At 38.0% G+C, this 395398-nt stretch carries 327 protein-coding genes and 1 other RNA gene; 183 read left to right on the top strand and 145 right to left on the bottom strand.

Annotated features, from left to right (window positions below; translation table 11 throughout):
* Positions 1–207 precede the first annotated feature (207 nt).
* Positions 208–624: an acyl-CoA thioesterase gene (locus tag P0077_RS20920; protein WP_276167134.1), complete on the top strand. Its 417-nt coding sequence runs from the start codon at positions 208–210 to the stop codon at positions 622–624.
* Positions 625–708: 84 nt separating this feature from the next.
* On the opposite strand, the gene P0077_RS20915 is transcribed toward P0077_RS20920, so the two are convergent.
* The 4 genes from P0077_RS20915 to ribD are packed head-to-tail and all read right to left on the bottom strand — an operon-like array spanning position 709 to position 3862.
* The gene (locus P0077_RS20915; RefSeq protein WP_276167133.1) at positions 709–1314 is read right to left on the bottom strand and encodes an IMPACT family protein; all 606 of its coding nucleotides are present in this window, start codon (positions 1312–1314) and stop codon (positions 709–711) included.
* Positions 1314–2177: a DMT family transporter gene (locus tag P0077_RS20910; RefSeq protein WP_276167132.1), complete on the bottom strand. Its 864-nt coding sequence runs from the start codon at positions 2175–2177 to the stop codon at positions 1314–1316. Before P0077_RS20910 ends, P0077_RS20915 begins: the two co-directional genes overlap by 1 nt.
* 1 nt (position 2178) lies before the next feature.
* The gene (locus P0077_RS20905) at positions 2179–2784 is read right to left on the bottom strand and encodes an HAD family hydrolase (RefSeq protein WP_276167131.1); all 606 of its coding nucleotides are present in this window, start codon (positions 2782–2784) and stop codon (positions 2179–2181) included.
* Entirely contained in the window at positions 2777–3862 is a 1086-nt protein-coding gene (gene ribD, locus P0077_RS20900; protein WP_276167130.1) for a bifunctional diaminohydroxyphosphoribosylaminopyrimidine deaminase/5-amino-6-(5-phosphoribosylamino)uracil reductase RibD, read from the bottom strand. The genes P0077_RS20905 and ribD overlap by 8 nt, the downstream gene beginning before the upstream one ends.
* Before the next feature lie 88 nt (positions 3863–3950).
* On the opposite strand from ribD, the gene P0077_RS20895 reads away from it, so the two are divergent.
* From P0077_RS20895 to ligA, 3 genes are read left to right on the top strand one after another with little or no spacing between them, the layout of a single operon-like run.
* On the top strand, positions 3951–4436 hold the full coding sequence (locus P0077_RS20895) for a GNAT family N-acetyltransferase (protein WP_276167129.1): 486 nt from the start codon (positions 3951–3953) through the stop codon (positions 4434–4436).
* Between the two features lie 19 nt (positions 4437–4455).
* Positions 4456–5319: a peptide chain release factor N(5)-glutamine methyltransferase gene (gene prmC / locus P0077_RS20890; protein WP_276167128.1), complete on the top strand. Its 864-nt coding sequence runs from the start codon at positions 4456–4458 to the stop codon at positions 5317–5319.
* Between the two features lie 57 nt (positions 5320–5376).
* Positions 5377–7374 (top strand): NAD-dependent DNA ligase LigA, encoded by a 1998-nt coding sequence (ligA, locus tag P0077_RS20885; protein ID WP_276167127.1) that lies wholly within the window; start codon positions 5377–5379, stop codon positions 7372–7374.
* A gap of 30 nt (positions 7375–7404) precedes the next feature.
* Here the strand turns inward: ligA and P0077_RS20880 are convergent, their stop codons facing one another.
* On the bottom strand, positions 7405–8634 hold the full coding sequence (locus tag P0077_RS20880) for a hypothetical protein (protein WP_276167126.1): 1230 nt from the start codon (positions 8632–8634) through the stop codon (positions 7405–7407).
* Between the two features lie 72 nt (positions 8635–8706).
* Here P0077_RS20880 and P0077_RS20875 point away from each other — a divergent pair, with 72 nt between their 5' ends.
* Positions 8707–9009 (top strand): hypothetical protein, encoded by a 303-nt coding sequence (locus P0077_RS20875; protein ID WP_276167125.1) that lies wholly within the window; start codon positions 8707–8709, stop codon positions 9007–9009.
* Here the strand turns inward: P0077_RS20875 and P0077_RS20870 are convergent.
* From P0077_RS20870 to P0077_RS20860, 3 genes are read right to left on the bottom strand one after another with little or no spacing between them, the layout of a single operon-like run.
* Positions 9006–9461 (bottom strand): GNAT family N-acetyltransferase, encoded by a 456-nt coding sequence (locus tag P0077_RS20870; RefSeq protein WP_276167124.1) that lies wholly within the window; start codon positions 9459–9461, stop codon positions 9006–9008. The genes P0077_RS20875 and P0077_RS20870 overlap by 4 nt on opposite strands.
* Before the next feature lie 2 nt (positions 9462–9463).
* On the bottom strand, positions 9464–10375 hold the full coding sequence (locus tag P0077_RS20865; protein WP_276167123.1) for a metallophosphatase: 912 nt from the start codon (positions 10373–10375) through the stop codon (positions 9464–9466).
* 60 nt (positions 10376–10435) lie between these two features.
* Positions 10436–11200, bottom strand: coding sequence for a 5'-nucleotidase C-terminal domain-containing protein (locus P0077_RS20860; RefSeq protein WP_276167122.1), 765 nt, complete (start codon positions 11198–11200; stop codon positions 10436–10438).
* Between the two features lie 103 nt (positions 11201–11303).
* On the opposite strand from P0077_RS20860, the gene P0077_RS20855 reads away from it, so the two are divergent.
* The 13 genes from P0077_RS20855 (at position 11304) to P0077_RS20795 (ending at position 23841) form a co-directional block, all read left to right on the top strand.
* Entirely contained in the window at positions 11304–11837 is a 534-nt protein-coding gene (locus tag P0077_RS20855; protein ID WP_276167121.1) for a DUF6913 domain-containing protein, read from the top strand.
* Positions 11837–12721, top strand: a complete 885-nt coding sequence (gene dapA, locus P0077_RS20850; protein WP_276167120.1) for a 4-hydroxy-tetrahydrodipicolinate synthase — start codon at positions 11837–11839, stop codon at positions 12719–12721. Before P0077_RS20855 ends, dapA begins: the two co-directional genes overlap by 1 nt.
* A gap of 118 nt (positions 12722–12839) precedes the next feature.
* On the top strand, positions 12840–13664 hold the full coding sequence (locus P0077_RS20845) for an outer membrane protein assembly factor BamD (protein ID WP_276167119.1): 825 nt from the start codon (positions 12840–12842) through the stop codon (positions 13662–13664).
* Between the two features lie 12 nt (positions 13665–13676).
* Complete coding sequence (locus tag P0077_RS20840; RefSeq protein WP_276167118.1) at positions 13677–14009, top strand: DNA-directed RNA polymerase subunit omega; 333 nt, start codon at positions 13677–13679, stop codon at positions 14007–14009.
* A gap of 3 nt (positions 14010–14012) precedes the next feature.
* Entirely contained in the window at positions 14013–15218 is a 1206-nt protein-coding gene (gene coaBC, locus P0077_RS20835) for a bifunctional phosphopantothenoylcysteine decarboxylase/phosphopantothenate--cysteine ligase CoaBC (RefSeq protein WP_276167117.1), read from the top strand.
* Positions 15211–16098 (top strand): type IX secretion system protein PorD, encoded by an 888-nt coding sequence (gene porD / locus P0077_RS20830; RefSeq protein ID WP_276167116.1) that lies wholly within the window; start codon positions 15211–15213, stop codon positions 16096–16098. Before coaBC ends, porD begins: the two co-directional genes overlap by 8 nt.
* Positions 16099–16153: 55 nt before the next feature.
* Positions 16154–17806 carry a DNA repair protein RecN gene (recN, locus tag P0077_RS20825; RefSeq protein ID WP_276167115.1) on the top strand — a complete coding sequence of 551 codons (1653 nt, stop codon included), beginning with the start codon at positions 16154–16156 and terminating at the stop codon, positions 17804–17806.
* Positions 17807–17959: 153 nt separating this feature from the next.
* A complete protein-coding gene (locus P0077_RS20820) occupies positions 17960–18775 on the top strand; it encodes an enoyl-ACP reductase FabI (protein ID WP_276167114.1) in 816 nt (271 codons plus the stop codon).
* Positions 18776–18897: 122 nt separating this feature from the next.
* Positions 18898–19899 (top strand): glycosyltransferase family 2 protein, encoded by a 1002-nt coding sequence (locus P0077_RS20815; protein WP_276167113.1) that lies wholly within the window; start codon positions 18898–18900, stop codon positions 19897–19899.
* Between the two features lie 66 nt (positions 19900–19965).
* Positions 19966–20868 (top strand): YbbR-like domain-containing protein, encoded by a 903-nt coding sequence (locus tag P0077_RS20810; RefSeq protein ID WP_276167112.1) that lies wholly within the window; start codon positions 19966–19968, stop codon positions 20866–20868.
* Positions 20865–21452, top strand: a complete 588-nt coding sequence (coaE, locus tag P0077_RS20805) for a dephospho-CoA kinase (RefSeq protein ID WP_276167111.1) — start codon at positions 20865–20867, stop codon at positions 21450–21452. The genes P0077_RS20810 and coaE overlap by 4 nt, the downstream gene beginning before the upstream one ends.
* 83 nt (positions 21453–21535) lie before the next feature.
* Positions 21536–23119 carry a sensor histidine kinase gene (locus P0077_RS20800; protein ID WP_276167110.1) on the top strand — a complete coding sequence of 528 codons (1584 nt, stop codon included), beginning with the start codon at positions 21536–21538 and terminating at the stop codon, positions 23117–23119.
* A gap of 11 nt (positions 23120–23130) precedes the next feature.
* The gene (locus P0077_RS20795) at positions 23131–23841 is read left to right on the top strand and encodes a response regulator transcription factor (RefSeq protein ID WP_276167109.1); all 711 of its coding nucleotides are present in this window, start codon (positions 23131–23133) and stop codon (positions 23839–23841) included.
* 56 nt (positions 23842–23897) lie between these two features.
* Here P0077_RS20795 and P0077_RS20790 read toward each other — a convergent pair whose 3' ends face one another.
* The 7 genes from P0077_RS20790 to P0077_RS20760 are packed head-to-tail and all read right to left on the bottom strand — an operon-like array spanning position 23898 to position 30163.
* Complete coding sequence (locus tag P0077_RS20790) at positions 23898–24389, bottom strand: gluconokinase (RefSeq protein WP_276167108.1); 492 nt, start codon at positions 24387–24389, stop codon at positions 23898–23900.
* Positions 24379–25314 (bottom strand): tRNA (adenosine(37)-N6)-dimethylallyltransferase MiaA, encoded by a 936-nt coding sequence (gene miaA, locus P0077_RS20785; RefSeq protein WP_276167107.1) that lies wholly within the window; start codon positions 25312–25314, stop codon positions 24379–24381. The genes P0077_RS20790 and miaA overlap by 11 nt, the downstream gene beginning before the upstream one ends.
* Positions 25314–26162 (bottom strand): ion transporter, encoded by an 849-nt coding sequence (locus P0077_RS20780; protein ID WP_276167106.1) that lies wholly within the window; start codon positions 26160–26162, stop codon positions 25314–25316. The genes miaA and P0077_RS20780 overlap by 1 nt, the downstream gene beginning before the upstream one ends.
* A gap of 3 nt (positions 26163–26165) precedes the next feature.
* Entirely contained in the window at positions 26166–27536 is a 1371-nt protein-coding gene (locus tag P0077_RS20775) for an exonuclease domain-containing protein (RefSeq protein ID WP_276167105.1), read from the bottom strand.
* Between the two features lie 52 nt (positions 27537–27588).
* Entirely contained in the window at positions 27589–28242 is a 654-nt protein-coding gene (locus P0077_RS20770; RefSeq protein WP_276167104.1) for a YggS family pyridoxal phosphate-dependent enzyme, read from the bottom strand.
* Positions 28243–28296: 54 nt separating this feature from the next.
* Positions 28297–29184 carry a 3-hydroxyacyl-CoA dehydrogenase family protein gene (locus P0077_RS20765; protein WP_276167103.1) on the bottom strand — a complete coding sequence of 296 codons (888 nt, stop codon included), beginning with the start codon at positions 29182–29184 and terminating at the stop codon, positions 28297–28299.
* Between the two features lie 19 nt (positions 29185–29203).
* Positions 29204–30163: a Gfo/Idh/MocA family protein gene (locus P0077_RS20760; protein ID WP_276167102.1), complete on the bottom strand. Its 960-nt coding sequence runs from the start codon at positions 30161–30163 to the stop codon at positions 29204–29206.
* A gap of 161 nt (positions 30164–30324) precedes the next feature.
* On the opposite strand from P0077_RS20760, the gene P0077_RS20755 reads away from it, so the two are divergent.
* Positions 30325–30966, top strand: a complete 642-nt coding sequence (locus tag P0077_RS20755; RefSeq protein WP_194527670.1) for a protein-L-isoaspartate(D-aspartate) O-methyltransferase — start codon at positions 30325–30327, stop codon at positions 30964–30966.
* A 10-nt stretch (positions 30967–30976) separates the two neighbouring features.
* Here the strand turns inward: P0077_RS20755 and smpB are convergent, their stop codons facing one another.
* Together smpB and P0077_RS20745 are read right to left on the bottom strand one after the other, a co-directional pair.
* Positions 30977–31441 carry an SsrA-binding protein SmpB gene (gene smpB, locus P0077_RS20750; RefSeq protein WP_276167101.1) on the bottom strand — a complete coding sequence of 155 codons (465 nt, stop codon included), beginning with the start codon at positions 31439–31441 and terminating at the stop codon, positions 30977–30979.
* Positions 31442–31550: 109 nt separating this feature from the next.
* The gene (locus P0077_RS20745) at positions 31551–32108 is read right to left on the bottom strand and encodes a SixA phosphatase family protein (RefSeq protein ID WP_276167100.1); all 558 of its coding nucleotides are present in this window, start codon (positions 32106–32108) and stop codon (positions 31551–31553) included.
* Between the two features lie 69 nt (positions 32109–32177).
* Here P0077_RS20745 and P0077_RS20740 point away from each other — a divergent pair, with 69 nt between their 5' ends.
* Together P0077_RS20740 and P0077_RS20735 are read left to right on the top strand one after the other, a co-directional pair.
* Positions 32178–33986 (top strand): PorP/SprF family type IX secretion system membrane protein, encoded by a 1809-nt coding sequence (locus tag P0077_RS20740; protein WP_276167099.1) that lies wholly within the window; start codon positions 32178–32180, stop codon positions 33984–33986.
* Between the two features lie 12 nt (positions 33987–33998).
* A complete protein-coding gene (locus P0077_RS20735) occupies positions 33999–34415 on the top strand; it encodes a hypothetical protein (protein WP_276167098.1) in 417 nt (138 codons plus the stop codon).
* A 43-nt stretch (positions 34416–34458) separates the two neighbouring features.
* On the opposite strand, the gene P0077_RS20730 is transcribed toward P0077_RS20735, so the two are convergent.
* Entirely contained in the window at positions 34459–35055 is a 597-nt protein-coding gene (locus P0077_RS20730) for a TetR/AcrR family transcriptional regulator (RefSeq protein ID WP_276167097.1), read from the bottom strand.
* Positions 35056–35174: 119 nt separating this feature from the next.
* Positions 35175–37775 carry an ATP-dependent chaperone ClpB gene (gene clpB / locus P0077_RS20725; protein ID WP_276167096.1) on the bottom strand — a complete coding sequence of 867 codons (2601 nt, stop codon included), beginning with the start codon at positions 37773–37775 and terminating at the stop codon, positions 35175–35177.
* A gap of 166 nt (positions 37776–37941) precedes the next feature.
* Here clpB and ytxJ point away from each other — a divergent pair, with 166 nt between their 5' ends.
* On the top strand, positions 37942–38337 hold the full coding sequence (gene ytxJ, locus P0077_RS20720; protein WP_276167095.1) for a bacillithiol system redox-active protein YtxJ: 396 nt from the start codon (positions 37942–37944) through the stop codon (positions 38335–38337).
* A gap of 53 nt (positions 38338–38390) precedes the next feature.
* On the opposite strand, the gene fahA is transcribed toward ytxJ, so the two are convergent.
* On the bottom strand, positions 38391–39683 hold the full coding sequence (gene fahA, locus P0077_RS20715; RefSeq protein WP_276167094.1) for a fumarylacetoacetase: 1293 nt from the start codon (positions 39681–39683) through the stop codon (positions 38391–38393).
* 111 nt (positions 39684–39794) lie between these two features.
* On the opposite strand from fahA, the gene glyA reads away from it, so the two are divergent.
* Entirely contained in the window at positions 39795–41069 is a 1275-nt protein-coding gene (gene glyA, locus P0077_RS20710; protein ID WP_276167093.1) for a serine hydroxymethyltransferase, read from the top strand.
* Positions 41070–41215: 146 nt separating this feature from the next.
* Here the strand turns inward: glyA and P0077_RS20705 are convergent, their stop codons facing one another.
* From P0077_RS20705 to P0077_RS20670, 8 genes are all read right to left on the bottom strand, one after another.
* Positions 41216–41872 (bottom strand): hypothetical protein, encoded by a 657-nt coding sequence (locus P0077_RS20705; protein WP_276167092.1) that lies wholly within the window; start codon positions 41870–41872, stop codon positions 41216–41218.
* Positions 41873–42019: 147 nt separating this feature from the next.
* Complete coding sequence (locus P0077_RS20700; RefSeq protein WP_276167091.1) at positions 42020–42691, bottom strand: response regulator; 672 nt, start codon at positions 42689–42691, stop codon at positions 42020–42022.
* A 33-nt stretch (positions 42692–42724) separates the two neighbouring features.
* On the bottom strand, positions 42725–44797 hold the full coding sequence (locus P0077_RS20695; protein WP_276167090.1) for an ATP-binding protein: 2073 nt from the start codon (positions 44795–44797) through the stop codon (positions 42725–42727).
* A gap of 72 nt (positions 44798–44869) precedes the next feature.
* Positions 44870–45268, bottom strand: a complete 399-nt coding sequence (locus tag P0077_RS20690) for a hypothetical protein (RefSeq protein ID WP_276167089.1) — start codon at positions 45266–45268, stop codon at positions 44870–44872.
* A 142-nt stretch (positions 45269–45410) separates the two neighbouring features.
* Positions 45411–46142: a LytR/AlgR family response regulator transcription factor gene (locus tag P0077_RS20685; RefSeq protein ID WP_276167088.1), complete on the bottom strand. Its 732-nt coding sequence runs from the start codon at positions 46140–46142 to the stop codon at positions 45411–45413.
* A gap of 276 nt (positions 46143–46418) precedes the next feature.
* On the bottom strand, positions 46419–47963 hold the full coding sequence (locus P0077_RS20680) for a hypothetical protein (RefSeq protein ID WP_276167087.1): 1545 nt from the start codon (positions 47961–47963) through the stop codon (positions 46419–46421).
* A 66-nt stretch (positions 47964–48029) separates the two neighbouring features.
* Positions 48030–48425 carry an acyl-CoA thioesterase gene (locus P0077_RS20675; RefSeq protein ID WP_276167086.1) on the bottom strand — a complete coding sequence of 132 codons (396 nt, stop codon included), beginning with the start codon at positions 48423–48425 and terminating at the stop codon, positions 48030–48032.
* Positions 48426–49478 (bottom strand): glutaminyl-peptide cyclotransferase, encoded by a 1053-nt coding sequence (locus P0077_RS20670; RefSeq protein WP_276167085.1) that lies wholly within the window; start codon positions 49476–49478, stop codon positions 48426–48428. It lies immediately after the preceding gene.
* A 138-nt stretch (positions 49479–49616) separates the two neighbouring features.
* Here P0077_RS20670 and ffs point away from each other — a divergent pair.
* The 3 genes from ffs to fsa all read left to right on the top strand — a co-directional run bounded on the left by ffs (position 49617) and on the right by fsa (position 51368).
* An RNA gene (gene ffs, locus P0077_RS20665) (signal recognition particle sRNA small type) lies at positions 49617–49715 on the top strand.
* A gap of 116 nt (positions 49716–49831) precedes the next feature.
* The gene (locus P0077_RS20660; RefSeq protein WP_276167084.1) at positions 49832–50641 is read left to right on the top strand and encodes an SDR family oxidoreductase; all 810 of its coding nucleotides are present in this window, start codon (positions 49832–49834) and stop codon (positions 50639–50641) included.
* 73 nt (positions 50642–50714) lie between these two features.
* Positions 50715–51368: a fructose-6-phosphate aldolase gene (fsa, locus tag P0077_RS20655; RefSeq protein WP_194527652.1), complete on the top strand. Its 654-nt coding sequence runs from the start codon at positions 50715–50717 to the stop codon at positions 51366–51368.
* 91 nt (positions 51369–51459) lie between these two features.
* On the opposite strand, the gene P0077_RS20650 is transcribed toward fsa, so the two are convergent.
* The gene (locus P0077_RS20650; RefSeq protein WP_276167083.1) at positions 51460–52842 is read right to left on the bottom strand and encodes a transaldolase; all 1383 of its coding nucleotides are present in this window, start codon (positions 52840–52842) and stop codon (positions 51460–51462) included.
* Positions 52843–53022: 180 nt separating this feature from the next.
* Here P0077_RS20650 and P0077_RS20645 point away from each other — a divergent pair, with 180 nt between their 5' ends.
* The gene (locus P0077_RS20645; RefSeq protein WP_276167082.1) at positions 53023–54651 is read left to right on the top strand and encodes an ABC-F family ATP-binding cassette domain-containing protein; all 1629 of its coding nucleotides are present in this window, start codon (positions 53023–53025) and stop codon (positions 54649–54651) included.
* Between the two features lie 144 nt (positions 54652–54795).
* On the top strand, positions 54796–55929 hold the full coding sequence (locus tag P0077_RS20640) for a hypothetical protein (protein ID WP_276167081.1): 1134 nt from the start codon (positions 54796–54798) through the stop codon (positions 55927–55929).
* Positions 55930–56005: 76 nt separating this feature from the next.
* Here the strand turns inward: P0077_RS20640 and P0077_RS20635 are convergent, their stop codons facing one another.
* The gene (locus tag P0077_RS20635; RefSeq protein WP_276167080.1) at positions 56006–56722 is read right to left on the bottom strand and encodes a hypothetical protein; all 717 of its coding nucleotides are present in this window, start codon (positions 56720–56722) and stop codon (positions 56006–56008) included.
* 193 nt (positions 56723–56915) lie between these two features.
* Here P0077_RS20635 and P0077_RS20630 point away from each other — a divergent pair, with 193 nt between their 5' ends.
* Positions 56916–57479 carry a fasciclin domain-containing protein gene (locus tag P0077_RS20630; protein ID WP_276167079.1) on the top strand — a complete coding sequence of 188 codons (564 nt, stop codon included), beginning with the start codon at positions 56916–56918 and terminating at the stop codon, positions 57477–57479.
* Positions 57480–57507: 28 nt separating this feature from the next.
* On the opposite strand, the gene pheT is transcribed toward P0077_RS20630, so the two are convergent.
* Positions 57508–59934: a phenylalanine--tRNA ligase subunit beta gene (gene pheT, locus P0077_RS20625; protein ID WP_276167078.1), complete on the bottom strand. Its 2427-nt coding sequence runs from the start codon at positions 59932–59934 to the stop codon at positions 57508–57510.
* Positions 59935–60064: 130 nt separating this feature from the next.
* Between pheT and P0077_RS20620 the strand changes: the two genes are divergently transcribed.
* Positions 60065–61288: a peroxiredoxin family protein gene (locus tag P0077_RS20620; protein WP_276167077.1), complete on the top strand. Its 1224-nt coding sequence runs from the start codon at positions 60065–60067 to the stop codon at positions 61286–61288.
* Positions 61289–61290: 2 nt separating this feature from the next.
* On the opposite strand, the gene leuB (P0077_RS20615) is transcribed toward P0077_RS20620, so the two are convergent.
* On the bottom strand, positions 61291–62409 hold the full coding sequence (gene leuB / locus P0077_RS20615; RefSeq protein ID WP_276167076.1) for a 3-isopropylmalate dehydrogenase: 1119 nt from the start codon (positions 62407–62409) through the stop codon (positions 61291–61293).
* Positions 62410–62547: 138 nt separating this feature from the next.
* Entirely contained in the window at positions 62548–63720 is a 1173-nt protein-coding gene (locus P0077_RS20610) for a 2-isopropylmalate synthase (RefSeq protein WP_276167075.1), read from the bottom strand.
* 307 nt (positions 63721–64027) lie between these two features.
* On the opposite strand from P0077_RS20610, the gene P0077_RS20605 reads away from it, so the two are divergent.
* Together P0077_RS20605 and P0077_RS20600 are read left to right on the top strand one after the other, a co-directional pair.
* Positions 64028–65572, top strand: coding sequence for a hypothetical protein (locus P0077_RS20605; protein ID WP_276167074.1), 1545 nt, complete (start codon positions 64028–64030; stop codon positions 65570–65572).
* Between the two features lie 3 nt (positions 65573–65575).
* Positions 65576–66439 carry a DMT family transporter gene (locus P0077_RS20600; RefSeq protein WP_276167073.1) on the top strand — a complete coding sequence of 288 codons (864 nt, stop codon included), beginning with the start codon at positions 65576–65578 and terminating at the stop codon, positions 66437–66439.
* 66 nt (positions 66440–66505) lie between these two features.
* Here P0077_RS20600 and P0077_RS20595 read toward each other — a convergent pair whose 3' ends face one another.
* Genes P0077_RS20595 through panB form a run of 3 tightly spaced genes read right to left on the bottom strand, consistent with a single transcriptional unit; the run spans position 66506 to position 68625 of the window.
* Complete coding sequence (locus P0077_RS20595) at positions 66506–67051, bottom strand: DUF4252 domain-containing protein (protein WP_276167072.1); 546 nt, start codon at positions 67049–67051, stop codon at positions 66506–66508.
* Between the two features lie 33 nt (positions 67052–67084).
* Entirely contained in the window at positions 67085–67783 is a 699-nt protein-coding gene (locus tag P0077_RS20590; protein WP_276167071.1) for an RluA family pseudouridine synthase, read from the bottom strand.
* A gap of 23 nt (positions 67784–67806) precedes the next feature.
* Positions 67807–68625 (bottom strand): 3-methyl-2-oxobutanoate hydroxymethyltransferase, encoded by an 819-nt coding sequence (gene panB / locus P0077_RS20585; RefSeq protein ID WP_276167070.1) that lies wholly within the window; start codon positions 68623–68625, stop codon positions 67807–67809.
* 148 nt (positions 68626–68773) lie between these two features.
* On the opposite strand from panB, the gene P0077_RS20580 reads away from it, so the two are divergent.
* Positions 68774–69241, top strand: a complete 468-nt coding sequence (locus tag P0077_RS20580) for a nuclear transport factor 2 family protein (RefSeq protein WP_276167069.1) — start codon at positions 68774–68776, stop codon at positions 69239–69241.
* A gap of 41 nt (positions 69242–69282) precedes the next feature.
* Here the strand turns inward: P0077_RS20580 and P0077_RS20575 are convergent, their stop codons facing one another.
* Positions 69283–70746 (bottom strand): Gfo/Idh/MocA family protein, encoded by a 1464-nt coding sequence (locus P0077_RS20575; protein WP_276167068.1) that lies wholly within the window; start codon positions 70744–70746, stop codon positions 69283–69285.
* A 173-nt stretch (positions 70747–70919) separates the two neighbouring features.
* Here P0077_RS20575 and P0077_RS20570 point away from each other — a divergent pair, with 173 nt between their 5' ends.
* Entirely contained in the window at positions 70920–71849 is a 930-nt protein-coding gene (locus tag P0077_RS20570; protein ID WP_276167067.1) for a 3-keto-disaccharide hydrolase, read from the top strand.
* Positions 71850–71912: 63 nt separating this feature from the next.
* Here P0077_RS20570 and P0077_RS20565 read toward each other — a convergent pair whose 3' ends face one another.
* The 5 genes from P0077_RS20565 to P0077_RS20545 form a co-directional block, all read right to left on the bottom strand.
* A complete protein-coding gene (locus P0077_RS20565) occupies positions 71913–72710 on the bottom strand; it encodes a DNA/RNA non-specific endonuclease (protein ID WP_276167066.1) in 798 nt (265 codons plus the stop codon).
* Between the two features lie 122 nt (positions 72711–72832).
* Positions 72833–73621 carry a DUF3050 domain-containing protein gene (locus P0077_RS20560; RefSeq protein ID WP_276167065.1) on the bottom strand — a complete coding sequence of 263 codons (789 nt, stop codon included), beginning with the start codon at positions 73619–73621 and terminating at the stop codon, positions 72833–72835.
* Positions 73622–73731: 110 nt separating this feature from the next.
* A complete protein-coding gene (locus P0077_RS20555) occupies positions 73732–74058 on the bottom strand; it encodes a DMT family transporter (protein ID WP_194527633.1) in 327 nt (108 codons plus the stop codon).
* Positions 74059–74103: 45 nt separating this feature from the next.
* Positions 74104–75507 (bottom strand): pyridoxal phosphate-dependent decarboxylase family protein, encoded by a 1404-nt coding sequence (locus tag P0077_RS20550; RefSeq protein WP_276167064.1) that lies wholly within the window; start codon positions 75505–75507, stop codon positions 74104–74106.
* Positions 75508–75585: 78 nt separating this feature from the next.
* Positions 75586–77013 (bottom strand): L-serine ammonia-lyase, encoded by a 1428-nt coding sequence (locus P0077_RS20545; RefSeq protein ID WP_276169236.1) that lies wholly within the window; start codon positions 77011–77013, stop codon positions 75586–75588.
* 295 nt (positions 77014–77308) lie between these two features.
* Between P0077_RS20545 and dnaK the strand changes: the two genes are divergently transcribed.
* Complete coding sequence (gene dnaK, locus P0077_RS20540) at positions 77309–79216, top strand: molecular chaperone DnaK (RefSeq protein ID WP_276167063.1); 1908 nt, start codon at positions 77309–77311, stop codon at positions 79214–79216.
* A gap of 128 nt (positions 79217–79344) precedes the next feature.
* Positions 79345–80280 (top strand): hypothetical protein, encoded by a 936-nt coding sequence (locus P0077_RS20535; RefSeq protein WP_276167062.1) that lies wholly within the window; start codon positions 79345–79347, stop codon positions 80278–80280.
* Positions 80281–80313: 33 nt separating this feature from the next.
* Here P0077_RS20535 and P0077_RS20530 read toward each other — a convergent pair whose 3' ends face one another.
* Both P0077_RS20530 and P0077_RS20525 read right to left on the bottom strand, forming a co-directional pair.
* Complete coding sequence (locus tag P0077_RS20530) at positions 80314–80742, bottom strand: YybH family protein (protein WP_276167061.1); 429 nt, start codon at positions 80740–80742, stop codon at positions 80314–80316.
* A gap of 90 nt (positions 80743–80832) precedes the next feature.
* Positions 80833–81540 (bottom strand): Bax inhibitor-1/YccA family protein, encoded by a 708-nt coding sequence (locus tag P0077_RS20525; RefSeq protein WP_276167060.1) that lies wholly within the window; start codon positions 81538–81540, stop codon positions 80833–80835.
* A 300-nt stretch (positions 81541–81840) separates the two neighbouring features.
* On the opposite strand from P0077_RS20525, the gene P0077_RS20520 reads away from it, so the two are divergent.
* Positions 81841–82509, top strand: a complete 669-nt coding sequence (locus P0077_RS20520) for a bifunctional 4-hydroxy-2-oxoglutarate aldolase/2-dehydro-3-deoxy-phosphogluconate aldolase (protein ID WP_276167059.1) — start codon at positions 81841–81843, stop codon at positions 82507–82509.
* A gap of 2 nt (positions 82510–82511) precedes the next feature.
* On the opposite strand, the gene uxuA is transcribed toward P0077_RS20520, so the two are convergent.
* Both uxuA and P0077_RS20510 read right to left on the bottom strand, forming a co-directional pair.
* Entirely contained in the window at positions 82512–83714 is a 1203-nt protein-coding gene (uxuA, locus tag P0077_RS20515; RefSeq protein WP_276167058.1) for a mannonate dehydratase, read from the bottom strand.
* A gap of 52 nt (positions 83715–83766) precedes the next feature.
* Positions 83767–84573, bottom strand: coding sequence for an SDR family oxidoreductase (locus P0077_RS20510; protein ID WP_276167057.1), 807 nt, complete (start codon positions 84571–84573; stop codon positions 83767–83769).
* 373 nt (positions 84574–84946) lie between these two features.
* On the opposite strand from P0077_RS20510, the gene P0077_RS20505 reads away from it, so the two are divergent.
* The 7 genes from P0077_RS20505 (at position 84947) to P0077_RS20475 (ending at position 103966) form a co-directional block, all read left to right on the top strand.
* Positions 84947–88066, top strand: a complete 3120-nt coding sequence (locus tag P0077_RS20505) for a SusC/RagA family TonB-linked outer membrane protein (RefSeq protein WP_276167056.1) — start codon at positions 84947–84949, stop codon at positions 88064–88066.
* 4 nt (positions 88067–88070) lie between these two features.
* Complete coding sequence (locus P0077_RS20500) at positions 88071–89549, top strand: RagB/SusD family nutrient uptake outer membrane protein (RefSeq protein ID WP_276167055.1); 1479 nt, start codon at positions 88071–88073, stop codon at positions 89547–89549.
* Between the two features lie 140 nt (positions 89550–89689).
* A complete protein-coding gene (locus P0077_RS20495) occupies positions 89690–93034 on the top strand; it encodes a VCBS repeat-containing protein (RefSeq protein WP_276167054.1) in 3345 nt (1114 codons plus the stop codon).
* Positions 93035–93178: 144 nt separating this feature from the next.
* Positions 93179–96391: a CRTAC1 family protein gene (locus P0077_RS20490; RefSeq protein ID WP_276167053.1), complete on the top strand. Its 3213-nt coding sequence runs from the start codon at positions 93179–93181 to the stop codon at positions 96389–96391.
* A gap of 151 nt (positions 96392–96542) precedes the next feature.
* A complete protein-coding gene (locus tag P0077_RS20485; protein WP_276167052.1) occupies positions 96543–100802 on the top strand; it encodes a two-component regulator propeller domain-containing protein in 4260 nt (1419 codons plus the stop codon).
* A 9-nt stretch (positions 100803–100811) separates the two neighbouring features.
* Positions 100812–102647 (top strand): arylsulfatase, encoded by a 1836-nt coding sequence (locus P0077_RS20480; protein WP_276167051.1) that lies wholly within the window; start codon positions 100812–100814, stop codon positions 102645–102647.
* A complete protein-coding gene (locus tag P0077_RS20475; protein ID WP_276167050.1) occupies positions 102644–103966 on the top strand; it encodes a Gfo/Idh/MocA family protein in 1323 nt (440 codons plus the stop codon). The genes P0077_RS20480 and P0077_RS20475 overlap by 4 nt, the downstream gene beginning before the upstream one ends.
* A 3-nt stretch (positions 103967–103969) precedes the next feature.
* Here P0077_RS20475 and P0077_RS20470 read toward each other — a convergent pair whose 3' ends face one another.
* On the bottom strand, positions 103970–104833 hold the full coding sequence (locus P0077_RS20470) for an AraC family transcriptional regulator (protein WP_276167049.1): 864 nt from the start codon (positions 104831–104833) through the stop codon (positions 103970–103972).
* Between the two features lie 230 nt (positions 104834–105063).
* Between P0077_RS20470 and P0077_RS20465 the strand changes: the two genes are divergently transcribed.
* The 4 genes from P0077_RS20465 to P0077_RS20450 all read left to right on the top strand — a co-directional run bounded on the left by P0077_RS20465 (position 105064) and on the right by P0077_RS20450 (position 112867).
* Entirely contained in the window at positions 105064–108312 is a 3249-nt protein-coding gene (locus P0077_RS20465; protein ID WP_276167048.1) for a DUF1553 domain-containing protein, read from the top strand.
* A gap of 26 nt (positions 108313–108338) precedes the next feature.
* The gene (locus P0077_RS20460) at positions 108339–109856 is read left to right on the top strand and encodes a DUF1501 domain-containing protein (RefSeq protein WP_276167047.1); all 1518 of its coding nucleotides are present in this window, start codon (positions 108339–108341) and stop codon (positions 109854–109856) included.
* Between the two features lie 63 nt (positions 109857–109919).
* Positions 109920–111023 (top strand): twin-arginine translocation signal domain-containing protein, encoded by a 1104-nt coding sequence (locus tag P0077_RS20455; RefSeq protein ID WP_276167046.1) that lies wholly within the window; start codon positions 109920–109922, stop codon positions 111021–111023.
* Between the two features lie 164 nt (positions 111024–111187).
* Positions 111188–112867 carry a sulfatase family protein gene (locus tag P0077_RS20450; RefSeq protein WP_276167045.1) on the top strand — a complete coding sequence of 560 codons (1680 nt, stop codon included), beginning with the start codon at positions 111188–111190 and terminating at the stop codon, positions 112865–112867.
* Positions 112868–112952: 85 nt separating this feature from the next.
* On the opposite strand, the gene P0077_RS20445 is transcribed toward P0077_RS20450, so the two are convergent.
* The 9 genes from P0077_RS20445 to P0077_RS20405 form a co-directional block, all read right to left on the bottom strand.
* Positions 112953–113294, bottom strand: a complete 342-nt coding sequence (locus P0077_RS20445; protein WP_194527613.1) for an L-rhamnose mutarotase — start codon at positions 113292–113294, stop codon at positions 112953–112955.
* 1 nt (position 113295) lies between these two features.
* Positions 113296–114639 (bottom strand): L-fucose:H+ symporter permease, encoded by a 1344-nt coding sequence (gene fucP, locus P0077_RS20440; RefSeq protein WP_276167044.1) that lies wholly within the window; start codon positions 114637–114639, stop codon positions 113296–113298.
* 25 nt (positions 114640–114664) lie between these two features.
* Positions 114665–115459, bottom strand: a complete 795-nt coding sequence (locus P0077_RS20435; protein ID WP_276167043.1) for an SDR family oxidoreductase — start codon at positions 115457–115459, stop codon at positions 114665–114667.
* Positions 115460–115531: 72 nt separating this feature from the next.
* Positions 115532–116359, bottom strand: coding sequence for an amidohydrolase family protein (locus tag P0077_RS20430; RefSeq protein WP_276167042.1), 828 nt, complete (start codon positions 116357–116359; stop codon positions 115532–115534).
* A gap of 28 nt (positions 116360–116387) precedes the next feature.
* Positions 116388–117833 carry a tagaturonate reductase gene (locus P0077_RS20425; protein WP_276167041.1) on the bottom strand — a complete coding sequence of 482 codons (1446 nt, stop codon included), beginning with the start codon at positions 117831–117833 and terminating at the stop codon, positions 116388–116390.
* Positions 117834–117873: 40 nt separating this feature from the next.
* On the bottom strand, positions 117874–119526 hold the full coding sequence (locus tag P0077_RS20420) for a UxaA family hydrolase (RefSeq protein WP_276167040.1): 1653 nt from the start codon (positions 119524–119526) through the stop codon (positions 117874–117876).
* 56 nt (positions 119527–119582) lie between these two features.
* Positions 119583–120599 (bottom strand): zinc-binding alcohol dehydrogenase family protein, encoded by a 1017-nt coding sequence (locus tag P0077_RS20415; RefSeq protein WP_276167039.1) that lies wholly within the window; start codon positions 120597–120599, stop codon positions 119583–119585.
* Positions 120600–120862: 263 nt separating this feature from the next.
* Positions 120863–122401: an alpha-L-fucosidase gene (locus P0077_RS20410; RefSeq protein WP_276167038.1), complete on the bottom strand. Its 1539-nt coding sequence runs from the start codon at positions 122399–122401 to the stop codon at positions 120863–120865.
* Between the two features lie 169 nt (positions 122402–122570).
* Complete coding sequence (locus P0077_RS20405) at positions 122571–123410, bottom strand: AraC family transcriptional regulator (RefSeq protein WP_276167037.1); 840 nt, start codon at positions 123408–123410, stop codon at positions 122571–122573.
* A 183-nt stretch (positions 123411–123593) separates the two neighbouring features.
* Here P0077_RS20405 and P0077_RS20400 point away from each other — a divergent pair, with 183 nt between their 5' ends.
* The 18 genes from P0077_RS20400 to P0077_RS20315 all read left to right on the top strand — a co-directional run bounded on the left by P0077_RS20400 (position 123594) and on the right by P0077_RS20315 (position 145033).
* Positions 123594–124757 carry a cytochrome P450 gene (locus P0077_RS20400; RefSeq protein ID WP_276167036.1) on the top strand — a complete coding sequence of 388 codons (1164 nt, stop codon included), beginning with the start codon at positions 123594–123596 and terminating at the stop codon, positions 124755–124757.
* 5 nt (positions 124758–124762) lie between these two features.
* Positions 124763–125071, top strand: coding sequence for a 2Fe-2S iron-sulfur cluster-binding protein (locus tag P0077_RS20395; RefSeq protein ID WP_194527603.1), 309 nt, complete (start codon positions 124763–124765; stop codon positions 125069–125071).
* A 6-nt stretch (positions 125072–125077) separates the two neighbouring features.
* Entirely contained in the window at positions 125078–126334 is a 1257-nt protein-coding gene (locus P0077_RS20390; protein WP_276167035.1) for an NAD(P)/FAD-dependent oxidoreductase, read from the top strand.
* Between the two features lie 20 nt (positions 126335–126354).
* On the top strand, positions 126355–127473 hold the full coding sequence (locus P0077_RS20385) for an alcohol dehydrogenase catalytic domain-containing protein (RefSeq protein WP_276167034.1): 1119 nt from the start codon (positions 126355–126357) through the stop codon (positions 127471–127473).
* 5 nt (positions 127474–127478) lie between these two features.
* Complete coding sequence (locus P0077_RS20380; protein WP_276167033.1) at positions 127479–128276, top strand: alpha/beta hydrolase; 798 nt, start codon at positions 127479–127481, stop codon at positions 128274–128276.
* 61 nt (positions 128277–128337) lie between these two features.
* Complete coding sequence (locus P0077_RS20375; protein ID WP_276167032.1) at positions 128338–129222, top strand: phytanoyl-CoA dioxygenase family protein; 885 nt, start codon at positions 128338–128340, stop codon at positions 129220–129222.
* Positions 129223–129390: 168 nt separating this feature from the next.
* On the top strand, positions 129391–130995 hold the full coding sequence (locus tag P0077_RS20370) for a sulfatase (protein ID WP_276167031.1): 1605 nt from the start codon (positions 129391–129393) through the stop codon (positions 130993–130995).
* A 382-nt stretch (positions 130996–131377) separates the two neighbouring features.
* Positions 131378–132169, top strand: coding sequence for an IclR family transcriptional regulator (locus P0077_RS20365; protein ID WP_276167030.1), 792 nt, complete (start codon positions 131378–131380; stop codon positions 132167–132169).
* Between the two features lie 271 nt (positions 132170–132440).
* Positions 132441–133130 carry a helix-turn-helix domain-containing protein gene (locus tag P0077_RS20360; RefSeq protein WP_276167029.1) on the top strand — a complete coding sequence of 230 codons (690 nt, stop codon included), beginning with the start codon at positions 132441–132443 and terminating at the stop codon, positions 133128–133130.
* 46 nt (positions 133131–133176) lie between these two features.
* On the top strand, positions 133177–134400 hold the full coding sequence (locus P0077_RS20355) for a glycoside hydrolase family 117 protein (RefSeq protein ID WP_276167028.1): 1224 nt from the start codon (positions 133177–133179) through the stop codon (positions 134398–134400).
* A 16-nt stretch (positions 134401–134416) separates the two neighbouring features.
* Complete coding sequence (locus P0077_RS20350; RefSeq protein ID WP_194530764.1) at positions 134417–135433, top strand: zinc-dependent alcohol dehydrogenase; 1017 nt, start codon at positions 134417–134419, stop codon at positions 135431–135433.
* 30 nt (positions 135434–135463) lie between these two features.
* On the top strand, positions 135464–136228 hold the full coding sequence (locus P0077_RS20345) for an SDR family NAD(P)-dependent oxidoreductase (protein ID WP_276169235.1): 765 nt from the start codon (positions 135464–135466) through the stop codon (positions 136226–136228).
* 46 nt (positions 136229–136274) lie between these two features.
* Positions 136275–137666, top strand: a complete 1392-nt coding sequence (locus tag P0077_RS20340; RefSeq protein WP_349292965.1) for a sulfatase — start codon at positions 136275–136277, stop codon at positions 137664–137666.
* Positions 137667–137675: 9 nt separating this feature from the next.
* On the top strand, positions 137676–139130 hold the full coding sequence (gene aldA / locus P0077_RS20335; protein WP_276167027.1) for an aldehyde dehydrogenase: 1455 nt from the start codon (positions 137676–137678) through the stop codon (positions 139128–139130).
* Entirely contained in the window at positions 139131–140225 is a 1095-nt protein-coding gene (locus P0077_RS20330) for a mandelate racemase/muconate lactonizing enzyme family protein (protein WP_276167026.1), read from the top strand.
* A 35-nt stretch (positions 140226–140260) separates the two neighbouring features.
* Positions 140261–141304 (top strand): aldose epimerase family protein, encoded by a 1044-nt coding sequence (locus P0077_RS20325; protein WP_276167025.1) that lies wholly within the window; start codon positions 140261–140263, stop codon positions 141302–141304.
* A 60-nt stretch (positions 141305–141364) separates the two neighbouring features.
* Positions 141365–142384: an L-rhamnose/proton symporter RhaT gene (locus P0077_RS20320; RefSeq protein ID WP_194527586.1), complete on the top strand. Its 1020-nt coding sequence runs from the start codon at positions 141365–141367 to the stop codon at positions 142382–142384.
* A 105-nt stretch (positions 142385–142489) separates the two neighbouring features.
* Entirely contained in the window at positions 142490–145033 is a 2544-nt protein-coding gene (locus P0077_RS20315; protein WP_276167024.1) for a glycoside hydrolase family 2 TIM barrel-domain containing protein, read from the top strand.
* Positions 145034–145048: 15 nt separating this feature from the next.
* On the opposite strand, the gene P0077_RS20310 is transcribed toward P0077_RS20315, so the two are convergent.
* Positions 145049–148429: a VCBS repeat-containing protein gene (locus P0077_RS20310; protein ID WP_276167023.1), complete on the bottom strand. Its 3381-nt coding sequence runs from the start codon at positions 148427–148429 to the stop codon at positions 145049–145051.
* 282 nt (positions 148430–148711) lie between these two features.
* On the opposite strand from P0077_RS20310, the gene P0077_RS20305 reads away from it, so the two are divergent.
* The 4 genes from P0077_RS20305 to P0077_RS20290 all read left to right on the top strand — a co-directional run bounded on the left by P0077_RS20305 (position 148712) and on the right by P0077_RS20290 (position 156401).
* The gene (locus P0077_RS20305; protein WP_276167022.1) at positions 148712–151912 is read left to right on the top strand and encodes a SusC/RagA family TonB-linked outer membrane protein; all 3201 of its coding nucleotides are present in this window, start codon (positions 148712–148714) and stop codon (positions 151910–151912) included.
* 18 nt (positions 151913–151930) lie between these two features.
* Complete coding sequence (locus P0077_RS20300; protein WP_276167021.1) at positions 151931–153682, top strand: RagB/SusD family nutrient uptake outer membrane protein; 1752 nt, start codon at positions 151931–151933, stop codon at positions 153680–153682.
* A 226-nt stretch (positions 153683–153908) separates the two neighbouring features.
* Positions 153909–155210 carry an MFS transporter gene (locus P0077_RS20295; protein ID WP_276167020.1) on the top strand — a complete coding sequence of 434 codons (1302 nt, stop codon included), beginning with the start codon at positions 153909–153911 and terminating at the stop codon, positions 155208–155210.
* 30 nt (positions 155211–155240) lie between these two features.
* Positions 155241–156401: a mandelate racemase/muconate lactonizing enzyme family protein gene (locus P0077_RS20290; RefSeq protein WP_276167019.1), complete on the top strand. Its 1161-nt coding sequence runs from the start codon at positions 155241–155243 to the stop codon at positions 156399–156401.
* 9 nt (positions 156402–156410) lie between these two features.
* Here the strand turns inward: P0077_RS20290 and P0077_RS20285 are convergent, their stop codons facing one another.
* From P0077_RS20285 to P0077_RS20270, 4 genes are all read right to left on the bottom strand, one after another.
* A complete protein-coding gene (locus P0077_RS20285) occupies positions 156411–156623 on the bottom strand; it encodes a hypothetical protein (RefSeq protein WP_276167018.1) in 213 nt (70 codons plus the stop codon).
* 37 nt (positions 156624–156660) lie between these two features.
* Entirely contained in the window at positions 156661–158382 is a 1722-nt protein-coding gene (locus P0077_RS20280) for a phytoene desaturase family protein (protein WP_276167017.1), read from the bottom strand.
* A gap of 111 nt (positions 158383–158493) precedes the next feature.
* Positions 158494–159180 carry an SGNH/GDSL hydrolase family protein gene (locus tag P0077_RS20275; RefSeq protein WP_194530755.1) on the bottom strand — a complete coding sequence of 229 codons (687 nt, stop codon included), beginning with the start codon at positions 159178–159180 and terminating at the stop codon, positions 158494–158496.
* Between the two features lie 17 nt (positions 159181–159197).
* Positions 159198–159656, bottom strand: coding sequence for a hypothetical protein (locus P0077_RS20270; RefSeq protein ID WP_276167016.1), 459 nt, complete (start codon positions 159654–159656; stop codon positions 159198–159200).
* A gap of 513 nt (positions 159657–160169) precedes the next feature.
* On the opposite strand from P0077_RS20270, the gene P0077_RS20265 reads away from it, so the two are divergent.
* The 9 genes from P0077_RS20265 (at position 160170) to P0077_RS20225 (ending at position 170562) form a co-directional block, all read left to right on the top strand.
* Positions 160170–161309, top strand: a complete 1140-nt coding sequence (locus tag P0077_RS20265) for a Gfo/Idh/MocA family protein (protein ID WP_276167015.1) — start codon at positions 160170–160172, stop codon at positions 161307–161309.
* Between the two features lie 262 nt (positions 161310–161571).
* Entirely contained in the window at positions 161572–163110 is a 1539-nt protein-coding gene (locus tag P0077_RS20260) for a hypothetical protein (RefSeq protein ID WP_276167014.1), read from the top strand.
* A gap of 86 nt (positions 163111–163196) precedes the next feature.
* Positions 163197–165044: a cytochrome-c peroxidase gene (locus tag P0077_RS20255; RefSeq protein WP_276167013.1), complete on the top strand. Its 1848-nt coding sequence runs from the start codon at positions 163197–163199 to the stop codon at positions 165042–165044.
* A gap of 111 nt (positions 165045–165155) precedes the next feature.
* On the top strand, positions 165156–166304 hold the full coding sequence (locus tag P0077_RS20250; protein ID WP_276167012.1) for a fasciclin domain-containing protein: 1149 nt from the start codon (positions 165156–165158) through the stop codon (positions 166302–166304).
* A 47-nt stretch (positions 166305–166351) separates the two neighbouring features.
* A complete protein-coding gene (locus P0077_RS20245; RefSeq protein WP_276167011.1) occupies positions 166352–167125 on the top strand; it encodes a metallophosphoesterase family protein in 774 nt (257 codons plus the stop codon).
* Between the two features lie 278 nt (positions 167126–167403).
* Positions 167404–168462 (top strand): succinylglutamate desuccinylase/aspartoacylase family protein, encoded by a 1059-nt coding sequence (locus P0077_RS20240; protein ID WP_276167010.1) that lies wholly within the window; start codon positions 167404–167406, stop codon positions 168460–168462.
* Between the two features lie 67 nt (positions 168463–168529).
* Positions 168530–169390: an AraC family transcriptional regulator gene (locus P0077_RS20235; protein WP_276167009.1), complete on the top strand. Its 861-nt coding sequence runs from the start codon at positions 168530–168532 to the stop codon at positions 169388–169390.
* Between the two features lie 93 nt (positions 169391–169483).
* Positions 169484–169681 carry a hypothetical protein gene (locus P0077_RS20230; RefSeq protein WP_194527568.1) on the top strand — a complete coding sequence of 66 codons (198 nt, stop codon included), beginning with the start codon at positions 169484–169486 and terminating at the stop codon, positions 169679–169681.
* 20 nt (positions 169682–169701) lie between these two features.
* A complete protein-coding gene (locus P0077_RS20225) occupies positions 169702–170562 on the top strand; it encodes an SDR family oxidoreductase (protein WP_276167008.1) in 861 nt (286 codons plus the stop codon).
* A gap of 12 nt (positions 170563–170574) precedes the next feature.
* Here the strand turns inward: P0077_RS20225 and P0077_RS20220 are convergent, their stop codons facing one another.
* The 5 genes from P0077_RS20220 to P0077_RS20200 form a co-directional block, all read right to left on the bottom strand.
* Positions 170575–171669, bottom strand: a complete 1095-nt coding sequence (locus tag P0077_RS20220; RefSeq protein WP_276167007.1) for an aldose epimerase family protein — start codon at positions 171667–171669, stop codon at positions 170575–170577.
* 136 nt (positions 171670–171805) lie between these two features.
* A complete protein-coding gene (gene gap, locus P0077_RS20215) occupies positions 171806–172795 on the bottom strand; it encodes a type I glyceraldehyde-3-phosphate dehydrogenase (RefSeq protein ID WP_276167006.1) in 990 nt (329 codons plus the stop codon).
* A 268-nt stretch (positions 172796–173063) separates the two neighbouring features.
* Entirely contained in the window at positions 173064–173477 is a 414-nt protein-coding gene (locus P0077_RS20210) for a DUF1348 family protein (RefSeq protein WP_276167005.1), read from the bottom strand.
* A gap of 75 nt (positions 173478–173552) precedes the next feature.
* A complete protein-coding gene (locus P0077_RS20205) occupies positions 173553–173984 on the bottom strand; it encodes a DUF1348 family protein (protein ID WP_276167004.1) in 432 nt (143 codons plus the stop codon).
* Positions 173985–174038: 54 nt separating this feature from the next.
* Positions 174039–174599, bottom strand: a complete 561-nt coding sequence (locus tag P0077_RS20200) for a TetR/AcrR family transcriptional regulator (RefSeq protein ID WP_276167003.1) — start codon at positions 174597–174599, stop codon at positions 174039–174041.
* A 358-nt stretch (positions 174600–174957) separates the two neighbouring features.
* Between P0077_RS20200 and P0077_RS20195 the strand changes: the two genes are divergently transcribed.
* The 3 genes from P0077_RS20195 to P0077_RS20185 all read left to right on the top strand — a co-directional run bounded on the left by P0077_RS20195 (position 174958) and on the right by P0077_RS20185 (position 179626).
* Positions 174958–176220, top strand: coding sequence for a cell envelope biogenesis protein OmpA (locus tag P0077_RS20195; protein ID WP_276167002.1), 1263 nt, complete (start codon positions 174958–174960; stop codon positions 176218–176220).
* Between the two features lie 174 nt (positions 176221–176394).
* Complete coding sequence (locus tag P0077_RS20190) at positions 176395–178260, top strand: PorP/SprF family type IX secretion system membrane protein (RefSeq protein WP_276167001.1); 1866 nt, start codon at positions 176395–176397, stop codon at positions 178258–178260.
* Positions 178261–178984: 724 nt separating this feature from the next.
* Positions 178985–179626: a response regulator transcription factor gene (locus tag P0077_RS20185; RefSeq protein ID WP_276167000.1), complete on the top strand. Its 642-nt coding sequence runs from the start codon at positions 178985–178987 to the stop codon at positions 179624–179626.
* 115 nt (positions 179627–179741) lie between these two features.
* Here P0077_RS20185 and lpxD (P0077_RS20180) read toward each other — a convergent pair whose 3' ends face one another.
* Positions 179742–180734, bottom strand: coding sequence for a UDP-3-O-(3-hydroxymyristoyl)glucosamine N-acyltransferase (lpxD, locus tag P0077_RS20180; protein ID WP_276166999.1), 993 nt, complete (start codon positions 180732–180734; stop codon positions 179742–179744).
* A 300-nt stretch (positions 180735–181034) separates the two neighbouring features.
* On the bottom strand, positions 181035–181991 hold the full coding sequence (gene rlmF, locus P0077_RS20175) for a 23S rRNA (adenine(1618)-N(6))-methyltransferase RlmF (RefSeq protein WP_276166998.1): 957 nt from the start codon (positions 181989–181991) through the stop codon (positions 181035–181037).
* A gap of 346 nt (positions 181992–182337) precedes the next feature.
* Here rlmF and P0077_RS20170 point away from each other — a divergent pair, with 346 nt between their 5' ends.
* From P0077_RS20170 to P0077_RS20135, 8 genes are all read left to right on the top strand, one after another.
* Entirely contained in the window at positions 182338–182970 is a 633-nt protein-coding gene (locus P0077_RS20170; RefSeq protein WP_276166997.1) for a nitroreductase family protein, read from the top strand.
* A 72-nt stretch (positions 182971–183042) separates the two neighbouring features.
* On the top strand, positions 183043–184233 hold the full coding sequence (locus P0077_RS20165) for a DegT/DnrJ/EryC1/StrS family aminotransferase (RefSeq protein ID WP_276166996.1): 1191 nt from the start codon (positions 183043–183045) through the stop codon (positions 184231–184233).
* A 116-nt stretch (positions 184234–184349) separates the two neighbouring features.
* Positions 184350–185135, top strand: a complete 786-nt coding sequence (locus tag P0077_RS20160; protein ID WP_276166995.1) for a 3-keto-disaccharide hydrolase — start codon at positions 184350–184352, stop codon at positions 185133–185135.
* A gap of 394 nt (positions 185136–185529) precedes the next feature.
* Complete coding sequence (locus tag P0077_RS20155) at positions 185530–188574, top strand: SusC/RagA family TonB-linked outer membrane protein (protein WP_276166994.1); 3045 nt, start codon at positions 185530–185532, stop codon at positions 188572–188574.
* Between the two features lie 17 nt (positions 188575–188591).
* Positions 188592–190241, top strand: a complete 1650-nt coding sequence (locus P0077_RS20150; protein WP_276166993.1) for a RagB/SusD family nutrient uptake outer membrane protein — start codon at positions 188592–188594, stop codon at positions 190239–190241.
* A gap of 110 nt (positions 190242–190351) precedes the next feature.
* Entirely contained in the window at positions 190352–192403 is a 2052-nt protein-coding gene (locus P0077_RS20145) for a glycosyl hydrolase 115 family protein (RefSeq protein ID WP_276166992.1), read from the top strand.
* Positions 192404–192415: 12 nt separating this feature from the next.
* Positions 192416–194728: a GH92 family glycosyl hydrolase gene (locus tag P0077_RS20140; RefSeq protein WP_276166991.1), complete on the top strand. Its 2313-nt coding sequence runs from the start codon at positions 192416–192418 to the stop codon at positions 194726–194728.
* Between the two features lie 58 nt (positions 194729–194786).
* The gene (locus tag P0077_RS20135) at positions 194787–198824 is read left to right on the top strand and encodes a two-component regulator propeller domain-containing protein (protein ID WP_276166990.1); all 4038 of its coding nucleotides are present in this window, start codon (positions 194787–194789) and stop codon (positions 198822–198824) included.
* Between the two features lie 21 nt (positions 198825–198845).
* Here the strand turns inward: P0077_RS20135 and ribB are convergent, their stop codons facing one another.
* The 10 genes from ribB to nhaC all read right to left on the bottom strand — a co-directional run bounded on the left by ribB (position 198846) and on the right by nhaC (position 209115).
* Positions 198846–199988 carry a 3,4-dihydroxy-2-butanone-4-phosphate synthase gene (gene ribB / locus P0077_RS20130; RefSeq protein ID WP_276166989.1) on the bottom strand — a complete coding sequence of 381 codons (1143 nt, stop codon included), beginning with the start codon at positions 199986–199988 and terminating at the stop codon, positions 198846–198848.
* On the bottom strand, positions 199985–201562 hold the full coding sequence (locus tag P0077_RS20125) for an LptF/LptG family permease (RefSeq protein ID WP_349292964.1): 1578 nt from the start codon (positions 201560–201562) through the stop codon (positions 199985–199987). Before P0077_RS20125 ends, ribB begins: the two co-directional genes overlap by 4 nt.
* Before the next feature lie 10 nt (positions 201563–201572).
* Positions 201573–202217 (bottom strand): outer membrane lipoprotein periplasmic chaperone LolA1, encoded by a 645-nt coding sequence (lolA1, locus tag P0077_RS20120; protein WP_276166988.1) that lies wholly within the window; start codon positions 202215–202217, stop codon positions 201573–201575.
* A gap of 24 nt (positions 202218–202241) precedes the next feature.
* Positions 202242–204635 (bottom strand): DNA translocase FtsK, encoded by a 2394-nt coding sequence (locus tag P0077_RS20115; RefSeq protein ID WP_276166987.1) that lies wholly within the window; start codon positions 204633–204635, stop codon positions 202242–202244.
* Between the two features lie 400 nt (positions 204636–205035).
* Positions 205036–205404 carry a diacylglycerol kinase gene (locus P0077_RS20110; RefSeq protein WP_194527543.1) on the bottom strand — a complete coding sequence of 123 codons (369 nt, stop codon included), beginning with the start codon at positions 205402–205404 and terminating at the stop codon, positions 205036–205038.
* A complete protein-coding gene (tpx, locus tag P0077_RS20105; RefSeq protein ID WP_276166986.1) occupies positions 205397–205903 on the bottom strand; it encodes a thiol peroxidase in 507 nt (168 codons plus the stop codon). The genes P0077_RS20110 and tpx overlap by 8 nt, the downstream gene beginning before the upstream one ends.
* Before the next feature lie 188 nt (positions 205904–206091).
* Positions 206092–206349 (bottom strand): DUF6952 family protein, encoded by a 258-nt coding sequence (locus P0077_RS20100; protein WP_276166985.1) that lies wholly within the window; start codon positions 206347–206349, stop codon positions 206092–206094.
* A complete protein-coding gene (locus P0077_RS20095) occupies positions 206330–206644 on the bottom strand; it encodes a thioredoxin family protein (protein WP_276166984.1) in 315 nt (104 codons plus the stop codon). Before P0077_RS20095 ends, P0077_RS20100 begins: the two co-directional genes overlap by 20 nt.
* A 98-nt stretch (positions 206645–206742) precedes the next feature.
* Positions 206743–207387, bottom strand: a complete 645-nt coding sequence (locus P0077_RS20090; protein ID WP_194527539.1) for a peroxiredoxin — start codon at positions 207385–207387, stop codon at positions 206743–206745.
* 237 nt (positions 207388–207624) lie between these two features.
* The gene (nhaC, locus tag P0077_RS20085) at positions 207625–209115 is read right to left on the bottom strand and encodes a Na+/H+ antiporter NhaC (protein WP_276166983.1); all 1491 of its coding nucleotides are present in this window, start codon (positions 209113–209115) and stop codon (positions 207625–207627) included.
* A gap of 131 nt (positions 209116–209246) precedes the next feature.
* On the opposite strand from nhaC, the gene lpdA reads away from it, so the two are divergent.
* Positions 209247–210653, top strand: coding sequence for a dihydrolipoyl dehydrogenase (gene lpdA / locus P0077_RS20080; protein WP_276166982.1), 1407 nt, complete (start codon positions 209247–209249; stop codon positions 210651–210653).
* 90 nt (positions 210654–210743) lie between these two features.
* Here the strand turns inward: lpdA and P0077_RS20075 are convergent, their stop codons facing one another.
* Positions 210744–211928: a heparan-alpha-glucosaminide N-acetyltransferase domain-containing protein gene (locus tag P0077_RS20075; protein ID WP_276166981.1), complete on the bottom strand. Its 1185-nt coding sequence runs from the start codon at positions 211926–211928 to the stop codon at positions 210744–210746.
* A gap of 219 nt (positions 211929–212147) precedes the next feature.
* On the opposite strand from P0077_RS20075, the gene P0077_RS20070 reads away from it, so the two are divergent.
* The 4 genes from P0077_RS20070 (at position 212148) to P0077_RS20055 (ending at position 217313) form a co-directional block, all read left to right on the top strand.
* Positions 212148–212681 carry an NADPH-dependent FMN reductase gene (locus tag P0077_RS20070; protein ID WP_276166980.1) on the top strand — a complete coding sequence of 178 codons (534 nt, stop codon included), beginning with the start codon at positions 212148–212150 and terminating at the stop codon, positions 212679–212681.
* 12 nt (positions 212682–212693) lie between these two features.
* Positions 212694–213986 (top strand): aminodeoxychorismate synthase component I, encoded by a 1293-nt coding sequence (gene pabB / locus P0077_RS20065; protein WP_276166979.1) that lies wholly within the window; start codon positions 212694–212696, stop codon positions 213984–213986.
* 61 nt (positions 213987–214047) lie between these two features.
* Positions 214048–215352, top strand: coding sequence for a tRNA lysidine(34) synthetase TilS (gene tilS / locus P0077_RS20060; RefSeq protein ID WP_276166978.1), 1305 nt, complete (start codon positions 214048–214050; stop codon positions 215350–215352).
* Positions 215352–217313, top strand: coding sequence for a protein-disulfide reductase DsbD family protein (locus P0077_RS20055; protein ID WP_276166977.1), 1962 nt, complete (start codon positions 215352–215354; stop codon positions 217311–217313). The genes tilS and P0077_RS20055 overlap by 1 nt, the downstream gene beginning before the upstream one ends.
* Before the next feature lie 71 nt (positions 217314–217384).
* Here P0077_RS20055 and P0077_RS20050 read toward each other — a convergent pair whose 3' ends face one another.
* Complete coding sequence (locus P0077_RS20050; RefSeq protein WP_276166976.1) at positions 217385–218542, bottom strand: hypothetical protein; 1158 nt, start codon at positions 218540–218542, stop codon at positions 217385–217387.
* A 273-nt stretch (positions 218543–218815) separates the two neighbouring features.
* On the opposite strand from P0077_RS20050, the gene P0077_RS20045 reads away from it, so the two are divergent.
* Complete coding sequence (locus P0077_RS20045) at positions 218816–221209, top strand: penicillin acylase family protein (RefSeq protein WP_276166975.1); 2394 nt, start codon at positions 218816–218818, stop codon at positions 221207–221209.
* A 62-nt stretch (positions 221210–221271) separates the two neighbouring features.
* Positions 221272–222807: a YifB family Mg chelatase-like AAA ATPase gene (locus tag P0077_RS20040; RefSeq protein ID WP_276166974.1), complete on the top strand. Its 1536-nt coding sequence runs from the start codon at positions 221272–221274 to the stop codon at positions 222805–222807.
* Between the two features lie 837 nt (positions 222808–223644).
* On the opposite strand, the gene P0077_RS20035 is transcribed toward P0077_RS20040, so the two are convergent.
* Together P0077_RS20035 and P0077_RS20030 are read right to left on the bottom strand one after the other, a co-directional pair.
* Positions 223645–224205 carry a hypothetical protein gene (locus tag P0077_RS20035; RefSeq protein WP_276166973.1) on the bottom strand — a complete coding sequence of 187 codons (561 nt, stop codon included), beginning with the start codon at positions 224203–224205 and terminating at the stop codon, positions 223645–223647.
* Between the two features lie 18 nt (positions 224206–224223).
* Positions 224224–224667 carry a hypothetical protein gene (locus P0077_RS20030; protein WP_276166972.1) on the bottom strand — a complete coding sequence of 148 codons (444 nt, stop codon included), beginning with the start codon at positions 224665–224667 and terminating at the stop codon, positions 224224–224226.
* Between the two features lie 280 nt (positions 224668–224947).
* Between P0077_RS20030 and pxpA the strand changes: the two genes are divergently transcribed.
* From pxpA to P0077_RS19970, 12 genes are all read left to right on the top strand, one after another.
* On the top strand, positions 224948–225691 hold the full coding sequence (gene pxpA, locus P0077_RS20025) for a 5-oxoprolinase subunit PxpA (protein WP_276166971.1): 744 nt from the start codon (positions 224948–224950) through the stop codon (positions 225689–225691).
* Positions 225688–226425 (top strand): 5-oxoprolinase subunit PxpB, encoded by a 738-nt coding sequence (gene pxpB / locus P0077_RS20020; protein WP_276166970.1) that lies wholly within the window; start codon positions 225688–225690, stop codon positions 226423–226425. Before pxpA ends, pxpB begins: the two co-directional genes overlap by 4 nt.
* Positions 226418–227263: a 5-oxoprolinase subunit C family protein gene (locus P0077_RS20015; protein WP_276166969.1), complete on the top strand. Its 846-nt coding sequence runs from the start codon at positions 226418–226420 to the stop codon at positions 227261–227263. Before pxpB ends, P0077_RS20015 begins: the two co-directional genes overlap by 8 nt.
* Positions 227264–227693: 430 nt before the next feature.
* Positions 227694–229370, top strand: a complete 1677-nt coding sequence (gene ilvD / locus P0077_RS20010) for a dihydroxy-acid dehydratase (protein ID WP_276166968.1) — start codon at positions 227694–227696, stop codon at positions 229368–229370.
* A gap of 85 nt (positions 229371–229455) precedes the next feature.
* Complete coding sequence (ilvB, locus tag P0077_RS20005) at positions 229456–231189, top strand: biosynthetic-type acetolactate synthase large subunit (RefSeq protein WP_276166967.1); 1734 nt, start codon at positions 229456–229458, stop codon at positions 231187–231189.
* 48 nt (positions 231190–231237) lie between these two features.
* Positions 231238–231819: an O-methyltransferase gene (locus P0077_RS20000; RefSeq protein ID WP_276166966.1), complete on the top strand. Its 582-nt coding sequence runs from the start codon at positions 231238–231240 to the stop codon at positions 231817–231819.
* Positions 231820–231860: 41 nt separating this feature from the next.
* Positions 231861–232631: a class I SAM-dependent methyltransferase gene (locus P0077_RS19995; protein ID WP_276166965.1), complete on the top strand. Its 771-nt coding sequence runs from the start codon at positions 231861–231863 to the stop codon at positions 232629–232631.
* Between the two features lie 90 nt (positions 232632–232721).
* Positions 232722–233252 (top strand): acetolactate synthase small subunit, encoded by a 531-nt coding sequence (ilvN, locus tag P0077_RS19990; RefSeq protein ID WP_276166963.1) that lies wholly within the window; start codon positions 232722–232724, stop codon positions 233250–233252.
* Between the two features lie 94 nt (positions 233253–233346).
* Positions 233347–234822, top strand: a complete 1476-nt coding sequence (gene ilvC / locus P0077_RS19985; protein ID WP_276166962.1) for a ketol-acid reductoisomerase — start codon at positions 233347–233349, stop codon at positions 234820–234822.
* 74 nt (positions 234823–234896) lie between these two features.
* On the top strand, positions 234897–236147 hold the full coding sequence (ilvA, locus tag P0077_RS19980) for a threonine ammonia-lyase IlvA (RefSeq protein ID WP_276166960.1): 1251 nt from the start codon (positions 234897–234899) through the stop codon (positions 236145–236147).
* A 149-nt stretch (positions 236148–236296) separates the two neighbouring features.
* On the top strand, positions 236297–237877 hold the full coding sequence (locus P0077_RS19975) for an NADP-dependent glyceraldehyde-3-phosphate dehydrogenase (RefSeq protein WP_276166959.1): 1581 nt from the start codon (positions 236297–236299) through the stop codon (positions 237875–237877).
* Between the two features lie 278 nt (positions 237878–238155).
* Positions 238156–239355 carry an MFS transporter gene (locus P0077_RS19970; RefSeq protein WP_276166958.1) on the top strand — a complete coding sequence of 400 codons (1200 nt, stop codon included), beginning with the start codon at positions 238156–238158 and terminating at the stop codon, positions 239353–239355.
* Between the two features lie 99 nt (positions 239356–239454).
* Here P0077_RS19970 and leuB (P0077_RS19965) read toward each other — a convergent pair whose 3' ends face one another.
* The 5 genes from leuB (P0077_RS19965) to leuC form a co-directional block, all read right to left on the bottom strand.
* On the bottom strand, positions 239455–240510 hold the full coding sequence (gene leuB / locus P0077_RS19965) for a 3-isopropylmalate dehydrogenase (protein ID WP_276166957.1): 1056 nt from the start codon (positions 240508–240510) through the stop codon (positions 239455–239457).
* A 70-nt stretch (positions 240511–240580) separates the two neighbouring features.
* Positions 240581–240928, bottom strand: a complete 348-nt coding sequence (locus P0077_RS19960; RefSeq protein WP_276166956.1) for a four helix bundle protein — start codon at positions 240926–240928, stop codon at positions 240581–240583.
* Positions 240929–240986: 58 nt separating this feature from the next.
* On the bottom strand, positions 240987–242501 hold the full coding sequence (locus P0077_RS19955) for an alpha-isopropylmalate synthase regulatory domain-containing protein (RefSeq protein WP_276166955.1): 1515 nt from the start codon (positions 242499–242501) through the stop codon (positions 240987–240989).
* Positions 242502–242618: 117 nt separating this feature from the next.
* Complete coding sequence (leuD, locus tag P0077_RS19950) at positions 242619–243215, bottom strand: 3-isopropylmalate dehydratase small subunit (protein WP_276166954.1); 597 nt, start codon at positions 243213–243215, stop codon at positions 242619–242621.
* Between the two features lie 39 nt (positions 243216–243254).
* Complete coding sequence (gene leuC / locus P0077_RS19945; RefSeq protein WP_276166953.1) at positions 243255–244670, bottom strand: 3-isopropylmalate dehydratase large subunit; 1416 nt, start codon at positions 244668–244670, stop codon at positions 243255–243257.
* A gap of 321 nt (positions 244671–244991) precedes the next feature.
* Between leuC and P0077_RS19940 the strand changes: the two genes are divergently transcribed.
* Positions 244992–245975 (top strand): hypothetical protein, encoded by a 984-nt coding sequence (locus tag P0077_RS19940; protein ID WP_276166952.1) that lies wholly within the window; start codon positions 244992–244994, stop codon positions 245973–245975.
* A 20-nt stretch (positions 245976–245995) separates the two neighbouring features.
* On the opposite strand, the gene P0077_RS19935 is transcribed toward P0077_RS19940, so the two are convergent.
* Together P0077_RS19935 and katG are read right to left on the bottom strand one after the other, a co-directional pair.
* Positions 245996–246394 (bottom strand): DUF3592 domain-containing protein, encoded by a 399-nt coding sequence (locus tag P0077_RS19935; protein WP_276166951.1) that lies wholly within the window; start codon positions 246392–246394, stop codon positions 245996–245998.
* 314 nt (positions 246395–246708) lie between these two features.
* Positions 246709–248952 (bottom strand): catalase/peroxidase HPI, encoded by a 2244-nt coding sequence (katG, locus tag P0077_RS19930; RefSeq protein ID WP_276166950.1) that lies wholly within the window; start codon positions 248950–248952, stop codon positions 246709–246711.
* Between the two features lie 606 nt (positions 248953–249558).
* On the opposite strand from katG, the gene P0077_RS19925 reads away from it, so the two are divergent.
* Entirely contained in the window at positions 249559–250992 is a 1434-nt protein-coding gene (locus P0077_RS19925) for an SGBP N-terminal domain-containing protein (protein WP_276166949.1), read from the top strand.
* 366 nt (positions 250993–251358) lie between these two features.
* Here the strand turns inward: P0077_RS19925 and P0077_RS19920 are convergent, their stop codons facing one another.
* The 22 genes from P0077_RS19920 to P0077_RS19815 form a co-directional block, all read right to left on the bottom strand.
* A complete protein-coding gene (locus P0077_RS19920) occupies positions 251359–251712 on the bottom strand; it encodes a hypothetical protein (protein ID WP_276166948.1) in 354 nt (117 codons plus the stop codon).
* A gap of 10 nt (positions 251713–251722) precedes the next feature.
* Complete coding sequence (locus P0077_RS19915; protein WP_276166947.1) at positions 251723–252607, bottom strand: RHS repeat-associated core domain-containing protein; 885 nt, start codon at positions 252605–252607, stop codon at positions 251723–251725.
* A gap of 338 nt (positions 252608–252945) precedes the next feature.
* A complete protein-coding gene (locus P0077_RS19910) occupies positions 252946–253326 on the bottom strand; it encodes an immunity 22 family protein (protein WP_276166946.1) in 381 nt (126 codons plus the stop codon).
* Positions 253327–253328: 2 nt separating this feature from the next.
* The gene (locus tag P0077_RS19905; RefSeq protein WP_276166945.1) at positions 253329–257480 is read right to left on the bottom strand and encodes a DUF6531 domain-containing protein; all 4152 of its coding nucleotides are present in this window, start codon (positions 257478–257480) and stop codon (positions 253329–253331) included.
* A gap of 43 nt (positions 257481–257523) precedes the next feature.
* Positions 257524–258858 carry a hypothetical protein gene (locus P0077_RS19900; protein WP_276166944.1) on the bottom strand — a complete coding sequence of 445 codons (1335 nt, stop codon included), beginning with the start codon at positions 258856–258858 and terminating at the stop codon, positions 257524–257526.
* Between the two features lie 12 nt (positions 258859–258870).
* The gene (locus P0077_RS19895; RefSeq protein ID WP_276166943.1) at positions 258871–260646 is read right to left on the bottom strand and encodes a type VI secretion system Vgr family protein; all 1776 of its coding nucleotides are present in this window, start codon (positions 260644–260646) and stop codon (positions 258871–258873) included.
* A gap of 515 nt (positions 260647–261161) precedes the next feature.
* Positions 261162–261524, bottom strand: coding sequence for a hypothetical protein (locus P0077_RS19890; protein WP_276166942.1), 363 nt, complete (start codon positions 261522–261524; stop codon positions 261162–261164).
* Positions 261508–262068 carry a LemA family protein gene (locus P0077_RS19885; RefSeq protein ID WP_276166941.1) on the bottom strand — a complete coding sequence of 187 codons (561 nt, stop codon included), beginning with the start codon at positions 262066–262068 and terminating at the stop codon, positions 261508–261510. The genes P0077_RS19890 and P0077_RS19885 overlap by 17 nt, the downstream gene beginning before the upstream one ends.
* A 4-nt stretch (positions 262069–262072) precedes the next feature.
* On the bottom strand, positions 262073–263125 hold the full coding sequence (locus tag P0077_RS19880) for a hypothetical protein (RefSeq protein ID WP_276166940.1): 1053 nt from the start codon (positions 263123–263125) through the stop codon (positions 262073–262075).
* Positions 263126–263216: 91 nt separating this feature from the next.
* Positions 263217–264053, bottom strand: coding sequence for a hypothetical protein (locus P0077_RS19875; RefSeq protein WP_276166939.1), 837 nt, complete (start codon positions 264051–264053; stop codon positions 263217–263219).
* A 71-nt stretch (positions 264054–264124) separates the two neighbouring features.
* Positions 264125–266503, bottom strand: coding sequence for a hypothetical protein (locus P0077_RS19870; RefSeq protein ID WP_276166938.1), 2379 nt, complete (start codon positions 266501–266503; stop codon positions 264125–264127).
* 264 nt (positions 266504–266767) lie between these two features.
* Positions 266768–267268, bottom strand: a complete 501-nt coding sequence (locus P0077_RS19865; RefSeq protein WP_276166937.1) for a DUF4280 domain-containing protein — start codon at positions 267266–267268, stop codon at positions 266768–266770.
* Positions 267261–268193: a hypothetical protein gene (locus tag P0077_RS19860; protein ID WP_276166936.1), complete on the bottom strand. Its 933-nt coding sequence runs from the start codon at positions 268191–268193 to the stop codon at positions 267261–267263. Before P0077_RS19860 ends, P0077_RS19865 begins: the two co-directional genes overlap by 8 nt.
* Positions 268194–268204: 11 nt before the next feature.
* Positions 268205–270016 carry a type VI secretion system Vgr family protein gene (locus P0077_RS19855; RefSeq protein ID WP_276166935.1) on the bottom strand — a complete coding sequence of 604 codons (1812 nt, stop codon included), beginning with the start codon at positions 270014–270016 and terminating at the stop codon, positions 268205–268207.
* 186 nt (positions 270017–270202) lie between these two features.
* Complete coding sequence (locus P0077_RS19850; protein WP_276166934.1) at positions 270203–272062, bottom strand: hypothetical protein; 1860 nt, start codon at positions 272060–272062, stop codon at positions 270203–270205.
* 61 nt (positions 272063–272123) lie between these two features.
* Positions 272124–272555, bottom strand: a complete 432-nt coding sequence (locus P0077_RS19845; RefSeq protein ID WP_194527500.1) for a GPW/gp25 family protein — start codon at positions 272553–272555, stop codon at positions 272124–272126.
* 42 nt (positions 272556–272597) lie between these two features.
* Positions 272598–275060, bottom strand: a complete 2463-nt coding sequence (locus P0077_RS19840) for an AAA family ATPase (RefSeq protein WP_276166933.1) — start codon at positions 275058–275060, stop codon at positions 272598–272600.
* Positions 275061–275067: 7 nt separating this feature from the next.
* Entirely contained in the window at positions 275068–275577 is a 510-nt protein-coding gene (tssO, locus tag P0077_RS19835) for a type VI secretion system TssO (RefSeq protein WP_194527498.1), read from the bottom strand.
* A 9-nt stretch (positions 275578–275586) separates the two neighbouring features.
* On the bottom strand, positions 275587–276729 hold the full coding sequence (locus tag P0077_RS19830) for a hypothetical protein (RefSeq protein WP_276166932.1): 1143 nt from the start codon (positions 276727–276729) through the stop codon (positions 275587–275589).
* A 10-nt stretch (positions 276730–276739) separates the two neighbouring features.
* A complete protein-coding gene (locus P0077_RS19825) occupies positions 276740–277606 on the bottom strand; it encodes a TssN family type VI secretion system protein (protein WP_276166931.1) in 867 nt (288 codons plus the stop codon).
* A 6-nt stretch (positions 277607–277612) separates the two neighbouring features.
* Positions 277613–278521, bottom strand: coding sequence for a hypothetical protein (locus P0077_RS19820; RefSeq protein ID WP_276166930.1), 909 nt, complete (start codon positions 278519–278521; stop codon positions 277613–277615).
* Positions 278522–278523: 2 nt separating this feature from the next.
* Entirely contained in the window at positions 278524–279150 is a 627-nt protein-coding gene (locus P0077_RS19815) for a C40 family peptidase (protein ID WP_276166929.1), read from the bottom strand.
* A gap of 55 nt (positions 279151–279205) precedes the next feature.
* Here P0077_RS19815 and P0077_RS19810 point away from each other — a divergent pair, with 55 nt between their 5' ends.
* The 17 genes from P0077_RS19810 (at position 279206) to P0077_RS19730 (ending at position 296545) form a co-directional block, all read left to right on the top strand.
* Positions 279206–280225 (top strand): PKD domain-containing protein, encoded by a 1020-nt coding sequence (locus P0077_RS19810; protein ID WP_276166928.1) that lies wholly within the window; start codon positions 279206–279208, stop codon positions 280223–280225.
* A gap of 373 nt (positions 280226–280598) precedes the next feature.
* Positions 280599–280988 (top strand): type VI secretion system tube protein TssD, encoded by a 390-nt coding sequence (gene tssD / locus P0077_RS19805; RefSeq protein WP_276166927.1) that lies wholly within the window; start codon positions 280599–280601, stop codon positions 280986–280988.
* A gap of 313 nt (positions 280989–281301) precedes the next feature.
* On the top strand, positions 281302–281754 hold the full coding sequence (locus P0077_RS19800) for a hypothetical protein (RefSeq protein WP_194527491.1): 453 nt from the start codon (positions 281302–281304) through the stop codon (positions 281752–281754).
* A 6-nt stretch (positions 281755–281760) separates the two neighbouring features.
* Positions 281761–283119, top strand: coding sequence for a DUF5458 family protein (locus tag P0077_RS19795; RefSeq protein WP_276166926.1), 1359 nt, complete (start codon positions 281761–281763; stop codon positions 283117–283119).
* A 140-nt stretch (positions 283120–283259) separates the two neighbouring features.
* Entirely contained in the window at positions 283260–283649 is a 390-nt protein-coding gene (tssD, locus tag P0077_RS19790; RefSeq protein WP_276166925.1) for a type VI secretion system tube protein TssD, read from the top strand.
* A gap of 12 nt (positions 283650–283661) precedes the next feature.
* A complete protein-coding gene (locus tag P0077_RS19785) occupies positions 283662–284903 on the top strand; it encodes a hypothetical protein (RefSeq protein ID WP_276166924.1) in 1242 nt (413 codons plus the stop codon).
* 502 nt (positions 284904–285405) lie between these two features.
* Positions 285406–285711 (top strand): hypothetical protein, encoded by a 306-nt coding sequence (locus P0077_RS19780; protein WP_276166923.1) that lies wholly within the window; start codon positions 285406–285408, stop codon positions 285709–285711.
* Positions 285708–286100 carry a hypothetical protein gene (locus P0077_RS19775; RefSeq protein ID WP_276166922.1) on the top strand — a complete coding sequence of 131 codons (393 nt, stop codon included), beginning with the start codon at positions 285708–285710 and terminating at the stop codon, positions 286098–286100. The genes P0077_RS19780 and P0077_RS19775 overlap by 4 nt, the downstream gene beginning before the upstream one ends.
* Positions 286101–286109: 9 nt before the next feature.
* The gene (locus P0077_RS19770) at positions 286110–287048 is read left to right on the top strand and encodes a hypothetical protein (protein WP_276166921.1); all 939 of its coding nucleotides are present in this window, start codon (positions 286110–286112) and stop codon (positions 287046–287048) included.
* 202 nt (positions 287049–287250) lie between these two features.
* On the top strand, positions 287251–287457 hold the full coding sequence (locus tag P0077_RS19765) for a hypothetical protein (RefSeq protein WP_276166920.1): 207 nt from the start codon (positions 287251–287253) through the stop codon (positions 287455–287457).
* 112 nt (positions 287458–287569) lie between these two features.
* Positions 287570–287947, top strand: a complete 378-nt coding sequence (locus P0077_RS19760; RefSeq protein WP_276166919.1) for a hypothetical protein — start codon at positions 287570–287572, stop codon at positions 287945–287947.
* A gap of 120 nt (positions 287948–288067) precedes the next feature.
* Positions 288068–288817, top strand: a complete 750-nt coding sequence (locus P0077_RS19755) for a toxin-antitoxin system YwqK family antitoxin (RefSeq protein WP_276166918.1) — start codon at positions 288068–288070, stop codon at positions 288815–288817.
* A 190-nt stretch (positions 288818–289007) separates the two neighbouring features.
* Positions 289008–289433, top strand: a complete 426-nt coding sequence (locus P0077_RS19750) for a hypothetical protein (protein WP_276166917.1) — start codon at positions 289008–289010, stop codon at positions 289431–289433.
* A gap of 42 nt (positions 289434–289475) precedes the next feature.
* Positions 289476–290168 (top strand): hypothetical protein, encoded by a 693-nt coding sequence (locus P0077_RS19745; protein WP_276166916.1) that lies wholly within the window; start codon positions 289476–289478, stop codon positions 290166–290168.
* Between the two features lie 268 nt (positions 290169–290436).
* Complete coding sequence (locus P0077_RS19740; protein ID WP_276166915.1) at positions 290437–291450, top strand: DUF8473 domain-containing protein; 1014 nt, start codon at positions 290437–290439, stop codon at positions 291448–291450.
* Positions 291447–291983, top strand: coding sequence for a conjugal transfer protein TraO (locus P0077_RS19735; protein WP_276166914.1), 537 nt, complete (start codon positions 291447–291449; stop codon positions 291981–291983). Before P0077_RS19740 ends, P0077_RS19735 begins: the two co-directional genes overlap by 4 nt.
* 689 nt (positions 291984–292672) lie before the next feature.
* Positions 292673–296545, top strand: coding sequence for an immunoglobulin-like domain-containing protein (locus P0077_RS19730; protein WP_276166913.1), 3873 nt, complete (start codon positions 292673–292675; stop codon positions 296543–296545).
* Between the two features lie 108 nt (positions 296546–296653).
* Here the strand turns inward: P0077_RS19730 and recG are convergent, their stop codons facing one another.
* Positions 296654–298759 carry an ATP-dependent DNA helicase RecG gene (recG, locus tag P0077_RS19725; protein ID WP_276166912.1) on the bottom strand — a complete coding sequence of 702 codons (2106 nt, stop codon included), beginning with the start codon at positions 298757–298759 and terminating at the stop codon, positions 296654–296656.
* A 78-nt stretch (positions 298760–298837) separates the two neighbouring features.
* Between recG and P0077_RS19720 the strand changes: the two genes are divergently transcribed.
* Together P0077_RS19720 and P0077_RS19715 are read left to right on the top strand one after the other, a co-directional pair.
* Positions 298838–300898, top strand: a complete 2061-nt coding sequence (locus P0077_RS19720; RefSeq protein ID WP_276166911.1) for a M1 family metallopeptidase — start codon at positions 298838–298840, stop codon at positions 300896–300898.
* Between the two features lie 2 nt (positions 300899–300900).
* Positions 300901–301821 (top strand): patatin-like phospholipase family protein, encoded by a 921-nt coding sequence (locus tag P0077_RS19715; protein ID WP_276166910.1) that lies wholly within the window; start codon positions 300901–300903, stop codon positions 301819–301821.
* A 77-nt stretch (positions 301822–301898) separates the two neighbouring features.
* Here the strand turns inward: P0077_RS19715 and P0077_RS19710 are convergent, their stop codons facing one another.
* The 4 genes from P0077_RS19710 to P0077_RS19695 all read right to left on the bottom strand — a co-directional run bounded on the left by P0077_RS19710 (position 301899) and on the right by P0077_RS19695 (position 306234).
* Positions 301899–302420 carry a DUF7935 family protein gene (locus tag P0077_RS19710; protein WP_276166909.1) on the bottom strand — a complete coding sequence of 174 codons (522 nt, stop codon included), beginning with the start codon at positions 302418–302420 and terminating at the stop codon, positions 301899–301901.
* Positions 302421–302495: 75 nt separating this feature from the next.
* Positions 302496–303266, bottom strand: coding sequence for an OmpA family protein (locus P0077_RS19705; protein ID WP_276166908.1), 771 nt, complete (start codon positions 303264–303266; stop codon positions 302496–302498).
* A 65-nt stretch (positions 303267–303331) separates the two neighbouring features.
* Positions 303332–304906, bottom strand: a complete 1575-nt coding sequence (locus tag P0077_RS19700; RefSeq protein WP_276166907.1) for an FMN-binding glutamate synthase family protein — start codon at positions 304904–304906, stop codon at positions 303332–303334.
* 53 nt (positions 304907–304959) lie between these two features.
* Entirely contained in the window at positions 304960–306234 is a 1275-nt protein-coding gene (locus P0077_RS19695) for an amidohydrolase (protein WP_276166906.1), read from the bottom strand.
* Positions 306235–306495: 261 nt separating this feature from the next.
* Between P0077_RS19695 and P0077_RS19690 the strand changes: the two genes are divergently transcribed.
* The 4 genes from P0077_RS19690 to P0077_RS19675 all read left to right on the top strand — a co-directional run bounded on the left by P0077_RS19690 (position 306496) and on the right by P0077_RS19675 (position 312651).
* Positions 306496–308346 carry a DNA topoisomerase IV subunit B gene (locus P0077_RS19690; RefSeq protein WP_276166905.1) on the top strand — a complete coding sequence of 617 codons (1851 nt, stop codon included), beginning with the start codon at positions 306496–306498 and terminating at the stop codon, positions 308344–308346.
* A 37-nt stretch (positions 308347–308383) separates the two neighbouring features.
* Positions 308384–311137: a DNA gyrase/topoisomerase IV subunit A gene (locus tag P0077_RS19685; protein WP_276166904.1), complete on the top strand. Its 2754-nt coding sequence runs from the start codon at positions 308384–308386 to the stop codon at positions 311135–311137.
* Between the two features lie 15 nt (positions 311138–311152).
* Entirely contained in the window at positions 311153–311584 is a 432-nt protein-coding gene (gene mscL / locus P0077_RS19680) for a large conductance mechanosensitive channel protein MscL (RefSeq protein ID WP_276166903.1), read from the top strand.
* A 110-nt stretch (positions 311585–311694) separates the two neighbouring features.
* The gene (locus P0077_RS19675; RefSeq protein ID WP_276166902.1) at positions 311695–312651 is read left to right on the top strand and encodes a sterol desaturase family protein; all 957 of its coding nucleotides are present in this window, start codon (positions 311695–311697) and stop codon (positions 312649–312651) included.
* Positions 312652–312905: 254 nt separating this feature from the next.
* On the opposite strand, the gene P0077_RS19670 is transcribed toward P0077_RS19675, so the two are convergent.
* Both P0077_RS19670 and P0077_RS19665 read right to left on the bottom strand, forming a co-directional pair.
* A complete protein-coding gene (locus P0077_RS19670; RefSeq protein ID WP_276166901.1) occupies positions 312906–313283 on the bottom strand; it encodes a DNA topoisomerase IV in 378 nt (125 codons plus the stop codon).
* Positions 313284–313312: 29 nt separating this feature from the next.
* On the bottom strand, positions 313313–313693 hold the full coding sequence (locus P0077_RS19665; RefSeq protein WP_276166900.1) for a helix-turn-helix domain-containing protein: 381 nt from the start codon (positions 313691–313693) through the stop codon (positions 313313–313315).
* Positions 313694–313984: 291 nt separating this feature from the next.
* Here P0077_RS19665 and P0077_RS19660 point away from each other — a divergent pair, with 291 nt between their 5' ends.
* From P0077_RS19660 to P0077_RS19650, 3 genes are all read left to right on the top strand, one after another.
* The gene (locus tag P0077_RS19660; RefSeq protein ID WP_276166899.1) at positions 313985–315094 is read left to right on the top strand and encodes a M14 family metallopeptidase; all 1110 of its coding nucleotides are present in this window, start codon (positions 313985–313987) and stop codon (positions 315092–315094) included.
* Between the two features lie 115 nt (positions 315095–315209).
* A complete protein-coding gene (locus tag P0077_RS19655) occupies positions 315210–315689 on the top strand; it encodes an Lrp/AsnC family transcriptional regulator (protein ID WP_013995861.1) in 480 nt (159 codons plus the stop codon).
* Positions 315690–315761: 72 nt separating this feature from the next.
* Positions 315762–316286: a DinB family protein gene (locus P0077_RS19650; RefSeq protein WP_276166898.1), complete on the top strand. Its 525-nt coding sequence runs from the start codon at positions 315762–315764 to the stop codon at positions 316284–316286.
* Between the two features lie 9 nt (positions 316287–316295).
* Here P0077_RS19650 and P0077_RS19645 read toward each other — a convergent pair whose 3' ends face one another.
* Together P0077_RS19645 and aroB are read right to left on the bottom strand one after the other, a co-directional pair.
* On the bottom strand, positions 316296–316625 hold the full coding sequence (locus P0077_RS19645; RefSeq protein WP_276166897.1) for a hypothetical protein: 330 nt from the start codon (positions 316623–316625) through the stop codon (positions 316296–316298).
* 130 nt (positions 316626–316755) lie between these two features.
* Positions 316756–317820 carry a 3-dehydroquinate synthase gene (gene aroB / locus P0077_RS19640; protein WP_276166896.1) on the bottom strand — a complete coding sequence of 355 codons (1065 nt, stop codon included), beginning with the start codon at positions 317818–317820 and terminating at the stop codon, positions 316756–316758.
* A gap of 129 nt (positions 317821–317949) precedes the next feature.
* Between aroB and P0077_RS19635 the strand changes: the two genes are divergently transcribed.
* Entirely contained in the window at positions 317950–319116 is a 1167-nt protein-coding gene (locus tag P0077_RS19635) for a proline dehydrogenase family protein (RefSeq protein ID WP_276166895.1), read from the top strand.
* 40 nt (positions 319117–319156) lie between these two features.
* Here P0077_RS19635 and P0077_RS19630 read toward each other — a convergent pair whose 3' ends face one another.
* The 6 genes from P0077_RS19630 to porX all read right to left on the bottom strand — a co-directional run bounded on the left by P0077_RS19630 (position 319157) and on the right by porX (position 324059).
* Positions 319157–319537 carry a DUF4258 domain-containing protein gene (locus tag P0077_RS19630; RefSeq protein ID WP_276166894.1) on the bottom strand — a complete coding sequence of 127 codons (381 nt, stop codon included), beginning with the start codon at positions 319535–319537 and terminating at the stop codon, positions 319157–319159.
* A 150-nt stretch (positions 319538–319687) separates the two neighbouring features.
* On the bottom strand, positions 319688–320887 hold the full coding sequence (locus P0077_RS19625) for an alanine dehydrogenase (protein ID WP_276166893.1): 1200 nt from the start codon (positions 320885–320887) through the stop codon (positions 319688–319690).
* Positions 320888–320995: 108 nt separating this feature from the next.
* Entirely contained in the window at positions 320996–321673 is a 678-nt protein-coding gene (locus P0077_RS19620) for a hypothetical protein (RefSeq protein ID WP_276166892.1), read from the bottom strand.
* 76 nt (positions 321674–321749) lie between these two features.
* The gene (locus tag P0077_RS19615) at positions 321750–321899 is read right to left on the bottom strand and encodes a hypothetical protein (protein WP_276166891.1); all 150 of its coding nucleotides are present in this window, start codon (positions 321897–321899) and stop codon (positions 321750–321752) included.
* Positions 321900–322093: 194 nt separating this feature from the next.
* On the bottom strand, positions 322094–322504 hold the full coding sequence (gene tsaE / locus P0077_RS19610) for a tRNA (adenosine(37)-N6)-threonylcarbamoyltransferase complex ATPase subunit type 1 TsaE (protein WP_276166890.1): 411 nt from the start codon (positions 322502–322504) through the stop codon (positions 322094–322096).
* A 13-nt stretch (positions 322505–322517) separates the two neighbouring features.
* Positions 322518–324059: a T9SS response regulator signal transducer PorX gene (gene porX, locus P0077_RS19605; RefSeq protein WP_276166889.1), complete on the bottom strand. Its 1542-nt coding sequence runs from the start codon at positions 324057–324059 to the stop codon at positions 322518–322520.
* A 144-nt stretch (positions 324060–324203) separates the two neighbouring features.
* On the opposite strand from porX, the gene P0077_RS19600 reads away from it, so the two are divergent.
* From P0077_RS19600 to hisIE, 20 genes are all read left to right on the top strand, one after another.
* On the top strand, positions 324204–325433 hold the full coding sequence (locus P0077_RS19600; RefSeq protein ID WP_276166888.1) for an HD domain-containing protein: 1230 nt from the start codon (positions 324204–324206) through the stop codon (positions 325431–325433).
* A gap of 23 nt (positions 325434–325456) precedes the next feature.
* Positions 325457–326506: a UDP-3-O-(3-hydroxymyristoyl)glucosamine N-acyltransferase gene (lpxD, locus tag P0077_RS19595; RefSeq protein WP_276166887.1), complete on the top strand. Its 1050-nt coding sequence runs from the start codon at positions 325457–325459 to the stop codon at positions 326504–326506.
* Positions 326487–327872 (top strand): bifunctional UDP-3-O-[3-hydroxymyristoyl] N-acetylglucosamine deacetylase/3-hydroxyacyl-ACP dehydratase, encoded by a 1386-nt coding sequence (locus P0077_RS19590; RefSeq protein WP_276166886.1) that lies wholly within the window; start codon positions 326487–326489, stop codon positions 327870–327872. The genes lpxD (P0077_RS19595) and P0077_RS19590 overlap by 20 nt, the downstream gene beginning before the upstream one ends.
* A 1-nt stretch (position 327873) precedes the next feature.
* Positions 327874–328659: an acyl-ACP--UDP-N-acetylglucosamine O-acyltransferase gene (lpxA, locus tag P0077_RS19585; protein WP_276166885.1), complete on the top strand. Its 786-nt coding sequence runs from the start codon at positions 327874–327876 to the stop codon at positions 328657–328659.
* Between the two features lie 80 nt (positions 328660–328739).
* On the top strand, positions 328740–329306 hold the full coding sequence (gene efp, locus P0077_RS19580) for an elongation factor P (RefSeq protein WP_276166884.1): 567 nt from the start codon (positions 328740–328742) through the stop codon (positions 329304–329306).
* A 63-nt stretch (positions 329307–329369) separates the two neighbouring features.
* Positions 329370–330302: a UDP-3-O-(3-hydroxymyristoyl)glucosamine N-acyltransferase gene (locus P0077_RS19575; protein WP_276166883.1), complete on the top strand. Its 933-nt coding sequence runs from the start codon at positions 329370–329372 to the stop codon at positions 330300–330302.
* Positions 330303–330372: 70 nt separating this feature from the next.
* Positions 330373–331245, top strand: coding sequence for a succinate--CoA ligase subunit alpha (gene sucD / locus P0077_RS19570; RefSeq protein ID WP_276166882.1), 873 nt, complete (start codon positions 330373–330375; stop codon positions 331243–331245).
* A gap of 116 nt (positions 331246–331361) precedes the next feature.
* Positions 331362–332108, top strand: a complete 747-nt coding sequence (gene fabG / locus P0077_RS19565) for a 3-oxoacyl-[acyl-carrier-protein] reductase (RefSeq protein ID WP_276166881.1) — start codon at positions 331362–331364, stop codon at positions 332106–332108.
* Between the two features lie 66 nt (positions 332109–332174).
* Complete coding sequence (locus P0077_RS19560) at positions 332175–334202, top strand: vWA domain-containing protein (RefSeq protein WP_276166880.1); 2028 nt, start codon at positions 332175–332177, stop codon at positions 334200–334202.
* A 10-nt stretch (positions 334203–334212) separates the two neighbouring features.
* Complete coding sequence (locus tag P0077_RS19555) at positions 334213–335028, top strand: prohibitin family protein (protein WP_276166879.1); 816 nt, start codon at positions 334213–334215, stop codon at positions 335026–335028.
* Positions 335029–335277: 249 nt separating this feature from the next.
* Positions 335278–336135 carry an ATP phosphoribosyltransferase gene (gene hisG, locus P0077_RS19550; RefSeq protein WP_276169232.1) on the top strand — a complete coding sequence of 286 codons (858 nt, stop codon included), beginning with the start codon at positions 335278–335280 and terminating at the stop codon, positions 336133–336135.
* Between the two features lie 51 nt (positions 336136–336186).
* The gene (locus tag P0077_RS19545) at positions 336187–336582 is read left to right on the top strand and encodes a GNAT family N-acetyltransferase (protein ID WP_276166878.1); all 396 of its coding nucleotides are present in this window, start codon (positions 336187–336189) and stop codon (positions 336580–336582) included.
* Between the two features lie 4 nt (positions 336583–336586).
* On the top strand, positions 336587–337876 hold the full coding sequence (gene hisD / locus P0077_RS19540) for a histidinol dehydrogenase (RefSeq protein WP_276166877.1): 1290 nt from the start codon (positions 336587–336589) through the stop codon (positions 337874–337876).
* Positions 337869–338918: a histidinol-phosphate transaminase gene (hisC, locus tag P0077_RS19535; RefSeq protein WP_276166876.1), complete on the top strand. Its 1050-nt coding sequence runs from the start codon at positions 337869–337871 to the stop codon at positions 338916–338918. Before hisD ends, hisC begins: the two co-directional genes overlap by 8 nt.
* A gap of 25 nt (positions 338919–338943) precedes the next feature.
* The gene (hisB, locus tag P0077_RS19530; RefSeq protein WP_276166875.1) at positions 338944–340080 is read left to right on the top strand and encodes a bifunctional histidinol-phosphatase/imidazoleglycerol-phosphate dehydratase HisB; all 1137 of its coding nucleotides are present in this window, start codon (positions 338944–338946) and stop codon (positions 340078–340080) included.
* Positions 340081–340163: 83 nt separating this feature from the next.
* Positions 340164–340748, top strand: coding sequence for an imidazole glycerol phosphate synthase subunit HisH (gene hisH, locus P0077_RS19525; protein ID WP_276166874.1), 585 nt, complete (start codon positions 340164–340166; stop codon positions 340746–340748).
* Between the two features lie 226 nt (positions 340749–340974).
* Complete coding sequence (hisA, locus tag P0077_RS19520) at positions 340975–341745, top strand: 1-(5-phosphoribosyl)-5-[(5-phosphoribosylamino)methylideneamino]imidazole-4-carboxamide isomerase (RefSeq protein WP_276166873.1); 771 nt, start codon at positions 340975–340977, stop codon at positions 341743–341745.
* 29 nt (positions 341746–341774) lie between these two features.
* Positions 341775–342530 (top strand): imidazole glycerol phosphate synthase subunit HisF, encoded by a 756-nt coding sequence (gene hisF, locus P0077_RS19515; RefSeq protein WP_276166872.1) that lies wholly within the window; start codon positions 341775–341777, stop codon positions 342528–342530.
* Positions 342531–342571: 41 nt separating this feature from the next.
* On the top strand, positions 342572–343264 hold the full coding sequence (locus P0077_RS19510; protein ID WP_276166871.1) for an aspartate/glutamate racemase family protein: 693 nt from the start codon (positions 342572–342574) through the stop codon (positions 343262–343264).
* Between the two features lie 10 nt (positions 343265–343274).
* Positions 343275–343874, top strand: a complete 600-nt coding sequence (gene hisIE, locus P0077_RS19505; RefSeq protein WP_276166870.1) for a bifunctional phosphoribosyl-AMP cyclohydrolase/phosphoribosyl-ATP diphosphatase HisIE — start codon at positions 343275–343277, stop codon at positions 343872–343874.
* An 8-nt stretch (positions 343875–343882) separates the two neighbouring features.
* Here hisIE and P0077_RS19500 read toward each other — a convergent pair whose 3' ends face one another.
* The 4 genes from P0077_RS19500 to P0077_RS19485 all read right to left on the bottom strand — a co-directional run bounded on the left by P0077_RS19500 (position 343883) and on the right by P0077_RS19485 (position 345966).
* A complete protein-coding gene (locus P0077_RS19500) occupies positions 343883–344605 on the bottom strand; it encodes a head GIN domain-containing protein (RefSeq protein WP_276166869.1) in 723 nt (240 codons plus the stop codon).
* A gap of 54 nt (positions 344606–344659) precedes the next feature.
* Positions 344660–344851, bottom strand: a complete 192-nt coding sequence (locus P0077_RS19495) for a hypothetical protein (RefSeq protein WP_276166868.1) — start codon at positions 344849–344851, stop codon at positions 344660–344662.
* A complete protein-coding gene (locus P0077_RS19490; protein WP_276166867.1) occupies positions 344848–345516 on the bottom strand; it encodes a hypothetical protein in 669 nt (222 codons plus the stop codon). Before P0077_RS19490 ends, P0077_RS19495 begins: the two co-directional genes overlap by 4 nt.
* Before the next feature lie 129 nt (positions 345517–345645).
* Positions 345646–345966 (bottom strand): winged helix-turn-helix transcriptional regulator, encoded by a 321-nt coding sequence (locus P0077_RS19485; protein WP_276166866.1) that lies wholly within the window; start codon positions 345964–345966, stop codon positions 345646–345648.
* Positions 345967–346084: 118 nt separating this feature from the next.
* On the opposite strand from P0077_RS19485, the gene P0077_RS19480 reads away from it, so the two are divergent.
* On the top strand, positions 346085–346597 hold the full coding sequence (locus tag P0077_RS19480; protein WP_276166865.1) for a VOC family protein: 513 nt from the start codon (positions 346085–346087) through the stop codon (positions 346595–346597).
* Between the two features lie 124 nt (positions 346598–346721).
* Here the strand turns inward: P0077_RS19480 and P0077_RS19475 are convergent, their stop codons facing one another.
* Genes P0077_RS19475 through P0077_RS19465 form a run of 3 tightly spaced genes read right to left on the bottom strand, consistent with a single transcriptional unit; the run spans position 346722 to position 348875 of the window.
* Positions 346722–347810, bottom strand: a complete 1089-nt coding sequence (locus tag P0077_RS19475; protein ID WP_276166864.1) for a hypothetical protein — start codon at positions 347808–347810, stop codon at positions 346722–346724.
* Entirely contained in the window at positions 347794–348333 is a 540-nt protein-coding gene (locus P0077_RS19470; RefSeq protein ID WP_276166863.1) for a hypothetical protein, read from the bottom strand. Before P0077_RS19470 ends, P0077_RS19475 begins: the two co-directional genes overlap by 17 nt.
* A complete protein-coding gene (locus P0077_RS19465) occupies positions 348333–348875 on the bottom strand; it encodes an RNA polymerase sigma factor (protein WP_276166862.1) in 543 nt (180 codons plus the stop codon). The genes P0077_RS19470 and P0077_RS19465 overlap by 1 nt, the downstream gene beginning before the upstream one ends.
* 241 nt (positions 348876–349116) lie before the next feature.
* Here P0077_RS19465 and P0077_RS19460 point away from each other — a divergent pair, with 241 nt between their 5' ends.
* Together P0077_RS19460 and P0077_RS19455 are read left to right on the top strand one after the other, a co-directional pair.
* The gene (locus P0077_RS19460) at positions 349117–351525 is read left to right on the top strand and encodes a TonB-dependent receptor (RefSeq protein WP_276166861.1); all 2409 of its coding nucleotides are present in this window, start codon (positions 349117–349119) and stop codon (positions 351523–351525) included.
* A 4-nt stretch (positions 351526–351529) separates the two neighbouring features.
* Entirely contained in the window at positions 351530–352375 is an 846-nt protein-coding gene (locus P0077_RS19455; protein ID WP_276166860.1) for a DUF4249 family protein, read from the top strand.
* 254 nt (positions 352376–352629) lie between these two features.
* Here the strand turns inward: P0077_RS19455 and P0077_RS19450 are convergent, their stop codons facing one another.
* On the bottom strand, positions 352630–353436 hold the full coding sequence (locus P0077_RS19450) for a DUF1853 family protein (protein ID WP_276166859.1): 807 nt from the start codon (positions 353434–353436) through the stop codon (positions 352630–352632).
* Positions 353437–353588: 152 nt separating this feature from the next.
* On the opposite strand from P0077_RS19450, the gene P0077_RS19445 reads away from it, so the two are divergent.
* The 3 genes from P0077_RS19445 to P0077_RS19435 all read left to right on the top strand — a co-directional run bounded on the left by P0077_RS19445 (position 353589) and on the right by P0077_RS19435 (position 357742).
* A complete protein-coding gene (locus P0077_RS19445) occupies positions 353589–354986 on the top strand; it encodes a Gfo/Idh/MocA family protein (protein WP_276166858.1) in 1398 nt (465 codons plus the stop codon).
* Positions 354987–355102: 116 nt separating this feature from the next.
* Positions 355103–356260, top strand: a complete 1158-nt coding sequence (locus tag P0077_RS19440) for a vWA domain-containing protein (RefSeq protein WP_276166857.1) — start codon at positions 355103–355105, stop codon at positions 356258–356260.
* A 12-nt stretch (positions 356261–356272) separates the two neighbouring features.
* A complete protein-coding gene (locus P0077_RS19435) occupies positions 356273–357742 on the top strand; it encodes an AAA family ATPase (protein ID WP_276166856.1) in 1470 nt (489 codons plus the stop codon).
* 123 nt (positions 357743–357865) lie between these two features.
* Here P0077_RS19435 and P0077_RS19430 read toward each other — a convergent pair whose 3' ends face one another.
* On the bottom strand, positions 357866–359227 hold the full coding sequence (locus tag P0077_RS19430) for a Kelch repeat-containing protein (RefSeq protein ID WP_276166855.1): 1362 nt from the start codon (positions 359225–359227) through the stop codon (positions 357866–357868).
* Positions 359228–359559: 332 nt separating this feature from the next.
* Here P0077_RS19430 and P0077_RS19425 point away from each other — a divergent pair, with 332 nt between their 5' ends.
* Together P0077_RS19425 and P0077_RS19420 are read left to right on the top strand one after the other, a co-directional pair.
* A complete protein-coding gene (locus P0077_RS19425; protein WP_276166854.1) occupies positions 359560–361881 on the top strand; it encodes a chondroitinase-B domain-containing protein in 2322 nt (773 codons plus the stop codon).
* Between the two features lie 241 nt (positions 361882–362122).
* Entirely contained in the window at positions 362123–364447 is a 2325-nt protein-coding gene (locus P0077_RS19420; protein WP_276166853.1) for a polysaccharide lyase 6 family protein, read from the top strand.
* A 63-nt stretch (positions 364448–364510) separates the two neighbouring features.
* On the opposite strand, the gene P0077_RS19415 is transcribed toward P0077_RS19420, so the two are convergent.
* Entirely contained in the window at positions 364511–366004 is a 1494-nt protein-coding gene (locus tag P0077_RS19415; protein ID WP_276166852.1) for a sensor histidine kinase, read from the bottom strand.
* Entirely contained in the window at positions 366001–366699 is a 699-nt protein-coding gene (locus P0077_RS19410; RefSeq protein ID WP_276166851.1) for a response regulator transcription factor, read from the bottom strand. Before P0077_RS19410 ends, P0077_RS19415 begins: the two co-directional genes overlap by 4 nt.
* Before the next feature lie 238 nt (positions 366700–366937).
* On the opposite strand from P0077_RS19410, the gene P0077_RS19405 reads away from it, so the two are divergent.
* A complete protein-coding gene (locus P0077_RS19405; protein WP_276166850.1) occupies positions 366938–369298 on the top strand; it encodes a T9SS type A sorting domain-containing protein in 2361 nt (786 codons plus the stop codon).
* Between the two features lie 97 nt (positions 369299–369395).
* Here P0077_RS19405 and P0077_RS19400 read toward each other — a convergent pair whose 3' ends face one another.
* Both P0077_RS19400 and P0077_RS19395 read right to left on the bottom strand, forming a co-directional pair.
* Positions 369396–369878, bottom strand: a complete 483-nt coding sequence (locus P0077_RS19400) for a hypothetical protein (protein ID WP_276166849.1) — start codon at positions 369876–369878, stop codon at positions 369396–369398.
* Between the two features lie 149 nt (positions 369879–370027).
* The gene (locus tag P0077_RS19395; protein WP_276166848.1) at positions 370028–370465 is read right to left on the bottom strand and encodes a hypothetical protein; all 438 of its coding nucleotides are present in this window, start codon (positions 370463–370465) and stop codon (positions 370028–370030) included.
* Between the two features lie 74 nt (positions 370466–370539).
* On the opposite strand from P0077_RS19395, the gene P0077_RS19390 reads away from it, so the two are divergent.
* The 3 genes from P0077_RS19390 (at position 370540) to P0077_RS19380 (ending at position 373334) form a co-directional block, all read left to right on the top strand.
* A complete protein-coding gene (locus P0077_RS19390) occupies positions 370540–371337 on the top strand; it encodes a tRNA pseudouridine synthase A (RefSeq protein ID WP_276166847.1) in 798 nt (265 codons plus the stop codon).
* 40 nt (positions 371338–371377) lie between these two features.
* Complete coding sequence (gene corA / locus P0077_RS19385) at positions 371378–372469, top strand: magnesium/cobalt transporter CorA (RefSeq protein ID WP_276166846.1); 1092 nt, start codon at positions 371378–371380, stop codon at positions 372467–372469.
* Positions 372470–372536: 67 nt separating this feature from the next.
* Positions 372537–373334 (top strand): alpha/beta hydrolase, encoded by a 798-nt coding sequence (locus P0077_RS19380; RefSeq protein WP_276166845.1) that lies wholly within the window; start codon positions 372537–372539, stop codon positions 373332–373334.
* 10 nt (positions 373335–373344) lie between these two features.
* Here the strand turns inward: P0077_RS19380 and cysM are convergent, their stop codons facing one another.
* Both cysM and epsC read right to left on the bottom strand, forming a co-directional pair.
* A complete protein-coding gene (cysM, locus tag P0077_RS19375) occupies positions 373345–374229 on the bottom strand; it encodes a cysteine synthase CysM (protein WP_276166844.1) in 885 nt (294 codons plus the stop codon).
* Positions 374219–375013, bottom strand: a complete 795-nt coding sequence (epsC, locus tag P0077_RS19370) for a serine O-acetyltransferase EpsC (RefSeq protein ID WP_276166843.1) — start codon at positions 375011–375013, stop codon at positions 374219–374221. The genes cysM and epsC overlap by 11 nt, the downstream gene beginning before the upstream one ends.
* Before the next feature lie 93 nt (positions 375014–375106).
* On the opposite strand from epsC, the gene P0077_RS19365 reads away from it, so the two are divergent.
* Positions 375107–375787, top strand: a complete 681-nt coding sequence (locus P0077_RS19365) for a DUF2461 domain-containing protein (RefSeq protein WP_276166842.1) — start codon at positions 375107–375109, stop codon at positions 375785–375787.
* Here the strand turns inward: P0077_RS19365 and P0077_RS19360 are convergent.
* Entirely contained in the window at positions 375779–376186 is a 408-nt protein-coding gene (locus tag P0077_RS19360; protein WP_276166841.1) for a glyoxalase, read from the bottom strand. The genes P0077_RS19365 and P0077_RS19360 overlap by 9 nt on opposite strands.
* 156 nt (positions 376187–376342) lie before the next feature.
* Here P0077_RS19360 and P0077_RS19355 point away from each other — a divergent pair, with 156 nt between their 5' ends.
* The 4 genes from P0077_RS19355 (at position 376343) to P0077_RS19340 (ending at position 379950) form a co-directional block, all read left to right on the top strand.
* The gene (locus tag P0077_RS19355) at positions 376343–377695 is read left to right on the top strand and encodes an NAD-dependent succinate-semialdehyde dehydrogenase (RefSeq protein ID WP_276166840.1); all 1353 of its coding nucleotides are present in this window, start codon (positions 376343–376345) and stop codon (positions 377693–377695) included.
* Positions 377696–377885: 190 nt separating this feature from the next.
* Positions 377886–378485 (top strand): hypothetical protein, encoded by a 600-nt coding sequence (locus tag P0077_RS19350; protein ID WP_194527409.1) that lies wholly within the window; start codon positions 377886–377888, stop codon positions 378483–378485.
* A 115-nt stretch (positions 378486–378600) separates the two neighbouring features.
* On the top strand, positions 378601–379497 hold the full coding sequence (locus P0077_RS19345; RefSeq protein ID WP_276166839.1) for a DUF72 domain-containing protein: 897 nt from the start codon (positions 378601–378603) through the stop codon (positions 379495–379497).
* 57 nt (positions 379498–379554) lie between these two features.
* Positions 379555–379950 (top strand): acyl-CoA thioesterase, encoded by a 396-nt coding sequence (locus P0077_RS19340; protein ID WP_194527407.1) that lies wholly within the window; start codon positions 379555–379557, stop codon positions 379948–379950.
* Here P0077_RS19340 and P0077_RS19335 read toward each other — a convergent pair.
* Positions 379947–381248 (bottom strand): dipeptidase, encoded by a 1302-nt coding sequence (locus P0077_RS19335; protein ID WP_276166838.1) that lies wholly within the window; start codon positions 381246–381248, stop codon positions 379947–379949. The two genes, P0077_RS19340 and P0077_RS19335, sit on opposite strands and share 4 nt — an antisense overlap.
* Before the next feature lie 194 nt (positions 381249–381442).
* On the opposite strand from P0077_RS19335, the gene P0077_RS19330 reads away from it, so the two are divergent.
* From P0077_RS19330 to P0077_RS19305, 6 genes are read left to right on the top strand one after another with little or no spacing between them, the layout of a single operon-like run.
* Positions 381443–382168 (top strand): Hpt domain-containing protein, encoded by a 726-nt coding sequence (locus P0077_RS19330; RefSeq protein WP_276166837.1) that lies wholly within the window; start codon positions 381443–381445, stop codon positions 382166–382168.
* 10 nt (positions 382169–382178) lie between these two features.
* Positions 382179–382550 (top strand): response regulator, encoded by a 372-nt coding sequence (locus P0077_RS19325; RefSeq protein WP_276166836.1) that lies wholly within the window; start codon positions 382179–382181, stop codon positions 382548–382550.
* A 31-nt stretch (positions 382551–382581) separates the two neighbouring features.
* Positions 382582–385470 carry a HEAT repeat domain-containing protein gene (locus tag P0077_RS19320; protein WP_276166835.1) on the top strand — a complete coding sequence of 963 codons (2889 nt, stop codon included), beginning with the start codon at positions 382582–382584 and terminating at the stop codon, positions 385468–385470.
* Complete coding sequence (locus tag P0077_RS19315; RefSeq protein WP_276166834.1) at positions 385463–386893, top strand: glycosyltransferase family 2 protein; 1431 nt, start codon at positions 385463–385465, stop codon at positions 386891–386893. Before P0077_RS19320 ends, P0077_RS19315 begins: the two co-directional genes overlap by 8 nt.
* 8 nt (positions 386894–386901) lie before the next feature.
* The gene (locus P0077_RS19310) at positions 386902–389289 is read left to right on the top strand and encodes a sulfatase-like hydrolase/transferase (RefSeq protein ID WP_276166833.1); all 2388 of its coding nucleotides are present in this window, start codon (positions 386902–386904) and stop codon (positions 389287–389289) included.
* Positions 389286–390590 (top strand): YaiO family outer membrane beta-barrel protein, encoded by a 1305-nt coding sequence (locus P0077_RS19305; RefSeq protein WP_276166832.1) that lies wholly within the window; start codon positions 389286–389288, stop codon positions 390588–390590. Before P0077_RS19310 ends, P0077_RS19305 begins: the two co-directional genes overlap by 4 nt.
* 11 nt (positions 390591–390601) lie before the next feature.
* Here the strand turns inward: P0077_RS19305 and P0077_RS19300 are convergent, their stop codons facing one another.
* Together P0077_RS19300 and P0077_RS19295 are read right to left on the bottom strand one after the other, a co-directional pair.
* Positions 390602–391900, bottom strand: coding sequence for a PI-PLC domain-containing protein (locus tag P0077_RS19300; RefSeq protein ID WP_276166831.1), 1299 nt, complete (start codon positions 391898–391900; stop codon positions 390602–390604).
* Between the two features lie 859 nt (positions 391901–392759).
* Positions 392760–393623: a sigma-70 family RNA polymerase sigma factor gene (locus tag P0077_RS19295; RefSeq protein WP_194527398.1), complete on the bottom strand. Its 864-nt coding sequence runs from the start codon at positions 393621–393623 to the stop codon at positions 392760–392762.
* Between the two features lie 170 nt (positions 393624–393793).
* On the opposite strand from P0077_RS19295, the gene P0077_RS19290 reads away from it, so the two are divergent.
* Together P0077_RS19290 and P0077_RS19285 are read left to right on the top strand one after the other, a co-directional pair.
* Positions 393794–394303 carry a DUF6155 family protein gene (locus P0077_RS19290; protein WP_276166830.1) on the top strand — a complete coding sequence of 170 codons (510 nt, stop codon included), beginning with the start codon at positions 393794–393796 and terminating at the stop codon, positions 394301–394303.
* A 1-nt stretch (position 394304) separates the two neighbouring features.
* Entirely contained in the window at positions 394305–395234 is a 930-nt protein-coding gene (locus P0077_RS19285) for a 2-hydroxyacid dehydrogenase (protein ID WP_276166829.1), read from the top strand.
* The last annotated feature ends 164 nt before the right edge of the window (positions 395235–395398 follow it).

Here is a 395398-nt window from a genome sequence, read left to right as displayed (position 1 = left end):
GCGAAAGTTTATCTTATTTTTGTTGGTTAGTGATTTTGTAAGTCAGTCGAAAGTATATGGGATATTCCTAACTTTCTCGGGGGGCAAATATGTGAACAAAAAAACTAAAAAAAAAATCAAACACTATTGAATTTACCCTTTTTTTTTTGCATGTTCAGAAACCAAAAAACGAAATCTTTTAAAGATATAATTTTTACATGATAATTTATGAGTTTTAACAATATTTCTTTTAGAGTACGATATTCCGAAACAGATCAGATGGGAGTGGTCTATCACGGGAACTATGCGCAGTACTTGGAGATGGGGAGGGTTGAGTGGTTGAGAGGTACAGGTATTTCCTACAAAAAAATGGAAGAAAACGGAATTATGTTACCAGTTGTTTCTTTATCTATGAACTACAAGAAATCGGCCTTTTATGACGACCTAATTACCGTTAAAACGACGCTCAAAAAAACACCGTCTGTTAAGATCGAATTCGACTATGTAATCTATAATGAAAAGGATGAAATTCTGGTAGAAGCCAATACTGTTTTAGTCTTCATTAATATGAAAAATAAACGGCCTGTTAGATGCCCAAAATACCTTCTGGATTTAATAGAAAAAAGCGAGAAAAAACCACTCTAATTTTTACTTTTATTCGAAGAAATAGGTTTGTCGTTTTTGGAAATTCCGTTAGGGGTGAGCCTGTTAAATAAATGGAATTGGACGTTAAATAATGTCAACTCCGTAAATTCCTACAAAAACATCCTTTATTTGTTCGGCTTCACTTTTTCGAACAGCTATAATTAGCTCGCAATCCATTTCCATTTTTTGTGAAACAATCTGTAGATTCTTTTGTTTGATTATCCGCATTACAACATCCATCTGCGCATATTCAAAAGTAAGTTTATACTGTTTTTGAACTATTCGTTCTACTATGTTAGAATTTTCTAGAGCAAGTTTGGCCCCCATTTTATAAGCACTTATTAATCCGCCCACACCCAATTTTGTTCCGCCAAAAATACGGGCAACCGCTACCAAAGTGTTCGTGACATCAAAAGATTGAATTTGTCCGTAAATTGGCATTCCGGCAGAATTATTGGGTTCGCCATCATCATTGGCACGATAATTTAATTCTGAAATTCCTAGTTGCCATGCGTAACATACATGGTTCGCGTTGGGGTGCTTTTTTCTAAGTTCTTCAATGCGTAGTTTAACCTCAGCTTCGTTTTTAACAGGAAAGGCATAGCCGTAGAATTTACTCTTCTTCTCTTTGAATAGAATTTCTTCAGAGGGTTTGGCAAGGGTCTTATAGGTGTCATTTATCTCTTCCATCAGCCAAAAGCAACTAAAATTATACTGGTAATGGCCAAAGCAATACCGCCCCAATTCTTGGAGCTTATCTTTTCTTTGAATAAAAGTATTCCTAAAAGCGTAGTGAACATTACTATGGCTACATTGTTTATGGTAAATACGGATGAACTGTTCAATGTATCGTTCCGCAAAGCTTTTAGAAGAAAGAAAATTGAAAAGTAATTTACAACTCCTAGGGCTATTCCGCCTAACAAGGTATTCCAATTATAAGTTGCCCGAAGGTCTTTGATCTTAAAGAGGGTAATTAAAAAACCAATACAGGCGGCAGAGGCAAAAACGGTGGCGGAAAAAATAGGATACTCTTCTTCTTTAATGTGAATTTCCTGAATGTATTTTAGACTTGCGTCAATAATTCCAGAACCAAGAAACACAAGAACGGGAAGAATTAAAGCTGATTTTTCAAATTTCTTTACAGGTTCTTTAATGGAAGTGAAATAGACGGCCGCAAGTGCTAATATGATTCCGAACGTTTTTACATAACCTAATTCTTCGGCGTACAGGAGAACGCCAATTATAACCGGAATAACAAATGACATTTTGGTGGCTACCGATGTTACCGATACACCTACTTTTTGTGAAGCCTTAGCCATGAGGTTAAAGACTACTATAAAAAGAATACCTAAGATAAAAGTGCCTAAAAACCATGGTTTTCCGGGTACTTCCGTTATACGGGTTTCTCCCTGGTAGCGTAAAACGCCTACACCTGCGGCTACATAATAATTAGTGACAATAGCAAAAAGGGTGTTGACTTTAAACCGGGTGTAGAGCTTAAAAATTATAAATATGAGGCTAGAAGCCAGTATGCTCAAGGCAAGTGACTCCATTTTATAATTTTGATTTCAATTGAATAATGTCTTCTTTACCAACCTGAATATTCCAACAAGTTATACCTAGCTTTTCGGCGGCATCCGTATTTTCTTTTGTGTCGTCTATAAAGAAGGTTTCTTCCGCTTTTAGTCCGTTTTCATCCAAAACAAACTGATAGATTTCCGCATTTGGTTTTCTTAGGTTGATTTCATGGGAAAGGTAAAACTTCTCAAAAGGCTTTTTAAAACGAGCATAACGCTCAGTGCCCATTTTTTGCTCCACATGGGTAATGTGGAGCTCATTGGTATTGCTTAATAGAAAAAGGCGGTATTCGTTTTCTTTGGCCAGATTTTCAATGAATTCCAATCGTTCTTCAGGAAAGTCCAGTAGCATTGAGTTCCAAATGTTCGCTATTTCCGTGGCATTCGCATTGGGGTATTGGTTTTGAAGCCGAGTGACAAAGTCATCGGAAGTCATTCCACCTACCTCATACACACCGTTTAGTTCAATCATTTCTGGCGTTAGATCTATAGATCCGCCAAATTTTTCCATTTCTCGGAAAATGATTCCCTTATCCAAGTTGATGAATACATCGCCAAAGTCAAAAATAATATTCTTAATCATTTGTATATATGTTTAAGGTGTCACCACCAATGGACTTAGTTGTTTTGATTTTTCCTTTTAGTCTGGGTGCTGATATTCCGTTTCCAAAGGATGTACTACCTGTAAAAACCCTGGCTTCATCCCATACACCCGAATCGATAAAAGTCTGCAAGGTCTGGCTGCCACCTTCTACAAAAACGCTGGTTATATTTTCCTCATGAAGGATAGTGCAGATTTGTTCAGGGAGGTTTTCATTAAAATTAATCAACTTATATTCAATAGAATCTTTTTGGAGCTTTTTGTCTGCTATCTCCGTTAATACCAGCGTGGGGATACTACCGTCCAGCACATGGTAATCGGCACTTATTTTTAATTTTCTGTCCAGTACTAAACGAATCGGGTTTTTTCCTGTGAATAAGCGGACATCCAGTTTAGGGTTGTCTTGCAGTACCGTATTTGTACCTGCCAAAATACTTTGTTCCTCACTACGCCATTTGTGAACTAGCTGACGCGAATATGCATTGGTAATCCAATAGGGTTCTGGGTTTTTGGCACGTTCTTGTTTTTCCGGAGCCACAAAACCATCTGCAGTTTGCGCCCATTTTAAAACAATATAAGGTCGCTTCTTTTCTTGAAAAGTCAAAAAACGGCGGTGGTGTTCCCGGCATTCTACCTCTAAGCAGCCGGTTACCACTTCGCTCCCCGCATTTTTAAGCTTTGCTATGCCTTTGCCAGCAACTTTTGTATGCGGGTCAACAAGACCAATAACCACTCGTTGAATGCCGTGTTTGGCAATCAAGTCAGCACAGGGCGGCGTTTTCCCGTGGTGCGAACAAGGTTCCAAGGTTACATATATAGTGGCTTGTTTAAGAAGTGTTTTATCGGTAACGGAATTAATGGCATTTACCTCCGCATGTGGTCCGCCGTAGGGACTAGTGAATCCTTCGCCTAATATCTTTCCATTGTAAACAATTACTGCGCCTACCATTGGGTTAGGGGCAGTTGTGCCTAAACCATTTTTAGCGATCTCTAAACAACGTAGCATATAGCTTTCGTCTTCGGATGGTATAGATTGAGATTGGGGTTCGTTAGTCGGCATAGGCTTTGTTCGCGGTATTTTTGACAAGTGACATGCGCACATTTCTGCGTATCTTCACACCGTAAAAATATAATTTTATTTATTGGAAATGAGTGCCGTGAACATTCGTAATATAAGAAAGGAAGATAATGTGCAAGTTGCGGCTTTGATTCGCAAGGTTTTAGTGGATTTGGGTGCACCTAAAGTAGGAACCGCCTATGCTGATGTAACCTTGGACCATATGTTCGAAAATTATGATAAACCAAGAGCTGCTTACTTAGTTTTGGAAGAAAATGGCATTATCTTGGGCTGCGCCGGAGTTGCACAATTAGATAATTGCAAAGATAATATTTGTGAACTTCAAAAAATGTATTTTTTGGAAGAGGCCAGAGGAAAGGGAATTGGTTCTCAAATGTTGAAGCAATGTTTGAAAAAAGCAAAGGAATTCAATTTTGATAAAATTTACCTTGAGACCATGCCGTACATGAAAGCTGCACAAAAATTGTATGCCAAGATGGGATTTGAATATATAGATAAGCCATTAGGTGACACCGGCCACTATTCTTGTCCTGTTTATATGGTGGCTAAATTGTAATAAATACTGCTTGTAGACCATGGTTTTAAAAGAAATAAAGAATATTTATCACAAAGAATTGGATGAACTGTACCCAAAGGAAGAAGTAGATAGTTTCTTCTATTTGCTTATAGACCATTATTTGCAACTAGAACGTTTTGTACTGGCCTTGCAACCCAATTTAACTTTAACAAAAGATGAGGAACAACCACTCTTTGATGCTTTGACAGAGCTTAAATTGCAAAGACCTGTTCAATATATAATGGGTGAGACCAGTTTTATGGACCTTGATTTTAAGGTAAATGAACATGTGCTTATTCCAAGACCGGAAACAGAAGAGCTGGTACGGTGGATTATTGACGAAGTAGAAACGGAATGCACGGACAAAAATAGTAATATCCGGATTTTGGACATCGGTACGGGAAGCGGTTGTATTGCCATTTCATTGGCTAAATATTTACCGGACGCCCAGGTATTTGCCTTGGATGTATCGGCAAACGCATTGCAAATGGCTAAGAACAATGCAGCCTTAAATTCGGTTAAAGTCGAGTTTATAGAGGCCGATATTCTAGAGGGAGGTATGTTTGCTTCGGATTTTCACCTCATAGTCTCTAATCCTCCTTATGTGCGGCAACTTGAAAAGCAGGAAATGCATAAAAATGTATTGGAGCATGAACCGGGTTTGGCCCTTTTTGTTTCAGATGAAAATCCGCTTATTTTTTACGAAGCGATAACGAAATTCGCAAAACACCATCTTTTGGAAAAGGGAAGACTCTTTTTTGAAATCAATCAGTATTTGGCAAAAGAAACCGAAGCACTTTTACTTCAACATAATTTTTCAGAAATTGAGGTCCGAAAAGATATGTTTGGTAACGATCGAATGACAAAGAGTATTCTGGCGTAATTCACGCCAACAATTCTTCAAAAGCACATTAAGATTACAGAAACACTTAGTTAGAAAATGCAGATAAAAGAACAAATAGAGGCCCTTCGCCAAGAATTACGTGGGCATAATCATAATTATTATGTGCTGGACAATGCCACCATATCCGATTATGAATTCGATATTAAATTAAAGGAACTTCAGGCACTTGAGGCGAAACATCCAGAATTTTATGATGCTAATTCGCCTACCTTACGTGTTGGCGGTGCGGTGACCAAAAACTTTGATACCGTGGTGCATAATGAGCGTATGTATTCCTTGGATAATTCGTATTCAAAAGAAGATTTGGAAGATTGGGAGAAGCGCATGCAACGTATTTTAGGTGATGCCCAGGTGGAGTTTGTTTGCGAGTTGAAATATGATGGGGCTTCCATTAGCATTACGTATGAGGATGGGCAATTGGTGAGAGCTGTAACCAGGGGAGATGGTTTTCAGGGTGATGATGTCACTACCAACGTAAAAACAATAAAATCCGTTCCGTTACAATTAAAAGGTGATTACCCTCCCAAATTTGATATTAGAGGTGAAATTGTATTACCTTTTGAAGGTTTTGCCCAAATGAACGCGGAGCGCGTAGAAAATGGGGAAGAGCCTTATATGAATCCAAGAAACACGGCTTCGGGTAGTTTAAAGTTACAGGATAGTGCCGCTGTAGCACAACGACCTTTGGATTGCCTTTTGTATAGTATTGTAGGGCAGAATACAGGGATAACTTCCCAATGGCAAATGCTGGAAAAAGCACGTGAATGGGGTTTTAAGGTGCCTGAGGTAGCTAAACTTTGCCGTTCTACGGATGAAGTTATGACATTTGTAAATAAGTGGGATGTGGAGCGCCATAAATTACCTTATGAGACGGACGGGGTAGTGGTAAAGATAAATAGCATTCAGCACCAAGATGAGTTGGGTTTTACCTCAAAATCGCCGCGTTGGGCTATGGCCTATAAGTTTAAAGCGGAACAGGTTTCTACGCTTTTAAATGAAATCACCTATCAAGTAGGGCGTACGGGGTCCATTACGCCTGTGGCCAATTTGGAGCCGGTGCTTTTGGCCGGAACTACGGTAAAAAGGGCGTCGTTGCATAATGCCGATCAGATTGCAAAATTTGATATTCGTGAAGGTGACACTGTATTTGTTGAAAAGGGAGGGGAAATCATACCTAAAATAGTTGGTGTTGATTTTGGGAAGCGTCCTCAGGATTCAGAACCCACAGAATATATTAGCCATTGTCCGGAATGTCACGAGCCTTTAGTGCGAACCGAGGGTGATGCCAAACACTATTGCGTAAATTATTATGGTTGTCCTCCTCAAATTACAGGAAGAATTCAGCACTTTATTTCTCGTAAGGCAATGGATATTGAAGGGTTGGGAAGTGAAACCGTAGAACTTCTTTATAAAGAAGGTCTGATTCAGAATTATGCAGATTTATATACGCTCACCAAAGAACAGGTTTTGCCTTTGGAACGCATGGCAGAGAAGTCTGCGGAAAATCTAGTTCAGGGAGTTGCGGAGTCCGTGAAGATTCCTTTTGAGCGAGTGTTATTTGCCTTGGGCATTCGCTTTGTGGGTGAAACGGTAGCTAAAAAACTGGCCAGAGCATATAAGAACATAGATAATTTAATGGTGGCCGATGAAGAAAGTCTGGTTGCTGTTGATGAGATCGGTGGTCGTATTGCAAGCTCGGTGGTGGAGTTTTTTAATAATGAAGCCAACCAAGAAATCATTGCTCGGTTAAAGAGCTACGGATTGCAGTTTGCCCTTTCGGAAGAGCAATTGGAAAATCAAACGGATAAGCTAAAGGGGCTCACTATTGTGGTTTCTGGGGTTTTTGAAACCGTTAGTCGCACAGAACTCAAAAAAATAATCGAATCCAATGGAGGTAAGGTTGGTTCAAGTATATCTTCAAAAACGGCTTATTTGGTGGCCGGAGATAAAATGGGACCTAGTAAACGGACCAAGGCGGAATCGTTAAATGTACCTATAGTTACTGAAGGCGAGTTCTTGGAAATGGTGAATTAGAAACAGGTTGATTCTAGCGTATGCACCTTGTTATTTGGATAAGGTTTTGTAGGTGCAATAGTGAAGTGAAAGTACAAGATAAACACTAAAGATATAACCTGCAAAATAAGTGTTCTCGCCTAGCTCAAGGCTAGGGTAATAAACGAAACAGAAAAGAAAACTTGTTAAAATAAGCATCCCGAGCAGAAGTAGCATTTTCCTATTTTCCAATAATTTTTGGTAGGTTGTTTTAAGTGATAATGGTTTCAGGTAATCGGTTAAAAGCTGCATAAATACGGGCCACAAAAAGATTAGAGGTAGAGCAAATAATCTTGATTCCCGTGCAAATGCGGTCATAAAAACCAGAGGTGTGTTGATGAGGGCGGTCAATAGGAAAGCATAGACAAAACTGGTTTTCCATGCTTCGTTTCCCTTTTGATTCAGGTAGAAACAGGTGAAATATAGAAATGGCCCCAAAGTAATGAAAATGGATACTACGGATTCAACTAGGTTCTTTGTACTTTCAATATTTTCTAAAAAACAGGAGTATCTACTGGCAATTTCAGTATGGGTGGCGTGCAATAGCCTTTGATGATAAATGAAAAAGATAATATAACATCCGTAGAACAAGATAGGGGATAGAATAAGAAACCCATTTTTTTTCAGATTGGGCCCTAGTTTCTCTCGAGGGTGGTTTTCAGTTCCCGGCAACAATAAAATAAGAGCGGGAAGCAGAAGAACACTGGTTTCCCTTGCTACCATTGCCAAAGAGAACAGAGTTACGTACCAAAACCATTTTCGTCTTACAAAAGCAATAATTGCCGTAAGCAACAAGCAATATTGCAAAGGTTCGTCATACGTGAATACCGGAGGAAAAAAAGCGAACCAAACCGAAAACGATGTAAAAAACACCATCATATTAATTATCCCTTGCCACTTGGTAGCTTTAAGAATAAGGGATAGCCAATATATCAAAACACCGCTTAATCCCAGTAGTAAGAAGTTAACAAGAATAAAAGCATAACCCGCTTTAAAACCGAACAGATGTTGCGAACCCTCAATTAATAAGGTGGTCAGCGGTCTTCTGGCAAAAGGAGCTATTTCCTTGTGATAATTTATTTGAGACCTTAAAAAAACATGGGAAATCTGAGTGTTGTTTTCATTAAGCATACTATCAACGCTCGGGAGCATATGAATGCATAAAATGACCATTGTGGTGAGTAGTGCCAGCACATAGGGTAGTGGTCTCCAAGGGAGTAAGCTTCGTAAGAATTGAACCATTAAAGCATACGGTTAATTTCAATCGAAATTAGGTATTTTTGTGTAGCTAAAAACAAATGACACCATAAATTGATGGCAACACCAAAGAGTTACGAAGATTTTAAACAAACATTAAGTGGTCCGAACCCTCCTGCAGATTGGCCTGAGGCGCTGAAAGCCTTATGGTTTGCGGGAAGTGATAATTGGGAGGCATCCCATGATATTGCCCAAGATATGTTCAATACAATGGGGAGTTGGATTCATGCCTACCTGCATAGGGTTGAGGGGGATAAGTTTAATGCTGGGTATTGGTACCGAAAAGCTGGAAAATCATACCCAAGTGTTTCCTTGGAGCAAGAGCATCAGGAAATAACCGAATATGTGTTGGATAATTAGGGAGTCAGTTCTTTTTTGAAACAGACACTATTTTCCATGCCTTTGTATTGCCCGTAATTGGGAATTACTTTATACTTGTTTTTGGTGTAAAGGGCAATAGCTTCGGGTTGGCGTTTGCCTGTTTCTAAAATGCAATTTTTAAAATTTAGTTCGGAAGTCCATTTTTCCAATTCTTTTAAAAGTAGGGAAGCTATTCCTTGGCCCCGGGTTTCTGGTGAAACGTACATTCGCTTTACTTCCACAGTATCAGAATCGAATTCTTTTATAGCTCCACAGCCTACGGCTACTTCATTTGAATAGGCAATAACTACGTGATTAAGGCTTTCTATGCCGTTATATTGGTGATAGAAATCATGTTCATCACCATCGGTTTCACTTAAATAATCGTCCAATTGGGCAACTAGAACCGGAAAGTGTTTGTTTTGATATGTGGTACGTTCAATTCTTATCATACTTAAACATGGATGGAGACGCCTGAAGCATTACTGTTCTTTGAACCGTCAAAGTAGAAATCTATTCGCCCTAAATTAATGCCAAAACAACCTACTTGGTTGACCAGTACATTGCGGCCTAATTTATTTTCTACAACCGTAGGTTTCTCTAAGAAAGTATGGGTGTGGCCGCCAATGATTAAATCTGTGTATTCTAACGTTGTGGCCATGGCAAGGTCATGGGGCTTCTGTTTGTTTTTGTATTCGTACCCTAAATGAGAAAGGCAAACGATAAGGTCGCAATTCTCTTCATTTTTTAAAGTGCGTTCCGTATCCTGTGCAATTTCAATGGGTGCTAGGTACTGGGTTTCTTTGTACAGTTTTTTGGTCACCAGGCCGTTAAGTTCAATGCCAAGTCCGTACACCCCTATTTTTATGTCGTCAACCATGTAGGTCTTGTACGGTTTTACATGACCGTCCATAACCGTGTTTTTAAAGTCGTAATTGGCGTTTATCATTTCAAAATCCGCATTGGGCATTTGAGCCAACAAACCATCTATACCATTATCAAAATCATGGTTTCCAATGGTGGCCGCATCATATTTTAGCTTGCTCATGAGCTTAAATTCCAACTCTCCACCGTAAAAATTGAAATATGGTGTGCCTTGAAAAATATCACCGGCATCAAAAAGTAAGGTATTTGGATTTTCTTTTCTGATACTTTCCACCAAGGTTGCTCTTCTAGCTAGACCGCCAAGGTTGGGAAACTCGGAGTGATCCGTTGGGAAGGGGTCTATATGACTGTGAACATCATTGGTATGTAATATGGTGATGTGTTTTTTGACATCGCCAAAACAAGAACTTAAAGAAAGTCCGCCCAGACCAACAAGTGCACTAGAGGCGGTGGTGTTTTTAATGAATTTTCGTCTGTTCATAAAACCTATAATTTTAGAATGCCACTGAATTTTCTCGGTTTAGGGCATTTTATTGTGATATTACTTCAATTTAATAAACCTATTATCCACAACGGGCTTAAGCGTATCTGTTTTTTTGAAGTAGTCTATCATGGCATTTCTAATGAGGTAATCGGTATTGGTAACGTTTAAAGCATCTTTAAAAAAGACCATACTATCGCCTCCGTTTACTAAATAATTAGAGGTTGCGGCATAGTAGGTTTTGTTTTCATCCAAAGGTTCGCCTTGAATTTGTACGGACTGAATCTCATTTTTGGCATTTAAGGTCAGTTGCATTCCTGAAATTGGGTGTGCCCTGCCGGAATCTCTTAAATAGGAAACCATTTTTAGAATAGAACTACCTTTTAGTTCAGCTACTACAATAGAATTTTCAAAAGGCATAACCTCATAAGCAGTTCTTGAAGAAACATTTCCTTTAGAAATTAATGACCGAATACCGCCGTGGTTCAGTAAGACCAAATCAATTTCATGCCCTGTTCTGGATTTAAAAATGGGGTTGGCTTCAGATAGAACTATATCTGCCATAAGGTTTCCGGCCGTAGTATTTAGTGCGCCATCGGTTTTGGAAATTGGGTAGGGAGCATAGGATAATGTACTGTCCAGTACATGGTTTATCCTTTCCCTGTAGGGCTTAACAAGGGTCTCAATGGATTCCATAGTGGTAATGGAATCTGTAATCCTAATTTGCTTTCCATCTATCTGTTGAAGGTTTTGTTGTTGCTCACCACAAGATGATAAAATTGCAAATGTTGTAAATATAACAAAGTGTTTTATTTTTAAAACCATATTTCGTTCTATCTTAGCGCCATATTATGCGTGGAGATTCTTTACATTTGTAGAACCCATTCCAAATTTTGCATACCAGAATGGTTACAAAATGTAAAAGTACATGTTTAAGGGAATAAAAGATAAGTTCAAGTACAATTCGGGCGTTAAATTTCTGAAACAAGAGTTAGCCAAAGATCCGCCGATAATCGAAAGAAGTAAAGGTATTACTTCAATAGGTTGCATCGTAGATTTGGATGCTTTTGATGATACGAATGAATTTTATGGATTCGTAGAGGATTATAATTTGCGACCGAATGCTGTAAAGATTGTTGGTTATAAAAGTTATTACGACAAAAATTCGCCGTACTCAACCCCTGTGTTTTCTGATAAGGACCTGGGGTGGAACGGAGCCATAGAAAATAGCTATGCCCTTGAATTTTTGAGTAGGGAGTATGATTTACTTGTAAATTATTATACTACCGATAATTTGTTGTTACAGTTAATGAGCGTCAAAACAAGAGCCCGGTTTCGTGTAGGTTTTAAAGATGTAGATCTTATGTATAATGATTTGATAATGGATTCGCCATTGGAAGATTTTAAGACTTTTAAAACGGAGCTTAAAAAATATCTTGGCGTTTTAAACGAAATTGAGTGATGAAGCAATTAATTGGTACAGGTGTGGCATTGATCACCCCGTTCAAAACAGATTTTTCAGTAGATGTAGATGCGTTACACCGTATTGTTAACTACTGTGTTGATGGCGGTGTAGATTATCTTGTAGTATTAGGTACTACCGGAGAATCCGTAACACTTACCAAAGAAGAAAAACAACTGGTTGTTGATACTGTAACTATTGCAAATGCAGGAAGACTTCCTTTGGTTGTGGGTGTTGGAGGTAATAATACAGTTGCCGTAATAGAGGAATTGCAAAAGCTAGATCTTACTAATTTTGATGCTGTTCTTTCAGTATCACCATATTATAATAGACCTACCCAAGAGGGTATTTATCAGCATTTCAAAGCTATTGCACAAGTGTCTCCCAAACCTATTATCCTATATAATGTTCCAGGTAGAACGGGTAGCAACATGCTTCCCGCCACAGTGGCCCGTTTAGCGGAGTTGGAAAACATAGTTGCTATTAAAGAGGCATCGGGCAATATGCTGCAGGTTCAAGAGTTAATTAAGGAGTGTCCTAAAGATTTCCATGTTATTTCTGGGGACGATGCAACTGCTTTAGCTACAGTTTTGGCCGGTGGTTCCGGTGTGATTTCTGTTCTAGGCCAAGGACTGCCTACGGAGTTTTCTAGTATGATCCGTTTAGGATTGGATAGAAATGTGGATGAGGCTTACAGACAGCATTATGAACTTCAAGATGGAATGGGCTTAATTTTTCAGGAAGGTAACCCTGCGGGGATAAAAGCTATTTTTGAAGTCTTAGGTCTTTCAAGAGCGGGCGTTAGACTTCCGTTAATGGAAGCTTCGGAAAGTCTTAAAAAGAACATCTCCGACTTTGTAAAATCATTGAAGGTTTTTGCATAGTGGTGTTAAATCTTCCCTAAAAGCATGGGTACACGGGGCTATAATACTATTTTAGCTACTTTATTTTTTGTTTTTTATATCCATCGGGAATCCGTAATTTTGCAAAATGCTTTTTAAAATGAGGTTATTAGCCCCTATCTTACTTATAGCTTTGATGTCACAATCATGTAGCGAGTACCAAAAGGTACTTAAAAATGAAGAAGTTAAACCTAAATATGACTTAGCTCAGAAATTTTATGAGGAAGGTGATATGAAAAGGGCGAATCGTCTTTTTGAACAAATTGCGCCCAAATATGTGGGGAAACCACAGGGAGAGCGTGTAATGTTCTTTTTGGCTGATACTTATTTTCAGAGAAAAGATTACAATATGGCGGGCTATCAGTTTGAGCGTTTTGTAAAATCTTATCCAAAAAGTGATAAAGTGGGCGAGGCTTCTTTTTTAGGAGCCAAGAGTTATTTTGAGCTTTCGCCGGTATATTCGTTAGATCAAACGGATACGGACAAAGCGTTGACCAAGTTGCAGCTCTTCATCAATTCATACCCAGAGTCTGAATATTTTGAAGAAGCTAACGCCATGGCGAAACAGCTGACCAATAAAAAAGAACATAAAGCATACGAAATAGCAAAGCAGTTCAATAAATTAGGACAGTTTGATTATACGTTCTTAACCCCAGCAGTAGCGGCTTTTGATAATTTTATCTCTGATTTTCCAGGGTCTATTTATCGTGAGGATGCTATGTTTTACAGGTTTGAATCGGCTTCAAGATTTGCCATTAATAGTTTTGAAAGATTACAGGAAGAACGATTAAGAGAAGCTGTAGCGGATTACAATTCCCTCAAAAAGCAGTTTCCGGAAACGAAATATGCTGATGAGGCAGATAAGATACTTGAAAAAGTAAAGGCACAGTTACAAAATTTCACACAAGAGAAAGAAGCAAAATAAATAAGTTTGACTATGAACATGAACGATCTTAAAAATTCGAATGCTGCCGTTTCTACGGTAACGATCAACAAAAATGAGTTTGATCAGCAAACGGAGAATATCTACGAAGCAATTTCAATTACTGCTAAAAGAGCTGTACAGATCAATTCTGAAATTAAAAAAGAACTTCTTGAGAAATTAGAGGAGTTTGCTACGTATAGCGATAGCTTAGAAGAGGTTTTTGAGAATAAAGAGCAGATTGAGGTTTCTAAATTCTACGAAAAATTACCTAAACCACATGCTTTGGCCGTGGAAGAGTGGTTGAATGATAAAATATATCACAGAAATACGGAGAAAGACCAGTAGTATATGCTAGGCGGTAAGAACATCCTTTTAGGCATTACCGGAGGGATTGCCGCTTATAAAACTACTTTTCTCGTACGTTTATTGATTAAAGCTGGCGCCAATGTCAAAATTGTTTTGACGGAGAGCGCCAGCTCTTTTGTATCCCCACTTACCCTGGCAACTCTTTCTAAAAATCCCGTCCTCTCATCTTTTGTCAATGAAGAAGGAGGTGCAACGGATTGGAACAATCATGTTGAGTTAGGGCTATGGGCAGATTTGATGATCGTAGCGCCTGCTACGGCAAATACCTTGTCCAAAATGGCATCCGGAACATGTGACAATTTATTGTTGGCGTGCTACCTGTCTGCAAAATGTCCCGTGTTTTTTGCCCCTGCTATGGACTTGGATATGTATAAACATCCATCTTCAATAGCATCATTTAAAAAATTAAAGTCTTTTGGAAATATAATGATACTCGCTACTTCTGGTGAATTGGCGAGTGGACTTCACGGTGAAGGACGAATGGCGGAACCTGAGGATATTGTGAAATTCATTAATGGGCATCTTCAAAAAGGACTTCCGCTGAGCGGAAAAAAAGTGCTGATTACTGCTGGCCCCACATATGAAGCTATAGATCCTGTACGATTTATTGGTAACCATGCGTCAGGCCAAATGGGGTACGAATTGGCAAATGCAGCTGCAAATTTAGGAGCCGAGGTTATTTTGGTTTCTGGGCCGTCTCATTTTACGGTTTCACATGAACTTATTACTTTAAGAAAAGTGATTTCGGCAGAAGAAATGTACAACGAGGTTCATTTGCATTATGAAGCTATAGATGTTGCTATTTGTGCCGCGGCTGTGGCGGATTATACCCCAAAAACGGTTGCAACCCAGAAAATAAAGAAAAAAGAAAGTGAGTTTTCTATAGAGTTGGTAAAAACAAAGGATATTTTACTTTCTCTGGGCAATCAGAAAAAAGATCAGTTTTTGGTCGGTTTTGCATTAGAGACAGAAAATGAACTTGAAAATGCTAAAGTGAAGCTTAAAAAGAAGAACTTGGATGCTATTGTTCTTAATTCCTTGAATGATAAAGGGGCCGGTTTTGGAAAACCTACCAACAAAATCACTTTTATAGATAAGAATTCTACGATTACGCCGTTTGAACTTAAGACAAAGGCAGAGGTGGCCAAAGATATTTTTGACGAAATCTTGAAAAGATACCATGCGTAACTTTATATATATTCTTTTATGTTCGTTTTTCATTACGTCGGTTTCGGCGCAAGAATTGAACTGTGTGGTGACCATCAATGCAGATCAGGTATCGCAAACCAATCAGCAAATATTTAAAACATTGGAGCGTTCCCTGAACGACTTCGTGAATAAAAACAAATGGACTAATCGTACATATAAGGAAAACGAACGGATAAACGCGCAAATGTTTATCACGATTACGGATTATGAGTCCAACCGTTTTCAAGGTAATATTCAGATTCAGTCATCTCGGCCAGTTTTTAATACTTCTTATGAGAGTCCTATTTTTAACTATAAAGACAATCAACTTAACTTTGAGTATATAGAATTTCAGCCATTAGTATTTAATGAGAATGTTTTTGAATCTAATTTAGTAAGTGTAGTTTCTTTTTACGTTTACACCATTTTGGGTCTTGATGCGGATACTTTCTCTTTGGAAGGAGGTACCGAATATTTTAGAAAAGCACAACAAATTACCACACAAGCTCAAAGTAGTAGCTACACCGGCTGGGACCAAAATAGTGACCGTAGCCGTTTTGAATTGGTAGATAATCTTTTGTCCAATACATACAGGGAGTACCGCATAGCCATGTATAACTACCATCGTAAGGGGCTTGATATTTTAGGGGATAACAATAGTACAGGCAAACAAGTTATTGCCGGCACAATGAAGCTTTTTGAAACCATGATCAAGCGCAGGCCCAATGCCTTTCTAATTCAGACTTTCTTTGATGCGAAGTCAGATGAAATTCAGAATATTTTTTCTGATGGGCCAAAAGTAGATATTGTTCAATTAAAAGAAACTTTGAATAGTATTGCTCCATTATATTCAAGTACTTGGAACGATATTAAATACTAGTTCTTTAAGTACGAAATTATCATTTATCTTTACGGCACAAATCGAATAGAAAACTGTGCTAGTACACCTTTCCATAAAAAATTACGCATTAATAGATAGTCTTAACGTGGCTTTTACCAATGGTTTTACCTGTATTACCGGGGAAACAGGTGCGGGTAAGTCTATTTTATTGGGAGGTTTATCTCTCGTATTGGGTAAACGTGCCGATTTATCTTCCCTAAGGGATAAGGATAAGAAATGTGTTATAGAAGCTGAATTTCAGATTGATAAGTATAACTTGAAATCCTTTTTTAAAGATGAGGATTTAGATTATGAAGAAAGGACTATAATCCGAAGGGAGATTCAACCTAGCGGCAAATCCCGAGCCTTTGTAAATGATTCTCCGGTTAGATTGGATATACTTACAAAGTTGGGTAGCAGTCTTATTGATGTGCATTCGCAGCATCAGACGTTACAGCTAACTGATAATGATTTTCAATTAAAAGTTATTGATGCGTTGGCCGATAACAAAAAGTTGTTAGAAGAGTACGTGTCAAAACTTAGATTGTACAAAACCACGTCCAAAGAGCTGGCTAGGCTTGTAGAATTTCAAAAAGAAGCCAATAAAGAGCACGATTATAACAGTTTTTTGCTGGAGGAGCTTCAGGCGGCACCTTTAAAATTAGGATTGCAAGAAGAACTGGAGGAGCAATACGAACAGCTTAATAACGTAGAGAATATTTTAGAATTGATTTCCTCGGGTCATCAATTATTGAACGATGAGCAAGTAGGGATTGTAAGCTTGCTCACGGAGCTAAAGCAAGTAGCGAATAAATTATCGGGTTTTGGAAATCAATATGCAGATTTGAACCAACGCGTACAATCTGTTTTTATTGAAGTAGATGATATTGCTTCTGAGCTTCAGAACTATCAAGAAGACACGGAAGCAAACCCGGAATTGCTAGAGGAAACCAACACCAAGCTTCAGCAGCTGTATGATTTGCAGAAAAAACATAGCGTTCAAGAAATTTCGGAATTGTTGCAAATTAGGGAAGAACTGGCCGAAAAAGTTAGTGTGACGGAAAACCTTGAAGCGGACATAGAAAAAAAGGAACAGGAGCTTGTAGCTCAAAAACTTATATTACAAAAGGCTGCGGATTCGTTGACAGCTAAGCGTAAAAAGGTCATTCCGGAGCTTAAAAAACAGTTGGAAGATTCGTTAAAAGCTTTAGGGATGCCAAGTGCTACGTTTAAAATTGAGCTTTTTAAGGCTGATGATTTTAAAACAAACGGAGCAGATGGACTTACCTTTTTGTTCTCTGCGAACAAAGGAGGGGATTACGGGGAGTTGAAAAAAGTAGCGTCCGGTGGTGAACTTTCTCGTATTATGCTAACCATAAAATCTATTTTGGCCAAATACGAAAACCTGCCTACTATTATGTTCGATGAAATCGATACCGGAGTGTCCGGCGAAATATCTGGGAAAATGGGAGATATTATGCAGGTAATGAGTAAAAGTATGCAGGTGTTTTCTATTACGCATTTACCACAGGTGGCATCCAAGGGCGATCATCATTTTAAGGTTTATAAGTTGGAGGAGGGTGCGGTTACCAAAACAAATATGAAGCAGTTATCAGATGAAGAAAGGGTGCTGGAGTTAGCGGAAATGTTAGGAGGTAAAGAACTTTCTGATTCTGCAATGGCTCACGCAAGACAACTTTTGAACTAAAACAAGAGAAGAGTACATGACTCTCGTGGTTTAATTTAGTTATTGAGGCCTCTTTTATTAGTATAAATGCTTTTTTCTTCTTTAGGCAACTCTTTGTTGCCAACTTTTTAAATATCTTTGAAGCTTTAAGAACAACCAACAGAATCTATCAAAATGTCATATAATTTATTAAAAGGTAAGAAGGGAATTATTTTTGGAGCTTTGGATGAAAATTCAATAGCATGGAAAACTGCAGAGCGAATTCATGAAGAAGGAGGAACGTTTGTTTTGACCAATGCACCTGTAGCTATGCGTTTAGGGCAAATTAAAGATTTGGCCGAAAAAACAGGTTCCCAAATTATTCCTGCCGATGCAACTAGCGAAGAAGATCTTGCAAATTTGGTAGCCCAATCCATGGAAATTCTTGGAGGAAAAATAGATTTTGTATTGCACGCTATCGGTATGTCGGTAAACGTTAGAAAAGGACGTTCTTACACGGATGAAAAATATGATTTCACTACTAAAGGATGGGACGTTTCCGCACTTTCTTTTCATAAAGTATTGCAAAGCTTGTACAAAGCAGATGCTATGCAGGAGTGGGGTAGTATCGTTGCTTTGACCTATATGGCCGCGCAACGTGTTTTTCCTGATTATAATGATATGGCGGATAATAAAGCATATTTAGAGTCCGTAGCACGTAGCTTTGGTTATTTCTTTGGAAAAGAGAAAAATGTTCGTGTAAATACCATATCACAATCCCCTACACCAACAACTGCTGGCCAAGGAGTGAAAGGATTTGGAGGCTTTATTAGCTATGCTGAAAAAATGTCGCCTTTAGGAAATGCAACTGCATTGGAGTGTGCGGATTATACGGTAACGCTCTTTTCTGACTTGACCAAGAAGGTCACTATGCAAAACTTGTTCCATGACGGAGGCTTCTCTAATACTGGGGTTAGCCAGGAGGTTATAGAACGCTTTACCGAGGAGTAGGGTAAAACACTTTTCAATAGATTTAATTCTGGCGAAGTATTGTTTTTCGGCATATATTTTGGGCATTTTATAGCATCTATTCCAGTTATTAAAACGCCTTTAGAATTTCCGTATAAAAGCTCATGGATTTATCTTTTTCGTTTATAGTTCCTGTTTACAACAGACCCGATGAAATTGCGGAGTTGTTGGAAAGTCTTACGCATCAGACCTATTCAAAAGATTTTGAAGTGTTGATTGTAGAAGACGGTTCAACTTTTTCCTCTGAAGAAGTGGTAGGAAAATATAGAGATAAGCTATTCATTTCCTATTATAAAAAACCGAATTCAGGGCCGGGAGATTCTAGAAACTACGGAATGACCCGTGCCAAGGGAAATTATTTTCTTATTGTAGATTCGGATTGTATGATTCCGCCTCAGTACTTAGATGCGGTTCATAGTACTTTGGAAAAAGAATTTGTTCATTGTTTTGGTGGGCCGGATGCAGCTCATGAATCTTTTGGTGTTCTGCAAAAAGCTATCAATTATGCCATGACATCAGTGCTTACTACTGGTGGAATTCGCGGTAATAAAAAAGCATTGGATAAGTTTCAGCCAAGAAGCTTTAATATGGGGATTTCAAAAATAGCCTTTGAAACTGTTGGTGGTTTTGGGAAAATACATCCCGGGGAGGACCCAGATTTTACTTTTCGTATCTGGAAAGAGGGATTTAGTACCAAATTAATTCCTGAGGCATTTGTATATCACAAGCGCCGTATAGATTGGAACAAATTTTTTGTTCAAGTAAAAAAATTTGGTAGTGTTCGCCCTATTTTGAACAAATGGCATCCTAAAACTGCAAAAATGACCTATTGGTTTCCTACACTGTTTTGTTTGGGGTTTATAGTGTCACTCTTATTTTTGGTTGTTGGTATTACTGTGCCCCTATATTTATATGTTGTTTATTTTATGCTCATTTTTATAGATTCACTTTTAAAGAATAGAAATTTAGCAGTGGCATTATTTTCATTAATTGCCGTAAGTATTCAATTTATGGGGTATGGATATGGTTTTTTAAAATCCACCATCTTCCTTAACTTTAGCAAAAAGCAACCGGAAACATTGTTTCCACATTTATTTTTTAAATAATTGGTAAACTGGGTAATAGATAAAATAAAGAAGGCACTTAAGAAGAGGAAGGTAAAAATATTTTTAGTGTTTTTATTTTTCTCGACTTTAATATGGCTTATTAATAACCTTTCGGAGAGTTATGTAAGTACCGCCAATTTCGATTTAGAGTATGTAAATGTTCCCGAGGGGTATTTGTTCAAGGGAGCTACGGATAGTGAATTAAAAGTAAAGCTAGAAGCAGGAGGGTTTCAGTTTTTGGGTTTCAACTTTAAACATTCCAAAATAGCTATTGATCTTGCCGATGCCCAGCAAAAAGATTCTATTTTTTATATACCACAAGACATATATAGAAAGCAGGTAGAAAGGCAGTTAAGTGCATCTATGTCTTTAATTGATATTGAAACCGATACGCTGTTTGTGGGAATGCTGGCCGTTGTGTCTAAAAAAGTTCCCGTAAAGCCTAATATAGAGGTCAATATGGCCAGGAATTATTTGATAGATGGAAAGATGGAGGTTCAGCCAGATTCTATTACTCTTACCGGGCCTTCTAAAGAAATTGATACGATAGAGGTGGTGCGGACGCATAAGTTGGCATTACCGGATTTGGATGCTGATTTTTCAGAAACTCTGGAAATCTATAAATCCAAAGAACTGAAAAATACACAATACTCAAGTGGTGAAGTGGAGTTAACGGCTAAAATTGCACGTTTTTCCGAAAAGGTTTTTGAAGTGCCTATTACTACGGTTCATTTCCCTAAAAATATAAATGTAAAAACGTTTCCTGATAAAGTTTCCGTAGTATGTAAGGCTAAATTGAAACGTCTAAAAAAACTGGAAGCTTCAGATTTTGAGGTTATTGCAGATTATGGTCAATTGAAAGATAATAATGCGGATAGGCTTCAGTTAGAATTACGAAAGAAGCCGAGTGGTTTGCATAGCGTAAAACTTCAAAATGAAAGTGTGGAATATATATTGAATAAAAAATGATAAAAGTAGGCTTAACAGGAGGTATTGGTAGTGGTAAAACTACTGTGGCCAAAATGTTCCGGGAGTTGGGCGTGCCCTGCTATAATTCTGATGAGAAGGCAAAAGACTTGATGCAAAATTCTCCAGAATTAATTCAACAAATTAAGGAACTACTTGGGGAGGAAGCTTATAAAAATGGAGAATTGAACAGAGCTTTTGTCTCTCAGCAAGTATTCAATACTAAAGAACTTTTAGAGGAATTAAACGCAATAGTGCACCCGGCTGTCCGTTCGGATTTTATAAAATGGGCAGACGAACAAAGCTCAGATTATGTAATTCAAGAAGCTGCCATTATATTCGAAATTGGCTCGCAGGATTTTTATGATTGCATCATTTTGGTGACCGCTCCAAAAGAGATTAGAATTGATCGAGTTATGCAAAGAGATGCCTCAAGCACGGTAGAGGGTATTAAGGCCCGAATGAAAAACCAATGGGATGATACTAAAAAAATAGAGGCTTCCCACTATATCATCCAAAATGATAATATAGAACAAACCAAGGTTCAAGTATTAGATGTTCACCGTGATATACTTAATAAAATATAGGCCTCACGCAGTTTTAACATTTTTGTTAAGGTTTGGTTAAACGTACTAACTGCTAGTTGTTAAATCTTTAATTTTGCTTTTAAATGAATAAGAGGTTATTTGTCCTTTTGGTGGCGTTGATGAGTCTCTCCCTGATAGGAATAATATCTGTTCAATTCTTGTGGATAAAACAATCTGTGGAAGACAAAGAAGAACAGTTTTCCAATACAGTATCTGAGGTATTGAATCAGGTTTCCGATAAAATTGAGGAGAGAGAGACAAAGGATTATTTTGAACGTTACATTGATGTAAAAGATAGTGTAGGGGAACCTAAAAGTTCTCACTTGCGAAATATCTTTTTTATAGACCGTGATATAAACTCCAATGAGATTCGGTTTTATTCCCATGGTATTTTAGAGGAAGATTACAATATAGCATCTACGTTCTTTGATAATGGTAATGGTGGAGATACCATAGCCACAATTAAGAATTATACGAGTAAGCGGTCCAAAACTATTTTTAAAGAAGATTTTGGATTGGATGGAAAGGAGTATAAGCTAAATGCAGTACAAAAGCTTCAGAAAATTGGGGGTTTATCGTCTATAGAAAGAGCCCAATTTGAAGATGTTTTTAGTGAATATGCTAAGAAAGTGCCTATTCATAAGCGAGTTTCTAATCAAGAAATTCAACTGTTGCTTGACCGTGAACTTAAGAACAGGAACCTTAATATTGAATATGAATATGGGGTGTACAGCAGGGGACTTCCCACCAAGGTAAAGTCTAGGAAATTCAAGTTTACGAAAGATATGCTGTATGAAACTCCTATTTTTAAGGATAGTGAGGGGGCGAGTAATTTTTCTTTGCTCATCGCTTTTCCAAAGAAAAAGAAGTTTTTGATTCAGTCTATTATAAAAATGGCGCTACTATCATTACTTTTTACTTTGGTGATCGTGATTGCTTATTCGGGAGCAATTTACCAGCTTATTCGTCAAAAACAGATTTCAGAGATAAAATCTGATTTTATAAATAACATGACGCATGAGTTCAAAACACCTATAGCAACTATTAACCTAGCGGTTGAGGCTATCCGTAACCCAAAGATAATAGGGGACCCGGATAAGGTTGATAGGTATTTGAGCATGATTCGTGAAGAAAATAAACGTATGCACGCTCAGGTTGAAAATGTATTACGTATATCCAAGCTGGAAAAGAATCAGTTAGATATTAGTAAGGACAGAGTAGATGTACACGACATAATAGAAGATGCAATAGCACATGTAGAGCTTATTGTAGCTGATCGCGGTGGATATATAGAAACACATTTAAAGGCTAAGAGAACAGAGGTTCTTGCCAGTGAAATGCATTTTACAAACGTAATTGTAAATATTCTTGATAACGCCATTAAGTATTCCGCCAAGGCGCCTAGAATAAACGTGTCTACGGAAGTTGCTAAAAACTATATTGTAATTGAAATAAAAGACCAAGGAGCCGGAATGAGTAAAGCCGTGGTCAAAAAAGTATTTGAAAAATTCTACCGTGAGCACACGGGAGATTTACATAATGTTAAAGGGCATGGACTCGGGTTGGCATATGTGAAAAAGATTGTAGATGATCACCAAGGTGAGGTTTACGCAGAAAGTGAAAAAGGAAAGGGAAGTACTTTCTATATAAAATTGCCTTTAATCTAACTCAACAAGTTATGGAAACAGTAAATAAAAAAATACTCTTAGTAGAGGATGATCCCAATTTTGGAATTGTGCTGAAGGACTATTTATCAATGAATGATTTTGATGTCACTTTAGCCAAGAATGGTATGGAGGGATTTGAGAAATTTAAAAAAGATAATTATGACATCTGTATATTGGATGTGATGATGCCTTATAAGGACGGTTTTACCTTGGCAAAGGAGATTCGCGAAAAGAACGAAAATGTTCCTATCGTTTTCCTTACCGCTAAAACCATGAAAGAAGATGTTTTAAAAGGATATAAGGCTGGAGCAGATGATTACCTTAACAAACCTTTTGATTCAGAAGTTCTTCTAATGAAAATTAGAGCTATCCTTCAGAGAAAAGCATCTAATACATTAGCGGATAGTAAGAAATTCGAATTTAAAATTGGTAATTTCCACTTAAACTCAAAGCTTCGGTTTTTGAAATATAGAGACGAAGAGGCTATTAAACTTTCTCCTAAAGAGAATGAGCTTTTGAGGCTTTTGGCGCTTCATGAAAATGATTTAATGCCAAGAGAATTAGCACTGACCAAAATATGGAGAGATGATAACTATTTTACATCTCGTAGTATGGACGTTTATATTGCTAAACTTAGAAAGTATTTAAAATTGGATGATACCGTTGAAATATTGAACATTCACGGAGAAGGTTTCCGTTTGGTTGTTAAGGAAGACGTGTAAACTTAAATTCTATATATTTAGAAGCCTCGCTATTTGATAGCGGGGCTTTTTTGTGATTATATCTCGGAAAGTATTTCAGAGACAATTTCTTCCGGTGTTTGCATGATAGAGACTGTAATAGCATCACTGGGAACCTCTAATGTGTTGAACTGCGATTGAAGTAATTCCGGCGGCATAAAGTGATTCTTGCGCTGCTCTAAACGTGTCATGATTTCTTCAAAAGTTCCTTTTAGGTAAACGAAGACAAGCTTTTTTTCTAATCCGTTTTGCAAAATAACCCGGTATTTGGTTTTGAGTGCGGAGCAAGCGATAATAGCGCCATTGTCTTTGTTTTCAATAGCTAATAAATTTAGCCTTTCTAACCAGCCTTGGCGATCGTGGTCATTTAGGGGAATGCCATCGGCCATTTTTTTTACGTTTGCCTCAGGGTGATAATCATCTCCATCATAGAATTCTAAATTTAATTTTGATGCTAAAAGTTTGCCTATGGTGCTTTTGCCGGAGCCAGATACGCCCATGACAAATACTATGGGGTTTTTATTTTTCATGTGGAACGATGTTATGTAAGGTGGTTATCAGTTCTTGGAAGTCTGAATTATGTGATACCCATATGGTTTCCTGGTTGCGTTTAAACCAAGTGAGCTGCCTTTTTGCAAATCTGCGTGTGTTTTTCTTTATTTCTTCTATGGCAAAAACTAAATCGGTTTCAATAGCCGACTCATTTGACTCTTTTTCAAAATACGTAAAAAGTTCTCGGTAACCAACGGTTTGTAGAGCGTTTAGTTCTTTGTGCTTTTCAAGTTGCCTGGCTTCTTTTATAAGGCCTTCTGAGACCATTATGTCTACACGTTGGTTGATACGGTCGTAAATTAGAGAACGTTCCGCTTCAATGCCAATAGTAATGGTTTTAAAGGGGCGTTGTGTTTTGTTTTTTAATAGAAAAGAGGAGTAGGGTAAACCGGTGCCGATACAGATTTCGAGAGCTCTTATAATACGGTGCGGATTGTGTAAATCTACCGATTCAAAGTACTTTGGGTCTAGCTCCTTTAGTTGATTTTGAAGGCTTTCGATTCCTTTTTCTTTAAGGTTTTCGTTGAGCTGTTCTCGTATTACAGGGTCTACTTTAGGGAAGTCATCTAAACCTTCGGTAACTGCTTTTGTGTAGAGTCCGCTTCCGCCCACCATGACAACAATATTCTTTTTTTTGAATAACTCCTCAAGGAGGCTAAGCGCATCTCGTTCAAAATCACCCACCGAATAGGAATCGAAAATACTAATGTGCTGTATAAAGTGGTGCTGGGCTTGTTGAAGTTCTTCTTCTGAAGGAACGGCTGTGCCAATTCTCATTTCTTTAAAAAACTGCCTAGAATCTGCGGAAATAATTTCCGTGTTAAAATGCCGGGCCAAAGCAATGGCAAGCTTTGTTTTTCCTATGGCGGTAGGCCCTACTACAGATAAAAGTATTTTTTCCATTAGAGTTCGCTTCCGCAGTTATAACAATGGGTGGCGTCATCTCTATGACCTTCTTTTGCGCAGTTTCTGCAAGCTTGGGTGTTTACATGAACAAAGTGCTTATCGTCCATTTTTTTTTGTTCCTGAATTTTTTTGCCAAATTCAGCAGTTACAATTCCAGTGGGAACCGCAATAACACCGTAACCCACAAGCATAATTAACGTTGCTATAAATTGTCCTTGGGGGGTTATAGGAGCAATATCTCCATACCCAACCGTTGTGAGGGTAACAATAGTCCAATAAATACTGGTAGGAATACTGGTAAAGCCGGCAGCATCACCTTCTATTAAGTACATAACAGTACCTAAGATAACGGAAAGGATAAGTACTGCAAAAAGGAAAACTGTTATTTTGGCTCTACTTGCTCTTAATGCATTTTTTAATTGCGATGCCTCTCCTAAAAAACGAACTAATTTCAGAATTCTAAAAACCCTTAAAAGTCGCAAAGAACGTATGGCTAAAAGGACTTGTGATCCGGCAAAAATATAGGATAGATATAGGGGTATGGTAGACAGTAAGTCTATAATTCCGTAGAAGCTGAAAATATAGCGTCTGGGTTGTTTAATACTTATGATTCTTGCAATGTATTCAATAGTAAAGAGAATGGTAACTACCCACTCTAGGACAAATAGGGTTTCATGATACTCGGCATCTATCCATTTTACGCTCTCTAGCATAACTAGAAGAACGCTTATAATAATGAGGATAAATAAAAGAATATCAAACCATTTTCCCAAAGGGGTGTCCGCTTCATAAATAATTTCATGAACCTTATTCTTCCAGCCTCCGTCGGGTTTATCTTCTTTCAAATTTTACTGATTGGTTAATTCTAGAATTTTTAGATTTCGTTTTTTACGCATATAATTTTCGATAATATGAGTCGTGTTATCATTACCTCGCATAGGAACGATTATAGATTCTAAGATATGAATATTATTGATTTGATGATTAAGGTTGTAATAGCCCATACCTTTGAAATCACCATTTTTAACTAAAATAGCACTGTACTCCCCAATTTCTCGTCCTTTATCTATAATCACTACATTTTTGTCATTTAGCGAGTATTTTTGAAGCGCTTCATGGACTCTTTTGTTATAATCCTCAGTAGGCTCCTTAGTGACGCAAGCGCCTAGACATTCCCCGTTATCGTAGTTGGAACAATTATTTTTGGCTTCTGATATTCCGTTTAGTTTATCACAAAGATTAAAATCACGAGTTAATTTGAAAATAAAATTGGAAGCACCTGCCAGACTGTTGAATGTGGTAAAAGCTTCTTTTCTCTCAGTAACCTTTCTAACGGTTAAGGTGTTGTACCCGTCTATGTTTTTTTGAACAAATAAACCGTGACTAAAAATTACAGCTTTGGGGCGGTGATTGTATTTTGGGCGATTCCTTTTAAGTTCTTCATTTTCCTTTAGAAGCGCTACCAATTCATTTCCTGTTCTTTCAAAGGTTACCTTTTTGGTCGCTTTTTGTAATTGTCGTGCACGACCACCACTTTTTGTAAAATGTTGGTTCACCCGTTTTTTAATATTGGTGCTTTTGCCTAAAAATAATATTTCACCATCTTTATCATGCATGTAATACACACCGGTTTCGGAAGGTAATCTATCTACAATATCTAATTGACGATCAGAAAGCTCGCCTTCGGTTTCTTTACGGATTACATCTTTAATTATGGTCTTGTCAAGGTCTTTGGCTAAAAGTATTTTAAACAGTTGCAGGGTTGCTAGCGCATCGCCATTTGCTCTGTGGCGGTCACTAACGGCAATCCCTAGGGAACGGACCAATTTTCCCAGACTGTGTGACTCTGCTTCAGGTATCAATTTTTTGGAAAGCTCTACAGTGCATAAGGTCTTTCTCTCAAAATTATAGCCCAGCCTTCTAAATTCCGTTCTTAATATTCTATAGTCAAATTGGGCATTATGAGCTATGATGACCGTATCTTCGGTAATTTCAACAATTCGTTTGGCCACCTCGTGGAATTTTGGAGCGGTCTGTAACATTTTATTGTTAATGCCCGTAAGCTTTACCACAAAAGGTTGTATCTCTTTCTCTGGATTTACCAAGCTAATAAACTGGTCCACCACTTTATGTCCGTCAAATTTATGAATGGCAATCTCGGTAATGCCTTCTTCATTAAATTTACCCCCTGTAGTTTCAATATCTAAAATGGTATACATTTATGCGTTTTTGTCCTGTGGTGATGGTGCGTTATTGGTCCGTGACAGAATATTAGTAATTGCGATTGCCAAAGATACTACTTCCAATGCGCACCATCGTACTTCCTTCTTCAATGGCTATTCGGTAGTCTCCGCTCATACCCATGGATAATATTTTGATTTGCGGGTTTTCCGGTTTTATCGAATCGAATATTGATTTTAACTGCTGAAACTCCCTTCTGACTTGCTCTTCGTTCTCGGTGAAAGTAGCCATCCCCATGAGTCCAACTACATTTATACTTTTAAGCTGAAGGTATTCATCCGACTTCAGAATGGCAATAAGTTCATTTTTATTCAAGCCAAACTTTGTGTCCTCTTCTGCAATATGAATTTGTAGCAGACAATCTATTGTTCGGTTGTGCTGTTTTGCTCTTTTGTTAATTTCAGAGAGCAATCTATAACTATCCACTCCGTGAACCAAATCAACGAATTCAGCCATGTATTTGACCTTGTTGCGTTGTAAGTGGCCAATCATGTGCCATTTGATGTCTTTTGGCAGTCGTTCCCATTTGCCAACCATTTCTTGAACTTTGTTTTCTCCAAAAATACGTTGTCCGGCGTCATAGGCTTCCATTAAATCTTCATCTGGTTTGGTTTTGGAGACTGCCACCAGTGTTACATCTTCAGGAAGTGTATTCTTGATTTCTAAAAGGTTATCTTTTATCATCGTATCTGTCGTGCTTTGATATTTTTAATAGGATAGTTTAGAAAGGTCTGTCTGTCATAAAAACTGACGAGAAACCTTTTCGGCCTTTCTGGATTCGCTATAATCATAGAATCCCTCCCCGGATTTTACACCTAGTTTTTTAGCCATGACCATATTGATCAAGAGCGGGCATGGTGCATATTTCGGTTTTTTGAAACCGTCATACATCACATTTAAAATTGATAAGCAAACATCAAGCCCAATAAAATCTGCTAGCTGCAGCGGGCCCATGGGGTGTGCCATACCTAATTTCATAACCGTATCAATCTCCGTAACACCGGCCACGCCATTGTATAGTGTTTCAATAGCTTCATTAATCATGGGCATTAAAATTCTATTGGCCACAAAACCTGGGTAGTCATTTACTTCCGTGGGAGTTTTGCCTAATTCTGTAGATAACTTCATGATTTGTTCAGTAGTTTCATCTGAAGTACTGTAACCACGAATAATCTCTACCAGTTGCATAATAGGCACGGGGTTCATAAAATGCATCCCGATTACTTTCTTAGGTCTATTTGTAGCTGCTGCAATTTGGGTAATTGATATGGAAGAGGTGTTTGTGGCCAAAATGGTTTTTTGGTCGCAAATGGCATCCAATTCCTTAAAAATATTCAGTTTTATGTTTAGATTTTCTGAGGCAGCTTCAACCACTAAATCAACTGGGGTAACCCCATCTTTTAGAGTGGTAAAAGTTGATATGTTCTGAAGTGTGGCCGTTTTATCGTTTTCGGTTATCTTCTCTTTGGCCAACATTCTATCCAGATTTTTCTCGATAGTTTTCATCCCTTTACTCAGCGCATCATCGGAAAGGTCTATCAAATTTACTTTGTGACCGTTCTGAGCAAAAACATGGGCAATTCCGTTTCCCATAGTACCTGCGCCTATAACCGCTATATGTTGCATATGTGTGATTTTAATAATTCTAAAAAGAAGCTATGATCTGCAAGGCTACTTTTAGGGCTTGTGTGCCTTGTTTCAGGCTTACAATGGGGGTGCTGTCATTGGCAATGGCATCTGCAAAACTTTCCAGTTCATCAAGAATGGCATTGTTGGTTCCCACGTCTGGGTTCTCAAAATAGATTTGTTTTTTCTCGCCTTCCGCATTTTGTAGTACCATGTCAAAATCACCCACTTTTTCTGGGGCATCTTTCATTTTCACTACCTCAACTTTTTTCTCTAAAAAGTCTACGGAGATATAAGCGTCTTTCTGAAAGAAACGTGATTTACGCATGTTTTTCAGTGAAATTCTGCTAGCCGTTAAATTAGCTACACAACCATTTTCAAATTCAATACGGGCATTGGCAATATCCGGAGACTTGCTAATAACCGAAACTCCACTGGCATTAATCTGTTTTACATCGGAATTTACAACGCTCAGTATGGCATCAATATCATGGATCATTAAATCCAAAACTACAGGAACATCCGTGCCACGAGGGTTGAATTCTGCCAACCGGTGACTCTCTATGAACATGGGCGTGTTGATTTGATGTTTTACCGCAGAAAAGGCCGGGTTAAAACGTTCTACATGCCCAACTTGGCCTTTAACGTTATACTTTTTTTCTAGTTCCAGAAGCTGTTCCGCTTCTTCATACGTATTGGTTATGGGCTTTTCTATAAATATGTGTTTTCCTTTTTCTATTGCCTTTTTGGCACAATCAAAATGAGAAAGAGTAGGGGTAACGATGTCCACTACATCTACAGCTTCTATAAGTTTGTTGATATTATCATAGTATTGGTATCCAAATTCGTCCGCTACTTTTTTACCGTTAATTGCATCTGCATCATAAAAACCGACTAATTCATATTTTTTCGATTCGTTTAGCAGACGTAAGTGTATTTTTCCTAAATGACCTGCGCCTAATACGCCAACTCTAAGCATAAATTTCAATTTGAATCAAAAATAAGGATAGTTTCGGAGTTTTCGGGTTTGAATCGTGAAGATTAAGGATTAGTAATTTAAAAAAATGTAGGCTGACATTTAGTCGCTAGACTTGTGTGTTGAAGTTTTACAAGTTAACTTTACCTTCCAAAACCAAACCGTTGAGAGATACTTTAAAACATAGGGGAATGCGTAATAAGCTGGCCGAAGTATTGGTAGCTAAAGGCATAACCGATAAAAATGTGTTGGAAGCTATACGCACCATACCTAGACATTTATTTATGGACAGCAGCTTTGAAGGTCATGCCTATCAAGACAAGGCTTTTCCGATAGCTGCAGACCAGACTATTTCCCAACCCTATACGGTGGCTTTTCAGTCTCAATTACTAGAGGTAAAGCCCAATGACAATATTCTGGAAATTGGTACGGGTAGTGGGTACCAAACTGCTGTATTACTACTTTTACGGGCAAAAGTCCATACTATTGAGCGGCAGTTGGAGCTTTTTAAAAAGACAAAGATTTTCTTCCGGAAAATGGGCTATCGTCCTAAAAAATTAATTTTTGGAGATGGTTATAAAGGACTTCCCGAACAGGCTCCTTATGACGGAATTATTGTAACCGCAGGCGCGCCAGAAGTGCCAAGGGCGCTTATGAGTCAATTAAAAATTGGAGGTAGACTGGTAATTCCCGTCGGTACCGATGACCAGATTATGACCTTGTTTGTACGTAAATCTGAAAAAGAGTTCGAAAAAAAAGAATACGGTTCTTTCCGTTTTGTACCGCTTTTAGAGAATAAGAATTAAAGAACCCGCTCTAGTTATTGAAGCTTTTCTTAATTCTTGAAAGGTTACGTTTGTTATCGCGGTCTTTTAAGGTTTCACGCTTGTCATACAGCTTTTTACCCTTGGCAAGCGCAATCTTTAATTTAGCCAGCCCTCTATCGTTTATAAATAGATTAATAGGCACGATGGTAAAACCGGAAGTAGTGACGTCTTTGCGTAACTTTCTAAGCTCACGCTTGTTCATGAGCAATTTGCGTTCCGCTTTAGGTTTGTGATTAAAGTGAGAAGCATGCGAATACTCATCAATTTGCATGTTAATGACAAAGAGTTCTCCACGCTCATTAAACTCGCAAAAACTTTGTGTGATAGAGGCTTTTCCTTCTCTAACGGATTTTATTTCAGTTCCGGCCAAAACAATACCAGTTACATAGGTGTCTATGAACTCATATTCAAATTTGGCTTTTTTATTTTTTATGTTGATGTTCTTTTGAACCATGACACAAAAATAGTGAAGTTCCTTAAATTAATAGCTAATTCTGGGGTATAGAAAAGTAATAAGGGTATATTTAAAATTGATACCGCTCGGTTGTACTCTCTCAGAAGTTCTATTTTCGTTCTTTAGGGCAATTACAGTTAATGTGGATGCGTTGCGAAGTTGCTTGTCCGTTAACGATTTGCACTATGTAAAGGCTGCCATTGTCGTTGTCTTCCATTTCGTAGTACAAATCAATGTCTATCATTTTGTTTACGAACTCAGGTGTTGTGTTGCTGTGACCGACCACAAGAACGTTTTTACCTAAATTACCTGTTTTAAACTGTTCTATGTTTACATTTTGCGGCTCGTAATACTTCACGTCTAGTTCTTGTTTCACGGCGGTAGGTGCAGCGGTCATAGAGGTTCGTTGGTAATCGGTCGTATAAATAACGTCTAACTCAACATCCTTGAGTATTTCGGCCCAATGCATAGCTCTGCCTAGACCACGTTGATTTAGTTCAGGGTCCGTATTTTCCGAATCGGAACGATCTTTCTCTGCATGACGGATAAAATAAAAGGTAGAAACTGCCCCTTGGTGGTTATTTTGGTTAACTTTCTGCTCGTCTTTACAACTCACCAAAATTAAGGTTGTGAGCAAAATAATATAAAAGGATTTGATCCGTTGCATATTAGATAATCGTTTTTGGTTGAAAACTCTTGCATAATTGTTAACTAAATTTAGACAAAAAAAGTATGTATGAATACTGCTTTTTGTTTTTTTGTAATCATGCGCAGAACTATAGTAACTTTATTTCTTTTATTGTTTGTTTTGGTTCTGCGGAGTCAAGAGTCACGTTTACCTGCAGATTTAAGGCAGCATAACTTAACTACATACAATGCCAGCTTGTTTAACCCTGCTTTTTCAGTAGATCGGAACAATGCTAATTCTTTGGCGTATTGGGTACGTTGGCAATGGCAGGCTATTGACGGCAACCCTACTACACAATTCTTAAATTATACGAGGAAATTAAATGATGAATCTGCGGTCGGTGCAGCTTTTTTTCAGCAGAACACGGGTATCTATTTTGATACGGGAGGCGTTATAAACTATGCACATAGTTTTGATTTGAACGAAACGGTAAAATTATCTGTTGGAGCAAATGTATTCGGTTTTAAGCAGTCTTTGGCCGATGACCGTTTTACCGTTAATCCTGATTTTCCGCTGTTGCAGTCCTCTTCAACCGATGATTTTATTTTGCAAGTGGCACCGGGTGTTAGTCTTAGTGTAGAGCGACTTACGTTAGGTTTTGCTTCTGAAAATCTTTTCGATTACAATTTTACAGAGAGCGAAGTAAATACGGAAAAGGAGGATAAAGTTTATATGGGCTTGGTATCTTATGATTTTCCGGTCACTCTTGGTGCTGCAATGAATGCTTTTGTGCGTCCCTCTATGTATTTGAGAACTATTCCTGGGGAAGCCAATCAAATAGGCTTCAATGCACTTTTAAATACGAACAACTATTGGGGGCAAGTAGGGTATAATAATTTCTATGGATATGGTATTGGGGTAGGAGGAACATTTTTTAATCATGTGTCACTTGGTGCATTGATTGAATTTGGGGCGGACTCATCTATTAGTACGGAATCTTCTTTTGAGCTTATGGCCGCATACTTTTTTGGTAAACCGGAAGAGCGCCATAAAATGGTAGGTTATATTTCTCCGGAAGAAAATGAACTTGATCAAATAGAATTGGCAGCGGTGGCTAAAGCCGAAGCTGCAGAGGAAAATAAAAATGAAGCTATTGCAGCTGAATTAGAGAAGGCAGAGGAATTGGCCCAAGAATCAAAATCAGAAGAAAAGCTTGCTAAGAAAGAAGAAAAAGAGCGCCGCAAGTCGGAAAAAAGGGCTCAAGATTCTATAGCTAAACTACAGAAACAGGAAGCTTTGGCTTTAAGGAAAGAAGAGAAGCGTCTTGAGAAGGAAGCGCAAAATCAGATAAAAGAAGAAGAGGCTATTGCCAAAGCTGCTGAAAAAGAAGCGCAACAGCAGAAAGGTGAGGAGCTTGCCATAGTTGAACAAGAAGAGCAAAAAAGAAAATTGGATTCAATTCAAAATGCTAAGCAACAGGAGGCTTTGGCATTAGCTGAAAATACTGAAATAGATAAGCGGAAAGCCGAGGCTGAAGCGGCAAAGATTGCGCAAGAAAAAGCTCGTCAAGAAAAAGAAGAGAAAGCTGCTCAAGAAGCTAAGCTGGCGCAGAAAGAAGAAGTAGTTACGCCTAGAAAAGGAGAAAAATACGAAGAGGTTAAAACCGAGGACGGTTTAGAGCCGGGCTATTACTTGATAGCAAATGTATTTGGTACTAAAAAGTACTTTGATGCCTTTATGGCGGATTTAAAGAGAAAGGGACTTCAACCTAAATCATTTGTGCGTAGCAAAAATAAATTCAACTATGTGTATCTGAATCGTTTTGATACTATGGGTCAGGCAAGACAAGCCAGAGATGGTAATTTTGACGGTAAGTTCTCTGGTAATACTTGGATTTTTAGAGTAGTAGGGAAATAAGAGTCAGAAGTCTTGGATGAGGAAGCTGATTGGATGAATAATAAAAGTAAAAACTACTCTCAATGGAGAACTCGCTATTTACGTTCAAAAAATATTGAGTCTCGCAAAAACATATTACTTTTTTTTGTGTCTATGTTTTTTTTGACATTTACTTTTCTAGGAGCTTATTTATGGTGGACTGATGAATTTAAGTTTTTAGGTAAAACAGTTATCTATGTGAATGCAGCTGTAACCCAAGAGAATATGAAACATTGGGGAAGAGGATATTACTACCAAATTGGGGTTTGCAATTATATAGTTGAAGGTAAGGAATACTCATCAGATTTTAGAATCAATGACAGCTATCTTTTGGCAAAGATAGGAGATACAATAGTAGTGAAAACAACACTTGAAAATCCGAAAATCTCCAAATTTATTGGTTACCCTTGAGGAGATGTTCTAAACAAAAAATTATAGTTTTATAAGCTGTAATTTACTTCTTAAGTTCTTTCTTGACCAGAACCTCTAGGTAAGCTATAGTGTTCGTGAGGTATTTTTTGTCGCTGGTCATAGTAGCCATGGCAATAGCCCCTTGAATCATGGTGAACAATTGCTTCGCAAATTGTGAAGGTGTAACCGGCAGTTTAATTTCATCGTTCTTAACGCCGTTTTCAAGAACGAGCGCAATTTTGCCTTCCATTTCTCGTATGGCTTCTTTGTTGGCTGCTACCAGTAGCCTGTTATTATGTTGGGCATCTACACCTGTATTTAAAATAGGACACCCGCCCATGCTCAAAGTGAACGAATCGTAATTACGATAAAAATCGGTGAGATTAAAAATCTTGTCCAAGGCATCGCTTTTCTCGGCCAAAACTTCATCTACTTTTGATAAAAGAAGGTTACTGTTGTATTGATAGGCCGATAATGCCAAAGCTTCCTTATTTTCAAAATTACCATAAATAGCACCTTTTGTAAGTCCAGTGGCCTCGGTTAGGTCGCTCATACTTGTACCTATGTAACCATGTTTGTTAAAAACAGAGGCAACAGTTTCAATTATAAAGGCAGTGGTTCTTTCGGCTTTGGTAGACATGTGGTGCAGTTTTACACGAAGATAAAAAAATTATATACTGCATGGTATATACTTTTAAAAAAAAGCATCCCTTTTGAGGGATGCTTTTTCTTGCGACATTTTTTTTGAAAATTATAGGATTATTCCACTAATTCATCTTGATTTCTAAATACAAGTGCATCATCAAATGAATCAATCAACACAATGCTATCCGCTTTTATGTTGCCACTCAAGAGTTCTTTGGAGAGATTGTTCAAAACATCTTTCTGAATAACTCTTTTTATAGGGCGAGCCCCATATTGAGGGTCGTACCCTTTATTGGCCAAATAGTTAATAGCTTCATCCGTAGCATCAATCGTTATATGTTGCTTGGCAATGTTCTTCTTTAAACCGTCCAATTGCAGCCTTACGATTTTAGTAATATCCTCACGGCTAAGCGGTGTAAACATAATTATGTCATCTATACGATTTAAAAATTCAGGTCGTATTGTTTTGCGCAACAATCCTAAAATTTCAACACGTGCGGCTTCTGTTGCACTATAAGGGTCTTTGCTATTTTCAAATTTTTCTTGAATGATAGAGCTTCCCATATTGCTGGTCATGATGATTATGGTGTTCTTAAAATCAGCGACCCTACCTTTATTATCCGTCAACCTTCCTTCATCCAATACTTGCAATAAAATATTAAAAGTATCCGGATGTGCTTTCTCAATTTCATCAAGTAACACCACGGAATATGGTCTTCTACGAACAGCTTCGGTTAACTGACCACCTTCGTCATAGCCAACATACCCTGGAGGTGCGCCAACCAGTCTACTAACGGAATGACGTTCTTGATATTCACTCATATCAATACGGGTCATTGCGTTTTCATCATCGAACAGGTAAGAAGCTAAAGTTTTTGCCAGCTCGGTTTTACCAACTCCTGTAGTACCTAAAAATAAGAACGAACCAATAGGTCTATTTGCATCTTGCAATCCTGCGCGACTTCTTCTAATGGCATCAGATACGGCTTCTATGGCTTCATTTTGACCAATTACCCTTTTGTGGAGCACATTTTCCAATTTCAAGAGTTTTTCACGCTCGCTCTGTAGCATTTTGGTTACCGGTATTCCTGTCCACTTTGCCACAACTTCAGCTACATCTTCATTGGTTACCTCTTCCTTGATTAAGGTGTCGCCTAATTGTTGCTCGTCTAGTACTTTTTGAAGGTCTTGAAGTTTTTCCTGTGCTTCTTTTATTTTACCATAGCGAAGTTCGGCTACTTTGCCATAATCTCCGTTACGTTCTGCACGTTCCGCTTCGTTTTTAAACTCCTCAATGTCTTGCTTCGTTTTTTGAATTTCATCAACCACCGACTTTTCGCTTTCCCATTTTGCAAAGATTTCGTTACGGTCTTCCTTGAGGTTGGCTAAATCAACATTCAGCAACTTGAGTTTGGCCTTGTCGTTTTCTCGTTTTATTGCTTCAATTTCAATTTCGAGCTGCATAATCTTACGGTCTAGAACATCTAATTCTTCCGGTTTGGAGTTAATTTCCATCCTGAGCTTAGATGCGGCCTCGTCTATTAAATCAATAGCCTTATCCGGTAAAAACCGATTGGTAATATAGCGTTGGGACAACTCTACGGCAGCAATTACCGCCTCATCTTTTATGCGGACTTTATGATGTGCCTCATACTTTTCTTTAATACCCCTAAGAATTGAAATGGCGCTTTCCGTATCGGGCTCATTTACCGTCACTTTCTGGAAACGTCTCTCAAGTGCTTTATCTTTTTCAAAATATTTTTGGTATTCATCTAATGTGGTTGCACCAATGGCTCTGAGTTCACCACGGGCCAATGCGGGCTTTAAAATATTGGCCGCGTCCATTGCGCCTTGGCCGCCGCCTGCACCAACAAGAGTATGTATTTCGTCAATGAACAAAACAATATCGCCATCGGAAGAAGTAACTTCTTTAATGACCGATTTTAGTCTTTCTTCAAATTCACCTTTATATTTAGCACCTGCGATAAGTGCGCCCATATCTAGTGAATAAATGACTTTATCCTTTAGGTTTTCTGGTACATCTCCTTGGATAATTCGGTGCGCAAGACCTTCTGCAATAGCGGTTTTACCTGTACCTGGCTCACCAACCAACATAGGGTTGTTTTTGGTTCTTCGGGATAAAATCTGAAGAATACGACGAATTTCCTCGTCACGCCCAATGACCGGGTCTAACTTGCCATCATCTGCCAATTGATTTAGGTTAAGGGCATATTTGTCAAGCGAATTATAAGTGTCTTCTGCACTCTGTGAGGTTACTTTGCCGCCTTTGCGAAGTTCACCTATAGCTGCTTTTAAGTCTTTTTCTGTAGCGCCTTGATCCTTTAAAATCTGGGCAATTTTACTGCTAGATTTTAAAATAGCTAATAAGAGATGCTCTATGGAAACATATTCATCCTCCATTTTTTTAGCTATGGAACTTGCCTCATTCAGTGTTTTTCCTGCTTCTCTGGATATCATAATATCCCCTCCGGAAACTTTGGGAAAGCTTTCTAGTTCTTTTTCCAAAATTTGCTGAAGCAAAGCAACGTTTATGTTCAATTTTTTCAGAATAAATGGAAGAACATTTTCGTCAACCTCCCAGATTGCTTTGAACAAATGTTCGTTCTCTATCTGTTGATGGCCAAAACCCTGCGCAATCTGTTGGGCTTGCTGAATAGCCTCTTGCGATTTTGTTGTGTAATTATTAAAGTTCATATGTATATTGTTATCTGCTGTTATTGTTTATTTTTGATATCTATAAGTCAAGAATCCTACCAAGATATTAAGACAGACAATATGGCGCTTACTACTGTAAAATAAACGACATTTAGTCAGTTGTAAGTTTTAGGAAAAGGTAAGACTGATACTATAAAAATACGAAATGGGTCTTTTTAATAATATATTTGGAAGTAAAAATGAAGGTGAAAATAAGAAGGAAACTAAAATTCCTTGGATTGCACTTACTTCTGTTGAACAACTAAGTGAAATTGAGCGAAAGTCATTGACAAAACCTCAAGTAATTTTCAAACACTCTACAACTTGCGGAATTAGCCGGATGGTTTTGAATATGTTTACTCAAAACTATGCTTTTGAAGATGGCCAAATGGATTTTTATTTTTTGGATCTGCATAGTTATCGCCATGTTTCCGATGAGACAGGTTATAAATTTCAGGTCGTGCATCAGTCACCTCAATTATTGGTGATAAAAAATGGAGGCGTAGTGGCGCATGATTCTCATGGAGCAATAGCAGAAATCAATTTAGAAAAATACCTTTAAGTTTCCCGGTCAACTAGGGTACTTAAAGGTATTTTCATAAGTACAAAATTATTTTAGCCTTTTTTCTTTAGCGTAAAAGGGGGTAAAAGTTTTGTTCTTACTTCTCCAAAACCAATACGAATATCATCGTTAGCGCAATACCCCTTCATGATAACGGTATCATTATCCTGAATAAACTTTCGTTCGGAACCATCGTTTAATTTTACGGGCTTGGTGCCTTGCCAAGAAAGTTCAAGCATTGAACCATAAGAGTCTGGGGTTGGCCCGGAGATGGTGCCACTTCCCATCATATCACCACTATTTACAATACAGCCGTTAATAGTGTGGTGGGCCAGTTGTTGTGCCATGGTCCAATACATATACTTAAAGTTAGATTTTGAAATGTTCGTTTCGCTACCATTTTCGGTGGCTATACTCACTTCAAGATTAATGTCATAGCTATGTCTTTCTTTTTGTTGTAAATAGGGTAGAGGCTCTGGTTCTTGTGCTGTACTTTCAATTCTAAACGGTTGAAGTGCATCTAAGGTTACAATCCATGGTGATATGGACGAGGCAAAGTTTTTGGCTAAAAAGGGTCCAAGTGGCACATATTCCCATTTTTGGATATCACGAGCACTCCAATCATTAAAAACTACCATTCCAAAAATATATTCTTCGGCCTCATCTACTGAGATGGGTTCTCCTAGTACATTGGCGTCCGTAGTAATAAATGCCATCTCCAACTCAAAATCTACTAAACGTGATGGCCCAAAAACGGGGTTTGTTTCACCTTTTGGTAAAGTCTGCCCCATGGGTCTGTGAATAGGTGTCCCACTTGGAATAATGGTGGAGCTTCTGCCATGGTAGCCAACAGGAATATGTAACCAGTTGGGCAATAAGGCATTTTCAGGGTCGCGGAACATGGTGCCAACATTGGTAGCATGCTCTTTACTTGAGTAAAAATCTGTATAATCACCTACTTGAACAGGTAATTGCATTTCAATTTCATCCATAGAAAACAAAACAACGCTTTTATGGTCCTCATTGTTTTTAAGGGTTTCATTGGATTCCTCAAAAATCTCGCTTATCCGATTACGGACAAGTCGCCATGTTTTCTGTCCATCAGATATGAAATCGTTTAAGGTGTCTTGCAAAAAAATATCATCCGTAAGCGGAATATTCTCAAAATAACCAAGTTGATGAAGAGCTCCCAAATCTATTGCATAGTCCCCAATACGTGTACCTATCGTAATAATATCATCACGGGTAAGGAATACTCCAAAAGGTATGTTCTGTATGGGGAAATCTGATTGATCGGGCACGGGAAGCCATGTTTTTTTTGTAGGATCGTTCGCGTATATAGGCATAGAAAGATTGTTAATTTGTATTTGATAAATTCTTAATCAAATATATTGTTTTATGAGTTTTAACAATGAGCAATTCGTACTTTTGCATTTCATTTAACAGAATATTTGCTTATGCAACGAGACAATCAGATTTTTGAACTAATAGCAGAGGAAAGAGAACGCCAAATAAGTGGTATAGAGCTTATAGCCTCTGAGAATTTTACGAGCCCCCAAGTTATGGAGGCTGCGGGATCCGTACTAACCAATAAATATGCCGAGGGTTATCCTGGGAAACGTTATTATGGTGGTTGTGAAGTAGTTGATAAAATAGAGCAATTGGCTATTGATAGAGCTAAGGAATTGTTTGGTGCTGCATATGCAAATGTTCAGCCGCACTCAGGTTCTCAGGCAAATGCTTCGGTTTACCATGCGTGTTTGAAACCTGGCGACACTATTTTAGGGTTTGACCTTTCTCATGGTGGACATTTGACCCACGGTTCTCCGGTGAACTTTTCAGGAAGATTGTACAATCCTGTTTTTTATGGTGTAGATAAAGAAACCGGTACGCTAGACTATGATGTTATTCAAGAAATAGCAACAAGGGAAAAGCCAAAAATGATTATTGCCGGCGCTTCTGCATACTCCCGAGATATTGATTTTGAGAAGTTCAGAGCAATTGCGGATAGCGTTGGAGCACTCTTGTTAGCGGATATTTCTCACCCTGCGGGTCTTATTGCAAAGGGTATTTTAAATGACCCAATTCCACATTGTCATATTGTAACAACTACTACTCATAAAACATTAAGAGGCCCACGTGGTGGTCTTATTCTAATGGGAGAAGATTTTGATAATCCTTTCGGAATTAAATTAAAGAACGGAAATTTACGTAAGATGTCCGCTTTATTGGATTTAGCAGTTTTTCCGGGAAATCAAGGTGGTCCTTTAGAGCATATTATTGCTGCTAAAGCTATTGCTTTTGGAGAGGCTCTTTCTGATAATTTCTTGAATTACATGATTCAGGTGAAGAAAAATGCTGCTGCAATGGCCGCTGCTTTTGTTGCTAAAGGGTATAATATAATTTCTGGAGGAACGGATAATCACATGATGCTTATCGACCTTAGAAATAAGGATATTACAGGTAAAGATGCAGAAAAGGTTCTGGTACAGGCTGATATTACGGCAAACAAGAACATGGTTCCTTTTGATGATAAGTCGCCATTTGTAACTTCTGGTATTCGTTTTGGGACAGCTGCAATTACAACCAGAGGGTTAAAAGAAGCGGATATGGATACTATAGTAGAGTTGGTAGATGAAGTTCTTACCAATGCTGAAGATGAGGCAAAAGTTGAAGCGGTTAAGAAAAAGGTAAATGCTTTAATGAATGGCAGAGAGCTTTTTAATGCCTAGTGGTAAACAAGAAAGTTACGGTAAGTAATTAATATAATCCCATCCCCCAACTACTTAATTGTATTAAGTAGCAAATGGGGGATTGATTATTTTGGGGAATGGGCAGTTTATATTACTGTCAAACACCTCAAAAAACTTGTTTTCATCTAATGGTTAAGCATAAATAGGTCACCGTGTTCTATGGTAGAGCTCTTTAAATCATAGATGACAGCATCATCTTCAGATTCAAAATAAAGACCCCAATACTGAAAATAATCTTTTTGGGTATTATTGTCAGCTTCTATATTTTGTATGAGTATTTCGTTTTCCTCGTTATTTTCTTCTTCAAAAACAGGAACGTAGATTTCATAAGGTGTTTCTGATAATCCTTTGCTGAAATGTACATAATGTTTGCATATTTCAGCTATGATAGTATCTAGCTGTTCCGGAATGCTGTTATCGTAAATTTTGTTGATGATAATAGCTGTGTCTTTTAAGAAAAAAGTACACTCTTCAATATCTACATTAGAGCCACTTTCGTTAACAAGATTGTTAAGCAGTTTTATGAACGAGGTTCTTCCCGGCTTAAAATTGCCCCAAGTACCTTTATTGAAATGAAATAGCATTTCAACTAAAGAAATATTGCAATTTAACTCAATGGCCAAATTGGTTTTTGCATCTAAATTTGTGCAATTAAGAATGGTGACCTCGGCAAAGAATAGTTTTTCTAAACTATTGGCAAAAGATTCCATCCCTTCTATCTGCGAACCGGACGAATAACCATTAGAATGGTTGTTTCTAAAACTATCTTGATATAGTGGCATATGACGTAGTTATACACTTTGAGCCAAAGATAGTTTTCAGTTTTGTTTGAGCTATAAAGAAAAACCCCATAAAAACGGGGGATTTTCTAGGTGCTGAAAAAAAGATGATTTTTAAACCGCTTGTTTTGAGTGGTTTATGTGTTAACTTTAAATAAAGCCACGTTTTTTTGCTTCCTCAATTAAGGCAAAGTCATTACCATTTTCAACATTGAAGATTACTTTTAACTGTCTTTTTCGGTTTTCCACGGTTGTGCTAGATGCGGCAACTAAAGAAGAGATATCTTTTGTTTTAGTACCAATGGATAATTGATATAATATTTTTTTGTCCCGTTCGTCTATCTGGTCCTCGTTTGCCATTTTTCTACGTATGGCCTGAAGTGCGGCTGCGGTATAGTACGGTGGATTGTCTTTTACCGTCTTTACCATATCTTGAAGCGTTTTTTCATCAACTTCCGACTTCACCATATACCCGTCCGGGTTAACGGTTTTTAAAACGTTGTTAATATGGTAACTATCGCTAAAAGAGGAAAGGAAAACAACTTTGGAAGTTGGAGAAATTTTTCTCGCCAACAGACCAAGATCAATACCGCCTCTTTCTTCTTTGGCGTTATCGGGGAACATCTGTATGTCCAATAATATGATGTCATAAGGCATGCGACTGGCCGAACTTTCTATTTCTGCTTTGCCTTCTAGATAGCTGGGCGCAATATTGACAGTAACCTTGTAATCCTTAAAATCACACCCTTCAATAGTGTACTTGTAGCCAAGTACAATCATCTCATGATCATCAACAGCTAATATTCTAACTAAATTCTCCATAGTTTGCTTGGTCAGTCTTTATTTTCAATAAAGTTAACTGGTTTCGCATGTTGATTGTATTTCTAATGGAACTTTGAGTGTAACGGTGGTACCTTTACCGCGAGCACTCTCAATAGTGTACGTTCCTTTTATTTTTTCTATTCTAGATGAAATGTTTCGAAGACCAATCCCTTTTTTTCTGGAACTTGTTTTGAAGCCTTTTCCGTCATCTACAATCTTAACCATAAAACCAGTATCGGTTTTACTAAGTTCTACAATTACATTTTTAGATGCAGCATGTTTAACACAATTTTGTAAACTTTCTTGAATCATACGGTACACGTTAATTTTTACATTTGCATTAAGTGAATCCCAATCAAAGGTTTCGTTGTATACAAATTTAGATTCAAAATTCGCGGTAGCTTTAACCGTATTCAATAGGTCGCTAATTGAATGGATGAAATTTGGAATGTTCTGGTAAGCTGCGTGACTAAGTTCATGGGAAATAGAACGCACCTCTTTTTCAACTTCTTGTAAGGCATCAATAGCTTTTTTTCTCTCGGTTGTAGCTTCTTCTCCCGAACGTTTATTGAGCCCCGTAAGCACCATACGTGCACCTAGCATTTTTCCTAAAACCCCATCATGAAGTTCTTCTGATATTCTTTTTTGCTCTATTTTCTTTCCTTCTTCCAGTTTTTCTTTTTGGGTAAGCATTAAATTGAAAATCTCTTGGTTAGCTGCCTGTTGTTGCTGTTGAAAACGGAGTTTTTGATTTTTAGATCGCTGATCTAGAATTACGTATGACATAAGTCCTAATAATAATATGGAAACCGCCACACCTGTCCACAGTTGCTTTTCGCGAGCCAACGCTTCATTTTCGGCAATAAATTCATCTGTTTCAAAACGAATTCGTGCAAATTTATTCCTAACCTGTCTCTCGGTATGATGTAGGCTATCATTTAAAGAGATGTATTGCTGATTATAATAACTAGATTTTGAGGGTTCTAACTTGGCTAAAAGCTGGTAGCTTTCTAGAACGCGATCGTTATTACTTGATATTTTTGCATATCCCAAGGCTTTCTTTGCTTGAAAAATAGCGTTTAAAGTGTCGTTTTTACTCAAGTGATATTCGGCAAAGCAGAAATGGGTGCGTGAGACATCTTTAATCTCCCCTAAGCTATCCTGAAGCTTAATTATTTCTGAAAACTGGTCCGAGAAGTTTTCCCTGTTGTTTATTTTGAATTTACTGTAGGTTAAATTATTTAGGGCAGTACCGTACAAAGTAGGTTTTTCTGATTTTAAGCTTTTGTCTTTTAGTACTTCTTCAAAATAAGGAATGGATTCCTCAAAATTGCCTCTTTCCTGGTACACAACACCAATATTGTTCTTAAGGCTAAGACCGTAGTTGTTTTCAAAGTCTAGTTTGGTTTGGTATTCAAGAGCAGTCGCATAGTAATCAAGAGCCCTGTCAAAATCTTTTAGTTCTTTTGTTATTGAGCCTAAATTATTATAACAGTAGTAAAGCCTTTTGTACTCTTCTAGTGGTTTTAAAATTTCAATGGCCCGTATGGTGTTAATTTCACTACCTGTATAGTCTTTAATGTCTGCTTGGGTAACAGCCATGTTGTATAGCATACGGGCAGATTCATAATCCATATGAAGGGCTTCGTATATTTTTTGGGCTTCCGAAAAGTATAAATATGCCTCATGAGTACGTGCTTTTGACCTATGGAAACTAGCTAAATCCCAGTTTGCTTCGGCAAGAGTTATGCTATCATTTGATAATTTGGATAATTCAACGGTTTCTTGATTTGTTCTTAAGAAGTTGACAGAATCTTTGAGGTTTAAGTACTTGAGGGAAATTTTAGAAAAAAGCTTAAGTTTTATTGAATCGTTATCTAACTCGTCCGTTTTTTTTTCGGCTTTAGCCAAATACAGCTTACTTTTCTCTTTTGAGACACCTGAATTGCTGGAGCTGTCGATCAGAGCAAAAACTGAATCGACTTGAACGATGGATTTGTGAATATTATTTTGATCTTTCTTGTGACAAGATATAAAGGATGTGGTAAGCAAGAGAAAGCTTAGATGAACAGTGATTAGAAGTAGTTTACGTTTGACACAGATCATATGGACAATCCTGGTTAAAAAAAAAGCCTTAAAACTTAATTTAAGGCTAATATAATCTATTTTGATTTTATTTTAAGAATCTCGAGTGTCGGTTGGCACGTCATCACCATCGGTAGAAGAGTCTCGTGTATCCGTTGGCACGTCATCACCGTCGGTAGAAGAGTCTCGGGTATCCGTTGGAACGTCATCACCATCTGTAGAAGAGTCTCGGGTATCCGTTGGCACGTCATCACCATCGGTAGAAGAATCTCGGGTATCCGTTGGCACGTCATCACCATCGGTAGAAGAGTCTCGGGTATCGGTTGGAACGTCATCACCATCTGTAGAAGAACCACGTTCGTCAATTTCAACATCGTCGCCGTCGGTTGGAGAGTCTACGTTTACATCATAGGCTGAATCCGTTTCTGTTTCACATGAGACAATTCCAAATGACATAATCATCAATGCTAAAATGGTCGCTACTTTTTTCATAATTAAACTAGTTTAGGGGGTTATTGATTGTTTCTTACACCGCTAAACTAGTGTGGTTTACGATAAATTTAATCAGCTTTAAAATTGTAATGGTGAACGAACCAGTTTTATGAGTAAACTGCTGGGTTTTGAGAGTATTGGATTAATTAAGAGAGGAAATTGTGTTTTTTGACAATAAATTTTTGAGCCCGTCTATATTTTCCCTGTACGATTTGGAGAATGGTAGTTGCATCTTATTCTGTTTTAAGGTGCAGTATGATTTGCCATAACTAATACGAGAAATAAAGTTCGTGTTTACTATGTAACTCTGGTGTATTCTCACAAAGTTTTTTGGCAACTGATTTTCGAAGGTTTTTAACGTTTTGTAGGCATTGTTTATTGTTCCGTCTTTCATAACGAATTCTGTAGAATTGTTATCTGCCTGTAGGTAAAGAATGTCGTCTGTGTTGATGTATTGAAAGTCACGGTACGATTTTAAACACAATGTTTGGGGTTCTGTTTTGGCGGGTACCTGCTTTTTAAGACGTAAAATGGATTTTCTTATATCAAACTCATTATAGGGTTTTAGCCAGTAATCAAAGAATCCATTTTTTATTGCATCGTAAGCGTATTTCTTGCTTTTAGATATACCTATAATAATAGGAAGCTCGTCTAAATATTGATGGAGCTCCATAACCATATGAAAATATTCGTAAGCGCTTTCATTTAGACTAATGAAAATAACGTCCGGACTGTATTTTAGAATTGTATTAGTGCCATCGGTACTGTTTTGCGCAAGACCGGCACATGTAAAATCACCATAATCCTCCAAATAGTGCTGTAATTGCAAATTTGAGGTCGCATCTGAATCTATTATGGTATAAGTATATTCCAAGACACATTATTTTGATGCAAATTAGTGACAGTAAGTCACATAGGTATAAAGATATTCCCCACAATTATTGGGGTTTTTATACGTAAAATATTGGTTATTAGTTAATTTGAAAGAAAATTACTACTTTTTATTGGTTTTTTATAGGATTTTTTTAAAAACCTATTTTGGGTTCTATCTGGTGCTTGTTTGGTGTATCCAGAGCGTAATTGTTTAAAATATAGAAGTTTCTATTCGTAAATACAATTCATATTAGAGTCCGTCCCAGGAAATCAGTATTTAATTTGTGTCAGAAAACTCATAAGCGCCAAGATCTGGCGTATCCGTTCTATCTTGGCCCAAAATATCTTCTGGAACAGTATTACTAAAGGTTTTATCTCCTATGTCTAAAACTGTAGAGGAGGAAGTTAGTCTATAGTTTTCTTGAGAAGTGTTTTCGAATTCTATAGGTTGGTTCAACATATTGGACGTGTACTTGGTTTCATCTTCAAAGCTGTATAGTACTTGTGAATCTGAGGAAAGATTTGCCTTGTTTACTGTGATAGCACAGGAACTGAATAGAAAGTTATATCTGTTTATTCCATTAGAACTATGAGAAAGTTCAAAATCACTATTGCCATCTATAATACAATTTTTAAAATCAGCTTTTATTAAATCTATACCCATGGAGCCGTTCTCTCCGTTTGGCTCAAAATTATTTATGGTCAACGCAGCACTGGGTCGGTAACTTTCTCTCCAATAATTGGCAATTGTGGTGTGTGTAAAAGAATAACTTCCGCCTAGATTACAATAAAGAGAACTATTTCCCGCACTGCCTAAAACGAGATTTTCACCAGAAATAACGGCTGTTTTACCCCATAGATTGATTTTAGAGCTATTGTATATCTGGGAGTTTTTAATATTCAAAGTAGTAGAAGAAAAGGATGGTTCTCCTTCTGCAAAGATACCGATTGTTGCGTTTTTTAGTGTAAGATGTTCTATGGCATTATTAATGCTTCCAGAGGCTATCCTAATGCCTTCCCATTGTCCGGAAACATCTCCATATTCCGGTTCTAACCGATCTCCTTCAAAGATGACTTCATTTTCGAGCAGTTCTTGGTCTGTGCTTAGGGTTCCGTTAATACTCAGCTTAGCTTCAGATTGAACTAGAATTCCTGAATTTTCATGTAAATATATTCTGGCACCTGCATCAATGCTTAATGTCTTTTCTTTAGGGACTACAGCAAATCCATAAATTACGTAGGGTTTCTCATTAGTGAACTGTAGTTGATCGTTTTTAAGCTCAAAACCAGGAGACAGCATATCCTCTCCGTTAGCATCAACCCCAAGAACAACGGTTTCTTTTTGTCCGCCAGAAGCAGTTTTTGGATAAAGAAAAATAGCATCTTGCACCAGTGTCACCAGTGGAATTTGTTGACTGGTAGCACCTTGGCCAAATTGTAAAACATCAGTATATAAAAGCTGATTGGCGCCTTCATTTTCCAATGTTACTGTGGTCTCTATGAAAATATAAAGACTGTCCTTGGCCATGAGTGGAATGTTTGTAAATGTTTTTCCGGCCAATCCATCCACATTCAATCTATAGGAACTAGCTTCGCCTTGCTCCAGTCCTATGAAGGGAATAGAGATATCATCTTTGGAGCGGTTGTACACCTTTAAGCTATACGTACTGCTACCAATATTTGCAAATACCGTATCTAAAAAAACCGTGTCCTTGGAAAATTCTAGATTTCCACTACTGGTAGTATAATCAAAATCTTTTCTACAGGAATTTATAGAGAAGAGTAGGGCTAGTAGCACTAATAAGGTTAGGTATGGCTTCATCTATAAGTTTGCTTAAATGTAGGGTACGGTTCTACACCAATTATGAAAACGGAACGTTCCAAAAGTTTACATTTTCAGGAACACGTCTTTAATTTCCTGGGATATGCGGGTAGGTTTTAAGGTATGGGCATTTAAAAGGCACCACTCCGTACTAGATTTTACTAACAGTTCTTTGGTTTTCTTATTGTGCATTTCTACAATACGAACGGACACAGCACCTCTGCTTTTTTGTATGTAGGTACGCATTTCTATGACATCATCTAGTACAGCTGCACTTTTGTAAGTGATATGATGCGTCATAACAACCCAAATTATTCCGTTGCGCATTTCTTCCGGAGCTACTGTCACCCAATGTTCTTTAGAGATGTCCTGCATCCATTGTACGTACCGTACATTGTTCACATGGTCAAGATCATCTAAGTCGTCTTTTTGAACGGTGATTGTTTTTATGTAACTCTGCATTTATTTCTTTTGGATTTTCACCTCAAACATTTTATCCCATTCTTTTCCGGTTACAAAAAATGTTTGTCTTTCTGGGTGGTAGGCAATACCGTTTAGAACATTATCTGTATCGCTCCAAGTAGCGTGATGGGTTACTTTATTACTTAAGCCTCCAAAATTAATAACACCTTCAATGGCTCCGCTATTGGCATCAATAATCATAACGCTTGGTTTTTGATATACATTAGCGTAGATTTTTCCATTAACATATTCAAGTTCGTTGGCGCTATCATTAATAGACTTGTTAGTAACCGTCTCAATATGGCCTTCTTCAACTAAAGTTTCAGGATTTAAAAACCATATTTTTTCAGTACCGTCACTTTTAAATAATTTTTCTCCGTCATTGGTAAGTCCCCAACCCTCTTTACTTTCTCCAAATTGAAAATTATCAATTTTGTCCAAAGTTTGTAAATCGTATATAAAGCCAACGCCACTGCGCCAGGTAAGCATGTAAATTTTGTTGTTCAAAATGGTGATGCCTTCTCCAAAGTAGGTTTGGTCCAAGTCTACTTGCTGTAATACTTCACCAGTTTTAAAGTCGACTTTCCGCAATGAAGACCTTCCTTTTTTTCCAGTACTTTCATAAAGAGTGTCCTTATAAAATTCTAGACCTTGGGTGTAAGCTTTGTTATCGTGCGGATACTCGTTAATTATTTCATAAGTGTAAATTTCGGGAGGATTTGGAGCTAGTAGCTTTAGGTGTTTAGTAACTTCTACCGAGGCATCTTCATATGCAACGGTAGCTTTAAGTGTTTTATCACCTAAATGCGGCATATTAAGGGCAATTTTTCCATTAGTAACCGGTAGTTCCTTTCCGTCTATGGAATAGGTTACACTTTCAATTGTTTTATCTTTCTTGTTTTTCAAGGATACTGAAATATTCTGGTTTTGCTGAAAGCTTTTGCTGTTTCCTTCTAACTGAATTTCGAACAGTGAAGATGGGGCGTTATCGCCTCCACAAGCCATAAAAAGCATTAAAAAAAGACAGATTGGGAAAAACTTTAAAATTGTCATTATAAAATTAAATTTGGTTATGCCTGATTTACAGGTGTTTTTAGAAGTACAAAAATAACGAACTCAAAACAATTTGTTGATATTAAAATTAGATTGTAAAACAATTGTGAAAGAAACAAAAGGTTGTATATTTGCAGTCGGCAAGTCCTACACGACCAGCTCCTGTAGAATCCCCCAGGGTGGGAACGCAGCAAGGGTATATGGTTGTAGCGGTGCGATGTAGGTAGCTTGCCTTTTTTTGTGCCCTAAATTCTGCTAAAAACAGGGTCAGAATTACAAATTCACCTTATCTCGTTTACATCCTTTAAATTCTTACGTCAATACACTATAATTATTGTTATTTTGCAGCAATTATGGAGCAAAAAGTAGTATTGATTACAGGTGGTTCGTCCGGAATAGGAAAATCTATAGGTTTATACCTAAAATCGAAAGGGTTTAAGGTGTATGGCACCACAAGAAGTTTGGCCAAACATCAGGATTTTGAGGTTTTTGAATTGCTTGAGCTTAATGTATCTGATAACGAGAGCATTGTCTCTGCCGTAAATAAGATTATAGCAAGGGAAGGTAAGCTAGATGTATTGGTAAATAATGCAGGAGTAGGAATAACGGGCCCTATTGAGGAGACACCTCCTGAAGAGGTACAAAAAGCTTTTGATACCAATTTATATGGTCCGTTACGAGTAGTGCAGGCCGTGCTGCCGCAAATGCGAAAGCAAAATGGGGGAGTGGTCATTAATATTACTTCAATAGCCGGTTATATGGGCTTACCGTACCGAGGGGTCTATTCGGCTACAAAAGGTGCACTTACCATACTTACCGAGGCCTTGCGCATGGAAACCAAGGAATTTGGCGTAAAAATAGCAACCATAGCTCCGGGAGATTTTGCTACAAACATTGCATCCGGGAGGTATCATTCTCCGGTTTTGGAGAGTTCGCCTTATAAAGAACCTTATGGTCATACCTTAAAGATGATGAATGATGACGTGTCTAACGGAGAGGACCCAATTGCGGTAGCTAAAAAGGTTCTGGAAGTAATAGAAAACCCAAACCCTAAGGTACATTACAAGGTTGGATCTTCTTTGCAGAAGTTTTCCATAGTCTTAAAGCGTATTTTACCAGATAAAGTATACGAGAAACTCTTGCTAAACCATTATAAGTTGTAATTTTGTCATTTGGAATTCATTATTCCCAAACATGTAGTAATTATCTAATATTAAACCTAATAAACTTTAGAGAATGAAATTTTTTATAGACACCGCCAATTTGGATCAGATACGGGAAGCTCAAGAACTTGGTGTTCTTGATGGCGTTACAACCAACCCATCTTTAATGGCCAAAGAAGGCATTTCAGGACGAAATAATATATTGAAGCATTATGTAGACATTTGTAATATTGTTGATGGTGATGTTTCTGCTGAAGTTATTGCTACTACTTTTGATGAAATGGTTAAAGAAGGTGAGGAATTGGCTGAACTTCATGATCAGATTGTTGTGAAAATACCAATGATCAAAGACGGTGTAAAGGCATTAAAATATTTTTCCGATAAAGGAATCAAAACCAACTGTACGTTAGTTTTCTCAGCAGGACAGGCTTTGTTGGCTGCTAAAGCTGGAGCAACTTATGTTTCTCCATTTATTGGAAGGTTGGATGATATCTCTACAGATGGCCTTAACCTAATTGCGGAAATCAGACATATCTATGACAACTATGCTTTTGAAACTCAGATTTTGGCTGCTTCTATCCGTCACACCATGCACGTTATTGATTGTGCTAAAGTTGGTGCAGATGTTATGACCAGTGGGTTGTCTTCTATTACAGGTCTTCTAAAGCACCCATTAACAGATAGTGGTTTAGAGAAGTTCTTAGCGGATTATGCTAAAGGAAATTAATACAACAATCGTAATTTTATTACGATAGGAATGAAAAAGGGATGCTAAACAGCATCCCTTTTTTTGTATTCGTATTATTGTGAAATTATCTTTAGAACGATGTGTATACGTTGGCAAATGCATCTACAATTACCTTATCATCTGTAATAATACATTTGTTGAGCGGGTAAATGATAAGCGACTTGGTCAATTCTTCAAAATCTGACGAACGGTATTGTTTTGCTTGGTCTAAACCGGACATCTCCATCATTGCCTTCCAATTGGATTCATTAGTTTTAATGTTAATGCCTACGTAAGAGTACTCAGGTTTTTTTGCGGATAGTTGGGCAATTCTTCTATTGATATTATCAAAATGCATTCTATCCGTAGCGGACCAAAAGTAGAAAACCGTCTTATTGTTTTTTGCCGCAATTTGCTTCATAGTTAGAACCTCCCCATTGGTGTTTGTAACAGATACGTTGGGTATTTCTTTTTTAGGCTGAATGTTCTTAATACCTTCGTACAGGGCATCTATTTCATCCATGTGCCTATTATTATGGCTTAGCTCTCGGAAACCACTAATAAACTCTTCATTGTTTTCTTCGGAGTCATGCACCTTCAATAAATAATCAAAAGCTACATATCTAAACAGGTTGTCCCTCAGCTCTTTCTCTTGCACAAGGCTATCTATAATGTGAAGTTTGTGTTTGTTAAAATGAAGCTGGTTCTTAACAACATTATTCTTAATGCTGCATGCATGGGAACAGGTCATGAAAGACATATTGCCAACATGGTTGATCATAAAATTGTAATAAGGCCTTAAGTAAGTTAAGTCCTTATCATTGAAAATCAAATCTTTTCTGTAATCGTAAAAGTCGGAAGGTAGTTCTTTAAGTATTGCCTTGCCCGTAAGTCTTTTGTGCTTAAAAGGATATTCTTCTTTATACGTGTTGTAATTGTAGTTTACACTGGCGCTGGCAATTTTCAGTTCTTTTTCGGAAAGATTACCCTCATTTTTAATTTCATCCAGTTCATCTAACTTTAGTTTTTTTAGGGAATCAATATTCCTTTCAAAATCTGTTGGATCCATTCTATACATAGAACGAATGGAATTAGACTCTTCTTCATGTGCTAGGAAGACTTCTAAAAGAAAGTTATTGAGTTCTTCTCCGTCACCGGAAAAGACTAAAGACTCATCAAAATCAGAAGTGTTTAAGCGCACCACTAAACTATCTCCTTTTTCTAGATATACATACTGCAATTCCGGGTCATGATTAAAATGATAAAGTCCTTCGGAAATAGAGTCCAGTGAAAAGGAAAATCGATTTTCTTCATCCAATTCAGCGGAGTCAATAACCATATCGCCTTTTAATAAAACAATATGATTGCTTGTGGGGTTAACAATTTCCCCAGCAAAAAAAACAGTAGAAGAACCTTTTTCTGCAGCACAACTTCCTAGAAAAAGAAAAAAAAGGTAGAGTAAATTTCTATTCATATGGGTGAACGCTTACTATATAACGTTCAAAATTAAACAACCCTTGGGCAGTTTGCTGTTAATAGTGAGTTAAAAATAAGTGGGTTGCGTTAAGGTTTTAGCTGAAATGAATGCTTTTTAAGTTTATTGGTCTAGGCCATTAAAATTCTGTATTTTTGCACGAATTTTAAAAAGAAAGTTATGCTGTCGGTATCAAATCTATCTGTACAATTTGGAAAAAGGGTCTTGTTCGATGAAGTGAACGTAACCTTTACTCAGGGCAATTGCTATGGGGTGATTGGAGCAAATGGAGCTGGGAAATCTACATTCCTGAAGATTTTATCAGGGCAAATTGATCCAACTTCCGGTCATGTTCATCTTGAACCGGGTAAGCGTATGTCTATTTTAGAACAGAACCACAATGCTTACGATGAATCTACTGTGCTTGAAGCTGTGGTAATGGGGAACAAGCCGCTTTTTGCTATAAAGCAGCAAATAGATGCCCTTTACGCCGATTATACAGATGAGAATGCCGATAAAATTGGAGAACTTCAGGTGCAGTTTGAAGAAATGAACGGTTGGAATGCTGATAGCAATGCCGCGGCTTTATTATCAAACTTAGGTATAACGGAAGAGTTTCATTACACTTTAATGGCAGATATAGATTCAAAACTTAAAGTTCGTGTGCTTTTGGCACAAGCTCTTTTTGGAAATCCAGATGTGTTGATTATGGATGAGCCTACCAACGATCTGGATTATGAAACTATTAACTGGTTAGAAAATTTCCTTGCCGATTATGAAAACACGGTAATTGTTGTTTCCCACGATAGACACTTTTTGGATTCTATCTGTACCAGTATAGCGGATATCGATTTTGGAAAAATGAATCTATATTCGGGTAACTATACCTTCTGGTATGAAAGTAGCCAATTGGCATCACGCCAAAGAGCGCAACAAAATAAAAAGGCAGAGGAAAAGGCTAAGGAATTACAAGAATTTATTGCTCGCTTTAGTGCTAACGTGGCAAAAAGTAAGCAAGCAACATCAAGAAAGAAAATGTTATCCAAGCTTAAAGTGGAAGACATTAAACCATCTAGCAGAAGATACCCAGCCATCATTTTTGAAAGAGAACGGGAAGCGGGAGATCAGATTTTAAATGTAGAAGGACTTTCGGCAAGATCAGAGGATGGTGATTTACTTTTTGAAAATGTAAACTTAAACTTGGCAAAAGGAGATAAGGTTGCGATTATTTCTAGGGATTCTAGAGCAACTACAGCTTTTTATGAAATTATAAATGGCCAAAAGAAGGCGGAAAAAGGGGAGTACCAGTGGGGAATTACAACTACTCAGTCCTACTTGCCGGCAGATAATTCAGACTTCTTTAAAGAGGACATTAGTTTGGTAGACTGGTTGAGACAGTGGGCTAAAACCGAAGAAGAAAGAGAAGAGGTTTACATTCGTGGATTCTTAGGGAAAATGCTTTTTAGTGGTGAAGAGGCCTTAAAAAAATGTACAGTTCTTTCTGGAGGTGAAAAAGTACGTTGTATGTTAAGCAGAATGATGATGCTTAGGGCTAACGTTGTTATGTTGGATGAACCTACCAATCACTTGGATTTGGAGAGTATTACTGCTTTTAACAATAGCCTTAATAACTTTAAGGGAACGGTGATGTTTACCACTCATGATCACCATTTTGCACAAACAGTCGCCGATAGAATCGTTGAATTGACGCCTAAAGGCAACATAGATAGATATTTAGCGTTTGATGAATATATGTCTGACAAGACATTACGGGAGCAACGTAATAAAATGTACGTTGCTACAGTATAGCTTTTGTTAAACCTGTATTCTTAAGTGTTTTTTTAGTGGGCGTTTTTTTAATTCAAGACCCAAACTTGAATTAAAAAAGGGCCCATTATGTTCAGCTGGCAAACCGTCAACTTGAGCCATTTAAGAAACATTAAAATGCAATAGATGAAAACCTACAACCTAATCTATGCCTGTATGGCATTATTTATCCTTATAGGGTGCAGTAAAACAGAAACTGATAACCTTGGTGAAGACGAAAAGAAAAGTGTTCATGCAGATTATACTTTAATCGTTAAGAGCGATGGTAATCTTAGCGGAACTATTTTTAATGTGGAAGGAGAAGCACTGACCATTAAGACCGAAGAGAGTAAATTCACTTCCATGTCAACTCCAGATCATTCTTTTGAGGAGAACAGCGTATTAACTTCCTATAGTAAGAAAACCAATTGTAGCGGGACGCTTACTGTTCATGATTTTAGTGATGGCAGCAACGTTAATTATGAAGTTTTTTCGGATTTAGGCGCTTGCAGCCTTACAGTAAAATCTATTGCTCGTAAAGAGGATAAACTCTATGTTGCTTATGATCTTCATATTAGTCCCACTGTTGATGAGTTTTACGTGCGGGCTTTGGATGTATCCGGCTCGGAACCTACGTTTGTTGATGTAGAATTAAATCAGAGACCTCTTGAACTGGCCTATGCGAATAATAGATTGTTTGTGTTGGGCGTAGATGAGGCCGTAACGGAAGAAAATTCTATTACAGTGGTAGATGCCAAGTCAAATACAGTAATACATAGCCAACTTGTTGGTTATGATGTAAGGCGAATTTTTACAAATCCATCAAACAATATCATAGTTAGTTATGATAATTTACACGGTACATTAAATAGTGTAACCATGGCTTTATCTTATACTAGCTACGGTGAGGGAAAGGAGCCAAATTTCAACAAATCATCTACTTTGCATTTTGACAGTGCAGGTAAGATGTATTATCAAATGTCTCCAACAGCATATAGTATTTTTCCGGTAATACCTGCTATTTATGATTTCAGTAAGAATTTGACGGTGTTGTACGCTTATGAAAACTTCATGACGGAAACTCAGCTTAATTTTGAGTTTAATGTAGAAAAAACAACTATGGTGAGTTATGATGAGGAAAATAATTTGTTATTGATTGGATACAAGAAAACAAGTGGAGAAAATAAAGGTGGCTTATTGTTGATTAAGCCTCAGCCTGATCCAGAGCTATTGAACAGTATAGATGTAGAAGGCATACCCACATCAATTTTTGTGAATTGATCCGTTTGCGATTAAATTCAAAAAAAGGCATTTTACTATGTAGTAGAATGCCTTTTTTATGGAATATAGTTTATGGTCAGGCGTTAAAGTATTTACTGTTCCAAATGGCGTGATTGAAGTTTTTCCCCAAAGCAAAGCCGTAAAATATCACAACGGAAGCCAAACATTTAAACATGAAAAAAAAGAGGAGAAAAAACTGTGCGTTAGAACTACTTTTGGAAAATAGTCCGCTAGGAACTAAAAGTGTAACCAAGTAGCTTAAGGCAATTACAAGACAAGTTAGGTTTACTATGCTTTTAAAAGGCCACATGAGCCATTTTCTCAGGGGATGTAAATCTTCTCCCCATTTATGAACAAGATAGAAATAATCATTGCCAATGGGGGCAAATAGAATAGGATCGTCTTTGTCCTCCAGTTTAAAAAGTTTGGAAGGTGCAATAATTTTAAATCCTTTTAGCTCTATATCGTGAACTCTTTCTAGGTTTTTTATTTCTGCAATGGCCTCTGCTGGTATTTTTCCTTTAAAATAATTTGATGATAAGAAGCGAAGCCTATAATCAATGCAGATTTCCTTAATTTGATTTATATGATAAATGCGGTCTGTTCGTAAGAGATTTAAGTTAAAGGTGTTGGAGGTTACACTATTTTTTGTTTTCAGGGTTTCTCCAATTTTCTCTCGGCTTTCAGAATCTTTGTTGAGTATTTTATGCAATTCAGCTAAGGACTGCATTTGGTCTTCCATGCGTAAAGTTTGACGCAATTTCTCCTCTATATTTACTTTTTTTAAGAGCATAATCTTAGGGCTTATCTCAAAATTAAAAAATTAAGCAGCTGCATTTTGGATGTAAACCACAAGTATTTGTTAATAATTTGTTAAAAATTAACATTGAATCTCCGTAAATTGCAGGATAATTGCCTTATGTTGTAACTTGTCGAAGTAATTGAACCGTTAATCGACTACTTTAACAACTCCCTGGCTTATTTATATGAAATACTTTACTAAAGTTCTTTCTTGTACTTTATTCTTTTCTTTTATGTCACTTACCGCTCAAGAAAGTGTAAGTAATTCCAATTCAACTTATCATAAAACTGAAGGTAAGAAGTCAATTGTAAATTCTACGGCAACTTCTAAGAATCACCAAACTCTTTTGGCTGTTATGAAAGCAACAGATTTGGAAGAACTGTTGGATCACGCTGGTCCTTTTACTGTTTTTGCACCATCTGATCTTGCATTTCAAAAGATATCAGGCAGAACTGTGGAGTACTTATTGCATCCAGAAAATAGAAAGGAATTAAAAGATTTATTGACCTACCATATTGTTGCTGGTCAAATTACAGCTTCAAAAATATTGAAGGCTATGTGCAGGGGCAAAGGTAAAGCAACCTTCACTACTGTTCAAGGGGATACGATTACAGCTACTATGAAAGGTTTGGACATCATTCTTAACGACAGCTTTGGTAATACTGCAACAATAGTAGTTGCGGATTCAAAGCAGCGAAATGGTGTTATTCACGAAATTGATAATGTTATACTTCCAGGGAAAATTTAAGAACCTCTTAAATTTCCCCTTTTTGTATTTATCTTAGTTCCGCTCCTAATTCGTTTTGATACGTTTTTTCAAGTTTACCCATTATACGGTCTATCTGTTTGTCCGTTAATGTGCGTTGGCTATCCTGTAAGGTGAAACTCACTGCGTACGATTTTTTTCCTTCAGGTAACTTATCTCCTTTGTAAACATCAAATAGGTTAATGGTTTTTAGGAGCTTCTTTTCCGTTTTTCTTCCTAATTCATACACTTTCTGGAAAGTAATGGAATCATCCAATAGAAGCGCGAAATCTCGTTTTACTTCAGGATACTTCGGTATTTCACGATAGGTAATGCTATTTTTCTCAGCAAAGGATATTACGTTACTCCAATTAAAATCGGCATAAAGGACCTCTTGCTTAACATTCATTTTCTTTAGTATGGATTTTTTAACCAATCCAAAGGAGACCAAATCTTTAGTTCCCGCATTTAAGCTTAAACCTTCTGAAAATAATGTGTTTGAAGTAGGTGCTGGTGTAACATCAGAAATACCTAAACGATTTAAAATGTTGGTTACAATTGATTTCAGGTAGAAAAAATCATTTGCTTTTTCCGTTCCGGCCCATCCACCTTCATTTCTGTTTCCGGTCAAATACAGGCAAAGATGTTTGTTCTCTATATATTTTGATTTTTTTTGCTCGTACGTTTTACCAAATTCAAATAACTTCAAATTCAGTTTTTTACGGTTGTTGTTGTATTGAATTGTTTCAAGACCGGTAAACAACATAGAACGACGCAAAACGGACAGATCATTGCTTAACGGATTCAACATTTTTACACTTTCCTCCGTAGAATTATCATCTAATAATTCAGCATTACCGGGAGCGGTTAAGCTATTGGTCATAATCTCATAGAACCCCTGAGCAGCTAAAAAATCTCCGGTTATGCTCTGCAGTTTGTAATCGTCAAACTTGGAAACCAATGCTGTAGACGCATTTAGCTTTGTTCCAAAATCAATATTATTATAACCGTAGACACGTAGAATCTCTTCAATAACGTCAACCTCACGATGTACATCTACCCTGTAGCTTGGTATGGAAAGGCCAAGACCGGCTTCGGTAACACTTTTGACCTTAATGTCCAATGATGCCAAAATAGACTTAATAGTGTCTTGCGGAATTTCCTGCCCAACTAGAGAATAGGTTTTCTTAAAGGTTAGAAAAACTTGATGCTCGTCAAATCGCTTCGGATAAAAATCAACGATGTCAGAAGTAATATCACCTCCGGCTATTTCTTTGATTAATAAAGCGGCACGTTTAAGAGCGTACTCTACGTTTTCAATATCAATACCACGTTCAAAACGGAAAGAAGCATCCGTATTTAACCCATGTCTTTTGGCTGTTTTTCTAATGGCCACAGGATCAAAATAAGCGCTTTCAAGAAAGATGGAAGTAGTTGTTTCCGTTACCCCTGTATTTATTCCGCCAAAAACCCCTGCAATACACATTGGCTTTTCAGAATCACAAATCATTAAATCATCTTCATGTAACTCACGTTCCTCCCCATCTAAAGTCATGAATTTTGTTCCGGCAGGTAGTGTTTTTACTATTATCTTTTTACCGTGAATACGATCAGCATCAAAAGCATGCAATGGTTGCCCTAGATCATGCAAAACATAATTAGTGGCATCTACCAGGTTGTTTGTAGGATTGATGCCAATGGCCCGCAATCTGTTTTGTAGCCATTTTGGAGATGGTTTAACCACAAGATTACTTATGGTAATGCCTGCATAACGGGGAACCAGCTTGCTATCATCTACCTGTACTTGTAGTTTTAGTGAGCGGTTGTCTATGTTAAAATGACTTATAGAAGGTGTAATCAGCTCTTTAGTAATCTCTTTTTGCCTTAGCCCGGCCTTTAAATCTCTTGCTACGCCATAGTGGCTCATAGCATCTGCTCGGTTGGGAGTGAGTCCAATTTCAAAGACTTCGTCAACCTCTACGTCAAAAATATCTGCACAAGGAGTACCCGGTTTTAGTTTGGCGTCCAATACCATAATGCCTTCATGGCTGGAGCCAAGCCCCAATTCATCTTCGGCACAGATCATACCATGACTTTCTTCGCCGCGAATTTTGCCTTTTCCTATTTTCCAAGCTTTGCCCTCTGGTGTATAAAGTATGGTTCCAACGGTAGCAACGGGAACTTTTTGGCCTTTTGCTACATTAGGAGCTCCGCAAACAATTTTTAATGGAGTATCGTCGCCTACGTCTACAGTAGTGATTTTTAGTTTGTCCGCATTTGGGTGCTTTTCGCAAGTAAGGACGTGTCCTACGACAATACCTTTTAACCCTCCTTTTATGGACTCAAAAGGAGTGATCCCTTCTACTTCTAAACCTAAATCGGTTAAAAGTTCACCTGTTTTTTGGGAGTCCCAATCAAGTTTAAGAAAATCTTTTAACCAGTTGTATGAAATCTGCATCGGTAAATTTTAGTGGCGGTAAAGATAAAACAATGCATTAAGACATTCAATATACAGCGCAACTGAATTACTCATTTTTTTGTTGTAAGTTTTACGCCTTTAAAACGATTATTAGGAGAAATAGATGATAATGAGGAAATTGATTTTTTTATGGGCGATAATTATTGTTTTGGTATCCTGTAAAAATGAAAATGAAAGCGAGCTGAACCAAGGTATTTGGTTGGGACAATTAGAAGTTATGGATGGTGAAAAACTACCCTTTAATTTTAATGTTTCAAAAAATGAAAATGAGGCATATACCATTGAAATTTACAATGCTAGTGAAATTATTAAGGTTGATGAAATTGAGATAAAGGGCGATTCAATCCGAATTCAGACGCCTGTTTTTGAGGGGTATATTCAGGGTAAATTGAGTGAGAAAAGTATAAAAGGGAATTTTATAAAGGAAAGTTTGGATAGGGTAGTCCCGTTTGAAGCTTTTTATGGAGTGGAAAAACGTTTCGCTGTAAACACAACGCCCGCTGTAAATATTTCTGGTATTTGGGAAACTGAATTTAGTCAAGGCACTTCCGATAGTTATATGGGAAAAGGAATTTTTGCAGAGAATGATGGTAAGGTTACGGGAAAGTTTAGAACTACAACGGGAGACTATAGGTATTTGGAAGGCGTGGTTTCTGGCGATTCTCTAAAATTGTCTGCTTTTGATGGTGCGCATGCATTTTTGTTTCTGGCCAAGGTTACCGACAGTACCCTTAATGGCACGTTTTATTCTGATAATCATTTTAAAGAACCTTTTGTTGCAAAGCGAAATGAGAGTTTTGAGCTTCCTGAAGCGGACGAGCTTACTTTCTTAAAAGAGGGCTATGATAAGTTTGAGTTTTCTTTTCCTGATACAAATGGAAAGATGGTTTCATTAGAAGATAAAGCTTATAAGGATAAAGTGGTACTAGTTCAGATAATGGGTTCTTGGTGTCCTAATTGCTTGGACGAGACCAAATTCTATGTCAATTATTTAAACGATAATCATACAACGGATTTGGAGATGGTAGGTTTGGCCTTTGAATATGCTAAAACCAAAGAGCTTGCTTATAAAAGTATTGAGCGGCTGAAACAGCGGATAGGAGTGAACTATCCTATTTTATTGGCACAATACGGGACTTCGGATAAAGAGGAGGCACAACAAAAACTTCCTATGTTAAATCACGTTCTGTCTTATCCTACCACTATATTTATTGATAAAAAGGGAAAGGTCAGAAAGATTCATACCGGGTTCAATGGTCCTGCAACAGGAGAAAAGTATACCGTTTTCAAAAGGGAATTTGACAGCTATGTAAAAATGTTGATAAACGAATAGGTTTAAATAATAGTAGATTTACCTAAGCCTATGTTCTCATCATTAATACTAGGGCTTTCATCAGATTCTACAATATTTTCTGAAATGAAATCTCCTACATAATCCGTACCGTATTTGCTGCTTCCTAAGACGTCCGTGGTAACCACTTTTTTCACGAAAGATTTGTGAACCGCAGCTACAATGGCATTTGCCTCTTCGTTGAGGTTAAAATGTTGTAGCAACATAGCTGTGCTTAAAATTGAGGCTACAGGGTTGGCAATATTCTTTCCCTTTGCTTGTGGATAAGATCCATGAAACGGTTCGAACATTGCATTTTCGGCACCTACGGATGCGGATGGAAGCAAGCCTACGGAGCCAAGTATAACACTACCTTGGTCAGATAGTATGTCACCGAACATATTATCGGTTAAAACTACATCAAACTGGCGTGGGTTCAACATCATCTGTACAGCGGCATTATCTATAAAAAGACATTCCAAGGTAACTTCCGGGTAGCTTTTTGCAATTTCTGTAACCGTTTTTCTCCAGAGTCTAGAAGATTCAAGAACATTCGCCTTATCTACTAAAGTCAGCTTTTTTCTTCTTTTCTTAGCGGTTTTAAAGGCTAAATGCGCTATGCGGCTTATTTCGTCTTCGGAATAGCTACAAAGGTCAGAGGCTACCGTGCCATCTTCGCTTAACGTTTTTTCTCCAAAATAGATTCCACCTGTAAGCTCTCTAAAAATTACCAAATCGGTATTATCAACAATATTTCTCTTTAAAGGAGAATTGTCCAAAAAAGCAGGAAACATTTTTATGGGGCGTATACTGGCAAAAAGACCAAGCTCCTTACGTAACCTCAACAGTCCTTGTTCAGGTCTTACTTTAGCTTCGGGATTATTGTCGTATTCTAATGAGCCTATAGCACCAAAAAGAATAGCATCAGACGCTCTGCATAATTGCAAGGTCTTGTCAGGCAAAGGTCTTCCGGATCCGGACATAGCAATTGCACCCACGGGCGCTTCAACGAGTTCAAACCTGTGATTGAACGTTTCTTCGATCGCTTTTAGGCATTTTACGGATTGAGCCAATACTTCTGGTCCAATTCCGTCACCACCAAGGAGGGCAATTTTTAGCTGCATCTAGAGAATTTTTAGGGTGCTACCTGAATAAAAGCACATAAAAGTGCTTTCAATCCTTGGGGGCTAAGATTAAAAATTTTAATGACATAATCGCCAAAAAAACAGTAAAATATAAAGGATAAATTCTCTAGCTGTTACCTACGAAATACTTTCTATGCTTATGTTGCTAGCTTCAATGATTTTTGGAATGTCTTGATCGGAAATCTCTTTGTGAATATCCGCAAATTTCAAGAACTCTTGATATACTTCGTCAAGCTGAAGTTTTGTTAGCTCATATCCTACCAATTTGGCTCTATATGCCAAAGCCGCTCTACCACTTCTAGCGGTAAGAACTATAGAAGATTCGTTAACTCCAACATCTGCGGGGTCTATAATTTCATAAGTCTCCCTATTCTTAATCACGCCGTCTTGGTGAATACCGGAACTGTGGGCAAAAGCATTTGCTCCAACAATAGCTTTATTGGGCTGCACCATCATTCCCATTTTCTGGGAAACCATTTGGCTCGTGTCAAAAAGTAATTTGCTGTTGATATTCGTATCCAAGTTTAGACTAGGGTGTTGGCGTAAAATCATCACCACTTCTTCTAAAGAGGTATTTCCTGCACGCTCGCCAATACCGTTAATGGTACATTCTATCTGGCGGGCACCGTTTATTACCCCGGCAATTGAGTTTGCGGTAGCTAAACCTAAATCGTTATGACAGTGGCAAGAAAGGATTGCTTTATGAATTCCGGTTACATTTTCCTTCAGATATTTTATCTTAGCTCCGTATTCATCTGGTAAGCAATAGCCCGTTGTATCCGGTATATTTAAAACCGTAGCTCCGGCTTTTACAACGGCCTCACAGACCCTGGCCAAGAATTCATTGTCCGTACGGCCTGCATCTTCTGCGTAGAACTCCACGTCCTCAACAAAGGTTTTGGCATAACTCACGGCCTCCACGGCACGTTCTATTATAGCATCTCTGTTGGAGTTGAACTTGAATTTTATATGGGAATCGGAAGTTCCTATACCTGTATGTATACGAGGTCTTTTTGCTGATTTAAGGGCCTCTGCAGCCACCTCAATATCTTTTTTTACCGCACGGGTAAGCCCACAAACAGTAGCATTTTTAACGAGGTCGGATATTTGGCTTACGGATTTGAAATCACCAGGGCTAGATATCGGAAAACCGGCCTCAATAATATCTACGCCAAGATTGTCCAATCTTTCGGCGATGACCAATTTTTGTTCTGCATCCAATTTACAACCGGGTACCTGTTCCCCATCACGAAGCGTTGTATCAAAAATTTGTACCTTATCTTTACTCATTATATCTTGTAGTTTAGCTAACTTAGGAACTGCTTGCAACTTTTTCTTTGTCTACAAATATCACATTTTGCACTGTAATGTCAACATTTTTTAATAACCTTAGCCCTGGCTTTTACTAAAATAGGACTGGGTCATGGTGTAAAACCTTAATGTTAGGTTCCAAACAAAAAATAGCAATAAAGTTCAATACGAATATATAACCAATAGGGCGAACCACCTAGGGCCTGCTAAAAATAGTACAACGTTAAGCTGGTTTTGTGGTTATATAATAAACTGATTTTAAGTAAATTAAATAATAATTTTTACGATGACAAATGCCCACAGAGATGCTTTGTTCGTGCTGGTAAAGTCTCTTTCTAAATCTGAAAAACGTCAATTCAAATTATATGTAGGGCGCTTGGGGGTGAATACGGATGCTAAGTTTTTAGCATTGTTCAACCTTATGGATAAACTTAGAAAGTATGATGAGAAGGCTATTTTAGATAGTGGTATCGTTAAAAAGGCACAATTGTCTAACCTTAAAGCGCATCTTTATAAGCAAATTTTGGTCAGTTTAAGATTGAATCCTGTCAACCAGAATATACGGGTTCAGATAAGGGAGCAGTTAGATTTTGCTACTATTTTGTACCAAAAAGGACTTTATAAGCAAAGTTTAAAAATTCTTGATAAGGCCAAATCTACAGCTATAGAGAATGAAGAAAAGAACATTGCTTATGAGATAGTGGAGTTAGAAAAAATTATTGAGACTCAATACATTACCCGTAGTATACCAGATAGGGCAGATGAGTTGGCTGTACAGGCCAAAGAACTTTCTGCACAGAATGTAATGACCAGCAAATTATCAAACCTATCATTACAACTTTATGGTTTAATGCTTAAAGTGGGTTATGTTAGGAGTGATGAAGATTATAATAGGGTAAAGAATTATTTTGAAACTCATTTACCAAGCTATAAACTAAAGGATTTAGGGTTTAGAGAGAAGCTGTGGTTGTACAAAGCGCATCTTTGGTACAGCTTTTTAACTCAGGATTTTCTTTCATCCTACAAGTATGCCAGTAAATGGGTAGACCTTTTTTATGAGCACGAAGACCAGATACATTTAAACCCCGTTTTCTTCTTAAAGGGGAACCATTATTTGTTGGAGTCTATTTTTTACGTGAAATATAGTTCACACTTTAGAGAGGTTTTAGAGCGGCTGGAAGAAGTAGTGGAGAGCAAAGATTTCCCAAAGAACGATAATATTGCTTCATTGGCATTTTTATATATAAATGCCAACAAGTTGAACCTTCATTTTTTGGAAGGTACTTTTAACAAGGGTTTATATCTGGTTAAAATTATTGAGTATGGCATCAATAAGCATAAGGATAGAATAGATGCACACCATATTATGGTGCTGTACTATAAAATAGCTTGTTTGTATTTTGGTATTGGTGACAATAAGACTTGCATTCAGTACTTGAAAAAAATAATAAACAACAAGAACCTAAAAATGCGTGAAGACCTCATGTGTTTTGCTCGGGTTTTAAGCTTGGTGGCGCACTATGAAGCCGGAATGGATTATCACCTAGAAATTCAATTAAAAAGTACCTATAAGTTTTTATTGAAGATGAACGATCTTCATGCGGTTCAAAAAGAAATGATAAAGTTTCTTAGAAATCTCGGAAACATTTTTCCTAATGAGTTAAAAAACGAGTTTCAAAAATTACATACGGAGCTTAAGAAATACGAAGACCATCCCTATGAAAAAAGAGCTTTCTTATATCTAGATATCATTTCTTGGTTAGAGAGTCACTTAGAGAACAGGCCTGTGGCAGATATAATTCGCGAAAAGGCTATGGCCGTAAAAAGATAACTTTTGGCTTCAAGTACATCGTTTAATCTGGGGAACTTTTTGGAAATTAATTTGGCAATGGTACTTTTAAGTACTTCCGGCCCATTGGGTAGATTTATAGAATTACCAGTGGCGGTAACTATTGGTATCCGATCTATAATAGCACTCATTTTATTGGTGCTCTACTGCCGTTTTAAAGGTATTTCTTTTGGTTTGAGCAGTAAGGATAAAGGGCCAATTATCATTAGTGGTTTTCTTATGGGTATACACTGGTTGGCCTATTTTGTAGCACTTCAAAAGTCTAATGTGGCCATAGGAATGCTTTCCTTGTTTACCTATCCTGTTATCACTGCTTTTTTAGAGCCTTTGTTTCTCAAAACGAAGTTCCAGAAAATGCATTTGCTTTTGGGGCTTTTGGTGCTTTGTGGTATTTATTTTCTGGTTCCGGATTTTAGTTTTGAAAACAGTTATACGGTAGCCATTGGGTTTGGAATATTTTCTGCACTTTGTTATGCTGCGCGAAATCTTATATTAAAAAAACAAGTGAGCAAATACCAGGGTTCGGTTCTAATGGCATACCAAATGGCGATTATTTGCTGTATGCTTATTCCAGCTTTCTTTTATTACGATTTAGAGACAGTACCGAGCCAGTGGCAGGGTTTGTTAGGACTGGCGGTCGTAACCACAGTTTTTGGTCATACCATGTTCGTGAACTGTTTTAAGTATTTTTCCATTACCACAATTAGTATTTTGAGTAGTATCCAACCTGTTTATGGTATTTTAATTGGTGCTTTATTGCTCTCGGAAATTCCGGCTTGGTCTACCGTAGTAGGGGGCTGTTTAATCTTGACTTCGGTGATTGTGGAGAGTGTTCGGTCTTATCGGTGAACCTTTTTTCCTCCTGTGCTTAGATTTTTACAAGACGAATTTCATCATTTTTCATCAAAAATTGATTTAATTCTCTTCATCACCTTCATTGATACCCGGAGTAAACCCACCACCTTGGTACTGATTAATCAACCCATTACCTAACTTTTGAAACTCTTCGTTTTGGGCCATTTGGCGGACTTTTACCGGGTCAAAATCTCCATTGAAATATAGGAAAGAACCATTCTGGTTATTGTTGTTGTATATCAAGATTTCTTTTACGGCGTCCCGCTTTTCACGTATGCTTACTACGTTTCGTTTGAGCTCATCGTTCTTACGGTATACTTCTATAAATGAACTGCCTGTTATACCGTTCATTTGTTTGTTGAGAAACTCTGTTTTGGCAGCTGTAGTACTGGGGAAAGACATGTAGCGCAAGTCTTTGGTGTTCCCAACGAGGGATTTCATTTCAGGAGATATACCGCTAATGAGCGAGAGCATAAAACGAGGTACATGTACCGCCGTAACATGGTCATCTTCTTTGTGGGCATCGTAAAAGGTATCTATTGAGTTATAGGTTCTGCAAGACGCAAGCAGTACAAGACTGCAAATGAATAGTGTTCTTTTAATCATGGTTGTGTGTTTATACAGTTAAATATACTGTTTTTAACAACAAGCGTTCCAAACTGGGTCTTCTGGCGGTGGGGCCAAGATTTCTATAGGTTCTTTTTTAACGGGATGTACAAACGAAAGTTTGCGTGCATGCAGATGTATACTGGCATTGGGGTTGCTTCGGTCAAAACCGTATTTCAGATCCCCTTTTATAGGACAGCCAATAGCTGATAATTGTGCTCTTATTTGATGATGACGCCCGGTGTGTAAATCAATTTCAAGTAGATAATAACGATCCAGTTTTTTGATCACCTTGTAATCTAATATCGCTTTTTTGCTTTCGGCTACTTCCTTGATATGTGCGTAAGATTTGTTTTGTTTGTTGTTTCGTTTTAACCAATGCGTAAGGGTGTCCTCGTTCTTTTTAGGTTTATTTTTTACAATGGCCCAATAGGTTTTTTTTGCCTCTTTTTCTGCGAACAACTTGTTAAGGCGCGGTAATGCTTTTGAAGTTTTTGAAAAAACCACAATACCTGATGTAGGGCGGTCTAAACGATGGGCAACACCCAAATAGACGTTGCCTGGTTTGTTATATTTTTCTTTGATATAGAGTTTAACAACTTCGCTTAAAGGCATATCTCCTGTTTTATCACCTTGAACAATATCTCCAGGTCGCTTATTAATAGCGATTAGATGATTGTCCTCAAACAAAACCAAGAGATTATTGGGATTAGAAAGTACCTTTTGGGCCACTAGAGCAAAGTTTTAAGATGAAATTAATACTGCTCGTCGTCGTTCGGAAAATCTTGGCTTTTTACATCCGTAACATACTGCGAAATAGCAGAACCCATTTCTTCATAAAGGTTCATATAACGACGTAAAAATCTGGGGTTGAACTCATGTGTCATCCCCAGTAGATCATGAATTACCAGCACTTGACCGTCTGCATGCTTTCCACCGCCAATACCTATGGTAGGAATGGAAATACTTTCGGAAACTTTTTTCGTCAATGCAGCGGGAATTTTTTCCAATACAATGGCAAAACAACCTAGTTTCTCAAGGAGTTTGGCATCTTCTATCAATTTTTTTGCCTCCTCTTCTTCTTTGGCGCGAACTGTATAGGTGCCAAATTTGTAAATGGATTGTGGCGTAAGTCCCAAATGCCCCATAACCGGGATACCGGCATTCAATATTCTTTTAACGGATTCTTTAATTTCCACTCCGCCTTCCAATTTTACGGCATGCGCACCGCTTTCTTTCATGATTCTAATAGCGGAGCGGAGTGCTTCTTTAGGGTCGCTCTGGTAGCTCCCGAAAGGGATATCTACCACCACCAAAGCTCTTTCTACTGCGCGGATAACGGAAGTGGCATGGTAAATCATCTGGTCCAGTGTAATGGGCAAGGTAGTTTCATGCCCGGCCATAACGTTACTGGCAGAGTCTCCTACAAGAATTACGTCAACATTGGCGGAATCAACAATTTTGGCCATAGAATAATCATAGGCGGTGAGCATAGATATCTTTTCGCCGTGTTTTTTCATGTCCACTAGAGACTTGACCGTTACTCTTTTGTATTCTTTCTTTGCCGTTGACATAATAGTTTTGTTTTGGAGGGATAAATGTAAGGAAAATGTTGGGTTTACGGGCTATATGGACAATGCTTCTAAGTTATGACGGTCCCATAAATTTTAAAGTACTCGTTTTAAGCCGAATATTCACTAAGTTTGATAAAAATCGAATACTATGAAATGCTTATTCACCTTACTATTCGGCTTTCTTACCATTGGGATTTCTGCTCAGAATACGGAAGAATTGGCCGTTCAGAAAACCATTGAAGCCTTTTTTAATGGGTTTCATCAACAAGATTCCCTTCTCATAAAAGAGACGGTGTCCAAAGATGTTGTCATGCAAACCATTGCTCAGGACGAAGCTGGAAATCCGTTAGTGAAGACGGAAGAATTCTCAGGCTTTCTTAAATCTATTGTTGGTATACCAGAAACCACAAAGTTTGAAGAAATACTAAATAGTTTTACCGTTCAAATAGACGGCCCCATGGCTCATGCTTGGACGCCTTATACCTTTAAAATAAATGATACTTTTCACCACTGTGGGGTGAATTCGTTTCAATTGGTCAAAGATGCCCAGAAAAAATGGCAAATTGTCTACCTTATCGATACAAGAAGAACAGAAGGTTGTGATGAGGCAAAATAAAAAGACGGATTGTAAAACCCGCCTTTTAAATTAAAATTTCTCTACACCTTAAAACCATCACGATAGGTTCTGCCAACAAATTGGTTGGCCTCCTCTAAATTGGTGATGCGCATGTTTTCGCCATCCCACAATAATTTCTTGCGGGCGTAGAAATCCATTTTTCCGTTGCTGTCTTCTTTTCGTAATAAGTAACTTCTAATGGCCAAGTTACCCATCAGTACCGTTTCTGTCATTGGGCCGGCATAATCGAAAGAGGAAGTTAAACCTTTATGTTCTTCACTACCAAAACCGGCTTTGCAAGCATCTACCCATTTACGTTGGTGGCCGTATTCCGGCTCATCGTTAGGTTCCGTTTCCGGACCAAAATCGGTTGTGCCATCGTTGAGATATAATTTGGGGGTCAGCGGACTACTATCATTAATATTGGTGGAGATAATTCCTTTTTCACCAATGATCAGGACACCATTGTAACTTCCCGGACCACCGATATCATTGTTCGCAGGGATAATATCTGGATGCGAAGGTCTAATGCCTCCATCGTTCCAGGTCATTTCTATTGGAGTTTTAGTTTTTTCCGTCGCATCAAAATGAAGCGTAATGAACGAGGAAGCTGGGCAACCTTCCGGATGATAGTCGGCATTCCACATTTGGGAATAGACGGAGCTTACGCTAGCTTCAGCATCGGTAGGATATTTTAATCCCAACGTACGGAATGGAATATCTATCAAATGACAACCAACATCTCCTAATGCTCCAGTTCCATAATCCCACCAGCCTCTCCAGCTAAAAGGGTGTAGGTTTGGTGTGTACGGTTTGTCGGGTGCAGGCCCTAACCAAAGATTCCAATCTAGGCTCTCCGGTTTCAAACTGGGGTCAGCTGCTTGCATAGCACCACCTTGTGGCCATACAGGACGATTGGTCCATACTTGAACTTTAGAGACGGCACCAATAGCACCATCGTCAATCCATTTTTGGACCATGCCCAGAAGGGGATTTGAGCCTCCTTGATTTCCCATTTGACTTACAATTTTATTGTCTCGGGCCATTTGGGTAAGAATTCGAGCTTCACGAATGTTGTGGGTCATGGGTTTCTGTACATATACATGAATACCTCTCTCCATAGCATATTTTGCGGCTGGGCCGTGTATGTGGTCAGGAGTTGAAATGGTTACCGCGTCAATACCTTTTTCCTTATCCAGCATTTCCCTATAATCGGCATACAATTTAGCTTTTGGAAAATTCTCGATTGATTTTTTTGCAGAACCGGCAAAGTCAACATCACAAAGTGCTGCTACTTTTTCGCGTCCGTTTACAGAAGCATTAAAAATGTCACTGCTTCCTTTGCCACCGGCACCAATAGCAGCTAGATTTAAACGGTCGCTAGGGGCTAAATAGCCAGCGCCACCTAATACATGTCTGGGGACGATAAAAATTGAGGAAGCAATAGCTCCTTTTTTAATGAATGATCGTCTTGATGTTGTTGAGGAGTTTTTTTTCTCTTTCATTAGATTGTTCCTTTGGTTTTATGTTGTGAATGGTGTTTAAAGTTACTTAAAAATTAAAGACATAAAATAAAAGTTAAACTCTGTTTGCAGTGTTGTGATTGCTTAAAGAAATTCATGTGTAAACGTTATGTATTCCCTATATTTATCAATTGGAAAAATTTAAGAATAAGAATATGGGATTGAAATTGTTTTCGGCCATGGCAGGTGTTATGCTTATGGCAATGGGTTTAAATGCACAGGGGGTAAAATCTTTAGAAGGAAAGTGGGATTTGGTCATTCAAAAAGACGGAGAAGAATTACCGTCTTGGTTAGAAGTTAAACATTCCGGTACCAATACTTTGGTAGGTCAGTTTGTTTATGCCTTTGGTAGTGCCAGGCCTATTGCTGAAATAGAAGTAAAAAACGATATTTTTACTTTTAGTATACCCAAACAATGGGAGCCGGATGGAACTGATATGACCTTTACCGGTTCTTTAGATGGCGAGGAACTGAAAGGAACCATGATTTACACAGATGGTAAACCGTATAGTTGGACGGCGGTGAGAGCACCTAAATTAAAATATGTTGAAAAAGCAAAATGGGGTAAAACTAAGGACCTTTTTAACGGGAAGGATTTAAATGGATGGAAAGCCATGGGTGAAAACCAATGGGTGATTGAAGATGGTGTTCTTTCTAGTCCAAAGTCTGGAGCTAATTTAGTTTCGGAAGAGAAGTTTAAAGACTTTAAGTTACATGTAGAGTTTAAAGTGCCACCAGGGAGTAACAGTGGAGTTTATCTAAGAGGTCGCTATGAGGTGCAGATTACAGATGATAAAGGTTCTGACCCATCTAGTGTTTTGTTTGGGGGTATCTACGGATTTTTAACGCCAAATGAAATGGCGGCTAACGATGCTAGTGAATGGCAGGAATATGATATTACGTTAATTGGCCGTCGTGTTACTATTGTTGCTAATGGAAAAACAATTATCAATGACCAAAACATACCGGGAATTACTGGAGGTGCATTAGATAGTAACGAAGGAGAGCCGGGTCCGTTTTTGATTCAAGGTGATCACGGTCCTATTAAGTTTAGGAAATTTGAAGTGACGCCAAGAGTAGAGTAGAGGTGGATTGATACTATTTAAAAAACGCTCACTGTTTGTGGAACAGTGAGCGTTTTTTGTTTATTACCATTTTATATCCTCAGTATGAATTAGAGGTTTTCGTTCTGTTGGAATAATTGAATTTAAATCAAACTCATTGACTTGGTGAATGGCCTCATCAAAAGTAAAGTTGCATTTGGTTTCTATCTCGGCAGGTGCTACTTCATATGTTTTAAAAGCCTCTAAATCTAGAAAAGATAACCGGGTTAAATCCTGGGTAAGGATAAAAGATTTTGTTTTGAGCGCACCGTTTTCTTCGTAGAGGACAGTTTTGTAAAATTCTGTTGGAATCTTATAACCTCTATATAGGCGATCGTCTTCATGAAAGATACATCCGCCAATAATACTGACACGAGACCGGTCCATGTCTATTTGGTCGTAAAGCGAGTTTTCTAATTTTCCCCAAACACCACCTTTTCCACTTTGGTTGAAACTATCCATTTGTGGAGCAATGTTAGTGAAAACAAAAGAATCTGAATTTGCTTTTTTTGCTTCGTCATAATCGCCCCAATTCAAATCTACACGTCTGGCTAGGTGACCACGGTCTAACGGATTGCTTTTATACAATTGATTCCCAGCCTGACTTTCGGATGGTATTCTAGTGTCCTCAAAAAAGCCGACACCCTTTCTGGGAATGCGTTTAAGGTTGCGACCATCTATATTCCATGCTACCCAAATTGCAAATTTGGTCTTACTGCTAAGTGCAACTGAAAAATGGGTGTAATCTATAACTTCCGAGCCCTCTAACAGAAAAGCATCTTCTAAATTATTTAAAGTGGGAACCTGTATGTTAGTGCTTAAAAATTCAGTATCAAATGCCATGGGAGGGTTTTTGTATTGTTAATGTTAGCATGTCAAAAATGCGAAACATAGCAATACGGTTGCTGTTAGCTATTTTAAATTAAGATTATTTTTTAGGTTTGAATTATACTTTGAAATGTTGGTTACGCATTTTTGAGTTTTGCGTTATTGATGTTTATTTCTTCCGAAATCGCATCCCAAAGTTCAATTCTTTTGGTCAATGCTTCTTTGGCGACGGTTAAGGTCTCTTGCCATTTAACATCGTCGTTGCCGCAAAGTTCGGATACCATTTGAAGTGAAAGTGGACCATGTTCGTCACCATCCAATTCAATATGCCTTTCTAGGTAATAGACAAATTTATTGTATTGTTGTTGCTCTCCATCGGCACTTTTGAGCACTTCCATAAACATATCAGGTATAACATCTTCACGTCCAAAAGTAAATGCAGAAGCTACTAGATGTGGTTTTTGGGTGACAATAATTTCAAAAGAAAAGCGAACAAAGTCCGCCACTTTTTTAGAAATGTCAGTTGCTGTTAAAGCAGAATCAACTGTTTTACCTTCAATCAAAAGATTAATAAACTTGTCAATTTTGGAGGTATTTGCACCTAATTGATGCATGGCCTCCAAGTACATTTCAAAATGACTTTTAGGCTCGTTTAATTCGTTAATATCACTTTCTTCACCGTGCACAATTTCATTGATGAAACGAGCAAGAATTGGATTTTTACTAGGAATCCAAGGGATGCTAACATTTGTTAAGGAAATTTGTAGCGACTTTAAAAGTGACATGAAATCCCAAACCGCAAAGGCATGATTTTCCGTGAAAACCCTTATGTCATCTATGCTGTTAAGATTTTTATATAGTGGGTGGTTTTGAAGTTGATCTCTTAAACCTTGTATTTCATTTTCGACCTGTTCTATCCTTTTCATTTATTTCTGTTTTTGGGGAACAATTTTGTTTCAGTTGATTGCAATATAATATTTTGAAGTATTTAACTACAATAATTGTTGTATTATATTAATTAAAATATTGACGTTATCTAATGCGCAACATATTTGAGACCGACAATTGAACCAATTAGTGTAATGATAAAGAAAACCCTCCAAAAGTTGGCGGGGTCCTTAAACACCAAAATACCCAATAATACGGTGCCAACGGCTCCAATACCCGTCCAGACTGCATAAGCCGTGCCAATAGGTAGTGTTTGGACTGCTTTTATTAACAGAAGAAAGCTAATGGTAGAGCAAATAAGAAAACCACCGTACCATAAGTACATGTCCGTTCCGGTTGTCTCTTTAGCTTTTGCCAGACAGAAAGCAAAGGCTACTTCAAACAGCCCTGCAATGATAAGCATGATCCAATTCATAAATTATTCGTTTTTACAAGGGAGAATATCTAAATATTTCTCTTTTTAAATATGAGAAATTACATTTAGCATTTCAGATTTTATAATATCAATATCCGACGCGCTTGTACGCCAGTTTACAAAAGAGGCTCTTATGCCAAAGGTATTTTTATATTTTGTAGGAGTCATATATACTGATCCAGATTTATTTAAAGTATCTAGAAAAGAGTAAACCCTAGCTTGGCTAGTATCTGATTTGAGAGTGAAACAGACATTGTTTAGCCGCGTTGGCGCAAGAAGTTCAAAGGAATTGTTTTCTTCTATGAAATTGCTAAAAAGTTGAGCCATGTCAACCGCATTTTCTACAATATATCTATATCCTTTTTTACCATATGCCGTAAGAGAAAACCAGGCAGGTAGGGCTCTTAGTCGCCTTGAATTTTCCGATAAAAAATTGAGATAATTAAAATTTTCTGATGGGTCACCTAAGTACGGGGCATTGGAGTTTTGAAAAGTTTCCATTTGTAACTTGCTATGCTGTTTCTTTACGAAGAAAACTGCACTGTCATAAGGAACATTTAACCATTTATGACAGTCTACGGTAATACTATCTGCTTTGTCCCAACCTTCCGTTAGATGGTCGTACTTTGGTGAACAAGCGGCAAATCCGCCAAAAGCCCCATCAATATGCCACCAAAAATTATAATGTTCTTTGAGCTCGGCTATAGCTTTGAAATCGTCAAAATCAGCTGTGTTTACAGTGCCGGCACTAGAGATTAGAATAAACGGATCTCCGTTAAGGGCCTCAATATTTTTCTTAAGGTCTTGTATGTCTATCGCTTCACGATTACCTTTTATGGTTTCTATTAAAGTATAGTTTTTGCTGCCAATCCCTAACATGGAAAGGCATTTTAAAGCAGAAGAGTGTGGCGTGGCCGATAGAATGTTCAGTTTCCCATTTATTCCGTCCTTCGCAAAATCCTGGCCCATTTCTTTTCCTATCCACTGCCGGGCTACTCCTAAGCAGGTAAAATTTGACATTGTAGCACCAGAAACAAATCCGCCTAAAAAATCATTGGGCAATTGAAATAAATCTAACATTAATTGTATGGCAGCATGTTCAATTTGTACCGAAACATCTCCTTGCGAATTTACTGTCTGAGGATTTTGATCATAAATTGTGGCAAGCCAATCGCCCATGATGGAAGCTGGTGTAGTACCGCCCACTACATACCCTAAGTATCTTGGGCCGGAAGCTCCAACAATTTGGCTTTCCCATTTTTCTTTGAATTGTGCTAGTGTTTCCAGACCACCAATACCTTCTTCATTAAGGTTCTCATTAGTAATGGGTGGAACAGTTGTAGAAGTTTTTCTTTTATCTAAGTACTGTAAATATTCAATACCCTGAAGTTTTGCCTTTTCAAGTAACGTTTCAAAATTGATTAGGTCTTCTTTTAAAAAATGCTCCATTTTAAGGTGTAATTATATATCAAAAGTACGCTGACTTAATTTATTTAAAGATGTGGAATGGAAGAAAATACTGCCCCATTAACAGTCACTCATATTAATACCGATTGCTAGTCCACCTTCTGAAGTTTCCTTATACTTGGAGCTCATGTCTTTAGCCGTATTCCACATGGTTTCTACAACCTTGTCCAAAGGCACCTTGGCATCGTTTGGGTCTGAGCCTAAAGCTAGTTCCGCCGCATTGATCGCCTTTATGGCACCCATGCTATTGCGTTCTATACAGGGAATTTGTACAAGTCCGCCAATTGGGTCGCACGTGAGTCCTAGGTGATGTTCCATCGCAATTTCTGCAGCCATCAGTACTTGTTCAGGTGTACCGCCCAGCAGCTCGGTAAGAGCGCCGGCCGCCATAGCGCTAGACACACCAATTTCTGCTTGGCAACCACCCATGGCTGCGGAGATAGTTGCGCCCTTTTTAAAGATGCTACCGATTTCACCGGCAACGAAAAGGAATTTTTTAATGTGCTCAAAATCGGCCTCGTGGTTTTCAATAACTAAATAGTACATGAGCACGGCAGGAATAACTCCGGCACTACCATTTGTGGGAGCGGTCACCACACGGCCCAAAGAAGCGTTCACCTCGTTAACGGCAAGAGCAAAACAACTGACCCATTTTAAAATCTGGCGAAATTTTACCTCGGTATTCCGTATGGTGGTCAACCAAGTTTCGGGAGAATCGTAATTGGTAGAATTACCTAAAAGGTTTTTGTTGAGTTCAAAGGCGCGACGGGTAACATTCAATCCGCCAGGGAGTTTACCTTCTGTATGACAGCCAATGTACATACATTCTAACATAGTGTTCCAAATGTGATGCAGTTTCAGGTCTATTTCGGAATCGGAGCGTAACGAACGTTCGTTTTCAAGGACTATCTCAGAAATACACTTGTTTTCACTTTTGCAATAGGCCAATAGTTCCGTTCCTTTTTGAATAGGATAGGGAAAACTGTCAAAAGTAGCGATGTTACGTTTGGCGTTCTTTCGTTCTTTAACAACAACAAAACCGCCACCAATAGAGTAGTAGGTATTCTTTTTAGTCTTTCCGGATTTTAAGATGGCTTCAAATTGTAGTCCGTTGGCGTGAAACTCTAAAAACTTCTTATGGAATAGAATATCATTCTCTGGGTTAAAAGGAATGGATAAAGAATTTCCAAAGTTCAAAACATGGTTTTCTTTAATATCCGCAACAATAGAGTGTATGTGCTCAACAGGAATTTCAACAGGGTCGGTACCGGAAAGCCCTAACATAAAGGCATAATCCGTAGCATGGCCTTTACCTGTCAATGATAAAGAGCCGTACATGTGCACCCTAATACGGGTTACTTCATTAAAAAGTCCGGAACCCTTAAGCTCGGCAATCCATCGTTCCGCAGCACGCCATGGTCCTAAGGTATGAGAACTAGAAGGGCCTAGGCCAATCTTAAGCATATCAAAAATACTAATAGACTCCATCATAAGTATATACTCAATTTGTGGTATAAAGATAGATAAAGGATACTTCTGGCAAAGGAAAAATAAAGCGTAGAAAAACGGTCCTGTCACTAATTTTTTCAGAAAAGTAAGCAGGAGTATCCTACTTATTTATATCAAATTGTCGCCTTTTACAATAGAAACTGCTGTTTATGGCGTGTTCAGAGCTGCTTGTAAATGTAAAAATGACATCATGTCAGGTTGCCGTTGGTTGGCATATTGTTTGACAATTAGTAATCGATTATAAAAATTAGCACTAATATTTAAAACATATAGCATGAGTAAAATTATAGGTATTGACTTGGGTACTACCAACTCCTGTGTTTCCGTTATGGAAGGTAACGAACCGGTAGTGATCCCTAATGCAGAAGGAAAAAGAACTACGCCATCTGTGATCGCATTTGTAGAAGGTGGTGAGATTAAAGTTGGTGATCCGGCAAAGAGACAAGCGGTAACTAACCCTAATAACACTATATATTCTATTAAGCGTTTTATGGGTAACAAATTTTCAGAGTCTAGTAAAGAAGCTGAAAGAGTACCTTATAAAGTAGTAAAAGGTGATAATGACACGCCACGTGTAGATATTGATGGTCGTTTGTATTCACCACAAGAGCTTTCTGCAATGATTCTTCAAAAAATGAAGAAAACGGCAGAAGACTATTTAGGACAAGACGTTAGCCGTGCAGTAATTACTGTACCAGCTTACTTTAACGATGCACAGCGTCAAGCCACTAAAGAAGCAGGTGAGATAGCAGGTCTTACTGTAGAGCGTATTATAAACGAGCCTACCGCAGCTTCTTTGGCTTACGGTATGGACAAAAAAGATACAGATCAGAAAATAGTTGTTTTTGACTTTGGTGGTGGTACACATGATGTATCTATCCTAGAGTTGGGTGACGGTGTTTTTGAAGTATTGGCTACTGATGGAGATACACACTTAGGTGGTGATGATGTTGATCAAAAAATTATTGATTGGTTGGCTGATGAATTCAACAAAGACGAAAGCATTGACTTACGTAAAGATGCTATGGCATTGCAACGTTTGCGTGAAGCTGCCGAGAAAGCAAAAATTGAATTGTCTTCTTCAGCACAAACGGAAATTAATTTACCGTATGTAACGGCTACCGCTTCAGGACCTAAGCATTTGGTTCGTACACTTACTAGAGCCAAGTTTGAGCAATTGATCGAAGATTTGGTAAAACGTACTATTGAGCCTTGTCAGACTGCACTTAAAGCTGCTGGTCTTTCTAAAAGTGATATTGATGAAATTATCCTTGTAGGTGGTTCAACAAGAATTCCGGCTGTTGTTGATGCTGTTGAAAAATTCTTTGGTAAGAAGCCTTCTAAAGGGGTGAATCCAGATGAGGTTGTAGCTATTGGAGCAGGTATTCAAGGTGGTGTTCTTACAGGTGATGTAAAAGATGTATTGTTATTGGATGTTACTCCGTTGTCTCTAGGTATTGAGACTATGGGTAGTGTAATGACAAAGTTGATCGAAGCGAATACTACGATTCCTACCAAGAAATCTCAAGTATTCTCTACGGCAGCGGATAATCAGCCATCAGTGGAGATTCACGTATTGCAAGGTGAGCGTCCAATGGCTTCTGATAACAAGACAATAGGTCGTTTTCACTTAGATGGTATTCCACCAGCACAAAGAGGTACACCTCAAATTGAAGTGACTTTTGATATTGATGCGAACGGTATCATCAAAGTTTCTGCAACGGATAAAGCTACAGGAAAATCTCAGGACATTAGAATTGAAGCTTCCTCTGGTCTTACAGAAGAAGAAATCAAGAAAATGAAAGCTGAGGCAGAAGCGAATGCAGAGTCTGATAAGAAAGCAAAAGAGACTGCCGATAAGTTGAACGAAGCTGACGGTATGATTTTTCAAACGGAAAAGCAACTTAAAGAATTTGGTGATAAATTATCAGAAGATAAGAAAAAGCCGGTTGAAGAAGCTTTAACTGAATTGAAAGCAGCATATGAGTCTAAAGACTTAGCTGTTATATCTCCAGCTTTGGATAAAATCAATGAGGCATGGAAAGTTGCATCTGAAGAAATGTACAAAGCGCAAGCTGAAGCACAACAAAACGGTGCGGCTCCTGAAGGTGATACTGCTTCTGCAGAAGAGCCAACAGAAGGCGATAACGTTGAAGATGTAGACTTCGAAGAAGTTAAGTAAACATATGCGCTTAGCGCTATAAATAATTAAGACCCGCTCAATTTCTATAATTGGGCGGGTTTTTTTCGTTTTGTCGATTTGGTACGGCTTTTGTTTTCAGTTGCCAGAATATCAAGTAGTTTTGTAGTATGGTGAAAAAATTCTTGTTTGTATGTATGGTATGGGGAATGTCTTCCGTGGTATTTTCTCAAGACATAGAGATTTTTAAAGTATCCGATTTTAATCTGAAGGGAAATGTGAAATCGTGTTTCGTAATTACCGATTATGGTAAAGAGGAATATTATTTTAATTTGAATGGATTTTTATCTAAGTCAGTTACACGGTATAACGATACGGACCACGAAACCACCTACTATAAATATGAGGATGGGTTTTTAAAAGAAAGAAGAGTAGAAAATTATTCTGATGGTGCTTTTGATTATGCCACTTCTATCGCCAGTTTTTATGAAGTTGATACGGTAGGCGGTAAAAAGATAACAGAGAATATAGTTTCTTACGAGAAGGAGCTTATAGAAAAAAATGTCTATTCGTATAATGATGAAGAAAAGCTAATAAAGCTTGTTCGTACGAACACCAGTGGTATAGATGAGAACAACTTTGAGTATAAAAATACGGACAGTTTAAGTACGGTTGAACAACAGGTGAACGGTGTTATTTTTAAATTAACCACGGCCACTCCTTTAATGGAGAACGGAAGGAAGTTTAAAAAAGTAGTTTTAGAAAACTATATGGAGGGTAACCTCACCTCAAAAACTGTTGAGGTTTTTAATGAGAAATATGAATTGACCATGCTAAAGGAGTTGATGTATGATAGCTCTACCAAAAAATGGATTCCGCAAAATGAAGAGCGGTATCAATATGATGAAAATGGCTTCTTAACCACGGTCAAAACACAAAAACGATTTGGCGTTTTAACTCAAGAATATATTTATCAGTTTGATGGTACACCAGCGAATAACTGGGTAAAAAAAATTATAACACCCAATAACACCTACACCACACGGCGCCTAAAGTATTATTCTACTGCTCCTACGGTTAAAGTTTTAGAAGAAGAGAAAAACTAGAAGTTTAATTTCTGGATTTTCAAGAGAAAGGTATTAACAAGAGGAATCTGCAATAATTTTCCATTTGCCATCTATCTTCTTAAAAATAATCATGAAAGTACCATTGGCATCCCCTGCTTCTCGGGTCAAAAAGTACTGTCCCATTACGTAATATGAGTCTTCAGTGATTTTGGTAATCTGGTCCACTTTAAAATTCAGTTTTCCGGTATGAGCCTTAGTAGGATACCCTTTTTTATAGTTACCTAAGGTAGTTTGCCAACCCTTTGTGATTTTGCCACCGCTATAATACGTAAGCTCATCAGATTTCCAATAGCCCTGCATAAACTTTTCTAAATTATGGTCGGACCATGCTTTTTCTTGCTCGTCCAGTATATTCTGTATGGTTTCAATGTCGCTATTTTGTGCAGTTATAGAACCAAATGCAAACAAAAAAATAAGTAAGAGGGTCTTTCCACTTTTCATAGGATAACAGGGGTTAGGTGAAATGGAAAGATAAAAAAAAAGCCTCTTAAAACAACAGAGACTTTTCACTTAAAAATAAACACTTACTTTTTAATCTCTAGAAAGAATACTTAAGATATACCAAAATAAAAGCATCAAGCTTGCAAAAAGGCCAAGTGATGCAGCAACGTGCTGGTTTGAATTATATTTATGGACTAGGTTTGAGGTTTGGTACAATATAGAACCAGATGCCAGTACTACCATAGCGGCACTAAACCAAAGGCCTAGGTTAAAACCAAATAGGATACCTGCCACGATTAAACCGAGTGCAATGGCAAACCCAACAGCTAAAATCGATTTAAGAAAAGAGAAATCTTTTTTTGTCAAAAATACTATTGCCGAGAGTCCTGTAAACAATGATAAAGTCATAATTGCAGCTTGATTAAGAATACTCATGGACCCTTCATCCGTAGCCATTATAGCTATAAATATTAACGGAATGAATATAAAGGCTTCTGCAATAACATAAAGTATGAGACCTACATAGTGTAAGTTCGTATTCTCGCTCTTCAAGGCAAGGCGTTCGGCATAATTTGTAATTAGCATAAACCCGCCCAACATTATTAGCCAGCTATAACCGCCAGTAAGGGAAAGGGCGAGATTCAGGACGGCCGGTATTTGAAAAAATAAAGTTTCTACAAGAATAAAAAGTAAAACTGCACCTGCTAGGTGAGTGTAGGTTTTTCTATAAAAAGAAGCGCGTTCAACATCGGTAAGCATACTTACCATTTGGGTATTTGTGGTTTGGTGGTTTTCCATTTTATTGGTTTTTATGAACAACAAATGAAAGCAAATTTTAATGTGTGATTCTTAATTTTTGTTCAATGGTCATATTATTCGTTTTTTTGAATAAGGTCAAACAATTATGTTGATAGTCGTGTGATTTGTTATATCTCAAAAGCAACACATATTGTTAAACACATTCTATACCCACTAATTGATAGCCAATTATGGTTGATTAATTTCAAGGAAACCTTAGTTTTGTGTCGGTCGAAAAAAATATCACCTATTTTTACGAACAAATGATACAAGAAAAATAATTAACTATAAACTATAAATATGGCTCAGTATTCAAGAATAGAGGTGGCATCCGTTATGAAAGAAAACGGTATGGTACCATTATTTTATCACCCAGATGTAGAATTGGGTAAAAAAGTTTTAAAAGCATGTTATGATGGCGGCTCACGTTTAATGGAGTTCACCGCTCGTGGTGATTTTGCTTACGAGGTCTTTTTAGAATTGAATAAATATGCGATAAAAGAACTTCCCGGAATGATTATGGGTGTAGGTTCTATCACTGATGCAGCTGCTGCAAGTTTGTTTATGCAAATGGGTGCGAACTTTATTGTTACTCCATCTCTTCGTGAAGATATTGCTATTGCTTGTAACCGAAGAAAAGTACTTTGGTCGCCAGGTTGTGGTTCTTTGGCGGAAATTAACCGTGCGGAAGAAATGGGTTGTGAAATCATTAAACTTTTCCCAGGATCAACTTACGGGCCAGGTTATGTGAAGGCTATAAAAGGTCCGCAACCATGGACGAGCGTTATGCCAACAGGAGGGGTTAGCACAGATGAGGCTAACTTAAAAGGTTGGTTTGATGCGGGTGTAACCTGTGTAGGTATGGGCTCTCAGCTCATTAGCAAAGATATTCTGGCCAACAAAGATTATGCTGGCCTAGAAAATCGTGTGAGAGAAACCCTGGCGTTGATTAAAACGTTAAGAGCTTAATATTATTCGAAAAACGCTTTTCGAATTCCTAATTCCAATCCCCGTAATTCCGCTAATCCGCGTAAGCGACCAATAGCTGAGTAACCGGGATTGGTTTTTTTATGGAGGTCGTCCAACATCTGGTGACCGTGATCAGGCCGCATTGGTATTATGGCATCCTGCCGACCTTCTGTTTTTCTTCTTTTTTCTTCGGATACTATCAGCTTTACCAAATCATACATGGGTACGTCTCCTTCTAAATGATTGGCTTCATAGAAATTTCCATTTTCATCACGTTTTGTACTTCGCAAATGAATAAAGTGTACACGATCTGCAAATCGTTCAAACATTTTGGGCAGATCATTATCCGCTCTAGCTCCTAAAGAACCAGTGCAAAATGTGATTCCATTGTTTATGGACTTTACTTGGTCAAAAATATAAGCATAATCCGCTTCATTCCTCATGATTCTAGGCAAACCTAAGATAGAAAATGGTGGGTCATCTGGATGAATGCACATGAGTATCCCATTTTCTTCAGCAGTAAGCATGATTGCATTTAAAAAGTAAACGAGATTGTTACGCATATCATCCTCGTTCATACCCTGATAAGTATCTAGGGTAGCCTGAAACGGACTAAGGTCAAAACCGGTCTTAGGTATATTATAAGTTTCAGAAGACCCTGGTAAACCGGCTATAATGGTTTTTACCAGTTTATAGATGTCATCGTCGGTCATGGCCGTATAATAGGTTTTTGCGGCTTCAATTTGAGCTTCCGTAAAACTTTTTTCTGCGTTCGGTCTTTTTAAAATAAAAAGGTCAAAAGCTGCAAGTGCGGTAGCATCAAAAAGTAGGGCTTTTGAGCCATCGGCTACTTCATAGTCCAAACTTGTACGTGTCCAATCAAGGACAGGCATGAAGTTATAGCATACAACGTTTACACCGCACTGAGCCAGATTTTTTAGACTAATCTTGTAATTTTCAATAAGTTTTTCAAAACCTGCTTGCTGAGTCTTGATACTTTCATGAATAGGGAGTGACTCAACAACGGACCAAACCAAACCATTTTTTTCTAAAAGATTTTTGCGCTCTTGTATTTCTGATATTGACCAAATTTCACCATTGGGTATGTGGTGCAACGCGGTTACAACACCCGTGGCCCCAGCCTGTTTAATATCTTGTAGGCTAACAGGGTCATTGGGCCCATACCATCTCCATGTTTGTTCCATATTAGGTTCTTCTTAATTAGTTCATTATTTTTTGGTTTAAAACTCTGGGATCTTAGACACCGCTAAAAGCACTGAACCCACCATCTACAGGAAGTACGATTCCTGTGATAAACTTAGAGGCATCGCTACATAAAAATTGAATAGCACCATTAAGTTCGCCTACTTCGCCAAAACGACCCATGGGCGTATTTTTTATAATGGTCTCCCCACGTTCGGTGAAAGAACCATCTTCATTGGTTAGCAGCGCTTTGTTCTGCTTCCCGATAAAAAAGCCCGGAGCTATTGCATTAACGCGAATACCACTGCCGAACTTGGTAGCCATTTCTACGGACATCCATCTGGTAAAATTTTCCATAGCCGCTTTTGAAGCAGAGTATCCGGCAACTCTTGTAATAACACGATCGGCTGCCATAGAAGAATAATTAATGATAACGCCCTCTTTCTGTTCGGACATAACTTTACCAAAAATTAAGGAAGGAATAAGGGTACCGTTAAGATTAAGTTCGGTAACCTTATTAAAGTCGTCAATCTTGATGTCAAAAATGGTTTGTCCGGGAGCAACTGTTGCACCAGGTAAGTTGCCGCCTGCAATATTTAGAAGAATATCAATTCTGCCAAAATCGGACAAAATTTCGTTTTTAGCATTTTCTAAAGAGTTCTCACTTAATATATCGGCTTCATATGCTTTAGCGTGTCCGCCCACGGTTTTAATTTCATCTAAAAGCGATTGTACAGAATTCCGCTTACGCGTTAACAATGCCAACTTAGCTCCGGACTTGGCAAGACTTTTGGCAACACTTCCTGCTAAAGCGCCACTAGCTCCAGTTATAACTGCAATCTTATTTTCTATATCAAACATAGTTATGGTTTATTATTAAAAAGCACAAGATAAAACAATCTAACCGATTACCTAGATATGAACCGGTCATATTATGGTTTTGGGGTTGTTGGTTGCCTATCACAAATGGGTAATAGGAGAATTAAAGGGTAACATATTGTCTTTTTTATAGTAGAATGTTTATCTGTAAACATTCACTAGGGGAGACCCTTATAGTTATGGTTATCGGTGTTTTACAAAGCTAGTTTCTTCATTTTGTGTAATTAGGACACTTATTTTAAGGTTAGAACCATTTGTTGTACTCATCTGACCATTTGTTGTTAAAGAATGGTTAAATAAACGGCACATTTGATAAACTCTGAAAAATAATTAACTCAATTAAACCAAAATGTTTATGAAATTAACAAAACGGACAAGTAAAAACTGGCATCCCCAAAAGTTTCTGGCGGGGTTGTTATGGCTGTTAGCATTTGCCTATGGCCAGTCCCAAGCCCAAGAAATTGCGGTTAGTGGAACAGTGTTGGATAATACGGGACTACCGTTAGCTGGTGCTAACGTATTAGTAAAGGGAACTACAACCGGTACCCAGACAGATTTTGACGGAAACTATACCATATCGGCAGATGGTACGGCAACATTAATATTTAGTTATATTGGATTTACTACACAGGAAATTGCAGTTAACAACAGACAGACTATAGATATTAGCCTTGCTGAAGATGCAAGTAAACTAGATGAAGTTGTTGTTATCGGTTATGGTACGCAGAAGAAATCCGATTTAACCGGAGCAATTAGTTCGGTAAGCTCAGAAGAGATTAATGAAATAGCAGTAGTTACAGTTGGACAGGCATTACAGGGCAGGGCTCCTGGTGTTAACGTTACTGCCTCTACAGGTCAACCTGGTGCTAATTCTACAATAAGAATTAGAGGTGTAGGTACGGTTAATAATTCTGATCCTTATGTAATTATAGATGGTGTTCCGGGAAACCTTAATAATCTAAATTCTGCAGATGTTAAAAGTATAGAAGTTTTAAAAGACGCTTCTGCAACAGCGATTTACGGTTCTAACGGGGCTAATGGTGTTATTTTGGTAACTACTAAAACGGGTAGGCCTGGTAAAGTAACAGTTAATTTTGATAGTTACATTGGTACTCAAGAAAGAGCAAGAGATTTAGATATGCTAGATTCTCAACAATGGGCGGGACTCGTAAATGAAGGGTATACCAATGATGGTTTAGCTCCTAAGTTTTCCGCTGAAGAAATAGCTGACATGAATACATATGACTGGGGAAATTTAATATTCCGTACAGGATTTATTCAAAACAACCAACTTTCTGTATCTGGCGGAAATGAATTTGCTTCTTATTTTGTTTCTTATGGCTATACGGATCAGGCAGGTATTCTAAAGTCGTCAGCTTTTAATAGGCATAACATTAGAATTAATAATGAATACAAATTAAATGATAATATAACATTAGGACATAGATTGTCTTATTCCGTTAGAAATCAAAACACAAGATCAGAAAGCGGAGTTTGGCTTTGGGGTCAGACGGCAATACAAGGTTATGGGTGGGAGCCTAATATTCCATTTTATACAGCGGATGGCTTATATTCTTCACCAACATCTGTTAGTGCTATTCATCCAGATGCGGAAGTTAGGTATAGAACAAATGAAAATACTAATAGAGAGTTCAATTTAAATGCTTATTTGAATATTAACTTCCTTAGAAACTTTAGTTTTAGAACTACGTACGCGCCTCAGTTTACCACGTCTGAGCGTTACGATTTCGATCCTGTAATAGATCCGGATAATGTGGGTTATGGGGTTACAGGTGGTATTCTAAGAACTCAAAATCAATTAGAATCAAGAGCCGACCAGACAAGGAGCTATACTTGGTCTAACGTGCTTACTTACAATAATGAGTTTGGTAAGCATGGGGTAACCGCTATGGTAGGACATGAACAACAGGAGTTTACCGGAATTAACACACGAGCGTTTGCAACTGATATTAGTGATTTGTTCGGTAATAATGTAGTAGTTGAAGATGGTAATTCTACTACTGGGGCAGGAAACAGATGGGAGTCTAATTTGTTCTCTTTGTTTTCTCGATTAATTTATAATTATGATGATCGATATCTTTTAACGGCAACAGTACGTAGAGATGGTTCTTCAAAGTTTGGGCCGGATAAAAGATATGGTACTTTTCCAGCAGCTGCGTTGTCATGGAATGTTCATAATGAGAAGTTTATGAAAGACAGTTTTTTTAATCAGTTTAAAGTTCGTACGGGTATAGGTGAAATTGGGAATAGATCTATTGATGATTTCGCTTTCTTTTCTGAGTTGTCGGTTGGACCAACAGCCGGGGTTGATGTGGTTTTCGGAAATCAGAGAGCATCAGGTGCAGCCTCTAAGGGTGTGCCGAATCCATTATTGCAATGGGAGTCAACAACTACTACCAACGTTGGGATAGACTTGGGTTTCCTTAATAATCAATTGACGTTTTCTGTTGATTATTTTGACAGAAAAACAAAAGATATGATTCTACTTATTCCTCCCACTACCCAGTCATCAGGTCTTACGGAGTCAACTTTGTTTAATAAAGGAACGATGAGTAATAAAGGTTGGGAATTTGCTCTTGGTTATAGTAAACAATATGAGGATTTTGGTTTTAGTATTGGTGCTAATATGGATATGATTGACAATGAGTTGACTTCATTGGATACTAATAATGCGTTTTTAGCCGTAGGTGGTGCTTTTGGTCAGAATGGTTTCCTTAGGTCAGAACCTGGTTACGAGGTTAGCTACTTCTATGGCTACGAAACTGACGGGGTGTTTCAGAATGAGGGAGAAGTTACAGCTGGTGCAGAACAAGGAGCAGTACCTGGTGATATTAGATTTGTAGATCAGTTAACTGTTGATACAGACGGAGACGGAGTGGCAGATCAAGCAGATGGTGTAATTAATGCAGATGATAGAACAAAAATAGGTAGTCCACATGCAGATTTCAATTATAGTTTCAATTTAGATTTTAATTATAAAAATTGGGATTTAGGAATCTTTTTCCAAGGAACTCAAGGAAATGAGATTTTCAGTTCATTACCCTATTTCTTTGAAAGTGAATTGGGGTCAGGACTTCAGGAAAGTGCTTTAGGTAGATGGCACGGAGAAGGAACTTCAAACACTTTACCTAGACTTACTTTAGCTGGAAATGCTAGAAATATTCAAATTTCCGATCGTTATGTTTACGATGGTTCTTATTTAAGAGTGAAAAATTTACAGTTAGGTTATAATTTTTCAGCAGACCTAGTAGATAAAATAGGTTTGGATAAGTTGAGGGTTTATATCTCAGGACAGAACCTTCATACTTTTACAAAATATGATATTGGTTTCGATCCTGAAATTGGACAATCTCCTAATGAGTTTGGGGAAAATAATTCTTTGATAATAGGATTGGATAGAGGTGGATACCCACAACCACGAACATTTCTTTTCGGAATTAACTTAACTTTATAAGACTATGAAAAAGATAATATATACACTTATTGCGGTAATGGTTATGGGCTTTACGGCTTGTAAATCAGACGACTTTCTAGAGCCAACACCCTATGGCCTAGCAGGTGATGATAATTTTTTCAGAAATGAATCAGACGCTCTATTGGCAATTAATGCTAGCTATAGAGGGTTGAGACAATGGTATAATAACTTTCAAGGTGATTATGGTTGGGGGAATATAGGAACTGATGATGCTTGGAAAGGTGGAGCTAGCCCTGCAGATCAAGATCCATTAACTGCTTTGGAAAACTACGAGATACTTACAACTGTAGGTGAGATTGTAAATAGGTGGCCTGAGGATTATCAGGGTATTAGAAACGCGAATAAGGTAATCGCAAATGTACCTAATATTGAAATGGACGAAGCCCTAAAAACTAGAATTGTTGGGGAAGCTTATTTCCTAAGAGGAGCTTATTATTTTGATTTGGTAAGATACTTTGGAGGCGTGCCAATTTACAGGGAGAATTTTGAACTGGCTGAAGAATATTTAACAGTTGGAAGAAGTACAGAGCAAGAAACTTGGGACTTTATTGAAGAGAATATGTTGGAGGCTATAGCTAGACTTCCTAAGAAATCTGAATACGCTGCGGAAGACATGGGTAGGGCTACTAAGGGCTCTGCTCTGGGTTTTTTAGTAAGACTTAAAGCGGTCCAAAACGATATGGCAGGAGTTAAAAAATATTCAGAAGAATTATTTGCTCTTGGAGAATATGAATTGGCGCTTACCTATCGTGAAATTTTTCAACCCGCAGGGGAGAATGGACCAGGATCTATATTTGAAGTGCAGTTCAAAGAAGCTAATGAAGGTGGAGGAGCGGTGCAATTAGGTAATGCTACCGGACACGCTTTTGGTCCAAGGTCGGGCGGTTCTTATGGAGGCTGGGGCTTTACCATGGCCAAGCAAGAATTGTTAGACGAGTTTGAGGAGGGAGATCCAAGGTATGAGCATAGTTTTTATAATATTCCTGGACAACCTTATGCCCCTTTAGATGGAGTAAACTCTTATTTCGGTAAAAAAGTGGCTTATGCTCCATATTCGGATTACCCTATTCCGGCTCAAGCTGGCGACGGCGGTGTCAATTGGAGAGTGTTAAGACTGGCCGATATATACTTGATGTATGCCGAAGCTGTAGCAGAATCGGATCCGGCAACAGCGATAGAATATGTAAACAAAGTGAGAAGGAGAGCTCGTGAGGGAGATGATAGCGTATTGCCAGAGGTGCCTGCTGGAACAACAGGGCAAGCTTTGATAGATGCCATACGGCACGAACGTCGTGTGGAATTGAACTTGGAAGGTCTGCGAAAACAAGATTTACTTAGATGGGGACGTACTGATTTATTAACCCCTTTAGGTTTTATTGTAGGTAAACACGAAAAAGTTCCTATACCACAAGTAGAAATAGATAATTACGGAGGAGTTCTAGAACAGAATCCGGGTTATTAGGTAGGCTTGATTACCTATGTTTATAATGTAAAATAAAAAACGGTCTACCTGTGTAAATAAGGTAGGCCGTTTAGTTGTTTTTTAAGGTAAAATGAAAATGGTGTTAGGTTGCACAATAATTTTTTATATAGTTTTAGTTTATGAAGTATAATATATCACCCAGTCTACTTTCAATATTGGTTATTTTAGTAGTGGTCGTTAGTTGCAAAGAGGAAGTTCATACTAAAATAGCTAACCTGCAGGAACCGGAAGTTAAAGAGCCACTTTTTAAACTTGTCCATCCAGATAGTTCAGGTGTGACTTTTATGAACCATGTAGAAGAAAATCTGAAAAATTACGTAGTTCATTTTAACTATGTATACAATGGAGGGGGGGTAGCTATTGGTGATATTAATAATGATGGACTTTCGGATATATATTTTTCTGCCAATGAACAATCCAATAAATTATACTTAAATAAAGGCGATTTTAAATTTGAGGATATTACGGAGTCCGCAGGTGTAAGTGGAGGTGGTGGTTGGCATACAGGTATTAATATGATAGATGTTAATCATGATGGTTTCATGGATATCTATATCTGTCGTGGTGGATATAAGGACACGGATGAGGAAAGAAAAAATCTATTATTCATCAACGATGGTAATATGAAGTTCTCTGAACAAGCAAAAGAATATGGCTTGGCGGATACAGGGTACTCGGTTCAAGCAGTGTTCTTTGATATGGATAATGATAATGACTTAGACATGTATCTTACCAATAGACCAGAATTATTTTTTCAGACACCGGATGAAATAAATAAGGGCGAAAGAGAAAATAATAACCTCTATAGAGATAAACTATTTTTAAATGAAAATAATAAGTTTAAGGAAATTGGTTTACAAGCTGGTATCGTTAACAATTACGGCTATGGATTAGGAGTCAGTACACTTGATGCTAATAATGATGGGCTTACGGATATTTACGTCACAAATGATTACGAACAATCTGATTATCTATATATAAATCAAGGTAAAAATAAATTTAAGGAAAGTATTAAAGAGTATACAAACCATACTTCATTCTATTCTATGGGTGTAGATGTAGTAGATTTTAACAATGATGGCTTTGAGGATATTTTGGCCTTGGATATGGTATCTGAAAATTATATCCGAAGCAAGACTACAATGGCGTCAATGAACTTAGAGAAATATAGGGAAATCATGGAGCGTGGTTACCACAGCCAATATATGCATAACATGTTGCATTTAAATGAGGGGAATGGTTTTTATAGTGAAATAGGTCAGTTAGCAGGTATTGCAAAAACAGATTGGAGTTGGTCATGTCTTGGAAGCGATTTTGATAATGACGGATATAGGGATATTTTTATAACTAATGGCTATCGTAGAGATGTGACGGATAAAGATGCCACTAAAAGATTTTTTAATTATATAAATAGCAATGCTATTAAACAAAACTCTGATGAGCAAAACCTAAAGAATATTCTAAATCTTTATCCAACAACTAAACTTACTAATTACATTTTTCAAAATAATACTGATCTAACCTTTAATAAAAAAGTGGTGGATTGGGGCCTTGACCAAAAAAGTTTTTCAAATGGAGCCGCAACAGTAGATTTGGACAATGATGGGGATTTAGACTTGGTTGTCAATAATCTTGAGGATACTGCATTTGTTTTTGAGAATAAATTAGATGAACAGAAGAGTAATAAGTACTTGAAAATTGGTTTAAAGGGGCCAAAGAAAAACCCCAATGGTATTGGTGCCCAGATAGAGCTAAAGTATAACAATCAAATACAATATCATGATTTTAAAGTAACAAGAGGCTATTTGTCGTCCGTAGAGCCATTGGTGCATTTTGGCCTAGGAGATGTAGGTGTGGTTGACCAAATTAAAATAACTTGGCCAGATAAAAAAGTGAACACGATTAAGGATGTTAAAGCCAATCAATTAGTACAGGTTAGTTACTCCGAAGCAACCAAACAAATAGATGAGCAAATTAATGACCCAATTTTGTTTGCTGAGTCAACCAAAGATATTCAATCAAATTTTAGACATAAGGAGAATGATTTTGATGATTATAAGTATCAAATTTTGCTTCCGCACGAAATGTCCAAACTAGGCCCTTTTGTGACTGTAGGTGATGTTGACGCAGATGGGTTAGAGGATTTTTACGTTGGAGGAGCAAAAGGGCAATCAGGGGTAATTTACACTCAGGATAGTCGAGGGAAATTTAGACCCTTAAAAAATTCTACTTTTAATTTAGACAAAGAGTCTGAAGATATGGGGGCTACGTTTTTTGATGTAGATGGAGACGGAGATAAAGATTTGTATGTAGTAAGTGGAGGTAGTGAGAGTAAAATTGATTCAGAATTTTATCAAGACAGATTATATTTGAACAATGGAAAAGGGATTTTTTCCAAAACTCAAAATTTACCTAGAATTGTAACTAGTGGCTCCTGTGTAATTACACATGATTTTGATGGAGATGGCGATTTGGACCTTTTTGTAGGAGGTAGGCAAATGCCAGGTAAATACCCGTCCTCAGCAGATAGTCATTGGTTGAGAAACGACAATGGAATATTAAAAGATGTTACAGAATCAGATGCTCCTGATTTAAAAGATTTGGGAATGGTTACTAGCGCCGTTTGGGCAAATGTAGATGATGATGATGCTAAAGAGCTAATCGTAGTTGGCGAGTGGATGCCCATTACAATTTTTAAAGTAGTGAATAATAAGTTAAAAAATGTATCGGAGAGGTTTAATTTGGGTAAAACCAATGGATGGTGGAACAAAGTAGTGGCCTCGGATTATGATAAAGATGGAGATGTGGATTTGATTTTAGGGAATTTGGGCGAAAATTACAAATTCACAGCATCTAAAGACAAACCTTTTTATGTCTTTGCAAATGATTTTGATAGCAATGGAACGAACGATATTTTTTTGGCGAAAAAACTAAAAAACAGTTTGGTTCCTATAAGAGGCAAAGAGTGTTCAAGTCAACAAATTCCTGGATTAAATAAAAAATTCAAGACGTATGAAGGTTTTGCTAATGCAGATTTACCTACCATTTTAGGTGAAAAAATAACGGATGCAACACGTTATGAAGCACAGATATTTTCGTCTGTTATTTTGGAAAATACAAATCAAGGGCTCCAAATTAACAAGTTACCAGTAGAAGCACAATTTTCTACAGTCAACGGTATTGTTTGCAATGATTTTGATGGAGATGGGGTTCAAGAAATTCTTTTAGGGGGTAACAAGTTTGAGGTAGAAATAGAAACTACTAGGGCAGACGCTTCTCCCGGGTTTTTGTTTAAGAATAATTCTCAAAACGAATTTAGAGCTTTAAGCCCTGCTCAAAGCGGTTTTTTTATTCCGTATAGCGTAAAAGATATTCAACAGATTAAAATATCTAATGGGCAAGTGGGTATATTGGTAACTACAAATGATGATGTTTTAAGACTATTTAAAACAACAATATTATAATTTTAGGCTGTATTTATGGTAGGAGGCTATTTTTTAAATGGAATTAGGTGTATAACATTATTTTTTGCGATTCTTGTCTGTGGGGAATGTACTTCGGAAAAAAAGAAAGAGAAAAATGTAGAAGCTTCAATAAACCGGAAAACTTTGAAGTTTGAAGTAAAATTAAAGGAGCAAACGCATGTAACCTTCGCCAATACATTAACAGAATCTAAAAACCTTAATTATTTTAATTTTCCTTATATGTATGCCGGGGCTGGCGTTGCTACTGGAGATATAAATAATGATGGACTACCGGATGTTTTCTTTGTAGGGAATGGAGTTAATAACAAATTATATCTTAATCAAGGAAATTTTAATTTTAAAGATATTTCGGATAAGGCCGGTGTTGGTGGAAAAGATAAACCAAGATGGTCTAGTGGTGTTACAATGGCAGACATTAATGCAGATGGTTTTTTAGATATTTATATATGTGTGAGTGGTCCATCTCCTGATAAAAGAAATTTACTATATATAAATAATGGAGATGAAACTTTTACTGAGAGTGCAGTGGAGTTTGGTCTTGACGATGCGGGGTATTCTAATCAAGCCACGTTTTTTGATTTTGATAGAGACGGAGATTTAGACATGTTTTTAGCAGCTTATCCGCCTGCCGAATTTCAGAGTACAAATGCTTTCTATGTGGAAAAACAAAAGTTGGCAACCCAGGAAGAGAGTGACCAGTTGTATGAAAATGTGGGAGGAAATAAATTTGAGAATATTACACAAAAAGCTGGTGTGTATAATTTTGGGTTAAGTTTAAATGCCAGTATATCGGATTTCAACAATGATGGCTGGTTGGATATTTACGTTTCGAATGATTTTAACTCACCAGATTTTTTATATATCAATCAAAAGGACGGAACCTTTAAAGATGGAGTTAAAGAATACATGAACCACACTTCTAATTTTGGCATGGGATCAGATGCTGCTGATTTTAATAATGATGGATGGATAGATTTGCTACAGGCAGATATGATGTCTTCATCTAATTTTGGAAAGAAAAGGAATATGTCTTCCATGCGGCCTGAGTATTTTCATGAGGCGGTAGAAATGGGGCTGCATTATCAATATATGAGAAACAGTCTACAAATGAACAACGGCAATAATTCTTTCAGTGATATTGCAGAGTTGGCAGGTGTTTCAAATACAGATTGGAGTTGGTCAGCACTTTTTGCAGATTTAAATAATGACGGTTGGAAAGATATTTTCATTACTAATGGAATGAGGCGAAGTGTCAATAATAAAGATTATGAACTTAAGGTTGCTGCGGCTATAGAATCCGGTAAAATAGCGCCAAGTGAGCGCTATTTGTTGACAAAAAATATGCCAGTAGAACCGGTAAGTAATAAGGTTTTTGTGAATAATGGCGATTTAACTTTCTCTGAGGACAAAGATCCACAAGGGCTTTCTTATTTTGGCTTTACACATGGAGCATCTTATGCCGATCTAGATTTGGATGGTGATTTGGATATGGTAATCAACAATTTGGATAGAATGTCTATGGTCATTGAAAATAAGTTAGAGGACACCAATTATTTACGTCTTAAGTTAAAAGGAGATCAAGCTAATACATTTGGAATTGGCGCTAAAGTAAGGTTAGTGGCGGACGGCAAAAACCAGTACCAAGAAATGATGCCTAGCCGTGGTTATCTTTCTTCCGTTGAGCCGATAATTCACTTTGGTTTGGGAAGTGTAAAAGAGGTAGATACATTACAAATAAACTGGGCTAGTGGTAAGGAGCAAATTTTGGTTAAATTAAAAGCAAATCAACTTGTAGAGGTTTTAGAAAGCCAAGCCACCGACTCCAGAGTTGATTTGGTACCGGAAAGCGAAATTATTTTTAAAGAAATCTATAAGTCGGGACTGGAATTCATGCATACGGAAAATCAATTTGATGATTTTGATAAACAGGTGCTTTTACCTCATCAATTATCTAAATTTGGCCCATCTTTAGCAATTGGAGATATTAATGGAGATGGTTTGGAAGATGTTTATGTGGGCGGAGCATCAGGACAAACAGGCGTGTTTTTTCTTCAAACCAAAAACGAAAGATTTGAACAAAAAAAATCTAAAGTACTGGTTGAGGACAAGTGGTATGAAGACACAGGGGCCGTCTTTTTTGATGCAGATGGTGATGGGGACTTAGACTTGTATGTAGTAAGTGGAGGGAATGAACAGGCTAAAAATACATCGTATTATCAAGACAGACTATATATGAACGACGGGAGCGGAACTTTTCAAAAAAACAAGAACGCACTTCCCCAAGTAAAGATTAGTGGTATGTCAGTAGAGCCATTTGATTATGACAAGGATGGTGATTTAGACCTTTTTATTGGAGGTCGCTTAGTTCCTTGGGATTACCCTAAATCGGCAAGCAGTGCTATTCTAAAAAATAACAACGGAGTTTTTAGTGATGTAACGGGTACCGTAGCCCCTGAATTAGAAAACATAGGGCTTGTTACTGATATGGTCTGGACAGATTATAACAACGATGATATGATAGATTTTATACTGGTCGGTGAATGGATGCCAGTAACTGTTTTTGAACAGGGTGAAGAAGGTTTTAAGAAGAAAGAGTTGAGTAGTCTAGAAAACACTGAAGGGTGGTGGTATAGTATTAAAGCCTCTGACCTAGATGGTGATGGCGATGATGATTATGTGACAGGTAATCTGGGTCTTAATTATAAATACAAAGCTACGGGAAAACTGCCTTTTGAAGTGTATTATGCAGATTTTGACACAAATGGATCAAATGATTTGGCTTTAGGGTATTACGAAAATAACACATTGTATCCTGTTCGTGGTAAACAATGCTCTACGGAACAGATCCCGAGTTTAAAAAGCAAGTTTAAGTCATATGATGCTTTTGCCCAGGCCGATTTTTTTGAGGTATATAACATAAAGAACACAGCGGATGTGCTACATAAAAAAGTAAAGACATTTGCTTCTTCATACTTTATAAACGAAGGAGATGGTAGTTTAGAAGAGAACAAATTACCCAATATGGCGCAATTATCTTCTGTGAATTCAATTATAATAAAAGATTTCAATCAAGACGGCGTAAAAGATGTTGTAGTTGCTGGTAATTTATTTGCTTCAGAAGTAGAGACCCCCAGAAATGATGCAGGGTCAGGTTTTTATATGGAAGGAACTGTTAGCTCATCTGGAAAATATTCGCTAAAACCTGTATATATGAGCGGCTTAAAATTCAATAAAGATTTAAAAAGCATGCAATTATTAGCAGTTGGAGAGAAGGAATTTCTTGTTGGTGTTAATAATGATGGGCCACTTCAGGTTTTTGAATATTTAACAAAATAAAGAGATTACATTCTTGAATTATTTTTCAAAGTATTAGTACTTTCAAATTATTACGATTGATACTATAGACTATTTTCACAACTATTTTTAACCTAAAATGAGTTGATTTTCATCAAAAGTTAAAAAAGAAATACAGGAGCTTATCATATTTATGTTTCAAATCCATTTTAAAAAAGTTTTAGGTACAGTTGCAATAAACAAGCTTTTCAATAAGTTTTGTTGCGTTCTGTTATATATCTCCGTGTTTACCGGAAACTCCCAAAACCACATTAGCTTTAAGCACATTACCACAAGTGACGGTCTCTCACAAAGTGATATCAATACCATTTACCAGGATAAACAAGGTTTTATGTGGTTTGGAACACATGATGGTCTCAATAAATATGATGGATATAAGTTTACGGTTTACACTCCCAGTTCAAATAAGCCAAGTAGTATAAATAGTAACCTTATATCTGCAATTACAGGAGATGATGAAGGTAACCTTTGGGTGGGTACAACAGGCAACGGTCTCAATTACTACAATGTGTCTACGGGTAGGTTTAAGGCTTATACGAGTAATGAAGAAAATGCATCTAGTATCGTAGGTAACCATATAACCGCATTGTTTAAGGATAGTAAAAATCGCCTTTGGATCGGGGTTCAAGATGGTTTGGATATGATTGACCTTTCCGTTTCGTCGGAAAAAATGAAATTTCAACATTTCAATTCGGAGCAGGACCCGTTTATCATGGGGTGGGACGGTAGTTCCATTTATTCTATTTACGAAGATAAAAACGGACAAGTATTGATCGGTGGGGCAAATGGTCTTTATAAACTTAAAAAAGACGCTAATGGAAGAGGTTACTTTGGCAATATAAACAAAGACTTAGGACTTCCCGACTGTATTGTTAAAGGTATGGTCGAAGATAATATGGGCAGACTTATTATAGCTACAAACGTAGGTTTGTACTGTCAAGTAAAAGGTGCGGGGCCTAAACTTGTAAAGGTTCATGATACGAACTTTAATAACGTCTTGGTAGATAATAACAATCGCTTGTGGGTCGGTTCTAATGAGGGGTTGTTTTATTTTGAAAATACTTCTGTGGAAAAAGAACCAAAATTCATAAAGCGTTTTATTTATGATTCCAGGGATGTAGGTAGTATTAGCAAAAATATTATCAAATCATTATTTTTAGATAAGACCGGAATTATATGGGTAGGAACCAATGGGGGAGGTGTAAATACTTTTGATCCGGGTAAAAAGCAGTTTTTGCATGTCAGAAACACCCCTAATCCTACAAGTTTAAGTTATGATAAGATTCGTGCTATGTACGAAGATAGTAACGGCTCGGTATGGGTGGGTACCGAAGGTGGTGGATTAAACATGCTTGTTAAAAAGGATGATGATGGAAACTACAATAAGTTCAAACATTTTAACTCTTTACGTAGAACATTCGCTATTACGGAAACGCGTATCAATGATAAAAAAACTTTGGTAATAGGCGCGGAAAGTGCTCCAGGTCTCTACTTTTTGGATATCAGTGATCCAGATAATATTAGTGAATCCGACTTGTCGCCACAGGGAGACTTGCCTGGAGTGTTCAGTTTGCTCAACGATTCCAATGAAAATTTATGGATTGGCACCTATACTTCTGGTGTGCGGAGATGGATGAAAAAAGAAGATGAAAAGGGGTATGATAAACAAACATTTAAGAGTTACCCAAAGCAAGCGGATGCATTGCCCAGTAATATTATTAGGTATATCCTAGAGGATAGAAAGGGTAATGTCTGGTTTGCAACAGGTGGCGGTCTTAGTGTAGTGAGTGCTATTGACCGTTATAAAAAGCAACCTAAGTTTAGAACGTTCTTAAATGACCCAAAAGACCCAAAATCGGTAAGTCATAATTATATTCTTTCCCTTTATGAAAGCACTGCTGGAGAATTGTGGATAGGAACTTTTGGGGGAGGTCTTAATAAGTTCGTTCCCGGTAAAGATGGAGGTGAAGGTAGTTTTATTTCTTATTCTGGTCGTGATGGTTTGCCAAACAACGTAATTAAAGGTATTCTAGAAGATTCTCAGGGAAATCTTTGGTTGTCTACCAATATGGGGCTATCAAAGTTTAACCCTAAGAACGAGACTTTTAAAAATTACAATGAGAGTGATGGACTTCAGGATAATGAATTTCAAGAATTGGCTTGTGTTAAACGCGAGGATGGTGAGATGTTATTTGGTGGGATCAACGGTTTTAATGCTTTTTATCCCGAAGAGATACGTGACAATGAAACACCTGCGGAAACGGTAATTACGGATTTGCTTGTTTCCAATAAATCGGTCAAAGTAGGAGAGGAAATAGGTGGACATAGTATTTTGGAGCAAAGTGTTAATACATCTAACACTATTGAGTTAAGCTATAAACAGAATAATTTTTCTTTTGAATTTGCTGCCCTCCACTATGCGGCACCTTCCAAGAACCAGTTTGCTTACATGTTAGAGGGTTTTGACAATGATTGGATACATACCAATTCTAAAAAACGTTTTGCTACCTATACCAACTTAGGGCCGGGTAATTATGTTTTTAAGGTAAAAGCCTCTAATAATGATGGTTTATGGGATGAATCTCCGTCTGAGATACATATTACGATAACGCCTCCCATTTGGCAGACTTCTGCAGCCTATTTATTTTATGGTCTATTGGTAATGGGGGTTTTGTGGCTGTTTTGGAGATATACTTTTATTAGAACTAGCAAGAAACATCAGTTAGAATTAGACCATCTTGAAAAGGAGAAGTCAGAGGAAATGCAGCGTGTTAAACTGGAATTTTTCACCAACATTTCCCATGAATTTAGAACACCGCTTACATTGATTAAAGGTCCCTTGGAGTATTTACGAAAAGACGGTTTAAAAGTAAGCCAGACCAAGGTTCAGGAACAGTACAATATCATGTACAAGAATACCAACTACCTTTTAAAACTGGTGAATCAGTTATTGGACTTTAGAAAGATAGATCAGGGGAAAATGCATTTGGTAGTGCGCAATAGTGATATTATAGAATTTATTCAAGAGGTGGGTCAGCCTTTTCAGTTTTTGGCGCACAAGCAAAATGTAGACTTCACTATTACATCTTCAGAGGATACTATTATCTCGTGGTTTGATCATGACGCATTGGAAAAAATAATGAACAACCTTCTTTCTAATGCATTCAAATATACACCGGATGGTGGCCATATTACGGTAAGCATTTCAATAGAGAAAGCAGAAAATCATGAGGATACATCTAGAAATGTAGTTATCAAAGTAAGGGATTCAGGCTCTGGAATAGCAAAAAATAGAGTGAATACAATTTTTGAAAGGTTCAACACTCAAGATAAGAAAGATAGAAGAAACCTGCAGGGAGCTGGCATTGGATTGTCTTTTACAAAAAATTTAATCGAATTACATCAAGGTTCTATTGTGGTTAAAAGTAAGCCGAATAAAGGAACCGATTTTGTGGTGAAGTTACCCATGGAAAAAGAGAAGTTTGCAAACATTCCGGAGGTTAGTATCAAAGAGGTATCAGAAAGTGATTTCTTGGTGCGTTCTTCGGAAACCGAATCTTTTGCTATTGGTATCAATGATGAAATTTTAGATGAAGATGTTTCTAAATCAAGACCTAAACTCCCCATTTTACTATGTGTTGATGACAATGCGGATATCCGTACTTTGATAAAGCAGGCTTTGGACAGTGAGTACGTGATTTATGAAGCTGAAAATGGTAAACAGGCATTGAAAATGGCAAAAAGCTTGATGCCCAATATCATCTTAACGGATATTTTAATGCCCGTAATGAACGGTACCGAATTCTGTGAAAAGCTAAAAACAAACAAGGAAACAAGTCATATTCCTGTGGTTATGTTAACGGCAAAAGCTTCCGAAGAAAGTGAAATTGAAAATTTAAAATTGGGAGTGGAAGGCTACATCAGGAAGCCTTTTGATATGGAATTGCTACAGCTTACCTTGGCTAATATTTTAAAGCAAAGGGATCAACTTCGCAAGCAATTTACTCGTAATATCACATTACAGCCTACAGAAATAGCTGTCACATCTGTTGATGAATCTTTTCTGCAAACTGCAATTGAAATTGTAGAAAAGCACATGATGAATACAGATTTCAATGTAGAGATGTTGGTGAAAGAAATGGGATATAGCCGTAGTAATCTATATATGAAGTTCAAAGAGATTACCGGACTGTCTTCTAGTGAATTTATTAGGAATATTCGACTTAAAAGAGCGGTTCAGCTTTTTGAACAGAGCGATTTATCAGTAAAGGAAATTATGTACAAGACCGGTTTTAATACGGCTTCGTATTTCTCAAAATGTTTTAAAAAACAGTTTGGGGTGATACCCAGTGAATACGTTTCCAAGCTAAAAGAAAAAAAGACAACCACTTAGATTATACCAATGAAAAAAAATCTGATTATCAAATTTGGCCTATTGGCCTGTCTGTCCGCAACCATATCCTGCGGACAAAAAAACAAAATGGAAACAGAAGCGGTTTCAACCGAAGCAATTGCAGATGAAAGACCTAATGTAATTATTGTTTTTACAGATGATCAAGGCTATGGGGACCTCGCTTCTCATGGAAATGAGATTATAAAAACCCCTAATCTTACAGCCTTTGGAAAGGAAGCACTAGAGCTCACTAATTTTCACGTGGGCACCACTTGCGCGCCAAGTCGTGCCGGACTTTTAACAGGGCGTAACGGAAATAGAAACAACACTTGGCATACTATTGCCGGATGTTCCATTTTGTTGGAAGATGAAAAAACAATGGCACAGGTTTTTGAAGAAAGTGGTTATAATACGGCAATGTTCGGAAAATGGCATTTAGGGGATAATTACCCATACAGACCATTTGATAGAGGATTTAAAGAAACCTTGTACCATGGTGGTGGCGGGGCACAACAAACACCTGATTATTGGAACAATACTTATTTTAACGACACCTATTTTAGAAACGGGGAGCCGGAAAAAGTTGAGGGTTATGCTACGGATGTATGGTTTAATGAAGCTATTAAGTACGTTCAAGGAACTAAAGAGCAGCCATTTTTCTTGTATTTGCCGTTGAATGCAGCACACAGTCCATTTAATGTGCCGGAATCATACGCTAAGATGTATGAGGATGCTCCGTTGACCGATGTACAGAAACGCTTTTACGGCATGATTACCAATATTGATGAGAACTTTGGGAAGTTGGTGACTTTTTTAAAGGACGAAAAGTTGTTTGATAATACTATAATCATCTTCACCACAGATAACGGAACTGCTGCCGGTATATCCAAAGGAAAAGATGGCAGTGTTTTAGGTTATAATGCGGGTTTAAGAGGAACCAAGGGTAGTCATTATGACGGTGGACATAAAGTACCTTTTTTCATCAGTTGGCCAGATGGAAAAATTGAAAAAGGTTCAAAAAGTAATGAACTAGTGGCAAATGTAGATTTACTTCCAACATTGAGCAAAATGGCCGGAATTGAATTCAATTCTGAAAAACCTTTGGATGGAAGTGATATGACATCGGTACTTTTGAAAAAGGCAAAAGATAGTACACGTATGTTGGTCATTGATACGCAACGAGGCCAATGGCCCGAAAAAGGAAAAAACAGTTGTGTAATGAGTACGGAATGGCGACTTATAGATGGTAAAGAGTTGTATAATATAGTTGATGACCCTGGACAAAAAAATGATGTTGCTGAACAACACCCGGATATGGTAAAAAAAATGCAACAGTTTTATGATCAGTGGTGGTCCAGAATAGAACCGGAAATGAGATATGCCGAAATTCCTCTAGGCCACGAGAAGGCTAATCCGGTAACGATAACAGTTCATGATTTGCATACAGATGAAAGTATTCCATGGAACCAGGTGCAAATCCGCCAAGGAAAATCCTCTCCAACTGGTTATTATAGTATTAATGTTGTTGAAGATGGTGATTATCAATTCAAATTATATAGGTATCCTCCAGAGTCTGGTTTGGCCCTTAGCGCTGCCGCAGACCAAATTACGGGTACATCAACCATTGATGCATTGCCGGTGGGCAGGAGTGTTGACTACAACAGCGCAGAAGTAGAATTAGGTGATACTTTGATTAAAGCAAGTGTTGACCCTGCTAAACCTTATGCCCTTTTAGAAGGTAAATTGAAGAAAGGAAGTTATAAACTTCGTACCGACTTTCTTACGGTAGACGGAGCAAAAATGCCTGCATATTATATTGTTATTGATAAAAAAGACAACGTATGAAAAAGACCAAAACAACTGTAGCCAAAAATTTAAATCAAAAAGTTGTACTATCCCGAAGATCGTTTATTTCCAAGACGGCGCTTGCAGCGGGTGCAATCAGTATAGTTCCGAGACACGTTTTGGGAAAAGGTTTCATTGCACCAAGTGATAAAGTAAACCTAGGTTATATCGGTTTGGGTAAGCAGAGTATTACCCTTTCCAATGCCTTTTTGGCGAATACGGATGAAGCTCAAATCGTTGCGGGATCAGATGTGTGGACTACCAAAAACGAATGGTTTAAGGCGCATGTAAACAAACTATATGCGGATAAAAGAAATCAAAAAGAGTATAATGGTTTAACCGTTACGGGTAATTATCTTGAAATTTTAGATAGAGATGATATTGATGCTGTTATTGTTGCCACACCTGACCATTGGCATTCCATTCAGGCTATTGGAGCAATGGAAGCGGGTAAACATGTGTATTGTGAAAAACCTTTGACTCTTAAAATTCAAGAGGGAATCGATATGGTGAAGACCGTTAAAAAAACGGGTAAGGTTCTTCAGACCGGAAGCATGCAACGTTCGTGGGCAACTTTTCAAAAGGCTACCGAAATGGTGCGCAACGGACATTTAGGCGATATCAAAAAAGTGCTTGTTAATGTAGGTGATCCTGCAGTTCCATTTAACATGAAATCAGAACCTGTGCCGTCTCAAGTAGATTGGAATCAATGGTGTGGTCCAGCTCCTTTGTTACCTTATAATGAAAGATTATCTCCACCTAACAGTGCAGCATTTTTTCCTGACTGGAGACTTTTTAGCGAAACTGGAGGAGGTATTCTGACTGACTGGGGTGCTCACATGTTCGATATTGCGCAATGGGGGCTAGGCATGGACCGTTCTGGTCCTGTGAAGTTTGTACCTCCCACAGATAAGAATGTCGTACGCGGAATGCAAATGTTTTATGAAAACGGAATTGAAATGGTCCATGAAGATTTTGGTAGGGGATGGGGTGTTCGCTTTATCGGAACTAAAGGTAATCTTGATATCAGTAGGAGCTATCTTGAAACAGACCCGCCTAGTATTTTAAAATCTCAGGTAACGGATAAAGACGGCCTAAAATCTAGAGGTAATCATTATCAGAATTGGATAGATGCCATTAAGAACGATACTCCGCTTATCTCAGATGTAGAAATTGGTCATCGTTCTGCTACAGTGGGAAATATTTGTAATATAGGCTATCAATTAGGACGTACTTTAGAGTGGGATCCTAAAAAAGAAAAATTTATTGGTGATAGTGAAGCTAATAAAATGAAAAGTAGAAAAAATAGAAAATACTAAAAATTAACCTCCGGGCCTTTCTTTTCGGAAGGCTCCGGGAGTTATTCCATTTTTAATTTTGAACATTCGGGATAAATAAGAAATCGTTCCCATCCCTGTTTTTCCTGCTATCTCGGCTAATGTATTGTTTGTGGTTAGGAGCAGGGTTTCCGATCTTTCCAAACGTACGGTCTGTATGTACTTACTGGGTCGTATTCCAAACTTTTGTTGAAATACCCGTGAAAAATGGTCGGCGCTCAAGTTACTATGTGCGGCTAAGTCTGCTACCGTAAGGGGTTCATGAAGGTGTTCTTTTATGTAGTTGAGGATTTCGTGAAAATCATTCCTAATATTTAGTTTAAAACTTTTACTGTTTTGTACAAATGAAGAGAACAGAAGTTGCAGCAGGGCATGGGTTTCTATAAATGACTTAGCAGATAACAGCTCGTTTTTCTTTTCAGTTTCTGCCATAAACTTTCGGTTGTCATAGACACTGGGGTTGTCTTCCACTAAGTGCCTTTTGGGGTGTAGATGTATGAGCTTTTTAAAATAGTTAAAAACCTGCTCATCTGCCTCAAGATCGTATTTAAAATCTTTCATATCATAAATGGAAAGTCGGTCGCCTACCTCTTCGGTAAAGTGAATGTAGTAGAGTTCCAAATGGTCTTGACATTGATACCGACTATAAGTAAAGCTTGGAATGAGATAAAGGTGACCCGGTTCTAGGTCAAATTGCTCGTAACTGTGATAAATCCGTGCTGTTCCTTTAGTAACCAAATATAAGCGTGAAAACGGACTAATTACATTGTCATAGTCCCATGAGGAATCCAGTTTTGAGTATCCACAATGTAGAAAGGTAAGCTTTAGTGACTGAAGAATTTTATTCATACTAAAAGTTCGTTTATCGGATTTTAAATACTCTTCCTCGTTGGGTAAAGATATAAATAAAGCTTGTATTTGCTTATTATAGGGTGATTTATGGGTGTTTTCTTTAGCTTCTTATATATTGATATACTTTTGTTGATATCGGATTTGTACAATTCATAGCCTGATTTATACAAGAAATCGACAAAACAAATGAGCTAAATTTGTAGGAAACATAAATTTTCTCATAAATAATGTCCAAATTAATAAGCTGTTTCGTTTTTTCTTTAGCATTTGTGTTGTTTTCATGTGGAGGCCCGGACCTTCCTGAAGATGTTGAAATTGCTTATGAAAAGCTTCCGGAAAAAGTAGATTTCAATCAGCATGTAAAACCTATATTATCAGACAAATGTTTTATCTGCCACGGGCCGGACAAGGCAAAAATTAAAGGAGGGCTACAACTTCATGATCCAGAACTTGCTTATGCGGAATCGCCTAATACACCAGGATTATATTCAATAGATCCGGGCAATCCGGGGAATAGTGAGGTAGTAAAAAGGATTTTGACGGATAACCCGGATATTATCATGCCTGCACCGTCATCGCATTTAACTTTATCGCCTACTGAAAAGGCTATGTTGATCAAGTGGATAGACCAAGGAGCAGAATATAAAGATCACTGGGCTTTTTTAAAACCCGTAAAACATGAGGTTCCAAAAGTAAAACAGACGGATTTTGTCCAGAGCCCGATAGATAATTTTGTTTTGGCCACGTTGGAAGAGAAAGGGTTCAAACCATCAAAAAGAGCAGAAAAGGAATTATTGTTAAGAAGAGCTTCCATAGATTTAACAGGCCTTCCTCCAACTTTGGAAGAAATGGATGCCTTTGTAAACGATACATCGGAAAGTGCTTTTGAAAAGCAAATAGACCGACTATTGGCATCTGAACATTACGGTGAACAGATGACATTGGATTGGATGGATGTATCCCGTTATGCAGATACCCATGGCTATAGTAATGACAGGTATAGAGATACTTCTCCATGGAGAGATTGGGTTATAAAGTCTTTCAATAAAAATATGCCTTATGATGAATTTATTACATGGCAACTGGCGGGTGACCTTTTTGACAATGCTACAAAAGAGCAAATTTTAGCAACCACTTTTAATAGGTTGCACCCTCAAAATTTAGAAGGTGGTATTATAGACGAAGAATTTAGATCGGAATATGTAGCGGATAGAACGGCAACGGTTAGTCAAGGTATGTTAGGATTGTCCTATGCTTGTGCTAAATGTCATGATCATAAGTATGATCCTATATCTCAGAAAAACTATTTTGAGATGTATGGTTTTTTTAATAACGTAGATGAGACCGGACTTATTCCTTGGGACTTGGCAACTCCTGTTCCTGCTATGTTATTGCCCACAAAGGAGCAAGAAGATGTACTTGCCTATTTAGAAAAGATTGTAGATGAATCTGAGGAGAGGGTAGAAACTACGGCCAAGACAGAGCACAATAATTTTGAAAAGTGGCTCGCTAGTAATTCGTTTAAAAATATTCCTGTAAAAACACGTCCTAAAGGATTGATTGCATCTTTTGATTTTGATAATCAAAATCTGGTGAACGCTGTTGGAGGAAACGGAAAAAATAACATCAGGATGCGTCAGCATTTTGTAGATAATGAAAAGGCGATTTATAAAAAAGGAGCTAGTGGGAAAGGGCTTTTTATGGATGGGGATACATGGCTAGATTTAGATAAAATAGGTATTTATAAGCGAAACCAACCTTTTAGTATTTCTATTAAAGTATTTATACCTCAAGACCTTGATGAAGGGGTGATATTTCATAAAATGCAAGGTCCGGAATTGCATAGTTTTAGAGGATATCACCTAAAAATCAAAGACAACAAACTAGAGGCTTTATTTGCACATGTTTGGCCAGATAATTCAATGGTTGTTGAGTCGCTCAAAGAAATTCCTAAAGAAAAATGGGTACAGCTCACCCTTACTTATGATGGTTCTAGTAAAGCAAACGGTATAGGCATCTTTATGGATGGCGAAAAATTACAGACCACAACAAATTTTGATAATCTTTATAAAGACATTGTCTTCAACAATATGGACAATTATATTTATAAGGGAACCGTAGAACCAGGTTTAAGAATAGGGGCTATTTGGCGAGGAAAAGGTATTGGTAACGCCTTGGTAGATGATTTAATGGTATTTGATAAAGAGATAAGCGAGATTGAAGTTATGCAAATTAGCACAACGGAAAATCTTAAAAACTTAGTGGCAAAATCTAGTGATGTGCTTAACGAGAAGGAGAAGGAACAACTTGCGCAGTATTATTTATTCAATAATTCGCCTAAATACGAAGAAGTACTAACTGAATTAGAGAAAGACCGTAAGGTATTGGTGGACAGTATAGAGCCTGTTAAGCAGATAATGGTCATGAAAGAGCGTAAAACCCCGAGACAGACCTATATTTTGGATAGGGGTAATTATGATTCTCCTACAGATTCTGTCTTTCCTAATGTTCCAGAAGAAATATTTCCTATTGATGATAGCTTACCTAAAAACAGATTGGGATTGGCCAAATGGATAACGGATAAGGATAACCCATTAACTGCAAGGGTAGCGGTAAACAGGTATTGGCAGAATCTTTTTGGAAGAGGGTTGGTAAAGACTTCGGAAGACTTTGGTAACCAAGGAGAACTTCCTAGTCATCCTAAGTTGCTGGACTGGTTGGCTATTCGGTTTATAGAATCTGGTTGGGATGTAAAGGCCTTACATAAGACCATAATGTTATCCAGCACTTATCAGCAAAGTTCTGTTATAAGTGAAGAGCTTCTTCAAAAGGATATCGAAAACAAATGGTTGGCTAGGGGCCCGTCTACTAGACTGTCCGGTGAGATGTTACGTGATAATGCCCTGTTCGCATCAGGTTTATTGAATGAAACGGTAGGTGGTAAGAGTGTGAAACCCTATCAACCGGATGGATTGTGGAAAGTAAATGGGGATACTTATGTCCAGGATGGAGAAGAAGGTTTGTATAGACGTAGTATGTATACTATTTGGAAGCGTACCGTGCCTAATCCAACGATTTCAACTTTTGATGCGCCTACAAGGGATTTATGTACCAGTAGAAGACAAAAAACAAATACGCCCTTACAGGCACTAGTAGTATTGAACGATCCTACTTATATAGAGGCCTCTAGAGTTTTAGGGAAACAAATGACGGAGGCAGAGGACGTACGGACAGGTATAGCACAAACCTTTAAAAAGCTTGCAGGTAGAAATATTACCGATCAAGAATTGGATGTTTTGGCCAAGCTTCAAAATAAGGAATACAAAAAGTTCAGTACTAACTTGGATAAAGCAAAAGGTTGGCTACAAACCGGGGCTTTTAAAGTTTCAGAAACGGATGATAAAGCATCTATAGCAGCAAATGCAGTGGTAGCAAGTACCATTATGAACGCAGATGCCAGTATCACTAAAAGATAATAGTTAACAGCTAAAAAAAAGATTGTATGTGTAATAATCATCATCACAGCAAATTGACTTCTAATAATAACGATTTACAAAAAATCGAGAAGCAATTAGATAGAAGACATTTCTTAAAACAGACCTCGCTTGGTATTGGAGCCATGGCGTTGGGCAGTTTATTAGGGGCTGAAAAAGCATTTGCCGGTATTGGCAAGAACAGTACGGAAGAAGAGATTTTAAAGGTCTATAATAAGAACCGATTAGGTTTACCGCACCATGCACCAAAGGCCAAAAGAATAATCTATCTTTTTCAGAGTGGCGGACCTTCCCAGATGGATTTGTTCGATTATAAGCCTAAGCTATCGGATATGTTTGGTCAAGAATTACCGGATTCGGTCATAAGTGGTCAAAGACTTACAGGAATGAGCGGTAGTCAAAGTACGTTGCCCATAGCACCATCAACCTTTAAATTTAAACAATACGGAGAATCACGGGCATGGGTAAGTGATGCTATGCCGTATTTGTCCGAGGTTGTAGATGATTTATGTTTCATTAAAAGTATGCAAACGGATCAAATCAATCATACGCCTGCCATTACGTTTATGCAAACGGGAAATCAGTTGCCGGGAAGACCTGCAATAGGCTCATGGTTAAGTTATGGTTTAGGTTCGGATAATGAAAACCTGCCTACCTTCATTGCTTTGGTTTCAAAAAATGGAAAAGGACAACCTCTAAAAGCTAGTTTATGGGGTAACGGATTTTTGCCAACAGAACATCAAGGAGTGCAATTTAGATCGGGAAAAGACCCGGTACTTTATTTGAGCGACCCTGAAAATTACGACGGTAATGATAGAAGGGATATGTTGGATTATTTAAAACATTTGAATGAATTACAGACGGATGCTTATGGTGATCCTGAAATTCAATCGCGTATGTCTCAGTACGAAATGGCTTTTAAAATGCAGACCTCCATTCCGGAAGTAACTGATTTGACCAACGAGCCTGAATATATTTTTGATATGTACGGAGAAGATAGTCGTGACCCTGGCACATACGCTGCAAACTGTTTAATGGCAAGAAAACTGCTAGAAAAAGGAGTGAAGTTTGTGCAATTGTATCACCAAGGATGGGATCAGCATAATTACTGCCCAGGAGGAGTAAAAAGTCAATCTAAAAAGACCGATCAAGCTACCGCTGCTTTGATTAAAGATTTAAAACAGCGTGGCATGTTTGAAGATACGCTTGTTGTTTGGGGTGGGGAATTTGGTCGTACGGTGTATTCTCAAGGTCAGCTAACAAGTGAAAATTATGGACGTGACCACCATCCAAAGGCATTTACTATGTGGATGGCTGGAGCAGGGGTGAAGCCTGGGTTTACGTATGGAGCCACGGATGATTTCAGTTATAACGTAACTAAAGACCCGGTACATGTACATGATTTTCATGCTACACTAATGCATTTGTTCGGTATTGATCATGAACGGTTAACGTTTAAACACCAAGGTAGAAGATACCGTCTCACGGATGTACATGGTCATGTAGTAAAGGATTTATTGACCTAGATTTACCTGCTTTTAGTTAACTTTCATAGTAAATTACCACCACAATAAAACCACTAGTATTATATGAGCAATAGAAGAAGCTTTCTTAAGAAATCGGCATTGGGCGCCACCGCTTTAACTACCACAACATCTTTTGGATTTAATATCTTAAAGAAAACCGCATTGGAAGATCAAATCATAGGTCACGGTGATTATAAGTACAAAGTAGTTAAGGATTGGGCACAAATGTCTGTTGCTCACAACCCGATACTGAACTGTCATGAAATGCAAATGGACAGTAAGGGAAGGCTTATCATGTTAGGAGACCACACGGATAATAATATTTTGATTTTCGATAAATCGGGAAAGCTTCTGGATTATTGGGGAACACGTTACCCTGGCGGACACGGGCTTACACTCCATGATGAAGGGGGTGAGGACATGTTGTACATTGTGGATTGTGGGTGGTTTGTTGACCGAACCGGGAAATGGAGTAAACAGGCAGGAACTGTAAGTAAAACTACTGTTGATGGCCGTCTTTTATTCAACTTGCCCGATCCACATACTATTGGTGTGTATACCGAAGAACAAGAATATTTGCCAACGGAGACCGCTGTAGGGCCCAATGGGGATATTTACGTAGCGGATGGTTACGGCTCTGACTTTATTCTTCAGTTTAGTGGTAAAGGTGAATTCATCCGCAAATGGGGTGGTCATGATAACAGCGATAAAAATTATAATCTTCATAACGCTCACGGTGTTGCCGTAGATTATAGGGACAAGCAAAATCCAGTGCTTGTGGTTACTTCTCGTTCTGATAAGAGTTTTAAGTTTTTCACTTTAGATGGAAAATTCATTAAAACAGTTGAGTTACCGGGAGCGTATGTCTGCCGTCCCGTTCTTGATGATGAAAATATCTACGCTGGCGTATGTTGGTCCGAAAATAAGCAAGGGCATAGGTTTAGCAATTCTGGTTTTGTAACCATTATGGATGGTGAAAACAAGGTAGTTTCCAATCCTGGAGGCAATGCACCTGAATATAAAAATGGCAAACTGCAACAAATGTATCAATCGGAAAAAGCGGTTTTTAATCATGGACACGATGTTTTTGTAGATGAGGACAAGAACCTTTACGTATGTCAATGGAACGCCAACAGAACGCCTCCGGTTAAATTAGAACGGGTATAGGGTCTGATCAGCTTACTTACGTTTAATTACAAATAAGTTACACAAAGACATTTGTGGCTAATAATTGATCATTTCTTTTATTGCTCTGTCTCAAATATGTGTAATTTTCGGGTTAAGGTCTCAAGACTTTAATCAAACTCATATTAACAAAATTTCAAACTTAAATGCGCTGCAAAAAGAACAATCTACTGTATGCTCTTTTGTTGCTTATTGTATTTTCTTCTTGTAAAGAAGAGAAGGCTGTAATCACAGAAAAAAAACCGAATATCATCTACATTATGGCTGATGACCATACTACCCAGGGTTTTGGGATTTATGGTAGTCGATTGGCCAAATTAAATCCTACACCCACCCTAGATAAGATTGCCAAAGAGGGTATCATATTCGAAAATTGTTTTGTTAGTAATTCTATATGTACGCCTAGTCGTGCAGCCATTATTACAGGACAAAATTCGCAATTAAATGGAGTTCTGGATTTAGATGGTCGTATAGAACCGGCACGCCAATTTCTTCCTATAGAGATAAAAAAACTAGGGTACCAAACCGCGGTTGTGGGTAAATGGCACTTAAAGGAAGAACCTGCGGCATTTGATTATTACAAGGTATTACCAGGACAGGGCAAATATTTCGACCCGGATTTTAGAGTTAGAGGAGACAAGCCTTGGCCGCAAAATACGGTTCAGACCAAAGGGCATTCTTCCGATATGGTTACTGATATATCTTTAAATTGGTTAAAGAATGAAAGAGATCCAAACAAACCTTTCTTTTTAGTGCACCAGTTTAAGGCACCGCATGATGATTTTGAAAATGCACCTCGTTATGAAGAGTATTTGGCGGATACCTTTATTCCAGAACCTGAAAGCCTGTACGAAAGAGGAAATAACGGTTCTATTGCTACACGTGGTAAGAACGATTCGTTGACTAGAATTATTGGATCTTCTGTATCGCACAGAAACTTGATTCGTAATCAGGCCATGAACATTTATGTAGATAGCTCTATTCACCGTTCGTATCGTGATGCGGATAAAATCCGTCCAGAAGAATATGTAAAATGGGAAATGGATGATGAAGAGAAAAAATACACGAGTAAGGTTTATCAGGACTACGTAAAAAAGTATTTGCGTTGCGTAAAAGGAGTTGATGATAATGTAAAGCGTTTAATGGATTATTTAGAGGCTGAAGGGCTTTTGGATAACACTATAATCGTTTACACCGGTGATCAAGGTTTTATGTTGGGCGAGCATGATTTTATTGATAAAAGATGGATGTACGATGAATCTATGCGTATGCCTTTCTTTGTGCGTTACCCAGAGAAAATTAAAGGAGGAACTCGCACGGATGCAATTATCAACAACACGGACTTTGCACCAACTTTAATAGAAATGGCCGGTGGCAGCGCTCCGGATTATATGCAAGGTAATAGTTTTAAAACTATCCTAGAAACGGGGGAGGAGCCTGAAGATTGGCAAAAGTCTACATACTACAGGTATTGGATGCATATGGCACACCGTCACCAAAACCCCGCACATTTTGGCGTTCGTACCAAGGATCATAAGTTAATATTTTTCTACGGAAAATATTATGTGGATACCAGCGACCCAAATGCAGAATGGGACAAACAGAATTGGGGTAACGATTTTTCTACGGATACACCTGCTGCATGGGAATTCTATGACCTGAAAAAAGACCCTAAGGAAATGAACAATGCCTATGACGACCCTGCGTATGCAGAAACCATAGCCGAATTGAAAAAAGAATTATTGAGGTTGAGAGAGGACTTAAACGAAACTGATGAAAAATATCCCCACATTCAAAAAGTTATAGACGCTCACTGGAACGATTAAATAACTAGCGTTTAAAGCAAAAACAGAGCGTAGTTAAACCGAATACTCGGTTTAACTACGCTCTGTTAATTTTGTAGAAGGGTTATTAGAGTTTGAAAATACGCTCTAATTCAATCCATTTTTCACCATTTTTGGCCCAAGGCAAGCCTTGTTGGTATTTCCACATTAATTGTTCCCACTCCTGTACGGCAGGGTTATTGGCATCCATTTCAGCCTTTCTCTTGGCATCAAAAGTTTCATCGACTTCCATAATCATAAACATGCGGTTTCCGGTTAGGAAAATCTGCATGTCTACAATACCCGCATCTTTAATACTTTTTGTTATTGCGGGACGGGCGTTACCAGGAGCATGATATTCTTTGTATTCTGCAATGAGTTTTGGGTCATCTTTAAGATCACAGGAATAGCAGTATCTTTTCGTTTTCATGTTAAGCTGTTTTCAATTTGGTTACTTTATAGGCGTACATACCGTAGAATGCAACAAATAAAAGACAAATCATAGGCAATAGGAAAGAAAAGTGAATTTCAGTTATGTTTCCAGCTATCTTATCACCAAATACTTCTTGTCCGTTTACGGTATCTCCAAAATCCATTATACTTGCTTGCAACTTCGGTAAAAATGCACCACCTACAATCGCCATAATAAGTCCAGATGAAGCCAGTTTTGCTTCTTCACCCATATCTTTAAGAGCGAGGCCATAAATGGTTGGGAACATTATCGACATAAAAACCGATACCAGTACCAAGAACACGAGACTGATGATACCTGAGGTCATGATAATTCCACCACACATAAGAGCAGCTGCAATACCAAAATAAGCCAACATTTTTGCCGGGTTTATTTTTTTCATCAATGCGGTACCAATAAATCTAGTAGTTACAAAGGACACCATTGCGGTAATATTCCACCATGTAGCATCAACTCCTAAACTTTGGGATTCGTTCAGATATTCTACCAACTGAAAAATAGCTGTCCAGCACATAATCTGGGCACCTACGTAGAACATTTGGGCAACAACACCCAAGAGAAAGGTCTTGCTTTTAAAAATACGGTCAATAGATTCTTTGATAGATAGATGGTCACCCATTACCATTGCAGGAATTTTTGTCCTCCAAATTACCAGAAAAACCAAAGCGACAAATATACCAACAGCAATGTACGGACCACTGATAATATTCAGGTCAAAAGCTTTGATTTCAGCAGCTTTTTCAGCTCCTTGGGCTAGAATTTCAGAGCTATCTGCATAATCAGCAGATAGAATTCTATCTAATACCACAAACTTGGCAATCAACATACCTGTTAGCGAACCAATAGGGTTAAAGGATTGTGCCAAGTTCAATCTTTGCGTAGCCGTTTCTTTATCCCCCATGGAAAGAATTAAGGGGTTAGAGGTGGTTTCCAAGAATCCTAATCCGCAAGTAATTACAAAGAGCGAAATCAAGAAATAGGTATAAGAACCATTTTCGGCTGCAGGATAAAAGAGAATGGCACCTAAAGCATAAAGCGCCAAACCGAGTAATAACCCTGATTTATAACTGAATTTACGTATGAATAAAGCGGCAGGAATAGCCATAACACCATAACCAAAATAGAATGCGAATTGCACGTTGTATGCTTCTTCATTAGAAAGAATCATTACTTTTTTGAAAGCAGCAACCATTGGATTTGTTAAATCGTTGGCAAACCCCCAAAGGGCAAAAATAGACGTCGCCGCAATAAATGGAACGAGCAAATGCTTAGGTACTACAGGTATTTTGGTGTTTTTTGTCATGGGTTTGAATTTAAGTTGGTTGAGATTAATCTTCGGTCAGTAACGAACGGTCTAAATGCACATAGCCACCGTCCACAAAAATAAATTGACCGGTAGTGTGCGATGACCTGTTTGAGATAGTGAATAAACAGGTATCCGCTATTTCATCGGTACTTGTCATTCTATTTTCTAAAGGAATTTTCTTTACAATGGATTTTAATTTTTCTTCTCCATCAGGTAATGTTCTGATCCAAGTATCATATGATGGAGTCCAGCTTTCTGCAATAATAATTGCATTGGAACGGATGTCATGTTTTATTAGATCAACAGCCCATTCACGCGTAAGGCCTAAAACACCTCCTTTGGAAGCAGCATAGCCAGAAGTTCTTCCTTGCCCTGTCAAAGCTACTTTAGAACCAATGTTCAAAATGTTGCCTTTTGATTTAATGAGAAAGGGAAGCGCATGCTTTACAATAAGAAAATAGCTCACCATGTTCAGCTTAAGCGAATCCATAAACTCTTCATAACTGGCATCTAGACCAACTCCGTCATTTACACCAACGTTATTGATAACCACATCAATACGACCGTATTTTTTGGTAATTGTATTTACGGCATTTTCAATCTGAACGGGGTCGGTTACATCGGTTTGACAGAAAATAGCATCTATTCCTTTCTCTTGAATTTTCTCAACATACCCAAAACCTCGGGCATTACGATCAATGACCGCAGGTATTGCACCTTCTTCCGCCAAACGCTGTAAAATAGTTTCTCCAATGCTGCCTTCTTTTCCTGCCGCGCCGCTAATAACGACTACTTTTCCTTTTAAGTTTAAATCCATTGCGTTCTGTTATTTTGGTGTTGTCCTTTTTTCTAGGAGAGCAACTAGTGCTCAAATGAGATAGACAATCGTTTATAAATTATAGAATTCTTGTGCGTTTCCGCCCATGATCATCTCTTGGTCTTGACTACTAAGCGTTGCAATAAAATGGGTTACAATGCTTTTAACCTGGCCGTAATTGCCTGCTACGAGACAAACGGGCCAATCAGAACCGAACATAATCCGTTCACTGCCAAAAGCTTCTAGAACCAGGTGCATGTAAGGTTGTAATTGCTCTGCTGTCCATGTATTGTAATCCGCTTCGGTAATCATACCGGAGAGCTTGCAATACACGTTTTCCTGTTTGCCTATTTCTTTCATCAAAACTGCCCACCCTTCATAAAAACCATCTTTAATGTAGGGTTTGGCTATATGGTCTATGACAAATCTTTGATTAGGAAATTTTTTTACAAATTCTAGAACGGAGCCTAATTGATGCGGGAAAACCAAAATATCATAAGCGTGGTCATATTTTTCAAGTTTGGATATTCCTCGTAAAAAATCAGGACGCAACAAGAAATTATGATCGGCCTCACCTTGTACTACATGACGCCAACCTTTCAAGTTTTTATCCGTACTGTACTGTTCTAGAACAGAATCAATATTATCCGCTCTTAGATCGGCCCAGCCCACAACGCCTTTAATGAAATTGTGCTCCTTTGCCAAATTCAATAAAAAATCGGTTTCCTCTAGGGTTTGGTCTGCTTGCACGGCAATACAACCATCAACTTGATTTTCTTGATAGACCTTCTTCAAATCTTGGGGAAGAAAATCTCTTCGGATAACTGACATGTCATCATCGATCCAAGAATGTTTTACCGGTTCGTATTTCCAAAAATGTTGGTGACTATCTATCGTCATTTTTCAATTTTTAAAGATTGAATATGGATTATAAGTTTTTTAAACAGGAAGTGATTCCGTTGGCTTCAATGTTTTCGATATTCTTAGCTACGGTTTCCGAAAGACCTTCTATTTGAGTTAAATCTTCGCCCCAAATAGCAGTGTTACTCAATACATTTTTTGTAAAATCCTGTAAGCTTGAACCATTGTCTACTTTCTCCCACTGCGATTCAAAGAAACTTAAAACAGCCTTATCATCATTAACAGCAATATGCTCACCGTTGAACTCGCCTTTGTAAAACCGCAGCAATGCCGAAAGTCCAAAAACAATGCGTTTTGGCAACTTTCCTTGAGCATTGTAATAGTCTTTTAGCGTAGGCAATAAGCGTGCAACAAATTTAGAAGTACTGTTTAAAGAGATGCTTAAAAGTTGATGTTTCAAAAGAGGATTTCTAAAACGATCAAGAACATCGCCAACAAACTTGTTTTTTACATCATCGGGGAAATTGAGAGTGGTAGCGGATTCCTTTAAAAGAAGGTTTTCTACAAAGTTGCTTACAGCTTCATTTTCCATAGCTTCTTTTACAAAGCGGATGCCGGCCAAATAACCAACAGGAACCATAGAAGTATGCGCACCGTTCAAAATACGGACTTTCATTTCACGATAAGGAGCAAGGTCATTTACAAACTCCACATTCAAATCCGTTTGGGAAAAGGGAAGTTCCTTTTGCACGGTTTCGTTGCCCTGAATAACCCAACTATGATAATATTCACCAGCAACCAATAGTTCATCTTTGTATCCCAGTTCTTGTTCAATTTCCTCAGCGCGATCAGAAGGGTAACCAGAAACGATACGGTCTACCAAGGTGCTGCAAAAGTGATTTGCAGTCTCCACCCAATCTTTAAATTCAGCCTCTAAACTCCAATGATCGGCGTATTGCAAAACCGTTTTTTTGAGAGCATCGCCATTATCCTCGATCAATTCGCAGGGAAGTAAAATGCATCCTTTAGAAATATCAGCATTGAAATGTTTAAAACGGTGGTACAGCCAAATCGTTAATTTAGCGGGGAATTCTTTTGGAGGTACTCCATTAAATTCATCTTCCGAATTAAACTTGATTCCTGCTTCTGTTGTATTTGAAACTATAAAACGTAAATCTTCATTTTCGGCCAACTTTAAATATTTGGCCCATTCGTTATAGGAGTGGATTACCTGCTGAACCTCGGTAACTAGAGTTTTTTCGGCAACCAGTTCTCCATTTTTAATTCCGTCAAGAACAACGGTAAAAAGTCCGTCTTGTGCTTTCAATTCCGCATAATCTCCTCCCGCAGTGGGTTTGATTATGGCGATATCTCCATTAAAATCGGTTTCTTGGTTGAGTACGTGAACCATCCAATCCACAAAAGCGCGTAAAAAATTACCGCCTCCAAACTGCATTACCTTTATAGGACGTTGCGTTCTATTGGTTGCGTTAGTATGATTTAAAATCTGCATTACATAGTTGTTTTGTCAAGTTAAAATTTAGTTGAGATAATTAAAGGGATATACCTCTTTTCCAAGGAATAAAGTCTTCTTGCCCTAAGCGTACTGCTGCGGGAATCACCTCACCACTGGCGACTTTAATAATATATTCCAATAGTTCTTCTCCTTTGGTTTCGATAGTATCTTCCCCGGTAATGACCGTACCCGTATTAAAGTCTATAATATCTTTCATACGAGTACTAAGGGCATTATTACTTGATAATTTTATGACGGGAGCAATAGGGTTTCCTGTAGGCGTTCCCAAGCCAGTAGTGAAACAGATTACGTTACAACCGGATCCCGCAAGACCTGTGGTGCTTTCTACATCATTACCAGGTGTACACAAAAGATTCAGGCCTTTTTTCTTTACCGGTTCAGTATAATCTAGTACATCCGTTACCGGGCTGGTGCCCCCTTTTTTAGCTGCTCCAGCAGACTTCATGGCGTCTGTAATGAGTCCATCTTTTATGTTTCCTGGGGATGGATTATTCTCAAACCCAGACCCCACGGATACGGCCTTATCCGAATAGGCACGCATCAGTTTCGCAAATTTTTCGGCATTTTCCTCCGTTTCACAACGGTTGATGAGTTCTTGTTCCACACCGTTCAATTCCGGAAATTCCGAAAGTACGGTTGTAGCACCTAAGCCAACCAATAAATCAGAGGCATAACCTAAAGAAGGGTTTGCAGATATTCCTGAAAAGCCATCCGATCCACCACATTCCAAACCTAAAACGAGTTTAGTTAGCGGTGCTGGTTTTCTTTCTGTTTTATTGGCTTCGATTAAACCTAAAAATGTTTTTTTAACCGCTTCTTCTATAAACTGACGTTCGCCAGAACTTTTTTGTTGTTCCAGAACATACAGTGGTTTTTCAAAACTGGGATCGAGTTTAGCAATGGCCGCCTCCAACAATTTGAATTGCGCATTCTGACAACCTAAACTTAGAATGGTAGCACCTGCCGTATTGGGGTGGGTAATGTACCCCGCTAAAAGGTTACATAGTGTTTCCGAATCTTGGCGAATACCCCCACAACCGCCGTCATGGTTCAAGAACTTAATCCCGTCTACATTCGGAAAGGTCCTATTTTGCTTTATGTCTTCTGGAGTTTTAATGATATCCGAAGAAAGAAGGTCATTCTCAGAAGCTCCATTTTTATATTGGCTCACAAGCACCTCGGTGTCCACTACAAAATCAGTGGTGGTATGGTAGCCCAACGATTTTAGTAATGCCGATTTCATTACATCAACGTTTCTATTCTCACAGAATACCAAAGGAATCACTAACCAATGGTTGGCCGTACCTACTTTACCGTCTGCCCTGTGGTATCCATTGAAAGTAACATCTTTCCATTTACTGACATCAGGAGCGGTCCAACTCAATTTTTCTTGGCCCACCACATATTCTGATGAAGCATGAACCACATTTTCCGTAGTAATCGTTTCTCCTTTGGCAATAGGTTTTGTAGCCTTTCCTACTAGAGAACCGTACATGATAATGGAATCGCCAACATTAAGATTTGTGATTGTAAACTTATGCTTGGCTTTCACGTCTGCCGTTAACTGAAAACGGTCGTTGTTATGAGAAATCTCAGAACCTTTGGAAATGTTGGTAAGGGCTGCCAGAACATTGTCTTCTGGATGTATTTGCAAAAATTGCTTTGACATAGTGTTCTTTACTTTTGTCTGTGCTTAAAATTCTATGAAAGATGATGAGCTTTGGCTTACTCGAAATCTACGGTAGCCTTAATAACTCCGTTTGCTGGATCTAACCAGCTATCAAAATTCGCGATCATTTCTGTATAAGGCACGTTATGTGTTATAAAAGAATTAATAGGGAATTCGCCTTTTTCCAAAACGGAAATCACATGTTCAAAATCTTCTAAAGTAGCATTTCTACTGCACATAACGGTAGTTTCCTTAGCGTGAATTTTTGGATGTGTAAATACCAATTCTCCTTTGGAAAGACCAACCAATACGTATCTTCCACCATGTGACATATAATCCGGACCTGCTTCAAGTGCTCCTTTGTGACCTGTGGCATCAAAAACAGCTGTAGCTAAATCTCCATTGGTGATTTTTTCAACTTGTTCTACGGCATCTTTTCCACCTAAAACCACATAGTCCACACCAATATCATTCTTTGCATAATCCAAACGCTGTTGGTTCATATCAATAGCTATTACTTTTGCTCCTGCAATCTGGGCCAATTTCATAATACCGATTCCGATAGGACCACAACCTACAACAACAATAGTTTCACCAGGTTTTAAGTCTGCACGGCGAATAGCGTGTGCACCAATGGCCAGAGGTTCTACGACCGCCATTTGATCATCCGTTAACTGTTGCGCCGGGATAAGTAAGTTGGTGGGAACTGTAATTTTTTCTTGCATTCCGCCGTCTGTATGAACTCCTAAAACTTTAATGTTCGTACAACAGTTGGTTTTTCCATTTCTACAGGCTATACAAGTACCACAGCTTACGTACGGCATAACTACAACATTGTCTCCTGGTTTAATACCTTGAGGGTTCTCGTCTATTTCAACCACTTGGGTAGCCAATTCGTGACCGAGAATTCTAGGGTAGGTAAAAAAAGCTTGGTTACCTGCGTAAGCGTGCAAATCCGTTCCACAAATACCTACTTTTTTTACTTTTAATATGGCTTCGCCGGATTTTCTTGTTGGTTCCTCTCTTTCTTTAAGGATGAACTCTCCCGGTTTTTCGCATACAATATATTTCATGTGTTTAATCTGTTTTTGGTCACATTTATATTAAAACGAGCTGCTTTTTTAATACTATCCAGAAATTAGGAATTACACCTATTAATTTTACTCGGTAATCGAGATTAAATGCTCCGAGGCTTGCCTCGAAATCAAAGTGTATTTCTTTTAATGTCTCGTGGGCTTGCCCCGAGGTAGTTTACTGTAGTACTGAAAAAGAGCGCACTTTTAAGGTGCGCTCCTAATTTAAAAAAACTAACTCAACTAACTTCTTTATTATAGCACTATAACGATATTTCAAGTACATGTGCAAAATCTCCAGACTTGTTGCCCAAGTCAGAAATTGAAAGTGCATCATCTTTTACATCAAATGTAATTTTAGCATCACTTCCTAGTAATTTTACACTTTTGATATTTAGGTCTTTCCCGTGTTCACTAGCTTTTCCTAAAGATTTAATATCCACTTTGTTACCTTCTGGCCATTCCATCATAATGGCATAAAGTTTATCGCCTTTTTTGGTAAAGCGAATATCCTGACCGGTAAAGCCTTTATTCTGACCCTCACTATGGTGACCTTTTTTAACTTCTGTTGGACCTTCACCAAAAGTATCCCAATATTCAGTATCATAAATAGCTTCTCCATTGGTATTCAGCCAACCCCCAATTTGAAACAAAATTTCTTTTTGGTCTTCAGGAATGGTGCCATCAGCTTTTGGACCTACATTTAGTAAAAGGTTTCCGTTTTTAGATACAATATCTACCAAATCATCAACCAAACTATTAGCAGTTCTAGATTCCCAGTTGGTAACATAGCACCAAGAATTTTTTCCGATGGAAGTATCCGTTTGCCAAGGCAGTTTACGGATTCCAGGAAGCTTACCACGTTCAAGGTCATAGATAACAGTGCCTTCCGGGAAAGCTTCGTGATCAAAATTCTTATCGTTTATTACTACTTCTTTACCCCATTCCAAACCTTTATTGTAGTAGTAAGCGGCAATTTTAGGACGGTATTCTTTGTAATCAGGGATATCTAAATAAAAATCAAACCAAAGAATATCCGGTTGGTAGTTGTCGATTAAATCAACGGTTCTATCCCACCACATTTTTTTAAACTCTTCGGAAACAGGCTCCGTTAGGTCTTTTCCTTTTGGGGAGTATAAATCTGCATATTCAGGGTTTGTAGTGTCAAAATGGTCCTTTTTATTATAGAAAGACCAGTTGAAAGCGTAGTGGGAAGAAGCACCCATAATCATACCTTGCTCACGTCCCTCTTTAAAAAGTTCACCTAGAACATCACGTTTAGGCCCCATGTCTACTGAGTTCCATCTTGTTGTGTTAGAATTGTACATAGCAAAACCATCATGGTGGTCTGCCACAGGAATTACATATTTAGCACCGGATTTCTTAAAGATATCTATCCATTCTTTGGCATCAAATTTTTCGGCCTTGAACATAGGTATGAAATCCTTGTATCCGAATTCTTTTTGGTCACCATACGTTTTTTTATGATGCAGATACGTTGTGTTAGGTCCTTTTTGACCTGGTTTTAACTGGGCACTAAAAGTAGCTGTATCCATATACATTTGTCGTGGATACCATTCAGAACCATAAGCCGGGACGGCATACGCACCCCAGTGAATGAAAATACCAAATTTACTATCGTTAAACCATTCGGGGTCTTTGTAATTCTTTTCAATGGATTCCCAATTCGGTTCGTACTTAACCACAGTTTCGTTGGCGGAAGTTTCTTCTTTCTTTTCCGTTTTTGACCCACAAGAGGCAAGAACTGCGCCGGTCAATATAAGTGTGAAAATTTTATTCATTAAAATGATTTATAGGGTTGGTTAGTGGTGCCAAAGATTGGCGCTTTTAACGAGTTGCTAAGTTGCAATTTAATGACAGAACCGAAAGTGCGAATTGTTCAAATAACTACAACAAATGGTCATTTATTCTATTTGTCCAGTTTTTGAGGAGTTGCTAAAATGCACTTTTTTAGGCCTTTGCATATTTTCTTTGATAGGCTAGAGGAGAGCTGCCCATGAATTTTTTAAATTGTCTATGAAAGAAAGGAAGCGATTCATAACCGCATGAAAATGCAATATGAGAAACTGAATCGTGAGTGTCCAGTAGCATTCTTGCCGAAATATTAATACGGTATTCGTTTAGGAAAGTAAAGAAAGGACGCCCCATCATTTTTGTAAAAAACCTAGAAAAGGATTGCTCGGACATACTGACCAAATCTGCCATCTCTTTAAGGTAAATTTTACGATTGTAGTTCAATCCTACAAACTCGTGTATTTGAGCCATTCGGCTCCCGTATTCAGAAGGTAGGTCTTCTGTAAAACTGGCTCCGGATAGTGTTTTGTAGCTACAACCAGATAATTTTACCAATATAGTGAGTAACTCAATATATAGATCATGACCCTCTAATTCCGGGCATTTTTTTAAACGTGATAAAAGAGGAGCTGTTTCTTTTTTGTTGAATATAAGGCCTTTAGAAGCCATTCTGAGCATATGAAATAAAGAATCTAATTCCGGTACTTTATTAAAAACACCAATATTCCACTGAATTACAATGGATTTTGAAAGCCCTTCTTGGTTAGTGTTGTTTTTCCAACAATGTGGAAGATTTGAACGTAACAAAACCAATTCTCCTGGTTGGTAAGGACCTACATAATTACCAACGAATTTTGTGCCTACACTTTCTTCTATATAGGTGAGCTCATGCTGAGGATGAAAATGCCAAGGTGTCTCAAAATCTTTTTTAGAATGATAAAAACTTGTAATAGTACGCTGTTTGTCTAAGTGTATGGGCTCTAATACAGGTTTCATTCTATTGTTTACTTATGAATAAGAATCTTTTGTGTAGTTTATTTTGTTGGAAAATACGATAAAATTAATAGTTGTTGACAGAATAAGGTACTTATTTGCTAAAAAAGGCAATTGATAGTGATTCCTAAATATTGACTTTTGTATTTCCACAGAAAGACTATCCTATTAAATTATGCCGCTTATATGAAAAAAAGTGAATTTCCAGATCCGTTTGAAAAGGCTAGAGAGTCAAAAGGTTACGGTGAAATGGATGATCAAGATGATCCGGTAACCATGCTTTTACGTCATAAGGACGTTCGTAAAACAGCACACAATTATAAAACATTTCAATCAGGAGCTGTTCCCGGACGTATTGTTGTACCTTCTGAAGTAAATATTCGGGAGACACGTCAAATACCTTTTGAAGTGGATCCACCGGTCCATGGTATGTATAGGGCCTTGGTTGAACCTTGGTTTAAAAGGCCATTGCAGGCAGAATATCAAGAGAAGTTAGCGGCACAGATAGCGAATATAATAGACGAAGTACTTCAGGAAGATTCTGTTGAAGTAGTGACCGATTTGGCACTTAAGTTACAATCTAGGGCGTTAACGCTTCTTTTGAATACACCTTTTTCGGAATCCGAAACCTGGATTTCTTGGGGAACGCACGTCTTTAGAAGTGAGGGTGATGCGCTAGATGGAGATAAGGCCAATATTCTATATGATTATATAGATGCCGAAATAGAACGCGCCAGTAAGAATCCTACAGGTGATATGTACGCTATACTTCTTGATTCCGAATTTGAAGGGAGAAAGTTGACTAAAGAGGAAGTAAAAGGGGTAATGGTACTGACTTTTGCTGGGGGAAGAGACACCGTAATAAACGCGGTTACAAATGCCATAGCGTATTTGGCCGAAAACCCCGAGTCTTTGGAGCGCTTGCGTAATGAACCTGAAATTACAGGAAAGACCGTAGAAGAGATGATTCGGTATTTTTCTCCACTTACCCAAATGGGGCGTGTAGTTACGGAAGATACTTTTGTCTGCGAACATGCGGCAAAAGCAGATACTAGAGTATCATTATGTTGGGCGTCTGCCAATAGGGATTCCAAAGTGTTTGAGAATCCAAATGAGATTGTAATGGACCGTAAAATAAATCCGCATGTAGGTTTTGGCTTTAGTCATCACAATTGTTTGGGGGCTACCCATGCGAGACAGATAATGAAAATATTACTTCAGACTTTGGCTGAAAAAGTAAGCTCGTTTGAAATACTTGATTGCGAGGAAAACATAGAAGATTTACATCACTTTAAACGTAAAGTGGGCTTTCACAGTATACATATGAAATTCAATCCTTTAATAAAATAGAATCCATGGCAAAAATCACTTTTATAACCAACGATGAAGAAACAATAACTTTAGAAGGAACCTCGGGTTCCGTAATGGCATTGGCCGTAGATAATGGTGTGCCGGGAATTGATGGCGATTGTGGCGGAGTTTGCTCTTGCGCTACTTGCCATGTGCATGTAGCTCCAGAAGATATGGAGAAAACAGGAAGCGCAAGTGAAATTGAGACAGATATGCTAGAGTTGGATGATAATGCAGATGAATATAGCCGTTTATGCTGCCAAATAGATATTACCGATGCTATTGATGGTGTTGTGTTGAAAGTCGCCAAATAAAACATAATGTCCGAAAGTACAACAAACAATAAAAATTGTGTAGTAATAGGTGCCAGCCATGCAGGGGTGAACTTTGCGTTTGCTTTACGCCGAGAAGGTTGGCAAGGTTCAATTACCATGGTGGATATTGATCCTACTTTGCCTTACCACAGGCCACCTTTGTCCAAGGCCTATTTAACCAGTTCCGATAGCATTGAAAAAAACCTTCTGAAGTCAGAAGAGAGTTACGTCAAAGAGAATATTGAGCTGAAACTTGGGGTTTGGGTAGACGCAATTGAACGTGAAGATAAAAGGGTTGTCTTAGCGGATGGCACTTCCTTAGCTTACGATAAGCTTGTAATAGCTACTGGTGCTCGGCCAATTATGCCTCCTATTCCAGGGTTGGATACGGCAAAGAATTCATTTGCGTTACGATCAGCTGCAGATGTGGCCAATATCCGAAAGACCGTTGCAGAAAATGTAGGTCTTAAAGTAGTAGTTATTGGAGGAGGATATATTGGACTAGAAACTGCAGCATCCCTAAAAAAAATGGGAGCAGAAGTAGTAGTTTTAGAACGAGAGTCCAGGACACTCGCCAGGGTAACAGCACCGGAAATGTCCCTATTTTTTCAAAAACTTCATGCTGATCACGGTGTAGCGGTACTCACCGAAAAAAATGTAGTTTCTATAGAGAGTAATGGAAATAGGAATATCGTGGTCTGTTCGGATGGAACGAATTATGAGGCCGATATGATTGTGGTTGGCGTTGGTATTCATGTAAACAAAGAACTGGCAGAAAAAGCCGGTTTGACCATAGAAAATGGTATTCAGGTGAATGAAATGGCACAAACCAGTGATAAAGATATTTATGCCATTGGGGATTGTACTTTTCATCATAATCCGCATTACAAGCGTCACATACGGTTAGAGTCCGTACAAAATGCAGTGGATCAAGCTAAAATTGCAGCTGCTGCCATAAATGGTAAAGTGTGCACTTACAATTCTTTACCATGGTTTTGGTCCGATCAATATGATGTAAAATTACAGATGGTAGGTCTTTCTCAGGATTATGATGATGTAGTGGTACGCAAAGAAGCGGATAAAGAAAATTGCTTTTCTGTGTGGTACTTTAAAGGCGATACGCTTTTGGCCGTCGATGCCGTAAACAATGCGAAAGCCTACGTGTACGGCACAAAATTTATCAAAGGAGGCGAGAAATTAGATAAATCAAAATTGGGTGATCCTAGGGCTGAGTTCAAGCCAGCTAATCTTATCGCGCAATAATCAAATATAAAACACAATAGATGTCTATTCAATCAAAAAGTGCTGTGGCTAAAGGAGATGGTTCTTTTATCATTACCGAAGTTACTGTTGCCGAACCAAAAGCGGACGAGTTACTTGTTAAGGTAAAGGCTGCAGGTCTTTGCCATACGGATTATGATTCCCTTACTTGGGGAAAACCTATTGTAATGGGGCATGAGGGAGCAGGAGTCATTGAAAAAGTAGGAGCTGGTATCAAAGGTTTAAAAGTAGGGGACCAGGTTCTTTTGAATTGGGCAACTCCTTGTTATGATTGTTTTCAATGTCAAGAAGGCAATCAGCATATATGTGAAAATAATTCTCCAGTAGTGGCAGGGGCAAACGGTCATACTCCGGGTCATGCGCATTTAGAAGGTAGTCAATGGGAAGGTAAACCAATTGAACGTTCTTTTAATCTAGGTACGCTTAGCGAATACGCTTTGGTAAAAGAATCTGCCGTGGTTAAGGTAGAAGAGGAAAATTTAAACTTCTCCGCAGCCAGTATTATCAGTTGTGGAGTGATGACCGGCTATGGTTCTGTAGTAAATTCAGCAAAACTGGCAGCTGGTAGTTCAGCTGTGGTTTTAGGTTGTGGAGGTGTGGGGCTCAATGTTATTAATGCGTGCGAGATATCCGGTGCAGGCAGAATTATAGCGGTAGATATTAATCCTAATAAACTGGAACTCGCAAAACAATTTGGTGCTACGGATGTTATTTTGGCAGATAAGGCCGATGCAGGTTTGACCCATGTTGCTGAACAGGTTAAAACTATGCTAGGTGGTAGGGGAGCGGATTATGCTTTTGAGTGCACTGCTATTCCTGCATTGGGAGCTGCTCCATTGGCAATGATTCGCAATGCAGGTACAGCAGTTCAAGTGAGTGGTATTGAGGAGGATATTACTATAGATATGCGTCTTTTTGAATGGGATAAGGTTTATATCAATCCATTGTATGGCAAATGCCGACCGCAAATCGACTTTCCTAAATTAGTGCGATTGTACAAAAAGGGAGATTTGAAATTAAACGAAATGATTACCAAAGAATACAAACTAGACGATTTACAATTGGCCCTAGATGATATGCTGGCCGGTAAAAATGCAAAAGGCGTAATAGTTTTTGATTAAAATCCATGATGTTCAGAACTACCGAAATTTCAGATGCCGCATACGAGAGTGCAAACCTTCGTTTTATAACCGTTAAGACGAAAAACCTAAAGGGCAGAGGGGATATTTGTGTATATGTACCACCCATGACGGACTTGGTAGATTTGCCACTTGTTATTTTGCTTCATGGGGTTTACGGAAGCGCTTGGGTTTGGTCTCAAAAAGCAGGAGTACATATTACGGCCCTTGAAATGATGGAGAAAGGAGAGATTCCACCTATGGTGATAGCTATGCCTTCAGACGGACTTTGGGGAGATGGTTCTGGTTATCTTCCGCATAATCAAAAGGATTTTGAAAATTGGATTGTAGACGATGTGCCAAATGCCGTTATAGAAAATATTCCTTCCGTAAGTAAAACATCGGAATTGTTTATTTCCGGGCTTTCCATGGGAGGCTTCGGAGCTTTGCGTCTAGGAGTGAAATATGCTGATAGGTTTAAGGCTATTTCAGGACATTCGTCCATTACGGATGTAGAACAGATGAATCTTTTTGTAGAAGAACCTTTGGAGAACTATAATCAAGAAAATGCTACAGAAAATTCCGTTTGGGGACAAATAGACCAGAACCGTGGTCAATTGCCGAAACTACGGTTCGATTGCGGAAGAGAAGATCAACTTATCGAATTTAATCGCAAGTTGCACCAGCAGTTAGAAGAAAACCAAATACCCCATATCTACGAAGAATTTGAAGGAGCACATGAATGGACGTACTGGAGCGAGCATATTAAGGATACGCTACGTTTTTTTGCATCACACTGTAAATAGCGAACAAAATACGTTTTAAAGGATTTATACGAATAACCGATTATAATTTAAACCACGGGCAATGCAATTAGTAAAAGATTTGGCGGATCGTCATGAATTGATTTCGGACCTTTTTAAACAACCAAAAACACCCGAGGAATGGGAGCAGTATAAGTTAAGTGATGAGCAGGTGGCTCATTTTCATGAATATGGCTATGTTTCCGGGATAAAATTGCTGGATGAAAGTCAGATTAACGTGTTGAGAAGCGAGTTAGAAGAAATACGCGATCCTAAACATCCGGCACATGAACTTTTCTATGAATTTCACGGCAATCAATCCACAGACCCCAATACTGTACTTTTTCACTCTTTAGGACATTGGCGCATTACCGAAGGTTTTCATGATTTATTATGGAATCCGGCTTTTACAATGGCAGCGAGCCAGTTGTTAGGTAATACTAATGTTAGGTTTTGGCATGATCAATTGTTTTGCAAACCTTCTGATCATGGCGGAGTAGTAGCTTGGCACCAAGATTATTCCTTTTGGATCAGAACGGTGCCTATGCAGCATTTAACCTGTTGGACAGGTCTTGATGATGCCACAACAGAAAACGGATGTCTTTATTATGTTCCTAAAAGTCATAAATGGGGATTGCTTCAAAAACCGGAGTTGGCAGGAAAAATGGAAGGATTAATGGAATTTATGACCGATGAGCAAAAGGCGAATTTTAATCCCGTGCCTATAGAGCTTAAAAAAGGATATGCTTCTTTTCATCACCCCTTAATGATTCACGGATCCTATGAAAATAAGTCCGAGTTTAGTAGAAGGGCTTTTGTTTTGAACGTGTTTGCAAATGGAACTGTTAGTGATACCGATGGAGAAATGCTTAGGGGAACGCCAATTAAGGTGCCAAAAGGTGAAAAAATGGACGGTAAATTCTTTCCTCTCCTCTTTGATGAAAAATAAAAATTATAGTAAACAAAGCCTCTTTTATAGAGGTTTTTTCAATTTAACACATGTTGTCTTCATGAGACGATTTTTTTTTATAATCATGAAATAGAAAACGCTGTCAACCCTATAATTTAGTATCTTTCATTTCGATAAAAGTATTTCACCGTAAAATTTAAGAAAGGTATGAAGCATTTTCTCTATTCAATTTTGGCAGTAACTTGTTTGGTTCTGACCAGTTGTAAAAATGATGAAAAAAAAGTAGAAGAAAAGGCTGTTCGGCCAAATGTATTATTTATACTGGCGGATGATTATGGATATCATGATTTGAGTGTTATGGGTAGTAAGTTCTATGAAACCCCAAATATTGATAGAATCGCCAATGAGGGGATGAATTTCACCAATGGCTATGCCGCAAGTAGAGTTTGTAGTCCGTCTAGAGCAAGTATTATGTTGGGAACTTTTACCGCTAGACATGGTATTACGGATTGGATAGGAGCAAAAACAGGAACAGATTGGCGCAAAGCCGGACGTTTTAATAAATTGCTTCCCCCAGAATACGAACATAATCTTCCCGCAGAGGCTATAACCTTACCCGAAGCTATGAAAGCTGCGGGATACAAAACGTTTTTTGCCGGAAAATGGCATTTAGGAGAAAAAGGTTCATGGCCCGAAGACCATGGTTTTGATATTAACAAAGGAGGGTGGGATGCTGGTAGCCCCAACGGAGGTTATTTTGCGCCTTATACGAACCCAAATCTGGAGAACCACGAAGATGGTGAGAACTTAACCATGCGTTTAGCGGAGGAAACCGTAAACTTTTTTAAAGAGAACAACCCAACGGAAACCGGTCAGCCAGTTTTTGCCTACCTCTCTTTCTATGCCGTTCACGGGCCTATACAGACCACCAAGGAGAAATGGGCCAAGTATCAGAAAAAAGCAGAAGAAAATGGCATTGCTGAATCTAGTTATAAAATGGCAAAATTCCTTCCGATACGGCAAGTGCAGGATAATCCCGTTTATGCCGGTTTGGTAGAAACTATGGATGATGCCGTAGGTAGAGTGTTACAGACTTTAGACTCACTTGGACTTGATAAAAATACATTGGTAGTTTTTACCTCTGATAATGGTGGTGTTTCTGCAGGAGATTCTTTTTCAACTTCTAATTTGCCATTAAGAGGAGGAAAAGGCTATCAATTTGAAGGAGGGATAAGAGAACCTTATTTTATAAAAGCACCATGGTTGATAAAAGGAGGGGCATCTACTTCAGAACCTGTTACCGGAGCTGATTTTTATCCCACCATTTTGGATATTGCAGGAGTTGATTTAAAACCGGAACAGCATTTAGATGGAAAAAGTCTAGTACCAATACTTAAGGGAGGAAATCTTGAGAAGCGGTCTCTATTTTGGCATTACCCACATTATGGTAACCAAGGAGGTGAACCATCTTCTGTAATTAGAAAAGGCGATTGGAAGCTGATTCATTACTATGAAGATAATAGGGAAGAGCTTTATAATTTGAAAGAAGACATAGAAGAGTTGACCAATGTTGCTTCGGAACATTCAGATTTGCAGAAGCAATTAAGCGAGGAATTATTTACTTATTTAGAAGAAGTTGGAGCTAAGTATCCATCAAAAGACCCAGAGTACAGTGTTAAAAAAGAAGAAGCGTATCTACAAAATATAGTTGACAAGAAATTACCATCCTTGGAAAAGCAAAGGTTGGATTTCCTATCCCCAGATTTTAATCCCAAAAATGATTGGTGGGGTAGTAAAGTGACTGTGGATTGAAGATGATTGGAAAAATAATGTAAATACATTAAAATTAGTATTTTATGAAAAAGGGAGCGATTTTCGCCTCCTTTTTTTGTTTCGCTTTTGAGTCATAATAAAAATAAAATGGTAAAAAATATTAATGTCCTTATGTTTTTATCCGATAATGTGTTATTGAGTAACATGAGAATTAAAACGAAAAATTCAGAGGATAAATTTCTATGTTTTCGTAACTAATAGCTGCTAGTCCTTTTATTTCTGCGTTCGATTTTGGAATATGTCTATTACTTTTTGAATTTATGAGTTGTTGACTTTTTGTCTAGGTAAATATGTTTAATCCCGAGAGATTTTTTATCAAAATACGGAGAAGAGTCTTAAATTGCACTCATAATATGATATAATGAAGAAAGCCAAGGTAGAGCTAAAATCAACTTATAATGTTCCAAATTTAGAAAGAGGTCTTTCTATAATAGAGTTGTTGGCCACTCGGACAAAAGGATTGACCTTGGCGGAAATTACCGAAACACTTTCTATTACTAAGTCAAGTGCTTTTCGCATTGTAAGCACATTGATTTTTAAAAATTACCTTCAAAAAAACGAGACAACCAAAAAGATTACCCTTTCTAGGAAAATGCTCACTTTAGGTATTTCTTCTATGAATGAGCAAAGTTTGGTTGAGCATTCTATAGATGTAATGCGCGCTGTACGAGACGAGCTTAAGGAATCTGTTATGCTTGGTGTATTATTGGGGTCTACAGGAACCATTTTGGAACAAGTGCCATCTTCATACCCTGTAAAACTTTTTGTGGAACCTGGTACACAGTTTGATCTTCACAGCTCAGTAGGCGGTAAATGTATATTAGCGAACATTCCTGTAGATGAAGCAGATGAAGCCTTAAGGGGTAAAACACTGACCAAGTACACAGAGAACACCATTACTTCTAAAAAAGAATTTAAAACAGTCCTAAAGGAAGTTAAGTCAAAAGGCTATGCTATTGATAATAGTGAAGACATTCAGGGTATTAACTGTGTAGGAGCGCCAATTTTTAACGAACATGGCTACCCGGTAGCGGCACTTTGGATTACAGCACCTTATGGAAGGTTACCTGCATCTCAGTTTAGTAGTAAAGGTGAAATAGTAAAAAAATATGCCTTGGAAATTTCTACTAAATTAGGTTATCTAAAGCATTAATAGTCATTCTTCCTTCTTATTCAAATACGTAATTTTTATCTCTATGTTATTAGATGTAAATCATTTAGTACAACATAACATAGCTGTATTGCACTATTTTTGTAGTTTTTTCCTTGTTAAAATATTTGGATTCAAGAATTTGATGTTTTTGGTGTGGTTTGTGAAAGAAATCTTAAAAAAACACGGCCAAATTATACTGATATGTCAAATTTTTATATATTTTTGATTCAAATAAGAAACTAGTTTCATATTTGAATCAAAAAAACACCTTATGGAAGCAACTATTTTTAATGGAAAGAATGCTCTTGGTGCTACGGACAATGGCGAAGGAGTGATAGAGAACGGAGAACTACGCATAAAAGTTGATTTTATTGATGATTGTGGTGCAGATGTACCGGTTTATAACGCGGTCTTTAATCAAGGGTTAAACATGCCTGCCATTTTACTTGGGGCATTAAACTCATTAGGAGTGAAGATAAAAGTGTTGGAAACCGAAGCCGATGGTAAGTTGACCAAACGCTTCAAGTTGTTTAAGGATAAAAATGAAAAGAAATTTACTGCAAAAAAGGCTACTGAAAGAAAAGATTTCTTAGAAAAGAAGGTAACAGAAGTTTCATCACTTAATATATATGATCGGGAGTTTTTAAATCGAATCAGTATATATATGGAAGAGAACATGTCCGATGATACCTATTGGGTAGATGATTTGTCTTATGACATGAATACGAGTAGGTCTACTTTTTTTAGAAAATTAAAAAAGCTTACTGGGTATGCTCCCAAAGATTATATGAGAAATATGAGATTGACAAGAGCCGCTGAATTATTAGAAAACGGACAGTTGCGTATTGCAGAAGTGAGTTATCAAGTGGGGTTTAGCGACCCTAATTATTTTAGCAAATGTTTCAGAAGGTTTTATGGTACTTCGCCCTCTGATTATAGTGTTTTAAGCAGTGCCAGCTAGTAGAGAAAATTCATATATTTAAATTTATATCAAGTAACTGATAATCATGAACAAATACTCCCAATTTTTAATAGTAGCAGCAGTGCTGGTTTCGGCCTGTAATTCTCCTAAAACATCTAATGAAATGAAATCTACCAATGACTGTGATGATAAGGTGACATTTACTCCAGAGCAAATTGACCACCTCGGTATTACCGATACCAATCATTTGAGCGCAGCTTCAAAAAGAGCATTAAAGTGGCCAACGGATCTAGGTAACGAATGGTTCATTCAGTTTGGACCGCTTCAACCTTTAAAAGGAGATTTGGCCTATGAGGAAGGTGTTGTTCGTCGTGACCCTAGTGCCATTATCAAAGAGAACGGAAAGTACTATGTATGGTATACAAGAAGTACGGGACCCACTCAAGGTTTTGGAGGAGATATAGAAACTGAAAAGGTATTTCCTTGGGACCGTTGCGATATTTGGTATGCTACTTCAGAAGATGGCTGGACGTGGAAAGAAGAAGGGCCAGCGGTTACCCGTGGTGAGAAAGGTGCCTATGATGATCGTTCTGTTTTTACGGTTGAAATCATGAAATGGGAAGATAAATATTACCTATGCTACCAAACCGTAAAATCTCCATATAACGTCCGTGTAAAAAATCAGGTTGGTTTAGCATGGGCTGACTCTCCCAACGGACCTTGGACAAAGAGCGAAGAGCCAATTTTGAGTCCTGCGGACAATGGTATATGGAAGGGCGAAGAACAGAACCGGTTTGCCGTAGAAAAAAAGGGTGACTTTGACAGTCATAAAGTTCACGATCCTTGTATTCTACCCTATAAGGGAAAATTCTATTTGTACTACAAAGGAGAGCAAATGGGTGAGGAAATCACTTTTGGAGGAAGACAAATTCGTCATGGTGTTGCCATTGCGGATAACCCTAAGGGGCCTTATGTGAAATCACCATATAACCCAATAAGTAATAGTGGTCATGAAATTTGTGTTTGGCCTTATGATGGCGGTATAGCCGCATTGATTACTACGGATGGTCCTGAGAAGAATACAATTCAATGGGCTCCAGATGGTATTAATTTCGATATCAAGTCTGTTATCCCTGGGGTTAATGCTCATGCTATTGGTTTAAATAGAACTGCGGATGTTGAAAAAGAACCGACGGAAATTTTAAGATGGGGCTTAACACATGTATACAATAGTGGCGATTACCAAAGTATAATGAGATTTTCTTCTCAACGAAAAACATCGCACACTGCAAAAGGTGAAAAGAAATAATAGAGAAATATAGTTAATGAAAGCAACAGTTTACAAAGGAAACAAAACGTTTTCTGTAATAGAGAAGGAGATTGAGCAGCCTGCAAAAGGTGATGTAAGAATAAAGGTAGCCTATTCCGGTGTATGTGGTACGGATGTGCACATTTATCATGGTATGATGGATAAAAGGGTAGAAATGCCTCAAACTATTGGCCATGAAATGTCCGGTGTCATTGATGCTGTCGGTGAAGGGGTTGAAGGGTACGAAGTTGGGGACAAGGTTGTGGTTCGCCCACTGGATGACCGTAAGGTTAAAGCTTCCGATAAAGGGTTCAATCATATCTGTGAAGAATTAAAATTCATTGGTATTGATAGTCCAGGTTCAATGCAACAATATTGGAACGTACCATCTTTTGTTCTTCATAAGCTAAAGGCTGAAACCGATTTAAAACTGGCGGCTTTAATAGAGCCATTATCGGTTGCCACACACGATGTTCGTAGAAGCGGATTGGTTGCAGGTGAGACTGCCGTTGTTCTAGGTGGTGGACCTATAGGTCTTTTGGTAGCTATGGTGGCCAAAGATGTAGGTGCAAATGTTATTATTTCGGAAGTAAACGAAAAGCGTATTGCCAAAGCTGAATCTATGGGGTTACATGCTGTTAACCCAATGAAAGTGGATTTAGTAGAATACGTAAAAGAGAAAACGGATAACCGTCGTGCAGATGTGGTTTTTGAAGTAGCCGGCGTACAACCTGCTTTAGATATTATGTGCGAAGTAGCCGGTATTCGTGGTAGAATATTAATGGTAGCTATTCATGGGGAAAAGAAACCAGTAGATCTTTTTAAATTTTTCTGGAAAGAGCTGAGCTTAATTGGTGCTCGTGTGTACGAGAAGGAAGATTATGAGAAGTCAATTGAATTGATTACGGCTAACGAACTTCCTTTTGAGGACATGATTACGGACGTACAACCATTGACCAAAATCCAACAAGTTTTTGAAAACATAGATAATAATCCAGATGGTATGAAGGTACTAATGGATTGTCAACAATAATAAAGAGAAATAACGCATAAGGAAATGAGCATATTAAATCAATTTAGCCTAAAAGGTAAAACCGCTTTGGTAACGGGTTGCAAAAGAGGAATTGGAAAAGCTATGGCAGTTGCCTTGGCGGAAGCTGGTGCGGATATCATTGGGGTCAGTGCTTCTTTGGAGAAGCATGGTAGCATGGTAGAGCAAGAAGTTGAAGCTACAGGTAGAAAGTTTAAAGCCTATACTTGCGATTTTGGGAATAGAGAAGCTTTATACGAATTCATTAAAGAAGTAAAAGGCGACTTTCCAAAAATTGATATTTTGGTAAATAATGCAGGGACAATCCTAAGAGCTCCAGCGGTTGAGCACTCAGATGAATATTGGGATAAGGTAATTGAAATCAACCAAACGGCACAATTTGTATTAACCCGTGAAATTGGTAAGGAAATGGTAGCTCGTGGTGAAGGTAAAATTATTTTCACGGCTTCCTTGTTGACCTTCCAAGGAGGTATTACCGTACCAGGTTATGCAGCAAGTAAAGGAGCTATTGGTCAAATGACAATGGCGTTTGCAAATGAGTGGGCCGGAAAAGGAGTAAATGTAAATGCAATTGCTCCCGGTTACATTAGTACGGATAATACGGAAGCCTTAAGAAATGACCCGGATAGATCAGCATCTATCCTATCTAGGATACCGGCGGGAAGATGGGGTAAACCTGAAGATTTTGCAGGGCCTATCGTGTTTTTAAGTTCTGATGCAGCTGGTTATATGAGTGGTGTTACCATGCTCGTAGATGGTGGCTGGATGGGTCGATAATTTGTTCAAAGAGATAAGAAAAAATCCCAATAAAAATTTAAGGAAAATGAAATTGCCAAGACGGGTATTCTTGTTCTTTGCGTCCTTTGCAATGCTTTGTAATTGTTGGGGGCAAGACAAACCTAATATTGTTTTTATCCTATCGGATGATGCGGGTTATGCAGATTTTGGCTTTCAGGGAAGCAAAGATTTTCAAACTCCTGAACTTGATAAATTGGCAAAAAATGGGGTTCGATTTACTCAGGCGTATGTTTCTGCGGCCGTTTGTGGACCATCGCGCGCCGGACTTTTGACAGGAAAATATCAGCAGAAATTTGGGTTCGAAGAGAACAACGTTCCCGGTCTTATGAGTAAAAACGGAATTACCGGAGATGATATGGGGCTTCCGCTGGACCAGAAGACAATGGCGGATTACCTCAAAGAACAAGGTTATAAAACGGCGATATTTGGAAAATGGCATCAAGGTAATGCAGACCGTTTTCATCCTACCAAAAGAGGTTTTGATGAGTTTTATGGCTTCCGTGGCGGCGCAAGAAGTTATATGCCTTATGGAAATGAAAATAAACTTCGTCGGGACGAAGATAGACTTGAACGTGGTTTTGAGAATTATCTAGAGCATGACGGATATCTCACGGATGAATTAGCAGAAGAGGCCAACTCGTTTATGGATAGAAACCAAAAGAATCCATTTTTCATTTATCTGGCTTTCAATGCGGTACATACACCAATGGAAGCAAAAGAAGAGGATTTAAAGAAAGTGAATGGCCTGAGCGGGAAACGGAAAACTTTAGCAGCTATGGCTATTGCAATGGATAGAGCATGTGGGAAAGTTTTGGACCATATTAAAGAACTGGGCCTGGAAAAGAGCACACTTATAGTTTTTACCAATGACAATGGTGGCCCTTCGGATTCTAATGAATCATTAAATGACCCGTTAAGCGGTACAAAAGCAAACCACTTAGAAGGGGGAATACGCGTTCCTTTCTTGATGTCATGGCCCGGTATGTTAAAATCAAATACAGTCTATGAAAATCCAGTAAGTACATTAGACCTTTTGCCAACTTTTGTTACTGCCGCAGGCGGGGATGTTAGTAATGTGGAAGGTTTGGATGGAGTAGATCTACTGCCTTATTTAAAAGAAAAGAAGGCCGGTATTCCCCATACAACATTGTATTGGAAAAAAGAGAACAGGGGAGCCGTTAGGCATAACGATTGGAAATTGGTTCGTTTTCCTGATCGTCCCGCAGAGTTGTACAACATAAAGGAAGATATTTCAGAAGTGAACGATTTGGCTTTGGCACATCCAGAGAAGGTTCGTGAGCTTTACAAAATGCTTTTTGACTGGGAACTTACATTAGAAAGACCGCTTTGGGAATTAGAAAGAAGATTTGAAGGCAAAGCAGCTACAAGAATGGATACATATAGAAAACATAAATAAAATAAGAACATGTCAGCAATTAAAGAATACCAACTATTTATTGACGGAAAATGGGTAACATCCACATCAGGTAAGACCATAGATATCGTAAATCCAACTACGGAAGAAGTTGTTGCGAGAGTGCAAAACGGAACAGTAGAGGAGGCGCAGCAAGCTCTGAATGCTGCTGATAAGGCACAAAAAGAATGGAAAAAATTGCCTGCTCGCTCTCGTGCAGACTTATTATATAAGCTGGCGAACGAGATAAAGGCAAATTCAGATTACTTAGCGGAACTTTTGGTTAAGGAACAAGGTAAATTGCTCAAAGTGGCCAAAGGGGAAGTCGCGGTGACGGCTTCATTTATAGAGTACGCTTGTGAAGGTGCAAGAAGAATTGAAGGAGATATTATTCCTTCGGATAACCCTAATGAGCAAATCTGGATTCAGAAAATACCACGCGGTGTTGTTGTGGCTATTACAGCTTGGAATTTTCCATTGGCCTTGGCAGGACGTAAGTTAGGACCGGCTTTGGTTGCGGGAAATACTATCGTAATTAAACCGACTTCAGAAACACCATTAGCTACTCTTGAATTGGGTAATTTGGCCAAAAAGGTTGGTATTCCAGACGGAGTTATCAATATTTTAACTGGTCCGGGAAGGGCAATGGGTAACGCATTGGTTGAGAGTCCTATAACTAAAATGGTTACCATGACCGGATCTACTCCAGTTGGTCAATCTATTGCTAGGGCTGCTGCTCAGAATCTTACTCATGTGCAGTTGGAACTTGGAGGTAAGGCTCCGTTTATAGTTTTTGAGGATGCAGATATAGATGCAGCGGTTGATTCTGCGCTTCACTCACGTTTTGATAACTGTGGTCAAGTTTGTACCTGTAATGAAAGAATGTATGTGCATGAGGGTGTTTATGATACTTTCATGGAAAAATTCATAGCTAAAACAAAAGCAATTAAAGTAGGTGATCCAATGTTGGATGATACCGATATGGGACCAAAAGTAAACGCATCCGAATTAAAACATATGGAGCATTTAGTAGCCGTTAGTTTGGAAGAAGGGGCAACTTTGGCTACGGGTGGTAAAAAACTTGAAGGAAAAGCTTTTGAAAAAGGATTCTGGTTTGAGCCTACGGTTTTGACCAATGTAACACAAGATATGACTATTGTTCATGAAGAGTCTTTTGGACCTATTCTTCCGGTTTTGAAATTCAAGACTTTTGAGGAAGTTATTGGATATGCCAATGATTGTGAGTACGGATTGGCAGCAATGGTTTTTACCAATAACATGAATACCATCATGAAGTGTAATGACGAACTTGAATACGGTGAAATTTACGTGAACCGTGGTCATGGGGAGCAGCATCAAGGTTTCCACAATGGTTATAAACTAAGTGGTTCAGGTGGGGAAGATGGCAAGTACGGCTTTGAGCAGTACATGGAGAAAAAGACGTTTTACATTAGACATAAAGCATAGATGGCTACGCAAATTAAATCGGTTGATTGTAAGTTGTTCAGGGTTCCGTTGCCGGAAGTCATGAACGATGCCAAACATGGAGACCATACGCATTTTGAACTGGTTACTTCTACTATTACTTTAGAAGATGGGAGTACAGGAACTGGTTATACTTATACAGGCGGGAAAGGCGGAAATGCCATAAAGGCAATGGTAGACCACGATATTGCGCCGGCTTTAATTGGTAAGGATGGTACAGATGTAGAAGGTATCTATGATTTCTTAGAGTGGCATATGCATTATGTGGGCCGCGGCGGTATTGTATCTTTTGCGGTTTCTACAATTGATATTGCCCTGTGGGACATTCGTTGTAAAAAAGCAGAAAAACCGTTATGGCAAATGGCCGGTGGAGCTGGTAAAACCTGTAAAGCATATTGTGGCGGAATAGATTTACAATTCCCTATTCCAAAACTTTTGAAGAATATGGAAGGTTATTTGGCTGCTGGTTTTAATGCGGTTAAAATAAAAATAGGACGGGAAAACCTGGATGAGGATATAGAACGCATTAAGGCCGTTCGTGAATTTATTGGTCCGGATGTAACTTTCATGGTCGATGCCAATTATTCCATGACCGTTGAAAAAGCTATAAAGGCGATTAACAGGTTCCGGGAATATGACATTACTTGGTTTGAAGAACCTATCATACCGGATAACTACATGGGGTTTGCCCAGATTTCAGATGCTACGGATTTCCCGTTGGCCATGGGCGAAAATTTACATACCATTCATGAGTTTGAATATGCCATGGATCAGGCAAAATTATCTTTTGTTCAACCGGATGCTTCCAACTGTGGGGGTATTACGGGTTGGTTGGCCGCAGCAAGATTAGCGGATAAGCACAATATTCCGGCATGTTCTCACGGTATGCAGGAGCTGCACGTAAGTTTGGTATCCGCACAGCCTAATTCGGGTTGGTTAGAGGTACATAGTTTTCCTATTGATCAATATACCAAAAGGCCTTTGGTGGTGGAAAATCATCTTGCCGTTGCGCCGGATACACCTGGTGTAGGCGTTGATTTCGATTGGGAAAAACTTGCACCTTATCAATCTAAATAGAACATCAAATAAGAACATTTTAAATGCAAATGATAATGAGAACAGATCAAACGGATTTTGGTGTACTGAATGGTGAGACTATTCAACAGTATACTTTGGAAAATGATAATGGAGTTCGAGTAAAAATCTCCAACTATGGGGCTACAATTACCTCTATTTTAGTGCCGAACAAAGAAGGTAAAGCCGAAGAAATCGTTTGTGGTTTTGATACTTTTGAAGGCTATTTTTCTGATGCTTATAAAGCAAATGCCCCCTATTTTGGAGGAACCGTAGGTCGTTATTGTTCGCAAATTAAGGATGCTAAATTTTCTTTGAACGGAAAGGATTATGAACTGGCAAAAATAGTTGGTGATAATAATCTTCACGGTGGTAAAGTGGGCTTCGACAAAAAAATATGGAAAGTAAGTTCGTTTTCAAACGAGTTAGCTAACATTCAAATGGAACTTACAAGTCTTCATTTAGAAGAAGGTTTTCCTGGAAATATTACGGTTCAAGTGACCTTTACATTGACAAATGACAATGAACTTAAAATACGATATGGCGCAATAACCGACCAAGACACGCCTTTCACCATTACAAATCACTCGTATTTTAATCTTTCTGGTTTTGCTGAAAATGTAGAGGCTCACTCCGTAATGGTAAACTCGGATACCAAACAAATTTGGGATGAAACCGGTGCAGCAACAGGTGAGAATGTTTCTGTTGCGGGCAAAGCCGATGATTTGCGTACGGCAAAGACCATAAAAGAAGTACATGATGCCATGGGCGACGGTTTTGAGCACTTTTACCTCTTTGAAGATAAAGGATTTGAACTGGGTAAAGTGGCCGAAATATCCGAGCCTAAGAGTGGGCGCTCTATGGAAGTTTTTACTACAGAGCCCGGCATGTTATTGTATACGGGTAAATATACTTCTGATGAACTAAAACGAGAATCCGGCTTGCAGTACGGCAAATATCGCGGATTTTGTTGTGAAACCCACCGCTATCCTAATGGACCGAATATTGCCACTGCTCCCCAGAGCATTCTAAAAGTTGGCGAAGTTTATAACAGTACTACTATTTTTAAATTCAACTGGTAAATCAATAAAAGTCGGGTGGGCCGGTAGTGGTTGACTTGACTTCAATTAAATATTTAAGTTATGACCGAAGGAGTTTTATGGGCGATTTTCGCCGGATTGATGTTGGGCCTTTATGCCCTTCCCGAAAAATTTACAAAGGGGTTCAAGTATGAAAATACGTGGAGTCTCTTTTTTCTCCTGACTATGTTCGTGGTGCCCATTATAGCATCAGTGACTCTTATTCAGGGTTTTGGTGAAATTTTTGGTAATATGCCAACCGATATTTGGATTAAAATGGGACTTACCAGTTTCCTTTGGGGAATAGGCGTTATGATGTGGAGTAAAGCCATAAATCATATAGGACTTTCCTTAGGTTTTTCAATATTTATTGGAACTATAATTTTAGTAGGTTCCCTTTTACCGTTCATAGAAGATGGTTTACCGCCATCTAATGTATTAACCTTCATTTTAGTCGGTATTTTGGTGGTCTTGCTTGGGGTAATATTGAACGGAAAGGCAGGTCTTACGCGAGAAAAGGACGAGAAAAAAATCGCCACGGAAAAAGGAGGTTCCAATAAAGGTTCTATGGTAACAGGTATTATGATTGCTGTTGTTGGAGGTCTTTTGGCTACCGGTTTCAGTTATGCCAATGCCGCAGGAAGACCATATTTGCACGAGGCAAGCATAGCACAGGGCAATGCCGATTGGATAACAGCAGTAGCTGTTATGTTTCCTATTTTTTTAAGTGGGGGTATCGTTATGACTGCTTACTTCTTATGGCAGTTAAATGCCAAAAAAGCATGGGGAGATTTCAAAACGCCAGCTTTTGGAAAGAATCTATTTCTTATTCTGATCATGGCCGTTTTTCATTATGCTGCCTCGGCTCTTTTTGCATATGCTGCATTTAAACTTGGTGCATCCGGAAATACTGTTGGGTATGCAATTTTTAATACAGCTTCTGTTGCTACGGCCATTGTAAGTGGTTTGGTAACTAAGGAATGGATAAGCGCTTCACCAAAAGCTAGAAACCTATTATATGGTGGATTGGGTTGTATGATTGCAGGAATTGTAATTGTGGCTTATGCGAACGGATTAGGTTAATGCCGGCTCTCCATCAAAAATAAAGTTAGTTTGTTTTAGTAGTAAGCCCGATTGTTATTAGCTTTTCAATTGGGCTTTTTTGATTGATATGGTAAATATAGAGTTATGAAAAAATATCTTTTGTTTTTTACACTGATTGGTTCCGTGCTAACTTCTTGCACGAATGATAAACGGGCTACAACAGAATTAACACAAGTATCTACTGATTTCAATTACGATTGGCAGTTTCAGTTGGTAGACACCACTGGGAACTCCGCCAACTGGAAAAACGTAAGACTTCCACATGATTGGAGTGTTGAAGCTTCTTTTGACTCCATAAATGGAGAAGGGGCTACTGGGTATCTTCCCGGAGGTACAGGGTTATATCGTAAGAAATTCCCATTAAAACTACAAGAGAATGAAAATGCATATATATTGTTTGATGGGGTTTATAATAACTCGGAAGTTGTTTTGAACGGAGAAAAGGTCGGTGCTCATCCGTATGGATATTCTCCTTTTTATTTTAACATTTCACCTTATTTGAATTCGGAAAAAGACTCGAATTTAATCGAGGTTAAGGTTGATAGAACCCGTTATGCCGACAGCCGTTGGTACACGGGTTCAGGAATATATCGAGATGTAAAACTTTTGGTCAAAAACAAATTGCACATTCCTGTCTGGGGCGTGTTCATTACGACTCCTAAAATAGATGAAAATAGGGCAGAAGTTTCTGTAGCAATTGATATCCAGAACGATTTTTCAGAGAATAAAAACGCTGAAATACAAACTGATATTTATGATAGAGAAGGGAAAAAAGTCAATGAACAAACAAATACATTTTCCATTGCTGGAAATACGAAGACTTCACATCAACAGTCCATATTCATTGAAAATGCTAATCTATGGAGTGTTGAAAATCCCTATTTATACAAAGCCATTACCTCAATCGTGCAAGACGGAAAAATTATTGATCGACAGGAAACAACCTTTGGTGTTCGATCCATCCGTTTTGAAGCTAATGAAGGGTTTTTCCTTAACGGTGAAAATATGAAAATTAAAGGAGTTTGCCTGCACCATGACGGAGGATTGGTAGGTGCTGCAGTTCCTGATGATGTTTGGAGAAGACGCTTGGCCAAGTTAAAAGAAGCGGGGTGTAATGCGATTAGAATTTCGCATAATCCCGGTTCCCAAGCATTTTTAGATTTGTGCGATGAGATGGGCTTTCTGGTACAGGATGAGTTTTTTGATGAGTGGGACAATCCCAAGGACAAAAGAAAGAACATGAACGAACAAAGTGTGGATTATATCACAAGAGGATATACTGAACATTTTCAAGAATGGGCAGAAAAAGATTTAAAAAATACCGTATTGGCGCACCGAAACCATCCAAGCATTATACAGTGGAGCATCGGTAACGAGATAGAGTGGACCTATCCTAGAAATGCAGATGCCACGGGTTTCTTTAACAACATGGGATGGCAGGGCAATTACTTCTTTTCTGAACCACCGTTTTCCGTAGAGCAGATAAATGAAAAATTGAAAACTTTACCCAAGGGAAAATATGATATAGGAAAAACGGCTCACAAGTTGGCAAAATGGACCAAGGAATTGGACACTACACGCTATGTAACTGCTAATTGCATTCTACCTTCCGCTAGCCATTTATCAGGCTATGCAGATGCTTTGGACGTGGTGGGCTATAGTTACCGACGGGTAATTTATGATTACGGACATAAAAATTATCCGGACAAAGTGATTATGGGTACGGAGAATCTTCCCCAATGGCATGAATGGAAAGCGGTGATGGAACGTCCGTTTATTTCCGGGCTCTTTTTGTGGACGGGAATTGATTATATGGGTGAGTCTAACGGAGGCTGGCCAAAAAAAGGCACGAATAGTGGATTACTGAATTCCGCAGGTTTCGAAAAGACCTCATACCATATGATGAAAACGCTTTGGAGCGATGAGCCTCATTTATATATTACCACACAGTCTTTGGATAAATCTATTTTTAAATTAAATAGTGTAGGAGAACCCATAGAAAAGAAAAAAGATGCTTGGAAAAAAGCATTGTGGTTTTGGTATGAAACCAATGACTATTGGAATTACAATACTAACGAGCCAACGGTAGTAGAGGTATATTCCAATTGTGATGAAGTAGAGCTCTTTTTAAATAATACTTCTTTAGGACGAAAAAACCTTGAAGATTTTGCGGATCATATTTACAAATGGTCCGTTCCGTTTACCGAAGGGGAATTAAGGGCCGAAGGCTATATTGGTGGAAAAAAAGTGGATGCCATTGCGCAGATAAAAACAGCGAAAGAACCTTATGCGGTTCACCTATCCGTAGACAAGACAGAATTAGGTGCCAATACCTATGATGCAGCTCATATTATAGCTCAAATTGTAGATAAAGATGGCAAACCGGTAAGACACCTCAATTCAGAAATTATTTTTACTGTTCATGGTGATGTAAGGCTACTTGGGGTTGATAATGGTTCGGAAAGAAATGTTCAGGATTTTCAGTCCAATAAAATTGTGACAGACCAAGGTAGGACACTTTTAATAGTGCAATCAAACGCTCAGGCAGATAAAGTAACTATTTCCGCTGCTTCCGAAGGTTTGAAAGCAGGGGAGGTAACTTTAAAGATTATACCAGCTGACAAGTAGGTTTTCTTGCTGACTTTAGTTGCATCCTATAAGTTGTAAGTAATGGTCGTTGTTACCAACTAGTATATTGGATTTATCACCGGTCTTAAGAACTTTCATGTCTTTGACATCAAAAGGAGTATAAAATCCACTTTCTGCTGTTGTAATCGGAATAAAATCTCCTTTTCCGTTGCCTTTAAGAAAAAGACCTACACCGGCATCGTTTCTTGGAGTTTCAATCTCGGAGGTAAATAAATTTCCGGCAATCAATAAGTCTTTGTGGCCGTCTTTATTAAAATCTTCTGCAAGGATGGTGTTTATGCTAGATACTTGCGCCAGTTTTGGAAGCTCGTGTAGTTGAAGTGATTTTCCATCAACATTTTCAATATAATAGGAAGCAAAAGTATATGCCGATAAATGAAGGGCATCATTAAGTTGGTCTCCGTATATATCTTTCAAATCAGAATCACCAAAAGATTCAAAAGTGGGGAATTTGGCGTCTAACTCTGGTATTTGCTCCACGGAACAAGACCGCCCTCTTATGGGATAAACTTCTCCTTCTTCAAAATAACTGAGGACAATATCTTGCTTTCCATTTTTATCAAAATCTGCACTATGAACCTGAAATGGATGTTTGGGTGATGCTTTATATTTATAATTCAAACCTAAATTACCTACAATGAAATCATCATCGCCATCATTATCCATATCGGCTTTGGTGACGTTGTAATACCAACCATTGGTTTTATCTAAACCTTCAATAGATGTACGTTCAAAAATCCCGTTTTCGGTTTGCAAGAAAGTTGTAATAGGCATCCATTCGCCAACAATAATCAAGTCTAATTTGTCATCATTATTAATGTGTGCCCATTGAGCGGAAGTCACCATACCTAGATTTTTGAAGTCCGGAGCTTTTGAAGAGGTTACATTCTTTAGATACCCATTATCATTTTGTAGTAACATGCTATTGGCCGGAGAAGGGTATTTACCGGGTGTTTGTCTACCTCCTATAAACAGATCTATATCGCCATCATTATCGTAATCCGCAGGGATTACTTGGGAGCCGCTATCCAAGTATTTTGGTAATCTGCCGCTGTCTTTTTTAAAATGACCCGTACCGTCGTTAAGGTATAGTCGGTCTTGAAGGTTTTTGCTGTTTTCCTGAAATTCGTAACCACCACTAACTACAAATAGGTCTTGGTCTCCATCTTTATCAATATCAAAAAACACACTGCCAAGGTCCTCAGAAATTTTATCTTTCAGAAAAGATAGTTGCGGAATAGAATCAAAACTCCCTGTTCTGTTTTGAACAAAAAGAGCTCCGCTTTTGCCCGAAGCACCCCCAACGTAAAAATCATCAAGTCCGTCCGAATTAACATCGGCTACCGCTATCGTTGGTCCAAATTGAGACATTTTGTGCGGCAGAAGAACTTGTTTCTGGTAATCGTCAAATTCATTTTCTGTATGCTTGTATTTTAGTTGAGCTTTAACCGTGTTCTCTTTGAAAATTGGCTTGATGGATATGTTTGTCCTACTTATAAATTCTTCATTTTTCTGATAAATAGCTAACGACTGATTTGAGCGAACATCTTTAAGCTCACTTACCTGGCCGTTGGGCCATTGAATCCGAATTTTTTCAATGTCTTCCATAGAACCGACTCCAAAATGAGCTGTATTTTCGCTTTTTGACATATAACCCCGCACATTGGTTACTTCTATGGTCTGCCATAGATTAGCGTCTTTATAGAGTGAAATTTTACTGCTTAGAGCTTCGGTCTGTGAAGTGGGGTGGAGGTTAAATCTAATGTAGTTTCCAATATTCTTTTCTACCGTATGGTTTTTATAGATGAAAGCCTTTTCGTCTATATTGTTTATAATAAGGTCTAAATCTCCATCTTGATCTAGATCTGCGTAGGCCGAACCATTAGATAAGGTTTCAAGCTCAAATCCCCATTCTTTATTTTGTTTGGTAAAAGTTAGGTCACCATTATTTTTATAAGCATAGTTTTGAAGCTTGTCTTCTGGCGCAATTTTAGTTAATGCCAAAATATCTACTACATCTTGAAATTTTTTATTTTCCTTTTTTGCAACCTTATCAATGCTATCTAAAATTCGTTCGTATTTTTTATTTACATCGCTGTTACGCATATTTCGCTTAATGCCATTGGTAACGAAAATGTCTTTTAGACCGTCATTATCAAAATCAGCAATTAGTGGTCCCCAACTCCAATCTGTATTGGACACTCCAGCCATTTGGGCTACATCACTAAAAGAACCATTGCAATTGTTTCGTTGTAAAGTGTTGAACATATATTGATAATGCCCACCTTCATTAACCATGTTCCAGAAATTTTCTGGATTCATACCGCCCATATTAGTTTTGATACGTTTGTGGTCTTCTGCAACCATATCCAAAACCATAATATCTAAGTTGCCATCATTGTCAAAATCGGCAATATCAGTACCCATGCTAAAATTGGAAATGTGTTTAAAGTTATTTTTCAAGTTTTCCTTAAACCCTCCTTTTTTATCGTTTAGATAAAAAAAGTCGGGCTCATTATAGTCGTTGGCAACATACATATCTTGCCATCCGTCATTATTAAGGTCTCCAACTGCTACAGAAAGGCCAAAAGCCAAATTCTCGGTTTTGGCCATAGGAGAAACTTCAATAAATCCAATATCTTTCCCTAGGTTTTTATAAAGTTTATCACTGTATGCAGGATTGGAGCCTTTTACCCTTTTTTTTCCTCCTTGTCTATTACCGTAGCCAGGAGGTTGATTTATTACATAAAGATCAAGGAGTCCATTTTTGTCATAGTCCAAGAAACTGGACTGAATAGAAAAACCCTTATCATCTAAACCATAATGCGCAGCCATTTCCTTGAATGTACCATTACCAGAATTTATGTATAGTAAATTGGCACTCTTGTCTCTGTTGCCTTGTTCATTTTTACATACGTATATATCTTGATGGCCATCTCCATTAATATCTGCAAATGTGACGCCGGTAGACCAGCTATCACTTTTTAGGATGCCGGCTCTCTCAGTGACATCTTCAAAAACCATATCTCCCTTATTCAGGAACAGCATATCATTTACCTGATTACCGGAAAAATAAATATCAGGCAGTCCATCATTATTTATATCACCAATAGCTACACCTGCACCAGTAACGAAATTTTCATTTACAAGATGGTTTTCCTTAGCGGTTTCTTTTAAGGTATTTGAAAAATGGATACCAGAATCTTCTGGGTCAACTAGTGTAAATAATGTTGTTGAATCATCAACTGGCTTTTGCTCTTTTTTATTACAAGAAAACAAGAACAAAAATGAAAAACCGAGTAATCCCAAACTCCAGTTTGTTTTCATGGAATCCAAAGCAATAAACGCTATATCTTTTACAGAGAAACTAAACATAATAAGGTTTGTATAATAATGTTCAAAATACGGAAAGACTCTTAACAGAATGGGTAATATAAGTTCATGCTTAGGTAATTATAGGTCAAAAGAGATGCTTGACCTATAATTACCCGATTTTGACCATTTATTGCCGAGTCTTAACAAGCACAATATACTTTCTTTGACAATATAATTATTGATTTATCACCAGAGAAAGGTTTTTAAAGTGAAAATCCTAATTTTTTAAACGAATTTCTGTTGTTTGGTCAAAATACTAACTAACAAAAAACAAGCATTATTATGAAAGAATGTTTATTTAAACAACTCACAAAACGCAAACATTGGTTATTGTTTGGGCTTATGTTGACTTGTGCTTCTATTGGATTTGCGCAAGACTCTAATGTAAGTGGTACAATAACCGATGAACTTAATCAACCCATGTTTGGGGCAAACGTTCTCGTTAAGGGAACAACAAATGGGGTAGTCACAGATTTTGACGGTAAATTTTCCCTAGCCGCAAATACAGGTGATATCCTAGTTATTTCTTATACTGGTTATACCACACAAGAAATAGCTGCAGAATCAGGAACAACAATTAACGTACAATTACAGCCAGATTCTCAACTTCTGGACGAAGTTGTGGTTATTGGTTATGGTTCTAGAAAAAAGGCAGACGTTACTGGTGCTGTTAGTACCGTAAAAACGGCTTACATAGAGCAACAAGCTTCATCCGATGCAACAAGAGCACTTCAAGGTAGTGCAGCAGGTGTTACGGTAAATGCTTCTGCAAGACCAGGACAAAATGCTCAAGTAAGAATTCGTGGTTTAGGTACTATTAATGGAAATGGACCTTTATATGTTGTTGATGGAGTTTTTGGTGCATCGCCACCACCAACAAGCCAAATTGAATCTATGCAGGTATTAAAAGATGCTTCTTCTACTGCTATTTACGGTTCAAGAGGTGCAAATGGTGTAATCTTAATAACCACCACAACGGGTAGAAAAGCTCAACCCGCTAAGGTTGATATTAACTTAAGGAGTGGTATGGGAACGTCTACCTCTAGATATGACTTAGTTACCGATCCTAATTTAATCGGACAACAAATTTGGTTGGAACAAACCAATGATGGTATTGCGCCAAATCATGCTCATTTTAGTTTTGATCCAAATAATATTCAGGCAACACGAGTAAATGATTATTTGTTTCCAAACGGGGCATCTAATGGTGACGCATCAACAAATCCGGCATTATACGACCAAGTAAATTACCCGATTACTAAAACCAACCAAGAAGGAACGGATTGGATGGAAGAGTTGTATCAACCAGCGCTAATACAAGATTTTGTATTGTCTGTCTCAGGAGGTTCAGAAAAAACTACGTATGCCTTAAGTGCTAATTATTTTAAAGAAGAAGGGATATTACGAGACAATTCTTACAATAGATATGCCATACGTGCCAATATAGATTCTCAAGTAAAAGATTGGTTGAAAATTGGTGAACGTTTAGGGGTTACTTTAAGCGAATCTAAAGGAAATACTGTTGGTTTTAATAGCATTATTGAGACTAGTCCGTTAATTCCTGTTAGAGATATTGCGGGTAATTTTGCTGGAGGTGTAGTAGGTGGTGGCTTAAATGACGGCCCTAATCCTGTAGGTAATAATTTTAGACAACGTAAGGATAAGAGAACAACTTTAAATGTAACTGGTAATGTTTTTGTAGAGGTTAAGCCAGCCAACAACCTAACGTTCAAGTCTCTTTTAGGATATAATATGAATTGGTATTCAAATCATGATCCTAGGTTTGCGGATTTAGAGAATACCAATGGTACAGCGGGACATACGTTGAATGAGACAAGAGGAGATAATCTTACATGGAACTTTACCAACACATTAAATTATACTAAAACTTTTAATGATGTTCACCAATTAGATTTTTTATTAGGAACAGAATCTACCAGGTATAAGTATGATCAAATTTCGGCAGGTAGGGAAAGTTTTATTTCTACTGATGATGATTTTTTTATTCTTAGTTCAGGGTCGGAAAACCAGACGAACAGTGGCGAAGCAGCGGCATGGGCATTAAACTCATATTTTGCAAGACTTTATTATTCATATGATGATAAGTATATGGTAGAGGCTACTGTTAGACGTGATGGGTCTTCAAGATTCGGAGCTAATAATAGATGGGGTAATTTTCCGGCAATTTCTGGAGGATGGGTTGTTTCTAGAGAAAATTTCTTGGCCGATAGCAGTTGGTTAAATTACTTAAAACTACGTGCTGGTTGGGGGCAATCCGGTAATGACCAAATAGGGAACTATAATGGTTTCAGCACCTTTAGTTCTAACTTAGGTGGCTCATTTTACGGTTTAGGTGGTGCGGATGGTATAATCAAACAAGGATTTCAATCTTCAGCTATTGGAAACCCTGATGCTAAATGGGAGACGACTACTTCTACTAACTTTGCTATTGATGCAACATTATTCAATCGTGTGAACCTTACGGTAGATGTTTGGAACAAGGATACGGAAGATATGTTATTCCCTATTGCTATACCAGCAGTAGAAGGATTTGCAACGGCACCAAGTGTAAATATCGGTACCATGGCAAACAAAGGTGTTGATATAGAACTAGGTTATAGAGGTGGTGGAACTGATGAAGGAGATTTTAAATATAACGTAGGTGTTATTTTCTCGACCTATAAAAATGAGGTCGAATCCTTGTCTGAAACAGATGGTGAATTTATCGTCGGTAGAAACCAAAGAGCTCAGACCTATTCTAGAGTAGAAACAGGTACTGCGTTCCCTGAATTTTATGGATATGTTGTAGAAGGAATTTTTCAAACTCAAGGAGAGGCAGATGCACACCCGGAAAATGGTACTTATAATCAACCAGGAAACCTAAAAATAAAGGATGTAGATGGTAGTGGAGATATTACTCCAGATGATCGAACGTACATTGGTAATCCAAATCCTGATTTTACAGCAGGGCTGAACCTAAGTATGGAATATAGAGGGTTTGATTTTTCTGCTAGTTTTTATACTAGTCAGGGTAATGATGCTATCAACTATTACAATCGTTTTACGAGATACGGACTTTTTCAAGGTCCTAAAAGTCCAGATAGATTATACAAGTCTTGGGGAAGCCCATATTTAGATAACAATGCAGATGCTGTTCTTCCAAAAGCATCTTCTCAGACAAGTTTTGAGCAGAATACCCATTCGGATTTAGTTGAGGATGCCTCATATATTCGTTTGCAAAATGCGCAAATAGGCTTTAACGTACCGAGCAAAATTTTGGATAAGATGAATTTAGCCTCTATGAGAATCTACGTAATGGGTACAAACCTGTTTACAATATCGGATTACTCTGGTCTAGATCCCGAAATCGCTTTGTATGATGATCCTGATTCAGGTTTTTCAAGTGATATCGATAGAGGTTTAGATTTGGGTACTTGGCCATCGCCGAGACAGATCATTTTTGGTCTTAATATCTCATTATAAAATAAAAAATTGAAAAAGATGAAAAATAATATATTTATAAAAACCGGATTGCTTGCTACGGTCATGGCCCTTTCTTGGTCATGTGGCGAAGAGTTTCTTGAGGAAAAACCAAAAGGAGCGGTTAGTGAAGAAATATTAACGAATGCTCATGGTGTAGACCTTCTTCTTATAGGAGCTTATTCAAGAATGGATGGATATTCTGCAGGGGAAGCTGGAGGAAATGGAGAAGCATCTGCCACGAACTGGGTCTGGGGAGATGTGCCCTCTGATGATATGCACCGTGGCGATCAAACTGGGGGGTGGAGTCCAATTAACCTTATTGAAAGATATGAGACAGATGCGGCCAACCCATGGATAGAAGGTTTATGGGCAGCAAATTATGATGCCATTGCCAGAGCTAATGATGCTATTCGTGTTCTTAAAAAAGCGGGAGAGAATGTAGGCCCCGCAGATGCCATACAATTAGAGGCGGAAGCACGTTGGTTACGCGCATGGTTCCATTTTCAATTGCGTAATAAAATTGAGAAGATTCCATATATAACGGACGATGTTGTTGCAAGTGAAGTGACCAATAACGAGGAAGTATGGGATAAGATTGAAGCCGATATTAAGTGGGGAATAGATAATGGTATGGCCGAAGATGTTGAAATAGGTCGTGCATCTCGTTGGGCAGCCAAAGCACTTTTGGCTCGTGTTCACATGTTTCAGCAAGAATTTACTGAAGCAAAACCTTATTTAAATGATATTATAGATAATGGACCTTTCCAGTTAATGGATCATTATTATGATAATTTCGATGAAGAGAAACAGAACAATTCGGAAAGTATTTTAGAGGTTCAGTACACTGTTAATGATGGTGCAGGTGATGCCAATAGTGGTGCTGATCATAGAACTTTGTTTCCTAGAGGTAGTGATGTAGGCTCTTGTTGTTCTTATAGTGCTCCAAGTTTTGATTTGTTCAATGCTTTTAAAACTGATGCCGATGGCTTGCCATTGTTTGATACTTTTCAAGATGACCTGTTATTAGAGGATTATAAAATTTTGGATACTGAGCCTTTTACACCTACTGATGCTTCTCTCGATCCTCGTGTAGATTGGACTATTGGTAGACGCGGTATTCCTTTCTTGGATTGGGGGCCAATGTCTGGTAGTGATTGGATGTTAGATCAAGCAGGCATGGGGCCTTTTTTGAACAAGAAAATTATGTTCTATAAAAGAAATAAAGGGGTAATATCCATTTCTAGCCCAATTTGGTCAAATGGACTTAATGGTAATAACTGGCGTTTATTCAGGTTAAGCCATGTTATTTTGTGGAGGGCTGAAGTTGCAATGGAAGAAAATGAGCTTGGCACAGCAATGGATTTGGTAAATGAAATTCGCGAGCGTGCCCAAGATGATTTGGTAATGGGTAAGGTAAATAATACCACTTTTGAAAGTGGTTATGAGTTGGATATTGATGAAAACCAACCAGCGGCAAATTACAACCTTGGCTTGTACACTACATTTCCAAATCAAGAATACGCTAGAAAAGCTATCTATCATGAAATGCGCTTGGAATTTGCTTTAGAAGGAATGCGTTTTCAGGATTTAGTACGCTGGGGTATAGATGATTCAACGATCAATCAATATTTAGCCTCAGAATTAAGTAATGAAAAATTAAAATGGATACAAGGGGCAGCTTATACTGCGGGTCAAGATGATCATTGGCCTGTACCGCAAACCCAAATTGATTTGCAACAGGGGGTATTAACACAAGACCCTGCTTATTAAGGATTAAAAAATAAACTAGTTGAGTTAGTTGTTTGAAAGCGGTAACAGGTTATTTTGGCCTGTTGTCGTTTTTTTTTGCAACAAATGCTTCTATAAAGAATATTTTTTATAACGAGCATAATTCACTCTAAACAATAATAATTGTTATCTTGACACTTTTTAATTTTGAAAAATTACTATTCTAAAAGTTTAAAACCTTAATTCCTTTTAAAATTTAACTAACCAAATGACCGATTTCAATCAAATAGAAAATCCCACACGTAAACGTTATAATATATTGGCCATGGTATTCGTTACCGTGGTTATTAATTATTTGGACAGAAGTAATATTTCAGTGGCGGCTTTTGCCATGAAGGAAGATATTGGCTTGAGCAATGTACAGATGGGCTACGTATTTTCTGCCTTTGCATGGACGTATGCCTGTTTGCAAATCCCTGGTGGTATTGTCGCGGATAAACTTCCCACTCGCATATTATATTCTGTCATGATGGCCTTATGGTCTGTAGCCACTCTCATACAGGGAATGGTCAGTTCTTTTGGGGCGTTATTAGGGTTGAGGGCCAGTATAGGTGTTTTTGAAGCTCCTTCTTATCCTATTAATAATTTAGTGGTAACCAAATGGTTTCCTGAAAACGAACGGGCATCGGCAATTGCCATATATACTTCGGGACAGTTTTTGGGACTCGCTTTTCTTACACCGGTTTTAGTAACGATTCAGACCTATTTTGGCTGGAGAGGATTGTTTATTATATCTGGTATAATTGGACTTGTGTGGGCAGCAATTTGGTATTTTTTCTACCGTAATCCACAAAATCATAAATCTATAAATAAAGCAGAATTAGAGCATATTGAAAAGGGAGGAGGCCTTATCGGTAAGAATGATGTAAAGAAAGAAGAGAAGAAAAAATTTGATTGGAACGACTTCAAACAAGCTTTTATCTATAGGAAACTCTGGGGTCTTTACATAGGGCAATTTTGTTTGGGAGCTACAACTATATTTTTTCTTACTTGGTTCCCAACATATTTAGTGGAGTTCAGAGGTTTGGATTTTCTAAAATCGGGGTTTTTGGCTTCCATTCCATTTTTGGCAGCTTTCTTTGGAGTGCTTTTATCTGGTTTTACATCTGATTATTTAATTAAAAAAGGCTTTTCCGTTGAGATATCAAGAAAGACACCTATCATTATTGGGATGCTATTATCTACCTGTATCATAGGTGCGAATTATACGGATAGCACCTTCTTTGTGATTCTCTTTTTGGCTTTGGCCTTTTTCGGAAATGGATTGGCAAGTATAGCCTGGATATTTATATCACTTATGGCACCTAAAAAATTAATAGGACTCACCGGTGGTGCGTTTAATTTTATCGGAGGACTTGCAGGTGTGGTTGTACCCATTGTTATTGGTTACTTGGTAGAAGATGGAGATTTTAGTCCAGCGCTTTTCTTTATTGGAGGAATAGCTTTACTCGGTTTTATATCCTACACCTTTATTGTGGGTAAAGTTGAACGTATCGTACCAAAAAATTAATAAAACACTAAACATAATAAATAGGATTTTATGAAGATATCAGCCATTAAAACTTTTCCCATAAACGTAGGTTTTGGAAGCCAATTAGTCATTAAAGTTGAAACCGATTCAGGTATTTATGGATGGGGAGCTTCTGGTCTTTCTGGTAGAGAATTAGCGGTTATAGGTGCAATTGAGCATTTCAAAGGTTTTCTAATCGGCAAAGATGCACGGAATATTGGTGCACTATGGCAAGAAATGTACCGTGGACAATATTTTGAAGGTGGTAGAGTACTTACAGCGGCTATTTCGGCTATTGATATTGCTCTTTATGATATTAAAGGAAAGGCGCTTGGTGTTCCGGTATATGAACTTTTAGGTGGGAAACATCGCGACCATGTAGACTGTTTTGCTTCGGTTCGTTTTAGAACACGAGAAGAGCTTTTTGAGTATTCTAAAACATGTATAAAAGAAGGTTGGAACATGTTGCGTTTGGCTCCAGCTGAATTTGAGGCCGAAGGAGACAAAGAGCTTTTTGAACCTCGCCAGTCCATTGCAACAATCGCCGAATGGCTTACTGACTTGAGAAAAGAAGTGGGTCCTGCTATTACCATTGGCATTGATTATCATACAAGATTAACCCCTGCACAAACATATTCTTTCATGAAGCGTATGCCTCCGGGAACATTGGACTATATAGAAGAGCCTATCCGCGATGAAAATCCCGAAGCTTATGAGAACCTAAGAAAAATGGTTGATATTCCTTTTACGATAGGAGAGGAGTTCTCCAGCAAATGGCAGTTTTTACCGTTTTTAGAGCGAAATCTGACTCAATATGCACGTATAGATATTTGTAATGTAGGCGGAATTACAGAAGCGATGAAAGTGGCCAGTTTAGCGGAAGCACATTATATAGATTTGATGCCCCATAACCCCTTAGGACCTATATGTACGGCAGCTACGATTCATTTGGCAGCAGCATGTCCTAATTTTGGCTGGTTGGAAGAAATGAATACTCCGGCACAGTATATGGGAACCGATGCTCCGGAATATTATCCTGTGCGTCCAATTTTGAATGGACCTACGTATCCTGTATTGGATACTCCTGGACTAGGTGTTGAGTTCAATGAAGAATTGGCTTTGGAAAAAACTTTTAAACCAATTGAAATACCAAGGTTAAGACGCCAGGACGGTTCGTTTACGAACTGGTAGTCAAAAATATTATTCAACAAATTCCATTAGTCCAAACCTGTTCGCTTGATGTACGTTTTTGGAAATATCATAAATAGGGAAAATAGTTGATGTGGACCGGCGGTTGCCGTCAGCATCATTACGGTCTTGACGAATAGCAAGGAAAGCCCATTTGTTTCCGGGTTCAATTGCAACAACTTTACCAAGCTCACCAAAGTTAGAATAGGGGATGGCCATTTCCATGGTCCATCCCTTATCTATATTATAGTAATAATTAAATCTATGTATTAATTTCCTGACTTTTTCCCTTTGCCCGAGCAGTTTTTACGGCTATCTTTTTCAACATCCACTCCGGATAATTAGAAGCATCTTCGGCTTCATAGATTCTAATATGTTGGTTTTCCTGTGGTTTTTTGAGCTCATCTGGGTCACACTCTAAAATTTGTGCTGCGGTATCAACACCGGAATGCGAGACTCCTGCAACACCATGGGACAAAATACTGGCACCACATAGATAGAGGTTCTCAATTTCGCTTTTAGCTTTGTAAGCAAAAGGACCTATATGTTTGAGACTTTTTTCGGTACCGTAAATATTTCCATCTGTTGTGTTTACATAGTATTTATTGGTCAATGGAGTACCTAAATCTTTTTGAACAATGTGATTTCTGATACCCGGAATAGCTTTTTCTAGTCCGTTTAGCATTTTTTGCATCAATCGTTCTTTAAAATCTAGATATTCTTGAGACCGCTCTTGATTTTCATTTTTGAATTTTTCGAACGCTTTAAAATCTACAAGGGTAATAGCTTCTATACTATGGTATTTGCCATCAAAGCTAGAAGGGTCTTTTAAGGTTGTGCAACTAATGAACATCCCTTCAAAGGCATCTCCTTTTGAAATATCGGATTCGAGCATGCTATCATAAAAATCGTCAGTGTCTTTATTTGGCATCATCCAAATATTGCCTGAATCTAGTCCCGCTTTGCGTAAGTCCATATCAACAATTAAAAACAACATCAACGAAGTACTTGAATATTTTGTTTTTGCTAATTTTTGCTGCAGACTTTTACTTAAGTTTTCTCTACCAATTAGATCGTTATAGGTAATACCTACATCCGCATTGGAAACTACGGTGCTAGCATATAATTTTTCCCCGTTTTTTAAAGTCACTCCAACGGCTTTTTTACGTTGGTCTCCTTCCAAGATTATAGTTTTTACGGCTGTGCTTGTGCGGAGTTCTCCACCATATTCTTTCAGTTTATTGGTCATTGCTTTTATGAGCGCTCCACCACCGCCCATGGGATAGTATCCTCCTTGAAAGTAATGGTACATTAACGCACTATGTAATACAAAAGGAACCTTTTTAGGTTGTGCACCATGGTCACCACATTGTATGTTCAAAATATTTTTTAAAAGTGGATTTTTGATATGCCATCCAATAACTTTTCGTACGCTGAACATACCGTACTTTCCAAAATGTTTGGTTTTGAAAGGAATTGTCAACTTCTGCCAAAACCCTTTAAAATAGGGTAGGGAGTAGAGCTCTTCACTAACTTTACGGGTCAAGTGAAGGTATTTGTAAATTTGTTTTTTCTCTTTAGGAAACCGTTGGGATAGGCGTTCGATTAGCAAATCAAAATTAGCTGGAAAATCAAATCGTTCTTCACCTACAAGAACATGTTCGTAGGCATCGGGATTCATTCTAAAAAATACGAGGTCGTTGGCAATTCCTAAACCGCGGTACAAATCGTTGGTAGCTTCTCCTTCAGCCATAAGTCCAACATAATGTACCCCAGGAGTAAAGCGGTGTCCGTTTAAATAGAAACTATGGCACCAACCACCAGGAACATCGTGTTGTTCCAGTACCACTACTTTCTTACCTGCTCTAGCTAGGCAAATGGCAGTAGCCAAACCACCAGCTCCAGAACCGATGATTATAGAATCGAAACGTTCAGATGAGTCAGTGTCGATGGTCGAGTTTGAATCTTTAGCTGTTTCTTGCATTAGCAGATTTAAAAGTGGAATTTTTGGTAGCCAATACTAACGAAGATATACATAAAAAGGGTATTAGATTTTTACCTAAAAGATTCGAAAATTGTAAGCGTGTACTATTCTTTAATTTTGCAATGCATCGGCAATAGCTTTTTCTACAAGGGGCTCCATTACTTTGTAACCTTCAACAGTGGGGTGTACACCATCTTTTGCATATTTTTTTGGTAGTCCATTGCGCTCGTCTGCCAATGCAGAAAAGTAATCGAGATAAATATGACCTTTTTCTTCAGCATAAGCTTTGATCATCTTGTTTAAATCCACAATTTTTTGGGCAGGCTCCACTCCTGGTTTCCATGGATAATTAAAAGCAGGTAAAGTGGAAGACAAAATTACTTTAATGTCATTTGCTGCTGCTAAGTCTGCCATAGATTTAATATTGTTCATAATCATCTCAAGAGTTGACGGCCCTGTATTGCCCGCTATATCGTTAGTACCCGCTAAGAGAACCATTACTTTGGGTTGTAAATCAATTACATCTTGTCTGAAACGTACTAACATTTGTGGAGTAGTCTGACCGCTAATACCTCTATTTACATATGGTTTGTTAGCAAAGAATTCCGGTCTTGAGTTGAGCCAACCTATGGTAATGGAATTTCCCATAAAAACAACTCGGTTTTCATCTGTTGAGGGTTTGGCAAGTTTAGCATTGTCTTCTTTAAATTGACTCAAATTGGGCCAATCTTGTCCCTTTATCCCATTAATTATTCCTAGTCCCATTAATAAAGCAAGTAGTGTTGGTTTAAGTTTCATGTTGATCTGTAAGTTATCTAGTTGAATTGTTTTTTATCTTCCATAGTTAAAGGAACATTGTCCATAAACTTTCGTTGTGCTGGTTTTTGCATATAAAGATATGCCACCAAGAAAATTGCAATAACCAAAAATAAGGCATTGCCACTAAAGCTATACGCAAAGATAGCTAGAAATGCAGGCCCTTCTATAAGGGCGTACATTACTATTGATGCGGATAGGTATTTACTCAATTTAGCTGATAATTCATCGGTTCTGTTGATGCTTTGAAGTTGTTTTTTAAATAAAAATTGACTCATAAAGTAACCAAAAGCAGCTATTATAGGCACTACATATATAAAAATGTCATTTGGGTCGGCATTAGCTTCAAAACTACCGTTATTAAAGTATGTTATTGCTCCAAACACTAGAATACCACCTACTAGCGCAAGATGAATTATGGATAAGGTCTTAAAAAAATCAGAAGGTTTTGTAGCCATCTATTGCTTGGTTTAGGTGTTTATAAAGATAGCTTTTCAAAAGGAATGACAAAAAATAATAACAAGGGCTTAGTTTGCTATTAGCCAGTAGAGGCAATAAAGAATAAGAAGAGAGATAACTACAGAGAGTATGTAAATCATCGTTTCAAAGCGTAGGTTGTTTTTATGCTGGCTTCTAATTTGGCTTTTAAGAATGGCCCATTCCCTGGGACTCAATTTTTTAAATTCGAGTTCGGTTTTACCTGTATTTTCTTTACAAAGATCTTTTAAGTCTTTGAAATTTCGTTTTTTCAGAAGCGCCCTGTTCGTTCTTAAACTAGTAATCGCATGTGCCATAAAACCTTCTCCCGCCATGAATAGTTTTTATTTATTGGTAGCAATTTATTCAAAAATGTTACAACTTGTAGGAAAATACACTATTAAAATTTATGGTATTAAAACAATTTTTTTACGTGCTAAAGGAAAATTTATTTATATGTAATTTAGAAGGGAAAATTAAAAAAGGTACACCAAATGAAAAATATATCAAGAAGAAGCTTTAATACCAAACTATCGCAGGGCCTGGCCGGTACAGCACTTTTAGGTAGCGTTGGGTTGGGCTATGGATTTTCAGCAGGAACGGAAAAAAAGAAACTAGGCATAGCTTTAGTAGGGCTAGGAGGCTACAGCACGGGGCAATTAGCACCTGCTCTACAAGATACGGAACATTGTTATTTGGCGGGTATTGTTACCGGAACCCCGGCAAAAGAAAAACTATGGATGGATAAGTACAACATTCCCAAAAAGAATGTTTACAATTATGAGAATTTTGATACGATAGCCAATAATGAAGATATTGATATTGTTTACGTAGTGCTTCCCAACAGTATGCATGCCGAGTTTAGCATCCGTGCAGCAAAGGCGGGTAAACATGTCATCTGTGAAAAGCCAATGGCAGTCAGTGTAAAGGAATGTGATGCTATTATGAATGCTTGTAATGATGCCGGAGTAAAATTGGGTGTAGGATATCGGATGCAATCGGACCCTTATACCAATGAGATTAAACGTATGGTAAAAGAGAAGCCTTTTGGTGATGTACGTTACGTATCTTCGGATGCAGGCTATATTTCTCGGGGAAATCCAGATCAGTGGCGTTTAAATCATGTCCTGTCTGGAGGTGGCGCATTAATGAATATGGGCGTGTATTCCATACAAAGTAATATATATGGTACAGGTCAAAATCCGATATCCGTGGCTGCACAAGAGTTCAGCTCTAAACCGGAGTATTTTAAGGATACAGATGAAACCATAACCGCGCAGATGGGTTTTCCTGATGGGGTAGTAGGAAATTTGTTTACCTCTCATAATGCAAACGCGAATCGCCTTTTTGTTTCTTTTGAAAAAGGATGGGCAGAACTGAACCCATGTCACAGTTACGGACCATTAAGCGGACGCACATCCGAAGGAAAGGAAATAAAATTCCCGCATCAAAGACAACAAAAGTTGCAGATGGATGATTTTGCCAAACATATAATGATGGGTACCACCAATTATGCACCGGGTGAGATGGGCAAGCGAGATATGATAATTGTAGAAGCTATATACAAATCCATTAAAGAGGGAGGAAAAACCATTTCGTTAGACTTAGGAGATATGGGTATCGTAAGGGCGTAAAAAAACAAAAAGACAGTATGTACAAAAGGGCGGTTTCTATGACCGTCCTTTTTTTGTTATTTAGATAGATTCTATTCTAAACCTGATTTTATATGCCAAAAATCAATCTTATTTAGAACGAATATGAATGGTAACATTGGGTTAACAATTTAACACAAAGTTATCATCTTGTTTATAGTATGGCTATAATGAGTTAACGTTTTTGGTATAACAGTAAGATACTTTTGGTGAAAATTAGTATAACTAATAACCAAAGAACAAAATGAAAACAGTATCTAAATTGTTATTACTAGCAGGTTTGGTAGCTACTACTTCCTGTGAAAAATTAGAAGAACATGTTGGGCATGGTGGTCCAAAAGAAGATGAAGGAACAATGTTCGAGAACAAATCGAATCTTGAGCCTTTAGTAGTAATGAATTCAAACTTTAACTTTGTAAAACCTTATTCTTTAATCAGTTCTACTGATATTTTAGAGGACGGTTTTCAATTGGTAGGTGCTCAAGATGGAGCCGGTTTCTTAAAAGAAGGTAACGGTTACATGTATATTGTAAATGCTGAAGATGATTATGCGGTTAGCCGTATTCATTTAGATGAAAACTTAAACCCAACAGGCGGTGAGTGGTTATTGAACTCAGGGGTTGCAGATTTCGCTCGTCAGTGTTCTGGTACTATGTGGGAAGCTGACATTCACGGTGGTGCAAAAGATATTTTTCTTTCTGCTTCAGAAAGCTTTCACTATGATGTTAAAGGTATAGATCCTCATGTTGCCGTACCTACGCCAACTGCAGATTTTGGTTTAGATGCTTTAGGTGAGTTCTCATGGGAAAACGCTGTTCCATTACCAAGAGATACGTATAAAGGTAAAACAGTAATTATTGGAGGTGATGATGACTCTAGCGGTTCTGAAGGTCAGATTACTCTTTATTATTCTGAAAATGGGGATGCCGATTTAACCAATGGTAAAATCTACGTTCTTAAATTAAAAGAAGTTGCTTCTGGTTCTACAGATGCAGACGGTAACCCGATCGCGCCAATGGCCGTTGAAGAAGGTGTTATCTATAACGAAGGTCAGTTGGCTTTTCAAGAAACTTATGCTTTCGAATTCGTTGAAATCGAAAACGGTGCGGCTATGACCAAAAATGAAATGGAAGATGCTTGTGTAGCTGCAGGTGCTTCTGCTTTTATGCGTGTTGAAGATGTTGATTACCAAAAAGGTTCTGTTGACAATGCAAGAAATATTTTCGTTGCCGTAACAGGTAGAGGTCCGGGAAGAGGTACTTATAACGATTGGGGTACAGCTTACAAATTGGAGCTGGATGAAGATTCTCCATTGACTGGAAAAATCACTCAGATTATTAGTGGTAATACAGATACTAATAACATGGACGGTAACCTTCCTGAGCTTCAGAGTCCTGATAACATTACGGTTACAGAGAACTTTGTATACCTTCAAGAAGATCCTAACTCTTTCGATAGAAACCACTCGGCTGCTATTTATCAAACGGATTTAAACGGAAACAATGCAAAAACAGTTCTGGAATTATTGATCAGAAACGATCTTGATCCATCAGGAAGCACTGGTTTCAGTGGTGAGTTTGGTGCATTGGTAGATATATCCGATAAAGTTGGTGAAGATGACACATTCTTATTGAACCTTCAGCCACACTACTGGCAGAATGATGATTACAAGAGTAAAGACGGTCACGATATGGAATCTGAAAATCCTGACGCAATTGCAGCAGGTGCTAGAGAAGATAACCAAGGTGGTCAAATCATTATCTTAAAAGGTTTGCCTAGATAAGACCTTACTATTTTATGGTGAAAGACCTCTATCTATTGATGGGGGTCTTTCCCTATTTTAAAATTTTGTTTCAACTTACTTCTGTTATGAATAAATTTCTCCTCTTTTTTTTATCGATATTTTGTATTCTTTCCTGTAAAAATAAAAATGAAGAACTAGCAAAAGTTGACCATGTCGAAACTACCGACTGGAGCTATGCACAAGAGTTCTATATAAAAAATATGACCAAGGCGGTAGATTTGATCGATACCTTGAGTAAAATGGATGCAGAAAGCGACGAGGCTAAAAAAATCTTCAAAGAGCTCCGCGTTGCCTTTAAAAAAGCAGAACCCTATGCATCATATCTAAACCCAGAAGTTGGGCACCGTGCCAATGGGCCCGCTTTACCCGTTTTTGCAGAAGATACAGAACGTATATTGAACCCTATTGGATTACAGAAAATAGAAGAGTCTATTTATGAAGGCGGTGAGTCACCTGCCGTTTTTAAAAAAGAAACGGTTTTGACCAAAGGTTTGATGGTCAATTTATTGAAAAATGTTACCGAACGGGATTTAAGTGCCGAGCGTTTTTTTATAGCCACTCATCAACAACTTTTACGAATCATTAGTTTAGGTATTTCAGGTTTTGACACACCGGTAAGCGGTTTGGGACTTTCAGAAAGTGTGGTCTCGTTGCGAGGGTTGGAAGAGGTTTATGACCATACATTGCGTGATTTAATACAAGATAAAAACAGTGATTTAGATACTAATTTTCATCAAAACATAGAAAAAGCCGTAGATTTTCTTCAAAAAAACACAGATTTCAACACTTTTGACCGCTACACCTTTATACGGGATTATATGAATCCTATTACGCGTAATTGGGTGAGTATAAGAAAAGAAAGTGGTCTTTGGGAGGGGGTAAATAACAAACCTTTCAATTTTGATGCGCCTACTTTCTTTGAAAAAGATGCTTTTAACCTGGAATACTTTACCCCTCCAATTAATAGAAATCCATCAGAAAAACAGATTGCACTTGGCGAAAAATTATTCTTTGACCCTAACTTGTCGCAAACAAAAAGCATGGCATGTGTTACGTGTCACATACCCGAAAAAGCATATACTGACGGTATTGCCGTAAACAACGGAAATAATGGGAGTCCGTTGCAACGAAATACGCCAACTCTGATTAATTCCGCTTTTCAAAAAAGCTTTTTTTGGGACGGTCGTGCAGAGAATATTCTTGATCAAATTTCTATGGTATTCAACAACGAACAAGAATTCAATACGGGCGTTCATGAATTTTCTACCGATATTTTAAAGGATACTACCTACCACGTTTTGTTCAAAGATGCTTTTGGTAGAATCTCCAATAGAAATACAGATATTATTAAAGCCATATCTTCTTATATCTCCACTTTAAATGGGTTTGATTCCAAATTCGACAGGAATATGAGGGCAGAGGAAGATACGTTTACAAAAGAGGAAAAATTGGGTATGAACCTGTTTATGGGTAAAGCGCTTTGTGCAACCTGTCACTTTATGCCATTGACGAACGGAACGGTGCCACCTTTCTATGCAGAGACTGAAAAAGAGGTTATTGGAGTTCCGGAAACTGCTGAAAACAAGATGTTAGATGATGACCTAGGTTTTTATTGGCGCTATAATAAGGCGGAACATTTGGGTATGTTCAAAACACCTACAGTTAGAAATTCCGAATTCACTGGACCTTATATGCACAACGGAGTTTACAATACGTTGGAAGAAGTTATGAATTTTTACAACAAAGGAGGTGGCGGAGGCATGGGCTTTGAACTAGAGCATCAGACCTTGCCTTTTGATGAACTGGAGCTGACCCCAGAAGAGCAAAAAGCTATTATTTCGTTTTTGAAAACCATGACAGATACAAATGTTGATAAAGAGGAAATACCTCAAATAGCCGAAGTTACACCTTAATAGAATGTATTTTTCCTAATAAATTTAAAGTTTAGCTAACCTAGAATTAAAGAAAAGCAGGGTTTGTATTTTTATTAAAGAACTACTTTGTAGCCCAGATAAATAACCGCTATGAAAATGATGATTACTGTAAAATTTCTAAAAAATCTAACCTCTTTAATTTTGGTTTTGGCAATGGCCATAGGGTGTTCAAATGACAGTGACCCTATTGATGATGTGGATCAAGAAGAGGTGGCCCAAGAACAAACGGAAGAGGAAGAAGAAATTACCGAAGAAGAGACTGCAGAAGAAGAGGAGGAGGAAACCTCAGAGGAAGAATCCTTATTGAATGCCGTAGAGTTTATTGATTCTGAAGAGAGTTTGTCCATGTCTTCAGATGCCTTGAATGCTATTGACAATACCCTTACGGATGCTCTTTCCAACGAAAGTGGAACGGTTACATTTTTTGTGCCAAGTAATGAGGCTTTTGCCAATTTTTTAGAATCTTTAAAAGAGTACGCGGCTGTTCTGGATTTTGATGAGGAACTAGAGAAAGAGATTCTTGCCCAAGTATTAAAATACCATGCTGTTATTGGTGGAGCCAATTTCTCAACTGAACTGTCTAACGGAACCATTTTGGAAACGTTGCAATCTGAAGAGATAAAAATTATGGTAGATGGTGATGTTTATATTATTGATACCACAGAGATCGACGCAAAGATTACCGAAGCGGATATTCAAGTTGCCAATGGAGTTATCCATATCATTGATAAAGTTTTGATTCCAGAGGCCGTTCTTGCCGATTTATTTCCAGAATCCCCATCTTCACTAATGGAGTTGATAAATGGGAACGAAGACCTTTCTATGTTCGCTGAGGCCATTGAAGAAGCAGATTTGGAAAGTAGATTCAATGATGGTGACTTAACTGTTTTTGCTCCAACGAACGAAGCCATTGAGGAATTGTTCAATACACTTGGTGACGATTATAATTCGTTTTCGGATTTTTCTAACATATTGGAACAGCAGGCGTTAAGAGAGATAATTTTAGGCCATGCCGTGGCACAGGTTATTCCGCGTAGCGAGTTAAAAGTAGGCTCGCTTCCCACTTTGATTGAAGATGATGCAGTAGATGTAGTTGAAGGTTCTGGCGGACTTGCGCTACAGGATGCTTCTGAGTTTAAGGCCAATTTTGTGGAGTTTGATATTGAGGCATCAAATGGAGTTATTCATACCATAGATAAAATTCTTATTCCACAAAAAGCACTTTTGATTCTTAACTAGTATTGTGTATTCCCATTTGTGTTGCTATTAACTTTTAAAAGTACCCTATGAAAATTGCCCTGTTTAGTGATATTCACTCTAATTTACCAGCTCTAGAGTCCTTTTTCGCGGATGTTGAAAAGAGGGAGGTTGATGCTATGTATTGCCTGGGTGATTTGGTGGGCTATAACATTTGGCCAAATGAAGTGATAGAAGAAATACGCAAAAGAAATATACCAACTATTGCCGGTAATTATGATTTTGGTATAGGAAGAACTAGTGATGATTGTTTGTGCGCCTATAAAACAGAAGAGGAAAGGGCTAATGGAGATATTTCCATAGCGCTAACGAACGAATTGGTAACCGACAAAAATAGGGCGTATTTAAGAACGCTTCCGGCTCATATAAAATCAGAATTTCAACTGAATGAAGATAAGTTGAATCTGTTGCTGGTACATGGTAGTCCCAGAAAAATTAATGAATATCTTTTTGAGGATAGGGCGGAGAAAAGTATGATTCGTATTATGAATCAAGCAAATGCGGATATTATGTGTTTTGGGCATACCCATCAGCCATACCATAGAATTTTTAATACAGGTGAAGAAAATGAAACCCATTTTAGGCATGCCATAAATTTGGGTTCTATAGGTAAACCAAAAGATAATGATAATCGCGGCAGCTACGTTATTATTGAAATAAATGATAATTCTTCTATTTTAGATAAGGATAGTATTTCTGTGAATTTTATCAAGTTTACGTACGATATAGAAAAAGCAGCTAAAGCTGTTGAGGATAGTATACTGCCAAACAGTTATGCCGAAAATTTGAGAAACGGTTACTAGATTCGGTTTAGGCTTGTGTTCTAATTATTTTTAACCTTCCTATTGGCTGTTTTTTGTTATCGAATTAATTTTCGTTTTACTCGATAATCGAGATTAAATGCTCCGAGGAATGCCTCGAAATTATGGTGTATTCCTTTTAATGGCTCGTGGGCTTGCCCCAAGGTAGTTTACGTAAAAGTTGGTATGGTGCTTTGGTAATATTTCCAACCAAACCCCTATATTTAAAGCTTCTTAATTCCCCAAATCACGAGGTAGGATAATCGTGAAAAAATGAGCGTATGGTACAACAGAAGACTTTTAAAAGAATACTTACCGGATTACTGTTTTTGTCAATGGCTGTTTCTTTGGCACAAGATGGTTTTAAACAAGCTTTTAATAACAAAGCGAGGGCAACGACCACAAACGTTCGCATAGATGTCACTGATGATTTGGGCAACGAAGGGTACTTGCCCGTTTCAATTGTAAAAGGAAAAACAGATGGTTCCGTTTTTACCATAGTTGCAGGCGTTCATGGGTTTGAGTATCCACCCATTATAGCCACACAAGAGTTAATGCAAGAAATTGATGTGGATAAACTGGCTGGCACACTTATTTTTATTCCCATAGCCAATAGGGCTTCTTTCTATACGCGAACGCCCTTTATGAATCCGCAGGATAAAACAAATTTAAACGGAGCTTTTCCAGGAGATGCTTCGGGTTCTATAACTCAAAGAATGGCATATAGTATTACGGAGAAAATTATTCCTGTAAGTGATATTTTTTTGGATATCCATGGTGGAGATGCATGTGAAGACCTAATTCCATTTATTTGTTATTACAATAATGAACAGAAACCGGAACAAACCAGAAAAGCAAAAAAACTTTCTGAAAATAGTGGTTTTGAATACGTGGTTTCTTATCCCTATACATTAAAAGATGAAGATCCTGCCAAATATGTGTTTAAGCAAGCCGTACAAGACGGTAAAACCGCGTTGAGTATTGAAGCTGGTAAACTAGGGAATGTTCAAGAAGAATCGGTTCAATTGATTAAGACCGGAGTTTATAATATGCTCGCTCAAATGAACATGTACGACGGGCCAAAAACTACTCCCAAACCAGATTTAATTAAATTGAATTACCAAACCTACATCAGGTCAAATGAAAAGGGCATCTTTTATAGTCCTCTAAAAGCGGGCGATTCCGTAAAAAAAGGAGATATTGTTGGCCGTACCACTGATGAATTTGGGAAGACCATTACCGAGTACAAGGCAACCAGTTCCGGTGTTATTCTATATAAACTAGCTACACCTCCAATAAATAAAGGAGATACGGTAATGTGTATAAGTGAGCATCGCTAACAAACCAGTATATTTTATTATTGGTTAACTTTAAGAGCCTATTTAAAAATCAGAAAAGAAAACTTCATTGGAGAACATTCCTAATATAGCGTTTGAAGGGCAAGAAAACACCAAGGAGTTTGAAGTGCTAAGCATATCGGACCTATCTGCAAAAATAGTAGAAGGTTTAGATCATAACCCTAACAAACCGCATCGTATTACTTTCTTCGCCTTACTTATGGTTACTGAGGGTAGTGGCTTTCATAGGGTTGACCTTAAAGAATATCCTATTAAAAAGGGGAGCGTTTTAAAAATTGCAAAAGGACAGGTGCATTCCTTTCAGGAGGATATGGATTATAAGGGTTTCCTTGTCATCTTCACGGAAGATTTTGTGCTAAAATATTTTTCCAAATATTCAGTTGAGTTTATCTCCCATTTATACAATTATCATCTTTCTGACCCACTGGTAGAGAACACTAATTGTGAGCCGTTTATTGAGCAGATTATTGAAGAAATGAATCTTGAGCCCAGCTATGCCCAGCAAAACATTTTGGCAAAAATTCTTGAGCTTTACTTGTTAAGATTAGAGCGTGAGGCCAATTCAAAAATTAAGTCAACCCAACATAGTGATTACTACCCTTTATTTCTTCAGTTTAACAATCTGGTAGAATCTAATTTTAGGACCACAAGAAACGTAAAGGATTATGCCCAAAAGCTAATGATAAGTACAAAGCATTTAAGCAAGGTGGTTAACGTCTTTACTCTTAATACAGCCAAACATTTTATTGACCAGTATGTGGTATTAGAGATAAAGAGAGCACTATTGAGCACTGATAAAAGTCTAAAAGAAATTAGCTACGACATTGGTTTTGATGAGGTTACAAATTTCACTAAGTTCTTTAAGAAACATACAGACCTTACTCCAAAGGAATTTAAATCTAGTTTTTAATTTAATAGGTTCGCAGATTTACCATTCTTGGTAGTTGATTAACCTTTACCAATGCTTTGTATTCATAGAACTTTGTATTCTAAAATTAGAATTATGAGTCAAATAGCAATTTGCCCAACATGTGGTAGTAAATCAAAAATAAAGGAGAAAGACGGTGTGGTTACCTATCAGGCGGTTCAAGACGAAGAAGCTTTTAAGAAAATTGGCCAAATGAAAAAGGCTATGGAGAAATTTAAAGAAAAAGCAGATAACCTAGAGAAAGAACTAGAAGCGCTTAAAGCAAAAATGTAATCCAACAAATAAAAGAAATCATGAAAATAGCAGTTACTTCAGCCAGTGGTCAGTTAGGTGCATCTATTGTAGGGCATCTTATAAATATAGTAGGGAAAGACAATGTAGTGGGTATTGCCCGCACAACGGAGAAAGCCAGTAATCTAGGAGTTGAGATAAGAAAGGGAGATTATAACAGTCGCCCGGACTTTGATGCTGCTCTAAAGAATATAGATGTTGTTCTTTTGGTTTCTGGAATGGATGTACCGGAGAAAAGAATACAGCAGCATAGAAATGTCATTGAAGCTGCAAAGCAAAACGGTGTTCAGAAAATTGTTTATACCAGTATTATTGGTGATGAAAAGCAAACGGCCTTTAGCCCTGTGGTGAAAAGTAACCGTCAGACAGAGCAAGATATTATTGAATCTGGACTGGAGTGGGCCATTGGTAGAAACGGGATTTACATTGAACCCGATTTGGAATATATAGACCATTATGCAAAGGATGGAGAAATTAAAAATTGTGCAGGCAATGGCAAATGTGGGTATACCAGCCGAGGAGAGTTGGGGTATGCATATGCGCAAATGCTTTCGGAGAATGATCATAACGGGCATATCTATAACCTGATGGGTGAAGCTATTACTCAGTCAAAGCTTGCCGAGCTTATCAATGAGGTGTATGGTCTTGACCTACAATACAATTCTCTTTCCGTTGAAGACTATGCCGAAGAAAGAAAAGCGGAATTAGGTGAGTTTATGGGAACAATTATAGCTGGTATTTATGAAGGAATCCGCAATGGTTCTAACGATATTGAATCCAATTATGAACTGGCGGCAGGTAGACCTCACAAAGACCATCTTGAAGTTATAGAAGCGTTCAAAAGAGACAATCAGACTTCGTAAGATGGATACTTTTTATTGTAGCGTACCAAAATCATAGATAACAGCTTCAGAATACTTTTCACCCGGTTTTAGTACCGTGGAAGGAAAATTGTGATGGTTCATGGCATCTGGATGGTGGTGTGTTTCCAAACAAATGGCAGCATGTGGTTTATAGGCAATATTATATTTCCCTGTGATATTGTCCAAACCATTGCTGGCATAAACTGTTATTCCCGGTTGTGTGGTAAATACTTCTAATTTTCTTCCGGAGGTGGGTTCAATAAGCTCTGCAGCCTTTTTCATTTCACCATCCTTTTTATTCAAAATATAAAAATGATGATATCCGTTCAAGGGAATGTCGTGTACTTTATCTCCAATTCGTGTCATAGTCGAAAGGTCCCAAGCCGTATCTTTTAAGAGGGGCATTTTTCCAGTGGGGGTGATGTCTTCACCAAATTCTGTGTAGGTGTCCGCATCAACCATTAGTTCATGGTTATATATCAACTCTTTTGCCCCGTTCAGGTTGAAGTAGCTATGGTTGGTCATATTCACGTGGGTATCTTTATCGGTAGTAGCTTCAAAAGTTACATGAATTGCATTATTGTCATTTAACAGATACGTAGCGTAAACATCAAGATTTCCTGGGAAACCATGGGAACCCTCTGGTGAGAGGTAATGAAACTGAATTCCTTGTCCGTTTTCTGAAGTTATGGTTTTAGCATTCCAAATGGCATCTCTAAACTCGTTTCCACCATGTATGGCAGTTCCATCTGCATTTGCAGTGAGTTTGTAAACGGAATCATTTAGTATGAATTGTGCATTTTTTATGCGATTGGCGTACCTGCCTACGGTTGTTCCAAAACTTGGGTGTCCGTTTAGGTAATCTTCTAAATTGTCAAAGCCAAGAACAACGTCGTCTAGATTACCATTTTTATCGGGTACAAAAAGGGAAGTTATAATGCAGCCCAAATTGGTTATCTGCATTTTCATGCCATTGGTGTTGGTTATAGTGTAAAGCGAAATTTCTTTGTTATTAACTTTCCCCCAATGTTCTTTTGTAATGGTTTGAGCGCTTCCGGTATAAGTCATTAATATAAAAATTACGCTCCTAACAAGTATCCTCTTCAAAATTTGAAATTTAGAAATCGCATCAAATTACAAAAAAGTAAAAGGGCTATAAAGTAAAAACAGGTCAAACTATAAAAGCTAGACCTGTTTTAATCTATATAAGTAAATAGAAAAGGGAATCTTACGAAAGACCGATTTATAAACTTAGTATCTGACGGATCATTTGATTGGTGAACCCCCATTCATTATCATACCAGGCCAATACTTTAAGTAAATCGCCATCTACAACTTTCGTTAAAGATAGGTCGGCAATAGACCCGTAAGGGCTTTTTATAATATCGCTGGAAACTAGCGGTGCGTATGTGGTCTGTAACACTTTTTTATAACGGTCCGTCTGGGCTTCTTCTTCTAAAATTTTATTCACTTCTTCCGCAGTAACCGTTTTTTCGGTTACGATGGTGATATCGGAAACAGAACCAACAGCCACTGGAACACGAACTGCCATTCCATCAAATTTACCGGCATATTCCGGTAATGCTTTTGTAGTTGCTTTAGCGGCACCGGTTGTAGTAGGAATCAAATTGTTGATACCTGAACGCCCCATTCTAAAACTACCTTTGTTAGGTGAATCTACCATAGCGTTAGAGCTTGTATCGGCATGAATAGTGGTCATTATCGCTTTTTTGATTCCGATGCGTCTACCGATGATCTCTATAACCGGACTAATATTATTTGTGGTACAACTTGCACATGAGAAAATGCTGGTTTTACCATCTTCAGAATTTACACCATGAACAACAGTGGGTACTTCGGGACTTTTAGAAGGGCCCGATAAAACTACAGTTTTGGCCCCTGCTTGAATATGTCTATCAGCATCATTGTACTGGGTGAAAATACCGGTACTTTCTATAACTACATCAATTTCTAATTCTTTCCAAGGAAGGTCTTCAGGGTTTCTTTCGTTATAAAAGCGAATGTCTTTTCCGTCTACAATAAGTTTACCCTCTTCAAAATCTACAGATTTCTCAAATTTACCATGAACACTGTCGTACTCTAATAAATAAGCTATATTTTCTATAGTAGCGATATCATTGACAGCTACAACTTCTAGTTCAGGAGTTTCAAGGATGACTTTTAATGCTGTTCGGCCAATTCGGCCCATTCCGTTAATTGCGATTTTCTTCATAGTGTAATGTCTATAAATATTTGTTTTTAGGTTTCGTAAAAAAAAATAGAAAACAAATCCTTTTTTACGTTTTCTTAGTCGTACTTAGAGACCTAAACCGACTTGAATGGCGTTAAAATGGTGTTAATCCCTAGGTGGATAACTACGCCATAAAGCAAACCGTAGAGGTAATAAGCTTAACTGCCCGAGTATAGCGGTTAAGAATAATAATAAAGAGTTCAATTAAATTTTTAGTGCGCTTTATACCTATAATGAGGTAATTATATTTTTAGCATAATTCTCTTTTACTCTTACATATAGGAGTGACTACAATTCTAACAAATAATTTCTCTATAAGACCATCATCGGAAAATTCCCAAGTCTCGTTTCCGTAGGCTCGGTGCCATTGCCCGTCAATTGTGTGGTATTCATATTCAAATCTAACGGCAATACTATGGTCCGTATGCGCCCAATATTCCAGTTTAAGCTTACGTTCCAGTTCTTTCTCCCCTTTACTTTTTAAAAAGGTTTGAACGCTGGGCCCTCCACAGATAAATTTAGGACCGTTGTACCATTCACTGTTTGAAGCAAAAAAATTGTAAACCTTGGTAAAGTCTTTACTATTCCAAGCATTTTCTATACGCTGAATCATCTGTTTTGCTGTTTTGAGCGTAAATACGGTTGATGACAATTTTCTTTTCATGGTACAAGAATTGCTTAACCACAGTTCTAACAATAAAAGTTTGGGTGATGTAATATGGTTTAGCTTACCGGGGCGTTAGGAAAAAGATACGTGTTCTAGGTGTAACTGTCTTTCTTCCTCTTCTATAGGAAAGTCGTTAACCCTAATAAAACGGTTGTGTATAAGCCCAGTTTTATCAAATTCCCAAATTTCATTTCCGAACGCACGATACCATAATTGGTCTTCATCTCTAAATTCATAGGCTAACTGCACTGCAATGCTCATATCTGTATGAGCCCAATATTCTAGTTTAAGCAAAAAGCAATCTTCATTTTTCCATTTATCCTTTAAATAAACTTCGATAGCCTCGTGACCTTTTATTAAAAGCGGTCCTTTATGCCATTTGCTGTGTATTGAAAAATGGGACAAAACATTTGTAGGACATTTAGTATTCCAAGCGTCTTCTGCTTGTTTAATCTTTTGTTTAGCCGTTTCCATGGAAAAGGGGTGGAATGGTGTCGGTTTCATAGTTTGTTAGTTAGTTTGACGAACAGACCAGTCTGTTTGGTTGTTTAAAAAAAATTACACGTTTAAAATTTTTCTACATGCTCTCTTTCCTACAGTTATTGGTGTAGCACTCTTTTGAATTTGTGATAATATTAAGGCTCCTTCTAACAGTACGAATATTTCAGCACTTAGCTCTTTTGATTTCTTATCGCCTATAGCATTCTTTTTAAGTTCATTATATATATATAAATGAAAATCATTTATATGTATTCGTACGGCTTCTGCGATAGAATCTTGTCCCTTAGGCAAGTCCGTAATAATATTTTGAAATCCGCAGCCTCTAAACTCAAACTTTTCTATATAATATTTGAGACAGTCGAATACTGCGAGCACTTTATCATTCCCATCCTTTTCATTGACCACAAATTCCTCTAAGGCCTGCATAAATAACCAATGTCTCTTCTCTATGTAAGCAACGGCAATAGCTTCTTTGGACCTAAAATGCCGATACATGCTATCTTTTGAAACATGAGCAACTTCTAATATTTTATTAATCCCCGTTTGGTTATACCCGTCCATATAAAACAGTTCGGATGCCGCAGAGATTATTCGATCCTTTACACTTTCTTTTGCCATAGTAAGATAAAGGTAACGCTATACTCTAAATGCTATCTATCTATTCATGTACGAATATACAACAAAATATGCTATGATACACTATGCTATTAAATAAATTTCTTACTTTTTTGCAAAAACCGTTTGATTACTAGGTTTTTATTAATCAATGAAATATTTAAAACAGGTAAGAATTACTAGTAAAGAAAAAGTAGTTTCATCGGTTTTTTTGGCGTCTGAACCTATAAAAATGCATTTCACCGATGATTTTAACATAAAAAAACAGGATTTAGGTAAAAACCTATGAATTATTGCTAAGTGTAGATGTAAGAGTTTTTCTGAACTTTGTCGAAGATATTAACCCCTAATCGAATTTATTATGAAAAATGCGCTAACCTACAATGTGCTTTTTGCCTGCGTTTTTTCGTGTTGTTGCAGTTCAATGACTGCTCAATATTCGGGTAATGACCGTGTTACGGAAATTTACCAAGCAACGAATAAACGAATGGAAAACTACCAGTACCTTAAAAAGCAAGGGTACAAAGACAGAGAAATTTTTGAAGACTTAGGTAATGCCAACTTCTTGAACAAAAACTATGATACCGCCTTGTTTTGGTATGATAAGTTAAAAGAAGTTAATAAGTCTGCAGGCTTGAGCAATAATTATCAGAAGCGTTATGACTACGCTATGGCCAAAAATCAAAATATGGGATCAGCTACCAGGTCCGATAGTAATGATTGGGTCGCTCAAATTGAGTCTGATTATAAAGTGAAGAAACAAAATTCAAAAAATATTTTAGATCAGCCTTTAACGGAGAGGTATAGAGAGTTGGATTTTCAAAGAAAAGATGGTCAGTTTATTGTAGATGACCAAACAATCGTCCAAAATGAGCTTAGAGCTTTATTGGGTGAAGAAAATGAAGATCACAACGGTTATAAAATGCCAGTAGCGGTAACACCGGATGGGAAAACAGCCTATTTTAGTAAAGTAGTAGAAGTTAAACCTTTATACGGTGTTTTTTCTAAGAGTGAAGAAATACATAAAATCTTTAAAGCCGAAAAGGTAAGAGGTGAGTGGAAGAATGTAAAAGAAGTAGCGGTTGCACCTAAGCATGCGTCTGCAATGCACCCTTCAATTTCTTCTGATGGAAAACGTCTGTTTTTCGCCTCTAATATGCCGGGTACTTTTGGAGAGTATGATATATATGTATCTGCCATTGGAAAAGACGGAAGCATGGGTGTCTCTAAAAACCTGGGTCAAAAGGTAAACACCAAGAAAGATGATATGTACCCTAATGTGGTAGGAACAAATACTTTGTTCTTTGCTTCAGAAGGTAGAAAAGGTCAAGGAGGCTTAGATGTTTATATGACTCAAGTAGGTCAGAAACACGTAGACCTGGCAGTTAATCTTGGCAGTCCGATCAATAGTGGAGAAGATGATTTTGCTATCTCATTCACTTCAAACAATGGCAAAGGTTATGTAATGTCTAACCGTGGAAACAACAAAACTAAAATCCAAAAGGTTGCTTTCACTTATGCCAACAAACGAGCAAAAGAAGACGAAAGCCAATATAGAGCGCTAGAAGCTTTTAATGCTAATTCAGAAGCAAGATACACATCTAATTCATTTGAAGAAGATTAATAAAATGGGGGATAAGCTAATACCGGCGATTACCGTCGCCGGTTTATATCCCACTTTTAGGTAATCTAAATGTTCTAAGAAAACCGGACATCTACCACAAGAGTTCCAAGCTTCTAATTCAATAGAACACACCTTATTACCAACAGTTTTCAATAATCCCATAATATCACTACCATGAGCTACATAAAAAATAATATCAACACAATTTTCCTGCTCCTTTTGTTATGTACCATCTTTGGTACGCAGTCTAACTACGGACAAGAAGCAGCAGCAGTAACCGAGATAAACTCAAAGAGCACCTATCACAATCAATTGTTCTTTAACAGATTTTTGATCAACCCTACCTTTTCGTTGGTTAGAGAGAACAAATCATACATTAACATTCTTCACAGAAACCAGTATGCTACGTTTGAAGATAACAACCAAAACTACTTCTTGGGCTTCAGCAATAAGCTTAACGATAAATCTGCACTAGGTATCAGTGTTTATAGCCAATGGTCCGGCGTTGTACAAGAATTTGGTTTTAATGCCAATTACGCAACGGCTGTACAATTAGGAGACGAAAGTAAACTAACCTTTGGTACGAACATTACTTATTATACAGAAGGGCTAGACCAAAATAGAATAGTGGTAGCTGAAACGGATACCAAGATTTCGGATGCCAAAAAAGAAAGTAAAGTTGCGGTTCAGCCAGGAGTAACCTTGTCTTTAGGCGGGTTTGATTTTGGACTTTACGCTACCGAGCTTTTTAAATATAACCAAACAACCAATGAATTTTTAACGAACCTAAGTACAAAGAGCGTAAAAGCCTCAGTACAGTATACACACCAGTTTTTGACTAACAGAGGTATTTTTGCCAATGCACGTTTAATGCCAATGGTACAAGTTGGTAAGAACAAAGAGGGTGGATTAGGTTACGTAGGATCAGTATTATTGGACTTGCCTAATTTAGGGTGGTTTCAGACAAATTTTGACGATGATTATGGTCTTTCTTTAGGACTTGGTTTTAATTTAAGCAAGCGTATGTCCTTAGGATATTTGTTAGAAAAGGATTTAATGACGGATGATGCTGATCTAGGATGGAACCATGAAGTGTCTTTAGCCTATACTTTTGATAACCATGGCTCTAGTATGGATGCGTATGCAGATAGTTCGGAAGATGCCAAAGTAGATCGTATTGTAAGAAATTATGAGGAGCAAATTTTAAGACTGACGGCAGAGAACAAAAAGAACATGGAAAGAAGCAATGCTCCTATTGCGAACAGAGGCTTTGCCAACTCAATTTCTACGGAAATAGAAGAAGATATGAATGGTATGGCTTATGAAAATAGGTTGATTTTAGATGAGATGATCATAAGACAGGATTCTATAGATGCCGCCAGAGATGCTGCTTTTGAAGCACGTTTAAAGTCTCTAGTAGATGTTCTTAAAAAGGAAATCAAAGAGAACTTAAATCCTGAAGTTGAGGAAGAGGAAGTTGTTCCTGTACCACCTGAGTATACAGCTTTGGCCTCTAATATTACAGTTAAGGAAACTCCTAAGGTGTTGGATAATGAAGAAAGGTTTAATGATGTACAAGATTTCTTAGCGGTAAACGATACCCAAATGTCCGGACTTTCTAAGCAAGAAACAGTAAAAGAGAAAACAGTAGAAGTTGTTGCGGAAACAGAATCAAAGTCCATTGTTGAAGAAAATACAAATGCAAAGGACATAAAGGATTATGTAAAGCTTCCGATTAAAATATTAAATCAATCAGATATCGTTGGTGTAAAATCCGGTTATTATGTAATTGCCAATGTGTATTCAAACAAAAAATATTTGAATGCCTTTATGGAGACTCTAAAAGAACAAGGTCTTGATGCAAGACAGTTTTATAACAAAGAGAACGGTTTACATTATGTATACTTAGCAGATTATAATTTTAAGGAAGATGCCAAAATGGCCTATGTTTCTAATCTGAACGGAAAATACAACGACGAAAAATGGATTATGCAAGTAGATGATCATTCTGCTGTAGTGAATAATATATATGAAGACTAAAAGATATTAACTTATGGTTAGTGGGACCTGATTTTTTGGTAGAAAATTAGGCTATAAACAGCGGGGGAGGCCCCGCTGTTTTTTTGTTTTTCACCACTATTTTTACAATTTTCACATCCTTTTTAACTAAATTTTTGATTTCAAGGCATCGATAATTGGTATGAAAATGCCGATATAATGCAGCATAGCAGGGACTTTGACTGTCGTTTAACGAAAATGGGCGATACTACAGTGGGGTGGATACAAATAATGCTTAAGTTTGATTATAATCATACCAAAAGTAACCTATTTATTAATCCCCAAATCGCACAAACCATGCAACAGTACCTACAAGATTACCACAAGAAACGCACACTTGATCACTTCATAAAAGTGCAACATCTCTGTCTCTGATAGAGATAAATTTTCAAAGCAATCATTTTAAGTTTTAGTGCCTTACCTACAGCAATAAAATTTAAGGATTCACCCAGCGTATAGCGTTTATATCTGTTTTAGTTTTTAACTAAGGCCTGGCAGAATACTGTCTTAACCATAGGCCTTATTTCCAAGCACTAAAAAAATGGATACTAAAATCTCTTGATTTACCGATCAATGGGAAAGAGCCCTCTTACGTTCAAATTTGAATAAAATGTCGCTTTACCGGGCGATTATCTATTAATAGTAAACCCAAAATTAACCTTGTGTTCTGTTGATTTTCAATAGGACGCCAAAAAATCCCACTACCATGGAATCAAACATTTTAAAAATTATCGTGATCGATAATGATGTAACATCGCATGAATCTTATGAGACTTATTTTAACTCGTATTCGGAGTATTCCTTAAAAGGAATTTATGCTTCGGTAAAAGATGCCCTGGCGGAATATGATGACGTTTCTCCAGACATTATTTTTTCGGAAGTTTCTTTGCCAGAAATAAACGGCATAGAAGGCATTCGTCTTTTTAGAAAGAAAGACCCGAAAGTAAAGATTATCATGCTCAGCGCACAGAACAATTTTGACTTGGTCAAAAAAGCGTTCAAAAATACCGCGAATGGCTACCTATCCAAACCGGTGACTGAACGCGCCCTTTATAATGCACTTGATTCGATCAAGTCAGAAGGCGCAACAATGAGTAATGATATAATAAGTCAGATTATTTCAAAGTTTCAGCGGAAATCAAATGAATTTTTCTCAGAGAGAGAAAACCAGGTAATTGACTATTTGTGCCAAGGAGCTACATATAAGACCATTGCCGAGAAATTATTTGTAACGGCCAGTGCCATTAATTTTCACGTGCAGAATATCTATCTAAAACTAGATGTTAATTCCAAATCGGAAGCATTAAGAAAGTTGCAAGAATTGGAGTATTCCAATGCACTGGTATAAAACAACTAAGAAATAGTTGCTTTTCCCCGGAGGTTCAATAGGAGGGCCTCCAACCTTTAAAGAAAAAGCTTTACATATTGTAAAGCTTTTTTTTGTTTATAAGTTGAAATAATTCTTATTTTTTCACCAGTCTCCTGACCGATGCCCATTCTTTAAGCATGTCTCTGGCTTCTTGTGCAGGGTAACCAAGAACGGTCTTACCGGCCTCCACGTCATTCATAACTCCAGACCCGGCACAAACTGTAGCTCCGGAATGTATGGTGGTATGGTCCTTTATTGAGGCACTACCTCCAATCATGACCCCGTCACCCAAAGTAACAGAACCTGCTAGACCACTGTGGCCTGCCATAATACATGAACGGCCCAAAATACTATTATGGGCTATTTGTACCAAATTATCTATTTTACAGCCATCCCCAAGAATAGTGGAGCTAAACTTGGCTCTGTCTACGCAAGAGTTGGCACCAATTTCTACATAATTGCCAATAACTACATTTCCAATTTGAGGAATTTTAACCAGTTGGCGGCCATCTTCACTGGGGCGATATCCAAACCCATCTGCACCAATACTTACATTAGCATGAAAAATACAATGGTGACCAATAACACAGCGTTCGCGTATCATAGTTCCGGACCAGACCACAGTAGCTTCACCAATAGTGGTTTCATCAAAAATACAGACATTAGGATAGAGTATTACTCCTTTACCTAATTCAACATTTTTGCCCACATAACAATTGGCACCAATTTTACAGCCTTCTCCAATTTTTGCAGTTTCGTGAACAACGGCAGTAGGGTGAATATCAACATCAAAGACGGGTGTAGACGGCTTAAAAAGTGAAAGAATTTCGGCCATGGCCAAATCCACATTTTTTACCCGTATAAAAGCACGGTTATCACCAGGCTCTATTGTATTTTTAGGACATATAAGAGCAGCGCAGGCTTTTGAATCCGACCAAAGTTTTGAGTATTTAGGACTTCCAATGAAAGAAATCTGATTGTCATTTGCCTTTTTTAATTCTTCGGGCCCTTTAATTATTTGACTGGTGTTACCTATTAATTCACCTTTTAAGATGTTATTAATTTCACTTACGGAGAAAGATATCATTGATTTTTTTTGTGGGTTGGTTATGTATTAAACAGAAAACTGAAATCAATATTGCTTCTACATAATAGGATTCCTTAATTATTCATAGTGAGATACTTATGTAATGTAGCTCTTTGCTTGATGAAAATGAGTTGTAATAGTCGTGAATTAAAGGGATGGTAAAAATCCTGTTTCATAAATAAAACAGTTTGCGGTGCATTATTTAATATAATACATTGGTAATGTAGTTAAAATATCATGAATTTATTCAAAAAAGAATTAAATAGTTGAAAATATTAAAAAGTAATATTAGTCCTGGAATTAATATCTGGCGGCAATCCATTCTTTTTGTTCTTCTTTGGAAAAGAAGGACCAAGCTACTATACGGCTAGACTTATTGCCCGTACCCATAGGAATTGTTTTGGTTTGAGTGGCCTCAACTTTATCTAATAATTTGTAAATCTTTTTAAGATTGGATTCTTTTGAAACTAAGGTTGAAAATATATAACAGTTTTTGGCAAACTTTCTACTTTCCCAAATCATATTTTCAATAAACCTAGATTCTCCGCCTTCATAAATAAGCTCATTGGATACTCCAGAAAAGTTGAGTTCAGGTGTTTTTACTTTTTTTCCGGATAAGTTCTTTATTTTTCTTCGGGTTCCTTTTTGTGCCTCCTCCAAAGAAGAATGAAATGGAGGATTACTGATCACAATATCAATTTTTTGCTCATGAGATAATACACCTTTAAAAATATCTCTCGAACTTTTTTGTAATCTACACTCCACTTTACCTTTAAGCGTTGGATTAGAATTGACAATTTGCTTAGCGGATTCAATTGATTTCGGATTAATATCAGAACCAAAAAATTGCCAACCATATTCCGTGACGCCAATAATTGGGTAAATACAACTAGCACCTACACCTACGTCAAAACAAGATACGCTATCACCCGTAGGTATATTTCCGGAATTAGTGCTGCCTAACAAATCGGCTATATGATGAATATAATCTGCTCGCCCCGGTATGGGTGGGCATAGATTTTCTTTAGGGAAATCCCAGTTCTTTATCCCGTAATAATGATTTAGCAATGCTTTATTTAAAAGTCTAACCGCATTAGGGTTAGAGAAATCAATGGATTCAACTCCAAATTTATTAGGTTTTATAAATTCTTTTAATTCAGGATTGGAAACTTTTAGGGCCTCTAAATCATATCGCTCCCGGTTTTTATTTCTAGCATGTAGTCTAGCTTTTTCTTTGGGCTGTTTTTCTGATGACATGATTTACAGTAGTTTTTGTTGATTTATATAGTTAGCAGGATTTGCAAATAAATGGAATTCTTTTGGTTTTATGTTAGCTATAGCTGCTTTATGACCAGATAAATCTACAATTACATAATCTGAAAAATTACGGGTATAATTAAGCTAATTCCACTTTATTTTGTTCAATACTGCAGAATGATATTAAAGTTAAGCAAACTAGGTTTTATAAATACCCTATTTTTGCACAAGGTTGTCAAAGCTATAGCTAGATAAACTGAAAATAGAAATCAGATGGGGAATAATAGTAATATCTGATTTATAAAGCTAATCATCATTTCCAAAAGGGAAATATAAATAAGTGAGTTTGGATTCTATTAAAGATTTAGAATGGCGTTATGCCGTAAAGAAGTTTAATTCGGAAAAAATACTTCCCGAAGAAAAAATTGAACGTTTAAAACAGGCCTTCAATCTCACCGCCACTTCTTACGGTCTGCAGCCAATAACTTTGGCAGTGATTCATAACAAAAAGATACAGAATCAACTTGTTGAACACTCGTATAAACAACAACAAGTAGTTCAGGCTTCCCATGTATTGGTAATTTGTATTCAGAACGAAATTAATGAATCCTATATCAATCGGTATTTTGAACAAGTTAAAAAGGTAAGAGGTACGAGCCAAGATATTTTGGACCCGTTTAAAAATGCTCTCATGGCCGATTTTTCCAAAAAAGAAATACATGAGATTGAGCAATGGTCCAAAAACCAAGCATATTTGGCACTGGGTAATTTGCTCACTATTTGCGCCTTGGAAAAAATAGATTCATGCCCAATGGAAGGTTTTGTTCCTTCATCCTATGATGATATATTGAATTTGAAGGAAAAGGGATTAACCTCTGTTTTGGTACTTCCGGTGGGCTACCGCGCTGATGACGATATGTTTTCAGGATTTAAAAAAGTCCGTAAAAACATAGAAGAAAGCATCATTGAGATAAATTGAAGTTTTTTCACCTAACACCTAACACCTAACACCTAACACCTAACACCTAACACCTAACACCCAGAACAACATATGCCAGGATTTGAATTATTCGGAGACAAGGAGCGCCAACAAGTTAATGATGTATTAGACTCAGGAGTACTGATGCGTTACGGTTTTGATGGAATGCGGAATGGCCACTGGAAAGCCCTTGAACTTGAAAAAGCACTCTCAGAGAAAATGCAGGTGAAACATACTCAATTGGTGAGTAGCGGCACAGCTGCTTTAACGGTAGCGTTAGCAAGTGCAGGTGTTGGTGCAGGTGATGAAGTGATTATGCCCACATTTACTTTTGTAGCCAGTTTTGAATCTATTTTGGCTATTGGAGCAGTTCCTATTTTGGTTGATGTTGATGCTACTTTAGCGTTAAGTCCACAAGCGGTAGAAGAGGCTATCACGGACAGAACAAAAGTGGTCATGCCTGTACACATGTGCGGTTCAATGGCAGACTTAAAGGCTTTGAAAGCCATTTGTGATACACATGATTTGTTGTTGTTGGAGGATGCCTGTCAGGCAATTGGCGGTACTTTTGAAAATAAACCTTTAGGTAGTTATGGAGATTTAGGTTGTTTTTCTTTTGATTATGTAAAGACGGTAACTTGTGGGGAAGGAGGAGCTGTTGTCACAAATAATGATGCTTATAAAACCAATGCCGACCATTATTCGGATCACGGACATGATCATGTAGGAAAGGATAGGGGAGCGGAGACACATCCTTTTTTAGGATACAATTATAGAATATCGGAATTGCATGCAGCGGTTGGTTTGGCCCAGATGGAAAGATTGGACGAATTTCTAGCGATTCAGAAAAAAAACTACACCATATTACGAGGAGCGTTACAAGACTTACCGAACGTAGAATTCAGAAAAGTACCAGAAGGAGGGGAAGAGAGTTACGCTTTTTTAACTTTCTTTCTTCCTGATACAAATACAGCAAAACAAACCCATACTGCTTTGGGCAAGGCAGGTGTAGATGCCTGTTTTTATTGGTATGACAACAATTGGCATTATTACCGGGAATGGCAACACCTAATTGAAAAACGTTCTTTGGGGAAATTACCACAAGAAGTCTACAAGCAACTACCAGACTATTCTAAGTCTGATTTTTCAGCTTCGGACAAGTGGGTAGGCCGCACTATTTCATGTCTTATTAAATTAAGCTGGTCAGAAGAAGAAGTTAAGGAACGTGCACAAAAAATGGTTCAGATCATATCACAAGCTTAATAGGTTTGCATTTGTCCCAGACTTTTTTCTGTCGATAAAAATCCATTTCAAGAACTTATAGCTATATTTAATTTTTCAAACTTAAACTGAACCAAAAACAAAATGTAATTATTATTATGAACTCAAAACACTCTTTTCTTTTTTTGGTAGCCGCAGCATTTGCATGTAACGTATCTGCTCAAAAGCACTCAAGTACACCCCCCGAAGTTTCTCCAATGCCAATGAAGCCCCAAATGACCGAAATTTGGGAACCTGAAGTTCCTGTTGTTACTCCGGCAAAAACTTTGGGAGATGCTCCTTCTGATGCTATTATTCTGTTTGATGGAAGTAGCCTTGATCAATGGGTAAGCCAAAAAGACAATACAAAACCAGCTCCATGGAAAATTGTGGACAATGACCATTTTGAAGTAGTACCGGGAACAGGTGGTATTAGCACTAAAATGAAATTTGGGGATTGCCAACTGCATATAGAATTTAGTGCACCTGACAAAGTGGAAGGAGAAAGCCAAGGAAGAGGTAATAGTGGTTTGTTCTTGCAGAACAGATATGAACTTCAGATTTTGGATTCGTATAATAACAGAACCTACCGTAACGGACAAGCGGGTAGTATTTATAAGGACCATGCACCTTTGGTAAACGCTATGCGAGGGCCGTTGGAGTGGAATACGTATGATGTAATCTATAGAGCGCCAAGGTTTAAAGAAGATGGTAGATTAGATTCAAAAGCGGAAATTACTGTACTTCACAATGGTGTTTTGGTGCAGAACAATACGGTTATCAACGGAATTACATACTATATAGGTTTACACAATTACCCATCTGCGCATGGTGATGATGTTATTTCATTGCAAGATCACGGTAATAAAACCCAGTTTAGAAATATCTGGTTAAGAAAACTGTAGTAAAGAAATTTTATAAGTTCAGTTCTCTCCGGTGAGCTGAATTGCAACAGCTGTTTTTCAAATTAAAAACCTCCAAGATTCTCATGAATCTTGGAGGTTTTTTTGATTTAATCGCTCCTCTCCAATTAGGGCGAATCTCGTTTTTAAGTTTAGGGTTTTAAAAATCATCAACTTTTAGGGTCTTTCATTTTTTGTCCACTCAAATGTGAATATGACATTAATTTCCGGTCAATTTTGCCTGATGTTTATTTTTTAATACATTTTAGTGGTGTCTTCTATCCCTTTCATAACGGGCTTTTGTGAGATTTGTCCATGTTTTTGAAAAATATGTCCATTCCATATTTGCCAACGAAAACTAAGTTTGAGAGGAATAATTAAAACTAACTAAACTATTATGAAAAAAAATAAACTCTTATTACTGATTCTTCTGATTGGAGTCTCTGCCATGTCTTGGGCGCAGACTACGGTTAGTGGAATTGTATTAGACGCGCAAAGCGTGCCACTACCTGGCGCTAATGTCGTGGTTAAAGGAACAACAAATGGAGTGGTAACCGATTTTGATGGTAACTTTTCTCTTGAAGTTGAAAACAGTAACGCCACACTAGATGTTTCTTACATTGGTTTTGAGAGCAAATCAGTGAAATTAGATGGGTCTGGTAGTTATACCATTCAACTTGTAGAATCTTCAACAGGTCTTGAAGAAGTGGTTGTTATTGGTTATGGCTCTGTAAAAAAGAGTGATTTGACCGGTGCGGTGGCATCGTTAGATACAGAGACTTTGACCGAACAAAAGAAAACTGATATTGGTCAGGCTATACAAGGTAGGGTAGCAGGTGTTGACGTTAGGGCATTGAGTTCAAAACCTGGAGCTCCATTATCAATAAAAATTAGAGGTAATACGGTTATTACAAATACTAATGCGAGCAGAGATGGGGTAAGTGATAATGTGGCCGACGACCTTTCAAAACCTTTGTATGTAGTGGATGGTATTTTCTTTGATGATATTAATGTTCTGAATCCTGCCGATATTGAACAGATGGATATCCTTAAAGATGCATCCGCAACGGCAATCTACGGATCAAGGGGTGCAAATGGGGTGGTTATTATTACAACCAAGAATGGTATAGAAGGAAAAACTGTTTTTACTTACGATTCTTCTTTTGGTCTGCGAACGGCAACGAATGTTCCTGATTTGTTCGATGGTCCAGAATATGTTCAATTTGTAGATGACGTTTTAAGGGCAAGAGCTTGGGGAGGCACCGGTTCTGTGGCCGATTATAATAATATTTCGATTGATAGGTCTACCGAATTTCAAAGTTCAAATGAGGAAGCTTCTAATGTTGCCAATGGAAGATATACGGATTGGATGGGGCTTTATCAAAAAGCAGGAATTCAGACAAGCCACACCTTGGGGATGTCGGGTGGTAGTAACGGACTTGTTTACAATGCTTCCTTGGGATATCTTAATGACGAAGGAGTTATGGGGATTGAAGGATACGAGCGTTATAATATAAGTGCATCTGTATCAAAGAAAGTATCCGATAAATTTACTGTTGGTGTAAAAGCGTATTTGGCATTTGCCGAACGTGAAGAAGGTAGTAGGGAACTGTTTAGAAGTACACTCCGTTTAGCACCTACGGTAAACCCGTTCGATGCTGATGGAGAGCCAATTTTATTTCCGGACGACCAAGATTTACGTTTTGTACATCCTATTTATGATGCAGAAGGGGCCTGGCGATTAAATACAAAAACTTTAGATGTTATCGCAAACGTGTTCTTAAATTATAAACCAACGGAATGGTTGAATTTTAAAACACAGTTCGCGCCTAACATTACTTCACAACGCTTTGGTGAGTTTAGAGGTCTTTTGACAAAGTCATCGCGTAATGATCCTAGTCGGATTCAATCTCATTATCAGTCAGATTTTAACACCTCTTACACGTGGGATAATATTTTAGACTTTGATTTTGACCTTGCGCCGGACCATAATTTGAAGACGACACTTATTACCTCATTATATTATAACAACAACGAAGGCAGCGATATACAAGTCAGGAATTTTGACACGGATGCCTATCTTTTCTATAATACGGAAGGTGGAACGGATATACGGGATTTTGGCAGCTTCTATCAAAAAGAAACTTTGTCGTCATTCGCCGGTCGTTTAAACTATTCCATTAAAGACCGATACCTTTTCACTTTTACGGGAAGATATGACGGTTCATCAAAATTATCTGAAGGAAATAAATGGAACTTCTTTCCATCCGCAGCTTTTGCATGGAGAGCTAGTGAAGAAAATTTTCTGCAAAACGCAGATTGGCTGAACAATTTAAAGTTCAGGGTAAGTTATGGTGAGGCAGGTAACGATAGTACAGTAGGTGCGTATAGCTCGCTTGCCTTTTTATCATCATCAAATTATCTTTTTGGGGACAATGCCACTGTGGGTAAAATAGTAGCAGGACTGCCAAATGAAAATTTAACCTGGGAGGTTTCAAAAGAATATAACCTAGGAGTAGACCTTTCCATAATCAATAATAGAATTGGTGTAGGTTTTGAATACTACAATAAAGAAACAGAGGGTAGTATTCTGGCAAGAACACTTTCCAATATTACAGGCTATGATTCAGCTCTAGGTAATTTTGGATCGGTTAGAAACAGTGGGGTAGAGCTTACACTAAATACGGTTAATGTGCGAACGGATAATTTTTCATGGCGAACAAGCATCAACTATACCAAGAACACCAATGAAATAGTAGAAATAGATGGTGATTTAGATGAAATTCCTTTTGGAGACCACGGAGTTTTGAAAATAGGTTCTCCTGTTGATGCTATTTGGAATACGGAAGTTGCTGGCATTTGGCAAGTTGATGAAGCGGCTGAAGCTGCCTCTTATGGAAATTTACCCGGTCAATATAAGTTTGTAGACCAAAATAATGATGGTACAATCGATCAAGATGACAAGGTAATTTTGGGTCAAAATTCACCGGATTGGATAGGAGGTATGACAAACACATTCAATTACAAGAATTTGGAGATGAATGTGCAGGTATATACAAGACAAGGTGCTTATGGGCATTCAGAGTTTTATCAGAACTTCTCTACTTCTGGAGATGGGGCGGTTTTCAATAGCTTGGACTTGGATTACTGGACACCCAATAATCCTAATGGTTCCTACCCAATCCCAGATTATGGAAATTCAGGTTGGACGTATGAAGATCTATCATTTGTACGAGTCGGGAATATTGGTTTAGCGTACCAATTTCCTCAAAATTTAGTCGATAGGTTAAAAATGTCAAAATTAAGAATGTCTCTTGATGTTCAAAACCCATTCACTTTTACAGATTACAAGGGGCCAGATCCTGAGACTGCCCTGCAGAACTCGTACAATATGACCTACGCGGTAAAAACAGTTTTATTCGGTCTAAAATTAGCATTTTAACAATATAAACAACGAAGATGAAACTAGCTATAAAAATAAAGCACGTAAGCGTCCTGCTTTTGGGCATGATTTTATTAAGTGCATGTGAGAGTTATATCGAAGAAGATATTTTTTCAGATATAACCAGTGAGAATTTTATTGAAGAAGGAACTGCAGACCAATTGGTGGTAGGTGTCTACGCATCTTTGCGGTCTGTCTATAAAGATTATAATTTGCAGTTTTTAGGTACGGATTTATTTACCATTAAAGCGGAACTTAATTCGGTATCAGCTACCAATGATTATTTTGGTTTTGTTTCAGGTGTAGGAGCTTCTGCTTGGAACAATAACTATAATGTAGTAGCCAAGGCCAATACGGCAATCAACCGTTATGAGAACCAAATCGATTGGAGTGATTCCAATCTGGATGAGAAGGCGTATGGCATAGCACAAGCCAAGGCTTTACGTGGGTTGGCATTTTTTAATATGGTACAGCACTATGGAGGATTGGTTTTGGACTTGGAAGAACCAACATCCATTCGTTCCGATTACACGAGAAGCTCCGAAGAGGAGACCTATGCACAGATCATTAGTGATTTAGAATCGGCAATTCCAGATTTAAAAGAAAACCCTGAAACCGGGCGTTTTTCCAAAAGAGCGGCGCAACATGTATTGGCAGAGGTTTATTTAACCAAAGGATATACTTCTTTTGGAAGTACGGCAGACTTTAATATGGCCGCTGAACTTGCTGAAGATGCCATTGGTTCTTATGACATAAGATCACAATCTTTTGCAGAGGTTTTTGCCTATGATAACCAAGTAAATGAAGAAATTCTATTTGCAATTCAGTGGGGTACGGATGGGCTCGCAACGGATCAGGTAAATACAAAACATTCGCTTTTTATGAACCAAGTGGCAAATTATCCGGGTGTGAATAGAACGACTACACCTTACGGTTTTAGTGACTTCAATGCAATGCCAACGCCATTTTTCTATTCCTTGTTTTCGGATAATGACGCTCGGGAAAATGAAACAATTCACAGGGCCATTCTTGCTGATGGTGATGAGCCAGCAGGTCCAGACCCTATTGTAGCTGGAGATACAATTGTGTATTACCCAAAAGTGGCTTTAGATCAAGTGGAATTAGAAGAGCGTTTAAATAGGTATTGGGTGTATCAACCGAACCAATATTTGTTTGGTCGCCCAGATGATATTCCGGGTGTCAATTACCTCTATTCTTTAAACCCAGAGCGTACCAACTTTCCGATTTTCAAGAAGTTTGATGACGAAATTTTTAGCGAGACAACTGATGGTGCTAGAGATACTTTTGTCTATCGTGTAGCGGGAACACATTTGTTAGCTGCTGAAGCCTATTTGGCGGCAGGCAATTCATCCGCCGCTTTAACGCATCTAAATATTGTTAGGGAACGTGCAACGGGAATCGCAAATGAGTATACAACTGTAACCGTAGACGATATTCTTAATGAGAGAGCATTGGAGTTAGCTGGCGAAGCTAATCGTTGGGCGGTTTTGAAGCGAACAGGAAAATTAGAGGAGCGCATCAATGCTTACAATCCCCATGTTCAGGATCATGGTGCTTTTGACGCGAGTATTCACTTGTTAAGACCTATTCCTTCTGGTGAACTGGAACTTTCTGATGGTTCCTTGACCCAGAACCCAGGATATTAATTATAGATAAAATTGAGTTTGTTTTGAGTTAATTGCATATGGACAGGAGTGGTATTCCTGTCCATATTTTTTAAATGAGATGTGATCACTATGAAAGAAGAATACATATAATGATTAATAAACTAGATTTTAACAGGTTTCTCTTACTGCTTCCGCTTTTTAGTTTGTTCTGGTTCTATTCTTTTTCAAATGTACCGGAAAGTTCATGCTACCTTCTAATAGGTACAGGAGCTAACGAAACGGAATTGAATGCTGTTGATGATTTTAAAACTGATATTCAGAAAGCCACATTGGCAAAGGTAAAGGTGGTTTCAAATATTAAAGAAGTACCTGAAAATGCAATGGTTATTGTGGTAGGAACACCAGAATCAAACGTATTGATAACTGCTTTGAACAAATCGAAAAAAATAGAAGTTACTGGCGTTTATCCTGGTCCTAGAGGTGGTATTTGGGCTAAAACAACTTTAAAAAATAAAAGAAAAGTAATTGTAATAGCCGGTTCAGATGTACAAGGACTTCAATATTCAATTTATGATTTTTCAAAAGAGGTATTAGGTGTAGACCCATTACAGTACTGGACTGGTAAAGAAGTGGCTAAAAAGACACTTATGGACCTTGTTACTTTTGAAGATAGACATATTGCACCACCAAAAGTACCATTGTTATGTTATTTTGAAAATGATGTGGACGAGTTGGCTAACTACCGTGGAAACCTTTTGGAATATGATTGGGAGAGTTATACTCAGATGATCAATTCATTGGTTCGGTTGCGATATAATGCCATTCAACTTTTTGATATGTTGGGGCGACCGGAATTTTTTATCAGACCTGAATACAAAGAATTGACAGATTACCAAGTAGATGTAGCTTATGTTGAAAAAATGATAGACTACGCCCAAAGTAAAGGCATGAAAGTAGCAATAGATTTTGCGCTTGGGTATCAAATACACCCTATGTCTGCTGATAAAGCTACTTGTTGGCAAGAGTACAAAGAAGATTGGATCACGGCATGGCGTTATTATTTAGAGAAAACTCCGCTTCGTAAAACAGATATATTCATTTTACGTCCACGTCATCAAGTATGGGACTGGGAGTATGAAAGTAGTTGTGGCGAGGAGAAAATAGAGGTTTTTAATGAAGTTTATAAAGCTTTTGGGGATATAGTAGATGAATACAAGCCGGACGCGCATAAAGTATTGGTGTGCTATTCAGATGGAATGGAAATGTGGAACGATGGTTTTAGACCTCCCAAGGATTGGATAGTTACATGGTCCGATCATGGTTTTGGAGATTTTGAGCATCTACCAAAAACCACGGACGGTTACAATTTTGGAACCTATATGCATGCGGGCTTCTGGTTAAATCATACCGTACACAATCCTTACCCAGAAAAAGTAGAGACGGTAATGAAAGAAATGTTCAGCGCTTACGATGCTGATAAGTTTTGTTTGGTAAATGGACAAAATTTTAGGCCGTTTTTACTTAATATAGAGGCATATTCAGAGGTGTGTAATGATCCCGATACTTTTTATGCTTCATCGTTTTATAAAAATTGGACAGAGCGCTATTTCAATGAAACCAGTGCTAAATACGCAGTGTCTTCAATGAAAGCTTTGCATGAAGCTCAAAAAGAACGAATTGGATATGTGCAGCATCTATGGGAGATAAGGGAAGCTATTTCTTATTTGTCGGATAGTCCGATACAACGTCCCGGGAAATCGCCTGTTCCTCATGATTATAAAAGAGTTGAAAATGACCTGGAACGGGTAGAAGCTATTGAAGGGTTGATAGATATTTCTGTTAAAGAGGCTAAAATAGGGTTGAAGAAAGCAATGTCAAATAGAGTTTTTTATCATGATTACATCTATTTGCCAGTAGTTCTATATCAAGATTTAATTCAGTTTGAACGCACGTTGCATGAGATGGCAATTATGAAAAAGCAATATGAAGAAACTTCGGAAGAGAAGACATTAAATGCAATCAAATTGATGCTGCCGTCCGCCAGAGCTCAATTGGAAGTGGTTTATGAAAATAGGAAAAGTGGTGATAAAGCACCTAAATGGAAGAATTGGTACAATCCGGAAATTAGAAGACCGAACAATGGGTTTCCAACTTTCGAAATGTTAGATAAGATAGAATCGAACCTGAATACAAAAAGTTAAAGATCATAGCACATGAATTTATTTTCAAAAATTCCTTTCTACGGGATTTACATCATAATAGCTGGTATACTCTCTTCATGTGAGTCAAAGGTAGAAACAAAAGGTACCGTTAAGGCTATAGATCCGGTAGACTTGGTCTACCCTCAACTAGACACGGAAAATTCAAGATGGTTTTTCTTTTCTTCCGCCAGTAGGCCTTTCGGGATGGTGAACCTTAGTCCAGATACAGAAGTAGATGGTGCTTGGGGAAGCGGGTATAGATATAAGGTTGATACCGTTCAAGGTTTTAGCCACATTCACGCTTGGCAGCTTTCGGGTTTATCGGTTATGCCTGTAACAATAGACGACTCCAATCAGAAATCAATATTTACCGATTTTAAGTCAAAATTCAGTCACGATACTGAAAAAACATCTCCAGGACATCATTATTTAGAACTTGAAAAATATGATATAGATGTAGACTTAACCAGCACAACGCGTGTAGGCTTTCACAAATATTCCTACCCTAATAAAGGAAAAAAAGCAGCTATACTTTTTAATCTAAATGGAATGTTGGGGCCAAATGAAAATACAGACGGCGTGCTTGAACAGGTAAATGCAAAATCGTTAAAGGGGGCACTAACTATAGCTAAGACGGGAAGAAGACCCAAGCCCGTAAAACTGTTTTTCAATATTGATATAAATACAGAAATAGAATCTATAGAGCGTGATGAGGCCACAGGTAACTATTTGGTTCTTTTAAAAGACTCGGATACTGAGGTTTTAATGAAAGCAGGGATATCCTATACGTCTAATAAAAATGCCAGGAATAATATAGAGGCCGAATTGGATCATTGGAATTATAATGGGGTAGTTGATGATTCTAAAACCGAATGGAACAATTTGCTGGGGAGAATAAAAATAGAGGGCAATACAGAACAGGCAAGAAGAAGGTTTTATACGGATTTATGGCATGCATTGCAGGGCAGACGGATAGTTAGTGATGTCAATGGAGCTTATCCAGACAATACCGGTAAAGCCTTTAGAATAGGTCAACTCCCATTAGATGAAACCGGAAAGCCAAAATTTAACCATTACAATTCAGATTCGTTTTGGGGAGCGCAGTGGACCTTGAATACGCTATGGGGGTTGGTGTATCCAGACATTATGGAAGAGTTTGTACACTCTCTATTGCAGTATTATGAAGATGGTGGAATGGTGGCACGTGGCCCATCAGGAGGAAATTACACCTATGTTATGACAGGAGCCTCCTCTACACCGTTTATTGTAAGTGCCATTCAAAAGGGGATTATCACCAAAAATTTAGAGCATATTTATGAGGCGTTAAAAAAGAACCACATGTCCGGAGGTATTATGGGTAAAGCGGGCTATGAGCATGACACGGACTTAGGGGGAGGACTCAAATACTATATGCAAAATGGGTATGTTCCATATCCTCTTCCAGAAGGTAAATTTGGAGGTCATCAAGACGGGGCAAGTATGACTATGGAATATGCGTATCAAGATTGGACATTAGCTCAATTGGCAAAGAAACTAGACCATTTAAAAGATTATCATTATTTTTTGAAGCGTTCAGGGAACTATAAAAATGTATTTGACCCTTCCGTAGGGTGGATGCGTCCAAAAAATATAGAGGGCAAATGGTTAGAAAATTATAGCCCTTACAATCATGAAAATGGTTTTATAGAATCTAACGGAGCCCAGTCAACTTGGTTTGTACCTCATGATATTGAAGGTTTAGCAGAGTTAATGGGGGGTAAGGAAGCAGCAGTTGAACAGTTGAACACACAGTTTGAAAAAGCTGAGAAATTAGGTTTTACCGCTGGGAACTCACATGCACAAGAATTGCATCCGGAGTATCGTAACATCCCTATAAACTACGGAAATCAACCTTCTATTCAAACGGCTTTCGTTTTTAATAAATTGGGACGTCCGGATCTTACTCAATATTGGTCACGAAAAGTAGCCGATAAAGTTTTTGGAGGCTTGTCTCCCGCCACCGGCTACAACGGTGATGAAGATCAAGGTCTCATGGGTAGTTTGGCCGTATTAATGAAGATAGGACTTTTTCAAATGAACGGGGGTACGGAAGCGGATCCTGGCTATGAACTGGGTAGCCCTAGTTTTGACAAAATAACTATCTCATTACAAAATGGCAAAGAACTTATAATTAGGGCGCCAAGAGTTTCCTCAAGGAGGTTTGAGGTGGAAAGTCTTTGGCTGAGTGAGTCTCCATATTTAAAAAATTCAGTGCCGCATTCGGTTTTGATGGAAGGGGCTACCTTAGATTATAAGTTTATGAATGACCGTGATAAACTAGAATAAGTGCTTGATTATTAGGTGTTGTTCTTTAAAACTCTAAATTGTAGTCACAATTACCTTTATGAGCTACCGATTAACATATCTTTTTTGGTTGATATTCTCTTTATGGAACCTATGCGGGCAATCCTTAAAGTTTGAACATTACAATGATGCTAACGGTATTTCGCATAATTCGGTTAGGCACATTGTTCAGGATAATGATGGCTTTCTCTGGTTCGGTACTTTTTCTGGTCTAAACCGTTTTGATGGGTACGAGTTTAAATCGTACACCAGTGCTTCTCCATCGGAAAACACAATTCCTAATGATGATATTACCGCGTTGGAGTTTAATAGCGAAGCCAACCAGTTGTGGATTGGGACGCGTAACGGGCTTACTCTTCTTGATTTAAACACATATGAATTCACGGTTTTTTTGCCCGATGCCAAAAATGCTAGCTCACTACAGGATACCGAAATCAGGTCCGTTCATATAGACTCGTTTAAAAGAGTGTGGGTAGGGACTAAAGACCAAGGTTTATTTATCTACGATTCACAAACCCAAAAATTCAGTAAAATTCCGCTGGATGATTTTACGTATGTCAAAGAAATTTTTGAAGATTCCAAAGGTCGCTTATGGGTGGGGAGTTATGGCGATGTTGCCATAGCTAGAATCTCTTTGGATAACGTAGGGGCAATTGTTCAAATCAAACAGTATGCATTAGTGGGCCAAAACACAAAAGAGCCTAACCCTTATGTAAATTTTGTCTACGAAGACCATAAGTCGGATATTTTTGTGGGAAGTAGGAATGGGCTGTATAAGCTGAATACAAAAGAAGACCGTTTTGAAAATATGCTTATTGACGATCCAGATGTGAGGGATAAGTTAGGCCCGTATTTTATATCCATAGCCCAAGCCTCTAACGGAAAATATTGGGTAGGGACTTTAGGAGGTATTCTACAAGTTGATGCTTTGGAAGATATACAGAAACAGAAATATCATTGGTATTTTTCTGAATTATCGGATGATGACTCTTTAGTAGATAATTTGGTTTCCGCTCTTTATTTTGATGATTCCGGCGTACTTTGGGTGGGTACGGAAGAAGGCTTGGATAAATACGACCCTTTTGAAAATCAGTTTCAATATAATACTTCAATTAGTAGGTATATAGATAATCAAGCTCCTCGTATTCGGGATTTTTCAAAAACTTTTGATGGTAAAATAATTGTGGCGACTAGACACAATGGTTTATTTATTTCCAAGGGAGAAAATTACATCCCTCTATACCATACAAACAAAGATATAGCAAGTATGTATTCCATAGATGGAAAAACGTTCTATTGTGGTCTTTGGAACGGAAAAATATTGATTTATGACTACCAGAACAGGACAGATAGAGTAATTGACGTAGGTTTTAAACATGCTCCAATTTTAGCTTTTGAGCCATTTGAGAAAGACAAAATGGTTATTGCTTCGCATGGGGAAGGAGCAGTTATTTTAGATTTAAAAACAAAAAAAATAGATGATTCCTATGGTCAATTATTACCTTCCCTGGATATCAATACGGTAAAAGTTAGTGATACTGGGGTTATTTGGTTTGCTACCCAAATGGGAGCTTATTCCTATGATAGCAAAACAACACAGGTAAAGGCCTATGAAGCAAAGTTGGATGTGAAGTTAGGGTTGCCCCATAGCAATGTAAGCGATATTGCAATTGATAAAACCGGTAAAATCTGGGCAGCTACGCGTAAAGGGCTTTCTTATTATGACGCCACAATTGATGATTTTTTACCCATAATGGAGGTAGACGGGTTAACGGACCGTTGGATTACAAATCTCGTTTTTAAAAAGAACGGATTTCTCTGGTTGAATATGAACAACAATAATTTGGGTAAATATGATATTGAGGCTAAGGAATTAAAATTATATCATACAGAAAGTGGAAATCGTTTAGATATTTTTAGTACCAGAGGCTTTTATTATGCAGATGATACCCATATGTTCCTTGGTGGGAAAGAGGGTGTTATTACATTTTCCCCAAAAGAACTTTCTGTAAACGAATACGCCCCGGAACCGGTAATTACAAATATTAGGGTGCAGAACAAAGCTGTTGAAATAGGTTCGGTTGTTAACGGTCAACAAATACTTAAAACGGATATAAATTTGAGCAGGAGCTTACAGCTTCAAAATGCAAATAAGAACTTCTCTTTAACATTTTCAAGTCCGTCTTACGTTAACGGAAGACAGAATAAGTATAGCTATATTTTAGAAGGTTTTGATGAAAACTGGAATACTGTAGATGTACGGCAAAGAACCGTACAATACACCAATTTGTTTTCTGGCGATTATGTATTTAAAGTAAAGGCCATGAACAGTCATGGGGTATGGAGTGATGCTGCTTCATACAAAATTGAAATACTCCCGCCTTTCTGGTTTACCTATAAAGCATTCTTTCTTTTGCTATTGGTTCTGGCTTTGGCTTTTTACCTTATTCGGAAGCAGGTAAGAGCGCGTATTGTTTTAAAACAGCAATGGTTAATGGAGAAGGTGAAACGGGAACGTGATGAGAAACTGAACAACGAAAAGCTGCGTTTCTTTACCAATATTTCACACGAATTAAGAACTCCCCTTACCCTGATTCTTGGTCCGGCAAAACAGCTGATCGAAGATGGAAAAGACTCCGGGAATTATTTTCAACAGAGTAGATATAATCTTATTCACCAAAATGCCAATAGATTATTGAATTTAGTGAATCAAGTATTGGATTTTAGAAGAGCACAATCAGGGGAACTTCGCTTAAAAGTAACCAAGACGGATATTCTCCTGTACACTAAAAATACGTTTCGTTCATTTGAGGAGTTGGCGGATGATAAAAAAATTAACTTTAACCTAATTTCGGAGAATGAGAAAATTAAGGGATATATAGACCGGGATAAGTATGATAAAATGCTGTATAATCTTTTGTCCAATGCCTTAAAGTTTACCCATAATTATGGACATGTAGACCTTTTTATAGATGCGAAAGAAGAGGAGGGAGGTACTTTTTTAATGGTTGAAGTGAGTGATGATGGTATAGGAATTCCTAAAGAAAGTCAAAAGAAGATTTTTTCTCGTTTTTATCAAGCTTCCAATAGTACGAGCCTTAATACGGGTTCAGGAATTGGACTTTCATTAGTACGCGCCTTAGTTGCTCTGCATAAAGGGGTAGTAGTAGTAGAGAGTGAGCTGAACAAGGGCAGTGTTTTTACATTAAAACTTCCCATTGGGAGAGGGGCTTATGAAGAAAATGAAATCTTTGATTATGAAAAGAGCCAAGTGGTTGAAGAATCACCGCAGCTTATTACTGCAAAGAAAATCATTCAAAGTACGCATTTAAAAGAGCGAATTTTAATAATTGAGGATAATGCCGAATTACGAAACTACTTGGTAGATTACCTCTCTGATTATTATAAAGTTTTTGAAGCTGAAAACGGAGAAAAAGGGTTGGAGGTCTGCCTAAACGTAAAACCTGCTATCTGTATTGCAGATGTTATGATGCCGGTTAAAACTGGACTGGAGTTTTGCGAAGCTCTTAAGAACGATGCGGAAATCAGCCATATTCCCGTGATTCTTTTAACGGCCTTATCTGATAATGATGATAAAATAAAAGGGTATAGCTCCGGTGCTGATGGCTATTTGGTGAAACCGTTTGACCCGTCATTGCTAAAAACGAGAATTGAAAATATCATCAATTCTAGAAAAGAACTGAAAAGTAGGTTTTCAGAGGAAATAGAAAGTCAGGTAAATACATTGACGCATTCACCTATTGATCAATCGTTCATGGAAAATTTGACCAATTTAATCCATGAAAATATGGATAATAGTGAACTAAATACTTCCTTGCTTTGCAAGTCACTAGGTATGAGTTCATCAAAGCTATACCGGAAAGTAAAGGAGCTTACGGATTTGGCTCCTAATGAATTTATACGAACCATTCGCCTAAAAAAATCGGCAGAACTACTACGAACAAAGAAATATAATGTATCCGAAGTCACCACCCTTATTGGGTTTAGTGATCCTTTATATTTTAGCCGTTGCTTTAAAAAGCAATTTGGTTATCCACCAAGTCAGTTGATAAAATAAAGCGCAATTTAATGTGAAACCTTAATACGCTACGTACTCAACAATTTCCAAACCGTAACCAACAATACCTACGCGCTTGGTTTGTGGGGAGTTGGATAAAACCCTCATTTTAGCAATATCCAAATCATGAAGAATTTGGGCTCCAATACCAAAGTCACGGGCATCCATATCAATTTTTGGCGCTTTTTTAATTCCTTTTTTCTGAAGTTCTTTCAACTCCGTTAATCGAGATAGTAAATTAAGCGACTGTGCATCTTGATTTATAAAGACTATAGCACCTTTTCCTTCTTTGTTAATGGCATTGAACATATCTTCAAGCTTAGCATCAGGATTGTTGGTAAGCGTGCCTAAAATATCATTGTTTACCAAAGTTGAATTGATGCGGGTCAGTACCGTATCAGTCTTATTCCAAGTACCCTTGGTCAACGCAATATGAACGTGGTTGTTCGTAGTCTGTTGGTAAGCTCGTAAACGGAATTTCCCGAAACGCGTTTCAATATCAAAATCCTCCTTTTTGGCAATTAAGCTATCATGCTCCATTCTATAGGCTACCAAATCTTCTATAGAAACAATTTTGAGGTCAAATTTTTTAGCAACCTTTAGGAGTTGCGGTAAGCGAGCCATGCTACCATCCTCGTTCATAATTTCCACGATATAGCCCGCAGGTTTTAAACCTGCAAGTCTAGCAAAATCAATAGCAGCCTCAGTATGACCGGTTCTTCTGAGTACGCCACCTTCTCTGGCTACTAATGGAAAAATATGACCGGGACGTGCCAAATCATGAGGTTTTGTATCGTTTTTAGTGAGGGCAAGTACAGTTTTGGCCCTATCCGAAGCTGAGATGCCCGTTGTAACGCCACCTCCGCGCAAATCCACAGATACGGTAAAAGCCGTCTCCATAGGGTCTGTATTATTATTGACCATCATATGAAGGCCCAAGTCTTTACATCTGCCTTCGGTTAGCGGAGCACAAATTAGTCCTCTACCATGTGTAGCCATAAAGTTCACCGTTTCCGGTGTAGCCAATTCTGCAGCAGCTAGAAAATCACCTTCGTTTTCACGATTCTCATCATCAACTACTATGATGACTTTCCCTTTTCTGATTTCATCAATGGCTTCCTCAATAGTATTCAATTGAATTTTCTTTTCCATATCGATACTCATTCTTCTTCAGTTTTGTCTTTTCTTGAAAAAAATCGTTTGAAAAGGTCTATTACGTTTCCAAAATTCATCATTCCCTGATCGGCAGTGGCTTGTCTTGTTAGATAAATACCTAAAGGTAACATAACCATAGATGGTAGCCACGCTCCTATAATAGGGTGAATATTTCCTTTATAGCTGTAGTTTTCTGCAAAAACTCCCATAAAGTAATAAACGAGAAATAATAATATGGCAATTACCATAGGTAGGCCTATACCACCCTTGCGGATAATAGCCCCCAAGGGTGCGCCAACAAAAAATAGGATAATACATGAAAGGGCAAGCGCATATTTATCGTGCAGTGAGAAGACGTGCCTACGGTGTATTTCATACCTTTTGCCTAATTCTTGTTTCTTACCGTTAATAGAGGTCATAATATTAGAAACTGAATTTTTGGCAGAATTCATGACCTGTACTTTTTGCCAATCTTTAAATAAGGTGATGATATCAGTAGGAGGTGTTTTTTCATCTACCTCAGTAGAATTGGACAGTGAATCTATTTTTACATCCTCTTGAATCTCATTTTCAGCTTTAAGAGTATCAAGACTATTTTTCTCAGCTGTTGTTTCTTTACTAGATGGCTCTTTCTCCTTTAGGAGTTTCATTTTTTTTGACGCCGCAGTATCTTTTGGCGTAAGAGGGATAAAACCTCCCATACGGTAGACGATGTTTTTTGAGAAAGCCTGAACAATTCTCTTATTATCCGTCTCAAGAGAATCCATATCCTTTATTAAACGAGAAACGTTTTTCATCTTCTCTCGGTTGGATACATTCTCCTCCTCAAGGTCTTGTTCCATTTCCGGGATTTCAATGTTCATCCGGTAAATTTCAAAATGGGTTTGAGTAAATGGATATTTCCTTTTTTCGGTACTTTTTTTCTTATCCATATCACGGTAATCATGACCGTCACGAAGTACCAACTGAATAAGTTCTGATTCTTCACTACTGATTAACTCTCCCGTTTTCGCCTTGATTACAGTGCTATTGACATTGGCAGGAGTTTTCTGATGGATAATTACATTTTTGAGGAAACGGTCTTTTTCGCCGTACTTCTCATCAACTTTTATGCTCATTCCCTCAAAGTCGCTAAACACCCCTTTTTCAATTGCCGCAGCTGGTTTTACCTTGGCAATGTTACGGCGCATGTTGTAGATTTTCTGCTCTGAGGCGGGAATAACGCTATTGGCAAAATAAAAAGTGACACCACCTAATCCTACCATAAAGATAATAAGGCTTAGCATTGAGCGTTGCAATGAAATACCTGAGGCTTTCATTGCTGCAAACTCATAATTCTCTGCTAGTGTCCCAAAAGTTAAAATAGAAGCAAGGATAACGGTTAATGGCAGTACCTTCTCCGTTAAACTGGGCATCATGTAAAAGAAAAATTTCCCTATGATAACAATATCAAGACCCTTCCCTGCAAAATCATCAATAAACAACCATATCGTCTGAAATATGAAGATGAACATCAATATTACGAACGAACTCAAAAAATTAGAAAGGAATCGCGATAATATATATCGGTCTAGAATTCTCAATGTGGCAATATTAGTTTCTTACTATGTAGTACCCGTCATTTTTGTACTTCGCCTCATCAAAAGTAAACAAGGTTTTTGACAAAGGTTGGTCAGTTTTGAAAGAATTAACGGTAATGGTGGTAGTGGTACCATTTTCGCCAGTTTCTATCAGTTTGTAAATATGCTTCGTTTCAGCATCAACACCCAATAGAATCGTCTTTATTTCTGAATTCGTGTCAATAGGCGTAAGTTTTACATACTGAATTTTTCTACCGTTTACGTTCTGAAGAATATCCATTTCATAATTATGTCCTTCTCTGTAAAAAGTTAGCATTTTTGCCGGAGTAAGGGCATTCTCATCGTTAGATTTATCCTCAATGGTTACCTCTTCGTTTTCCGGTATAATAGTGTAAACTTTGGAACCGTCATATAACAATGTAGTGCCAAAGAAATTACCAATGTACTTATCACCTTGTAAGGTGACGTCGCCACGGGTTTCTTGGTTTATACCAGCCTCTGAATTATTGAGGACATATTTAAAATCTATATAAATATTATCATAGCTTTTCACCTTGGCATAAACGTCTTCCAATAACGCTTTTGCTTTTTCTGAATTTTGTGCAAAAGTTACGTTCGATACTAATACAAGGGTAAGTACTAAAAAAATCTTTTTCATTTTACTTTTTAAGTTAATAGCTCTTTAGGAGCTCTCGTTGCTTAATAATTGGTCTAGTGCAATAAGGTCTGGCACCAAAACTTGTCTGGCTTTACTGCCTTCAAACGGCCCTACAATACCCGCAGCTTCTAGCTGGTCTACGATACGCCCTGCACGGTTATACCCCAATTTTAATTTTCTTTGAATTAAGGAAGCAGAACCTTGTTGTGCCGTTACAATTACTTCGGCGGCATCTCGGAACAAAGCATCCCTGTCCGCTATATCTACATCAATACTTGTGCCAGAGTCCTCGCCTGTATATTCTGGCAGTTCATGTGCATTTGGATAGGCACGTTGCGAGCCTATATAATCTGTAATCTTGGCAACTTCCGGTGTGTCAACAAAAGCACACTGTATACGGGTAACATCGTTACCCTGTGTGTACAACATGTCACCTCTACCAATAAGCTGGTCAGCCCCTTGCGCATCCAATATAGTTCTGGAGTCAATTTTAGAGGTTACCCTAAATGCTATTCTGGCAGGGAAGTTTGCTTTTATGATACCGGTTATCACGTTTACCGACGGCCGCTGCGTTGCAATTATCAAGTGAATACCGATTGCCCTTGCCAATTGAGCAAGACGTGCAATTGGGGTTTCTACCTCCTTACCTGCAGTCATTATTAAATCTGCAAATTCATCTATGACCAGAACGATGTAGGGTAGAAATTTATGTCCGTCGTTTGGATTTAATTTACGTGCCTTAAATTTAACGTTGTACTCCTTAAGGTTACGTACTTGGGCGTGTTTTAAGAGTTCATACCGGTCATCCATTTCTATACAGAGTGAATTCAAGGTATTGATTACCTTGGCATTATCCGTAATAATAGCTTCCTCGGAGTCGGGTAATTTTGCCAAGAAGTGTCTTTCAATTTTATTATAAATCGAAAGTTCGACCTTTTTCGGGTCGACCAGAATAAATTTGACTTCTGCCGGATGTTTTTTATAAAGGAGGGAGGTAAGAACGGCATTTAGACCTACTGATTTACCTTGACCGGTAGCACCTGCCATTAAAAGGTGAGGCATTTTCGCCAAATCCACTACAAATGTTTCGTTACTAATGGTCTTGCCAAAAGCGATCGGCAGTTCCATTTCTGCTTTTTGAAACTTGCTTGAGGCCACAACGGACCGCATAGAAACGATTGTCGCATTTTTGTTCGGTACTTCAATACCAATAGTTCCTTTACCAGGAATAGGGGCAATAATTCGTATACCTAGAGCGGCAAGCGAAAGGGCAATATCATCTTCTAAGTTCTTAATCTTGGAAATTCTAACCCCGGCCTCGGGCACAATTTCGTAAAGTGTAACGGTGGGGCCAATAGTTGCTTTAATTTGTGAGATTCCAATCTTGTAGTTTTTAAGCGTCTCTACAATCTTATTTTTGTTCTCCTCAAGTTCTTCTTGATTAATAGTGATTCCACCGGTAACACCATGCTGGTCTAGGAGCTCTATGGTGGGGAACTTGTAATTGCCAAGTTCTAGGGTAGGATCGAACTCACCAAAATCCTCAACTAACTTATCGGCTATATTATCGGTCTCTTCCTGTTCTTCAACAATTTTCTCCACTTCCATTGCTAACTCTTCGGTAGTTTCTTCCTCAACGGGAACGGAAATCTCAAAATCATCTAAAGTAACCTCGTTCTCAGGTTCAAGGGGAGGAATATCTTTCTTATGGGTGTACGTATCAAGAACAACAGGTTCTTCTTTTTCTTTTTTCTTTATGGTTTCCTGTACATCTTTTAAAGTATCGGATGCTTCTTTTGAACTTGTTCTGAGCTCGGATTTTAATGAAGATGATTTTTTCCTGAAAGACTGGGCCATTCCCTCTGGTGTAAAATGAAAGAAACGAACTAAAATAAAAACAAGTCCAAACAGTAGAATAAGAACAACACCAATGTTTCCGGTGTAATCTCGTAGAAAATCGTTCATTTCATAACCTACGACACCACCAAGCAGAGGTTGTGAGTCCGCTAGGAAACCTAACGCAATAGATATCCAAATCATAAAAATAAGACCCCAAATCCATTTTTTGAGAAGCCCCTTTCTTTCTAAGCTCAAAAAGAGGTGTAATCCGGTGATGCAGACTAGAATGGTTAGAATAATGGAAGCAACTCCAAAACCTTTATAAACAAAGAAGTGGCTAACACTAGCACCAAATTTATTAAGCAGATTTTTAGCTTGTTCATTTCTATTGGTAAATTCAGACAATAGACTCTGGTCGTCTTGCCACGTAAAATAAAAGGAGACGAACGAGAAGAATAAAGCCATGCTGAAAAGGATCAGCAAGCTTCCTAAAATAATCTTGTTCTTTTTAGATACCGTGAAGCTAGCTTTTTTGGGGCTTGCCTTTTTTTTGGTTGTCGTTGTTTTCTTTTTGGCCATTACTTTTTTTCCACTGGGTGCAAAAATACGTATTACGAAGTTTTTGGAGTAGAGATTACGAAAAGTCTTTTTGCTTTTATAATATACATACTCTTTTTAAGGTGGTTATGGTTCTATTGTTCCTTGTTTTAGGCATCTAAAGTCTGTTAAGGATACCATCATACAGTGTTGAACAAAGTGAATTTCCATCTTACCCCCTTTTTTTGTTTTTAACGGATTTTTTTTCGCAATGTTGTTCTACAGTCTTTTATCCAGCTTGGGCAATGTAGTGAAAAGTATAGGCTAAAAAATATATGCTATTGAATTATGATAAATTCGTAGAGTGAATATATTCTATGGGTTCGGTAAGCATATTTTGCTTATGCCAAAACGGATTGGAATTAAAGTAGGGCTTCGCTGATTAGAATATTTTCGGGATGTAGATAATACAGCCTACTATGGTAGCGCCAATTGAAACAAGCATTACCGCACCTGCTGCAACATCTTTTATAAAGCCTATTCTCTCATCAAATTCAGGGTGAATGAAATCGCATATTTTTTCAATTGCGGTATTGGCGCCTTCCACACCTACCACAAGAGAAACAGCAAAGACTTGAAAAATCCACTCAGTTGTAGAAATTTCATAGTAAAAGCCAGCGATAGTTACAGCCACGGCCAAAAACACCTGAATTTTGATACTGGCTTCGGTCCTGATTAAAAGCAGGGCTCCACGTAAAGCGAAGCCCACACTTCTTATTCTATTTACAAGAAAGGATTCTTCCTTAGGCATCGGCTAAAACTTCTAGAGCCGCTTTGTAATTTGGCTCATCTACGGTTTCAGGAACTTGCTCTGTATAGATTACTTCACCTGCTTCATTAAGAACTACTACCGATCTAGAAAGTAATGCTGTCAAAGGCCCGTCAGTAAAGGTAACAGCGTAATCTTTTCCAAAACTACCATCGCGGAAGTCAGATAGCATTTCTACATTGTTGATGCCTTCTGCACCACAAAAACGAGCTTGAGCAAATGGTAAGTCTTTGGAAACACATAAAACCACTGTGTTTTCTATTTCTGCCGCCTCTTGGTTAAATTGTCTAACGGATTGCGCACACGTACCGGTGTCAACGCTAGGGAAGATATTTAAAACCACTCTCTTGCCCGAATAATCCGAAAGGGATGCAGATGAAAGGTCGTTTTTTGTTAATGTAAAATTAGGAGCTTTACTTCCGTTTGCAGGAAGATTTCCTAAAGTGTGTATTTCGTTTCCTTTTAGGGTTACTGTAGCCATGATATGTTCTGTTTATATTGGTGGTGAAAATATAAAATTATGGCTAATTATAGGCGCTCCATAAGAGAAATATAGTTTTAAGTAACAAAAGGAAAATAAAAAGTGAAACAACTCAATTGATTTCATTAAAAATCAAAAGTTATTTCACTTCTAAACAGTTAAACAGTAGTAAAAAGTACGTACTTAACTTATTTATCTATGGAACCCATTACACGTTGCATAAATTCATTTAAAGCTTCCTTTTGTGGTTTGCCTTCTTTTATGCCTTTTTGCACTTCTAGTGCACCGTACATGTTTGAAATCAATTCACCAATAACATCTAGTTCTTCGTCTTTAAGCGAGGATACTTCGGTCAGTGCTTCTAGGGTCTCAATTGTTTCAACAACAAAATCTTCGTCGTTTTCTTCAATGAAATTCGTTAAATGCTTAATTACTGGAAGCTTCACTGATCAATTCTTTTAGAACATCGTATTTGTTCGTTTGTACTTGATTTTTAAACTCTCCGTTAGTGAAAGTGGCAAACGTAGGTAAGTTGTCTACATTGGCTAGTTTTCTGCTTTCAGGAAATTTCTCGGCATCTGCAATTACGAAAGTGAAATCTCCGTGCGTAGAGGCCTCTTTTTTGAACTTAGGCTTCATAATACGGCAGTTACCGCACCAACCAGCAGAATACTGTACTATTACATTTTTCTTGTCTGCAATGATTTCTTGCAGATTATCTTGATCCAATTCCAATACCATATCTAAAGGGTTTTAAAATTTGTGAATACTACTTTTAAATGATACCGCTTGTATGTATAGAATACAAGCGGTAATCTTTATAGTTTCCGCGGCTAAAATTAATTAGCGTGTGCAGAAAGGTAACTTGCAACACCTTTTCTATCTGCAGTCATTGCATCTTTTCCTTCTTCCCAGTTTGCAGGACAAACTTCTCCTTTTTCCTGTACGTGGGTGTACGCATCAATAAGACGTAAATATTCGTTTACGTTTCTACCTAATGGCATGTGGTTGATGCCTTCGTGGAATACAGTACCTTCTTCATCAATAAGGTAAGTAGCACGGTAAGTTACATTGTCACCTTCAACAGTAACAACACCAGTTTCTTCATTGTACTGCTCGTTGGTAATATCTAGGATGCCTAAAGTAGAGGCAAGGTTCCGGTTGCTATCTGCCAATAATGGGTAGGTAACACCTTCAATACCACCATTGTCTTTATCGGTACTTAACCATGCAAAGTGTACTTCTGCCGTGTCACAAGATGCACCAATTACCAATGTGTTTCTTTTTTCGAATTCGCCTAAAGCCGCTTGGAATGCATGTAATTCAGTTGGACATACAAAAGTGAAATCTTTAGGGTACCAGAAAAGAACAACTTTCTTATTATTTTTTTGAGCTTCTTCTAAAACGTTCAATTGGAATGTATCGCCTAAATCATTCATTGCGTTTACATTCAAGTTGGGGAATTTTTTACCTACAAAAGCCATATTCTATTGTTTTTTAAGTTTCAATTTGAATACAAAATTACATGAATATTATCCCGGGCAACGTAATGTGTATTTAAAAAATTGATATCAGAATAACTAATGCAAATGCTTAGGAGCGCAAGGTGGAATTGTTGTTTATTCGATAAGAAAGAGATGTTAAAATTGCTTGATTGGCAAAGAATCAACGGCGGGTTTAGAAATCCATAATTAGTGGATTTGTAAATTTTTTCATTTTTTTTAGATGGATGCTTCTTTAGTGGTCAATTGCTTCAATTTAATGCTAAAAGCGGCAAAAATCAAGGTCATAATTGGACTCAACCAGTTAAAAACTGCAAATAGGGCAAACTCAGCTGTGCCAACACCTAAAACGCTACTGTGATATGCTCCACAGGTATTCCAAGGAACAAGTACAGAGGTTACCGTACCAGAATCTTCCAAGGTTCGGCTAAGATTTTCGGGAGCTAAGTTTTTATCGGCATAAGCTTTACTGAACATCTTGCCTGGCACTACAATGGCCAAATACTGGTCCGAAGCGGTAATGTTCAGTGCCAAGCAGCTTCCAACTGTACTGGCAAATAGCCCGAAAGTAGTTTTTGCCATCACCAATAAGGATTTGGTAATACGGTCCAAAGCGCCAATTCCGTCCATAATACCTCCAAAAACCATAGCACAGATAATAAGCCAGATAGTGCCCAACATTCCGGCCATGCCAGATGCGGAGAATAGGTCATTTAAGGACTCATTGTCGGTTGGAACAGATGTTTCTACGGTAATAGCCGTGAGAATCCCTTCATAGCCAGATCTTAATGTAAGTTCTTTGGCTCCAGTTATATTCGCAACTACATCTGGCTGAAATATAAGAGCAAATAAAGCACCTAGTAAAGTTCCGATAAGCAAAGCTGCTAAAGGCGGAGTTTTCTTAATAATAAGTACCACAACAACTATAGGTACTAGAAATAACCATGGATTTATATTAAAAGCGGAGTCAATTGAAGTTAAAATTGAGTTTACATCCGCAGAACCTGTAGTGTCAATAGTAAAACCTAGTACAATAAAAAAGATAAGTGTCACTGATATTGTGGGAACGGTGGTGTAGAGCATATACCTAATGTGCTCAAAAAGTTCTCCTCCCGCCATGGCAGGGGCTAAGTTGGTGGTGTCGCTAAGTGGTGAAAGTTTATCACCAAAATAAGCTCCTGATAATACTGCGCCGGCAGTCATACCTAGGGATATACCCAAAGCATCGCCTATACCAATAAGAGCAATACCTACGGTGGCCGATGTTGTCCAGCTACTACCTGTTGCAACGGATATGATTGCGCAGATAAAAACGCAGGCCGCTAAAAATATTGTGGGATTCAAAACTTGAAGGCCGTAATAGATCATTGCGGGTATGATTCCGCTTATCAACCATGAGCCGGCGAGTGCACCTACCATTAATAGTATGAGCAGCGCACCAGTGGTGGATTTTAGGTTTTCGGCAACCTCTGCCATCATTTGCTCGTAGGATACTTTGTTGAATACACCAACAATCGCGGCAACCGCACCACCTAATAAAAGGATAAATTGGTTAGAGCCGCTAAGGGCATCGTCTCCAAAAACAAAAACATTATAGGCTAGCATAGCAACAAGCGCTATTACAGGAGTTAGTGCTTCCCAGATATTCAACTCTTTGTTTTTAACGATGTTTTCGTTTTCTCTGTGCTCCCCTGAATTTTGGTTTGTCATTAATATCGGTTTAGCTATTAGGTAATATTACAATTTTGATGGGGTTTGTGCAACTTTTGTATAAATTGGTAAAGGATACCCTAAACCGGAAAATAGTGTTAATTTTGTAATTCAAATTCAAAGAAAATTTTATGAGTTCATATGACGTGGCCATTATTGGCTCAGGACCAGGAGGGTATGTAGCAGCTATTCGTTGTGCACAATTGGGATTGAAAACAGCAATAATAGAAAAGTACAGTACTTTAGGTGGAACTTGCCTTAACGTAGGTTGTATTCCTTCAAAGGCTTTGTTGGATTCTTCTCATCATTATGAGGATGCCGTAAAGCATTTTGAAGCGCACGGAATTGATATTCCAGGTGAAATAAAAGTAAATCTAGAGCAGATGATTTCTAGAAAGGCGTCTGTTGTAAAACAAACATGCGATGGTGTTAAGTTCTTGATGGATAAAAATAAAATTGATGTTTTTGAAGGCTTGGGTAGCTTTAAGGATGCTACTCACATCAACATTAAAAAGAATGATGATAGTACGGAAACTATTGAAGCTAAGAATACTATAATCGCCACTGGAAGTAAACCTTCATCTCTTCCGTTTATCAAAATTGATAAGGAACGTATTATAACGTCTACCGAAGCATTAGAGTTAAAAGAGATACCAAAGCATCTTATTATTATTGGAGGTGGAGTAATTGGTCTAGAGTTGGGTCAGGTGTACAAACGTCTCGGTGCCGATGTTACTGTGGTTGAATATATGGATAGAATTATCCCAACTATGGATGCTTCCCTTTCTAAGGAATTGACAAAGGTTCTAAAAAAGCAGAAGGTGAAGTTCAATCTTTCGAGCAAGGTAAAATCTGTGGAAAGGAAAGGTGATGAAGTTATTGTTAAGGCCGATGATAAAAAAGGGCAAGAGATAGAGTTGAAAGGTGACTATTGTCTGGTAGCAGTGGGAAGAAAGCCATATACTGATGGTTTGAACGTTGAGGCAGCCGGTGTTAAATTGGATTCTAGAGGTAAAGTAGAGGTGAACGACCATTTGCAGACTTCAGCTTCTAATATTTACGCTATTGGCGATGTTATTCGTGGTGCTATGTTGGCTCACAAAGCGGAGGAAGAAGGTACCTTGGTGGCCGAGCAATTGGCAGGTCAAAAACCACACATTGATTATAACCTAATTCCCGGTGTAGTGTATACATGGCCAGAAGTTGCTTCTGTAGGTAAGACCGAAGAGGAATTGAAAGAAGCCGGTATAGAATATAAAGTGGGTCAATTTCCAATGCGTGCATTAGGTCGTTCTCGTGCAAGTATGGATTTGGATGGATTTGTAAAAATGCTAGCGGATAAGAAAACGGATGAAGTTTTAGGGGTTCATATGATTGGAGCCCGTAGTGCGGATTTAATCGCGGAAGCAGTTATTGCAATGGAGTTCCGTGCATCTGCTGAAGATATTTCTAGGATGAGTCATGCGCACCCTACTTTTGCCGAAGCGGTAAAAGAAGCTGCTCTTGCTGCAACGGATGATCGTCCGTTACATATTTAAAAAAGAAACTTCTTAATACAAAAATCCCCGAAGAGCATTGCTCCTCGGGGATTTTTTTGGATATATAGTTTTGTAAATGCTATCTGATACTTAATTTTTTGCCCAACCCACTCTTCTTAGTAATCTGTGCAATCGGTTTTTTGCTATTTGAAAAATGTTTATAGCATAAACCTCGACCTTTATATAAGCAAACCTTAAAGCGATTGTTGCTTTTTGGTTAATAATTTCTTTGTGTTCTTCATATTTAAGAGCGGTAAAAGTACATAGGAACATAAATGTCAACGCTCCTGAAATGGCAACGGTAGGAGTTAGGGAGTGATTGAAAAATCGATACAATCCCAAACCTGTAAAAGAGCCATAAAGGATAATAAAATGAACGATATAAATGGACAGTGTGCTTTGTCCGATTTTTAGTACTGTCCTATTTTTAAGTAAGCTTCTAAAGAGCATAAATACACTAAAAACAATTAAAACGTCACCTAATCGTATAAATAAGTAATTATTGAAGTAAATGTTCGCAAATAACTGTAAATCTGTCCATTTGGATAGCTGTAAAAATAAATCCGAAGAAAATGAAATAAGCACTGCTCCCGCTAAAGCGAAAAACGGAATAGCAACGGGATACAAGTACTTAAAATTTTTAAACTTCGTAAAAACAAGTGAAAGGAACCCACCAAAGGAAGCATATCCGAACCAAGGTAGAATAGTGAAAACAGAACCATTGCTTTTGGTTAGGTAATTCGCAAAAGCATCCGGTAAAAATGAAAATCCCCATGTCTTGTAGGTTGGTTCAAAAATGAACAGCAATAGCGTAATACTGACCAATGCTGTTGGGAAAACAAATTTCTTTCGGTTTTGAGCTAATAGATATATGCCAATAATCCCCAATAAAGAAAGACCTATGCAATGTAGAACATCAATTAAATAAAATGAATCGTATATTTTTCCCTGTAACAGACCTAAAAGGTTCATCCGTAATAAATATCCAATAAAGAGTAATTCTAGCCCTCTTTTAACTCCTTTTTTAACTCGTGGATTTTGAAGTCCGGTTGTATCGCCTTTGACTAAAAGATAGGTAAATATAAATCCTGAAACCGTAAAGAAGACCGGAGCGGTGATGCCTCTAAAATATTTCCAAATAGAAAAAGCAGCATTGGTACTATCTCTAAAAACGGGGTCTAAGAGCCCATCAATAAAATGCCCCTGAAGCATCATGAGAATGGCCCATGCACGCATGGCATCAATGAAGTATAGTCTTGTTGTTTTGTTTTCCACTAGTGGTCGTATCAAAAATTGGCAAAAGCATCAATAAAACTCAAAACTTTGCTTTTTAGTACATCCGCTATAAATCTGCGGACAATTAAACGGCAAAATAACTATCTTATATACTTGTAATACAGTTAGTTTGGATGTTTGCGTCGCAAAATTAGATAAATTCCTCGCAATTCAACTGTATTTGCTATATTTTCGCTAAAACACATCTAACTACTCACTATGGCAGCGATATTAGCATTTGCAGGTAGCAATTCTTCAAAATCTATTAATTACCAATTGGTTAAATACACGACTTCTTTTATTGATGGTCAAAAAATTCAATTGTTGAACATGGTTAATTATCCATTTCCAATGTTTGGCGAGGATTACGAGAGAGATAATGGGTATTCAAATTCTTTGGTGGAGCTTAAGGATGATATGGCTAAGGCAGACGGCATTATTATTTCGGTAAACGAGCATAACAGCGGGCCTTCGGCATACTTTAAGAATCTGACCGATTGGCTTTCGCGTGTGGAACGTAAGTTTTTAGATGGTAAACCGGTATTGTTAATGTCTACTTCAGGGGGTCAAAGAGGAGGAATTACTGCCTTGGAAACTACTAAGAGTGTGCTACCTAGGTTTGGTGCTGAAGTTGTTGCTACGTTTTCTTTGCCTTCGTACAGTGCGAATTTTAAAGAGGGGGAAGGTATCACCAATGCAGAACTTGCTAAGACGCACCGTGCTGCTGTAGACCAATTTTTAAGTAAACTTTAAAGGAACTCCCATTTGCGTATTTCTGCGTCTTTCACTGTTTCCGATATTCAAAAATTCAAAGAGAGGTTATTGCTTTGGGCGCAACAATTTGAAGAAATTGTTTGGCTTGACAGTAATGGGCACACGGGTAAATACAACTCGTTTGATGCGCTGTTGGCTGTTGATGCGCTTACAACAATTAAAACGGATAGTGATAAGGCTTTTGATAAGCTGAGAGAATTTCAAGAGCAAGCTAAAGACTATATTTTTGGGTATCTTTCGTATGACTTAAAAAATGATATTGAACGACTTTCCTCTAAAAATAACGATGGCTTAGGGTTTTCTGACTTGTTTTTTTTTCAGCCTAAAAAAATCATTAAAATTACTGGTAACACCGTATGCTTTGAATATCTGCTTATGGTAGATGATGAAGTCCAATCTGATTTTGAATTGATTTCCAACGAAATAAAGATAGAGGAGGAAGCGGTTACCGAAAACATTAAAATAAAACTCCGTGTTTTTAAGGATGAATATTTCCGGCAGGTAAGAAAAATGTTAAGCCATATTCACCGTGGCGATATTTATGAAGCTAATTTTTGCCAGGAATTTTATGCGGAAGACACTCAGATCAATCCTTTTAAAACCTATCAGAAGTTAAATAAGATATCAGCAGCACCGTTCGCATCATATCTTAGGGTGTATGACAGGTATTTGCTTTCGGCCTCTCCGGAGCGGTATTTACGAAAAGACGGGTCTAAGCTAATTTCCCAACCTATTAAAGGAACCGCAAAGAGGGCTGAAAATGCAGAGGAGGACGAAAGATTGATTGAGGCTTTAAAAAACGACCCAAAAGAGCGTGCGGAAAATATAATGATTGTGGACTTGGTTCGTAATGACCTTTCAAAAAGCGCGCTAAAGGGAAGTGTAAGGGTTGAGGAACTGTGTGAAGTCTATACTTTTGAGCAGGTGCATCAAATGATTTCTACGGTTGTTGCGCATGTGGCGGCAGATGTTAATCCGGTAGATGTAATTAGACAATCATTTCCCATGGGCAGTATGACGGGAGCGCCAAAAGTTTCGGCCATGAAAATAATAGAAGAGCTAGAGGCTTTCAAAAGAGGTTTGTATAGTGGTGCGGTAGGCTATTTTACACCTGAGGGTAATTTTGATTTTAATGTCGTAATCCGAAGTATTCTTTATAACGCTACCCAAAAGTACGTTTCTTATTCCGTGGGAGGGGCAATTACAGCAAAAGCAATTCCTGAAAAAGAGTATGAAGAATGTCTTTTGAAGGCTAAGGCTATGCGTGAAGTTCTGGAAGGTTGAGCTAGCGTAAGAGTAAGCTCGTTTCTACTTCTAAATTATAATTCTTGATTACCTTTGTGATGTGCTAGAAGAGTTCCAAAAACATATTGAAACAAATTTTCAAAACTTACTCAAAAGTAATTTTTTACTTGCTTGCAGTGGAGGCTTGGATAGTACTGTTTTGGTAGATCTTTGCAGTAAGTCTAAACTGGATTTTGCCATAGCACATTGCAACTTTAACTTAAGGGGTGAAGCAAGTAATGGCGATGAAGAGTTCGTTAGAAAACTGTCTTCTTTAAGTGGTAGAAAATTTTACACAACTAATTTTAATACAATTGGTTATGTTGAAAAAAATAAAGTATCGGTTCAGCTAGCTGCAAGGGAGCTAAGGTATGATTGGTTTGCAAAAATCATGCAAGAAAATGATATCAAAACCTTGGTTACGGCGCACCATGTAGATGACAGTGTTGAGACATTTTTAATCAACCTTTCCAGAGGTACAGGTATAGATGGCTTATCTGGAATTCCCGAAAAAACCGATACCATTTCAAGACCGCTTCTTCGGTTTTCTAGAAGTCAAGTTTTAGCGTACGCAGAGGCTCAGAATTTACAATGGCGAGAAGATGCCAGTAATGCGGATACTAAATATTTGCGAAATAAAATTCGGCATGAGATTGTACCGCTTTTAAAAGATTTGAATCCTTCTTTTTTAAAGAATTTTACAACAACACAAGATTATCTTTCTGATAGTGCAGTAATTATTGAGAAACATATTGCTGAATTAAAGTTCAGCTTGTTACAAGAAAAAGATGGGGTCATACGTATTCCGATCAGCGAATTGTTAGAATTAAAGCCTGTATCGGCTTATTTACATGCTTTATTTAAGGAATATGGATTTACGGAGTGGAACGATGTAGAGAATCTATTATTGGCCATGAGCGGCAAGGAAATACATTCTAAAACACATCGATTGGTAAAAGACAGGGATTTCCTTCTCTTGACTGAAATAAAGAAAGAAATAGATGTTGTCTATCAAATAAAAGAGGATCAGATTCAAGTTTCTGAACCGGTTCCACTCAAAATAGAATCAGTAAAACATTTATCGTCTTTAAATACAAATACACTTTACGTAGATAAAAAAGCGTTAAAGTATCCATTGATGATAAGGAAATGGGAAAAAGGCGACTACTTTTATCCTTTAGGGATGCAGGGTAGAAAAAAGCTATCCAAGTTTTTTAAAGATGAAAAAATAGATGTGGTTTCCAAAGAGCGCCAGTGGTTGCTTTGCTCTGCCGGTGAAGTCGTTTGGGTAATTGGCAGGCGAGCGGATGAACGCTTTAAGGTGACCGAAAGTACAAGTGAAATTTTAAAATTCACATTAAATTAATGAAGCATATAATAGTATTTATTTCGTTGTTTTTTAGCTTTTTAAGTGTGTTTTCTCAGGATGATGAGAATCCGGTGGTTTGGTCGCAAGAAGTTAAGAAAATAAGCGATACGGATTATGAGTTGATACTTAAGGGAAATATAGCTGAAGGTTGGCATGTGTACTCTCAATTTACTTCAGAAGGTGGTTCTTTGCCCAGTGAGTTCAATTATAAAAATGCAGGTGAAAATTATGAGCTTGTTGGTGAAACTTTAGAGAGCGAAACTATTGTTGAGTACAGTGATATTTTTGAGGTAGATGAAACTTTTTTTAAGGAAACGGCCATTTTTACTCAGAAAATAAAACTACTTAATCCGGATGTCAATCAAATAGACATCAACTTTTTTTACCAGGTTTGTAAAGAGGTTTGTATTCCGGTAGACAAAGATTTTAGTTTTGTTCTTGACGGGGGAGACGCTGTACAGGAAGAGAAAACTATAGATGAACATAGTAAAGCCCTAAGCTCGGCTTTAAAAATAGATTTGAAGAACAAAGAACTTTTAGGAACTACTCATGAGGTAGGTGAGGCAAGTTCCGGCCTTTGGATGATTTTTGGTTTAGGTTTCCTAGGTGGATTAATAGCATTGCTGACCCCTTGTGTTTTTCCTATGATTCCCCTTACGGTATCTTTCTTTACCAAGCATTCTCAGAAAAAATCAAAAGGAATCATAAATGCCCTGTTGTACGGTTTCTTTATTGTTTTGATATACTTTTTATTAAGTCTGCCGTTTCACATTTTTGACTCCGTTGACTCGCAAATATTGAATACCATTGCTACGAACATCTGGTTGAATATTGCTTTCTTCTTAATTTTTGTGTTCTTTTCGTTTTCGTTTTTCGGGTATTACGAACTGACTTTACCGAGTTCTTGGGCGAATAAAATGGATGCTGCTTCTTCTAAAATAGGAGGTGTAATCGGTATTTTCTTTATGGCCGTTACCTTGGCTATTGTTTCATTTTCATGTACGGGACCTATTTTGGGAGGTCTTTTGGGAAGTACAGTTTTGGAAGAAGGTGATGTTGCAATGAACCTTTCAGTAGGTATGACCGGTTTTGGCGTTGCGTTGGCATTGCCATTTGCCCTTTTTGCATTGTTCCCTGCGTGGTTAAATTCGCTCCCAAAATCTGGAGGTTGGATGACAACAGTAAAGGTGGTACTTGGTTTTCTGGAATTAGCGTTAGCGCTTAAATTCTTGTCCAATGCAGACTTGGTGGGTAATTGGGGAATACTTAAACGTGAAATTTTCTTGGTCATATGGATTGTATTATTCGTACTGTTGACCTTGTACCTTTTTGGAATTTTTAGATTCCCTCATGATGGTCCAAAACAAAAACTGTCATTAGGTCGTAAGGCTACGGGCATAGTGAGTGCTGGTTTTTCAATTTATATTCTATTGGGGCTTTTGGGAGTTTCCAACCTTAAGATGCTCAGTGGTTTTCCACCACCGGCATTTTACAGTGTTTTTGAAACCGAAAGTGATTGTCCGTTGGGAATAGATTGTTATAAAGATTTTGATGAAGGGGTAGCGCATGCAAAAAAAGTGAATAAACCAATTCTATTGGATTTTACGGGCTGGGCTTGCGTTAACTGCAGAAAGATGGAAGAAAACGTTTGGAGCGAACCAGATGTTTATTCTATTCTAAAAGAAGATTATGTGCTTATTTCGTTGTATGTAGATGATAGAAAAGAGCTACCGGAATCGGAACAATTCGATTTTAAATATGATACTGGTCGTGTAAAACATATTGAAACGATAGGTCAGAAATGGGGTACTTTTCAGACCGTTAATTTTAATGCGGCTTCTCAACCGTATTATGTGTTAATGTCCCCTGACTTGGAAATCTTGAACAATGCCGTACAGTATACCGATAGTGATGTGTATCTTAAGTGGTTGAGGGAGGGATTGACTAATTTTGAATAAAACAGAATTGTTATAGAAAAGAAAAAAGGTCACTATTAAAGTGACCTTTTCGCTTTTATTTATCAAAAAAATTATTTGGTAATTCTTCGGGAAGCAGATGTGCCTACTATAGCGTCTAGTTCGGATAAAAATGCATTATGCACTTCTTGTTGGCTAAGTATTTGTCCTTTTTTCTTAGTTCCATTGGCTAAATCAAACCCTGCTTTGGCAGCCGCTAAGCGCTGTGCAGGAGTACCGTGATGCCCAGGGCTTTCAAAACCACAATCCCCAATGTTAAAAAATGCGGATAGAAAGTCCTCAACTCGCTTCCAGTTGTATGTGGCTCCTCTTTTGTGAGTTAGGAAGTATCCAGTAATAAAATCCGCTTCCAATTCCGTCATTCTTGTGGATTCAGGCGTATCGTTGAAAGCGGGTATAGGATATTGCCAATCATCAAAGTTTAAAAACTGTATTTGGTGACCCCATTCATGAGCTAAAATGCTAGACCAAACCACTTTGGGGTCAAGTCCCGTTTCTTCAAGTAATGTAACAATGCCATCTCCGATAACAATAGTTCTATCAAAAGTAGCGAAGCCGTCAGAAGCAAAGAAAGGGTTCTCGGGAATTTGATCGCTATTTGTATTAAAGTTCTCGGCAATCTCTAAAATGTAATCGATTTCTTCTGGAGGTGCTGAAGAATAATTTTCATAAATGTATTGGATAAAATCCAAATCCTCTAGAGTTTCTGTATGTTGGCCATTGACAGTAATTAGATTGGCCATTCCCCAGAATTTTTCAAGGCTTCTAACCTGTTGTTTCACATAATTCGTATACTCCCCATCAGCGCCAAAATAATCTGTATTCTTACCTTCATATGCAGCTGCAATTTGGTTTATGGCAAAGTAATCTTCAAGAATTATGGTAATAGCATCAGGATTACCATCCCAAGCCGAAATAAAACCATCAATCAACAAATCATTGTAATAATCTGCGACCTCATTGAATGGTGTATCTCCGCATTCACTTGGCTCAACCGCCGTAGTAAGCTTTAAGTTGGGTTTGAATTCTCTTACGGAATTAGAGAAATCCAAGTCAAAGTGTCCTTTGGCAGGAGTAGTAATGGAAGCTTTAGCGTTCACGGCGGCCGGCGCGGTAGTTTCATCTACCGGAATGGTGTCATCCGAGCATGAAGTTAACGTAAGGCCTATTGCCAATGCTAACCTTAGAATTTTTTGTTGGTTTCTTTTCATTGTGTAGTCTTTTTAAGATTTCATTTGAAAGTATCTAATTTTTTTAACAAGAAATGTTAAATTACAAACAAATTAAGTGAGAATTGAGATTAAAAATGTCAATTAACTGTGTTTGAGCTTCATGCGATTGTTAATACATAATTTTTATAGATTCCACTTTCTACCACGGTGGTTGTGGTTAATGGGTTACTCTTAAAGAACAGGAAGTAGTTTGTCCATCAATTTTAATCTCCTTGTAAATATTTCATATATTACATGAAAACTTAGACTTGAATGAGAAGATTTAAGCAATTGGGGTTGGGTTTCCTCGCTCTTATTGGTGTATTGGCCGTGATAATTGGCAGTTTTACATTTCATCTAAAACCTGACTACGATGGTGAAACTAAACTTCAGGGGCTTTCTGAAGAAGTTCAGGTTTATTACGATACATACGGAATTCCCCACATTTATGCAGAAAATGATCAAGATGCTTTTAAAGCGCTAGGGTATGTGCATGCACAGGATAGACTGTGGCAAATGGAGTTGTTGCGTCGTATCGGCAGCGGTAGACTTGCAGAAGTTTTTGGAAAAGATTTACTGGAAACGGATAAGTTTTTCTTGGCATTGGGCGTAGATGATTATTCCTCAGAAACCATAGCTAAAGTAAACAGCAATGATGAGTCGGTTCAATTGTCATTGGCTTATTTAGATGGAATTAACCAGTTCATTGAAGAAGGTCCTACACCTGTGGAGTTTTATCTTACGGGTACTGAAAAAAAGCCATTCGTTTTAAAAGACGTCTATAATACCTTGGGTTATATGGCCTTCAGTTTTGCTATGGCCCATAAAACGGATCCTTTATTGAGTAGGGTTAAGGATAAACTGGGCTTTGAGTATTTAAAGGATTTGGAAATTGATAGTGATACAACTACGCTGTGGATTAAGAACTATCCCCGTAATCGAGCGGATTCTATACAAAAATCAATATCAGAAGTAATGTCTTCTCTGGAGAAGTTGTCTATTCCTCTTTTTGAAGGGAGTAACGGCTGGGCAATAGCGCCAGAAAAGACTAAAAATGGTAAAGTGATTTTTGCTAATGACCCTCATATAGGATTTTCGCAACCTTCCGTTTGGTATGAGGCACATGTAAGTACGCCTAATTATGAGAAGTACGGATATCATTTGGCAGGTGTGCCGTATCCTATTTTAGGGCATAACAGGCAGCTGGCTTATGGCATGACTATGTTCGAGAATGATGATGTTGATTTTTACTACGAAAAGACACATCCAACGGACCCAAGGAAATATAAAAAAGGGAACGAATGGAAAGATTATGAGATCATATCCAAAACCATAAAAGTCAAAGATTCGGATGACGTTCATTTTTCCTATAAAAAAACACATCGCGGTCCTGTTTTAAATGGTATTGCGGATCAGATAACCGGAGAACGGCCCATTTCTATGTGGTGGATATTTACCAAAGTAGAAAATGAATTATTGAACGCCTTATATGACATGTCTTATGCAGCAAACCTCAATGAGTTTGCCCTTGCGTTGAAACAGCTACATGCTCCTGGTTTGGGTATTGTATATGGGGATGCAGAAGATAATGTGGCCTATTGGGCTGCGGCTAAATTGTATCATATTCCGGATAGTGTTCATACCAAATTTGTGAATGAGGAGGGAAAGGGACTTCCTGTAGAAAAGAGGTATTTGGATTTCGGCAAGAATCCACATACTATTAATCCCTCTTGGCATTATGTTTATTCAGCAAATAATCAGCCGGAGTCAATTGACGGAATGCTGTATCCTGGTTATTATTTACCAGAGAATAGGGCCAGAAGAATTTTTCAACTTTTGGAAAGTAAAAGTGATTGGGATAAGGAAGCGGTAGGACAAATGATTAATGATGATACTTCTCCTGTGAATGTTGAAATTGTAACCATGCTTCTTTCAAAATTAAAAATAGAAGGATTGGGTGCCTCTCGGATCAAAATATTGGATGCCTTAAAACAATGGAATGGAGATTACCCAAAAACGAGTATAGAAGCAACCGTTTATCATAAATGGTTGTATTCTATTTTGCAGCATACTTTTGAAGATGAACTGGGAGATACTCTTTTTGATGAAATAATGAATACGCACTTAATAAAACGGACAATAGCTCCTATTGTGGCCAATGAAAATTCTATTTGGTGGGATGATATTTCAACCTCGGGGATAGTTGAAAGTCAAGCCGATATTATTAATGTTTCGTTTCGGGAAACGCTACAAGATTTGGAGAAAACTTTAGGAAAAGATAGCGCTTCGTGGGTTTGGGGCCGGGTTCATACCATAGAGCACGGTCACCCCATTGGTCAAATAGATGCGCTTAGGTCGTTCTTTAATGTAGGGCCATTTGGGGCGAGAGGAACGCGAGAAGTTATAAACAATGCGTACTTTCCGTATACAGAAGATGGGTTTTATAAAGTTAGTTCTGGGCCCTCTACGAGAAGGGTAATCGACTTTTCTGATGTAGAAAATGGCATGAGTATATTGCCCACGGGTCAATCTGGAAATCCGTTTAGCGAGCATTATAAAGATCAGGCAGAAATGTATGTGAATGGTGGGTTTCGTAAGATGATGTTGAATAAGGAGGAAATCATGACCACCTCAAAATCACAACTCACTTTGAAGCCTGATAAATAGAGATGTAGATTGTAATTTAATTTGAAGGAAATTAACCATAGTATTACTAAATAGTAACATATATGCTCACCAAAGTCTTTGGAAGTGCCGTTTTTGGAGTAGATGCAACTACTATAACATGTGAAGTCAATGTTGACAAAGGGGTTGGTTACCATTTGGTAGGTCTGCCTGATAATGCAATAAAGGAAAGTAACTATCGTATTGCAGCAGCACTTTTAAATAATGGGTATAAGATTCCAGGTAAGAAAATAACCTTAAATCTAGCTCCAGCGGATTTGCGTAAAGAGGGCTCTGCATATGACCTGACTTTGGCCATTGGTATTCTTACGGCCTCAGGTCAGATTAAATCGGAAAACGTAGAGAAGTATATTATAATGGGTGAGCTTTCATTAGATGGAAGCCTTCATCCTATAAAAGGAGGACTGCCAATTGCCATAAAAGCGCAAGAAGAAGGTTTTGAAGGATTTATACTTCCAAAGGAAAATGCAAAAGAAGCTGCAATTGTATCCGATTTAAAAGTCTACGGAGTTGAGAATATAAGTGAGGTTATTGAGTTTTTTGATAAAGGAACTCCGTTAGAACAAACTATTATCAACACGCGTGAAGAGTTTTATAAGACCTTGGATTTTCCTGAATTCGATTTTGCAGATGTAAAAGGGCAGGAAAGTATAAAACGCTCTATGGAAATTGCCGCGGCAGGCGGTCATAATATTATTTTGGTGGGGCCTCCGGGCGCGGGAAAAACAATGCTTGCTAAACGGTTGCCTTCCATTTTACCGCCAATGACCTTGCATGAGGCCTTGGAGACTACAAAGATTCACAGTGTGGTGGGAAAGATAAAGAACATGGGTCTCATGAGCCAACGTCCATTTAGAAATCCCCATCACACCATAAGCAGTGCTGCACTTGTAGGCGGCGGAAGTTACCCACAACCGGGTGAAATATCATTGTCTCATAATGGCGTACTTTTTCTAGATGAGCTACCGGAATTTGAGCGTAGGGTGTTGGAAGTCATGCGTCAACCTATGGAAGACCGTGAGGTAACTATAGCAAGGGCACGTTTTACGGTTACGTACCCCAGTAGTTTTATGTTGGTGGCAAGTATGAACCCTAGTCCGGGCGGGTATTTTAACGACCCAGATGCTCCAGTTACGTCATCACCAGCGGAAATGCAACGGTATTTAAGCAAGATTTCCGGGCCGCTATTGGATCGTATTGATATTCATATTGAAGTGACCCCTGTGCCTTTTGAAAAGTTGTCAGAAGACCGAAAAGGGGAGAGCAGCGTTGAAATAAGAAAGAGAGTGACTGCTGCAAGGGAGATTCAGACTAAACGTTTTAAAGAACCTCCTAATCTACACTACAATGCCCAGATGAATACAAAACAGATTCGTGAATTCTGTAGATTAGACGATGCATCAAAGGAATTGTTAAAAAATGCCATGGAAAGACTAAACCTGTCCGCACGTGCCTATGACCGTATTTTAAAAGTAGGCAGAACCATTGCCGATTTAGAAGGTGTAGAAGCGGTAAATGGGACGCACATTGCAGAAGCTATTCAGTACCGGAGCTTAGATAGAGAAGGTTGGTTAGGGTAGTTATTTTAGGATTTAGCTGTTAAATAAAAGCCCCTAACTTCTAGTGAAGGGAGGGGCCAGGTAATCTAAGTTTGAAATTTTGACAATCCTAAAATGGAGAATTGTTGTAAAGAAAAATCGCCATGACGATTATAAAAATTACATTGAATGCAACATAGGCGTAGGTGAGTTTGTCTCTTGTCTTCATAAATTGATTATCTGTTGTTCCTTCACAAATTTAAAAGGATACACGTATAATAAAACAAAGAAAAACCCCACAATTTTTGGGTAAAAATTCCCTTAATTTGGAGGTTTTTGATGATGTCTTGTTTTTTTAGATAAACATTTAACCTGGTGATAGGTATCGTACTATCCGTATTTGTTGGCCTTAGGGTGCTATAGTGAAAAATATAACGTAAAGCGACCATAAGAAACAAAAGGCGCAAAAGACGTAAACAAGGTAATCGTTCAGTGTAGTTTTTTCCTTCATAGTAAATGGTTTATATATATAAAACGACATTCTATGGTGTTCTTACAGGTATGGATCGTGCAAAGGGCATTAAATTCGATTGAAAACCGGAACGTCGGTAATAAGTAGGAATAATCCTATAAACTGTAAAACGTGAAAATCATCTGAACAGCCTTTTGAAACAGTTCGTCTAGGGGAAGAACCTCTAGTGTAGGAAAGGGTTGGGTGTAAACTAGATAGGTAGTTGTGGTCCTTTTATACAAGTGATAAGAGCATCAATTGGAGTTGTAGGAATAATGCGGACCGTTCTTTTGTAGTAATAGGTGTTTTTGTATTCGCAGTTCTTTGCAGAGAAGCGGCTTTTTGTTTTAAGTATGAGGTGTTAAAACCTATAGTTGAAACTCGCCGTTGCCGTGGTCTTCTTTTCCTTTGTTGCTGGCAAATACATCTTTTAAGATGTAGGCAATTATAATAGTGATTCCCACAGCTAGTAGAGGAATCGCATAAGATTCGTTTAGCATATTCAGGAGACTTCCAGCTATAATAGCAAGGGCGCCAACCACCATGGCTAAATTCCATAGTACACGCGTCATATTATTTTTCTGTCTGCGGTCCTCGTCCAGAAAATAGGCGGTCCCTTCCATAATAAACCAAGTAATAAAAGAAATAGCGATTAGAATTTGAAAGAGTAGGGTAAATGGAAGATCAACCACCCTAAAAAGTCCATTAAGGGCCCAGCTTGTTACCATTACCATTTTAACGATATCAATAAACAGTTTGGTTTCCTTTTTCCAGAAACGAATGGAATATAAAATAAGAATAGCCGTAAAAGCCAAGAAAATAGTTTCTGATGCATACGGCCAATGAAAAATACGTGATAACATGCCCAACAACAAAATTGCGATTGAAATTCTCAAAGGAGTCTTTAAAATCTTTGTATTATTTGACATGGCAATAAGGTTTTAAGTTTATATCGCTTTGATATGTACACGCAAGCCTTCCATTATCCCTAGAATATTTGTAACGGTTTCTTTAAGATAATATTTTATAAGAACGTGTGGTATTCTTATAGTGGTAAAGCCATTTTTGAAAGAATGCATAGCTTCTTCAAGGTCATTAATGGCTTGTTCATGAGTCATCATATGATACTCGGTGTCTACTTCAATATTAAGTTTTACCCTAGAAATAGCAATGTCTATAGATTTGGAGCCATCCCACCATTCTAGCATGGAAGGGACGCCTGCTTCTTTTAAGCCATAGTATAATTGTATGGCTTCACGAGGCGTTTTATTAACCTCCATCAGCTTTATCATTCTTGGTCTGTGTTCACTACACAATTCAACACCTAAGGTGTCCATTGACTGTTTGTGATCCGCATAACCAAGTTCTTTATTACATTCTAAACAATTCATTTCAGTAGGTCAATTTGGCCCCGGTTAAAATGAGGGGGAAGTTCGATTTGGGATAATAATAACCTGTAAATTTTCTGGATATTATATAGATTCGACATACAACACTCTAGTTTTAGATGAACTGCAATTTTTTAGATAAACGGCATTAAAAAATGTTAAAACTGTGGTGAAACGTGGGCTCGCGAGATATGGTTTAACGGTTCAATTCTAGGTTAAGATAGCGTGTTTTCTTACAAAAAGTCTAAAAGTTAATGAGTATTTTAGAAATTTAAATTTTAAGATGAAGGTTAAGTATATTGATTTAAATTGTGACGTTGGGGAAGGTGTAGATAATGAGGAAGAGCTATTACCTTTGCTTTCTTCATGCAATATTGCTTGTGGAGGGCATGCAGGTAATAGCGCTACAATGTCTCTTATAGTAGGGTTGGCCAAAGAGAATAATGTTCTCATAGGAGCGCACCCATCCTATCCTGATAAGGATAATTTTGGAAGGTCTAGTATGGTAATGGATCCAAAAGAACTCATGACAAGTATCCGGAGCCAAATTAAAAGCCTAGTTAACATTGTGAGTCATTTAGGATTAAAGCTTAACCATATAAAAGCACATGGGGCATTATACAATGATATCGCTAAGAACGCTTCATTGGCAGCTTGTTTTTTGGCAGCTATTGAGGAATACAAAAAAGATGTTTTGATTTATGTGCCTTTTGGTTCAGAAATAGACAAGGAAGCTGAGCAGGCAGGTTACAGAGTAAAGTTTGAAGTATTTGCGGACCGCAATTATCAAGCTGACTTAAATCTGGTGCCCAGAAAAGAAAACAAGGCGCTTATCACAGACAAGAAAGAGGTGTTGATGCATGTGGTAGAAATGGCTAATCATAAAAGGGTGAAGACGGTTCATGGGGAGGTCGTTTCAATCATCGGTGATACTTTCTGTATTCATGGAGATACACCTGCGGCATTGGAAATAGTATTGTATCTTACCCGAGAATTACCCAACCATAATATTTTTATAAAAAAGTGAATAAATATTCAATTTCCATACGCCCTTTTGGAATTCACGCTATTCTGTTAGAATGGCCGGGCAGGGTTGATGTGGCTATTTTAGAAGATATATTGCAATTTACCCAGTATCTTAAAGAGTGTTGTTTAAAGAATGAAAGATGGGAAATTGTGCCTGCATATAATTCAGTAACCCTTATTCATAGAGAAGAACCCATTGATTTTAAAGAAATAGAGACCAAGCTTCTTAATTGGTATAAAGAAGATATTAAGATAGTGAAACGCCAAAAAATAGTGTGGCGTTTACCGGTGTGTTATGATGAGAATTTTGGGATTGATCTAAATGAAATTTCCCAAAAATCGGAAAAAAACATAAAAGAGATAATTGGTTTACATACCTCTCATGTATATACGGTTTTTGGTATAGGGTTTTTACCGGGGTTCACGTATTTAGGAGGAGTTCCGGAAGAACTGCAATTTAATAGAAGGGAAGAGCCGCGTGCTAAGGTTTTAAGGGGAGCAGTAGGTTTGGCAGGAAAGCAAACGGGGATTTACCCTCAAGAATCACCTGGAGGATGGAATATCATTGGGAACTGCCCAATACCTATGTTTGATCCCAAAGCGGAAGAGCCTTGTTTTGTAAGTGTGGGAGACCAAGTACAATTCTTTAAAATTACGAGGGCCGAGTTCGATTTATATAAAATTGAGAGTGAAGTAGGGATTTACAAACTTGAAAAAACGGTATTAGATGCTTAAAGTACTTAAATCAGGTTTGTTTACGGCCGTACATGATATTGGTAGGTACGGTTATTTAAATAAAGGTGTACCTGTTGCCGGTTTTATGGATGGTTTTTCTGCTAAGAAAGCCAATCAGCTCTTAGGTAATGATGCGCATGCGGCTGTGTTGGAAATAACCATGACAGGGCCAACCTTAATGTTTGAGGATGAAACTTATATTAGTATGGGAGGGGCTTTGCTTTACGCTACCCTAAATAATGAGCCTATTGCTAATTATGAGGTTATAAAGGTAAAGAAAGGAGATATTCTGTCCTATGGGAAGTTGGAAAAAGGCTTCAGGAACTATCTGGCCATTAAAGGGGGGGTTAAAGCGCCATTGGTGTTAGGGAGTCAATCTTTTTTTTCATCGGTGACAAAAAAGAACCACCTAGATGATGGTGATGAATTGGAGTATGATGCGTGCTCACATTTTGAACCAAAAATTAGTAAGTTGAAAGTAGATTCTTTTTTAGATGAAATAAATTTAGAAGTGTCTCAAGGGCCGGAATATGGAAATCTTTCGGACAGACAACTGGAGAGATTGTTTGGAAAAAAATTCAGTATATCCAATGAAAACAATAGAATGGCCTATCAACTTGAAGAAAAAATAGAAGGTCTTCAAATTTCTATGATTACCTCAGCTACGCTGCCAGGAACAATACAGTTGACGCCATCAGGTAAATTGATTATTCTGATGAAAGACGGACAAACCACAGGAGGGTATCCTCGAATATTGCAACTTTCCGATAAGGCTATTTCGGTGCTAGCCCAGAAAAAATATGGGGATGAGGTTTGTTTTAAATTGAATTCACAATAATTACCAGTAATTTCTGCGAATAATTTGTTGGTATGCACTGACTTTTTCTCTAATATTGTTCTAATGAAAACAAACACACGTATTAACATGGTGGTAAAGGTCATTCTCGAAAGGGAATGATGCAGTTTTTCATAGTTTAGAAAGGCCTGTATCTAATTTATTCGATATAGGCCTTTTTTCGTTTTCAGGGGTGTCGTACAAGGAAAACTGTGATTTGCTGAATAGTGACTATAAAAACGTGTTCAATAAGTGTGAATTGAATATGATAAAATTTACTAGTTAAATTATTGTAAATCAGTATTTTGGATAACTTTTTAGGCTATTGGATTTAGATAGGGGCGCTACGCTTAAAATACTGAAATTAAGAAAAGGATACCTTTGAGTATAGAGAGTACATTTTGTAAAAGAACAACCAATTATATAACGCTTAATGGAACTGAATAAATACAGTAAAAACGTAACACAAGATTCAACACAACCAGCAGCACAAGCAATGCTTTATGCTATAGGTTTTAAAGATGAAGATTTTAATAAACCATTAATTGGAATTGCAAGTACAGGTTATGAGGGGAACCCTTGTAATATGCACTTGAACGATTTGGCCAAGTTGGTAAAGGAAGGTGTTAATTCTAAAGAAACTGTAGGTCTTATTTTTAATACTATCGGTGTTAGTGATGGTATTTCTATGGGAACACCTGGAATGCGTTTTTCTCTTCCATCCAGAGATATCATTGCAGATTCTATGGAGACTGTTGTTCAGGGAATGTCATATGACGGTCTTGTAACTGTTGTAGGTTGTGATAAAAATATGCCAGGTGCACTTATAGCAATGTTGCGTCTTAACCGTCCTGCAATATTGGTTTACGGTGGTACGGTAGCCTCTGGGTGTCATAATAATAAAAGATTGGATATTGTATCTGCTTTTGAAGCCTGGGGCGAGAAAGTAGCGGGCACTATGGAAGAACCCGAATACAAAGATGTCATTAAAGAATCAATACCGGGGGCCGGAGCTTGTGGGGGTATGTATACAGCCAATACTATGGCGTCTGCAATTGAAGCTTTAGGTATGTCCATGCCTTATAATTCTTCCAACCCTGCTATTAGTAGCAATAAAAAAGAAGAAAGTATAGCTGCAGGTAAACAAATGCGCACACTTATTGAAAAGGATATTAAGCCATTGGATATTGTTACGCATAAATCTCTTGAGAACGCTATTCGTTTGGTAACAATATTGGGTGGTTCAACTAATGCGGTATTACATTTCTTGGCGATCGCAAGAGCTGCAGATATCGAGTTTACCTTACAGGATTTTCAACATATTAGTGATACCACGCCGTTTATAGCGGATTTAAAACCTAGCGGTAAATATTTAATGGAAGACGTTCACCGTGTTGGTGGAATTCCAGCGGTATTGAAATATCTATTAAAAAATGGAATACTGCATGGTGATTGTTTGACCGTAACAGGAAAAACCTTGGCGGAGAACCTAGAAAGTGTACCGGATTTAGAAGAAGGTCAAGATGTGATTATGCCTTTGGATAAGCCGATTAAGGCTACTGGGCACTTGCGTATGTTGTACGGAAACTTGGCTGAAAACGGTTCAGTTGCAAAAATTACAGGTAAAGAAGGGTTGTTGTTCAAAGGAACGGCAAAAGTATTTAATGGAGAGTATGCTGCAAATGACGGTATTCGTACTGGTTTGGTTAAGAAGGGTGATGTTGTGGTTATTCGTTATGAAGGACCAAAAGGAGGCCCAGGTATGCCAGAAATGCTAAAACCTACTGCGGCAATAATGGGTGCAGGCCTTGGAAAAGATGTGGCATTGATTACGGATGGTCGCTTTTCTGGGGGTACACATGGTTTTGTTGTGGGGCATATTTCACCGGAAGCACAAGAAGGAGGAAATATAGCTTTGGTGGAAGATGGCGATATCATTACTATAGATGCTGAAACCAACTCTATTAACGTTGAGGTTTCTGCTGAAGAATTTGCAAAAAGAAAAGAATCTTGGGTAGAGCCCGAGTTGAAGTTCAAAAAAGGAGTGTTGTACAAATACGCACGATCAGTTTCATCTGCCGCGCAAGGTTGTGTAACTGACGAGTTTTAATGAATATGAAAGGATTTCTCGAAACACGATGAGAAGTCAGGAGCAGAGTGGTCTCTGCAATTAGTTATATAAGGATTACAGACCTATGGAAACATTAAAAATGAAAACGGAGGAAAACCCAAAGAAAACAAAAATGAAAATAAGTGGTGCAGAGGCCATCATACATTGTTTGCTGGCTGAGGGTGTGGATTTGCTATATGGCTACCCTGGTGGTGCTATTATGCCCGTTTATGACGAATTATATAAATTTCAGGATAAGCTTACCCATATCTTAACGCGTCATGAGCAAGGTGCTACGCACGCAGCCCAGGGGTTTGCTAGGGTTACGGGTAGAGTAGGTGTTGCCATGGCTACATCTGGTCCTGGAGCCACCAATCTGGTTACAGGTCTGGCCGATGCTCAGATAGACTCTACTCCAATGGTGTGTATTACGGGTCAAGTTACGCGTCATTTGTTAGGTTCCGATGCGTTTCAAGAAACCGATATTATCGGAATCTCTACGCCGGTTACAAAATGGAACTATCAGATAACGGAAGCTTCTGAAATTCCTGAAATCATGGCAAAGGCGTTCTATATTGCCAAGTCAGGTAGACCGGGTCCGGTTTTAGTGGATATTACTAAAAATGCTCAGATAGATGAGTTTGAGTTTAGTTATGAAAAATGCACGGCGGTAAGAAGTTACAATCCTGTGCCTAAGCCTAAGGTTAAGCAAATTGAAGCTGCTGCTGAACTTATTAATAATGCCAAAAAACCACTTATTGTTTGGGGTCAAGGTGTAATTTTAGGTAAAGCGGAAGAAGAGCTGAAAGCATTGGTAGAAAAGTCAGGGGTTCCTGCTGCTTGGACAATTATGGGGGCTTCGGCTTTGGATAATGAGCATCCTTTAAACGTGGGTATGGTAGGTATGCACGGTAACTATGGACCAAATGTATTAACGAATGAATGCGATGTTCTAATTGCCATCGGTATGCGTTTTGATGATCGTGTAACAGGTAGTTTGGATACGTATGCCAAACAAGCAAAAGTAATCCATTTCGAAATTGATAAAGCGGAAATCAATAAAAACGTTCATGCAGACGTACCTGTTTTAGGTAACTCCAAAGAGACGTTGGGTATGTTATTGCCTTTGATCAAAGAGAATAAACATGAGGCTTGGCACAACGAATTCAAAGAGAAGTATAAAGTTGAATTTGATCAGGTAATTAAAGACGATATTCAGCCTACAAAAGAAGGGTTGACTATGGGGGAGGTTATTGAACAGATAAATATAGAATCTGAGCAAAAAGCCGTAATTGTTACGGATGTAGGGCAGCACCAGATGATCGGTTGTCGTTATGCAAAGTTCAAACAAAGCAAGAGTAATATAACTTCTGGAGGTCTTGGTACCATGGGGTTTGCACTTCCAGCGGCTATTGGCGCCAAAATGGGAGCTATGGACCGTGAGGTAGTTGCAATTATTGGTGATGGAGGTTATCAAATGACCATTCAAGAATTGGGGGTTATCTTTCAGCATAATGTACCGGTTAAGATAGTTGTTCTAAATAATGAGCACTTAGGAATGGTGCGTCAGTGGCAGGAGCTTTTCTTTGATAGAAGATATGCTTCAACTGTAATGACGAACCCTGATTTTGTTAAGATTGCCGAAGGGTATCATATTGAAGCGAAGCGCGTAAGCACTCGTGAAGATATGAAAGCGGCAGTTAAAGAAATGATTGCTTCCAAAAACCCATACTTCTTAGAGGTGAAGGTGGAACAAGAAGACAATGTGTTCCCAATGATTCCTTCTGGAGCTTCGGTTTCCGACGTTCGTTTGAAGTAATTAGATAAACCGAAAAAAGTGTTCTCAAACCGCATTTAAATAGTAAAGGTGTTAGATTCCAATATACAGGACAAGCCAAAAATCCATCAACAAATAGAACAGAAGTCCAAGGAAATTGGTTTTACCATGCCTTCGGATGTATATATTGGCACATTGCTGAAAACCTTGATGACCTCAAAACCGAAAGGAAGATTTTTGGAGCTGGGTACGGGAATTGGCTTGAGCCTTTCTTGGATGGTAGATGGTATGGATGCCGAGTCTAAGTTGATTTCATTAGACAATGACCCGAAGCAAATTGAGATTGTTTCTGGATATTTTAAAGGGGACGAACGAGTGGAGGTGATTTGTGAAGATGGCTCAAAATGGATAAAGAACTATTCGGGAGATAAGTTCGATTTAATTTTTGCCGATGCCTGGCCAGGCAAATACAGTGAGATAGAAGAGATATTGAGTTTTGTGAAAGTTGGTGGTTTTTATGTGATAGATGATATGACCGCTCAACCAAATTGGCCGGAAGGGCATGAGGATAATGTAGAGCGATTGGTTAAGTATTTAGAAAACCGGGCTGATTTTACATTAACCAAATTAAATTGGTCCACAGGGTTGATTATTGCTGTTAGGAATAGTTAAATCATGCAAAAGTAGAAGTATTAGAAAAAGAATAGCTAAAAATGATACAGGTAGCACATAGTTGGAACGCTAAACTTTATAATGATAAGCATGCTTTCGTATACGATTACGGTAAGTCCCTTATTGAGTTGCTTGCACCAAAATCGAATGAGCGGATACTTGATTTAGGCTGTGGTTCTGGTGAATTGACTTTTGATATAAGTGGCTTGGCGAAAACGGTGGTGGGACTTGATAAATCTCCGGAAATGATTGCCAAGGCAAAATATAATTTTCCTTCTATAAACTTTGAAGTTGGAGATGCAGCTAATTTTAAAGTTGAAGAAAAATTTGATGCTATTTTTTCGAATGCTGCACTCCATTGGGTAGTACAGTATAAAGCTGCAATAGCAAATATGTACCGGGCTTTGAGAACAGGGGGCAGGATAGTTGTTGAGTTTGGTGGTAAAAATAATATTCAAACTATAAGTGATGCACTCCGAGAAAGTCTTTCTAAGAGAGGTTATGAGAAACAAGCAAAGACTACTCTTTGGTACTTTCCATCAATTGGGGAATATGCTTCAAAGTTAGAAGCTGCTGGATTTGAAGTTGTTTTTGCACAATCGTATGATCGGCCAACTGAATTGGTTGACAGTCATACAGGCATTGTAGATTGGATTATGATGTTCGGGAGTTCCTTTTTTGATGGAGTCAATAATGAAGATATCGCAGAGATAAGTAAAGAAGTACAAGATAAGGTTAAACCAGAGCTGTATAGAGATGGTAAATGGTATGCCGATTATAAACGGATTAGGGTTGTAGCTCGTAAAAAGTGAAATCCCTCCCTCGAGTGCAGTCGAGAGGTTAAAAATGAATGAGAATGTTTTTTGTCGACTGCGCTCGATGAAACTATTTTAAAAAGAACAATGGAAAAACAATGGTTTACCATATCGGTATATTCGGAAAACAACGTAGGTTTACTGAATAGGATTTCTGGAATTTTCTTAAAGAGACATATTAATATTGAAAGTTTAAACGTCTCAAAATCAGAAATTGAAGGTGTTTCTAAATTTACGATTGTTGTATACACTACCGAGAAGTGGACACGTAACATCGTGGGCCAAATAGAAAAGCAAATTGAGGTAATAAAAGCCTTTTATCATAGGGATGATGAAACCATTTATCAAGAATCCGCTTTGTTTAAAATAGCCTCAAATCTTCTTTTTGATGAAAGACAGATTCAAAATATCATAAAGGATAACAATTCGCAAATCGTTACCGTTGCAAGAGACTTTTTTGTAATCGCAAAATCAGGTCGCAGAAACGAGATCAATGATATGTATGATGAGCTTAAGCCTTTTGGTATCATGCAGTTTGTACGTTCGGGCCGTATTTCGGTTTCAAAGGAAGAAATGCAGATTACCGCTCTACTGAATGAGTTTTATCAAGATAAATAACTAAATAGAAATCAATAATTAATTTAATAAAGAATTCTGGCTATCGTCTATTTTAGAATAACTTTGGGTGGAATTTGAAAAACACGATTGAAAAATGGCAAATTACTTTAATACACTATCATTAAGAGATCAGCTGACGCAACTGGGCAAATGTAGGTTCATGGATGCTTCAGAATTTGCAGATGGTGTATCGGCTTTAAAAGGAAAAAAAATAGTTATTGTTGGTTGTGGGGCCCAAGGCTTGAACCAAGGTTTGAACATGCGCGATTCAGGATTGGATATCGCTTACACCTTGCGTGATGCTGCCATCAAAGAAAAAAGACAATCGTTTTTAAATGCCACAGAAAACGGATTCACCGTTGGTACGTACGAAGAGTTGATTCCTTCTGCCGATGTAGTGATCAACCTTACTCCAGATAAGCAGCATACAGCTGTGGTTGGTGCAGTAATGCCATTAATGAAAAAAGGAGCTACATTATCATATTCTCACGGTTTCAATATCGTGGAGGAAGGTACTCAGGTTCGTGAAGACCTTACCGTAATTATGGTAGCGCCTAAGAGTCCAGGTTCTGAGGTTCGTGAAGAGTATAAAAGAGGTTTTGGTGTGCCAACTTTGATCGCGGTTCACCCAGAGAATGATCCGGAAGGAAAAGGCTTGGAGCAAGCTAAAGCATATGCTGCCGGTACAGGTGGGCATAGAGCGGGTGTTCTAGAGTCTTCTTTTGTAGCGGAAGTAAAGTCCGATTTAATGGGTGAGCAAACTATCCTTTGTGGATTGTTGCAAACTGGTAGTATTCTTTGTTTCGATAAAATGATCGAGAAAGGTATTGATGCTGGTTACGCTTCTAAATTAATTCAATACGGATGGGAAACTATTACCGAAGGTATGAAGTATGGTGGTATCACTAACATGATGGACCGTCTTTCAAACCCTGCAAAAATTAAGGCTTTTGAACTTTCGGAAGAATTAAAAGATATCATGCGTCCGCTTTTTCAAAAGCATATGGATGATATCATGACCGGTCATTTCTCTAAAACCATGATGGAAGACTGGGCCAACGATGATAAGAACTTATTGACTTGGAGAGCTGAAACTGGTGAGACTGCTTTTGAAAAGACACCAGCTGGCGATGTAGAAATCTCTGAACAAGAGTTTTATGATAATGGTGTTTTAATGATTGCTATGGTTAGAGCTGGTGTTGAGTTGGCTTACGAAAGTATGACCGAATCTGGCATCATTGGTGAGTCTGCTTACTATGAGTCTCTACACGAAACTCCGCTAATTGCTAATACCATTGCAAGAAAGAAATTGTTTGAAATGAACAGAGTTATTTCTGATACTGCTGAGTACGGTTGTTACTTGTTCGATCATGCATGTAAGCCTTTATTGACTGACTTTATGAAAAATATCGATACAGATGTAATCGGTAAAGCTTACGCCGGTACTAAAGGTAATGGTGTTGATAATGCCAAATTGATTACAGTGAACAAAGTACTTCGCGAGCATCCTGTAGAAATCGTTGGAGCTAGACTTCGTGCCTCTATGACGGCAATGAAGCCTATTGTATAATTAATAGAACAACCCTGTCCTTTTTTTAGACGCTCCTTTTTAGGAAGTCAAAATTCTCGACAGGGTTTTTTCATATGACCTATTTCCCTAACATATCAGATATTAAAAAGGCGGCTTATACCATTGCTCAGGTAGCAACGGAAACTCCGTTAATGCCCAGCATACGTTTATCCAAAGTTTATGATGCCAATGTGCTTCTAAAACGAGAGGATTTACATCGCGTACGGTCGTATAAAATTCGTGGGGCATTCAATAAGATCAGCTCGCTTTCCGAAGAAGAAAGAAAAAACGGAATTGTTTGTGCCAGTGCAGGTAATCATGCTCAAGGTGTGGCCTTTGCCTGTAACCATTTAAAGATTGAAGGCAGGGTATACATGCCATCTGTGACACCCAAGCAAAAAGTGGAACAGACAAAAATGTTCGGTGGCGAATGGGTTACCGTAGTTTTGGAAGGGGATACTTTTGATGATTCTTCAAAGAGTGCTCGGGTATTTTGTGAGGAAAATAAGAAAGTTTTCATTCATCCTTTTGATGACCCCAAGGTAATAGAGGGACAAGGTACGGTTGGTTTAGAGTTGTTAGAACAGTTTAAGCAACCTATAGATTACATTTTTGCTGCAATTGGAGGTGGTGGATTGGCTTCTGGATTGATTGGGGTTTTTAAGGAGCTGTCTCCAAACACCAAAATTATTGGGGTGGAGCCGGAGGGTGCTCCTTCCATGAAAACATCCATAGCAAACAATAGCAATACCGAGCTTTTAAAAATTGATAAGTTTATTGATGGAGCTGCAGTTCAGAAAGTAGGCGACCTCACCTTTGAAATCTGTAAAAACGGACTTCATGATATGGTTACCGTTCCAGAAGGTAAGGTATGTCAGACTATTTTGGATCTCTATAACAGAGATGCCATTGTTGTTGAGCCTGCGGGCGCATTGACAATTACCGCTTTGGATATGTTTTCTGAAGAGATCAAAGCCAAGAATGTGGTTTGCATTCTTAGCGGCAGCAACAATGACATAACCAGGACTGCAGAAATTAAAGAGCGGGCTTTACTTTACGGTCAGCTTAAGCATTATTTTATTGTTCGATTTCCACAAAGACCGGGTGCATTAAAAGAATTTGTGGCCGAAATTTTAGGTCCTGATGATGATATCACTCATTTTGAATACTCTAAAAAGTCCAGTAGAGAGAACGCCCCGGCTATTGTAGGGATAGAATTAAAGAGTCCTGATGACCTTGACCCATTGGTTCAGCGTATGAAAGCCAATAACTTTTATGGGGATTATTTAAATGATAAGCCAGACTTGTTTCAATATTTGGTGTAGGGTTTCACAATTTGCACTTCTTTTATGAAAAATTGATAAACGCAGGGCGATTTAATTTTTTCATAACCAACTCTGATTTGTTAATTATGTATTTTCGTTATAACTACTTTTTGTAGTCTTACAATCTATGACAATAAACCATTCTGAAAATGAAAGCAATACCCGAAGAATATCAGATTACTAAAACTATTGATCAAAAGAAGTATTTGGTAAATGGTGAATTAAAAACGTGGAACGGAAACACTACCGAGGTGTATTCAACTATATCTTCCACCGAAGAATATAAGCCTACGTTATTGGGTAGCATTCCGGATATGGGGGAGCCCGAAGCCCTGGATGCCCTGGATGCAGCAATGAAGGCTTTTGGAAGGGGACAAGGGGTTTGGCCTACAATGCACGTAAAAGACCGTATTGAATGTATGGAAAACTTTGTGCGTCAGATGAAAACGAAGCGCGAAGTGATTGTTAAACTATTGATGTGGGAAATCGGTAAGTCGTTACCGGATAGCCAGAAAGAGTTTGACCGTACAGTAGATTATATTAACGACACAATTGAAGAATATAAAGACTTAGACCGTAATTCGGCTAAATTCCAAAAGCAAGATGGCGTTTATGCACATATAAAAAGAGGACCTCTAGGGGTCGTGCTTTGTCTTGGACCGTATAATTACCCTTTAAATGAAACCTTCGCTTTGCTTATTCCTGCTATTATTATGGGGAATACAACAATCTTTAAGCCAGCGAAACATGGGGTCTTGTTGATTACTCCGCTTTTGGAAGCTTTTCAAAGTAGCTTTCCTAAAGGCGTTGTAAATATTCTCTTTGGTAGGGGTAGAGCGGTTGCTGCACCCATTATGCAAACGGGCAAAGTAGATGTACTTGCATTAATCGGGAACAGTAAGTCTGCAAATGCGTTGCAAGAGCAACATCCAAAAAGTAACCGACTTCGTTTGGTTTTAGGATTAGAGGCTAAAAACCCGGCTATTGTTTTACCTGATGCTGATTTAGATTTGACTATTGATGAATGTATTGCCGGAACCTTGTCCTTTAACGGACAACGTTGTACGGCTTTAAAGGTAATTTATGTTCATGAAGATGTAAGGGAGGAGTTTTTAAAGCGATATGCAAAACGAGTAGATGCGCTAAAATTTGGGAACCCGTGGGATAATGGGGTGAAATTAACACCACTTCCAGAACCGGGCAAGTCGGCATATATTCAAGAATTGATTGATGATGCGGTCGCAAAAGGTGCTAAAATAAAGAATAAAAAAGGAGGGCAGCAGTTAGATAATTACATTTGGCCTGCCGTTTTGTATCCGGTAACTAAAGATATGAGAGTGTATCAAGAGGAGCAATTTGGGCCAATTGTACCGATACTTTCATTCTCGGATATTGAAGAACCATTAAATGATATGGCCGAAAGTAATTATGGGCAGCAAGTAAGTTTGTTCGGAAAAGATGTATATGCACTTTCTCCGCTTATCGATACTTTGGTAAATCTGGTTTGCAGAGTAAATCTGAACAGTTCTTGCCAGCGTGGGCCGGATATGTATCCGTTTACCGGAAGAAAAGATTCCGCACAAGCTACGTTAAGTGTTCATGATGCCTTACGCTCTTTTTCTATTCGGACATTCGTGGCCTTCAAGGATAATGACCTGAATAATGAAACGGTTCAGCAATTGTTGGAAGCTAAATTATCCAATTTCGTTAGTACAGATTATATTTTATAAGTGGCCCATATGTGATGATATGATATGTTTTCAGTTTTGTTTTTAAACATATTTTAAGCTTTTCTGAAAGTATCTAAAAAATATATAAAATATGACATTTTACCCCTCTTTTGAGGGGTATTCTTTTTTATAGGGTAATATGGAACATAAATGTGATAAGTAGGCATAGCTGAGCAAAATTATCTTACCCTACATTTGTAACGTAAATAGGAGAGGTTTCTGTAATGTAAGTTTTAGTATGGAACAGAGACAAATGTCGAATGAAAAATTTTTATGATATGAAAACAAACACAGCAAATAGAAAAGCGCTTATAGCTTTAGCGATAGGAGGTTTTGGTATCGGGTTAACAGAATTCGTTATAATGGGGATTCTTCCCGATGTTGCCAAAGGTCTAAATATTACCATTCCGGAAGCGGGGCACTCTATTGCAGCGTATGCATTGGGAGTTGTTGTAGGAGCGCCGTTATTGACAAAAATAGGAGCTAAGTTAAATGCAAGGACCGTTTTGTTATTGCTAATGGGGTGGTTTACCCTGTTCAATACGCTTTCTGGTTTTGCGGATAGCTATACAACCTTATTAATTACTCGGTTTTTATCAGGACTTCCACATGGTGCTTTCTTTGGAATAGGTGCGGTGGTAGCAGGTAAATTGGTAAAAGCAGGAAAATCAGCTCAAGCCATTGCGGTTATGTTTTCCGGTTTAACTATTGCCAATGTAATCGGGGTGCCCACAGGAACGTATATTGGCCATCACTATGATTGGAGTATATCTTTTTTTATGGTAGGTGTAGTTGGTTTGATGGCTATTCTTAGTGTTTTGCTTTGGATGCCTAAAATCGCCCCTGAACTTCCAAAACCACGGTCTAAGGATAATAAAGGGTTGAGGAATGCAGAACTTTGGGCATTGATTGCTCTGACAACCATTGGAACAGGTGGGTTCTTTGCATGGTACAGTTATATTGCACCATTAGTAACGGATGTTGCCGGTTGGGGGGAGCATATGGTCAGTTATGCCATGATATTGGCCGGTCTAGGTATGGTGGTCGGTAATTTTGTGGGTGCAAAGATGGCGGAATGGTTTGTACCTTTAAAAGCGGTAGCCATAAGTTTAGGTTTTATGGTGGTATTGCTATTGATCAATTCTGTTGTTGCAACCAACCCACAAATGCTGTTGGTTATGACTTTTATAATCGGGTTGGCTTCATTTACAGTTTCAACCCCTATTCAGATGGCTATAATCAATACATCTAAAGGAAATGAAATGTTAGGGTCCTCAATGAATCAGAGTGCTTTTAACATGGGTAATGCTTCAGGAGCTTATTTGGCAGGACTTCCAATTGCTTACGGATTTGGAGTTACATATTCAGGAGTGGTGGGCGCAGTACTTGCCGGAACCGGTCTGGCCATGGCCGTTGGTATTCTCGTGTATAGAAGACAAAGAGCCAATAAATATAGAAAGTTGGCTTATAATAGTTAGATGAAATAAGTAGACATGGCTAAAATATAAATGACATTTTGCGCCATAAAAAAACCTCCCAAGTTTGCCTTGGGAGGTTTTTTGCTAATTAAAGTATGTTTAAATATTCTTAGCTAACCAATCACCAACTTCGCTGGTTTTATATGATTTTGCATCTTCAGAAAGGTCTTCTGTTACAACACCTTCAGCTAAAGATTTGTTTACCACACGACGGATATCCTCAGCTTCTTCCTGTAGACCGAAATCTTCAAATAGCATAGCAGCGGAAAGTACGGTTGCTAATGGGTTGGCAATATCTTTGCCTGCAGCTTGTGGATAAGAACCGTGAATAGGTTCGTATAATTTTGTTTTCTCACCAACTGAAGCAGAAGGCATCAAGCCCATAGATCCAGAAATAACTGAAGCTTCATCCGTTAGAATATCGCCAAAAAGATTTTCGGTAATGATAACATCATATCCTTTAGGCCATTGTACCAAACGCATGGCTACGGCATCAACAAATTCATAGGAAACCTCTACCTCAGGATAATCTTTTTCCATTGCTTGTACAGTTTCTCTCCATAGGCGAGAAGATTCCAAAACGTTGGCTTTATCCACACAACAAAGGCGTTTAGAACGATTCATTGCCATTTCAAAACCTTTTTTTGCTAAACGTTGAATCTCTGCACGAGTATAGGTCATGGTGTCAAACGCAGTGTTGCCATCGTCTTTTCTTCCGCGTTCACCAAAATATACACCGCCTGTCAATTCACGAAGAATAATCAAATCCGTACCTTCAATGCGCTCACGCTTTAAAGGCGACTTATCAATTAACGAAGGGAATGTAAAGGTTGGGCGCACATTGGCGAACAAGCCTAATTTTTGTCTCATTTTTAATAAACCTTGCTCCGGACGAACTTTTGCGGAAGGGTCGTTATCAAATCTCGGATGACCGATTGCTCCGAAAAGTACGGCATCTGCATTGGCGCAAACTTCGTGCGTATCATCTGGATAAGGTTCTCCAACGGCATCAATAGCTGCAGCACCCGTCAATGCAGGTTTCCAGCTGATTTCATGCTTATATTTTGTTGCGATAGCATCACAAACTTTTACGGCTTGGTCAATTACTTCGGGGCCGATTCCATCTCCGGCCAATAGGGCAATGTCTAGTTTCATTCTTTTTGCTTTACGCGGCACGCCAATCGAGTTTTACACTATTTGTATTTTAATTGGTGTGTAAGGTTAATTAAATCTTATTTATCAAATTATTTAAACTTCTCCTAATTTTGTCAACTTTATCATTAAGTTCTGCAAAAACTTGTTGCTCCAAATATCCTAAATCTTTGGTTAAGACCGTAAAATATTCTAGTTCGTTTACAGATCCTTGTGAAATGATGGGAAACCGTCTGAACTCAGCATCCGATTCTCTTTTACAGCCTTCTGTTATATTTGAAGGGATTGAATAGGCAGCTCTACGCATTTGACTTACTATTCCGTATATTTCCTGTTTCGGGAAATTTTGAGTTGACTTATAAACGTTTAAGGTTATTTCGTGTCCTAATTCCCAAACCTTATACTTTCTATAATCCCTCATTTGTTTTTAAATATTAATTTTGCCATAAACAGCTATTGGCGATGAGCGAATGGCTCAATTATATAATATTGAGCATCTTTTCAGTTGCTTTGATTGCTGATACCGTTTGATCGGAATCCAAACCTCGAGTGGTTAACTCTTTGCTTCCATTTTGCCATGTAATTATGGTCTCGCATAAAGCATCGGAATTACTCCCTGGTGGTATTCGTACGGCATAATCGATTAAATTTGGTAATTCTATCTTTTTGGATAGATACAGTTTGCGCAGGGCGTTCATAAAAGCATCGTATTGCCCATCTCCTTGTGCATGAGCCTCTAAGAGTTCGCCGTTCATTTCTAAAGAAACTGTTGTTGATGGTCTTAAGCCCATAGCGTGGGTAAGAACATACGATTTTATGAAAACCTTTTGTTGATGATTTCCGCTATCTAAAATATCGGAGATAATATAAGGTAGATCTTCCTTGGTAACTCTCTCCTTTTTGTCGCCCAGTTCAATAATACGTTGGGTTACTTTCTTAAGTTCGTCATCATTCAAGGTGAGGCCCAGTTCTTGAAGATTCTTCTGAATATTTGCTTTTCCAGATGTTTTTCCTAAGGCATATTTACGTTTTCTACCAAAACGCTCCGGCAAAAGATCATTAAAATACAAATTGTTTTTACTGTCTCCGTCCGCATGTATACCAGCAGTTTGTGTAAATACATTATCGCCAACTATAGGCTTGTTATACGGAATGCCAACACCTGTAAACGCAGAGACAAGTTTACTTACTTTAAACAATGATGATTCATTTACATTGATATCAACATCTGTCAGAAAATCTTTAATAACCGCCACTGCACTTGCCATTGGAGCATTGCCTGCACGTTCACCCATTCCATTTACGGTAAGGTGAAGACCGTGACAGCCAGCTTTTGCGGCTTCCATCACATTTGCCACGCCAAGGTCATAATCATTATGCCCATGAAAGTCAAAATGACTATTTGGGTAACGTACGACAGTTTCTGAAATGAAATCAAAAGTTTCGGTATGGGTGAGTACGCCCAAAGTATCTGGCAGTAAAATTCTTTTTACCGGCTGCTGCGCTAAAAAATCTAGATATTGAAACACGTATTCTTTTGAATTTCGCATTCCATTGCTCCAGTCTTCCAAGTACACATTGGTCTCAATATTATTTTCCAAAGCCAATGCTATGGTTTTTTCAATATCCGAGAAATGCTGTTCAGGCGTTTTTTTAAGCTGATGGGTAAGGTGGTTCAGAGAACCTTTTGTGAGCAGATTCTGCACTTGGGCGCCTGCTTTTTTCATCCACTCTATGGAAACACCACTATCTACAAATGTCAATACCTCTACCTTATTGACACAGTTTTCTTCGGATGCCCATTGTACTATTTGCTTAACAGCTTCCAATTCCCCTTCAGAAACCCGTGCTGAAGCAATTTCAATTCGGTCTACTTTCAATTCTTGTAAAAGTAGCTTGGCCAAGGTTAATTTTTCCGAAACCGAAAAAGATACTCCCGAGGTCTGTTCCCCGTCCCTAAGGGTGGTATCCATTATTTCCAGCTTTCTTTTCATTTGCGTTGGGTGTGTTCTTAAACTGTAGTTTTATTTATTAGAGGATGTAAAGGAAAACAATCTGCCGAACTCTAGATTCAACAGATTGTTATATGACGGCCTCTTGTTTTGCAAGCTTTATAAAGGCCTGTCAGAAGCAAATTCTCTAATATCTTCCTGTATATTCAAAAGGTAGTCTATATCATCAAAACCATTTAATAGGTTCGCTTTTTTATAAGCGTTGATATCGAAACTTTCAGATTCTCCACTGCTGTCTATTGTAATAGTCTGTTCTGGTAAGCTCACTTCAAAAGTAGCGTTAGGATCTGCTTCAATGGCTTTTAGAATTTTGTCTAGAAAATCAGCGCTCACCTGAACCGGAAGAACACCAATATTCAAACAGTTATTTCTAAAGATATCGGCAAAGAAACTAGAAACCACACAACGGAATCCGTAGTCATAAACTGCCCAGGCTGCATGCTCACGTGAAGAACCGGAACCAAAGTTTTTACCTCCTACTAAAATTTTACCGCTATAGGTAGGGTTGTTCAGTACAAAGTCTTTCTTTTCTGAACCGTCACCGTTGTAACGCCAATCTCTAAAAAGATTATCGCCAAAACCTTTACGTTCGATAGCTTTTAAGAATCTTGCAGGTATAATTTGATCGGTGTCCACATTCTCAATAGGAAGTGGTACTGCCGATGATTTTAATGTATTGAATTTATCGTATGCCATAATTTCAAATTGTAATTCTGAATTTAGATGTAAATAAGGTTAGGCCGTTTCAAGCTCCATTAATTCTCTTGGATCGGTGACCTTACCCGTAACCGCTGCTGCTGCTGCAACAAGTGGACTAGCTAATAACGTTCTTGAACCAGGACCTTGTCTACCTTCAAAGTTTCTGTTGGAAGTACTTACCGCATATTTTCCGGCAGGCACTTTATCGTCGTTCATTGCCAAGCAAGCAGAGCAACCAGGCTCACGAAGTTCAAAACCGGCTTCGTTCAAAATAGCTAATAGACCTTCGTCTTTTATGGCTTTTTCAACTTTGTGTGAACCAGGAACCAACCAAGCCGTAACATTTGGTGCTTTTTGACGTCCTTTTATCAGCGATGTGAACAATCTAAAATCTTCAATTCTTCCGTTGGTACAACTTCCCAAGAAAACGAAATCGATAGGTTTGCCCATCATACTATCGCCTTCACTGAAGTTCATGTACTGCAACGATTTTCTATACGTGGCTACGCCTCCTTCTACAGCATCCGCTTGTGGAATACCATTAGAAATTCCGATGCCCATACCTGGGTTTGTACCGTAAGTAATCATCGGTTCTATATCAGAGGCATTAAAAGTAATTTCTTTATCGAATTCCGCACCTTCTTCGGTTGGAAGCGATTCCCAATACGCCATGGCTTTATCCCACGCTGCACCAGAAGGGGTAAACTCTCTTCCTTTTACGTATTCGAATGTTTTCTCGTCCGGAGCTATCATACCTCCACGAGCACCCATCTCAATACTAAGGTTACAAACCGTCATACGACCTTCCATAGTCATATCGCGGAAAACCTGACCTGCATACTCAACAAAATAGCCTGTAGCACCAGAAGTTGTCAACTGAGAGATGATGTACAAAGCAACATCTTTAGGAGTTACTCCTTTACTCAAGCTGCCTTCAACATTAATCCGCATGCTTTTAGGCTTGGTCTGCATAATACATTGTGTAGCCAAAACCATTTCCACTTCAGATGTTCCAATACCAAAAGCAATAGCGCCAAAAGCACCGTGGGTAGAGGTATGAGAATCACCACAAACAATTGTAGCGCCTGGTTGCGTAATACCGTATTCAGGACCGACAACATGAACAATACCGTTCTTTTCATGCCCAAGCCCCCAATATGAAATACCAAATTCGTTAGAGTTTTCCTCTAGCATGCGAAGTTGGTTCGCAGAAAGTGGATCTTCAACAGGTAGGTGCTGGTTGATGGTAGGTGTGTTATGATCTGCCGTAGCAAACGTTTTTTCAGGATACATCACTGGGATGTTCCTGTTTTTTATTCCTAAAAAAGCAACAGGACTCGTTACTTCGTGCACCATGTGGCGGTCAATAAACAATACGTCCGGTCCGTTTTCTATGTGTTGTACCACATGCGAATCCCAAACTTTATCGAATAATGTCTTTTTTGTATTCATATTATATAAATTCTAAGCTCACAAATCTAACGAAAGTGGGCGTTGTTAAGAAATTATTGTAGTTGAAAATTACGACGTTCAACGTATATAATTCCAAATATTTTGTGTTTTACCATTTGCGGATTGGTACGCTAAACCGCCAATATTTTTATCATTAAAATTATTCTATCGTTTAAAAGCAACGTTCTACTCAGTATATCGAAATTTTAATCGGGATAACGAAAAAATTATTGGAGTTAAATAATAGGTGATATTTTTGCAGTGCTATGCGTCCAAAAGACAAGGTATTTTATCCCAAATTACCTTAAAACCTACTTGATTATGAAACTGAAGAGTCTATTTCTCATTTTATTCGTTGCATTTACTACAGTGGCAATGAAAGCGAATAATTCACCTATACCAGTAACCGTAAATGAAAGTATAACGGTTACCTTATTTTTTCCTTCAGAAATCAAAAAAGTAATAGAGCCTGCACCTCATTATAAGTTTGAATATGAGCCGGACGCTAGAATGGCTACTCTAGTTGCAAGAAAGGGAGCGGCCAGTAATCTCACGGTGATAACCAAAAATGGGAGTATTTTTTCGTTTCTATTACAATACGATACGGAAGTCAATAATTTCACCTACATGCTGGTTGAAGATCAGGCAATAGGAAAAATGAATGGTTCCAGTGTTGTTGCGGTTAGTGCAAAAAATGACAATACTCATGACGAAAAGGCTGAAAATCAAGAACGTATTGCTGAAAACGACCTTGTTACCGAGGAAAATCCATTTCTAAAAGAAAACGGGAAGACTAAGAAAAAAGAGAAGGCTATACCAAGAAGTAGCAATTCTACAATAGAGGAAACATCTGAAATTACGGGAAGTAGTCTCTACAACTCGGATAGAGAAGGGTATTACCAGATTTTTTGCGAGAATAGTTATTTGAAAAAATCGAGTTTTAAAAAAAGTGTAAATACTATTAATTTAATTGGGCTACAGCTCAACAATATTATCAAGGATCATAATGATTTGCATTTTGTGCTGGAAGTGAAAAACGACTCATGGAGTGATTATAAGGTGAAATCTTTAAGATTTTTTGTTAAATCATTGAAAGGGAGTCACGAAATACAAATTGAAGAGTTGTTTATTTACAATCTACAAGAATCCATTGCGGCCCATAGTAACAATCATCTCGTTTTTGTCTGTAAAGATTTTGTTCTTGGGGAAGGTCAAAATATTTATGCAGTTCTTGAAGAGGAGGGAGGCAAGGAGCGCTCTGTAATGTTAGGTTTGAATGCAAAACAAATTAAACGTAGTAAATAAGCTATTTGCCAGCGTAGCATTTAATCTGTGCTTCCTCCGGTTTTTTTTCTAAAATTGTAAAGCGAAAATAAGATTCCCGCTCCAATTAAGAGGTAAAGTCCATACGATTGCAAAAAGGAGGTTTCCGGAGATTTTGCCAGCGCCGGGTTGGCCTTATCATAATAAATAGTCACCGAATCATTAACCGATTTTAGGGTGCCAATAAAAGGGATCGCTAGTAATTCAACTCTGCTCTTCTGTTGTTTACCATTTTCATCCAAGTAGGAAACAGTAGCAAATGACCTTGTACCCCTAGCTTTTATATTATTGTGTATTTCGGTAATCGTAGCTTTGGTCTCAATCCAGTTTTTATCGGTATCCTGTGCGCTTATAGGCCAATAGAGTAACGCGGTCAAAATGAATAGCAAGTGAATTTTCATGAGGGGGTTTCTTTCTACAAATATGCACATCATTTTATGAATTTGGGCAAATTTTACCAATTTAGTCAGCTTCAATTAGACAATACAAAACTACTTTTTCAACTTCCTAACGCTAAACTTTTTATTTAACTGTTGGAGGTAAAATATCTATTTACCGGTGAATAGGTGTAGATAAATGGGTGACTTTCCTTTTTCATTATTTTGAATTTATCCATAGGAACTGTTGTAACAGCTATTAACTGGCGATAGGGGATATAGCAAAAAAAAGGCAGCTCATAGAGCTACCTTTGTAATAGGGGATTAAGCTTATTTAATTAAATATCGTAACGATCTAAATTCATCACTTTGGTCCAGGTTTTGGCAAAATCACTAACAAATTTCTGTTTTGCATCTTCGGTGCCATAAACTTCGGCCAATGCACGTAATTCAGAATTAGAACCAAAAATTAAATCTACTCTAGTTCCTGTCCATTTTACCGTTCCTGTTTTACGGTCGCTACCTTCAAATAGGGTGTCATCTTCTGAAGCAGCTTTCCAAGTAGTACCCATATCTAGTAGGTTTACAAAGAAATCATTAGTTAAAGCACCAGGTGTTTTCGTAAATACTCCGTTGTTGGAACCGTCATAATTTGCGCCAAGAACACGAAGACCACCAATTAGTACGGTCATTTCAGGAGCAGTTAATGTCAGTAAATTTGCTCTGTCTATCAATAATTCTTCCGCTTGAACAGATAGTTTTTGTTTGGTATAATTTCTAAATCCGTCTGCAATAGGTTCCAAAGCTTCAAAAGCTTCAATATCGGTTTTTTCCTGAGTAGCATCCGTACGACCCGCATTAAAACCAACTGATGTTTCAAAACCAGCAGCTTTAGCAGCATTTTCTACTGCTGCAGTACCCGCTAAAACAACTAAGTCAGCAAAAGAAACCTTCTTGTTGCCAGACTGACTATCATTAAAGTCCTTCTGAATTTTCTCTAAAGTTGAAGTAACCTTTGCCAATTGTGCAGGGTTGTTTACTTTCCAATCCTTTTGAGGGGCTAAGCGAACACGACCACCATTAGCGCCACCACGTTTATCAGAACCTCTAAAGGTTGAAGCAGAAGCCCAAGCAGTTGAAACCAACTCCGCAGTAGATAGACCAGAAGACAAAATAGTCTTCTTAAGGTCTGCTATATCAGCATCATTAATCAATTCAAAATCTACAGCAGGAACCGGATCTTGCCAAAGTAACTCTTCTTGAGGTACTTCAGGACCTAAATAACGGTCTACAGGCCCCATATCACGGTGCGTTAATTTATACCATGCACGGGCATAGGCGTCTTTAAATTCATCTGGATTCTCTAAAAAGTTTCTTGAAATTTTTTCGAACTCAGGGTCAACACGTAAAGACATATCCGTCACCAACATAAATGGTTGGTGGGTTTTCCCTTCAATATGTGCATCTGGCATTTCTCCTGCACCTGCATCACCAACAGGCTTATATTGCCATGCGCCAGCAGGGCTCTTAGTTAATTCCCATTCAAAACCGAATAGATTTTCAAAGAAATAATGGCTCCATTTTGTAGGTGTTTGCGACCAAGCGCCTTCTAAACCACTGGTAATGGTATCTGCGCCAGAACCGGATCCGTAGCTGCTTTTCCAGCCCAAACCTTGTTCCGTAATATCTGCCGCGGCAGGTTCTGCACTAACATAATCATCTGGGTTGGCGGCACCGTGGGTTTTACCAAACGTATGACCACCTGCAATCAAAGCCACGGTCTCATAATCATCCATTGCCATTCTTTTGAATGTCTGTCTAATATAATGTGCAGCTTCTAAAGGGTCGGGATTTGCATTGTGTCCTTCCGGATTTACATAAATAAGACCCATATGTGCTGCACCTAACGGATTTTCCAATTCGTTACCGTCCTCATCATATCTTTGTTTGTTGCCTAACCATTCTGTTTCAGAACCCCAGTACACATCTTCTTCAGGTTGCCAAATATCTTCACGGCCACCAGCAAAACCAAACATTGGCAGCCCCATACTTTCATGAGCTACATTTCCCGTAAGTATCAATAGATCTGCCCAAGAAATCTTCTTTCCATATTTCTGTTTAATGGGCCACAACAGTAAACGGGCCTTATCTAGGTTCGCATTATCCGGCCAACTATTTAAAGGGGCAAAACGTTGGTTTCCTGCACTTGCACCACCTCTACCATCAGAAATACGGTAGGTTCCGGCACTATGCCAAGCCATACGGATGAAAAACGGACCATAATGACCGTAATCTGCAGGCCACCAATCTTGACTAGTGGTCATTAACTCGGTTAAATCTTTCTTTACCGCAGCTAAATCTAATGACTTAAACTCTTCAGCGTAATTAAAATCATCGTCCATTGGATCGGCCATTTTAGAGTGTAACCTTAATATATTAAGGTTTAACATATTTGGCCACCAGTCTTTATTAGTGGTTCCTCCACCTGCTGCTTGATGCATTTCGCCATTTAAAAATGGGCAATTTGCCGCCGAGGATTCATTAACATCCCAAGCTTCACCTTTTCCGTTAGTACTACTCATGATTGTGTCTATTTTATATTGATTAAGTTCTTTTAAGTAAAACTATTGAATTTTAATCTATCAAAAATAATTTTTTAATAGAAAAAATCTATGATGTTATTTTGGACCTACTATACCCGTTGCTTTTTTAATAGGCTGCACTTAAATATACGGATTCTAGGGTTGAAGGTCAACTGATTCTATATTGAAAAAGCATGAATAAGTTAGTATTCAAAACTTTATAGCTTGCCTTTGGCATACTAGTGTGTAAACAAGCTCTAAAAGATTAGATGTAATCTGAACTAGTCAAGCTTCTGTAACGCCTTTCTAATTGGTAAGAACAATGCTTTTTATAGGAAAAACGCCTAGTGCCTAAATTGGTTGTGAAATTATCTTCGGTGCTAATTTCAATTATGAGGATAGTCTTCAAAGGTGAAAATACAGTTAACAATTGGTAAATCAAGAATTCAGTTCCCACGATACATTTCAACATTATGACAAGCTTACCAAATTGGATAAGAGAATTAGATGAAGTTATTCAAAAACAACAAATACGATGATTTTTAGTTATTTAGACAGAGTAGCTACTGAAGATGTACATCTGTACTAATGTAATACATAAGTTTTATGGTAAGAAGCATTGAGAAATCTATATACGCTAGCAGAACAGTATCCCTATTAATGCTTTTGGCAGTACTATTAGCTTCTTGCTCATCAGAAAATGAGGATATTAGCTTGGCTAGTCAAAAAGATGAATTTGAAGAGGTACAGGAAGAGCCCATTGTCATTACAAACCCAAAAATCACCGAATTCACTTTCCTGTCTGCTGATAACGAAGGACTTATTGCAGATATCGTTGGAACTTTAGATGAAGACAACAAAAAAATCTATGTTGCGCTAAATTCTTTCATGCTTTCAATTGAAGAGTTGATTCCTACCATAACCGTTTCTTCAGGGGCTACGGTTAGCCCAAAGTCCAAGGTAGTTCAGGATTTTAATAATGAAGTAACCTATACCGTAACAGCTGGTGATGGTACAACAGTCATTTATACGATTTTACCTACAATAAAAAGTTACATCTGTAGCGCTAATTTACAAGAATCCGGTCCTATCATTGTAAGTGAGGACAATCAAAAAATAGAAAACCTTTATATTAAAACTTCTAGTCAGCATGGCATAGAAATTAATAATTACAGCGGAGTAGTCATCTCTAACTGTATTATTGAATATACCGGTGCTTACATGGGCATTAAATTTTCAAATGCCGATAATTTAACCATAAAAAACAGCTACATTAAGTACACGAATGCACCTGTTGCTGGTCCTTTAGCTGATTTTACTAGCAATTGTATTGAAGGATTGGAGTCTCAAAATTTAGTAATTACAAATGTAAAAGTGGAAGATGGTTCTACCGGAATTCGATTAAACCAATGCGATGACTCTGAGTTAACCTATATAGAAGGGCATAATATGAGAGGTCCTTATCCTAGAGGGCAATTTGTACAATATGATAAGTGTATAGGGGGATTATTAGAGAATTTCTCTGTGATAAATGATCGTGAGGTAGCTTGGACGGAAGATAATATAAGTATCTATAAAAGTGCAGGGCAACAAATTAAAAAAGGCCTGATTATAGGCAACAACAGTCCAACAGGAGTGGGTATTTTATTTGAAGACCAAAATACCGAAGGTGCCCGAGGCGGCTTTGGAGGCGCTGTAGAAGATGTGGATTTTCTAGAGATGGGTAATGGCGTTGTATCCTCGGTAGAAGGTTCTAAGAATGTTACGTTCACTAGAATTCGTGCTAAAGAAATCATTTGTGGCGAGCTTGGACAAGGAAGAGGGATTCCTACCTCTAACTCTCTAATATTCGCAGCTTTTGGTACTGCCGAAAACACAGGGAATAATAAAATAATAGATTGCCTTGTGTATAATTCCTGCAACCCGACCAATATTGTTTGGCCCGAAAATAACTTTGAGGTCATTGACTATAGAGATGATATTGATTTTGAGCCTAGAGCCCCTATAGTTCTCAATTTTTATTGCTTATCTGATGATTAGAGGAAGTAAAGTGATGTCATAGAGTTTTCTTAATCCATTTTCCCGGGCATCCCACCCTTATGTCTCATTTAAAAATACAAAAGCCATCCAAATGTTTAAATAGCTTAGTTTGTTGTTTCTTACTCAGTACGGCACTCGTTGCAAACGAGCGCTAGCGGGGGAGTGCCGTCCCAGTTATTTACTATTAAGAATCTGAAAGAATCAATTGTAAAACCAAGGCTATTATTGCCAAGGTTTCTTGCTATGCCATTTTCTGCTCATTATCTAAAAATACAAAAGCTATCCAAATGTTTAGATAGCTAGTTTGTTGTTTCTTACGCTGGACGGCACTCGTTATAAACGAACGCTAGCGTTGGGCTTTTGGTATTATAGTTCTTGTTGTCTGTCTGTTTCTCTGTCATGTATTCCTAAAATATTAGCTAGAGTTTCTTTGTCTATTTTTAGCAATTCGGGTTCATCTAATTCATTAAATTCTTCTTCTTCTTCCAATTCGTATATATTTACACTTGTACCTAATGATTTCAAATCCATAATGAGATTAATCAAACTTTTAGCTACTTCATTATGATTGTTGTAAAAGAGCTTTCTTTCTAAAATAGGTTGATTTTCAGATATCCTTGATTTTATCTCAGACATTCCAACTTTTTCTATTTTTGCAATACTTCCAATGGTCCTAGGTAGGTTGGTATATTTTTCTATTTTCAATACAATTTTCGACATAACTTTAAAATTAAAATTCTTCTGGGAAGGATGAGTCTAATGGTTTCCCAAAAGTATCATTTTGATAATTCCCGCCATGCCATCTACTAAAATGTTCGACATTAGTTGCGGGATAAATATTATTTGCATCATCAGCAATTTGGGGGTGGTCTAAAGCATTATATTTATGATGACCTTCTATAGGGTCTCCATTGTGTTTTGGTGTCTTTCCTGACACTATATCAGCTCTTTGCTCAGGTGACCAATTTCTTGATCCCTGTCCACCCTGTTTTAATGATCTCCTTTCTTTAGCCCAAAACCTACTAACGCCTCTCGAACGTCTATTTGAGAATCTCCTATCCCAATCTAGATGTTTATATTCATCCTTGGTTATAGTACGATTTTTTAATTTATTTCTTAGGGTTTTTCTTCTTTTTTGTGATAGCGGTTTGAACGGTGTTGCATGAGTAGGAACACAATCTAAACCTAAAGGATCAATCCAACTATTACAATCTACAACGTAGGCATAAAAATTAGGGTTTGAACCTTCTAAACGGATTGGGTCTTGACTCAGATAAACTCCTTCTTCAGACACGTAATACCTAAATCCGTTATAATACAACCCAGTTTCACTGTCCTCATATTGCCCCTGATAACGGAACGGACAATCTTCCAAAGAACCTTCAACAAGTTTACGTACTTTCCCGTAAATATCATATTCAACCGCCCAGGTTTTTTCGCCTTGCGCATTGTACATTTCAACAGGGGTGCCCAAGTAATCCGTGATGATACTAAAGTGTTCACCGTCTACAATCTTGGCGGCAGGTTTAAATGTTGCTTCATCAAATACCCAGGTAATTAAATTATCAACGGGTTCTTCTTTATCCTTAGAAAGCATGCCCCATTCATCTACCATCCATTCCGGTCGGTCTTTTAAAGGGTACTTCCATTCATGTAGCGGTACGTTGCCATCCCAAACAAAGCGGGTTATCGTGCTTCGCGACTTCGCTCGAAGGGGTATTGTTTTTTTAGCGGTCCTACGACCTAGGGCGTCGTATTCAAATTCTACTCTTTCTCCATTGGTTTTAGTGACCGAGCAAAATAAACAAAATATACTGCTGTTGGGTTTTTAAACTTGTGTTTTCTACTCATTGTTTAAAAATACAAAAGCTATCTAAATGTTTAGATAGCTTTGTTTGTTGTTTTTTACTCTGTAGGGCACTCGTTACAAACGAGCGCTAGCAGGGGCAGGTATTAATTCCAATCGACAGTACCGAGATACTTTAATCCTTTGAAATACTCATCGAAACTATCACTATCTAAATCTTCATCACCGTAGTATAAAACTGCATTAGGACTTAAAATATTTTCTTTTTTACATTTATTCAAAACTTCTTCTGCTAAATCACTGTCAGGCAATGTGTTTATCAATAAATCCTGAATACTTGTATCTTCAACTTTAAAACCTATGAAATCAGTATCATAAGAATCATCGTCTATATATTTGCAAAATTCACATCGCTCAAAACCATCTTCAGAATCATAGTTTTTATAAAAATCTGTTAAATCAAAAAAACCTCTAAATTCCTCGATTGACCCCTCGAAATTACCAACCCATACGTGTAACTCATCCATAGTTATTTACAATTTATATTTGGTGTTTTAACATATTTATTGTGCATAGTTGTTATGACTCTTTTTGCTACTTTTTTACTTTTAGCTGCTTTAAGTTTGGCAATTAGCATTTTGTGGAAACGTGCAGAAGCAGGAGAGTTGTCAACACCAGAGGAGACATGAGGTCCCGAAAGTAGATTACCTTTATTATCAGGAACATTTTCAAAGAAAACATCAGAAGTTTTCATTGTTCTTTCTGATAGTTCATCATACGTGAAATCAAGTTCTTTGGCTTTAGCAGCTTGAGACACTGGAAACATTTCGTGGTTACCTCCACCATGCATTGCTCTCATAGCATTTTTTACAGATTTGATATTATCTTTGACATCTTGAACTGAAGCTGCATCCCACCATTCTTTAAATCCTCCCTTAGGCCAAGGAGCCAAACCCCAAGGATCTAAATATGTATTACTATCCTTTACATATCTATATAGATTTTTATCCCCCGCCAGCCCAATCGGGTCTTGGCTTAAATAAACACCTTCGTTTGGCGAGTAATATCTAAACCTATTATAATTCAACCCAGTCTCCTCATCCTCATACTGGCCTTGATATCGGAACGGACAATCTTCCAAAGAACCTTCAACAAGTTTACGTACTTTTCCGTAAATATCATATTCTACCGCCCAGGTTTTTTCGCCTTGCGCGTTGTACATTTCTACAGGGGTACCCAAGTAATCTGTAATGATAGAGAATTGCTCTCCATCAATAATTTTGGCTGTTGGTTTAAATGTTGCTTCATCAAATACCCAGGTAATTAAATTATCAATGGGTTCTTCTTTATTTTTAGACAGCATGCCCCATTCGTCTACCACCCATTCCGGTCGGTCTTTTAACGGGTATTTCCATTCGTGTAAGGGTACGTTGCCGTCCCAAACAAAGCGAGTTATGCCGCTTCTGGACTTCGCTCGGGCAGGTATTACTTTTTTGGCAGTTCTACGTCCTAAGGCATCATATTCAAATGCTACTTTTTCTCCATTGGTTTTATTGACCGCTTGTAGCATACCGTTGCCGTACCATTCGTAGGTTTCAGCTCCGTCTGGTGTTCGCTTTTCAATCAGGTTGCCTTCATCATCATATTTAAAGGAGGTGTTACCATCTTTTAGCAATTGCCCACCAGCGCCATATTTTCTATCGCCTTTATTTCTGGAGCGGTAGAGGTTACCCACTTCATCGGGCAACTTATAGTCCATATCATTGTTCTCATATTTGGCGGAAGCTAAATTACCAAAAGCGTCATGTGTATAGCTTACCTGTCCTTTGTTCAGCTCGTCCACCATTCTGGTCAAGCGGTCGTTTACACTCCAATTATAGGTGCGGTGGCGCATTTCGCTACGGCCACGGGTCACCTTCTGTTGAATAGGGCGCCCTGCTTCATCATATTTCATTTGGGAAACCACACCGCCTGGGAGCAGGCGTTCTACTTCTATACCAATGCTGTTATACGCAAAGTCAGCACGCCAAGCTTGAGCATTTTTAGTCGCCCCAGTTTTCTCTTCTGATTGTATGTCATTGACTTGGGCATTCATCGTTTCAATCTGGCCCAATTTGTTGCGCAATAGGTCAATTTCTGCACCTAGGCTACTGGTAATTTGTATCCGGTTACCCAAGTTGTCATAGGCGCTTTCAACAAGGTGCCCGTCTTGATTTTCGGCAATAACCCTACCCGCATTATCGCGAATGAGTTGCACCGTGCTATTTTCATTTACAGCTTCAATCAAGTTGCCATTACGGTCATAACTGTAGGTTTCCCAAGTGCCATCACTATGTTCGGCACGGGTAATCCGCCCATTGGTGTCATATTCATATTCCGTAAACTTGCCACCAGGGCGGTTCACACGGTATACTTTACCGGCACGGTCACGTTGGTACCAGCGTGTTAGGCCGTCAAAACCGGTTTCTGTAATGATTTCCCCATTGGGGTTGCGTTTAAAGCGGTACCGCTCTCCATGTTCATTATCTATGAAACGTAGTTGCTCTTCCGTATCATAATTGAAGAATACTTTTCGCCCCCGTTCTTCCCTCATTTTCAGGCTTCCCATTGGGGTGTATTCAAACTTTACTTTGCCATTTTTTTGATGTAGTTCCGTAACTTCATCATAGGCATTGTACTTTAATTGTACGGCATTGTTATCTGCTTCTACCACTTGTTTTAAGCGGTCTAAATCATCATAAATAAAATTCTGTTCGTGACCAGCCGCATTTTTTGTTTTATGACAACGGCCCCAAACATCGTATTTCCAAGTAGCAATGGCCTTATTGGGCAGTTGCATTTTAGACAGGTTAAAATCCTTGTCATAACTTAGTGTAGAAATATTCCCGGCATTGTCCCGTACTTCGCTTATGAGTCCGTTTTCATTGTAATCAAAAGAAGTTACGCCTCCGTCAGCTGCAATTACAGCATGCAAACGGTCTTCTTTAAAGGTGCGTACCGTAGAACCGCCAACGGGAGGTTTGGTAAGCACCAATCGGTCTTGATTATCGTATACGAAAGTGGTTACAGCACCGTCGGGCAAGTGCAGACCAACCAGATTACCGCGTTCATCATAGCTATAGCCTGTAATATTACCTTCCTCATCAATATCACGATACGGCTCCATAAAAGCAGTGTACTCGTGAAAAATATGTCCGCCCATAGGGTCGGTTACTTGTGTGCAGAGATTCAGGTCGTTAAAATAATAAATGCTTGTTTCGCCTAGTGAGTTGGTAATAATGTTCTTTCCTTTACCGTATTCCAAGGTTCCAGAAAGTATGTCTCCATCACCACGGGTAGCGATACACTTGGCGCCTGTTTTATCACCATCATACTCCCAATAAAAGGCCTGCCCATTACGGTCGGTCTTTTTTACCATCAAATGGTTTTCATATTCCATTGTGGTGTATTGGTCTAAGGCATCACCAATTCTTATAAGGTCACCTTCTTTGTTGTAATCATAAGAAACCAATTTTCTGTGCTGACCTTTATGCTCGGCGGAAATTTCGCTAATACGGTTCTGGTTATCCAACCGCATTTCTATTGTTCTGCCCACACTATCGATTATTCGGGTAAGGGCATTACTGGAATTATATTCCAATTGTAATTTAAAACCGTCTGCATTACGGATTTCCGAAGGTTTGAATAGCGCGGGATTGTGTTTGCTATACACATAAGTAAGCTGCTCTTCATGATTTTCTACTTCATAGGTATTTCGGTCTATATACGTAAGCGTTAGCTTTTCGCTACGGTTATAATGTTGTTCTCCGGGAATGGATAATTGTGGCATTAGTGTGATTCGGCCGTCTGCCAAACGTAGTGCCACAGCATCTTCTTTTTCAACAATATGCAGGGCTAGGTCATAATTGGAATGAAAGCCGTGCCCCATTAGTCCTTCGTATTCTGAATCGGAATACCAGTTACGTTTCCATGTGATGGGAATAGGTCCTGCAAGGCTAAAATCCTCACCATCATAAACCATACGGCCGGTGACCAGATCAACGGGTTCAAAGCCCATTTTACAGAGCGATTTTTTTAGGCCATTAGTAGATGGTAAAGCATGATTGAGTTTTGTAAGTCCTTTTTTAAGTCCCTTTCCAACTTTTTTCATTAAGGCACCAAAACCATAACTCATAGCTAGGCCGGTTAACATACCCAAAAGGTCGGGCGCATAAGGACCACCAACCATTACCGGTTTGCCCATAGGCAGTGGAATGGTCATTGATGAGGGAAGGTACATACTGGGTATGGGCTTCATTTTTTTTCCTGGAGCAAGTGTTAACGGCAAGCCGATGTCATTACAGGTCATTAACATGTGGCCCGATGGGGAAAAATAGTTACCCTCCGTACTGACCGTGGTACTACCAAAAAAGTTTACGGAATCATGGCCGATCATAGGAGCCATCAAAAACGGACCACCCATAGGAATATGGAAAAAAGTACCTAGAACACCTGCTGTCTGGCTGTTACCTTTAGGAACACTGTTTACGTTTACCGTAGACCCTATAAAAGGAATATAGTCCATTGGATCCATAACCATACCAATAAACGGATGGGGCAGTGGCGTAGGAACACCAAAAAGGATAATGATGTGAATATCTATTCCTAATACGGGCGTAAAATGTTTGTTGGCCAACAGCATATAGTATGGGCTTAATGTTAGTTAAAAACTATATATTTTTTTATTAGGTAGAAACACTTGTTTTAAGGTTCTGTTCCTGTATTTGCAATTGCTCTTTCCAGTTTTTATTCTCCAGTTCGGTCATAAAAGAATCTATTTTTCTTTGTACCTCTGGATTAGAAAGCGAGTGATGTTCTAAAGCAATATGACCGATGGGACTCGTTTTTAACTCCTCCGGAGTTAACGTTCGTGCAAAATTATAAGCCTTGGCTACGATTTCACGATGGCGTGAGGCATTCTTTTTCTTTATCAGTGTATAGGCCGTCATATAGGCTGTCAATGCTTGCTGTACCATTCTATATGAAATGGCCAACTCAGCTTGCTGGCAGAAAAGGTCTGTTGCAGTCTCGGCTTCATTTTGATGCTGCTTACTTGCCGCCATAAAACCATAGGTCTGCAAGTGGATGGGTTTCACGGATTCGTCACCGGATGAAATTCCCTGTTTGGCAATGGTCATTGCTCTTTGCAATAATTTATCAATAGTATCGAACTCCTTAAAATTGAAGAGCATACCCGCATAAACGGTATGTGCCGATGCAAAGGAAGCCTTATTGCCGGTTTTTTGCGTTACTTCTAGACCTTTTTCGCCCCATAAGTGTAAGCGTTTCCTGTTATTTTTTACCGCACTGTTCCCCATTTCTAGCATGCATTCCCGAAATTGTAGTTCGGGATCGTTAGGGTCACCAGAAAGCGCAATTTTTTTTGTGGCACCGTCTAAGTCTAAATCAACTAATAGTGATTTAGCCACATCTTTGTATTTTATTTGAATAGGTTCAAAATAATTTTCAGGAATGTGGTCAAATACCATGAACCTTACTTTATCGGGTAAACCAATAGCCAGTAAGGTGTCCATCCAATCGTTATAATTTTGTGTTGATTGTATGGTATAAGGTAACAGCGAAAGTACCAAGTGTTGTTCTGTATCAGGTAGCGATTTTTGAAAACTACCTAATAATTCAATCAAAAGTGCGTTAAAATCAATATCGTCTTTTTGAAGTTCTTCTTTGAAATACGCTATGTCCCAAGCCAATTCCAATTTGCCATTTTTGATATTTTCCTGAATCTTTTCATCCTTTTCAAAATTGTTCAACCAATCCTTTATCAGCATTTTGCTGTGTACTTTACTATCTTGAAAAGAGGTAAGGAGTACCACGGGAATATCTGGGATTGAACCGTGAGAAGAGGATTCTAATCTAAGAAATCCTTCGTATAAACGGGCCTGCTCAGGCTTTATAACCCATCGAACCCATTTAATATGTTCGTTCGGAGCTATATCTGCAATCCATTTCTGTTGGATTTGAGAGACTAGTTGTGCTACCGGATTATGCTCACTATTCATAAAGAGAAAATCTTAATTAAGGTTTAGAAGTCCACCTTTTATGTTCGTCATAGTAGTACCATCCGCATCCAGAATGCCATCACTTTTTAACTTAAGTTCCGCGCTACCTTCTACTTGGGTACTAGGTGCGGTCATCTCCACCTTTGCAGCACTGTTCACCGTTACTTTTGAAGTGCCGTCTGCCAATATTTCCTTAGAATTAACATTTACATTGTTGGAACCTTCTATGTTAACCGTTTTGGAAGCCGTAATATTGATTTCCTCGGAATTTAGATTTAATTTTTTATTAGCCGAAATCGTGATTTCTCCGTTTCCGTTCATAACCACCGTATTACCGTCAGCATCGGAAATAGTAACGCTACCATCCTTATCGTTCATGATAACTTCGTTACCACTACGGGTCTTGATGGCTTTGAGATCATTTTCGGAGTTGTAATACTCGCTTTTGGCCTTTGTGTTGAAGCCTGCGCTAATTATATATGGTTTTTCAGAGTTTCCGTTTTCAAAGCCGACTAAAACCTCTTCATCCTTTTCTGGGATAAAATAGAACCCTTTTCCATTACCGGCATACGGAGTGACCATCTTTATCCAAGGTGTGCTTGTGCCCATAACCTTTTGCCATGGGAACTGCACTTTAATTCTACCTAACCCATCAGGGTCGGCGTTGTCTAATACGAGTCCGCGTTGGTCGGCCGCTCTGGGTGCCGCAAAGCTGTTGGAGTAGGGCAAGTGTTCGGTACCTTGCGGTACGCCCTCAAAAGAGTTGCTGTAATGGCCGCTATGGTCAAAACGGTGAACCACTTTTATAATATCGTAAGACCCATAAGGATCCTGTTTCGTGGGATCCGAAAAATTGAGTCCTTTTAGTTCAAGCGTATCGCCCACGCGCATGGATACCAGTTCCGAGCTTCCCGAAGCGGTGACCATGCTTGAAGCCCTGCCAAAGGTGTTCACCTTGGCGGCTGTGTCCAAACCTGCCTGTGCGCTGTACTCGTGTTGGCCTACGGTATAGTCGTAACTGCCCTTTTTGTTGAATACGGCATCCGATTCGCCCTTTACCGGTGCAAGATAAGGATGGGACGAATTTGCTACATGGGCGGATGATGTTGCCTCTAAGAGCGTATCGTTTACCCAGTCATGTCCTTTGATGTCAAAAACTTGTTCTTTGAGAGAGGTAGACAAATTGAACGATAATACGTCAATCCCGTATACGCCGTTAAGAGTGGTACTGTCCGTTTTTCCCACGCAAAAATCGCGTCCGTTATGGTAGAGCCACACTCCATAGCGACTGCACAGTCTTTGAAGGAACGATAGATCACTTTCATTATATTGTACGGTGTATGGCAACGTAACGTCTGTACCCGTTCCTATACTTTTTTTCAATATATCCGTGGAATGTCCTTTTAAGGTGTCCTCTACAACCTGGGATAGCGATGTACCCTCTTCGTAACTGAAGCACTGCACCGAGTTGGCCAATAGAACGGAAGGGCCATGGCCCGATATTACCAAAGTTCCGGCCGCACCAGTTCCTTTTTGAAGGTCCACATTGGTAACGATACCTGTAAATTCCATTTGGCCCGCATTAAGACCAATGGACATCTTTTTACCAATATAACCTAAAGCATTTTCCATAAGAGGGCCAGCATAGGTTTCCGTTGCGTGGGCGGGAAAAGCGATCCGGAAAGTACTGTGGCCGCCAATGGCCTGTTCTACGGAAACGGTATAGCCTGATTTGGGTAAAAACGTGTTCCCGTTTAAAATAAGTTTGATCTCTACAATTTTGGACATGCGGTTGTGTTTAAGCGGTTTAAGGTATTTAGAATTATACGGGTTACCAAAAAAAAAAAATCAAGATCGATGAACGGTATTTCGTACAGGCTTACTTTTTACATACGGATAAATGTAGGGTAGTGGATGGCTGAAGTTTAACTTTAGTTGTGAAAGTTTGTGAGAGGGCTTAATAATTAAAACTGAATAGGCTCACTTAGTAATTGTATTTTAACATTGGGGTGGGCAGGCTTATTTTTAACGAAGGGCGCCAGTAGAGGATATTCTACTTTAACTAAACATCCATTCGCATCATTTAAAAAGCATTTGCTTCCAAGGCAATATTGTTGTGCACTATTTTCTACTCATTATTTAAAAATAGAAAGCTATCTAAAATTTTAGATAGCTTTCTATTAACTCTAGTTAGTTTTTTACTCAGTACGAGCGAGAAGGATACTTAAGCTAAATATAAAAACGTTGAAGGACATATGGTGAATTTTAAAGATTTGGATATCTTAAGAACAGCAAAAAGCGGGTCACTGTTGGTCAATTATTTCTTTTAGGGTACTTTGGTAAAGCTTGTACAAGCGGAAATGATTGGTCAAAACAAAAACTAAATTAACTGAGATGATAGAGACTAGAACAAGAAATAACTTCAGTCCGGAGGTTTCATCTTGGCATAAGATACCAAGGGTAACCCCACTCATTATCCATATAATTATAAAATAGAATAGGCCCAGTAAATTTATTTTGCCGTTCATATCCTGCTTCAAAAGTTTCAATACTAGTCTATAGGGGATATATATTAACGGAACTCCAATATAGGCCAACAGCCTGATGTTATTGGCATTTTCGTTTATACTTTTTATAAACTCATAAGACTCAAAACTGAACTCCATGATACTGTTTTTCTTTTTCGGAAATCTGTAACAGCTCTTTATTCCAATACCCCATAGGTTTGGCCAATAACAGCCCAGGAAATTCATTGACACCTATATTGTACAAGTTGACACTGTCGTTATATAGTTCCCTTCGGTCGGCCAAGTGGTTTTCCAATTCAGAAACTCTTCCTTGTAAGGAGAGGAAGGAAGTATTGGCCTTTAAATCGGGGTAATTTTCGGAAACGGCCATAATATTGGCAAGCGTATTGTTCAGTTCATTGGTTGCCTTTACCTTGTCGTCATTTTTGGAAGCATTCAAATATTGGGTTCTCAGGCTGGTCACCTTGGTAATCAGGTCCTCTTCATATTCCATATATTTTTTAACGATTTTCACGAGCTCCGGTATTTCATCGGCCCGTTGTTTTAAGATTACATCAATATTAGCGAAGTTCTTGGCAACGTTATGGTTTAACATTACCAACCGATTGTAGATTTTGATGCTGCTAGTAACGATAAAGACCAGGATTAGGGCCAGTATTATAATTAAGATAATATTGTTCATACACTTATTTGTTAAAATTTAAAAGAAAAAATTGTTTTAGGTCAAACCCTTTAAAAAGATACGCAAGCCTAATGGTTACCTCTTTGTCCTCAATATGTATATTGCAAAGCAATATAAAACTAACTAACGCTATTAAAAATAAGATATGCCTTATAAACGAATTACGTAGTGGACGTGAAATGTTCCAACGTTGAACATAATCAAAAGGAGCTATGGCAAAAATGTTTCTTGAAGGTTCTTTGTCAATATAAATTTGCTGCTTTTTATTGGTGGCTTTACCTATCACAAGTACCTTCATATTTTCTTCCAATAAAAATAACTGATAGCGTTTACCGTTCGATTCGTAACTATGGTCGGATTTTGAAAAATTCAAGATACTTATGCCCTCTCCTTTTACGGTTGCTATTCCGCTATCGTCTATTATTTCAAAAGTATTGCACTTGGTTTCCGTTGAGATGTTATTATAGCTTTTCTTCCCTTCATCATCTTTACTAACGCTGTCTATTTTATATAAATAACCTATACAGGGCTCTTTTTTTATTCTTGAAATAACAGGTTCCAGCATTTTGGTCTTTCCGGACACCTCTACCAGACCCATGGCCATTGTACGTATTTTGGAAGTGGGTAATATACGTTGCAACTCATAAAAAGTTTCACTTTGGTTGGGCGTTAAAATTTCTCTCAAAATAACGAATGCTATAAGTAGCACAAAGCCATACGGCCAAGTAAGTATCGTTATGGGTAAGAAAAGAATAAATAATAAATAGGGTATAATGGATTTTTTGTTACGTATCGCTGAATAGACAGGTCCTAGAAGCATTAGTATAAGAAGAATAGGAAAATTGCCCAATGAGGCCAAAGGCACATAGCCCGGGTTTATTGAGGCTATAAGCAATACCATGGAAGGAGGTATAATATATAAAAGCCAACCAGGTTTAATAGTAATTTTATAAAAACTTTTGAATATCAAATAGTAGAATAGACCGAACGAAATAGAAAAAAAGGTAAGAATACCTATGACCATTACATCTACATTGTCCCAATAAAAAATTTCCAAAGTGTCTTATATTGATATAGAAAGGTTTAAGATTAACCTTGAGTTATAAAACCAAATTAATTAGCATCTAAAGAAGGTGGCTTATCAAAAGTTACCATATATGCCACTCTCCGGTTACCTTGTTTTTAAATAGATAAAAGGGTTGCCAGCCTACAGGTTCTCCCGTATCTTTATCGGCCCACCAAATTGCGGAGTCGTAGTCAAATGTGTTGAGTAAAGTAACAATTCTACCATTACCATATAGGCGGAGTTCATAATTTTCCAAGGGTTGCAAAACCTCATTCGGTCTTTGCGTTGTTTTAGAGGATAGTTCACTTATTCTTTCTTGGGAATAATAAAGTTGGACATGTGCCCGTTGTAAAATATCGTTCATGAGCTTTTTATCCTCTCCATGATTTTTGAGTTGCCTATGTCTTTGTTGGAATAAATGTAAAACCTCCGGCAGTAATTTTTTTCCATCCATTTTAGAAAGGTCTAAGGCGTATTTATCCAAAATGTCGATTTTATAAGGCACCTTGGCTTTAAAAACAGTGTCCATGGCAAATAAGGGTAGGTCTTGATCTATATCGGGCATTTTCCATTCCCATAGAACGGTACTGCCACCATAATCATTTTCCCTATCGGTCATATCGGGGTACATCATTAAACGAAGTTGTAAACTTGCTTGGTTGCTTAAGGTGTCACCATTAAATGGCAGAACCTTAATGGATAATGATTGTTCCCCACTTTTTAATATCCTCTGATTTAATGGTATACGAACGGAGTAGCTTGGATATGGATCGAAATATTTACCTCCATTTAAATCATTAACCCTTATATCGTAATAACAGTTATGACTGTTCACTTGCAAATAATACCCAGGTCTTGAATCATTAAGAAATTTATAATTTCTTAATTCTTTAGCGATTAAAGTGTTATCTGTTTTCATATTTTTTTTTTGTGAACAACTAGTTGCGACAGTCAAGATGCTGATTAACAATAAAATCTGTATTTTCATTTTTAAGGGGTTATTTCAAAATAATAGGTATCACCCAACATCGACGGGGTGGGTTCAATAATTTCATATCTAAATGCTTCTTTTTCTTTTTTCATAAATTCATCCGATTCCGTCACCTTTTTACCAACAGCAATAAGTCCTGTAAAATCTAATTTAGCATCTAAAAATAGGCCTTTGCTAGCTTCCACGCCTAGACCGAATTTCAACTCTAAACCGGTTTCTGCCTTTGCTTCATATTTTGTTTTTGTGACGAATCCATCCCAATCACCTCCAGCGAACAAAAAACCCGCTAGACCTCCATCGGCTGAAATACTTGCTTCAACTGTAAACTTTAAAGAATTGGTGTTTTGAACCTCTAATTTACTTGCATTATTATTATCATCAAAATGTATTTTTCCTTTTGCAGCAAGGCTTATAGAACCTTCAGCTGTTAAAGTGAATACAGGTTCAACACCTGAAGACTCTAATACTATCCTAACCACCTTTATGGCTTGGCCTGCTGCAGGTATAAATTCACAACAGGTTATAATATCTAATACCCCTGATGCCTTAAATAAAGGGTCGGCTTTTAAGAATAAATCAACTTCATAGGGAGCGGTTGGGTTTTGTACAATGTCTTTAGAAAAAACTTGGTAACCCCAAGATGCACCAACACTTAATTTAGGGTTATCAATGGTAATAGTGGCAGGTAACTTCTTAGCAAATTTACCTAACTTCCCTAGTTTATTTACTTGTTTATTTATTAGTTCAGGCTTTACCTCATCAGGTACATCACTGCCAACCATTTGGTCCATTAAAGCTTTTGCCAGCGTAAAAGCATATGACACATTGATGATTTTGTTTGCTAAATTATCAAAGCTTACAACTTTATCATCGTAAGAGGCTTTTATACCTAGCTTTAATTTATTTATTTTCCCTAGTTTATCTAACAGTTCTTGATAATACCTTAACTTTTCTAATTTATCTTGTAATTTTTCTGGGAGTAATTTACGTTCTATGAATTGTCTTAGTTCTTTTTCTTCTTTAGCATGTTCTTTTAAGATTTTTTTTCTTTCGGCTGATAGACTTTTCCCCCATTCAGCTTTAGCTTTTGGATTTTGGTCACCATATGTAAAAGATATGGCCCATACTATATCTGGATATACCAAAATGCGTACTCCTTGTTTAGGATAAGCGCATGTTTGCAGTGGCACGAAAAATAATTGAGGTTGGAGGGATGCTGGCCAAAAATATTTGAGTAGGGCATTATCATCATTAATGTGGTAAGGATAGGTTAGTTTTAATTGAATTTGATTCTTCTTAGGAATTTCATAGTCATTGGGATATATCCATTGCTGTTTTGCTTTAGATTTAAATTCTTCAAAAATTGAATTCTTATCATGTTCATAATCGTATGCGATACAGCCCTCTGTTTCTAGGCCACCTATGTTGATTACTACCTTTTTTTTATTCTTTTCTTTTCCGGCAACTATACAGTACTCCGTCTCCGTTAAATCGGAAATAGAACCATCACCATTTTCTCTGAAAGCAATAAACCTTCTTGGTTTCTTTTCATTCTTGCTGTGTATTTCCTTAATTAAAACGGATGTATATCTACAAGGGTGATCGTTTTGTAATTTATTTACTTTGGTATCCATTATAGATACCATTTGCGCGACCGTTTTATTGCGCTTTTCAATCATTTCCCTATTACCATTGGAGTTAATTTTAAACGAATAATGATTATTTATTCTATTTTTTAAATGTTCTTTGTCATAGAAATTGAATGCTTTTGAGTCTTGTGAAATAGATTTTATTGGGTCAGAAAATGAGATTTGATCTTTTTGGGTATTATAGCGCTCTTCTATAATAGCTCGATTTTTTTCAGCAGCAATTGTCTCGTAGGCTTTGACATTATAGCTAATGTTCAGCTCTTTAATCTGGTTTTTTTCGTGATTAAACTCCTCCTTCCACTTAGGGTCAATATAAATATCAATAGTAATAATGCCATTATATTTAAAGTCATCAACAAAAATTGTATGCTTTTTTCCAAAAGCAACAATTCTATCGTCTATGGTACATTTAATATTTATTTCGTCTTTTTTTGTTAGACCATGGGTATGAATTTCTATACGCAAGATTTCACCATAATCAAAAATTTGGGTTTCTTTGACTGAATCTTCGGTTCGTTTTAGGGTGTTAATTTTCGTAAAAAAGGTTTCAATAATTTGAGGGTCATCGAAAGCAAGTACATATACTCCCTTAGGTTTTTGGACTTCAGGCATTTCAGGATGATGAATAAATGCCTCTAACCAATAAGGACGCCCAATTTTTGTCGAATTACCGATTTGAACACTTGCACAGGTAGCGTAATCTGTAACTTGATGACCATTTATATTCATCGGAATTTTGTCACCACTAGTCCAGGAATTCCATTTCCACGAGCCATCTTTTAATTGCGTTCCGAAGATCCATTTAGTGCTTTTTACTGTAGCGTCAGGATTACGGGTGTCCGCATATAGTACGGTCTCTACACGGGCGTGGCTCCCTTTTTTTATGAGTATTAATTTGTACGATTTCCCTCCTACACTAATATTTTTCTTTACTAAAATATTGGGTGGGGTTTCATTTAATAACTCCAAAGTTTCTATTCCTACAGACATAGACTAAGTAATTTCTGATTTAACCTCTATTCCTTCAAATGGTTCTTCTTCTACAATTTCATCAGGTCTAACCAAAGGGTTTAATTGATTGTGCATCTGTTGGTTGGTATTTTCCAAATTTGATTTCTGAGGTGATCCAATTTGTCCATTGGTCATGAATTCGACAACGGGACTTCCGGCAATAGCACATATTCCTTTACTTTCCTCGGTTAAAATCTGTCCTCCATTGGCAAGTTCTACTTTTTCGTAAGGTCCGTCCCATTGAATTATATTAGGTACACAGGTCATAAAACTACTGCCGGTCGGTTGTAATTTACATTGCCCAAAGGTTCCTGCTTCAAAAGGAATACCCAAATCCATAGTGCTTCCAATTAGTTTACTACTGCCACTTTGGTCATTAATATAAAATTTTGACTGGCTCAGGACTTTAAAAAGATCCGGTGCAAAACCTTGTTGGCATTGGCACATAGCTCCCTGACATACTAAATATTTATCTTTAGCCATTTTTACTAGGTTTTAATTTGGGGATGGTAATAAAATCACTTTGTGCGGCGATTTTATCTCGATTGACCAAATAATAAGCTTGAATTTGAAAAGCCAATTTCTTGTCCTTTTCCAAATTTATATCTGCTTCTGCTGTAAGGGAATGAAGTACGTTTGTTTCCTTGTGAAGCTCGTATTTGGCAATAAGCTCGCCCTCAAGTTTTTTTGATTGTCCTTTTCCCGTAAAAACAGGCTCGTTTAATTTGTGTGAAATATCTTTTTGGGTTCTTGAATCGGTAATTTTTCCTTGTTGGGTAACGGTAATAGTATTGAACCTAGTATATTTTGGTGAAACTTTTTGTTCTAGAGTATATTCTATTGGGCTGCAAAAAGGAACTATCGGAATATTCATGATAGTTGTTGCCGAATTCGTTAAACGATTATACTGTTGATATAATGGAGCAAAGAAAAATGAGAGAAATAGATTCTGTTCAACTGCTCGAAGATATTTTTCAGGATGGTTTACCGAATCATATGCTTTCGAGAAATACCTATCTATCATAGAACTTTTATAAAGTAGTTTGGTTTCATTTTCTAATGTATTTAACTGTTTTATAGCAAGTGGTCTAGATTTAATAACTTTTGTTGCCCAGTTACTCGATACTTGAATTTGAAGTGGATATATAATCTGACCACATTCAAATGCTAGTTTTTCGGATATTGTATCTGGATTCTCCTCATTTATATAGAGATGTCTCCTGTCAAATTGAAACATCCAAGAATTCTTTTCTTTAACTTTTTTAGCTAGAACCTCAATTTCAAAACGTAAAGTTTGTCTAGGTTCTCCTGTTTTTTCAAAATCAATAGTTACACCATATACTCTTCGCAAACTATGCGGGTTGAGGGCTAGGCTATGATCGGGGGTGAAAACTACGGATTTTTGCAAATGATAAATTTTTAAAAAAGTTTAACTTTTTCATTACTTTGAATATCTACCGATTTTTGAGAGAATAATACAAGGTTTTTTGCAGTACTGTTAATTGCTATTTCTTCTGACGTAATTTCACAAGATTTAGATAATACTTTAATATTTTCCTCAATGACCTCGGTTTTATTCTTAGCCATTATATTACAGCTTTCACTTGCCGAATCTTTTATGCTTTTGCCAGCTTGAGATACGATGTCTTCTTGAGCACTTAATTCAATATTTTTAGCAGATAGTTTTATAGTTTCTACAGCGTTAATATTAACATTATTATTAGCATTGACAGTAATATCATTAGTAGCGGTATCAATCTGAAAAATATTCTCATTCTTATCCTTAATCGTTATACTCTCCCCGCCATCGGTATCATTCAATTCTATTATATGTCCACTTCTTGTTTTTATCGCTTTAATATTATTATCTGCATCCGCAAAGCCACTACTGGCACTGCTGTTGAACCCTGCACTAAGTACAAAGGGTTTTTCCGGGTTTCCGCCCTCAAAGCCTACCAATACCTCCTCGTCCTTTTCGGGAATGAAATAAAACCCCTTACCGCCACCACTGTAGGGAGTAGGTACTTTTATCCACGGAGTGTTGGTTCCCATAGGTTTTTGCCAAGGAAACTGCACTTTTATCCGTCCGAGGCCATCGGGATCTGCGTTGTCCAAAACAAGTCCACGCTGATCGGCAGACCTTGTAACAGCAAAACTGTTGGAGTAGGGCAGGTGTTCGGTACCTTCTGGCACGCCCTCAAAAGAATTGCTATAGTGTCCGCTGTGGTCAAAACGGTGTACCACTTTTATAATATCGTATGATCCGTAAGGATCTTGTGCTGTAGGGTCGGAAAAATTAAGACCCTTTAAGGAAAGCGTATCGCCCACGCGCATGCCCACTAGCTCGGAGGATCCGGAAGCGGTCACCATACCGGATGCCCTTCCCAAGGTGTTCACCTTGGCAGCGGTATCAAGACCGGCCTGTGCACTATATTCATGTTGACCTATGGTATAGTCGTAACTGCTTTTTTTATTGAACAGGGTATCGGATTCGTCTTTTACGGATGAAAGATAGGGGTGGGACGAATTGGCGGTATGAGGGGCCGAACTTGCCTCTAATTGGGTGTTGTTTACCCAGTCGTGCCCTTTAATGTCAAAAACCTGTTCTTTGAGCGAGGTAGATAAATTGAATGAGAGGACATCGATCCCGTACACGCCGTTAAGGGTAGCGCTGTCGGATTTTCCCACGCAAAAATCACGTCCGTTATGATAGAGCCAAACCCCGTATCGGCTGCACAATCTTTGTAGGAACGAGAGGTCGCTTTCATTATATTGTACCGTATAGGGCAAAGAAATACCTGTACCCGTACCTATACTTTTCTTAAGAATGTCCGTTGAATGTCCTTTTAAGGTATCCTCCACGACTTGGGATAGCGATGTACCCTCTTCGTAACTAAGGCACTGTACCGAATTTGCCAGTAGAACGGACGGTCCATGGCCCGAGATGACCAGGGTGCCGGAAGCACCGTTTCCTTTTTGAAGGTCTACATTGGTAACCACACCTATAAATTCCATTTCACCGGAATTGAGCCCAATGGACATTTTCTTGCCGATATAGCCCAAAGCATTTCCCATAAGGGGTCCGGCATAGGTTTCCGTGGCATGGGCAGGAAAAGCGATACGAAAAGTACTGTGGCCGCCAATGGCCTGTTCTACGGATACGGAATAACCCGAATTTGGAAGAAATGCATTACCGTTTAAAATGAGGTTGATATTGACGATTTTGGACATGCGGTGGTTTTTTAACTGATTAAGATATTTAGAATTCTAAGGGTTACCAAAAATTCAAATGACAATTCGATGAACGGTATTTCGTACAAGTTGCCTGTTTGTATACAGGCAACTTTGTAAATTATAGTTTACAAATTATATTACGCTATAAGCTAACGCATTACCCTATTGGGTTATTCTAGGTTGCTAGGTATAGAAAACCCGAAACGGCAAAACATTGGCTGATTTGGTCTTTATGCCGATCAACAGCTCTTTTTTCAAATGTTCCCAGTCCGTCTCACTATAATCGGCATCTACATTCCGGGTTATGTAAATATCGGTAGTAGGGGTGTAACCCACGGAGTTGCTTTGGGATACCATAACACCTTTTTCTACTTTTACTTTTGTTATGGCATCTTTGAATACGGCATAACAGTGGTGAATGATGTCCTGACGGGTAATGATACGCCCTCTAGAGAGCACTTGTTCCCTGTAGGCATAAATTTTTTCGCTTGGATTGGGTTCATCATGACCGCCTAAGCTTCCTGTTATAAACACCAGTGATTCCGGCTTAAAAGCGGTTCCCGAGTATTGGAATAATTTACTGTACGGATTTATTTTATTGGCCTTCTCACCCGTAGTTGTCCAATAGTCCGTAAAAACTATTTTGTCCCTATTTTTTTCTACACTATTTCGGTTGACGATCAAATATGGGATTTTGTGTTTTCTGAAATTGCGAAGTTCTATTTGCTGCTCGATCCGGGAAACAATTTGCTTTAAGTCCTTAAGGTTGCTGTTTATAAAATCATCGCCCATGGCGGAAAAAGCAACACTATCTTCTTTTAGAAGGTCTAAGGTATAGTTTAATAATTCCGAAGCATCGCGCTCATCAAACCTACTTACACCTCCATAACGTAAATAAGCCTGGGGGCGGGTATCATCTTTTTTGTTTCTGTCACGTACATAATATTCATTACCGCTGTCTCCCAATACGTTGTGGACATCCAAAAAGAAATCTTCTCCCGCCTCTAATGGAATGATATTGAAATTAGGCTGTAACCGCTTACTAACACTATGCGATTTTTTATTTAAGGTAGGGAAGCAGTTGATGTGGCAGTGCAGGTTCTCTAACATTGAAGAAGAGACCACAGTAGAAAACTCTATTTTTATCCATAACAAAGGCGTAGTCAAGGTATCTAAATCTTTCTGACTCAAGAATTCCTTAAACTCTTCCGGGTATTTTTTAAGCTTTCCCTTTAAATTGATGCTACCCTCCAGCGTATAAAAATGATCTCTGTAAAACTCCCTTACGTATTCCTCGTAAAACTGTATCTTGCTTTGTATGCTTTCGTTAATATATGCGCTGTAGTCGTCTTTAACGATTTCTGGCTGCGCATACCCCTTAACTACGTTTAATAGTTCTCCGTTAATAGACCAGTCCGCAATACCTAAATGGTGTACCAATAACTCTTTGTTGGTAAAGTTTAAAAGGTCAAAATAGCAAATGAGGTCGTCAATGGTCTTTATGCCTGGAGCAGGTTTTATACCCATATAGATACTGCTATTTTCCGGACTACCGATAAAATCCGAACTATTGAGCCATGGCGTTGTTCTATGATTATGGTGCGAAACTATTTTATCCGGAAAGGCTATATAGCTAAGCTCGCAATTGTTTAAAGTAAATTCACCGGAAGGGCAAAAGAAAAAATCCTTAAAATCTTCATTTCCGCTATCCCTGAACAGCGGCATGCGTTTTCTATGAAAAAATTGACTTCGTTCGTTTATTACCATTTTACCATCAAGAGGTAAGGCATGTACAATAGCATGTGCGGGTTTGGCCGTAACCGATATTTCCGGTGTAAGCAAATCTACCAAACGCTCCGTAACCTTGGTACGACTAGTTTTAATGGTGTCTGAGATACGTTCAAACTCATGAGCACAAGCATCAAAAAGAATTCCGACAATAGGGTCAAAGGAATATTCTATTTCCATATCGTCTACACCCCAATCCTCGGCGGCCCTTCGGATCAGTCTGTCTTTTATCTCCTCTTTTGTAAGGCTCTTCATTTAGTTGTTTTTTGGCTGATAATTGAATCTAGTTCTTCTGTACTAACTCCTATTAACTTAATTATTTATAGGATAATGGAGCTAAATAGTAGTCTCCATTAAATGTAAACGGCTCATCTGTCTTTACAATTGTACCTTTTATGGTGATATAGAGGTATTTCTTTAAGCGAACCTTATTGGTTTTGGAAGATAGGCTTTCCATTAACTCAATATTTAGGTCTATATTCGATAGGCGTTTTTCGTAGGTCTTTATTTGCGCCGTTAACGACTTTTTAATTCTCTCTTTTAGAACATTGGTATTTACCAAAAGGTCAAAATCCGTTTCCCAGATTTCACTACCAAAATGCTCATCAAAAGTATATTCCTCAAAATAGGTGGTTATAATCACACTTATGAATTGAGAAATAGAATCTTGTAGCGTTAATTTCTTTAGCTCTTTCTTTTCAAAAAAACGTTTGAAATCAAATGGTGCTTGGTAATACGGTTTAGCCATTATTTTTTCAGATACGGTTAATACTACTATGAACTAGCTTGGTTATTTCTTCACCTTAAATTCCAGTTCACCTTTCTTTAACGCAACATTAACCGTTTGTGGTGCCTTTATCTCTCCCGAGATGATCATTTTGGACAACGGCCTTTTTAATTTATTACGGATAACGGCCTTGAGCGGGCGTACACCATAAGTTGGGGAGAACCCGTCTAAGGATAAATGTTCTTTGGTTTTTTTGTCTATTTCTAAGGTGATTCCCAATCTTTCCGTTAGTACCAAGAGCTCCTTTTTTAAGTGTAAATCGAAAATAAACGGAGCGTTTTTCTCGGAAATGGGAGCGAAAGGAACAATTTCAGTAATTCGGCCTAAAAATTCCGGTCTAAAATAGCTGGCCATTATTTCTAGCAGCTCATTGGATTTGGGTATTTTTCCTCCTTCTATTGATTTGCTGATAAAATCGGAACCAATGTTTGAAGTGAACAAGATAACGGCGTTTGAAAAATCACCCACTTTCCCCAAACGATCGTTTAGTTTCCCTTCGTCAAGTATTTGTAAGAATACATCAAAAACGGATTGATGGGCTTTTTCAATTTCATCAAAAAGTACGATTGAATATGGCTTTTGCCGTATTTTATTTACCAAGACACCGCCTTCTTCATACCCTACATATCCCGGAGGAGCTCCATAAAGCAAGGCTGCGGAATGTTCTTCCTTAAATTCGGACATATCAAAGCGTATGATGGCCGATTCATCATTAAACAAAAACTCCGCTAACGATTTTGCCAGTTCCGTTTTACCGGTTCCGGTAGGGCCCGAAAAGAAAAAAGAACCAATGGGTTGCCCGGCCTTGGAAAGCCCTGATCTAGATTCTATAATGGCTTCCGTAACGGTTTTAATGGCGTTATCTTGACCAATGACCCTTTTCATAAGCGTAGTCTCCATTTCCAGCAGTCGCTCACGTTCTTGGGATTGTACCTTTCCTGCCGGAATACCAGTTATACCGGCAACCATAGCTGCTAAATCCTCTTCGGTAACAGCAGTTCGTTTTTCTTTGGAATGTTCCGTTATACCGGATAATATACTCTTTATGTAAGCTGATTTTTTTTCATAGGTAGGTAGACGTAAGCTATCTTCCGTATCAAATTTTCCGGTTACAATAGGACTTAATCTATTTTTTAATTCGATGTAGACCCAATCTATAGCCTGAATTTTTTCGGACTCCTTTTGTTTTTCCGTTTTAGATTCTATTGCATGGAGCTTATCGTTCAGATCTTGTAAATCTGTAGGCAAGGATTGTGTGGACACATTGGCGGCGGCCATTGTTCTATCTACCAAATCCAATGCGGAATCTGGTAGGCTTTTCTCTTTTAAATACCGTTTTGCCAAGCGAATGGATTCTTTTAGTGCCTCATCATCAATAGTGAGCACATGATGCTCAGTATAGGTCTGGCCAACACTTTTTAAGATACGAAAAGCCATTTCTGGATCAGGTTCTTCTACGGTAACGGATTCAAATCTTCTGTTAAGTCCATCATCATTGGCGATGTGTTTTCTATAACTATCCGCTGTGGTTGCCCCGATCAAGATAACCTCACCTTTATTTAATTCCGATTTAATAACATTTAAAATGCCTTGGCTTGCAGACGCGTCCTGTAACAGCACATGAAAGTCATCTATAAATAGAATAGGTTTTACCAGGTTTTTTGCCTCGTTAAAGATACTTTGTAAACGATCTTCAACTTCTCCTTTATACGAAGCTCCAGAAAGTAAAATGGCGGTATCTATTTCCAATAAGGTGGCCTCTTGTAAAGTATCCACGATTTTTCTGGAGTGAATTTCCTTGGCCAAATTATGTATCAAAACAGTTTTGCCTACACCGGACTCGCCTTGCACCATTACGTTGGGCTTGGATTTTCGGCTAAGGATTTCAGCGATTTGCTTTAGCTCCCGATCACGATTTATGATATGGTCATAATAACCACCGGAAGCTTCAACAAGTAAATCGTTGGTATATTTTTTTAGAACATCGGTGTCGGTTGTAAAATCGTCTGTAGTATTTACGCTTTTCTTGTTAGCCGCACCTTTGCTATCCGTACCGTTAGAAAAACTATCGAATAGTTCTGAGCTGCTAACGGGTAGTGATTTTACTTTATCGAAACTAAAACCTACACCTGGCGTAATAGCGGATATGAATAAGCAGATAAGGTCTACATCTGGTCTGTTTAACTTGGTCTGTATCTCTTCCGCCTCAACAAAGACCATTTTTGCCTCTGAACTAGCTTTTACCGCCAATGTGCGACTGGTACGTTTAGGGTGGGATTCCATATTAACATCTGCCCACTCTTCTATAAAGTATACATCAACCCCTTTGTCGTGTAAAATACGAAGTAAAGAAAGGTCCCTGTTTAAAGAGGCTTTGATTAAATGAGCGGGGCCAAAGCTTTCATGTTGGTGTTCTTCGGCAAGTTGTGTGGCAATATGTATAGCTTTCTCTAATTCAGTATTCATGCAATGGTTAGTTTCGGTTCATACGTTTGGCAAGATCTAATGCGGTATTGAGCCTGCTGATTTCTTTTTCGTAATCGGTAATTTGCTCCTCTAGGTCGTTTATTTCCTGTCTGGCGCTCTCTACTTGCTTTAAATCTCTTTTGGCATCTACCAATTTGTTGTAGGTAAGGACCAAGTTTTCGTACATACTGCGGTCATCCAAAGAATCTTTAGGAATATCACTTCTAAGGTCTATAAGGTTTTTGATAATGGACTGTTCTACAAAAAACCAACCTTCTTTTACGGTATCCAGAGAATCTATTTGCTTGTCTACCCCTTCTAACGCATTTATAAATTTTTTCTGGTAGATAAATTCATATTGCATTTTTTTATTCTCCTTACGCAGAACGGCATTTTCCTTCCAAGGTAGTTTGTAGCTATAGAAAAAAGCCGTGAACAGAATACCCACCGTTATGGCGAACATTAGTAAGAACAATAGGAAAGAGGAAGTTCGTTCTTTTTTGTTTAGTATCTCCATAATAGAATTTTAATCAGCTAGGAAAGAAGGTTTGTTGGATTTGTCCTGTTTGTTCTGGACTATATTTTCATTTACGAAAATTCCCATATCCCTTCGTTTTCCGATATAATCAACTTGTGTTAACACGGTAAGCAAACGGTCAATAACGTTCATGAAGCCAGACGCTAAAATTAGGTTTTGGTTCACATCGTTGTGATTGTATTGCATGTTGATTACATCCGTAAATATTTTTTCATAATCACCTCCTTTTAATTCGGTCCATTCTCCAAAATAATTGAAAAGTTCTTCCTTATTCTGTGATGATGAGATGTCCACAGATCCTTTAAAAACTCTGGCAAAACTCACTATAATTTCTAAAAGCTCCTTTGGGTGCATATCATACTCTTCCCATTTTATCTTTGTAATCTGCTGAGCCAGGTATGCATATGCTTTATCAACCGCCAAATGCATGGCATCCGCAACGGGATTATCGCTCTGCTTCGCCATAATTTTTTGAACGATAAGAATTGCGTTGCGCTCTGTCATTTTTACGAAGTTTTCGGTATCGTTATAAAAGTCGATTAAACTTTCATGAGCGCCTAGAGTTAAACTAGGAGGTATATAGTCTGTTGCAATAGAAAGGCTTTTGCCTTCTTTTTGAATTTTGGCAATTGGGAGTTGGTTGCCGGACAGTCCTGATTTTGCGAAATCATCACTGGTTATAAAAGTAAAAAACTGACCGTTGGTCAAAAATGGATGTCTTGGTGGAATTTCCTTTGGGTCCTGTTCTCCAAAAGGTATGGTGTGCTCTGTATCTAGGTTTATTAGCAGAAAGCCTTCATCAAGCTTACTGTCCGCTAATTCATCAACCACAATTTCTTCTTTAACGGAAGGCGTATTTTCTGTAATCTCTATTCGGTTTCCGTTTGGGGTAATGGCTCGTAATTTTTTGATGCTTACCTTTAGGCTTTTGTGAATGTCCAGGTTTATGGCGTACTCATTATTACCATCCAGATAAGACGCTAAAAAACCATGACCGTATCTTCCTTTACGAACAACATAGGCATCTTTTATACTGTTTTCGGCAAAATTCTGAAGGCTTTCAAAATGCTCCTTGGAGATTTTCATGCCGTCTACCCAATTAATTTTAAAGTTCTTGATATCCTCTATCATGATATTTACGTTATATACGTTGGCAAATTACTACATCGCCATCGTTTAGGTTATTATCTTCTACAGTAAGCTCTGAATCTATATGTTTAGAAGCTCCGTACCACTTTGGTTTGCTATAAAAATACCAACCGTGAGGGTCGCCTGATGCATCCGTTAGTTCTATTTTGGTTGTTGTTTTTTTAACGTTATAATCGTTTATAAAGAAAAAGAACAGCCGGCCGAATTCCATATTTTTGGGTGCTTTGGCTTTAAAGCTGGTCATTTCCCCAGCTTCGGTATTTTTGTAGAACATAAAGTTAAGTATGATCATGTTCTTTAGTTCGTAATGCTCAGGTGTATCGTATTTTTTCTGTAACGGGTAATACCATTTGGTGTATAACTTTACAGGAATTGAAACCGAATATTTATAGAGTACAAAAAAGCTTGTAGGTATGGTAAATGCCGCAATCGTCAGAAAATAATAGGGCAGATATTGCAAATCTTTATAGTGCGCCGCAATAAGGATTACGGGGACCATAACCGCAAAGGAGGTTATAATTCCATAAAGTAATTCTTTTAGCCCCTTATCTATATCGAATTTTTCAAACAGATAGCGGTAGAAAAACACGTGAAGACCGCCCATTACCGTTGCAAAGGCTAATATCCAAAAATAACGGAACATTAATGCAGACTGTTTCAGGTTATATATTATAGCTAAAAATATGCCCATTACGGCAATTAGCGCAGCAAGATAATAGTAGTATTTTTTCCTTCTAGTTTTGAAACCAGGGGTTTTCCGGGCCAGTAAACCAAGAGCCAACAAAATAAAAACCAAGACCATTGCAAAAGGAATCAGTGCTTCTACGTTTATAAATCTTTTCAAGTAACTTCCAATCATAGGGGTCTAAATTGTAGCGGATACGCCAAGTCTTCCGGAATATATATCTTCGCTCATCACAAATTCTCTTTCTTTATCTGCCAGCGTAAATTTTATTTCAAAATCGGCCTCATAGGGCAAGGTGTGTTCCAAAAAGAAATTCATTAGTACATTAATTTTTCCATTGGGCATGTAATCAACTATTTTTTTAGGTCGTCTTATTTTGTCAATGATAAAAATGTATTTTGGAAGAAAGGTAACAGGTTTTCCTTCTGTAGCCATATTTATTCCCAATTGCCATGGTTCTTGCTTCGTTTCGGATGCTATAGTGGCATAATCTTTCTCAATTATTAGCTTTTCTTCAATAATGTTTTCCAATACTAATTGTAACAACGGCAAATCACCGGCTATCTTGTACATGAAAGGCATTGTTTTAAGAATTTTTGCAGCCGTACTTGCCGGGATCCTAGAGTCTATTTGCCAAAGATTTAACAAAAAGTCAACCAATTCCGGACTGCCTAAAGATTTAAAGGTAAGGTCTTCAGCTGACTCTATGGCAACACGCTGAAGAAAAAATTCGGTTTCCAAGGGCTTGAAAAACTTTCGGGCATTTTCTTCTTCAACCTTTCTACCGTTATAATCCGTAACCATGGTTTCTACATATGGCGTTCCGGAATAAGTTTGATGAAAAAAACGTTCGGGAAAAATATTATAAAAACTTCTGCGGCTTAACGATACCTCTATAGTGTTCTTTTTGTCCAGACTTTCCTGTATAGTCGTTATGTCTTTACTAAAGCGTCTTTTGAAGAAGTCTCTAAGAACTATATCAATTGCTGTCTCTTCATTATTTAAATAAGAAATAAAGGTTTCTGCCTTTAAATCAAAATCAAGGTCGAACAGCTCTTGCTGTATTTTTTCTGGGGAAAGGGTTTTCATTTTTACAGGTTTTTGAGCAAACGTGCGCCAGAGACGAATCTATCTTGCCAATATTTTGAGTTCAAGTCTGCAATTTGAACTCCATGGGGGGAATTTGATCCTGTAAATTTTCCGTTTTGAAGGTAAATGCCCACGTGGGAAACCACTTTGTCTTCATCTCGTAATCTAAAAAAAAGTAAATCTCCTTGTCTTAAAAATTTTTGACCAGAAAAGTGAGCTTTTATATCAAAATCAAACTGTTGGATAGAAGTTCTTGGAAGTTTTAAACCATAAACTTTTTCATAAATATCTTGTACATAGGCAGAACAATCAACTCCATTTTTGGTAGTGCCTCCCCATTGGTAGGGCGTGCCCATCCATTCATCTATACTTGCATACAATTTTTCGTTTTCTAGGTCTTCATACGGGACACCTAATAATTCAGAAAAACCCTGTCTTTGTTCCTTAGTTAGGTAGGAGGGTTCTACTATGGTAATTTCTTTTTTATCTTGCACAACTTTTGCTGCGGCCAAACGTTTGGATTTTTCTATTTCTTGCCTATAATACTCGCCTTGGCCGGCTATAGCGGTTTTATTGGCACAACCGCTAAGCAAGGCAATAATTAAAAGAAAAGACAGTTTTAATTTCATATAAAAAATCGTACATTTAATTGAAGGGAACAATGGATAAAATTAGAGATTAATTATGAATAATAAAAGTATTAAAACTCACTTTGACCTTAACGTGTTTATCACTTTTTTAGTATTGTTCTTTGCGGGATTAGCCCTTTTTTCTTTTCGTTTGAACAGTGAGGTTGATTGTAGCAATGTAGATTTTGAGATTATTTCCAATTCCTACACAACTGAAGATTTAATAGAATTTAAAAGCACGGATCCTTCAGGATTTAACTGGACTTGGAATTTTGGGGACAATGAACCTGAGGCGTTCCGATCAGACGTTGTTCATCAATTTAAAAAACCTGGTAAATATTCGATTTCTTTACAAATGAATGGCGAATGTGTAGCATCTCGTGAAATTGTAATATCTAAGGACAAGATAGTGCGTGATGCAAAGCTTATTCCCAATATTGTTTTGCCAAAACAGGTTAGGGTAGGTGATGAAGTCGAATTTTTTAACGATTCCAAATTCGCTACTTCTTGGCAATGGAGCTTTGGGGAAACAGCAACTGTAGACGGCAATGATAGAAGGGAAACATATACTTACAAGTCTTCCGGGGAAAAAACCATTCTACTTGTGGTGAATGGTGATCGCAGACACGAGGCAAAGCGTATTTTAACGGTATACCCTTCCAAAAAGAAAGTGAGAATTAGTAGAAGTAGAAATGCTAGTGCGCCCATAGAAAATGTTTTGGCAACAATTCCTGAAGCGCCAAAAGAAGAGAAACCAGTAGTTGTAGAAGAAGATACTGTAGACAAACCTCCATATATTGAAATCTCAAATGAAGAGATAGAAGATATGTTATTAAGGTACTCGGTCAGAAATCTAGATGACGTTAGCATACGAAACTATTTTTGTGTAACGAACATTCCTGTTTTCAATAAAAGCGGAGATCGTTTTACGGTTAGCCAATTCTTTAAAGCGGTACGGGACGTTAAAATAGAAATCAATAGCCTTAAACTCTATAGGGATAAGCAAACTGGTTGTATAAAAAGTATGACGGTTGACATGCGGACCAAAAAAGGATTGTTCTGGAAGAGTTTTTAGTGGATGCTTTCGTGAGGACTTAATATAAGAATTACTAGGTTGGTGTGACCCGACACAAGTGGAAGAAGAGTGGTTTTTTTAAAACTTACATTTTTTATCGGGTCTTAATTCAGGTTTTTGGAATAGGTTTACTTCACGAATTGTTCCCTGTTAAAATGGTATATTGGCAATGAATTTATCTTCAGTATATAGTGGTATTTACTATTATTAAAATAGCTTTTTTCCTACGTTATTTTTTATGTCGAATATTTATAAAAACTTGCACTTTATCGAAAAATATTTGGAGACTATCAGATATTTAATAGTTTAGCATTGTCTTATTGACGTTTATATATATTTAATCAGGTATTAATTACCACAAAAATTATTTTTTATGTCTTTTAAAGCTAAATTGAATTTAGGAGGAAAAGAGTACAATGTTTTAAGTTGTAACTACGATCTTTTTCAAGAAACAGATCCAACAGGTCGTCCATCTTCTGTAACAAGAGGAGGTAAGATTACTGTTACTGTAGAATCCAATGACGACACTGCCGGTGTTGAATTAATGATGGATAACTTCGGTAAGAAAGATGGGTCTATTACTTACACAAAAAGAGATACGGACGCTAAACTTAAAGAAATCAAGTTTACGGAAGCCTATATGGTAAAGTACAGAGAAAACTTTGATGCCTCTGGAACCAATCCTTTAACGGAGACGTTTACTTTGTCTGCAAAAGAATTGAGTATTGGTGGTGGTCAGCACCAGAACGAATGGGTAATGTAATCCATTTATCAATCTATAATATGAAAAGGAGGCAAGCAAACGCCTCCTTTTTTTTACTTTTTTAACCAACGAACTATTAAATTTTACATTTCATACCTGTTTCCTAGGTAATTGTGATGAATCTATATCGTATAAATGCCTTTTAAATATTGCTATTAGGAAAGTTTATGATTCAAAAGTACTGATTGTCGTATTTCTATACGTAGATAACGTTTAGGTAATATTAAGGAAAAAACCTACCTATGTACAATCGGTTACTTTATTTGCGCATAACTTTTTTTTAAGTAAATTTAGAAATTAAAACAAATTAAATATGGCTATTGATAACGTAGGTATTGGTGGTAACGAAGTAAAAGGCGATGCTAGTGAAGCCTTGAACGAAATTCCACAGAACAGAGCTTTAATTGCCGGTAAGCTCACCCCAAATGCACCGGTAAAGCCAGAAGTGGTAGAAGGTCTAAGAACCGTTGAGGATATTTTTGAACATTACGAACCCGAACTCAAAATTCCTTTTGAAGATAAAAACGGCGGTACCGTAAACGAAACCCTGAAATTTAAAAACCTGGGTGATTTTGGTAAAAAAGGCATTATTAATAATAGTGTTTTTTTAAAGGAGCTTGAAATTGAGAGTGATCAATACAAAAAAATCATTAAGCAATTAAAGACCAATAAAATCTTGAAAGCCGCTTTAGAAGATCCTGAAGCTAAAAAATCTTTGGTAGGTACCATAGATGCTTTGATCGAAGAAATTAAAAATACTAAATAAACTTAAATGGCCGATACACAGAACAACCAAAAAGCTGCTCAGCTTAGTGAAAAGCCCTTTGCGCAACAGATAAAGGAAAAATCGGACGGACTTGTCAAATACGGTGGATACGACCTTTTGGAGTCTGCCATTGACGATGTACAGAACTTAAACCCCGATCGTAAGGCGCGAAGAAAAATGTTCCTTACCGAAAACAATAAGAAGCAAGAGCGCGAAGAGCTTTTAAAGAAATTAGAACTTTGGTCAGAAACCCTTAAGTCTGGCGATGATATCATAGATTTGGTACAAGCGGCAGATGATAAAGCAGCTTTATCACAACAGGTACTTACAAAAAACTTAAAGGCAGCTCTAGAGGAAACACGAGAGTTGGAAACCTCTTACCGTTCCGTAGCTTTGTTCTATAAAAATACGGATTTACCTTCTTTAAAGAACGTTTCTATCATCAACGCGGAACTAGACCAACTTACAGATTTGGACAACACCCGTTTCTTTGATCATATACGTGAAGAACTGGTTTCTAAATACGATCGTTTAGACCTTCGTGAGAACTATTCACTTATGGTGCTTCCTGGATACTTGGGCTCTAAATCCGTAGTAGATAAATGGGCGAAGGTAGCTCATGACAATAAGGTAACCTTGGTAACGGATTTTGCGCATTTAGATGAGCCGGACGATGTTATGGAAATGTTTGAAAGTGCCAATCTTGCTAGTGGAGATATGTACTTGTCCAATACCATTATGACCTGTAACTGGTTGGTAGGCCGTGGCAAACATGATGAAGTAGGTGAAGAAGAAGATGTCCATGTACCGCCTTCTGGAGCACTTGCCGGTAAAATTTACAAAACCCTAATGTCTCAGGTAACTGCGGGTAAAAAGCACGGTGGCCTTAGTGAGGTAGATGGTGTAAGCTTTGATCTAAGAAAAAGCGAAATTGCTAATCTTGAGAACCTAGGATTGGTACCTATGGTGAACGAATATGGTAAGGTAATGGCATTTTCTGCCAAGACCCTTTTTAATGGAGACAATTTAGGTCTTCAGACGTATTCTGTAGTTCGTGTGTTTGATTATGTAGCCAAGGTGTTAATGGACTTTCTGAACCGTAGGGCTTTTGAGAATTTCACGACCAAAACGCGTAATGAGATACAATCTCAGATTGTACGCTTTTTAGATGATATTACCGGTCCGGATAAACTAATAGAGAATTTTGAGATCCGTAGGTTTGAGCAAGACCCGAACCAAAAAGACCGTATTTATTTAGATGTACGCCTAAAACCTTATTTCCCGGCCAAAAACTTTATGATCAAAATGGATGGTCAAAAAGGAGATGAAGGTACGGATTGGGATACGGAGTACGCACAACAGTAAAACAGTTCTAAACGAAGTTATATCTTCTAAGGTCTTGTTATAGAGAATAATAAACAAAAACTAGGTTTTTGGTTAGGACTCTTTTGCTTAAGAGTTAACCCTATGAACCGTAACTTACCACTTTAAAAACCTGAATAATTATGTCATTTTTAGCAAAACTTACTGTTGACGGGCAGATATATAATGTGCTTAACTGTACCTATAATTTTGAACAGCCTATTGATGGAACAGGCAAACCATCAGGTAAACCAAGAGGAGGACAAATTATGGTCACTGTTGAATCAAAGGGTGAATATGATTTGTTTCATTGGATGAATGAGCCTGAACAAACAAAAGATGGTACCATCGTTTTCTTTAAGCGTGATGCCATGTCAAAACTACAAGAAGTGAAGTTTACCAAAGGATTTTGTGTTAAACTTACAGAGAATTTTGATGCTATAAGTTCTAGGCCCATGCAAAAAAGAATCGTGATTTCTGCAAAAACCATTACTATTGGCGATATGAATTTTGAAAATCAATGGGGCGAGTAAAATCCTGAATTTATGGAAGAAGAACTACTAAAAGAACTAGATAGTATTCTACAGCCGGCCATACAGCAATCTTGGCAATCGGCCAAAAACGTTAGTCATGGAGGTGATCCTAGAGATGCATTCTTGGATTTGATTAAAGTTCAGGTGGATAATTACAAGATTGATATTTCGAATACACTTCAAAAATTAGATTTAGCAATGCAAGGCAATTCTTGCAGTGTTGAAACGGCGGCGCAAGATTTTGAATTTCCCGAAAATGTAGAAGAAGGACTTCCAGAGATAGATTCTTATGAATATGTAAGAGAAACTTCAGACGGATTTGAAGTATGGGATGGTATGCGTTGGATGCAGGTGTCTAAACAGGCAAATATTAAGGTTGATGTGTTTGAAAATCCGGAAAATGATAATAGGCCGGCAGTTCGGGTATGGGCCAAAGATTCAGTAACGGAAACTAGTATACTTTTTGTTGACAATGATATTGTTTCTTCAGGTTATGATTTATCTATGACCAGAACGGGAGATTTTGATTATAACTACGATATTCCTAAATCTAATGGGGGTTATTGGGAAGATCCTATGTATAATATTTCCAAAAATAGTACGGGCATAGGAGGTATGTTGTCAGGAGCTCTTGAAATTAATCAATTGGGAGATCTGACTCCCTGGCGTACAGGTGATGCTCTTAAAAATGCAAATGGATGGTATCGTACAAAAGAAGGGTTGCTTAGAAATCTCAATAAACAAAGAGGAGGCTTTGCTACAGGTGTTGGTGGTCATCAAAAAGGAGCTAATGCAGCTTTAAAAAGATCTAAGATATTTAATAGAATTGGAAAAATAGCTTTTTATGCAAGTGCAGTTTACAGTGGTTATGGAGCTTATGATGCTTTGCAAAGTGATGACTCTAATCAATATGAAGTATATACCAAAGCTACAGTTGACATTGTCATTGGAGCAATTGGGGTTTGGGGTGGCCCAGTGGGGTGGGTAATTTCTGGGACATATTTAATTTTAGATATCTCTGGAGTTTTTGGAGATTGGGGTAAGCCAAGTGGAATGTCAATGAGCGAGAATAGTTTACGAAATAAGATGCTATTTGACCAAAAATATGGATTTCTTATGAAAGACATGAATTTTGAAATTGAGTACCAACCAACTATGGAAGAAGAAAAAAAGTATTATCTAGAAGAACGTACGGTGAAGCAAGATAATACAGGAGTCGCAAGGAAAAAGGTGCTTTTTGAAAAATTTTATTAATGAGCTGGATAGAAAATCTACGTCCGCCAAGGTTTTATAGGTATATGTTTTACCTTCAGTACAAGTTCTCTCGCAGTCTTTGGGACAATGACGCCCAGTTTTCTGCATTAGTGGGTACTGCGCTAACCTTAATGGCGCAGTTCGTATTTCTTATGGTTACGCTCTCCTATGTTCTTAAAATTTCTTTTGTGATTAATTTGCTGAAGAATGTTGGACCCCATCATGTTTTAATTTGTTCTTTTTTCTTTTTAGGATTAAGTTATCTTTTGTTTTATAAAAACAATAAATGGATAACTATTATAGATGAATTTCGAAACCTTGATGATGAAAATAGGAATTTTCATTTTTTTCTATATTTATTCTTTTGTTTTTTCTTAGCGTTCTATCCTATTTTTTTTAAAATTTTCCTTGGAATAGACTTATCGAATTAGAGTTGCTTTGATTAAAATTTGAAACAAATATTTCCTTGAAAAGTGTACGGTAGAACAAGATAATATGCGTATTGCAAAAAATCGACAAATTTGATGTAGGAGTGAGTGGTTTTTTTAGTAATTATGGAGGTGTCGTTATAAAATCTGCATTTGACTGGAAATCTAAAAACGATTATGGTACAAACAATTTAAATAATTTTACTACTAACATGGTTTTTGGTAGTTTAAAATATAAAGCTAGTAGTTCATTTACTGAAGGCGTTGGAAAACCATTGTCCACCTTTGCTCCCGGTCTTGGTGATATTTTCGCACAAGGAGGAAAGTCTACTATAAAAATTACGATAGGTGCTGCTTCTAAAAAAATTAAAGAGAATTGAATTTATTGAAAAATAAATATTTTAGCCTATTGCTATTTTTTCTTTTTGCTGGAGTATTATTAGCAATAACAGTTTGGTCCAAATATGATATTGCCCAACATGAAAAATACACAATTGGCTACGTCTATGATATTGATGGAGGAACCGCTACGGCTGGTCCAAGTTTGGTCTATAAATATTATGTTACAGGTAAGGAGTATCATTCAACATCACCATTTTATGAAAATAAAAAATTATATTTAAATCATTTTTATAAAGTTAGGTACTCTTCTAAGAACCCGAGCTCAAGTGAAATTCTATTGGATAGTGTAGTAAGTGATACAATACTTATCAAGAAAGCTGGGTTTTCATTGCCAAAGAGGAAAAAGAACAGGTTTCAAGAGTTTTAGGTGATTTGTATGAATTTTAAATATCTTGTTTTACCCTTATTTTTTCTTTTTACATCGCTTTGTTCATCTCAAAAAACTCTTATTAGCGATAAAACAAAAAAAGATTTAACATTAGTTCCGGGAACGAGAATATCCCTTCAATTACCATCAGGGTTTCAACTATCAAAAGATTTTATAGGTCTTGAAAACGGTGATAATGAGATTATCCGCTTTTATGATATGTATGGTACAGATTATTATGCGGATTCTAACAAGTATTCCAAAAAAGCATATGAGAAAATAGGAGCAATTGTATATGAATTTGAAGAAACGATAATTGATGATTACTATGGAAAAGTGCTCGTTACCAATAGTGACTATGCAAACAGAGCCGTAACCTTGGTTTTTGGCGATGCTTTTTTTTCTGTATTAGCGGTTGCTGTTACGAACAATACTAACAACACTGAAGTTAGTCATATAATAAATTCATTTAAAAGCATAAAATATGACAAAGACCGAGAAATAGGCTTGATGGAAGCAGCATTTTTTTCTATTGATATAGAAAAGAGTGGCTTTAAACTATTTTTTCGTTCAAATGAAATATTTCACTTTACGGAAAATGCAGAGGAGCCTAGTGATGTAAATGTTTCTTCATATGTTATAAACCAAATGCTCGTTGATCCTGCTAATCCCAATTTAAATTTTATAGTTGACAACGTCATAAACTCTAGTATTGAGAAAGGGTTTAAAGTTACTGGTAGAAAACAAACATCAAAAGATAACATAAATGGTTACCATTGTTTTAAAGAATTGGTTTATGGCGAATCTGAAGGTGTGGAAACCCAGATAGTATTTACTGTTATCCAAGATGGTAGAAGAGCCTTGGCTATAATGGGGAGTGCGAAAGAAAACTTTCAGGAGAATATTGAAAAATTCAATCAATTGACTTCTACAATAAAATTTAAGTAGATTGTTTCCCTCCCGCAACGAGTGCCGTACAAAGTAAGAGCAGGATTAAACTAAAAGTACAGTTATCTGAAGTCTAGTGTGTTTTTAGATAATTAAGATGAAAACTGTAATGTGAGTAAATATAGACGGCACTCGAAAAATATGAGCGCTAGCGGGGGAATATTTTTTGACCCATCCGAACCAAGATTCATTAGGTCTAAAAATGAGTATTGATACATTATATAGATTTAAAAAGGTTCGACCTGTTGTAGAACTTTTCAATGATGAATTGTATTATGTTGGCGTGCAGGAAATAAGAGATACTATCTTGCAAAAGAAAATTCTAAAAAAGTCACAAGATTTAATTTATAAAGAAAATAAAAAGAACCAAGAACGTGCAGAAGAAATATTCGATAAGGGCGATTATTAAATACATATTTCTTTTTGGCTTTATCTGTTATAGTTGTAAGGATAATCAAAGCAAAAGAAATAAAAGTCAGGAGGTAGTTATTTCACCAAGGATTAGTGAAAATTTTCGTGTTTTGGACGGGGATAGATATTTGGACTTTAAATTACCGGACACTATAGCCTTGAAGGATTCTATAAAAGGATATATTGTTTATAAATCAAAGTTTGACACCATAAAGAAGACATCTAAAACAACTCATTTTGTAGATTTATATTTTGCAAATACTGATAAGCTTTCCGAAGATTTCTCGGAATTCCAAAATAAAAAATCCGATACTTTCGCTAGAATACACGATTCTCTTTTTATTATTTACGGTATTAAGTTCAATAAGAGAGGTAATCACTCATTAGAAGGTTACATTAAAGATTATTTGTATGAAGAAGTAAGTCCAGATAGCGTTCGTTTTCGAACGATCGAGGATCATATTCTTTATGAAATTTATGTGAAGTAATCTTTAGAATACTACGAAGATTAGGTGGCTTTCGGTTACAGGCTTAGAGTCCTAGATTCAATCCGTCGGGAAAATGATAGAAAGAGGAGGGGTTAACCATTGGTTAAAACAAAATTAATAATGTTTCGTACGTCAAGTTTTCTACTCATCTTTTTTGTTGTGTTCTCCTGTAAAAATGAAGTACATAAAGAGCTCTACCCAAGTGGTAATTTAAAGTTTGAATCTACGATAGGCGAAAATGGATTGTTTAACGGGGGGTATACTGAATATTATGATTCGGGGGAAGTCAAAACCAAAGGGAAATACGTAAATGGTAGTATTTCGGATACGGTTTATGTATATTATAGAAATGGGAACCTGAAATCAAAAGGACTTTTTGAAGAAGACATTAAAAAGGGTTGGTGGAACTATTATCGAGAAGATGGGAAACCAAAGAGTTTTGAGGAGTACGTTATCGTCCGTGACAGTATGTACAAGAATCAATCGATACATTATCTGAATAATGAGGAAATAGACTTAAAAAACAGTTCTTTCTTTAGTTTGGAAATATCCGATACGATAGAGGTGGGTAAAAATATTGGAAAAGTTTTGAACTATAATTCCAACTATACATCGGATAAATATTATCTGTCGGATTACTATTTCTTAACGGTAATCGTTGAAAATGAATATGAAAACGGGTTGATAAAAAAAGACACTTTTAGTGATGGTTCTTTTTCTCCGGGTTTTGGGATTTTCGCTAGAAAAAAAGGAAATCAGACAGTTAGAGGTAGTATCTTGGAGGAAATAGTATACGACATTCCTTCTGATAGCTCCGTAGTTGTTAAAGAGCATTTCAAATACTTCGAAAAAGATGTGTTCGTTCAATAATACCTCGCTAGCGCTCGTTTGCAACGAGTGCCGTACAAATTAAGAACAGGTGTAAACTAAAAAGAAATCTATCTGAAATCTTTTGTGTTTTTGGAGAAATAGGATGAAAACTGTAATGTGAGTAGCATAGACGGCACTCGTAAAATACGAGCGCTAGCGGGGAAAATAAATATTATAGATACAAATAATAATGAGGTACCTTATTGTTTTTATTATGTTGTTGCCATTTGTTGTGTCAAGTCAAGAAAGTGAAGTGAATTTATACGGAACTTGGCATTATGAGCGCCGTTCAAAACCGGAAATAGGCTTCACCATGAGAATAGATGGTGAAGATGTTATCGAAGCATCGAATGATGAATCGGAAGACGGGGACGGCATGGACCATTTTTATTTGGTTTTTGAGAGTGAAGGACAATTAATCGAATATAAGGTAGGCATGGGGTTTCGCTCAAAATATAAAATCCTTGACAACACGGTCTACTCAAACGGAGACCCATTATATGAAATCGTGACATTCAGGGATAGTTTAATGGTCATAAAACAACCGAATGAAGTTGATACCGCCACGTATGAAAAGGTGGAGACAGATTTAAGTCATCTGGAAATAATTAATTGATATCTTTAAATAGAGAAGAAAAACAATATTTCCTAGAGCTATATGAATTTCAACAAATCTTATCTAGCAATATTCTTTTTACTTTTAATAAGCTGTCAAGCCCAAAAGAAGGATGTTTTGGTTGAAAAACTTTCACAAAAATATTGCAAAGCCATTGAAAACATAGAAATGAATGGGAAATCTCACCAAGTTATTTTAGAAGATATGCTAGTGGCTGCTAAAACGATAAACAGTGAAAACACTGATTTAATTAAAACGGTTAGAAAAGGAATAGCTCAAGAAATAAAATCGACCGACGAAAAGAAAATAGGTTACGCTTTCGCAACAGATTTTGTTACGAATTTGATGGAGAAATGTCCATCTTATTTGAAAATGGCAAGAACTCAGATAACAAAACTAAAGGAAACAAATGGTACGGTGGAGTATGTTTCTAAAAGGGTAAAAGGGTTTTTGGAGGAATGGAAAGATATGCCGTTTAACCAACTTTACAAACGAGCTAATGACTCCATAATAACTAGTATTGATTACTCAAACTCTTATTTCTCAGACTATAAGTCGGAAGACCAGTGGACCAACATAAAACCAATAACTGATATTCATGTACATCTTTTGAACACATCTGATACTTATTTTAAAGCATTTTTAGTAAATGAACAATCTCGGGCAATGGGTTTGCCAGCAGAAGATTTTCCCCAAGCAAGAGTTATAGAATGGGAGTTTCAAGAAATCGATTGAACTAATTTTAAATAGACAGTATCCAAAATTCTGTTTACACAAAATTTTGGATACTGTCTTGAATTTGGCCGGTATTAAAAACTATAACTTTATCCTCTTTCCCAAACTTTATTCCGTTGTTTAACTATATAGAACCACCTAAAACCAGCAAACTTCTCTGTTCATCGATTATTTGGTTTGTTTTCCCGTTAATTCGTATTTTTGTGTTTTTCGTTTTACATTCTTATGTAAGATACCTAAACATTGTTGAAAGAAATTAGACCTACTTATGAAGTCGTTCCCTACTTTATTAATTCTTTTTCTAGGCAGTTTTTTATTTAATAACCCTATTCTTTGGTCCCAGACTCCAATTGCTGTAAAAACTAATGATTTTGTAACGACCACGATTTTTTTTCCATCTAATATTAAAAAAGTTGTAGAGCCTGCGGCAAATTTTACATTTACTTATGAGAGCGGTTCTAATATAGGGTTGCTTAAAGGTAAGAATGGTAGGCCAAGTAATCTTTTGGTTATTACTGAAGAGGGCTATATTTATTCGTTTGCACTGAGTTATGCAGAGGAAGTACCGGAATTCAGTTTTATTTTAACAAAAGATCAAGCTATAAGTAGAACCATACCAAGTAACAACAATAGTTCGCAAAAACCTGAAGTTGCAGAAAAATATTCTGATAGTCAGCGTCAAATAAGTGATGCAACCTATGAAGAGTCATCACAAAATATTCCAGAAGGGAGCAAACTAGATGATGGAATTAGTCAAATACAGGTCGCAGATGTTCCGTTACAGCAGAATGACAGTATGGCTAAAGAATCCAGGTTTGAAAGTAATGCTGAGAGTGGGGAAGAGGATTTATATGATGTAGATCGTGAAGAGTATTATCGTATTTATTGCGAAAATAACTATCTGCAGAAAACCGTTTTTAAAAGAAGTTTTAGACAGAATAAAAAAATTTCCGTGCGCCTTAATAATATTTTGGTGGATCGGAACGAAAAATATTTTGTGGTTCAAATAGAGAACAACTCCAAAAAAAAATATGATATTGCAGGACTGAGCTTTTTTAAAAAATCGAAAGTTGGACAACTTGAGAAAATTATGAATCCGCTGTACACTTTTAATCTCCAAGAAAGTATAGATCCTGAAGGCATTAATGAAGTTGTATATGTGTTCAAAAATTTTAATATTAGCGCCAGAGAAAAAGTCTCTGTAGTTTTGGCCGATGCGAATAGCGATAACATGGTAATACTACCACTCGATTATTTACTAATTAATTCTCCCTCGAATTGAAACATATCACGGTTTTACTTTTATTGCTATGTTTTCCTATAGTAGTTTTTTCTCAAACTTATTCCAATACATTTTCGGTATCCGGTGGTTTATTTGGTGATGGCTATGGAGGAGAGATAACTTACAATACTAACCTGAGTGAAAATACCCACACCCAAATAGCACTAAATGGCACTTCTACAAATTATAAAAGTGGATCTGCAAGTATCCCATATACAAGTGTCACAGCGAGTTATTCTTACTTTCTTACAGTCTGGAACAGGAACAGGAAAATGCAGTCCCTTTCATTGGGTGGTGGAGCCTTAGCGGGTTATGAGTCGGTGAACAATGGTAATGTAGAACTGAATAATATTATTTCTGTTGACGGGGATAGTAAGTTTATTTTTGGAGCAGTAGTTACGGCCGATTTGGACATTATACTTACCGAACACCTTTCCTTATTGGTAAAGACCTCCGAATTTTACCATGTAAACAGCGATTTTGGAAATCTTACGAATTATAGCGGATTGGGAATCAGGTACTATTTTAATTGATTGCAGATTATGCAGTTAAAAAAGTCGTACATATTATTTCCTCTTATCCATAAATCATACGTTTCATCGATAGTTGGGTCCAAAATGGATGTAAGGGTATATATAATTTAAACCGATTCCATATCTTGTAGGACTTTCTTGTCAAAAAGAGAGTTCTACCGTTTACGGTGTTTAAAAAAAAGAATCGATAGTCCCTCGGAAAAATGAAGAAGTACCTTAAGGTTTCAGTCTGCTGTTTCAGTCTTTTTTTAATAGCGTTGGCGTGCACCAAGGAGGTGGGCCTTATCACCGAGGTGGAGTTCGAGCTTACCGAGCAGCACACTGCGGAAGGCTATGTGAACCAAGGGCTTCCCAGCACATTTACGATCGTACCGGAAGAGGTACTGGAGGACTACGAGTACAATATCACCTACGAGATACTGGACGGCGAGGGCCATTTCGAGGATATGGAGGGCAACCCCTTGGAATCCGGAAAGGGATGGTCCATGCCCACGGGACTTAGCGCCCCGCTTCTGTACAAGGGTTCCGCAACGGGGGAGCACAGGGTAAGGATAACAGGGGCCGATAATTTCGGCATCTCGGAGGATATCGAGGTCATGTACGAGCTTTCCGATGTCCCGGTGGTCTGGGAGGCCTCGAGCGAATTCTCGCAGCTCGAACTTGAAAAGCCCGTAGCGCTTTCCCTTCTGTTGGAAACGGACGAGGCCTCGCAGGACGTGGACTATGAGACCATCTACGGGTTCGCTTCGGGCTCCGGGAGCCTTGAGCCGTCCGAGGAGAACGGCTATGCCCCGAACGGGGAATATGGTCCTATCTCGGCAGGTACCTATCCCCTTGTCTTTACACCTTCCGAACTGGGGCCACAGCGATTGGTCTTCACCCTTAGGGACAGTAACGGCCAGGAAATAGAAACGGGACTGGACTTCAACGTTTCCGAGTTCATCGAGGTAATCTCCATAACCCTTTCGAGCCAGGATACGATAAAGATGAAACTGGGGGACGAAATACCCCCGGCCTTCGTTTTCGAACCTTCCAACGCTACCGACCAAGAGGTAACGGTGGTCTCCAGTGATCCGGATGTCGTATTCATCGACGAAAACAACGTTTGTATCGCGGTCGGACTGGGTACGGCCCAGGTTACCGTTACCTCGGTCTCCAACCCCGATGCTAGCGACACGGTCACCGTAGAGGTAATACCGCCGGACAGGGTACCCGTAACAAGTATCACCGTTTCCCAGGAGGATGCCGGGGCCACGGGAGCGCAGCGAAAACTGGTGGCCGCGGTCCTTCCCCAGAACGCCACGGACCCGAGCGTGAGCTGGTCCTCCGGTGACGACACGATAGCATCCGTAGACGATAACGGACTGTTGACCGGTCTTTCCGCTGGAACGGTTACGATAACGGCCACTTCGGTCTCCGACCCGGACGTGACGGGGAGCGTCATAGTGGAGATCACCGGTGTATCGTTGTTGTCGGCCAACGATATCGAGGCCTTCGCCCTGAACGGACAGATAGAGACCGCAACGATAGATACGCAGGCACATACCGTTTCGGTGACCGTTCCCGAGGGCACACTACTGAGCGTAGCACCTATTATGCTGACGGTATCCGAAGGGGCCACCGTAGAACCGGGGCTTCTACAGGCACGGGACTTCGGTTCCCCTGTTCAATATACCGTCACCTCGGGCAACGGTACAGAGCAGGTATGGGCGGTGACCGCCAGTGTACTGACCATTCCGGTGGTGGGCGGCAACGACATCCTCGCTTTCGAACTGCCCGGACAGAACGCTTCGGACATAGATACGGACAACCGTACCGTAACGGTGAACGTGCCAGATGGTACGGACCTGAACGTAGCGCCGAGCGTAATGGTCGTTTCACCGGACGCCACGGTGGACCCTGCGATAAATATTGTTAGAGATTTTTCGAGTGCCGTTACCTATACGGTCACCGCGGAGAACGGAACGCAAAGAACTTGGCAAGTCAATGTTACGGTAAGTCCGGACGATACTGCCCCAATAATTGAATTGATTGGTTCTAATCCCCAAGAATTAACCCTTGGGGGAACCTATAATGACCCGGGCGCTACGGCCAACGATAATGTTGACGGTGACATGACGGGGAGCATCGTGGTGGACCAAAGCGGTGTCGATACGAGTACAATAGGTACATATGAGGTGACCTATAATGTGATGGATTCCGCGGGGAACCCTGCCGATGAAGTGATACGTACGGTACGTGTGGTTACTGCTCCGGATACTACGCCACCTGTAATCGATTTGATAGGGGGCGATGTTGAAATAACCGTCGGACAGAACTATAATGACCCGGGCGCTACGGCCAACGATAATGTTGACGGTGACATCACGGGGAGCATCGTGGTGGACCAAAGCGGTGTCGATACGAGTACAATAGGTACATATGAGGTGACCTATAATGTGATGGATTCCGCGGGGAACCCTGCCGATGAAGTGATACGTACGGTACGTGTGGTTACTGCTCCGGATACTACGCCACCTGTAATCGATTTGATAGGGGGCGATGTTGAAATAACCGTCGGACAGAACTATAATGACCCGGGCGCTACGGCCAACGATAATGTTGACGGTGACATCACGGGGAGCATCGTGGTGGACCAAAGCGGTGTCGATACGAGTACAATAGGTACATATGAGGTGACCTATAATGTGATGGATTCCGCGGGGAACCCTGCCGATGAAGTGATACGTACGGTACGTGTGGTTACTGCTCCGGATACTACGCCACCTGTAATCGATTTGATAGGGGGCGATGTTGAAATAACCGTCGGACAGAACTATAATGACCCGGGCGCTACGGCCAACGATAATGTTGACGGTGACATCACGGGGAGCATCGTGGTGGACCAAAGCGGTGTCGATACGAGTACAATAGGTACATATGAGGTGACCTATAATGTGATGGATTCCGCGGGGAACCCTGCCGATGAAGTGATACGTACGGTACGTGTGGTTACTGCTCCGGATACTACGCCACCTGTAATCGATTTGATAGGGGGCGATGTTGAAATAACCGTCGGACAGAACTATAATGACCCGGGCGCTACGGCCAACGATAATGTTGACGGTGACATGACGGGGAGCATCGTGGTGGACCAAAGCGGTGTCGATACGAGTACAATAGGTACATATGAGGTGACCTATAATGTGATGGATTCCGCGGGGAATGAAGCTTTGGAGAAAACAAGATTTGTAAACGTAACCGCCGCGCTTGATGAAACAGCTCCCGAAATCACCTTGGTAGGTGGAACGGTGAATTTGACGGTAGGGGAAACTTATATTGAGCCAGGCTATTCTGCCATGGACAATGTTGATGGAAATATCACGGGTAGCGTCGTCGTTTCCGGCCATCCCAACATGAACGTAGCGGACAGCTATACGGTCACCTATAATGTGATGGATGGAGCTGGAAATACAGCCCAGGAGAAGACTAGGATTGTCAACGTAACGGCGGTCCTTGATGAAACAGCTCCCGAAATTACTTTGGTAGGGGGAACGGTCAATCTAAGCGTAGGAAACACATACATAGAGCCGGGCTATAGTGCGATGGATGATGTTGATGGGAATATCTCGGGTAGCGTCGTGGTTTCGGGTCTGCCTGATATGAGCGTAGCGGATAGCTATACGGTAACCTACAATGTAATGGATGCAGCTGGAAATGCAGCCCAGGGGAAGACGAGAATTGTCAACGTAACGCCTGCCCCTGATGAAACCGCTCCTGAGATTACTTTGTTTGGGGGGACGGAGAATTTAACCGTCGGCGGAACATATGTAGAGCCGGGCTATAGTGCGATGGACGATGTTGACGGTGATATTACCGCGAGTGTTGTGGTTTCCGGTCTTCCGAACATGAACGTGGCGGATAGCTACACGGTGACCTATAATGTGGTGGATGCCGCAGGCAATGGAGCCCAGGAGATGACACGAATCGTAAACGTAACCGCCGCCCTTGATGAAACCGCTCCCGAAATCACCTTGGTAGGTGGAACGGTTAACCGAACGAGGGGAGCTACCTATGTTGACCCTGGCTATTCGGCAACGGACAATATAGATGGTGATATAACAGCAAATGTAGTAGTTTCAGGTCTTCCGAATATGAGTGTAGTCGGTAGCTATACTGTTACCTATAATGTGAGTGATTTAGCTGGAAATCCAGCACCTCAGAAAACTAGAAGAGTAAACGTAACTGCTCCACAAGTAACAATAACATATAATGAATCTACAGGTGTTTACACAGCACCGGGTGGGTCAAGGGTGACAGTTACATTGCGATCATATGGAGCAGGTAAGGGGAATGCTAGCGTGTCAGGAGGCGGGTCGGCGTATACCTCTTGGAATGGATCTGATAGTACTGAATTTACAGAGACCGATTTTTATGAATTCGATATGCCTTCCAGTGGCAATGTAACATTCTCATCTTCTCATATGGAGATAATTCCTACTTCGCAATCGAGCGTAACAATTGAAAACGATGAAGGTGCTACGAAAAGTTTTACTTTAGTAAAAAATAATGGAATACCTTGATGTTTAGGTAAGTATGATGGTAATTATACATAGTTGTAAATCATCTAATTAGTCAATCATATTTTTTCAAACACAGCCTGGCCTCAGGGGATAAGTACCAATGCAAACTCAACTTATATAATTCCAAATATTTTTATATTTCACAAGTTGAGAATAAGCATGCCTAATGACTAGATTTTCTGATTTTTCGAGCGAGGGGTCATTTTTTAAAAGTTGTATGGCATGGTAGCGAGCGGTTTTGAGAATGTCATTATCTTTTACGATATCCGCAATCTTTAGGTTGAGTACGCCGCTCTGCTGTGTGCCCATAATATCTCCGGGTCCACGTAGTTTTAAATCCACTTCTGCTATTTCAAATCCGTCGTTGGTTTGCACCATGGTCTGGAGGCGAGTTTTAGCTTCTGTAGATAATTTGTGACTTGTCATTAATATGCAAAAACTTTGGTCGGCACCGCGACCTACACGACCGCGAAGCTGGTGCAACTGTGATAGTCCAAATCGCTCGGCACTCTCGATGATCATTACTGAAGCATTGGGAACGTTAACCCCAACTTCAATAACCGTTGTGGCAACCATAATTTGGGTTTCGCCTTTTACAAACCGTTCCATTTCGTAATCTTTGTCCGCTGGTTTCATTTGTCCATGAACGATGGAAATTTGATAATCTGGCATAGGAAAGTCGCGTGCAATACTTTCGTAGCCATCCATCAAATCTTTATAATCCAAAGCTTCGGATTCTTGAATAAGAGGATATACGATGTAAACTTGACGACCTTTCTTTATTTCGTCCCGAATAAATTGAAATACTTTTAAACGGTTGCTGTCATACCTGTGAACTGTTTTTATAGGTTTTCGCCCAGGAGGAAGCTCATCTATTGTAGAAACATCTAAATCGCCGTACAGGCTCATGGCCAATGTTCGGGGTATGGGTGTAGCGGTCATAACCAAGATATGTGGCGGAATTTCATTCTTGTGCCAAAGTTTGGAACGTTGCGCCACACCAAAACGGTGCTGTTCATCCACTATGGCCAAACCTAAATTTTTAAATTTCACTTTATCCTCAAGGAGAGCATGGGTGCCGATAAGAATCTGTAGTTCTCCGCTTTCCAATTGTTCGTGTATAGGGCGACGGTCTTTTTGCTTTACGGAACCGGTTAAAAGAGCACAAGTAATCCCTGTACCTTTCAAAAGTTCAGAGATGCCCGTGAAGTGTTGATTGGCCAGTATTTCAGTAGGAGCCATTAAACAGGCTTGGTAGCCGTTATCTATGGCCAAGAGCATGGTCATTACCGCAACTATGGTTTTTCCTGAACCTACATCACCTTGTAGCAAACGGTTCATTTGCGCATTGCTTCCCAAGTCCCCTCTAATTTCTTTGATTACTCTTTTTTGAGCTCTCGTGAGTTCAAAAGGTAAATGGTTTTTGTAGAATTCATTAAAAATTGTCCCTACCTGATCAAAATTAAAGCCTTTTATTTTCTGCTTGTGAAGCATGTTTTTGGCAATCAACTGCATTTGAATATAAAAGAGTTCTTCAAACTTTAGTCGGAATTGTGCTTTGGCTAATAACTCTTGATTTTTTGGAAAATGGATGTTAAATAAAGATTCATTTTTCGGTAGAAGTTTCAGTTCAAACAACAATTTTTCGGAAAGTGTTTCTGTGAACCGACCTTTGGATTCAATAAATATTTGTTGAATAAGTTTACTAATCACCCGGTTGGAAATTCCTCTATTACTCAATTTTTCCGTGGAAGGGTAAACGGGTTGCATGGCCACGGCAAGTCCTTTTTCGTGGTCTTTTTGAAGTTCCATTTCCGGATGCGGCATTGAAAATTTACCATTAAACCAGTTGCACTTCCCGAAAATCACATAAGGTGTGTTTAGTTTTATGTTTTCACGAATCCATTTTTGTCCTCTAAACCAGACCAGCTCCATTTCTCCCGTATCATCAACAAAACTGGCTACAAGACGTTTGCCTTTTTTCTGCTCAACGGTTTTTATATGTACAATCTTACCAATAACCTGAACATCCGCATTGCTACGCTGTAGCTGGCCAATTTTATAATAATGGGTTTTATCAATATACCGATTTGGGAAAAGATTAAGTAAGTCCTGAAACGTATGTATGCCCAATTCAGACTGTAGGGTTTCGGAACGGTTTGGTCCAACACCTTTTAAGTATACAATGGGAGTCTGAAGGGAATTAGCGTTCATGGGACTAAATTAAGTGATAGGTACAATTGCAACAAACTAAAATGCTAAATTTGGTCTACTATTTATTTCTACAACTTCATGAGAAACCTTTTTGCACTTTTATTTTTCAGTTCGATATTTTTCTGTTTTGGTCAACATCAGGATAAAGTCGACTTTATAAAGGGGGATATATATGTTTCACCGGTTCCTTTGGCAAAGGAGATCAAAGGTGGTGTAGTGTATCGTTTTAATGTACTTCAAAATGTAGATTCCGTTTTTCTTGATGCCAAGAATATGACGTTCAGTAAAGTGGAGTTGGATGGTGAAACAACCAATTTTATTCAAACGGAACGTACCATTTCAATTCATAAGAAATTTAAAAAAGGCCAATCTCATAAGCTTGTTATTGAATATCTGGCCAAACCAAAACAGACTGTTTATTTCTTAGGTTGGGAAGATGATATAGATTGGAATGAACAGATTTGGACGCAAGGTCAAGGTAAGTATACAAGTCATTGGTTACCTAGCTTTGATGATATGAACGAGAAGGTAGTATTTGATATTGCTATTCAAGCGAGCAGGAAATATAATGTGATAGCCAATGGTAAATTGGTGTTGGTTCCGTTTGAAAGCGACGAGAACCCGGTGTGGCTCTTTGATATGGAAAAACCCATGAGTAGCTATTTATTGGCTTTTGCTATTGGGAATTATAAAACACAAGAATTGATATCTTCAAGTGGCGTTCCCATAGCTAATTACTATTACGAAAAGGATAGTAGTAAGGTAGAGCCTACTTATCGTTATACAAAAAGAATTTTTGACCTTTTAGAAAGTGAAATCGGGGTTCCGTATCCGTGGCAGAATTACAAGCAGATTCCCGTTCGTGATTTTCTATATGCTGGAATGGAGAATACAGGGGCGACTATTTTTTCTGATGGCTACGTTATTGATTCCACTGCTTTTGTAGATAAGAATTATGTGAACGTTAATGCTCATGAGTTGGCGCACCAATGGTTCGGGAATCTGGTTACCGAAAAAGATGGGAATCATCATTGGTTACATGAAGGTTTTGCCACGTATTATGCATATTTAGCTGAAAAGGAAATTTTTAGAGAGGACCATTTTTACTGGAAGTTGTTCAGTACGGCCAAAAATCTTTACAAAATATCTCAAGAAGGGCAGGGCCAAGCTTTGATTGACCCAAAGGCGAGTAGTGCTACTTTTTATGAAAAGGGAGCTTGGGCTCTGGTAATGCTAAAAGATAAGGTAGGGGAGGAAGCTTTTAAAAAAGGAGTGTCGGCATATTTGAACAAACATCAATTTAAAAATGTGACCATTGATGATTTTATAACTGATTTAGAACTGGCTTCTGATCAGAAATTAAGTGGTTTCAGAAAAAAGTGGTTGTATTCAAAGGAGTTTCCAAGAGAAGATGTTGAAACCTTTTTAAAATCTAAAAACGCTTCTATACACAGGTTTTTTCAGGTCAGGGATAATGATATCAATTTAGAAAAGTGGCTGCGCGAAAAGCGACCCATACAGTTTAAGGAGGCTTTAATAGACGAATTTCAGAAAGAGATAGTAGAGCAAGGGTTAGTATTTCTATTGATTCAGGATGTTAATTTAAAAATACGCCAAAAAGGAATTCAACTTATAAATAAAATTCCAGCTGAGCAGAAAGGGTTAGTGGAAAAATTACTAAAGGATAAAAGTTATATTACACAGGAGCTCGCTCTGTACAAACTTTGGTCATCTTTTCCAGAAAGTCAGAAGGCTTATTTGGATGCAACAAAAGGAGTAATTGGTCTGCCTAATAAAAATGTGCGTTTGTTATGGTTGTTACTAGCTGTGGCAACCAATGGTTATGAACCTCAAAATACAACCTCGTATTTTGATAAGCTCAGTGGTTATACTTCGCCAGAATATGGATGGGAAATTAGAATTTCTGCGTTTCAGTACTTACAAGAAATTGGTTTTTCGGATGAAGCACTGACAAATTTAATGAAGGCGACGAATCATCATTCATGGCAGTTCAAGAAATTTGCTAGGAGATTGACCAATCAGCTTTTAGAGGATAAGGATTATAAAGCTCGAATTCATAACTTGATTAAGAAACTAAATGAAGACGAATCACGTTATATTAAAACCAAACTAAATTAATTATGAGGGCATTGGTTATATCAGGCGGAGGAAGTAAAGGGGCCTTTGCAGGTGGCGTTGCACAGTATCTAATGGAAGAACTTCATCATGAATATGATTTTTTTCTTGGTACCTCTACAGGGAGTCTACTTATTTCTCACCTCGCACTGGCTAAAATAGAAAAGATAAAAGAGGTATACACGAATGTAAATCAGCATAGTATATTTAGTAACTGCCCTTTTACTATACAAAAAAAGCATGGCGTACATACTATAGGTATTGCCCATTGGAACGTGCTTAGGAATTTTTACAAAGGGAGAAAGACTTTTGGCGAAAGTAGAAACCTTCTTAAGCTTATTAAAAACACCTTAACCGTAGAGGAGTTTGAAAATTTAAAAAACGGACCCAAAGAAATAATAGCAACCGTTTCCAATCTATCCTTAAATCAAGTAGAATACAAGAGTATTAATGATTGTACATACGAGGAATTTTGTGAATGGATTTGGATTTCTTGTAACTACACACCTTTTATGAGTTTAGTGCGTAAAAATGGCTGCGAATATGCAGATGGTGGCCTCGGAAATATGGTGCCGATTGAGGAAGCTATAAAACGAGGGGCTACAGAGGTTGATGTTATTGTTTTACAAACTGAAGTAAGTCATTTAAACCGACTCCCATCTCGAAACGCATTCTCGTTGCTGACTACTATGTTTGAATATATGTTGGATAGAATAGAACATCAAAACATTAGGATAGGAAAATATGTTGCTAGGCACAACGATGCGATTATCAATTTTTACTATACACCCACGGTGCTCACCACAAATTCCTTAATTTTTGATAAGGAAAAAATGACGGTCTGGTGGGAGAGTGGCTATAACTTCGCAAAATTTAAAAATACCGAGCTAAACCAAATAGAGCCGGAAAAAGGAGAAGTGCTGTAAATTTAAAAACCGCACTAACGTATGGGTCAGAGCGGTTTTTTCTAAACTAGTTGTGTTTAATATTTTTCAAGGTTTTGTTATTCCCATAGGTACCCTATTTCTTTTTTGATATAAGATAGAGCTGTGGCCGAAGGCGATTGTTTTTCCATTGTTTCGGTTAAAATATCTTCCCGTAATTTATCCGCAGAATCAGTTTCGCTCATTGCTGCTTTTCGTATCATTTGAACCGTAGCACTCTTAGCGGCTTTAATAACATTCCAACATTCATCTGTCATATAGATTTGTTGTGAAAGATTGTGTTCAAATTCAGTTTCTATACTTTTGATTAAAAGACTTTCGTACGCATTTTTATCAGAGGTTTTTGGAGCTACACGTACTACCAAGCTTGGAATTGCAATACGTTCAAGAAAAAGAGCCATGCGTTCATATGCTTGTAAGCGAATAGGAATAGTGTCTTTTTGAGAATCTTTATGCAGTAGAAAACGTCTGCGTCCGTCTTCGTTTTTAGTGTGTAACTTAAAAAAATAAAAGGCAACAACCCCTGTAACTACAGCCGGTAATAAAAAGCCGAACATTTGTAAAATTCCTTCTCCAGACATTTTTTTGGTATTTGGTTTATTTGGATACTAGAACGGGGGATTTTATCAAAAAGTATACAAAATTTGGTATAACTTTTAGTTCTTCATTTGCTCTCTGGCCATGAGATAAAATTTGTTGAAGTCAGGGTGAATGTTCACTTGTACGCCTTCTTTTAAGTTTCCGTCTCTCCCCAGGGCATTGATTCGTTCAGGAGCTATAGCAAACTTGGACTGTAGAAGTGTTGCTATTGCCATAGCCTGTTTTGCAGGTGTTTCAAGGTCTCCGGTCATACTTAAACCTTCTATAGTTACGGATGTGCTGGGATTGGCCTTTAGTATATTGGCAATTTTCTCTGTCCAGGCTTCTGCAGCGGGTGTTAAAGTTGTTCCGGTATCACTTCCGTATAGACTTGATAAATCCGAAGAAATAACAACGGCACCTTCGGAAACGCCAATTTTTGCGTTTTCTCCCATGGTTTGTTTTACGTTAGTGAGAACAACAATTGTGGTGGAATCATTTGTAGCAATAGCATCTTTTATTACTTTGATCTGCTTTTCTTTGGCTTCAAGGTTAGCCATTGCCGTAGTCACCATGCTAGAATTTTTATTGGAAACCTCAGCAAAACTGTTCAAGTTTTTCATTAAGGTGTTATTGGCATTTTGAAGCTCCGTTACCTGTCCTTCATAAGATTCGGCTTTGGCTACAGCTACCTTTTCATTTTTTCTTGCATCAAAAACTTCATCGTTTACAGAATCTAACTGCATCTTCAACTGGGCTATTTCTTCAATAAGGTCGCTTTTTCTTTGGGCTTGCATAGATAAACATGCAAAAACTAAAAGACTAAGGGTAAGTAGGGGGTGTTTCATAAATAACTCGAATTAATTTTTTTAAATATGACTTGGAATGTTATATATCTTCAAACAAATGTATATTATTCTTTGCTGTTTTCACAATGCTTTCCACCCAAGTGAATACAATCGTGCAATTTTTTCATATTTTCAAAAGGCACTTTGGTCTTGTTGTAACCGTAAGATGAAGCCAAACTACGGTTAAGGTCATTATCATCTACATTAAGTTGAATATCATCCATAGTGTACTGGCAAGGATGTTCGTAACCGGAAGCATGTGTAATTTCTAAGAATTCTTTTCTAAACGTCATAAAGTACTGCGCTAAACGGTCGGATTTTAATGGAACATTGATACCTTTTTGCAGCCATTTATTCTGTGTGGCAACCCCTGCAGGGCAGCGGTTAGTGTGGCAAACTTGCGCTTGGATACAGCCAATGCTCATCATGGCTTCACGAGCAACATTTATACAGTCTACACCCATTGAAAAAGCCATTGCGGCCTTAGCGGGAAAACCTAGCTTGCCACTTCCTATAAAGACAATACGCTCTGTTAATTTTCTTTTTTGAAAAACTTTGTACAGGCTGGAAAAGCCATATACCCATGGTAGTGAAACGTGGTCGGCAAAAGATGGGGGAGCGGCACCTGTACCACCTTCACCGCCGTCTACGGTAATAAAATCCGGACCTTTGCCTGATTTTTCCATTAGGTCCGCAAGTTCTTCCCATTGGTCTAGTTTACCAATTGCTCCTTTAATACCTACAGGTAGTCCTGTTTCTTCGGCAATGTCCTCAATAAATTGAATCAACTCGGGTATAGTGTCAAATGCTTTGTGAGTAGCAGGAGAAATAACGTCTTTTCCAATTTCTACACCTCGTATCTCGGCTAGTTCAGGGGTGATTTTGGCACCAGGAAGAACACCTCCTTTGCCCGGTTTTGCCCCTTGGGATAGTTTTATTTCAATTGCTTTTATAGTGGGGTTCTCGGCAACTAGTTTTTTCATTTTCTCCATAGAGAAGTTTCCGTCCGGTGTACGAACCCCAAAATAACCCGTTCCAAAATGAAAAATAACATCCCCACCTTGTTTGTGGTAAGAAGATAATCCGCCTTCGCCTGTATTATGGTAAGCACCTGCTTTGGCAACCCCTTTGTTCATCGCTTCAATTGCAGCAGCGGACAAAGAACCAAAACTCATTGCGGATACATTAATAATAGATCTAGGCCTGAACGGTTTTTGTCTATTATTGTGGACCCCCATAACCTTGGCACAAGGAAGAAATGTCTTGTCAATTGCATTGATATGATCTGCGGGCACTTTATAGGCCATCATTTGGTTCTTTACGAATATATGTTGATGGGCATAAATATCTCGATCTGTACCAAAACCTTCGTAGTTATTTTCTTTCTTCGCCGAAGCATAAATCCATCCCCGTTCAATACGGTTAAAAGGGAGTTCTTCGCGATTATTCGCAACAAAATACTGTCGCATTTCTGGGCCTATGCTTTCCAGCCAATATCTAAAATGACCTACTACGGGAAAGTTGTGGGAGATGGTATGTGATCGCTGAAAAAAGATATCACGAAGGGCCACTAGCAAAATGGCGATTACAACCCAAATCCACAACGAAATATTCTGAAAAAACGAAATTATTGGCTCCATAAATATGCTAAAGAGTATTTAAACTGATTGTTTATTTAAACTGTGTTAAACCATTACTTATTAAGAAAATCTATGCTCATTTGAGTTAAGGCTTTAACCCCTAACAATAATCCGCTGTCGTCAATTATAAAATCAGGTGTATGATGTGGGAACGATTCGGTGTTTCCCCGTGTCATTCCTCCTAAAAAGAAAAAGAAACCAGGCACTTCTTTTTGAAAATAAGAGAAATCTTCAGCTCCTGTAACGGCTTTTTGTGTCTGTACATTGTTTGCTCCGGCCACTTTGTTTAGGGTTGGTAGCATTTGGGTTACCAGGTCAGGGTCGTTATAAGTAATCTCGGTGGCATCCGTTATGTTAATTGTGGCCTCTCCGCCGTAGGCTTTGGAAATAGAGGTGACCATTTCTTCCATTCGTCTGTTGATTTGATTTTTCATATCGTAATCTAAGGTACGAATGGTACCAATCATTTCCGCACTTTCCGGGATGATGTTAAAACGCACGCCACTGGTTATTTTTCCCACTGTAATCACTGCAGCTTCATTGGTTAGTTCCGCTTCACGGCTGATAATAGTTTGTAGGCCGTCTATAATTTTTGCACTAATCAAAATTGGGTCAACCCCGGACCAAGGTCGTGCACCATGACTTTGCTTGCCTTTTACATTGATTACGAATTTTTGTGCGGCAGCCATTGTGCCTCCAGATTTATAACGAATAACGTTGGTAGGGGTCTGAGAGTTGATATGTAGTCCAAAAATAGCATCTACATCCGGGTTTTTTAGCACTCCTTCTTTTACCATAAGCAACGCTCCACCTTCTTCTCCTTCCGGAGGACCTTCTTCTGCTGGTTGAAAAATGAATTTTACGGTTCCTTTTATTTTATCGGTATGATTTGATAGAATTTCTGCAACACCCATTAAAATGGCCGTATGAGTGTCGTGACCACAAGCATGCATAACGGGTACTTCTTCCCCTTTAAAATTAGCCTTTACCGTAGACTTGTAGGGGAGGTCGTTTCTTTCTAGAACCGGTAAGGCATCAATATCGGCACGTAAGGCAATAACTTTACCCGGTTTTTTCCCTTTTAAAATGCCAACAACACCGGTATGGGCCACACCGGTTTGCACTTCTATACCTAAAGCGGTAAGGTGATTCGCTATTTTTTCCGCAGTCTTGAATTCTCGGTTGGATAGTTCCGGGTTTTGATGAATCTCTCTTCTCCATTCAATTACCCTGCTCTCTATGGCTTTGTAATCTTTTTCAAAATTTTGTGCGAGGGCAGAAATTAGATTTCCTGCTAAGAACAATAGACATACGAGTAGTTTTTTCATTCGGAAAATTTTTTAATGGCGTAAATGGGTCAACCTGAAATTGTTTACAACAGCTGTGTTTGTCTCAAAATAGTTTCCAGAATTACGAATTTTACCATTTTATGATTAAAATGGCATTCAAAAAGGTCAAAATTTGATATTTGAGGCGAATATATCAACAAAATGGATAAATCCATTGTTAATTACTTTAACAGTTTGGTGTTTTATCTTTTTAATTGTCGTCTTATCTTTAGCGGTACTTTAGTTCCAAACCCCTGATTTATGTCCGACAATTCCAATTACACAGAAGATAACATACGTTCACTTGATTGGAAAGAGCACATTCGACTGAGACCCGGTATGTATATCGGTAAGTTGGGTGATGGCTCCTCAGCTGATGATGGTATTTATATTCTGCTTAAAGAAACCATTGATAACTGTATTGATGAATTTGTGATGGGCGCGGGTAAAACCGTCGAAATTTCAATTCATGGTGATAAAGTAATCGTTCGCGATTACGGTCGTGGTATTCCTTTGGGCAAGGTTGTGGACGTGGTTTCTAAAATGAATACGGGTGGTAAGTATGATTCCCGGGCGTTCAAAAAATCCGTTGGTTTAAACGGTGTAGGTACGAAAGCGGTAAACGCACTTTCTAGCTATTTTCGTGTGGAAAGTACAAGGGATGGCAAGTCTAAGTCCGCGGAATTCCAAATTGGTGAACTTCAAAATGAAGAGCTATTGGAGGAAACTACACGCCGCCGTGGTACAAAAGTTAGTTTTACGCCAGATGAAACCATTTTCAAAAAGTTTAAATACAGGGCAGAGTATGTAGAACGCATGCTTAAAAATTATGTGTACCTGAACCCAGGCCTGACCATTGTTTTTAATGGCGAGAAATATTACTCGGAAAACGGGTTAAAAGATTTACTGGAGGATAATAACAACACCGAGGATTTTCTTTACCCTGTTATTCATTTAAAAGGCGATGATATTGAAATTGCCCTCACGCATAGCAAAACACAATACAGTGAAGAGTATCACTCGTTCGTAAACGGACAAAATACCACACAGGGAGGGACGCACCAAACAGCTTTTCGAGAAGCTTTGGTGAAAACAATCCGTGAGTTCTACGGAAAAAACTATGAATCTTCCGATATAAGAAAATCTGTAATTTCGGCCATTTCCATTAAGGTGATGGAGCCGGTTTTTGAAAGTCAAACAAAGACAAAGCTAGGTTCCACGGATATGGGGGGCGATTTACCTACCGTTAGAACCTACATAAACGACTTCGTAGGAAAGTATCTTGACAATTATTTGCATAAAAATCCAGATACAAGGGAAGCCCTACAGCGTAAAATTTTGCAAGCCGAACGAGAGCGTAAAGAACTATCGGGCATTCGTAAATTAGCGAAGGACCGGGCTAAAAAGGCAAACCTTCACAATAAAAAACTACGTGATTGCCGTATTCACCTGGGCGACACAAAAAAAGATAGGAATTTAGAGAGTACCCTTTTTATTACCGAGGGGGATTCGGCTTCTGGTTCCATCACCAAATCACGTGACGTGAATACCCAGGCGGTTTTCAGTTTAAAGGGAAAGCCATTAAACTCTTACGGGTTGTCCAAGAAGATAGTTTATGAAAACGAAGAATTCAATTTGCTGCAGGCGGCATTGAATATTGAAGAGTCCATGGAAGACCTTCGTTATAACAATATAGTAATCGCGACCGATGCGGATGTTGACGGTATGCACATTCGTTTATTATTGATTACCTTCTTTTTGCAGTTCTTTCCCGAACTGATAAAAGAAAATCATCTGTATATATTGCAGACGCCTTTGTTCCGTGTTCGGAACAAGAAGGAAACTATTTATTGCTATAGCGAAGAGGAGAGGAGAGATGCAATTGATAAGCTTTCCGGCAAACCGGAGATCACCCGCTTTAAAGGTTTGGGTGAAATTTCCCCAGATGAGTTTCAGCATTTTATTGGGGATGATATAAGGCTTGAGCCTGTAATGCTTGATAAGGCGATGTCCATAGAGCAACTGTTAAGTTTTTATATGGGCAAGAATACGCCAGACCGACAAAAATTTATTATCAACAACCTTAAAGTAGAGGTTGACCTTGTAGAATAAAATCAATTATAAACCAAAGAAATACGATTTTTTCTGAATGGAGGAAAATGACGAATTGAACGAAGCTGAAAATCAAAATTCACCAGAGGACCAATCCGGTCAATCTACCGAAGGCCAAGAAGAACAAACCGATAATCCGCAAGCGGGAGAAGGAGAGGACCAAGGGCAGGATGATGCACTTACCCGTGTAACGGGCATGTATAAAGACTGGTTTTTAGATTACGCATCTTATGTGATTTTAGAGCGAGCGGTACCGGCAATTGAGGACGGTTTTAAGCCGGTGCAACGCCGTATTATGCATTCGCTCAAAGATCTTGATGATGGGCGTTATAATAAAGTAGCCAACGTTGTGGGGCATACGATGCAGTATCACCCGCATGGTGATGCAAGTATTGCGGATGCCATGGTGCAAATTGGCCAAAAAGACCTGTTGATCGATACTCAGGGAAACTGGGGGAATATTTTAACGGGAGACCGTGCCGCAGCTTCCAGGTACATTGAGGCGCGTTTATCTAAATTTGCTCTTGAGGTGGTTTTTAGTCCAAAAATTACCGAATGGCAGCAATCCTATGATGGTCGTAAGAAAGAACCGGTAAATCTTCCGGTTAAGTTTCCGTTGCTTTTGGCGCAAGGTGCGGAAGGTATTGCCGTAGGTCTTTCAACTAAGATAATGTCGCACAACTTTATTGAGCTTATAGATGCTTCCATTAAGCATTTAAAAGGGCAACGTTTTAAGTTGTTTCCTGATTTTCCTACTTCGGGTATTATTGATGTTTCAAATTATAACGACGGTCTTCGTGGCGGGAAGATTAGGGTGCGCGCTAAAATCGCTCAACATTCCAAATCAACCCTGATTATAAGTGAGATACCCTATGGCACTAATACTTCTACTTTAATAGATTCTATTCTAAAAGCTAATGATAAAGGGAAGATTAAAATTAAGAAGATAGAGGATAATACTGCTGCAGATGTGGAGATTTTAGTGCATTTACCACCAGGTATTTCTCCGGATAAAACTATAGATGCGTTATATGCGTTTACTGCTTGCGAATCTTCTATTTCCCCATTGGGCTGTATTATTGAAGACAATAAGCCACTTTTTATAGGGGTTACTGAAATGCTGAAACGCTCTACCGATGCTACGGTGGAATTGTTAAAACAAGAGTTGGAAATTCAGCTTTCCGAATTAGAAGAACAATGGCATTTTGCTTCTTTAGAAAGAATATTTATAGAAAACCGAATTTATCGGGATATAGAAGAAGAGGAAACTTGGGAGGGTGTAATCTCTGCCATTGATAAAGGTTTGGCTCCTTTTACCAAGCATTTGAGGCGTGCGGTAACGGAGGAAGATATTGTTCGTCTTACTGAAATTCGTATTAAACGTATATCAAAATTTGATTTAGATAAAGCGCAGCAACACCTTGATAATCTGGAAGAAAGAATAGCAGAGGTAAAGCATCATCTGGAGCATCTGGTGGATTATGCTATTGCTTATTTTCAGAAGTTAAAAGATACGTATGGAGAAGGGCGTCAGCGAAAATCCGAAATACGACTTTTTGATGATATAGAGGCCACCAAGGTGGTAATTAGAAATACAAAACTATATGTAAACCGCGAGGAAGGTTTTGTAGGCACATCGTTAAGGCGAGATGAATACGTTACAGACTGTAGTGATATTGATGATATAATCGCTTTTACCCAAGATGGTAAAATGATGGTGTTTAAGGTCGATTCAAAAACCTTTGTTGGTAAAGGGATTATTTATGTAGCCGTTTTCAAGAAAAAAGACAAACGTACCGTTTATAATATGATTTATAGAGATGGTAAGGGTGGTGCAACATATATAAAACGATTCAATGTAACCAGTATTACCCGAGACAAACATTATGAGATGGGTGGTAGTGGAAAAGCGGGAACCTTTGTTCATTATTTTTCAGGAAATCCAAATGGGGAAGCGGAAGTTGTGACCGTGAATCTTCGTCATGTGGGAAGTATTAAAAAATTGAAGTGGGATATCGACTTTGCGAATATCATGATCAAAGGGCGAGCTTCCAAAGGGAATATTGTTACTAAATACTCCGTAAAACGTATTGAATTAAAGGAGAAAGGATTATCTACATTGAAACCTAGGAAATTGTGGTTTGATGAGACGGTACAACGTTTAAATATTGACGATAGAGGTGAGTTTCTGGGTGAGTTTACCAGTGAAGACCGTCTGCTTATCGCAAACCAAACCGGACAGGTGAAAACGGTCATTCCCGAGCTTACACTTCATTTTGATGAAGATGTAGTGGTCCTTGAGAAATGGAATCCTAAGAAACCACTTTCCGTGGTGTATTGGGAAGGTGAAAAAGAATTGTACTATGTAAAACGATTCTTGATCGATCATCCTGATAAAGAAGAAAATGTCCTTACCGATCATCCTAAGTCGCATCTTGAAATAATTAGTACGGATTACAGGCCTATCATAGAAATTGTTTTCGCCAAGAAAAGAGGGCAGGATCGCAAAGAGAATTTAGAGGTGAATCTTGAGGAGTTCATCTCCGTTAAAGGAATTGGTGCCATGGGTAATCAATTGACTAAGGATAAAGTGTTGGAGATAAATATGTTGGAGCCATTACCTTATGAAGAACCCGAACCGCAAAAGACCGAAGATATAGAGGTTGTGGATGAGGACAGTGTAGATAAAGGAGTTGATTCCGGTGCTACCGAAACCAAGAAAACAGGCGAGGGAGACAAATCTGCTAAAGATGAGGATGGTGATGACGTTCAAACATCTTTGTTTGAATAAAGTGCAGAATCTATTATGAAAAACTTTGTACAGGAATTTAAGAATTTTGCCATTAAAGGCAATATGGTCGATATGGCTATCGGTATTATTATCGGTACGGCTTTTAATAATGTGATCAATACGCTGGTCAAGAAAATTATAATGCCGCCATTGTCATTAATGACGGATGATGTTAAGCTGAGCAATAAAAAATACATTCTTCGGGAGGCCGTAGGTGAAGTGCAGGAAGTGGCTATTGGATACGGTGAAATGCTTGAAGTTTTAATCGATTTTTTAATAATAGCCTTAACCATATTTGTGGTTATAAAGGGGTTTCATCGCTTTAAGTCAAAGGCGGAAGACCCTGAAAACAAAACAGTTGAAACACCAAAAAATATTGAGTTGTTAGCTAGTTTGGAAAAGCTCATGCAGGAACAGAATGCATTGCTTCGAAATAAGAAAAATTGATTCCTGTAAAATTTAGTATTTGTATTGATTATGTTGTAATAGTCTTAAATAATGGCCTTAATGCGGATTAGGTCTTATTAATGCTATCTTTGCAAAAAAATTGTTTGAATATGGACTTGACGAACCCCCTAGTTTATGGTGTACCCTGCTTTATAGCATTTATATTGCTGGAAATCACTTATAGCCATACCCATGGAGATAAAGACCTCTATGTGTGGAAAGATTTTATGGCAAGTGGTGCAATGGGTATAGGTTCGGCAATATTGGGTCCACTTATTAAAATTACGGTTCTAATTACGGTTTTTACATATACCTATGAGTTTTTTAACCCTATTGTAGATGGGGTGCGAACAAATATTATGGGGTATGAATCTTTTGGTTACGCTTGGTATGTATTTGTTTTATGTCAATTGGCAGATGATTTTACATATTACTGGTTTCACAGGGCCAACCATGAGGTAAGGTTGCTTTGGGCGGCGCATATTGTGCATCATTCTTCGGACCATTTTAATTTGGGTACCGCTATTAGGAACGGTTGGTTTACGCTTTTGTACAAGCCCTTCTTCTATATGTGGATGCCGGCTATAGGTTTTCCTGTAGAGGTCGTAATTTTTGCGCTAGCTATTGAGTCTTTTTGGCAGTTTCAGTTGCATTCACAGTATGTTCCTAAAATGGGATGGGTTGAAAAGATTTTCAACACACATACCATGCATCAAGTTCACCATGCTCAGAATGTAGAGTATTTGGATAAGAACCATGGTGGGTTTTTAAATATTTTTGATAAGATATTCGGAACATGGAAAGAATTGGATGATGATGTAGAGGTTAAGTTTGGTGTTATCCATGCTCCACAATCTTACAATCCAATAGTTATACTAACTCATGAGTTTAAAGATATTTGGGCCGATGTTAAAAAGGCTAAAAAGTTTTCGCATAAGTTGATGTATATTTTTGGACCTCCAGGGTGGAGTCCAGATGGTAGTACGCTCACCGTAAAGCAGCAACAGCGTCTTTTTAAAGAGCATAAGGAAACAAGCCCGGAAGTGGTTTATAGTAGGCCTAACTAAGGATATTTATAGTATGAAATTAAAACCGACTTCTTAAGTCGGTTTTTTTATGTCCTGTTCTGTTGTTTAGTGGTATAAGGATTTATGTTGCTACTTATTTGGAGGGATGGGATATAAGTTGAAAGGATTGCTGCGACGTCTTAAAACGCTTGTAAGCCCTCGTTTTTTTTTATTCTTTTGAACTCTTCCTTGTAAAAAAATGTCGATTTTAAAATGTAAGGTAGGCGGAATAATCTGTTGAGGGTTTTGTGTTCTTATTCGGTCCTTGTTGCAGTTCCTCGGGAATGTTTACTTTCTCCTACGATATTGTATTGAAATGTATAGGAGTCCTCAGTAGTGGAAAGGATTTTCATGTGTACGGACTGCTCTTCGGATTTATTCTTGGGATTGAGTTTTTTTACGATATACTCGCAGTCATTTATCCATCTTACGGAAGCTGAATCCGCTTTTCCATCAAAATAATCGATTTCCAAATCTCCATTTCTATGGAAAATAGTGGTTTTTTCTTCACCATCTATTGTGGTGGTGAAAGCAAATTTTCCGTCTTTAAAATCAGTGCAGTTCCTATCCGGATTGTAGCAAGAGGTCATTAAAACTAAAGCGAGGACTATGGGGATTATTTTCTGTATCATCTCCGCAAAAATAATGAATTTTAAGCCTACTAATTGGCATAAGCTTCAAAACTTCCATCGGAATAAAAAATAATAATCTTCTCAATACTTTTTCCGGGTTTGGACATAGTTTTTGTTGGTAATTCTAAAGTGTCTTTCTGTTGAGTAGTTGAAGGGCTAGGTTGTGAAATTTCTTTTTTTGCATCAGAAGGGAAAGACCCTTTTCCATTCAGAAGCCAGTATAGATTAACTTCAGGAAAGACATTTATTACTTTAAGTACAAAGTCTAGGCTTGGTTTATTTCGTCCTGATAAAAGATGTGAAATGCTTGAGCGTTGCACGTTAACTTTATCTGCAAAACTAGAGGCGGAAAGGCCGTAATAGCGCAATAATTCATTAAGTCGGTCTATAAAATCCGTTGTGTTTACCATTGTAACTCGTGTGTGTTCAAAAATAGCAAAATGAAATATAAAATAGTCTAAAATTAACTAAAATCATCAATTTTATTAAATTTTAATGTTTAGATGATTGTGTATAAATATTTGATTTATAGTATTTTGAATGTTGTTTTTGTTATCCGCAGAAAAAAGCTGGTTTTAAGAATTACAATTGTAACAACCAATACCAATCTCAATACATTTTTAGTTTACAAATGTGTATTTTTATGATTACAATTGTAAATTATTATGGAGCTACTTTTGTAACATCAAACAATTATAAAAATGAGTATTTCACAGGTTGAGTATAATTCTATTAAGGAAAAATCCGTCAGTGGTCGGTATGTTGTTAATGGTCAAGTTCTAGACTTTATGGAAAAAAACAGAGATTCATTGTCCATAAAAACTATCGGAAAATCTGTTCAAGGACGCGAAATAAAAAGCATACAATTAGGAAGTGGATCACAGAAAATTCTAATGTGGTCTCAAATGCACGGTAATGAATCTACAACAACCAAAGCGGTTTTAGATTTTGTAAATTTTTTGAATAAGGAGTCATCTAGTGCCTTACAAATTTTTAATAGTTGTACCCTTTTGATTATTCCTATTCTAAACCCTGATGGAGCAGAAGCGTATACTAGAATAAACGCAAATGAAATAGACTTAAACAGGGATGCTCAGAATAGATCCCAACCCGAAAGTGTGGTGTTAAGAAATGTCTTTGATTCTTTTCAGCCAGATTACTGTTTCAACTTACATGATCAACGTACCATATTTAATGTAGGTAGGACTCCCATGCCTGCGACGGTATCATTTTTGGCACCGGCCCATGACCCTGAAAGAAGTATTTCTAAAACTCGTGGGGTTAGCATGCAATTGATTGTGGCAATGAACAAGCTATTGCAAGAGAAGATTCCAGGTCAGGTGGGGAGATATGATGATGGTTTTAATGCAAATTGTGTGGGTGATAGTTTTCAAATGCAGAATGTTCCTACTATATTATTTGAATCTGGTCATTATCCGGAAGATTATGGGCGAGAGAAAACAAGAGAGTATATTTTTTACTCCCTGTATGAAGCTGTATCAACTATTGCCCAAAACAATATAGATGCATTTCAGCAGAAAGATTATTTTGATATTCCGGAAAACGGAAAACTCTTTTTTGATGTGTTGGTCAAGAACGCCCAGATACTTAATTCAGAATTAGTAAACGGAGATAGTATAGGTGTACTTTATAAGGAGGTGTTGAGCGATAATAAGATAAGTTTTGTACCGAGAATTGAGCAAAAAGGGTGTCTTGATGGCTATTTTGGCCATAAAACATATGATTGCCTTAATGAAGACGATTTAAAGGAACTAAGGCAACAGTCTTTTTATCAGCTTGTTAAAGCCTGATTTTTTTGAGCATTATTTTTTAAAACCATTGAATCTTTACGTTTTTGTTAAAAAAATGCAACTTTTAATGCGTAATATTTCTTAATTTTTTATTTTTGCCAAAAACACGACCATAATGGGAAAAGTAAAATTAGACGAGATTGATCACCAGATTCTGGATATGTTAATAGATAACACCAGAACTCCATTTACAGATATAGCTAAAAAACTCTTGATTTCTGCAGGTACGGTTCACGTACGTGTTAAGAAAATGGAGGAAGCAGGTATCATAAAAGGTTCATCTCTTACATTGGATTACGTAAAATTAGGCTACGCGTTTATTGCTTACGTTGGTATATTTTTAGAAAAAACACACCAAACGAAATTTGTTTTGGAGCGTTTAGAGCAAATTCCAAATGTTACGGTAGCGCATATTACTACAGGAAAATTTAATATTTTCTGTAAAATTAGAGCTAAAGATACCAATCATGCTAAGAATATTATTTTTAGAATTGATGATATTGATGGCATCAGCCGTACCGAAACTATGATTTCTTTGGAAGAGAGTATAAATGACAAGAAGAGGTTGATGCATACAATTTTCAATGAATTGTAATACAGCCTTTGGAAACAGTAATTTAAATTCCTGGGTGGTTCTACTGCTCGGGAATTTTTATTTTATAAACCTATGAGAACTTCAGAACTTAAAATTGTACCACCAATTCCTTTTTATAAGACCTATATAGATGTATTGGGGGATGTTGATTTGTTGGAAATGTTAGAAGGTCAGTTAAAGAATTTTCCAAAATTTATTGAGAATATCCCTGATGATAAATTGACTTATGCGTATGGACCTGAAAAATGGACCATTGCTCAAGTGCTTCTGCATATTATTGACTCCGAACGTGTTTTTCAATACCGTTCACTTCGGTTCTCAAGGGGGGATAGTACCGCTTTGCCTGGGTTTGAGCAAGATTTGTATGCGCCTAATTCAAACGCCGAAACACGCTCCAAGGAAAGTATTATAGAAGAATACAAGGCGGTTAGGCAATCAACCATTACGCTTTATAAAAATTTTGATGCCGTTACTTTAGGTAAACAGGGTGTGGCCAGTAACTTGCCTTGGGATGTGGCTACTTTGGGTTTTGTTATTTGTGGTCACCAAAAGTATCATCGCAATATATTACGAGAGCGCTATCTTGATCAAGTTTAAAGTTATAGGTTAATCTATATCTTCTGCATCAGGCTCAGCTTCATTATCCATTTCATAGTTAATGGAATCCGTTTCTTCTAAAACGGGCTGTGACGGGGTATTGTCAAGTTCCTTTTCAATATTTTCCTCAAAATTAGCAATGAAATTGGAAAGACTCTTACTAATTTTTACAAGGTAGATAGTGTCATTCGTCTTCAGTTCAACAGCCTCAATAGTTTCGCCTTTTAGATTTTTGAAAACTATAATATCATCATCACCATAACCATCAGAATAGGTTTCGATTAATAATGCGGCCAGATCGTGATCTAATTTTTTGTAATCGACTAATTTACGTAGCATAGTAGGTTGGTTTTAACCTGATTGATTTCAGGTGGTTATTGATTTGGATTATAAATCTGAACCTAAACTATGTATTTTTTACGCTGAATTTTCTAAAGAGTTGTCAAACAAGGGGAATTAGTATATGTAACTATATTTCAGCGTAGTATGCAAAAGCAGCTTCGTACATTTCGTCAGGAATTCTAATATCTATATCTGGTTTTCCGATAGCGGAAATAAGGACAAAGTTGATATTGCCATGAGAATTTTTCTTATCAAATTTCAATAGGGATAAAATGGTGGTAATATCTTCTTTGCTGAAAATCACCTTTTCATAATGAGAAAGAAAGGTTTTTTTAATATCCGCTAATTCTAGATTCGTAAGACCAAGTAGTTCTTTGGAGAGGTAGGCTTCTAGAATCATTCCTATGCCAATAGCTTCGCCGTGCAATAGGGTTTTATGTGTTTTGCTTTCAAGAAAGTAAGATTCAATAGCGTGCCCTAGAGTGTGGCCGTAATTTAATATTTTCCGTAAGTGTTGTTCTGTTGGGTCCTGAAGAACTACCTCGTTCTTAATAACAACGGAATCGTAGATTAAATCATCTATATTCAAGAAGTCCGTAACATTTTTTAGAGCTTCCCAATATGCTTGGCTCTGGATTAGGCCATGTTTAAGCATCTCGGCAAAACCACTACGCAATTGTCTTTCTTCAAGTGTTTTAAGGAAGCTTGTTATAATAAGGACCATTTCTGGTTGATTGATAACACCAATTTGGTTCTTTAGAGGTCCCAGGTCCACACCTGTTTTTCCTCCCACGGAAGCATCTACCATAGATAATAGGGTAGTGGGTACATTAATGAAGTCTATGCCTCTTTTGAATGTTGAGGCTACAAATCCACCTAAATCCGTAAGAACGCCACCGCCTAAGTTAATAACAAGGCTTTTTCTGTCTCCATCCAATTCGGATAAGGCACTCCAAACTCCTGTGCAAGTGTCAATATTCTTGTTTTCTTCACCAGATTCAATTTCTATAATTTCAAAATCATAATCCCCTTGTATTTGGGTCATAAATGCAGGAAGGCAATGCTCGTGAGTGTTCTCGTCTACGATAATGAAAATTTTAGAATATACCTTGCCGGACAAATGGGTATTTAAAGCGTCGTATGCTCGTTGGTTAAAATGTACGGCGTAAGAAGAGGTTGTTATGGACTGCATTAATGAGTAAATTTTGTTCCGCACCTGTGCGGGGATTTTTTAATGACTATGGCACAAAATAAAGCATATTTTTTATCTAAAGAATAGAATTTCTGTCTTTATATTTGATCCCTCTACAAATGACATTAAATGAAAGAAATTTTTGAAGATACCGCAACCGCTTTTGCTTTGAAAACCGACTCAGAGCTTGAGCGTGCTTATTTTTTGTTCCGGATGATAGCGAACGAACCTCTTGTCCGCATTGGAACGGCAATGACAAATTTTGCCATTAAAGCCCATCTTCCTGTGGAAGGATTAATTAGGGCTACAGTGTTCGATCACTTTTGCGGTGGTGTAAATGAGAAGGATTGCATGTCCGTAGTGGACCGGATGTACACTAAAAATGTATGTTCAGTTCTGGATTATTCGGTTGAGGGGAAAGATACTGAAGACCCTTTTGACGATGCTATGGCCATGATTTTAAAGGTACTAGACTTTGTTAAGGAAAAAGATGCTATCCCTTTTGCTGTTTTTAAGCCTACAGGCTATGGTAGATTTGCTTTATTTCAAAAAATTGGTGAAGGTAAATCTTTGACTGAGAAAGAAGAGGCGGAGTGGCAAAGGGTGGTAGCCCGTTTTGATAAAACCTGTAAAAAGGCCTATGATTTAGATGTTTCCTTGCTTATTGATGCGGAAGAAAGTTGGATGCAGCAAGCAGCTGATCAGCTTGTAGAAGAAATGATGCGGAAATATAATAAGAAGAAGGCGGTGGTCTTCAATACTTTGCAAATGTACCGATGGGACAGGTTAGATTATCTAAAGGAGCTACAGCAACGTGCCAACGAAAGCAACTTTAGAATTGGAATGAAAGTGGTGCGTGGTGCTTATATGGAAAAGGAGAATGATAGGGCTGAGGAAAAAGGCTATAAGTCGCCCATTTGTAGTTCAAAACGAGAAACCGATGAAAATTTTGATAATGCCGTTGCTTACATAATGAATCACTTGGATACGGTTTCAATATTTGCGGGTACCCATAATGAAAATAGTTCGTATAAGATGATGAAAATTATGGCTGAGAAAGGAATAGCCAATAATGACGACCGCGTATGGTTTGGGCAATTGTTTGGGATGAGTGATCATATTTCCTTTAATCTGTCCGATAAAGGGTATAATGTTGCTAAATATTTGCCGTTTGGTCCGGTGAGGGATGTAATGCCTTATTTAATTCGTCGTGCAGAAGAAAATACTTCGGTAGCCGGCCAGACTTCAAGGGAGTTGTCCTTGTTGAAAAAAGAAAGAAAACGAAGGAAGATTTAATTTTACCCAGCGTCCAAAACCAATATTTTGGACGCTTTGGTTAGTAAGTTACAGATTCTAAAAGCGCTTTTTCTTGACAATTTCTGACCTTCAATACGGCCTCTTTGTCTTCTATAGAGCCTTCTATAATGTAGGTTTTGCACGGTGAAGTTTTGGTTTCGCTATTTGAAAAATCTACTTCACCATTTCTTAGGATATTGATGATATCTAAAGTATCTATTTTCTTTTCGGAAAACAATCTGCTTACATCATCGGAATAGGACATTGGTTTAGAGCGGATGTTCTTAAGTGTTCTGCAGTTAGGGAAATAACAGAACGAAACCCCCGTTTCTTCCGATTTTTTCTTGAAAAAAAATGTCAAAAAAATGATTCCTATAGAAAGCCCGATAAGATAAAAACCTAAACGTTTTAAAAAATCCATTACCTATACTGCTGAAATTAATGATTTGTGCTTTGCGCTTTTTAGCGTTGTATCAAGAATGATAAATGTTCCCTCGTCTAAAGCGATGGCAAAAATAGCAATAAACCGCTTATGTAGACCGGTTAAGTAAAAATGATATTTGAAAAACCCTTAGAAAATAAGGAAATTAATGTCACTATACTGTAAATCAAACCATTCACCCACAGATTTGTTCGTAAGTATGCCATGATACATATAGAGACCGTTTCTTAGGCCTTTATCAAAGCGAAGCGAGTTCTCCAATCCGCCATTCTCCCCAAGTTCCAGTAAATATGGGGTAAAAATGTTACTGATAGAAAGTGTTGCTGTTTTAGGGTAGCGTGAAGGTATGTTGGGCACACCGTAATGAATGACCCCGAATTTTTCAATAGTAGGTTTATTATGAGTGGTTACAGTGCTAGTTTCAAAACATCCGCCCATATCAATACTTACATCAATAATCACAGCTCCTTTTTTCATGTGTTCGACCATGTCGCTTGTCACTACTACTGGAGAACGATCTTTACCGCGGGTTGCCCCAATAGCTACATCGCAACGTTTTAACGATTTCAATAAATTTTTAGGCTGAATAGTAGAGGTGTAGACGGTTTGTCTAAGACTGGATTGTATGTTTCGTAATTTGGAAAGTGAATTGTCAAAAATCTTAACGTTGGCCCCGAGTCCCAGTGCGGAACGGGCAGCAAATTCACCCACCGTTCCGGCGCCAATAATTACAACTTCAACAGGAGGTACACCACTGATGTTTCCAAACATGAGTCCGTTGCCATCGTTGGTAGCAGCCATTATTTCCGAAGCGATAAGAACAGAGGATATTCCTGCAATTTCGCTTAAAGAACGGACAGCCGGATATTTTCCATCTTCATCACGGATATACTCAAAAGCAATAGCGGTAATACGCTTTTTGGCCATTTTTTCAAAATAGGCTTTGCTTTGGGTTTTAATCTGTAAAGCTGAAATAATGGTCGCTTGCGGATTCATCATTTCAATCTCAGAAAGCGTGGGAGGTTCAACTTTTAGCAATAACGGACAAGAATAGACTTTCTTGGTGTCTCGTGTTATTTCTCCTCCGGCATTGGTGTATTCTAGATCCGTATAATTGGCTCCATCACCAGCTCCGGACTCAATTAAAACTCGGTGACCGTTTGATGTTATTGCGTTGACCGCATCCGGAGTAAGGCAAACTCGCTGTTCTTGGTATTGATTTTCTTTTGGGATGCCAATAAAAAGCTCGCCTTTTTGACGAAGAACTTCCAAGGTTTCCTCTTGTGGAAGCAGTTGTTGTTTGCTAAAAGGAGAAGAAGGTTGATTCATAGTTTTTACATCTAATCGTGTAACACGCGATTAACAGTAAAAATACGACATTTAGTTGAATTTAGTGTGAGATTACGGGCTGTGATATGAGAAAAACAAAGATGTAAATCAGAATTTAAGATTCAGCCAATTGTTTAATTTATGCTGAACTTCCCTGAAGCTAGATTCAATGTTATTTGTAGGAGAAGGGGTGTCTTTTTTTTCGAACTTGGCCTGGTCTTCTTTTGGAGAGTGTTCAGAAACTTCAGAAGAAATGAATTTATCCAATTTGGCATTACTGGATCGTGCTGCTTGTTTTTTCTTTAAAGCGGTCAATTCAGCTTCCATAGCTTCTAGGTCTATGCCGTGAACGTATTTGTCTACAAGTTTTAATCTGATAAAATAAACAATAGGTATAACTACCATGCAGACACCTAGAAGATATAGTATTTCATTTTCGTCAATCTTAGTGATGTCCTCACTTAGAACACTATATAGTTGGAAACTATACATGGCTATAGGGATTAATAGAACATGGTACCACCATTGTTTACAGGTGATAAACCAGATAATTAGTAACGATAGAGGGACAAATTTACCTATATAGAAATAGAAGGCAGTTGCTACATCTTTATATCCGTTGTCCGTAAATTCAAACCAAAGAATGTTCCAGCTTGCATCCGATTTCGCAGGTATGTACTTGTAAAAATAAAATATTAAGGGAATCATGGCTAGGAAGAAAGCTATTAAACCCTCAAGAATTAACTTTGTTCGTATTTTGTTTTTATCAGCCATAATCAGTATCATAACTCTAAAGATAGGATTTTATTGCAAAAAAAAAAGGCACTTAATTAAAAGTGCCTTTTTAATAAAAAACAGGTTTTTATTTTCGTCTGCCTCCATCAATTTCTGCAGTCTTTTTGTCAATTGCATTTGTTTCGTACAAGCTATCATCTTCAGCTGTATTAGAAGATTCACAAGAAACGGCTAAAAGAGCTACACATGCCAAAAGGCCAAATACTAATTTTTTCATTTTCAGGGGTTTTAAATTATTAAAGATTAATTAGTTATACAGGTCAAAAGTAGGAAAAAAAACTTCCTAATGTACGTCTTTAAATGTTAAAGGCAATCCATTAATCCGAAAAAACGTACACGTTGACTAATTTAACAAGTTTTATACAATAAATAATTAACCCAAACGATGTTTTCGACGATCGGTAACTAAGTTTACGATATTTTGATTTTTCGGGTGGTCATATCCACGATTTCAATATCTATATTGGTACTGTTTTCAGGTAAGAAAGACTCAATTTTACTGGGCCACTCAATGAAAACCCATACATTTTGATTGAGATAATCTTCAAAACCCATATCTAAGGCTTCCATTTCGTCATTTAACCGATAAAAATCAAAGTGATACGCTAATAGATGGCCTTTTTTGTTTTCATATTGGTTTACAATGCCAAATGTGGGGCTGTTTCCTGCATCCGCAACTCCAAGGTATTTAGCAATCGCTTTAATTAAAGTGGTCTTGCCTGCTCCCATGGGGGCATGAAAAAGGAGAACCTTGTTTGTGGACTTCTCAATTACCATCTTGGCAATTTGGTCAATTTCCTTTTCGGTATAGGTGATGTTCATTATATAAATACTTCTATTTTGGTGATAAAACTACGAATGGAATGATCATCTCTTCTAAAGAAATTCCTCCATGTTGGTAGGTGTTCCTATAATAGCTAACGTAATGATTGTAGTTGTTGGGGTACGCAAAAAACAAGTCGTTCTTGGCAAAAATGAAAGAACTACTCATATTAATACGTGGTAAATGAATATGGGCAGGGTCCTGCGCCGCTAGTACATCCTTATCCTCATAAGTTAGGCTACGACCGGTTTTATAGCGTAGGTTGAGACTGGTTTCTTTATCGCCAATGACCTTGGAGGGTTGTTTAACGTTGATCGTGCCATGGTCTGTGGTGATGATCAGTTTCATTCCCATTTGTTGTGCCTGCTGAATTATCTCTAATAAAGGAGAGTTCTTAAACCAACTTTGAGTTAACGACCGGTAGGCTTTGTCGTTACTTGCCAGCTCTTTAATGACTTCCATTTCTGTTTTTGAGTGGGAAATCATGTCTACAAAGTTGTAAACGAGCACGGTGAGGTCATTGTCTTTTTGGGATTTAAAGTTTTGGCATAAGTTTTTACCTTGCTTAAGGGTGCTTATTTTGTGGTACTCCCATTTTAAATTTAGACCTAAACGTTTTATTTGCTCACCTAAAAAATCGGATTCGTGAAGGTTTTTGCCTCCTTCGTCCGTATCGTTCTTCCACCATTGAGAATATTTTTTTTCCATAGCCATGGGAGTGAGGCCTGAAAAAATTGCATTCCGTGCATATTGGGTAGCGGTGGGTAAAATACTGAAATATGATTCTTCTTTATTCTTTTTGTAAAACGAGCTAACCGTATCCTCTAAAGCATACCATTGGTCATATCGTAAATTATCAATAACAAGAAGGAGGGTGCGAGAATCTTTCAGCTCGGGTTGTACAAGCTCTTTAAATAAGGTGTGCGAGAGTACGGGACCGTCTCCGTTAAACCAGCTTTCGTAATTTCGCTCTACGAATTTTCCAAAATGGTTGTTGGCTTCGGATTTTTGAGACTCAAGAATCTCAAACATGCTACTGTCCTCAATATCTTCCAATCGTAATTCCCAATATATTAATCGCTTGTAGAGGTCTGTCCATTCTTCAACTGAGTTCACCATTGATAAATCCATGGCAATTTTTCTAAACTCTTGCTGATAATTGGATGTTGTTTTTTCTGAAACTAAACGGGAATGGTCTAAATTTTTCTTTAACGATAATAGAATTTGGTTTGGGTTTACCGGTTTAATAAGGTAATCGGCAATTTTGGAGCCAATAGCCTCTTCCATTATAAATTCTTCCTCGCTTTTAGTTATCATGACCACAGGTATGGATGAGTCCAGTACTTTAATCTCTGCTAGGGTCTCTAATCCTGATATGCCGGGCATATTCTCATCAAGGAAAATAATATCAACCCTAGATTGCTGTAATTCTTCTAGTGCCTCTTGTCCGCTTTGGCAGGTGATGACATCATAGCCTTTTCCCTGTAGAAATATAATGTGTGGTTTGAGTAGGTCAATTTCATCGTCGACCCATAATATGGAGATTTTATTCATTGAATAGTAGTGTTACTTCGATTATAAAACGGTCTAAAATAACATTGAAAACTTAAAGAGTAGTCAAAATATTCATTTACCGAGTTTATTACTTTGTCTTTTACCTAACTTTACCACCGTGAACATTGCAAAGCAACCCTCATTTTGACAAACTCAAGAAAGCTTAAAATTTTTAATGATCCAATTTACGGATTTATTACTATTCCTAATGGACTAATATTCGAGTTGATCGGTCATCCGTATTTTCAGCGTCTGCGAAGAATATCTCAAATGGGCTTGTCCTATTTAGTGTACCCTGGGGCGCACCATACAAGATTTCATCATGCTCTAGGTTCAATGCATTTAATGCAAAAAGCTTTGCAGGTCCTTAGGTATAAGGGCGTAGAGATAAGCGAGGAAGAGGAGGAAGGCTTGTGTATTGCTATTCTTTTGCATGATATAGGGCATGGACCTTTTTCTCATGCTATGGAGCATAGTATTGTAGAAAGCACCGATCACGAATACATTTCGTTGCAATTCATGGAGGCTTTGAACACTATCTTTAACGGAAGATTAACGCTTGCCATTTCAATTTTTAAAGGACAATATGAAAAGCGGTTTCTAAACCAGTTGGTATCCAGTCAGTTGGATATGGATCGTTTGGATTACCTTAAAAGAGATAGTTTTTACACCGGTGTTGCTGAGGGTAATATAAACTCGGAACGATTGATTACCATGCTCAATGTAGTTGATGGAAACCTAGTAGTTGAAGAAAAGGGAGTGTATTCTGTTGAAAAATTCCTGATGGCCAGAAGGTTTATGTATTGGCAAGTATATCTGCATAAAACGGGTATTGTGGCTGAGCAGCTATTGATTAAGATATTGCAACGAGCCAAGGAAATCATGAATGACGGTCAGGTTATAGTTTGTAGTGATGCACTTCGGTTTTTTATGGAGAACAGAATTGAGAAACAAAATTTTGACCAGGAAATTTTAACCATATTCTCAAAATTGGATGATGTAGATGTTTTGGCCGCTATAAAGTTATGGCAAGACCATCCAGATTTTATCTTGTCTAAGCTATGCGGTATGCTTATAAACAGGCGGTTTTTAAAAGTAAAATTGAAGAACAGTCCTATTGATGACGCAGTTTTTCAAAAACATACTGCACGGGTTAAGGAAAAATATAAACTTACCGATAGAGAAACCACATATTTTGTTTTTAAAGGTAGGATTGAGAACAAAGCGTATGATCGTCATCATCAGAACATCAATATATTAAAGAAAAACAAAAAGTTGATTGATGTGGCAAAAGCATCTGATCAGTTTAATCTTAAAGCGTTATCAAGAACGGTAACAAAATATTATATCTGTTATCCCAAAGATTCTGTTTAACTATTTTTCTTACTTTTGTGCTCATGGTATTTACAGCAGGTCAAATTGCAGGTATTTTAGAAGGTGAACTAGAAGGAAATCCAGAGATTACCGTTCACAAATTGGCCAAGATAGAGGAGGGCGAGAAAGGCGCTTTGACTTTTTTGGCTAATCCTAAGTATACTTCCCATATTTATTCTACTAAGGCATCTATAACAATAGTTAATAAAGATTTTGTTCCCGAGCAAAAACTTGAGACTATCCTTATTAAGGTGGAGGATGCGTACGAGGCGTTTTCAAAAATATTGGAATTTTATAATCAGGTAAAAAATAATAAGTCAGGCATTGAGGAGCCCGTGTTTAAATCGGAAACGGTTACATATGGTGATAATTTTTATCTGGGGGCATTTTCTTACCTGGGAAACAATGTTACTATTGGGGATAATGTAAAAATTCATCCTAATGTATATATTGGTGACAATATATCCATTGGTAATAATGTAAGTATTTTTGCGGGAGCTAAGGTGTATTCCGAAACCGTGATAGGAAATAACTGTGTCATTAATAGTGGAGTGGTTATTGGAGCGGACGGATTTGGATTTAGCCCAGATAAAAATGGCGAATATCAAAAAGTACCGCAAACAGGTAATGTTATTCTTGAGGATAACGTAGATATAGGAGCAGGAACTACAATAGACAGGGCTACTTTAGGTTCTACTATTTTGAGAAAAGGCGTAAAACTGGATAATCAGATTCAGATTGCCCATAATGTTGAAATTGGTGAACATACCGTAATTGCCGCTCAAACGGGTATTGCAGGTTCTACCAAGATAGGAAGACGTTGTATGATTGGCGGGCAAGTAGGTATTGTAGGGCATATTACCATTGGTGATAATGTAAAGATACAGGCACAATCCGGTATTGGCCGTAACATAAAGAGCAATGAAGTGTTACAGGGCTCACCGGCTTTAAACTATGGTGATTATAATAAATCCTACGTTTACTTTAAGAACTTACCGAAGATTTTAAATAGAATTGACGAACTGGAAAAAAACTACAGCGATCAATACAAGAATGAAACAGAGAACCATTAAGAAAGAGGTTATTCTAAAGGGCGTTGGTCTTCACACCGGTGCCGATGTAACCATGAAATTTGTTCCCGCACCAGAAAATCACGGGTACGCATTTAAAAGAGTAGACCTAGAAGGTGAACCGATTATTGAGGCGGATGCCAATTATGTAATCAATACACAAAGAGGGACCAACTTAGAAAAGAGAGGGGTTAAAATCCAGACTTCGGAACACGTTTTGGCTGCTTTCGTAGGCTTGGAGGTTGATAATGTACTTATTGAACTAGATGCTCCGGAACCTCCCATTATGGACGGTTCTTCTAAATATTTTGTTCAGGCTATTGAAGAAGCTGGTATTGAAGAGCAAAATGCGGAACGGGAAGAGTATATTGTAAAAGACGTTATCTCTTTTAAGGACGAAGCAACAGGTAGTGAGATTACCGTGATACCATCAGAGGAATATCAGGTAACTACTATGGTAGACTTTGGTACCAAAGTTTTGGGAACGCAAAATGCCACATTGGAGCACTTGTCAGATTTTAAAAATGAAATCTCTGAGGCACGTACGTTTAGTTTTCTGCATGAGTTAGAAATGCTTTTGGAAAACGGACTCATTAAAGGAGGGGACCTTAATAACGCTATTGTATATGTAGATAAGGAGATTTCCGAAGAAACCATGAAGAAGTTAGAAAGTGCTTTTGATAAGAAAAAACTTTCGGTTAAACCTAATGGTATTTTGGACAATCTTACTTTACACCAACCCAATGAGGCGGCACGCCATAAGTTATTGGATGTAATAGGAGATGTTGCTTTAGCTGGTACCCGTATTAGAGGAAAAATAATTGCCAATAAGCCCGGTCATTATGTAAATACCCAGTTTGCAAAGAAAATTTCAAAAATTATAAAATTAGAGAAACGCAATAAGGTTCCTCAATATGATTTGAATCAACCTCCTTTGATGGATATTCATCAAATTATGGATATGCTTCCACACAGACCTCCATTTTTGTTGATAGATCGTATCTTGGAGTTATCGGATACGCATGTGGTGGGAATGAAAAACGTGACAATGAACGAAAATTTCTTTGTTGGCCATTTTCCAGGAGCACCGGTTATGCCGGGAGTATTGCAGGTTGAGGCAATGGCTCAAACAGGAGGAATCCTAGTTTTAAGTACCGTTCCTGATCCGGAAAATTATTTAACATTTTTCATGAAAATGGATAATGTTAAGTTCAAACAAAAAGTACTTCCAGGTGATACGTTAACATTTCACTGTAGCCTTATTACGCCAATAAGAAGAGGTATTTGTCATATGCAGGCGTATGCTTACGCAAATAATAAGTTAGTATGTGAAGCAGAATTAATGGCGCAAATAGCTAAAAAGAAATAGAATGAATCAACCCCTTGCCTATATTCACCCGGGCGCAAAGATTGCTAAAAATGTTGTGGTAGAGCCTTTTACCACAATTCATAACAACGTAACGATTGGTGATGGCACTTGGATCGGTTCTAATGTGACCATAATGGAAGGTGCTCGCATTGGTAAAAATTGTAATATTTTTCCTGGCGCCGTAATTTCCGCTGCACCCCAAGATTTAAAATACAATGGTGAAGATACTATTGTAACCATTGGTGACAACACCACTATTCGTGAATGTGCTACAATTCATAAAGGTACTTCCGATAGAAATAAAACCGTAATTGGTCAGAATTGTCTAATAATGGCGTATTGCCATATTGCGCATGATTGTATTGTTGGTGATAACTGTATTTTCTCTAACAATTCTACACTTGCAGGGCACGTTACTATTGGTGATAATGTAATTCTCGCAGGATTGGTAGCTGTTCATCAATTTGTATCTGTTGGTCAGCATGCTTTTGTTACTGGCGGATCTTTGGTTAGAAAAGATGTGCCTCCATTTGTAAAAGCTGCACGTGAGCCGCTTTCGTACGTTGGTATCAATTCCGTAGGTTTGCGTAGACGTGGTTTTCAATCTGAAAAGATTCGTGAAATACAGAACATCTACCGTATTCTTTACCAGAAACACTACAACAATTCACAGGCAACCCAGATTATTGAAGCTGAAATGGAAGCTACTCCTGAAAGGGATGAGATTCTTCAGTTTATTAGGGATTCCCAACGTGGAATTATGAAAGGGTATTTTAGCAATAATTAATTTAATTTTTCAGGTGGATAAATATTTAGTTTTAAGGTTATATCCATCCTCATAAATAGTAAATAAACAGTAGACCAAAAATGGCTTCAACATCAGATATTAGAAAAGGACTTTGTATTCGTTACAATAATGATATTTATAAAATCATTGAATTTTTGCACGTTAAACCGGGCAAGGGTCCTGCTTTTGTTCGTACCAAATTAAAAAGTGTTTCCACTGGTAAAGTATTGGATAATACTTTTTCCGCTGGCCATAAAATAGAGGATGTTCGTGTTGAAACACGTTCGTACCAATTTTTGTATCCTGAAGGAGAAACCTATCACTTCATGAACACGGATGATTATAACCAAATTACACTTCAAGAAAGTTCTCTTGATGCTCCGGGATTATTGAAAGAAGGAGAAGTTGTAAAAATCCTTTTCAATACAGAGGATAGCATGCCATTATCGGTAGAGATGCCTGCAAGTGTTGTGCTAGAGGTAACGTATACCGAACCTGGTGTAAAGGGTAATACAGCAACTAATGCCACAAAACCTGCTAAGGTTGAAACCGGGGCAGAAGTAAATGTGCCCTTATTCATCAATGAAGGTGATAAGATAAAAATAGAGACCGATAAAGGGACCTATATGGAGCGTGTTAAGGAATAATTTTTCTTCTTTATAAGCAGTCAAGAACACTTTTTAAAAGTAATAATCGCATATCCTGTTCCATTGAAATTTCCACAACCACAAGAACTAAAGACCGTAGCCGAATTAATTAATTGTGATTATGTTGGCGCTGATGATTTTCAGGTTTTGGGTATGAACGAGATTCATGTGGTTGAAAACGGAGATATAGTTTTTGTAGATCACCCTAAATATTATGATAAGGCATTGGCTTCAAAGGCCACGATTGTACTTATCAATAAAAAAGTGGATTGCCCAGAAGGAAAGGCACTTTTAATTTCCGATGACCCCTTTCGGGATTTCAATAAGCTTTCGGTGCATTTTCGTCCTTTTGAACGAGCCATAAATTCAGTTGCTATGTCTGCGGAAGTGGGAGAGGGGACCATCGTTCAGCCTAATGCATTTATTGGAAACAACGTAAAAATCGGAAAGAATTGCCTGATTCATGCCAATGTGTGTTTATATGATAATTGTGTAATCGGTGATAATGTAATCATTCACTCCGGTTCCGTTTTGGGAGGCGACGCTTTTTACTACAAAAACCGTCCAGAAGGTTTTGATAAACTTATTTCTTGTGGCCGTGTGGTTATTGAAGATGATGTAGAAATTGGTGCACTTTGTACCATTGATAAAGGGGTTACAGGCGATACGACCATAAAAAAGGGAACAAAATTGGACAATCAGGTGCATGTGGGGCATGACACTGTCATTGGTGAAAAGTGCTTGATAGCCTCGCAAACCGGTATTGCAGGATGTGTAATTATAGAAGATGAAGTAACACTATGGGGCCAAGTAGGTACCAATAGCGGAATTACCATAGGAAAGAAAGCGGTTATAATGGGGCAGACCGGAGTGACCAAATCGGTCGCAGGTGGCAAGAGTTATTTTGGTACACCCATAGAAGAATCACGTGAAAAGCTAAAACAATTGGCTTATGTGAAGAAAATCCCGTCTATTCTTAAAAAATTAGAAGAATAATATGCGGTCTGAGTTCAGATTTCATTTGTAAACTTATATTTTTGTCACATTAAAATAAACTAGAGAGTATATGAGCGTTTTAGTCAATAAAGATTCCAAGATAATAGTTCAGGGCTTTACAGGTAGTGAAGGTACTTTTCACGCAGAACAAATGATCGAGTACGGTACCAATGTTGTTGGTGGTGTAACTCCTGGTAAAGGAGGTCAAGAACATTTGGGAAGACCTGTGTTTAATACGGTTGAAGAAGCTGTTGAAAAGGTTGGTGCGGATACTACCATAATTTTTGTACCGCCAGCTTTTGCTGCTGATGCTATTATGGAAGCTGCCAGTGCGGGTATTAAAGTAATTATTACTATTACCGAAGGTATTCCTGTTGCCGACATGGTAAAGGCTTCTAATTACATTAAGCACATGGATTGCCGTTTGGTAGGTCCTAACTGTCCAGGTGTAATTACTCCAGGAGAGGCTAAAGTAGGTATTATGCCTGGTTTTGTATTTAAAAAAGGAAACGTTGGTATTGTATCTAAATCAGGTACGTTAACGTATGAAGCTGCCGATCAGGTAGTGCGCCAAGGTTTAGGTATTACAACCGCAATCGGTATTGGTGGTGATCCAATTATTGGCACAACAACAAAAGAGGCCGTTGAGCTATTGATTAACGATCCAGAGACCGAATGTGTTGTAATGATTGGTGAGATAGGTGGTCAATTAGAAGCAGATGCTGCTAAATGGTACAAAGAAAGCGGCAGCAAGAAACCGGTTGTTGGTTTTATTGCCGGAGAAACTGCTCCTGCTGGTAGAACTATGGGTCATGCCGGTGCTATCGTTGGTGGAAGCGATGATACAGCTCAAGCTAAAAAGAAAATTATGAGAGATCACGGAATCCACGTGGTCGATTCTCCTGCTGAAATTGGCATAAAAGTAAAAGAAGTTATGGGTTAATTCCCTGAAGGATATAAGAATCCCGTTTTCGATATTTCGGAAACGGGATTTTTTTATAGCCGTTTTATGAAACAAAACTTATATTTGAAGTAGAACAGAGCAAATCTATTTAAAGCATGAAATTGTTAGAAGGAAAAAATGCAATTATCACTGGAGCCAGTAGAGGAATAGGTACAGGCATCGCAAGGGTTTTTGCCGAAAATGGAGCCAATGTGGCTTTTACGTACAGCTCAAGTGAAGCGCCGGCATTGGAACTTGAAAAGGAGCTAACTGCATTGGGCATAAAAGCAAAAGCATACAAAAGTAATGCGGCAAGTTTTGAAGCCGCTGAAAAGTTGGTTGCAGATGTTCTTGAGGATTTTGGTGGTATAGATATCTTGATTAACAATGCAGGTATTACCAAAGATAACTTGCTTATGCGTATGTCAGAAGCTGATTTTGATAGCGTTATAGAAATCAACTTAAAGTCGGTTTTTAATATGACCAAAGCGGTTCAGCGTACCATGCTGAAACAAAGAAAAGGTAGTATTGTAAATATGAGTAGTGTGGTCGGTGTTAAAGGGAATGCAGGTCAGACAAACTACGCAGCTTCAAAAGCCGGTATGATTGGGTTTACAAAATCTGTGGCTTTGGAGTTAGGCTCAAGGAATATTAGGTGTAATGCTGTTGCCCCAGGTTTTATTGAAACTGAAATGACTGATAAGCTTGATGAAAAAGTGGTTCAGGGTTGGAGAGATGGTATTCCGTTAAAAAGAGGGGGTTCTCCAGAAGATATTGCAAATGCTTGCCTATATTTTGCGTCAGACTTATCGGCCTATGTTACGGGTCAGGTGCTGAACGTAGATGGCGGCATGCTTACATAAGGTATATATTCCCGGAAGGTAGTTGATGCTCTTCCGGGTAGTATAGCTTCAAAAGAAACTTCCTTAATGAACACCCAGACGATTCTCTTTATAATCTTAGCCGCAATTGTTTCATTGGTGCTGGTGTTATTTCAGTGTTTCTATAAAAATAAGAGAAAGGATAAGCTTAGTGTAGCTCTGGCGTTCTTACGTTTTATAACATTCTTCTCGGGGTTTCTTCTCCTTATAAACCCGAAGTTTACCAAAAACGAGTATACCACTGAGAAAGCCAATTTACTGGTTTTAAAGGATAATTCCTCATCTATGGCTTCATCCAAATTAGCTATAGAGAAAACAATAGAAAGTCTTAAGGAAAGTGATGAACTCAATAAACGTTTTTCACTTACGGAGTATAATTTTGGCGCGGAGTTAAAGGATAATGATAGCTTGACTTTTGCAGAAAAAAACACCAATATTTCAAAAGCATTATCGGCATTAAAAGAAGTGTATTCAGCTACTAATTCTGCTATTGTTTTAATTTCTGATGGAAATCAGACTTTAGGTCGCGACTACGATTTTCAGAGTGAACAACAACAATTTCCTGTTTTTCCCATTGCTGTGGGAGATACTACGCGTTATGAAGATGTAGCTATTTCTCAAGTGAATACAAATAGGTATGCCTTTCTAAAAAATAAATATCCCGTAGAAATTTATATTTCATACACCGGAAGTGAAAAGGTAAGTGTTCCCATTCAAGTTTCATTAAACGGCAAGACGGTTTTTAGGCAAACACTTTCATTTTCCGACACTCATACAAGTGAAGTGGTCAATCCGTTACTAGAAGCAAATTCTATTGGGGCTAAAAATCTTCAGGTTTCTGTTGGAGCACTTAAAAATGAACGAAACGTAGCAAATAATAAAAGAACGGTCGTTGTAGAGGTTATAGATGAAAAAACAAATATAGCCTTGGTTTCTAGTTTGTTACATCCGGATTTAGGGGCGATAAAAAAATCAATAGAAAGTAATGGTCAGCGTTCGGTAACCATTATGAAACCCAATGCGGGGGCCAAGGAATTGGAAGAGGTAGACCTTTTTATTTTATACCAACCTAACGGTTCTTTTAAAAATTTATTCAGCTATATAGAGAAGAAACAGGCCAATACATTTACCATTACGGGGCCTAAAACCGATTGGAATTTCTTGAACCGAGTTCAAAAGAAATACACAAAAAATAGTTACAATCAAGAGGAAGAGGTATTCGCTGTTTTAAATTCTGGCTTCGGTCTCTTTGGCAGTGGGGAATTTACGGTAGATGATTTCCCTCCACTTCAAAGTAGTTTGGGAGATATTGTGTTACATGGTAAAAATGATATTTTGTTGACGCAAAAAATTAAGGGCGTCGATTTAAATCAGCCTTTATTAGCGGTATTCGAAGCAAATGGAAAGAGAGATGCTGCGTTATTTGGGGAAAATATATGGAAATGGCGTGTACAGACTTACGGAAATCTGCAGAGTTTCCAAAATTTTGATGACCTTATAGGGAAACTTGTTTTGTATCTGGCAACCAATAAATCTAGACAGCGGCTGACCTTAGATTATGAAAATGTTTACGCAGGAAGTAACGAAGCAAGAATTTCAGCGACCTATTTTGACAAAGCGTTCGTTTTTGATGCAAATGCTGAAATAGTACTCAAGCTAAAAAAATCAAAGACAAAAGCAGTTACGGAAGTGCCAATGTTGCTGAAAGGGAGCTACTATGAGGCAGATTTAAGTAATCTACAAGCGGGAACCTATGATTTCTCCGCAACGGTAAAAAAAGACAATTTATCCAAAACAGGAAGTTTTACTATTTTGGATTTTGATGTTGAAAAACAGTTTTTAGCTACGAATGATACGAAGTTAAATCGTTTGGCGGAAAATACTGGTGGACGTTTGTTTTATCCGAATCAAAATTCGGATTTAATTCAGACGCTATCAAACGATAATCGCTTTTTACCTACCCAGAAAAACAAGCAAAATGTCGTATCTTTGATAGATTTCAGACTATTGTTGGGGCTAATGGTTATTGCCCTTGCAGCGGAATGGTTTTTAAGAAAATATAACGGATTAATATAAATTAAAATAAATGGACAAATTACCCAAAATTGCATTACCAGTAATATTCGCTTTTATAGTAGTTATCATCTTAATTTCAAAATCTGCGGTCACCATTGGTTCTGGTGAGGCAGGTGTACTATATAAAACTTTTGGAGGTGGGGTTGTTACAGATGAACCGCCATTGGGAGAAGGTTTTCATATTGTTGCACCTTGGAACAAGGTCTTTGTATATGAAGTAAGACAGCAAGAAGTGCTTGAAAAAATGAACGTTCTGTCAAGCAACGGTTTGGATATTAAACTGGAGGCTTCGGCATGGTTTGAGCCTATCCGGAACGATTTAGGAAAGTTGCATCAAGAAAAAGGAGAGGCGTATGTACAAAGGGTCTTGTTGCCAACCATTAGGTCGGCAGCTCGTTCAGTTGTTGGGCGCTATACTCCAGAACAATTGTATTCTAGTAAGAGAGATGCCATTCAGCAAGAAATTTTTGATGAGACCCAGAAAATTGTTTCGGGCCAGTATATTCAATTGAACGAAATATTGGTTAGGGATGTTACTTTGCCTCCAACAATCAAAGACGCTATCGAAAGAAAATTGAAACAAGAGCAAGAGTCTTTGGAATATGAGTTTAGATTGGTAACTGCTAAAAAGGAAGCAGAAAAAGTAACAATTGAAGCTCAAGGTAAGGCGGACGCAAATAGAATTTTGAGCGCATCTCTTACGGATAAGATTTTGCAAGATAAAGGTATTGATGCAACTTTGAAGTTAGCGCAATCTGCCAATGCCAAAGTTGTGGTAGTAGGTAGTGGAGAATCTGGTTTACCTTTAATCTTGGGAAATAACTAATCTGTTTTAGTTAAAAGGAGTTGCAGGGTTTTTGTTTATTTTGCAACTATTCTTTTGAGAAATGAAAAATAGATTTTACATTTACGTCATAATGAAAAACAGAAATACACATCATCATATTTACACTGGCTCTCAGGCGAGGTAAATATGTATTGTAGTATTACAAAAATATTAAAAACCCGTTTGAGCAATCAAGCGGGTTTTACTTTTAGAGCTCTTTTGGTGGCTTGAACATAATCAAAAATGAAAATGACAAAAATTAGAATTGCTATCCAGAAATCAGGTCGGTTGAATGAAGATTCACTACAAATTTTAAAAGATTGTGGGGTTTCTATCGATAATGGAAAAGACCAGCTTAAAGCCTCTTCAAGAAACTTTCCCTTAGAGGTGTTTTATCTTCGTAACGGAGATATTCCCCAGTATTTAAGAGATGGCGTTGTTGATATTGCTATTATTGGAGAGAATGTTTTGATTGAAAAAGGCGAGGACATAGGCATAGCCGAAAAGCTTGGTTTTTCTAAATGTAAAGTCTCTTTGGCTGTACCTAAGGCCGTAAAATATAAATCTGTTCAAGACTTTGAAGGCAAGCGTATAGCTACTTCTTACCCGAATACAGTGCGGAAATATTTAGATGGAAAAGGGGTAAAGGCTGATTTGCACATCATTAATGGTTCTGTGGAAATTGCACCTAATATTGGTCTTGCAGATGGTATTTGTGATATTGTTTCCAGCGGAAGTACCCTTTTCAAGAACAACTTAAAAGAGGTTGAAGTAATGTTGACGAGTGAGGCTGTGTTAGCAGTTTCTCCAAATATTTCAGAGGAAAGAAAAGAAATTCTAAAGAAACTTCAGTTTAGGATAAAATCTGTGCTACAGGCACGTCAGTCTAAATATGTTTTGTTGAATGCTCCTAATGATAGATTGGATAAAGTTTTAGAATTGTTGCCTGGAATGCGAAGCCCAACAGTTTTACCTTTAGCGGAAGAAGGTTGGAGCTCTGTACACACGGTAATCAATAAAGACAAGTTTTGGGATGTTATAGATGAGTTGAAGCAAGCTGGAGCAGAAGGTATTTTAGTTTGCCCGATTGAAAAGATGGTACTTTAGTTTTCAGCGATGGAGGGCGAATTGATACTGGAACTGATTCCTTACGAAAAAATGGAGTCGATTCTACCTTTGGTCTATGATTTAAATGAAGGTAAGCTTTCAAAAGAAGTATTGCAAACCCGGTTGGAATCAATGAAGGCTATGGGCGGTTATGAATGTTTGGGGGTTTATGATAAGGAAAATTTAATCGCTTGTTGCGGTATTTGGTTTTTGCATAAGCTATACAAAGGCAAACATATAGAGTTAGACAATGTTTTTGTTACTACCGAATATAGGAGTAAGGGAATAGGTAAACTCATGATGGAATGGCTTGTAGACTATGCAAACAGTAAGGGTTGCAATAGTATTGAACTTAATTCTTATGTCGCGAATGAAAAGGGAGTAAAGTTTTGGGAACGTCATGGTTTTGAGCCATTGGGTTATCACATGATTAAGAACTTAGAGTAAAAAAATGAACAAAATTTATAATCCTGATAAGGGGGAGTGGAGCAGTGTTTTAATGCGCCCCACACAGACCGTGGCAGACATTGAACAAACGGTAGAAGGTATTTTTCAAGAGGTTCAAGAAAATGGTGATGCTACTTTAAAGAAGTACACTGAGCAGTTTGATGGTGTTTCACTTGAAAATTTAATAGTTTCTGAGCAAGAAATAGTAGAGGCCGAAAGCTTAGTTTCTCAAGAACTGAAGGATGCCATTCAATTAGCGAAAAATAATATTGAGGTTTTTCATAAAGCGCAGAAAACGGACAAAGTTACTGTGGAAACTGCGAATGGTGTGCAATGCTGGCAAGAAAAAAGACCCATACAAAAAGTGGGACTTTACATTCCCGGTGGTACGGCACCTTTGTTTTCTACAATCTTAATGCTTGCTGTGCCCGCTACCATTGCAGGTTGTGAAGAATTGGTATTGTGTTCGCCTCCAAATAAAGAAGGTAAAATCAATCCTGCTATTTTATATACCGCAAATTTATGTGGTGTTAAAAAGATTTTTAAGGTTGGTGGCATTCAGGCGATTGCTGCTATGACTTTTGGTACGGAAAGCATTCCTGGGGTGTATAAAATTTTCGGTCCCGGCAATCAGTATGTTACGGTCGCCAAGCAAATTGCAACGAAATACGGTATTTCTATTGATATGCCTGCAGGACCCAGCGAGTTATTGGTTTTGGCAGATGATTCGGCCAATGCCGCTTTTGTAGCTTCAGATTTGTTGAGTCAGGCGGAACATGGTGTGGATAGTCAGGTGATTTTGGTTTCTACTTCCAAATCTATGATTGATGCTGTTGAAGAAGAGGTAGAAGTACAGCTTGAAAAATTGCCTAGAAAAGAGATAGCGGAAAAGGCCATTGCCAATAGCAAGTTGATTTATGTGACCGATGATCAAACGGCAAATGATTTAATCAACGCTTATGGACCGGAGCATTACATCGTTTGCGTGAAAAACGAAGCATTTTTCGTGAACAATATTAAAAATGCCGGATCGGTATTCATAGGTAATTATACACCTGAAAGTGCAGGTGACTATGCTTCAGGTACGAATCATACTCTACCTACCAATGGCTATGCAAAGCAGTATAGCGGTGTAAATTTGGATAGTTTTATGAAGAGTATGACGTTTCAGAAAATCAGTGAAAAGGGCATTCAGGAAATTGGCAATGCCATTGAAATTATGGCGGAAGCCGAAGGACTTCAAGCACACAAGAACGCGGTAACGCTAAGACTCAATAGCTTAAAGAATGAATAAAGAATTCAATATACAAAACCTGATAAGGGAAAATGTAAAAGGCTTGAGTCCGTACAGTTCCGCTCGGGACGAATACGTTTCCGACGGCTCGGAAATGGTATTTTTAGACGCGAATGAAAATCCGTACGAAAATGGAGTGAACCGATATCCAGACCCGCAACAAAGAGGTTTAAAGGCGGTTTTAGCAGAACAGAAAGATATTTCGGTGGAAAATATTCTTTTAGGCAATGGAAGTGACGAAGTACTAGATTTAATATTCAGGACCTTCTGTGAACCGAAAGTTGACAATATTATTTCCTTGCCTCCAACATACGGCATGTACAAAGTGCTTTCGGGCATCAATATGGTGGAAAATAGAGAAGTGCTTCTAACCGAAGATTTTCAGCCAGATGTTGAAGGGATTTTAAAAGCTGTGGATGAGCATTCAAAACTCTTGTTTTTGTGTTCGCCTAATAATCCTACCGGAAATATTTTTAGCGAAGAAAGTATGGTGAGGTTGCTGAATAAGTTCAATGGTTTGGTGGTTATTGATGAGGCCTATATAGATTTTGCAGAAAGCGAAAGCTGGGTCTCCAGATTGTCTGATTTTCCAAATTTGGTCGTAACTCAAACGCTTTCCAAAGCTTACGGAATGGCGGGGATTCGGTTGGGTGTTTGTATTGCATCCAAAGAAGTAATAACGGCACTCAATAAAATTAAGCCACCGTATAATGTGAATGAACTCACGCAGCAAAAGGCATTAAAACGGGTTCTTGATGTACAGTCTGTAAAAGACGAAATCTCCAATATATTGAATGAAAGAGAGCGTCTACTTAAAGTATTGCGTGAAGTTTCGTTTGTGGAGAATATATATACGTCAGACGCCAATTTTGTGTTAGCCAAAGTGGATGATGCTACCAATAGATACAATCAATTATTGGCAGAAGGAATTGTAGTGCGCAACCGAACAACACAGCCCCTTTGTAAGAACACCTTGCGTTTTACGGTGGGTACACCAGAAGAGAATAAAAAATTAATAGAAGTACTAAATAAGCTAACCTAAACCAGAAGCTTAAGAGACCAATACTATGGCAAAAAAAGTTTTATTTATTGATAGGGACGGTACCATAATCAAAGAGACTGTTGACGAGCAAATTGATGCTTTCGAGAAAATGGTCTTTTACCCCAAAGCATTTACGTTTTTGGGAAAAATAGCCAAAGAACTCGATTACGAATTGGTAATGATTACCAACCAAGACGGACTTGGAACCGATGTTTTTCCAGAGGATACGTTCTGGCCCGTGCATAATTTTATTTTGAAGTCCTTTGAAAACGAGGGAGTCGTTTTTGACAAGGTTTTTCTAGACCGTACGTTTCCCCATGAAAATGCAAATACCAGAAAACCAGGTACAGGTTTGTTAACGGAGTATTTTTCTGAGGATTATGATTTAAAAAATTCGTTCGTAATCGGTGACCGCCTTACGGATATTGAATTGGCTAAAAACTTAGGGGCTAAAGGCATCTTCATTAACGATGAAACCAATTTGGGTACTGGAGAAATCACAGTGAAAAGAGGCGAGTTGGATTCCGTTATCGCTTTAGAAAGCAACGACTGGGAGAAAATCTATGAGTTTTTAAAGTTGGAGAACAGAGTGTCGGAAACGCACAGAAAAACTAATGAAACGGATATTTACATCAATCTAAACCTAGACGGGACGGGCAAAAGCAATATCAAAACAGGTCTGTCTTTCTTTGACCATATGCTAGATCAATTGGCTCGCCATGGACAAATGGATTTGGAGATAAAAGTAGATGGTGATCTAGAAGTAGACGAGCACCATACTATTGAAGATACAGCTATTGCTTTAGGGGAGGTGTTTCACACGGTACTAGGTTCTAAAATGGGGATTGAACGCTACGGTTTCTGCCTTCCTATGGACGACTGCTTGGCACAAGTGGCCATAGATTTTGGTGGTCGTAATTGGTTGGTTTGGGATGCGGAGTTTAATCGGGAGATGGTAGGAGATATGCCAACGGAAATGTTCTATCATTTCTTTAAATCTTTTACAGACGGAGCCAAAGCCAACCTAAATGTAAAAGCGGAAGGAAAAAATGAACATCACAAGATAGAGTCCATTTTTAAAGCATTCGCAAAGGCAATTAAAATGGCGGTAAAACGGGATGTAGAAAAAATGGTACTGCCAAGTACAAAGGGAGTTCTTTAAAAATAGTAGTGAGTGTTGAGTACAAGGCATTAATTTTTTAATATTCGCTCTGTACTCATTACTTGATACTCAATACTAAATAAATGAAAATAGTAATTATAAATTACGGTGCAGGGAATATTCAGAGTATCAAATTCGCTATCAAGCGATTGGGGTACGATGCCGTTTTGAGTAGTGATGCAGAAGAAATTAAAGCTGCGGACAAGGTTATTTTTCCAGGTGTAGGTGAGGCGAGTAGTGCCATGAAAATGCTTTTGAACAGCGGGCTGGACAAAATTATACCTACGCTAAAACAACCCGTACTGGGTATTTGTTTGGGTATGCAGCTCATGTGTCACTCTTCCGAGGAAGGAAATACAAAGGGCTTAGGAATTTTTGATGTGGATTGTGTTAAGTTTTCTAACGAAGTTAAAGTCCCACAAATTGGATGGAACCAGATAGCGAATTTAAAATCGGACTTGTTCAAAGGCATAGCCGATAAAGAGCATGTTTATTTGGTACACAGTTTTTATGCACCATTGTGCAAAGAAACCATAGCGGTATCTGAATACGGACTAAAATACAGCGCAGCCTTGGCGAAAGACAATTTTTATGGTACCCAATTCCACCCTGAGAAAAGTAGTGACGTAGGAGAGAAGATTCTTGGGAATTTTTTGAAGAATATATAGAGGAATTAGTACTGAGTAATGAGTATTGAGATTCCAACGAGGAAATATATAAATATGGAGAAGTTAGAAGTAGAGATAAAGGATAATAAATTAAAAAAATCTCAGGTAAAGCATTTCTATAATGGGCGTTTTTTAACTTCTACTAACTACTAACTACTAACTACTAACTACTAACTACTAACTACTAACTACTAACTACTAACTACTAACTACTAACTACTAACTAATGAGAATAATACCCGCAATAGATATCATAGATGGTAAATGCGTTCGCCTTTCAAAAGGGGACTATGATACTAAAAAAATATACAATGAGAACCCGTTAGAGGTAGCGAAGGAGTTTGAAGCACATGGTATTCAATATTTGCATTTGGTGGATTTGGATGGCGCTAAGAGCAAACATATCGTAAATCATAAGATTTTAGAGCAAATTGCTTGTGGCACCACGTTGAACATTGATTTCGGCGGCGGATTGAAAACGGATGATGATCTAAGAATCGCTTTTGAAAGCGGAGCGAACCAAATTACTGGCGGAAGTATTGCGGTAAAAGATAAGGAGACGTTTTCCAGCTGGATTCAAACTTACGGTGCCGAGAAAATTATTTTAGGTGCGGATGCCAAAGATGAAAAAGTAGCCGTTTCGGGTTGGCAGGAGGAATCTACTGAAAAATTGATTCCGTTTATTTCATCATATCAAGAAAAAGGAATTGCCTATGTCATCTGTACCGATATTTCCAAAGACGGCATGCTAGAAGGACCTTCATTCGATTTATATAAAAAGATTTTAGAGCAGTGTAAAGTTGATATGAAGGGAGTTGAGGGAAAGGTAACCCAGCGACTAAAATTGATTGCCAGCGGTGGTATTTCAACTTTTGATGAATTGCCAAAACTTGCAGAAATGGGCTGTGAAGGCACAATAATCGGAAAAGCCATCTATGAAAATAGAATCAGCTTAAAACAGCTAGAGGATTTTATATTGGAAATGGGAGGGCGGTAAGAAATTTAAGCAATAAAGAACATTGTAATATGCTAGCAAAGAGAATAATACCCTGTTTGGATATAAAGGATGGAAGAACGGTAAAAGGTGTAAATTTTGTTGATTTACGTGATGCGGGGGACCCAGTGGAATTGGCTGAAATTTATAGTAAGGAAGGAGCGGACGAGCTGGTTTTTCTAGATATTTCGGCAACGGAACAGAAGCGAAAAACTTTAGCGGAGCTAGTTTACCACGTAGCGGAAAAAGTAAGTATTCCGTTTACGGTAGGCGGGGGAATTTCGTCTGTGGAAGATGTTGATGTTCTGTTGCAAAATGGAGCGGATAAGGTTTCTATTAATTCATCCGCAGTAAAGAATCCACAGTTAATAAACGATTTGGTGGCGAAATTCGGTTCGCAGTGTATTGTGGTAGCCATAGATGCCAAACAGATAGATGGAGAGTGGATCGTTCATTTGGTAGGAGGTAAAGTGCCTACGGAACGTAAACTGTTTGAATGGGCAAAAGAAGTAGAAGAACGGGGAGCAGGTGAAATTCTTTTTACCTCAATGGATCATGATGGTACTAAAGATGGTTTTGCCAATGAAGCGCTGAGCAAACTGAGTACGGAATTGAACATTCCTATTATTGCTTCAGGCGGTGCGGGAAACATGCAACACTTTACAGATACCTTTGTTAATGGAAAAGCCGATGCGGCCCTTGCAGCCAGTGTTTTTCATTTTAAAGAAATCGGTATTAAAGATTTAAAAGAAGATTTAAAAGATAACGGTATTCCGGTACGATTATAGGCCGGGAGTATGAACAAAGAATTCAAATAAAATAACCGACTATGAAAAAAATAGGATTGATAGGGGGCATTACATGGCAATCAACACAGTTGTACTACCAGTTACTGAATTCAAAAGTAGCAGAAACATTAGGTGGGCAAAATTCTTGTAAATGCATAATTGAGTCTGTTAATTTTACGGATATAGCTGAAAAGCAGGGAAAAGGCGATTGGGATACGCTGCACGCTGAAATGGCCAAAATAGCCTTGCGATTGCAAAATGCAGGGGCCGAGGTTATTTTAATATGTGCCAATACTATGCATTTAAGTGTTCCCGCAATCGAAGAAAAAATAGATGTTCCCGTATTGCATATAGCGGAGGTTGCCGGAGAGGCGGTCAAAGCAAAAGGATGCCAAAAAATATTGTTGCTGGGTACGAAGTATACTATGGAGTTGGATTTCTATAAGGACATCCTTAAAAATCAGTTTCAAATAGAGGTATTGATTCCTTCTAAAGAAGATAGAGAGGTGGTTCATGACGTAATATATCATGAACTCTCCAAAGGCATTATTACTGAAGAATCAAAAAAGAAATATTTAGACATTATTGGCAAAGCCGAAAAAGAAGGTGCGCAAGGTGTTATTTTAGGTTGTACCGAAATACCGTTACTAATTCAGCAAGAAGATTGTACGATAGCGGTTATAGATACCACAAAAGAACATGCTCATGCGGCCGTAAAATTCGCACTGGCTTAAAATATATACGATGAAAATAGATTTCAATAAAAATGGAGACGGACTTGTACCGGCAATTATTCAGGACGCAGTTACAAAAAACGTTTTGATGCTGGGGTACATGAACCAAGAGGCTTTTGACAAAACTGAAGAGACCAAAAAAGTAACGTTTTATAGTCGCACTAAAAAAAGATTATGGACCAAAGGGGAGGAGAGCGGAAATTTTTTGGAGCTGGTAGATATTAAAAACGATTGTGACGATGATACACTTCTAGTTTTTGTAAAACCCGTAGGTCCTACTTGTCATAAAGGAACCGGTACCTGTTGGAACGAAGAGAATAACCCTAATTTTGGTTTCTTTTCGCAATTGGAAGAAGTCATCAAGCAGCGTCGTGAAGCTTCGGATTCTAGTAAATCATATGTTGCCTCTTTATTTGAAAAAGGCATAAACAAAATAGCCCAAAAGGTTGGGGAGGAAGCCGTGGAAACTGTAATAGAGGCCATGGATGATAACGATGACCTCTTTTTATATGAAAGTGCCGATTTACTTTTTCACTACCTAATGTTGCTTCAGGCAAAAGGATTCACCTTAAAAGATATAGAAGCGGAACTAGTAAAACGACATAAATAGTCGTTTTACTAGTTTCTATTTTTTAGCTGTGAAGCTCCTTTTATCCGTTCATGATTGATAACTGCAGTACCCTTGTAGTTTAGAGTGCTCGCTCCCGTTGCCTCTACATCTATTGATTCCGTGGCAGTAAGGAAAGCTTCACTGGCTCCTGAAAGATCTATGTTCAAACGTTCTATTTGTAAATCGTAATTTCTAAAGTCACTGCTTCCGGAAAGGTTGGCGTGTATGGATTTTACTTCCCCGTAAATATCGGCTTCAGATGCACCATTTAGGTCAACATTCAGATAATCTGCAAAGACTTCACCGGTAAGGTCAGACGCTCCGGAAAGCTCAATTTTGCCACGTTCGGTATTCCAAGGACTTTCTAAGGTTACGCTTGCTGCTCCAGAGAGGTCAAATTCAGAAATGTCTTTGGTGGTTATAAAAGCCTTTAATGTGGGATTGCCACTTACCGTTGTGTATCTTTTAAGTTTGATGATAACTTCGTTTCCTTCTCGTGCAACAACAATACGGTCTTGTAAATTGTCATTCGCTTCAATTTGGATTTCCTCTTCATTATCTGAAAAGGTAACGTAGACATCAAAAGCATTGGAAACTTTTAGTCCGTCATAATCTGAAATGGTTAAATCTTTAGTGGTGATTTCATCCGAAGCTCGTATATGGTCATAGTCACAAGAGGTAAGAATTCCACATGCCACGGCCATGGCGATATACATCGTTTTTTTTCGCATTTTGATTGATTTATGCTTATCAGTGGACAAGCAGGTTGATGAATTGTAAATTTTTTATAGGTGCACTAAGCGTTCTTTGAGCTGTGTAACGGGAATCCATTGAAAATTAATGGGAGACCATTCCTCTACATTTAGTCGATTAGAGTTGGAGTCGTTTTTAAGGTACACTTGATTATTTTCGCTGAATACATGTTGTGTCTCAATTACGTCATGGCAGAATGCACACTGTCTTTTGATTTTTGTCATTGTATGTTCTTTTTATAACGGTTACGGCCCATATTAAAGATGCCTACTTTAACTCCTATTCCGGCTGAGAAGCCATTAATGCGTGTAGTGCGCGTTGGGGGAAGTTGAATTCTACTGGAAAAACGATATTTTACACCAGCTTCTAATTGCAGATAGCGTGATATATTAAAAAGAGCACTGATTCCGGGTTCTGCTACAAAAACTACATCAAAATCATCTTCTGTAAGTTCTTCTTCGTACCTCTCATCATCATGAAAACGATTATCTATATACCCCACACCACCGGCACCTAGTAAAAGGGGAAAAGAAAGGTTGACACGTTTTTTACTAAAAAATATAGGCTCTAGATGTAAACCACCGTAAGCACCTATTAAGTCTTCGTAACGCGCTAGACTGTTGTTATAAATATCTTGTTCCGAGTATAGAAAATTGCCCGCAAAGCCTATTTCAAATTGGCGATTGGCTACATAGGCAACTTTAAGCCCGCCCATGAATGCATTTTGATCATCAATTTCGCCAACACCCATAGTAAGGCCAAGATATACCCCGTGAACGACGTTGTTACGGTCGTTAAATTCCAAGTATTCTTCTGTTTCATTTTGGGCAGAACCAAAGAAAGTTGCTCCCAAACATAATACAAGAAGACTCGTTTTTAATGATTTCATCACTGTTCATTTTTTGATTGATTACCTAATAGACAACCTAAGGCACGAAAAGTTGCACCAAAAACGAATTATTTTCAAAAAAAATGAATTTTTCCTTGTAATAGGAATTGTGGGTAGTGAAAAGGATACTTAATTTAATGCCGGTTTACTATTGTCAGCGCCCCATTTATCCAGACTTTCTAAGATGTCTTTGAGTGATTTTCCTTTTTCTGTTAAACCGTATTCAACTTTTGGAGGAACCACGGGAAATACCTCTCTCATGACCAGTCCGTCTTTTTCTAGTTCACGTACAGTTTGAGTAAACATTTTATTTGATATTCCTGGAATTTTCTTCTGTAATACGCCAGAACGTAATGGCCCATCAAGGAGATGAAAAAGAACAATTGGTTTCCACTTGGTACCGATTAAATTCATGGTGTGATTTAAAGGGCAGTAATTTTTATTATTCATTTTAGATACAAACTGTTGGTAATTAGCAATTTACTCTTTTTGGTAACTATGTCACTTTTGGGTAAGTTATTGTCTATAAGTCAAATATAGGTTTATTTTGTAGTGTAAAACTAAAAATATGAACACAAATAAAGAGTATCCAAAATCATTTTCACATATTGGTATTACGGTTCCCAAATTAGAAGAAGCCGTTACATTTTATTCTGAAGTAATGGGGTGGTATGTGATAATGGCTCCATCAAAAGTTAAAAAAGAAAAAGAAACAGCCATTGGCCAGATGTGTATTGATGTTTTTGGTGAAGACTGGGAAGAATTTGAAATTGCCCACATGTCCACTTCCGATGGTGTTGGAATTGAATTATTTTCATTTCCACAGGGGGTTAAAGAGGCACCAGATTTTAATCCGTTCAATACGGGACTATTCCATTTTTGCATACAAGACCCAAACATTGAAGATTTGGTTGATAAAATTGTAGCGCATGGTGGAAAGCAGCGTATGCCCATAAGGTCTTATTACCCCAATGAAAAGCCCTATAGAATGTGTTATGTGGAAGACTCTTTCGGAATTGTTTTTGAAATCTATTCGCACAGTTATGAGTTGACGTATTCTTCCGGGGCATATACGGAGTAATTGAAACAAAATTTAAAATGAAAGCGACCAATACTCAAAAGAGTGTTGGTCGCTTTTTTATACTTAAAGAATTTCTCAAAAGCTAACTTCTCAATACTGAATACTACATCACTACCCACTACCTTTAAAGTTCCTTCAACAAAACCACACCCTTTTTCCCGGTAATGGAAATACGACCTTGCACTTTCTTACCATAAATAGCGTTGATTTTCCGAAGCTTTTTACCTTTATCCAGCATTTCCGAATCTACATCGTGAAATGATTTAGGTAAGCGCACCAGGCCTTCTTCCAGTACGGCCGAGAATTCGTGAGGGAAGTCCGTAATATTAAGGCTTACTTCTGACGACTCTTGCTCAATAATAATTGTACCATTAGTAGATAGGATGTGATCAGCTCTAAAATCCGATATTTTTAAGACTAAATCTATATCCTTGGCCAACCTTCTTAATTGAATGGTACTGAACTTAAGCATCCCGTAAAAAGTGCCTGTTTCCTCTAGGTCAACCTCATCTTTGTTGGAGTAGAACTCCAAAGAGCCAATAGTATGCATGCTAATTTCACTACCACTACTGTTTAATCGCATAGTGTTGGAATCATCCATATCCAACCCGCCATTCTTCAGGTCTAGGTTGCCGTAGTTGATATTTTTTGCTCGTAACTTTCCATATTTCAAATTAATATCCGCTTTGTTCAGGTTATCGTTTATCCACATATCGCCATGTTGTACATCGGCTTTTAAGATACCTATCCAATCTTCAATAAAAACATCACCAAATTTGTTTATAATTTCCATTTCGGCCTTTTCGGGCATGTATACTTTATAATCTATTTGCACATTACTACGGTCAAAATCAAAAGGGTTAGCTTTTTCAAAAAGGTTAGAAAAGAATCCTGAACTGTTTTCTCCGATCTCATAACCAACGGATAGAAAATCATTGCTTTGGCGAATGATGGGTTTAATGCGGTCTAAGAGTTCTTTGGCATTATCTCTTTTTTTGTGGGTTACCGTAATATTTACAGTTATGGAAACCTCATCTTTGGTCCATCCGTAGATATTGATATTACCATATTTATTGTCTAAATGAATTTCTCCTGCATTGGTAAACCCGTAAGTCTTGGTTACCTTTTTAGACACTTTTTCCTGCGCCATGACCGGAAGGCCAAAGAGCAACACTGCAGCAAAAAGTAGCAGTTTTTTATAAAGTGTATCCATAATCCTCATCTTTTAATTTTGATTCGTTAAGCTGGTGCAATAGGTTTTCTATGAGTTCTATTCGCTTTCTATAATTAGAAACAATAGCCTCCAGTACTAGTTCGTTATCCAGGTTGTTCCTCATTTCTAACTTTAATTGTTCATACTCGGCATCCAGTTCATCCATAAAGGATAAAAACTCTTCTTTATCGGCCTCTGATAGTTCATCGTTATTCTTCACCAATTGAACCTGGTAGGAGACCAAACCTTTATAATGCATATCTATATCTTGTAGTTCCTTGGACACAAAGCTATTCTCCGTACTGGAACCGTCCAGAAAAGAAACACCGATGAGACCGGAAATCCCCAAAATTATTAGGACGCTAGCGGCAATACGGAGCATAGGAGATTTCCAAAGTGGAACTACTTTAGGCTTCGCCGGTTCTAGCTGGGCCTCTATATTTGCCCACATTTTGCCTCGGTCTGCTTTATGGTCGTCAAACAGCGCCTTGTTCTCCCGGATGTGTTTTTCAAAATTGTCCATTATAATGTGTTTATAATTTCAACTAGTTTCTTTTTGGCCCTGTGGTATTGTGATTTTGAGGTGGATGTGGAAATACCCAGCACCTCGCTTATTTCATTGTGGTCATAACCTTCAAGCAAATACAGGTTAATTATTTGTTTATAGCCCAGGGGAAGCTTTTCAATTCCTGTTTTAACTTTCTGTATGTCAACAGCATCTACCTTTTCTTTTTCCTCTTCTATGGTCAGGTGATACTCATGGTCGTCCATTGCCGCAAGGGGTAGACGTTTTACTTTTAAATGGTTTATGCTTTTGTTAATGACTATCCGCTTTAACCATGCTCCAAAAGTGGATTCATATTTAAAGTTGTGCAGGTTTTTAAAAGCATCTACAAAACTGTCCTGTACAATATCTTCCGCATCTTCTTTAATTCCCAAAAACCGCATTCCAATATTGTACATGGCATCCACGTAGAGCTCGTACAGTTGGTACTGTGCGTTTCTATCGCCAGACTTGCTGCTTTCAACAAGTGACCTATGCGTAAAGCGGATATCGGTTTCCAATTAATTTAAGAGGTTGATTGTACTCTAAATTTGATTTCACTAACAAAGACAAACAAAAATTGCAAGGGTTGCATTTGGAAAGATTTTTTTTTGCCTTCTATATAGTTATGTAATTGTTCTTTAAATATAATACCATAAAGTCTTCTCAATGTTATTATTTTGAAAAAAAATGAAAGGTCATGCAACCTTCTGGAAGTTTGCTTGTCAATAGGGGTGTTCATCAATCGAAATAAAATATAAAATGACGAAAAAAAGAATAGATAAGAAGCGGCAACGAAGGTTTACACCCTTACTAAGCTTAGTATTGCTGCTGGTGGCCGCATACGGTATGGCCCAAGAAAATTATACCGTAAGCGGGAAAATAACAGATGCAGCCAATGGAGAAACTCTTTTTGGAGCTTCGGTATTTTTAGAAGGCACCAGCATTGGTGTGGTAACCAATGAGTATGGTTTTTATTCCATTACGGCTCCGGAAGGCAATTATCGCTTGCATATCTCATACATGGGGTATTCGGAAAAGTACCAAGCGGTTACTTTAGATAAAAACCAGAAAGTAGATTTTGAAATTTCAGAAGCTTCAACCGAGCTAGAGGAAGTTGTGGTTAGTGCGGATGAACCGGAAAGAGCGGTTTTGCGAAAGCCGGAAATGAGTGTGGTTAAAATGAACATTGCCACTGTAAAACAAATGCCAGTTGTTTTGGGAGAAGTAGATGTTCTGAAATCCTTACAAATGCTTCCCGGGGTTACAAATAATGGGGAGGGTACTGGAGGATTCCACGTACGCGGTGGTGCCGGAGACCAAAATCTGGTATTGTTGGATGAAGCTATCATTTATAATACGTCTCACATGTTCGGATTCTTCTCGGTTTTTAACGCAGACGCCATTAAAGATGTTAAACTGTATAAAGGAGGCATTCCTGCTAGGTATGGCGGTAGAGTATCCTCCGTGTTGGATGTACGTCAAAAAGATGGGAATAATAAGCATTTTGCCGCAACAGGGGGAATAGGTATTATCTCCAGTCGGCTTGCACTGGAAGGCCCTTTATTTAAAGAAAAAGGTTCGTTCTTGGTGGCTGGGAGACGTTCATACGCAGACTTGTTGTTAAAGGCTGCAGGTGAAGATAATAGCGTGAGTTTTTACGACTTAAACTTAAAGACGAACTACAAGATAAATGCAAACAATAGATTATACCTTTCCGGGTATTTTGGAAGGGATGCTTTTGAACTAGGAGAGAATTTCTCTAGTAGTTACGGTAATTCAACAGGTAACTTACGTTGGAACCATATTTTTAATGACAGGCTTTTTTCCAATCTATCGGCAGTTTATAGTAAATACGATTATGATTTAGGTATTACTACAGCAGAGTTTGATTGGGTTTCATCCATTACAAATTATAACCTGAAATATGATTTTAAATATTATTTGAGTGATAAGTTTAAGCTCGATTTTGGGGCAAGCGGAATTTATTATGATTTTGATCCGGGAAAAATTAGTCCTACTTCTGAAACTTCTGCGGTAAACCCAATGACATTGGATAGTAAAAAGGCATTTGAGAGCGGTCTCTATATTAATGCCGAACATAAGCTAACCGATAAACTAACCGCACAATACGGACTGCGTTACAGCGGATTTACAAGACTTGGTGGACAACCTATAGTAAACTATGCCAACAATCAGCCTGTTGTATACAACCCCACTTTGGATATTTACGAACGGGGAACCGAAGTAGGAGAGACCTACTACGAAAAAGGGGATGCTATAGAAACATTTGGAAATTTTGAGCCTAGAGCTTCTTTAGCTTATGTTTTAAATGATAATTCTTCTGTAAAAGCAGGGTTTTCTAGGGTGGCACAATACATTCATTTATTATCGAACACCTCTTCTGCGACTCCGTTGGACGTTTGGGCACCAAGTGGTGAGTTTATCAAACCACAGTTGTCAAATCAATATGCATTGGGGTATTTTAGAAATTTTAAGGATAAAACTTACTCGATGGAAGCCGAAGTTTATTTTAAAAACACCGATAATCGAATTGATTATATAGATGGCTCCGACTTAATTGGGCAGAACACTATAGAAACAGAAATTTTAACGGGAGAGTCACGCGCTTATGGTCTTGAACTCCTTTTACGCAAAAACGAAGGCGATTTTACAGGGTGGATTTCATATACCTTGTCTAAATCTGAACAACGCACGCCAGGCGGTAATGCTGGTGGTTTAGGGATAAACAATGGGGATTGGTATAACACGCCCTATGATAGAACACATGATATTTCTGTTTCCGGTGCTTATAAGTTGAATGATAAGTTGAGTTTTGGTGCTAACCTGGTTTTTCAAACCGGGAGACCGGTAACGTATCCAAACGGCCAATATGAGTATGAGGGTATTTCCATTGCTAGTTATGCAGATAGAAATTCTGACCGTTTACCTTCTTATCATCGTTTAGATTTATCTGTCAATTACAAACCCAACCGTAAACCTGAAAAACGTTTTAAAGGGGAATGGGTATTAGGTATTTATAATGCTTATAACCGTAAAAATGCCGCCTCAATTTCCTTTGGTCAGAATTTAGAAACGGGAGCTAATGAAGCTACCAGAACGGCTATTTTTGGAATAGTTCCTTCGTTAACCTATAACTTTAAATTTTAGAAAAATGCAGAATATATATAAAGTCACCCTACTACTTTTAATACTATCGATAACCTCGTGTACGGATGTCGTTGATGTGGAAGTACAAGAAGGCACTAAGCGCTTGGTGATCCAAGCTTCCTTGGATTGGAAAAAAGGAACATCTGGTAATGAGCAGTCCGTGAAATTGAGTACATCTACAGAATTTTTTGATACCACTAGCAATACTGCTGTTACAGGCGCTTCGGTTTCAGTTACCAATGACACAAGCGGAGCTGAATTTATTTTTACGGATCAGAACAATGGGGAGTATACCACTTCGGAATTCGTACCTGTTATGGATCAATCATATACGTTGGAAGTTGTTTATAATGGGGAGACCTTTACTGCCCAAGAAACGATGACGCCAGTTACTGAAATAACTGATTTGTACCAAGGTCGTGAAGATGGTTTTGACGATGAAGAACTAGAGTTGCATGTAGAGTTTACAGATCCTGAGGACGAAGAGAATTTTTATCTTTTTAGATTTCATAAACTTGGTGATTTATTGCCTGAATTTGAAGTAGGCAATGATGAATTTATAAATGGTAATGAAATAGATACTTGGTATGAAACTGAAGAAGATGAAGATACTGATAAAATAGAAGCGATTCAGCCAGGCGATGTAGTCACTGTAGAGATGTACGGTGTGTCCGAAGCTTATTATAACTATATGGACATTTTAATAGACCAAGTAGGAGGCGTAGGTATTTTTTCTGCAACTCCCGTAGCGGTAAAGGGGAATTGCGTAAATCTAACCAACCCTGACAATTATGCACATGGCTATTTTAGGGTGACGGAAGTAGAGAAAGGGAGTTATACTTTTGAGTGATTTCTGTTGGTGTTGAGTAGTTAGTATGGAGTATAGAGAATAAAGTATTGGGTCGTTGTTTACAGTTTTAAAAGTTGGTACTGCCGGATAATTAAAATGAAAAAAAACTCAGGTAAAGCATTTTTAAGATGGGCGTTTTTTAACTTCTACTAACTACTAACTACTAACTACTAACTACTAACTACTAACTACTAACTACTAACTACTAACTACTAACTACTAACTACTAACTACTAACTACTAACTACTAACTCTTACCACCAAACCACAAAGAGTTTCTCATATTCAGTGTCCGATTTTTTCATCCATAGCATGGGGGCATTTTCATTTAGGGTTCGCAGGTTTACTTCCATGAGAGTTTCAAAATGTGAAGACCAGCGGACCTTTCTATGTGGTTCTATTACCCATTCTGATTTACTGGGAAGGTAATATTTACTGTTTCTAAACTCTTCTTTTTCAAAATCATTAAAACGAAGCCAATAACCATAGATGCAGTCCGTATTTAAAGGAGTGATATCAACTTTCATATTAGAATAGGGCATGAAGAGCTGCGCTTTATAACAGGCTTGGTGCTCAATGTCTTCATGGTTTATATTCTTTTCCGATAAAGTGGCAATACCATTTTCTGAGTGCAGTAAGGGGAACTGTCTATCTCGTATTTTTTCCATTTTAGTATAGAACATATCTCTTCGGTTAGGTCCTATTAATCGGTGAATAGGTTCTGAAATGGTAGGGTCAACGATGTAGAATTTATAAGTAAGTTCAACGTGAATCAGTTGTTTTGATTCTAAATTCTTCAGAATAAAATCGATTTCACCAATGGTAAGATTTCCATCTTTTACCGGTTGGTTGTGAAGCACAAGTTCGTACGTATCGTTTCGTATTAACAGCTGTTCAAAAACATGTTCCATTTGATGACCTAACCGCATCTTTTTAAAAATGGGTTTAGGAAGAAAACGATTCATGTTCAGTTCCGGGAAAAGAAACTGCTCAATCCCAAATTGCTCACCAAGCCACAGAGGCGGGGTATTCAAAAAACCTAAACATTGTTCTTTAATCATCGTTTACGAAGATATGGCCTCTAAACGTGCTGTCAAAAAAATAAACGGCACTTTGTAAGACTTTAGTAATTGCAGCATTTCTTGTCATTTTAATCCCTAAAACTTCTTTATCTTGTAATTTCATTTCTACAACAACTCACAAAAAAAGATAGATGAACTCAAATAGAAGAAATTTTCTAAAAAAATCGTCATTGGTAGGTGCAGGGATTGCTCTGGCCCCAACTATTTCTCAAGCCAATTTTTTAGGAACCGAGCGGCCTTTTTCGTCGCAATATATGGGTGGTTTTAGCGCCCCAAAATTAGACAAGGTGCGTTTTGCATTTATTGGGGTAGGCGCTAGAGGTTCAGGCCACGTAGCGCAAATTGCCGCTATTGAGGGAACGGAAGTTGTTGCTATATCGGATTTATATGAAGATTTGGCCCAAAAGTCGGCTGATGTCTGTAAGGAGGCAGGTAAAGGGCAACGCCATAAAAAAGTAAAGCTATACACGGACGGTGAGGACGACTGGAAAAAAATGTTAGAAAAGGAAAAACCGGATGCTGTAATAATTGCGACTCCGTGGGGTTTACACGCCCCAATGGCTATTGCAACAATGAATGCAGGAGCCCATGCTTTTGTGGAAGTTCCTTTGGCCTTAACTATAGAAGAGATGTGGCAAATTGTGGATGTGTCCGAAAAGACAAAGAAACATTGCATGATGATGGAGAACGTTAACTATGGCAGGGATGAGTTGTTGTATTTAAATATGTGCCGAGAAGGAGCAATTGGCGAACTGCTTCATGGTGAAGCGGCCTATATTCACGAATTGCGTTTTCAGATGAACGAGGTGGATCGTGGTACGGGTTCGTGGCGTACACCGCATTATGCACATAGAAACGGAAACTTATATCCAACACATGGTTTGGGACCTGTTGCCCAATACATGAACGTTGGACGCACAGATGACAATTTCAAGTTTATAAACGCTTTTTCATCACCTGCAAAAGGTCGTCAATTATATGCTGAAAAGAATTTTCCCGCAGATCACAAATGGAATAAGCTGGATTATAAAGGAGGGGATATCAATACTTCCATTATAAAGACCAACTTAGGTAGAACCATTATGGTACAATGGGATGAAACGAGTCCACGACCATATACCCGCCATAACATGATTCAGGGTACAAAAGGTACTTTGGCCGGTTTTCCTACACGAGTTGCAATTGAAGGAGGTGTAGAAGGGGCGACCGAAGACCATCATCACTGGGCGGAAGGCGATGGCTTGGCAAAAATCTATGAAAAATATGAGCACCCGTTATACAAACGAGTAGGCGATTTGGCAACGAAAATGGGAGGTCACGGGGGTATGGACTTTATGATGCTTTTCCGCATTGTAGAGTGTTTAAGAAACGGAGAACCTTTAGATCAAAATGTATACGAAGGTTGTTTGTGGAGTGCAGTTTCTCCTTTAAGTGAGGCTTCTGTGGCAAATAATGGTGCTCCACAAGAGTTTCCAGATTTTACCCGTGGTGCGTGGAAAACGACGGCACCTCTGGGTATTATAAGTTAGGTGACTTTTAATTTTAATAAGTCTAACGTCAATGTTTTTTTAGTGGCAATAGCCTGTAACCGTTAACATTTCCTAAAAATGGAGGTGTTAACGGTTTTATTAAGTAATTTTATATAATGGCTATGAACACAAGAAAAGGGTTCCGGTTTTCAACGTATGAAGCACCGGAACAGACTCCCTTTGAAAAACTTTTCGATATTTTTCAAGAACTCATAACCCATACTTCGGGCGATTTTGATGAGGCCATTGATTGGTTGCGTGAATTGGATAAGGAGTATGAACTGACGGATGATGAATACACGATCGATGATTTCATAGAGGAGCTAAAAGCAAAAGGATATATTCAGGAAGAATTTGAAGATGGTGGTGCTGGTGGAGAAGGAGAAGAGGGCGATGAAAATGGTGGAAAAGGTAATATTTCCATTACCGCTAAAATGGAACGCCTTATTCGCCAACGTGCTTTAGACCAAATTTTCGGTAAAATTAAACGTAGTGGCTCTGGAAACCATAAGACCGGTAAATCCGGGCAAGGGGATGAGCATACGGGAGATTTAAGGGAATATCGTTATGGTGATGGTCTAGAGAACATTTCAATGACCGAGAGTCTTAAGAATGCCCAAATCAATCATGGAATGGGCAGCTTCACCTTAAATGAAGATGATTTAGTGGTTGAAGATACGCAACACAAGGCCCAGATGAGTACAGTGTTGATGATAGATATTAGCCACAGTATGATTTTGTACGGCGAAGACCGTATTACACCTGCCAAAAAGGTGGCAATGGCACTTGCGGAGTTGATTACCACTCGGTATCCCAAAGACACTTTAGATATTTTGGTTTTCGGCAATGATGCTTGGCCGATTCCGATCAAAGATCTTCCCTATTTAAAGGTAGGGCCTTATCATACCAATACTGTAGCGGGACTACAATTAGCGATGGATATGCTCCGCCGTAAGCGGAATACCAACAAACAGATTTTTATGATTACGGATGGGAAGCCCAGTTGTTTACGGCTTCCTGATGGTACGTATTATAAGAATAGTGTAGGCCTGGATGATTATATTGTTGAGAAATGTTATAATATGGCACGGCAGGCACGGAAATTACACATCCCCATAACAACTTTTATGATTGCACAAGATGCTTATTTAATGCAGTTTATTCGTCATTTTACGGAAGCGAACAAAGGCAAGGCTTTCTTTACGGGATTAAAAGGTCTGGGTGAAATGATTTTTGAAGATTACGAGAGCAACAGGAAAAAAAGATTGAAATAAGAGATTCTACCTATGAAATTAGATAATAAAAAGATACAAACGCTTGGCGAGTTAAAAGCTGCCGGATACCAGACCAAAAGCGTTAAGGATGAGTTACGTGACAATCTCATTCAAAAAATTAAAAAAGGAGAAGATGCATTTACTGGCGTGTGGGGTTATGAAGATTCCGTAATTCCAGAATTGGAACGTGCGATTCTATCTCGGCATAACATCAACTTATTAGGACTACGGGGACAGGCAAAAACACGTTTGGCACATTTAATGGTCAATTTGCTGGATGAGTATATTCCTGTGGTAGAAGGTTCTGAAATTAATGATGATCCATTACAACCTATGTCGCGCTACGCCATGGAGCTCATTAAGGAAAAAGGTGAAGATACTCCAATTTCTTGGTTGCATAGAAAAGAGCGTTTTGCTGAAAAACTAGCAACACAGGATGTAACCGTAGCCGATTTGATTGGAGATGTGGACCCGATAAAAGCGGCGAACCTTAAATTGTCGTATGCTGATGATAGGGTGATTCACTTTGGAATGATTCCGCGTGCGAACCGTTGTATTTTTGTTATCAATGAGCTTCCGGATTTGCAGGCTAGAATTCAAGTTTCGCTATTCAATATCTTGGAGGAAGGCGATATTCAGATTCGTGGTTTTAAATTGCGTTTACCGTTGGATATTCAGTTTGTATTCACGGCAAACCCTGAAGATTATACCAACAGGGGAAGTATTGTAACACCGTTAAAAGATAGAATTGGGTCCCAAATTTTAACCCATTATCCAGAGGATATTGAAACGGCAAGAAAAATCACGGAACAAGAAGCACATCTTGATGCACGCCAAACAGATTCTGTTTATGTTCCGGATTTGGCAAAAGACTTGTTGGAGCAGATTATTTTTGAAGCACGTGATAGTGAGTATGTAGATGCTAAAAGTGGGGTAAGTGCACGAACTAGTATTACGGCTTTTGAGAACTTATTAAGTACTGCAGAAAGAAGGGCTTTACTGGCCGATGCCGATGGCACCATGGTACGCTTAAGTGATTTTATGGGTATTGTTCCTGCTATTACCGGTAAGATAGAATTAGTGTATGAAGGAGAGCAAGAAGGCGCTGATAGTGTTGCCGAAATATTGATTGATGATGCGGTAAAAAGTCTGTTTCCTCAATACTTTCCTGCTATAAACAAATTGGAAAGAAAAGATGCTCCATCTCCTTATGATGACTTATTAAGTTGGTTCTTTCAAGGGGAAGGTTTTGAACTTTTAGATGAGTTTACAGATGAGGAATATAAACGGACTTTGGATAGTATTCCTGAGTTGAATCAGTTGATAAAGGAGCATCAGCCCGATTTTCCGAAAGAAGATATATACTTCTTAAAAGAATTGATTCTATGGGGATTGGTATCCCATAAAAAATTAAGCAAAAATAGATTCTCAGAGGGGTATCAATTCAAAGACCTTTACGGAAGTTATATAGACGGTTTGTAAAAACTATAGTATAAAAGTAAATAGCCCTTTCGTTAGAAAGGGCTATTTTAATATTTGTGTTTCATCCTGAAATAAGTTGACATAATCGACTTATTCATGAAACATTCAATTGTTCAGTTATAATTATTCAATTACCCACACGTCATTGTAATGTGTTCTAAGATTGTCATCTTGGTCAATGTTCAATCCACCGGAAATAAGTATTTTATTTTCAAATAATACTGAAGCGTGTCCTAATCTTCCAGGATAGGAATCGTTGCCGTTCAGTTTATTCCATTGGGTTCCATTATCTGAATACCACACATCTGCAAATGATATAACATCTTGCTCCATCGTTTCTTGATTCGTTACAGCTTGCCAGCCACCAATGACCCACATTTTATTATCATAAACTAATGAAGTTTGATTAGCACGAATTTCGAATACGGATTCAGTAGCTACTTCCGTCCAGTTAATACCATCGGTTGACGTGTAGATATCATTGTAAAATAACGGAGAAAAATCTTGAATAGAGGTTCCTCCCATTAAGTACATTTTACCATTAAATACAATAGTAGTGTGGTCTGTACGTGGAGAAAATTGCGTGCTTGAGGCTGCTTCTGTCCAAGTTATACCGTCTTCGGAGTACCAAACGTCATTCATTTGTTCATTTACCTTAGTTCCACCAATAACCCATAACTTACCATCATAAACTACAGTAGAATGTCCTTCTCTAGAACCGAACGGACCGGATAAATCATTTCGTACCCAATCTATACCATTGGTAGATGACCAGATATCACTAAAACCGCCACCAATAATCCAGAACTTGTTTTTGAACACAATAGCGGTATGATTGTTTTTGCTGAAAAAACCAAACGGGTCTTCTACTTCTAGCTGCCAAGTCTCACCATCTACAGAAGACCATACATCATCATATATAGAATTGTCATCACCGCCACCTATCAACCATAGTTTTCCGTCAAATTCGGTAATACTGTGGTTTCTTCTTTTGCTAAATTGTGCATTAGCGGTAAGGGCAGATTCGGATAAAGCGAAGCCTTTCGTGGTAAAGCTAAAAGTTTCGGTACTTTCGGTTTCACCTCCATTACCGTCCGTAGCAATTACTTTCCAGTAGTAGGTTTTATTTCGGTTTAAGCCTTCCGTAATGGAAAACTCTGTTGTAGTAAGGTTTTCGGCTATAGTAGTTTCAGGAGATTCATTTATATCCAAAACAAGTTTATAGGTTATTGTGTCATCATCTTGATCTGTGGTCGCAGCCCAGGTCAAAAGGGGATTTATTTCTGCATCTACGGCACCATTTTCTAGAGTGGATAGGCTGAACGCATCAGGGGCATTGTTTTCGGATTCCTGTTCTTCCTCTTCCTGTTGCTCTTCTTGTTGTTCTGTTTCAGTTTCTGGGATATCAGCTAACAAATCGTCCTCGGAACATGCGCTGAAAATTACAAGAAAAACACTTGCTAAAAGTAGGTTGTTAAACTTCATATATTAGGGATTTTAAGTTAGAAGTATATAACTATTGGCCTAGAAAAAAATTTGAAGCTATAGACGAAGTGCGTATTCTTCCTGATGAACTTCAAGCATAATAAATAGCTGGCATATCTGTCTGTAAGGAATTTTAAAACGGAAGTACCAACATCATATTTCAATAGTTGGAAACCGTTAAATAGTTTGCTTAGAAGGATAATTAGGTTATATTTGGTAAACCAATTTGGTAAACCAATTAATTCGAACTTTTGGTGAATACTGAAAATAGATTTTAAAAATTCTCAACGGTTTAAGCAATCTATTAAAACAAACCTTCTCAACATACTTGAATGATGAAAACTAGATTATTAGTAATAAGTGTCGCTCTTTTATTTTTTTCGTTTACAACTGAAGCTCAAAAGGAAGAGACGTATGTTAACGATATTGCGGAGTTGAATGCCGCCATTAATTCCGCAAGGCCGGGAGATGAAATTATAATGGCCAATGGGAATTGGGATGACGTGCAAATAAAATTTGTAGGTTATGGTAAACAGGGTCAACCTATAACTTTAAAAGCTGAAACCGCAGGTAAGGTAATTATAAGTAGCCAATCCGATTTAAAACTTGGTGGGGAATACTTGGTTGTTAGTGGTTTATATTTTACCAACGGGGCATCTCCTTCTGATGCCGTTATAGATTTTGCCATCAATAAAGATACTGTGGCCAATCATTCCCGGGTAACAAACACCGTAATTTTAGATTTCAATAAAGTTCAAAGAAACCAGACGGATCTCTGGGTACTTTTTAATGGACGTTATAATGAATTGGACCATTGTTACATAGCTGGGAAATCTAACAGAGGACCTACCGTTAGAATTGATTTAGCCGGAAACAAAAGCATAAAGAACTACCACAAAATACATGATAACTATTTTGGGCCAAGACCTCCAAAAGGCGGGCCTAGTGCAGAAACCATACAACTTGGCAATAGTTATACCTCAATGGCCCCAAGCTATACCATGGTATCCAACAATTTCTTTGATAGATGTAATGGGGAAGTAGAAATTATCTCAAGCAAATCAAATTTTAATGAATTCAGGAACAATGTTTTTTATAAGAGTGAAGGTTCCTTGGTAACAAGACATGGTAACTATTGCATAGTAGACGGTAATTATTTTATAGGCGATACCAGTTCTGAGCAAATAGGAGGGATTAGGTTAATAGGCACTGGGCATTGGGTTACCAATAATTATTTCTATAATCTAAAAGGCAAGACCTTTAGAAGTCCGCTTGCTGTAATGAACGGTATTCCAAAATCTCCGCTTAATAGATATTTGCAGGTAACGGACGTGGTGGTAGCCAATAACTCATGGATTAACTGTGATTCGCCGTGGCAGTTTGGAGTGGGGGCAAATGTAGACCAAAAGGATATTCTTCCACTTTCTGAAATCCGGTCGGCGAGACCTATTCGCACGACTGTTGCGAACAACCTAATTTATAATGATAAGGGAGATGAGCAACCTATTATAGCTCACGATTCTATAGATGGAATTGATTTTGAAAGTAATATTATCAACAACCAAGGTGTTTCATTTAAAGAAGTTCCAGGATTAGAGCGTAAAGACTTTACAGTTTCGGAATTGGAGAAAAACGTTTTTATTCCTACAAACGATATATCAGGTACGGAGCTGTACAATGGTTTTGAATTTGAACAGATTAAAACGGACATCTTTGGAAACTCCAGGGCAGATAGTAACTCTGTGGGAGCCATTGTTAAAGCACCAGCTGAAAAGCTAAATATTATGGATAGGTCGCAATACGGACCTGATTGGTATAGTTCAGGAATGGCTAAAAATGAGGTTCATAGGAATCATTCCGTAGGTTCGGTTTCTCAATTGACAAAAGCTATTAAAAACGCAAAAAGTGGTGATACTATAGTCTTGACTTCCAGCCGATATAAACTTAAAACCTCGTTAAAGATTGATAAGAACCTGACCATTCGCTCTGTAGATAAAACTAAAAAAGCTTCCATTCAATATTACGGGCCAGCAAAATCCCCAGCGTTTGAAATGAATCCAAAAGGAGAGCTTACCCTAAAAAGTGTTGTTTTAAAAGGTACTGATGAGCAGTATGCTTTTGCGAGTTTAAAGAACAATATGTCCAGTTTGTACAATCTTACCGTTGTGGATTCTGAAATATCCAATTTTGACTATGTGCTAAAAGCCTATAAATATTCATTCTCGGAGTACATCAAATTTAAATCTACTGCGATTGTTAACTGCGCAAACGGTTTAGAATTATCAGAAGAGACTGATGATCGTGGCGAATACAATGCAGAAAATATATTCATTGATGATTGTCAGTTTACGGAGGTGGGTAAGAACGTAATTGATTACTATAGAGGGGGGTATGATGAGTCTACGGTAGGTGGAAATTTAATTGTGACCAATAGCGTCTTTACAAAATGCGGTGAGCACGAGGAAGATGGTATTTTAATCAATACCTATGGGATTATCAATGTTGAGCTTTCAGGAAATACATTTCAGGACAACGCTGTAAAATTTGTTGCCCGCCTTTGGGGAGCGAAAAACAATACACATTCTAATAACCAAATACAGAATTCAGGAGAATTGATTGTAGAAGAAAATTTGCCACTTAAGCTTATGTACTAATTCTAGTTTACGCAGGTTGCGGAATCCTTCGGGTCGGGATTTGATTAAAGGTAAGGTATATTTCCAGAACATGCGGTAGGTGATTTAAAGCAACAGAAAGCGGAATAAGCCAGTAATTATATTTTTTTTGAAAAATTCAACGGTCAATACTACCCATATTGACCGTTTTTGTGTTAAATATTTGTGGGTCTATTAAATATATGTATTTTTGGTAAACCAGTTTGGTAAACCAATTATAGTTATGAGACACCTAAGCAAATTTTTATCGTTTATTATTATTACCATATCATGCTCTCTTGCTGAAGCGCAGCACACGGAGACCGTAAAAAATGTTGCGGAGTTCAACGAGGCTCTTTTAAATATACAACCCGGAGATAGCATTGTTCTTGCCAGTGGTGTATGGATGGATTCAGAGCTTTTGTTTGAGGCTGATGGTACCGCTGAAAAACCAATTATACTTACCGTTCAAGAAAAAGGAAAAGTAACTTTAGAAGGAGCTTCTAATTTAAGAATAGCGGGAGACCATCTTATTGTTAAAGGGCTTGTCTTTAAAAATGGATATACCCCAACTAATGCCGTGATCTCTTTTAGAAAAAGTAGGGAGGAAATAGCAAATAACTCTCGGTTAACAGAATGTGTAATCGATAATTTTAATAATCCAGAACGACAGGTACAGGACTATTGGGTTACTATTTATGGAAAAAATAATAGGATAGACCATAATCATATTGTAGGTAAAAAGAATCTTGGGGTTACCATGATTGTTGGCTTGGATACAGAAGATAGTAGAGAAAACAATCATAAAATAGACCATAACTATTTTGGCCCTCGTCCTACTTATGGGAACAATGGAGGTGAAACATTAAGAATCGGAACAAGCCATCATGCATTAGAAAATTCAAATACCTTAGTAGAATCCAATTATTTTGACAGAACTAATGGCGAGCATGAAATCATATCAAATAAATCCTGTCAGAATACTTTTAAATACAATACTTTTTTTGAGTGTACGGGAACTTTAACCATGCGCCACGGAAACGAAACTTTGGTGGACGGTAACGTTTTTATTGGTAATGGAAAGCCAAGTACAGGTGGTGTTCGTGTGATTAACGAAACACAAACGGTAATCAATAATTACCATATTGGTTTAACGGGGTACCGTTTTAGAGGAGCCTTTGTAATGATGAACGGAGTGCCAGATTCTCCGCCAAACCGCTATGTACCCGTAATTAATTCTAAGGTGAACAACAACACTTTTGTAAATTGCGATAATATTCTTTTTGGTGCTGGTAGTGACGAAGAAAGAAGTCAAGCACCACGAACATCGGAATTTTCAGAGAATATTATTTACAATGAAACTAAGAAAGACATCTTTACTATTGATGATGACATTAGCGGAGTGACTTTCAAGGATAATATTTTAGGTGAAAATTCGAAGACCACTATAGAGAAAGGGTTTAAGAATGCTGATATGAAGTTGGTGAAAAACGAGCAGGGGTTTTTAATTCCTACATCAAAAAAAATTAAGACTAAGGTTACCATAAGCCCAAAAATTGCAACTAAGGAGAACACGGGGGTAAGTTGGTACTCCAAAGTAGATAATTCCGTAGCATTAAGTTCTGGTAAAACACTAAAAGTAGAAGTGGGCATAAATACGTTATTTGAAATCGTTAAAAATTCGGAAGCGGGTGATATTATTGAGTTAGAAGAAGGAGGTATTTATTTATTGACGAAAGCCGTTAAAATAAAACATCCGCTTACTTTTAAAACTAAGGGAACTAAAAAAGCGACTATTTTGTTCGAAAGGATGATGGCTTTTGAGATTCAAAATGGCGGTAGTCTGTCTTTGGAGAACATTACTTTTGATGGGGCTAAATCTCCTGATTATGCGGGTAATTCGGTTATCAGTACAAGTAAAAACTCTATGAATGACAACTACAAATTATTCATTGATAATTGCGAGTTTAAAGATTTGGTAGTAAATCATTCATTTGATGTTTTAAGGGTTTCTAAAGGCACATTTGCGGATACCATCAGCATTAAAAATTCGACCTTTAAAAAAATCACGGGTAGCATTGCGGCATTAGATAAGGAGACGGATGATATTGGAGCGTATAACGTGGAATACTTTATTATGAAGAACAACACCATTAGCGAGTTACAAGGTGCGGCTTTACGTTTGTACAGAGGTGGTAAAGACGAAAGTACTTTTGGTCCGTTTTTGGAGGTGGACCACAATGTGTTTGATAATGTGGGTTATGGCAAGAAAAACAAATATAAAGCTGCCATCTCTTTGTATGGCGTTCAAGAGACGGATATAAAAAACAATATTTTTAAGGATAGCAAGGCTATTGAAATGCACTTGGTAGTTGGTGAGCCAATCGTTAAAGTGCGTAATAATGCCTTAAGTAACTCGGAAAAACTTGTAGTAACAGGAGACCAAAAGTATGTTGTAGAAAACCAATGGGAGTTGGCTCCTGAATTCATGAAGGGCTCTTATTCCCTTAGTGAAGATTCCCCTTTTAAAGGAAAAGCTACTGATGGTAGTGATTTAGGGTTGAAATAAGAGCAAATACTAATAATTTGGCCGAACATCGTTTATTCATAAAATGATGTTCGGCCTTTTAGTTTAAACTTGATACGCAGGAAGATTGAATATAAAAGAACTTCCTTCTTTAGGCTTACTCAATACGGTGATCGTAGTGTCATGCAAGTCCATTATTTTTTTCACAATGGCAAGTCCAAGTCCATAGCCTTGTTTCTTAGAGCTTTTATCTACTTGTTTATACCTGTCAAATATAAAGGGCTGTTCGTTTACGGGAATTCCCGTACCGGTATCCGTAATGTTTATTTCAACATTTTTTCCTTTTTTCTGGAGTGATAGGGTAACCTTTCCATTGGCTTGCGTGTACTTCAAAGCATTTTCTATCAGGTTTTGTAAAGCTCGTTCCACGAGACTTACATCAGCAAAGACCATACAATTTTCTTCAGGATTATCTAGCTGAAGGTCAATTTGCTTCTGTTCGGCCAGCACCCTGAACTTTGCAATTAGATCATGAGAAAGTTCGGTTATTGAAAACGGCTCTTTTACCGGTGTTACTTGTTCGGCCTCCAATTTAGAATATTCAAAAAGCTGATTTATCAAGTTAGAAAGCTTATCTACATTGTCATGGGTTATCTGTAGGTATTCTTGTTTCTGGTCTTCGGAAAGTGACTCGTTTTTAATCTGGAGCGTTTCAATATATCCTTTTAGAATAGCCAACGGAGTCCTGAGATCGTGCGATACGTTTGCAATTAATTCCCTTCGCAACAAATCAATGGACTGCATTTTATCCATGTTTCCCACAATATTATCCGCCATTTCGTTAAACGATTTGGCAAACACTTCAATATCTGAATTCTCGGGATTTTTTATACGCGCCTGTAAGTCACCATCATGGAATTTGCGAACGGTCTTGGTAATTAGGCGTAAATTCTTAGTTAAGAACCAAATAGCTATAAGGCCAATAATTAGTGAAAACAACATAGTAAGCAAGGTTGCACCAATACCTAATTTTGTAAAATACTGAGTCAATAAATTATTGCTTACTTCCTGAAATTTTTTACCAGCTAGTACAATGTAAACATATCCATTGCGCCCATCAACGGAGTAGGGTGCCGCCGAAAATATTTTTTGCTCTCCAATATTTCTAGGGTCATCTCCAAGAACAAAACGCTCGCCTTTATTTTTAATGAAGAATTCTATAGGCGACAGTGAAACACTTTTAATAGAACTTTTGTCGCCATGATCTAATACTACGGAATACAGAACTTCCCCCGTCTCATTCAACAGGTAAACTTCAATACTTTGGTTTACAGCCATCATATCGTGCATTAAATCCCCAAAAAGAGGTTTGTTTACACTACCATCTTCAAGAAATGGCGAGGCATCTTTAAACTTTTCAGCTATTACATGGTTTGCAACATCGGCATTAAGCCGTTGCGTGGTCTCTTGGCTATATTTATTGGCAAAGTACCCGGTAATAAATATAAAAGAAGCCCCCATCAATAAGACCAGAAGGATAAATGCCAACCAAAGTTTTTTGATCAGCTTGGGCGTCAAGGTTTTTTCTGTCTGGCTCATAGTGAGATGTCTTCGTTAAACTTATAGCCAACGCCCCAAGTTGTGAGAATAAAAGTAGGGTTGGCCATGTCTGATTCAATTTTAGCTCGTAGCCTATTTATATGAGAATTTACCGTATGCTCGTAACCCTCAAAATTATAGCCCCAAATCATATTCAAAAGCTCGGTTCGTGAGTAGTTTCTTCCCGGGTTGGAGGCCATGAGAACTAAAAGTTCAAATTCCTTTGGAGATAGTTCAACTTTGGAATCGTTTAAAAGTACTTTCCGTTTATCAATATCTATAAAAAGACCTTCACATTCAATAGTTGCCGTGTTTTCCGCTTTAGTTTGTTGTGCGTCCGTACGTCGCATAACTGCTTTAATACGAGCCAATAACTCGCGTATACTAAATGGTTTTGTGATGTAGTCATCCGCACCAATTTCTAGTCCTAAAACGCGATCTATCTCTTCCGATTTTGCGGTAAGCATAATTACCGGTGTATTCTTTTCGGCTCTTAGTTTTTTGCAAATTTCAACCCCATCCATACTTGGTAAGGTTAGATCCAATAGAATAAGGTCATAATCTTTATTTAACGCCATTAGTAAGCCTTCAGCACCATCCATGGCTTTTGAAGTCTTATAAATGAGATCGGTAAGATGAATCTCTAACAGTTTGATGATTTCTGGATCATCTTCTATAATCAATATTTCTTTCATAATTCAGAATACGAATGACGTTAAAAAGTATCACATAGTTATCACGGTATTTCTAAAATAGACAAACGGTAGGTAATGGTCCACAATATCCTTTGAAACCCGAAAATTATTGATAACCTGATGCTTAAGTCGTAAAAGTTCACAAAAGTATCACGGAATTAAAGGAAAAGTTTAGCTTTCTGTGACTTTTCCTTTCAATATAACAATTAGTTTGGGTACAACTTAAAAACACGTTATTATGGAAAGAAAACTACTTTTTAATTTGAATGCGAACAACAGATCACTTTTGTATTGGTCTGCACTCTTGCTGACTTTAGTGATGTTTTTCATGTCACCAACAATTTTAGCAAATGATACTACTGAAGCATCCGAAGGGGGAGAAATTAGCGGAGGTCCTTTTATGTTTTGCGTTGGAGATAATTATCCAGACCACGTTTCCGGGGTAGAAGTCTCTGGAAATAACGGAGAAAACTCACAATGGGTCGTAACTGACGAAGCAGGTACTATATTAGGATTGCCACCAAATCCGGAAGCAGTAGATTTTGATGGCGCAGGACCCGGTACTTGTTTGATATGGCATTTGAGCTATACCGATGGATTGGCAGGCTTGGCAGGTGGCATGAATATTTCTGGGTTGGAAGGTGAATTCAATTTTTCCAATTCTGTTACGGTGTATCGGAACCAACCGGACGGAGGTACATTAACAGGAGGCCCATTTGAGTTTTATGTAGACGGTTCTCCGGATATGGTCAGCGGAATCGCCGTTACGGGAAAACGTTCAGGCAAGAACAGCACATTTGTCATTACCGATGAAGCTGGGAAGATATTGGGAATACCGCCATCCATGGCCGCAGTTGAAGGCGTAGATTTTGATGGAGCAGGAGCTGGCACTTGTCTAATCTGGCATTTGCGCTATGAGGACGGACTGCAAGGTGCCGAGATGGGTCTGAACGCCAATGACCTTGTAGGGTGTTATGACCTGTCCAATCCTATAGAAGTGGTACGAAAAGAGAAAATGGTGGTCAATGCCGGTGAGCTTTCCGGTGGTCCTTTCTATTTCTGTGTGGACGGAATTGAGGATATGGTCTCGGGAATAACCATGGACGGTGATGCCGTGGGGACCAACAGTTCTTTTGTCATTACGGATGATACAGGGAAGATATTAGGACTTCCGCCAACTATGGAAGCTCTGGAAGGTGTAAACTTTGATGGAGCTGGAGCGGGCACATGCCTGATATGGTACCTGAAGTACGAAGACGGACTGGAAGGCGCGGAAATGGGTCTGAACGCCCATAATTTAAAAGGGAATTTCGATTTATCCAATTCAATTATGGTCGTCCGCACGGAAACCGATGCAGGTACATTAACAGGAGGCCCATTCGAGTTTTATGTAGACGGTACTCCGGATATGGTGAGTGGAATCGCCGTTACGGGAAAACGTTCAGGCAAGAACAGCACATTTGTCATTACCGATGAAGCCGGGAAGATATTGGGAATACCGCCATCCATGGGCGCAGTTGAAGGCGTGGATTTTGATGGAGCGGGAGCTGGCACTTGTTTGATCTGGCATTTGCGCTATGAGGACGGACTGCAAGGCGCCGAGATGGGTCTGAACGCCAATGACCTTGTAGGGTGTTATGACCTGTCCAATCCAATAGAAGTGGTACGAAAAGAGAAAATGGTGGTCAATGCCGGCGAGCTTTCCGGTGGTCCTTTCTATTTCTGTGTGGACGGAATTGAGGATATGGTCTCGGGAATAACCATGGACGGTGATGCCGTGGGGACCAACAGCTCTTTTGTCATTACGGATGATACAGGGAAGATATTAGGGCTTCCGCCAACTATAGAAGCTTTGGAAGGTGTAAACTTTGATGGAGCGGGAGCGGGCACATGCCTGATATGGTACCTGAAGTACGAAGACGGACTGGAAGGCGCGGAAATGGGAATGAACGCCCATGATTTAAAAGGGAATTTCGATCTATCCAATTCAATTATGGTCGTCCGCACGGAAACCGATGCGGGTACATTAACAGGAGGCCCATTCGAGTTTTATGTAGACGGTACTCCGGATATGGTCAGCGGAATCGCCGTTACGGGAAAACGTTCAGGCAAGAACAGCACATTTGTCATTACCGATGAAGCCGGGAAGATATTGGGAATACCGCCATCCATGGCCGCAGTTGAAGGCGTGGATTTTGATGGAGCGGGAGCTGGCACTTGTTTGATCTGGCATTTGCGCTATGAGGACGGACTGCAAGGCGCCGAGATGGGTCTGAACACCAATGACCTTGTAGGGTGTTATGACCTGTCCAATCCTATAGAAGTAGTCCGCAAGGAGATTCCGGTTACAGAAACGACTTCAAAAGCTTACCCAATACCAGCTTCCGATGTTTTAACTGTTTCCTTACCCGAATTTACTGCACCAAACGTCGCAGTTTCATTATTTGATGTTGCAGGCAATCCTGTAAAAACTGAAATGAGTTCGGTAGAGGATAAACAAATTGCTCTCAATGTGCAATCGGTGCCAGGAGGTTTATATCTTCTGCGAATTAGCCAGCCAAATGGTAAAACAATTACAAAAAAGATTGTAATAAAATAACCATAAGATTGTCATGAGGTTTTGAACGATCTCTTAATTGTTCAAAAAAAGAAACCCCGTTAATTAACGGGGTTTTCATATTGTAATGGATTATTGGTCATTCCCAAGAATCAATATGTTGGTTCATATCATCAAATTCATAGGCTCCGACCATATCTCTACGATATTTGATTGCTAATAGGGTGAGTCCCAATAAAAATACGTGCAACAAGAATATCAATATACCTATAGGGAAAAAGCTAGCAGGAATAATATGGTTTTCAAACTCAGAATAACTAAAAAGAATATATAAGGATTCTAAGGTTTTAAATACATATACCGCAAATACAACATATAATATATATTCTATGTTACGCATTTGTGGGTCCGTTAATTCGTCTTCTTTTATCTTAAACCAAAGTACATATAGAAAAGTGAAGTGCGTTAAGGTCAACAACGGAAAAATATAGTTGTTGGGTTTAAGGAGATAAAAGGTGTTGGTGTACAGCCCGTAAAAACTAAAAATAATGAGTACAGCTATGACGGCTATTGAACTATGTATTGTTCGTTTCCAGGGGAATATTTTTAAAATAAACTTCATAAAAAGTTGTTTTCCAGAGGTTGGGGGTTTATTTAGGGGCTAAAAAACGTCTTTTTTCCTACATTATTAAAAATAATCGTTAAAGCGCATGATGTTTTGCTAACGCTATGAAAATAGAATTCTACTTTAATTAGCTTACGATGACAATATTATGAAATCCAATTTTTAGAAATGCAAGATTTTGCAAATAGAACAAGGGCAACGCTCACTATAATAACCATAACTGGTAAAACCATTGCATTGGCACCATAGACTTCAAAAGTATTGCTTAAGAAAAATTGATATATATTCTGTGCAAGCACTCCAATCAACGAAATGAGGAGAATGGTTTGCGCCCATTTCTTACGCATGAGCAGAGCAATACACCCTAAGGCACCAGCCCAAACGGCAGTTGCATAGGCCGCAGTTACCCAAACAGGTCTAGACTCATACAGAAACCGTTGTTCTTGAGACAAATTTGCTAGGTCTTCAACAGTCATATAAGCATCGGTCAAGTAAGCGAAGACTCCCATTAGATTCCACAAAAGAGCGAGTATGCTAATAATCCAGAACCAAATGGGTGGTTTGTTTTCTATATTGGCGGTCATTTTAATTGGTTTTAAAAGGTTGTTCCTTACAAAGTACAAAAAAAATAGTAGCTTGGCCGTAAAGAGAAAATAGCATGCAAATTGCTCGTTACTGTTATTTGATTCGAGTTCAGTATTTAGGTTTTCGCTACAGCGGATGGCAAAAACAACCTGGTCAAAAAACGATTGAGGTGATGTTGACTAAAACCTTAAAGTTTGTACTTGGAAATCAAAAGTTCAAAATTCTAGGCGCTGGTAGAACAGATGCCAAGGTTTCTGCATTATCTATGGTTTTTGAACTTTTTCTAGATGGAGAACCTTTGGTGGATAAAGATGTGTTTCTATCCTTGTTCAATAAAAACCTGCCACCGGATATAAAAGCATTGTCCATTTCAGAGACCAATAGTTCTTTTAATATTATTCAGGATGCAAAAAATAAGGAGTACGTATATTTGTTTTCTTCCGGAGAAAAGAACCATCCGTTTTGCGCCCCGTTTTTAGCCAATATTTTAGATCCGTTGAATATTGAAAAAATGAAAATAGGCGCCGAGCTTTTTGAAGGATGTCATGATTTTAAAACATACACCGCGCGGTTGCAAGAGAATACCAAAACTGAACGCACCATACTTTCTTGTGAACTAAAGAAAAACGAATTGTTAAAAGCAAACTTTTTCCCGAAGGAAAGCTATGCGTTACATGTTAGTGGAAAGGGATTTATGCGCTATCAAATACGTATGATAATGGGAGCGTTGATTCAATTGGGAAAAGGTGATTTGACCTTAACCGATATTGAAGACTCTCTAAAACCTGAAAGTACCATCAAACTTACTTATGTGGCCCCCGGTTCTGGGCTTTTACTGAATCAATTGGAATTTGAATCACAAGAAATATAATTGATCAACTTCTTGCTATATTTATAAAAAAAATAGCTGCATGGCCCGAAGAAAACCTTTGAATAAAATAATTCCTAAAAGAAAGTCAAAGTTCCATAAAAAAAAAGGTAAAGCCCCTGGAACTATTACTTACATGGGGAAAAGGGAAGGAGGAGCGTCCGTTGTAAATATTTTAGAATATAACGAGAATAATTTCAGAGAACAGACACCAGGAAATATTGATGAGATAGCCGCTCACAAAGATCCTCCTGAAATATCGTGGGTTGATGTCATTGGTTTAAGTGATGAAACCTTTATAGACAAAGTTGGTAAACGATTTGGTCTTAACCCGCTGGTGCTTGAAGATGTTGTAGATACCAATCAACGTCCTAAAATAGATGAATATGAAGGCTATATATTCGGGGTTTTTAAGATGTTGTATATCAATGAAGAGCAACAAGTGGTATATGAGCATGTAGCCATGGTAATGATGGAAAATTGTGTTCTTGTTTTTCAAGAGTTAGAAGATGATGTGTTCAAGGGCGTACGAAATAGAATTACTTCAAAATCTGGCCGAATACGCACACGAGGAGCTGATTATTTATTCTTTGCCTTATTGGATGCTATTGTAGATAACTATTTTGAAGTCTTGGAACACTTGAACGAGAAGATAGAACGTCTTGAAGAAATTGTCTATGACCAGCCTACACCAGAGGTTGCCCAGCAAATTCAGGAAGTGAAAAAAGAAGTGCTAAAAATTAGGAGGTGGATTTTCCCTGTAAAAGAATTGATCAGTAGATTAATAGATTCTGAAAACGAATTGATTACCAAAGATACCAAGGTGTTTTTACGCGATGCCCTAGATCATTCTATGGAAATCAATGAAAGTATACAGATTTACAGAGAAATGTCCATGAGCCTTATGGAGATGTACATGAGCAATATGAGTAATAAAATGAACGAAGTCATGAAAGTACTAACGATTATGGCTTCCATATTCATTCCTCTTTCATTTGTTGCCGGTGTCTATGGAATGAATTTTGAGCACATACCGGAGTTGCACTGGGAGTATGGTTACTATTATTTTTGGGGACTTATGATTACACTTTTTATAGGTATGATGATTTATTTTAAGAGAAAACATTGGCTTTGATAGCATCCATTTACATGTATAAGTTGCCCGTTATTTGTAAAACCAATTTCAAAATTTAAGTACGGTTATGCGCAGATTGAAGAAGTGGGGATTGATACTTTTTGTTTTATATGTATTGATTGCCGTTCTAGCTTACACTTACCAAGAACGTTTGGTGTTTTTCCCGTCAACCATGCCCCAAAATCACACCTACGATTTTTGTCAGGATTTTGAGGAGCTTAACTTTACTACAAGTGATGGTGCTCGTTTAAACGCAGTCCATATCAAACAAGACAGTGCCAAGGGGGTTATTTTATATTTTCATGGCAACTCCGGAAACATTTCACATTTAATACATGTAGCGAATCTTTTCTCGGCAAAGGGTTATGAATCTATTCTTGTGGATTATAGGTCTTACGGAAAAAGTACGGGCAAGCTAAGTGAACAGGCATTGTATGATGATGCGCAACTTTTTTACAACTATGCTAATAAACTGTATAATGAAGATGAAATCTTGCTCTACGGACGGTCTTTTGGTACGGGAATAGCTACTTGGTTGGCTTCGGAGAACCACCCGGAAAAATTGATTTTAGAATCTCCCTTTTATAGTGCGGTAGCATTGGGCAAGCATCGGTTCCCATTTTTGCCAATTGACTGGCTGTCTAATTTCAGATTTCCATCCAACGAGTATATAAAGGAAGTGGAATGCCCTATTTTCATTTTCCATGGAAAAGAAGACGTGGTCATACCATATGAATCCGCAGAAAAACTCTACGCGGCCATTCCCGGTAGCAATAAAAAACTCTTCACCATCAAAGAAGGCGGGCATAACTATCTTCAAGACTTTAAGGTCTTTAAAGAAGGGATGAGCAAAGCCTTAGACTAAATCAATCGCTTTAATCGAATAAATCAGAAGACAAATATCGGTCTCCTCTGTCGCAAATGATGGAAACTATAGTTCCACTTTCTAGTGTATCTGCTAGTCGTAAAGCTGCTGCTGCTGCGCCGCCGCTACTCATTCCCGAAAATATACCTTCTTCTTTGGCAAGCCTTTTAGCCATTGCTTTGGCTTCGTCTTGACTTACCTCTATAGTATGGTCTACTTTTTTAGGATTAAAAATCTTGGGAAGATATTCTTTTGGCCATTTTCGAATTCCTGCAATACTGGAATCATCGGTAGGTTGCACCCCAACAATTTGAATGGCTTCATTTTTTTCTTTCAAATAAGTTGAAGTACCCATTATCGTTCCCGTTGTACCCATAGCAGAAACAAAATGCGTGATTTTTTCATCGGTATCTCTCCAGATTTCCGGCCCTGTAGATTGGTAATGCGCTTTCCAGTTATCGTCATTAGAAAACTGGTTCATCATTACATATCCTTCATTCTTTACTTTAGCTTCGGCATAATCCCTAGCACCTTCAATCCCCACATCAGAAGGGGTAAGGGTAACCTTTGCGCCATACGCACGCATGGTTTGTACACGTTCAATGGTACTTTTTTCTGGCATTACTAATTCTATATCCAGACCAAAAATACCAGCGATCATAGCTAATGCAATACCAGTATTTCCACTGGTGGCTTCAATGAGTTTAGAATTCTTGTCAAAATCCCCTCTATCAAGACCGTTCTTGATCATATTGTAGGCAGCACGATCTTTTACGCTTCCGCCGGGATTATGCCCTTCCATTTTAAAAAAGAGCTTTACATTAGGGTTTTTGTTCAATACTTTCGATTCTACCAAAGGAGTATTACCGATTAGGTCCAAAATACTATGAGACATGGGGAAGTGTTTTTATTTTAATTTCAGGTGTGTGAAAAACTGTTGAATTTGGGGGCACAGATGCTGTTAGCCAAGCATTACCCCCAATAATGGAGTTTTCTCCAATTACTGTTTCTCCTCCCAGTATTGTAGCGTTTGCGTAAATAGTTACGTTATTTTCAATAGTAGGGTGCCGTTTGGTACTCTGCAAATGTTTGGCCACATAAAGTCCTCCCAAAGTAACCCCTTGGTATATTTTTACATGGTCTTTGATAATGGCAGTCTCACCAATAACAACCCCTGTTCCGTGATCGATATGAAATGAATTTCCAATGTCAGCTCCGGGGTTTATATCCACACCGGTTTGCCTATGCGCATATTCCGTCATTAATCTAGGAACTAGAGGAAAACCTTCTGAATAAAGCTCATGTGCCAAACGGTAAATGGCAATGGCATAAAATCCAGGATAGGCCATATATACTTCTTCTACGGACAATGATGCTGGATCACAGTTTACCGTAGCTTCTGCATCCAAGTTTAGACGTTGCAATATGTTGGGGAGTTTTTCTACGTAATTTTCCCAAACCTTTTTACACGGCTTATTAGTATCCCAACACGCTAGATCAACTACATCATCAAAAAGCTGTTCTAGTTTGTCTAAATTCTTCTCTACAGGCGTATCAATGTCAAAAAGTGTATAAAAAAGTAAATTGGTAAACTCTTCAACTTTTTCTTTAAGCTTGTATCTTAAGTTAGGCTGTTTTTTGTGCCTGTTAATTTTGTCTATGATTGAAGTATGGTCCATATGCTATTGCTGAAAGGGCTAAATTACTCATAAATCTAAAAGCCGATTTCGTAAAAAGGTTAACTTTATCTAAAATAACAACATTTAGGTCGTATGTTAGATCCCATAATTACGAAAGAAACACTCAATTTTTTAATTCAGCTTAAAAAGAATAACAATAGAGAATGGTTTACGGAAAATAAAACGGAGTTTAAACGTCATGAACAGCACGTTAAAGCTTTTTTTGAAGATGTTGCAACCAAACTTGGTACTCATGATGAAATTGAAAAAACTAAGATGTTCCGGATTTATAGGGATGTTCGGTTTTCCAAGGATAAAACTCCTTACAAAGCACATCTAGCAGGTTCTTTTTCTCGTGCAGGTGCCCAAAGGCGTGGCGGTTACTATATACATATAAAGCCGGGAGAATCGTTCTTAGCAACAGGTTTTTGGAATCCGAGCAAAGAGGATTTGCTCCGGATTCGGAAAGAATTGGAACAAGATGCTTCAGAAATGCGGGAAATTATCTCGCAAGAGCATTTTAAGGAAGCTTGGGGTGATTTACAGGGCGATGAACTGAAAACCGCACCCAAAGGTTTTGATAAAGCTCATAAGGATATTGACTTAATTAAAAAAAAGCAATTCATTTTTACCCGAAAGTTTACCGATAATCAAGTATTATCTCCAAACTTCGTTAGCGAAATTAATGACACGTTTGCAGCCATCAGACCTTTTTTTGATTATATGAGTGATGTGCTAACGACAAATTTAAACGGAGAATCGCTTTTAGAGTAATACAGGTTCTTCAAAAAGCTGGACTTGGTCCTTTAAGCGGTCTATAACCATGTTCATCATGCGCTTGTTCAGTGCAGAAGAGTTTTTAATGTAGATTTCGTATTCTTCTACGGTAAAATGGCCAATTACAATACCTTTTAGGGAATTACGGAACTTAATGTCCTTTTGTATGGCATTCTCTATAAACTCAAAACGTTTTTCAAGCGAAAGCTCATAAAAACTGTTTTTATGTTTAACTATATAATTCTTAAAAACGGCAATGAACATGAAATTCTGAAGCTTTAGAATAGGGCGAAAGGTTAGGTTTTGAAACCTTTCATTTTCGCTCATATTATCAGTAATTTTTGCAGAAGGAATTTCAGGACGAATACTTAAGAGATTGTGAGATCGATCGCTCATGATATAGGTTTTTATAAAGATAGGGATTAAGCCGCCCAGCCCCTTTTGTGCTAAAATTAGTTTTTAACGAGGTTATGAACATTCTTACAAAACGGTTACTTTGTAGCTACTAATAAATGTATGCCTAGTGTTTGTATGTACCACAAAAATAATGAAATGAAGGAATCTATTAACCCATATAGCGGAGAAAAATTATTCAAGTTTAACGAATTGAACAGTAGTGAATTAGAAAGAAAGGTTAAAGTGGCGAATGAATGCTATCTTAATTGGAAAGAGACTACATATTCAGAACGGGCAATACTCATGGGTAACGCTGCCATGGAGCTCAGAAATAACAAAAGAAAATACGGAGAAATTATAACCAAAGAAATGGGTAAACCTATTACCCAAGCTATGGCCGAAATTGAAAAATGCGCTTGGGCCTGTGAGTACTACGCAGAAAATGCAGAAGAGCAGTTACAGGACGAAATTATAGAAACGGATGCCGAGACCAGTTATGTACACTATCAGCCCTTGGGTGTGGTTTTGGCGGTTATGCCTTGGAATTATCCGTTTTGGCAAGTTTTTCGTTTTGCGGCCCCTAATTTAATGGCAGGTAACGTGGGAATTTTAAAACATGCCTCAAACGTTATGAAATCCGCAGAAATGATTCAAGAGGTTTTTGAGAATGCGGGCTTCCCTGAAGGCTGTTTTCAAAATTTAATATTGAGTAGCGATAAAATAAAATCTGTAATAGAGAACCATTTGGTAAAAGCCGTAACCTTAACAGGAAGTAAGCCTGCGGGGTCTTCAGTTGCATCCATAGCCGGTGAACAAATTAAGAAAACAGTTCTGGAACTAGGGGGCAGTAATGCGTTGGTGGTATTTGATGACGCCAATTTGGATGAAACCATAGAGACCTGTGCTACAGCACGTTTTCAGAATGTTGGTCAAAGCTGTATAGCAGGTAAGCGCCTTTTGGTTCATAAAAGTATTGCAGAGCAGTTTACAAAGCTATTTATGGAAAGGGTGAAACGTTTTAAAGTCGGAGACCCTATGGAAGAAGACACCTATATTGGGGTAATGGCCAGAGAAGATTTAGCAAAAGACCTAGAAAAACAGGTGTCCGATTCCGTTGAAATGGGAGCGAAGGTCGTTTTGGGCGGGAATAGAAAGGGTACGTATTTTGAACCGACCATACTCTCCGGAGTTACTGCGGATATGCCTATTTTTAATGAAGAAACGTTTGGCCCAGCTATTGGAATTACTGTTTTTGACAGTGATGATGAGGCCGTTGAACTTTCTAACAATTCAGTTTTTGGTTTAGGTGTCAGTATATTTACTTCTGATAGATGTCGTGCTAAAAACCTTATTCCCAAGTTTAACGAAGGGGCTGTATTTGTTAATGAATTGGTGAAAAGTGACCCTAGATTGCCTTTTGGAGGGATTGGTATATCGGGATATGGGAGAGAACTGTCGTCACATGGAATTAAGGAGTTTGTGAACAAGAAAACGGTATACATAAAGTAGTTATTCTTTACTTTACATTTTGTTTGTAACTATCTTTTTGTGATTTAGTTATGAGTTGTTTTTTGCTGCTATGGGATAGGTCAGGAGAGCAGTTGCAATTAACGATTAATATTAAACAATTAAACTTGTTCATTTTTGAAACGTTTGTATCTTGTAAGAAATATTAACCGCTATAAACAACTAAATTCAGATGAGTAAATTTTTAGTAATGGCATTATTGGTCGTATCCGCTACTACCTATGCCCAGAAAATGAAAGTAAAAGAAGGGGATATAAAAAACCTCAAGGATATTTCTGCCTATACCTTGGAATTTGACTACAGCAATCTGGAAATTCCAAAGTTCGATTCGGAAGAGGATTTTTTAGCTGATAAAATGGCTAAACGAGAGGAAAAAGAAGCTGGTACGGGTGAAAAATTTAAAGAATCTTGGTTTGCGGATCGCGAGGAGCGTTACGAGCCTAAGTTTATTGAATCTTTCAATAAGCGTTTTGATGATGGTGAAGTAAGTGTTTCTATGGATGCTGCTGATTATACCATGAAAATACATACCACTAAAATCTATGCCGGCTATAATGTGGGAATAGTTAGAAAAAATGCCGAAATATCTGCTGTTATTACGGTGTATGAAACAGCAAATCCAACTAATGTGTTATTAGAAGGTACGTATGAAGATGTTCAGGGCTATGGCGCAATGGGCAATGATTACAATAGTGGCTACCGTATTTCGGAATGTTACGCTAAACTTGCTAAAAATATTGCAGGGTATATTATTAAGAAGGCATTGAAGTAATTTCAGTAAATATATTATTTTAAGAGCGGCTATTTCAATAGCCGCTTTTTTCTTTAGGTAAAGTGCCACATTGCCATTCAGTACGAATAAATTTAGAATTGAAAATTGATTTAAGATGAAATTTGGAAAAGTAGACCATCCAGAAAATATTGATTTTACACTACCTGAGGACCATGTAGCTACTGCTGGAGTACTATCTAAGGTTGATATAAATCAACCTTTGCAAATTTCCGTAGGGTGTGCCAAATGGAACCGTCAAGATTTGAAGAATTTTTATCCGCGAGGAACAAAAGACGAGCTGGAATACTATAGCTCACAATTTAATTGCATAGAATTGAATGCAAGTTTCTATCGCATATTTCCTGCCGAACAGTACACCAAATGGTATGATAAAACCCCGGAGGGGTTCACATTTTTTCCAAAAATCTCTAGAGATATCAGCCACCTTAGACGTTTGAACGAAGCCTCTCTGCCCATTGTAGATAGGTATTTGGAAAACACCTCAAACCTAAAAGAGAAATTAGGGACTATCTTTTTACAAATGCACGATAATTTTGGGCCAAAGAACTGGGATAGGGTGGTGCGCTTTGTAGAATATTGGCCCAAAGAGTTTCCTTTAGCTATGGAATTTAGACATACGGATTGGTTCAACGAAGAAAAAGTAAGTCAAGAACTGTATCACCTTTTAGAAGAAAACAACATAGCCAATATAATTGTGGATACGGCAGGGCGCAGGGATGTGTTACATATGCGCCTTACCAACAACGAAGCTTTTATTCGTTATGTGGGCGCCAATCATAGTAGTGATTACAACCGGTTGGAAGATTGGATTGAAAAACTGGATAGTTGGAAAAAGCAGGGGTTAAGAAACATTCATTTCTTCGTGCATCAAAATATGGAATTGGAGTCCCCTTTATTATCGGCACAATTTATTGACAAATTGAATAAAAAATGGGACACAGACCTTCAAATTCCGAAAATGCTTCAAGATTCTTCGGGTAAACTATTTTAGGGTTAGTTTGTTTCCTAATTTCGCATAAAAATTCAACACTCTTAAACCATTAGTAACATGAGATTTCATTCTAGGAAATGGGTTAAACCCGGAGATTTAAATGCTAACGAGACCTTATTTGGAGGTCGTGTATTGGCGTGGATAGATGAAGAAGCTGCGCTATACAGCATTATTCAATTAGAAAACAAAAAAGTTGTCACCAAGTACATGTCGGAAATCAATTTTATGAGTTCTGCTGTAAAAGGTGACATTGTAGAAATTGGTATTGAAGTTGTAAAATTTGGCAAATCTTCACTAACCTTAAACTGTGAAGTCAGAAATAAAATGACTCACGAAACCATTGTTACCGTAGATAACATTATTATGGTAAATCTAGATGATGATGGCAAACCTAAGCCTCACGGAAAAACTAAAATTGAATATGTGGTAGACCGTTTGGCTACAGAGGATTAAGGTTTTTGCATTTTTTTGGCTATAGCTTGGACTTCATCTAAGACTCTCAACAGATTTTCGCCCCATAATTGGGCAATTTCTTCTTCGGTGTAACCACGTTTTACAAGTTCAAGGGTAACATTAAAGGTTTCAGATGCATCTGACCATCCTTTGATGCCGCCACCTCCATCAAAATCAGAACTAATGCCTACATGGTCAATACCTATTAAATTGACCATGTAGTCTATATGATCTGCAAAATCCGAAACATCTACCATTTCTGGTGCATCAGCAGATTTATCTGCGATAGAAATCGCAATCTTTTTCACTTTTGGATAATTCTTCATAAAAACCTCCTTTTGGGAATCGGTTAACGAAGAAAACTGGTTTCTTGAATACCATTCTACGCCCATAGAATCGGCCACTTTTTCTAAAATGGTTTTAATATAGGCATTATAGGCCTTATCTTTTTCGGTATTGAGATACGAACTGAATGCTACAGTTTGGACAACACCACCATTCTCTTTCATTAGTTTTAATTGCTCATCATCAAGGTTTCTACTATGGTCACATAAGGCTCTGGCCGAAGAATGTGAAGCGATAATAGGTGCCTTGGAAAGTGCAATCATCTGTTTCATAGCTTCTTTTGATGGATGAGAGACATCTATCATAATACCTAATCTATTCATCTCTTTTACAGCGCTTTGTCCTAATTTACTTAAACCGTTATGGAGCCATACGCTATCTTTCTCGCCAGTATTGGAATCACTAAACTGACTGTGGCCATTATGCGATAATGAAATATAGCGTGCTCCCAAGTCATAGTACTTTTTAAAATTTGCCAGATCATTACCCATAGGATAGGCATTTTCAACACCGATCATGGCAACTTTTTTGCCAGATGCATGTATACGTTTTACATCTTCCGAACTTAGGGCAAGTTCGATTTCCTCTGGTGCAATTTCTTCACACAACCGATGTATGGATTCAAATTTGGACATGGCATTTTTTTCAGCTTTGGCGTAACCATCACTGGTTAGGGTGTCTTGACCGGTATACACTATAAGCCATGTAACATCCAATCCACCTTCATCCATTTTTGGCAAATTAATTTGTGTTTCTAAGCGCTGGGTATAGTTAAGGCTGTCCGTAAAATTATGGACATTGATGTCATTATGGGTATCTATTGTAATCACTTTTTCATGAATCCGTTTAGCCTTTTCCAGTTGGGATTCTTGTGTTTTTTCTTTTACGTTTTTGTTGGTTTCGCCGCAGGATAGAAAGGATAGGATACTTAAAAAAAAGATAAAATGCTTCATATTTATAGGGTTTTGACATCCAAATTATGTCTTTTTACAACATTTATGGGGCTTTAGAGAACATAAACTTGCCCACACCTTGTTAAAAAGTGAATTTTACTTTTAGAGCATGTTGTACTTATGAAATCTATAAATAACATTATGAAAAAATAGTAAAAAATCAGTCCCATTCTTATTAACCTAAACTACCTAAATTGAAAACGAAAAACCTACTTTTCCAATTAACGGATTTAGAGTCGCACCTAAATGATTTTTCAGCTGAAAAATTAACTACAGATGAGGCTTTTCACCTTAAAATTTCTTTCCAGCATTTTAAAAAGAACCTTTTAGAATTGGTCTTCCTGTCCAAGGAAAATACTAATACGGATAAGCAAGAGAAAGTATCAAAAGCCAAGACCGGTGAGTTTGAAAAGGTTTATCCTGAATTAGACTTAAAGACATACGAAGCCATAATAGCACATCACAACTCGTATGGAAATGTTCTAAAGGAACTCCAAATAGATAAAGCCATGGATAAAAAAGATATTATAATTCTGAACGGAAAAACCAACACACCTAAGAATACAGATGTTGAGATTGATCTCCAACTTATTTTAGATGAATGTATGGGAGAGGTTAGCCTTTTACGTGAGTTAATAACTTTATTTATTGGTAATGCACTAGAATTTATGGGTGCAGCTAAGATTCATCTTCAGACCCAAGATTTTGACCAGTTAGATTTAGCCGCCCATAAAATAAAGGCTGGTCTGGCTATGATGCGTACAGATGGACTTCTTGATATTGTAACACAGATTCAAAAGGGGTGCAAAATAGACAAGGACGCAAAACACCTAGAGTTTCTTTGTCAGTGTTTTAATGAAGAATTCCCTAAAGTGAAAACAGCATTAGATCAGGCTTATGTAGAGCTCACGAATAACTAAACTCCTTGCAATGACCAAAAAGAGATTGTTGTTAGCCGAGGACGATGAACTATTGGCGGCCCTGTTGAACTTTAGATTAAAGAAAGGCGGGTACGATGTTAATCATAGAACCAACGGTAAAGAGGTAAAGGAGTATCTATCTGACAATATGCCCGATATTATTGTAAGCGATATTATGATGCCCTATTTCTCCGGTATGGAGCTTATTGCTTATGTACGTAAAGAACTGAATTCACAAGTACCTATTATCATTATATCATCTGCGGGTAACGAGGAGAATGTCTTAAATGCGTTTGAACTGGGCGCAAACGACTTTATATCAAAACCGGTGAGTCCTTCGGAACTTTTGGTGCGCGTTGCGCGAGAATTGAATAAAACTTAATTTGGTAAAAACCTTTGACACATATAGGGGCATGGCATTTATTACGCCACCAAAAGTAAACACGGACATTCTGTGGGGGCTATCTATTGTGTTCGTTGTTCTAGCTGTGGTGTATTTCATTTCGGTTTTCTTTTTTAGAAATAAAATATCTGCAACAGCGGCACGTACCAAGAAAAGAAAGAAGGAACTCTCACCCATGATCAGTGAGTTTCTATTTTATGAAGAAGATGCGGATAAAGGAGAAAAATCCAACTATATCTCTTTAAAGATTGAAATAAGGGAGCTACTAAAGGATCATTTCAATAGAAAAGTTCTAGTAGAAGTGCTTTTAGACCTTAGAAAGGACGTTTCGGGAGATACCCAAATTCGTCTTTTTAAGCTGTATCAAGATTTGGGACTTCAAAAAGATGCATTTAAAAAATTGAAAAGCTGGCGTTGGGAAGTGATCTCCAAAGGAATTTTGGAACTTACCCAAATGCAGGTGGTAACGGCCTATGGTTTTATAACTAAGTTCATTAACCACAAAACAGCAACCATCAGAAAGCAGGCAGAAATTGCTACAGTTACCCTAAAACCAGAAGGGATTAACTATTTTCTTGACACTACACGCTATAAAATATCTGAATGGCAACAGTTAAAATTGCTGGATGTACTCAGGAACCAGGAGAATTATGAACCACCAAGGTTTAGAATGTGGTTAACGTCCAAGAACAAACATGTTGTTTTGTTCGCTCTTAGGCTCATTAAATATTACAATCAGAATGATGCCAATTCTTCGCTTATAGAACTGGTGAAACACAAGAATTACCAAATAAGGGAAGAGGCAATTGGCTGCATTAAAGAGTTTTATGTTGTTGAGGCGATACCAACCCTTAAAGCTATTTTCAAAAAATGTAATACGGATGGAAAGATTGCGGTATTAGGAGCTATTTCCGAGTTAGGAAGTGTTGATGATATTGATTTCTTAAAAAATGTGGCAAAAAAAGAAAATAACTTTTCCGTCTCTAGTAAGGCTTTAGCGGCAATTAATACCATTTCTCCAGAGACCGTTATGCCATCTGAGGGGTTGGAAAAGCCCAAAGCCTATATAGCAGAAACAGAGGAAAGTGATGCTTTAGAACATATTGATGCAGAAAATCCATTGTCCGTTATTCCCGAGGATGAGATAGTGATACTCCCCGTTGCCGAAAAGAATCAAGAGGAAGAGAGAGGTCAAGAAGAGTTACCTGAAGTAGATACTGTAATTACGGATAGTACAATTGATCAAACAGCGATAGATTCCATTGAAATTTGTCCCCCAGATACAAAGGAGGATTCTGAGGTTCATGAAGTTAGTTTTAAGGAGCTTATGGTGCCTGAGGAAAAGTACAGACCAAATAAGAATGAAGACCCAATAGAGTTTGTTCAAATAACTGAGATATTAGTGGTAGACCCAGTTATTGTGACTGGTTTTTTATCAAAAACAGAAAACATACAAATTGAAAATTTTTCAGACCCTTCATTACAACTAGACTTTTTACCTGTTGTAATTGACAATCCAGTATACCCTAACCAACCAACTATAAAATACCGACCCATGGCCGATTCAGAAAACAACAATCTTGATGTTAGATGTATTGAAGTTGAATATGAAGAAGTGGCTTCAGATACTCAACCGGAAGGCTTACCGAAGCAATCTATTTTTGATATTGCTAAAATTGATTTCCTCCCAATAGTAATTGATGACCAAGAATTAAAGTTTGATGAAGTTGATACTAAAAAAGACGTAAATAGTAAAGATACCTCAGCGGACAAAGATTATGAAGAGTTACAAGAACTAATAGATGAAGTTAACGAGCTCAATTTCTTGCCTATTGTAATGGATAGTGAAGTAGTGGAAGAACAAGATTTATCAGAAGTAAGCTTAGAAGGAGGGATGTCTGAAAGCGCAAATAGCCTAGATGGTTTTACTCTATCGGATTTTGAAATCGATTTTGAAAATGCTGAAGAAGTATTGCCTTTACAAAATGAGGAAATGTGTGGAGAAACCGTCAATTCTGATTTCCCTGAACCAGAGGTAAACGAAGCAGAGGATGTTATGACTTGGTTAATGGGAGAGAATGAACTCAGGGATATTGAATTGGAATATGAAGTGGTTTCGTCCAAAGAATTATCCAACCCACTTTTAGATTTAATTCCTGAGCCTATCTACTACAACGAGCATGAAGCGTATATGATGGGGCTTTTAGATGATTTGGAAGAAATGGGTGATCATCGTGAAATTCCTTTGTTGCAGGAGCTTTTAGCAGAAGAAACCGAAAGTTTTGTAAAAGATCGTATCAATAGTCTTATTGAGCAATTTTCATATTTGGAAACTACTCTTAAAAAAGTTATAGGTAAACCACAGCAACAAGCAGATGAAGAATTGCCTGTATTTAGTGTGTTTGCTGATTTGTTCAAAAATATAGATACGGAGTCCAAGTTGATTCTTTTAAATGAAGTTGTTTCGGTAGGTGATGAAAAAGAAATCGATTTTTTAGATGGCCTGTTAGAAGACCCAAATCCTAAAATCAGAAAAAAGGCGCAAGAAGCATTAAAGTTGCTGGTTGAAAAAGTATCCAGAAAAACCGAGTTTGAAAAAGACCTGCTGCCCAGACCTCTAGAGGCACTTCCTATTGACTTATCCATTTTAGAACCATTTACAGTGTCTACATCCAAAAAGGCAACATACGTTCCTAAAAAGCATGGGAACAAGTATGATCGTGAAGAAGTGGTTGATTTTGATTTTGAACTGGACGATACTCAAGTTCTTGATAAAAAGTATGACCAAAAAACACTGAATATTGATGTAAAAGCTATTGATGTATCTCCTAACGAGGGCTCTTTTCTGAATACGATCATAGATTTTCCAAGAAAATTTATTGGTAAATTAAATGGATAGTACCTTTTTTAATATCCTTTTAGATTACATAAACATCGTTTTTTTGATGTTTACGGTTATTCTATTCACTTTGTTTACCATTATGGGGTATCTGTCTACCCGTAATTCTATACATTACCGAAAGAAAAATAGTTTTGGTAGCCTTTCAAAAGTAATGGCTTCACCTTTATCTCCCAGTATTACCATTATAGCACCCGCTTACAATGAGGGTTTGACCATTGTAGAGAACATTCGCTCACTCATGTCACTCCGTTACGTAAATTATGAAGTAATGGTGGTTAACGACGGTAGTAAGGATGATACGCTTCAAAAGATGATAGATGCGTATGATCTGGTTAAAATTGAACAACAGATAGACCCTAATTGGAAAAACAAACCTATTCGTGGTATTTACAAATCTCCCCATAGGGCATTTTCCAAGCTCACGGTCATAGATAAAGAAAATGGAGGAAAATCCGATGCCTTAAATACAGGAATGGCACTATCTACAAACCGTTATGTGGGGTGTATAGATGTTGATTGCCTTCTCTTGCCAGATGCATTGTTGCATGTTGTAAAATCATTTTACCAACGTTCCGAAAAGCGGGTAATAGCGGTAGGCGGAGTGATTCGTGTAGCTAACTCCTGCGTGATAGAAGGGGGACAATTAGAAGAAATTCGTTTACCTAAAAACTGGTTGGCAAGGTTTCAACTTTTAGAATATACCCGATCTTTTATTTTAGGAAGAATGGCCTGGGGAAGTATAGACAGCCTTTTGATTATTTCGGGAGCTTTTGGTTTTTTTGATCGGGAAATTGCATTGGCCGTTGGTGGGTATGATACAGGCACCGTAGGCGAGGACATGGAAATTGTCTTTAAGATGAGAAGGTATATGCATGACCGTAAAGAACCATATACCATTGAATACATTCCTGATCCACTGTGTTGGACGGAAGTTCCCGAGGATTTAAAAATTCTGGTGAACCAAAGAGATAGATGGGCTAGGGGCAACCTGGAAACTTTGTTCAAGCACAAGGACATGTTCTTTAATTCCAAGTATGGACGTCTGGGCTTATTAAGTTATCCTTATTGGTTTTTTTACGAATGGTTGGCTCCGTTATTGGAGTTTTTCGGCTTCTTTACCATTATTCTTTTTACATATTTGGGAATTTTAAATTGGGACTTTTTTATTGCCATTACCGCAATGGTGTATTTATTCTCCATCATGTTTTCGTTTTATGCCATTCTATGGGATGTATATAGTTACAATGAGTACAAAAAAACAAAGGACATTTTAACGCTTATGCTTTGCGCTATTATAGAGCCCATATTTTTTCACCCTATCGTAGTATGGTCTGCGGTAAGGGGAAATTATAAGAAATTATTTAAAATAAAATCGGGTTGGGGATCTCAGGTAAGAAAAGGCTTTGCTAAAGCCACATAATTTAATAGATGAATACAAGTACAATAGATAGGTACTCTTTAAAGCACTACACGAGATTGATGATATCTTTCTTTGGTAGTCTTTTGGTGCTTACTATATACCAATACACCACCTTGTATTTTAAAGGCGTTGTAGATATTATTTTTGGAACCAGCTTCTTTATTGCCGTAGTCCACCAAATAGGGTTTACCTCTTTGATAGGGGTGATTTTAGCGTTTCCCTTCAATTTTTGGGAAAACCTGAGACCACGTTATGGCTTCAACTTGGTGTTTGTGTTGCTTCTGATCCTATTGATTGTTGAGGCTATGCTTATTAGTTATTTCTGTACGGCTTTGGTGCCTTTAGGTTCGGATTTATTGGGCTACAGTTTTAATGATATTAAAATGACAATTGCCAATTCTGGCGGTATCTCCTGGGTGTTGCCTATGGGGTTTGTGATTATTGTGGCTATGTTCTTTGGGTTTTATAAAGTTTCCTCAAAACATTACCATCACATTAGTAGAATGTACCCGTTTACCATCATCTTGTTTAGCATGTTCATTGCCACGCTTTTTATTGAGGGAAAACCCATTAATCACAATAAAACGCAATACTTGGCAATAAACCTTTATGATACCTCTACGGAGGATACTTCGTATGATTCAGATGTTGAGTTTCCTTTAATTAAAACACAACCTATTCAGAATGTTTTAGGGGAATATTTTGAACTAAAAGACCAGAAACCCAATATCGTATTTATAATGGTGGAAGGCCTTGGGAGAGATTTTGTTGGAGAAGGAGCGGAGTATGGTGGTTTTACCCCTTTTTTAGATTCGCTTACGACTAAATCATTGTATTGGGAAAACTGTTTAAGTAATACCGGGCGTACTTTTGGTGTGCTTCCATCTTTGTTAGGATCATTGCCTTTTGGTAAAAGTGGATTTATGGAGTTGGAAAAATATCCTAACAAACTCACTTTGTTCAGTATTTTAAAGAATAACGGTTATCACACCTCTTTTTATCAAGGTACCAATAGCTCTTTTGATAATGTAGATCGATTTCTAACTAGTGAAAATGTAGATTTTGTTTTGGATAAATCGGGCTTTGGTAACAAATACCAGATGCAGGCCGAAGATGCTGCAGGGGCTTCGTGGGGCTATCCGGACAAGGAACTTTTTAAAAAGAGCATGAATTTGCCTCGTACAGCAGAACAGCCACGTATGGAGGTTTATATGACCATAAGCACGCATGAACCGTTTATTCCGCCTAAACAGGATTATTATGAGGCTGAGGTAGCCAAATTAGTGTCCACGGGGGATTATAATGGAAAGGTGGAGAAGGTTATTGAGAAAAATGATAATGTGTTTGCTACGTTGTTATATACTGATGATGCCTTAAAATATGCACTTGAAGAATACCGAAAACAGCCCAACTATGACAACACCATATTTATCATCACCGGAGACCACAGGTTGATTCCCATACCACAGCGTAATAACCTTAGCCGTTTTCATGTGCCGCTTATTATGTATAGTCCGCTTTTAAAGAAAACTAAAAAAATGAGTGCGGTCAATTCTCATTTTGATGTTACGCCAACTTTATTGGCACTCATGGAAGCTAAGTATGAGTTGAAAATGCCTAAAAAAGTAGCTTGGATGGGCAGTTCGTTGGATATGTCCGAAGATTTTCGCTCTGTCAAGAACATTCCGCTAATGCGCAATAAAAATGAGCTAAAAGAATTTGTGGACGCAGAGAAACTTTATTCTGATGGATCTATTTACTCTTTGGACGAGAATATGGATTTAGGATCCTCTTTTAGCAGCTCCAATAGTGAGAAAAAGTTGCAAGCTTTTAAATCTATGAATGCTTACGTGACAAATAATGACAAAATAATTCCGGATAGTTTGGCCATATTTTCGGTGAAAAAAGAAAAATTCACAGACTCGGAAATTGTATGGATAAACAGTGTTTACAACGGTCAGAATTTTGATAAGGTTTATATGATCGCACGGGAACTGGCCTTTGAGCGCGAATATGAAAAATCACTTTTACTTAGTCGTTATATTCTTTCGGAAGCTCCAAGTCATATAGATACCAAGGTTTTAATGGGTAGAGTCAATGTGTGGATGGGCAACTATGATGAGTCCATTAAAATATTAAAGGCGTGCATTAAAATGAATCCTAATTATATAGATTCATATTCCGCTTTATTTGATGTTTATTTTTGGTCGGAACGTTCTAAAGAAGGCTTGGAGTTAGTAAAGTTGGTTCAGGAGAATAGTTCAAGTGCCCATGAAATTAAGGACAAAATAGATAGGGCCAAGAGGCAGGCACAAAAGAAGAGAATTGCTGCATCCATAGAAAAAATTAGAAATTCCAATACGGAGACCGCCATAAATACGTTTGAAATAGAATGAGTAGCCAAACTACATATCTATTTCTGTTATGCATTTTCCTAAGCCTATGGGCTAGAGGTCAGGATGTTGTTCTTAACGATGTTAGTTTTGATGAAGCTCGTGACTTAGCTTATGAAGGTGATTATAGGTCTGCAAATGCGATGTTGGCCCAATTGGTGAAACCGGACTCCAAAGATACTGGTGCACGTGCTTTGTTGGCCAGTACGTATAGTTGGAACGGAGAATATGATAAGGCTAGAGATGAATTTAATACTATAATATCTTCAGAAAGGAACGATAGAAAAGTATGGATAGCCGCTATAAAAAATGAACTTTATGCTAGAAATAATGCTACAGCAATGGGCTTGGCAAATAAGGCTTTAGTGTATCTTAAAAGTGATGTTGAGGTAGAAAGACTTAAAAGTATTGCCGAAGAGGATTTTAAAAACAATGAATATTCAGAGATTGGTTGGTTCAATAGTAATGACTCGGTGGTTCCAAAAGAACAAGTTGAAGTTGCCGTTGCTAAAGAGAAAAAACCGGAAGCTATTGATACTCTGGCGGCGAAAACTCCGGTTGCAGAAGACGTTTTTAAAAATAGGGTAGCAGTAAGGAACTCCGCGACTATATATGATACCAGGTATGACCCAATGTTTTATTCCAGTATTTCATATAATAGACAGACCTTGGCAGGAACTCTTATTCCTAGAATAAATTATAGTAATCGTTTACAGACGAATGGGGTGCAGTATGATCTGGATTTTTATCCAAAATTCTCAAAACGGTTTTACGCTTATCTAAACTATGGTTTCTCAAACGCTTCAATTTACCCTAAACACAAGTTTGGTGGAGATTTGTATGCCAACCTTCCAGGTGCTATTGAATTCTCTGCAGGGGGTAGATATATCAGTTATGATAACACCAATGTATCCGTCATTACAAACTCGTTAGGGCATTATAGGGGGAACTATTATTTTTCTCTTCGTTCGTATATTACGCCAATGCCGGATAACCTTACCCGTTTTTCAGGTAACTTGTTGGTTCGTAAATATTTAAAAGATGCCGAGAATTATCTTGGATTAAATGTAGGCATGGGGTATTCGCCAGAATTGAGACAATTGACTTCGGGCGATGAGCTTTTGGCGGAAACTCTTTTATACGTAGAATCACAACGTTTAAGTCTGGAGTATCAATTTACAGGTAAGAACAATCCAAATATTTATAGAGCTAACGTGGGTGCTACCAGACAGGAATTGGCATTTGCTTCAGGTACTTTCTTTTACGGAGTTTCAGCAGGAATCACTTATGAGGTAAAATTCTAATATTAAACGGTTTATTTGCTTTCCTTTTTTACAGCTGTATCAAACACCCATTTATCGGCATACATACCGTAAACGAGCCCTATTTCATTCTCCTGAACATAGGTTTCATCTTTTCCGGGGTCAAAATTTACATTGTACACATATACCTTAATATCATTAGCTCTCAGTTGAAGCAACAACTTCTTTTGTGAAGCAATTATTCTACGGGAGAGGGCTACATGTTTCACGTTGTTAATGGTTAGCCACTTCAATTTATCGCCTTTTATCTTCAGTAATGGCTCTTGTGACATCATTGCATTAATACCTTGTTGTGAGGCTTCTTCTATGGCCATAGGGCTAAAAAGCTCCATCAGTAATCTGTCTTTATCTATAAATTGATTAGCAAAACCTATAGGGTCGTTTACTTTATCTGTAACCAAAATAGCATCAGGGTGAGTTTTAAACCAGGTATTTATTCCTTCTAGGTCTAGGGTTGTGTACGTTCCATAAACCTTATGTTTCATGAATTCTGAATGAGAAGGAGGTAAGTCACCAGGATAATCCGTAAATCGTGCCCACATGGCCCAGTCATGTGCAGCTACCATTTTTCCGTCGGAAGTTTCAATAATATCAAGTTCAAAAAGACGAAACCCCTTTTTATAGTTTTCGTCAAGTGCGTTTTTAGTATTGGTAGATTTAACTCCATCTATCTCACCACCTGCATGGGCTATATACCGATTATTATTGGGTTCAAAGTCATAGGTGATTTTAGGGAAGTAGATTTTGGTGTCTTTTGATATGTTGGGGACATTTTCAGAAATTATAACGGAACTATCGTTAACCTCTTCCGTAATTATACCATTAAAGTTATGCATGGTGTATGCTTGGCGACCTTTTAAGGCTCCTAGTTTTTGAAAACCCATTTGCGTCAATTCAGCTGAGGATTTTAGCTTACCGTTTACAGCAGAATCATGGGCGAGAATGGCGAAAGTAGCTTTGTGGGATTGTAACTGTTTTAATACGGACATAAGTTTATCCAGTTCTTCCGGGCTAGAGTAGGTGTCATAGGTTTTAAACTCAAAAGTGTCCGATGAGTTAAAATGAATTACCGTGAGACCCCTTTCAATATGTTCGGTTTGACCGCCAACCGCAAAATTACTTTTTTGTTGGGCGTTAAAACTATGGCTATTTAGGGTTAGGCTTGTTTGGTTTACTGTTAGGGATGGCGTAAGTGGAGTAGAACCGGTTTCCATCCAAAAGGTTTCAGGCGATGCTATACAAAGGTTGGTATATATAAATAGTAAGCCGGCAATTTTTGCTTTGTTTTTCATTGTAACTGGTAAATGTAATTTTCAACACACCATATATATAGTATATAAAGTTATTCTATAAACATTAGTGTATAAGGTAGTAACGTTTTGGATTGCTTGCTTATTGCGGTGTATTCTCAGCGTGGGCGATATAGGTCTGTTCTGCTTAAAAGAGTTGGTAGATTATAGAAAACTAGGTTCTAAAGTAAAAAAATCTCTAGTTGATAGATTTTGAAAAATAAACGACTAAAATCACTAGCACAATGTAGTATAGATTGTAAATTTGAGGCGAAAAATGCCCTACATCACCTATGAACATTGGGGTTGAAAAACAATAAACATTTGATAAACAGAGGTTAATAGATTAAATGTGACATTTTTACGATGAATAACACACCTGTTTGGCTCAATAAAAGAGCATTTTTGCACGATTAACAGGTTTTACAACATTTTTCATTCGTTACACCACATTTTGTTGTTGAAGGTGGTCTTAATGAATAAGTTTACATCATAATAATTGAGACACCAAATCAAAATATTAACTTAACCTATACAAGATTATGCTTTACGATACCTACGGAGAAGAATATTTATCATTCCTTCAAGACTTAAATGAAATATTAAGTTTAAACGAATTAGTAGAATTAGATTATATGTAATCAGGATCCCAAATCCATCAACTTTAATACCTACAACTATGGCAAATCAAAACCCAGACAATGCAGCTTACATGAATTTTATTGAAAACTTAAATGAAATTCTAAACAGTGAAGAAATTAATAAACTAAATTTTTCTTAGTTATTTAGTGAATATTAGTTGTTCAAAAAAAGCCCTGACGTTTTATCGTCAGGGCTTTTTTATATGCTTGTTTTTAGAGGCTTAGCCTAAATAAGTCTTCAGCAGTTTACTTCTTGAATTGTGGCGCAGCTTTCTAATTGCCTTTTCACGAATTTGACGAACTCTCTCTCTGGTAAGATCAAATGTCTGTCCAATTTCGGCCAAGGTCATAGATTGTTGGTCGCCTATTCCGTAATACAATTTAACCACGTCCGCTTCTCTTGGAGATAAGGTTTCTAGAGCACGGTTGATTTCTGTATTTAGCGACTGTTGCATTAAAATTTTATCCGGCTTTGGAGACTCACCGCTACGAAGTACATCGTAAAGGTTGGAGTCTTCCCCTTCTCTCAGAGGCGCATCCATAGATACGTGTCTTCCGGAGTTTTTCATGGATTGTTTCACCTCACTTACCGTCATTTCTAGCTCTTTGGCTATTTCTTCGGCAGAAGGTGGTCTTTCATGTGCTTGCTCTAAATAAGAAAATGTTTTTTTAATTTTATTAATAGAACCAATTTTGTTGAGTGGCAGACGCACAACACGAGATTGTTCGGCAAGAGCCTGAAGAATCGATTGACGGATCCACCAAACGGCGTAGGATATAAATTTAAAACCACGTGTTTCATCAAAACGTTTAGCGGCTTTTACAAGTCCAAGATTACCTTCGTTAATTAAATCGGGTAACTTCAACCCTTGATTTTGATACTGTTTGGCCACGGAGACCACAAAGCGTAGGTTAGCTGTAGTTAATTTTTCTAGGGCTACTTGGTCCCCAGCTCGTATTCTTTGTGCGAGTTCTACTTCCTCAGACGCATTGATAAGATCAATTTTACTGATATCTTGCAAGTACTTATCCAATGATTTTGATTCACGATTCGTAACTTGCTTGATAATCTTTAGTTGCCTCATATATCTAGTATGTTTAGGATTACTACAAGAGTACAGTATACATTTTTATTATCGATTTTCCAAAGAGATGTCAGTATTCTTATACAAAATTTATGAGAAGTTTAAGATTTTAAGTACGAATGTAGGCGGATTCTCGTTGTTCCGTTATTTTTGAAGATAAATAAAGTAAAATGAGCAAGCGAAAGCTGAAAAAATACCTTTCAGAAATTGATAAAGAAGCTATTGAAGAACAGCTTTTAGATCTATATGATCGTTTTCCAGAGGTAAAGGAGTATTATAACTTCATCTTTAACCCAAAAGAAGACAAGCTTGTTCAAGAAGCGAAAACTAAAATTAGCAACGAGTATTTTCCTGTGAGGAGAAAAAGGCCCAGGGCCAGACGGTCCGTGGCGCAAAAGTTCATTAAGCACTTTAAAAAACTAGGGGTAGATCCACATCTTACGGCAGATATTATGTTGTACAACTTAGAGATTGCCCAAATATTTGAAAAAGACCGGAACATACCGGATTCCTTTTATAAAAGTATGATGAATTCATTTACTGAAGCTGTTCAGTTTGTTTCCGTAAATGGCCTGCTGGGAGAATATAAAGAACGTATCGTAAAGATTTATACCATAACACAAGAACAAAATTGGCAATTTGGCGAAGGATTTTCCCGAGCCTTGGATATCATAGATTAATATGGCAATAGTAATTATTAGACAGGATGATAAAATTGGTCTTTGGAAAAAAGCCCTTTTAGAGCAGCAACCAGATTTGGAAGTGTATAGCTACCAAGAAGAGCATCCCAAGGAAAAAATAGAAATGGCCCTGGTTTGGAAACACCCAAACGGAACTTTGGCGCCTTATCCTAATTTAAAATTAATAGCATCAAGTGGAGCAGGGGTAGACTTTATTTTTGAAGATGGAACAGCCCCTAAAAACCTCCCTATTACTAGAGTTGTAGATGATATGTTGGCCAAAGATATGAGTGAGCATGTTTTGGCTGTCATCTTTAGTCATCTTAAAAATCTAGACCGTTATAGAATCAACCAGACCAAAGGGGTTTGGCAACCTCTACAATACCATCGTATTTCAGATTTTACTGTGGGTATAATGGGGTTGGGAGCACTCGGTAAGGAATTGGCAACAGACTTGGTAAAGTACGGTTTTAAGGTTCAAGGATGGGCAAATTCGCAAAAAGATATTGATGGTGTACAGTGTTTTGTTGGTGAAGGGGACTTTCAGGATTTTCTTAAGACCTCTCAGATTTTAGTATGCCTTTTACCTTTAACGGAAGCTACTTCTGGAATATTAAATAAAAAGCTTTTTCAACAACTGCCAAAAGGGGCCTTTGTAATAAATGTGGCTCGTGGTGGCCATTTAGTTGATGCGGATTTGTTGGAAATGTTGAACAATGATCATTTGTCAGGCGCGGGGTTAGATGTGTATCATCAAGAACCTCTACCTAAAGACCATCCGTTCTGGAACCACGAAAAAATACAGATGACACCTCATTACGCCAGTGTTTCCGATACAAATTCTGTAGTACCTCAAATTTTAGAGAATTATGATAGACTTCAGAAAGGCCGCCCGTTATTGAATGAGGTGGTTATGGATAAGGGATATTAAGTGAAATTTCGATTTCTGAAAGAGATGAAAATCGCTCCCGTGTTTAGGGGGATTGGAAGTTTTTGTTTTGCCTTTTTATCGATTTAACTCGAATTAATTTCAAATAAGTACAAATTTCCTTTAATTTTGTAAAATTGAGATTTTGGGATACCCCACCTACTTAC

It is taken from the genome of Zobellia alginiliquefaciens (assembly GCF_029323795.1).
Classification (GTDB): Bacteria; Bacteroidota; Bacteroidia; order Flavobacteriales; family Flavobacteriaceae; genus Zobellia; species Zobellia alginiliquefaciens.
This window is presented reverse-complemented; position numbering and strand designations above follow the sequence as displayed.

Excerpts from the sequence above, each read along its gene's own strand:
- P0077_RS20920 (WP_276167134.1), top strand. The coding sequence starts at position 208 with ATGAGTTTTAACAATATTTCTTTTAGAGTACGATATTCCGAAACAGAT.
- P0077_RS20915 (WP_276167133.1), bottom strand. The coding sequence starts at position 1,314 with ATGGAAGAGATAAATGACACCTATAAGACCCTTGCCAAACCCTCTGAA.
- P0077_RS20910 (WP_276167132.1), bottom strand. The coding sequence starts at position 2,177 with ATGGAGTCACTTGCCTTGAGCATACTGGCTTCTAGCCTCATATTTATA.
- P0077_RS20905 (WP_276167131.1), bottom strand. The coding sequence starts at position 2,784 with ATGATTAAGAATATTATTTTTGACTTTGGCGATGTATTCATCAACTTG.
- ribD (WP_276167130.1), bottom strand. The coding sequence starts at position 3,862 with ATGCCGACTAACGAACCCCAATCTCAATCTATACCATCCGAAGACGAA.
- P0077_RS20895 (WP_276167129.1), top strand. The coding sequence starts at position 3,951 with ATGAGTGCCGTGAACATTCGTAATATAAGAAAGGAAGATAATGTGCAA.
- prmC (WP_276167128.1), top strand. The coding sequence starts at position 4,456 with ATGGTTTTAAAAGAAATAAAGAATATTTATCACAAAGAATTGGATGAA.
- ligA (WP_276167127.1), top strand. The coding sequence starts at position 5,377 with ATGCAGATAAAAGAACAAATAGAGGCCCTTCGCCAAGAATTACGTGGG.
- P0077_RS20880 (WP_276167126.1), bottom strand. The coding sequence starts at position 8,634 with ATGGTTCAATTCTTACGAAGCTTACTCCCTTGGAGACCACTACCCTAT.
- P0077_RS20875 (WP_276167125.1), top strand. The coding sequence starts at position 8,707 with ATGGCAACACCAAAGAGTTACGAAGATTTTAAACAAACATTAAGTGGT.
- P0077_RS20870 (WP_276167124.1), bottom strand. The coding sequence starts at position 9,461 with ATGATAAGAATTGAACGTACCACATATCAAAACAAACACTTTCCGGTT.
- P0077_RS20865 (WP_276167123.1), bottom strand. The coding sequence starts at position 10,375 with ATGAACAGACGAAAATTCATTAAAAACACCACCGCCTCTAGTGCACTT.
- P0077_RS20860 (WP_276167122.1), bottom strand. The coding sequence starts at position 11,200 with ATGGTTTTAAAAATAAAACACTTTGTTATATTTACAACATTTGCAATT.
- P0077_RS20855 (WP_276167121.1), top strand. The coding sequence starts at position 11,304 with ATGTTTAAGGGAATAAAAGATAAGTTCAAGTACAATTCGGGCGTTAAA.
- dapA (WP_276167120.1), top strand. The coding sequence starts at position 11,837 with ATGAAGCAATTAATTGGTACAGGTGTGGCATTGATCACCCCGTTCAAA.
- P0077_RS20845 (WP_276167119.1), top strand. The coding sequence starts at position 12,840 with ATGAGGTTATTAGCCCCTATCTTACTTATAGCTTTGATGTCACAATCA.
- P0077_RS20840 (WP_276167118.1), top strand. The coding sequence starts at position 13,677 with ATGAACATGAACGATCTTAAAAATTCGAATGCTGCCGTTTCTACGGTA.
- coaBC (WP_276167117.1), top strand. The coding sequence starts at position 14,013 with ATGCTAGGCGGTAAGAACATCCTTTTAGGCATTACCGGAGGGATTGCC.
- porD (WP_276167116.1), top strand. The coding sequence starts at position 15,211 with ATGCGTAACTTTATATATATTCTTTTATGTTCGTTTTTCATTACGTCG.
- P0077_RS20820 (WP_276167114.1), top strand. The coding sequence starts at position 17,960 with ATGTCATATAATTTATTAAAAGGTAAGAAGGGAATTATTTTTGGAGCT.
- P0077_RS20815 (WP_276167113.1), top strand. The coding sequence starts at position 18,898 with ATGGATTTATCTTTTTCGTTTATAGTTCCTGTTTACAACAGACCCGAT.
- coaE (WP_276167111.1), top strand. The coding sequence starts at position 20,865 with ATGATAAAAGTAGGCTTAACAGGAGGTATTGGTAGTGGTAAAACTACT.
- P0077_RS20800 (WP_276167110.1), top strand. The coding sequence starts at position 21,536 with ATGAATAAGAGGTTATTTGTCCTTTTGGTGGCGTTGATGAGTCTCTCC.
- P0077_RS20795 (WP_276167109.1), top strand. The coding sequence starts at position 23,131 with ATGGAAACAGTAAATAAAAAAATACTCTTAGTAGAGGATGATCCCAAT.
- P0077_RS20790 (WP_276167108.1), bottom strand. The coding sequence starts at position 24,389 with ATGAAAAATAAAAACCCCATAGTATTTGTCATGGGCGTATCTGGCTCC.
- miaA (WP_276167107.1), bottom strand. The coding sequence starts at position 25,314 with ATGGAAAAAATACTTTTATCTGTAGTAGGGCCTACCGCCATAGGAAAA.
- P0077_RS20775 (WP_276167105.1), bottom strand. The coding sequence starts at position 27,536 with ATGTATACCATTTTAGATATTGAAACTACAGGGGGTAAATTTAATGAA.
- P0077_RS20770 (WP_276167104.1), bottom strand. The coding sequence starts at position 28,242 with ATGATAAAAGATAACCTTTTAGAAATCAAGAATACACTTCCTGAAGAT.
- P0077_RS20765 (WP_276167103.1), bottom strand. The coding sequence starts at position 29,184 with ATGCAACATATAGCGGTTATAGGCGCAGGTACTATGGGAAACGGAATT.
- P0077_RS20760 (WP_276167102.1), bottom strand. The coding sequence starts at position 30,163 with ATGCTTAGAGTTGGCGTATTAGGCGCAGGTCATTTAGGAAAAATACAC.
- smpB (WP_276167101.1), bottom strand. The coding sequence starts at position 31,441 with ATGGTTCAAAAGAACATCAACATAAAAAATAAAAAAGCCAAATTTGAA.
- P0077_RS20745 (WP_276167100.1), bottom strand. The coding sequence starts at position 32,108 with ATGCAACGGATCAAATCCTTTTATATTATTTTGCTCACAACCTTAATT.
- P0077_RS20740 (WP_276167099.1), top strand. The coding sequence starts at position 32,178 with ATGAATACTGCTTTTTGTTTTTTTGTAATCATGCGCAGAACTATAGTA.
- P0077_RS20730 (WP_276167097.1), bottom strand. The coding sequence starts at position 35,055 with ATGTCTACCAAAGCCGAAAGAACCACTGCCTTTATAATTGAAACTGTT.
- clpB (WP_276167096.1), bottom strand. The coding sequence starts at position 37,775 with ATGAACTTTAATAATTACACAACAAAATCGCAAGAGGCTATTCAGCAA.
- ytxJ (WP_276167095.1), top strand. The coding sequence starts at position 37,942 with ATGGGTCTTTTTAATAATATATTTGGAAGTAAAAATGAAGGTGAAAAT.
- fahA (WP_276167094.1), bottom strand. The coding sequence starts at position 39,683 with ATGCCTATATACGCGAACGATCCTACAAAAAAAACATGGCTTCCCGTG.
- glyA (WP_276167093.1), top strand. The coding sequence starts at position 39,795 with ATGCAACGAGACAATCAGATTTTTGAACTAATAGCAGAGGAAAGAGAA.
- P0077_RS20705 (WP_276167092.1), bottom strand. The coding sequence starts at position 41,872 with ATGCCACTATATCAAGATAGTTTTAGAAACAACCATTCTAATGGTTAT.
- P0077_RS20700 (WP_276167091.1), bottom strand. The coding sequence starts at position 42,691 with ATGGAGAATTTAGTTAGAATATTAGCTGTTGATGATCATGAGATGATT.
- P0077_RS20695 (WP_276167090.1), bottom strand. The coding sequence starts at position 44,797 with ATGATCTGTGTCAAACGTAAACTACTTCTAATCACTGTTCATCTAAGC.
- P0077_RS20690 (WP_276167089.1), bottom strand. The coding sequence starts at position 45,268 with ATGAAAAAAGTAGCGACCATTTTAGCATTGATGATTATGTCATTTGGA.
- P0077_RS20680 (WP_276167087.1), bottom strand. The coding sequence starts at position 47,963 with ATGAAGCCATACCTAACCTTATTAGTGCTACTAGCCCTACTCTTCTCT.
- P0077_RS20675 (WP_276167086.1), bottom strand. The coding sequence starts at position 48,425 with ATGCAGAGTTACATAAAAACAATCACCGTTCAAAAAGACGACTTAGAT.
- P0077_RS20670 (WP_276167085.1), bottom strand. The coding sequence starts at position 49,478 with ATGACAATTTTAAAGTTTTTCCCAATCTGTCTTTTTTTAATGCTTTTT.
- P0077_RS20660 (WP_276167084.1), top strand. The coding sequence starts at position 49,832 with ATGGAGCAAAAAGTAGTATTGATTACAGGTGGTTCGTCCGGAATAGGA.
- fsa (WP_194527652.1), top strand. The coding sequence starts at position 50,715 with ATGAAATTTTTTATAGACACCGCCAATTTGGATCAGATACGGGAAGCT.
- P0077_RS20650 (WP_276167083.1), bottom strand. The coding sequence starts at position 52,842 with ATGAATAGAAATTTACTCTACCTTTTTTTTCTTTTTCTAGGAAGTTGT.
- P0077_RS20645 (WP_276167082.1), top strand. The coding sequence starts at position 53,023 with ATGCTGTCGGTATCAAATCTATCTGTACAATTTGGAAAAAGGGTCTTG.
- P0077_RS20640 (WP_276167081.1), top strand. The coding sequence starts at position 54,796 with ATGAAAACCTACAACCTAATCTATGCCTGTATGGCATTATTTATCCTT.
- P0077_RS20635 (WP_276167080.1), bottom strand. The coding sequence starts at position 56,722 with ATGCTCTTAAAAAAAGTAAATATAGAGGAGAAATTGCGTCAAACTTTA.
- P0077_RS20630 (WP_276167079.1), top strand. The coding sequence starts at position 56,916 with ATGAAATACTTTACTAAAGTTCTTTCTTGTACTTTATTCTTTTCTTTT.
- pheT (WP_276167078.1), bottom strand. The coding sequence starts at position 59,934 with ATGCAGATTTCATACAACTGGTTAAAAGATTTTCTTAAACTTGATTGG.
- P0077_RS20620 (WP_276167077.1), top strand. The coding sequence starts at position 60,065 with ATGAGGAAATTGATTTTTTTATGGGCGATAATTATTGTTTTGGTATCC.
- leuB (WP_276167076.1), bottom strand. The coding sequence starts at position 62,409 with ATGCAGCTAAAAATTGCCCTCCTTGGTGGTGACGGAATTGGACCAGAA.
- P0077_RS20610 (WP_276167075.1), bottom strand. The coding sequence starts at position 63,720 with ATGAGTAAAGATAAGGTACAAATTTTTGATACAACGCTTCGTGATGGG.
- P0077_RS20605 (WP_276167074.1), top strand. The coding sequence starts at position 64,028 with ATGACAAATGCCCACAGAGATGCTTTGTTCGTGCTGGTAAAGTCTCTT.
- P0077_RS20595 (WP_276167072.1), bottom strand. The coding sequence starts at position 67,051 with ATGATTAAAAGAACACTATTCATTTGCAGTCTTGTACTGCTTGCGTCT.
- panB (WP_276167070.1), bottom strand. The coding sequence starts at position 68,625 with ATGTCAACGGCAAAGAAAGAATACAAAAGAGTAACGGTCAAGTCTCTA.
- P0077_RS20580 (WP_276167069.1), top strand. The coding sequence starts at position 68,774 with ATGAAATGCTTATTCACCTTACTATTCGGCTTTCTTACCATTGGGATT.
- P0077_RS20575 (WP_276167068.1), bottom strand. The coding sequence starts at position 70,746 with ATGAAAGAGAAAAAAAACTCCTCAACAACATCAAGACGATCATTCATT.
- P0077_RS20570 (WP_276167067.1), top strand. The coding sequence starts at position 70,920 with ATGGGATTGAAATTGTTTTCGGCCATGGCAGGTGTTATGCTTATGGCA.
- P0077_RS20565 (WP_276167066.1), bottom strand. The coding sequence starts at position 72,710 with ATGGCATTTGATACTGAATTTTTAAGCACTAACATACAGGTTCCCACT.
- P0077_RS20560 (WP_276167065.1), bottom strand. The coding sequence starts at position 73,621 with ATGAAAAGGATAGAACAGGTCGAAAATGAAATACAAGGTTTAAGAGAT.
- P0077_RS20555 (WP_194527633.1), bottom strand. The coding sequence starts at position 74,058 with ATGAATTGGATCATGCTTATCATTGCAGGGCTGTTTGAAGTAGCCTTT.
- P0077_RS20550 (WP_276167064.1), bottom strand. The coding sequence starts at position 75,507 with ATGGAGCATTTTTTAAAAGAAGACCTAATCAATTTTGAAACGTTACTT.
- P0077_RS20545 (WP_276169236.1), bottom strand. The coding sequence starts at position 77,013 with ATGGAGTCTATTAGTATTTTTGATATGCTTAAGATTGGCCTAGGCCCT.
- dnaK (WP_276167063.1), top strand. The coding sequence starts at position 77,309 with ATGAGTAAAATTATAGGTATTGACTTGGGTACTACCAACTCCTGTGTT.
- P0077_RS20535 (WP_276167062.1), top strand. The coding sequence starts at position 79,345 with ATGGTGAAAAAATTCTTGTTTGTATGTATGGTATGGGGAATGTCTTCC.
- P0077_RS20530 (WP_276167061.1), bottom strand. The coding sequence starts at position 80,742 with ATGAAAAGTGGAAAGACCCTCTTACTTATTTTTTTGTTTGCATTTGGT.
- P0077_RS20525 (WP_276167060.1), bottom strand. The coding sequence starts at position 81,540 with ATGGAAAACCACCAAACCACAAATACCCAAATGGTAAGTATGCTTACC.
- P0077_RS20520 (WP_276167059.1), top strand. The coding sequence starts at position 81,841 with ATGGCTCAGTATTCAAGAATAGAGGTGGCATCCGTTATGAAAGAAAAC.
- uxuA (WP_276167058.1), bottom strand. The coding sequence starts at position 83,714 with ATGGAACAAACATGGAGATGGTATGGGCCCAATGACCCTGTTAGCCTA.
- P0077_RS20510 (WP_276167057.1), bottom strand. The coding sequence starts at position 84,573 with ATGTTTGATATAGAAAATAAGATTGCAGTTATAACTGGAGCTAGTGGC.
- P0077_RS20505 (WP_276167056.1), top strand. The coding sequence starts at position 84,947 with ATGAAATTAACAAAACGGACAAGTAAAAACTGGCATCCCCAAAAGTTT.
- P0077_RS20500 (WP_276167055.1), top strand. The coding sequence starts at position 88,071 with ATGAAAAAGATAATATATACACTTATTGCGGTAATGGTTATGGGCTTT.
- P0077_RS20495 (WP_276167054.1), top strand. The coding sequence starts at position 89,690 with ATGAAGTATAATATATCACCCAGTCTACTTTCAATATTGGTTATTTTA.
- P0077_RS20485 (WP_276167052.1), top strand. The coding sequence starts at position 96,543 with ATGTTTCAAATCCATTTTAAAAAAGTTTTAGGTACAGTTGCAATAAAC.
- P0077_RS20480 (WP_276167051.1), top strand. The coding sequence starts at position 100,812 with ATGAAAAAAAATCTGATTATCAAATTTGGCCTATTGGCCTGTCTGTCC.
- P0077_RS20475 (WP_276167050.1), top strand. The coding sequence starts at position 102,644 with ATGAAAAAGACCAAAACAACTGTAGCCAAAAATTTAAATCAAAAAGTT.
- P0077_RS20470 (WP_276167049.1), bottom strand. The coding sequence starts at position 104,833 with ATGAATAAAATTCTTCAGTCACTAAAGCTTACCTTTCTACATTGTGGA.
- P0077_RS20465 (WP_276167048.1), top strand. The coding sequence starts at position 105,064 with ATGTCCAAATTAATAAGCTGTTTCGTTTTTTCTTTAGCATTTGTGTTG.
- P0077_RS20460 (WP_276167047.1), top strand. The coding sequence starts at position 108,339 with ATGTGTAATAATCATCATCACAGCAAATTGACTTCTAATAATAACGAT.
- P0077_RS20455 (WP_276167046.1), top strand. The coding sequence starts at position 109,920 with ATGAGCAATAGAAGAAGCTTTCTTAAGAAATCGGCATTGGGCGCCACC.
- P0077_RS20450 (WP_276167045.1), top strand. The coding sequence starts at position 111,188 with ATGCGCTGCAAAAAGAACAATCTACTGTATGCTCTTTTGTTGCTTATT.
- P0077_RS20445 (WP_194527613.1), bottom strand. The coding sequence starts at position 113,294 with ATGAAAACGAAAAGATACTGCTATTCCTGTGATCTTAAAGATGACCCA.
- fucP (WP_276167044.1), bottom strand. The coding sequence starts at position 114,639 with ATGACAAAAAACACCAAAATACCTGTAGTACCTAAGCATTTGCTCGTT.
- P0077_RS20435 (WP_276167043.1), bottom strand. The coding sequence starts at position 115,459 with ATGGATTTAAACTTAAAAGGAAAAGTAGTCGTTATTAGCGGCGCGGCA.
- P0077_RS20430 (WP_276167042.1), bottom strand. The coding sequence starts at position 116,359 with ATGACGATAGATAGTCACCAACATTTTTGGAAATACGAACCGGTAAAA.
- P0077_RS20425 (WP_276167041.1), bottom strand. The coding sequence starts at position 117,833 with ATGCAGATTTTAAATCATACTAACGCAACCAATAGAACGCAACGTCCT.
- P0077_RS20420 (WP_276167040.1), bottom strand. The coding sequence starts at position 119,526 with ATGTCAAAGCAATTTTTGCAAATACATCCAGAAGACAATGTTCTGGCA.
- P0077_RS20415 (WP_276167039.1), bottom strand. The coding sequence starts at position 120,599 with ATGAAATATATTGTATGCGAAAAACCGGGAGAGTTCATCCTTAAAGAA.
- P0077_RS20410 (WP_276167038.1), bottom strand. The coding sequence starts at position 122,401 with ATGAATAAAATTTTCACACTTATATTGACCGGCGCAGTTCTTGCCTCT.
- P0077_RS20405 (WP_276167037.1), bottom strand. The coding sequence starts at position 123,410 with ATGAAACCTGTATTAGAGCCCATACACTTAGACAAACAGCGTACTATT.
- P0077_RS20400 (WP_276167036.1), top strand. The coding sequence starts at position 123,594 with ATGAAAAAAAGTGAATTTCCAGATCCGTTTGAAAAGGCTAGAGAGTCA.
- P0077_RS20395 (WP_194527603.1), top strand. The coding sequence starts at position 124,763 with ATGGCAAAAATCACTTTTATAACCAACGATGAAGAAACAATAACTTTA.
- P0077_RS20390 (WP_276167035.1), top strand. The coding sequence starts at position 125,078 with ATGTCCGAAAGTACAACAAACAATAAAAATTGTGTAGTAATAGGTGCC.
- P0077_RS20385 (WP_276167034.1), top strand. The coding sequence starts at position 126,355 with ATGTCTATTCAATCAAAAAGTGCTGTGGCTAAAGGAGATGGTTCTTTT.
- P0077_RS20380 (WP_276167033.1), top strand. The coding sequence starts at position 127,479 with ATGATGTTCAGAACTACCGAAATTTCAGATGCCGCATACGAGAGTGCA.
- P0077_RS20375 (WP_276167032.1), top strand. The coding sequence starts at position 128,338 with ATGCAATTAGTAAAAGATTTGGCGGATCGTCATGAATTGATTTCGGAC.
- P0077_RS20370 (WP_276167031.1), top strand. The coding sequence starts at position 129,391 with ATGAAGCATTTTCTCTATTCAATTTTGGCAGTAACTTGTTTGGTTCTG.
- P0077_RS20365 (WP_276167030.1), top strand. The coding sequence starts at position 131,378 with ATGAAGAAAGCCAAGGTAGAGCTAAAATCAACTTATAATGTTCCAAAT.
- P0077_RS20360 (WP_276167029.1), top strand. The coding sequence starts at position 132,441 with ATGGAAGCAACTATTTTTAATGGAAAGAATGCTCTTGGTGCTACGGAC.
- P0077_RS20355 (WP_276167028.1), top strand. The coding sequence starts at position 133,177 with ATGAACAAATACTCCCAATTTTTAATAGTAGCAGCAGTGCTGGTTTCG.
- P0077_RS20350 (WP_194530764.1), top strand. The coding sequence starts at position 134,417 with ATGAAAGCAACAGTTTACAAAGGAAACAAAACGTTTTCTGTAATAGAG.
- P0077_RS20340 (WP_349292965.1), top strand. The coding sequence starts at position 136,275 with ATGAAATTGCCAAGACGGGTATTCTTGTTCTTTGCGTCCTTTGCAATG.
- aldA (WP_276167027.1), top strand. The coding sequence starts at position 137,676 with ATGTCAGCAATTAAAGAATACCAACTATTTATTGACGGAAAATGGGTA.
- P0077_RS20330 (WP_276167026.1), top strand. The coding sequence starts at position 139,131 with ATGGCTACGCAAATTAAATCGGTTGATTGTAAGTTGTTCAGGGTTCCG.
- P0077_RS20325 (WP_276167025.1), top strand. The coding sequence starts at position 140,261 with ATGAGAACAGATCAAACGGATTTTGGTGTACTGAATGGTGAGACTATT.
- P0077_RS20320 (WP_194527586.1), top strand. The coding sequence starts at position 141,365 with ATGACCGAAGGAGTTTTATGGGCGATTTTCGCCGGATTGATGTTGGGC.
- P0077_RS20315 (WP_276167024.1), top strand. The coding sequence starts at position 142,490 with ATGAAAAAATATCTTTTGTTTTTTACACTGATTGGTTCCGTGCTAACT.
- P0077_RS20310 (WP_276167023.1), bottom strand. The coding sequence starts at position 148,429 with ATGTTTAGTTTCTCTGTAAAAGATATAGCGTTTATTGCTTTGGATTCC.
- P0077_RS20305 (WP_276167022.1), top strand. The coding sequence starts at position 148,712 with ATGAAAGAATGTTTATTTAAACAACTCACAAAACGCAAACATTGGTTA.
- P0077_RS20300 (WP_276167021.1), top strand. The coding sequence starts at position 151,931 with ATGAAAAATAATATATTTATAAAAACCGGATTGCTTGCTACGGTCATG.
- P0077_RS20295 (WP_276167020.1), top strand. The coding sequence starts at position 153,909 with ATGACCGATTTCAATCAAATAGAAAATCCCACACGTAAACGTTATAAT.
- P0077_RS20290 (WP_276167019.1), top strand. The coding sequence starts at position 155,241 with ATGAAGATATCAGCCATTAAAACTTTTCCCATAAACGTAGGTTTTGGA.
- P0077_RS20285 (WP_276167018.1), bottom strand. The coding sequence starts at position 156,623 with ATGGAAATGGCCATCCCCTATTCTAACTTTGGTGAGCTTGGTAAAGTT.
- P0077_RS20280 (WP_276167017.1), bottom strand. The coding sequence starts at position 158,382 with ATGCAAGAAACAGCTAAAGATTCAAACTCGACCATCGACACTGACTCA.
- P0077_RS20275 (WP_194530755.1), bottom strand. The coding sequence starts at position 159,180 with ATGAAACTTAAACCAACACTACTTGCTTTATTAATGGGACTAGGAATA.
- P0077_RS20270 (WP_276167016.1), bottom strand. The coding sequence starts at position 159,656 with ATGGCTACAAAACCTTCTGATTTTTTTAAGACCTTATCCATAATTCAT.
- P0077_RS20265 (WP_276167015.1), top strand. The coding sequence starts at position 160,170 with ATGAAAAATATATCAAGAAGAAGCTTTAATACCAAACTATCGCAGGGC.
- P0077_RS20260 (WP_276167014.1), top strand. The coding sequence starts at position 161,572 with ATGAAAACAGTATCTAAATTGTTATTACTAGCAGGTTTGGTAGCTACT.
- P0077_RS20255 (WP_276167013.1), top strand. The coding sequence starts at position 163,197 with ATGAATAAATTTCTCCTCTTTTTTTTATCGATATTTTGTATTCTTTCC.
- P0077_RS20250 (WP_276167012.1), top strand. The coding sequence starts at position 165,156 with ATGAAAATGATGATTACTGTAAAATTTCTAAAAAATCTAACCTCTTTA.
- P0077_RS20245 (WP_276167011.1), top strand. The coding sequence starts at position 166,352 with ATGAAAATTGCCCTGTTTAGTGATATTCACTCTAATTTACCAGCTCTA.
- P0077_RS20240 (WP_276167010.1), top strand. The coding sequence starts at position 167,404 with ATGGTACAACAGAAGACTTTTAAAAGAATACTTACCGGATTACTGTTT.
- P0077_RS20230 (WP_194527568.1), top strand. The coding sequence starts at position 169,484 with ATGAGTCAAATAGCAATTTGCCCAACATGTGGTAGTAAATCAAAAATA.
- P0077_RS20225 (WP_276167008.1), top strand. The coding sequence starts at position 169,702 with ATGAAAATAGCAGTTACTTCAGCCAGTGGTCAGTTAGGTGCATCTATT.
- gap (WP_276167006.1), bottom strand. The coding sequence starts at position 172,795 with ATGAAGAAAATCGCAATTAACGGAATGGGCCGAATTGGCCGAACAGCA.
- P0077_RS20210 (WP_276167005.1), bottom strand. The coding sequence starts at position 173,477 with ATGAAAAGAAAATTGTCATCAACCGTATTTACGCTCAAAACAGCAAAA.
- P0077_RS20205 (WP_276167004.1), bottom strand. The coding sequence starts at position 173,984 with ATGAAACCGACACCATTCCACCCCTTTTCCATGGAAACGGCTAAACAA.
- P0077_RS20200 (WP_276167003.1), bottom strand. The coding sequence starts at position 174,599 with ATGGCAAAAGAAAGTGTAAAGGATCGAATAATCTCTGCGGCATCCGAA.
- P0077_RS20195 (WP_276167002.1), top strand. The coding sequence starts at position 174,958 with ATGAAAAATGCGCTAACCTACAATGTGCTTTTTGCCTGCGTTTTTTCG.
- P0077_RS20190 (WP_276167001.1), top strand. The coding sequence starts at position 176,395 with ATGAGCTACATAAAAAATAATATCAACACAATTTTCCTGCTCCTTTTG.
- P0077_RS20185 (WP_276167000.1), top strand. The coding sequence starts at position 178,985 with ATGGAATCAAACATTTTAAAAATTATCGTGATCGATAATGATGTAACA.
- lpxD (WP_276166999.1), bottom strand. The coding sequence starts at position 180,734 with ATGATATCTTTCTCCGTAAGTGAAATTAATAACATCTTAAAAGGTGAA.
- rlmF (WP_276166998.1), bottom strand. The coding sequence starts at position 181,991 with ATGTCATCAGAAAAACAGCCCAAAGAAAAAGCTAGACTACATGCTAGA.
- P0077_RS20165 (WP_276166996.1), top strand. The coding sequence starts at position 183,043 with ATGCCAGGATTTGAATTATTCGGAGACAAGGAGCGCCAACAAGTTAAT.
- P0077_RS20160 (WP_276166995.1), top strand. The coding sequence starts at position 184,350 with ATGAACTCAAAACACTCTTTTCTTTTTTTGGTAGCCGCAGCATTTGCA.
- P0077_RS20155 (WP_276166994.1), top strand. The coding sequence starts at position 185,530 with ATGAAAAAAAATAAACTCTTATTACTGATTCTTCTGATTGGAGTCTCT.
- P0077_RS20150 (WP_276166993.1), top strand. The coding sequence starts at position 188,592 with ATGAAACTAGCTATAAAAATAAAGCACGTAAGCGTCCTGCTTTTGGGC.
- P0077_RS20145 (WP_276166992.1), top strand. The coding sequence starts at position 190,352 with ATGATTAATAAACTAGATTTTAACAGGTTTCTCTTACTGCTTCCGCTT.
- P0077_RS20140 (WP_276166991.1), top strand. The coding sequence starts at position 192,416 with ATGAATTTATTTTCAAAAATTCCTTTCTACGGGATTTACATCATAATA.
- P0077_RS20135 (WP_276166990.1), top strand. The coding sequence starts at position 194,787 with ATGAGCTACCGATTAACATATCTTTTTTGGTTGATATTCTCTTTATGG.
- ribB (WP_276166989.1), bottom strand. The coding sequence starts at position 199,988 with ATGAGTATCGATATGGAAAAGAAAATTCAATTGAATACTATTGAGGAA.
- lolA1 (WP_276166988.1), bottom strand. The coding sequence starts at position 202,217 with ATGAAAAAGATTTTTTTAGTACTTACCCTTGTATTAGTATCGAACGTA.
- P0077_RS20115 (WP_276166987.1), bottom strand. The coding sequence starts at position 204,635 with ATGGCCAAAAAGAAAACAACGACAACCAAAAAAAAGGCAAGCCCCAAA.
- P0077_RS20110 (WP_194527543.1), bottom strand. The coding sequence starts at position 205,404 with ATGCCTAAGGAAGAATCCTTTCTTGTAAATAGAATAAGAAGTGTGGGC.
- tpx (WP_276166986.1), bottom strand. The coding sequence starts at position 205,903 with ATGGCTACAGTAACCCTAAAAGGAAACGAAATACACACTTTAGGAAAT.
- P0077_RS20095 (WP_276166984.1), bottom strand. The coding sequence starts at position 206,644 with ATGGTATTGGAATTGGATCAAGATAATCTGCAAGAAATCATTGCAGAC.
- P0077_RS20090 (WP_194527539.1), bottom strand. The coding sequence starts at position 207,387 with ATGGCTTTTGTAGGTAAAAAATTCCCCAACTTGAATGTAAACGCAATG.
- nhaC (WP_276166983.1), bottom strand. The coding sequence starts at position 209,115 with ATGACAAACCAAAATTCAGGGGAGCACAGAGAAAACGAAAACATCGTT.
- lpdA (WP_276166982.1), top strand. The coding sequence starts at position 209,247 with ATGAGTTCATATGACGTGGCCATTATTGGCTCAGGACCAGGAGGGTAT.
- P0077_RS20070 (WP_276166980.1), top strand. The coding sequence starts at position 212,148 with ATGGCAGCGATATTAGCATTTGCAGGTAGCAATTCTTCAAAATCTATT.
- P0077_RS20055 (WP_276166977.1), top strand. The coding sequence starts at position 215,352 with ATGAAGCATATAATAGTATTTATTTCGTTGTTTTTTAGCTTTTTAAGT.
- P0077_RS20050 (WP_276166976.1), bottom strand. The coding sequence starts at position 218,542 with ATGAAAAGAAACCAACAAAAAATTCTAAGGTTAGCATTGGCAATAGGC.
- P0077_RS20045 (WP_276166975.1), top strand. The coding sequence starts at position 218,816 with ATGAGAAGATTTAAGCAATTGGGGTTGGGTTTCCTCGCTCTTATTGGT.
- P0077_RS20040 (WP_276166974.1), top strand. The coding sequence starts at position 221,272 with ATGCTCACCAAAGTCTTTGGAAGTGCCGTTTTTGGAGTAGATGCAACT.
- P0077_RS20035 (WP_276166973.1), bottom strand. The coding sequence starts at position 224,205 with ATGTCAAATAATACAAAGATTTTAAAGACTCCTTTGAGAATTTCAATC.
- P0077_RS20030 (WP_276166972.1), bottom strand. The coding sequence starts at position 224,667 with ATGAATTGTTTAGAATGTAATAAAGAACTTGGTTATGCGGATCACAAA.
- pxpA (WP_276166971.1), top strand. The coding sequence starts at position 224,948 with ATGAAGGTTAAGTATATTGATTTAAATTGTGACGTTGGGGAAGGTGTA.
- P0077_RS20015 (WP_276166969.1), top strand. The coding sequence starts at position 226,418 with ATGCTTAAAGTACTTAAATCAGGTTTGTTTACGGCCGTACATGATATT.
- ilvD (WP_276166968.1), top strand. The coding sequence starts at position 227,694 with ATGGAACTGAATAAATACAGTAAAAACGTAACACAAGATTCAACACAA.
- ilvB (WP_276166967.1), top strand. The coding sequence starts at position 229,456 with ATGGAAACATTAAAAATGAAAACGGAGGAAAACCCAAAGAAAACAAAA.
- P0077_RS19995 (WP_276166965.1), top strand. The coding sequence starts at position 231,861 with ATGATACAGGTAGCACATAGTTGGAACGCTAAACTTTATAATGATAAG.
- ilvN (WP_276166963.1), top strand. The coding sequence starts at position 232,722 with ATGGAAAAACAATGGTTTACCATATCGGTATATTCGGAAAACAACGTA.
- ilvC (WP_276166962.1), top strand. The coding sequence starts at position 233,347 with ATGGCAAATTACTTTAATACACTATCATTAAGAGATCAGCTGACGCAA.
- ilvA (WP_276166960.1), top strand. The coding sequence starts at position 234,897 with ATGACCTATTTCCCTAACATATCAGATATTAAAAAGGCGGCTTATACC.
- P0077_RS19975 (WP_276166959.1), top strand. The coding sequence starts at position 236,297 with ATGAAAGCAATACCCGAAGAATATCAGATTACTAAAACTATTGATCAA.
- P0077_RS19970 (WP_276166958.1), top strand. The coding sequence starts at position 238,156 with ATGAAAACAAACACAGCAAATAGAAAAGCGCTTATAGCTTTAGCGATA.
- leuB (WP_276166957.1), bottom strand. The coding sequence starts at position 240,510 with ATGAAACTAGACATTGCCCTATTGGCCGGAGATGGAATCGGCCCCGAA.
- P0077_RS19960 (WP_276166956.1), bottom strand. The coding sequence starts at position 240,928 with ATGAGGGATTATAGAAAGTATAAGGTTTGGGAATTAGGACACGAAATA.
- P0077_RS19955 (WP_276166955.1), bottom strand. The coding sequence starts at position 242,501 with ATGAAAAGAAAGCTGGAAATAATGGATACCACCCTTAGGGACGGGGAA.
- leuD (WP_276166954.1), bottom strand. The coding sequence starts at position 243,215 with ATGGCATACGATAAATTCAATACATTAAAATCATCGGCAGTACCACTT.
- leuC (WP_276166953.1), bottom strand. The coding sequence starts at position 244,670 with ATGAATACAAAAAAGACATTATTCGATAAAGTTTGGGATTCGCATGTG.
- P0077_RS19940 (WP_276166952.1), top strand. The coding sequence starts at position 244,992 with ATGAAACTGAAGAGTCTATTTCTCATTTTATTCGTTGCATTTACTACA.
- P0077_RS19935 (WP_276166951.1), bottom strand. The coding sequence starts at position 246,394 with ATGAAAATTCACTTGCTATTCATTTTGACCGCGTTACTCTATTGGCCT.
- katG (WP_276166950.1), bottom strand. The coding sequence starts at position 248,952 with ATGAGTAGTACTAACGGAAAAGGTGAAGCTTGGGATGTTAATGAATCC.
- P0077_RS19925 (WP_276166949.1), top strand. The coding sequence starts at position 249,559 with ATGGTAAGAAGCATTGAGAAATCTATATACGCTAGCAGAACAGTATCC.
- P0077_RS19920 (WP_276166948.1), bottom strand. The coding sequence starts at position 251,712 with ATGTCGAAAATTGTATTGAAAATAGAAAAATATACCAACCTACCTAGG.
- P0077_RS19915 (WP_276166947.1), bottom strand. The coding sequence starts at position 252,607 with ATGGTAGATGAATGGGGCATGCTTTCTAAGGATAAAGAAGAACCCGTT.
- P0077_RS19910 (WP_276166946.1), bottom strand. The coding sequence starts at position 253,326 with ATGGATGAGTTACACGTATGGGTTGGTAATTTCGAGGGGTCAATCGAG.
- P0077_RS19905 (WP_276166945.1), bottom strand. The coding sequence starts at position 257,480 with ATGCTGTTGGCCAACAAACATTTTACGCCCGTATTAGGAATAGATATT.
- P0077_RS19900 (WP_276166944.1), bottom strand. The coding sequence starts at position 258,858 with ATGAATAGTGAGCATAATCCGGTAGCACAACTAGTCTCTCAAATCCAA.
- P0077_RS19895 (WP_276166943.1), bottom strand. The coding sequence starts at position 260,646 with ATGTCCAAAATTGTAGAGATCAAACTTATTTTAAACGGGAACACGTTT.
- P0077_RS19890 (WP_276166942.1), bottom strand. The coding sequence starts at position 261,524 with ATGGAGTTCAGTTTTGAGTCTTATGAGTTTATAAAAAGTATAAACGAA.
- P0077_RS19885 (WP_276166941.1), bottom strand. The coding sequence starts at position 262,068 with ATGAACAATATTATCTTAATTATAATACTGGCCCTAATCCTGGTCTTT.
- P0077_RS19875 (WP_276166939.1), bottom strand. The coding sequence starts at position 264,053 with ATGAAAACAGATAACACTTTAATCGCTAAAGAATTAAGAAATTATAAA.
- P0077_RS19870 (WP_276166938.1), bottom strand. The coding sequence starts at position 266,503 with ATGAATATAAATGGTCATCAAGTTACAGATTACGCTACCTGTGCAAGT.
- P0077_RS19865 (WP_276166937.1), bottom strand. The coding sequence starts at position 267,268 with ATGGCTAAAGATAAATATTTAGTATGTCAGGGAGCTATGTGCCAATGC.
- P0077_RS19855 (WP_276166935.1), bottom strand. The coding sequence starts at position 270,016 with ATGTCCAAAATCGTCAATATCAACCTCATTTTAAACGGTAATGCATTT.
- P0077_RS19850 (WP_276166934.1), bottom strand. The coding sequence starts at position 272,062 with ATGAAGAGCCTTACAAAAGAGGAGATAAAAGACAGACTGATCCGAAGG.
- P0077_RS19845 (WP_194527500.1), bottom strand. The coding sequence starts at position 272,555 with ATGGCTAAACCGTATTACCAAGCACCATTTGATTTCAAACGTTTTTTT.
- P0077_RS19840 (WP_276166933.1), bottom strand. The coding sequence starts at position 275,060 with ATGAATACTGAATTAGAGAAAGCTATACATATTGCCACACAACTTGCC.
- tssO (WP_194527498.1), bottom strand. The coding sequence starts at position 275,577 with ATGGAGATACTAAACAAAAAAGAACGAACTTCCTCTTTCCTATTGTTC.
- P0077_RS19830 (WP_276166932.1), bottom strand. The coding sequence starts at position 276,729 with ATGATAGAGGATATCAAGAACTTTAAAATTAATTGGGTAGACGGCATG.
- P0077_RS19825 (WP_276166931.1), bottom strand. The coding sequence starts at position 277,606 with ATGATTGGAAGTTACTTGAAAAGATTTATAAACGTAGAAGCACTGATT.
- P0077_RS19820 (WP_276166930.1), bottom strand. The coding sequence starts at position 278,521 with ATGAAAACCCTTTCCCCAGAAAAAATACAGCAAGAGCTGTTCGACCTT.
- P0077_RS19815 (WP_276166929.1), bottom strand. The coding sequence starts at position 279,150 with ATGAAATTAAAACTGTCTTTTCTTTTAATTATTGCCTTGCTTAGCGGT.
- P0077_RS19810 (WP_276166928.1), top strand. The coding sequence starts at position 279,206 with ATGAATAATAAAAGTATTAAAACTCACTTTGACCTTAACGTGTTTATC.
- tssD (WP_276166927.1), top strand. The coding sequence starts at position 280,599 with ATGTCTTTTAAAGCTAAATTGAATTTAGGAGGAAAAGAGTACAATGTT.
- P0077_RS19800 (WP_194527491.1), top strand. The coding sequence starts at position 281,302 with ATGGCTATTGATAACGTAGGTATTGGTGGTAACGAAGTAAAAGGCGAT.
- P0077_RS19795 (WP_276166926.1), top strand. The coding sequence starts at position 281,761 with ATGGCCGATACACAGAACAACCAAAAAGCTGCTCAGCTTAGTGAAAAG.
- tssD (WP_276166925.1), top strand. The coding sequence starts at position 283,260 with ATGTCATTTTTAGCAAAACTTACTGTTGACGGGCAGATATATAATGTG.
- P0077_RS19785 (WP_276166924.1), top strand. The coding sequence starts at position 283,662 with ATGGAAGAAGAACTACTAAAAGAACTAGATAGTATTCTACAGCCGGCC.
- P0077_RS19770 (WP_276166921.1), top strand. The coding sequence starts at position 286,110 with ATGAATTTTAAATATCTTGTTTTACCCTTATTTTTTCTTTTTACATCG.
- P0077_RS19765 (WP_276166920.1), top strand. The coding sequence starts at position 287,251 with ATGAGTATTGATACATTATATAGATTTAAAAAGGTTCGACCTGTTGTA.
- P0077_RS19755 (WP_276166918.1), top strand. The coding sequence starts at position 288,068 with ATGTTTCGTACGTCAAGTTTTCTACTCATCTTTTTTGTTGTGTTCTCC.
- P0077_RS19750 (WP_276166917.1), top strand. The coding sequence starts at position 289,008 with ATGAGGTACCTTATTGTTTTTATTATGTTGTTGCCATTTGTTGTGTCA.
- P0077_RS19745 (WP_276166916.1), top strand. The coding sequence starts at position 289,476 with ATGAATTTCAACAAATCTTATCTAGCAATATTCTTTTTACTTTTAATA.
- P0077_RS19740 (WP_276166915.1), top strand. The coding sequence starts at position 290,437 with ATGAAGTCGTTCCCTACTTTATTAATTCTTTTTCTAGGCAGTTTTTTA.
- recG (WP_276166912.1), bottom strand. The coding sequence starts at position 298,759 with ATGAACGCTAATTCCCTTCAGACTCCCATTGTATACTTAAAAGGTGTT.
- P0077_RS19720 (WP_276166911.1), top strand. The coding sequence starts at position 298,838 with ATGAGAAACCTTTTTGCACTTTTATTTTTCAGTTCGATATTTTTCTGT.
- P0077_RS19715 (WP_276166910.1), top strand. The coding sequence starts at position 300,901 with ATGAGGGCATTGGTTATATCAGGCGGAGGAAGTAAAGGGGCCTTTGCA.
- P0077_RS19710 (WP_276166909.1), bottom strand. The coding sequence starts at position 302,420 with ATGTCTGGAGAAGGAATTTTACAAATGTTCGGCTTTTTATTACCGGCT.
- P0077_RS19705 (WP_276166908.1), bottom strand. The coding sequence starts at position 303,266 with ATGAAACACCCCCTACTTACCCTTAGTCTTTTAGTTTTTGCATGTTTA.
- P0077_RS19700 (WP_276166907.1), bottom strand. The coding sequence starts at position 304,906 with ATGGAGCCAATAATTTCGTTTTTTCAGAATATTTCGTTGTGGATTTGG.
- P0077_RS19695 (WP_276166906.1), bottom strand. The coding sequence starts at position 306,234 with ATGAAAAAACTACTCGTATGTCTATTGTTCTTAGCAGGAAATCTAATT.
- P0077_RS19690 (WP_276166905.1), top strand. The coding sequence starts at position 306,496 with ATGTCCGACAATTCCAATTACACAGAAGATAACATACGTTCACTTGAT.
- P0077_RS19685 (WP_276166904.1), top strand. The coding sequence starts at position 308,384 with ATGGAGGAAAATGACGAATTGAACGAAGCTGAAAATCAAAATTCACCA.
- mscL (WP_276166903.1), top strand. The coding sequence starts at position 311,153 with ATGAAAAACTTTGTACAGGAATTTAAGAATTTTGCCATTAAAGGCAAT.
- P0077_RS19675 (WP_276166902.1), top strand. The coding sequence starts at position 311,695 with ATGGACTTGACGAACCCCCTAGTTTATGGTGTACCCTGCTTTATAGCA.
- P0077_RS19670 (WP_276166901.1), bottom strand. The coding sequence starts at position 313,283 with ATGATACAGAAAATAATCCCCATAGTCCTCGCTTTAGTTTTAATGACC.
- P0077_RS19665 (WP_276166900.1), bottom strand. The coding sequence starts at position 313,693 with ATGGTAAACACAACGGATTTTATAGACCGACTTAATGAATTATTGCGC.
- P0077_RS19660 (WP_276166899.1), top strand. The coding sequence starts at position 313,985 with ATGAGTATTTCACAGGTTGAGTATAATTCTATTAAGGAAAAATCCGTC.
- P0077_RS19655 (WP_013995861.1), top strand. The coding sequence starts at position 315,210 with ATGGGAAAAGTAAAATTAGACGAGATTGATCACCAGATTCTGGATATG.
- P0077_RS19650 (WP_276166898.1), top strand. The coding sequence starts at position 315,762 with ATGAGAACTTCAGAACTTAAAATTGTACCACCAATTCCTTTTTATAAG.
- P0077_RS19645 (WP_276166897.1), bottom strand. The coding sequence starts at position 316,625 with ATGCTACGTAAATTAGTCGATTACAAAAAATTAGATCACGATCTGGCC.
- aroB (WP_276166896.1), bottom strand. The coding sequence starts at position 317,820 with ATGCAGTCCATAACAACCTCTTCTTACGCCGTACATTTTAACCAACGA.
- P0077_RS19635 (WP_276166895.1), top strand. The coding sequence starts at position 317,950 with ATGAAAGAAATTTTTGAAGATACCGCAACCGCTTTTGCTTTGAAAACC.
- P0077_RS19630 (WP_276166894.1), bottom strand. The coding sequence starts at position 319,537 with ATGGATTTTTTAAAACGTTTAGGTTTTTATCTTATCGGGCTTTCTATA.
- P0077_RS19625 (WP_276166893.1), bottom strand. The coding sequence starts at position 320,887 with ATGAATCAACCTTCTTCTCCTTTTAGCAAACAACAACTGCTTCCACAA.
- P0077_RS19620 (WP_276166892.1), bottom strand. The coding sequence starts at position 321,673 with ATGATACTGATTATGGCTGATAAAAACAAAATACGAACAAAGTTAATT.
- P0077_RS19615 (WP_276166891.1), bottom strand. The coding sequence starts at position 321,899 with ATGAAAAAATTAGTATTTGGCCTTTTGGCATGTGTAGCTCTTTTAGCC.
- tsaE (WP_276166890.1), bottom strand. The coding sequence starts at position 322,504 with ATGAACATCACCTATACCGAAAAGGAAATTGACCAAATTGCCAAGATG.
- porX (WP_276166889.1), bottom strand. The coding sequence starts at position 324,059 with ATGAATAAAATCTCCATATTATGGGTCGACGATGAAATTGACCTACTC.
- lpxD (WP_276166887.1), top strand. The coding sequence starts at position 325,457 with ATGGTATTTACAGCAGGTCAAATTGCAGGTATTTTAGAAGGTGAACTA.
- P0077_RS19590 (WP_276166886.1), top strand. The coding sequence starts at position 326,487 with ATGAAACAGAGAACCATTAAGAAAGAGGTTATTCTAAAGGGCGTTGGT.
- lpxA (WP_276166885.1), top strand. The coding sequence starts at position 327,874 with ATGAATCAACCCCTTGCCTATATTCACCCGGGCGCAAAGATTGCTAAA.
- efp (WP_276166884.1), top strand. The coding sequence starts at position 328,740 with ATGGCTTCAACATCAGATATTAGAAAAGGACTTTGTATTCGTTACAAT.
- sucD (WP_276166882.1), top strand. The coding sequence starts at position 330,373 with ATGAGCGTTTTAGTCAATAAAGATTCCAAGATAATAGTTCAGGGCTTT.
- fabG (WP_276166881.1), top strand. The coding sequence starts at position 331,362 with ATGAAATTGTTAGAAGGAAAAAATGCAATTATCACTGGAGCCAGTAGA.
- P0077_RS19560 (WP_276166880.1), top strand. The coding sequence starts at position 332,175 with ATGAACACCCAGACGATTCTCTTTATAATCTTAGCCGCAATTGTTTCA.
- P0077_RS19555 (WP_276166879.1), top strand. The coding sequence starts at position 334,213 with ATGGACAAATTACCCAAAATTGCATTACCAGTAATATTCGCTTTTATA.
- hisG (WP_276169232.1), top strand. The coding sequence starts at position 335,278 with ATGACAAAAATTAGAATTGCTATCCAGAAATCAGGTCGGTTGAATGAA.
- P0077_RS19545 (WP_276166878.1), top strand. The coding sequence starts at position 336,187 with ATGGAGTCGATTCTACCTTTGGTCTATGATTTAAATGAAGGTAAGCTT.
- hisD (WP_276166877.1), top strand. The coding sequence starts at position 336,587 with ATGAACAAAATTTATAATCCTGATAAGGGGGAGTGGAGCAGTGTTTTA.
- hisC (WP_276166876.1), top strand. The coding sequence starts at position 337,869 with ATGAATAAAGAATTCAATATACAAAACCTGATAAGGGAAAATGTAAAA.
- hisB (WP_276166875.1), top strand. The coding sequence starts at position 338,944 with ATGGCAAAAAAAGTTTTATTTATTGATAGGGACGGTACCATAATCAAA.
- hisH (WP_276166874.1), top strand. The coding sequence starts at position 340,164 with ATGAAAATAGTAATTATAAATTACGGTGCAGGGAATATTCAGAGTATC.
- hisA (WP_276166873.1), top strand. The coding sequence starts at position 340,975 with ATGAGAATAATACCCGCAATAGATATCATAGATGGTAAATGCGTTCGC.
- hisF (WP_276166872.1), top strand. The coding sequence starts at position 341,775 with ATGCTAGCAAAGAGAATAATACCCTGTTTGGATATAAAGGATGGAAGA.
- P0077_RS19510 (WP_276166871.1), top strand. The coding sequence starts at position 342,572 with ATGAAAAAAATAGGATTGATAGGGGGCATTACATGGCAATCAACACAG.
- hisIE (WP_276166870.1), top strand. The coding sequence starts at position 343,275 with ATGAAAATAGATTTCAATAAAAATGGAGACGGACTTGTACCGGCAATT.
- P0077_RS19500 (WP_276166869.1), bottom strand. The coding sequence starts at position 344,605 with ATGCGAAAAAAAACGATGTATATCGCCATGGCCGTGGCATGTGGAATT.
- P0077_RS19495 (WP_276166868.1), bottom strand. The coding sequence starts at position 344,851 with ATGACAAAAATCAAAAGACAGTGTGCATTCTGCCATGACGTAATTGAG.
- P0077_RS19490 (WP_276166867.1), bottom strand. The coding sequence starts at position 345,516 with ATGAAATCATTAAAAACGAGTCTTCTTGTATTATGTTTGGGAGCAACT.
- P0077_RS19485 (WP_276166866.1), bottom strand. The coding sequence starts at position 345,966 with ATGAATAATAAAAATTACTGCCCTTTAAATCACACCATGAATTTAATC.
- P0077_RS19480 (WP_276166865.1), top strand. The coding sequence starts at position 346,085 with ATGAACACAAATAAAGAGTATCCAAAATCATTTTCACATATTGGTATT.
- P0077_RS19475 (WP_276166864.1), bottom strand. The coding sequence starts at position 347,810 with ATGGATACACTTTATAAAAAACTGCTACTTTTTGCTGCAGTGTTGCTC.
- P0077_RS19470 (WP_276166863.1), bottom strand. The coding sequence starts at position 348,333 with ATGGACAATTTTGAAAAACACATCCGGGAGAACAAGGCGCTGTTTGAC.
- P0077_RS19460 (WP_276166861.1), top strand. The coding sequence starts at position 349,117 with ATGACGAAAAAAAGAATAGATAAGAAGCGGCAACGAAGGTTTACACCC.
- P0077_RS19455 (WP_276166860.1), top strand. The coding sequence starts at position 351,530 with ATGCAGAATATATATAAAGTCACCCTACTACTTTTAATACTATCGATA.
- P0077_RS19450 (WP_276166859.1), bottom strand. The coding sequence starts at position 353,436 with ATGATTAAAGAACAATGTTTAGGTTTTTTGAATACCCCGCCTCTGTGG.
- P0077_RS19445 (WP_276166858.1), top strand. The coding sequence starts at position 353,589 with ATGAACTCAAATAGAAGAAATTTTCTAAAAAAATCGTCATTGGTAGGT.
- P0077_RS19440 (WP_276166857.1), top strand. The coding sequence starts at position 355,103 with ATGGCTATGAACACAAGAAAAGGGTTCCGGTTTTCAACGTATGAAGCA.
- P0077_RS19435 (WP_276166856.1), top strand. The coding sequence starts at position 356,273 with ATGAAATTAGATAATAAAAAGATACAAACGCTTGGCGAGTTAAAAGCT.
- P0077_RS19430 (WP_276166855.1), bottom strand. The coding sequence starts at position 359,227 with ATGAAGTTTAACAACCTACTTTTAGCAAGTGTTTTTCTTGTAATTTTC.
- P0077_RS19425 (WP_276166854.1), top strand. The coding sequence starts at position 359,560 with ATGATGAAAACTAGATTATTAGTAATAAGTGTCGCTCTTTTATTTTTT.
- P0077_RS19420 (WP_276166853.1), top strand. The coding sequence starts at position 362,123 with ATGAGACACCTAAGCAAATTTTTATCGTTTATTATTATTACCATATCA.
- P0077_RS19415 (WP_276166852.1), bottom strand. The coding sequence starts at position 366,004 with ATGAGCCAGACAGAAAAAACCTTGACGCCCAAGCTGATCAAAAAACTT.
- P0077_RS19410 (WP_276166851.1), bottom strand. The coding sequence starts at position 366,699 with ATGAAAGAAATATTGATTATAGAAGATGATCCAGAAATCATCAAACTG.
- P0077_RS19405 (WP_276166850.1), top strand. The coding sequence starts at position 366,938 with ATGGAAAGAAAACTACTTTTTAATTTGAATGCGAACAACAGATCACTT.
- P0077_RS19400 (WP_276166849.1), bottom strand. The coding sequence starts at position 369,878 with ATGAAGTTTATTTTAAAAATATTCCCCTGGAAACGAACAATACATAGT.
- P0077_RS19395 (WP_276166848.1), bottom strand. The coding sequence starts at position 370,465 with ATGACCGCCAATATAGAAAACAAACCACCCATTTGGTTCTGGATTATT.
- P0077_RS19390 (WP_276166847.1), top strand. The coding sequence starts at position 370,540 with ATGCAAATTGCTCGTTACTGTTATTTGATTCGAGTTCAGTATTTAGGT.
- corA (WP_276166846.1), top strand. The coding sequence starts at position 371,378 with ATGGCCCGAAGAAAACCTTTGAATAAAATAATTCCTAAAAGAAAGTCA.
- P0077_RS19380 (WP_276166845.1), top strand. The coding sequence starts at position 372,537 with ATGCGCAGATTGAAGAAGTGGGGATTGATACTTTTTGTTTTATATGTA.
- cysM (WP_276166844.1), bottom strand. The coding sequence starts at position 374,229 with ATGTCTCATAGTATTTTGGACCTAATCGGTAATACTCCTTTGGTAGAA.
- epsC (WP_276166843.1), bottom strand. The coding sequence starts at position 375,013 with ATGGACCATACTTCAATCATAGACAAAATTAACAGGCACAAAAAACAG.
- P0077_RS19365 (WP_276166842.1), top strand. The coding sequence starts at position 375,107 with ATGTTAGATCCCATAATTACGAAAGAAACACTCAATTTTTTAATTCAG.
- P0077_RS19360 (WP_276166841.1), bottom strand. The coding sequence starts at position 376,186 with ATGAGCGATCGATCTCACAATCTCTTAAGTATTCGTCCTGAAATTCCT.
- P0077_RS19355 (WP_276166840.1), top strand. The coding sequence starts at position 376,343 with ATGAAGGAATCTATTAACCCATATAGCGGAGAAAAATTATTCAAGTTT.
- P0077_RS19350 (WP_194527409.1), top strand. The coding sequence starts at position 377,886 with ATGAGTAAATTTTTAGTAATGGCATTATTGGTCGTATCCGCTACTACC.
- P0077_RS19345 (WP_276166839.1), top strand. The coding sequence starts at position 378,601 with ATGAAATTTGGAAAAGTAGACCATCCAGAAAATATTGATTTTACACTA.
- P0077_RS19340 (WP_194527407.1), top strand. The coding sequence starts at position 379,555 with ATGAGATTTCATTCTAGGAAATGGGTTAAACCCGGAGATTTAAATGCT.
- P0077_RS19335 (WP_276166838.1), bottom strand. The coding sequence starts at position 381,248 with ATGAAGCATTTTATCTTTTTTTTAAGTATCCTATCCTTTCTATCCTGC.
- P0077_RS19325 (WP_276166836.1), top strand. The coding sequence starts at position 382,179 with ATGACCAAAAAGAGATTGTTGTTAGCCGAGGACGATGAACTATTGGCG.
- P0077_RS19320 (WP_276166835.1), top strand. The coding sequence starts at position 382,582 with ATGGCATTTATTACGCCACCAAAAGTAAACACGGACATTCTGTGGGGG.
- P0077_RS19315 (WP_276166834.1), top strand. The coding sequence starts at position 385,463 with ATGGATAGTACCTTTTTTAATATCCTTTTAGATTACATAAACATCGTT.
- P0077_RS19310 (WP_276166833.1), top strand. The coding sequence starts at position 386,902 with ATGAATACAAGTACAATAGATAGGTACTCTTTAAAGCACTACACGAGA.
- P0077_RS19305 (WP_276166832.1), top strand. The coding sequence starts at position 389,286 with ATGAGTAGCCAAACTACATATCTATTTCTGTTATGCATTTTCCTAAGC.
- P0077_RS19300 (WP_276166831.1), bottom strand. The coding sequence starts at position 391,900 with ATGAAAAACAAAGCAAAAATTGCCGGCTTACTATTTATATATACCAAC.
- P0077_RS19295 (WP_194527398.1), bottom strand. The coding sequence starts at position 393,623 with ATGAGGCAACTAAAGATTATCAAGCAAGTTACGAATCGTGAATCAAAA.
- P0077_RS19290 (WP_276166830.1), top strand. The coding sequence starts at position 393,794 with ATGAGCAAGCGAAAGCTGAAAAAATACCTTTCAGAAATTGATAAAGAA.
- P0077_RS19285 (WP_276166829.1), top strand. The coding sequence starts at position 394,305 with ATGGCAATAGTAATTATTAGACAGGATGATAAAATTGGTCTTTGGAAA.